Here is a 461,373-nt window from a genome sequence, read left to right as displayed (position 1 = left end):
AGTCGCCGGTTTCGTCGCCCGGCAGGCGCAGGCCGCCCGTCAGCTTGTGCGAAACCGCGGCGAGCGCCGGTTCGGCTTGTGCGAGTTCGGCCGGCGACAGCAGTTCATACGGCACGTTGGCTTCCCGCAGCACGGCGATGTCTTTCGCGGCGCCGTCGAACTGCTGTTGCGTGCGGAACACCTGCAGCGTGCCGCCGGTGCGGCCTTCGTACTGAATGCCGGTTTCGGCGCGCAGCGCTTGCAAACAATCGCGGCTGTATTCAGCGAGGCGGACCATGCGGCCCTTGTTCACCGCATAACGCGACGACGTGCAGTTCTGCAGCATCTGCCACATCCATTGCAACTGGAATTGCGTGCCGTCGAGGCGGATCGCCAGCGGCGCATGTTTCTGGAACATCCACTTGACGGCCTTCAGCGGCACGCCCGGCGCGGCCCAGGGCGACGCGTAGCCCGGCGAGATCTGGCCGGCATTGGCAAAGCTGGTTTCGAGCGCCGGGCCGGCCTCGCGGTCGATGACGGTCACTTCATGACCGGCGCGCGCGAGGTAATAAGCACTCGTCACTCCGACAACGCCACTGCCCAAAACGACGACTCGCATAGCTGCTCCAGGATGTTCAATAAGAGGTCTGAGGGCGGCGCGCTCGTCGATTCGTTTGAATTCGTTCGATTAACGAGGTGTAACGCGGATCGCCCAGTGATAACCGCTATACTATTAACAGTCAGGTAGGTTTTGTTATTGTATTTTCAAGATTTTCAGCAAAAACACCATGCGTACACAGCGCCAACCAATCCGGGCCCTCGACAAACTCGATCACAAGATCCTGCGGCTCCTGCAGCAGGACGGCCGGATGGCGATGAAAGACCTCGCCGAACAGGTCGGACTGTCGGTCACGCCTTGCATCGAGCGCGTCAAGCGGATGGAGCGCGACGGCGTGATCACCGGTTACCACGCGCGTGTGAACCCGGCTGAGCTGGGCGCGGCGCTGCTGGTATTTGTCGAGATCACGCTCGATCACAAGAGCGGCAACATGTTCGATCAGTTCCGCCGCGAGGTGCAGAAGATCCCCGAGGTGCTGGAGTGCCACCTCGTCTCGGGCGACTTCGACTATCTGATCAAGGCGCGCATCGGTGAAATGGCCGACTACCGGAAGCTGCTGGGCGATATCCTGCTGCAACTGCCCGGCGCGGTGCAGTCGAAGAGCTACGTGGTGATGGAAGAGATCAAGGAAACGCTGACGATTGCGGTCGGCGATTAACTCGCGCGGGAGCTGCATAGCTGGACTCGACAAACGGCGTAAACACTGTATATTTATACAGGTGTTTTGCGCCGTTTTGCCTTTTGCGTGCTCCAGCCGTGACCGATTCCGACACTCACTCCGCCAACGAATTTCCGATTGCTCCGCCCACGCCTCGCAAGGGGCGCGGCGCGGTGACGAACCTGCAAGGCCGTTACGAAGTCGACCAGCGTGAAGTGGTGGACGACGGCTGGCTTTCGTCGCCGGAGGAAGACGGCGAGCCCAAGGTCTTACGCACGCAGGTTTTCGAAGAGCGGGCCAAGACCATTCTCACGCGCAACGCGTCGCCGGATATTCCGTTCAGCGTGTCGCTGAACCCGTATCGGGGCTGCGAACATGGCTGCATCTACTGCTTCGCGCGGCCCACTCATAGTTATCTAGGGCTGTCGCCGGGGCTCGACTTCGAAAGCCGCATCTATGCGAAGATCAATGCGCCGGAGTTGCTCGAGCGCGAGTTGTCGAAAAAGTCCTATGTTCCAGAGCCGATCGCGCTCGGCGTCAATACCGACGCCTGGCAACCTGTCGAGCGCGATTTGCGCCTCACGCGGCGGGTGGTCGAAGTGCTCAGCGAGCGCGGCCATCCGTTCGCGGCGATCACCAAATCGTCGCTGATCGAGCGGGATATCGATCTGCTCGCACCCATGGCGGCGCGCGGGCAGTTCATGGCGGCTATCACCATCACCACTCTGGACGTGGATATCGCGCGCACGCTTGAGCCGCGTGCGGCCACGCCGTCGCGTCGATTACGCACGATCCGTACGTTGAGCGAGGCGGGCATTCCTGTTGGCGTCAGCATCGCGCCGGTGATTCCGTTCGTCACCGAGCCGGACATGGAGCGCGTTCTGGAAGCTTGTGCGGAGGCAGGCGCAAGCAATGCGAGCTACATCGTGCTGCGTTTGCCGTGGGAGGTTGCGCCGCTATTCAAGGATTGGCTCGCGGCGCATTTTCCCGAACGGGCTGACCGGGTGATGAGTCGCGTGCGCGATATGCGGGGCGGGAAGGACTACGACTCGAACTTCGCCACTCGAATGAAGGGAGAAGGCTTGTGGGCGGACCTGCTGAAGCAGCGCTTCCACAAGGCCGTGCGCCGGCTCGGGTTAAACCGGCGCGATCGCGGCATTCTGGATATGTCGCATTTTCGCCGGGTTGAGCCGGTGCGCGCTGAACCGCCGCGGCGCGACGATCCGCAGTTGGATCTTTTTTAGCGCGGCGCGCAGTGAGTTACTGCGACAGCGCTTTGGCGGCCTGCACCTGACCTTCGAAGTAAGTCTGGAACGAGATCGCGAGGCCCGTCATCAGCAGGAATGCGCCGATCAGCAGCGAAAAGATCACGATGAAAATGACGGTCCAGCCAGAGCGGCTTTTGCGCTGGGTTTGTGCGTTGAACTGCGCGTCCCATTTTTCATCCGGACGCAGGCCGTAGACAATTGCGGCCAGAAAGGCGGAGAGCAGCGAAACGGCGCCGAAAAATGCGAGCACCCAACCGAGCATCGAGGCCCGTTCGCTCGCCACCACCAGCATGGCGCCCGGGATCCCGATCAGCGTGCCGAGCAGATGCGCCCAGCCGTAGATGTCGCGCATGCCATACAGATAGAAGCGGTGGGCCCCGATGCTGCCGAAGAAGAAGGCCAGCGCGGCGGTAATCGTCTTGGATCTGAAATACGAGGAAGTCGAAGCAAGGGTGGACATGTAGGCGAGGGCAGAGTGACAGGCAGTCGAAAGGAACAGGGCGTCGGTAGGGCACGGACCGACGCGCATTCTACGCCCGCGGCGCGCTTACGGCTAAGGCGAGGAGTAGGTCACGCGATAGACCGCGCCGGCGTAGTCGTCGCTGATGAGGAGCGAGCCGTCGGGCAGCGGTTGCACGTCGGCGGGGCGGCCCCATACCGCTTCGCCAGGCTGGAGCCAGCCTTCGGCAAAGACCTCCTGGTGTGCGTTGCTGCCGTCCGGGTTGGTGATCACCCGCGCAACGCGGTAGCCGACCTTTTTGCTGCGATTCCACGAGCCGTGTTCAGCGATAAAAATATTGTCGCGATAAGCGGCCGGAAACATCGAACCGCTGTAAAAGCGCATGCCGATCGCGGCGACATGTGCGCCGAGTTTGACAACCGGCGGTGTGAAGGCGCTGCATGGATGATCTTTGCCGAATTCGGGGTCGGGCGTGTCGCCGCCATGGCAGTACGGAAAGCCGAAGTCCATGCCAGCACGCGGCGCGCGGTTGAGTTTGTCATCCGGTACGTCGTCGCCCATCAGGTCGCGGCCGTTGTCGGTGAACCACAACTCATGCGTCGCCGGATGCCACGCGAAGCCGACGGAGTTGCGAACGCCGCGCGCCACGACTTCATAATGGCTGCCGTCCGGGTCCATGCGGCCGATCATCCCAAAGCGGTTGCGATCTTTCAGGCAGACGTTGCAGGGCGCGCCTTGCGGCACGTACAGCTTGCCATCCGGGCCGAAAGCGATGAATTTCCAGCCATGATGGGTCTCTGTCGGCAGTGAGTCGGTGACCACGACCGGTTTGAGCGGGTTATTCAGATGGGCGTCGATCGCGTCGAAGCGTAGAATTTTCGACACCGCGGAGACGTACAGCGTGCCATCCCGCCACGCCACGCCCGCCGGCGTTTCCAGGCCGGAGGCGATCACGTGGCGGCCTGTCACGCGCCCATTCTGCAATTCGAGCGCATAGACGTGGCCGTCGAGGCTGCCTATATAAAGAATGTTCTTCGGCGAGAGCGCCATCGCCCGTGCACTCGGTACGGCGTCCGAGAGGACCTCGATGTGGAAGCCGGGCGGCAGTTTGATGCGCTCGACCGGCAGCGCGGCCAGCACCGGCAGGGCCGTGGCGGCAAACAACAACGCCGCGCCCGCTCGCAGGGCCTGAACGCAGGCGGCGCGCAAAAGGGCTGTATTCAGCGAAAAGCCGGCAACTCGCCGAAAGACGGCGCATGAAGCGAAAAAAAACGCAGGCGGCAGCAGGAGTTTCACGGGCGTTCCGTCAGGTAATTCGGGCGTTTCGGCGTGTTTCGGGGCCTTGGCCTGTATGGCCGACACAACCCCGTCGTGCAGTTTATCCGGGTAAGTGTTTGTTATGGCGTCGGTTTCCCGCTATAATCGCGTGTTTCAGTCGTTCCGAACCCCGGTTTTCAAGGATTCTAGTATGGTCATCATCCGCTTGGCTCGTGGCGGCTCCAAGAAGCGCCCGTTCTACAACATCGTCGCAACCGATTCGCGTAACCGTCGTGACGGCCGCTTCATCGAACGCGTTGGCTTCTACAACCCGGTCGCTACGAAGGGTGAGTCGCTGCGTATCGCTCAAGACCGCCTGACGTACTGGCAAGGTGTTGGCGCACAACTGTCGCCGACCGTCCAGCGTCTCGTGAAAGAAGCGCAAAAGGCGCAGCCGGCTGCTTAATGGTAGCTAGCGTGCGTATCGTCGTCGGTGCGGCCGGCGGCTCGCGCAGCTTGCGTGAGCAGTCCGATGCGCGAGTTTTGCTGAAGCAGACGTCGAAGTTGGCAGCGAGGTGCTCTTATGTCTGAACGTGATTCCGGCAATTCAGGTCGCGTAAAGACAAAAGCGGCAGCCCCGCGCGCGAAGACGTCTGGTCAGGCGCCGTTCGGTGCATTCGTCCGCAAGCCGGTCGAAGCGGCCGAGGGGCAGGCGAAAGCCAAAGTTGCAAACGCCGCTTCCGGCACAGCAGAAATGCGAGCGGAAACGGTGGAAAGCTGGCCGGCCGATGCGGTCGAGGTCGGTGCAATCGTTGACGCTTACGGCCTCAAAGGCTGGGTCAAGGTAGCCGCGCATGCGGATGCCGGGCACGGCGGAGACGCATTGCTAAGCGCGAAGCGCTGGTGGTTGCTGAAAGGCCACGAGCGCAAGTCGACGCCGTCATTACAGGCAAAAACGCATAGCGACAGTATCGTTGCCCATCTTGGCGGCGTAGCTGACCGCGATGCGGCACTGGCACTGCGCGGCACGCGCGTCTATATCAGCCGCAGCGAATTTCCGGCCCTCGGGGCCGACGAATTCTACTGGGTCGACCTGCTCGGCCTGGATGTGGTGAACCTTGCCGGGGTCCACCTCGGCAAGGTTGCAGACATGATCGACAACGGTGCGCACTCGGTGTTGCGCATCGAATATCCGGATACCGACAAAAGCGGTAAGCCGGTCACCGGCGAGCGTTTGATCCCGTTCGTCGGCGTCTTTGTCAAAACGGTGGATCAGGCGGCGAAGCAGATCATCGTCGACTGGGAAGCCGATTACTAAATAACTCGCTGACTGGAGAGAGCGATGCAGTTCGATGTCGTGACGCTCTTTCCTGACATGTTTCGTGCGCTGACCGACTGGGGTATCACCAGCCGTGCGGCGAAGCAGGAGCGCTACGGGTTGCGCACGTGGAATCCACGCGATTTCACTACGGACAACTACCGCACAATCGACGATCGCCCCTACGGCGGCGGCCCCGGCATGGTCATGCTGGCCAAGCCCCTGGAAGACGCGATCGGCGCGGCGAAAGCTGCGCAGGCGGAGCAGGGCATCGGCGCGTCGCGCGTCGTGATGATGTCGCCGCAAGGCGCCACGCTGAATCACGATCGTGTCATGCAGTTCGCGGCCGAGCCCGGTCTGATCCTGTTGTGCGGGCGTTATGAAGCGATCGATCAGCGTTTGCTCGACCGTGTCGTCGACGAAGAGGTCAGTCTCGGCGACTTCGTGCTGTCCGGCGGCGAATTGCCGGCGATGGCGTTGATGGATGCCGTGGTGCGTCAGTTGCCCGGCGTGCTGAACGACTCGCAATCGGCGGTGCAGGACAGTTTCGTCGATGTGCTGCTGGATTGTCCGCATTACACGCGTCCGGAGGAATACGACGGCGTGCGTGTGCCCGATGTGCTGCTTGGTGGCCATCATGCGGAAATCGAAGCGTGGCGTCGGCGTGAAGCCTTGCGCAACACGTTGAACAAGCGGCCCGATCTGATTGTGAAGGCCAGAAAGAACAAAATGTTGAGCCGTGCCGACGAGGCATGGCTGACGAGTCTCGCGAAGGAAGTGTCGAAGGCGTGAAGCCTTGGGCTTTCGAGCGGACATAGGCGGTGCCGCACATGCGTGTACGGCGCCAGATGTGAACCCATCCTCTATCGGGGCCGTAGCCAAGCGCAACAGGTAAAACCAGCGCGCGGCAGGTACGAACGCCGACAAGATGGACATAGGAGTCAGTGATGAATCTGATTGCAATACTCGAGCAGGAAGAAATCGGCCGCGCCCTCGGCGAGAAGACCATCCCCGAATTCGCCCCCGGCGATACGGTGATCGTCAGCGTGAACGTGGTTGAAGGTACGCGTAAGCGTGTTCAGGCTTACGAAGGCGTCGTGATCGCCAAGCGTAACCGTGGTCTGAATTCGTCGTTCATCGTCCGCAAGATTTCGTCGGGCGAAGGCGTCGAGCGTACGTTCCAGACGTACTCGCCGCTGCTGGCAAGCATCGTCGTGAAGCGTCGTGGCGATGTGCGTCGTGCGAAGCTGTACTACCTGCGCGACCGTTCGGGCAAGTCGGCTCGGATCAAGGAAAAGCTGGTCGCGAAGAAAGACCGCGCTGCTCCGGAAGCGTAAAAGCTGTAAGAAAAAGCACCCCTCGCGGGTGCTTTTTTGTTTGCCAGGTCAAAATAGCGGAATGTCCCCTAACCGCTCATTCCGAGAGACCCGTTGATCCGCCCCGCCTTTGAGCCTGAAACTCTACCTGTCGAAGCGACGGGTGCCGATCTGCCACCGGTGGTTGCCGGGCGCCTGACGCCCGACGGTCTGCGTGCGCGCTTCGAGCAGCGTCTGAGCTGGACGCCTGAGCCGATTATCGAAGCACCGTGGCGCGATCAGCACGTCGATCCGCGCGTTGCCGCTGTGCTGGTGCCGCTGGTCGTGCGCGACAACGGCCTCACCGTGCTCCTGACTCAACGTGCCGACCATCTGAACGACCACGCCGGCCAGGTGAGCTTTCCCGGCGGCCGTCATGAACCGTTCGACGCAGATGCAACCGCCACGGCGTTGCGCGAGGCGCAGGAAGAGGTCGGTCTCGATCCGTCACGCGTTGAAATTCTCGGTGCGTTGCCCGACTATCTGACGGGCACCGGTTTTCGTGTGACGCCCGTGATCGGTCTGGTGCATCCACCCTTCACGTTGAAAGCGGATGCGCTCGAAGTGGCCGAAGTCTTCGAAGTGCCGCTCGCTTTCCTGATGAACCCCGCACATCACGAAGAGCGAGTGTTTCGTTACGAAGGTGGCCAGCGCCGCTTTTTCGCCATGCCCTATCCGCGGGCCGCGTCGGCGGAAGCTGTGGATCGCGAGGGGCAGGTGGGCGGCCACTATTTCATCTGGGGGGCGACGGCGGCGATGCTGCGCAACTTCTATCGCTTTCTCGCGGCTTGAATCGCCGCAGGTTGTGCACTTGTTGGGTGTTTGTCAACGTCCGTGCTCAGTGGCATCCGACCCTGTGCTATCGTTATAAAACAATCGTAAAAACTCGAAAAGCACGGCGCATCGCATGACTTTTTTCTCCGTATTGCTGGCTCTGATTATTGAACAGGTCCGCGCGCTGTCGCTGAACAATCCGGTGGCGGCATTGCTTCAATACCATGCGGAGTCGGCGGCGCACGGATTCGATGCCGGCAAGCCCAAGCATGGCCTGCTCGCTTGGCTGGTGGTGGTGGTGCCCTGGACGCTGGCCGTCGCGCTTATCTACTACGTGCTGTATCACATTCACTTCGCGCTGGCGTTCCTGTGGAACGTCGCGGTGCTGTACTTCACGCTCGGTTTCCGGCAGTTCAGCCATTACTTCACGGATATTCACCTCGCGTTGAACAACGACGACGTCCCGCGTGCGCGTGAAATCCTGAATGAATGGACCGGGCTCGATACCGTGGATATGCCCGTCAGCGAAATCGTGCGTCATACACTGATTCACGCGGTGGTCGCCTCGCATCGGCATGTGTTCGGCGTGTTCTTCTGGTTCCTGATTCCGGTCGGGCCGGCGGGCGCGGTGCTGTATCGCATCGCCGAGTATCTGGCGCGCACGTGGGCACGGCCGGTCGACGATCGCACCGCGGCGTTTTCGAGCTTCGCTCAACGTGCTTTCTTCGTGATCGACTGGGTGCCGGCGCGGCTCACGTCGCTGGGCTTTGCGATTGTCGGCAATTTCGAAGACGCGATTTATGCATGGCGCAACCATGCGCGTCAGTGGCCGGATGCGAACGACGGCGTGTTGCTGGCTGCGGGTAGCGGTGCGTTGGGCGCGCGATTGAGCGGGCCGCTTGCCGAACCATCGAGCCTCGATGCGCTGACTACCGGCGACGGCGGCCCGATGCAAGTCGGCGACGACTGCACGCCGCGCACGCTGCAATCGGCCGTGGGTCTCGTGTGGCGTGCGGTGGTGCTGTGGATGATTTTGCTGTTGATGCTGACGATCGCGGTGTGGCTTGCCTGATGCAGCTCGCTTGAGTCAGCGCGCGACTAACGCAACGCAGAAAAAAGCCAGGTTATGAACCCGGCTTTTTTATTGTCCACGGCACGGCGGTTTTACTGCGTCGCACCTGAATCTCAATCGCTTCACCCTCTATCAGCCGCGGCCAACCACTTCATCCATCCAACGGATCACGCGCCGTCCCACACTGCCAGCACACCGTGAACTGCGCTTCGAGCGTCTCCCCGCACTGACGGCATCGCCACGAAGGCGACCCCGCAGCGGGTCCATGCGAAGCCGCATCGATCAACCGCCGCGCCATCACCTCATCGCGCTCATCCACAAGCCACAGCTCCGGCGCGCACTGATCCGCCGGAATATCACCGAGCGCGCCGTTCAGATAACGGTTGTGCAACTCGCAAGCGATGCCCGCCGTCTCCAGCACATTGATCCAATGCTGACCGATGATCAGATTCGGCGCGCGCATCAATTTCATCATGAATCCATGGTTTGACAGCGGCGCACGTTAGCGCACGATCTGACTGGCTTCGTGCACCAGTTGGGCGTACAGGGCATGCCGTTCGCGCCGGATGCGGCCATCGGCGACCGCTTCGAGAATCGCGCAGCCTGGCTCCTGCAAGTGATGGCAGTTGTAGAAGCGGCAGTTCGGCAGCAACGGCCGGAACTCGGGAAACGCGCGCTCAAGCCGGCCTTCGGTCAGATGATGCAGGCCGAATTCCTGGAAGCCCGGCGAATCGATCAACGCGCCGCCGTCGGCGCCAGGCAACGGGTAGAGCCGCGTGAAGGTGGTGGTGTGCCGGCCGCTGTTCAACGCGGTCGAGATCTCGCGCGTCGCGACTTCGGCATCCGGAATCAGCAGATTCACCAACGTCGATTTGCCCATGCCCGACTGGCCGAGCAGCAGCGTCGAGTGACCTTGCAGATGCTCGAGCAAAGCGGGTCGCGCGCCATCAGGCTGCGTCTTGATCGACACTTCGACCACGGTGTAGCCGAGCGCGCGGTACGGCTCGAGCCGCTTGCGCGCGCCTTCCAGCGCGCCGGTCACGTCGATCTTGTTCAGCACGATCAACGGCTTCAGCTCATTCGCCTCAGCAGCGACCAGCGCGCGGCCGAGCAGGTCTTCGCTGAAATGCGGCTCGGTTGCGAGCACGATCAGCAACTGGTCGAGATTCGCGGCAAACAATTTCGACTTGTACTGATCCGAGCGATACAGCAGATTGCGCCGCTCGCCGATCTCGACAATCACACCCTGATCCGCCGAAGTCGGTTCGTAAATCACGCGATCGCCGACCGCCACTTCGCTGCGCTTGCCGCGCGGGAAGCACTGAAGCATCGGACTGCCGTCTTCCGGCGCGACCAGGTAGTGCCGGCCATGAGCAGCAATCACCAGACCGCCTACGCGCGTGCTGGACGGCGCGCGCGGCGCTTTCGGGGAGCGGCCGCTCATGCGTGCCGCAGCAGGCGGTCGATCCGCTGCGACGCTGGCGGGTGCGAGTAATAGAACGCGGTGTAGAGCGGATCGGGCGTCAGGGTCGACGCGTTGTCCTCATACAGCTTGACGAGCGCGTTGACGAGGTCTTGCGCATCGGTTTGCGTCGCGGCGAAGGCGTCGGCCTCGAACTCGTGCTTGCGTGAGCTGAGGCTGCCGAGCGGCGTGACGAAGAACAGGAACACCGGCAGCGCTAGGAAGAACAGCACCAGCGCGAGGCCGCTATTGCCGCCGATCAGCGACGGCCGCACGCCCAGGCCTTCATAAAACCACACGCATTGCGTCAGCCAGCCGAGCAGGGCGAGCATCACGAGGCTGATCGCGAACATGACGACCATCCGCTTGATCACGTGACGGCGCTTGAAATGGCCGAGTTCGTGCGCGAGCACCGCTTCGATCTCGTTGCCCGACAGGCGCGCGAGCAGCGTGTCGAAGAACACGATCCGCTTGGCCGCGCCGAAGCCGGTGAAATACGCATTGCCGTGTCCCGAACGGCGGCTGCCGTCCATCACGAACAGACCCTTGGCGGCGAAACCGCAGCGCTTCATCAGCGCTTCGATGCGGCTTTTCAGCGCTTCGTCCTTGAGCGGCTCGAACTTGTTGAAGAGCGGCGCGATAAACGACGGATACAGCACCAGCACGAGCAACTGGAACGCAACCCAGACGATCCACGTCCACAGCCACCACAGGCTGCCGGCCTGGCTCATCAGCCACAGCACGACGAACAGCAACGGCAGGCCGAACGCGGCGCCGAGCAGGATGCCCTTGAGACGGTCGAGAAAGAAAATGCCCTTGCTCATGCGGTTGAAGCCGAAGCGTTGCTCGACCACGAATTGCCGGTAGTACTCGAACTGCAGATCGATCATGCTGGTGATCGCGATCACCGCCGCGACCAGCGCGATCTGGCCGGCGTAGCCGCGGCCCAGCCAGTCGGAGATCGCCAGATCGAGCGCCTGCACGCCGCCGAGCAGCGTCAGCCCGACCAGCACGGCCGCGCCGACGACGATCTCGATCATGGTGAGGCGCGTGCGTTCGACGGTGTAGTCGGCGGCGCGCTGGTGCGCGGTGAGCGCGATGGTGCCGGCAAACTGGTTCGGCACCTGCTCGCGATGGCCGGCGACGAAGCGGATCTGCCGCGACGCGAGCCACAGCTTGGTGCCGACCATCGCCACGACGGCGACGACGAACAGAACAGTGAAGTACAGGGTAGGCATCCGGGGATTCCGTGGTATCTATGCGAGAATTATATGTTTCTTCCCGCCTGGCGGCGGGGGGATAAGATCAAACCCGGCTTAAACCAATCTCATACGAACATTCGCCGCGGCAAGCGTGCTTCCAGAGAAGCCGTCTGCGCGGCCATCAGGATTGCCTTCATGACTGACATCCTCTCATCCACCGAACAGCCGCCACTCGTGCGCAGCGACATGAATCTCGTCTGGCTGGACATGGAAATGACCGGGCTCGAACCGGACACCGACCGCATCATCGAAATCGCAGTGGTGGTGACGAATTCGACGCTCGACAGGTTGGTCGAAGGGCCCGTGCTGGCGATTCATCAGAGCGACGAGACGCTCGCCAAAATGGATCAGTGGAACCAGAACACGCATGGCCGCTCGGGGCTGATCGACCGCGTGAAGGCGTCGACGGTGAGCGAAGCGGAAGCGACCGAACAGATTCGCGATTTTCTTGGCGCTTATGTTCCGCCGGGCAAATCGCCGATGTGCGGCAACTCGATCTGCCAGGACCGCCGCTTCATGGCGCGCTGGATGCCGGATCTGGAACGCTTCTTCCATTACCGCAATCTCGACGTCAGCACGCTGAAGGAATTGTGCCGCCGCTGGCAGCCGACGATCTACAAGGGCTTCCAGAAACGCGCCATGCACACGGCGCTGGCCGACATCCATGAATCGATCGACGAGCTGAAGTACTATCGCGAGCACTTCCTGATTCCGACGGCGCCGGAAGCGTCGGCGGCGGAGTAACGCTGTTGCGGCTTCGGCGGCGCTGGTAGTGGAATAAGGTCGCCGCGGCTTTGAACTCAACCCTGCCGGGGCGCGCGCACCGCGTTCTTCGGCCGGAACGCCTTCACCACGTCGGGGTTCGTTTCCACATACGGACCGCCGATCAGATCGATGCAGTAAGGCACCGCGGCGAAAATCCCAGCCACCTTCACGGCGCCGCTTGCGTCTGCGTCACGCAAACCTTCCAGCGTTTCCTTGATCGACTTCGGCTGCCCCGGCAGGTTGATGATCAGCGCCGCGTGATCCGCGGTTTCGCGGATCACTGCCATCTGGCGCGACAGAATCGCGGTCGGCACGAAATTCAGGCTGATTTGCCGCATCTGCTCGCCGAAACCCGGCATTTCCTTGGTCGCAACCGCCAAAGTCGCTTCCGGCGTCACGTCACGGCGCGACGGGCCGGTGCCACCGGTGGTCAGCACCAGATCGCAACCCACTTCGTCGACCAGTTCGATTAGCGTGGCGGAAATGGTGGGCGCATCGTCCTGAATTAGGCGGGTGACCACCTGAAACGGCGAGGTCAGGGCGGCGCCGAGCCATTCCTGCAGCGCCGGAATGCCTTTGTCCTCGTAGACGCCTGTCGACGCGCGATCGCTGATCGACACGAGGCCGATCACGATTTCGTCCGGATGCTCGCGCACCAGATTACGCGCCGGCTTATTCGTCGCGGTCGTCATCGTCGTCTTCCAGCGCGTCTTCTGCATCGGAATCAGCGTCGGCGGACGGGCCGTCGGCGTTCTTGATCCACTGGAACAGCTCGCGGAAGTAGCGCGGCGGCTTGCTTTGCTGTGCTTCCTTGCGGGCGTTGCGGATCAGCGTGCGGCCTTGCTGCGGATCGGCGTTCGGGTGCTGGCGGATGAATTCGGTCAGCGCGGCGTCGTCGGCGAGCAGTTTCTCGCGGGTGCGCTCGATCCAGTGCAGTTTGGCCGTTTCCGCCTTGTTGACGCCGTTATAGGTGTCGAGCGCGGTGCGCAGGGCGGCGGTTTCCTCGTCCAGCAGCGAGCGCATCACGCGCCCGACGTACTGTACCTGGCGGCGCTTGCCTTCGTGATCGGTGATGCGGCGCGCTTCGCGCACGGCGTCGTCGAGCTTTTCGGGCATCGGCATGCGCTTGAGCGCGTCTTTCGGCAGGGCGATCAGCGCCGAGCCCAGTTCCTGCAGCTCGTGCATGTCGCGCTTGAGCTGGGACTTGCTGGGACGGTCGTAGCCGTTCTCGTCGACTTCCGGCTCGGCGGATTCGATGGGTTGAATGCGGGTTTTGCGTGTCATATCGATATTGTAGCGTGCCGCGCACGCTGAACCCGCCGTGCTGCTGTGCACAAGTGCGCTCGCCGGCTTTAGTGGACGCGGCGAATGCCAGGTACGGCTTCGCAACCCTTGCTATGATCGCGGGATGCGTTACTACGCAAACGCGCACGCAAATGCACTTGGAAATGCGCACGCACGTGCGTGGCATGGGCGAACACACAGGGCCGCTCGGCCCCGAACAGGACGGCAACGACAATGGCAGCAGACATGGACGTCAAGCAGCGCTTTTTTCCGCATACCCAGGATGAACTGAAGGAAATCGCCTCGGACATCCTTCGTCACGCGAAGTCGCTCGGCGGCACCGACGCGGCGACCGAGATCTCCGAAGGCGACGGCCTGTCCGTCTCCGTGCGGCGCGGCGAAGTCGAGACGATCGAACACAACCGCGACAAGATGGTCGGCGTGACGGTGTTCATCGGCAACAAGCGCGGCAACGCGAGCACCTCGGATTTTTCTTCGCAGGCTTTGAAGGACACGGTCGCGGCGGCGTACAACATCGCCCGCTTCACCGCGGAAGACGACTGCGCGGGTCTCGCCGAAGCAGACCTGCTCGAAACCGCGCCGCGCGATCTCGATCTGTATCACCCGTGGAATCTGACGGCCGACGAAGCGGTGGAAATTGCCCGCCGCTCGGAAGACGCCGCGTTCGCCACCGATCCGCAGATCAAGAATTCGGAAGGCGCAAGCGTCTCGGCGCAGCATTCGCAATTCGTGCTGGCCACTTCGCGCGGCTTCCTCGCGGGCTATCCGTACTCGCGCCACTACATCGCCTGCGCGCCAATCGCCGGCAGCGCGCGCAACATGCAGCGCGACGACTGGTACACGTCGACCCGCAGCGCGGCCGACCTCGCGGATCCGGAAGCGGTGGGCCGCTACGCCGCGCAACGGGCGCTGTCGCGCATTGGCGCGCGCGGGCTCGACACGCGCAAGGTGCCGGTGCTGTTCGAAGCGCCGCTCGCCGCCGGCATTCTCGGCGCGTTCGTCCAGGCCACGAGCGGCGGCGCGCTGTACCGTAAGACCTCGTTCCTCGTCGATAGCCTCGGCAAGCCGGTGTTCGCGCCGCACGTTCAGGTGGTCGAAGATCCGCACGTCGCGCGTGCCATGGGCAGCGCGCCGTTCGACGAAGAAGGCGTGCGCACGAAACAACGTTCGGTGGTGAAGGACGGCGTGGTGGAAGGTTATTTCCTGTCCACCTACTCGGCGCGCAAGCTCGGCATGCAGACAACCGGTAACGCCGGCGGCTCGCACAATCTGTCGCTGCGCAGTTCGAAGACGCGCCCGGGGGACGACTTCGAAGAAATGCTGAAGAAGCTCGGTACCGGCCTGTTGCTGACCGAACTGATGGGGCAGGGCGTGAATTACGTGACGGGCGACTATTCGCGTGGCGCGTCGGGCTTCTGGGTCGAGAACGGCAAGATCCAGTATCCGGTCGAGGAAATCACGGTGGCGAGCACCCTGCAGGAGATGTTCCGCCATATCGTCGCGATCGGCGCGGATACGATCACGCGCGGCACCAAGGAAACGGGCTCGGTGTTGATCGAACGGATGACGATCGCGGGGCAGTAAGCGCTTCGATCAAGCGCCGGCCGGCTGCACAACGGCGCTGCAAATAGAAACGCCACGCAAGCAACTGCGTGGCGTTTTTTTGTGCGTACATCTTGAGTGGTGGCGAATGACGAATGCGCGAAGCGCGGATCGTCAGTCAGGCGCGCTGCAATACCCTCAAGTGCCCTTGCGCTTATACGTCACGAACGCGTAATCGAAGTCATTCGGCGCGTCTGCGCGATGCGTTTCATGCGCGACTTCTTCCCACTCGCTTTCATCGAGCTCGGGGAACGTGGCGTCGCCTTCGAAGTCGGCGGAGATCTCGGTGATGATCAGCTTGTCCGCCTGACGCAAACCTTCTGCATACAATTGCGCGCCACCGATCAGAAACGCTTCCGGTGCCTGATCCTGGGCGGCCAGCTTCAGCGCGTCTTCGAGCGTGGTGGCCGCGTCGCAGCCCTGAAAGCGCCGTGCGGCATCCCGTGTCACGACAATGTTGCGGCGTCCCGGCAACGGCCGGCCGATCGATTCATGCGTCTTGCGGCCCATGATGATGGGCGCGCCCATCGTGGTGCGCTTGAAGAACGCGAGGTCTTCGGGAAGTCGCCAGGGCAGCTGGTTGTCGCGGCCGATCACGCCGTTATTGGCGCGAGCGACGATCAGGGTGAGCGTCGTCATCGAATGGAAAGGGGAACGTAACCAGGATGATTCTACCTGAGGCGCAACACGGTGCCGCTATGTCAGTCGGCCGGAGCCCGGACGTGGGGCTACGCGGGAGCCCGCCTGACCCGTTGACTGGTTGACGCTTCCACCGTGGCACCTGGCGCGGCACTGGCCGGGCAGCCGGTGCCGCATTATTCGTGGGCAGCCTCGTCGGCGACGCTCGGTTCAAACGACGCCTTCTCGTCAACGGCACTCAGCTCCCGCAACCCGTGGTGACCCATTAGCCGGTACAGCGTGACGCGCGAAATATTCAGATCGATCGCCGCCTCGTTCAACCGATGGCGATGCCGCAACAACGCTGCTTCGATCGCGCGTTTCTCGGCGGCTTCGCGCGCCTGCGAGAGACTCATGGTCTCCTGCTCGGTGAACTGCGCGAGGTCGAGGTCTTCGGCGGAAATCAGCTTGTTTTCCGCCATCACGATCGCGCGGCGCACCCGGTTGATCAACTCCCGGACATTGCCGGGCCAGCCATAGTTGTACATAGCCTCGATCGCCGACGGCGTAAAGCCGCGGATTTTGCGCGCGCTGTCGGTCTTGAACTTGTGCATGATGTGATGCGCAAGAATCTCGATGTCCTTGCCGCGGGCGCGCAGCGGCGGCTCGTCGACACGCAGCACGCACAGGCGGTGGAACAGGTCGGCGCGGAACCGTCCGTCGCGCATCGCGATCTCGAGATCCACGTGGGTCGCCGAAATGATTCGCACATCCACCGGGATCGATTCGCGGCCGCCGAGCCGGTCGATCTTGCCTTCCTGCAAAAAGCGCAGCAGGCTTGCCTGGCTTTCCAGCGGCAGGTCGCCGATTTCATCGAGCAGCAGGGTGCCGCCGTCCGCGGCCTCGACCCGGCCGATCTTGCGCTGGTTCGCGCCGGTGAACGCACCGCGTTCGTAACCGAATAGTTCGGACTGCAACAGATGATGCGGAATCGCGCCGCAGTTGATGGCGACGAACGGCGCCTTGCGGCGCGGCGAGCGTTCGTGGATCGCCAGCGCCGTGAGTTCCTTGCCGGTGCCGGATTCACCCGAGATGAACACGCTGGCGTCGGTGTTGGCGACTTTGCGAATCGTGCGGAAGAGTTGCTGCATCGCTTCGCAGGTACCGACCATTTCATCTTCGTCGTCGGCAGCGGGCGCGGCAGGCGGGATCTCATCGGCATCGCACAACGTCACCATGCCGAATGCGTGACTGGCGAGGTAGTCGATCGTGGCGTTGGCCACCGGTGTCTTGACGTAGTCGAAGCAGTAGTGGCGGATCAGGCGCCGCACGTTGGCGTCGGCGAGGCGTTCCGAAGTGGCGAGCGCAATCCAGCCGATCTGCTGTTGACGCAGGCTCGCTTCGAGGCCACCAAGGTCGCGCGGCGCAAAACTGGCCAGGTCGACGATGCCGGCGCATATCACGTCGGGCTTGAGCAGGCGCGAGACCTCATGCGCCGAGCGGGCCACCATCACGTGCCAGCCGCGGCTCTTCAGATGGGCGGTCAGCGCCTCGTCCGGCGTGCGCGCGACGTACAGCAGCGCCCGATCGGTCCGCGTGTGCAGCAGACCGCACCCATTCGCGGCGGGGGCGGCCTCGCGCACGCGTCCCACAGTGGCCTCCTGAGGTCGCGCCAAAGAGACTTCCGACGGCCGCCCCACGAGGACTTCCGCTGCCCGGGTCACAGAAACATCCGACGCTCGGGCAATCGACAGATGTGTGCCGGAGGGCGGTGTAACGCTGCTCAAATGGGGTGATTCGCGCACGATCAGCCTCGTATCGTTGGCACGTCAAAAAGTGTAGGGAAAGCGCACACCGATCACGAAGTTCGGTGTGTCGGGTGTGAGGCCGACCGATACCGAACCGTTGATCGTCAAGTGCTTGTTCACTACGTGATTCAAACCGAAGGTCAATGCGGCAGCGGTGGTCTCGCTGCCCGGCACCTTCGAATAGGTTCCGCCTGGCGACTTGGTCTGCGATTCGGGTTCCAGCGCCATGGTGTACGAAATGCTGGCCGAGTCCTTGTCCGAGAACGCCAGCGCTACGCCGCCGCCGAACTGCACGACGTCGCCGATCTTGACCGTCGCCGGTTCGGTCTGGCCGATGACCGACGAGATGTCCTGGAACGAGCGGGCAATGTTGTAGGTGTACGAAACGCTGCCGAACAGCACGACCGGATCGTAGGTCTTCAACACCGACAGGCCCGCCGTGATGTTCCAGAAGCCGGTGCCGGTGGGCAGCTTGGTGGGGGCGACGAGGTTGGTGTTGTTGGCGTCGACCTGCGCCAGCTTGATGCCGAACGGCGACGAACCGGTCGGCGCCTTGATGCGCAGGCTGCCGACCAGGTCCGGCAGATTGTTGGTTTCCTTCAGGAACTGGTAGTAGATCCCGAAGTTGACGTCGCCAATGTCGCTCGAATTTGCCGAGGCGTCCGAGACCGTATTCGCCGCTCCGCCGGCTCCGCCGACGATGAAGTTGCTGTGCCGGTAGATATAGGGCACGTCGACGTCGACGCTGATGCGATCGGTCAGACCGTAGCGCGTGTCGAGGTCGGCCATCACCTGGTGCGACTTGGTTTCGCCGAGGTTAATGTTGCCGAGGAAAATCGCATCGAGCGCGAGGAAGCCGGACAGTTGCAACTGGCGGCGGTCGTAGTAGGTATCGTTGATACCCCAGTCGAGGGTCAGCTTGTGCTCGAACAGCGGCGTGTGCTGCTGGCTTTGCACCACTGCGTCTTCCGATTGGGTGCGCACCGGTTGCGCGGCCTTCTGCGTCTGCCCGACTGCGCCGCTGCCGTCCGTCGCGGCCGGCAGGCCGCCGCCACTGCTGCCTTCCGGCACCGGCGGCGTGACCGGCACGCCTGTTGCGGTACCCGTGGCGCCCCCCGGCGCGGGGGTGCCCGGATTCACCTGGGCAAGCGGCGGCAACGGCACAGGCAGGCCGTCTGAGCCAGGCTGCTCGGCGACCGCGGGGTTGCCGGCCGGCTCACCGTAACCCGGTGCGCCGCGGCCGCGCTGCGACATTTCGAGGTTCGTGACCTGCCGTTCGAGTGAGATGATCTGCTTTTGCTGCTCGCTGACGACACGCATGAGCGTGTTCAGCCGTTCTTCAACTGATTGATCGGCGAGCGCCTGCGCGCTGGCCCCCTGCGATAGCGCAAACAGCATGACGGCGGCTGGAATAGCCGCTAACGCCATGCGCGGCGCCCCGGTCTTTGAGAATCTGATCATTTTTGTTCCCCCGGTATTCTGACTGCGCGTCGCATGTCTCCTTGTGCATCACGCGGTCGTTTGGTACTTCGGTCTCCTTCCTGGTCGGGTGGCGGCCCGTGTTATCTCCTTACCGTGTTTTGCAGGGCTTGTAGGACGCCAATCTGGCGCAGCATCGAGGCCGACATCGGTTGCGTCTGCAAATGCAGTTGCAACTGGTTGGCGACTTGCTGGTTATTGCCTGCGATCTGCAAGAGTTGGGCGATCATGCCGGCCTGTTGAGCACTGGACGGCGCGATGGTTTGGGTGGCGATGCCGCCCGGCGTCTGCAACGAAATCGAAATGCCGCCGTTGGCGAGACTGACGGAGGCTTTCACCGAGCCGTTCGCATTGCTTGCGGAGGCCGACGTTGCGTTGTTATAGGACCCGCCCGTCAGGCTGCCCGGCGAGGCGTCGAAATCGATCAGCGCCTGGTTCGTGCCCAGGTTGCCGTTGCCGGCCACCTGGGCAATCTGCGAGACGCCGTTGACGTTGACGTTCTGCCCGCCGGTCGCGCTGGCGTTGCGGTTTGCGCCGCTGCCCCCGCCCACGTTCGGACCGGTCACTGAGGCCGCTGAATTGAACTGGACGTTCGGCTGGTTGGGCGTGTTTGTACCGATGGCGAGCGAGCCCGAGGCGACAGCGGTGGCGCCGTTCGGCAGTTGCCATTGCGACAGCAGGGTGATAACGACACCCGAAATGATGTCTCCAACAATGCCTTTGCCGGTCTGATTGGCGAGGATGGCGTCGTCGACAGGTTGCAGCTTGAGGGCGCCGACGTCTTCAAACACCGTAGATGTCTGCTCGGCAGCGTGTGCGACTGATGCGAGGCCGCACGTTGTGAAACACAACGCACAGCCAATGGTGAGTAAGTTTCGTTCCATGATGAGTCAGAACAACTCTGCCTTGATCAAACCGTATTCAACAAAGGGAGTCGCAGCCGTGCCGTTTTCCAGTGCACGTTCGCGCAGCTTGAGCGCGAGCGACTCGTTGCCTTGCAAGAGCGGAGAATCCTCCATAAATGGCTTGCCGACGACCGCGAACACGAGGCCGTTCCATTTCTTGATGAAGTCGTCTTCCATGACGATGCGGTTGCCGAGCGCTGGGTCGGCAATGAAGACGCGGCCGTCTTCCGCGTGCTTGACGATCACGAAGTGCTCGTAGCCGTCGCTGTTCATCAGCACGAGCACAGGAATCTGCAGGTGATAGAGCGCTTCAGGGGTAACGCGGAAACCCCGGCCACGCAGGCCGATCGTTTCGACGAACTTCTTCATGTCAAGCATCGAGAAGCCGTTCTTGACCACCACCTCTGGTGTCGAAAACACCATCATGCGTTGGATCATTTCGGGTTCGGGAATGTCGATGCCGTAGCCGTACTTCAGCAACGTGGCCAGAGCGGCCGAGCCGCAGCTGTAGTCGTAACGCTGCGAAACGATGTGGTTGTAGCGGATCTCGTGGATCGAGCGCACGTTCACGTCGAACGGCACGCCCGCGGCTGCATTCATGGAAAGGGCACTCTGCGCGTGACCCGTCTGCGAAAGCACGAGTCCAGCGAAGAGTGTCAGGAAAAAGCCGTGCGTTACCCTGCTCACCCCGAACATGGTATGTCCCCCCCTGCGGAGACAGCCGGCCAGCACGAGGCTGACCGGTGTCTTCCTGCGATACAGCTTTAGTTACTGATGCGACACGCTGGCGACTGCAAGGCCGTTGTGTTGCAGGTTGCCTACACCCGACGCGATATTCACCCCGATGTTGCCGCTTGCGTTAGACAGGGCGCCTGCACCGAGCATGGACGAGCCGGTGAAGTTGCCGCTGACCGATGCACTGGCGGTTTGGCAGTTCTGGTCGGTTGCGATGACTTCGCCGCCGTCCTTCCCGCCCTTGTTACCCCAGCCCATGCCGCTGCTGCTGCTATCCGTGGTGGCCGATGCAGCGAGGCTGTTGTTTTGCACGTTGCCCACACCCGACGCCACGTTCACCCCGATGTTGCCGGTCGCGCCCTTCAGCACGTCGGATCCGACGCTGGCGGTGAAGTTGAAGTCACCAATCTTCGCCTTGCCGTCCGACGATTGCGTCGAGTAGATCTGCGCAGTGCCGAACACGGGGCCGACGTCCATATTGGACAGGGCGGCATCATTGGATTGCGCGTTGTCGACACCGGTGGCCATGTTGACGCCGATGTTGCCGTTCGCGGTTTGCAATGCGCCGTCGCCGATCGCCGCAGACATCACCGTCGGTTTTTCGGTGTTGATGTGCTGGGTGATGCTGCCGTAGACATTCACTGTGCCTGCGCTGATGTTGTCATGTGCGCTCCAGCCCCATGCGTTGGCATCCGCAGAGACATGGCCGGCCTGGTAGTAGCCGGAGGCGCTTTGTTCCGCAGCTTGCGCGAAGTAGCCGGACGAATGTTCTTGTCCCCATGCGGCCTGGTGTCCCGAGGACTGCTCGGCGAAGTAGCCGCCGAAGTTATCCGAGGAGTGCGTGTTCAGCGCTGCGGCGAAACCTGCCGCTACTCCGCCGACGATCACACCGCCGCCGCCGCCGAGGCCGGCGATGAAGCCGGCTGCAAGATAGCCGTTCGCGCTGTTGTGGGTGTTGACGTGGCTGCCGCCGGCAACCGAGGCTTGATAGCCTTGATTGAAGCCGCTGCTTTCGCCGAAGCTCTGGCCTTGTGCATAAGCTGCAGCCGATTGCTCCTGCGAGCCTTCAGCAAACGCGCCCGCGCTGTACGACGAGTGAACCGCGTAGTTCGAGCCGCCGCCGCTGCCGTTGAACCAGGCTTTGGTCGTGTCGATAGTTGTAGTCACCTTGCCGGAGGTGTAGGTCTGCGGAGGCGTCTTCATGTTGACGCCACCGATGTCTACATTCTGCGTGTTGTTGACCGTGGCGCCGGAACTGCTCGACACGTCGACATGGCCGCGCAAGGTGATGAAGCCGAATTCGCCAATGTCGGTGTAGACATTCGTTGCCGTAAAGAGCTCAGCCGGGTCGCAACCGGCCGTACATTCGGCGTAAGCCGAGCTTGCTGCCAACGTCGACAGGACAGCCGCTGCAATGAGAGTGCGCTTCATGATGACGCTCCGATAAAGAGTGTGGCTCGTTAGAAAAAGGTGCCCGCCGGGGGACGGAGCACAAAACTGTTTGAACTGACGTTACCTGAGCCGGCTGTCTGGTTGATCTGAACGATCCCACTGACGTTTTTGAGCGCGTCCGTACCGATGGACACCTCGCGTACGTCGTGGTTTTCGCTAGACCTTCCCAGGCCACCGCCCTTGGCGGTCGTAGCGGATAGCACCCCATCCGCTACGATCTCCGCTCCAATCGGTCCAGAACCAACTACGGCGCTGTTCCGCTGGAGATTCCCTACACCCGCCGACTGATTCACTTCGATAAGGCCAGAGGTGTTTGAAAATGCATTACTGCTGATCGTGCTTTTGGCAGCCGCCGTCTTGGCGTTCGTGGCCGCGATCTGCAAGCTGCCGATCAGGTTGAGAGGCGTGGGTCCGTTGGTGAACACGCCCTGATTCGCCTGTGCGTTGTCGAGTCCGGAGGTCTCGTTGATGGCGATGACCCCCAGGCTGCCGCTGACCGCGCCTTTGCCGATCAGCGATTCCGCGTCGATCTGGGCTGGCAGCGTTTGGGCATGGACCGCGAAGCTCGCACAGCCAAGCACTGCCAAGGCGAGCAGGGGCCAGCGCGACTGTTTGCGTGACGGAAGGCGCTTGGCCGGCGCGCGTGACGTTGTCATTTCATGGCTCCTAGAGCGGCGCCCAAGGGGGCGAGTGCACTGTTGACCGACTGGGCAATCGAGCTGCCGATCCCACCTGCGCCGCCGAAGCTGGCGCCCGCGCCGACCGGAACGTTGTTGCCGGCGCCCGCCAGCATGTGTGTGATACCGTTCGCGCCGACCAGCGCAGGCATATAGCCGTTGCCGGCGATACCGGCCGTGCCGTGCGCGCCGTTCAGGTCGAGATCGCTCGCCATCGTGCCGATCGCGCCATCGAAGGTCGCCCTCGGGAAGGTTTGCACCTGGACTGCGATCGGGTCCTGGTTCTTCGGCACCGGCACGAACGCATCGCGTGGCGTGATGTCGCGCTCAATGACGAGGTTGCCCGGCTGCGTCAACTGCTGCGCGGTGGCACTTGTTACGGCGCCGGCAGCGAGCACGCCGAGCAGCGTGCACAGCAGGGCTGCGCTGGGACTGCTGCTCGGCTTCTGGGTTGAGGCGTTCATGTCAGTTCCTTGCGGGCGGACGATCGGTCGGTGCGGTCTTGGGCAGCGAGCGGGTCGTTGCGCTAATTTCTCTGGTAGCTCGTGACGTTGCCTTGAGCGGAGCGGGCGACGTCGACGGGAACCGGCAACTGCGACGGCGGGGCGATTTCGTCCCACAGCGTCACGCCGTTGCCACTGTTGTTAAAGCCACGCACCAGCTGCGGCGTCGCGGAGACCATCAACATGCCGCCGAAGCCGCCGCGTTGGTGGGACAGCGCCTGATCGTCCAGCACGAGATCGGTCACAGACGCGGCGTCGGCGGAAATGCTCAGCGCGTTGCCGGCCAGATCGCTGCGGGGCGCGGCGCTGTCGTTCGTGGTGGCCACGGTGTTGTCCACCGCGGCGGCGCTTGTCGTATCAGTGACATCCGTAACCGTCTTGGTCGGTGAGGCCACCGCTGCGAGCGTCGTGCTCGCGAGGGTGGCGGAACCGGCATCGGCGGTTTCGGCCATCGTGGCGGATTGAGGCTGTGTGGATTCCTGTGCATTGACGCCAACGGACAGCACGGTCAAGGTCACCGCGGCGGCGCATAGTGCGGCGCAAGGTGCAATGCTGCTCAGGTCGATGCGGAAAGCGAGTCGCATGATGTGTCTCCTTGGTGCACAGCATTTAGCGAAACGTGTGCCATGAGTCGCAATCCATTGGTGCGTCTGGATGCGACCCGTATGCCGCGGAGTAACAGGTAAGAAATCGGACAAAAACGTTTCAGCGCTGAAACGGCAGGCAGAAAATACCTGTAATTCGTTAAATCCGACGGTATGAAGTACCTTGGGGTCTACGCTAGGAAAAGCGCTTCCACATTGCTTTTATTCATAAGCTGAATAACTATTTATCGGCCGCTTGGCCTTGCTGGGCAAGGAGTCCCCGATTAAATTCGCATAATTGTTTTCCAAGCGGCGCGTGTATAGTAAGCTCTCGAAAACAGCTTCAGATTTAAAAAAGCCCGCTAACGGGCCGTCTCAAACACACACGCCGCTTTCTTGGGGATCAGCTGTCCGCACGGAATGGAATGGCCGTTCGGTTTTTGCTATATCGCGAATCCCGAACGAGTCAGCGTGTCTGAACTGAAGTTCAGGTGCGTGCGTCATCCTTAACGTTCGTTGACGAGAGGATCTGAATAATGGAACCCGCAACGCGGCAACTGATTTACGTTTCACGCGATCCGAGCGCGGAACTGAATACTCGCTTCCATCAGCGCGGCTGGCATGTCGAAGTCGTGGGGTCGGCGCGCGATGTGCGCCGTGCTGTTCGCGCCGGAATGGCGGCGGGCGGCTTGCTCGATCTGTCTAGTGATTTTCAGCCACACGAAATCGCCGCCTTCGAGTCCTGTCTGACCATGCCGAACGTCGGCTGGGTTGCGGCAACCACGCCGGGACAATTGCAGGACGCGGCCTTGCGCCGGCTCGTACGGGACTATTGTTTCGACTATGTAACGGTGCCGTACTCGGGCGACAGGATCGTCGATTCGGTCGGCCATGCATACGGCATGATCTCACTCGGCGAGCCGGCATCGAATGATGGATCGCAAGGCGCCGAAGGCGAAATGGTCGGTTCGTGCGACGCAATGCTCGCGCTATTCCGCTCGATCCGCAAAGTGGCCATGACCGACGCGCCGGTGTTTATCTCAGGCGAGTCGGGCACGGGCAAGGAGCTGACCGCAGTCGCGATCCACGAACGCTCAGCTCGCCGCAATGCGCCTTTTGTGCCGATCAACTGCGGCGCGATTCCCCCACATCTGTTGCAATCCGAACTATTCGGCTATGAGCGCGGCGCGTTCACCGGCGCGAATCAGCGCAAGATCGGCCGCGTGGAAGCGGCCAACGGCGGCACGCTGTTTCTCGATGAAATCGGCGATCTGCCGCTCGAAAGCCAGGCGAGCCTGCTGCGCTTCCTGCAGGAACGCAAGGTCGAGCGGCTCGGCGGCCACGGTTCAATCGACGTCGACGTGCGCATCATCTCGGCGACGCACGTGGATATGACGGCCGCGATGATCGAAGGGCGGTTCCGCTCTGACCTCTATCACCGTCTGTGCGTGCTGCAAATCGACGAACCACCGTTGCGTGCACGTGGTAAGGATATCGAACTGCTTGCGCGGCACATGCTGGAACGTTTCAAGAAAGATGCAAGCCGCCGTCTGCGAGGTTTCGCACCCGACGCCATCGCGGCGCTGCATAACTACGGCTGGCCGGGCAACGTGCGCGAGTTGATCAATCGCGTGCGGCGCGCCATCGTGATGTCGGAAGGGCGCGCGATCACGGCCCGTGATCTCGAGTTGGCCGAGTATGTGGAGATCGTACCTGTCTCACTCGCGCAGGCGCGCGAAGCGGCCGAACGCCAGGCCATCGAGCTCGCGCTGCTGCGCCATCGCGGCCGTCTCGGCGACGCCGCGCAGGAACTCGGCATTTCGCGCGTGACGCTGTACCGCCTGCTGTGCTCACACGGCATGCGTCATATGGAAGGCGAACCGCTTGTCACGCCGCACGGCGAATTGCCGGCTTCGGTGCCGCATCTCTGACGGGCGTAGGTGTCCACTTGGCGCCCACTTAGCCACCGATATTTTCTCCGCGGCGCGCCTCGACCAGGCGCCGTCCGGCTGCGCTTGTTAAAATCGGGTTTTCCGCTCAATCTCCGTGGCGCGTGTGCCTGACCAGGCGCGCGCTTCGTCGAAGGAACCCGCATGAAACAATACCTCGACCTCGTCCGCACGATTCTCGACACCGGCACGTGGCAGGAGAATCGCACCGGCATCCGCACCATCAGCATGCCGGGCGCCATGTTGCGCTTCGACCTCCAGCAGGGCTTTCCCGCAGTCACCACGAAAAAACTGGCGTTCAAGTCGGCGGTGGGCGAGCTGGTCGGCTTTCTGCGCGCCTCGCGCAGCGCCGCGGATTTTCGCGATCTCGGCTGCAAAGTGTGGGACGCGAACGCCAACCAGAATCCGCAATGGCTTGCCAATCCGTATCGCCAGGGTCCGGACGATCTCGGCGACGTGTATGGCGTGCAGTGGCGCCGGTGGCCGGCCTACAAGGTGTTGGACGCAGACGCCGCCGCGCAGCTGGCCGACGCCACGGCGCGTGGCTTCCAGGTGGTGACGGAATTCGAGGAAGATGGTAGCCCCAAGGTGCTGCTGTACAAGGCGATCGACCAGTTGCGGCAGTGCCTCGACACGATCATGCAGAACCCGGCCGACCGGCGAATTTTGTTTCATGCCTGGAACCCCGCCGTGCTGGACCAGATCGCGTTGCCGGCTTGCCACCTGCTCTATCAGTTTCTGCCGAATGTTGCGCGGCGTGAAATTTCGCTGTGTTTGTACATTCGCAGCAACGATGTCGGCCTCGGCACACCGTTCAATCTGACTGAAGGCGCTGCGTTGCTGCATCTGGTCGGCCGGCTGACGGGTTATACGCCGCGCTGGTTCACCTACTTCATCGGCGACGCGCATATCTACGAGAACCAGCTCGGCATGCTGCAGCAACAGCTCACGCGCGAGCCGTATGAAAGCCCGGCTTTCGCGATCTCGGACCGTGTGCCGGACTATGCGAAAACCGGCGTGTATGAACCGGAATGGCTGGAGAAGATCGAGCCGTCGGACTTCTCGCTGGTCGGCTATCGGCATCACGAGCCGCTCACGGCGCCGATGGCGGTCTGAACGCGCTCTGAGTATCTGTTCGCAGGCCACTCAAAGAAAACCCCCCGCGATGCGAATCGAGGGGGTTTTTTCTTGCTGACTTCCGGCCGTCAGGTTGTCACTGCATCTAGCTGCGCGCGTAACCGTTAGCCTTTGTGATGCTCGTCACGATTGCCGCCGCCCGAATGCTGCTCGGCGTGCTGCGGTTGCGGCTGGGGACGCTGCTGTTCCACACGCTGCGGCTGCTGTTGAGGACGCGGCTGTTGCGCCTGCTGCGGACGCTGCTCAGGACGCGGCTGCTGCACCTGCTGCGGACGTGGTTCAGGACGCGGCTGCTGCACCTGTTGCGGACGTGGCTCAGGACGCGGCTGCTGTACCTGCTGCGGACGCTGCTCAGGGCGTGGCTGTTGCACTTGCTGCGGACGCGGCTGCTGTTCCTGTTGCGGCTGCGGACCATTCTCCTGACGCGGTTGCTGCTGCGCCTCCTTCGCCGGTTGCGGCCGGGGCTCCTGGGGCTGTGCACGCACGTCAGGTGCGCGCTGCGGCTGCGCTTCCGGCTGGCGCTGAGCCGCCTGTTGTTGCTGCTCCGGACGAGCCTGTTCCAGCGGGGCGCCGCGCTGCTGCGCCTGCTGGGCCATTGGCGTATGCGGCTGCGTCCATGCAGGCTCGTGCCGTCCTTCCGCGCCCGGTTGCTGACCTGCTTGCGTCGGCACGCCGTGCTGTTGCACGAAAGCGTTCGGGTTGGCGCCGTTCGCTTGCGGCGGACGGGGCACGCCATTGGACGGATGAGCTGCCTCGGCGGGTTGCTGATGCACGTTGGCTACTTGCGGCGGCATGCCTGGCCGCGCCTGCGGTTCGCCGCCCCGTTGCGGTTGACCGTTGGGCGCTTCGCCCGGCCGCTGACTGGCCTGCTGCATGCCATTAGGCGTACCCGCCACACCCGGCGCACCCGGTGCTGCGCCCGGCGTCCGTCCGGCCATATGCGATTGCACGACCCGCACGTTCTGCACGGGCATGGCTCCCGGACCGCCCGCTATATGAGCCGGCACCGAGGTTCGCACGATCGGCGCGCCCGCGCCCGGCACCCGTCCGCCGCTCTGCGCAAAACGTTGCGCAAGACTATCGTGGTACGCCGCCGGCACGGCTGGACTGCGCGTAGCGACGACCGGACGCGCCATTGCGCCGGCCGGCGGACGGTAGTTCGCGTTACGCAGACCCGGTCCGAAGCTTTCCTTCACCGGTGCGATCCCCGGACCGCCCGGATTGATCTGCGCGTTGCGCCACTGGTGCGGATCGACCTTTTGGGCGAAGCGGCCAACCGATTGACCATGCACGAAGGCGGTCGCCGGCACCGCGGTCACGCCGCCCGGCCGATAGTTGACGTACGTGTTGTGAACATTGGTCACATTCACATTCGTCACGTTGCGGTTGTAGTTGTTGACGACCGTCGTGTTGTTAACGCGGTTGTAGTACCCCGGGCTCCAATGATCGTGATCGCCCCAGTGCGGGTGCCACGGTTCGCCCGGGCCCAGCGGGAACCACGCGACGCCGGCCGCGACCGCGCCGCCAATCGCCAGGCTCACCCCCCAGTCGACTCCGCCGCCACCGCCGCCCACGAAGGCGACCAGCGCCGGTGCGTAGACGGGCGGTTCGCTGACCACGACCGGCCCCGGTACCCACGCCCAGTCGTCGTCGACCTGGGCCCAGCGACCGTAATGGTAGGGCGCGAAGCCCCACGGCGCGTCGTCGACCCAGGTCCAGCCCCACGGCGCTTGCCACACCCAGTGGCCATCGTGATAAGGCGCCCAGCCGGCGGGGGTTGCACGCGGCACCCATACTTCACCGTACTGAGGGCTGCTGCGCCACGTCCCGTTGGCGTCGAGGTCCTGATAGCCGGGGATGTCGCGCGACACATAGCGTGCCGAGACCGAGCGGTCTTCCGAGGCGTCGCGGCTCGCCGCCCATTGATCGAAGCCGTCGAGGCCCGGTGCGCCGCTGTCGGCGACCTGTTGCAGGTTGGTACCGGCAAAGCGGATCTGCTGGCCGGCCGCGACCGGCACCTGGCCGCTGTCGCCGTACACCGTGGCGCTGCCGCTGCGCACGGTGACGGTGGTGCTGCTGCCGTCCGGCGCGACATCGACACGATAGTCGCCGGGGCCGTTCAGGCCGAGTGCCACATTCGGCGTGTCGATTTCATAGGAGGAACCCGGCGCCAGTTCGCGCACGCGCGCCGACAATGTGCCCTGCGCGACCTTCAGCTGCGCGCTGTTGTCATCGAGATTGAGCAGGTCGAGGCTGGTGGACTGGCCGAGGCGCACCGCGGTCGAGCCGATATGCAGTTCGGAGCGCGCGTTCTGATCGTTCCACAACTGATCGCCGGTGGTGAGCGGGCGATTGATCTGTGCGTACGACCAGTCGGTTGCGCCGGCCGGCTCGGTGGTCACGGCACCGGCCGTGTAGTTCAGACGTGCAACACGCCCAGGCGGATCGGTGTTCTGTTGTGATGCAGCCCCTGGCGGCGCCTGTTCGGCTTCCTGCGCGAGGGTGGCTTGCGCAGCGAACAGGAACGCCGCGGCAGCGATCAGCGTGTAGCCGGTGATCCGGCGTTTCGATTGTTGGGGTGTGGTCACTGTTCTCATGGTTTCTCTCCGACGGACGCGCATTGTGCGACATCCGTGAGAGTCACTCTACCCTTGCGCTTTGTTTCAAGGCCCCCACTTTTGTAAGGTTCCCCTACGAGCGTGTAACAAAAGGTCTCGATAAGGCGTTTCGTAAGCTGAATGCGCAAATTCTGTAATCGCGTCAATCAGTTAAGCGTGTTTCAAGCGGCCAGGAACGCGTCGAAATGGCGGTGGCCTGCCGGGGTGATGCGCAAGATCCGCGGCCGCTCAGTGCGTTCGACCCAGCCATGCGCCGACCACGAATCGAGCAGCGCGGCGCCGAGCGCGCCGCCCAGGTGCGGACGCCGTTCGCTCCAGTCGGGACAGGTGCAGGCGAAGCGGCGTCGGCGGCTCTTCTGGGTAGACATGTCGATGCCCCACTCGGCGAAACGGGCGGCGCCGTCGGTAGTGGCTTCGAGCGATGAGCCGTGTAGCGTCAGCAGACCGCCCTCGACCAGCCGCTCGAACACCCGCACCGACAATTCACCGGCCATATGGTCGTAGCAGGTGCGAGCGTAGCGCATGTCGACTGGCACGGTGCGCACCGGACGCGGCACGGCCCGTTGCGGCGCGCTGACCTGCGCAACGTTGGCGAGCGCTTCGATGGACGCGGCGATATCCGACGAGGCGATCCGGAAATAGCGATGCCGGCCGCGCACTTCGAGCGCGAGCAGGCCGCCGTCTGTCAGACGCGCCAGATGGGCGCTGGCCGCCGACGGCGAGAGCCCGGCGATCATCGTCAGTTCACCCGCCGGGCGGGCGCTGCCGTCCATCAGCGACCACAGCATCGCGGCGCGGCCGGGATCGGCGAGCAGCGCACCGATGCGGCTCAAGCCGGGGAAGTGATTCTGTTCGTCTGTGAGGGTGGTGGGCATCAGCCGTCTCCGGTTGGCGGCGCGGGCATGGGCGCCATGCAGTCCACTGTATCTGGCTGCCGTATTCGATGTTTCAGCTTAGCGTGAATCGTCGAATGCAGTGGCTACGAAAATCCGGCGGGCAGGGCAGGGCAGGGCAGGGCAGGCCAGTGCGCGCTTCGATGAGGCGCTGTTTCTGCGTGTCGGTGCGGCGATGCCGCTTTGGTGTCGCGTTGGCCCGTCAGGCTAGAATCGAACTCTGTCTTTGCAGGAACACGCTGTCATGAAATTTCTTCTTGCCGCCGCTGCCGCGGTTCTGCTGTTCAGCGCGTGCGCGCAGGGCGGTTCCGGCTCGAGTTCGGGCGCGGGCACGGGCAGTATCACGATGTACGGCACGATCGACGAAGGCATTTCGGTCCGCAAGTAAGCACGAGGCCGCCGTGGTCACATTTTCAGATGGGCGAGTGCAGCGGCTGGCTGGAATTGATGCATCATTGGCATTTCTGCCACCTCCGGCCATGTGACGATCCAGGCATCGCCACTTCCGCCGTCCGAGGCCTACCGATGCCGCCACCCGCTGCTTCCTCCGCCGTTGCGTCCTTTGCCGCCACGCAAACCGGCTCCGGCCACTCCGACCCTCATAGCCGGCGCGCCGCGCGCGTGCTGGCGGTCTGCCAGGCGCTCTACACCTCATCGGTCTCGATCGATCTGACCTTGACCGGTCTGGTCGGCTACTCGCTTGCCGACGACAAGGCGCTCGCGACGCTGCCGTTTTCACTGATTACCGTCGCCGCCGCACTGACCACCATCTTCGCGTCGTTCCTGATGGCGCGCATCGGCCGGCGCGCGGGCTTCATGCTCGGCGCGGGCGTCGGCGCGTTGGGCGGCGCCGTCTCCGTGTGGGCGATCTTTCATCACAGCTTCTGGGCGTTCTGCGCCGGCACGGCGACCGTCGGTGTGTTCCAGGCGTTCGCGCAGTACTACCGGCTGGCGGCCGCGGATGCGGTCGGAATCGAAGGGAAAAGCCGCGCGATTTCGACGGTACTCACCGGCGGCGTGGTGGCAGCCGTTTGCGGACCACTTCTCGCCGCATGGAGCAAGGACTGGCTCGCGCCGGTCGCGTTCGCCGGCTCCTATGCGCTGGTCACCGGCTTCGGGCTCGCATCGATTGCCATGCTGGCGCTGCTGTATCGCGACGCCGCACCGTCCGCGAGTGCGGCCGTGACGCATGAACCGGCGCGACCGCTTGGCGAAATCGTGCGACAGCCGATCTTTGCCGCGGCGCTCGCCAATAACGCGCTCGGCTACGCCGTGATGATGTTCGTGATGACCGCGACGCCGATTGCGGCGGTCGCGTGCGGCCACACGATCGGCGACGGCGCGGCGATCATCCAATGGCATCTGGTCGGCATGTTCGCGCCGTCGCTGTTTTCCGCGCGGCTGATCAGGCGCTTCGGCGTGTTGCCGGTGATCGGTGCGGGGATCGCGCTGTCGGCGCTGTGCGGTGTGTTGGCGTTGCGCTCGACCGATCTGCCGCACTTCTACGCGGCGCTTGCATGTCTGGGCGTGGGGTGGAATTTCATGTTCGTCGGCGGCTCGACGCTGCTCGCACAATCGTACCGGCCGTCCGAGCGGGCCAAGACGCAGGCGACCAGCGAATTCACGACGTTTGCGTTTTCCGCGCTGGGCTCGCTGTTTGCCGGGCAATTGCTGGCGCGCTTCGGCTGGGCGACGATCAATGCCGCGATCTTCCCGCTGCTGGGGATGGCGGCGTTGGCCACGCTGGCGTATGCGTGGTCGAGAAAGCGGCAACTTGCGGCGGGGGTGTCCTGATGACGGCACGTCATATTGTTTTCGCGGTCGCTCCTGAGCTCGTGTTGCTCGATGCGTGCGGGCCGCTTGAGGCGTTCTGGCGCGCAGAGTTGACGATGGCGGCTGCGGCGGGCAAGTCTGGCAATGCTGCCGAGCCGGTCGCCTATCGCACGACGGTCGCATCGATCGACGGCGGCGTGCTGCAAACCTTTCCGGGCCTGCCGGTCGTCACCCAACGGCTCGATTCGCTCGACGACCAGCCGATCGACACCCTGATCGTCCCCGGCGTCCCGATCGACGAACACTGCACGTTGCAGCCGGAACTCGTCGCGTGGATCAGGCGTCGTGCGCCGGAGGCGCGGCGCGTCTGCTCGGTCTGCACGGGAGCCTTCTATCTCGCAGCGGCGGGCCTGCTCGACGGCCGCCGGGCGACCACCCATTGGCGGGAAGCGCCGCATCTTGCGCAGCGCTTTCCCAACGTACAGGTCGACGCTGATCCGATTTTTATCCGCGACGTGGGCCATGGCGAGGGAAAGCGCGTGGTTTGGACGTCAGCGGGCGTGACGGCGGGCATCGATCTGGCGCTCGCGCTGATCGAAGAAGATGTCGGCCACGCGGTTGCGATGCAGGCAGCGCGGCGGCTGGTGGTGTTCATGAAGCGGCCCGGCGGCCAGTCGCAATTCAGCGCTGCGCTTGCTGCACAGGCCTCGGCTGGCGGACCGTTCGAGGCGTTGCATAGCTGGATGACGGCCCATTTGCGCGACGACCTGTCGGTCGAGCGGCTGGCCGAGCGCGCGCAGATGAGTCCGCGGACTTTCGCGCGTCGCTACGTCGACGAGGTTGGCCGCACGCCGGCTAAAACGGTGTCGGCACTGCGGCTGGAGGCGGCCGCGCGGGCGCTGGCGGAGTCGCGCCGGCCGCTGAAGCGGATTGCGCTCGATTGTGGCTTCGGCAGCGAGCAGAATTTGAGGCGAGCCTTTGTGCGGCGCTTCGGCGTGTTGCCGCTGGAGTATCGGGAGCGGTTCGAGTCGGCGGTCGTGCCGCAGCGCGCGGCGGTTTCTGCGCTTGTGGCGGCGAGTTAAGCGGGTCTTGAACCGAAAGCGCGACGAAAGCATTGCGCTCGTCCAGGCCGACATTCGGCCACATAACCCCACTCGATCTACGACGGAGTCAATATTGCGCTCGTATAATCGCCTCCTTTAAATGCGTCCGATTGACCGGAGTCAAGATGAGCACCCCTGCCTTAGCGCCCCTGGATCGTTCCGAAACCACCTTCCGCTTTCTCGCCGAGCCCAGCTCGGTCAACTTCGGCGGCAAGGTGCATGGCGGCGCATTGATGAAATGGATCGACGAGACCGCGTACGCGTGCTCGGCGGTGTGGTCGGGGCGCTACTGCGTGACGGTCAGCGTCGGCAATATCCGCTTTCGCCGGCCGATCCTGGTCGGCAATCTGGTTGAGCTGCGCGCACGGGTCGTGGCGACGGGGCGCACCAGCATGCACATCCACGTGTCAGTGCAGGCGGGCGATCCGAAGGGCGGCGAGTTGCTGCAAACCACGGACTGCCTCGTGGTGATGGTCGCGGTCAATGAGAATGGCCACCCGGTGCCGGTGCCGGCGTTCGTCCCGGAAACGGATGAGCAGAAGCGCCTTGCCAAGTACGCGATGGATGTGAAGGATGCGCTCGACGCGATCGTCGAACTGAAGCCGGAAGAAGTGGCGCAAGGGAAGGTTTAAGCGGCGCCTCGGGCGGCATCGGCACGCCTTGCGGGGACGTGCCGCCGCTTGCCAGGGGCATGCACAACACCACGCGCGAACATTGCATCCGCGCGGCCTGCTAATTGCCATCAAATCAGCCAATCTGCCGGATCGGCCAACCTCCGGCCGATCCCATCGGCGATCACCCCGCCGAATGCCCGACCATATCCTTCGGCTGCACCCATTCGTCGAACTGCTGTTCGGTGACATAGCCGAGCTTGAGCGCTGATGCCTTTAGCGTCGTGCCTTCCTTGTGCGCCTTCTTCGCGATCTGCGCGGCCTTGTCGTAACCGATGTGTGGATTGAGCGCCGTCACCAGCATTAGCGATTCGTTGAGCAACGTATCGATGCGCTCGCGATTCGGCTCGATACCCACTGCGCAGTTGTCGTTGAAACTTTGCGCGCCGTCGGCGAGCAAACGGACCGATTGCAGCACGTTGTGCGCAATCATCGGCCGGAACACGTTCAACTCGAAGTTGCCGCTCGCACCGCCGATATTCACCGCGACGTCGTTGCCGAACACTTGTGCGCACAGCATCGTCAAGGCTTCGGACTGGGTCGGATTGACCTTGCCCGGCATGATCGAGCTGCCTGGTTCGTTCTCCGGAATCGACAGTTCGCCGAGGCCGCAACGCGGGCCGCTTGCGAGCCAGCGGATGTCGTTGGCGATCTTGTTCAGGCTCGCCGCCACCGTCTTCAACGCGCCATGCGCGAACACCAGCGCATCGGCCGCGGCCATCACTTCGAATTTGTTCGGCGCGGAGACGAATGGCAAGCCGGTCAGTTTGCCGATCGCCGCCGCCACCTTGTCGGCGAACTGCGGATGCGCGTTCAAACCGGTGCCGACTGCCGTGCCGCCCTGGGCGAGTTCGTACAGATGCGGCAGCGCCGATTCCACGTGACGGATGCCATGATCGAGTTGCGCGACGTAGCCCGAAAACTCCTGGCCGAGCGTCAGCGGCGTGGCGTCCTGCAGGTGCGTGCGGCCGATCTTGACGACGTCCGCGAAGGCTTTCGCCTTGCCGTCGAGCGTCTCGCGCAGCGTCTTCAGCGCGGGCAGCAGATGCTTGACGATCGCGTAGGCGGCGGCCACGTGCATTGCCGTCGGAAACACGTCGTTCGATGACTGGCCGCGATTCACATCGTCGTTCGGATGTACCTTGCGCGCTTCGCCGCGCTCGCCGCCGAGCAGCTCGCTCGCGCGATTCGCGATTACCTCGTTGAGGTTCATGTTGGTCTGTGTGCCGGAGCCGGTTTGCCAGACTGCGAGCGGAAATTCTTCAGGGTGCTTGCCGTCGATGATCTCGTCGGCCGCCTGCATGATCGCCTTGGCCTTGTTCTCGTCGAGCACGCCCAGACCCTGGTTGACCTCGGCGGCGGCGCGCTTGATGACGGCTAGCGCGGTGATCAGTTCGGGCGATTGTTTTTCAGACGAAATGCGGAAATTCTGCAGCGAGCGCTGGGTCTGCGCACCCCATAAACGAGCGTTCGGTACGGCGATTTCACCGAACGTGTCGCGCTCCATTCGTACGTCTTCAGCCATGGTTCAACTCCGCTTCTCAAAGTTCTGCGTTGACGGGCAATAAGGAGAATAGACCCGTTAGCGCGTTCCGGTAAAAACCCGCTTGGGGGTCGAAGATATAGGTGCGGCGCGTGCCGTCCTCGACGTCGGTCCAGACAAGCGGCGAGAGGGGCGCGCCGATCGAGCGCAGATAGGCGAGTTGCGCCGCGTCGGCGAGTGTGACGTGGTAGCTGGCTTCGGGCGCAATCGCACGTTCGAAGATCTGTGCAACCTGCTCGGCGAGCGCCGGGCTATGGATGACCAGCGTCTGTTCGGTGTTCAGATTGGCCGAGCGCGGGTCGAGATTCATCGAGCCGATCACCAGAATCTTGTGGTCGATCACAAAGGTTTTTGCGTGCAGACTGGCGCGCGAACGGGATCCGGCGAATCCGGTGCGCCGTGACTCTTGCTGCGGTTTGAATTCATACAATTCCACGCCTTGCTGCAGCAGCGGCACGCGGAAGGGGCTATAGCCGGCTTGCACCGCTACCGCGTCGGTCGCGGCGAGCGAGTTGGTCAACACCGCAATGCGTACGCCGCGATGCGTCAGTTCGCCGGCGGCCTTGACGCCGCTCTCGTGCGGTACGAAGTAGGGCGAAATGATCAGAAAATCCTTCTGCGCGTCGTGCATCAACTCGCCCAGTCGCTGCATGGGCGGACTGACGTAGTCCGGCGATGGATGTTCGATTTTCTCCGGCAGGTCCGCCTTGAATTCGGCCGGCGCCCACGTCAAGCCAAGTTGATCCTGGGCAATCTGCGTGGCGAGCGGTGTGGCGTTCAGCGGTTTCGCGTTGTACGGGTCGGCGTTGGTGCGCCAGTGCTGGCGTAAATCGTCGCGCGTTTGGTCGAGTTCTTTCGCATCGAACTTCTGCTTGTTCAGCGCCCGCAGCGGATAGGCGATGCTGCTGTTCCAGTAGTCGTCGAAACTGGCGGAGACGTCGGCGACTACCGGGCCGGCGGCCAGCACGTCGAGGTCGCGGAACTGCAGCGTTTCGCTCGCGCTGAAATATTCGTCGCCGAGGTTGCGGCCACCGACAATGGCCAACTGGTTGTCGGTAATCATCGACTTGTTGTGCATGCGGCGCGTGAAATGGCCGATCTGCGTGAACACGTTCGTAGTGCGTTCGAATACGCCTTCCTGCGCGCTGCCGAACGGATTGAAAACGCGGATCTCGATGTTGTCGTGCGAGTTCAGACCCGCCATCGTTCGGTCGATGTCCTTGAAGTTCAGATCGTCGACCAGCATGCGCACTCTCACGCCGTGGTCGGCCGCATAGAGCGCGGCGCCGAGCAGCAGCTTGCCGGTGGTGTCCTCGTTGGCGATGTAGTACTGCATGTCGAGGGTTTTCGTCGCCGCGCGTGCGAGCGCAATGCGCATCTGCAAGGCGTCGGCGCCGCTAGAGAGCACCCGGAAACCGGTCTGATTCGGATGCGCGGCTTCGAGTGGCGCGAGGGCCGTGTGAAGCGGCGTTGTTTCAGTGGCGGGCAGTGCGTGGGTGACCGGACGGTCGAATGCGGTGGCAGGCGGCTTGGTCGCGCAAGCGGTCAGAAATGCCATTGCGCAGCACAGCAGGAAGAAATGTCTCGTCGTCTCCCAAGAGGTCTTCCTGCTGGGTGTGCTGAACGCGCACTTGCGGTCCGATGCGGTCTGATCTTGATTTTGATGCCACGACACGCTGGCTCTCCCTGGTTTGCACGCTTCTCATCGCGGCAGCGCGGGTAGCGCGCTCACGCTGTCGAGAAATGCATTCTAAGGGGAATCAGGCGTGCGGGCTTTCGATCTTCCGTGTGGCTACGACGCGCGTCGCAGGTTCGTGATTACCCGCGTTCGACGTTCAATGCGCGCTCGCCATCCGGATGCGTCGATCCTTTCGCGGGACGTCCTGCCCAATACCCCGCGAGCAGCGAGCCGGACAGGTTATGCCACACCGAAAACAACGCGCCCGGCAATGCCGCGATCGGCGTGAAATACAGCTTGCCGAGTGTTGCCGCGAGTCCCGAGTTCTGCATGCCCACTTCGATAGCGAGCGTGCGGCAGACGGCTTCGTCGAAGCCGAGCAGACGGCCGCCCCAATAGCCGCCGAGCAAACCGATGCCGTTGTGCAGCACCACGCCCAGCATGACCACGAGGCCCACCGACGCGATGCTTTTCTGCGTGCCGCCCACCACCGCGCCGATGATCAACACAATCGCGACCATCGAGATCAGCGGCAAGATCGGTTCGATCTTGCGTACCGCCTTGTTGAACAACTGGTTGACGATAAGGCCGACCACGATCGGCAGCGCGACGATCTGCAGGATGCTCATCAGCATGCCGTGCACGTCGACGGCAATCGATGCATCCACATAAAGACGCGTGAGCAGCGGCGTCGCGAATACGCCGACCAGTGTCGACAACGCGCTGATCGTTACTGATAGCGCCACGTCGCCGCGGGCCAGGTAGATCATCACATTCGATGCCGTGCCGCTTGCCACGCTGCCCACCAGCACCATGCCCGCGGTCAGATCCGGCGGCATGCGCAGTGCCTTGGCGATGGCCCATGCGGCGAGCGGCATCACGAGGTAATGAAGCACGATGCCGGCAACTACCGGTGCGGGTCGTGTGAAGACGCGCTGGAAATCGGCCACCGAGAGCGTGACGCCCATGGCCAGCATGATGATCGTCAGGAGCGTGGTGACGTGCGGCGCAATACCGGTGAACGAGGCGGGCGAGAAGTACGCGGCAATCGAAACGAGCACGGCCCAGAGCGGAAATAAACGGGTGACGCGGGCAAGCATGACGGGTGGTCCTTGGTTATGTTTTGTAGCGAAATTCGGCGGTCAGTCGGGCGGCATGCTGCAAGGAGCGGTGCATACCTGGGGCGCCGCTCGCGAGGAGCGGCGGATGCTGGCGGCGGGTGTCGGGCCGCCAGGCGGCGCGGGCCTTTGTGAGGCGCGCGTGTGGCGTCGCGCGGGTGCGCGCGATTTTGCCAGAGGGCGCATTTTACCGTTCGCGGCGCGCTTGCCGGGAAACGATGGTTGCGGGCGCAACCATCCGCGAAATGGTGGGTTAAGGCCGACCGTTGGCCGGACTCAGGTGACTTCAGGCCGAAGGGGCAGGCGGCGTGCCGGGCATAACCGGCACGCGCCGCAAGCTCAGTTTGTGAAAGCGCAGCGTCATCAGCAGCGCGACGCTGGCAAGGCCGGCCGCGAGTCCCCACCACAAACCGCGCGCGCCCAGCCCGAAGTGAAATGCCATCACGTAGCCGGTCGGAAAGCCGATGACCCAGTACCCGAACGTCGCGGCGATCATCGGCACGCGCGTGTCTTTCAGACCGCGCAGGCAGCCTGAGCCGACCGTCTGCATGCCGTCGACGATCTGGAAGATCGCGGCCACGCCGAGCAGCGAACTCGCCAGCGTCACCGTGGCGGCGTTGGCCGGGTCGTCGAGATGCAGATACAGGCCGACGATCCAGTGCGGCGCGGCGATCAGCACGATGCCCGACAGCGTCATGAAGCCGACCCCGAGCGCGAGCGCGACGAAACCCGCATGGCGCGCGGCGAGCGGCTGGCCGGCGCCGGACCAGTAGCCGACCCGCACATTGGCCGCCTGGCCGATCGCGAGCGGCACCATGAAGGCCACCGAGGCGACGTTCAAGGCAATCTGATGCGCGGCCAGTTGCGATTCGCCGAGCAGGCCGACCATCAGGCCGGTGGCGAGGAACAGCGTCGATTCGACGCCATAGGTGATCGCGACCGGCCAGCCGATGCCGAACAACTCGCCCATCAACGGCACGTTCGGCCGCGTCGCAACGACGAAATGCTTATAGCGTGGCCGCAGATGCAACAAGGCCATCAGCACGAGCGCGCTCAGCCAGACGGTGATCGAGGTGGCCGCCGCCGAACCGAGAAAGCCTAAGCGAGGCAGTCCGTAGACGCCGTGAATCAGCCCGTAGTTGAGAAAACCATTGACGAACACGCTGACGAGCGACACCCACAGGAGCCGCTTGGCCGCGCCGATGGCCGGCAGGAACGAGCGCATCAGGCCGACGCCGATCAGGCTGCCGAGCGAGCCCCAGCGCAGCACCGCCGCGTATTCGCCGACGTTGTGCGCGAGCAGCGCGGGTTCGCCGAAGGCCAGCAGGATCGGCGTGGCGAACGACAGCAGGAAGAACGCGGGCACCGACAGCAGCACCGACAACACGAGGCCGGTCCAGTAGATATGCGGCACGCGGCCTTCGTCCTGCGCGCCGCGCGCATGCGACACGCTCACGCTGACGGAGGTGAGCACGCCCTGCAGCAGCGTGACGACGACGAAGAACAGGTTCGCGCCGAGGCCGCCGGCGGCGAGCGCATCGGGGCCGAGCGAGCCGAGCAGGATCGTATCGGTGACGCCCATCGCCATTTGCGAAAGTTGCGCGATGGCGAGCGGAGCCGCGAGCCGCGCGGTGTCGGCAGCGTGGCGGGTCAGGGTCGGCGGCCGGGCGGCCACCCGGGTGAAGCCGGATTGAGTCATGGAGCGCTTGGAAGCGGAAGGGGCGACAGCGTGGCGGAGGGCGGAGCCCAGCCGGTTCGCGGGGCTTGCGTGCTGCCGGTGAGGCGGCGAAATGCGGTGGCTCACCGGAGCGTAGGGCGGCTGTCAGCCGATTGTTTGTCTGTCGAAATTGACAGCTTATTGGTTAGGCGCGGGGATGTCGATGGAAGAGGCACGATTTTGGTGCGCGCGGTCCCCCGAGTTTTCGGACTTGGCGCGTCAGGCCTCGTGCACCGCGATGCGCGTATCGCCCAGCAGTACGACCTGGCCCGCGCGGATTTTGCAGGTTTTACGCGTTTCGACCCGGCCGTCGACGGTCACCGCACCGTCCGCGACCATCATTTTTGCCGACCCGCCGCTGTCCGCAAGCCCCGTTATCTTCAGGAGATTGTGCAGTTCGACGTAGTCGCCGGTCAGTGTGAAATCGAGGTTGGGCATGGCGTTTGCACCTTGAAGCAAAGGGTTCGCATCATAAGCCACAAGCTTGCCCTGAATGAATAGCCTCGTGTTGCCGGAGCGTTTTCGGGTGATTGCAAGCAGATGTTATGTAGTTGTCAGAAAATGAAACGTTCCGTAACACAGGTCGTATATTACGAACTTCACTCGTAAAGTGCGGGTCTGTAGGAAAGCTTGCTGGATTTTTCCCAGCGACGAATAGACCGGGCGAGGTGCGCATGGCATGAAGCACACGTCAATGTGCCGCATCGGATACGGCGCCCGCGTCACAACAACCTTAGAGAGGATTTAGCCATGACTCAGATTCGTACGCTCCTGATCGGTACCGCCCTGACCGCTTTTGCCGCTACCGCGGCGTTCGCGCAGACCGTGCAACCGGCCGCCGGTATGAACGGCCAGGCACAGGTCCAGACCCAAGGCGCCGATGTCGCGCCCGCAGCACCGGCCGCGCAAGGTGTACAGCCGGTGACGCCGGCGCCGACGCGTCTGACGGCATCGGGCTCGACCGATCCGCTGGTCCAGAAGCGCGACGCCAACGCGCAGGCTAACGCCGAATACAAGGCGTCGAAGAAGGCGTCCAAGGCGGAGTTGGCGCAGCAGAAAAAGGCTGCCAAGTCGCAGTACAAGGAGCAGGTGCGCGACGCCAAGATCAACCAGAAGGCTGACAAGCAGACAGCCAACAACGAAATGAAGATGAACATGCAAGGTCAGGCGTCCGATCAGGACAACGGCGCTGACGTGAAGCACTAAGCCTGCGTTCTGACGCGCCATCTCCGGCCCGCTTCACTCAACTTGCTGCGGAGTGAAGTGGGGCCGTGCAAGCTGCCTGATTTACCCGCATTCCCGTTGTACGGAGGTATCGCATGAACATTGCCCAGCCGATGAAGAACCGGATTTACGCCGCGCTGATCGCCGGTTGCCTATCGTCAGTCGCGTTCGCGCAGGCGAGCGACCCAGCCGTCGCGCCGGTGACCCACGCCGACAAGAAAGCGGCCAAGGAACAGTCGAAGGCCGACAAGAAGACTTCGGTGGCGCAAGCCAAGGCCGACAAGAAAAAGACCGATGCCCAGGCCGACGCTGACAAGGTGAACGCCGATGCCAGTCTGAAGGACGCGAAGAAGCAGTAAGAGCGCTTCGATGGGAAGCAAGGCGTCGCGAACGCGTTGCTAGACGTCGTCGAGAAAATGGCCCGGAGCGCGTGTGCGCCCGGGCCATTTTTTGTGCTTGCTTTGCGTGGTCGAAGGGCCGCGACCATGATTTCGCAAGCCCCTGCGTTGCCTGACGTTGATGTTAAAAAAGGGTCGCTTGTCTCCGATACTTGTATGGATATACAGTATGCGTCGCCGCGTTCATTCCACCTCAGGCCCGAATCCACTGTGCTCTCCGTCGCTGAGTCTTCGCCACTGTCTGCTTCCGGTACCGATAACGATACCGACACCGCCGCCTGGCTGGCAAAGCTTAACGACGCGCAACGCGAAGCCGTCGAATACGGCGCCGACAGTCCCAATGCGCCGGCGGGCGCGCTGCTGGTGATCGCGGGGGCCGGCTCCGGCAAGACCAACACGCTGGCGCACCGGGTCGCCAATCTGGTGGTGAAGGGCGCCGATCCGCGCCGTATTCTACTGCTGACTTTCTCACGCCGCGCCGCGCTCGAAATGACCCGCCGTGTCATGCGCATCGCTGGTGCGGCGCTCGGTACGCGGGCCGCGCTGGCGCAGGGGCTGACGTGGTCCGGGACCTTCCATAGCGTCGGCGCGCGGCTTTTGCGCGAATATGCCGAACTGATCGGACTCGCGCCCGCCTTCACGATCAACGACCGCGAGGATTCCGCCGACCTGATGAATCTGGTGCGCCACGAGCTCGGTTTGTCGGCGAAAGAGCGGCGCTTTCCGGCCAAGGGCACCTGCTTTGCGATCTACTCGCGCGTGGTGAACACCGGCGCATCCCTCGCCGACGTGCTCAACAGCGCGTTTCCCTGGTGCCGCGAGTGGGAAGCCGATCTGCGCATGCTGTTTGCCGCATACGTCGACGCCAAGCAGAAGCAGAGCGTGCTCGACTACGACGACCTGCTGCTCTACTGGTCGCATATGGCAGGGGAGCCGGCAATCGCGGCCGATCTGTCGGCGCGCTTCGATCACGTGCTGGTCGACGAGTATCAGGACACCAACCGCCTGCAGGCGTCGATCCTGCTCGCGCTGAAACCCGACGGCCGCGGCCTGACGGTGGTCGGCGACGACGCCCAATCGATCTATTCGTTTCGCGGCGCGACCGTGCGCAACATTCTCGACTTTCCAGCGCACTTCAATCCGCCCGCGAGGCAGATCACGCTCGAGCGCAATTACCGCTCAACCGGGCCGATTCTGGCGGCGTCGAATGCGGTGATCGAGCTTGCCAGCGAGCGCTATACGAAGAATTTGTGGACCGACAAAGCGTCGGCGCAGCGTCCGCGTCTGGTGACGGTCGCCGACGAAGCGGATCAGGCGCGCTACGTCGTCGAACAGGTGCTCGAAGCGCGCGAGCAGGGCATGAAGCTCAAGTCTCAGGCAGTGCTGTTTCGCGCCGCGCATCACAGCGCCGCGCTCGAGATCGAACTGACCCGGCGCAACATTCCGTTCGTGAAGTTCGGCGGCCTGAAGTTTCTCGATTCAGTGCACGTCAAGGATGTGCTCGCCGTGCTGCGCTGGGCGGAGAATCCGCGCGACCGTGTCGCGGGTTTTCGCGTCGTGCAATTGCTGCCGGGCATCGGTCCCGCCACCGCCGCAAAGGTGCTGGACGACGTCGTGGCTCGGGCGCGCGCGGGCAATCCGGCCGATTTCACCCATAGCGCCGGTGGTGCGCTGGCCGCCTTTGCGCCGCCCGCTCGCGCGCAGGAGGACTGGCATCCGTTCGTCAAGCTGATGTCGAGCGTGTACGGGCGGCAAACGCCGTGGCCGGCGGAGTTCGAAATGGTGCGGCGCTGGTACGAGCCGCATCTCGAGCGCAATCATGAGGACGCAGCGATCCGTCATGCAGACGTGCTGCAGATGGAAAGCATCGCGGGTACCTATGCGTCGCGCGAACGCTTCCTGACCGAATTGACGCTCGATCCGCCCGACGCCACCAGCGACGAATCGGGCGTGCCCCTGATCGACGAGGACTACCTGATCCTGTCAACGATTCACTCGGCGAAAGGTCAGGAGTGGCGCAACGTGTTCGTGCTGAATGGCGTCGACGGTTGCATTCCGTCCGATCTCGGCACGGGCAGCGAAGAGGAAATCGACGAGGAGCGCCGCCTGTTATACGTGGCGATGACGCGTGCGAAGGAAGACCTGCATATCGTCGTGCCGCAGCGCTTTTACGTGCACAACCAGACGCATATGGGCGATCGTCATGTGTGGGCGTCGCGCACGCGGTTCATTCCGGCGCATCTGATGCCTTTGTTCGACGCCTACGCCTGGCCGCGCGTGTCGGTGCCGAGCGCGCCGACAGCGGCGGGACTGGCCGCGGCGGCGCAGGCGAAGATCGAGATCGGCGCGAAGCTCAGGAAGATGTGGGACTGAACCTGCTTTTACCGCGACTGCCGTTGTTGCTGTTGCGGCGCCGGACGCGGCGGCACAAAGAAATTACGCAGCCAGGCGGCGAGGCGTGAGAACACGTCATACGGTTCTTCGACGAAGATTTCCGGCTTCAACAGGCGCAGATACTCCATGATCTGCTGCGCTTCCTGCTTCTGGAACGAACCGTGCGAAATGCCGAGGCGCAGCAGTCCGCGCAGTTCGCCGAGCTTTTCACGCGCAGTGCTACCCACGCTGGTTTCGCACGCCACTTTCGCTTCGTAGACGCGCTGACGCAGCGATTCCACCAGACGCCAGGCCGGCGTCTGCATGACTTCCTCGAGCGCCTGGATGTCCTGCGCGGCGCTCTTGATCTGCGCCGCGAGCGGATCGATCAGCACGGCGTCGCCTTCCGCTTCCTTGACGATGGCCGCGGCCCAGTCGCGGCACTGCTTGGTGAGCTCTTCCGGTGTCCATTCCGAGCGGGCTGCAAAGCCGAACCCGAATTCCCCCGCCTGCCGCATCAGAATCGCGACGACGTCCGGAAATTCCTTGTCCAGCGTGCGTTTTGCCCACGCGTACTGGCCACCCTGCAACATCCGCTGAACCGCGTGTTCGGTTAGCGGCACCATGTTGTCGAGCAGCTTGGCGCGCAAAAAGTCCTCAAACGACGGCGTCGCGAACTGCGGATCGAGCTTCAGCGAAACCCGCAGAAAAGCGTCGAAGTCCTTGCGCAGCGTCGCAATGGTCTCGTCTTTGAGCGTGAGGGTGATTTGACCCATGTGTTATCCCGTTTGGTCCTGCCGCGCTGCATTGTCATATCGGCGTTTCGCGCACGGACCCCGTGAGACGCGACGCCCATGCTGGCGCGGTTGATTCCTGCCTGTTGCCGCGTAACTAGCGGGACGTATCCCGATGAGCGGACCTCGACTACTTATCGGCGGATTCAGGGAAAACTTAAGGGTGTGGGGGCGTTAGCGGAGGCTTTAGAGGAATGCGTCGCTTGTGAGGGCAACGCGCGGCGGGCGCCGCCCTGTGGCGAGCCCGCCGCGCTTGGCGTCTATGGCAACGTGGGCGCCGCAGGTGCGGGATGTCGGCCTCGAACAGCGCCTATTTAAGCACAACGCCTTGCCAGACAAAAAAGACTGTCAGGCCGACCGCGATGGTCAGGAGCGGTCGCCGCGTCAGCGCGCTGACTACGATGGCGGCCAGCGCCCCGACCAGTTGCGGATTGCGCCAGGTCAGTTCGGCGCCGGTGCCGTGCGGCGAGACCGCCATCGGGACGATGATCGCCGTCAGCACGGTAACGGGCACGAAGCCGAGCGCGGTGCGCACGAGCGGCGGAAACACCAGCCGGTCGCCGAGCACGAAGACGGCGGCGCGGATCACCCACGTAATGGCGGCCATACCGAGGATCAGAACGACGTAGTTCATCGCAATGCCTCCATGGTTTCCTTCGAGGTTTTCCGTGGGGCGTCCCGGCGGGGGCCCTGTGAGCTTTCGCGCGACGCTGCTCGCGAGGATTCGCGATTTCCCCGCGCGCCTCGCCCAAATCGCGGCGCCGACAGCACGACACCGATTGCCACACCCGCGAACACGGCGCCGAGCAGGCCGAGCTTGTACGGCCACGCCTGCCAGAAGAAAGCCAGCGTGCCCGCGGTCGCGGCCGCCGCGATATAGCGCAGCGCGACAAGCTGCGGCACGACGATTGCGATGAATGTGGCGACCATCGCGAAATCGAGCCCGAGCGACTGAAGGCCCGGAAAGGTCGCGCCGAACAGCAGGCCGGCGACGGTCCAGAGCTGCCAGTTCAGGTACATGGCGAGCCCCGCGCCAAAGAAGTAGTGCGGGCCGACCGTGCCGGGCTCCCGATGCCGGTAATGTTCCCACGCGACCGCGAAGACTTCGTCGGTGAGCAGCGCGCCGAGCGCCCAGCGCCAGCGCGAGGGCAAGTGCGCGACGTGCGGCGCGAGCGTCGCGCTATACAGCACGTGACGCAGGTTGACGACGAGCGTGGTCGCCCAGATCACCGCAAAACTCGCGTGGCCGGCGATCAGGCCCAGTGCGATGAATTGCGCCGAGCCGGCGAATACGACGAGCGACATCAACTGCCCGTGCCACAGATGCAGCGGGCCGGATGCGACCAGAGTGCCGAAGATCACACCGAAGGGCGCCGCGCCGACCATCATCGGGATAATGTCGCGCGCGCCGGCGGTGAATTCTTTTAAGTGGCCTGTGCTTGAGGGCTGGCCTGGGTGGGAATGGGTCAATCTTGCCTCCTTGATACGCAAAGGATAGCGGGCAAGGCTGGGTGAGGACTTGTACGTTCTTGCGGTGGGTGGCGGCGAAGCTTGCTTGCGTCAGCTGCCTTGCCAGCGCCCCGGCGGCACGCCGAACATGCGCCGGAAATGACGCGTGAAATGGCTTTGATCCGTGAAGCCGCTCGCCGCGGCGACATCCGTCACGGAAACGCCCGCTCGCAATGGTGCGAGGGCGCGCTGCAAGCGCACCTGATTGCGCCATGCGTGCGGCGGCAATCCGGTGGTCTGCGTGAAAAGGCGTGCGGCGTGGAAGGGCGAGAGTCCCGCTGCCCGCGCGACCTCGGCTAACGTGACAGCTTCGGCGATGTCGCCGGTCAGGCGCTCCTGCATCGTCGCGACGCGGGCGTCGTCGGCGGCGAGGCGCCACGCTTCCGGCTGCGTTTGCGCGTAGCGGACCAGCAAGGTGGACAGCGCGTCGAGCATCGCGGCCTCGGCGGCGAGCGGATCGTCGCCGGCCTCCAGCAGACAGTGCGCACGTGCCAGTCGCTGCGCCAGATCGGGATCGCGGATGACGCCCGGCGCGAACCACGGCAATGCTTGCGGCTTGCCGGCAACGTCGTTGGCAAGCTCGTGAATGAAATCCACCGGCGCATACATCACGCGATAGCGCCAGCCTGCCTCGACAGCCTTGGAACCTGTGTGCAGTTCGCCAGGATTGATGATCGGCACGCTGCCCGCTTCGGCGACATAGTCCGAGCCGAGATACCGATAGCACTCGGCACCTGCGACGATCACCGGAATCGTGTACGCATCGTGCCAATGCGGCGAGAACTCGTGATCGTGATATTCCGCCGTGAGCAGATCCGCGCCGGGCAAAAGCGGCGTGCGCCAGTAGCGGGCGGAATCCTGGAAACGATGGGCGGTCATGGTGAAAGTCTGGCGATCCTGCGCTCCGGCATGACCGGTCAGTGTAGCGCGCCTCGGCCGTTGCGGTCACTCATGCGTGTACGTTCTTGCGCAGTGAGCGTGGCCGCGGGGTGGCGACTACTTGATCGGAATCGTCGTGCCGGCTGGAACCGGCACGGCGCTCACGCTGTTTTTCGCGCTGCCGCTGACTACACGATCGCTGTACGTCATGTACACCAGCGTATTGCGCTTCGCGTCGACCACCCGTACCACATGCAGCGATTTGAAGATCAGCGACATGCTGACCGAGAACACATCGGATTGCTGCTTCACGGGGCCGGTGAAATGAATCGCGCCCACTTGCCGGCAAGCGATCGACGCTTCGGTCGGATCTTCGGCGATGCCGAGCGTGCCCTTGACGCCGCCCGTGCGCGCCCGCGACACGTAGCAGGTCACGCCCTGAACGAGCGGATCGTCATAGGCCTCGACGACCACGCGGTCGGAACCGGTAATGCGGAAGTTGGTATTGACGCTGGCGACTTCTTCGCTGTGGGCCGCGGGCAGCAGCAGGGCGGTAGTGACTGCAAGCGCGATGCGCAACACGGTGGATTTCATGGGAGGGCCGGAAAGAGTGCTTGGGTTGGGCGCGAGAGAAAGCGCCATCGTATAACGGCGTAGCCGCCGGAGGGTCAGTGCAAATGCGCTAGGTTACGCGCTATCTTCCAGCCGGAGCCGACCACACCGCCCGCCGATTCAAGCCACCAGATCCGGTATTGAAATAGGCCAGACCAAAACAAAAAAGCCCGCACGAATGCGGGCCTTTCAAAATTTTGGCTCCTCGACCTGGGCTCGAACCAGGGACCTACGGATTAACAGTCCGGCGCTCTACCAACTGAGCTATCGAGGAACAGCAGTACAACTTGATCTACATAAAAAAGCCCGTATTGGTTAACGGGCTTTTGAAATTCTTGGCTCCTCGACCTGGGCTCGAACCAGGGACCTACGGATTAACAGTCCGGCGCTCTACCAACTGAGCTATCGAGGAACAGAACTACAAACAGCAGAGAAGCGAAATTGTAGGAGGTGACTAGGCGCCTGTCAATACCCTGCATTCATCTCGATTTGGTCCGAATGCAACGGCGGGGGGCGCGCCGCGCCGCTCAGCGTACGAGCAGGGCCAGCTTTTCCTTCACGTCCTTGAATTCGTCGGCTTCCGGCAGCGGCGCTTTGGTCTTGGTGATGCTCGGCCAGTTCTTCGCCAGATCGGCATTCAGCTCGGTGAAGTGCTGCTGGTCGCCCGGCACGTCTTCTTCGGCATAAATGGCGTTCACCGGGCATTCGGCCACGCACACGGCGCAGTCGATGCATTCATCGGGGTCGATCGCGAGGAAGTTGGGACCTTCGCGAAAGCAGTCCACCGGGCACACATCGACGCAGTCGGTATAGCGGCACTTGATGCAGCTTTCGGTCACAACGTGAGTCATTCAGGCAGCTCCTGCATGCGGAATCAGGGGAGGCGAAACGCCAAAAGCGCTATTGTAACGTAACGTCAAGAGCCGCATGCAGCATCGGGCAACGGCTTTTATACGTTTTTGTGATTAGTTTATGGCGTCCGGCGAGCGCCGCCCGCCGGCGCGCTGAATCCGGATGCATTCGGGTAACATGCGTCAGGTTGGCGCGCACGGGGCGCGCCGCACGCGCATGGGTTGACGCGGTTGGTCGAGCCAAGCCTTCCGTTTTTCCTGCAGTCCAGTTCGCACCATCATGATTATTACTTCGCTGCTCGACACCGATCTGTACAAGTTCACGATGATGCAAGTGGTGTTGCATCACTTTCCCGCGGCGAATGTCGAATACCGGTTTCGCTGCCGCACGCCGAATGTCGACCTCGTGCCGTATATCAGCGAGATTCGCGATGAAGTGCGCAAGCTCTGCGATCTGCGCTTCACCGACGACGAGCTCGACTACCTGCGGCGCATGCGCTTCATCAAGGGCGACTTCATCGAGTTTCTCGCGCTGTTCCATCTGAACGAGAAATACATTTCGATTTCGCCCTCGCCGAAGGGCAATGGTGAAATCGACATCGAGATCAAGGGGCCGTGGCTGCACACGATCCTGTTCGAGATCCCGATGCTCGCGATCGTCAACGAAGTCTACTTCCGCAACACCCAGCAGAAGCCTGACTACAGCGAGGGGCGCGGCCGTCTCGTCGAGAAGATCAAGCTGCTCGGCGCGCGCCCGGAATTCGCCGACTGCAAGATCGCCGACTACGGCACGCGCCGCCGCTTCTCGAAGCAATGGCACGAAGAAGTGATCCTCACGCTGAAAGACGGCCTCGGCGAACAATTCGCCGGCACCAGCAACGTCTTCTACGCGATGAAGCACAGCCTCACGCCGCTCGGCACGATGGCGCATGAATACCTGCAGGCGTGTCAGGCGCTCGGTCCGCGGCTGCGCGATTCGCAGATATTCGGCTTCGAAATGTGGGCGAAGGAGTATCGCGGCGACCTGGGTATTGCCCTGTCGGACGTGTACGGCATGGAGGCCTTCCTGCGCGACTTCGACATGTACTTCTGCAAGCTGTTCGACGGCGCGCGCCACGATTCCGGCGACCCGTTCGACTGGGGCGAGCGCCTGCTCAAGCACTACGAGGCGAACCGCTGCGACCCGCGCACCAAGATCCTCGTGTTCTCCGACGCGCTCGATATTCCGAAGGTGCTGCAACTGTACGAGCGTTTCCGCGGCCGCTGCAAGCTGGCATTCGGCGTAGGAACCAATCTGACAAACGACCTCGGTTACAACCCTTTGCAGATCGTCATCAAGATGGTTCGCTGCAACGGTCAGCCAGTGGCGAAGCTGTCGGACTCGCCGGGCAAGAACATGTGCGAAGACAAGGCCTATCTCGCGTATCTGCGCCAGGTGTTCGGCATTGCGCAGCCCGAGGAAGACGCTGCGAAGTGACGTGGTGTCTGCGTGGCGCGTGTGCGACTCACACGCCGCTGTCTTGTGCCGATATTTTGCTGGGATATCACTGAGATCGTGCTTGCCGCGTGGCCGATACGCCGCCCCAGGCTGTTCGGCCAGGGTGTTCGCGCGCAGGGTGGCCGGTATAATTCCCGCCATATCGCACGGCTGTCGACACGAGGATTTCGCATATGGACACATCGATTGCCCGCCGCAACATCCTGGCGCGCATCCGCGCGGCGCAGGGGCGTGAGCCTGAGCCGTCCGTTGCCGAGCGCGAGGCGGCTGCGGATTATCTGGCGCGCCATCCCGAGGGCCCGCGTCCGGAGATGCCGGCCGATCTGACCACGCGCTTCATCGAAGAAGCGCAGAGAATGGCGACCACGGTCGATACGGTCGAATCGCTGGGCGACGTGCCTTCCGCTGCGCATCGCTACCTCACTGAACACGCTTTGCCGCTGCAAGCGATCGCATGGCAAACCCTGCAAGATCTGCAATGGGCCGCAGCCGGCCTTAACGTCGAATTTCGCAAACCTGAAGACGGCGATGTGGTCGGTCTCACCGGCTGCTTCTGCGCGACTGCTGAGACGGGCACGCTCGTTCTGTTGTCCGGACCGGAAACCTACGCATCGGCAGGCTTGCTGCCGGAAACGCATATTGCAATCGTGCCGGCTTCGCGCATCGTCTCAGGGCATGAAGAGGCGTTCGGGCTGATCCGCAGCGAATGCGGTGAACTTCCGCGCGCGGTCAATTTTGTCTCCGGGCCATCGCGTACCGGCGATATCGAACAGACTATCGTGCTTGGTGCACATGGGCCGTATCGAGTGCATGTAATCGTCGTACGTGGCGTTTGAGCGCGGCGAGCGGCTGGGCCTTCCGCCGCGCACCGTCACTCGCGCTAATAAGGACTTCAAGAATATGAAACGACATGCCGTGTGGGCGAGCATGATGCTCGCTGCTGCTCTGACGCTGGCCGGGTGGCCTCAACTGGCATCGGCGGCCACGCTCGATGGCGCGACTTTGTCGGCGTTGTGGGGCCTGCCATTTGCAGGCGTGTTGTTGTCGATCGCGGTGTTTCCGTTGGTCGCGCCGACATTCTGGCATCACCATTTCGGCAAGATCGCGGCAGCGTGGGCGCTGCTGTTCCTGGTGCCGTTTGCGCTTACCTTCGGTACGGGCGTCGCATTCGGAACGTTTGTGCATGCGGTGCTCGAAGAATACATTCCGTTCATCGTGTTACTGACGGCGCTTTATACGGTCGCGGGCGGCATCTGCGTGCGCGGCAATCTGCATGGCACGCCGCGCCTGAATACCGCAATTCTCGCGCTCGGCACACTATTGGCCAGCATCATGGGCACGACCGGCGCGGCGATGCTGCTGATCCGCCCGTTGCTGCGCGCTAACGACAATCGCAAGCACGTCGTTCACGTGGTGGTGTTCTTTATTTTTCTGGTCGCGAACGCGGGCGGCTCGTTGTCGCCGCTCGGCGACCCGCCGCTCTTTCTCGGCTTCCTGCAAGGCGTCAGTTTCTTCTGGACCACCACGCATCTGGCGTTGCCGATGCTGTTTGTCTGCGTCGTGCTGCTGGCCGCGTTCTATGCATTGGACTCGTACTATTTTCATCGGCGTGAAGAAGAGCGTTCGCGCTTTCTCGATCCGACGCCGGATTCGCCGCAGCTAGGCGTCGACGGCAAGATCAACTTCGTGCTTCTCGCTGCCGTGATTGCGCTGGTTCTGATGAGCGGACTCTGGAAGTCCGACGTCGTGTTCGACGTTTTCGGTACGCACGTCGCGCTGCAAAATGCCGTGCGCGATGTCGCGCTGATCGGCGTCACCTTGCTCTCGCTAGCGTTGACGCCGCGCGCGGCACGCGCGGGAAATGACTTTAACTGGGCACCGATCGAAGAGGTCGCCAAACTGTTTGCCGGCATCTTCGTGACGATCGCGCCGGTCATCACGATCCTGCGTGCCGGCGAGGCGGGCGCGTTCGCCGGCATCGTCCATCTGGTCAACCCATCCGGCCAGCCCCACGACCTGATGTACTTTTGGGCGACTGGCCTGCTATCGTCGTTTCTCGACAATGCACCGACCTACCTGGTGTTCTTCAACCTGGCCGGCGGCGACGCGCAGACACTGATGACCACTGGCGCCAGCACGCTCGCGGCGATCTCGGCCGGCGCGGTGTTCATGGGCGCCAACACGTATATCGGCAATGCACCGAATTTCATGGTGAAAGCGATCGCGGAGTCGCGCGGCGTGCGCATGCCAAGCTTTTTCGCGTATCTCGGCTGGTCGGTTGTGGTGCTGGTGCCGCTGTTTCTCGTCACCGGCTGGCTGTTTTTTTGACGCCTGGTTTCACGCTCATCCTGACGCCGAGGTCATTGGACCCGACGACGCGCTATCCGGAGAATTGCAATGCAGAAGATCCTCGTCGCCCGTCCGATCTTTCCCGATGTGATCGAACGGCTCAAACAGTATTTCGATGTCGATTGGCACCAGGGTGACGTGTTGCCCGCCGACGAGTTGACGCGACGTCTCGCGGACAAAGACGGCGCGCTGACCGCGGGTGATCCGGTCGGCGCGGCAGCGCTCGCCGCGGCGCCGCGTCTGCGCGTGGTGTCGAACATGGCAGTGGGCTACAACAACTTCGACATGGCTGCGTTCAACGCGGCGAACGTACTCGGCACCAACACGCCGGACGTGCTGAATGAATCGACCGCCGATTTCGGTTGGGCGCTGATGATGGCCGCGGCGCGCCGCATTGCCGAATCGGAGCACTGGCTGCGCGCGGGCAAATGGCAGAAGTGGACCTATGACGGTTTTCTCGGCACCGACATCTACGGTTCGACACTCGGCGTGATTGGCATGGGCCGGATCGGGCAGGCGCTGGCGCGTCGCGCTAAGGGTTTCAACATGCAGGTGATCTATCACAACCGTTCGCGTGTCGCGCCGGAGATCGAGGCGGAGTTGAACGCGGAATACGCGTCCAAACAGGACCTGCTGCAGCGCGCCGATCACGTGGTGCTCGTCTTGCCGTACACGAAGGAAAACCACCATACGATCGGCGCTGCCGAACTCGCGCAGATGAAGCCGACCGCAACGCTCACCAACATCGCACGCGGTGGCATTGTCGACGATGCGGCGCTGGTCGAAGCACTGCGCACGAAACAGATTGCCGCCGCCGGTCTGGATGTTTACGAGGGCGAGCCGCGTCTGAATCCTGATCTGCTGACGGTGCCGAATGTCGTACTGACGCCGCATATCGCCAGCGCGACCGAGGCAACACGCCGCGCCATGGCGAACCTCGCTGCGGACAATCTGATCGCGGCGCTGGGTGAAGGCCCGCGCGCCGGCCGGCCGCCGAATCCGATCAACCCCGAGGTCATCGGCAAGGCGCGTTCATGACAATGATTCTGGTGGCGGCCGTTGCGGTGCTGGCGGTCGCCTTGGTCATCGCGTTGGCATTGCTGATGCGCGGTAGTCGCGCGGACGGAAGCGAGCAATTCGAGATTCTCAGCGAACGTATCGACACCGCGAAGGATGCGCAGTCGCATGCTTATGAGCGGCTCGAGCGTCAACTGCGCAATGACATCACCGAAACGGCGCGCGTCTCGCGTACCGAGCAGAGCAGTGGGTTCGCGCACTTTCAGCAAACGCTGGCGTCGCAATTCAGCAGTATGACGACGGTGCAGGGCGGCAAGATCGACGGTTTTGCGCAGCAACTCGACGCAGTGCGTCACAGCCTGCAGCAGCAGGCTCAGCAGGCACGCGATGAGCAAGGGCGCACGCTGAAGCAGTTCGGCGAAACGCTGACCCTGCAACTGGGCCAGCTCACTGAGTCGAACGATCGCCGCTTTGCCGAAGTGCGGGCGACGATCGAGCAGCGGCTGAAAGATATCGAAGCGAATAACTCGACCAAGCTCGACGAGATGCGCCGCACCGTCGACGAAAAATTGCACGCCACGCTCGAACAACGTCTGGGCGAATCGTTCAAGCTGGTGTCCGACCGGCTGGAGCAGGTGCATCGTGGTTTGGGTGAGATGCAGACGCTGGCTGCGGGTGTCGGCGATCTGAAGAAGGTCCTTACCAACGTCAAAACGCGCGGCACGTGGGGCGAAGTGCAGCTCGAAGCATTGCTCGAACAACTGCTCACCGCGGATCAATACGCCAAGAACGTCGCGACGGTGCCGAAGAGCGCCGATCGTGTCGAGTTCGCGATCAAACTGCCGGGCCGTGCGGAGGCGGGTGGTCCGGCCACGCCGGTCTGGCTGCCGATCGATGCCAAGTTCCCGCGGGAAGACTACGAGCGGCTGATCGAGGCTCAGGAACGCGCCGATCCGATTGCGGTGGAGGAGGCGTCGCGCGCGCTCGAAGTGCGGATACGTGCCGAGGCTCGCACGATTGCAGAGAAGTACGTGTCGCCGCCGCACACCACGGATTTCGCGCTGCTATTTCTGCCGACCGAAGGCCTGTACGCGGAAGTCCTGCGTCGGCCGGGCCTGACGGACCTGCTGCAACGCGACTATCGCGTGACGATTGCCGGCCCGACCACACTGACCGCCTTGCTCAATAGTCTGCAAATGGGGTTCCGCACGCTGGCGATCGAGAAGCGGTCGAGCGAAGTGTGGCAAGTGCTCGGTGCGGTGAAAACAGAGTTCGGCAAATTCGGTGACGTGCTGGCCAAGACCAAGGCGCAGCTTGAAACTGTCACGCGTTCTATCGAAGCCGCGGAAACGCGCACCCGCGTCATGAACCGCAAGCTGCGTGACGTCGAGGCGTTGCCAGGGGAAGAGGCGAGCGGGTTGCTCGGCGATGCGCTAACGGGCGTGGATCCCGACGAGTAGTAGAGTCTGACGTCGGCTCAAACTCAAACTCAGGAAGCGGCTGCTGCGGCCAACTGTTCCAGCGCGTCGCCCGTCAGACGCACGACGCGCCAATCAGGCATCACTGTCGCGCCCAATTTTTCGTAGAAGCTAATGGCCTGCTTGTTCCAGTCCAGCACGGTCCATTCAAAGCGTCCGCACTTCCGGTCGACTGCCAGTGCCGCCAGCCTCGCGAGCATCGCGGCGCCTAGACCGCTGCCGCGCTGACTCGGTTGCACGTAGACATCTTCGAGATATAGCCCGCGCTTGCCGGCGAAGCTCGAGTAATTGTGGAAGAACAGCGCATAGCCGACGATGCGTCCTTCGTTTTCCGCCACCAGCGCTTCGATCGAGGGCCGCGCGCCGAACAGGGCGTCGCGCAATCCGTCTTCGGTCGCAACAAATACGTGCGTGAGGCTTTCGAATTCGGCCAGCTCGTACGTCAGCGCGAAGATAGCGCCCGTATCCGCAGGCGTCGCGGTGCGGATCGTCGCGGGCATTACGCTTCTTCCGGCGCGTCGGTCAGCTGGATTTCGATGCCGCCAAAGCGCGATGCCACCCAGTTGTAGGCGTGGCACGCAATCCACAGCAGGATGAAGCCGAGAATCGCGTTCAGCAGCAGCGCGCTGAACACAGTGCTCAGTTCGACCGAGCCATAGCGGATGAACGCCACCAGCACGCCGAGCAGCACGATCGGCACCGAGAATGTCAGGTACACGAGGATAAGCGCTTTGGCCGTCTGTCCCGGTGCAATGAACGAGATCTGTTTTTTCATGTAAGTCAAACCCGTGTGTCGTAGTGGTAATGGGTAAAGCTGCAAACGAAGCTGCAAATGGGGCCGAAAACGCGGTTGCAAAAAGCTGCCACGAAAGCGTTCCGTCAGGCGTCAGATCAGCCCGTCGAACAACATGATATCGACGGGCTCGCCCTCGGCAATATCGGCTTCATCGTGCCCGAGAACGATGAAACAATTTGCTTCGCTCATCGAACTCAGCACGCCGGAGCTTTGCGAGCCGGTCGGCGTGACCTGCCATTGGCCGTGCGCATCCTGCCCGGCGACGCCGCGCTGGTATTCGGTGCGGCCGGCGCGCTTGCGGATGGCCTGGCGGCTGGCGGCGCGCAAGACCGGCAGCGCCTGTGGCGTCGCGCCGGACATCAGCAGCAGCGCTTCGCGCACGATCTGGTAGAACGTCACCATCACGGCCACGGGATTGCCCGGCAAGCCGAAGAATAACGCGGGTAGCCCGAGACCCGGATGTTCGCCAGACCAGACGCGGCCAAAAGCGAGCGGCCGGCCCGGACGCATGGCGAGGCTCCAGAAGGCGACGTCGCCGAACGTCTGTAGCAATTGCTTGGTGAAATCCGCCTCGCCGACCGACACCCCGCCGGAGGTCAACACCACGTCGGCGCTGGCTGCGGCGCTGCGCAATGCAGCCTCGAGCGCAGCGGGTTCGTCGCGCACCACGCCGAGATCGAGCGTATCCATGTTCAGGCGCCGAAGCATCGCAAACAGCGTGTAGCGATTGCTGTCGTACACCGAACCCGGGTCGAGCGGCTCGCCAAGCGAGCGCAATTCGTCGCCGGTCGAGAAAAACGCGACGCGCAAGCGCCGCCGCACGTTGACTTCGCCAATGCCGAGCGAAGCCAGCAGACCGAGGTCCGACGCGCGCATGATGCGGCCGGCGCGTAGCGCGGCATGGCCGCGGGCGAGGTCTTCGCCGGCGAGGCGGCGGTTGGCGCCGCTCCGCAAGGCGTTGGCCGCAAAACGGATCGAGGTGGAATCGGCACTGCGCTCGACAAGCTCCTGCGGCACGACGGTGTCGCAGTCAGCCGGCATGCAGGCGCCTGTCATGACGCGTACGCATTGCGTCGCGTCCACGTGGCCCGGGAACGGGTGGCCGGCCAGCGCTTTGCCGACGATCGTCAAATCGACCGTGGGTTCACGCGTTGCCAATGCCGCGCCCTTGAACGCGTAGCCGTCCATGGCCGAATTGTCGTGCGACGGGACGTCGATCGGCGAGACGATATCGGCCGCGAGCACGCGGCCGAGCGCATCGCGCAAGGGCACGCGTTCGACCGCCGTGACGGGCGTTGCCCATTGACGGACGATCGCCTGGGCGGCCGAAACAGGTAGCGCGTGAGGATCGTACTGCGCGACGCAGCGGGAAAATTCGTTAAGCGTGGTCATGAAGGGCTGGACGTCGCGATCGGCGGCGGAAGCGGCTGTTGCCGTGCGGCCGGAGCGGGATTTCAACCGGAGCCTCAACAACGCTCGAGGTCGGCGAGTTCTTGTAACGAATTGATATTGTAAAACGCGCGCTCGTCGCTAAAGGCGACTTCGACGGTCTTGTGGCGCGCGTACCACGCGCGGACCTTGCGCTCGCCGTCTTCGAGAAAGGCCGCCAGGTCGTCGGCGAGACTCGTGCGCAGCAACGCGAACACGGGATGGAGCGAGACGTGGCCTTCGGCGTCGGTGGTCGTGACGGTGGCGATGTCGGCCTGATTCGAGTCGAGTGCCCGAGTGAGGTGGGAGGCGAGATCGGCCGGCAGTCCGGGCGTGTCGCAGGGCGCGCTCAGCACGTACGCGGTGTCAGCCGCGCGCAGCCCGGCGAGCAGGCCCGCCAGCGGGCCGGGAAAGCCGGGCAGGGTATCGGCAAGCACCTTGGCGCCGAACGGCGCGCCCAGCGCCGTGTAGACCTCTGGGTGGCGATTGGCGCTGATCAGCAGGGCGCCGGTTTGCGGTGCGAGTCGTTTCAGCACATGGGAGGCGAGCGGCTCGCCGTGCAGCGTTTGCAGTCCCTTGTCGACACCGCCCATACGCATGCCGCGTCCGCCCGCGAGGACCAGACCGGTGATGTGTTCGCGAGTCGGGTTCATGGGCGCGGCCGTTTAGCCGCCGATGTACGACATTTCCACGCGGCGGGCGTCTTGCGCGCGGAGTGCGGCTGCATTGCTGCCGCGCAATTGCGAATAACGGTCGCTGCGGCCTTGCCAGATTTCGGCGACGGCGGTGGCGATAGCGGCGTCGCTCGCGCCGCTGCGCAGCAACGCGCGCAGGTCGTGACCGGACGAGGCGAACAGGCACAGATACAGCTTGCCCTCGGTCGACAGACGCGCTCGCGTACAACTGCTGCAAAATGCGCGTGTCACGCTCGAAATCACGCCGATCTCGCCACTACCGTCCACGTAACCCCAGCGCTGGGCGGTTTCGGCTGCACTGTGCGCTTCGAGCGGCATAAGCGGGAAATGTTCGGCGATGCGCGTCACGACGTCGGCGGAAGGCAGCACCTCAGTCATGTTCCAGCCGTTCGACGTGCCCACGTCCATGTACTCGATAAAGCGCAGCACCGCGCCCGAGCCTTTGAAATGACGCGCCATCGGCACGATTTCGCCGTCGTTGGTGCCACGTTTGACGACCATGTTGACTTTCACCGGCGCGAGTCCCACCGCTTGCGCCGCGGCGATCCCGTCCAGCACGTCGGCGACCGCGAAGTCGGCGTCGTTCATGCGGCGAAACAGGGTGTCGTCGAGCGCGTCGAGACTGACCGTCACGCGGGTCAGGCCAGCGTCTTTCAGGCTGCGCGCCTTGCGCTCCAGCAGCGAGCCGTTGGTGGTTAGCGTCAGATCGAGCGGGCGGCCTTCCGGCGTGGTGAGTTGCGCCAGCCGTTCGATCAGGAATTCCAGATTTTTGCGCAGCAACGGCTCGCCACCCGTAAGGCGGATTTTCTCGACGCCGTGTGCGACGAAGAGCCGCGCCAGCCGTTCGATTTCTTCGAAGCTGAGCAGTGCGCTATGCGGCAAGAACGCGTAATCCTTGTCGAACACCGCGCGCGGCATGCAGTAGACGCAGCGGAAATTGCAGCGATCCGTCACCGAGATGCGCAGATCGCGCAGCGGGCGCGCCAGCGTGTCGTGCAGCGCGCCGCTGGGCGCCTGCACGGGGCCGGTGATGACCGGCACCGCGCTGAGATCGGCAACAGGGATGATGCGTCGGGACATGAATTGCTTCGCTTGATGCTTCGTTTCGGGCTGCTTAAGTGCTGCTTAAGTGCTGCGATCGCTGCTGCGGCTGGGGCTGCGATTGGAACCTCGATCTTCATTCTAGCGGAAATGTATCCGGCGGCTGCCGGCCTCCAGACGCCGTCCGGGTATACGGGGAGTGGCATAAAGCCCGCAATCGGACGGCGTGCGGCGCCCATAAAACAAAAAGCCCACCGGTAAGGGCGGGCTTTTTGCATGGCGGCGGTTCGCTTACTGCGGGTGCTTACCGGTTTCCACCATTTGCATCGGCGCGGTTTCGACCGGCGGCAACGCCTTACGCTCGCGACCCACGCGAACCGGCTTGGCCGCTTGCGCAGCAGCCTCCTGCGCGGCTCGCAGCTTGTCGGCGTCGGTGTTCACCCAGACAAGACCGGCTTGTTCGAGCACCGGCTTCAGGGCTTCCGCAGACACGCCGGCGGTACGCGGCGCTTGCGGTGCAGCAACTGCAACGGGCGGCGCGGGCTCGACTGCTGCCGGTTCAACGACCGCTTCAACTGCCGGTGCGACCGCTGCAACGACCGGTTGCGCTTCGAAGATATCGGCTTGCCGTGCTGGCTGAGCGGCCGGTGCTTCGACCACTGCTGCAGGAGCCACGGTTTTTTCTACCGGAGCCGGTGCGGTTTGCGCTTCAACCACCGGAGTAGCTGCCGGCGTTTCGACCTGAGCTTCAACCGGGGCTTCAAAGCGAGCGACCGGTTCGACGAGCGAAACCGTCTCGCTGGCGGCCGGAGCAGCTTGCGCGGCTTCGACCGGCGTGGCAGCGGCTTGCGCCACCGGCGCTTCCACGGCCTGCTCGACCGCAACCGGTGCCACCGGCGCTTCCGCGACCGGCACAACCGTTTCCGTCTTCGCAGCTTGCTCGGCGGCCAGAGCAGGCGTTTCGGTTACAGCGTGCAGCTCACTGACCACAACGGTTTCCGTCGCGACAGCAGCGACAACCACTTCCACCGGTTTGACAGCAGTCGCTTCGTTGACTTCAGCCTTGTGCTCGACCGCTTGATGCGCAGTGCGCACCGGTGCGTCATCGGTCACATTGACGTTGTCGCCTTCACCTTCGGCAACGTCCGCAGCCAGGTTGCCGTTCACGTCTTCTTCACGCTCACGACGACCACCACGACGGCCGCGACGGCGACGACGACGCTCTTCACCTTCACGCGCCACCGCTTCCTGATCGACCGGCATACCGTTTTCGCCCAAGGCGGTCTGGTTTTGCGCCAGTTCTTCCGCCGTTTGCGCGTCGTTCTGCGTCAGTGCGTCTGTCGCTTCCGGCTGCTTGCGGCGTTCGCCACGTTCAGCGCGCTCGCCACGCTCACGGCGTTCGCCGCGTTCCTGACGCTCGCCACGTTCGGCGCGCGGTGCGCCCTCGACGGTTTCCGCACGATCGCTGCTGCGATTGTCGCGGTCACGGTTTTCGCGGCCCTCGCGACCTTCACGCGGCTCACGAGCCTCGCGTGGATCGCGGCCTTCACGGGCCTCACGCGGTTCACGGGTGCCACGCGGCTCGCGCGACTCACGTGCTTCACGCGGCTCACGACCTTCACGCGGTTCGCGTTCCTCGCGACGCTGCGACGGCTGCTGCCCCTGAGCCTGACGGCCGCCGGTTGTGCCTTCGCCACGGCCCGCTGCGTCGCGGCTGCCTGCGCCGCCACGGCGATTGCGGTTGCGATCGCCGCCGCGTTCGCCGGTGCGCTCACCGCGCTCCGTGCGTTCGCCACGTTGCGGGCGTGTCTGCTTGTCGGTCGTAGCCGGTGCGGCAGGCGCTGGTGCGGCCGGCTGCACGCCGAACAGATTCTTCAACCAGCCGATAAAGCCTCCGCCGGCCGGGGTGACGGCCACCGGCGCCGGAGTTACCGCCGGACGGACCGGCGCGCTCGGGGCCGGCTTCTCGGGCGTGATGCCCTTGACCGCGGCTTCCTGCTTTGGCTTCACTTCCTCGGCACGCTTGCTGTAACCGGTTTCCGATTCCAGTTCGCGGGCGGCTTCTTCGGCCATCTTCCACGAAGCGCGCGGCTCGTCGAGGCGTGCATCGTCGTGACGCAGGCGTTCGAGCTTGTAATGCGGAGTGTCGAGATGCTTGTTCGGGATCAGAACGACGTTGACCTTGAAACGCGATTCGATCTTGTTGATTTCGGCGCGCTTTTCGTTCAACAGGAAAGCGGTCACTTCGACCGGCACCTGGCAGTGGATCGCCGCGGTGTTTTCCTTCATCGCTTCTTCCTGAATGATCCGCAGCACTTGCAGCGCGGACGATTCGGTATCGCGGATGTGGCCCGTGCCGTTACAGCGCGGGCACGTCACATGGCTGCCTTCCGACAAAGCCGGGCGCAGACGTTGACGCGACAGTTCCATCAGGCCGAAGCGCGAGATCTTGCCCATCTGGACGCGTGCACGGTCGTGCTTCAACGCGTCTTTCAGACGTTGCTCGACTTCGCGCTGGCTCTTGGCCGATTCCATGTCGATGAAGTCGATCACGATCAGGCCGCCCAGGTCGCGCAGGCGCAACTGGCGGGCCACTTCGTCGGCGGCTTCGAGGTTCGTGCGTGCAGCTGTTTCCTCGATGTCGGCACCCTTGGTGGCGCGTGCCGAGTTCACGTCGATCGCGACCAGGGCTTCCGTGTGGTCGATCACGATGGCGCCGCCGGAGGGCAGCGGGACCGTGCGCGAATACGCGGTTTCGATCTGGTGTTCGATCTGGAAGCGCGAGAAGAGCGGCACGTCGTCGTGATACCGCTTCACCTTGCTGACATTGTCCGGCATCACGATATCCATGAAGGCGCGGGCCTGGTCATGGATTTCGGTGGTGTCGATCAGGATTTCGCCGATATCCGGCTGGAAATAGTCACGAATCGCGCGAATAACGAGGCTCGATTCGAGATAAATCAGCATCGGCTGGCCGCTCGAACCGCTTTGCGACGCAGCTTCGATGGCACGCCACAGTTGCATCAGGTAGTTCAGGTCCCACTGCAGTTCTTCGGCGGAGCGGCCAATACCGGCCGTGCGCGCGATGATGCTCATGCCTTCCGGCAATTGCAGTTGAGCCATGGTTTCGCGCAGTTCCTGGCGGTCGTCGCCTTCGATCCGGCGCGATACGCCGCCGCCGCGCGGATTGTTCGGCATCAGAACCAGATACCGGCCGGCGAGCGAGATGAAGGTGGTGAGGGCCGCGCCCTTGTTGCCACGTTCTTCCTTTTCGACCTGAACGATCAGTTCCTGGCCTTCACGGAGGGCGTCCTGGATGCGCGCGGAGCGCATGTCGACGCCGTCACGGAAATACTGGCGGGCGACTTCCTTGAACGGCAGGAAGCCGTGGCGGTCTTCGCCGTAGTTGACGAAACAGGCTTCGAGCGACGGCTCGATGCGGGTGATGATGCCCTTGTAGATATTGCCTTTGCGCTGTTCGCGCCCGGCGGTTTCGATGTCGATATCGATGAGTTTTTGCCCATCGACGATGGCGACGCGCAGTTCTTCCTGCTGCGTCGCGTTGAACAACATTCGTTTCATTGAACGGCTCCAGGCGGCTTAGCTAGCCCTCAGCTGCGCGGTTGTCAGTCGCGAGAGCCACGAGGGCAGCGGCATGCCGCGCCTTATTGTGTTTTCACAAGCACGCTGGAGCGGGAAAAATGGCGGGAGAATTGCCTGAGAGGGCCCGGCCCCATTGAAAAATGGGCGCGGTGCCGCAGGGCACATGCGAACACGGCTTCAAATAACGACCCGACACGCCGCGGGTTCTGCCAGCAGACCTTCATAAGCCTTTCGTCCACTCGCGCCGGTGCGCCAACTGGGCGCGTGACCGGAGGGCCGGAGGCTGCGGTCATGCCGCAGCGGGAAGTTCGCGCAGTCGGCGCGTCTTTTCTCGCTGGGGGTGTCTCGCCTCATTTTGACGTCGCCATGTCTTGTATTTTCTACAAGACGCCTCGGGCGCACGCCGTATTTTCGCAACTCGCAGCTTCCTACAGCAGGGCGTCAGACCGCCCGATACTGAAGCTGAAAGTTAAATTCTTTTTTACCAAAATTCCGTTACCGTCGAAGCCGACCTTGACCGAACGCGCCTGTGGGCGCCGTCCCTGCCGGGCACTGACTTCGTGCGTGCAACATGTTGCATCTCATTTTCAGGGTGAGCAACCAGACCCCGGCGCAAGTAAAATAACGGTTTATCGCTTGCACCTGCGCAATCCGCCCGAATTCCGGACACTGCGCCGGCCGCCGCAGACTGCTGGGCAAATTATATTCATAATGAAAGAGTTAGGCAAAATATCCCAGAAATCGGTCGCAAGCGACCAGGTCTCGATGATCGAGATCGACGACAGTGCGGCCGGACAGCGCATCGATAACTTCCTTTTGCGCGTCTGTAAGGGCGTGCCAAAAAGCCATATTTACCGCATCCTGCGTAGCGGGGAGGTGCGGGTGAATAAGGGCCGGATAGACGCGCAGTACCGCCTCGAACTGGGCGATCTGGTGCGCGTGCCGCCCATTCGCGTCGCTCAACCGAACGAGGCGATCGCCCACGCGCCGGTGCCGAGCGCCGATTTCAAAATTATTTTTGAAGACGAGCACATGCTCGTGATCGATAAACCGGCCGGCGTGGCGGTCCACGGGGGGAGCGGCGTCGCGTTCGGCGTAATCGAACAGATGCGCGAAGCGCGGCCCCAAGCGAAATTCCTTGAATTGGTGCATCGGTTGGACCGCGAGACCTCCGGCATCCTGATGCTCGCCAAGAAGCGCTCTGCGCTGGTCAATCTGCACGAGCAGATTCGCGAGAACAAGATGGATAAGCGCTACTATGCGTGCGTCCACGGCGAATGGGCGAGCGACTGGGGCCGCCGCCGCGCGGTCAAGGAGCCGCTGCATAAGTATTTGACCGCAGACGGCGAGCGGCGCGTGCGCGTCCAGGCCGACGGTCTCGCGTCGCACACGGTTTTCAATCTGATCGACCGCTGGCCGGAGTACGCGCTACTCGAGGCGGAACTGAAGACCGGCCGCACGCATCAGATCCGCGTCCATTTGCAGCATCTGGAACTGCCGATCGTCGGCGATGCCAAATACGGCGACTTCGCGCTGAACAAGGCGCTGGCGCGCGCTAACGCGAAGCCTGGCCTGAAACGCATGTTCCTGCACGCATACCGCCTTAAGCTGACGCATCCGGCAACCGGCGCGCCCGTCCAGTTCGAGGCGCCGCTGCCGGCCGAATGCCGCAGTTTCGTGGCGCAGCTCAATGAATTACGTGAATCACAAAATGGGTCAAACCCGGAGACGACACCGCATGGCTAGAGAGCAATTTGATCTGATCGTCTTCGACTGGGACGGAACGCTGATGGATTCGACCGCGCACATCACGCGCAGCATCCAGTTGGCATGCCGCGATCTCGGTCTGCCGGTTCCCGCCGATGAGGCCGCCAGCTACGTGATCGGCCTCGGCCTGCGCGACGCGCTGCAAATCGCCGCGCCCACGCTCGATCCGTCCGATTACCCGCGTCTGGCGGAGCGCTATCGCTTCCACTATCTGGTGAAGGACCAGACCACCGAGCTGTTCGTCGGCGTGCGCGAGATGTTGCAGGAATTGCGCGATCAGGGTTATCTGCTGGCGGTGGCGACCGGCAAGAGCCGCGTCGGACTGAACCGCGCCCTCGACCAGTCGCGTTTGACGAGCCTGTTCGACGGCACCCGCTGTGCGGACGAAACCTTCTCGAAGCCGCATCCCGCGATGCTGCACGAGCTTACGCGTGAACTGGGGCAGGATCCGGCGCGCACGGTGATGGTGGGGGATACCACGCATGATCTGCAAATGGCGATCAATGCGGGCGTCGCGGGCATTGGTGTCACATATGGCGCGCATCCTGCTGGCTCGCTGACCGCTCTGTCGCCGAAATTCGTCGCGTCCAGCGTGACCGATCTGTCCGGCTGGCTGCGAGCGAACGCGTGAGTACGGGTATGACCGAAGCGGCGACGGAAGCGGTACGCATCTGCGCGTCCGAAGAACTGGTCGATGGCGGCGCCGGCGTGCGGCGCGCGGCCAGGCTTGGCGGCGACGACGTCGTGGTATTTTTTGTTCGCTATGATGGCCGTGCATACGGCTATTTGAACCGCTGTGCCCACGTGCCGATGGAACTCGACTGGGCCGAAGGGCAGTTCTTCGAATCGTCCGGTTTATACTTGATGTGCGCCACACATGGCGCGATTTACGCGCCAGATACGGGCAAATGCGTCGGCGGCCCGTGCCGTGGCGGCCGGTTGCGTCCCGTCCAGGTTGACGAGCGGGATACCCCTGAAGGCCGTGCCGTGTTCTGGCTGCCGGACGGCGAACTGCGCCCGGCCACCCCCTGATTTTTCTTCTCTTCGACCTTTCCACTGCACCGCATGTCCGATAATTTGACTCCCGAACCGAAGGAACCGTCCCTGACAGGCCGCCCCCGCACGCCTGTTGATGAGCCGGGCTGGGAGCGCGCCGCGCTCGAGCGCATTGCGCTCGCGGCAATCACCGAGCAGCGCGCGGCACGCCGCTGGAAGATCTTCTTCCGGTTTGTGTTCCTGATCGTCTTGCTGCTGGTGGTGTGGGGCGCCTTCGATTTCTCGGGGGACAAGGTAACGACCACTGGCCGGCATACGGCCATGATCACGCTTGACGGCGAAATCTCCGCTGATACGAACGCGAACGCGGAAGATATCAACACCGCGCTGGAAAGTGCGTTCGACGACGCGGGTACGGCAGGCGTGATTCTGCGCTGTAACAGCCCGGGCGGCAGTCCAGTGCAGGCGGGCATTATCTACAACGAGATTCGCCGGCTGCGCGCCAAGTATCCGTCGATCCCGTTGTATGTCGTGGTTGGCGATATGTGCGCGTCGGGCGGCTATTACGCGGCCGCGGCGGCCGACAAGATTTACGTCGACAAGGCGAGCATCGTCGGTTCGATTGGCGTGCTGATGGATAGCTTCGGCTTCACGGGTTTGATGGACAAGCTGGGAATCCAGCGCCGTCTGCACACGTCGGGTGAGAACAAAGGCTTTTTCGACCCGTTCTCGCCGGAAACGCCGAAGATGGACGAACATGCGCAGGACATGCTCGATCAGATCCACGCGCAGTTCATCGACGCCGTGCGTGAAGGCCGCGGCAAGCGCCTGCACGAAACGCCGGATATGTTCTCGGGCCTCTTCTGGACAGGGCAGAAGAGCGTCGAACTGGGACTTGCAGATGGTTTCGGCGACGCGGACTACGTTGCGCGCGACCTTTTCAAGGCGCCGGATATCGTCGATTACACGGTCAAGGAGAGCATTACGGATCGCGTGGCGCGCAAGTTCGGTGCGGCGGTCGGCAGTGGGGCCGTTCATGCGATGGCGCTTGGCGGGAAGATGAGCTTGCGGTGATTCAATATGGGAAAAGCCCCGTGCGATCGAGCGCTGATCGCACGGGGCTTTTTTTGCCCTTTTAGTTAAGCCGTGACCGATCGGCAAGCTGACCGGTTTGAGCTGCAGCAGCGGTCAGACGGCGAGGATCAGGAAAATTGCCGGCCGCTTGTGGAGATCGATAGCCGGTTTCTTTTTCCAGTCGGCCACAGTGCGGCTGGTGATGATTTCCGTTTCCAGCGTCAGATCGACGGCGACGCAGACTAACGTGGATGGCGCGCACGTCGCCAGCAATGTGTCGAGCAGTGGCTTATTCCGATAGGGCGTCTCGATAAAGATCTGCGTTTGCTTGGCTTTGCGCGACTGCTGCTCCAGGTCGCGCAGGCGCCTGGCCCGTTCGATGGCGTCGACCGGCAGATAGCCGTGGAACGCAAAACTCTGGCCATTCAGGCCGGAAGCCATCAACGCCAGCAGAATCGAACTCGGTCCGACAAACGGCACGACCTTCACGCCGCGTTCATGCGCGCGGCGTACCAGCAGGGCGCCCGGATCGGCGACTGCCGGGCAACCGGCTTCGGACACCAGGCCGGCATCCGTCCCCGCAAGCAAAGGCGCGAGCAGTTTGTCGATCTCACCGGCCGGTGTGTTGACGTTCAGTTCGCGAATCTCGATTTCCTGGATCGGCTTTTCGGTGCGGACTTTCTTCAGGAAAGCGCGGGTGGTTTTCGCGTTTTCGCCGATGTAATAGCTGAGCGACGCCGCGCGGGCGCGCACCGGCGCGGGCAGGACGGCGTCGAGCGCGTCGGCATCGCCTTCGCCGAGCGTGTTCGGGATCAGATATAAGGTGCCGCTCATTGCGCCCCCAGGAGTGGATAGCCCACTGCGAGCAGCATGCGCGACAGTGCGATCAGCGGCAGTCCGACCAGCGCGGTCGGGTCGTCTGAGTGAATGGCTTCGAGCAGCGCGATGCCGAGGCCTTCGGATTTGGCGCTGCCCGCAACGTCGTAGGGTGTTTCGGCATGCAGATAGGCGTCCAGCGCGGCGTCTGGCAGGTCGCGGAATTGCACGCGAGTGATGACGTCGACGGCTTGCGACGCCCCTGAACGGCTGTCGAACAGGCACAGCGCACTATGAAACAGGACTTCGCGGCCGCGCATTGCCTGCAACTGGGCGAGCGCCTTGTCATGCGTGCCGGGCTTGCCGATCTGCAGACCGTCGTAAGTGGCGACCTGATCCGAGCCGATGACGAGTGCGGCTTCACCGGCGCCGAGGTTGTCTGCCACCGCGCGGGCTTTTGCCTCGGCGAGGCGCAGGGCCGTCACTTCGGGCGTTTCGCCGGCGAGCGGCGTTTCGTCGATCGCCGGCACGACGACTTCGAACGGAATCCGCAGGCGCTCGAGCAGCTCGCGACGATAAGGTGAGCTCGACGCCAGGATCAGGCGTGGCGAGCGGTTGAGGGAATCTGGCATGTGCAACCAACGGCTAGAGAGGCGGGTCGTACGGGGCTGTGCGGGTATGGCACGTGTACGGGCTTAAGTGTTTGACTCGAAAAGACAAAACGGATATGATTTCGGGCTTTTCATCGGTATGCTATTGCACAGGCGGGCCGCTGCTTAGGTAATGCGCTTGGTAACGCCGAGCAACACCGGGCAGCGCATGAGTTCCGCGAACTGCTTTGTAAACCGATTTACCCCGGCGAAATCCTTGCCGACGCAGGAGCGCACATGACTCAACATCCTGGCAACCCTGCTGGTCTGTCCGACCCGCACGACATCGATCTGTTCGAATTTGCGCGGAGTGGGCGTCAGGCCGCGGGTGTCGTGCGCGTCTCGCAACTGCCGCGCATGTTAAACGAAGTCCCGGCAGAAGCGCCAGACCGCGATGCCGCGTTCACCTGGCAAGCCGAAGGGGCGATGCAGCCGGAATTGCAGGACGACGGCACCGAGGGTCCGCAGCCTTATCTGAGGTTGGCGATTCACGGTGCGGCATGGCTCGAATGTCAGCGATGCATGACGCCGTATCTGCAGGCGTTCAATGTCGATGCAACTTACCGGATCGTCAACACTGAGGCGGAAGCCGAAGAGTTTCCGCTCGACGAGGATGAAGTCGAAGTGATCGTGGGCTCGCGCCAGTTCGATCTCATCGACTTGATCGAAGAAGAGTTGCTGCTTTCCTTGCCGCTCGTGCCCAAGCACGAGGTGTGTCCCGAAGTGCACGAGAGCCTCGTCTCTGGTGTGGCCGGAGCAGAAGGTGAGGGCGAGGCTGCGCCGGACGAAGCTGGTGAGGGCGGTGAGCCCAAGCGGCCCAATCCGTTTGCGGCGCTTGAAAGTCTTAAGCGCGGTGAGCCGGGCGACAAGAAGCACTGAACAGTTGCATGGGAGCGCGAAGCGGGCGCATTGGCCATTCGGTCAATGGCGGACACCGGGTCGGGCTGTGTTAGAATTCGGAAAATTTTTAGGAGTTAGTCATGGCAGTTCAACAAAATAAGAAGTCGCCGTCGAAGCGCGGCATGCACCGTTCGCACGATTTCCTGACGGCAGCGCCGCTGGCCGTGGAGCCGAGCACGGGCGAAGTGCATCTGCGTCACCACGTTAGCCCGAACGGCTACTATCGCGGCAAGAAAGTCGTCAAGACGAAGAACGACTAATCGTCTCACTGCGTAGCGCCCGTTGGCGTTTCGCGTGGCGATCGGCTCGCTTGACATTTTCCCGGCTCGGCAAAAAGGCGGCATTTATCTGCCGCTTTTTTGTGTCGATTGCAGTTGGCGCTTTAGCGCCTGCTGTGATTCCATGCAGGGCGCATGAAATTCGTCGCACTCCATGACAGTAAAGCTCACGATAGATTGCATGGGAGGCGACCACGGCCCGTCCGTGACCGTTCCCGCAGCCGTCAACTTCGTTCATTCGCATCCCGATGCTGAGTTGTTGCTCGTCGGCATTGAAAGTGCGATTCGTGCGCAGCTGAAGAAGTTGAAGGCTCAAGACCTGCCGGCGCTGAGCGTCGTACCTGCTTCCGAGATCGTCGCCATGGACGATCCGGTCGAAGTCGCGCTGCGCAAGAAAAAAGACTCATCCATGCGCGTGGCGCTGAATCGCGTCAAGGAAGGCGAGGCGCAAGCCTGCATTTCCGCCGGCAATACCGGCGCGCTGATGGCGGTCTCGCGCTATGTGCTGAAAACGCTGTCGGGCATCGAACGCCCGGCCATTGCGTCCGCACTGCCCAATCCCAATGGCTACACGATGATGCTCGACCTGGGCGCCAATGTCGATTGCGAACCGCAGCATCTGCTGCAGTTCGCGGAGATGGGGCATGCGCTCGTGTCCGCGCTCGAGGGCAAGGAGCGGCCCACCATCGGCCTGCTCAACATCGGCGAAGAAGTCATCAAGGGTAACGACACCATCAAACGTGCCGGCGAACTGCTGCGCGCGAGTACACTTAACTTTCACGGTAACGTTGAAGGCAACGACATCTTCAAGGGCACGGTCGACGTGATCGTCTGCGACGGTTTTGTCGGCAATGTCGCGCTGAAAACGTCGGAAGGCCTCGCGCAGATGCTCTCCAACATCATCAAGGAAGAGTTCGGCCGCTCGTGGCTCACCAAGGTGATGGCGGTGCTCGCCTTGCCGGTATTGATGCGTTTCAAGAAGCGCGTCGATCATCGGCAATACAACGGCGCCGCGTTGCTGGGCCTGCGTGGGCTGGTGATCAAAAGCCACGGTTCGGCGGATGCCTACGCGTTTGAGTGGGCTATCAAACGCGGGTATGATGCCGTCAAAAACGGCGTGCTGGAACGCCTTGCGCGAGCAATGGAAGAGAATGCAGGTTCTCTCGAACAGGCGGCGCGCGATGCAAGCGGTGCGGGTCACGCAAGCCCGATCGCAGGCCAGCCAGCCGAGCCCTACGCTGCGCAATCCTCGAAGGCATAATGGCTCAATCGACAATTTATTCCCGCGTGCTGGGCACCGGCAGCTACCTGCCGCCCGGGCGCGTCACCAATCAGGATCTGGCTGAACGTCTCGCCAAGCAGGGCGTCGAGACGAGCGACGAATGGATCGTTGCCCGCACGGGCATCCATGCGCGCCACTTCGCGGAGCCCGATGTCACCACCAGCGATCTGGCGCTGTTCGCCTCGAAGCGCGCGATCGAAGCGGCTGATATCGATCCGCAATCCATCGATCTGATCATCGTTGCAACCTCGACGCCTGACTTTGTATTTCCGAGCACGGCGTGCCTGTTGCAGAACAAGCTCGGCATCAAGAACCACGGCGCGGCATTCGACGTGCAGGCTGTCTGTTCGGGCTTTGCTTACGCGGTGGCGATGGCGGATAGCCTGATTCGCGGCGGTCAGCATCGCACGGCACTCGTGATCGGCGCGGAAACCTTCTCGCGTATTCTCGATTTCAAGGACCGCACCACCTGCGTGCTGTTCGGCGACGGCGCCGGCGCGGTGATTCTGCAGGCGTCCGATGAACCGGGCGTGCTGGCGAGCGCATTGCACGCCGACGGCAGCCATTCGAACATTCTCTGCACGCCGGGCAATGTGAACGGCGGTGTGATCGAGGGCAGCGCGTTCCTGCATATGGACGGGCAGGCTGTGTTCAAGCTCGCGGTCAATGTGCTCGAAAAGGTTGCAGTCGAGGCACTCGCAAAAGCGAATCTGTCGGCCGAGCAGATCGACTGGCTGATTCCGCATCAGGCCAATATCCGCATCATGCAAAGCACCTGCCGTAAGCTCGGCTTGCCACAGGAGCGCATGGTCGTCACGGTGGGCGAGCACGGCAATACGTCGGCTGCGTCCATTCCGCTCGCATTCGACGTCGCGGTGCGCGACGGCCGCATCAAGCGCGGCCAGAACGTGCTGATTGAAGGCGTCGGCGGCGGCTTCACCTGGGGCGCGTCGGTTATCCGCTATTGATAGCGGCGACGTTGTGGCGAGCGCTATTTGCGGCGCTCGGCTACGCTTGAGCGCGCTTGCCATCCACCGGGCGCGCCACCCACATCTGACAACATCGATTTTGGGGACGATATGAAATTTGCATTCGTTTTTCCTGGGCAGGGTTCGCAGTCGGTCGGCATGCTCAACGCATTTGCCGATCACGCGGTCGTGCGTGAGACGGTTCAGGAAGCGTCCGATGCGCTCAATCAGGACCTCGGCAAGCTGATCGCCGAGGGCCCCGCCGAAGATCTGAACCTCACCACCAATACCCAGCCGGTCATGCTGACCGCCGCGTACGCGATTTATTGCGCGTGGCAGCAGGCTGGCGGCCCGAAGCCGGCCATCGTCGCCGGCCATAGCCTCGGCGAATACACCGCGCTGGTCGCGGCGGGCGCGATTGCGTTTCGCGATGCTGTGCCGCTCGTGCGTTTTCGCGCGCAAGCTATGCAAACGGCTGTGCCGGTTGGCGTTGGCGGCATGGCCGCGATTCTCGGCCTCGATGACGACACGGTCCGCGCGGTTTGCGCCGAAGCGTCGGTCGCGGGTGTTGTCGAAGCGGTGAATTTCAACGCGCCGGCGCAAGTCGTGATCGCCGGTCACAAGGCCGCAGTCGAAAAGGCCTGCGAAGTTGCGAAGGCGAAGGGCGCGAAGCGCGCGTTGCCGCTGCCGGTGTCGGCGCCGTTCCACTCGTCGCTGTTGAAACCCGCGTCGGATCAATTGCGCGAGTATCTGGCCAGCGTCGACGTGCAGGTGCCTTCGATTCCGGTGATCAACAACGTCGACGTCGCGGTGGTCAACGAGCCGGCAAAGATCAAGGACGCGCTGGTGCGTCAGGCAGCCGGTCCGGTGCGTTGGGTCGAAAGCGTGCAGGCGATGGCGGCGCAAGGCGTCACGCACGTGATCGAATGTGGCCCTGGCAAGGTCCTCGCGGGCTTGACGAAGCGTATCGACGGCAATCTGGTCGGTGCGTCGGTGTTCGATCCTGCCTCGCTCGAAGAAACGCTCAAGCTGGTGACGGCAGGCTGAACGCCGCATCATAGGGCGCAAGCAAGGCGCCAAGCTCGACATCAAGAATCAATCAGCCCTCCGAAAGGGCATCCGGACTGACAGATGGAAAAGACTCTCGACAAGCAGATCGCAATCGTGACGGGCGCGTCGCGCGGCATCGGCCGTGCAATCGCGATGGAGCTGGCGCGCCAGGGTGCGACAGTGATCGGCACGGCAACCAGCGAAAGCGGCGCGGCTGCGATCAGCGAAGCCTTTAACGCGGCTGGCGTAAGCGGCCGCGGCGCGGTGCTCAACGTCAACGACGCCGCCGCAGCCGAAGCGCTGATCGACGGCACCGTGAAGGAATTTGGCGCGCTGCACGTGCTGGTGAACAACGCCGGCATCACGCAGGATCAGCTCGCCATGCGCATGAAGGACGACGACTGGGACGCGGTGATCGACACCAATCTCAAGTCGGTCTTCCGCCTGTCGCGCGCAGTGCTGCGTCCGATGATGAAGGCCAAGGGCGGCCGGATCATCAACATCACCTCGGTGGTCGGCTCGGCCGGCAACCCGGGGCAGGTCAACTATGCAGCCGCGAAAGCGGGCGTGGCAGGCATGACGCGCGCACTTGCACGCGAGATCGGCAGCCGCGGCATCACGGTGAATTGCGTGGCGCCAGGCTTCATCGATACCGACATGACCAAGACCCTGCCGGAAGAGCAGCAAACCGCGCTGAAGACGCAGATTCCGCTCGGCCGCCTTGGCAGCCCGGACGATATCGCGCATGCCGTGGCGTTCCTTGCGTCGCCGCAAGCGGGCTATATCACCGGCACGACATTGCATGTGAACGGCGGAATGTACATGTCGTAACCAAATTCGGTTACTATCCGCGCCTTGACGCGTTTGCAAAAGCGTAAGGCGCATGCCTTGACAGGAACCCGATGCGCCGCTTTTTTGCCGGGTCAAACCTGATAAAATGCGCGCACCTGTATTTTTGAACTTCTTTTCCCTTGGAGGGGTAATGGACAATATCGAACAGCGCGTCAAGAAGATCGTCGCAGAACAACTGGGCGTTGCAGAAGCTGAGATCAAGAACGAAGCTTCGTTCGTGAACGACCTCGGCGCCGACTCGCTCGACACCGTTGAACTCGTGATGGCCCTCGAAGACGAATTCGGCATGGAAATTCCGGATGAAGAAGCCGAGAAGATCACTACCGTTCAGCAAGCGATCGACTACGCTCGCGCGAACGTCAAGGCCTAAAGTCATTCGCGCCTGCGTTTCTGCGTTGGCGGCGTATGACGCCCTGCCGTGTCGGGTTCCGACGCCAGCAGGGCTGGCGCTTTTTGCCGTGCAGGAGCCTGCGATGTTGACAGCGCAACTTTTCGCGCGATTGCCGACTTTCAAGAAAACGCCGGGCCGCCCCAAGTTTTCTTGCCCCCCTCGGGGGGACCTGGTGCGAAGCGCCAGGGGTAGGGGCGGCTAACAGCCACAGGGCACACAGGGCAGGTTCCTGTGGCCGCTGTGGCTTTTGTGCTTTTGTCATCTATGAAAAAGGGGTTACCGTGAGCCGCCGTCGTGTTGTTGTTACAGGCCTGGGGCTGATTTCGCCTGTTGGCAATAATGTTGCCGACGGCTGGGCCAATCTGGTCGCCGGCAAGTCAGGTATTGCCAATATCACGAAGTTCGATGCGTCGAACTTTTCGACTCGTTTCGCCGGCGAGGTGAAGGGCTTCAATATCGAGGACTACATCCCCGGTAAGGAAGCGCGCCACATGGATACGTTCATCCATTACGGCGTCGCGGCCGGCATCCAGGCGATGCAGGACAGCGGCCTCGAAGTCACCGATGAGAATTCGGAGCGCATCGGCGTGGTGGTCGGTTCGGGCATCGGCGGCCTGCCGATGATCGAAGCGACGCAAACCGAGTTGCTCAATCGCGGCCCGCGCCGTATTTCGCCGTTCTTCGTGCCGGCGTCGATCATCAACATGATCTCCGGCCACCTGTCGATCAAGTTCGGCATCAAGGGTCCGAATCTCGCCATCGTTACCGCGTGTACGACGGGTCTGCACTGTATTGGCGAGGCTTCGCGCCTGATCGAATACGGCGACGCCGACGTGATGATCGCAGGCGGCGCCGAATCGACCGTGTCGCCGCTCGGCGTCGGCGGCTTTGCGGCAGCGCGTGCACTGTCGCAACGCAACGACGACCCGGCAACGGCGAGCCGTCCGTGGGACAAGGATCGCGACGGGTTCGTGCTGGGCGAGGGTGCCGGCGTGATGGTGCTCGAAGAGTACGAACACGCGAAGGCGCGCGGCGCGAAGATTTACGCCGAAATCAGCGGCTACGGGATGAGCGGTGACGCCTATCACATGACCGCTCCGCTGGAAGATGGCGACGGCGCGCGCCGCTGCATGCTGGCCGCCTTGAAGAACGCGGGTATCAATTCGGATCAGGTGAATTACCTGAACGCGCACGGCACGTCCACGCCGCTGGGTGACCTGGCTGAAACCACCGGCATCAAGCGCGCTTTCGGCGACCACGCCAAAGACATGGTCGTGAATTCGACCAAGTCGATGACGGGTCACCTGTTGGGCGGCGCCGGCGGTCTGGAGTCAGTGTTCACCGTGCTCGCCGTGCATCATCAGGTGTCGCCGCCGACGATCAACATCTTCAATCAGGATCCGGCCTGCGATCTCGATTACTGCGCCAACACCGCGCGGGAGATGAAGATCGACGTCGCGCTGAAGAACTCGTTCGGGTTCGGCGGCACGAACGGCACGCTGGTCTTCAAGCGCGCCTGATCGCTTGCTGACGCGTCAGTCGAAAACGCCGGCTTGCCCGGCGGTTTCCCTCGAATCGGCAACGCCCGACGGAGCGCCGCAGCGGATTACGTTGCGGCGCTCCGTCGCCATGCGCGCCGCTTTGGGAGTGTTCGTCCTGACGGCGACGGGGGCTGCCTATACCTGCTTCGCGTCGCATCTGGGCGCATGGCAGGCGGTTCCGTTGACGTTTGCGGTGTTGGCGCTGCTGTCGCTCTGTGCGGTAAAGCATGAGCGTGCGCAGCCCGTCGCGGTGAAAATCGGCCCGGACGGACTGTCAGCCTGGAACCGCGCCGGCAATTTGCTCATGCAGGGCCGCATTGCCGGCTGTTCGCAATGGAGCGGTCGCCTGCTCGTTCTGGCGCTGGCGCCGGATCATGGGCGCTTCCGCACGCTGCTTCTTGCTGCTGACGCGCTTCCTGCGTCCGTTTTCCGGGAGCTGGCCGTGCTGGGTCGGCGTGGCGCCGGTGCCTGACTGTAACGACTGTAACCGCTGTTACCGGAGTAACGTGCCGCGATGATGGGGACGCTACAATGGTCCCCCGCCATGCGCCCTATAGTTAACGGATTTATCAGGTGAGCGAAAAAGAAATTGATCAGGTGCTGGTCGAACGCGTCCAGAAGGGCGACAAGGCCGCGTTCGAGCTTCTGGTCTCCAAATACCACCGCAAGATTCTCCGGCTGATCTCACGCCTCGTGCGCGACCCCGCCGAAGTCGAAGACGTCGCTCAGGACGCCTTTATCAAGGCGTACCGGGCGTTGCCGCAGTTTCGCGGCGAATCGGCCTTTTATACGTGGTTGTACCGGATTGCGGTCAATACGGCAAAGAACTACCTTGCGACCCAAGGGCGGCGCGCACCGACTTCGACCGAAGCAGATGCTGAAGAAGCTGAAACTTTCTCGGACGCCGACCAACTAAGGGATATCAACACGCCTGAGTCGATGTTGATGAGCAAGCAGATCGCTGAGACGGTCAATGCTGCGATGGCGGTTTTACCGGAAGAGTTGCGCACCGCCATTACTCTTCGTGAAATTGAAGGTTTGAGTTACGAGGAAATCGCTGAGATGATGGGTTGCCCAATTGGCACAGTCAGATCACGAATTTTCCGCGCTCGCGAAGCCATTGCGGCAAAATTGCGTCCGTTGCTTGACACACCTGAAGGCAAGCGCTGGTAAACACCAGCCCGCCGGACGGGGCACGGATGCAATATCTGGATTAGTGGTGTCACTACGGGGTATTTGTAAGATGGGGAGCATCATGGGGTCGGTCTCGATGCAATCGCAAGCCAGCTCGCGCGGCGAGCGTCTGTCCGCTTTTGTCGACGGTGAGCTGTTCGGCGAAGAGCATCTGAACACGTTTATTTCCGAACTGGACGGCGAAGATCGTGCCGCCTGGTCGTGCTATCACCTGATCGGCGACGCCCTGCGTTCCGACGATCTGGCGGTCAGCCCAGCGGCGAGCAGCGCGTTCCTGAGCGGTTTTGCCGCGCGTTTCGACAATGAGCCACACGTGCTCGCGCCTGCCGCAATGCCGGTCGCGCGCCGTTTGCTGGCGCTGCGCCGCCGCGTTGTGCCGGCATTTGCTGTCGCCGCCGCCGCTGCCACGCTGACGTGGATCGTCGTGCCGCAACTGCAAGGCGTGCCGGGCGGCCCGGGTGTGGCGCAAGTCGCGTCGGTCCAGTCGCATGGCGATTCGCTGCAACGTGTGGCCATGGCATCGGTGCCGGCTGCTACGCTCCAGCCGGTTGTGCAAGACGCCAACATCATTCGTGACGCCAGTCTCGATCAGTATCTGGAGGCTCACCAGCAATTCGCGCAACAACCGGTCATGCCGGGTTCGATGCCGCTGATTCGCGCTGCCGCCGTTTCTACGCAAGGCCAATAGTTTGATGCAGACTCCGCGGTTGAATAAAACGACTATCTGGGGGCGGCTGCCGGCATTTCTGTTCTGCGCAGCCGTATTGTTGTCCGCTACGCCGCGGGTCTTTGCACAAACCGACGATCCATTCGTCGCCCGTCGCACGGCCGCGGAGCTGCTCGATCGCATTCATCAGGCCGCCCAGCAGCAGAACTACGAGGGCGCGTTCGTCTATCAGCGCGGCAATTTCGTCCAGACGTCGCGGATCTCGCACTACGCGACCCGTACTGATGGCGAATTCGAGCAACTCGAAAGCCTCGACGGCAAGCCGCGCAAAATGCTTCGCCACAACGAAGATCTCTACACGTTCGTGCCTGAACGGCATCTGTGCGTGGTCGAGAAGCGCCAGAACAAAGATTCGTTTCCTGCGCTACTCGCTGTAAGTGGCGAGCAGGTGCTGTCCGTGTACGAGCCGAAGCTGCTTGGCGACGACCGCGTCGCGGGTATCGACAGCCAGGTGATCGAGCTCGACCCGAAAGACGCATACCGTTTTGCTTACAAGCTGTGGGCCGACAAGAAGACCGGCCTGCTGCTGCGTGCGCAAACGCTTGACCCGAACGGGCAGGTGCTCGAGCAGTTGTCGTTTTCGCAGATTCGCATCGGCGTGCCGGTCGACAAGACAGCCATCGTCAACGGCATTCGTAATACAACGGGTTGGACGGTAGTACGTCCGCCGGTCGAACCGGTCGATATGGCTGCGCAAGGCTGGCAGATCACACCGACGGTGCCGGGCTTCCGTAAGATTCGCGAGCTTCGCCGTCCCATGGCCGCGCGTGACGCGGGCCAGCCGACCATTCCGGTTGATCAAGCTGTATTCTCCGATGGCCTCGCGGCCATTTCGGTATTCGTCGAGCCGGTCGAGAACAATACTCGCAAGGAAGGCGCGGGCAGTAGCGGCGCCACGCACGTGCTGGTCAAGCGGCGCGGCGACTTCTGGATTACTCTGCTTGGTGAAGTGCCCCAGACCACATTGCAGCAGTTTGCGTCTGCCATAGAATATAAAGCTCCGAAGTAATCCTCCGAATCACACGAATCCCTCGGCTTGCTACGATATGACGACTTTCTCGGTGCGCAAATTCCTCGCGGCCGCGGTGGTAGCGGCGTGTTTGCCGCTCGTGCCGCACACGGCATCGGCCGCTCCCGCAGCCAATCTGCCCGACTTTACTGACCTCGTCGACAAGGTCGGCCCGGCAGTCGTCAACATTCGCACGACCACGCGCGTGTCGAGCAGCGGTGCCCGTGGCGGGTTGCCGCCAGGTATGGACGACGGCGACATGTCGGAGTTTTTCCGGCGCTTCTTCGGCATCCCGTTGCCGCAGTCGCCGCAATCGCCTGGTTCGCCACGCGGTGGCGATAACGGTGGGAGCGGCAGTGGCGGCAACCAGGACTCGCCGGATAACAGCGACCCCGAACAGAACAGCGGCGTCGGCTCGGGCTTCATTCTGTCGGCGGACGGCTACGTGATGACCAACGCGCACGTCGTGGACGACGCGGACACCATTTACGTCACTCTCACCGACAAACGCGAGTTCAAGGCCAAACTGATCGGCGTGGACGATCGGACCGATGTCGCCGTCGTGAAGATCAGCGCGGCCAACTTGCCGACCATCACGATTGGTGACTCGAACAAGGTGCGAGTGGGCGAGTGGGTGGTCGCGATCGGTTCGCCGTTCGGTCTCGAGAACACGGTGACGGCCGGTATCGTCAGCGCCAAGGGGCGCGATACGGGTGATTATCTGCCGTTCATCCAGACCGACGTGGCCGTCAATCCAGGTAATTCGGGCGGTCCGCTGATCAATATGCAGGGCGAAGTGATCGGCATCAATTCTCAGATTTACAGCCGTACTGGCGGCTTCATGGGTATCTCGTTCGCGATTCCGATCGACGAGGCGATGCGCGTGGCCGATCAGCTGAAGGTATCGGGCAAGGTCGTGCGCGGCCGGATTGCGGTGGCGATCGGTGAAGTGACGAAGGACGTGGCCGATTCGCTCGGTCTGCCGAAGGCGCAGGGCGCGCTGGTCAGCAGCGTCGAACCGGGCGGGCCGGCAGACAAAGCCGGCGTGCAGCCGGGCGACATCATCCTGAAGTTCAATGGCCATTCGGTCGACACGGCAACGGACTTGCCGCGTATGGTTGGCGATACGAAGCCGGGCACCAAGTCGACCATTACGATCTGGCGCAAGGGTCAGACGCGTGATCTGCCGGTCACAATTGCCGAGATGCAGCCGGACAAGACCGCCAAGGCAGATGATAAAAAGCCGCCGGTGCCGAAGCAGCGTGCCACGAACGTGTTGGGTCTTGCCGTCAGCGATATCCCTGCCGACCAGATGAAGGCGTTGAAGCTGCACAACGGCGTGCAGATCGACGCGGTAGACGGCCCGGCCGTGCGCGTTGGATTGCAAAAGGGCGACATCGTCCTGCGTGTGGGTGATACGGATATCACGAGCGCGAAGCAGTTCGACGAGCTGACCACGCACCTCGATCCGCAGAAGATGGTTGCGTTGCTAGTCCGCCGCGGCGAGAACACGCAGTTCGTGCCAATTCGACCGCGTAGCGGCCAGAAATGAAGCCAATGGCGCCACTGACGCTCTACGGGCGCGCGTGGTGCCACTTATGCGACGACATGCGCGTCGCTCTCGAGCCGTTGCTGGCCGAATTCGCTGCGCAAGTCGTTGTGATCGACGTCGACACTGATCCTTTGCTGGAAGTCCGTTATAACGAGCTGGTTCCGGTTCTGGTCTGTGACGGCGTCGAACTGTGTCACTATCACCTTGACGTGGCGCGGGTTCGTGCCGCGCTTGCTGCACGCGTTGCAGTGACCCATTCGGGATCCAGTTAAGGGTCCAAAACAGGCGCGAACGTGCGCTGTTCACACCCCGTTTCACGCCTCTCCTGAGCCGTCTTTTCCGCCCGAGCCTTGCAAGATGCGCCGGGCGATAGCCTTTTCGGCTAAAATAGATAGGTTTTTCACCTACTTACAAGGCGTGCTCCGCTATTGTCCGAGCGCGCCTTTTTCGCTTGATCGGCACTGAATGGATCATATTCGTAACTTCTCGATCATTGCGCACATCGACCATGGCAAGTCGACGCTCGCCGATCGCATCATCCAGATCTGCGGTGGTTTGTCCGACCGCGAGATGGAATCTCAAGTGCTCGACTCGATGGATCTCGAGCGCGAGCGCGGTATCACCATCAAGGCACAAACCGCTGCACTGACGTACAAAGCCCGTGACGGGCAGATCTACAACCTGAACATGATCGACACGCCGGGCCACGTCGACTTCTCGTATGAAGTCAGCCGTTCGCTGTCCGCGTGTGAAGGCGCGTTGCTGGTCGTCGACGCAAGCCAGGGCGTGGAAGCGCAAACCGTCGCCAATTGCTATACGGCGATCGAGCTTGGCGTCGACGTCATTCCGGTGCTCAACAAGATCGACCTGCCGGCCGCGAATCCCGAGAACGCGATCGAAGAAATCGAAGACGTGATCGGCATCGATGCGACCGACGCGACGCGTTGCAGCGCGAAGACCGGCCTCGGCGTCGAGGACGTGATCGAAGCGTTGATCGCCAAAGTGCCGCCGCCGAAGGGTGATCCGGAAGCACCGCTGCAAGCGCTGATCATCGACTCGTGGTTTGACAATTACGTCGGTGTCGTGATGCTCGTGCGTCTGATGAACGGTACGCTGCGTCCGAAAGACAAGATCCGCATGATGGCGACCGGCGCGCAGTACCCGGTTGAGCACATCGGCGTGTTCACGCCAAAGTCGAAGAATCTCGAATCGTTGTCGGCCGGGCAAGTGGGCTTCATCATCGCAGGCATCAAGGAATTGGCTGCCGCGAAGGTGGGCGACACCGTCACGCTGGTGAATCGTCCGGCCGCCGACCCGCTGCCGGGCTTCAAGGAAGTGAAGCCGCAGGTCTTCGCCGGCCTCTATCCGGTCGAAGCAAATCAGTACGACGCGCTGCGCGATTCGCTGGAAAAGCTGAAGCTGAACGACGCCTCGCTGATGTACGAGCCGGAAGTGTCGCAGGCGCTCGGCTTCGGTTTCCGTTGTGGCTTCCTCGGCCTGCTGCACATGGAGATCGTGCAGGAACGTCTCGAGCGCGAGTTCGACATGGACCTGATCACCACGGCGCCGACCGTGGTGTACGAAGTTCTGCAGCGCGACGGCACGATCCTCATGGTCGAAAATCCGGCCAAGATGCCGGAGCCCTCGAAGATCGAGGAAGTGCGTGAGCCGATCGTCACCGTGAATCTGTACATGCCGCAAGAGTACGTCGGCGCGGTGATCACGCTGTGTACAAACAAGCGTGGCAACCAGATCAACATGCAGTATCGCGGCCGCCAGGTGCAGTTGACCTACGAAATCCCGATGGGCGAAGTCGTACTCGATTTCTTCGATCGTCTGAAGTCGATCTCGCGGGGTTACGCGTCGATGGATTACGAGTTCAAGGAATATCGTGCGGCAGACGTCGTGAAGGTCGACATGCTGATCAACAGCGACAAGGTCGATGCGCTGTCGGTGATCGTGCATCGTTCGCAAAGCCAGTATCGCGGTCGCGAAGTGGCGGCGAAAATGCGCGAGCTGATTCCGCGCCAGATGTACGACGTTGCGATTCAGGCCACCATCGGTTCGAACATTATTGCGCGCGAGAACATTAAAGCATTGCGTAAGAACGTGCTGGCAAAATGCTACGGCGGCGATATTTCCCGTAAGAAGAAACTGCTCGAGAAACAAAAGGCAGGCAAGAAGCGAATGAAGCAAGTCGGGTCCGTCGAGATTCCGCAAGAGGCTTTCCTCGCGATCCTGCGTGTCGAAGACAAATAAGACGAACAACGGAACCCTATGAATTTTGCGCTGATTCTTTTTGTGCTCGTCATTTTGACGGGCGTCGCATGGGTCGCAGACAAACTGGTTTTCATGCCGCAACGGCGGCGCGCGGCGGAAGCCGTGGTTGCTGAGTTCGACCGGCAGCAGGCACGTGTCGGCGAGCGTTTCGCCGACGAAAATGCGGCGCAAACACGTGCCCGTCTGCGTGACGACAAGTTGCGTCAACCGTGGTGGCTCGAGTATTCGGCGAGCTTTTTCCCGGTGATTCTGGTGGTGTTCGTAGTGCGCTCGTTCGTGGTCGAGCCGTTCAAGATTCCGTCGGGCTCAATGGTGCCGACGCTGCTGGTGGGCGACTTCATCCTCGTCAATAAATTCGACTACGGCATCCGTCTGCCGATCACCAACACGAAAATCACCGAAGGCCGTCCGCTCGAACGTGGCGATGTGGTGGTGTTCCGCTACCCGAAAGACGAATCCGTCGACTACATCAAGCGCGTGATCGGCCTGCCGGGCGACACCGTTGCTTATCAGGACAAGCAACTGACGATCAATGGCAAGCCGGTGCCGGAAACGCCTCTGCCTGACTACCTCGACGAAGAGCGCCTCGGCTACGCGAAGCAATTCGAAGAAGATCTCGGCGGCCGCAAGAACGCTATTCTGAACAACCCGGCCGTGCCGCCGTTCATCGTCGGCGCGGAAGATTATCCGTATCGCGATAACTGCACCTACAACGCACGCGGTGTGATCTGCAAAGTGCCACCGGGCAATTACTTCATGATGGGCGACAACCGCGACAACAGCGCGGATAGCCGTTACTGGGGTTTTGCGCCGGATAAGAATGTCGTCGGCCGCGCGTTTTTCATCTGGATGAACTTCAGCGATCTGAAACGCATCGGCTCATTCCACTGAGCACGCATGCCTTGATTGCACGACACGCCGCGCGGGTGGCCCACACCAAGCCAAATTAGTCGCGGCGTGTTCTCACGCTACTTTAAGAATCCGCGGTAACGTCGCTTCACCACGCTTTTTCCGCTGGCCGTCCCGCGTTTTCGCCGGGGCAGGCGCCCGCGTTATACTCTGCCCATGCCCCTATCTCCGTTGGAAAGCCGTCTGCGCTACGAATTTCGCAATGCGGAATTGTTGCGCCAGGCTTTAACGCACCGCAGTCACAGTTCCACGCACAACGAACGGCTCGAGTTTCTCGGCGATTCCGTTCTAAATTGCGCGGTGGCTGCGCTTTTGTTCCAACGTTTCAGCAAACTGGACGAAGGCGACCTGTCGCGCGTCCGTGCCAATCTGGTCAAACAGCAGTCGCTTTACGAAATCGCTCAGGCCCTCAATATCTCAGAAGGCCTGCGTCTCGGTGAGGGCGAACTGCGCAGCGGCGGCTTCCGCCGTCCGTCGATCCTCGCTGATACGCTCGAAGCCGTGCTGGGCGCGGTGTTCCTCGACGGCGGGTTCGATGCCGCCCAAACGGTCATCAAGCGCCTTTACGTGCCGATTCTGGATCACATCGACCCGCGCACGCTCGGCAAGGACGCCAAGACGCTGCTGCAGGAGTATCTGCAGGGCCACAAGATCGCGTTGCCTACTTACACGGTCGTCGCGACGCATGGTGCGGCGCACAATCAGCAATTTGAAGTCGAATGTACGGTGCCGAAGCTGGACGTCAAGGTGTCCGGTTCCGGCGCAAGCCGTCGTGCGGCCGAGCAGGCCGCGGCCAAGAAGGCGCTCGACGAAGTCATGGCCGCCGCGCCCGCCGTGGTCGCCAAACCCAAGCGTTCAAAGGGCGCCCGTGCGGCGAAGAATGCCGAGCAGGAGGTCGTGCCCGGCGTGACCGGCGTACAGGCCGCGCTCGACTTGCGCAGTCCGGATCGTAAGAGTGAGCGCGGGGCCGGACGGGGTGACACACGCGCCACGCCGGTAGCGGAGTCCGCAATCGAGCGGCCGACCCTGACTGCGACGTCCGCGCCGCTGGCTGTGATTCGCGCCGCGCATGTGGAGTACAGCGGACAGGACAAGTCGGAGCGCGCTGAGAGAGCTGACAGGTCTCCTGAAAAGGCAGCGACGGATAAGTCAACCGACAAGCCGGACGCTAAATCTGCTGAGATCAGATCAGAGGCCGCGAAGCCCGCCGAAGCAAAGCCGGAAGCCGCCGCCGTCCGCAGCGCAGACAAACACCGCAGCCGTGAAACCACACCCGGCGCAGCCGTGCCCACGCCTGACGTGCCGGCACCTATCGAACACGAACCCGGCGTAGCCGACGCGGTGCAAACCCGCGTCGCCGATGCGGGCCATTGATTGCCATCGGCGCGCCATTCCCCGCGCGTCGATCTGAACCTGCCGTAGCCCGAATATGAACGCTCCCACTCCCACTGGTTTTCGCTGCGGCATGGTCGCGATCGTCGGCCGCCCGAACGTCGGCAAGTCCACGCTGATGAACGCGCTGGTCGGCCAGAAAGTCAGCATCACCTCGCGCAAGGCGCAGACCACGCGCCACCGCATCACAGGCATTCACACGTTTGAAGACGCGCAGTACATTTTCGTCGATACGCCGGGTTTCCAGACCAAACACAGCGGCGCGCTGAACCGTTCGCTCAATCGCGCGGTCACGTCCACGCTGAGTTCTGTCGACGCGATTCTGTTTGTGATCGAAGCCGGCCGCTTCGGCCCGGACGACCAGAAGGTGCTCGACCTGATTCCGCCGTCGGTGCCCACGCTGCTGATTGCGAACAAGCTCGATCGCGTGTCGGATAAGGACTCGCTGTATCCGTTCATGCAGCAGGTGAGTGCGCTGCGTCAGTTCAACGAGATCGTGCCGCTGTCGGCGAAAAATCCGGACGACATCAAGCGTTTGCTGGCGACGATCAAGCCGTTCCTGCCAGAAGGTGCACCGATCTATGGCGAAGACGATTTGACCGATCGTAGCGAGCGCTTCCTTGCGGCCGAAATCCTGCGCGAAAAAGTGTTCCGCTGGACCGGCGACGAACTGCCGTACACGAGCACCGTGCTGATCGACAAGTTCGAAACCGAAGGGCGTCTGCGCCGCATTTTCGCGACCATCCTGGTGGAGCGCGATACGCAAAAAGCGATGATCATCGGCCAGAAGGGCGCCAAGCTGAAGCAGATCAGCACCGAAGCGCGCCTTGATATGGAAAAGCTGTTCGACGGCCCGGTGTATCTGGAAACCTTCATCAAGGTGAAGAGCGGCTGGGCGGACAACGAAGCCGGACTCCGCGCGTATGGGTACGAATGACGCGTGGATGACGCTGAATTCCGACGCTGACCCGGACGACTCGGCGCCGGCAGCGCCGGCACGCGAGCCATCCAAACCTGCTCGCAGTACCAAAAAAGCCTCATCGAGTGTGAAAAGCGCTCAGGCCGTTCAAAGCGCCGAAGGCGAGCCCCGCAAAGCACCGACTCGCCGCGCGCCTCGCACCTCTGCCTCCGACTACCGGATCGCGGAGCAACCCGCCTTCGTCCTGCACAGCTATCCGTACCGCGAAACCAGTCTGATCATCGACGTGCTGTCGCGCGATCACGGCCGTCTTGCGCTCGTCGCGAAGGGTGCTAAACGCCCGCACTCGGCCTTGCGCGGCGTGCTGCAGACGTTCCAGCCGCTCGCCTTGTCGTGGTCCGGCAAATCCGAAGTGCGCACGCTGACCGGCGCCGAGTGGGTCGGCGGCATGTTGCCTTTGGCGGGCGACGCACTGCTCTGCGGTTTCTACGTCAACGAACTGCTGGTCAAATTCTGCGCTCGCGAAGACCCGCATCCGCAATTGTTTCATCACTACGTCGTCACGATGACGCGCCTCGCACATGACGAACCGCCGGTGCAGGTGCTGCGTTCGTTCGAGCGCGTGCTGCTGCGGGAAACCGGTTATGCGATGGCGCTCGATCGCACCGTCGCGCGCAAAGCGGTGCAGGCCGATGGCCGCTACGTTTTCGACCCGGAGCGCGGCGTGCGTGAAGCGTCCGACGGTCTGCCTGCGCAGTGGCCGGTGATTGCCGGACAGACCTTGCTCGATATGGAAAAGGACGATTACCATCGAGCGCAGACCGTGGCGCAAAGCAAAACGCTGATGCGCTTTCTGCTCAACACTTACCTTGGCGGCACGCCGCTCGCGACGCGCCAGATACTGATCGACTTGCAGAACTTATGAGCTTCTTTCTTACGTCGCCGAATGTGATTGACCTGGGCGTGAACATCGATCACGTCGCCACGCTGCGCAATGCGCGCGGCACGTCTTATCCCGATCCGATCCGCGCCGCGTTGATGGCCGAAGAGGCCGGCGCCGATGTGATCACGCTGCATCTGCGTGAAGACCGTCGCCATATCGTCGACGCCGACGTGCGCAAGCTGCGGCCGCTCTTGAAAACGCGCATGAATCTGGAATGCGCGGTCACGCAGGAGATGCTCGACATCGCCTGTGAAGTGCAGCCGCACGATGTTTGCCTCGTGCCGGAAAAGCGTCAGGAACTGACGACTGAAGGCGGCCTCGACGTCGCCGGCCAGTTCGAAGCGGTGCGTGCGGCATGCAAGCAACTCGCGGAAGCGAACTCGCGTGTGTCGCTCTTCATCGATCCGGACGAAACGCAAATCCGCGCCGCGCACGAAGCGGGCGCGCCGGTGATCGAGCTGCACACGGGTCGCTATGCCGAAGCGCACGATCCCGCTGAACAGCAGCGCGAATATGAGCGCGTGGTACGTGCCGTCGAATTCGGCGAGACGCTCGGCATCAAGGTCAATGCGGGTCATGGTCTGCACTACACCAACGTTCAGCAGATCGCCGCGATCGAAGGCATCGTCGAACTGAATATCGGCCACGCGATCGTCGCGCATGCGATCTTCGCCGGCTGGGACAACGCCGTGCGCGAGATGAAGGCGATCATGGTCGCCGCCCGTCTCGGCGCGAGCGCTTAAAGCCGCGGCGTCGCCCATGACGATCTACGGCATCGGTACGGATATCGTGCAGGTCAGCCGCGTGGCCGCGGTGATGACACGCACCAACGGCCGCTTCGCCGAGAAGGTGCTCGGCCCGGAGGAACTACGCGTGTATCACGCGCGCCACGCGCGGTCGGCGGCGCGCGGTCTTGCGTTTCTCGCCACGCGGTTCTCGGCTAAAGAAGCCTTCTCGAAAGCGATCGGCCTCGGCATGCACTGGCCGATGACCTGGCGCGCGCTGCAAACGCTCAATAAACCGAGCGGCGAACCGATGGTGGTTGCGTCGGGCGAACTGGCCGAATGGCTCGACGCGCGCGGCATCACGGCGCGCGTGACGATCAGCGACGAACACGATTACGCGGTGTCGTTTGTGATTGCGGAAACCGGGGAAGTGGCGCGAGGGCCGGACGCCCCCCACGCACCCGCCAGCGACGAATAAATATATTCTGAACGCGGCGCACGTCAGCCGTGTCTCTCTTTGCATCAAGCTTTTTCTAGCGGAATTCGATGAAACTCACTCCCGGACCGGTAATGCTCGACGTGGTCGGCACAAGGCTGAACCACGACGACAAACGCCGCCTTGCCCATCCGATGACCGGCGGCGTGATCCTGTTCACCCGGCATTACGAGAGCCGCGCGCAGTTGATCGCGCTGACCGATTCAATCCGCGCGCTTCGCGACGATCTGCTGATTGCCGTCGACCACGAAGGCGGTCGCGTGCAGCGCTTTCGCACCGACGGCTTCACGGTGCTGCCGGCCATGGGCAAGCTCGGCACGCTGTGGGACAGCGACGTGCTGCACGCCACGAAGGTGACGACTGCGGTCGGCTACATCCTGGCGGCCGAGTTGCGCGCGTGCGGCATCGACATGAGTTTTGCGCCCGTACTCGATCTGAATTACGGCCAGTCGCAGGTGATCGGCGATCGCTCGTTCCATCGCGATCCGCGCGTCGTGACCTTGCTGGCGAAGAGCCTCAATCACGGCCTTGCGTTGGCCGGCATGAGCAATTGCGGCAAACATTTTCCAGGACACGGCTTCGCGCACGCGGACTCCCACGTCGCGATGCCGGTCGACGACCGTTCGCTCGATGAGATCCTGCGCGAGGACGCGGCGCCGTACGACTGGCTCGATGTGTCGCTCGGGGCCGTGCTGCCCGCCCATGTGGTTTATCCGCAGGTCGACTCGAAGCCGGCAGGTTTTTCGCGTGTCTGGCTGCAGGACATCCTGCGCAAAAAACTTCGCTTCGAAGGCGCGGTCTTCAGCGACGATCTTTCGATGGAGGCCGCGCGCCAGGGCGGCACGCTGACGGAAGGCGCGAGCGCCGCGCTGCAGGCCGGCTGCGACATGGTGCTGATCTGCAATCAGCCGGACGAAGCGGAGAAGGTGCTGGACGCGCTGCGCTTCACGCCGTCGAAGGAGTCGCAGCAGCGGCTTAAGCGCATGCGGCCGCGCGGCAAGGCGCTTAAGTGGAGCAAGCTGGTCGCCGAGCCGCAGTATCTGCAAGCGCAAACTTTGTTGCGCAGTGCGTTTGCGTGAGCAACCGGTAACAACCAATAGCAACCGGTAGATAGCGGATCTACAACTCAAGCGTTTGCATCGAACAAAAAACGGCGCCTCTTTCAGGCGCCGTTTTTCCATTCAAGCCAAGCCCGCCGTAAGGCCGACCTCATCCGGTCAGTTCAGGCGCATCCGCTGCAGCTTGTTGTACAGCGTCTTCGGACTGATCCCCAGCAGCGACGCCGCGCGATGGCGCGTGCCGCCGACCGCATCAAGCGTTGCGCGAATCAGCATTTCCTCGACGTCCGCGAGGGGCGTGCCGACGGTGACCTGCACGCGGCTGCCGTTCAGATCGCGCCCGTTTACCGAGCCCGCTTCATCGGCGCGCAACGATTCCAGTACGTCGCCCGATGCGTGATACGCCCGGCGCACGCGATCCTGCAACTCGCGCACGTTGCCTGGCCACTCGTACGAGAGGCACTCGCGCAGGAAGTTCGGCCCGACCTGCTTGGCCGTTTCCGAGCTGCCGCGCGTGGTCGCTTCGTGATTCAACTCGTCGACGACGGCTTGCGCGATCAGCGTTGGATCGTCGCCGCGCTCGCGCAACGGCGGCAGTGATATCGCGGCCGCTTCGAGGCGCAGCGCGAGGTCCTCGTGCAGGCTGCCGTCGGCGACCGCCGCGCGCGAGTTTTTGCGCGTCGAGGCGATCAGCCGGAAGTCGGTCGCCACCTGATTCGCGCCGCCGACCCGCATGAAGGTCTGTGAATCGAGTGCGCGCAGCAGCGCTTCCTGCTGGGCGCGCGGCAGTTCGGCGATTTCGTCGATGAACAGCGTGCCGCCGCTGGCCTGCTCGAACAGGCCAGGCTCGCGCTGCTCGGCACCGCTGAACGCGCCGCGCTCGTGGCCGAACAGCAGGCTGTCGAGCGAGCGTTGCGCCGCGACGCTGCCCGCGGTCCGACAGTCGAACGTGATGAACGGTCCTTTGCGGCGCCGGCTCATGTCGTGCAGCGTGCGCGCGGCAATCTGCTTGCCCGTGCCGGCTTCGCCGGAAACCAGCACGGCGGCTTCGGTCGGCGCGATATGTTCGATCGTGTCGTAGACATGCTGGATCGCGCCGCTGCGGCCGAGTAACGAGCCGAAACGACCGAGTCGGCGCAGCGACGCGCGCAACGTCTGAACTTCTTCGGTCAGCTCGTACGGACGCGGAATCCGGGCGAGCAGGCTGCGCAGACGCGGGATATTGACCGGTTTGAGCAGATAGTCCCAGATGCCGTGCCGCAGACCTTCGATCGCGCTCTCGACCGTCGCGTTGCCGGTCATCACGATCACGGGCAGGGCGCCGCCAGGCGGATGCGCGGGCAGGTGCTGCAACACGTCGAGCCCGCTGCCATCCGGCAGATTCAGGTCGACCAGCACGACATCGGGGATAAAGCGCGTCAATGCTGCCCGGGCCTCGGCGATGGTGGTCGCGGTGTCGACGGAGAAGCCGTCGGCGGCAAGGATGGCGGACAGGCCTGACAGGCTATTGGGATCGTCTTCAACAATCAGGGCGTGTGGCATGGCGAGCGCTATTTTTGGATGGACGGAATACCCGGTACGCCGCGCCGGTACTCTGGCGCGCGACATGGGCGCGATGGCTGGCCGGTACTGCCGGTCGAATGCCGGACCGCGGGGGCAGCGTCTGCCGCGGCGGCGGGATAGCCGCAGCTCAATTGGCATGGGCGCGACGCAGGCCGTGGAACACGACCTGCAAGCGGATCTGGGGCGATTCGACTCACGTAGTTCTGGTCCTTTGCTTTTCTATGGATGCCCGCCCTGACGCGATGTGACGCATGGACGGGCCCCTGTATTTCCTTCATTCGACCGGTCAGAAATCCCGATTGCTGTCGAAGAAACGCCGTACCTCAAGCTCCGCTTGCTCGCGGGTCTTACCGTAGCGCTCCTGGATCAGCCCGGCCAGTTTGTCGACGCGGCCTTCTGCCTTGGTCAGTTCATCGTCCGTCAATTCACCCCATGCTGTTTTGGCCTTGCCGACCATTTGCTTCCACTTGCCTTCAGCGATGTCGTGATTCATGTCGCATCTCCGGAGTTGAGGGAATCAAGCCTTACTGGCCTGTATTAGGGAGAAGCATGGACTGTGCCACAGCCAATTACTTAAGCTTATCAATGGTTTGTTTGACGCAAGGCAGGAAGAGAAGAGCGACGGATAGGCATTTTTGAGAAAGGGCCGGTAAAGATTTCCACAACCATACACGGTGGCGCAAAAAAGAAAAAGCGCCCAAAGCGGGCGCTTTTTTTTGCCATTTATTTATCGCTGCGCCGGACTTGCTCCGGCGCAGGACTCAGGCTGCAGGCGCTTAGGCGCGGCTGCGGTACTCGTGCGTGCGCGTGTCGATTTCGATCTTGTCGCCGATGCTGCAGAAGAGCGGCACTTGCAGTTCGAAACCGGTGGTCAGCTTGGCGTTCTTCAACACCTTGCCCGACGACGTATCGCCCTTGACTGCCGGTTCCGTGTAGATGATTTCACGGACCAGCGTGGTCGGCAGTTCGACCGAAATGGCTTTCTCGTTGTAGAACACGACTTCGCAAGCCATGCCGTCTTCGAGGTAATGGAGGGCGTCGCCCATCATTTCGCCTTCGACTTCGAACTGGTTGTAGTCGGCGTCCATGAAAACGTACATCGGGTCAGCGAAGTACGAGTACGTGACTTCCTTGCGCTCCAGCACGACGACGTCGAACTTGTCGTCTGCCTTGTACACGCTTTCCATGCCTGCGCCGGTCAGCAGGTTCTTGAACTTCATCTTCACGACGGCGGAGTTACGGCCCGACTTGTTGTATTCGGCCTTTTGCACGACCATCGCGTCGCTGCCGATCATTACGACGTTGCCGGTGCGGAGTTCCTGTGCGGTCTTCATAAAACTGTCCTGTACGAAATTAGTAGCTTCAACTTTTGCTCAACGGCAGACGGCGCAAGCGGATTGGCCTGCCGGGTTTGCCTTGCGAATTGGTCTGGCCCGTGGGTCCTGTCCCGTGAGTCTGGCCCCGTGAGTCTGGCCCCGTGAGTCTGGCCCCGTTATCCTGGCGAATTTGCCAGACGAATTTGCAAGACGAGTCTGCCAGATGAATTGGCTAAACGAATTTGCCAAACGAATTTGCCAAACTTCGCCACGATCGGGCCGCGTTTGCGTCGTCGGCCGTTGGATAACCGCTTATTTTAACTGAGTTTTTGCGAACAAGGCCAGATTTCCGGCGAGGTCGCCCACCTGGGCCAGTTCGCCGGCCCATTCGGCCGCACGCTGCTTCAGCACCGAGCGGTGGCGTTGGAATTCCGCCCAGTCCGGCCGGCCCGCGCCGTTCCATGCGTGCCAGAAGCGCGTGAGGGCGTCCCGCGCGTCGGCGGGCAGGGTGCGGGCGTAGTGGGCGAGCGCGGCATCGAGCTTTGGCAGATGGGCGTCGTCGGCCTGGGGGTAGATGTGCCAGACGAAGGGTTTGGCGGCCCATTGGGCGCGCACAAACGAATCTTCACCGCGCACGAAATTGACGTCGCTGGCCCACAGCAGCTTGTCGTAACCCGGTTGCTCGGTGAAAGCGAGCGCGTGAACGCTGAGGCCGTCGCGCTCGGCATGCGAACCGGCAGCGAACGACGGCAACCCGAAAAAGCGCGCGACCGAGCCCGAAATGCGGCCTTCCGGCACCAGCAGAACGACTGGTTCAACGCTGTCGCGCCATTGTTCGAGCAGGCTGTCGATAGCTGGGTTTTCGTAGGCGAACAGTGAGACGACCGTGGCCGTGGCCGGCGGCGGCGCACGGCCAGTGGTCTTCAGCCACCACGCTGCGCGCGCCGGTTGCGAGGCCTCGAAGGCCGCGCGCGCGGCGTCGAGAGGCCGTTCCTTGAGCACGCCGCCGGTGCTGGGACCGAGTCCTGGGAAAAAGAAGGTCTTGGTCAGTGGGTAGCGTGGATGCGGCGACGGCCGCAGATGGAAATCCGCGACCCAGTCCTCGGCGCTCAGGTATTCGAGGTTGAACCAGACCGGCACGCGCTCGCGCCGCGCCATTGCGGCGACGTAGATCGGCGGTAACTCGCAGGCGAATGCCTCGATTACGACGTCAGCCACTTCGAGCGTATCGCCCGCGTGGGCCGGCTCGTGCCAGTGCTCGACGATGATGTCGCCGACTGCCTGGCGCGCGCGATCCAGCGCCAGCGACGGGCACAGTTTCTGGAACGCATGCAGATCGTCGACAAACACACGCACCTGCCAGCCGTGCTCGCTTGCCAACTGGCGCGCGAGACGCCAGCACACGCCGATGTCGCCGAAATTGTCGATCACCGCGCAGAAGATGTCGCAGGCAATCCCTGTGGGCGCGGCCGCGGGTTGTTCGGAGACGGGCGTAACGAAGGAAGCGGAGGACATGGTGGCGTGGTCGCAGAGTGGAACAGGTGGTGCGGTCGGGTTCTGCGGGGTTTTGCTGACGGATGACGCAATCGGCTTCAGCCGTCGGCTTCTACCTGTGCATCACACCATTCGATGCAGCAGGGTTCGAACGCACGCGGAATGCTCTAAACTGGCGATTCTAAAGCACTCGTCCCCGGTTCCGCGCCTCAGTGACCACTCAGCGCGCAGCGCGTGGGCAGAGGCTTCGCGACACTGTCCCAGCTAACCGATTCTGCATGACCGAACCCGAAGCAACCGACGTTTTCGAGCCGAAAAAAGTGCTCGCCCAATTGCCGCATCTGCCCGGCGTCTATCGCTATTACGATACGCAGGGCGCGGTGCTTTACGTGGGCAAGGCGCGCGATCTCAAGAAGCGCGTCTCGAGCTACTTCACGAAGACGCAACTGTCGCCGCGCATCGCGATGATGGTGACGCGCATTGCGCGCATCGAGACGACCGTTACGCGCTCCGAGGCTGAAGCGCTGCTGCTCGAAAACAACCTGATCAAGGCGCTGGCGCCGCGTTACAACATCCTGTTTCGCGACGACAAGTCGTATCCCTATCTCAAGCTGACCGGTCACAAGTTTCCGCGCATGGCGTACTACCGTGGCTCGGTGGATCGCAAGAATCAGTACTTCGGGCCGTTCCCGAGTGCGTGGGCGGTGCGCGAAAGCATCCAGATCCTGCAGCGCGTCTTCCAGTTGCGCACGTGCGAGGATTCCGTGTTCAACAACCGCACGCGGCCGTGTCTGCTGCATCAGATTGGCCGCTGCACGGCGCCGTGCGTTGCGGCGATTAGCGAAGAAGATTACGCGCGCGATGTCGCCAACGCGTCGCGCTTTCTGCTCGGCCGGCAGGGCGAGGTGATGAAGGAGCTCGAGCAGAAAATGCACGCGTTCGCGAGCGAGCTGAAGTTCGAGCAGGCCGCGGCGGTGCGCAATCAGATGAGCTCGCTGTCGACGGTGCTGCATCAGCAGGCGATCGAAGTCGGCGGCGATAGCGATGTGGATATTCTCGCGGTGGTCGCGCTCGGCGGGCGCGTGTGCGTAAATCTCGCGATGGTGCGCGGCGGAAGGCATCTGGGCGACAAGGCGTATTTTCCGTCGCACGTGGAAAGCGCATTGACGGTTGCCGAGGGCGGGCTTGAGCAAGGCGGCGACGATGAACTGCTGGTCGACGTCGCGAGCGGTGCGGGCCTGGTGTCTGACGAGGCCGCAAATGGCGTGAACGCATTGTCCGATGCAGCTGACGCGCTCGCAATCGCCGGGGAGATGCCGTCCGAAGAGGATGATGACGAGGCAGATGCTGCCCTTGAGGCCGAAAATGAAGAGGGTGATGCGGGCGAGTCCGAGTCCGAAGTCGAGCCTTCGGCGCCACGCAAAGGCCGTGCAACCGTCGGCGGCATCGAATCTGAAGTGCTGGAGGCGTTCATCGCGCAACACTACATCGGCAATCGCGTCCCACCAGTGCTCGTGGTCAGCCACGCGCCGGCCACGCGCGAACTGGTCGATGTGCTGATCGAACAGGCCGGCCACAAGGTAACGGTGCTGCGCCAGCCGCAAGGCCAACGGCGCGCATGGCTGGCAATGGCCGAGCAGAACGCGCGGCTCGCGCTCGCACGCCTGCTCTCGGAACAAGGCTCGCAGCAGGCCCGCACGCGCGCGCTTACCGACACGCTCGGCATGGAGTGCGACGACCTCGCGCATCTGCGTATCGAGTGCTTCGACATTAGCCACACGATGGGCGAGGCGACGCAGGCGTCATGTGTGGTGTATCACCATCACAAGATGCAGTCGTCCGAATACCGCCGCTACAACATCACCGGCATTACGCCGGGTGACGACTACGCGGCGATGCGCCAGGTGCTGACGCGCCGCTACGAGAAGATGGTCGCGCAGGCGGCTGCGAACGCCGCGGACGAAGCCGCCGAATTGCAAAGCGACGCGGCCTCGGATCCTGCGCTCGCAACGGATGCCGCGGAACCGGCTGCGGCCGGCGGCATCCTGCCGACCATCGTGTTGATCGACGGTGGTAAGGGTCAGGTCGAAATCGCGCGCCAGGTGTTCACCGAACTGGGTCTCGATACCGGCATGCTGGTCGGTGTCGCGAAGGGCGAGGGACGCAAGGTCGGTCTCGAAACCTTGATTTTCGCGGACGGCCGCGCGGCGCTCGAACTCGGCAAGGAAAGCGCGGCGCTGATGCTGGTCGCGCAAATTCGTGACGAGGCGCACCGTTTCGCCATCACCGGTATGCGCGCGAAGCGCGGCAAGACTCGCCAGACCTCGCGGCTCGAAGAGCTCGAAGGGGTGGGCGCGAAGCGGCGTCAGCGGCTGTTGGCGCGCTTCGGCGGTCTGCGCGGGGTGGTCGCGGCCAGCGTCGAGGATCTGGCGAGCGTCGAAGGAATTTCGCAGGCGCTTGCCGAGCAGATCTACCGGCAGTTGCACTGATCGCGATACGTCACGCTGCGTGCGGAGCGGCAAGTCACTCATCAAAAAGCGACTGGGAAGCGCGCGGCAAGCGGTTGACAGGCGGTTGAGATGCGGCGGACAGGCGACACAAAAGCTGCCGGCAGGCGACTGATAAACCGTGCTTCGGCATCGCCCGTGCTGTGCCCCGCGCGCCGCTTTGCTTGTGGCAGGCCCTGTGACACGGCACAATTGCATCTCCCTTGTCAGACGCTGCGCCTGCCCATGCCGTTTAATTTCCCGATTTTCCTGACTTGGCTGCGGATCGTGCTGATTCCGCTCGTCGTCGGCGTGTTCTATTTGCCCGACATGATGATGAGCCCGGCACACCGCAATCTGGCCGCCGCGACGATTTTCATTCTGGCGGCGCTCACCGACTGGTTCGACGGCTTTCTGGCCCGCAAATGGAATCAGACCTCGGCGTTCGGCGCGTTTCTCGACCCGGTCGCCGACAAGCTGATGGTGACGGCTGCGTTGCTGGTGCTCGTGCAACTGGCACGGATCGATTCGGCGATCGCGCTGGTGATCGTCGGACGCGAAATCGCCATCTCGGCGCTACGTGAGTGGATGGCGCAGATCGGCGCATCGAAGAGCGTTGCGGTGAATTCGCTCGGCAAGTTCAAGACCGTGTGCCAGATGGTCGCGATTCCGATGCTGCTGTTCTACGGGCCGTTGCCGTTTGGTGGCGGGGTGTCTGTCGATACGCGCGTGTGGGGCCTGTGGCTGATCTATCTGGCCGCGTTCCTGACGATCTGGTCGATGCTCTATTACATGAAACTCGCGTGGCCGCAGATCCGAGAGCGGGGTGGCGTCGTGTGATTGGAAAACGTTCGGGGCGCGACGCCCGAGCGGCTGAAGCGTGTCCGAACGTCGGGCAAGCGTGAGTGAAATTTTTTCAGTTAAAGACATTCGCAAAAGGGGTTGACACGTTTCAGTCGATTCTCCATAATCTCGTTTCTCCGATGCACGCAGTTTGAGGTGCGGTAGCAGTAAGAGAGTAGTTGCAGTAATAAGACAGCAGTTAGCAGCACATTGCGGGAGTAGCTCAGTTGGTAGAGCGCAACCTTGCCAAGGTTGAGGTCGCGAGTTCGAGCCTCGTCTCCCGCTCCAAATTTTGAAGCAACGCGTTGTTTGGTGAAGTAAAAGTGCAAGGCGTTGTGAAGTAGGGCAATGCGGGAGTAGCTCAGTTGGTAGAGCGCAACCTTGCCAAGGTTGAGGTCGCGAGTTCGAGCCTCGTCTCCCGCTCCATACATAAGGGGAAGCAACGCTTCCCTTTTTGTTTGGTGGGTCGGTCCTTACGGTTGCCCACCAGACAAATCTGAGAATCTGCAGCTAGATTCCAGTCCGCTTGCGGCGCGATAGCAAAGCGGTTATGCAGCGGCCTGCAAAGCCGTTTAGGCCGGTTCGACTCCGGCTCGCGCCTCCAGTAGTTGATGTAAAGAAAAGCCCCGACTTGTCGGGGCTTTTCTTTTTTCGGCGGCATTGTCGCTGATACCTACTCGACGCGAGGCTTGTGCGTTCCAGTACATCGGCCCTCGCAGCCATCCGTGCGTTTAACGCAGCGAGCACGCAGTTGCGCCTGCTCGTCGCTCGTCACCTCAAAAAACAATCGCCGACTTGATCGATTGAAGTGCTGCGCTGTTCAGGAAGTAGTAGCTGTCTTGCTGCGTCCCGCCACCGAGAGGCGCGAGCTGCAGCGTCGTACCGTCCTTGATCAGGTAGCCCGCGTAAATTTCACCGTTGTTCTGGTAATAGACACGGTAGTCAGTCGCCGCCGAGGCCAGTGCAGCGTTGGCGACCCACGCGCGCATTCCGGCCAGCGTGACGATCTGCCCGTCGCCGATCTGATAGGTCTTGCCATCTGCCGTGCTTGCGTAGGGAAAGAAATTTTCAAGCGTCGAAATCGTCGCGGAGCATGGCGTTGGATTGGGCCCCGTCGTGGTGGGTGCAACGCAGTCGTATGTGAATGCCTCGTCGCCGACCGTGTGCCTCACAACTTTGACGTAGGCCGCGCCCGTTTGCCAACTGGCCTGCCGGTTGTACAGCGATTGCCCGTTGAGCGTGTTCGTGAGAACGCCAACTGCGCTATTGGCAAAGAGCTCGGCGGGTGAAGCGGAAATCAGGCCTGTTAGCGCCACGACGCTGTAGCTGGTGCCAAGTAGCGTGCGGGTCACCGTTTTGCCGTCTGAGGCCAGATAATCTTCCTGGACATTCGCTCCCGAGTAGCTGATCCGAACTTGCGGAGGAAACGCGGAGCTATAGACGGCGCCATTGACGAGTAAGCGCGGCGCCACGATTGCCGGAACCTTTAGCGCGGACGACACGGACGTGTATGTCACAGTCAGCGGCTGCGCCCCGTTCGCGGCGCTTTGCGCGATGCTCGAGTCGTCGGTATAAAAGACACTGCTTGGGCTGACCGTCAGTGCGCCAGTCGACGAAGCGCTAACCGACAGACTTTCGCTCAGAAAGTGCATGCCGCCGTTTGCCGCGAGCGCGACACTTTCGTAGCTTTTTTGTGTGTCGCTCAGATTCGACGCGCTTGCTGTCGATCCCAAGCTGCCTGACGAGCCGCCGCCGCACGCAGACAAAATCGCAGACAAAATAAATGCGGCGCTTGTGGTCAACATGAAATGTCGATTTACCAATTGCTTCTTGTTTTCTTTCATTTTTGATTTTTTGTCTTTCGATTTTGTTCTGTTGATTTTTGAAAGCCCCGAATAAAGCATTGATCGCTGGCAGCCCGATGCCGATCATGTAAAGTATCTCATGCTGCTTCGCATATTCGGAAACATCATTAGACATACGATGCAATGGTTCTGGATGTTTCCAGGTGCGAAAGCACGGGGCAGGGCAAACCCGCTGTTAATACAACATACGACCAATGAAAAAAAACATAACCGCTGTTGCGCTGTTTACCATTGGGTTGCCACTGCTGGCGATCGCGCAATCGGCACCGCCTCCCGACATTAAAGGCGGGGATTCGTGGACCTACGTCAACACCTTTGAGAAAACGCCTTCAATATGGCGCCAGACGCATGACGAAGTGACGGTCCTGCGCGCAACCCCTTCCCACATCTATTACACCTCGAAGCAAGCGGGCTCGACTCAGGTGCCGAACGAGGTGATAGCGGGTGCCGACTGGAGCCGCGAGCGGAACGTGAATGGCGCAGAGGTGGTCGTCAATCGGCCGTTCGTTTTCCCGCTATCGCCGGGCAAAATCTGGAACCTCGAATATACGGAACAGCATCCGAACAAGGCTTTCACTTCGCAAAAGTGGAGCAGCCAGTATCGGGTGGTGGATACTGAAACCGTCGAGGTGCCGGCTGGAAAATTTCAGGCGATTAAAATCGAAGCGGAAGGTGAATGGGTTGCGCAACTCGAGCCGACTCAGACTGTCACTCAAGCCGTGCAAACGCAGCAGGGCGACACCGCCATGATCACTCACGCACAGAAAACAGGCCCCGTTCAGGTGACCGGACGCACTTATAAGGCATTCTGGTACGTGCCTGAGATTGGCCGTTGGGTGAAGTCGGTGGAAGAATATTACGGCAGTAACGGCGTGCGAAACGAACGCTATACGGGCGAACTGGAGTCGTTCAAAAGAGGCACGGAATGATCCGGATGTGCGCGATTAAACTGTCCGCTTTTGCTGCGTAAGAAAAAAGCCCCGAATGCCGGGGCTTTTTTTCTAATCTTTCTTGTATGCAAAATGGATCAGGCATGCGTATCTCAAACCCCGAACGCCGTTCCTTCTATTTGCGCCTGATCTACGCGCTGTGTCTGTGCGGCGCCACTTGGACGCATCTGCAAGTGGCTTTGATCCACGGGCTCTGGTGGGACTACGGCGGTGCGGCGCCGCTGACATAAATCTACTGGACGTCACTGCTCTTTATCGATCCGCTAACGGTTCTGCTATTGCTGTTGAGTCCGAGAGCAGGGCTGATCCTCTGCGTCGCTGTCATCGTGACCGACGTGGTGCACAATTCATGGTTCGCGCTGCATCATCCGATCCGCATGGACCTGTACGTTTCGCAGATCGCTTTCCTGCTGTTCGTCGCGTTCACGGTGCGGACCGCGTGGCGAGGGGCCGCGAGCCGGGGCGCCGCGCTGCGCGCCGCTGATTGAATTGCCCGATTGCCGCTTTGCGCAATTGCCCGTCTACACGAGGCTACATGTACCTACAACTCACCGGCACCAACGTCCGTCTGCTCGGCTCGATGCATCTGTTTCCGGCGACGAGTCGCAGAACGCCGCCATGGATCGCCGAAGCGTATGACTGGGCCGAGTCGCTGGTCTTCGAATCCGATCCGCCGACGATCCTGCCGTTTCTGAATGCTCCCCCGCAGGGCGGTGCCGATCAGCTGCAGCCTTTGCTCTCCGCCGATGCCTGGAATCAGCTCCAGGCTGTGTGGCCCGTCGAGGGCCCGTTGGCGCCGCTCGTCGAGCTACGTCCGTGGGCCGCGCTGATCGTCGCGCCGACGCTGTTTCAGCAGGTCGTCGAAGGTGTCGAGCCGCGGATGCTGCGCTCGGCGCTCACGCAAGCCAAACCGTACCAGTATCTCGAGACCGCTCAGGACGTGGCGGCGTCGCTCGAATCGATTTCGCTTGAAGCAGTTGGCACCGCGCTCGGCATGCTGATGTCCGATCTCGACGAACCGCAGCGCACGCTCGAGCGGATGCACACCGCGTGGTTGCATGGCGATCTGGAAGCCGTGCATCAGATCGCTGTCGAGTCGCCGATGTTCAACCTGCCCGGCATCCGCCACGCCATTCTCGATGCGCGCAATCGCGCGTGGGCGGCGCGCGTGAAGGCGCTGCTCGGGCGGCCGGAGCGGACCTTGGTGGTGGTGGGCGCACTGCATCTGTGCGGGCCCGGTAACCTGATCGACTGTCTCGCACAGCCCGTCGAGCCGGTTTTTTTAAGCTGCTAGCGGATTTGCCGCCGGGCGGCAGCGTCGGCGCAATTCACCGTCAAATACCGTGATTGAGGGGCCGGGGAGGGCCCGGTTGAGGCGCGATCAAGCGGAACTCCGGCAGCCGGGCTCAATCCGACGGTATGGATGCCGCTATACACTATGTACCTACGACGCCGGTCAACCTCCATGGCCCTACGGAATACGACATGCATGTCCCACTGACGCCCGTTAATGAAAGCGCCCGTCTCGACACACTGCGTGCGCTGAACATCCTGGATACCTTGCCGGAAGAACGTTTCGACAGGCTGACGCGTCTCGCCAAACGGCTATTCGGCGTGCCGATCGCGCTCGTGAGCATCGTCGATGCGGACCGGCAGTGGTTTAAGTCGTGCGTCGGCTTGACCGCGAGCGAGACTTCTCGTGACGTGTCGTTCTGTGCGCACGCGATTCTCGGCGACGAAATCATGATGGTCCCTGACACGCTGGCCGACGAGCGTTTCCACGATAACCCGCTCGTCACGAACAATCCGAATATCCGTTTCTATGCCGGCTGTCCCCTCACGGTTCCGAACGGCAGCAAGCTCGGCACGCTTTGTCTGATCGACGTAAAGCCACGCGGCCTTGACGAGGAAGAGCGCGAGTTGTTGCGCGATCTGGCGCGTATGGCCGAACAGGAACTGGTGGCGGTGCAGCTGGCCACTCTCGACGACTTGACGTTGCTGTCGAACCGCCGCGGTTTTGAAGCGCTCGCACGACATGCGTTGAACGTCTGCAAGCGGATGGATAAACCTGCGTCGCTGCTGTTTTTCGATCTGAACGATTTCAAGCTGATCAACGATACCCACGGCCACGCAGAAGGCGACCGCGCATTGAATACTTTCGCCGACGTGTTGCGCACCGCGCTGCGCGAAAGCGATGTGATCGGGCGGCTCGGCGGCGACGAGTTCGTCGCGCTTCTGACCGACTCGGGCAGCGCGGAAACGCTGGAGGTCACGCAACGTCTCGCGAAATTGCTGGACGAGCGCAATGCGGAAGCCCGGCGCGGTTATCAGATCCGCTATAGCGTCGGCCAGATTCAGTACGATCCTGAGCGGCATGCATCAATCGCCGAATTGCTAGCGGCGGCCGACGCAGCGATGTATAGCCACAAACAGGCGTCGAAGGCGCGGGCGGCGCACGGCGGTTGAGCGCGGCTGTATGCGCATGCGTGTGGGGTTGCCGCCGAACTTGCCAATATCGGCGCGGCATAGCCTAAGATCGCCACGCGCGGCATAATTTCGGATTGCCGCCGCTCCTCCCGGCGCACCTCTTTTTTGAAGCCTTTCCATGACTGAACCGCAGCAAACCGCCGCCACACGACTGGCGCAACTCGAATGGCGCTGGAAAGCGTTCGAAGATCTCACGGCAGCCGAAGTCTACGCGATGCTGGCCGCGCGCAGCGCAGTGTTCGTCATCGAGCAGAACTGCCTGTATGGCGATATCGACGGGCTCGATTCAGATGCCTGGCATCTGTTTGCCTTTGGCCCCGGTGCAAAGAAGCCGCCGCTCGCGGGCTATCTGCGCGTGCTGTTACCGGACGCCGCCGACGCCGATATCCGCATCGGTCGCGTACTCACCACGGCGGAATTCCGCGGCATCGGCGTCGGCAACGCGATGCTCGAACGCTCGCTCACGCATATCCGGGCGCAGTGGCCGGGTACGCAGATCCGTTTGCACGCGCAGGCGCATCTGCAAGGCTTCTACGGCGCGTTCGGCTTTACGCCGGTGTCGGAGATTCACGAAGAGGACGGCATCCCGCACGTGTGGATGCGTTCGGCCTAAACCAAACTGCTGCCGGCTCGGCTCGGCTCGGCTCGGCTCGGCTCGGCTCGGCTCGGCTCGGCTTGCTCGCCGACCGGCTTCAAACGCCGCGACTTCAATCGATTCGAAATGCTTAGCGCTGGCTGCTCGCAGGCGCTGACGCGGGCTGCGTCAAATCTTGCGTCGCCTTTGCACGCCGCTCGCCGCGCAGACGTCCGCGTGCCGACAAGCGCATCCAATGACGCAACGCCAACAGCGCGCCGATCACGCTCATCATCGAGCCTGGAATCCATAGCAACAGCCCGCCGATTTGCTGATCGCGCATCGGGCTCAGCCACGTGAAGGCGCGGCCGCAAATCGAGTAGATCGGATACAGTTCGCGCGGCGTAAAGAAGATAAACGCGCCCAGCATGATCTGCGGCGGAATCGCAGCAATCACCACCAGTACGCGCTTGCCGGGCGACAAACGTGCCGGCGGTGCCGGACGCGGATCGAGCACGAGCCACCAGAACAGCAGCCCGTCGATCACCATGCTCCAGTTCATCACGCGATAGAGCCGCCAGTCGAGCATCGCCATGAAATGAATTGGCGACATCAGCCAGAAGTAGATCAACCCGACGAACAACGTGACGGCGACCACCGGATGCATCACCACATCCAGCAGCTTGCGTACTACCGGAGTCCCCAGCGCCGGCCGCACGAAGCGCTGCCGCCAGCTGAATGGAATGCCCGCGCGCAACGCGGCACCCGGATAAGAGAGTGCGATAAAGAACGGCCCGAGGTGATGCAACACCAGATGCTGCGCGCGATGCATGAAGAACTCATGCTCGAAGAAATAATCGAGCCGCGTATGCAGGGCGATATACAACGCGACCAACCCAAACCAGAAGGAAATGCGCCGGGGAATCGACACTTTCGCCTTGTGCGCACCACGCACGAAAAGAATCGCCGGCACCAGCAATGCGATGACGACGGTCGGCGAAAACTCCCAGGGGTCGAGCCAGTAGAGCAGGTTCATCGCGGGACGTTACTTGGTCTGGGCGGGCGATTTGACGGCGAACGGCGTATCGAGCGTTTCGCCGTCGGAGAACTTCAGCGTCAGACGCACAGTGTCGCCCGGTGCGACCTTGTGCTTCGCATCTTCGAGCATCACGTGATAGCCGCCCGGCGCAATCGCCACCTGGCCGTGCGCGGGCACCGTCAGCTTGTCGACCATCACCATCTTTTGCGTCGAGCCGTTCGACACGGTCTGATGCAGCATCGCATTGCCGTAGTCGTTGCTGGAAATATCGACGAGGTCGACCGGCTTGTCGCTCGTGTTCACCAGCGTCACGTAGCCGGCGGCGGGGAGGTTGTTCGGCAGCCAGCGCACCCACGCGTCCTTGACGCTGATCCCATTGGCACCGGCGGCATGCGCGGCCGAAGCGAAACCGAACGAGAGGGCGAGGGTGCAGCTCAGTGCGGCGAACGTTTTGATCTTGATCGACATGGGTGAACTCGGGAAGGGTCAGGAGCGGTCATCAACGATGCGGCGCAGATCTTGCGCGATCGCATCGGGCGTATCGTGATCGGTAGCGAGCAGGCGCGCGTGGCCTTGCGGGTCGAATACGTAGACGGCCGAGCTATGGGTGACTTCGTAGTCGCCGTTGGGGTCGCGCTTTTCCATCTGATAGGCGACCCGGTAACGCTTGGCGAGCGACTCGATCTGCCAGTCGGTGCCGGTCAGGCCCTCGGCGTGCTGCGAGTCGAAAGCGCCGACGTAATCATGCAGCGCTTTGGGCGTGTCGCGTGCCGGATCGACGGTGATGAACAGGATGCGCACTTTTTGCGCGTCCGGGCCGAGTTTGCCGATCACCTGCATCAGGCGGCCCATCGTTTCTGGGCAGACGTCCGGACAATGCGTATAACCAAAGTAGACGAGCGCCGTGCGGCCTTTAAACGAATCACCGGTTGCGGCGCGGCCGTCGTCGCCAGTTAGCGTGAAATCTAGATCAGGCAAGTGGCCGGTTACGTTGGTCAACTGGAACGGTTCGGCGGGATGCGTGCAGCCGGTTAGCGCAGCGAGCGCGCCCGCCATGACGGTCAACGCCACCAGGCGCGCGGGCCACGGCCGACGTGGCGTTAAGCGGTTCGACTGTTGGTGGCGGGGCGAGAGGATGGGGAACAAAGCAGGGTTCAATGACTCGATTGAAGAGCGGCGCGTGACGCTGCCCGTGAACGGACTCGGTTGATTCGTGCCAGGCACGCGGCCCGTCATGGTGTGCAAATAGGGTCGTCGCTGCAATGGCCTGCGTGGCAGCGACTGTATCGCAAAATCTCCAATGACGTCGCGCAGCGCCCGCGGGTGCGCGGTTTGCGAGGCAATTTGACGCAGGCGGCTGAAAGCTTGCTGAAGCCCGATTGTTCTCTTTTTGAACGCAATCGTGAGCGGCGTCGGCAGCGCCGCCCGGCCAGGCTTGTGTCCAGGCTTACTTTCTCGAAAAATTGACGGATGCGCGGTAAGATGCGCACACTTTTCCGGCCGCAGAAGGCCGAAAGGCAAAATTAACCGATGCAAGCACTTCCGGCTGTTCTGTCTCCTGGTGAGACGGCATTTTTCTTCGACTTCGACGGCACGCTCGTCGAACTCGCGCCCACGCCGGACGGCGTGCTGGTGCAACCGCGCGTGATCGGGCTGCTGACCGAGTTGCGCAGTCTCACGAACGGCGCGGTCGCGATCGTGTCGGGCCGCGGCATCGACAGCATCGACGGGTTTCTCGGTATGCCCGATCTGCCGATCGCCGGTCTGCATGGCGCCGAGCGGCGCGATGCGAACGGCGACACACAGCGCATTGGTTTTCACGACGAGCGCCTGTTGCGCATGGAGCAGGTGCTCGCGCAGGTTGTCAACGAACATCCCGGCATGCTGCTCGAGATCAAAGGGGCAGCGCTGGCGCTGCACTACCGCAACGCGCCCGACCGCGAGCCGGTGGCGCGCGAGGCGACCGAGCGGCTGGTGGCCGATTACCCCGGCTCGTATGTGTTGCAGCCGGGCAAGATGGTCTACGAAATCAAACCGAAGGACGTCGACAAGGGCCGCGCGATGCGTGCGTTTCTGGACGAACCGCCATTCGTGGGCCGCACGCCGGTGTTTGCCGGCGACGATCTGACCGACGAGAAAGGCTTTGCCGTCGTCAACGAGCGCGGCGGCCTGTCGATCAAGGTGGGCGCGGGCGACACGATGGCGCATACGCGTATCGAGTCGGTCACGGCGCTGCTCGACTGGCTGGAATCGATTGTCGCGGCCGCTCGCGGAGCGTGATCTTGACACCGCTGGTTGCGCCCCATCCCCTAACGACCATGACTAATTGCATCGGGAATCGCGCTTCATGAGCCGACTGATCATCGTATCGAACCGGGTTGCGCCGATCTCGGAGGGCGGCCCGGCGGCGGGCGGCCTGGCGGTCGGCGTGTACGACGCGCTGAAGGAAACCGGCGGCATGTGGTTCGGCTGGAGCGGCGATGTGCTCAGCTCTGGCCAGCCGCAGATCAAGGTGGAAGAGCGCGGACCGGTGACCTTCGCGACCATCGCGCTGATGCGCCGCGACTACGACCAGTACTACCGCGGTTTTTCGAACGCCACGCTATGGCCCGCGTTCCACTATCGCGCCGATTTGTTGCAGTACGACCGGCACGACTTCGAAGGCTATTGCCGCGTCAACGCGTGGCTCGCCCAGCAACTTGTCCCGCTGTTGCGCGAAGACGACGTGATCTGGGTCCACGACTATCATCTGATCCCGTTCGCCCAGGCGTTGCGCGCGGCCGGCGTGAAGAATCGCATCGGCTTCTTCCTGCATATTCCGTTTCCGGCGTCGCAGGTATTGCTGGCGGTGCCGCCGCATCGCGAACTGGTCGAAGCGCTGTGCTCGTTCGATTTGCTCGGCTTCCAGACCGCGCCGGATTTGCGGGCGTTCTGCGACTACATCGTCAATGAGGCGAACGGCACGGTCGACGTGTCCGCCAGCGGACCGCTGAGTGTCCATGCGTTCGGCCGTACGTTGCGCGCGGCGGCTTATCCGATCGGCGTCTATCCGGACGAAATCGCCGAGCTGGCGAAGGCGGGCGAACGCGGCAAGCCGGTGCGCACGATGAAGACTGCGCTGCATTCGCGCAAGCTGATCATGAGCGTGGACCGCCTCGATTATTCGAAGGGGCTGGTCGAACGTTTCCGCGCGTTCGAGCGCTTGCTGGAACATTTCACCGCGCAACGCAACCAGGTGTCCTTCCTGCAAATCGCACCGCCGACGCGTGCCGACATGCACGCCTATCAGGACATCCGCCTGCAACTCGAAGGGGAGTCGGGGCGCATCAACGGCCGCTTCGCCGAACTAGACTGGACGCCAATCCTTTACATTCATAAGCAGTACGAGCGCTCGGTGCTGGCTGCGCTGTTTCGCACGGCGCATGTCGGCTATGTCACGCCGTTGCGCGACGGCATGAACCTCGTCGCCAAGGAGTATGTGTCGGCGCAGGATCCGGACAATCCGGGCGTGCTCGTGCTGTCACGTTTTGCCGGCGCCGCGCAGGAACTGGATGGCGCGCTGATCGTGAATCCGGTCGATATCGACGGTATGGCCGAGGCGTTGGCGAGAGCGCTGGAGATGCCGCTTGTGGAGCGTCAGGCGCGTTATCGCGACATGATGGTGCAACTGCGCGAGAACAACGTGTCGGTGTGGCGCGACAACTTCATGCGTGATCTTCAGAGCGTCGGTGGTGCGAAAAGCACCAGAACCGTGAAGGTGCGTGCCGGATCGGGCAAGAAGACTGCGCGCGAAACCACGGTCGGATAGGTGGTTTTCAGGCCCGACTAGAGCTGCCTCTGGAAAACAAAAAAGCCGCTCGAAGCGGCTTTTTTGTTTGTTGTTGCTGCGATTCTCGCTGAAGCAGCAGAAGGCGGTGCGTTGACTAGACCACGTGCTGTTCGTCCACCTTCTTACCGCCGACGTGCAGCGTGGTGCCCTTGCCGTACTGCTTCGAGAGCAGATCGCGATACAGGCCCGGCCGTTGGCGCAACTCTTCCGGACTGCCGTCGTCGATGACCTTGCCCTGGCTCATCACGATGATCCGGTCGAAGTTATTCAGCGTCGACAGCCGGTGCGCGATCGCGATCACCGTGCGGCCTACCATCAAGCGGTCGAGCGCCTTCTGAATTGCTTCTTCCGATGCGCTGTCGAGCGCAGAGGTGGCTTCGTCGAGCAGCAGGATCGGCGCATTCTTCAGGATCGCGCGCGCAATCGCGATACGCTGGCGCTGTCCGCCGGAGAGCTTGACGCCGCGGTCACCGACGATCGTGTCGAACCCTTCCGGCATGGCTTCGATGAAATCGCTGCAGCGGGCTTCGCGCGCGGCAGCGACCACTTCTTCCCGGGTCGCTTCAGGGCGGCCGTAGGCGATGTTTTCGTACACTGTGCGATGGAACAGGGAAATATCCTGCGGCACCAGCGCGATTGCGTGGCGCAGGCTGTCCTGGGTGATCGCGGCGATGTCCTGGCCGTCGATCTTGATGGCGCCGCCCTGCGTCTCGTAGAAACGCTGCAGCAGCGCCAGTACGGTGGATTTGCCCGCGCCCGACTTGCCGATCAGGCCGACCCGCTGGCCCGGCTCGATATGCAGGTCGAAGTGATCGAGAATCGGCCGGCGGCGCGGGTAGGCGAACGTCACGGCTTCGAAATCGACCCGGCCGCCTTGCGGCACGAGCTCGGTGGCGCCGTCGCGGTCCGGCATGCCGTGCGGCTCGAGCAGGGTGCGCACGGCTTCCGCGAGTCGCGCGACGTGCTGCGTGACGTCGACCAGCGCCACGGCCAGATCACGCGTGCCGTGCAGAATCGTGAAGCCGAGCGAGCTGACCAGAACGATGTCGCCGGAGGTCGCACGGCCTTGATCCCACAGCCACAGCGCCCAGCCCAGCAAGCCTGCCGACAGCAGCGCGGTGATCACCGCGTGCAGCAGGCGCAGCTTTTCCAGATATAGCAGGCTCTGCTGGCGCGCTTCCATTTCCGCTTTGACGGTCGCGCCGAAACGTTGCTGCTCGCGAAACGTCATGCCGAAGGCACGCACGAGGCCCATGTTGCTGATCACGTCGACCAGCTCACCGTCCACGGATGCTGCTTTGGTGGCGAAATGATGATGCCGCGCCGAACCACGCCCGGCAAGTTTGTAGAGCACGACCGACAGAATGGCCGAGCACAGCATCAGGCCACCGGCCATCAGCGGATTCACGGCGGTGATCATGACGATCGCGCCTAGCACGGCGATACACGGCGGCAGCACGTTCCAGGCGGTGGTGTTCTCGGCGGTGTAGACCGCGTTCGAGGTTGCCGTGATGCGGCTCGCCAGCATGCCCGGCTGTTTCTCCGAGTAGTAAGTCGGCGAGTGGCCGCTTAAATACTGGAACAGGTCGCGCCGCAGGTCGCCGGTCACGGCCACGAAGGTATGCGCGGCAACCCATCCGCCGACCCGCCACAGCATGTTGTCGGCGGCGATCAGGCCAACCAGGATGGCGAACGCGCCCCACAGCGGACCGGGATGATGCCGGCCTTCGCCGAGCACATCGATCAGATGCTTGATCGCGTATTGCGAAGCGAGCGCACAGCCCACGGCCGCGAACACGCTGCACAGGACGATCGCATGCGCGAGCGGGTGGCGGCGAATAAAGCGGAAAAGAAACGCAAGCGGCCGGTGCGCATAGCTCGCTAGCTTTGCGTTCTGGGCGTTACGCTGGGCGATGGTTAAGTGTTCCAATTGATCGTGAGGTCGGTGTGTTTCAGGTTGTGCATGCAAGGCATGGGCCACAGCAAAAGCGTTCGCCGCGAAGCCGATGCTTCGCATTGTAAACATGCAAAAGCGATTGCGCCCTGTGTATCCGGGCGATGGCGCGACTGATTTCGCGATAGACGACCGCGACCTACTGTTGCTCGACCCGCCGATCGGGCGGTGGTTCACGCAGGCTGCGGAAAATTTCGGGATATAATTACAAATTGCATTCAACTGCGGTGCGGCATTTCTTCAACGCCTGCCGGCAAAGTTGACACAGGAACTTACAGCTGCCGTGTTCGGGTCAGCGTTGCAAGCCAGTTGCTACTGTAGAACTGTCTTATAAAACAAGGGTTTGTAAAGTGTTTCGCCTTTGTAACAACGTAAAGACTTTGAAATGTTGTGGTGCAGCGAGATGTCCGGCATTGATAATGCATGCTCTGCTAGCCCACCGAAAAATCTGACAGTTTGTCAACGTAGGTGCCGTGTGTGCGTTTACCGGCACATGCGCAGACAGCGAACTGTTGATCTGGGCTCACTACCCAAGCGATCCATCGCAGGATTTCTCGAAAGAATCAGGCCAGCGCCGGCATATCCGGCCAGACTGCCCTGGCGAGCAAGCGAGTCGCTTTTACCAAACGCAGTACTTTTGCCTGATTTTTTACGAGGAGTTCTTCATTATGCGAATCGCTCAAATCGCTCCCTTGCACGAGGCGGTTCCTCCCAAGCTTTACGGCGGGACGGAACGCGTGGTGTCCTACCTGACCGAAGCGCTGGTTGAACAGGGCCATGACGTCACGCTTTTCGCAAGCGGCGATTCGCAAACCTCCGCGAAGCTCGAAGCGTTCTGGCCGCAGGCGTTGCGTCTCGACCCGACCATCCGCGACGTGATGGCGCCGCACATGCTGCTGCTCGAAGAAGTACGCCGCCGCGCGGACGAATTCGACGTGCTGCATTTCCACATCGACTACTACCCGTTCTCGCTGTTCGCCCGCCAGCCGGTGCCGTTCCTGACCACGCTGCACGGCCGTCTCGATCTGCCGGAACTGCAGCCGATCTTCAACACATTCAGCGACGTGCCGGTGGTGTCGATTTCGGACAACCAGCGCATCCCGCTGCAACAGGCGAACTGGCTGCAAACCGTTTATCACGGCCTGCCGGAAAACGTGCTCACGCCGATCAAGGACGTCGAGCCGGGCTACCTCGCATTCCTTGGCCGCGTCTCGCCGGAGAAGGGTCTCGACCGTGCGATCCGCATCGCCGGCCAGGCAGGCATGAAGCTCAAGGTCGCCGCTAAGATCGACAAGGCCGATCGTGCCTATTACGAAGAAGTGATCAAGCCGCTGATGGCGCTCCCGCACGTCGAATACATTGGCGAAATCGGCGAAGCCGAAAAGCGTGAGTTCCTCGGCAACGCGCATGCACTGGTGTTCCCGATCGACTGGCCGGAGCCCTTCGGTCTGGTGATGATCGAAGCAATGGCTTGCGGTACGCCGGTGATCGCATTCAACCGTGGTTCGGTGCCGGAGGTGATCGATAACGGAGTGTCGGGTTTCGTCGTCGAAGACGAAATCAGCGCGGTCGCCGCTGTGAAGCGTCTGCACACGCTGCCGCGCGCCGGAGTGCGCAAGGCATTCGAAGCGCGCTTCTCGTCGAAGGTCATGGCGAAGAACTACGTTGCCACCTACGAAGAGCTGCTGCGTCAGAAGCATCGCACGGTGCTGCGCGAAGTCAACGCCAGCTAAGCACGGTACGTAAAAGCAGCCAGGCCGGCCTTGCCGGCGCGCGCTTTCGGCGTCCCGGCTCAGATGGTCCGGCTGCCCCAGCAACGCCCCGCGTGCATCTCGCCTGCGGGGCGTTGTTGCATGCGCGCCTCGGTTTTGCGCGTACGCGGCAGAAAGTACGGTTTTGGGACCGGCAAGCATGAGCCTGTCTCGGTAATATCCCTATAATGGCCGTGCCGCAAATCTGGCTGCGGCGCCGTCGACGACAGGAGGATGCTTTGGCGAGAACGAAAGAGACGCGTGCGAACGCGGCGCCCGGCGCCGGAATGATTTTCGCGCTGCGCGCCATCGGTCTCGTGCTCCTCACTCGCTGGCTTTTTTCGATGGCGCAGATGGACCTGGGCGCGTCGTTGTCGGCGATGGTGTCCTCGCCATGGGCGTGCATCAACCTGGTGTTCCTGTTCCTGCTGATCTTCCTGCCGGGCGCCCGCGCCGTGGCCGAGCGTCCGTTGCATCCGCTGCCGCAATGGTTGCGGCAGGCGGTGCGTCTGTTTGCCTTCCTCGGATTCCTATTTGCTGTCTGGTCGGTCGGCGCATTTGTGGCGAGCGCCGGTTGGCGCCGCGCCGCGCAGGCGGTGGCGGCTACCAACGGCTGGCTGTTGGCGGCACCGGCGTTGTACGCGGCGGTGGTGTGGATCTGCCGGCCGCGCGCGCTGTGGCGAACCAATATCGCCGCGCGACGCTTTGCGATCGGCCGCTATGCGGTCGCGCTCGATCCGGCTACACGCACGGTGGTCGTCTGGGCCGAGCGCCGCAAGGTGGGGCAGTACGACGCCCGTGAATTGTCCGTGCGTTGGGCGGCGGCCCCAGGCATGAGCGCGCCGTCGGCGCCTGCCCCGGCGGTGGCGTTCGGTGTTGCCGGTGAGGCGGCTGGACCTGCGGCGCCGCTCGGTTCGGTCGGCGCGCCTGCGCTGGTGCGCGGCGGTTTCGGCCGACGTCCGAAAATCGAATTGCTGTGGGATTCGCCGGCCGCGGCGGGCCACAATCGTCAAACCGTGTTCCGCGCCGCGCTGACCACCGAGGGCGATCGGGTCGCCGCGCGAGCGCTCGACACATCGTTGCGGCAAGTCTGAAACTGTCGCTTCGTTCGGTCAGCTACAAGACGCGGGCGAAGCAGACGTCGTAAAGTGCGGTAGTCGATAATAAGACATGTAAGAAAAAGTGCCGCCCGGCGTTTCTGTGGGCGAGTGAGAGATACATCGATCGTATTGCGTCGTTTGCAGGAGTCGCTATGCTGGTTCGCTGGTTGCTTGCCGCCCTTCATCTGCTTGCTTATGGCTTTGCCCTCGCGTCGATTCTCCGGCGCACCTGGTCACTGCGGCGAGCCAGCGTGCCTGCTGCGTTGCGATCCGTATTCCGCTCCGACTCGCGGTGGGGCATTTCGGCTTTGGTGCTGATCGTCACCGGTCTGATGCGCGCCTTCGGCGGTTTCGAAAAGGGCGCCGACTATTACCTGCATGAGCCGCTCTTTCACGTGAAGATGACGCTGCTCGTGCTGATCCTCATTCTCGAAGTCCCGACGATGCTCGGCCTGATGCGCTGGCGCGCCAGTATCAGAAAAGGCGCCCCGCCTGATTTGCGTAAGGCGCGTAGTTATGCGCGTTTCAGCGTGATCCAGACCGTGCTGCTGGTGCTGATGGTGTTCGCGGCGACTGGCATGGCGCGCGGCATCGGGCTGCCTGCGGGCGTGGTGTAGGTGTGCGTAAGCCTGCAGAGCACGCCTGTTACGGCGGCTTCTGCAGGACGTCCCGCACGCTACTTCGCAATTTACTTCTCGAGCAGCAAGTCCAAATCATCGAGTCGATTCGCCTTCGCGCCATCGGTCTTGTGCATGACCTCCGAATCACCCAGGCCCTTGATCAACTCCAGCGCCTGACGTTCGAACAAGCGCCTGTACAAGCCGTTCTCGAGTCTGATCAACGCCTCGTGACTGCCTTCCTCGATGACCTTGCCCTTGTCCAGCACCAGCAGCCGGTCCAGTGCTCGCACGGTGGACAGACGGTGCGCCACCACCAGCGTCGTGCGGCCCATCATCAGCCGCTCCATGGCGTGCTGGATCAGCACTTCGCTTTCGCTGTCGAGGCTTGAGGTCGCTTCGTCCAGAATCAGGATCGGCGCGTCCGCGAGAAACGCCCGCGCGATCGCGACGCGCTGGCGTTCGCCACCCGAGAGCTTGATACCGCGCTCGCCCACCAGCGTGTCGTAACCTTGAGGCAGCGCCGCGATAAAGCCGTGCGCACTGGCGAGCTTCGCGGCGCGTTCGATCTCGGCACGGCTCGCGTCGGGCCTTGCATAGGCGATGTTCTCCGCCAGCGAGCGGTGAAACAGCACCGGCTCCTGCTGAACGATGGCGATCTGACTGCGCAACGATGCCTGCCGGACACAGGCGATATCCTGGCCGTCGATCGTGATCCGGCCTTCCGAAATGTCGTACAGCCGCTGGATCAGCTTGATGAAAGTCGTCTTCCCGGAACCCGAGTGCCCGACCAGCCCGACGCGTTCTCCCGGCGCGATGCGCACGGAGAAGTTGTCATAGAGCGGCGTGGCTTTCGCACCGTAGTGGAAGGTCACGTGCTCGAAGCGAATTTCGCCGTTGCTGATCGCGATCGGGCCCGCGTTGGGGCGGTCTTCGATACCCAGCGGCTGGTTCTCCAGCGACACCAACTCTTCCATGTCGTTGACCGAACGCTGCAGGTTGCGGATGTGCATGCCCACGTCGCGCAGATAGCCTTGCAGCATAAAGAACATTGTCAGCGCGAACGTGATATCGCCGACACTCGCTTCGCCGCGCATCCACAAGAGCAACGCGACGCCGAGAATGGCAGCCTGGATTGTCACAAGCATGCCGCCCTGCAAGCCGCCGTTAATCGTGCCGCGTATCCACGTGCGGCGTGTGCGATGACGCCACTTGACGATCACACGCTCGAGCAGGGATTCTTCGCGCTCTTCGGCGCCGAACGCTTTCACCACGCCGTTGCAGCTGACTGCGTCGGCGAGGGCGCCGCCCATGCGTGTATCCCATGCGTTGGCGAGGCGTGCGGCGGGTGCAACGAAGCCGAGCGACATGGCCACGGTCACCGCGATATACAGCACCGAGCCGATGCCGACGACCGCGCCCATCATCGGCCAGCGCCAGCCGAGCAACACCGTTGCGCCGACCAGCATGACCAGCGACGGGAACAGCGCGATCAGCAGCGTGTCGTTGAGCAGGTCGAGCGCCCACATGCCGCGCGTGATCTTGCGCACCGTGGACCCGGCGAAGCTGTTGGCGTGCCAGTCCGTTGAAAAGCGCTGCACGCGATGAAACGCGTTCGCGGCAATTTCGCTCATCATCTTCAGGGTCAGCTTGATGATGTTGAAGAACACGCCCTGGCGAAGCAGCGTGGCGCCGAGCCCAAGCGCGCCCAGCACGCAGAAGGCCGTGATCGCGGCGTGCCACGCGACGGTGTCGCCGGCCGATCCGGACGCGATCGCGTCGACAAGCCGTCCGGCGAACATCGGCGTGAGTACGTCGGCCAATGCCGAGAGCAGCACCAGCGCCGCAATGACGAAGATGCGCCAGGGCTGTTTGGCCCAGTGACGGAAGGTGAAGCCGAGGACGTCCTTGAAGGCTTGCCCACGAAAGTCGAGTTTTTTTCTAGTCATTTGCCACGACCCGGTGGCGCGCGAGCGCACCGAGGTTCCAGTCAGAAGCGAAAGGAAGAGACAGTCAAGCGAGCCGCGCTGTGTTGACAGCAATGCCGACGATGAGACTACGGACTGTCTGGGAATTGCGCGGGACGCCTGATCAGGCAGAACCGCGTGAGCGACAACGCGACAAACTTAAGATCGCGAGAATGGACGTGAGGCCATCCCAGGGACAGCGATATGCACTGCGAACATGTGACGCCTCCCTGTAGTCGAATGAAGCGAAGGAAATAGACGGGGCGAGTGCCCGATGACTGACTATATCAGCAGTATTTAGCGGCCGCAATCGTACGAAAGTTCGGTATTGACTTCGAAGCGGAGCAGGCGCAGATGCATATCTACGGGCGCGCGCTTGATCAATGAAGCGTGCGCATGTCTGGAAACAAACAGAATCAAGCGGAAGCAAAAACAAAAAAGCCCTCGACTTTCGTCTAAGGGCTTTCTCTTGCGGTTCTTCGGGAACCAGCGAATCTGGTGGGTGGTACAGGGATTGAACCTGTGACCCCTGCCGTGTGAAGGCAGTGCTCTACCGCTGAGCTAACCACCCGAAGAGAGCCGAATTATGTCAGGGATTTTTCGACTCGTCTAGTACTTTTTAAGCGGTTTGCTCATCCGCGGCCGCAGCCGGAGCCGGTTCAAGGCGCCACACGCTCGTGCCTTTGACCGCTTTGTCGAGACCGTCGAGCACGGCCTGATGTTCGGCGACTTCGTCGTCGCTCGCAGCGATCACGGCCAGATTCAGCGAATCGATCGCGATGCGCGGTGCGTGCGCATCGGCGCCGCCGTGCGAATCGCCGAGCATGTCAATGACGAGGCTTTCCTGGCCGCGCGTCATTGCCAGGTAAACCTCGGCAAGCAGTTCCGAGTCGAGCAGTGCGCCGTGCAAGGTGCGGTGTGCGTTGCTGATGCCGAAGCGGTCGCACAGCGCGTCGAGCGAATTGCGCTTGCCCGGGAACATCTGCTTGGCGCGCGCGAGCGTATCGATGATCTCGCCGCAGTAGGTTTTCACCGGCGGCAAACCCAGCAACGCAAATTCGGCGTCGAGAAAGCCAATGTCGAACGGCGCGTTGTGAATGATCAGTTCCGCGTCCTGAATGAAGTCGCGAATCTGATCGGCAATCTCGGCGAACTTCGGCTTGTCGCTCAGGAACTCGGTGGTCAGCCCGTGAACCGCCAGTGCGCCCGGATCGCTGTCGCGTTCCGGGTTGATATAGAAATGCAGATTGTTGCCCGTGAGCCGGCGGTTCACCATTTCGACGCAACCGAGTTCAAGAATCCGGTCGCCGGTTCGTGCATTCAGGCCGGTGGTTTCGGTATCGAGGATGAGTTGACGCATGTCGGATTAGCCTGCTCTAAAAAAATCAGCAAAAAAGAAGGGCGCGCGCGTGGGTGCCGCCGCGGGCATCACGGCACGCATCACATCTCCGCGAGTGACGCGACGCCGCGATTGGCCAGTTGATCCGCACGTTCGTTTTCCGGGTGGCCATTGTGACCGCGCACCCAGCGCCATTCAATTTCGTGCTGCGCGACTAGCGCGTCGAGTCGCTTCCAGAGATCGGCGTTCTTCACCGGTTGCTTCGCGGCGGTGATCCAGCCTTTTTTCTTCCAGCCGTGAATCCATTCGCTGATGCCTTTCTGCACGTACTGCGAGTCAGTGTGCACGACGGCCTTGCAGGGGCGCTTGAGTGCCTCGAGCGCGCCGATCACGCCCATCAGTTCCATGCGATTGTTGGTGGTGTTGGGTTCACCGCCGAACAGTTCTTTTTCCTGATCGCCGAAGCGCAGCAGCGCGCCCCAGCCGCCGGGGCCGGGGTTGCCCTTGCAGGCGCCGTCGGTATAAATATCGATGATGTCGGGAGTCATTGAGTGTGGTTGCGTGTGTTCGGAGTGGCGGCAGGCGCGAGGCCCGCGGCGAGGACAGGTTTCTTTACTTTCAGCGGGCCGACGAGGCGCATGCCGCGCACGCGCTTGATCGCCTTGATCATGTAGGTGGCGCCGAAAATCGGCCACCAGCGGTCACCGGCGGCTTCCATGAAGCCATAGCGGGACAGCCATTGTTCGCTGCCGAGCGGCGGACGATAGCAGCCGAAGCGCCCGCGTTCAAGGTCGAAACCCAGCAATTTGATCCAGTCTTTCAGGCGCGTGAAGGCGATCAGGTCGACTGCGGCGGGCACGAACGGCCGGCCGGTCATCTTGCCGACCGATTGGCGCGCGCCCCACAGCGACAGCGAATTGAAGCCGAGAATGATCAACTGCCCTTCGGGCATCAGCACGCGCTCCGCTTCGCGCAATAGCCGGTGCGGGTCGCTCGTGAATTCCAGCGTATGCGGCATCACGATCAGGTCGACGCTTTGTGCTTCGAACGGCAAGTCGAGCAGATCGCACCAGACGGCGCTGCGTCCAGCGGGCGCAGGCAAACCCGCGGGCAGACCTTGCGCTGCGCTGTTACCCATGCCTCTGCCCGAGCCATTCCCGGTGCGCCCGAGGCCGCGCGGAAAAGTGTAGGGCGCGCTCGCGCCGCTCGCTGCGTCGAGCACGAGCCCGCGGCACGGCATGCGGTTCTCGCGCAAAGCATCGAGCTGCGGCAGGCCGAGTTGCAACGCATGGTAACCGAACACATCGGACACCACGCGATCGAGCTGGGTCTGTTCCCACTCGAGTACGTAGCGCCCGGGTGGCGAATCGGTCCAGGCAGGCCAGTCTATAATCGCTCGATCAGTCATATCAGAGAATGCGTCGCCTATGAATGCGCTCGAGTACGTACCGGTCCCGGCGTTTGAAGACAATTACATCTGGGTCGTTTCCGACGGGCATCATGCGGCGGTCGTCGATCCGGGTGAGGCCGCCCCCGTGCGCGCATATCTGGCGAAACGGGGTTGGCGGCTGAGCGCTATTTTACTCACGCACCATCACCAAGACCATGTCGGTGGGGTGGCCGATCTGCTGAACGGCCAGGCCGTTCCCGTGTACGGCCCTGCTGGTGAGGCGATCCAGCATCTCACGCATCGTCTCAAAAACGGCGATCACGTGACGATTGCGGCCCCCGCACTCGAATTCAGCGTGCTCGATGTGCCCGGTCACACGAGCGGTCACATTGCCTATTTTCAGGCGGCCGACCCGCGCGGCACGCCGCACGTGTTTTGTGGCGACACGCTGTTCGCGTGTGGTTGCGGCCGCTTGTTCGAAGGCACGCCCACGCAGATGCTGGCGTCGCTGGATGCGCTGGCCGCGCTGCCCGGCGCGACCGAGGTTCACTGCGCCCACGAGTACACTTTGTCGAACATCCGCTTCGCGCTCGCCTGCGAGCCGGGCAACGCCGAACTGCAAGCCTGGCGCGACACGGCGAGCGAATTGCGCGCACGCCATGTGCCGACGCTGCCCACTACCATCGCCCACGAACGCGCCGTGAATCCGTTTTTGCGCGCCGACAGTCCGGCAATTCGCGCTACCTTGCAAGAGCAGTTGCACGAAAAAGTGTCCGATCGTTTAACGGCATTTACGCTGATGCGCGAATGGAAAAACCGCTTCCGTTGACCCGTTGAGCATCAGGGTATTCCTCACGCGAAGAATCGCAAAAATTCGCCAAGCCCAAGATTTCCTTGATTTTTTTCGTAATTTTCCGATTGACGTAAACGTTGCCGTTTCGTACTATCGGCTGCAAATTCCAGCCCTTGTGGAAGCCGAGACGTTCATGCGATTTATCTTTAGTGCGTTGTTGGTCCTGACGCTCGCCGCTTGCGCGAGTCAGGGACCGGCGACGAATAGCCCCACCACCGCAACAAACCCCGCCAGTCAGCAAGCCGTAGCCGACGCCCTTCGCAAGACAGCCACCGCCAAAGAGACGATCAACGTCGATCAGGGCTCGGTCAGTCAACTGACGAGCGCGGACGCCGATTTGTGGGGTCGTATTCGCCGTGGTTTTCAAATGCCGGATCTGCAAACCGACCTCGTCGACATGCAGGTCAACTGGTATGCGCAGCGCCCGGATTACGTGCAGCGCATGACCGAGCGCTCGCAGAAATACCTGTACCACATCGTCGAAGAGCTCGAAGCGCGCAATATGCCGACCGAGCTCGCGCTGCTGCCGTTCATCGAATCCGCGTACAGCCCGCAGGCGTTGTCGGTGGCGAAGGCCGCCGGCATGTGGCAGTTCATGCCGGGCACGGGCCGCACCTACAATCTCAAGCAGAACATGTGGCAGGACGAGCGCCGCGACGTGCTGGCTTCGACCAGCGCCGCGCTCGACTACCTGTCGCGTCTGCATGACATGTTCGGCGACTGGCAACTGGCGCTCGCCGCATACAACTGGGGTGAGGGCAACGTGCAGCGTGCGATCGCGCGCAACGAAGCGGCGGGGCTGCCCACCGACTACCTCAGCCTGCGCATGCCGAACGAGACGCGCAACTACGTGCCCAAACTGCAGGCGGTGAAGAACATCGTGATGAACCCGCAGATGTACGGGCTCACGCTGCCGTCGATTCCGAATCACCCGTATTTCGTGACGGTCACGACTTCGCACGACATCGACGTGGACATGGCGGCAAAACTCGCCAATCTGTCGCCGGACGAATTCCGCTCGCTGAACCCATCGTTCAGGAAGCCGGTGATTCTCGGCGCCACGCAGCCGCAAATCCTGCTGCCGTTCGATAACGCCAGCGCCTTCGAACGTAATCTGAAGGCCTATTCCGGCTCGCTGTCGTCCTGGACCACGTACACGGTCACGGAGCGCTCGGCGCCGGCGGCGATCGCGCAAAAGATCGGTGTCGACGCCGACACGCTGATGGAAGTGAACAAGATTCCGGCCGGCATGCGTTTGAAGCCGGGTTCCACAATCGTGGTACCGCGTGGTTCGGATGACGACGAAGACATCAGTGCCGACGTCGCCGAAAGCGCCGTGCTCGCCATGGAGCCCGACGTTCCCGACACGCGCAAGATGCTGATCCGCGTGCGTCGCAATCAATCCATGGCCGCCATCGCAGTGCGTTACGGCGTTTCGATCGGTCAATTGAAGGCGTGGAATCGCACGCATCGCGATCAGGTTTCGCGTGGCCAGGTGATCGTGCTGCACGTGCCGGTCGGCAAGGCGATGCCGAGCGAACCGGGTCCGGAGCGCATCGCGACCGACGTGCAGGGCGGCGGCGTCGAGAAGATCGGGACCCGTGTCACAGACACGAAGAACGATTCGCGCTACGATAAGAAGAAGGGTCGTGGCCGCTCCGCCGTGGTGAAGGTGTCTGAGCCGGTGGGTAAAGCGAGCAAGCCGACAACGTCCAGCGCCAGCAAGGGCAAGGTGGAGAAGGTGTCGGCTTCCACGTCCAGCAAGGCGTCGAAGGCCGCGGCAGATAGCCGCCAGAAGACCGCGGCCAACGCGAAGAAGGGTAAGTAGACCAAAAAGCGGCTCCACGGTAGTGACCACATGCGTTGCGGGGGCAGCGCATGAATTGCGCTCCGATCACGCACCGTGTTATTCCGACGCCGTCACCTCAGGGTGACGGCGTTTTTCATTCTGCAGATCAATTCAGGCGAATTTCGCTCATTTCATTTATCGTTCGTGCTCAGGCCTCGTCGGCCGCTCATTTCAAAGCTTATGTCGTCGACCCAGTTGCGCGTTTTTCTTCTGTTTTCCGCCGGTTACTTTGTTTCGTACGTGTTTCGCGGCGTCAATCTGGGTTTTGCGCCCTTCATCACGCACGATCTTGGCTTGTCGGCCACTGATCTCGGCTTGCTGACCAGCCTGTATTTCCTCGGCTTCGCGGGCGCGCAGATTCCGGCGGGCGTGCTGCTGGACCACTTCGGCGCGCGTCGGGTGACGGCGGTCACCCTGCTATTTGCCGCGCTGGGAATCTGGGCGTTCGGCGCGGCGCACGGCGTAGGCGTGATGATGATCGGGCGGCTGCTGATAGGCGTCGGCGTGTCGGTGTGTCTCGGCGCCGCCTTCAAGGCACTGGCGCAGCATTTCGCGTCGGCACGGCTGCCGCTGATGAACGGGTTGGTGATGGCGATGGGCGGCTTCGGCGGCGTGATGGTCGGTTCTCCGCTCACGTGGGTGCTGGGCTTCGCCAGTTGGCGCGCGGTCTGCGTCGGCTTGGGTTTGCTGACGGTTCTCGTGGCGGTCGCGCAGTGGACCCTCGCGCCGGACGCAAAAGAAAGCCATCGCCAGGCGAGTCTCGGGGCCCAGTTCAAGGGCACTTTGCACATCTTGAGGAGCGCGGCATTCTGGAAGATCGCGTCGTTTTCGGTCGTGACGCAAGGTGTGTTCTACGCGATGCAATCGCTGTGGGTCGGCGCCTGGTTGCGCGACGTGCAGGGCTTCGAGCCGCGTGAAGCTGCCGCGCTGGTATCGGTTCTCGGCTTCGCGATGATGGCCGGCTGCGTGGGCTTCGGCGCGGCGGCGCGCAGTCTGGAGCGGCGCGGTGTCTCGCTCCACGTGTTCTGCGGCATCGGCATGGCGCTGTTCGTCGTCACCCAGCTGCTGATCATGTTCAATGCGCCGCTGCCCGCGAGCCTGCTGTGGACGGCGTATGGGATCTTCGGCGGTACCGGGATTCTCAGTTACGCGGTGATGGCGCGGCACTTCCCGGCACAGATGATCGGCCGGGTGAATACCACCCTGACACTGATCATCTTCCTGCTGATTTTCGGCTTCCAGATCGGCGTCGGCGCGGTCCTGTCGCGCTGGCCGGCCAGCGGCGGACATTATCCGGCCGCCGCGCATCTGACCGCCTGGGGCATTCTGATGGCGCTGCAACTGTTGAGCGCGATCTGGTATGTATTTCCCGGCCGTACAGGACTTCAACCGGTGCACGCGCACGCCGAGCGGCAGGTTTAAGGCCGTCGTGGATGGTTCGCCGGGTCGGGTCACATTTACCGGCTCTATCCCGATTCTGGCCCGCGCAAATTTTGTCCACCGGCTTCTGAGCCATATGCGGCAAGACTTTGACCCGTTTGGGAGGGCCCTCTGCTACGCCGGCTCCCCATCTCGGATTTGGAGGGAAGGGTAGTTTCACGCTATAATTCCAAGGTTTGAGCTTATCAACCCGCACCCTAGCGCCTACCTCTCCCATACCGTTCATCCGCCGCGCGCTTTTGACGCCCCGCACCCCAGCCGATCCGTCCACACAATGGACCCATCGCGCCCCTTGCGACGTCACCAGCAGTACGCGAGCGAGTCTGCGCGCGCATCCTTGTCGATGCGTTTCGCTGCGGCTCGCAGTCGGATAGACAGGTCGGCAACAGGGTGTTCCCCAAGGAGTCTCCCGTGTTGCCGTCATTTTCTCCCGCTTTGCTCGCACTCGCCGACGGCACGGTCTTTCGTGGTTACTCGATCGGCGCCCCCGGGCATACGATCGGCGAAGTCGTGTTCAACACCGCTATCACCGGTTATCAGGAAATCCTGACCGACCCGAGCTACGCGCGCCAGATCGTGACCCTCACGTATCCGCACATCGGTAACGTCGGCGTGAATGCCGAAGACGTCGAAGCCACGAAAGTCCATGCCGCCGGCCTGATCATCCGCGATCTGCCAGTTCTCGCGTCGAACTTCCGCATGGAGCGCACGCTCCCGCAATACCTGAAGGACGAAGGCGTGGTCGCCATCGCCGGTCTCGACACCCGTATGCTGACCCGCGTGCTGCGCGACAAGGGTGCGCAGAACGGTGCCATTCTGGCCGGTTCGGATGACGAAGCAAAGGCAATCGAACTCGCGCGCTCGTTCCCGGGTTTGTCCGGCATGGACCTCGCGAAGGTCGTGTCGACGAAAGAAAGCTACGAATGGACCCAGACCGAATGGCGTCTGGGCACCGGTTACGGCACGCAGAACGCGCCGAAGTACCGCGTGGTCGCGTTCGATTACGGCGTGAAGTACAACATTCTGCGCATGCTGGCTGAGCGCGGCTGCCACGTCACCGTGCTGCCGGCGCAAGCTTCTGCTGCCGACGCGCTCGCGCTCAATCCGGACGGCGTGTTCCTGTCGAACGGCCCCGGCGATCCGGAACCATGTGGCTACGCAATCGCTGCTACTAGAGATCTGATCGAGCGCGGCGTCCCGACCTTCGGCATCTGCCTCGGCCACCAGATCATGGGCCTCGCACTCGGCGCCAAGACCCTGAAGATGAAGACCGGCCACCACGGCGCGAACCATCCCGTAAAGGATCTCGAAGACGGCCGTGTAGTTATCACGTCGCAGAACCACGGTTTCGCGGTCGACGCCGACACGTTGCCGGCCAATGCCAAGGTCACGCACATTTCGCTGTTCGACGGCACGCTGCAAGGCTTCGCGCTGACCGACAAGCCGGCGTTCTGCTTCCAGGGCCACCCGGAAGCGTCGCCCGGTCCACACGACATCGCCTATCTGTTCGATCGCTTCACCGCGTTGATGGACACGAAGAAGGCCGGCAAGGCGACCGCGGCATAAGCAGCAGCGTGTGAGGCGCCCAGGCGGCGCAGGGCTCGCGGGGCGTGAATGGCGCACTCAGCGCACAAGCGCAGCGAGCCGCACACAACAGAGCGCGCGCAACGTATTAACGCAGCGCGCCGACGGAAAGAATTCAGGAATACATTAGCGAGAGCGTTATGCCCAAGCGGACAGACATTAAAAGCATCCTCATCATCGGCGCGGGTCCGATCATCATCGGCCAGGCGTGCGAGTTCGACTACTCGGGCGCGCAGGCATGCAAGGCGCTGCGTGAGGAAGGCTACAAGGTCATTCTCGTCAACAGCAATCCGGCGACGATCATGACCGACCCGAACACGGCCGACGTCACCTACATTGAGCCGATCACGTGGGAAGTGGTGGAGCGCATCATAGCCAAGGAGCGCCCGGACGCGATCCTGCCGACGATGGGCGGCCAGACCGCGCTGAACTGCGCGCTGGATCTTCACGCACACGGCGTGCTGGACAAGTACAAGGTCGAGCTGATCGGCGCCTCGCCCGAAGCGATCGACAAGGCGGAAGACCGTCAGAAGTTCAAAGACGCGATGACCAGGATCGGCCTCGGTTCGGCCAAGTCGGGTACCGCGCATTCGATGGAAGAAGCACTGAAGGTGCAGGCCGACATCGCCGTGCAAACGGGTAGTGGCGGTTATCCCGTCGTGATCCGTCCGTCGTTCACGCTCGGCGGTTCGGGCGGCGGCATCGCGTATAACCGCGATGAATTCGAAGAGATCTGCAAGCGCGGTCTGGATCTGTCGCCCACGCGCGAACTGCTGATCGAAGAATCGCTGCTCGGCTGGAAAGAGTACGAGATGGAAGTGGTCCGCGATAAAAAGGACAACTGCATCATCGTTTGCTCGATCGAAAACCTGGACCCGATGGGCATCCACACCGGCGACTCGATCACCGTCGCGCCGGCGCAAACGCTCACGGACAAGGAATATCAGATCCTGCGTAACGCATCGCTCGCCGTGCTGCGCGAGATCGGCGTCGACACGGGCGGTTCGAACGTGCAGTTCTCGATCAATCCGAAAGATGGCCGGATGATCGTGATCGAAATGAATCCGCGGGTGTCGCGTTCGTCGGCACTGGCCTCGAAGGCGACCGGCTTCCCGATCGCCAAGGTCGCGGCAAAGCTGGCAGTCGGCTACACGCTGGACGAGTTGAAAAACGAGATCACCGGCGGTCAGACCCCGGCATCGTTCGAACCGACGATCGACTACGTCGTCACCAAAATCCCGCGTTTCGCGTTCGAGAAATTCCGCGAAGCCGATGCGCGTCTGACCACGCAAATGAAGTCGGTCGGTGAAGTGATGGCAATCGGCCGCACCTTCCAGGAATCGTTCCAGAAGGCGCTGCGTGGCCTCGAAGTGGGCGTGGACGGTCTCGACGAAAAGACCAATAACCGCGACGAGATCATCCGCGAAATCGGCGAAGCCGGTCCGGATCGTATCTGGTATGTCGGCGACGCATTCCGTGTCGGCATGACGGCCGAAGAGATCTTCGAAGAGACCTCGATCGACCCGTGGTTTCTCGCACAGATCGAACAGATCATCCTGAAGGAAAAGGCGCTGACAGGCCGTACGCTGGCAAGCCTCTCGAAGGAAGAACTCAAGTATGTGAAGCAAAGCGGCTTCTCGGATCGCCGTTTGGCGAAGCTGCTCGGCGCGAAGCCGGCGGAAGTGCGCCAGCGTCGTATCGAGTTGAACGTGCGCCCGGTGTACAAGCGCGTCGACACGTGTGCGGCCGAGTTCGCCACGAAAACCGCCTACATGTACTCGACCTACGAGGAAGAGTGCGAAGCGAACCCCACGAACAACAAGAAGATCATGGTGCTGGGCGGCGGCCCGAACCGGATCGGCCAGGGTATCGAGTTCGACTATTGCTGCGTGCACGCCGCGCTCGCCATGCGCGAAGACGGCTACGAAACGATCATGGTCAACTGCAATCCTGAAACCGTTTCGACCGACTACGATACGTCCGATCGTCTGTACTTCGAATCGCTGACGCTCGAAGACGTGCTCGAAATCGTCGACAAGGAAAAGCCGGTCGGCGTGATCGTTCAATACGGCGGTCAGACGCCGCTGAAGCTCGCCCTCGATCTCGAAGCGAACGGTGTGCCGATCGTCGGCACGTCGCCGGACATGATTGACGCCGCGGAAGACCGCGAGCGTTTCCAGAAGCTGCTGCAGGATCTCGGCCTGCGTCAACCGCCGAACCGCACCGCGCGTGCCGAAGACGAGGCACTCAAGCTCGCCGAGGAAATCGGCTATCCGCTGGTAGTGCGTCCGTCGTACGTGCTGGGTGGCCGCGCCATGGAAATCGTCCACGAGCCGCGCGACCTCGAGCGCTACATGCGCGAGGCCGTGAAGGTGTCGAACGATTCGCCGGTGCTGCTCGACCGCTTCCTCAACGACGCGATCGAATGCGACGTGGATTGCATCTCCGATGGCGAAGCCGTGTTCATTGGCGGCGTGATGGAGCACATCGAACAGGCGGGCGTCCACTCGGGCGACTCGGCTTGTTCGCTGCCGCCGTACTCGCTGTCGCAGGAAACCATCGCGGAACTGAAGCGGCAGACCGGCGCAATGGCGAAGGCGCTGAACGTGATCGGCCTGATGAACGTGCAGTTCGCGATCCAGCAAGTGCCGCAGGCAGATGGTTCGAAAGAGGACGTGATTTACGTGCTCGAAGTGAATCCGCGTGCATCGCGCACCGTGCCGTATGTCTCGAAGGCGACCAGCCTGCCGCTCGCGAAAATCGCGGCGCGCGCGATGGTCGGCCAGACGCTCGCACAACAGGGCGTGACGAAGGAAATCAACCCGCCGTACTTCAGCGTGAAGGAAGCCGTGTTCCCGTTCGTCAAGTTCCCGGCAGTCGATCCGGTGCTCGGACCGGAAATGCGTTCGACCGGTGAAGTAATGGGCGTGGGTCAGACGTTCGGCGAAGCGTTGTTCAAGTCGCAGCTCGCGGCGGGTTCGCGTCTGCCGGAGTCCGGCACGGTGCTGTTGACCGTGATGGATGCAGACAAGCCGAAGGCCGTCGAAGTCGCGCGCATGCTGCACGAACTCGGCTATCCGATCGTCGCGACCAAGGGCACGGCTGCCGCGATCGAAGCGGCCGGCGTACCGGTCAAGGTCGTCAACAAGGTGAAGGACGGTCGTCCGCACATCGTCGACATGATCAAGAACGGTGAAATCGCGCTGGTCTTCACGACCGTCGACGAAACCCGTGCCGCGATCGCCGACTCGCGTTCGATCCGCATGAGCGCGCAGGCGAACAAGGTCACGTACTACACGACGATGTCTGGCGCACGGGCCGCGGTTGAAGGTTTGCGCTATTTGAAGGACCTGGAAGTCTATGATTTACAAGGTCTTCACGCTCGCCTAAACTAAGGCTTCGAATACCTGTCCAAGATGTAAGTGCCGCGGTTAAGCGGCGTTCCGCAGGTGCTGTGGCCCGGGTTTTGACCGGAACGTCAGCCTCCACGGAATGCACTTAACCGCGGTGATTTTTTTTACGGCTGTTTTTTGCATAGAGTTGTTTATGAGCACTGTTCCATTGACTAAGCGCGGCGCGGAAATGTTGCGCGATGAATTGCAGCGCCTGAAATCGGTTGAGCGTCCCTCGGTGATCAATTCGATCGCGGAAGCGCGTGCCCAGGGCGATCTGTCGGAAAACGCGGAATACGACGCAGCGAAAGAAAAGCAGGGTTTCGTCGAAGGCCGTATTGCCGAAATCGAATCGAAGCTGGCCGGCGCGCAGGTGATCGACCCGTCCAAGGTGGAGGCGGATGGCCGTGTGGTGTTCGGTGCGACGCTCGAACTCGAAGACCTCGATTCGGGTGCGAAGGTCAAATACCAGATCGTCGGCGACGATGAAGCGGACATCGACCACGGTCTGATCTCGATCAGCTCGCCGATCGCGCGCGCATTGATCGGCAAGTCGGAAGGTGATGTCGCATCGGTGCAGGCGCCGGGCGGCGTGCGCGAGTACGAAATCATTGCGGTTAGCTACGTTTGACGGCGGCCCCGGTGTCCTTGATGCCGCATCGACTGTTCCGTCTGCTGACGGTGGTGTGGGTCGGTAGTCTGTTGACTATCGGCTATGCCGTCGCGCCGGTGTTGTTCACGTCGCTCGATCGCATGACGGCGGGCGCCGTGGCGGCGCAACTGTTCCGTATCGAGGGCGTGCTGGGTGCGGTATGCGGCATTTTGCTGCTGGGTCTCGCGAACGTACTGGTGCGCCGGGGCAGCGACGCTTATCGTCGTTTGCGCTGGCTGATCGTCGGCATGCTGGTGTGCGTGCTGGTGGGTTACTTTGCACTGCAGCCGTTCATGAATGCAATGCGCATTGCCGCGCTGGAAGCGGGCAGTGATGTCGGGCATTCAGCTTATGCGACGCGCTTCGGCATCCTGCACGGCGTATCGAGTCTGTTTTACCTGATCGAAAGCCTGCTGGGTGTGGCGCTGGTGTGGAAGCTACCGTCGAGCGTCGGCATCGTGAGCGCGGAGCAGGGCGCTCGCGGCGCTGCGGGGAAAGTAGCCAGTTGAGTGGTAGGGTTCTACCTTGCTTGAGCGGGTTTGCCTGTAGCGTTACCCAAATGGGCATCAGATGGGCATCACCCAGACGGCCTGAGCAGTTCACCCCAAGGTGCGGACACCGCCCGCACCCTCATCATTCGCTTACTTCGACGACTGATGCGCGCGCTTCGCGCTGGTCTGGCGCTTCTTGGCGCGCTTGATATTGCCGCCTTGCGTGACGCGCTCATTGCCGCGCACCACGACTGCTTTTGCCTTCGGCTTGCGCATCGGGATTTCGCTGGGTTTCACCACCGTGACCACGCGCGGTGCGCGGCCTTTACCCGGTTTGGCTTCGACAGCCGCTTCGCGGGCGCTCGGCAGGGCGCCGCGCTTGGCCTTAACAGCCGGTTGTACTGCGGCTTCCGGCTTCCAGATCACCAGCAGCTTGCCGATATGCTGGATCGGCGCGGCGTTCAACGTGTCGCAGATCTGTTCGTAGATGGCAATGCGTTCTTCGCGTTCGTCGCCGAACACGCGGATCTTGATCAGTTGATGCGCGCCAAGGTGGACCTTGATTTCCGACAGCACAGCGTCGGTCAAGCCTTCGGCGCCGACGAGCACGACCGGTTTGAGCGCATGTGCCTGGGAGCGCAACTCGGCGCGTTGGTCGGAAGAGACTTTAAGGGCTGGCATGGAAAGTGGGAGACTCGACTAAAATGGCGGCACCTGCATTTCCGAGAGATTCGGCCAATAGCGCAGGGCGGCGCGTCAGAACAACAGAATCGCGGATGACTGCCAGTTTTGGCGGTGGCCGCGCGAATTAACCGCGTATTATCCCCTAAAGCGCCACATTTCGCAGCAAGAGTTCATCATTAATGGCAAAAAACAAGTTCAACACGGCGTGGTTGCATGATCACATCAACGACCCGTACGTCAAAATGGCGCAGCGGGAGGGCTATCGCGCCCGCGCAGCCTACAAGCTGAAGGAAATCGACGAGCAGGACAAGCTGATCCGGCCAGGCCAGGTGATCGTCGACCTTGGCTCGGTGCCGGGCAGCTGGAGCCAGTACGCCCGCAACAAGCTCGCCAAGGGCTCGCAGCGCGACGCCGAGCGCGAGGGCGGCATCGACGGCACGATCATCGCGCTGGACATGCTGCCGATGGAACCGATCGCTGACGTCCATTTCATTCAGGGCGACTTCCGCGAAGACTCGGTGCTCGAGCAACTTGAAGAATTAGTCGGAGAACGCCAGGTTGATCTTGTAATTTCGGATATGGCGCCCAACCTGTCGGGAGTGGCGGTGGCGGATGCCGCGCGAATCGAGCATCTGTGCGATATCGCGATGGAATTTTCGCAAAACCACCTGAAGCCAGATGGTGCCCTTTTAGTCAAATGTTTTCATGGCAGCGGTTACAGCCAGATTGTCGAAAAGTTCAAGCGTCAGTTCAAGGTGGTGGCGGCCCGCAAGCCGAAAGCCTCGCGGGACAAATCGTCAGAAACGTTTATTTTGGGTAAGCATCTGAAGCGGCCCGCGTAGGTGCGCTGCAGGAAGGTTCCGCATCTGCCGATAATGTGCCAACAGCACCGGAAATTGGCGCTGAAATGGCCCGCTGCGCTATTTGTGTGGTAGCGAAACCTTATGGCAGGGGTCTGCGGACTGGATTAGAATGCTTTCGTGGTGCCGCAAGGCAAATGTAGGCGCCCGTCTAAGTGAAGGAGTGGTGCTTTGAACAACAATATGTTTTCGAAAGCAGCAGTGTGGCTGGTTATCGCACTGGTGCTGTTTACGGTGTTCAAGCAGTTCGACAAGCCCCGTGTCCAGGAAGGCGTTTCCTATTCGCAGTTCATGGACGACGCGAAGAACGGCAAAGTCAAGAACGTTATCGTCCAGGGGCGGAACCTCACGGTCACTCCAGCAGACGGCCAGAAGTACCAGATCGTGTCGCCCGGCGACATCTGGATGGTTGGCGATCTGATGAAGTATGGCGTTCAGGTGAGCGGCAAGGCTGATGACGAACCGAATGCGCTGGTGTCGGCGCTGTACTATCTCGGACCGACGATCCTGATCATCGGTTTCTGGTTCTACATGATGCGACAGATGCAGGGAGGCGGGAAAGGCGGTGCGTTCTCGTTCGGTAAATCCCGTGCACGTCTGATCGACGAAAATAACAACGCTATCAATTTCACTGACGTCGCCGGTTGCGACGAAGCCAAGGAAGAAGTTTCCGAACTGGTCGACTTCCTGCGCGATCCGCAGAAATTCCAGAAGCTGGGCGGACGAATTCCGCGCGGCGTGTTGCTGGTCGGCCCACCGGGAACGGGTAAGACGTTGCTGGCGCGTGCTATCGCCGGTGAGGCGAAGGTGCCGTTCTTCAGCATCTCGGGTTCGGACTTCGTGGAAATGTTTGTGGGTGTCGGTGCGGCTCGTGTGCGCGACATGTTCGAGCAGGCCAAGAAGCATGCGCCGTGTATCGTGTTCATCGACGAAATCGACGCGGTCGGCCGTCATCGTGGCGCCGGCATGGGCGGCGGTAACGACGAACGCGAACAGACCTTGAACCAGATGCTGGTCGAGATGGACGGCTTCGAAGCGAATTCGGGCGTGATCGTGATCGCTGCCACGAACCGTTCGGACGTGCTGGACAAGGCGCTGCTGCGTCCGGGCCGTTTCGACCGTCAGGTGTACGTCGGTCTGCCGGACATTCGTGGTCGCGAGCACATCATGAAGGTCCACCTGCGCAAGGTGCCGATTTCGAACGACGTCGACGCAGCGGTTATCGCACGCGGCACGCCGGGCTTCTCGGGCGCGGACCTGGCGAACCTGGTCAACGAAGCAGCACTGTTCGCGGCTCGCCGCGGCAAGCGCATCGTCGAGATGGCGGATTTCGAAGACGCGAAGGACAAGATCTTCATGGGTCCGGAGCGCAAGTCGGCCGTGATTCGCGAAGAATCGAAGCGTGCTACGGCGTATCACGAGTCGGGTCACGCGGTCATCGCCAAGCTGTTGCCGAAGGCCGATCCGGTGCACAAGGTCACGATCATTCCGCGTGGCCGTGCGCTGGGCGTCACGTGGCAGTTGCCGGAGCATGACAACGAAACGTATTCGAAGGACTACCTGCTGGACCGCCTCGCGATCCTGTTCGGTGGCCGTGTCGCGGAAGAGCTGTTCCTGAACCTGATCAGCACCGGCGCATCGGACGACTTCAACAAGGCAACGGCTACGGCCCGCGCCATGGTGGCTCGCTTCGGCATGACGGACGCACTCGGCCCGATGGTCTACGTCGACGACGAGAACGACGCAACGCCGTTTGGCCGTGGCTTCACGCGCACCATTTCGGAAGCGACGCAACAGAAGGTAGACGCGGAAATCCGCCGCGTGCTGGACGAGCAGTACAACCTCGCGAAGCGCCTGCTGGATGAGAACCGCGACAAGGTTGAAGCGATGACCGCCGCGTTGATGGAGTGGGAAACGATCGACGCCGATCAGATCAACGACATCATGGCAGGCCGTCCGCCGCGCTCGCCGAAGAGTTCGCCGCCGTCGGTGGGCGATGCCTCGTCGGGTGGCAGCCCGGGCACCGAGGTCAAGCCGGGTAACGCGACCGCGCCGGCCTGATAGGCGACCAGTAGAAAGTGCGGGCCGGTGTGTTTCACACCGGCCCGTTTTGCATTTATTCGTTTTACGTGATTGACCGCTACGTGTCGAAAGTCGAATTTCCTTCTCTTCCCATCCCTGAACCGCTGCAATGCGGCCGCTTCAAGCTGACCTTTGAACGCCCGTTGGTCATGGGCATCCTGAACGTCACTCCCGATTCGTTTTCCGATGGCGGTCAGTACGCGATGCGCGGCGACGCGTTGCGCCAGGCCGAGCGCATGTTGCTCGACGGCGCGGACATCATCGACATCGGCGGCGAGTCGACTCGCCCGGGTGCGCCGCCCGTGCCGCTCGACGAAGAGCTGGAGCGGGTGATCCCACTGGTCGAACTACTGCGCGGCGCGAATGTGCCGTTGTCGGTCGATACATACAAGCCGGAAGTGATGCGTCACGCACTGACCGCGGGCGCCGACCTGATCAACGATATCTGGGGCTTCCGGATGCCCGGTGCGGTCGACGCCGTGCGCGACAGCGAGTGCGGTCTGTGCGTGATGCATATGCTCGGCGAGCCGCGGACCATGCAGCTCGGTGAGCCCGTCTATGACGACGTGGTGAGCGAGGTGCGGCAGTTTCTCGAAGAACGGGTGGCAACCCTGAAGCAGGCGGGCATCGCCCGTGCTCGCATCAGCGTGGACCCGGGCTTTGGTTTCGGTAAGGCGGTGATCGAACACAATTACGCGCTGCTCGCCCACCTGCCGGACACGGCGCCGCGGGCCGAGCCGCCGTACCCCATTCTCGCCGGCATGTCGCGCAAGTCGATGATCGGCGCGGTTGTCGGACGCCCGGCGCCGGAGCGCGTCGCGGGCAGCATTGCCGCCGCGGTGTGTGCCGCCGGGCGCGGTGCGGCAATTCTGCGCGTGCACGACGTCGCGCAAACAGTGGATGCATTGAAAGTATGGGCGGCCATGCGCGACGCGGCGAATCACAGCCGCGCGCGCGGCTGAACCCCACAAGCCAAGGAGGAACATAAAACATGGCACGTCGTTATTTCGGAACGGACGGGATTCGGGGCAAGGTCGGCGAAGGGCCGATTACGCCGGAGTTTGTATTGCGGCTCGGCTACGCTGCTGGCAAGGTGCTGGCGGGCGCGGACCGCTGGGCCAGAACGGGCGCACGGCCCACGGTGCTCATCGGCAAAGACACCCGGGTCTCGGGCTATATGCTCGAAGCCGCGCTCGAAGCGGGTTTTTCCGCGGCGGGTGTCGACGTCATGCTGGCCGGACCGATGCCGACCCCGGGCATTGCCTACCTGACGCGCGCACTGCGGCTCGCCGCGGGCGTCGTGATCAGCGCGTCGCACAACCCGTACTACGACAATGGCATCAAATTCTTCTCCGCCGACGGCAACAAGCTGCCCGACGAAGTGGAATTGCAGATTGAAGAGCAGCTCGACCTGCCGCTCGCGTGCGCGGCCTCCGAGCAACTCGGCAAGGCGCGGCGCCTCGACGACGCAGCCGGCCGCTATATCGAGTTCTGCAAGAGCACCTTCCCGGCGGCGTTCGACTTGCGTGGCCTGAAGCTGGTGGTCGACTGCGCGCACGGTGCCGCGTACGACGTTGCGCCGCACGTGTTCCATGAACTCGGTGCCGATGTGATTCCGATCGGCGTCGCGCCGAACGGTTTCAACATCAACGACGGCGTCGGTGCGACCGCGCCGGACGCGCTGGTGCGCGCGGTGCGCGCAAATCACGCGGACCTCGGCATCGCGCTCGACGGCGACGCCGACCGGCTGCAGGTCGTGGACGCGGCAGGCCGCCTGTATAACGGCGACGAGTTGCTATACGTGCTGGTCAAGGACCGGATGGCGACCGACGGCAAAGTGGACGGCGCGGTCGGCACCTTGATGACCAACATGGCGGTCGAAGTCGCGCTACAGGAAGCCGGCGTGAAGTTCGTCCGCGCGGCGGTGGGCGACCGCTACGTGCTCGAACAGTTGCGCGAACACGGCTGGCAACTCGGCGCGGAAGGCTCCGGCCATATTCTCTCCCTAGACCGCCATTCGACCGGCGACGGCATCGTGTCGGCCCTGCTGGTGCTGGCCGCGATGAAGCGCAGCGACAAAACGCTCGCCGAGCTGCTCCACGGCGTGACGCTGTTCCCGCAGAAGCTGATCAACGTGCGGATGCAGCCCGGCGCGGACTGGAAGGGCAGCGACGCGATCCGCCGCGCCATCAGCACGGCCGAGGAAGCATTGAACGGCCGCGGCCGCGTGCTGATTCGGGCCTCGGGTACCGAGCCCGTTCTGCGCGTGATGGTGGAAGCCGAAAAAGTCGACGACGCCATTCGCCATTCTGAAGCGATCGCCAACGCGGTGAAGCAGGCCACGGCCTAAACCGCGCTTGGCCACGACGGCGAGGGACGACCATGAGCGCGTCCCCGCTGCCGCACCCCTCTGCCGTGCACCCTTTCCCACACGCAAACGTTCGCGTCCCATTTTTTTCGCCTAATCTGTAGAGCGACGTGTCCAACACTGCCAAAACGGCAATTTCTCCGTGCGAGAGCCTTTCACCTTAGTAATCTCACTGTCACATCCGTTTCACGGTTAGTCACGTTACTGTCACAAAGAGACCCTAAGCTTCGCGGTGTTCGTGTTATTCGCTCACACCGCTCACACCCTTGGAGGTCTCATGAAATTGATGCAAACCGTGTTCGCTGGCGTCGCTGGCGCGCTTTTCGCGATCGCAGCGCAAGCCGCAGACATCACCGGCGCGGGCAGCACCTTCGCAGCACCGATCTACACGAAGTGGGCCGATGCCTACCAGAAGTCGGGTGGCGGCAAGGTCAACTATCAAGGTATTGGTTCGTCGGGTGGCGTGAAGCAGATCGTCGCGAAGACTGTTGACTTCGCTGGTTCGGACGCTCCGCTGAAGGACGAAGACCTCGCCAAGGAAGGCCTGTTCCAGTTCCCGACAGTAGTCGGCGGCGTGGTGCCGGTCGTCAATGTGCCGGGCGTGACGCCGGGTGAACTGACGCTGTCGGGCGAAGTGCTCGGCGACATCTACCTGGGCAAGATCAAGAAGTGGAACGATCCGGCGATCGTTGCACTGAACCCGAAGGCTAAGTTGCCGGATACCGACATTGCCGTGGTTCGCCGCGCCGACGGTTCGGGCACCAGCTTCATCTGGACGAACTATCTCTCGAAGGTCAACGCAGACTGGAAGTCGAAGGTTGGTGAAGGTTCGACGGTCAACTGGCCGACCGGTACGGGCGGCAAGGGCAACGACGGCGTCGCAGCCTTCGTGCAACGCCTGCCGGGCGCAATCGGCTACGTCGAATGGGCGTACGCGAAGCAGAACAAAATGACGTATGTCGGCCTGAAGAATTCGTCGGGCACGGTGGTCGAGCCGAAGACGGAAACGTTCAAGGCAGCGGCAGCGGGCGCGGACTGGTCGAAGTCGTTCTACCAGATCCTGACGAACGAGCCGGGCAAGAACGCATGGCCGATCGTCGGCGCAACGTTCGTGCTGCTGCACACGGCGCAGGACAAGCCGGCGCAAGGCACCGAAACGCTGAAGTTCTTCGACTGGGCGTTCAAGAACGGCACGCAGGCTGCGAACGATCTGGACTACATCTCGCTGCCGGATTCGGTTGTGTCGGAAATCCGTACGCAGTGGAAGTCGAAGGTGAAGGACGCTGCGGGCAAGCCGATCGCTGACTGAGCGACGTAACAAAGCGACGCAGCATGCAGTAAGCATCCAGCAATACATTGGCCGTCCTCATTCGAGGACGGCCAATGGCGTTACCCCGGCATTAGCCCAGCATTGTCCGCCGCACGACAAGTGTCGTACGGCAACTGGAAACAGGTCCATCAGGCTCTCATGTCCGATATCCAATTAGCGCCTGGCGCGGCGAGATCGACGCCGCCCGGCAGCACGTCCCAGCAGAAGGCGCCCAGCCGCGTCGGCGACGTCATCTTCGGCGGCCTGGCCCGTCTCGCCGCCATCGTCACCCTGTTGCTGCTCGGCGGCATCATCGTTTCGCTGATCGTCGCTTCCCTGCCGTCGATCAAGCAGTTCGGCTTCGCGTTCCTATGGACCGCCGACTGGGATCCACCTAGCAAGCAATTCGGCGCATTGGTGCCTATCTACGGCACGATCGCGACCTCGCTCATTGCACTCATCATCGCGGTGCCCGTCAGCTTCGGCATCGCGCTTTTCCTGACCGAACTCGCGCCCGCGTGGCTGCGCCGTCCGCTCGGTATCGCCATCGAACTGCTCGCCGCGATTCCGTCGATCGTCTACGGCATGTGGGGTCTGCTGGTGTTCGCGCCGATCTTCGCGACGTGGTTCGAAAAGCCGCTTGGCACGCTCCTCGGCGGCATTCCTATCGTCGGCGCGTTGTTTCAGGGCGCGCCGATCGGCATTGGCATTCTGTGCGCGGGTGTGATTCTCGCGATCATGATCATTCCGTATATCGCTTCGGTGATGCGTGACGTGTTCGAAGTCACGCCGGTCCTGTTGAAGGAATCGGCGTACGGCATCGGCTGCACGACCTGGGAAGTGATGTGGAAGATCGTGCTGCCCTTTACCAAGAGCGGCGTGATCGGCGGCGTGATGCTCGGCCTCGGCCGCGCGCTTGGCGAGACGATGGCGGTGACCTTCGTGATCGGCAACACCAATCTGCTCGATAACGTTTCGCTGTTTTCGCCGGGCAACAGCATTACTTCGGCGCTCGCCAACGAATTCGCGGAAGCGGATCCGGGCCTGCATACGTCCGCGCTGATGGAACTCGGGTTGATCCTGTTTGTGATTACCTTCGTGGTACTGGCGATTTCGAAAATCATGCTGCTTCGCCTCGAAAAAGGGGAGGGCGCGAAATGAGCCAGCCCACTTTGAATATGCCAGGTTCGAACGACGCCGTCGCGCTCGAAGCGATGCGCGTGCGTCTGCAAGGCCGCCGCCGCGCGAAGAATGCGGTTGCGCTGACAATGTCGCTCGCGGCCATGGCGTTCGGCCTGCTGTGGCTGGTGTGGATTCTCTATACGACCCTGCGCCTTGGCATCGGCGGCCTGTCGGTCGAATTGTTCACGCAATCCACGCCGCCACCGAACACCGATGGCGGTGGTCTTGCCAACGCGATCGTCGGCAGCGTAATGCTGGTTGCGCTCGCAACTTTTGTCGGCACGCCGATCGGCATTCTGGCAGGCGTATATCTCGCCGAGTACGGTCAGAAGGGCTGGCTCGCCAGTCTCACGCGTTTCATCAACGACATCCTGTTGTCGGCGCCGTCCATCGTCGTCGGTCTGTTCGTCTACGCGCTCGTCGTGGCGAAGATGGGCCACTTCAGCGGTTGGGCCGGCGTGTTCGCGCTCGCGCTGCTGCAGATTCCGATCGTGATCCGCACCACCGAAAACATGCTGAAGCTGGTGCCGAATGCGCTGCGCGAAGCCGCTTTCGCACTCGGCACGCCGAAGTGGAAGATGGTGATGTCGATCACGCTGAAGGCGTCGATCGCGGGCATTATCACGGGCGTCCTGCTTGGCGTCGCGCGGATTGCCGGCGAAACCGCACCGCTGCTGTTCACGGCGTTGTCGAATCAATTCTTCTCGCTGAATATGGACCAGCCGGTTGCGAACCTGCCGGTCACGATCTACAAGTTCGCGATGAGCCCGTTTGCGCAGTGGCAATCGCTCGCGTGGGCCGGTGTCTTCCTGATCACGCTTGCGGTGCTGGGACTGAACATCCTCGCGCGCACGATCTTTTCGAATAAGTAAGGGCGGAGTGTAATCCGATGAATATGGCAGAAACTCAACTCAATCCGACCGTGCGTCCGACGGCGCCCGCCGGTTTCGATCCCGCCCAAAGCGGCCAGGCGCAAGCCCCGTCGCGTCCGAAGATCGAAATCAACGACCTGAACTTTTTCTACGGCAAGTATCACGCGCTGAAGAACATCAATCTTCGGATTCCCGAAGGCAAGGTGACCGCCTTCATCGGCCCGTCGGGTTGCGGCAAGTCTACGTTGCTGCGCACGCTCAACAAGATGTACGCGCTCTATCCTGAGCAACGCGCCGAAGGCGAGATCCTGATGGACGGCGAAAACCTGCTGACCTCCAAGCGCGATATTTCGCTGCTGCGCGCGCGGATCGGCATGGTGTTCCAGAAGCCGACGCCGTTTCCGATGTCGATCTACGACAACATCGCATTCGGCGTGAAGATGTTCGAAACGCTGCCGCGCTCGGAAATGGACGACCGCGTGGAGTGGGCGCTGACCAAGGCCGCACTGTGGAACGAAGTCAAGGATAAATTGGGCCAGAGCGGCTACGGTTTGTCCGGCGGCCAGCAACAACGTCTGTGTATCGCGCGCGGTATTGCGATCCGTCCTGAAGTGTTGCTGCTCGACGAGCCGTGTTCCGCACTCGACCCGATTTCCACCGGCCGAATCGAAGAACTGATCGCCGAACTGAAAAGCGATTACACGGTTGTGATCGTGACTCACAACATGCAACAGGCCGCACGCTGTTCGGACTACACTGCCTATATGTACCTCGGTGAACTGATCGAATTCGGCGACACCGAAAAGATCTTCATCAAGCCGGTCCGCAAGGAAACCGAGGACTACATCACTGGCCGCTTCGGCTAAGCCGCCGCGCAAAACAACGGAGTACGACATGTCCGATAAACATCTGTCCAGCCAGTTCGACGCCGACCTGAACCTCGTTTCCTCGAAGGTGCTCGAAATGGGCGGCCTGGTCGAGTCGCAGATCGTCAACGCGATGATCGCGCTCAACAACTTCGACCTCGATGTATGCGAGCAGGTGATCGCCGCTGAAGACCGTCTGAACACGATGGAAGTCGAGATCGACGAAGAGTGCAGCAACATCATCGCGCGCCGTCAGCCGGCCGCGCGCGACTTGCGCCTCCTGATCGCGATTTCGAAGACCATCACGAATCTCGAGCGCGCCGGCGACGAAGCCGAAAAAATCGCCAAACGCACCAAGCGTCTGATGGAAGACGGCGCTTCGCGCAGCATCAATATCGCCGAGATCAAATTGTCGGGCGAAATGGCGGTGTCGATCCTGCGCCGCGCGCTGGACGCCTTTGCGCGTCTGGACACCGTCGCCGCCGCGCAGATCATGCGTGACGACAAGGCGATCGACGAAGAATTCCGCGCTTTCGTTCGCAAGCTGATTTCATACATGACTGAAGATCCGCGTTCGATTTCGGTGGGCCTCGATTTTCTGTTCATCGCCAAGGCGATCGAACGGATCGGCGACCACGCGAAAAACATCGCTGAATTCATCATCTACATCGTCAAGGGCACCGACGTGCGGCACAAGTCGCGCGACGCGCTCGAACGCGAAGCACTCAGTTAATCAGTTATAAGGACCAGAGGTGCCGATGCCCAGCAGCATTCTCGTCATTGAAGATGAGCCCGCCATTTCCGAACTGATTTCGGTGAATCTTCAACACGCCGGGCACTGCCCGATTCGCGCGTACAACGCGGAGCAGGCGCAGAACCTGATCAGCGATGTATTGCCCGACCTCGTGCTGCTCGACTGGATGTTGCCGGGCAAGTCGGGCATCGCGTTCGCTCGCGATCTGCGCAACAACGAGCGCACCAAGCACATTCCGATCATCATGCTGACCGCACGTGGCGATGAGCAGGACAAGGTGCTCGGCCTCGAAATCGGTGCCGACGACTACGTCACCAAACCGTTTTCGCCGAAGGAACTGATGGCGCGCATCAAGGCGGTGTTGCGCCGCCGCGCGCCGCAGTTGACCGAAGACCTGGTTGCGATCAACGGTCTGAAGCTCGATCCGGCAACGCACCGCGTCGCTGCGCACGCCGAAGGCAGCGAGATCAAGCTCGATCTTGGCCCGACCGAGTTCCGTCTGCTGCACTTCTTCATGACGCACCCGGAGCGCGTGCATAGCCGCACGCAACTGCTCGATCAGGTGTGGGGCGACCACGTGTTCGTCGAAGAGCGCACGGTGGATGTGCACATCAAGCGTCTGCGTGCGGCACTGAAGCCGGCCGGGTGCGATGCTATGATTGAGACGGTACGCGGCAGCGGCTACCGGCTCGCGAAGAGCGCCTGACTTTGCGGTAGCGCGAGTGGCGGTGCTTGAGCCACACGCGTTATGGAGGTCACATACGCCGCATAGGCCACATCGGTTACGTTAGGCGCCGCGATTTCAGATCCCGGCGTGAACGGTTTTCTCTTCGATCGCTAGAACATGAACATCATCTGGGCGCGCTCCATCGTGTCGGTCGTGCTGCTGGCTGTTCTGTGCGTGGTGGTCGGCGCACTTCTGAACGTCAAGGCAGGGCTGGTCCTCGCGATCGTCATGCTGCTCGCGCAGAGCCTCTTTAGTACCTTCCACAAGCAGCGTTTGTGGCGCCTGCTCGACGCGCCGGTCTACGGCGAAGTGCCGAGCGCCCCGGGCATCTGGGGCGAAATCTACTACCGTCTGCATAAGCTTGCGAAGCGCTGGCATGCGCAGGTGCGCCAGGTCGAGCAGCAGCATTCGCGTTTCATCCAGGCGATCCAGGCGTCGCCGAACGGCGTGGCAATGCTCGATGATCACGATCAGATCGAGTGGTGCAATGCGATATCCGAACTCCATTTCGGGCTCGATGCGAAACGTGATCTGCGTCAGCACATTACGCATCTCGTGCGTCAGCCCGATTTCGTGCGCTATCTGAATTCGCAACGCTACGAACAGATGCTGATCATGCGCGGCATGGGCGAGAAGCGCCAGAACGTGCTGTCGGTGCAGGTGTTTCCTTATGGCGAGAATCGCAAGCTGGTGCTGTCGCAGGACATCACCGAGCTGGAACGTACCGACGCGATGCGGCGCGACTTCGTCGCTAACGTGTCGCATGAATTGAAAACACCGTTGACCGTATTGTCGGGTTTTCTCGAGACGATGCGAGAACTGCCGCTAAGCGAAGCCGAGCGTGGGCGCTACCTCGAACTGATGGAGCAGCAGGCCTCGCGCATGCGCCATATCGTCAACGACTTGCTGGTGCTCGCGAAGCTCGAAGGCGACAACAAGCCGCCGAGCGATCAGATGATCGATATGCGTGCGGTGCTGCGGCATCTGCGGGACGACGCGCAAAGCCTGTCGAGCGACCATCACAAGATCGTGTTTGACGCCGACGAAGGGCTCACGGTAACCGGTGTGGAAACGGAGATTCTCAGCGCGCTTGGCAACCTCGTGACCAATGCGATCCGCTATACGCCGGACGGCGGTGCGATCAAGGTGAGTTGGCAGGCAAACGGCGGCAGTGCGGTGTTTTCGGTCACGGACAGCGGCTTGGGGATTCCAGCCGCGGACATTCCACGTCTGACCGAGCGCTTCTATCGTGTCGACCGCAGCCGCTCGCGCGATACGGGTGGGACGGGCCTCGGGCTCGCCATCGTCAAACATGTGCTGCAACGGCACGATGCACAGCTCGACGTGAAGAGCGAAGAGGGACGTGGCAGCACGTTCACCGTGCGTTTCCCGGTGTTTCGCACGGCGCGTCGGCAACCGGCGCCGGTTTGAAAACGTTGGCCTGAAAAAGCCCGCCTGGAACGAAACAAGGCGGGCTTTTTTCGTGCGCAGCGCCGCTTGCTTCCGCGGCGCGCAAACGCGATCAGACGATCACGAACTCACGAACAGAATTTCCCCAGCAGGCTCATCTGCGCATTGCGCGAGGATTTGCCCGGCCGGCGGCGCCGATAGTGGCCGTCGCTTTGCATCAGCCACGCGGATTGGTTGTCGCCGAGGAATGCCGACAGCCCTTCGGCGATCACACGCCGCTTCAAACGACGGTTGTTGACCGGAAATGCCACTTCCACACGGCGGAAGAAGTTGCGATCCATCCAGTCGGCGCTCGACAGATACACCTGTTCCTTGCCGCCGTCGTAGAAGTAGAAGATGCGGTGATGCTCGAGAAAGCGCCCGACGATCGAACGCACCGTGATGTTCTCCGACAGGCCAGGCACACCCGGCTGCAACGAACATACGCCGCGCACGATCAGATCGATCTTCACGCCCGCCTGTGACGCTTCGTACAGCTCGGCAATCACGGTCGGTTCGAGCAGCGCGTTCATCTTCGCGACAATGCGCGCCTTCTTGCCGGCACGAGCATGCTCGGCTTCCGCACGAATCGCCTCGACCAGTTTCGGATGCAGCGTGAACGGCGACTGCCACAACTCGTGAAGCGACAGTTCACCACCGATGCCGGTCAGTTGCTGGAACACGTGGTGCACGTCTTCGCAAATCTTCTGATCGGCCGTCATCAGGGCGAAGTCGGTGTAAAGACGCGCGGTGCGCGGGTGATAGTTGCCGGTGCCCAGGTGCACGTAACGCTTGAGCGTGGTCCTGCCGCCTGACGACACACGCCGCACGATCAGCATCATCTTCGCGTGGCACTTGTGGCCCACCACGCCGTACACGACGTGCGCGCCCACCGCTTCTAGCTGCGACGCCCAGTTGATGTTGGTTTCTTCGTCGAAGCGCGCGAGCAGTTCGACCACCACCGTCACTTCCTTGCCATTGCGCGCCGCCTGCATCAGCGCGTCCATCAGCGGCGAGTCGGTGCCGGTGCGATAGATGGTCTGCTTGATGGCCATCACGTTCGGGTCTTTAGCTGCCTGCAGCAGCAACTCGAGCACCGGTTGAAAGCTCTCATAAGGGTGATGCAGCAGCACGTCGCCCTGATCGATCACGTCGAACATGCTGGTGCTGTTCGCGATTTGCGGCGGAATCGCCGGAATATGCGGAACGAATTTCAGGTCGGGCCGGTCCACCATCTCCGGCAATTGCATCAGCCGGACCAGATTGACGGGGCCATCGGCGAAATAGCAATCCTTGGTGGTGAGGCCGCTTTCGTCGAGCAGGCGCCGCACGACATGCGAGGGCGTTTCCGCCGACACTTCGAGCCGCACAGCGTTGCCCAGATGCCGTGCCGGCAGTTCGCCCTGCAACGCGACACGCAGATTGGTGATTTCGTCTTCGTCGACGAACAGTTCGCTATTGCGTGTGATGCGAAACTGATTGCAGGTACGCACCACCAGGTTCGGGAACAGCTCGCCGACAAAGCGCTGCAGCAACGAGCTCAGCAGCACGAAACCATGCGGATAGCCTGACAGCTCCTGCGGCATGCGCACGAGCCGGGGCAAGGCACGCGGCGCCTGCACGATGCCCATCATCGCCTGGCGGCCGAACGCATCTTTGCCTTCGAGTTCGACGACGAAGTTCAGGCTCTTGTTGAGCACGCGCGGAAACGGGTGAGCCGGATCGAGGCCGATCGGCGTGAGCACCGGCAGCAGTTCGTCGAAGAAGTAATTGCGCGCCCATTCGGTCTGCGCCTCGTTCCACGCTTCGGTGCCATGAAAATAGATGCCTTCTGCCTCGAGCGCGGTGAGCACCGTGTCGTGCAGCATGGTGTACTGGCGATGCACGAGCCTCTGCGCGCGCTCGACCACGAGGTCGTACACGTGCTGCAGCGACATGCCGTCCGGCGACAGTGCGCCCGGGTTGTCGCGCATCTGTTCCTGCAGTCCGGCCATGCGGACTTCGAAGAATTCGTCGAGGTTGCTACTGGTGATGCAGATGAAGCGCAAGCGTTCGAGCAAAGGGACGGCTGGGTCGGCAGCTTGTGCCAACACACGCTCGTTGAAACCCAGAATGCCCAGCTCGCGATTCAATAATGGGTAGCGGATGGACATCGGCAGCGAGAATGGAATGTCAGGAAGGGAGACGTAAAGACGCTCGGAAATTCTCACAGTATGATGACGTTGTTATGACATTCTCGAATGTTATAAATTCTACGCCGTATTCATTGCGTGTCGTAATTATGACGCAGTGCGTGTGGGACCATAGGGCACCCCCATTACTGCGAGGCGACATCGTGAGGTCCGGTACGCTTAGAATGGCGTCTTTGAACAGCGCGGCCGGCCACAAGGCGCCCAAGGCATCCGGTGGGCATCCGGCAGCCTTCGCATCCACCGCCGCCGCGCTCGCGCGCATGGAGTCCGCTTACTCGATGGTCACTACTCCACAACTCCTTGCTGCCGTCGATCTCGGCTCGAACAGCTTCCGGCTGATCGTGGGCCGGGTCGAGGAAACCGACGCGGGCAGCCAGATCTATCAGGTCGACGCCTTGCGTGAGCCGGTGCGCCTTGCCGCCGGCCTGTCGCGCGACAAGATGCTCGACCGCGCCTCGCAAGTGCGCGGCTGGGACGCACTCAAGCGCTTCGGCGAGCGGCTGCGCGACTTTCATCCCGATCATGTGCGCGCCGTCGCCACCAATACGTTGCGCATCGCCAAGAACGCGGGCGAGTTTCTCGGCGAGGCACAAGCCGCGCTCGGTTTTCCGATCGAAGTGATCGCTGGGCGTGAAGAAGCGCGCCTGATTTATGCAGGGGCGGCACACTCCGTGCCCGCGAGCGCGGGCAAGCGTCTCGTGGTAGATATCGGCGGCGGCTCGACGGAATTCATCATCGGTTCGCACTACACGCCGATCAAGATGGAGAGCCTGTATATCGGCTGCGTGAGCCACAGCCGCGCATTTTTTCCGGCGGGCAATATCGACGAATACACGATGCGCCAGGCCGAACTCGCCGCGAGCCGTGAAATTCAGATCATTTCCGCCGAATACAAGAAAACCGGCTGGGAACAGGCGATTGGCTCGTCCGGCACCGCGCGGGCGCTCGCCGAACTGGTCGAGGCCAATGGCTTCAACGATGCGGGCGTCACGCACGGCATCTCGCGCGGTGGGCTGGAGCGCCTCAAGCGCGCGCTGATCAAGGCGGAAAACGTCAATCGTCTGAAGCTGGTCGCGTTGAAGGGCGATCGCATTCCGGTGCTGGCCGGCGGCCTGTCGATCATGATCGCGGTTTTCGACGAACTCGGCGTCGATTACGTCGATACAACAGATGGTGCGCTGCGCCTCGGCGTGCTGTACGACTTGCTGGGCCGTTCGCAGCACGAGGACATGCGCACAGTGACGGTGGAAGGCTTCATGCGCCGTTACGGTGTGGACCGCGCGCAGGCCGGGCGTATCGGCGAACTCGCGGTGCGCTTTTACGACCAGTTTGCCGAACCGGACGAAGAGCGCCGCGCCGAGAACCGCATGTTCCTCGGCTGGGCTGCGGCCTTGCACGAAATCGGACTGTCGATTTCGCACAGCGCCTATCACAAGCATTCCGCCTATATCGCCAGCAACGCCGACATGCCGGGTTTTTCGCGCACCGACCAGGCGCGGCTCGCCGCGCTGGTGCTCGGCCACGCGGGGAAACTCGGCAAGCTGTCACAAACGCGTGAAGTGGAATGGCCGCTGCTGTTCTGTCTGCGGCTCGCGGCGCTGCTGTGCCGCCGGCGTGCGGATGTCGGCTTGCCGGGTATCGCGGTCGCGCAGGCCAACGGCGGTTACGAAGTACGTTTGCCGAACCAGTGGGTGGCTAACAATCCGCTGACGGATTACAGCCTGATCCAGGAAGCCGCGGAGTGGGAGAAGGTCGGCATTCCCTATCGCGTGGTTTACACGGACGATTGAGAATCTTGCGGTGTAAATGAAAAAGCCCGGCCGATTAGCCGGGCTTTTTTCTGCGCTTCAGTTTCAGCCACCGGCTGACTGTGCCGGGCGGTTCGCCATGTGCCGCTCAGCGCGGCGTTGCGTCGCCGAGGAAGTGCCGCGCGTAACGCGCGTTGATATCTGTCAGACGCAACAGCGTCAGAAAGTCGGCCGTGTTGAAATCGGGATCCCAGGCCGGTGCGCCGCAAATCTTCGCACCGAGGCGCAGATAGCCCTTCACCAGTGGCGGCGGCGCGACATCGGCGCCCGTTTGCAATTCTTCCACCGGCAGCGGCGTGTGCGGGAACGCGCGATATTCCGGCGCCGTCATCGCGTTGTCGCGCAGCGAGCAGTAAAGATTCGCTGCGTAGTGGCCACCGTCGACCATCGCGACACTCGCGCAGCCGAGCATCGTCTCGTAGCCGTTGTGCTTCATGTAGGCGGCGAGCCCTGCCCACAACGACATGATCACCGAGCCGCTGCGATAGTCGGGGTGCACGCATGAGCGGCCCACTTCGACCATCTTCGCGCGCAGGTGCGTGAGACGTGACACGTCGAATTCGCTTTCGGCATACAGGCGTCCGATACGGGCGGCCTGATGCGGCGGCAGCGCGCGATAGGTGCCGACCACCTTCAGCGTGTCGAGATCGCGCACCAGCAGGTGATCGCAGTATGAATCGAACACATCGACGTCGAGGCCCGCCGGACCCGTCAGACGGGCGCCCATTTCATCGGCGAATACTCGGTAGCGCAGACGCTGGGCCTCGCGCAGTTGCTCGTCGGTGCGTGCCCACGTCACTTGCAGGCGATGCTGGGCGGTGACTGTCTCTTCGGCGCGCGGCAGGCGACGCGTTTCGAAGATCGAAGCCAGGGGCAGGGTGGGCGTCGGCAGTTCTCGCATGTGGCGTCCTGGTCGAAAAAAGGGAGATTTCTTTTTTCGCCAATGTAGTAACGCCTGGTGACGCTCGCATGGCAAAGCCGTGACGATTGGATGACTGCCCGTAAGCTGCGTGCGCGCGGCTTGTAATGTCGTGGGCCGGGCAGGTCATGTGTTGTTTCCGCGCGACCGGTGGGACTGGTGGGCGCAGCCGGGTCTCTTCGAATACCAGGTTGCGCGACCTCATCAGTTCAGCTCAGATCAGATCGGGACTCATCGCCGCGCGCAGCACGGCCTGGTCGTCGCCGTCGCGCTCACGGCTTTCGATCCACCACAGGCCGGCTTTCTTCAGCGGCCAACTCGCTCCGCTGTTGCCGAGCAAACGTGCTGCAACGTGGCCGAGCGTCGGTTGATGGCCGACGATCACGACAGTGGGTGCGATGCCTTTTGACCAGCCGGCGGCTTCGAGCACATCGTCCGCACTGGCGTTAGGCGCGAGTTCCCGCACCACGCGGTACTGGTCGCTCAAGGTTTCCGCGGTCTGGATGGTGCGCACCGCAGGACTCGCGAGGACCACTGCGTCGTCGGGCAGGCGGGTGCGCAGCCACTTGGCGACGTTTTGCGCCTGTTTGCGGCCCCGCGTGGTGAGCGCGCGGGCGAGATCGCTAGCGGCGAAATCTTCGGCTTCGGCGTGACGCCAGAGGATCAGATTCATGCTTGTCTCCTTGACTCTGGTTGCGGCGTAGATAACAGCGCCGGGTTTTCGATCACTGTCGCATGCGAGCTTGTGAGGGCGCAAGGCGGTGGCGCGCGCCGAATGGTCACATCAGTTCGCATGAGTTTCTGATGCCCAGAAAGCAAAAACCCGCGAAGCCGAAGGCTACGCGGGTTTCGTATTGCTTTTCGTGGTCGGAGCGAAAGGATTCGAACCTTCGACCCTCTGATCCCAAATCAGATGCGCTACCAGGCTGCGCTACGCTCCGACGAATCCGAGATTCTACGTGGCATTGGGTGCCAGAGTCAATCACGAATTGCGCCGGGGTGAAAAAAGGTGTCAGACGGTCTGCGGTGGCAAGGTCGTTGCGGCGATCTTGCCACGCTGCAAGCGCGAGAATTGCGCTATGGATGGTCGGCGCGTCCGCTTCGTGCAGTGCGCTGCGCTCAGTGCCGACGACGCATCCAGTGTGGCATGTGCTGGTGCGTGACCCAGTGATGCAGCATGCCTTCGCCGTCATGTTCGCGCCGGTAGGTTCTCGATTCGAAAATCGACAGGGCGAGCAGCACGAGCAGGCCTATTGCAAGTCCGATCAGACCTGCGATCGATTCAGCGTCCATGGCAGTCTCCTATGACACGCAGCTGTGCCTCTATAGTAGGACACGCGTAACAAAATGGCAGGTGCGGCAGGAGGGGCGCGGCCTGCCGCGACATCGTCGAATGCGAATTGCAGGTAGACTCTCGGCGCTTCGTTGCCGTTATTGTCATTCTGTTTCGAGAGTCTATGAACCGCGTTTTGTTGATTGTGTTGATGCTGGCTGCCGGGCTCGCCGGCTGTGCCAACGATCCTTCCGGCCACCATGGCGGCCCGCCGCCAAAAGATCCCGTCGACTACCACGGCGTGCCTACCGACGACCGTCCGCCTGTCATGGCGCCCACTCCCTGAGCGCTTGCAGTGAACGAAAGCGAAGCACCGGCGCGGGCACGCCGGCGCTTCTGACCCGCGCAGACTATTCGCGCGGACGGCGCGGGCTGCAGTTATTCTAGGGCGAGGTGCACGCGTGATATGTGTGCGCTTGTTTCAAGCCGTAACCGTGTGCTGCGTTGTCGTTCAGACCGCCGCCCCCGCCATGCCTCGCACGACACCAGGCAACAAACGCGCGAGCGTGACACCGCGCGCGGCCATGAAGATCAGCATCGCGGCCCACAAGCCGTGATTGCCATACAGCGCCAGCAAGGCCCACGAGGCCGCCACGAACACTGCGAACGAGACCACCATCGACGTCATCAGTTCATGCGTGCGAGTGGCCCCGATGAACACGCCGTCGAGCAGAAAGCCCCACACTGAGATCACCGGTAAGAGCGCGGCCCAAGGCAGATAAGTCTCGGCCGTGGCGCGTACGATGGCCTGATTGGTCAGACCTTCGATTATCCATGAGCCCGCGCCCCAGTACACCAGCGAGAAGCCCAGCGCACCGAGTGCGGACCACAGCGCCGTCACCTTAATGGCCTGCACGAAAGCGTGCCGGTCGCGCGCGCCGATCGCAGCGCCTACCAGCGCTTCGGCCGCGTGAGCGAAGCCGTCGAGTCCATAAGCCATAAAGGTCTGAAAATTGAGCAGCAGCGCGTTGGCGGCGAGCGTGGCGTCACCTTGCTTCGCGCCGAGATGCGCGAACCAGCCGAACGACGACAGCAGACAGAGCGTGCGTACGAAGATATCGCGATTCAGTACCACCAGGCGCTTGAGGGTGGCGGCGTCGAAGAGGGTAGCGCGGTTCAATGCCGGCAAACCGCGCGGCCGGCCGTGCCATAACAACGCGGCGCCGAGTACGAAGCCGAGCGCGTCGGCGGTGGCGGTGGCCGCGCCGATGCCGGCCACGCCCCAATCGAATACGTACACGTACAACAGCACCGCCGCGATGTTCACGCTGTTGATGAACACTTGCGACAGCAGCGCGAGCCGCACCTGCTGTGTACCGAGCAGCCAGCCGAGCACCACGTAGTTGCCGAGCGCGAGTGGCGCGGCCCAGATGCGCGCGTGGCAGTAGATTTGCGCATGGCGCTGCACCGCGTCGCTGCCGCCGATCACGCGCAATGCGTAATCGATCAGTGGCGCTTGGAACAGAAGCACCGCGGCGCCGATCGCCGCCGCCAGCAACAACGCACGTACGACGTTGTTGCGCAACTCGGCGTGATCCCCCGCGCCGTGCGCCTGCGCGACGAGGCCGGTGGTGCCCATGCGCAGGAAGCCGAAGCCCCAGAACACGAAGTTGAAGAACAGGCCGCCGAGCGCGACGCCGCCAAGATAGGACGCGCCGTCCAGATGGCCGGCGACGGCGGTGTCGACTGCGCCGAGAATCGGCTGGGTGAGATTGGCGAGGACGATTGGAAACGCCAGCGTCAGCACCCGGCGGTGCCAGCGCACCAGGACGGCGGGGGCCGTCGCGCTCGCGCCGTTCCCCGAGGGGACTTCCTTCGGGGCGTGCGCGGGGTCGCTCAATTACGTTCCTGTACGCACACCCATGGCGAGACGACCACTGCCCACAGATCTGGATCGCGCGCGGCGAGATCGGCGGCGGTTTCCGCCTGCACGCGCTCGACAAGGCCGGAAGACAGCCATTGCGTGACCTGCGTGGTGTCGTCGCTGGCGATGGCTTCGGCGACGCTTACCAGATCGAGGTCGCGTGCGACGCGCAGCAGCATGCCGCGCGCGAAAAAGCGTTCGAGTTCGGTCCAGCCGATTTTGGCGGTTTCGGCGAGCAGCTGGGCGTACAGCGGGCTATGAGTGGCGTCGTTGGAAGTCATCGTAAGCGGGGTCTGACGGGGCCGTTACTATAAACCATCGGCGCGGATCGCCAGGGCGGCGCGCGTTCCGGTACGCTTGAGGTCTTTCGGCAAAATTCATTCTGAACCTTCATGTCACTGGATTCAACGGCGCGCGCTGCGGGCGCGCAAGCTCATGTGGTGGCCGATGCCACACTTACGCGCACCGACGTGGAGCGCCTCATTGCTACGAGCCTGGCGGGGAATAAAGATCCACTCCATTTCACCGACTGCGATTTCGAAGGGGCCGATCTGTCGCGACTCGATTTGCGCGGCGCTGAGTTTCATCGCTGCACGATCGTCGAGACGTCGTTTTTCGGCGCGATGCTGTCGCACACGCGCTGGGTTCGTTGCCGCGGCCGCCAGGCGGATTTCGCGTCGGCCGATCTGGTCGACGCGGTGTTCCAGTCAAGCGACCTGAACAACACCAGCTGGCGGCGCACCAAGCTTGCCTCGGCGTTGTTTCACAGCTGCAAGCTGACGGGCGCCAATTTCGAAGCCTGTACGGCGCTCGGTTTGAGCTTCGTCGAGACCTTGCTGGTGGGCGCGCATTTGCGTGGCCTGTCGTTTCGCAAGGCCACTCTCCAGCAACTCGATTTCTCCGACGCCGATCTGGCCGGCGTCGATTTTCGCGAGGCGATCTTCGACGGCGGCAGTTTGAAGGATGCCCATCTGAAAGGCGCGCGCTTTGACGGCGCGGACCTGCGCGAGGCGGATCTGAGCGGCGTGCGGCTCGTCGATGCGGCGCTGTTCAAGGGCGCGACGATTTCGCATCAGCAGGCAGCGGTGCTCGTGACCGAACTGGGCCTGCGAGTCATGTGATCGCGCTGCAAGCTGGCCGATTTTAGCCATTCGGCCAGCTTGAATGGATCAAAGCCTGTGCTTATCATCCAATCTATTGATTCATTAACGACGGTCGATTTGAAGCTCGCAATTTGTCAGTGGATTTGAAGATTTTTAATGTATTCGCTATTCGCGAATTTGTTATGAAGAAACGCGATTGCTTATTAGCGTCTCTCAATAATCGCTATTACACCAGTATGGTGCGTTGGCGCACTAAAGGTTCGCAATACATAAAGCGTCCGGATCATGCTGGGCGGGGCTCACGGGAATCGACTCACGGGCTTTCGTCAGGCTTTACCGGTAGCGGGTGGGTAGGTGCTTGATTTATAAGGCTTGATGAACCACGCGCGCGACTTTGACTTGCCGCGTTTATGAGGTTTCATACGGGGCAAGCAAGGCTATTTACCTCGTTTATTTCCGACATTTTCTCTTCACGTAATGCGGACTCCGTACGCCGCGTCACATTGAGCATGCAATTAATAGATTGCGCTTGTAAAAGGGGGTTGTTAGATTTCCTTCTGGCGCATGGTGAACCGGTCCTTTGCCGATATGCGCCGAACCCCCGTTAGCCCGGCCTCGTGCCGGGCTTTTTTTTGTGGGCGATTGCGCTCGGCGCGCTGCTCGCGTTCGCCGCACGCGTCGATCCGCGCTCTGGCCGCCGCTGGCGCTGCCACCAACTCGAGCGGCTCTGCGCCTGCGTTATTGCCTTGCCAGTTTGCTTCTACTGCTTGCAGCGAACCACCATCGACCGGTTCTTGACGTTCGCACCGAAAATTCCACCGACCGAGCCACCCGAGGTCGCGCCGTTGTCGACGTCCTTCGAAACGACGTCGTAGCCGTAGTTGCCGCAGACCTCGCCCGCGCGTTTGTAGCACTCGGCCCAACTTGAGCTCGCGTCACTGCCGCTGCAGTTGATCGCAAAGCCCGTATCGCCGCTTGGCAGGTAAGTCATGGTGGTGGTGCTGGAACAGCCGCCGAGGCTGCCGAGCGCCAGCAGGCCGAGGCCGATCGCCGCGGCCGTTGTTAAGGACGCCAGTGCGCTCTTCATTGCAGATTCCTTACAAATGACAGGGGGGACGCGGCGCAAAGCCGCGTCATACATAGGGTTGGGCGTTTTATAGCACGCGCGGTTCCCTCGACTGCTGCTGCAGGGCGCGTGCCTGAAGCCGGGCGGCTAGCGCGCCGGCAGTGCCCGCGAGGGGTCGATCGAGCGGCCCTGATAGCGCAGTTCGAAGTGCAGCATGACACGGTCGGTGTCGGTGTCGCCCATTTCGGCGATCTTGTCGCCGCGGGCGACCGACTGGCCTTCCTTCACCAGCAGCACGCGGTTGTGTGCGTAGGCCGTCAGATAGTCGGCGTTGTGTTTGAGGATCAGCAGGTTGCCGTAACCGCGCAAGCCGTTACCCGCATAGACCACTGTGCCGGACGCCGCGGCAACCACCGGGGTGCCCGCCGCCGCCGAAATATCGATGCCCTTCGAATTGGCGCCGTCGAAGCGTCGGATCACCGTGCCGTCAACGGGCCAGATCAGCGAGATCGCCGAAGCCGGCGCGGATGGCGGCGCGCTATCGGCGGGTGCCGGCCGTGGCGCCGCCGAAGCGCTCGCGCTTCCTGCACCGCTGCTACGCGCGGCACCACCTGTGGACGCCACATTGCCCGGTGGCGCGACACGCAGCACCTGTCCGACCTCGATGCTGTCCGGGTTGGTCAGGTTGTTCCAGCGCACGATGTTTTGCACCGGTTGCCGGTTGCTGCGCGCGATCTTCGATAGCGTATCGCCCCGTTCGACGCGGTAAAAGCCTAGCCCCACCGGAGCGGACCCGCAGGCGGCAAGCACCGCTAGCAACGACGCGCAGGCGAACCGTTTCATTCTTGTTGTGTTAAGCATTGGACCTCGCAAAGCGCTGCCACGCGCCGATCCCGATCACGCGGCAGGTAGATGCAAAGCGTCCGATTCTAACGGTTTTGCGCTGCAGCATCCGAAAAACGGACGCAGAGGCGGGCGCGTACGGCGGGAACGCGGCGAAAAGCCGCGTAACCCGTTACGTCCCGATGAGGGGAAAACCTGCCATCAGCGCAGCTTGCTGACGTTGATACGCAGTGTGGCCGTCTCGGTTTGTCCCGGTTCGAGCCAGCGCAGTCCCAGGCCGTTGTGGATCGCATCCGGCAGACCCAGCCATGGCTCGACGCAGTAAAAGTCTGACTCAGCGGCTTCGGTCCATGTCGTGACCGCGTACCAGGGCACCGAGTCCGGCCGTTGCAGATCGATCGTGATGAGCCGGTTCAGACCGGGCGCGACGAGACGCACGGGTTGGTCAGGCGCACCGACGAGACAATGGAAGCGATCGAGAATGCGCGCCTCGTCGAGCGTGTAGCGGGCGGCGCCTGGCTCGGTCGCGCTGATCGAGCCGTCGCTCTGCTGGTAGCACCGTTCGGTGGGCGGCAGCTCCAACGAGGTCTCGGCGCGCTGCGTATGCGGCAGCGTGAAATAGAAGTGATGGCCGGCGTAATAGGGCAAGCGCGTGTCGTCGGTATTGGCGGTGCTTAGCGTGACTTCCAGCGTATGCGTATCGACGAGCCGGTACGCCGCTTCGAAACGGAAGCCGAACGGGTAGCCGCTGCGCGTCGCGTCGCTGTCGGCGAGGGTCATGCGCAAGCCGGCGCCGTGTACGTCGGCGTGGGATTCGAAGGGCAGGTCGCGTGCGAAACCATGCATCGGCAATTCGCGCACCGTGCCTTGTGCGTCACGCCAGAAGCCGATCTTGCCGTCGACGCGATGCCGGCCCAGAAACGGAAACAGCAGTGGGTTGCCGCCGCGAATCCTGGCAGGCTGGCTCCAGTCGGCGTTCTCGGGCCAGTGAATGACCTCTTCGCCGTCGATGATCCACGACAAAAGACGGCCGCCGGCTTGCGGCGAGAAACGGAGCACGGAGGCGTCCTGGGCGATCTCGAGAATGTCCTGTTGCGGGGAGAGGGGCATGGTCGATGGGCTGGTTGATAAAGGTTGGGTGCGGTTCAAACGTGAGTTGAGCGCGGCTCGAACGCGGGGTGTGAACGGTCGAACGGCGCCGCATGACGGTTCGCGAAGCAACGATTTTGCGCTGCTTTGCGCTACGGGGAAACCCTTCTCGGGAAATTGCGGGTGGCCGGGAAGCACTATCCTTGTCGATAATCCACTGACTGCCCGGCCACTTCAACGACCGGGCGAGATCGGCTCAGGAGGCTTTATGGATCTCGCAATGGCAATGGGTGTGGCGCTGTTCGGCATGTTTGCGGCAAGCACGGTCTACTTTTTCTACAAGCTCGAGCGCTGATCCAGCCATCTGCGTCGCGTTCTGCCGGGCCGTCAATGCGGACCTGGTACGACGGTTTAGTACGAGTCTCGCGCGTCAGTACATTGAATTTCTCATGATCGCAGGGCGACCACCGGCGGCGCTCTGTTTCTTTTGCCGCGACGTAACAACGGTTTCCAGTTGTGACGCAGCGCATCAATATTTCCCCGAAAGCGGTTCAAACGCTTGGCGCTGACTTTGCAGCCAGGCATAATCGGTGCGCTTTTGACGCGCCGTCGATTTCCTTGTGCGGCGCGCTGTTCCCCGACATTTTCCTTACAAGGACCGCCGCGTGAACCTGTCGTTTCTGATTTTCCTGAGCGTGCTGCAAGGCGTCACCGAACTGTTCCCGGTCAGCAGCCTTGGCCACACGTTGCTCGTGCCTGGCCTCTTCGGCATGCATATCGACAAGCATGCGCCGCAACTGCTGCCGTTCCTCGTCGCGTTGCACCTCGGTACAGCATTCGCGTTGCTGTGGTACTTCCGCAAGCGCTGGTGCGCGCTGGTGCGTGGCTTCTTCGCTTCGTTCGGCGGCCGTCGCAACGACGACGCGCACATGATGTGGGCGCTCATCATCGGCACGATTCCGGCGGGCCTCGTCGGGCTGATTCTTGAGAAACGTCTCGAGCTGATTTTTCACGATCTGCGCATTGTCGCAATCGCGCTGATCGTGAATGGCGTGCTGCTGTGGTTCGGTGATCGCCTGCAACGTTCGCGCGCGCATCAGGCGCCGGAGAAGCTGACCTTCCGCCAGGCGTTTTTCGTTGGTCTCGCGCAGATCGGCGCGTTGATTCCGGGCTTCTCGCGCAGCGGTCTGACGATGATCGCCGGTAATGCGGCCGGCCTGACGACCGAGAAGGCCGCCGAGTTCTCCTTCCTGCTCGGCACGCCGATCATCTTCGCGGCCGGCGTGCTCGAATTGCCGAAACTGTTCCATGCGCCAGACCAGCTCGCCGATGCATTGCTCGGCGGCGTACTGACCGCAATCGCCGCGTATCTCAGCGTGCGTTTCCTGATGCGTTATTTCGAAGGTCGTGGACGTCTGGCTTCGTTCGGCGTGTACTGCGTGATCGCGGGGATCGTGTTCCTCGGCTGGTTCATGCTGCATCCGCAGCCGGTCTGATTATGCTCGACATGCCCGTTACAGCCCGCTAAGTGCCGGTTTGCGACTGGCGGGTAAGAAGCGATCGGTTATAATCCGGGCCCGGCTCAACGCGCCGGGCCCGTTTGTTTTGTGATGCTGTTTGGTGATTGCCGATCAGGGTTGCTGTGCGCCGGACCGGATTTCCACAGTCCTCGGCCCGGTCAGTTAGAATTTCGGTATCCCATGAACCCTGTGGCAGTCATACAGCACAGGTTCCAATGCCCGTTACGGGTTCTCATTGCGGGCGATGCAGGTTGTTCACGTTTGTGTTTGCATCGCCTCACGTCAATACGGCAGTAGCTCAGCTGGATAGAGCATCGGCCTTCTAAGCCGAGGGTGGGGGGTTCGAGTCCCTCCTGCCGTACCAACAAAATCAACGTGTTGCGCTGTTTCTTCGCGCGACTGCTCGTCGATAAATGTTTCATGTAGGCCCGGTGTAGGTTTTCACGGACAATACGATTGCTCCTGCCGCAGACCTCCCGAAACCTGCGCGTGGTGGACTCGACCGCCGTGATGATGTCTACTACCTCATCCAGCACAGGTTGGTATTTAGCTGCAACTTGAGCGGACGTGTGAGCGAGGTCGTTAACTGCGGCGTCAAGCGCGTCTCGCACAACAAGGCGGCTTGCTACGGCGGATTCTCGCGCGTGACGTTGCGTGACCGTCGCCGCTCGTTCGGGACGTTGTCTGAATGATGTGAGGTGCCGGTTGGCGTCGTGCCGCAGATCCAGGGGGCATAAACCGTCAGCCATTGCCGAGAAACACTATCGACGTCGGCCGCTGGATCTGCTCCGGATGTGGCACACAAAAATCGAAATGTGGATGCTGGAACAGGCGGGTATCAATTTCCAAGCGGCGAAATCTGTGTAATCACCCGGCGCCAGGACTCGCAAGGATCTGGCGCTTTTTGCCGTCTCGGCGCGGCAATAGATCTCGAGCGGCCAGAGCGGGATAGAATTGCCAGACCAAGGCGGGATAACTCGCCAGAGACCAAATATCCATAAACGTTATCGCATGTCTACGCCTCCCACCGAACAGGCACGCATCGCCGCGGCTGCCCAACTGCGAGCAACGCTGCTCGACTACTTCGCACGAGAATACTGGACGCCCCTGGAGGGTTGTCTGATCGTCTCAGGAATTCATCCCCTACCCGATTGCACGGAAATTCCATTGGGCGGAGTGGGCCTTGACAACAAGCCGTTGAACGCGGGTTCGTCACGCTTTCACGACGCGCGTCACATGTGGGATGCGTGGGGCGATTATCGTGAGAGTCAGCTTGAAGAGGGCGAGGAGGCGTACGTGAAAATCCTCGCCAAAGCCGGAAGCGACACGGAAATCCAGGTCATGCTGGTCCGCAGTCAAAAGCGCTGGATTAGCGCGCGCGACAAAGGTTTCGACGGCACGATGGATGTCCCCGGCGCGCCGGATAAAGGCGCTCTAGCGCAATCTCTGCTTCAGGCCATGCGATCTCGGACCGCGGAGTTGACGGAAACGTCGCATGCCAATCCGGCTTTGCCTCACCTGATCGAACTGGCGTCGGCGCAGCGAAAGTTCCTCGGTCAATTTACGGGCGGGGCCTTTGCGGGTTTCGATATGAACTGCGATTTCCTGCCTGGTGGCGGCACGCTCTCCTATGGATGCTTTGGCGTGCGCCGCTATCAGAATCTGGATCGGGTGTGCATGGTGCAGGACGATTGGGCGAGCGGGCATGTCTCGCAGGTGCAGTCGGTTGCGAAAGTCGTGCGAGGCAAGCTCGAAGAAGTCGCCGTATGCGGCGATGGCGAGGCCGACGCCGGTCAGTGTCCCGATGCGGGTAATCCTGACGATCCCGCCGCGCAGTGGAATCGGCATCCTGCCCAGTCGCCGGGGCGTACTGCTTCGTCGCAAAACTGGCCACAATTGGACACGGACGCTGATGCCGGCGCCGTCCTCGACTGGTTGCGCGTGTGCCTCACGGACAGCCACTATCCCCCGGCACAAGTCGCGAAGCAAAGCGGCAAATGATGCATTGAACGGAAAAGCCGCGGGGCACGCCTGCGGTGAATCGACCAGGGCGCGAGCGTCGACGCCGTCGACTTGGGTCTTTGGTGGGGAGAATCATGTTGACAGAGAACCAGTACGCCGACAAAGCGGACGCGCAACCGCACGAGCGGGAACATCCGGCCATGACCGCGATGTTGCGCACCATCGCGGCAATGCAGGCCGACGATCCGCTGATCGGCGCGAAGATCGCGGGTCAGGAAGTGTTTCACCGGTTCATGGAGCTGCTGAAGACCGAGCGGGGTGTGAATGTCGAATCGCTGTTCACGGGGCTTGGCGCGCTCGCCGGCTTCTCCTGCCAGATGGGTATTCGCGCGGCGTATGACCAGCGCAACGAACCCCTGCCGTTTCACTTCATGAAGAACGAGCAGGGACGGGTTTTCTATTTCGGCGACGAGCTCAACGCGCCGCTGGCGGAGAGTTCGTACTCGATCTGGTCGCTGGGAGCGGGACAGGTGCAGCATCTGGGCGGCGAGCTTCCGGAGCTCGACGAAATTTTCGTGCATGTAACGAAAACCTGCGCCAGTGGCGGATTCGGTGTTCCCCGTTATCCTGGTGAGCGCGCGGGGAACTTGCCGGTCGAATTCATTCAGACCTTCTGGCCGATACTGCAACCGAATGTCGGCAAGTATTGCGGCAACCGTTTCGACGACTGGCATATCGCTTATGGACTCGCAGTACAGCGAGCCATGGATATGACGAAGGAGACGATCACACCCGGCAACGCGTTGAAGATCGTGATGGAGTCCGCGATTCCGATGTCGAAGCTCGACGTGCGCGAAGTCGGTCTTTGACGCTCGAAGAGGAGACATCATCATGAAGTCGTCGGACGCAAGATTATTGTCGTTGACCCTCGCGACGCTGTTCGCGTCGTCGGTCCAGGCGAGCGGCCATGTACCGCCGATGCCCATGCCTGCCCAATCGTTCGCCAGTTTCGACGCGTGCGTGGAGAAACTGCGCCAAATGTACGCGGAACACATGACCGGCGCGAAAGACGGTCCTCAACCGTTCAAAGACAGTGCTACGCGCGAGAAGAAGGTCGATACCCAAGGCGTCGCGAGCAACGGACGCGACGAAGCGCACTACAACGTCGAGGTGGGCTGGGAGATTCGTGCGCCGGGCGGCGATGCGATCGGCAATCACTGGATCATGACGAACTATACGTACGAGCGCTTCGCATGGACCTGCAGCGGCGCCACATTGAGCGGCACCAGGGAAGGCGGCTTCGCGTCGCCTGGATTCCAGCCGGTACCGCAAGGAATGTGAGTGCCTGCCATTCGACGTTGTGAACCGAACCAACCGGAAACAGAAAATGATCAGGAGACTCGCTAAGGTCGCACTGGCGGCGTGGAAACGCAAGGGCGGTCGGCAGCAGTACAACAACAGGATCGTGAACAGCATGTCTGAGCGATGGATGCGAGCGGTGCCACTGCTCGATGACCTGAGACGGTGGTTCGACGCCACGCGTGCCAGGCTCCCGGCGAAGTCCGACACGACCAAAGCGATTCAGTACGCCCTGAACTGCTGGCCGGCGCTCGACTACTGCTGCACGGATGGGCGAGCAGCGATAGATAACCTCATTGCCGAGCGTGCCCTCCGCGGAGTAGCCCTGGGGCGCCGCAATTATCTGTTCGCCGGCTTCGACACTGGCGGCGAGCGCGCTGCAGCCGTGTATAGCCTGATCGGCTCGGCACGCCTGAACGGCCTCGATCCCGAAACCTATCTGCACTGCGTCATCAAGCGTATTGCCGGTCACGCGGCCAACCGCATTGACAATCTGCTGCCTAGGAACGTCGCACTGCACCTGCCCGCCACCGTCAGCATCCCACCCATCCAATAACCGCTCGCTTGCGGCGTTCGTCAACTACTTCTCCCGCGGCCTCGATTCAACGCTTGCGACTCGGTTTCGAGAATGTGCGATGCAAAGCCAATGCAAATATGCCCGATCACAACTTGACCACAGAGTAGAACGATTAGGATCATTTGATCCGCGCACCGGCAGGTTGGTTGGCGCGGGTGGGGGCACGATACGCGGCGCGCGCCTTCGGGACGGCGTAATAAATGGCAACGTTTAAGGGGAACTTACAATGTCTTCAGGTAAACGGAAGGTACTGACAGGCGCGCTGTTGGCACTGGCGATGATGAGCGGCTGTACATTGCCCCAGAGCAAATACACAATGACGCCCGAAGAGGTACAGCTCTATCACCTTCAACTGCAGAAGTCGCAAGCGGCAGCTGAAGCTTATAACAAGACACCTGAGGGAAAGGCAGAAATCCGCCGAAGATTTGAGCACGATGCTCAGTGGCAAGCTGACCAGCAGGCTGCGGAGGGCGCCGAAATCCAGAAGCGTATGTCGCCGAATTATCGACCGCCAGCACCGCCTGAACAGCACATGTGCTCGGTCAACTATGGGAGCACGGTCGGATTGGTGCCCTGCCCATAGTGCGAAGTATCGTCGGGATGTAGGCCGTCGCACTGGATCGCAGGGGCGGGCCTGACGGGCGGCCCTGGCGGGGCCCCCGAAGATGTTTCCGTGTCCCCCACCCGGGTTGGGTGACTCCCTTCCATGGAGCATTGTTAGCGGCTGCATTGCGTCTTCGACGCGATGACGACGAGGCGCCAGCGGCTTCGCGCAGGAGGCATTTCAATTGGCCAATGTTGCATTCCTTTTATGACAGGTGTTACCCATGTCGAATGTACGGACTGTCCTGACGGCTCTTTCTATCGCTTTGGCCACGGCTGCCTTGCTCTCGGGCGCGGCAGTGGCTCGGGCCGCTTCCGAAGACGCCAGCCTGAGCGCCAATGGAGCGGTCTCCCACGAGCTTTTCGATAAGGGAGATGACTACTATTGGGTCCTGGTGCGCGATCCAGGGAATGACGGCTTCCAATGTTCAGTCAGTTTCGTGACCACCAATGGAACCTATTCAATTCATGGTCCAATGGACGCAGAAATGGCAAAGACAGGGTCCGGGATGTTGTGGTTCGAAAGTCCGCGTATTCCAAAGACTCCTCACTCGACGCAGCGCGTGACGCTCGCTGTTCATGGGAATGACGGCGCGTTCAACTGGCCCGCCCTGCAGACCACCATTGGGAATACGCCACATGGCACGCTCATGGTTGCCGTGCAAATCATGTCGGTGCTCAAGGAAAAAGCGGACACGAACAACCTTTCGGTTTCGCTCGCTGGTAACGAGGTGTTCAAGGCCAAGCTGGTCGGGCTACAGGCGGCCTATGCGCGGCTCAGCGGATGTATGGCGGAGCATTCGGGAAGCTAGCGTCGACGAATCGGCACTCCAGAATGGCGGCAGCAGGTGGATGCTGTTCACACAGCAACATGTCACGCTGGGTCGTGATCAGGTCGTCGGCGACCTGACGCCGCCGGATTTCGCTGGCCTCGGTGTCCAGCGCGTCCAGTCTTGCAGTGAGCGTGACGCGACGCGCTGTTGTCTCCGCAGAACCGACGGTTGAATTACCTGTCCGGTAGATCCCATTGGCGGCACTCGCACCGGAATTATGCGAAATGGATATTTTAGTGCTGTTCTAATACAGCTCCGGCGAGAATCAACGTGAAAGCCATGGCACGTCGCAAGCAGTAAACGCAGCGCGCATTCGCACCACCATTGCACCTGACTAGTTGAAGAATCCTGTTTATTGAAATGCTTCAGCTTCTCGTCACAATTAATGGCGATATGTGGCGTTTTGAATGAAAGACTCTGGTGGGCGAGTTCAGTGTAAATAAAATGAAAGAAAATACTTTCTAAAAATTACTAAAGATTTCTCCGTGCCTGCCGACATTCGTAATATGAAAGCGGGACCTGATCCGGACTAGTCCTACTGCCTCGCATAAAAACAACGCCTCGGGGTTTCTCTGATTATGCGTCGATTATTGGCTCGGACTTGTATTGCTACTGCGGTCGCCTTCGCCGGTGCTGGTTTTGGTCGACGCGACGGGCCAGGCCGCACCGCTCGTATCCGTACTTGCGGCCTTGCCTCGCGGTAATGCACAGGCAATCGCCAACGTCACCGCGCTGACTACCGCAATCGCGGCACTGCTGACCTCGTCGGGCAATCCGCTCGATCTGTCGACGCCGGCCACGCTCGTGAGCCTGAGTTTGGCTGCGGTGCAGGCCGCCGTCGCGAAGCTCAATACGTGAGGCAGTTCGTCCCGCGAGTGCAGGCGCTTGTGTCAGGAACACCCCTTTTTTTGATCGCCATGGCGTCGCCTTGCAATGCGTCCGTCAAGCGAAGCAATGATCGCGGCGCAGGCGCCATCGCGCGGGAATGTGGCCGCAAGCAGACCAGATAAAGATAAGAATGAATAAATGTCGCAGTACGCCCTTATCGGGCAAGCCTCGGGGAGCGCTGACGTCGGGCCGCGCAGTGTTGCTGATGCGTCGCATCTGGATTTCGCGCATGCAGTTTGCCCTGTTGGCGTGGGCGCTTTTTCCAGTGGCGCACGCTCCAGTCGCACACGCACAAACGTCTTCGGTGCTGGATGCGGAAGAGCAGCGTCGCCGCGTACAGGAGCAGGCGATCGAGCGCGAGCGTGCGATCACCGCCCCAAACGTTGCCCTTCAACCCGTCGAGCGTCCGGCCGAAGACGACGGCAAGGTTCCCGTCGAAACACCGTGCTTCAAGGTCGACGAACTGACGCTGGAAGTGCCACCCGGTTTGAGCGATTCCGTGGAGTCTGCCGGGGCACGCGCATTGTTGCCCAATCCCCTTTTCCCGGGCGAACTGATGTTCGTCAACGACTATCTGCAGCGCTATCGAGGACAGTGTGTCGGCAGGGAAGGGCTCAACCTGATCGTGCATCGCGTAATGGCGCTCGTGATCGAAAAGGGATACTCCACGACACGCGTTGTCATTGCACCGCAAGATCTTTCGACCGGCAAGCTGAAGCTTCAACTGATCCCTGGCGTCATCAGCGCAATTCGCTTCGCCGATCCGTCAACGTACGGCACGTGGCGCAACGCGTTTCCGACGAAGGCGGGCGATCTGCTGAATCTGCGCAATCTCGAGCAGGGCCTCGAGCAGATGAAGCGCGTGCCGAATCAGGATGTTGAAATGCAGATCGTGCCGGGACCGTCGACCGGTGAAAGCGACGTCGTGATTTCGGTCAAGCGCACGAAGCCGTGGTCGCTTTCCGTGAGCGCCGACGATAGCGGGCTCAAGTCGACCGGCCAGTTTCAAGGCAGCGCAAGCCTGACGCTCGACAATCCGCTTGGTCTGTCCGACCTCTTCAACGTCAGCTACAACCACGACATCGACGGTCATACGAGCCAATACGGCACGCACGGCAGCAGCGCGTATTACTCGATTCCCTGGGGCAACTGGACGTTCACCTCCACGGCCAGCCAGTACGACTACCACCAGCAGATCGCAGGCGCGTTCTCGACGCTCGTATCGAGCGGCAAGTCCAGCAACTTCGACGTCAAGGCGGAATACCAGTTCTATCGCAATCAGGTGCAGAAGAACACGGTCGAGTTCCGCGTCGGTAAGCGCTTCAGCGAAGCGTTCATCGACGGTACGGAAATCGGCGTTCAACACCGCGACAACAGCTACGCGGAAGTCGGCTGGGAACACAAACATTACTTCGGCGCTGCGCAACTCGACAGCACGCTCGCCTATCGGTGGGGCGTGCCGTGGTTCGGTGCACAGCCGGATCTGCCGGGCGCGGGCGCAGGTATCCCCACGTACTACTACCACATGGAGACGGTCGACGCGACGTTGAGCGTGCCGTTCACCATCGCGGGTTTCCCACTGCGCTACTCAACAACGGTACGTGCGCAGAACACACCCAACATGCTTTATCCCACCGAATACTTTTCGATCGGCAGTCGCTATACCGTGCGCGGTTTCGATGGCAACACGATGCTGGCTGCCGAGAAGGGCATCTTCATTCGCAACGATCTGGAGATTCCGTTTTCGCGTTTCGGGCAGGCGCTGTATTTCGGCATCGACGGCGGCGAGGTTTTCGGTCCCGAAGCGAACAACGTGCTTGGCCGCCGTCTGGCGGGTGCCGTGGTCGGTGTGCGCGGCAGTGCATTCAAGCACGTCAGCTATGACGTTTTCATCGGCGGTCCTTTGTACCAGCCGGCCCGTTTCCCGAACCACTGGCCGGTGGCGGGCTTCAGCGTGAGTTTCCTGCTATGAACAAGAATATCTATCGCGTCATTTTCAATGCAGCTCGTGGTCTGTGGACGGCTGTGCAGGAAACAGCCACGGGTACGGGAAAGGGGCGCTCGGCCGGCACGCCTTGTAGTACGCATCGTTGCGCGCCTTTCATGCACGCGCGCGTGGGCTTCGTCGACATGCTGTCGATGCGGCACGTCGCATTTGCCGCGTTGTGCGCGCTCGGCATGCAACCGGTACTGGTCGATGCCCAGGTCGTCGCGGCACCTGCATCGGGTAGCAGGCCGGCCGTCGGCGTGACGGCAAATGGGTTGCCGATCGTTCAGATTGCAACGCCGAATGCGGCCGGTGTTTCGAACAACGCCTACATGACTTACAACGTCGGCCAGTCGGGTTTGATCCTGAACAATTCGGCAGCTAACGTACAGACCCAACTCGGCGGGTACGTGACGGGGAACGCGAATCTTGGCGCCGGCAGCGCGCGCGTGATCGTGAACCAGGTCGTAGGGGGCAATGCGAGCCAGTTGCTGGGCTATACCGAGGTGGCCGGCCAGAAGGCCGAGGTCGTGATCGCGAACCCGGCTGGTATTTACTGTAACGGATGCGGCTTTATCAACACGAGCCGCGGCGTTCTGACGACTGGCACGCCGGTCTTCGGCGGCACGGGCAGTCTCGATGCGTTTCACGTGACGGGTGGCCAGATACAGATTGGAACGGCGGGGCTCAACGGCAGCAACGTCGACCAGGTCGACCTGATCGCGCGCAGCGTGGCGATCAACGGCAAGGTGTGGGCAGGGCAGTCGCTCAATGTCGTGGCGGGCAACAACGACGTACGCTATAGCGATCTGAGTGCGCAATCGCTCGGGTCGGACGGCAATAGCCCGGGAGTGGCGATCGACGTCGCGCAGCTCGGTGGTATGTACGCTGGCAAGATCATGCTGGTGGGCACGGAGGCAGGCGTTGGCGTCAATAGCGCCGGCACGATTGCGTCGCAAGGCGGCGACGTGCAGATCAGCAGCCAGGGCAAGATAACCTTGTCAGGCTCGACGAGTGCGAACGGCAATGTCGCGATCTCCGCAGCGGGCGACGCGGCGAACAGCGGCTCCGTCTATGCGACGCAAAACACCACGTTGAACAGCCAGGGGCAGGTGACCAACAGCGGCACGATCGCTGCGCTCGGCAACACAAGCGTCACGGGCGCGAGCATTAATTCGACCGGCTCACTCGGCGCGGGAGTCGACGCGAACGGCAACGTCACCGGAACAGGCAACCTTTCGGTGACGGGTTCGGGCGCCGTGACTGCCGCCGGGCAGCAGATGGCGGGTGGCAATCTCGCGCTGTCGGGTAGCAGTTTGAACATGGCAGGCGGGCAAACGCTGACGAAGGGCAACGCGTCCCTGACAGCGACCGGCGCCGGCGGCGACACAGGCAACATCGTTCATACAGGTGCGTCGCTGCAGACGAGCGGCATCTTGACGGCCAATGCCGCAGGGACCGTCACGAACGATCAGGGGCAGGTGAGTGCCGCGCAGTTGAGCGTGACGGCAGGTGGTATTTCAAATCGCGGCGGTACGTTGTCGCAAACGGGCGCGAGCGACACGACGTTGGCAGCATCCGGCGCGTTCGACAACACCGGCGGCACCGTCACGACGAACGCGCAAAACACCACGATCCGTTCGGGCAGCCTGACCAACGCGAACGGGACGATTAGCCAGGCGGGCACGGGGGCGCTGGGTGTCCAGACCGGCGCGCTCGACAATGGTCACGGCAGCATTGGCACGAACGGCGTAGCGACGATTGCGGCTACCAGCCTTCAGAACGGTTCAGGCTCGATCACGTCGGCTCAGGCGCTCAACGTGGCGTCGAGCGGCAACATCGACAATACGGCGGGCCGGCTCGAAGCGGCTGGCGCGGTGAACGTGTCGGGCGCGAACGTACAGAACACGGCCGGACGCATCGTGTCGGGCAACGGCGATGGCCTCACGCTCACGGCGAGCGGCCAGATCACGAACGCGGCGGGCACGACGGCGCAGGGCGCGACGGGCGGTGTAATTGGCGGCAACGGCAATGCGACGATTAACGCGGCAACACTGACCAATAGCGGCACGGTCACGGCCGCGCAGAACGTGCAGGTGACGACATCGGGAACCCTCGACAACAGCGGGGGATCGATGAGCGCCGCGGCGCTCAAAGCGAATGCAGCGTCGTTGAAGAACGCGAACGGCACGATCAGCGCCAGCACCGTGTCAGTTACGGCGCCGCAGTTCGACAATAGCGGTGGGAAGATTACTGCGAACCAGATCAATGTAAGCGCCACGAATCTGACGAATCACAATGGCGCGCTCACCCAGCTCGGCTCGGGGGCAATGGGCGTGAATGTCAGCGGCACGCTCGACAATTCGGGCGGTGGCCTGATCCAGACCAACAGCACGGACCTGACGCTTGCGCCGTCGACGTTGAATAACAACGGCGGAACGATCACCCATGCAGGCACCGGCACGCTGACGATCGACTCGGGCAGCGGCACGGGGTCGCTGACGAACGTCGGCGGCAAGATCGTGACGAACGGTCTCGCGAACCTGTCGGCCGGCAGCATGGACGACACGGGCGGCACGATCTCCGCACAGACCGGATTGAATGCGACTGTTGCGGGTGCATTGAACAATGCGAATGGACAGCTTGAATCGAGCGGGGACCTGAGCGTCACGAGCGGTTCGGCCATTACGAATGTCAACGGGACGATCGCTGCAGCGGGTAACGGCTCAGTGCAGGCGGCTTCGCTGACGAACAGCGGCAGCGTGACTGCGGGCCAGAATCTCGACACCACCGTCACCGGCACGCTGGACAACAGCGGCGGGACGCTGAGCGCGCAAACGATCACGACTAACGCCACGTCGCTGAAGAACGCGAACGGGACGATCAGCGCCGATACCGTGTCGGTAACTGCCCCGCAGCTCGACAACAGCGGCGGAAAGATCACGACGAACCACCTCGCGCTGGTCGCCACGAACCTGACGAACGAGCATGGGTCGATCACCCAGCTCGGAACGGGCGCAATGGGGCTCGGCGTGAGCGGCACGCTCGACAACTCCAACGGCGGCGTGGTCCAGACGAAAAGCACTGATCTGACGCTTGCCCCTGCAACATTGAACAACAACGGCGGAACCATTACGCACGCCGGGACCGGGACGCTGTCGATCGATGCAGCCAATGGCACGGGCGCCGTCACCAACGTCGGCGGCTCGATTATCAGCAACGGACAGGTCGCGTTGAATGCGGGTAGCCTGGACGACACGGGCGGGAGCATCGGGGGGCAGTCCGGGCTGAGCGCGACGCTCGCCGGCGCCCTGAACAACACCAGGGGGCAACTCGAATCGAACGGGAACCTGAGCGTCACAAGCGGTTCAGCCATCACGAACACCAGCGGCACGATCGCTGCGTCAGGCAATAACACGGTGCAGGCTGCGTCGCTGACGAACGGCGGCAGCATCACGGCCGGACAGAATCTGGACACCACCGTTGCTGGTACGCTCGACAACAGCAACGGAACGTTGAGTGCGCAGGCGGTCACGGCAAACGCCGCGTCATTCAGAAACGCGAACGGCGTCGTGAGCGGCAATGCGGTATCGATGTCGATTGCGCAGCTCGACAACAGCAATGGCCGGATCACCACGAACCAGCTTGGTGTCACCGCGACGAACCTGACGAACGAAGGTGGATCGATCACGCAGCTCGGGACTGGAGCGATGAGCCTCGGTGTGAGCGGCACGCTCGACAACTCCAACGGTGGCGTGATCCAGACAAAGAGCACGGACCTGACGCTCGCGCCTGCGACATTGAACAACAACGGCGGCACGATCACGCATGCCGGGACCGGCACGCTGTCGATCGATGCAGCCAATGGCACGGGCGCGGTCACCAACGTCGGTGGTTCGATTGTCAGCAATGGACAGGTCGATCTGAATGCGGGCAGCCTGGACGACACAGGCGGGAGCATCGGGGGGCAGTCCGGGCTGAGCGCGACGCTCGCCGGCGCCCTGAACAACACCCGGGGACAACTCCAATCGAACGGGAACCTGAGCGTCACAAGTGGCGCGGGCATCACGAACACCAGCGGCACGATCGCTGCGTCTGGCAATAACACGGTGCAGGCCGCGTCGCTGACGAATGGCGGCAGCATCACGGCCGGGCAAAATCTCAACACCACCGTCAGTGGCACGCTCGACAACGGCAACGGAACGTTGAGCGCGCAGGCGATCACGGCAAACGCCGCGTCATTCAGAAACGTGAGTGGCGTCGTGAGCGGCAACGCGGTGACGATGTCGATTGCGCAGCTCGACAACAGCAATGGCCGGATCACCACGAACCAGCTTGGTGTCACCGCGACGAACCTGACGAACGAAGGGGGATCAATCACGCAGCTCGGGACCGGCACGATGGGCCTCGGCGTGAGTGGCACGCTCGACAACTCGAACGGCGGTGTGATCCAGACCAATAGCACGGACCTGACGCTTGCTTCCACGTCGGTGAACAACAACAGCGGCACGATCACGCACGCCGGCACCGGCACGCTAACGATCAAGCCGAGCAATGGCACCGGGTCGCTGACGAACGTCGGCGGCAAGATCGTGACCAATGGACAGGCCTCGGTGTCGGTCGGCAGCCTCAACAACACCGGGGGCAAACTGGCGTCGCAAGGCGTCATGACTGCGACCGTCCAGGGGACGCTGAACAACACGAACGGACGGCTGTCGTCGGGCACCGGACTGACCGCCACCAGCGGCGGTCAGCTGATCAATGCCGGCGGCGTGATCGGCGCGGGCGGCGCGGCGACCGGCAGCACGCTGAGTCTCGCTGCATCGTCGATCGACAACTCGGGCGGGGCGATCACCAATCTCGGGAATGGCGCGACGACGATCAACGGCGGCAGCCAGATCGCCAATAGCAATGCGGGCGGCGCCTCCGGCATGGGTTCGATCAGTGGTAACGGCAACGTGGCGCTGAACGCGACGTCGGTCTCCAACACGCAGGGCGGGCAACTGAGCGGCGCGAACCTGCAGATCAACGCAGGCAATCTGGACAACACCGGCGGGGAAATCGGTAATGTCGCCAACATGACGGGCGATGTCGGGATTGCGACGGGTATGCTGACCGCCACGAGCGGCCAGATCAATGCATCCCGGAATCTGTCGGTCACCGCGAATACGCTGGCAGGCGGCGGCACGTACAGTGCGGTCAACGATCTTTCGTTGAACCTGCAGGGGAACTTCACCACTTCGCCGAACTACGGCTTCAGTGCGGGCCACAATCTGAGCTTCACGCTGCCCGGCACGTTCAGCAATGGCGGCGCGCTGTCGGCCGTAAACGGGCTGAACATCAATGCCGGCGACATCCAGAACTCGGGAACGCTGGGGGCCGGCGGCCTGCTGACCACGCACTCGAACACGCTGACCAATACGGGCACGATCGTCGGCGGCAGCGTGTCGCTGAATGCCACCCAAAGCCTGTCGAATCTGGGCACCGCCGCGCTGATCGGTGCGACGGACAGCGCGGGCACGCTCGAACTGCTTGCGCCGGACATTGAGAACCGCGACGACACAACCGGGACCGACACGCAAGCGATGACCGCGATCTACGGTCTCGGCAAGGTCGTTCTGGCTGGCGGCAAGGATGGGAGCGGCAATTACACCAACGTGAATCTGGTCCGGAACCAGTCCGCGCTGATCCAGTCCGGCGGCGACATGGAGATCGATGCGAACCAGGTGACGAACACGCGCCGCGTGATGACCACGGGCGGCTTCACGTCGTCGATCGACCCGGCCCTGCTGCAAAGCCTCGGCATCAGCCTGTCAGGATGTGACGCCACGTACCTGGCTGCGTGTGGACCGGGCAATCCGCAGGTCCTGGGTTCCAGGGGCGACCCGACGCTGATCGGCGGCGTGCCTACCGATCCGCCGCACGGAGGCCAGTGGAACAGTACTTATCAGTACACGACCTATACGGGCGACGCAGTCGCCAATACGGTCACGTCCGTCAGTCCGGAATCGCAGATCATCGCCGGCGGCAACCTGAAGGCGTCATCGGTCGGGACGTTCCAGAACTACTGGAGCCAGGTGGCCGCGACGGGCAACATCGCATCGCCCACGACACTCGACCAGGACAGCTGGCAAGGCCAGAGTGCTCCGCAGGTGCAGGTCACCTACTCGGGGCAATATCACTACGACAACTACGACAACAGCGAGCACAACTGGCAGTTGCCGTTTGGCAATGCTTCGTTCGTCACCTCCAATCCCGGCGGCTACACTCAGGCGGCGCCGGCCGACATCCGCACGTATGCGCTGCCGGCGTACGAATCCTCGTTCACGGCGGGCGGTACGCTCAGTGGCACGGGCGTGACGATCAACAACACCGCGGGCAACGCAGGGGTGACGCCGCTCGGGCTCCTGCCCGGGCAGACTTTATCGGGCTCGGGAGCCGGTTCCGTGAGCGGGACGATCGGCACGCAGGGTGTGGGGGCGATTGGCGCGGGCGCGGTGAGCGGGGCGATCGGTTCGTACGGCGTGGGGGTCATCGGCGCAGGCGCGGTGAGTGGATTGATTGGTACGGGCGGTGGCGTGCATCCGGGCGCGGTGGCAGTCCAGGGCGGCAGCCTTCTCAACAGTGGCCTCGCGAACTTCAATAATCCAACCATCGCGGCCGCGACGGCGGTCAAGGTGCTCAACAACATCACGGTGCCGAAGGGCGGGCTCTTCAGCCCGGATACCGCACCGAACGCGCCGTATCTTGTCGAGACGAACCCGGCCTTCACGAATCAGCAGCAGTGGCTGTCGAGCGACTACTACTTCCAGCAGATGGGCATGAACCCCGGCCAGATCCAGATGAGGTTGGGTGATGGCTTCTACGAGCAGAAGCTCGTGCAGGACCAGATCCTGTCGATGACCGGGAAGTCGGTCCTGACGAACTACGCGAACACGCAGGACGAATTCAAAACCCTGATGACGTCGGGCGCTGCACTCGCGAAGTCGCTCGATCTGGCGCCTGGTACCGGCCTGTCGCCCGAGCAGGTGTCGCAACTGACGAGCAACGTCGTCATCATGCAGACGCAGATCGTCGATGGGCAGCCGGTGCTCGTGCCGGTGGTCTATCTGGCGCAGGCGAGCCAGGAGAACATGGGTAACGGTCCGGTAATCGCCGCGACAAACATCGATCTGCAGAACGCACAAACGGTCACCAACAGCGGCACGATCAAGGCGGCGAACAGCTTCGCGATCAGTGGGCAGAGCATCGACAGTTCGTTCGGCACGCTGCAAAGCGGTGGGCAGATGTCGCTTGTGACGACGGGGGATGTGAATCTCACGTCGGCGACGCTCAATGCGGGAAGCCTGGCGCTGCAGGCGGGCGGCAATCTGATTCTGAACACTGCGGCGAACACGCTCAACCAGGTCAGCGACACCGGTGCGACGCGTGTTACGACGACGCTTGGCCCTGTAGCCAGCATCAACGTGACGGGTAATGCGGCGATTACGACGGGCGGCAACTTCGAGCAGGACGCGGCCAGCCTGAATGTGGGCGGCGCGCTGGGCATGAGCATTGGCGGCAACTGGAATCTCGGGGCGCTGCAGACCGGCGAGACCAAGGTTGTGGCTCGTGCGAACGGTATTTCCGATACGCACATCGTGAGCGATGTGGGCAGCAGTGTGAAGGTCGGGGGTGCGTCCTTGATCGCTGTGGGCGGAGATCTGACGGCAACCGGGGCGAACATCAACCTGGGCGGTGGAGGGGCTGTCGTGGCCGGTGGCAACGTCACGCTGCAGGCGGCGACCGCGACGTCGACCGTGGACAGCAACAGCTCCGGTAGTGATCATCATGGCAGCTACGCGGAGACGCTGCACATGTCTGACGACGCAGTGACAGGCACGACGCTCAAGAGCGGCGACAGTCTTGCGATCGTGTCGGGCAAGGACATCAACGTCGTGGGCAGCACGGTCTCGCTCGACAAGGGCAACGCGTTGCTGATGGCGGCGGGGAGCGTGAATGTCGGCGCCACGACAGAGACGCACGTCTCGAACATCGACGAGACCGACAGCCACAGTGGCGTCGCGAGCCATACGAGCGCTGTCAATCACGTCGCCCAGAGCGCGACGTATGCCGACGGCAGCACGATCTCGGCCGATGGCGTGTCGGTCGTGAGCGGCAAGGACATCAACGTGACCGGCAGCAGTATCGTCGGCACGAACAGCGTCGCGCTTGCGGCAAAGGGTAGCGTGAACATCCTTGCCGCAACCGACACCTATCAGGATTCCGAGTTTCACGATGTCAAGCACTCGGGACTGTCGGGAAGCGGCGGCATCGGTTTCAGCGTCGGCTCGAGCGAGCAGAAGGATCAGTACGATGCGAATTCCGTTACGCAGAGCCAGTCGCGTAGTACCGTCGGTGCTGTGCAGGGGAACGTGTCGATCTCTGCGGGCAAGGACGTTCATATTGGCGGCAGCGACGTCATCGCCGGGCAGGCGAAGGGTGATGTCACGGGCGCAACAGGCAACATCAGCATCGCCGGCCAGAACGTCACGATCGATCCGGCGCAAGACAGCGCTCAGTCGCACGATCAGCAGGAGGCGCGTTCGAGCGGTGTGACGGTCGCCGTGACCGGAACGCCGCTGGAAGCGGCTCGCGACCTGAAAGCGAACGCGTCATCCGGCAATGGCTTCCAGCGTGCGCAAAACGTCCTGAACGGGATCGGCGCGAGTGCGGCCAACACACCGTCGATTTCCGTATCGTACGGCAGTAGCCATAGTTCTAGCACGACCGACATATCGAGTCTGACCAATGCGGGCAGCACGATTCGCGGCGGCGGCAATGTGTCGTTGACCGCCACGGGCGGCGCAGTGAAGGATGCGAACGGCCAGCCGATCGACGGTGATCTTTCGGTCATCGGCTCAACGATCAGCGCAGGCGGCACAGCCTCGCTGGCGGCGAATCGCAACGTCACGCTGCAGGCATCGACCGATCAGTTGCTGCAGAGCACGCAGTCGAGCAGTTCCAGCATGGGAATCTCACTGGCGTCGCCGGGTCTGGGCGATATGGCGCGCTGGATCAGTGGTACGGCAAATAGCGGCGGCACGAGCCCTTCGCCATACAACGCGAGCCGCAGCAGTTCGAACGGAACGCAGGCGCAGGCTACTCAGGCCGCGACGACGGTGTCCGGCAACAGCGTGGTGGTGAAGAGCAATACTGGCGACATCAACGTGATCGGTTCGGGCATCAGCGGAACGCAGGGTGTCGATCTGGTGGCGAAGCAGGGCGCAATCAATGTGCTGGCCGGCCTGGATACGAGCGCGAACCATCAGGATTCGAGCGGTCATCAGATCGGCAGTCTGGGTAGCAACGGCACGGCCACGGGCTTCACCGTCGGCGTGTCGAACAACCATTCGGTGCAGGACACGGCCGCGCAGACACAGAGCACGATGCGCAGCCAGATCGTGAGCGGCAAGGGAGATGTGACGCTGGACGCGAATCAGGATGTGACGGTGGCCGGTGCCGATCTGAGCGCGGGCAAGGATCTGACGCTGATCGGCAAGAACGTGAATCTCGATCCGGGTACAGATGCGACACAAAGCAGCGCAAGTCAGAGTTCGAGCCAGTTCGGCGTGAGCCTCGCGCTGGGCGGAGCGGTCGGCAATGCGATCGCGACGATCAACCAGAGCATGAACAATGCGAGCCACGCCGGGGATTCGCGCCTGGCTGCGCTCGACACGGCACAGGCGGGGCTCGCGGCCTATAACGTATATCAGGTGGCGAGTTCGACTGGGCCGACTGGCCAGCCGCTGGTCAAGGCAACCGTGAGTATCGGAGGTGGTTCGAGTCACAGCGAATCGCAAAGCAGCGAGCTGGCAAACGACGGCAGCACGCTGCATTCGGGCGGCACTGTCAATGTGATCGCGACGGGAAGTGGCACGAAGGATGCAAACGGGCTCGCGACGGATGGCGACATCAACGCGCGTGGCACGCAGATTTCCGGGCAAGATGTCGTGTTGAACGCTGCGCGCGACATCAATCTGCAAAGCGCGAAAGATACGACCCAGCAGTCGAGCAGCAACAGCAGCAGTGGAGGCAGTATTGGCGTTGGCCTTGGGCTGGGCGGACAACAGAACGGCTTTACTATTGAACTTGCAGCCAGCTCTGCGAATGGGCACGCCAACGGTAACGGCGTAACCAATCGCGATACACAGATCAGTGGCACTGATACGGTGACGCTGACGAGCGGGCGCGACACGAACCTGCGTGGTGCGGAAGTGGCGGGCAATACGGTCGATGCGAACGTCGGCCGAGATCTGAATATCGCGAGCCAGCAGGATACGAACACGTACGACAGCAGGCAGGCGAGCGCGGGCTTCCAGGCGAGCATCTGCGTGCCGCCAATCTGTTACGGCACGACCGTCAGCGGCTCGGCGAATACAAGTGATCAGACCATCAAGGACAATTACCAGTCGGTCAACCAGCAGAGCGGCATCTATGCAGGCAACGGCGGCTACAACATCAGCGTCGGCAATCACACGCAGCTGGACGGCGGGGTGGTTGCAAGTACCGCGAGCGCGGACAAGAACAGTCTCTCGACGCAGACACTTGGTTACACGAACCTGCAAAACACCGCGAGCTACTCGGGAGAGTCGATGGGCTTTGGGATGAGCGGCAGTTTCGGGCAGAGCACACCGGCCGGCGTGAATCTGAACACACCGGTGAAGCAGGCCGCGAGCAGTACCGCTGGGCCGCAGAATTCGCAGGGGTTTGGACCGAGTGGGTTCTCGGCAGGCGGGACAAGCAACAGCGCGTCCGGCACGACGTATGCGGCCGTGAGTGCGGGAACGATTACGGTACGGGGAGATGCGGGCACGGGGCAGGACAGCACCGCGGGCCTGAGCCGGGATACGGCGAATGCCAACGGCTCGGTGCAGAACACGTTCAACGCACAGACCGTGCAGAACGACATGGCGATCCAGCAGATGACGGGCCAGGTCGGGATGCAGGTAGTGGGGGACGTCGCGAATGCGTTGGAGAACAAGGCTGCTGCAAAGGAAACGGCGGCGCGGCTGGCCTACGCAAATGCAGAAAAGAACGGCGATGAGACTGGTATGGCACAGGCGCAGGCCGATATCACGGCGGCGCAGCAGCAGGAAGCATTGTGGGGTGAGAATGGGACGGCTCGCATTGCGTCACACGCGGTCGTGTCGGGTCTTGGTGCAGCAATGGGTGGCGGCAATGTAGCCGGCGCGGTTGCTGGAACGGTGGGAGGCGACATTGCTGGAACTGCCGCTAGCAATGCGCTGGGCGATACGGTTGGAGGCAAGTTGCTGTCGAACGTCGCGGCAGGGATAGCAGGCGCTGCGATGGGCGGGGCATTGGGCGGTTCAGCCGGTGCGATGAGCGGCGCAAGTGGGGCGCTGAATGCCGATCTGTACAACCGGCAACTGCATCCGCAGGAACGCGACATGATCGCCAAGGTCGCGAGTACGATCGCGACGTCCGGCAAGACACCAGCAGACCAGCAAACGCTGAACGACTACTGGACCAACATGCTGACGCTGGCGGCCGGCGCGCAGGTCGATGCCCAGGCGGCACAGCAGCTTGGTCAGTACGAGGCGCAACTGGCGCAAGCTGCTAAAGCGTCGGGTAACACCCAAGCGTACAACACGTTTATGACAAATCTGGGAATCGCACAGGATGCGATCCAGCAGATGTCGGGATACACGATTGTTGGCACCAACGGCCCCATCGTCGCAGACGGCAGCACGGTGAAAACGTTCCAGTCCACCAATGCTCAATCCAACGATTCGTCGCTGTTTGGCACGCCCGGAGGCACCACGCAGGGGTTGGCGCAGGGTCAAACGCCCGCGACCGCCGGCATCGGTCCGCAGTACTACATCGCACCTAACGGGCCGACGAATGGGCAAGTGGCGGCGTTTGCCGATGACCTCATCCAGCGGGCAGCAACGTCGAATGGGGCAGTGACTCCGACATATCCTCTCGAGAACGCAGCTCTCGGATGGGCGGCTGGAAAGATTGTCTCGGGCGTGCTTGATGCAGTCTTTGGCGCAGGGGTTGCTGGTGGCACTAATGTGGGCAAGGGGCTTGCGACTTTAGACGGTGCAACGCCGGTCACGCCTACGGCGTCCGGCTTTGTCAATGCGACAAAGGTATGTCAGAGCAGCTGCGTCCTGAGCGCGTCTACCCCTGAGCAGCAGACCTTGGTGCAGACAATTATTCAGGATGGCGATCCAAGCGGCCAACTAACCGAAAACCTGATCAACTCGATCGGCAAGGACGAAGGTTATACAATCTTGTCTGGTGGAAAGTACGGCGGAAACAACGGCTTCGATCATGTTTTCGTGGATTCGTCTGGAAACGTGACGTTGCTTATCGACAGTAAGCAGATAACAAATGGCACATTTGCACTCTCGCCAAAGGCTGCTGGTGGAAATATGCAATTGTCTGACGCTTGGGTTGACGCTGTTTTGAATAAGTTGGATCCTTCTTCACCGGCATACCAAGCAGTATTTAGAGCGCAAAATAATGGAACTTTGAGGACGGCCGTAGCCGGGGTCGACAAGATGACCGGGCAGGTGATCGCCGTTCCAGTGAAAGTGCAATGACATTAAGGTTTGTAGCGACATGAAATCGACAGAGTACACGGCGACTGCGCAGCAAGGACTGGATCATGTCTCCAAGCATCACGAATTCTTGGATAAAGAGCAATCTAACCTTGTAGCAATGATCGAGAATAATAAAGGTAGTCGGTCCGGTTGCTTGCGCAGTTTGCGCAACCACGCGACCGCGACTGCGCTTATTTCGTGGTTCAGACATAACGATCTGGCGAATTTCAAGGAATGGAGCTATGTAAGCGCCAAGTTGGAAAGAATTCTGTTTCAGATGGATCCGAAAACTTGGTATCCAGCATATTTGCTGCTGATGCCCCTGTTGTCCGATCATGAAGGACTGATCCAATGGTTTGCTCATAACGACCGTCCGTTCGATATTGCGCGCGCCAATGACCCAGCAACGCCGGAATTTCACGGGTATCAGGCTTTGTTGGCGGTTCGTGGGGAGTGGCGTGCATTGGAAGATCGCTGTCTTCGAATCATTGGCCATTCGCCGTCAAAAATGAAGAAATACGAGATTGACCACCGGTTCTATCTGGCCTTGGCCCGAAAGGATGTACCGGGCATGGAAGCAGTTCTTCAAGAGCTCACGTCACCCAAGGTCTCCAAGGTTCGGAACGTCGAGCAAGCTTTTGGCTTTACGGAAAAGCTCATCGCTACGCATGCCGTGATTTACGCAAAAATTGCTTGGCGCCACGGATTTCAGGTTAATGTCGACACGCCGTGGATTCCTCAAGAGTGGTTGCCGATCGCCCCTCTAGCCGATTACGTTGACCCCTACGATTTCATGAGGCGCGTCGAAATTAGTGCACCGTTGTCGTGAACAGCAGGGCTATTGAGAAAACCTCTGCTGACCTGTAACGTCAGCCGTAGGCAGGGCCGCCACGCTGGCGCGGGCGTGCTGACGGGGCACTGTCTTGCCGGCGGCGAATCACAACGCCACGTCACCCACATGCCATCGTGATCAGTAATAAAAAAGTCGCATGCCCGCATCACGAAGAGCAAAAAGCACAGCGGTGCGAAGAAATACGCCGCCGCCCGTCTGGGGACGCGGCACAGGCAACAGAATGGTTATTGCGACAGCCCGATCGCCACGTACTTGGTATCGGCGTCGAACGTTAGTGGGTCGTCGGTCGCGCCGGGAGTGGTCGTGCTGTTGACGGTGATGTAGGCGTACTTCATGATGTCGTTCGCCGTGTACCTGTAGATCCTCGCGTGCTCGACGGAATGGTTGGCCGGATCGGGAAGGCCGTCGGCCGTGAGCGCCTGGGCGACGTTGGCATTCGGTGCGTCCTGGTTTGAACCATTGAACTGGTCGCAGAGATCCTGTCCCAGATCTATGTGCCGGACTCGGGCGCATAGATCTGGGGCCAGCCACGACCAACAGTCCGACTGAACGGTATGTCGTCTGTGCATCAACGGCACGGCTTTCCGTTTCCCGCTGGACTCAACTTCGCTAAACCCTCTGCGATTGCACTTCCGCTATTGGGCGACGATGGGGCGGCGCGAATCGCGTCGCATGCGGTGGTTGCGGGCGTTGGGGCTGGTATGGGAGGTGGTAATGTCGCTGGAGCCTTAGGTGGAACAGTTGCTGGGGACATCGCGGGCACCGCCGCCAGTGCTGCGACGGGCGACACCCTTGGAGGCACGCTGCTGTCCAATTTAGCGTCTGGGCTGGCCGGGGCTGCGGCTGGGGGCGTACTCGGCGGCTCGGCGGGCGCGATGAGCGGGGCGAATGGGGCGCTGAGTGCGGATCTCTACAACCGGCAGTTGCATCCGCAGGAAAAGACCGCAGCCCAGCAGATAGCGGCGAATGCAGCAGCGCAAGGCATCACGAACCCGGACGGATCGCCGATCACAGCGGACCAGATCGAGAACGCGATGCGCGCGGCCAACAACAGCCAGTACGGAGAGATTGCCGCGACGGGCGTCGTGGTGCCGTTGAACGCGAACACCCCGGCCAGCGCGGTCTACGACACGACCGGCATGAAGACGGTAAGCGACAGTTCGGGTAACTATCTGGTGCAGGATCCGTCGATGCTCGCGACGCCTTCGCAAGCGCTGCAAAACCTGATTCAGCAGAACACCGGCGGCACGAACTCGCCCTATAGCTGGAATCCGCCGTCTGCGACGCAGGCGACTGCCCCGAGCGTCGATCCAAACGGACCGTTCTCGCCGAACTGGAACACAGGAGACTACTCGGCAGGATTGGGCACCAGTTATCGTGGTCTTGCGCCGGACTATGGGACTTTGAATACAGGAGCGCTATCGGGCGTTGCGAGCGGTGCTATCAATTTCTACGATGGTTCCACCTATCTATCAGGGGGAGTGGCCCAGACAAATCCATCTGCGATTTCATGGAAACCTGGCCTAAGTGTTACATTTGGATGGATATTTGGTGCTGACAGTGCCAAGGCGACGAGTAGTTTCCTATTGGGAGACGGCAATCAAACGTTCATTTCCATCCCAACACCTTTTAAGGTTAATGTTAGTGGTGCAATTACCCATTCATACGGAGGGGCGACTGGGATTGAATTGGGTGTCGGTGCACCGGGCCCGCTCACTTATGGTGTGCAGCCTTGGGGGCACTCTACGCAGGTAACGGGTCCACTGAAATAAAGGAGGTATCTATGGCTGCAGGCGGAGGGCCAACGCCAGAGCAATGGGAGAAAATGACCCGAAAGGAGCGCACCATCTATTGGATTTGTGTTGCTCTGGTATGCGGAATCTTGGGGGCAATGGCGATCAAAAGGTTCTTCTAGTCGCTGTGTCTCGATCTGTACAACCGACAGTTGCACCCGCAGGAACGCACGTGGGCGATGCAAAGATTCTCCGATTGCAGATCAGCCACGTACTGGGCGTCTGCGGCGGCGCATGGAGCGGACCCAAGGCTACGACCGTGAGTGCAGGTCTGATTGAAGACGGCAAGGTCATCCGTCACACCAAGATAAATCGCTGGTCGGTTGGCGGCGTTTGGGGTGCGTTCAAAGGAAGCTGTTCGATTCTGGATCGCACGACCATTGTGATCAACAAGGACCTGAGCCGCTGGGTGCGCGACCCGTCCTATGAGATCAAGGAAGAGGCGCCGCCGAAAGAGGCTTCCGCGCCGACCGCTCAAACCGATCCGGCGAGTTCCGCGAAGGCCGAATAAACGGTCGTCCGTCAGCGGGCGCACACTGCGTCGAACGCAGGCGCGCACTTGCCGAAGTCTGTGCTTTCCGGTGCGAGAAGATGATCTGCGGAATCTGCGCGATCTCGAACAAGATTCCGAACAGATGGAGCGCGTAGGGAGCCAGGACGTTGACATGCAGTTTGAGCCGAGCGATGTGCCTGACGAGAGCGATGTCATCGTCAACGTGAAGCGCTCGAAGCCGTGGACAATCGTAGCCTCGGCCGACAATTTCGGCACGCGTGCAACCGGTGCCCGGGCCGGACAACAGACTTGAAGACATCATTTCAGGAACGCGTTCCCGAAGTGTGCGGGACATGCAGGGGATCGGTAGAGCCCGCCGTGGACGTGAGGGTATGGAAATTAACAGCGGAGGGGTAATCGATGGCAAAGGGACGATGAAAAAGGCAACGGTTTCGGCGCTGGCGGCTCAACGTCGGGAGAGCGATGATGGCGCCGGCGGCCTCTGCATTGGGCCGGAGCCAACGGACGGCGGGCCGCTCGGCACGCTGAAACGACGTGCGGGCGAACTCGGCTGGCAGTGTCTGGCCGACGTCTGGGTCGGCTACCATACCCGATATGGCTTCGAGTGTGCGCACGGTCACCGCTTCGAACGCCGTCCTACGCAGATGCTGTATCGGGAGCTTGAGTGCACCGAGTGCCAGCGTGACGCGCTGCGTGACCGTTGGCTGGCAACAGTCGTAGATCGAGGAGGCGAACTGGTCGAAGGCACGTTCACAGGCCTGCTCGAACGCTACCGGCTGCGTTGTGCTGCGGGTCACGAGTGGGAGGCACAGGGCCGTAAGATCAGCGAGGGCAACTGGTGCCCAGCGTGTGCACACGAGGCGTCGGCGCGGCGCAATCGTCTGTCAGATGGGCTTGCCCGGCTATGGGCTGCGGCAAGGACCCAAGGAGGCAGGTGCGACGCAATTGAGTACATAGATGGCCGTCAGCGTTACCCGTTCGAGTGCGCCAAAGGGCACCGCTGGGAAGCGCAGGGCAGCGAAGTCATGCGCGGATCATGGTGCAAGATCTGTGCGTGCATGGCTGCAGGTGCAGCGACCTTTGACAAGGATGGGCTGGCGCGCCTTCAGGAGGCAGCGCGGGCGCATGCTGGTCAATGTCTGTCCGGTGAGTATCTGGGTTCGGTGGAGAAATACCGATTCCGGTGCGCCGTAGGGCATGAATGGGATGCGATAGCGAGCCAGATCTGGCTGGGCCACTGGTGCGATACGCGAAAGCGGTCTACTGAACGTCGCAGCCAAGAGCATACATCTCTGCTTGCGCGCGTACGACCAGACTGGCCGGCGTTTGACCGGCTTGTGGCGCTTGATGTACTGAAGACCGCAGGATAGGAGAATGCACCGGGTACGACCACAGCCTGTTCGCTGAGCGCTTGAACGATCTCGGCCGCAAGGCTCTCTTGCCCACGCGCAGGGCGAGTTTGGTGAGTCGGTTGGCCGGGGTCTTCTCGCTGGTTGCCGCAAGTTCGGCGGGCGACTGGTATCGCTCAAGCAGATCTCGCTTATATGCAGGAGTCGGTCGTGCGTGAACAGGCGGACGGCTCGCGCAAACTTCAGGGCCCGAAATTGATCTTCGTCTGTTCAAGCATCCAGGCTTCAATCTTGTCGTGCCACATGCGCAGCAGGTCGAGGGGACGTCGGCGGTAATGTTTTTCGGCGATCGCCGACGGCTTATGCCCTTGGATTTGTGCGACAACGCCGACCGGGACCTCCACCCACTCCGACAGAGTGCCGAACGATCGGCGTAAGCCGTGCAATGAGATGTGTGGCAAACCCGTTGGGGCTAACGCGTGATTGTGTGCATGCCGCGGTTCAGCAATCTTCCCATCAGATGCAGTTTTACTGGCGAATACCCACTCGGACGGCGCCCACTGCTCACCATTCTTTGCGAGACGCGTGGCCTGCCGCTTGTTGGGAGGAATCTCGTTCAGTCGCTTCAGATTCAACAATAGACTCGCCAAATACGGGGGCAGTGGAATGGTTCTGCCGCCGGTACCCTCAATTTTGTCGTTCATGGTCAAACTGCGCCAGCGGAAATCCACATCGACCCATCGCAGTGCTGCGAGCTCCTCCCGACGAGCACCTGTGATCAAAAGACCTTGCAGGTAGGCACTGATGACCGGATTGGCGATGCCACGTACGGCACCAAACCAAACGGACAACTGCTCGCGCTGTAGACAGTCGTCCTTTGCTTTAGTGCGAGGTACGGCGGCACGAACAGAGCGCGCGCTATAGATGTTTGGCGCGATGATGCCGGAGTACTCAGGCCGGTCGTTACTCCAGCGAATGAAAGCCCGCAATTTGCGGTAAGCCTGTTCGGCATTTGTCGGGCGGCTTTGGGCCTCGGTCTCCAGCCATGACACTGTTGTTTCCACATTCAGGCTCGATAACTTTAGTGGCATAAGTGCAGCCAGAGGGCCTGCTTTCGTCACGCCTGCCCCCCGGCGCTTCTCCACGCCTCCAGCTTGGGCCAGATTTTCGTGATCCGTGTAGTGGCGTTCGCTCCATTTGGACCGGTTCGCGTCAAGATACGCTTGCCATGCGGAACCTACGGTCGCGTCTTGGCGTTGCGACTCGAGCTTGCGGGCTTCGTGAGCGGCTTGCCGCTCGGCCTTTTCCTCGCGTGGATCTATGTTTCTATCCATTAGAGCCTTAAGCCGTGCCGCCTCCTGCCGTGCGCCTAATCGCTCTATCTTCTCTCCGGTGGCGTGGTCGGTCATGACGTACCGCTCGAGTGGCCACGCGTCAGGAGCGCCAAGTGTTAAGCGCACGGTCTTGCCGAACAAACGACCTTCAAAAACGTAAGCCTTGCTCCCGGAAGCCGTTACGCGAAGCCCCAGACCTGGCTGTTTCTTGTCCCAAAAGATGGTCTGCTGCCGTCCCGGCCAGCACTCATAGGCGGTCACACGCTCAGGTGTGAGGTTTTCTTTTTCCATTGCTATTTCCTACATAGAGCGCCATGTAGGCGCTGTGTAGGGAAATTATGCGGGTAGTTAATCAATTTCGGTCAACATGGGGACAGCAGGCATTGGGCTGGAACGCCCGTAATTGCTGGTGATGGCGGGTTTAATGAATTTGGATCTACGTCAATACATACGGACTTGTTCGGCCTTCTAAGCCGAGGGTGGGGGGTTCGAGTCCCTCCTGCCGTACTTCAAAAGCCTGGCGCCGCGCATCGAAGCCTCATCGCTGCGATGCGCGCGTGGCCGTTTACTCTGCCGGTTGCACGTCGATGGAATCGACGCGGTTCGGATAGAACGCCAGATGCTGAGCAATCTCTTTCACGGGCGCGTAGGGCGATTCGTAGGTCCAGACCGCATTCACTGCACGCTCGCCACCAAGCGGAATGCTGTAGTAAGCGCAATCGCCTTTATATGGGCAATAAGTCGTGTGATCGGTACGTTCCAGCAGCGTCATCTCGACGTCATTGCGTGGAATGTAATACACCGGCGGATACGCCGCCTCGCGTAGCACCAGCGCATTGCGCGTGTCCGCGATCACGCGGCCGGCGACCGTCACCACCACGTGGGCTTTATCCGGCGCGATGGTGATCGGATGATCGGGACCGGGTACCTTGATGATTTTTTCAGTCATGCTGTCGAGCTCCTGAATAGGTGGGCAAGCCTGCAACTCGTTGCTATGGGTTTCGAGCCGCCGTCGGCGGGAATGATCGCGTCCTGCGTCGAAGCATACGCCGGTCGTGCAAATGCGTTGTGTCGCCGTTTGCGTCGATAACGAGTCGCGCGCGTCGTGGGGTTATCCGCGCGAAGAAAACAAAAAAGGGCAGCCGAAGCTGCCCCGTCAAGATCCCACCGTCAGGCGGACTGTTGCAAGCGGATTACTGCCTGATGTTCAGCGCGGCCGTCAGATCGCCCATCGGCTTGCTACCGTTGCTGACCAGCGCGGCATCACGCGCCGAGATGCCCGGCAGCGTCGGCAGCGAGTAACGGCGCGTGATGAAACGCAGAATCGACGTCGTGTCGTACTGCGTGTGATCGACGAAACCCTTCTTCGCGTACGGCGAAATGATCAGCGCCGGAATCCGCGTGCCCGGACCCCAGCGATCGGCCTTCGGCGGCGCGACGTGGTCCCAGAAGCCGCCGTTTTCGTCGTAGGTCACGACCACCAGCATGTTATTCCACTGCGGGCTTTTCTGCAGATGCGAGATCACGTCGGCGATGTGCTGGTCGCCCGAGGCGACGTCGGTGTAACCCGCGTGCTCATTCAGGTTGCCCTGCGGTTTGTAGAACGACACTTGCGGCAGCGTGCCGGCGTCGATCGCCTTGATGAACTCAGAGCCTGCCAGACCGCCGTCGAGCAAATGCTGCGAGCGGCTCGCTGAGCCTGGTGCGAGATCGGCGAAGTAGTTGAACGGCTGGTGATGCGGCTGGAAGTTCGGCGCCGTCAGGTTCGCGCCGTAGATCACATTCGCCGTGCCGGTTTGCGCAGCCGATACCGCCGCACCCCACGCGCCGCCGTACCACGCCCACGACACCTTCGCGTTGTTCAGCAGATCGCCAATGTGCTGCTGCGTTTGTGCCGGCAACGTGGTGGCCGCGGTCGGGTCGGCCAGGTTGGTGTCGCCGCCCGAGGCCGCCTTGTTGCCGCTCGGCTGATACGGCGGCTGCATCGTGTTGATCGCATAGAAGTCGGGCGTCAGGTTGCCCGAGAGCACGTATTTCGGCGGGCCGCTCAGCGCCGAAGCCGGCGAATTGGTCGCGACCTTCAGCGTGACGCCGTCGCTTTCGACCGACGAGATCGAGGTGGCTGCCGGGCTCTTGTCCGCATTCGGATAGGTCGGCGTGCACGCGCAAACCAGCCACTGGTGATTCAGGAACGAGCCGCCGAACGCGCCCATGAAGAAGTTGTCGGCCAGCGTATATTGCTGGGCAACCTTCCACAACGGCAGCTTGTCGGCGTTGAGCGTGTAGTGACCCATGACGAGGCCGCCGGAATCCGCCCATGCGGCGAACTTGTCGTTCTTGCCGCCATTGATCTGCATCTGGTTTTCATAGAAGCGGTGATACAGATCGCGCGTCGTGGCCGTGATCGGCGTGTTGAAACCATTCGGGTCGTCGATGGCGAACGGACTGTTCGGCAGGTTGGCCGTCATCGCTTGCGTCACCACCGGCGTCACGCCGGTTTGCGTCAGACCGTTCCACACTTGCGGCAGCGTCGCGAGTGTCGTGCCGTTGCGGTCCAACTGTGTGGCGCTCGCCGCCGTCACGTTCTGCAGACCGTTGGCGCCGGGGAAGTTACCGTACAGATTGTCGAAGCTGCGATTCTCCGCGTAGATCACCACGACCGTCTTGATCGACGTGATGTCCGGTGGCGCGGTGACATTGTCGCCGCCGCACGCATACAGACTCAACGCTGCCGCGATCGCGATAGGCGCCGCGCAGATCAGTTTCTTGTTCATTTGGTATGTGTTCTCTCTCTCGCGTTGGGGACGGGCCGCGTGCATTGCTTGCACGGATGGCCGCGAGCGAAAGTTTGAACAAGGAATTTGACAGAAACATGTAACTAATTACGAATTGCTTGGGTTTCGATATTTTCGTCGGCTGTATGTCATTTAAACGACATGTCGATGAAATACGCTCGCGGACTTCAATATCGCAAACTCACATCATTCATATGCGGCTTGGTCTCGCGGGGATTCGGAAAACGACGGTTCGGCCGCAGGCGCGGCGGCGCGTGGGGCCGGCTGGCATTGGTCCGGTGCTGGCGATGGTGCTCGCGGCCATGACCGTGACGCTGGCTGCGTGCGACGCAGGCTCGCAGACAGCGGGCGCCAAGGCCGACGGGAGCGGTAACGCGCAAGTGAGCGCCAGGGCGGATACGAACGCCAACGCCAATGCGGGCGTCGGAACGCAGGCGAGTGCGTCGCCAGCGGCCACGTCTACGTCTACAGCGGCCTCTACCGTCAAGGTGGCGTCACATGAGGCCGGTCAGACCCGCGCGCAGGTCTACGAATCCGTGCGGCAGACGACGGCCCTCGGCAAGCAACTGTTCTTCGACGCGTCGCTATCCGGCTCGGGCAAGCTGGCGTGCGCGTCGTGCCACAGCCCCGATCACGGCTTTTCGCCGGCGAATTCGATGTCGGTACAACTGGGCGGCAACGACATGCACCGCACCGGCATGCGCGCCGCACCGACGCTCAAGTACCTGCAATCGGTGCCGGCGTTCGCCGAGCACTATCACGAGTCGGACGACGAAGGCGACGAAAGCGTGGATGCCGGGCCGACCGGCGGCTTGACGTGGGACGGCAGGGTCGACCGCGGCTCGGACCAGGCGCGTATTCCGCTGCTGTCGTCGTTCGAAATGGGCAGCACACCGGCGAAGGTCACGGCGGCGGTGAAAGCCGCGCCGTATGCGGAGGCGTTCCGCGCGGCATTCGGCGAGCATATTTTCGATAGCGACGACGCCACCTTCAACGCCGTGCTGCAGGCGCTGGAAACCTTCGAGCAGGCGCCCGAGATTTTCTATCCCTACACCAGCAAATACGACGCGTATCTGGCGGGCAAAGCGCAATTGACCAAGGCCGAACTACACGGGCTGGAAGTCTTCAACGACGAAAGGAAGGGCAATTGCGCGAGCTGCCACATCAGCCAGCGCACCATGGACGGGGCGCCGCCGCAGTTCAGCGACTTCGGTCTGATTGCGATCGGCGTGCCGCGCAACCGCGCGCTGCCGATGAATCGCGATCCGCAGTTCTTCGACCTCGGCGCATGCGGGCCGGAGCGTACCGACCTGAAGGGCCGCGCCGAGTTTTGCGGCATCTTCCGCACGCCGACGCTGCGCAACGTCGCGTTGAAGAAGAGTTTCTTCCACAACGGCATCTATCATTCGCTGGATCAGGCAGTGCGTTTTTATGCGCAACGCGACACGAACCCGGAAAAGTTCTATCCGGTATCGAAGGGCAAGGTGCGGAAGTTCGACGATTTGCCCCAGCGTTTCTGGGCCAATCTGAATACCGATCCGCCGTTCGATCGCAAGCCGGGTGACAAGCCGGTGCTCGACGAGGCTGAAATCAAGGACGTGGTGGCGTTTTTGAATACGCTCACGGATGGGTATAAGGAGGGAGGTAAGGCTGGAAATAAAGCAGCCGCGAATTGATCGGCGAGTGACGGGCGCGCGGGAGGTTGGGGCGGCATGTGCCGCCGCTGGCGTGATCAGTGGCCTGCGCCGGCAATAATGTAATAGCAGCCGACTAGCAGAAGCGCGAACGACACGAGGAGGCAGGCAATGCCGACGCGTGTCAGCAGATTCGGCCAGCGTGCGCGAGGGAGGCTGTCCATTTGCACGATGCGCCGCGCAAGACCGGGATCGCGGCCGATGGCGAACGGCACCAGCGCGACGCAAAAGAGCGCGAGCGCGACCGTGAAGGTTTCGAGAGCAAACGAGATGTCCATAAGGCGGCGTTGAAAGCTTGATCGGCGCTGCAGCGCAATAGAGCTATCTTAAGAAGACGTTTCATAAGAAGATATGAGACGCGTCCTAAAAAGTCTGAGCGGTCGTCGCACCAGTTCGTTCCCCATAGCAGGGAGCTGGCGCTACACGCTGCCGCGGGCCGTTGCAAGGCCGCATCCGGGCGGCCACTTCGAGGGCGACATGCTATGCTTTTGGGGTCCAGATCACGAGCTGCCGTGAGCGCGCTCGAGACCGCCGAACCACTCTTCGAGGAGAACCCTTCATGTCGATGCGACCCCGTGCCCTGTTTCACCTGACCGTCGGTGGCCTGCTGCTTGGCGGCGCCATCGGCGCGCAAGCGGCGAACCTCGGTTTTCTGAATGACACGCCGATCAGCTACATGAAGCAACGCGACGTCGACTCGATCAAGAGCGCCGTGTTCACTGCCTTGAACGACAAGCAGGACGGCGAAAGCGTGAGCTGGGTCAACGAAGGCACCGGCAACAGCGTAAAGATCGACGCGACGATCAGCATCGCCAGCACCGCGAAGGATGGCGAGCGCACCTGCCGCGACGTCGGCGTCGTGCTGAATGCGAAAGGGCAGTCGATGAACCTGCGTCCGCAGTTCTGCAAACAGGGCAGCGGCAACTGGCAATTGCAGAAAAAGCACTGAGCGTGCGGGCCCGTATGATGGCGCGCGCCGGCTTGCCGCCGGCGCAGCCTGAAGTCGTGCGTCCTTGCGGCGCGTTGCGTCGATGAGCGCGCGGGTCGTCTCGTGCGGCGTCGTGTTCCTCGACCCGGACGGCCGGGTGCTGCTCGCGCACGCCACCGAAACGTCGCACTGGGACGTTCCAAAAGGGCATGGCGAAGAGGGCGAGGCGGCACACGTCACGGCGTTGCGCGAGATGGTCGAGGAGACCGGTATCGTGATCGAACCCGGGCGTTTGAATGATCTTGGACTGTTCGTCTACCGGCGCGACAAGGATCTGCATCTGTTCGCCGCGCGTGCGACGGTCGACGAACTTGATCTGTCTTCGTGCACCTGCACGTCGCTGTTTCCGCGTCGCTCCGACGGCACGCTGATCCCCGAAATGGACGCATATCGCTGGACCACACCGGACGAAGTCGAGCGGTATGCGAGCCGCAGTCTCACACGGCTTTTTCAGACCACGCTTTCACTCGCGGAACTGCATCGAACGCTGTAGCGGTGAATGGATTGTTTGGACTGTCGCGCTGGCAGCACCCGCCACCCGCACGGCCGACGCGCTCAGTCGAGCGCGCGGTCGTTTGGATGCGCGAATAGCGTGCGGTTCTGTTCCGACAACGGAAAATTCAGATTGATGCCGTGCGGCGGAATCGGCTGGGTGAACCACTGGTTGTATAGACGCTCGGCGTCGCCGGCAATCTGGCCGCGTGCGATCACCCCGTTCACGAGCGTGCGCAGCGGCTCGTCGCCCTTGCGGAACATACAGGCGTAGACCTCATAGCCGAGCGGCGTGCCCGTTACCACGAAGTCTTCGGGGTGCGGGTCGGTCGATTTGAAACCGTACACGATCGGCTCGTCCATCACGAAGGCCACGGCCCGGTCATCCTTGACCGCGGTGAATGCTTCCGCATGGTCGCGCGCGCTCGTGATGCGCATGTTCAGATGCTTCTCGGTGTTCAGGCGGCGCAGCAGGCGCTCATCGGAGGTGCCGGCGGTCGTCACAACCGTCTTGCTGGCCAGGTCGGGAAAATCCGTAATGCCGCTGCTCTTGCGCGCGATCATGCGCACCGCATACTGGAAGAAGCTGTTCGAGAACGCGGCCACGTTTTCGCGTTCCACCGTATGCGTGGTCGAACCGCATTCCAGATCGATCTGGTTGTTCAGCAACATCGGCGTGCGGTTCGACGAGGTCACGGTGATTTCGTGCACTTTCAGTTGCGGCAGGCCGAGCGTTTTCTTGATTTCGTCGACGATCTGCAGCGCGATGGTCTGCGAGTAGCCGACCGTGCCCTTGCCGTCGAAGTACGAGAAGGGAATCGACGCTTCGCGCACGCCGAGTACGACCACGCCGTCGTCGTGAATTTTCTTCAGCGTGCCGGTGAGTTCGTCCGCGTGAGCGGGGCAGGCGAGCGATGCCGTGCCGAACGCGACCAGCGCCAAGAGTGCGCAGCGCAAGCTATGCGCGGCGCGTGCGGCGCGGGTTAGGCGAGTAACAGGAACGGTACGCGTATGACCCGCGCCTGGTGCTGTGTCCCATGCACTTACCCCGCGACGGGCTGCAACTTTCATCGGGCCTCCCGGACTACTGCGTGCACGTATGCCGCGCTGTCACTGTCGATGGAACATGATGCAACGAAACGGCGTGCATCCCGCTCACGAAATGCACGCCGTATTTGACGCCAGATAAGCAACGTCCGATGCGCTTCGCGCTGTAGTGGCTCCAGCTTACGCCGGCTTGCCCCAACTGTCGCGCAAGCTGACGATGCGATTGAACACGGGCTTGCCCGGTTTCGAATCGACGCGGTCGGCGACGAAATAGCCGTGGCGCTCGAACTGATAACGCTGTTCCGGCAGCGCGTTGCGCGCACCCGGTTCCAGGTAGGCGTTGACCACGCGCTTCGAATCCGGATTCAGCGCTTCGAGGAAGTCGCGGCCGCCTGCGTCCGGTTGCGGTTCCTTGAACAGACGGTCGTAGATGCGCACTTCGGCCGGGCACGCGGTTGCCACGCTGACCCAGTGAATGTTGCCCTTGACCTTGTAGGTGTTCGCGCCTTCGGTGCCCGACTTGCTGTCCGGGAAGTAGTTACAGTGGACTGCGACGATGTTGCCGTTCTCGTCCTTGTCCGCACCGATGCATTCGATCACATAGCCGTAGCGCAGGCGCACCTTGTTGCCCGGGAACAGGCGGAAGTAGCCCTTCGGCGGCGTTTCGCTGTAGTCCTCGCGTTCGATCCACAGTTCGCGCGAGATCGGGAACTCCCGAACCCCCATTTCCGGATGATGCGGGTGGACCGGCGCATTGCACGGTTCAGTCACGCCTTCGGGGAAGTTGTCGATGATCAGTCTGACCGGATCGAGCACGGCAGCAGTGCGCGGCGCCTTGTCGTCCAGATCGTCGCGCAGCGCGCCTTCGAACACGCTCATGTCGATCCAGGAATCGACCTTGGTGACACCGATGCGCTCGCAGAACAACTGGATCGCCTCCGGCGTGAAGCCGCGGCGGCGCACACCGACGATGGTCGGCATACGCGGATCGTCCCAGCCCTCGACATGGCCTTCGGTCACGAGCTGCAGCAGTTTGCGCTTGCTGGTGATCGCGTAGGTGAGGTTCAGCCGCGAGAACTCGATTTGTTGCGGCAGCGGGCGCGTGAAAATTCCGGCTTCGGCCAGCTCGTTCAGAATCCAGTCGTACAGCGGACGATGGTCTTCGAATTCGAGCGTGCACAGCGAATGCGTGATGTTTTCCAACGCGTCCGAGATGCAGTGCGTGTAGTCGTACATCGGGTACACGCACCATGTGTCGCCAGTGCGGTAGTGATGCGCGAAGCGGATCCGGTAGATGACCGGGTCGCGCATGTTGAAGTTCGGCGACGACATGTCGATCTTCGCGCGCAGCACGTGCTCGCCTTCCTTGAACTCGCCGGCTTTCATGCGGCGGAACAGGTCGAGGTTTTCCTGCGCCGAACGCTCGCGGAAGCGCGACGGCGTGCCGACTTCGGACGCCGAACCGCGGTTCGCACGCATTTCTTCGGCCGACTGGCTGTCCACATACGCCTTGCCGCGTTCGATCAGCAGTTCGGCGAATTCGTACAGTTTGTCGTAATAGTCGCTCGCGAAGTAGAGCTGCTCCTTCCCGCCTTTTTCCCACTCGAAACCGAGCCAGCGCACGGAGTCGATGATCGAGTCGACGTACTCGACGCTTTCCTTTTCCGGATTCGTATCGTCGAAGCGCAGATGGCACACGCCGCCGTAGCTGCGCGCCACGCCGAAGTTCAGGCAGATGCTCTTGGCGTGACCGATGTGCAGGTAGCCGTTCGGCTCGGGCGGAAAGCGCGTTTCGACGCGCTGGCCCCACTTGCCGGTGCGGTTGTCTTCGTCAATGATGTTGCGGATGAAATTGGATGCCGCTGGCGCGTCGTTGCGTTCGGTATTCATGCGAGAAGGTGAAAGTCTGTCGGGGACGCGCAATGCGCCCACTTATCCGTCAATTCTACCTGACGTGTTCGCTCGCGGCAGGCGAGTGCGGCGCGCAGCCAACGTTTGAGCGGTTTCGAGCGTTTTTGGGGGCAGACGAGATCCTGCAAGCTGCGTTTAAGGTGCTGTAACAGGAGGTAAAACGTTTTGTTGGTGCGGTCCATGGCGACTTACGATGCGGGCGGCGCACTCTCCACGCGCCGCGCACGGGCGACATGAATGATGTTCGCCCACGGATTTTTTCCCCGGCGCCGCTTTGCGCCCGGGCGGCGCAAGCCAGACAGCCTCGCCCCACCCCCGCGCCCCGCTCAAGCCGTTTCGGATTGCGCTGCGTGTGCCCTGCCGTGTAGCGCCGAGCGCAGCGCTGCCGGGCGCGCAGGCCGCCTCACCCATTGGGCCGCCCTGGCATGGACGCTTTCCGTTCGTGCAGCATGGCGCTCCTAGTTCCCGGAGTTTCTCGGATGTCCGTCCCGTCGCATGACGCGCCTCGCGCGCCTTTCGCCTCTTTGTTCTTCGCACGGATCGTGACGGCCGCGGCCGTGTTCGCCGCGCTCGCCGGCAGCTTCGTCGCGCCGGCCCCCGCGCTCGCGAAAACGCCGCCGCCAAAGGCCGTGCTGGACGCATCGGCGGTGGCCGTGCCGGATCGCTACAGCGCGGACACCGCCCAGCAGATCTTCGCCGCTGGCGGCAACGCAGTGGATGCCGCGGTGGCGATCGCCTTCACGCTGGCCGTGACCTGTCCGGACGCGGGGAATATCGGCGGCGGCGGGTTTATGACCGTGTTCATGGACGGCAAGCCGTATTTTCTCGACTATCGCGAGCGCGCGCCGCAACAGGCGACCCGCGACATGTACCTCGACGATAAAGGCAGCCTCGTGCCGGCTATGAGCGTGGTCGGCCATCGCGCGGTGGGGGTGCCGGGCACCGTCGAGGGCATGTGGGAAGCGCAGCAGCGCTTCGGCAAGCTGAAATGGAAGCAGGTGCTGGCGCCCGCGATCCGTTATGCCACCGACGGTTTCCAGGTCGAGCCGGGCCTGCAGCAGCGCCACGACGCGGCGGCGAAGATTTTCGCCGGCAAGACCAACTTCGACGCCTACTTCTCGAACCTGAAAGCGGGCGTGATGTATCGCCAGCCGGAACTCGCGCAAACCCTCTCGCGCATCGCCAGCGACGGCGGCCGTGAGTTCTACGAAGGCCGCACCGCCGATCTGATCGCCCAGCAGATGTATGGCCACGGTCTGGTCACGAAGCCGGACCTGATTCAATACAAGGCTGTCTGGCGCCAGCCGCTTACCGCCGATTGGAACGGCTACGAGGTCATGACCGCGCCGCCTCCGAGTTCGGGTGGCGTCGGGCTGATCCAGATGCTGAAGATGAAGGCCGATCTGAAGCCGGCGTTCGATGGCCTCGAGCTGAATTCCGAGCCCTATATCCATCTGATCGCACAGATCGAAGACCGCGTGTTCGCCGATCGTCAGCAATACATCGGCGACCCCGATTCGTACAAGGTGCCGCTCGACAAACTGACCAGCGACGCCTACCTCGCGCAACGCGCCGATGAAGTGAAACCCGACGAAGTGCCGGGCGCCACGCCCGTCAAAGGCGGCCTCGGCGACGTGATGCCGGAGAAGGCGCAAACCACGCATTTTTCGGTGGTCGACAAGTGGGGTAACGCCGTGTCGAACACCTACACGCTGAACGGGTCTTTCGGTTCCGGCGTGGTGGTGGACGGCGGCGGATTCCTGCTCAATGACGCGATGGACGACTTCATCACCAAACCGGCTGCCGCCGGCACGTCCGGCGCAACGGCTGACGACCTGAACACGGTGGCCCCGGGGCGCCGGCCGCTTTCGTCGATGACGCCGACCATCCTGTTGAAGGACAACAAGGTGTCGCTCGTGATCGGCACGCCCGGCGGCTCGCGAATCCTCACATCGATCTTCCAGGTCATGACCAACCTGTACGATTTCAATATGACGCCGGCCGACGCTTTGGCTGCGATGCGGTTCCATCATCAGTTGCTGCCGCCGAAGACAATCTATTTCGAGCCGTATCATCCGATCACGGGTGAGTTGGCCGACCAGTTGAAAGCCCGGGGCTACACGCTTGAAGGGCAGTCGTTTAACGGCGACGTGCAGATGATCCGCGTCGAAGGGACGACGCCCGAGCCGGCGGCCGATCCACGCGGCGTGGGCGTGGGCCGCGTGATGCATTGAAGCACGCGGCTTTGGCCGGGCGATGCGGGTGATTGCGGAAGCGGGCTGCGTGCGGAAACGTACCGCAAAAACGTACCGCAGCAACAATTGCAGACGCGGACCGCGGCAACATATCGCGAAAGCGAATTTCAGAAACGAATTGCGACGGGGAACGCGATGAACGGACAAAAACTAAATGTACTCGTGCTGCCGGGCTACCAGAACTCCGGCACGGGCCACTGGCAGACGCTTTGGGAAGCGCTCGATCCCGCCTTCGTGCGTGTGCAGATGCCCGACTGGGACCATCCGGCGCGCGATGCGTGGTGCCGCACGCTCGACGCCGCAGTGGCCGCAGCCGACTCGCCGGTGGTGTTCGCCGCGCACAGCCTTGGCTGCCTGACGACCGCCCTCTGGGCGTCGCAATACGCGAGCGCCGAGCAGTTGGCCAAAGTGGCCGGTGCGTTACTGGTCGCCGTGCCTGACCCCTCCGAGGCGCATTTTCCCCAGGACGCCAGCGGCTTTGCGCCGGTGCTGCTTGCGCGCCTGCCGTTCGCGAGCATCGTCGTGTCGAGCAGCGACGATCCGTACGGCGGTGTGCCGTTTTCGCAGACTTGTGCGAGCGCGTGGGGCAGCCGCTGGATCGATATCGGGCCGCGCGGCCACATCAATGCCGACAGCGGCCTCGGCGATTGGGAAGAGGGGCGGCGCTGGCTGGCTTCATTGGGCGAGCGGCGGTGATGGCCTGATTTGCGGAGATTAGGGCGGCGAGTGAGTTGGCACCGTCGCCAGCTCCGCTGAAAACCGCCACCGCCCCAGCCGGCATCAAATCACTCGGCCACCGCCTCAGCCGGCCTCAAATCACCGACTGGTCCCGCAGCGCCGCAATCCGTGCCTCGTCATAGCCGAGCACGTCACGCAAGATGCTGTCGGTGTGCTCGCCGAGCGTCGGCGGATGGGACAGCGCTTCGGGTGGTGTGCCGGTCATATTGATCGGATTGCGCACCAGTTTGACCGTGCCGCCCGACGGATGCGGCAGATCGACCTGCAACCCGCGCGCTACCACCTGCTCGTTCTCGAACACTTCGCCCAGATCGTTAATCGGCCCGCACGGAACACCGGCTGCTTCCAGGGCGGCAATCCATTGTTGTTTGCCCTGCAGACGCACCATGTCGGCAAGAATCGGTACGAGGATATCGCGGTTGCGTACGCGTGCCGGATTGGTCGCGAATCGCTCGTCAATGGCGAGTTCCGGGCGCCCACCCGCCTCGACGAACTTGCGGAACTGGCCGTCGTTGCCGACCGCGACGATGATCCAGCCGTCGCTCGTCTGGAAGGTCTGGTAGGGCACGATGTTCGGATGCGCATTGCCCCAGCGCACGGGCGGCTGGCCGCTCGCCAGGTAATTCGAATTCATGTTGGCCAGCATGGCGACCTGCACGTCGAGCAGCGCCATGTCGATGTACTGGCCTTCGCCCGTGCGGTCGCGATGCGTGAGCGCCGTGAGCACGGCGATGGTCGAATACATCCCGGTCATCAGGTCGGCGATCGCGACGCCGGCCTTTTGCGGACCGCCGCCCGGCTGGCCGTCGCGCTCGCCGGTGATGCTCATGAAGCCGCCAATGCCTTGCACGATGAAGTCGTAGCCGGCGCGCTGCGCATACGGCCCGGTTTGCCCGAAGCCCGTCACCGAGCAGTAGATCAGATCGGGCTTTACTTCCTTCAGTGACGCGTAATCGAGGCCGTACTTCTTCAACTGCCCGACCTTGTAATTCTCCAGCACCACGTCGCTTTGCGCGGCCAGTTCGCGGATGATCCGCTGGCCTTCGGGCGAAGCGATGTCGACGGTGGCCGAGCGCTTGTTGCGATTCGCCGCGAGGTAATAGGCGGCTTCGCGCGTGTCGGTGCCTTCCGGCGTTTTCAGGTACGGCGGCCCCCAGTGGCGCGTGTCGTCGCCGACTTCGGGCCGTTCGATCTTGATCACGTCGGCGCCGAAATCGGCGAGTGTCTGCGCGCACCAAGGCCCGGCGAGCACGCGTGTGAGGTCCAGCACGCGGATATGACTGAGAGCGCCCATATTTTTCATTGTCTCCTTTGTAGCCGAAGCGACGCGCGTGGCGCCGCGGATGGAGGCAATCTTAAGCGATTCCCGCGCGCCGGCGCAGTCAGCCGAACGGCATAGGACGCGCGATGCGTCATGCCATGTCGCTCGTTACCCGGCCAAATCCGGCCAAACCTGGCCGAATGGCTAACCAGACAGGGCCGCCGCCGCGCACGGGCGCCGATCCCGTATAATCAGTCGTTTAAGAAACAAACAGTTGGCGCATCCCCATGATGCCGCCGGTAACAGCCAGGACCGTCCCCCGCACGCTATGAAAGCCGCCGAAATCCGCGAGAAATTCCTCAAGTTCTTCGAATCGAAGGGCCATACGATCGTTCGCTCGTCGAGCCTTGTGCCCGGCAACGACCCGACACTGCTCTTCACCAATTCGGGAATGGTGCAGTTCAAAGATGTGTTCCTCGGCGCGGAATCGCGTCCGTATTCGCGCGCCACAACCGCGCAGCGCAGCGTGCGCGCCGGCGGCAAGCACAACGATCTGGAAAACGTCGGCTACACCGCGCGTCACCATACGTTCTTTGAAATGCTGGGCAACTTCTCGTTCGGCGACTACTTCAAGCGCGACGCGATCCACTACGCGTGGGAATTGCTGACGGGCGTGTACCAACTACCGAAAGACAAGCTGTGGGTCACCGTCTATCACGAAGACGACGAAGCGCACGACATCTGGGCGAAGGAAGTCGGCGTGCCGGTCGAGCGCATCATCCGCATCGGCGATAACAAAGGCGCGCGCTACGCGTCGGACAACTTCTGGCAGATGGCCGACGTCGGGCCGTGCGGCCCGTGCTCGGAAATCTTCTACGACCACGGCCCGGACGTGTGGGGCGGCCCACCGGGATCGCCTGAGGAAGACGGCGACCGCTACATCGAGATCTGGAATCTCGTGTTCATGCAATTCAGCCGCGACGCGCAAGGCAACATGACGCCGCTGCCCAAGCAGTGCGTCGACACGGGCATGGGGCTCGAGCGTATCGCCGCGGTTCTGCAGCACGTGCACAGTAATTACGAGATCGATCTGTTCCAGGCGCTCATCAAGGCCGCGGGCCGCGAAACCGGCGTGACCGATCTGACGAACAACTCGCTGAAAGTGATCGCCGATCACATCCGCGCGTGCTCATTCCTGATCGTCGATGGCGTGATTCCGGGCAACGAAGGCCGCGGCTATGTGCTGCGCCGTATTGTGCGCCGCGCGATCCGCCACGGCTACAAGCTGGGCAAGAAGGGCTCGTTCTTCCATCGCATGGTGCCGGACCTCGTCGCGCAAATGGGCGGTGCCTATCCGGAACTGAAGGGCGCGGAGCAACGCGTGACCGACGTGCTGCGTCAGGAAGAAGAACGCTTCTTCGAGACCATCGAGCACGGCATGTCGATTCTCGAAAGCGCGCTGGCCGATCTGGAAGCGAAGGGTGGCAAGACGCTCGACGGCGAACTCGCGTTCAAGCTCCACGATACCTACGGCTTCCCGCTCGATCTGACGGCAGACGTCTGCCGCGAGCGCGAAGTGACGGTCGACGAAGCTGCTTTCGACGAAGCCATGGCGCGTCAGCGCGAACAGGCTCGCGCGGCGGGCAAGTTCAAGATGGCGCAGGGTCTCGAATACTCGGGCGCGAAGACTACGTTCCACGGCTACGAAGAAATCATCTTCGACGACGCGAAAGTGATCGCGCTGTATGTCGACGGCGCGTCGGTCAAGGAAGTGAGCAACGGCCAGCAGGCGGTCGTCGTGCTCGACCACACGCCGTTCTACGCGGAGTCAGGCGGCCAGGTCGGCGACCAGGGCGTGCTGGCGAACGCGAGCGTGCGCTTTGCGGTGACCGACACGCTGAAGGTGCAGGCGGACGTCGTCGGCCATCACGGCACGCTCGAGCAGGGCTCGCTGAAAGTCGGCGACGTCGTGAAGGCGGAAATCGATGCGGTGCGTCGTGCCCGCACCGAGCGCAATCACTCGGCCACCCACCTGATGCACAAGGCGCTGCGCGAAGTGCTCGGCTCGCACGTGCAGCAGAAGGGCTCGCTTGTCGATGCGGACAAGACCCGTTTCGACTTCGCGCACAACTCGCCGATGACCGATGAGCAGATCCGTCAGGTCGAAGCGATCGTGAACGCGGAAGTGCTGGCGAATGCGCCGGGCATTGTGAAGGTCATGCCGTTCGACGAAGCAGTGAAGGGCGGCGCGATGGCGCTGTTCGGCGAAAAATACGGCGACGAAGTGCGTGTGCTCGACCTCGGCTTCTCACGCGAGTTGTGCGGCGGTACGCACGTGCGTCGCACGGGCGACATTGGCCTCTTCAAGATCGTGATGGAAGGTGGTGTGGCTGCCGGTATTCGTCGCGTGGAAGCGATCACGGGCGACAACGCCGTGCGCTTCGTGCAGGATCTCGACGCACGGATCAATGCGGCAGCGGCCGTGTTGAAGGCGCAGCCGTCGGAACTGACGCAACGGATCGTGCAAGTGCAGGACCAGGTGAAGTCGCTGGAGAAGGAACTGAGCGCATTGAAGTCGAAGATGGCTTCGAGCCAGGGCGACGAACTCGCAGGTCAGGCAATCGAAGTAGCCGGCGTGCATGTGCTGGCGGCAACGCTCGAGGGCGCGGACGTGAAAACGCTGCGCGAGACGGTCGACAAACTGAAGGACAAGCTGAAGAGCGCGGCGATCGTGCTGGCCTCGGTTGAGGGCGGCAAGGTGAGCCTGATCGCCGGTGTGACGGCGGACGCCAGCAAGAAGGTCAAGGCCGGTGAACTGGTCAACTTCGTTGCACAGCAAGTCGGCGGTAAGGGCGGCGGGCGGCCGGATATGGCGCAAGCGGGTGGCACTGAGCCGGCGAATCTGCCGGCGGCACTGGCAGGCGTGAAGGGTTGGGTCGAAGCCCAGCTTTGATTCGGGTTTGATTGGGCCATGCGACGCGCTGGTGGTTTTGGCGTCCCGTGTGGCCCAAGTTGTTTCTGGTCTTGGCGTGTCTTGCAGTGCATCAACCCGGCCGACTGCGCTGGCGGTTAGCGTTCCCCGTCACGCAGGCAAAGCATCAAGCAAAAATTCAAGCAACGCCTACCGGTGCAGCGGCAGGCAACTCCACCGCATCCTCTGCCGACACAAGCGTTTGCCGCAGCGCATTGAGCGCGGACGAAAAATGGCCTCGTCGCCAGACGAGAAGCGTCTCGATCACACCAATATCGGGAAGCTCGTGAACCGCAATATTGCTGGCGTCCGTTTGCAGATTGAGCACGGATCGTGGCGCCACGGCCACCCCCGCGCCGGCGGCGACACAAGCCACGATCGCATGATACGAACCGAGCTCCAGAACGCGAGCCGGTCTCACACCATGCTCCAGATACCACTTCTCGATGTACGCCCGGTAAGCACACCCGCGCTCGAACGCGATCAGCGTCGATAACGCAATATCCCGTACTTCGCGAATCGGCCTATGGCCTCGCGGCGACAGCATCACCAACTCTTCGCGAAAAACTGGCACCCTCTCGAACAATTCGCCGAGCGCGGCAGGATCCTGCGGCGTCGCCACCAGCGCTGCATCTACTTCGAATTCGCGGACCCGCTCGATCAGTTTGCCGGTCGTGCCGGTTTCGAGTTCCAGCGCGACATCCGGCCACCGTTGGTGATAACTCGCAAGCAATCCAGGCAAACGCGTTGCAGCGACGCTTTCCATCGTGCCCAAACGCAAGCGTCCACTCGGACGATCTTCGCGCACGGCATGGCGCGCCTCATCGGCGAGCGCGAGCAAACGCTCCGCGTAGGGCAACAGTGTCTCGCCAGCCGGGGTCAAAACAAGGCGCCGCCCGTCACGGATGAACAGGTCGGTGCCCAGCTGCTCCTCGAGTTGCTTGATGCGCGTCGTGACGTTCGATTGCACTCGATTGAGCTTGGCAGCGGCGCGCGTGACGCCGTTTTCCCGCACGACAGCACGAAAAATGGTCAAAGCGGCCAGATCCACGATTCTCTCCTGGTGATGGTTGATATCCTAATTATTCATTTTTCGTGATTGAAAGGTCAAGCTAATATGAATTGAACAAACCGGCAACTGCCGGTCCGCTTCAACTATCCGTGATGCCCATGATCGATCTCGCCTCCAGTGCGCAAGACACCTCTGCCGATCGGCATGCCGCCCGCCGCGCGGCGCTTGCCTGCATGATCACTTTGGCCGTGGTGCTCGGCATCGGCCGTTTTGCGTTCACGCCGCTCCTGCCGCTGATGCTTCACGGGAGCGCCTTGGGTCAGCCACAGATCGATATCCAGCACGGCGGCTGGCTCGCATCGGCCAACTACGCAGGCTATTTCGTCGGAGCGATCACCTGCGCGGCGCTGCGGGTCGCGCCGGCGCGTATGGTGCGCGCGGGGCTTGTTGCGACGGTCCTGCTGACGCTGGCGATGGGCGTAACAAGCCAATTCTGGCTGTGGGCCGTGGTGCGCTTCATCGCCGGCGCGGTCAGCGCCTGGACCTTCGTGTTTGCCTCGCAGTGGGGCCTGCGGCGGCTTACCGAACTCGGCGCGCACGAGTGGAGCGGGGTGATCTATACGGGCCCGGGCGTGGGCATTGTCGGGACAGGTTTGCTCGTCAGCGCTGCCGGTAGCTACGGCGCGACGGTCGGCTGGATCGGTTTCGGACTCATCGCGGCGGTGCTTTCGATCGTGGTTTGGCCCGTGTTCCAGACCGTCTCAGGAGGCGCAGCGCTTGCCACAGGCGGGGCAGTCACCGCCGTTCGGCAATCCTCGCCCGCAGGTCGCCGCGCCTCTACAAACCACGCCTGGCACCGCGCCGACGCCTTCTGGCTGATCCTGCTCTACGGCGTGCCCGGCTTCGGCTACATCATCACCGCGACGTTCCTGCCGGTGATCGCGCGCCACGCGCTGCCGGGTTCGTCCTGGCCCGATCTGTTCTGGCCGATGTTCGGCGCGGCCTTGATCGTCGGCGCGCTGCTCGCGGCACGCCTGCCGGTGCATTGGGACAATCGCACATTGCTCGCCGGTTGCTACGTGCTGCAAGCCGCCGGTATTGCGCTCGGCATCGTCTGGCCCACGGCGGGCGGTTTCTCGCTCGGCAGCATCCTGATCGGCCTGCCATTTACGGCCATCACCCTGTTCGCGATGCGTGAGGCGCGGCGCCTGCTTGGCGACGAAGCGGCCGGCCTGATGGGCTATGCGACGGCTGCGTACGGCGTTGGCCAGATCGTCGGCCCGCTGGTGGCCGCGCCGATCGCCGAGCACACGGGGTCTTTTTCGCCGGCCTTGTGGTTGGCGGCGGGGACGCTACTGTTGGGCGCGGCTGGCCTGATCATCGTGGCACACATGCCGCGAGGCCGTGGCCGCATGCCCGATTGCGGTTGCAACTAACGGTCTTTCCGGTTGGCGCCTTCCTCAGCGTCAACTGATCCCGCAGGTGCAAGCGCCAGCAAGGCGAGTTTGTCCCCCGCCTTGCGCAGAACGCGTGGGCCCGTTGAACCGCCCGCGAGACAAATGCCAGGCCAAAAAACAAATAACTCCCCGGCGCACTAAAATGACGGCTTTCCCGTCATCTCAGCGCGCCCGTCGCCGGGCGCGCCGCCAGCCATGCAACATTTCGCGTCCGACAACTACGCCGGCATCTGTCCCGAAGCGCTCAACGCGCTGATCGCCGCCAACAACAGCGGCCACGAACCCGCTTACGGCGACGACTCCTGGACCAACCAGGTTTGCGACCGCCTGCGGGATCTGTTCCAGACCGATTGCGAAGTGTTTTTCGTGTTCAACGGCACGGCCGCCAATTCGCTGGCGCTGGCGTCGCTGTGCCAGTCGTATCACTCGGTGATCTGCCATGAACTCGCGCACATCGAAACCGATGAATGCGGCGGTCCGGAATTCTTCTCCGGCGGCTCGAAGCTCCTGACGGCGCCGGGCGTCAGCGGCAAGCTCACGCCGGATGCGATCGAAGCGGTCGTTACGCGCCGCGCCGATATTCATTACCCGAAGCCGAAGGTCGTCACGCTGACCCAATCGACGGAAGTGGGCACCGTCTACACCGTCGAGGAAGTGCGCGCGATCGCGGCGATCGCCAAGCGGCGCCATCTGAAAGTGCACATGGACGGCGCGCGCTTTGCGAACGCGGTCGCGGCGCTCGACGTGCATCCGTCCGAGATCACGTGGCGCGCGGGCGTCGACGTGTTGTGCTTCGGCGGGACCAAGAACGGTTTGCCGGTCGGTGAAGCCGTGGTGTTCTTCGACCGCTCGCTAGCCGACGATTTCGCCTACCGTCTGAAGCAGGCCGGCCAACTCGCCTCGAAAATGCGCTTCATTTCCGCGCCGTGGCTCGGACTGCTGGATAACGACGTCTGGCTGCGCAATGGGCGTCATGCGAATGCGATGGCGGCGTTGCTGGAAACGCGGTTGCAGGAAATTCCCGGTGTGAGCATCATGTTTCCGCGAGAATCGAACGCGGTCTTTGCGCAATTGCCGGCGCAGGCCGCCAAAGCAATGCGTGCGCGCGGCTGGAAGTTCTACGAGTTCATCGGCGCGGGCGGTTGCCGGCTGATGTGCGCCTGGGACACGCAGCCGGAAACCGTCGAGCGTTTCGCTGCGGAAGTACGCGACTTGTGCCTGGCCTGAAACCGCGTCGACCGCGCGCTTGCGACCAGGCTGGCACCGTGAGCTTGAACCGGAAGCTGGAGCCAGGAACCAGCCGTACAGACTAGCACCGCGCACGAGTTGCTGAACCCGCGGCAGCACGACATTCAACACTGAACAACGCTGCACACAAACCATAAGAGACGACCCACTCGCCATGACCGAACACCGATTTTGTCCGCGCTGCGCTACGCCTTTGATCGAGCGCGCCGATGCCGAACACGAAGGCGGCAGGATTCGCCAGATCTGCCCTGATACGGAATGCGGCTACGTCCACTGGAACAATCCGCTGCCGGTGGTGGCCGCGATCGTCGAGTACGAGGGCAAGATTCTGCTCGCGCGCAACGCCGCCTGGCCGGAAGGCATGTTCGCGCTGATCACAGGCTTTCTGGAAAACGGCGAGACCCCGGAAGAGGGCATCGCCCGCGAAGTGCTGGAAGAAACCTCGCTGCACGCGGAGACGGTCGAATTGATCGGCGTGTACGAATTCATTCGCAAAAACGAACTGATCATCGCGTATCACGTGAAAGCGTACGGAACGGTCGCGCTGTCGCCGGAATTGCTCGAATACCGGCTGGTCGAGCCGGCCAAACTGCGTCCATGGCGCGCGGGCACTGGTCAGGCGCTCGGCGAATGGATGCGGCGGCGCGGCTTGCCGTTCGAGTTTGTCGAAAAACCGGGGCAGTAAGCGATGAACAAACCCGCACCGGCCACGCGCAGCGCCTACCCGCATTTTCTGCCGATCACCACGCGCTGGATGGATAACGACGTCTATGGCCACGTCAACAATGTCGTCTATTACAGCTACTTCGACACGGTGGTGAACGAGTATCTGATCCGCGCCGGCGTGCTCGATTTCGAGCATGGCGCGACGATCGGCCTCGTGGTCGAGACGCATTGCAATTACTTCGCGCCGCTGGTGTTTCCCGAGCGCGTCGAAGCGGGCTTGCGGGTCGTGCGGCTCGGCACCTCGAGCGTGCGCTACGAAGTGGGCCTCTTCAAGGAGGGTGAAGATCAACCCGCCGCCCAAGGGCATTTCGTGCACGTATATGTGGATCGCGTCACGCGTCGCCCGGTGAGCTTGCCCGCGGACCTGCGCGCGGCGCTCGAACCGCTGACCGTCGCTGTGCAGGCGGAATAGGCGCGTGCAGTCGCTCGTCATCAACCTGCTCAACGGTGTCAGTTACGGCCTGCTGCTGTTCATGCTGTCGGCGGGCTTGACGTTGATTTTCAGCATGCTCGGCGTGCTGAATTTCGCGCACGCGAGCTTCTACATGCTCGGCGCGTACGTCGGTTTTTCGGTGGCGGCGCATACGGGTTTCTGGAGTGCGCTCGTGATTGCGCCGCTGATCGTCGGCTTGATCGGCGCGGCGTTGGAGCGCTGGCTGTTGCGCCGCGTGCGTGTGCACGGTCATCTCCCCGAATTGCTGCTGACTTTCGGCGCCGCGTATCTGCTCGGTGAACTGGTCAAGCTCGGCTGGGGTTTGAGTCCGCTTGGCGCGACTGTTCCGGCCGTGCTCGACGGACCGTTGTTCACCGTCTACGGTGCGGCCTTTGCACGCTATCGGGCCTTCATGATGGCGGTGTCGCTGGCGATGTTGGCGGTGCTCTACGCGGTGCTGCGCGTGTCGAAGGCGGGGCTGATCGTACGCGCCGCGCTTACACATGCGAGCGCTGTCGAGGCGCTCGGCCACAACGTGCCGCGCGTGTTCACCGGTGTGTTCGCGGCGGGCACGGCGCTGGCCGCGTTGGCCGGCGTGATCGGTGCGCCGCTCTTTGTGATCGAACCGTCGATGGCGGAGTCGCTCGGCTCGATCGTCTTCGTGGTGGTCGTGATCGGCGGACTGGGCTCGTTGAGCGGGGCGCTGGCGGCGTCGCTGATCGTCGGTTGCGTACAGACCTTCGCAGTAGCGAGCGACGTGTCGCTGGGCGATCTCACGGCCATATTCGGAGGCGCGCTGCCGGACGCATGGGACACGCTGACGCTCGCGCAACTCGCACCGTTGATTCCCTATCTGCTGCTAGTCGCGATGCTGGCGTTGCGCCCGCGTGGACTGTTCGGACGGCGTGACGATCATGCGTGAGCCGGCCGGGAAGCTCGCTGTGCCGGCAGTCAAGCCGCGCTCGATGCTGCGCAGGTTCGCGCCATGGCTCGCGCTCGTCCTGTTCCTCGTCGTGCCCCCCTTTGTCTGGCCGCAAAGCTGGCTGCTTGCCTATCTCGCGCAAACCGCGACGATGATCGTATTCGCGCTCTCGTATAACCTGCTGCTCGGCGAAACGGGTTTGCTTTCTTTCGGACATGCCGCTTATTCCGGCCTCGGCGCGCTCATTGCGGCGCAAGTGTTCAATCGCATTGGCGTGCCGTTGGTGCTGCTGCCGTTGATCGGCGGCCTCGGCGGCGCGCTGTGCGGAGTCCTGTTCGGTTTCGTGTCGACGCGACGCGCCGGGACGGCCTTCGCGATGATCACACTCGGCATCGGCGAGCTCGTCGCGGCGGCCGCGTGGACGCTGCCCGACTGGTTCGGCGGTGAGGCCGGCGTGCCGATCGATCGCGCTAGCGGACCGATGCTCGCAAGCTGGAGCTTCGGCCCTGCACGCGAGGCGTATGCGCTGATCGCGCTGTGGTGCGTGCTGGCGAGCGTGACCATGTTCGCGTTGTCGCGCACTCCGTTCATGCGGCTCGCCAACGCCGTGCGCGACAACCCGGCGCGCGCCGCGGCGATCGGCTGCTATCCGCGCCGCATCCGCTATGGCGTGGTGGTGATGTCGGCGTTCTTTGCGGGTATCGCAGGCACCCTGGGGCTGATCAATGTCGAACTCGTGTCGACGGAAAGCGTCGGCATGATGCGCTCCGGCGCCGTGCTGATCGCGACGGTGATCGGCGGCACAGGAGCGTTTTTCGGGCCGGTCGTGGGCGCGATCGTCCTGACGTTTTTCAGCGTTGCGGTGGCGAGCGTGACGCGGGCGTGGCTGTTCTATTTGGGGCTGTTCTTTATCGTGGTCGTGGTGGCGTCGCCGGATGGACTGGCGGGCTTTATGCAGCGGCACACGACACGTGTTGCCGCTTACGGTTGGCGCGTATGCGGCAAGGCGTATCTATGGGGCGCAGCCTCAGCGGTGCTATGGACGCTGGCCGTCGTGCTCGCGGTGCAGTGGGCGTATGCCGCGCAATTCGGCGCGGCCGATGGCGCGGCGTTTAGCATCATCGGCGTGCCGCTGGAGCCGGCCTCGCCGCATCTCTGGCTCGGCGTCGTGGTGTTCATGCTGGCCGCACCAGGCGCACTCGCCGCGCACTATGCGCGTCGTGCGCAAGCATGTCTTGCCGTGCGTGCCAGCGCCACGCCGATCACCGGAGACGCGCGATGATCCCGGCCCTCGCGGTCTACGGCGTCGAAAAACGCATCGGCGCCACGCGGATTCTGCGCGGCGTCGATCTTGCGATCGAGCCCGGTGAGCGTCATGCTTTGATCGGGCCGAACGGCGCGGGCAAGTCGACGCTGTTCAATCTGATTGCCGGCGGCGCGCGCCCGAACGCCGGGCGCATCGATCTGTTCGGCGCGGAGATCACGCGCCTCGCGCCGGCCGCGATCACGCGCCGGGGTCTTGCGCGCAGCTTCCAGACCACCAGCGTGTTCGCACGCCTGAGCGTATTCGACAACCTGCGCTGCGCGGCCATGCTGGCCGAGCGCGACCGCACGCGCTGGTGGCAGCGTTTTAGCGGCTCACGCACGGTCGATACGCGCGCCGACCAGGTGCTCGAAGCCGTGGGGCTGAGTGCGCGCAGACATATCCAGGCTGGCACGCTCAGCTATGCCGAGCAACGCGCGCTCGACCTCGGCCTTGCGCTCGCCGGCGGCGCGCACACCTTGCTGCTCGACGAGCCAACTGCAGGCATGAATCGCGCCGAAGCGGCGCGCGCCATCGAACTGATTCGCGCGACCACCGCCGGCCGTACGCTGCTAATGGTCGAGCACGACATGGACGCCGTGTTTGCTATCGCCGACCGCGTTTCGGTGCTCGTGCAAGGCCGGATCATCGCGACCGGCACGCTGGCGGCGATTCGCGCGGATGCGGCAGTGCGTGCCGCGTATCTTGGCGACAGCGTCCGCCCATGACCGCCTTACTCGACATTCGACAAATGAACGCCTGGTACGGCGCGAGCCAGACCCTGCATGGCGTCAACCTGCAGATCGACGCGGGCGAAGTCGTCGCGCTGGTCGGGCGCAACGGCTCCGGACGCTCGACGCTGGCGCGCGCGATCATGGGCCTCGTACGCAGCGAGGGCGAGTTGCGTTTTGCCGGCCATGCACTCGGCGGGCTACGCACCTTCGAGATCGCCCGCCTGGGGCTCGGTTACGTGCCTGAGCATCGCGACGTATTTCCGACGCTGAGCGTCCAGGAGAATCTGCAACTCGGTGTGGCGCCGCACGCTCGCGGCCGTGCACCGCGCTTCACCTTTGACGACGCCTACGAACTGTTTCCCGTCCTGCGCGAAAGAAAGCGCGCGCACGCCGGCGTGTTGTCGGGCGGCGAACAACAGATGCTGACGCTTGCCCGGGCATTGCTTGGCGACCCTGACCTGCTGGTCATCGACGAACCCGGCGAAGGGCTAGCCAGCCTGGTGATGGGGCAGGTGGCGCGGTGCCTGCGGATGCTGCGTGATCGTGGCGTGGCGATGCTGCTGATCGAACAGCGGCTCGTCATTGCGCAAGACATCGCCAGCAGGGTTGCGGTGATGGGGCACGGCGAAATTGTCTTCGATGATGCGCTGGCGTCGTTTGTGAAGCGGCCGGACGTGATGCAGGAATGGCTCGGCGTGGGTTAGCCGCGATGCGTAGCGGATCTACGCATAACCGTTAGTTCACTGGCGTCACCGCACCTCGCTGAGGGTCAGCGCGATAGGGCGCCCAAGCCCGGTTTCGCAAAGCCGAATCTGAGCATCCCTGGCAGGCGTCTCGCTGCGGTTTTATTGCAGCGCCGCATTCGAATTTGCGGCCATTTTGTTGTCCTGACGCGCACGTCATGCACTGCGCGATGCACTCGTCCCTTGGTCCGCGCCCAAATCGCGCTCTGGATGCCGTTTGAATCCCGTTTGCGTACAGCGCGCTCAAGCCTGATGCGTGCGGCTTTCCCGTGACTTGCCGTAGCGATTCAAACGCTTGATCGTTTGGTGAGCGTCCTCCAGAAATCTTGTCGGCAGCGCGCTGACAAATCAAGACAATCAGGTCAAAGGCGCGCAACGGCGGCACGGTGTTTAAAGCCGACGTATGTGCGACCGACCATGCCGTGCCGGACGCGCAAAAGACGCGCCGCGGCCTCAGGAGGAGACATCATGAAACAGACAGGCGCATTGGGCGAAACATCGGCTGACGGCGTGCAGGCAGAGCCCGCGCTGCGACCGTTTCAAAGAGAGTTACCGCGTCGAGTGGCGCGCACGCCGCTCGGAGAAACGTGGCGCACCCGTGCCGGCGCCGGTGCCGCGCTGGTGACGGCTGCACTGCTGATGTCCGCGTGCGCCGACGCGAGTTCCACGACCGGCGACGCGACATCCGCACAGTCGACACAAACGAGCGCGGCAGCGAACGTTGTGAGCAACAACGATAGCCCGCTGACGGCAAAATCTCAGCCGGATGCGGGACTCACCGCTAACGGCACGAACGGCGTCGCTACCGCTTCGAACGGCACCGCCGTTGCGAACGCCGATCAACCCGCCTCCGCATCGCGCCCCGCGCTTGAACTTGCCAAGGCCAAACAGCTCGCTGCCGAACAGCGCGTCGCCGCCCGTGTGCCAGCTGCGAGCGGTATGACCGAGAAGCGCAGCCGTCCGCTGACGCTGCGTGATTCCGGCATCGACGGTTCGTTGATGTTCGCGCGCGACGTCGACTTTCGCGTGACCGGCGACATTGGCTTCATGATTCACGACATGGCGGCGACGCTGACCCCGGCGCGCGCCGGCCAGCCGATCGTGTTCGACGATCCGACCAGCGTGACGATCAACGTCCACCGCGGCGACGTCACGCTCGACAGCGCCAAGCTCACTGCGATCTTCAATCGCTACCTGTTCCAGTACCAGGGCTCGCCGCTGCGCAATATGCGAGTGGTGCCGCAAAACGGCGGCACCTTGCGCATTACGGGCGAGATGCACCGCGACACGTGGGTGCCGATCGTGCTGATCGGGTCGCTGTCGATGCGCAACGCCGACGACCTCGTGTTCCATGCCGATCACGTGGAAGTGGCCGGCGTCGGCGCCGACAAGCTGATGCAGGCCGCGCACGTGAAGATGGCCGACCTGTTGAAAGTGGACACGCCGATCGCGCGTCTCGACGGCGACGACGTCGTGATGCAGGTGGCCAAACTCACGCCGCCGCCTGCGTTGCGCATGACCATCACGCAGATCAGCACCAGTGCCACAGGTGTGCGCTTCACGCTCGACGACCGCACGGTGCAGAAAATCGACTGGCCCGCGACGATGCCACCACGCGGCATGCTGGTGCAGGGCGGCGACGTGAAGTTCATGCGTTCGATGCCGATGAATATCGACATGGCGCTGACTCCGCTTGATACCAACGCGCCGTTCGTGCTCGACCTGTATCACTACCGCGACCAGATGGCGGCCGGCTACTTCACCTTCGACGAGGCGGGCGCACTGGACGTGCACTTGCCGTCATATCCGACGCTAGCCAGCGCCTCGAAAGATGCGCCGACGCAAATGGGCAGCGCGAGCGCGCGCTTTAACGACAGCTTCATTCGCGCGCAGCAGGCGTCGCTCGCGCAGGCACGCCTCGTGTGGCAACACGTGCCGCAGACGTTGCGGACGGCATCGGTTGCACGCGCGATCCCGGTCGGCACGCGCGCGGCGTTTTCCGGCCAGAGCATGGCAACGCCGGGCTCCGCGATCAGCGACGAGCGGCACTCGTCCGGACCTGCGCCGTTGATTCACGTCGAGAATGTGGACTTCTACGTATCGGGCCGAATCGGCTTTCATGTGCGTTCGCTGGATGCGCAGATGGTGCCGAAGAAGCCGGGTCAACCTGTCGATCTCGACGATCCCGATCAGTACGATATTCGCATCATTGGCGGCGAAGTGGTCGAGCCGTGGTCTGCGATGGCGGCGTTGTTTAACGACTATCTGCTCGACTATGAGCCCCGTTCGCTGAACGATTTGCAGCTGAAGCCGGTGGATGGCAAGTTGGAAGTGTCGGGCGGGATCAAGTTGTGGAACCACTTTCCTGGCGTGTGGTTGCCGACGACGATGAGCGGCACGATCGTGGCTAAGGATGAGCGGCATCTTGTCTATGAGCCGACCTCGGTGAAGGTGCTGGGGGTGCCGCAGGCGGGGTTGTTGCGGGCGCTGGATATTCCGTTGGCGTCGTTGACGCCGTTTACACGTAAAGGTGTTGCGTTGAAGGGTAACGAACTGGTGTTCGATCAGTACACCGTGTTTCCGCCGCCGGTTTTGCAGGGGCGGCTGGCTAGTGCGACGGTGACTGACGAAGGGTTGGTGTTGAAGTTCAAGCGCGATAGTTCTATTGCTGCTGCGAGGCCGCCTGTTGGGGCGGCGAAGAGTTTTGTGTGGATCGAGTCTGGGGATGTGAAGATGTTTAATTCGTTGGTCACGAATGCCAGGACTTTTATTCGGGATAGTTCTAATCCAGGGGTGATGAAGTTTGATCTTTATGGGTATCGGGGGGATGTTTCTAAGGGGACTGTGAGGATGGGGGAGGATGGGGGATTGGAAGTGGATCTGGCCGCTAGGAAATAGTTAGGGTTTTTGCCTTTCGCGGCGGCATTTGTCCGTGTTCTTAGGGCTTTGGCCTTTCCTTGATTTGTTAGTGGTCTATCAGCGTTCCCCCTATGCGGGGGGGCACCTACTTTTCTTTGCCGGCTGCAAAGAAAAGTAGGCAAAAGAAAGCAGCTCAAACCGCTAACGCTAAGTGGGGCTCGTGGTTTGCTGCAGGTAGTGGTGCATCTGGAATCTGTGTTCGTGCCCTGGCATGCGCCAGTGACAAGGGCGTCATACTTCCGGCGGCGCTGCGCGCGCCGAAGCGTAGTTCATAAAACCGATCGCTGCGGTTTCGCGTACACCCGTCATTCGGCGCGTCGCCGAGGCGAAGCCGGAGGGTGTAATTAGTTTTGTGTAAACGGTCATTTGGCAGGAGACTGCCAGTAATCAGGAGCGACGATGACCGTAGCGAAACGCAACAAACGCGTGAAACCCGACCCTGAGCTCGTCAAGCTGGCCGACAGCCTGCTGGCGAACTACCAGAAACCAGAGGACCTGATTGGCGAGAACGGCCTGCTCAAGCAGCTCACGAAGATGCTGGTTGAACGGGCGCTAGAGACGGAGATGTCCGAACACCTGGGCCACGGCAAGAGCGAAGCGGTCACCAATGCCACGGGCAACACCCGCAACGGCCATAGCGCCAAGACGTTGCAGGGGGAGTTTGGCGAGTTGCCGCTCGATATCCCGCGTGACCGTCAGGGTGCGTTCGAGCCGAAGCTGGTGAGTCGTCATCAGACGCGCTGGTCGGGCTTTGACGACAAGATCATCTCGCTATATGCCCGCGGCCTGAGCGTGCGGGAGATTCAGGGGCATCTGGAAGAAATGTACGGTACCGAGGTGTCGCCCACGCTCATCTCGGCCGTAACAGACGCGGTGAGCGAGGATGTGAAGGCCTGGCAAGCCCGCCCGCTCGACGCGCTTTACCCCATCGTTTATCTCGACTGCATCCACGTCAAGGTGCGCGACAGCGGTGCTGTACGGACCAAGGCGGTCTACCTCGCCATCGGCGTGAACATGGACGGCCACAAGGAAGTCCTGGGGCTGTGGATCGCCCAGACCGAGGGCGCGAAGTTCTGGCTGCAGGTGGTGACCGAGCTGAAAACGCGCGGCGTGCAGGACATTTTTATTGCCTGTGTCGATGGGCTCAAGGGCTTCCCCGAAGCCATCGAAGCAGTCTATCCGAAGGCAGCAGTTCAACTGTGCATCGTGCATATGGTGCGCAACAGTCTGAACTTCGTGTCCTGGAAGGTGCAGCGCGAGGTCGCCGCCGACCTGAAGACGATCTACACTTCATCGACGGTCGAGCTGGCCGAGCAGAAGCTGAGTGCCTTCGAAGCCACGTGGGACAAGGACTATCCGTCCATCGGGGCAGAGCTGGCGGCGCAACTGGGCACGCGTCATTCCGTTCTTCGACTATCCGCCGGAGATCCGGAAGGTGATCTACACCACCAACGCCATCGAATCGATCAACATGAGCCTGCGCAAGGTGATCAAAACCCGCAGTTCGTTCCCGACCGACGAGGCCGTGACCAAGCTGTTTTACCTGGCACTTAACAACATCAGCAAGAAGTGGTCGATGCCGATCCGCGACTGGAAGGCAGCCCTGAACCGCTTCACTATCCAGTTCGAAGACCGCCTGTTACCGGGTTAAATCAATACCCGTTTACACAAAATTCCGGACACCCTCCGAAGCCGACGGCCCCACAAACCAAAACCGAAGCCGGTGATTTCCCATGCAGACCCGTCCGCGACGCACGCAGTGCGGAGTGGGAGCTGATGACACCTTTGTCACTAACGCGGAATGTGCGAGAACACGGATTCCAGATGCACCACTACCCGCAGCAGACCACGGGCCCCACTTAGCATGAGCGGTTTGAGCCGCTTTCTTTTGCCTACTTTTCTTTGCGGCAAGCAAAGAAAAGTAGGTGCCGCCCCGCACAGGGGCAACGCTAATAGACCACTAACAAATCAAGGAAAGGCCAAAGCCCTAAGAACACGGACAAATGCCGCCGCGAAAGGCAAAAACCCTTAACCATCCTTATTAATAATCCACTCATGCGCCGGATCATTCCGAAAATGCCAGGTCCGCTGCCCCCCAGCCATAACATTCAAATAATAAGACTCATACCCATAGGGAACAACAACAGGATGATACCCACGCGGCACCATCACGATGTCGTGATTCTCCACCGCCATCGACTCATCGATATCCCGCATATCCGTATACACGCGCTGAAAAGCAAACCCTTGCGGCGGATCGAGCCGATGATAATAAGTCTCTTCGAGCGAACTCTCATGAGGCACATTATCGGTATCGTGCTTATGCGGCGGATAGCTTGAAGCATGCCCCCCAGGCGTGCGAACCTCAACCACAAGCAAAGACTCCGCAAGCTCAGTCTGCGGAAGAATATCGCATACGTAGCGCGTATTCAGCCCTTTCCCACGCGTGGAACGCTTCATCGTAGAAGGCTCGATCAACCTCGCCGGATACATGCCCTTGCCGGGCGCACTTGCTACACCAACCTCAGCATCGCGACAGGCGCGAACCGTCACCCGCACGCCAGGCGGCAAGTACACCGCATACGGCGCGGAGTCCTCGAACACGCTATCGCGTGAACCCAGCGAACTCCATTTCGCATCAGCAGTTTCAATATCCACCGCGCCCGTCAGCACGACGATACATACTTCGCGAGACGGCTCAAACACATGCACGACTTCATCCGCGCCCAGCCGGTAAGCCGCAAATCCCACATACCGCCAGCACGCCGACTCAGGCGTCACCCGCGCGATCGTTTGGCCCTCGCGCTGCGCCTTCACCAGTAAACTCATGCTGCCTCCTGCTCAGTCCCGCCACCGGCGTCGAGCGGTGCATCGACCAGCGCCCGCAACGTCCGGAATCCTTTCTGCGCATACTCGTACGATGGCGCCACCACCGGGTCCTGTTCCGCTTCAACTACCAGCCAGCCACGATAGCCATGCCGCTTCAATCGATCGATGATCGCCGGAAAGTTCACCGCGCCATCGCCCGGTACCGTGAACGCACCGCTGATCACGGCGTCGAGGAAACTCCAGTTGCGATTGCGCGCCAGTTTCATCACCGCGGGTCGAACGTCCTTGCAGTGCACGTGACACACGCGCCCGATATGTTTGTCGAGCACCGCGAGCGGATCGCCGCCGGCAAACGTGATGTGTCCTGCGTCGAATAGCAGGCCGACGGCGTCGCTCGTGCGCGACATCAGCTGATCGACGTCAGCCGGCGTTTCGACATACGCGCCCATGTGATGATGGTACGCCAGCCGCACGCCGCGGCTCAACGTATAGCGCGCGAATTCATCGACGCGCGCCGTATACGCGGCCCATTGCGCTTCGCTGAAAAAACGCGGGCGTTGGTACAACGGTTGCGGTGCGCCCTGGATCGAATCGGCGACTTCGCCATAGACCATCGCAGTCGCACCGTTCTGTGCGAGCAGTTCGAGATGCGGGCCGACCGAGGCGATTTCCTCTTCCACGCTGCGTCGTGCGAGGCGTCCGGAGTACCAGCCGGAGACCAAGGCCAGATCGTATTGGGCAAGCAGTGTCTTCAGCGCCTGCGGTTCGCGCGGAAACTTGTTGCCGAGTTCGAAACCCTGGTAGCCGATCTGGCGCCCTTCGGTCAACGCGAGTTCGAGTGGCGTTTCGCCGCCGAGCGAAGGTAAGTCATCGTTCATCCACGATAAGGGGTTGATGCCGATACGTACGTCGAAAGCAGTCATGCGGGCGTCCTCATTCGTTGTCGATGTGGCCGGGGCGGTCGCTGGGGTCGGTGGGCGCCGCGCGGGCAGCGAGTTGCGCATCGTATTGCGAGCGCGCAGCACGCACGGTGTCGCGCGCCGATACTTCGGGCACGGCGACTTCCCACCACCAGCCGCCGTCGTCCGTAGTACGGGCGGGATCGGTGTCGATACTGATCACGTAGGTGCGATCGGCGGCGCGCGCACGCTGCAGTGCGTCTTCAAGTTCAGCGATATTCGCGACGTGCTCGGCCTGCGCGCCGAGCGCGCGTGCGTGGGCAGCGAAGTCGATCTTCGGCGCGCCGAGCGGGCCTTGCATGCAGTCGTCGAGCAGGTTGTTGAACGGTGCGCCACCGCAGGCTTGCTGCAAGCGGTTGATGCAGCCGTAGCCGCGATTGTCGAGCACCACCACGATCAGCTTCGCGCCGATCATCACCGAAGTGGCGATCTCGCTGTTCATCATCAGATAGCTGCCGTCGCCAAGCATCACGATCACCTCACGCGCGGGCCGTGCGAGTTTGACGCCGAGGCCGCCGGCGATCTCGTAGCCCATGCATGAGTAGCCGTATTCGACGTGATAAGCGCCTGGTTTGCCTGCGCGCCATAGCTTGTGCAACTCGGCCGGCAAGGTTCCCGCTGCGCACACGACGATATCGTCGGTCGCGGAACGCGCGCTTGAACGCTGCACCGCGCCGATCACGTCGCCCTCATACGGCAGCACGGTGTCGCGTTGCGGCGCATGCGTGAGCGTGCTCACGGTGTCGCGCCAGCTCGCCGCGAGTTTGTGCGCGCGCGCGGTCCATGTGCGGTCTGCATGCCAGCCTTGCAGGGATTCGGCGAGCGCGTCCAGCGCAAGACGTGCGTCGGATTCGAGCACCAGCGCGCGATGCTTGAGGCCATCGAACGGATTCGCGTTGATGCCGATCACGTCGGCCTGTGTGAACAACGTATTCGAGCCGGTGGTGAAGTCCTGCAAGCGGGTGCCGATTGCCAGCACGCAGTCTGCATCGTGGGCGAGCGCATTGGCGGCGGGCGAGCCGGTCACGCCCAACGCGCCGGCGTTCAGCGGATCGTTCCACGCGAGCGAACCCTTGCCGGCCTGCGTTTCGGCTACGGGAATGCCGTGCGCAGCGGCGAAGCGGTGCAGCGCGTCGGTCGCGCGGCCATAGAGCACGCCGCCGCCCGCGACGATCAACGGCCGCTTGGCGCGACGCAGATGGGCAACTGCCGCGGTGATGTCTTCAGCGCGCGGCGCAGGGGAATGGAACGTGACGACGCGCGGCGTAAAGAAGTCGGCCGGGAAATCCCATGCCTGTGCTTGCACGTCCTGTGGCAGCGCGAGCGTGACAGGGCCGCACAACGCGGCGTCGGTGAGCACGCGCAAGGCGCGCGGCAACGCATTGAGCAATTGCGCCGGGTGCACGATGCGGTCGAAGTAGCGCGACACCGGTTTGAACGCATCGTTGGCGGAGACGCCGCCATCATGGAAATCTTCAACCTGCTGCAACACCGGATCGGGCGCGCGCGAAACGAACACATCGCCGGGCAACAGCAGCACCGGCAGACGGTTCACATGCGCGAGCGCGGCCGCCGTGACCAGGTTAGTCGCGCCGGGGCCGATCGACGTCGTGACGGCCATCATACGGCGACGGAAATGCGCCTTTGCATAGGCAATCGCGCTGTGCGCCATCGCCTGTTCGTTGTGAGCGCGTAGCGTGGGCAACGCTTCGCGGTGCTGATACAAGGCTTCGCCCATTCCGGCCACATTGCCGTGCCCGAAGATCGCGAATACGCCGCCAAAGAGCGGCTCGGTGCTGGTGCCGTCTTCCGTCGTGACGCGTTGCGCGGCGAGGTAGCGAACCAGCGCCTGGGCGGTCGTCAGACGGATGGTGCCGCCCGATGGCGCGTGAGCCTGGGTGGCATCGTTGGCCGACGCCGCATCATGATGCAATACGCGCTGGTTCATGCCGCCTGCTCCTGATGTGCATGGTCCGCCGTGGTGGGCCGCGTGATTGTCGTTCCACGCGTAGCACGCCACGACGCAATCAGCGTTTCGAACGTGCGGCGTACCCGCGCGATCAGTTCATCGTCGCCGATCTCGGCGGCGAGCCACGCGTGGCTCGGTTCGTGAAAGATCGTGCGGCCCACGGTAAAGCCGCGGCATGTCGCCGATTGCGCCGCCGCGCGAAAGCCCTCGTTCAATTGCTCGACGCCCGCCGACAAACCGAGCAATACCACGCCCCGGCAGTACGGATCACGCTCGGCGATCAGCGCGTCGACGGCTTTCCATTGGGCGGCGTCCATCGGCTCGAGTTTCCACCATTCCGGATAGATACCGATGTTGTACAGCCGCTTCAACGCGCGATAAACGATGTCCGGTGCTTGTGGCAGATGTGCGTGTTTCGGCGGAATCACTTCAAGGAGCAACTCGTGGCCGCTCGCTTGCGTCGCGTCGTAAAGCGCGCGCAGTTGCGCTTCCTGTTCGAGGCGTTGTTCGACCGGTTCGTCGGGATGGAATTGCACGAGGCACTTGGCGATGTGTTCCTGCGGCCATGCGATCAGCGTCGTGCCGATCGAGCGGCCGTGGTCGAACACGAGCGGCACGGAGCCGGGCAGCTCAACCGGCCGGCCGATCCACCAGCCGCGTCCGGTGGCGGCGTTCAATGCGTCCTGACCGTAGCGGTCGTCGCTCAGGATGCCGATGCGGCCTTGCAGCCCCAGGGCGGTTTCCGTCTGCGCGACAGCTTCGACGAACAGACCCTTCAGTTGCACGATACGCGCTTCGTCGGCGCCGGTCTGCTGGGCGAGTTCGAAGAACTGGTTGCGGTGATCGAACGCAAAGCCGAGTACTTCGTCCCATTGTTTGCGGGCAGGGGAGACGCGATGCAAGCGCGCGAGCGTTGCATCGCGGTCGGGGCGGCGCATCCGTTGCGGATCGGCCTTGGCTTCGCGCAGAAAGTAGTCGAGTTCGGCGGGCGTCGGCATCGCGGGCGCACAGCCGTGACGCGAGACGACCAGCGCGCCGCTCGCATTCGCTGCACGCGCGCACGCTTCGAGTGGTTGATCGCGCAACCATCCGGAGAGGAAGCCCGAGGCGAAGGCATCGCCCGCGCCGAGTACGTTGAGCACTTCGACTTCCACGCCGCCATGAATCGGCAAATCGTCGAGCTTTGCGGGTACTTTGCCATCGATGATCTGGCAGCCCATCGGCCCGCGCTTCAGAACCAGCGTGGCCGGCGTCACGGCGCGCACCATCGCGAGTGCGTCGACGAGTTCAGTTTTGCCGCCGGCGATGCGGAACTCCTCCTCGGTGCCAATCACCAGATCGAACAACGGCAGGATGCGCTGCAAGTGCGCGGTCACGCCTTCGCTCGCGACGAAGCGGGTTTCACCGTCCGCCTTGCCCGTGAGGCCCCACAACACCGGGCGATAGTCGATATCGAGCACGGTGCGCACGTTATTGCGTCGCGCGTAATCGAGCGCGCGGCGGCTCGTGCGATTCACCTGCTCGGTCGAAAAGTGCGTGCCGGTAATCAGTAGCGCTTTCGACGACGCAATGTACGCCTCGTCGAAATCCGCTTCATCCACCGCCATATCCGCACAATTCTCGCGATAGAAGATCAGCGGAAAGGTATCGCGATCTTTCAGACCGAGCAGAACGAGGGCGGTCAGGCGCTCCTGGTCGACGCGCACATGACTGACGTCGCAGCCTTCCTTCGTCAAGGTCTCGGTGAGAAAGCGCCCCATGTGATCGTTACCGACGCGCGCCAGCATCGCCGATGCAAGCCCGAGCCGCGCGCAACCGAACGCGATATTCGCCGATGAACCGCCAAGATACTTAGCGAAGCTCGACACGTCTTCGAGTCGCGCGCCGACCTGCTGCGCGTACAGATCGACGGCAAGACGGCCAAGACAGACGATGTCGCGGCTGCGATCCGGTGCGAAACGGCTGACTGTTGCCGCTGAAGCGGAAGTGAGCCCGCCACCGTTCACGATCCCGGTCCTGCTGGATGTGCTGGAATGATCCATGAATATTCCTGAATAGCTGAGCGCGGGCGTGAGGCGCAACAAGCGCCGGAAACCCGCGCGAATGAATCAGATCGTCGCGCCGTCGAGTTCGCCGATCATCTTCTGCATTTCGGCGCCGCCGGCCATCATGTCGAGTACTTCGTCCTTGCTGATGGTGTCCTTCGTGAACGTGCCGAGCGATTTGCCGCGATTGAGCAGCGTGAACGAATCGCCGATCGGATACGCGTGGTGCACGTTGTGCGTGATGAAAATCACGGAGATACCCTTTGCGCGCGCCGTGTGAATCAGTTTGAGCACGTTGAAGCTCTGCTTGACGCCAAGCGCGGCAGTCGGCTCGTCGAGAATCAGCACGCGCGCGCCGAAGTGAATCGCCCGCGCGATCGCGAGACATTGCTTCTCACCGCCGGACATCGTTCCAATCGGCTGATGCGGGTCGCGCACGTTGATGCCCATTTCGGCGAGCTTGTCGCGTGAGGTGGTGGCACTGGTTTCGAGGTCCATCACGTTCAGGAAGCCGAATAGCTTCTTTTGCGGCTCACGACCCATGAAGAAGTTGCGCGCCACGGAGAGCAAGGGCACCAGCGCCAGATCCTGATAGACGGTGGCGATGCCGAGATCGAGCGCGTCTTTCGGCGATTCGAACTGCACCGGCTTGCCGTCCACCAGATATTGACCGGAAGAGGGGCGATGCACGCCGGCGAGCGTCTTGATCAGCGTCGACTTGCCCGCGCCGTTGTCGCCGAGCAGGCAATGCACTTCGCCGCGCTTCAGGCGCAAGGTCACGCCGCTTAGCGCGATGACCTGGCCGAAGTATTTGCTGACGTCTTCGAGTGCAAGGATCACGTCGTCCTGCGGCTTGGTCGCGGTGTTCACGGTATTCGTATCGGACATGGTCGTCTCCTCGTTACGATTGCGCGACGCGGCGGCGCACGTAGTGATTGAACAGCACGGCGATCAGCAGCATCACGCCGAGGAACACGCGGAACCAGTCGGAATCGACATTCGTATAGGTGATGCCGATCTGCACGACGCCGAAGATCAGCGCGCCGAAGCAGGCGCCGATCACCGAGCCGTAGCCGCCGGTCAGCAGCGTGCCGCCGATCACCGCCGCGATGATGGCTTCGAATTCGGCCTGCAGCCCGCGGTCGGCCGCGGCCGAGCCGATGTCGCACACTTGCAGCACGGCGAAGAGGCACGCGCAGAACGCGGTCAGCACGAACAGCGAAATCTTCACGCGCCGCACCGGCACGCCGACATTCTTCGCCGCGTTGGCGTCACCGCCGACCGCGAAAATCCAGTTACCGAAGCGGGTTTTGGCGAGGGTGAACGCGCAGACCGCGGCCAGCGCGAACCACCAGAGCAGCACCTTCGGAATGCCCGGCACGAGCGGGTTGCCGTTATCGAGCAGCTTCACGACACCGATGTGGCCGAGCCAGGTGAATAAGCCCTTGAACGCGACACCCTGGAACAGGGTATGGGCGAGCCAGTCGTGCGAGGCGACGTCGCCCACACCGGAGATGATCGTGCGGTCGGCGAACATGACCGACAGGGCCAGTGTGAGCCCGCGCAGGATGAACAGGAACGCCAGCGTCACGATGAATGACGGCAGCCGCGTGCGCATCACCAGATAGCCGTTGAGTGCGCCGAGCAGCATCGATCCGGCAAACGCGAACACGATCGACAAGGCAATCGGCCAATGGAAGTACATCGTGGGCAGCGCGACCATCATGCCCGAGAAGCCGATCATCGACCCGATCGACAGGTCGAATTCGCCGGCGATCATCAACAGGCACGCTCCGACCGCGATCAGGCCGAGATACGCGGCCACTTGCGACCAGTTCATCACGCCGTCGAGGTTGAACATGCCGGAGTTGCCGGCCGCAATCCCAAACACGAGGAACACCATCACGGTGCCGGCGAGGGCGGCAAATTCCGGACGATTCAGCAGATGCCGGAACCACGATTCCTGGCGCACGCGCTCATCGGCCGCCGCGGGCGTACCGCCGGGCGTTGATGTCGTCGCGGTGTTCGAAGGGGGCTGCTTGCGGGGATGAGGATGGAAGGGGTTGGCTACGCCCATTGAAGCTCTCCTTGATGCGCCCGGCTTTTCGCAGTCGTCAAAGGACCGCAATCGGACCGCATGGCGCGTAATGCACGTAAAACGTGGTGAACGCAGGCGTGGGGCGGCCTGGCCAGTTGCGGCCGGCCGCGTCCACTTTCTTCATACCTGCCGGAACGGTTCTCCCGTGTCCGTACTTCCAGCGAAATGCGTTAGCGGTACTGCCCTGCGTACTTGACCACCTTGTCGATATTGGCCTTGGTGATGAAACCCGGGCCGGAACCGATATTGCGCGGCCCATAGGCGGGTTGCAGGCCGTACGTGGTGAGACGTTGCTGGAACTTCGGATTGGCCTGCAGGATCTGGCGGATCTTCGCCGGATCGGTGGTGTGTTCCTTCTTCACGATGGCCAGTACGGCCACCGGGATATAGCCCTGCAGGTAGGGTTGCTGGTCGATTGCGAACTGGATCGTGCCGTCCTGGATGCCCTTGGCAATGTCATTGTCGAAGTCGAACGTCGCGAACCAGACCTTGCCGGCGAGGCCCATCTGCTGCAGCGCCTTCATCGTCGGCGCAGCCGACAGCGGACCGAGGGCGAGCACCGCCTGGGTGTTCGGGTGATTGCGCAGATACGCGCTCACTTTCGATTGCACACCGGTCGGGTCCTGGCCGGCGTCGAGCGTGGAGGACTTGAAGTCGACCCCGATGGCCTCGGCAAAGCCGCGGCAGCGCTCGAACGAAGCCGGGTTGGTCGCGTAGTGGTTCACGCACAGGAACGACTTGATGCCCGCTGCCTTCGCTTTCTGGCCCGCCGCTTTGCCCGCGGCGTATTCAGGCTGACCGACGTGCATGATCGCGCCAAGCTGTGCGCTTTGCTCCTCAGTGCCGGAATTGATCGTGACGAGCGGAATGTGTTTCTCGGTGACCTTGGCGAGCGAACTCTTGAGTACGTCGAAGTCGGCGATCGAAACGATTACGCCGTCGTAGTTGCGCGCGGCGGCCTGTTCGACCAGACGCGCCATATCGGCGATGTCGCCGTTCGGCGGATTGCGGTAATCGGTCTCGACGTTGAAATCTTCGTCGGCCTGTTTGATGGCGTTCTTGATGGTGTTCCACCACGAATCCGAATCCGGCGCGTGGCTGATCAGCACGAAGTGAGCGTCAGCCGCGCGGGCGGCCGACGCCGCACCGAATCCCGTCGCCAACGTCAATGCCGCCACCAGAATCCTGAGCGTAGCCTTGCCCTTGCAAAGTCTCATTGTCTCCACCTTTCTCGGTCTGTCGTTATTGAAGGGAGCGTCTGGCGGGCGGCTTTCCGATTGCGTGCGTTGCGGCAGACGTCAGCCGATGCACCATCGCTCACGACCAAGATTAGGCCATCTTCCGAAGCGTTGCAATGAAAATTTCATGACAAATAAAAATGGAAAATACATTCCATTTGACGGGGCGCCTGCCTATAATCGGCAGCGTCAGGATGCTGTGTGGCGCGCGCTGGAAGCGTCTTCCGCACTGCAATAAAGCAACGAAGAGAGAGCCATGGCGGAAGAGAGCACCGAAGACTTGCCGAGCGTCGAAGAATTGATGCAGCGCATCGCGGAAAACTACGAGGCGCTGCCGCGGCAATTGAAGAATGTCGCGACGTATATCGAGCAGCATCGCTCGAGCGTGATGGTGGATCGCACCAGCGATATCGCCGCGAGCTGTGGCGTGCATCCGTCCGCGGTGGTGCGTTTTGCGCAGCGCTTCGGTTTTTCCGGCTTCTCCGATCTGCAGGCGGTGTTTCGTCAGGCGTACACGGGGCAGGGCACGTCCTCGCCGAGTTATCAGCAGCGGATTCGCAAGCTGATCGACGAGAAGCCTGGCGCGTTGTCTGGCGGTTCAGTGGCGCGCGAATTCATCGCCGCCTCGCGCGGTGGTCTTGAAGAACTTGAAGCCGGCCTCGACGACCAGCAGTTCGACGCCGCCGTGAAGATGCTGCAGCAGGCCGACAACATCTACGTAATCGGCGTGCGGCGCTCGTTTCCGGTGGCGAGCTACATCGTCTACGCGTTGCAGCACACCCCCAAGCGCGTGCATCTGGTGTCCGGCTTTGGAGGCATGTACCGCGAACAGATTCGCAGCGTGAAGAAGAGCGACGTGGTGATCGCGATCAGCTTCGCGCCGTATGGCAAGGAAACGCAGTACTGCCTGCGCGTGGCACATCACCATCAGGCGAAGACATTGGTTATTACGGATAGCCAACTATCTCCGTTGTCACGTTATGCCACCACCCAACTGTATGTGAAAGAGGGCAGCGCGTTTGCGTTCCGCTCGCTGACCAGCACGATCTGTTTGTGCCAGGCGTTGTTCATCGCGCTCGCGTACAAGCTCGAACTGAACGTAGAAGAATCCAAAGAGACTGGAGGATACGATGACTGAGGCGGTAAAGACGATCGATGTAGCGGTATTCGGCGCGGGACGTATCGGCAAGATTCATGCGGCGAATCTGGCACGGCAGCCGGGCGTGCGGCTTAAGTATGTGGTCGATGTGAATCGCGAGGCGGCTGCTGCGCTCGCCGCCGAGCACGGTGCGCAGGTTGCTGATATCGACGGCGCGATGGGCGATGCGACGATCGGCGCGACGGTGATCTGTTCGAGCACGGACACGCACGCGGATCTGATCATGAAATCGGCTGCGCAGAAGAGGCATGTGTTCTGCGAGAAGCCCGTCGATCTGACTTTGGAACGCGCGCGGGCCTGCGCCGAGGCAGTGGAACGTGCGGGCGTGGTTTGCATGATCGGTTTTCAGCGCCGCTTCGACCCGACCTTTTCCGCGTTGAAAGCGCGCATCGATGCGGGCGAAATCGGCACACCGGAAATGCTGGTGGTGACGAGCCGCGATCCGGGCGCACCGCCAGTCGAGTACATCAAACACTCGGGCGGCATCTTCAAAGACATGCTGATTCACGACTTCGACATCTTCCGTTGGATTCTCGACGACGAAGCCGACACGTTGCACGCCACGGGTAGCTGTCTTTCGGATCCGGCGATTGCGGAAGCGGGCGATATCGATTCGACCGCGGTGACGATCCGTACGAAGCAAGGCCGCCTGTGCCAGATCAACACTGCGCGGCGCGCGGCCTATGGGTACGACCAGCGTTTCGAGGTGCTCGGCAGCACCGGCATGCTGCAGGCAGGCAATGTACGGCCCACCGAAGTCACCGCGTATTCGAAAACCGAAGTGTCGAGCGATGTGCCCGAGGCGTTTTTTCTCGAGCGCTATCGCGCAGCGTACGCACTTGAAATCGCGCATTTCTTCGACGCGGTCACGCACGGCAAGCCGGTACGAACCACTGTCGCCGACGGCCTGAAAGCGCTCGAACTCGCCGACGCCGCGACGCGATCGTGGCGCGAGGGTCGCGCCGTGAAGCTCGGGGAGGCATCGTGATGAAGGCTACGACTGGACGGCTTCGTTTGGGTGTGGTCGGCTTGGGACGCCTGGGCAAGCGGCACGCGGAAAATCTGGCGTATCGCGTCCCAGGCGCGGCACTTGTGGCCGCTTGCAGTCCGGTGGAAGAGGAGCGGGCGTGGGCGCGTGAGGCGTTGCCCGAACCGCGTCTCTACGCCGATTATGCGGCCCTGCTCGCCGATCGCGACGTGGACGCGGTGTGGCTCGTCACGCCGTCGTCCTTGCACGCGCAGCAGATTATCGACGCATTGCGTGCCGGCAAACATGTGTTCTGCGAGAAGCCGCTGTCGCTGGATCTCGCCGAATGCGAGCGCGTACTGGCTGAAGCCGCGCGTTACCCGCATCTGCAAGCCACCATCGGCTTCATGCGGCGTTTCGATCCGAGCTACAAGGATGCGTTCGACAAGATCGAAGCCGGCAAGATCGGCCGGCCGTTTCTGGTGCGCTCGCAAACCACCGATCAGAACGATAACGACGGTTTCTTCGTGCGTTTTGCGGCGACCTCCGGCGGGATCTTTCTGGACTGCACGGTGCACGACATCGACGTCGCGCGCTGGCTGCTCGGCAAACCGCGCGCCAAACGGGTGTTTGCGGCGGGCGCGGTCGCATTGCATGAGGGTCTGCGTGAATTCGGCGACGTCGATAACGGCGTGGCGATCTGCGAGTTCGAGGACGGCAAGCTCGCGATGTTCTACGCGTCGCGCACGCAAGCTCACGGTAACGACACGCATAGCGAGGTGATCGGCACTGCCGGCGCGCTGGCGATTGGCCACAATCCGCGTGCAAATCGCGTCGAGATCTACGACGCCACGGGCATTCGCAACGAATGCACGCCGACGTTCTTCGATCGCTTCGAGGATGCGTTTTTGCATGAAGCCCGCTCCTTCGTTGCGGCGGTGCAGGGCGGCGCGGCGTCGAATGCGCAAGCAGGCGCCACGCTGGCTGACGCGCTCGAAGCGACGCGGATCGGCATGGCGTTGCGGCAGTCGCTCCAGAGCGGAGAGGCGGTCACGTTGTAGCGCTAAACAGCCGCCGGATTGCGACAATCGACATGACAGCGTCACTTCCGGCGGCTAAACGACGCCTGCTGTAGAATTTGACCCTCTGTCCGGCGTCGCTTACGACGCCTCATCCCGAAGGTCATCGTCGATGCAAATTCAGGTTCACAAGGAAGTCGATGCGCGCGGGCTGATGTGCCCGCTGCCCATCTTGCGCGCAAAGAAGGCGCTCGCCGACATGGAAAGCGGCCAGATTCTCAAGGTACTAGCCACCGATCCGGGCTCGCAGCGCGATTTCGCCGCGTTCGCGAAGCAAACCGGCAACGAAATTGTCGAAAGCTCGGCGCACGACAAGGTTTTCACGTTTTTGATGAAACGCCGCTGAAATACAAAACAAAAGGCGCTGTGCCCGCGATTGCGGGGCACAGCGCCTTTTTTACGTCTGACTACGGCTTATCGCGAGAGGCTAACAGCGCAAGGGTTCTGCGCGCGGCTGTCCCGTTGCTCAGCCTTCCAGCACCGGCGAACGGGTACGCAGATATTCTTCGAAATCAGCTGCCACTTCCGGGTGACGCAGCGCGAACTCGACCGTCGCTTTCAGATAACCCAGCTTGCTGCCGCAGTCGAAACGCGTGCCGTGGTACTTGTACGCCAGCACCTGTTCATCGGCGAGCAGCGACTGAATCGCGTCCGTCAGTTGCAATTCGCCGCCCGCGCCCGGCTTCAGCGCGCGCAGATGTTCGAAAATACGCGGCTTCAGCACATAGCGGCCCACCACGCCGAGATTCGACGGCGCGACGTCCGGCTCCGGCTTTTCGACGATGCCCGACATCTTGATGATCGAGTCTTCCCACTCCTTGCCGTCGACGATACCGTACGACTTCGTCTCCGAGTGCGGGATCTCTTCAACGCCGATCACCGAGCTGTGATAGTGGTCGAACACCTCGATCATCTGCGTCATGACGGGCGGCTTGCCGTACAGCAAGTCGTCCGCGAGGATGACGGCGAACGGGTTGTCGCCCACCAGCTTTTCAGCGCACATCACCGCATGGCCGAGACCAAGCGCTTCCGGCTGACGCACGTAGAAGCAGTCCACATGGCTCGGCTTGATGCTGCGCACCAATTCCAGCAGCTTGTCCTTGCCACGCGCCTGGAGTTCGGCCTCGATTTCGTATGACTTATCGAAATGGTCCTCGATCGCACGCTTGCTGCGGCCCGTCACAAAGATCATTTCGGTGATGCCGGCCGCCATTGCCTCTTCCACCGCGTATTGAATCAGCGGCTTGTCGACGATCGGCAGCATCTCCTTCGGGCTTGCCTTCGTGGCAGGGAGGAACCGGGTGCCAAGACCTGCTACCGGAAATACCGCTTTTGTGACTTTTAGCATGTGATTACCCTGAATCCTCTGGTTTAGCTTTGCGCCCTGTCAGCCCGCAACGGGGCGGACAAGGCGCGTCGATCAGGCCGGCAAACGCGCCAATTGGGCTTTCAGCTTGCCGATAGTGGTTTCGAATTCTGCCAGCCTTTTCTGCTCCTGCTCAACGACTGCCGGTGGCGCCTTTGCCACAAAGCTTTCATTCTGCAATTTGGCATTGCACTTAATGACCTCCGTGCTCAGCCGCGCAATCTCCTTCGACAGACGCTCGCGCTCCACCGCAACGTCGATTTCCACCTTCAGCACGAGCTTGTCATTCCCTACGATAGCAATTGGCGCGCCATCCGCCTGCGCATCCAGCGTTGCCTCGTCGGCGATGATCTGCACCTCCGACAAACGGGCCAATGCCTGAGCGTACGGAGCGAAGGTTGCGAGGCGCTCCGCGTTGCCGGTTGCGAGCAACGGCACCTTGACCGCCGGCGACAGATTCATTTCGCCGCGCAGATTCCGGCACGCATCGATCACTGCTTTCAGGTCGGCCGCCCATTGCTCCGCGTTCTCGTCGATCTTCGACGGCTCGGCAACGGGGTAGGGCTGCACCATGATGGACGCTTCGCCCTCGGCTTTGCCTTCGGGATAACGTCCGGCCAACGGCGCAACTTTTTGCCACAGCGCTTCGGTGATGAACGGAATCACCGGATGCGCGAGGCGTAACACCGTCTCGAGTACGCGCAGCAACGTGCGGCGCGTTGCGCGCTGCTGGTTCGGCTGACCCGTCTGGATCTGAACCTTGGCGAGTTCGAGATACCAGTCACAGTATTCGTCCCATACGAACTTGTATAGGGCGTTGGCCACATTGTCGAAACGATAGTCGGCGAAGCCCTTGGCGATTTCCGCTTCCACGCGCTGCAGGCGTGAGACGATCCAGCGGTCGGCTGCCGAGAAATTCAGGTGGCCGTCCGGACCGCATTCGCCGCATTGTTCCGGCTTGCCGAAACCGCAATCGTGGCCTTCGCAGTTCATCAGCACGAAGCGGGTGGCATTCCACAGCTTGTTGCAGAAGTTGCGATAGCCTTCGCAGCGCGCCAGGTCGAAGTTGACGTTGCGGCCGAGCGTGGCCATCGACGCCATCGTGAAGCGCAGCGCGTCCGTGCCGAACGCCGGAATGCCGTCCGGGAATTCCTTGCGGGTTTTCTTTTCGATCGACGCAGCCTGCTTCGGATTCATCAGGCCGGTGGTGCGCTTGGCGACCAGCGCGTCGAGGTCGATGCCGTCGACGATATCGATCGGGTCGAGCGTGTTGCCCTTGCTCTTCGACATCTTCTGGCCTTCGGCGTCGCGCACGAGACCGTGCACGTAGACCGTGTCGAACGGCACCTTGCCGGTGAAGTGCGTGGTCATCATGACCATGCGCGCGACCCAGAAGAAGATGATGTCGAAACCGGTGACCAGCACCGACGAAGGCATGAAGTGCTTCAGCTCCGGCGTCTCGGCAGGCCAGCCGAGCGACGAGAACGGCACCAGCGCCGACGAGAACCACGTGTCGAGCACGTCTTCATCGCGCTTGAGCGGGCCCGTGTAACCGGCTTCGGCGGCTTTTTCGCGCGCGCCTTCTTCGGTCTTGGCGACGAAGATTTCGCCGTTTTCACCGTACCACGCCGGGATCTGATGGCCCCACCAGAGTTGGCGCGAGATACACCAGTCCTGGATGTTTTCGAGCCACTGGTAATACGTGGTGGACCAGTTTTCCGGCACGAACTTGATTTCGCCGCTGCGAACCACGTCCAGCGCCGTTTCCGCGATCGACTTGCCCGGATTGAAGGTGCCTTCCGGCGCCGGCTTGCTCATGGCGACGAACCATTGGTCCGTCAGCATCGGCTCGATCACGACGCTCGTGCGGTCGCCGCGCGGCACCATCAGCTTATGCGGTTTGACTGATTCGAGCGCGCCGAGCGCTTCGAGGTCGGCCACGACCTCTTTGCGGGCTGCAAAACGGTCCTGACCGCGATATTTTTCCGGCGCGTTGTCGTTGATCTTCGCGTCGAGCGTGAGGATCTCGATCATCGGCAGCTTGTGGCGCAGGCCGACCTGATAGTCGTTGAAATCGTGCGCGGGCGTGACCTTGACCACGCCGGTGCCGAATTCGCGGTCGACGTAATCGTCGGCGATGATCGGGACTTCGCGGCCGGAGAGCGGCAGCGTGATCGTTTTGCCGATCAGATGCGCATAGCGCTCGTCTTCCGGATGGACCATCACCGCCGTGTCGCCGAGCATGGTTTCCGGGCGCGTGGTGGCGACCGTCAGATGGCCCGAGCCGTCCGTGAGCGGATATTGGATGTGCCAGAGGTGGCCGTTTTCTTCTTCGCTGACCACTTCGAGATCGGAGACGGCGGTGAGCAGTACCGGATCCCAGTTCACGAGGCGTTTGCCGCGGTAGATCAGGCCTTGTTCATACAGGCGTACGAACACGTCGCGCACGGCGGTCGACATTTTGTCGTCCATCGTGAAGTATTCGCGCGACCAGTCGATCGACGCGCCGAGGCGGCGCACCTGATTCGTGATGGTCGAGCCGGATTCCTGCTTCCATTCCCAGACGCGTTCGGTGAACTTTTCGCGGCCGAGGTCATGACGGGAGACGCCTTTCGCATCCAGTTGCCGTTCGACGACGATTTGCGTGGCGATGCCCGCGTGGTCCGTGCCCGGCACCCAGAGGGTGTTTTCGCCGAGCATGCGGTGATAGCGCGTGAGGCCGTCCATGATCGTCTGGTTGAACGCGTGGCCCATGTGCAGGGTGCCGGTGACGTTCGGCGGCGGCAGCTGGATCGAGAAGTCTTTCTTGTTTTCGTCGAAGGTGGCCTTTGCGTAGGCGCGCTTTTCCCATTCGGGGCCCCAGTGGGCCTCGATGGTGTGGGGCTCGAAGCTTTTGGCAAGCGTGGAGGTCGGGTCGCTCGGGGTCTCGCTCATTTCTGTCCGTCTGCTGGTGGATGCAAAGAATGCTCGATTATAAGCGGCGCTGCGGGTGAGGGCTCTTGGTTGGTTTTTTTGCCTTTTGCGGCGGCATTGGCCCTGTTCTTGGGGCGTTGGCCTTTCCTTGTTTTGTTAGTGGTCTATTAGCGTTGCCCCTGTGCGGGGCGGCACCTACTTCTCTTTGCCGGCTGCAAAGAGAAGTAGGCAAGAGAAAGCAGCTCAAACCGCTCATGCTAAGTGGGCACCGTGGTCTGCTGCGGGTGGTGGTGCATCTGGAATCCGTGTTCTCGCCCATTCCGCGCTAGTGACAAAGGACTCATCAGCTCCCACTCCGCACTACGTGCGTCGCGGACGGGTCTGCCAGGGAAACCAGGGGTTTCGGTTCAGGTCTGTGGGGGCCATTGGCTTCGCCTCGGCGACGCGCCTTTGCCCCCACCCGGAAATCCGTCACTTCAAATGATATGGCGGTGCGATGGCGAGCCACGGCCCGTTGGCGAGGCGTGAGCGCCAAAACGTAGCGGGTGGTTTTATGAAGCGCTCTTCGGCGCGCGCAGCGCCGCCGGAAGTATGACGCCCTTGCCACTGGCGTATGCAGGGGCACGAACCCAGATTCCAGATGCACCACTGCCCGCAGCAGACCACGGTGCCCACTTAGCATGAGCGGTTTGAGCTGCTTTCTCTTGCCTACTTCTCTTTGCAGCCGGCAAAGAGAAGTAGGTGCCGCCCCGCACAGGGGCAACGCTAATAGACCACTAACAATGCAAGGAAAGGCCAACGCCCCAAGAACACGGACAAAAGCGCCGCAGAAGGCAAACAAATCAAGCAAAGCCCAACGCAGTAGGCAAACAGACACCAAGCGCCGCGAAGGCAAAAAACCCCAAAAAAACCCAACCCCCGGAGGGGCCTATAATGTCGAACGCCCTCGCCGTCCTCCCAAAAAATGCCCGATCTGCTAGCCAATCTAAACCCCGAACAACACGCCGCCGTCACGCTCCCCAACGAGCCAGCGCTCATCCTCGCAGGCGCGGGCAGCGGCAAAACCCGCGTCCTCATCACACGCATCGCGTGGCTGATCCAGCACGGTCTGGCGTCGCCCGCCACCATCCTGGCGGTGACCTTCACCAATAAAGCCGCCCGCGAAATGATGTCGCGTCTTTCGGCTCTTCTGCCGATCGACACCCGTGGCATGTGGATCGGCACCTTCCACGGCCTCTGTAACCGCATGCTCCGCGCGCATCATCGCGACGCCGGCCTGCCCGCCACCTTCCAGATCCTCGATACCGCGGACCAGCTCTCCGCGATCAAGCGTCTGATGAAGGGCCTCAACATCGACGATGAAAAGTACCCGGCGAAAAATCTCCAGTACTTCATCAACAATTCCAAAGAACAAGGCCTGCGTCCGAAAGACGTCGACGCCACCGACAACTTCAACCGCAAATTCGTCGAGCTCTACGAAGCCTACGACCAGCAGTGCCAGCGCGAAGGCGTCGTCGACTTTCCGGAACTGCTGCTGCGCTGCTTCGAACTGCTCGCGCACAATCCGCCGCTGCGCGCCCACTATCAGGCGCGCTTCAGGCACATTCTCGTCGACGAGTTCCAGGACACCAACAAGCTGCAATACGCGTGGCTGAAAATGCTGGCCGGGCAGACCAACTCGATCTTCGCGGTCGGCGACGACGACCAGTCGATCTATGCCTTCCGCGGCGCGAACGTCGGCAACATGCGCGACTTCGAACACGAGTTCAACGTCCGGCACATGATCAAGCTGGAGCAGAACTACCGCTCGCACGGCCATATTCTCGATGCGGCCAATCAGCTGATCGCCAATAATTCGCGGCGTCTGGGCAAGAATCTGCGCACCGACGCGGGTCACGGCGAACCGGTGCGAGTCTACGAGTCCGCCACCGATACGCAGGAAGCCGGCTGGATCGTCGAGGAAATCAAGGCGCTGATCAGCACCGGCACCTCGCGCAGCGAAGTCGCCATCCTGTATCGCAGCAACGCGCAGTCGCGCACGATCGAACACACGCTGGTCAATGCGGGCATCGCGTATCGCGTGTACGGCGGTCTGCGCTTTTTCGAACGCCAGGAAGTCAAGCACGCGCTCGCCTATTTGCGCCTGATCGACAATCCGAACGACGACACCGCGTTCGCCCGCGTCGTCAATTTCCCCACGCGCGGCATCGGCGCGCGCTCGATCGAGCAACTCGCGGACGCGGCGCGTCTGTACAACTGTTCGATGGCCGCAGCGATTCCATATGTCGCGGGTAAGGCGGGGTCGAGCCTCGCGAGTTTCGCGAACCTGATCGGCAAGATGCGCGCGGAAACGCAGCAGATGAGCCTGCCGGAAACGGTCGAATACGTGGTCCGCACAAGCGGTCTCACGGACTTCTATCAGAACGAACGCGAAGGCCAGGACCGGCTGGAGAACTTGCAGGAACTGGTCAACGCGGCCGCTGCTTTCGTCAGCGAAGAAGGCTACGGCATGGATACACCGGCGCGCTCGATTCCGCTGCGTCCGGGCGCGACCACGGCGCCTGAACTGGCCGTCGCCACGGATGATCCGAATACCGTCGTGCTGGACGCGCCCGGCATCGCCGATCCGGCGCAAAACCCGGACACGATGACGCCGCTCGCCGGTTTCCTGTCGCACGCATCGCTGGAAGCGGGCGACAACCAGGCGCAAGCCGGTCAGGAAGCCGTGCAGTTGATGACGGTGCACGCGGCCAAGGGTCTCGAGTTCACGGCGGTGTTCATCACCGGGCTCGAAGAAGGGCTGTTCCCGCATGAAAACAGCGCGATGGAATCGGACGGTCTGGAAGAAGAGCGTCGTCTGATGTATGTGGCGATCACGCGGGCCAAGGAGCGTTTGTATCTGTCGTTCGCGCAGAGCCGGATGCTGCACGGTCAGACGCGTTACAACATCCGCTCGCGCTTCTTCGACGAACTGCCGCAGGAAACGCTCAAGTGGCTCACGCCGAAGGTCGAGGCGGGCGCGCGGTGGGGCGGGCGTTCGGATAACGCCGGTTATGGTCGCGACTGGTTCGCGCGGCCCGGTTACACGGGCGCCGTGTCGTCGACGCCGGCGCCGCTGCCGGCCTTTGCGAACGAACAACGCGCAGCAGAAACGGGTTTCCGTGTCGGCCAGCAGGTGTTCCACACCAAGTTTGGGGAAGGCACGATTACGGCGCTTGAGGGCGGTGGCACGGATGCCAAGGCCCAGGTCAAATTCAAGCGGCACGGCGAGAAATGGCTGGCGCTTGCGGTCGCTAAATTGCAGGCGGTTGAATGAGCGCGGGCGGCATGGATCCAGACCGCGGCGGCGCGCCGGTCTCGCATCGTCCGCTTGGCATTCTGGCGGCCTTGCCGCAGGAACTCGGCGATCTGATCGAAGCGATGCGCGCCGAATCCGGCGTGCGCACTATCACTCACGGTCAGCGTGACTATCACCTCGGCACCGTGCACGGCGCGCCTTGCGTCGTGACACTGGCGCGCGTCGGCAAGGTCGCGGCGGCAGCCACCGTCAGCGCCCTGATCCATGCATTCGATGTCGAAGCGGTCGTGTTCACCGGTGTTGCGGGTGGCGTGGGGACTGAAGTGCGGGTCGGCGATATCGTCGTCGCCAACGTGCTGATGCAGCACGACCTCGACGCGTCGCCGTTGTTTCCGCGCTTCGAAGTGCCGCTGCTCGGCGTATCGCGCTTCGCGGCCGATGCGGCGCTTGCCGATCAACTGGCCGCCGCGTGCGAGCGTTTTGTTGTTGAAGAGGGCGCTGCGTCGGCGGCGCGCTTCGGCACACGCGAGCCACGCGTGCATCGTGGCTTGATTATCAGCGGAGACCAGTTCGTCGCAAGTGCGACGGGCGTCAAAGCCTTGCGCGATGCGCTGCCGGATGCGCTCGCGGTGGAGATGGAAGGCGCGGCGATCGCGCAGGTCTGTTACGAGTACGGCGTGCCATGCGCGGTAGTGCGGACCATCTCCGACACCGCCGACGATCACGCGCCGCAGTCATTCGTGTCGTTTCTCACGGAGATCGCCGGAACGTATTCGAACGCGATTCTGAAGCGGTTTCTTGAGGCGCGTAGTTCGGTCTGAAACCCGCCTCTGACACACGTGTGCTCGTGCCAATCTGATCGCAGGCTGGCGTGCGGATCGCCGCGCGCGTGTCAGGCAGGATTGCGAGGTCAGGCTCGGTGAGCCATGTTCAAGTGAACAAGTCGATTCCCCGCAGACCGCCGGATCGTCAGCCCGGCCCGAGGCTAGCCTTTCCCTGAACCGTCCAGCGCCTCCCGCACTTGCTGCAACGCCGCCGGATCCTCGATCGTCGGCAGATCGCCCGGCTCGCGTCCCTCGGCCAGCGCCGCAATCGCGCGGCGCAGCAGCTTACCCGAGCGCGTCTTCGGCAGCATCGACACCACCACCACGCGCGCCGGCCGCGCAATCGCGCCGAGCTGGCGGTCGACCGTCGCCGTGAGTTCGGCTTCCAGCTTCGCTCGTGCCTTCTCGCCCGCAAAGGCTTGCGCGTCGCGCAGCACCACGAAGGCCATTGCCGTCTGACCCTTCAGCGCATCCGTCACGCCGACCACCGCGACTTCCGCGACCGCCGCGTGGCTCGACAAGGCTTCCTCGATCTCGCGCGTGCCGAGCCGATGGCCGGCGACGTTGATCACGTCGTCGGTGCGGCCGAGGATCGTGACGTAGCCGTCTTCGTCCTGAATGCCCCAGTCGAAGGTCGAGTAGGCCAGCTGGTTCGGAATGCTTGACCAGTACGTGCTGACAAAGCGCTTGTCATCGCCCCATACCGTCGACATGCAGCCCGGCGGCAGCGGATAGCCCAGCGTAAGCACGCCTTTTTCGCCGGGCGGGCAGGGCTCGCCCGTCAGTTCGTTACGCAAGGTCAGATTGAAGCCAGCCGATGGCACGCCCGGCGAGCCGAGCTTGGTGGGCAGGGCTTCGACGCCCCGCGGAATCGCCAGCATCGGCCAGCCGGTTTCGGTCTGCCAGTAGTTGTCGATCACGGGCTTGCCGAGCGCGTCGGCGATCCATGCGGCGGTTGGTTCGTCGAGCGGCTCGCCGGCGAGGAACAGCGCGCGCAGGCTCGACAGATCGGATTTTTTTAGCAGCGCCGGGTCCTGCTTTTTCAGCACGCGCAATGCAGTCGGCGCGGTGAACATCAGATTGATCTTGTGCTGTTCGACGAGGCGCCACCAGATGCCGCCGTCCGGACGAATCGGCGTGCCTTCGTACATCACCGTAGTGAGGCCCGCGATCAGCGGCGCATAGACGATGTAGCTATGGCCGACTACCCAGCCCACGTCCGACGCGGTGAACATCGTATCGCCGGGCTTGCCCTGAAAGATGTGTTCCATCGAAGCGGCCAGCGCCACCGCATAGCCGCCGACATCGCGTTGCACGCCCTTCGGCTTGCCGGTGGTGCCCGACGTGTACAGCACATACGAAGGCTCGTTCGATTCGAGCCATTCGCATGGCACATGGGCGTCGAAAAATTTCTCGCGCAGCGGCTCGTAGGCGACGAGGTAGCTCGCGTTCAGGCGCTCGGGTGCGAGTTGCCGGTCGATCAGCAGCACGTGCGGTGTCTTGTGGGTCGCGCGCGCCAGTGCTTCGTCCACCAGCGGCGTGTAGTCGATTACTTTGCCGCCACGCGCGCCGGCGTCGGCGGTGACGATCAGCACAGGTTTCGCATCGTCGATGCGGGCCGCCAGATTGGGCGCCGCGAAGCCGCCGAACACCACCGAGTGAATTGCGCCGAGCCGCGCGCAGGCGAGCATCGCGAACAGCGCTTCGGGGATCATCGGCAGATAGAGCAGCACGACGTCGCCGCGTTTCACACCCAGCGAGCGCATCACCGCGGCCATGCGGTTGATTTCCGCGTACAGCTCGGCGTAGGTGTAGCGCCGTTCGATGCCGGTTTCCGTCGACACGTACACGAGCGCGTTCTGCTGCGGGCGCTCGGCTATATGCCGGTCCACCGCGTTATGGCACAGGTTTGTGCGGCCGCCGACGAACCAGCGCGCGAACGGCGGATTCGAGCGGTCGAGCACGGTATCGAACGGCGTTTGCCAATGAATCCGCTGCGCCTCGTCACGCCAGAATTCCTCGGGTTGCTCGATCGAACGGCGGTGGAAGTCGCGGTAGGTGGTCATCGGCGGCGATCCTTCTGCTGCGTGAGTGAACGGATGTCTAGTCGTACGACTGCCAGGCGCGGCGAGAGGGCAGTACGTATATCCGCACAAGCATAGAGCAGCCGTCACCTTGCGGACAACGCGGGTTCACCATGAGGGGGCGGCCCAATGGAAAAAGGCGCCGTAGCGCCTCTTTCTTCATGCAACCGCAAGCGATTCCATCACGCTTTCGCGCGCTTGCCTTCGACATCCGGCAGAAACACCGTCAACAGGCCGATCAGCGGCAGGAACGAGCAGACCTTGTACACATAGGTAATGCTGGTCGCGTCGGCCAACTGCCCGAGCACGGCAGCGCCGATCCCACCCATACCGAACGCGAAACCGAAGAAGAGTCCCGCGATCATCCCCACCTTGCCGGGGATCAGTTCCTGCGCATAGACGAGGATCGCCGAGAACGCCGAAGCCAGCACGATACCGATGATCACGGTCAGCACGCCGGTCCAGAACAGGTTGGCGTACGGCAGCAGCATTGTGAACGGCGCGACGCCGAGGATCGACACCCAGATCACATACTTGCGGCCGATCCGGTCGCCGATCGGACCACCGATCACCGTGCCTGCCGCAACCGCTGCGAGGAACACGAACAGGTGGATCTGGGCGGCCTGCACCGGCAGATGGAACTTGTCGATCAGATAGAACGTGAAATAGCTGTTGATGCTGGCGAGGTAGAAGTACTTCGAGAACACCAGCAGCATCAGTACGCCCATTGCGAACATGACCTGGTTGCGCGACAAGGTCGCGTGACCGGTCTGGCTGCGCGCTTTCTTCACCGCGGGATGCTGCTTGTACCAGCGGCCGATCTGCGTGAGCACGACGATCGCAACCAGCGCCGCCACCGAGAACCACGCGATGCTGCGCTGGCCGTGCGGAATCACGATCAACGCGGCGAGCAACGGCCCGAGCGACGAACCCGCATTGCCGCCCACCTGGAACAGCGACTGCGCCAGCCCGTGGCGACCGCCCGAGGCCATGCGCGCCACCCGCGACGATTCCGGATGGAACACCGACGAGCCGCAGCCGACCAGCGCCGCCGCGACCAGCAGCACGCCGAAACTCGGCGCGACCGACATCAGCAGCAGGCCGGCGAGCGTGAAGCCCATGCCGACCGGCAGCGAATACGGCTTCGGATACTTGTCGGTATAGCTGCCGACCAGCGGTTGCAGCAGCGACGCGGTGATCTGGTAGGTCAGCGTAATCAGGCCGATCTGCCCGAACGACAGCGAAAAGTTGTCTTTCAGCATTGGGTAGATCGCCAGGATCAACGACTGGATCATGTCGTTGAGCAGGTGCGAGAAGCTGATCGCGCCCAGCACGGAGTAGACCGTGCGCTGGACTTTAGCGGCCGGCTGCGCGCCGGCGGCGGGGTTGGCAGGACTGGCGGGAGAGGCTGAGGCGCCGGCGAGGGCGCTTTTATCGAGGCTCGTTTCCATACGCTAGGTGAGAGAGGAGAAAGAGGGTGAAAGGTGATGATTTCAGGCTGCCGGCGCGTCGCGACTTCGGGCGTTCACATGCCTGTGCGTGACCTGCCGGGTTGCCGCGGCATTTCGACGCGGCGTCGGGCCTTGTCAGCTATTTGTCGAAGTTTAATGTGGCTCACGCGAATTGTAAGGACAAGTTTTGTCGAGAATCGGACACGCATTGCGCTTCCCATGCGTCATGGATGTGCCGAAACCCCAACGCGGTGCACTGCGGCGGTGTCTGTGTCAAGCGTGTTGCGCATGGCGACGTCTAGCTGGCACGTCGTCTGATAAATGCGATTCGGGGATTTTTGGCCATGTATAAAACGGTCGCGGGCGCGAAGCTTACAAGGCGACGCGTCGAGGACCGGGCGCGACAATCGGCATGAGACGAGCGGCGTTAAAGATCGCAGACGTTTGTGCCGTAGACCCGGAGAGATAAGTATTAATGCCGGAACCGACCTTTCCGGCAGTTCGAAACGTGGGGACGAGGAATATGAAAGCAGTTTCGCTGGGTGGCCAGACGGGCGCGGGGTTCGTACCGGAAGGAGAAGCGGCGGGCAAGCCGTCGCCGTCGCGTGGCCAGGGCAGCCGTTCGCGGGCCGTGCGGCTCAAGGGCTTGTCGGTGAAGGCGACGTTGCGGCTGGCGTTTGCTGTGCTGCTGATTGGCACGCTCGCGATCGGCGTGTTTTCGCTGACCCAGATCAGCCGCCTGAATGCTTCCGCACAATCGATCTACGACCAGGGCCACGTCGCGAGCCGCGCTGCCGAAGAGGCGCGTGGCCACATGCTGCGTGCAAGCCGCGCGCAAAAGATGCTGCTGACCGCGACCACCGCGAAGGAACGCGACGAGCTCGGCGCCGACATCGACAAGGGCTTGAGCGGCCTCGCGAGAGAGCTCGGCACGCTGCAACAGTACGTCGACACATCCGACGCAAAGGCCGTCGACCAGCAAAAGAAATTCGCCGCCGCCGTCGCCGTGTGGAGCGGCCACTTGCGCGACTTCGTGACCCTCGTAAAAGCGCAACCGCTCGATCTTTCGCAGATGAACTGGCAGGTTGGCACCCAGGACGTCTCGTTGCTGGTCGAGACCGGCAAGCTCGAAAAAATGGTCGACGAACTCGTTGCGCAGCGCGGCACGGCCGCGAAGGCGACCATCGAGGCAGCGGGTTTTATCTTCCATTCGTCGTTCGTGATGCTCGCGGCGATGACGGTCGCGCTGATCGCACTGGCGTTCGGCATTAGCGAGTGGGTAGTCCGACGCCTGGCCGGCCAACTTGGCGGCGAGCCGGCGTACGCAAAGGAGATTGCTAGCCGGATTGCGGCGGGCGATCTATCGAACCAGATCGCATTGGGCCGCAAGGACAAGTCGAGCATGCTGTACGCGCTGCACGACATGCAGAGCGGCCTCGCGACAACGGTCTCCGACATTGCGTCCAGTGCGGACGCAATCGCGACTGCATCGGGCGAAATCTCGATGGGCAATCTGGATCTCTCGCAGCGCACCGAGCAACAGGCAATGGCGCTCGAGCGAACCGCGAGCAGCATGGAGCAGTTGACGTCGACGGTTCGTCAGAACGCCGACAACGCGAAGCAGGCGAGCACGTTGGCCAACAATGCTTCGGAGATTGCCGAGAAGGGTGGTGACGTAGTGAGCCGCGTGGTGGCGACGATGAACGAGATCAACGACAGCGCGCGGAGCATTGGCGACATCATTGGTGTGATCGAGGGGATTGCATTCCAGACCAACATTCTGGCGTTGAACGCCGCGGTGGAAGCAGCACGAGCCGGCGAAGAAGGCCGAGGATTTTCGGTAGTCGCAGCCGAAGTGCGCAACCTTGCTCAACGCAGCGCGGCTGCCGCGAAGGAGATCAAGGGTTTGATCAGCACGTCGGTGGAGCGAGTGAGCAACGGCTCGACGCTGGCGCAAGACGCTGGACAAACGATGGATGAAGTGGTGAAGGCGGTGAAGCGCGTAACGGACATCATGGGCGAGATTTCGGCGGCGTCATCGGAACAGAGCGCGGGGATTGAAGAGATCAATCTCGCGGTAACGCAAATGGATTCCGGCACGCAGCAGAACGCCGCGCTGGTGGAACAGGCCACGGCGGCCGCCAGGTCGCTGGACGATCAGGCTCGCGGCCTGAAGCAGATGGTTGGAAAGTTCAGGCTATAAAACGCTGAAGCACCGCGACTAAAGAAACGAGACGAAGTACTGCCTCGGCGGCGCGCATAGCGCCGCCGAGCCGAAGCCCCTGGTTTCCCATGCAGACCCGTCCGCGACGCACGCAGTGCGGAGTGGGAACTGATGACACCTTTGTCACTAGCGCCGAATGTGCGAGGGCCCGGATTCCAGATGCACCACTACCACTTGCAGGCCACGGTTCCCGCTTAGCATGAGCGGTTTGAGCCGCTTTCTTTTGCCTACTTTTCTTTGCGGCGGCAAAGAAAAGTAGGTGCCGCCCCGCACAGGGGCAACGCTAATAGACCACTAACAATTCAAGGAAAGGCACCAAACCCAGAACCACAGACAAAAAGCGCCGCGAAGGCAACCACGTTAGCTTGGCTTAACAACAACAGTACAAGTAATCCCTGCAGCAAGCACAACCCCCTCAGGCACAGAATCAATCCTCACCCGCACGGGCACACGCTGCGCCAACCGAACCCAATTAAAAGTCGGATTAACATCAGCGAGCAGCTCACGGCTTTCCGGATTATCCCGATCATAGATCCCACGAGAAATGCTCTCGACATGCCCCTGCAGGGTACCCCCACTCATCAACCGAACTTCAGCTTTATCCCCGACCCGCACATGAGGCAGCTTAGTCTCTTCGAAGTAGCCGTAAACCCAAAAGGAATGACTATCAACAATCGCCAGCTTAGCTGACCCAGCAGTAGCATAATCACCGCGGAATACATTCAGATTAGTGACATAGCCATCAACCGGCGACACCACGCGAGTGCGCTCAAGATTCAACTTGGCAGCATCGAGCGCAGCCAAAGCCTGCTGATAGGAAGCCTCAGCAGCAGAAGCAGTATGAGTCGCATTCTCGCGACTCTCCTTGGACACAACCAAAGCATCCATATCCGCCCGCCGCTGCGCATCATCCCGCTTCATCTGCAACTCCGCCTTCCGTGCAGCAACCGCAGCTTCCGCCTGCTCAACAGCAATCTGATAATGCGAAGGATCGACCTGCATCAACAGATCCCCCTTCTTAACCAGCTGATTATCCTTAACAGGCAAATCCAGAACCGCGCCGGAAACATCAGGCGCCACATTCACAATCTCAGCGCGCACGCGCCCATCACGTGTCCACGGTTCATCCATGTAATGAACCCACAACACACGCCCAATCAAAATCGCGACGATAAAAATAACGGCTGTCGCGACGAAGCCCACAATATTTCGGATGGTCATGTTTCGACTCTGATCAACGATAAACGGCGAGACCCAGCACGCCGCACACACACACGAGCAAGCTGGCCCGGAACAAGGACGGATGCCACACCACGCGATACAGCCCCGTATAGGCGATGACACGGTCCAACACCCAGGTAAGCGCGGCGCCCGCGACAAACAGCAGCACAATGGCCGGCACGTAGGCATCGAAAACGGCGATATCACGTGGCATGACGAACTCCTTCTGACGCGTCGGCACGTCCGCTCATCAGCGGTTCAAGCGGTGATTGCGGATCGAGCAGCGCGGTACGAATGAAATGCAGTTGACTCAGAATGCGTTGCAGCCGATGCCGATCCTCACGCGGTGGCGTGAAGGTGGCGAGCATCAGATGGACCGCGGCAATCGCATCGGTGGTGGCGGCGAGCGCACGGTCGAAGCGGTCTGCACGCGGCCGTTCGAACAGCGCGGTCACCGCGTCGCGCATCGCACGCAATGTGACGCGCCAAGGCATCGACTTCGCGTAGCGCGCGTCGCGCGGCAGCGCCGCCACTTCGCCGCGCAAGTCGATCATCGCGTTGCCCACTTCGAGCACCGAGAAGAGCCAGCGCAAGGTGTCGCGTTTGAGCTCGGGTTCGTTCTGCGCGAGCGCGTTGATCTGGGACATCAGATCGCGTGCGCCGCTCTCGAAGCGCGAACGCACCCGGCGCATGCCCGCGCGGCTCGCCAGCGCCACCTGGCGGCGCAAGTCCACCAGCAGGCGGTTGCGCAGCCAGGGCGTCGAGGGCGGCAGCAGCACGGCAAAGGCCACCGCGCACACCAGCATCGACAGCACCAGCGCAATCGCGTCGTTGATGGTGCCGCTAGGGTCGTAGTGAATCAGGTTGTCCGGGCCGGCGAGGAAACAGAAGAAGATGCAGTAGCCGACGCCGTAGCCGGCCAGCGCGGGCCGCGTCGTCATGAATACGCCGAGCAGCAGGAACGGCGTGAGCGCGGCGCACAGCAGCGGAAAGCCGTCGATGTGCGGATACACGCCGTACACTGCGATCATCCCCATCACTGAGGCGACCAGCGTGCCGGCGGCCATCTGGAACGCGGTGCGCTTCGGATTCGGCGACGCTGACGCCAGCGCGCAGACCGCTGCTGCGTCCAGCGTCAAGGTCGAGCCGCTCGGCCATGCGGTCGCGATCCAGAACGCGCCGAGCACGATCATGACGATGGCCGCGCGCAAGCCGGCGACGCCCGCGGCGATCGCGTTCGTCTTCGGTTCGTAACGCTCGATCCAGCGCTCACGCTCGTGCGTGTCGACGGCAAGCGATGCATAGGTGGCCGCGTACGCGTGCAGATCGTCGATGAAGCGATACAGCAGTTCGGCGCCGGTGTCGAAGTCGAGCAGCGGTGCGTCCGGCTGTGTTTCCAGTGCGGCGCGTGTTTCGCGCACCCGCTTGGGCAGTTCCGCTTTGTACGCGTCGAGTTGCGCGGCGGCGTGGGCGGCATCCGTGGCGCTCAACACCGGTTCGCCGGATTTCGCGAGCAGCGGGGCGATTTCCTTGAAGTACGGCTCGAGCGCGTCGACCGCGACCATCGCGCCGCTCGTCTGCGAATCGCGCAGCCGGTTCATCAACTGATGCAGCGCGTGAAAGCGCGTCGAGGCGGTCATGAACTCGCTGTTCAGACGCGCCAGGCGGCCGCCGCGCATCCGCGAATCGGGACCTTCGAACACGGCGACACTGCGTGCGGCTTCGAAACCGACGATGTCGGCGACAAAGCTCGCATTGGTCGCTTCGATTTTTGCGCGATCGTTGCGGCCGGCTAACGAGGCCGACACATACTCGACGAACGCCGAGAAACGCGCCCGCACGGTGCTGCGCATCTGCAAGCCGGCGAACTGCGGAAACACGAGGCCACTGACGGCGCCCGCGCAGACGATGCCGACCACCACTTCAGCCACCCGCGTGAGCGCGCTGAGAAACGCGCCATCCGGATGCTGTGAAGCGGGGATACCGATCAGTGCGGCGGTGTAGCCGGCCAGCACGAAACCGTACGACTTGAAGTTGCGATTACGCGCGGCGCCCGCTGTGCAGATGCCGACCCAGATCGCGGTCGTGACGATGAACAGTTCTGGCTGCTGCGCGAACAGGCCGATCAATGCGAGCATCACGACGAGGCCGACCAGCGTGCCGCAGATCCGGTAGAAGCTCTTGGCGAACACCATCCCGCTTTGCGGCTGCATCACGATGAACACGGTGGTCATTGCGGTACGCGGCTGCGGCAGGTCGAGTTTCATCGCGATGCCGAGCGCGAGGAAGCAGGCGGCGAGTGCTTTGAACAGATAGACCCACGTGAGACCGTCTGTGCGCGCCCAGTCGGCGGCGGCTGAGTAGAGCGCGGCGAACGACGACGGACGCGAGGGCGAAGGGGAAGCTGACATGGTGGCTTCCTTACTCCGCCGCGGGCGCGGTGGCGGACGGGCGAGACGAGGTGATCGCGGCGCTTATACCGGTGTCGCGCGCCCGTTTGACCGCAGCGCTCGAGGGTCCTGCCGCAGAGGCGGCCGGGCTTTGCGCTGGTGGCGTGGCGGCAGCGGGTGCGGTGCTATCCGCGTGACCCGCCGAACCGGCTTGCGTCGGCGCGTCCGAAGGCTTGGCCGCAGAGGTCGAACTTGCCGCCGCCGCTTTGCCCTTCCCATGCGCCGGCAGCGTCTCGCTCGCCTGCGGACCGTTGGCCGGTTCGTCGAGCCCACCACCCAAAGCCGTAACCAGCGACGCATGCGCGCCCAGCCGCTCGGCCTGAATCTTCGCGACGCCTTCCTGCGCGCGCAGCAACTGGCTTTGCGCAACCAGTACGTTCAGATAGTCGGTCAAGCCGCGCCGATAGCCTTCGCGTGCGAGGTTGTAGTTCTTGCGCGCCGCTGCGACCGAACGGTCCGCATCTTGCGCCTGGGTCGCGAGCGAACGGATCCGGATCACCTGATCGGAGATGTCCTTCAGCGCGCCGACGATCGACTGGTTATAGCTGTCCACTGCCTCGTCGTACCCGGCCGACGCCGCGCCGAGCTGCGAGCGCAGACGCCCGCCGTCGAAGATCGGCAGCGACAGCGCCGGACCGGCGCTCCAGCTATGCGACGGGTCTTTCAGGAACTGGAATAGCGGGCCCATTGCCGCATAGCCGCCGATCGACGCCAGCAGGTTGATGTCCGGATAGAAGCTGGCCTTGGCGACGTCGATGCCGCGCGCCTGCGCCGCAACCGTCCAGCGCGCCGCAACCACGTCCGGCCGATGGCCGATCAGATCCGCCGGCAGCGCGCTCGGCAGAGCGGCGGGTGCGTTGTCGAGCGAGAGCGTCGGTCGCTGGATCGCGTCGCCCGCGCCCGGACCCTTGCCGGCCAATGCGGCTAACTGGTTGCGGCCGAGGGCGATCTTTTCCTCGATCGCGTCGATCTGGCGTTCGTATTCCGGCATCGGCGTTTCGGCCTGGCTCACTTCGAACTGGGTGCCGATGCCGCCTTTCAGACGCCGGTTCGCCAGGTCGACGATCTGCTGCTGTTGCTGCAGGGTGGACCTGGCGATGTCGAGCAGCGCGTAGTTCATCGACAGCTCGATGTACGTGCGCACCACGTTGCCTTCCAGTTCGAGCTGGGCGGCGCGGAAGTCCGCCGCGCTCGCATGAGCGGCGTCGAGCGCGCGCTCGGCGGCGTTCTTGTCCTTGCCCCAGAGATCGAGGTTGTAAGACAGGCCCAGCGTGCCGGTGTTGTTCCACGACTGCTGGCCCGCGAGCGGGCCGGGGCCGTAATAGAGGTTGTCGGCCCATTTCTGCCGCTGGATCGACAGGCTGCCGTTGACTTGCGGCGACAGCGCCGAACGGGCGACACCCGCCATCGACACGGCTTCGCGTACGCGCGCCTGGGCGATCGCGAGACTCGGATTACCCATCTGCGCGGCTTCGATCCACTCGTTGAGCTGCGGGTCGTTATAGGCGCGCCACCAGTCGGCGGCCGGCCATTGGGCGTCCGCGTTGGCGGCCCGGATGGCGTTGCCTGCGTCGAGCGAGGAGGGCTCCATTCCGCGGTCCTGCGGCGCGATGCCTCCGGTACTGGCACAGCCGGCGATTGTTAATAGGATCGTAAGAACCGCGGCTGCGGCGACCCCTTTCTGTACCGGAGACTGCACGATTTCCTCCAAAATTGGCTATAGAAGCATGTGCGTCATTATATTTTTTGATTGATTGAGGAATAACCGGTAAAGATGCAAGGGATTTTTACGCAATATGAGACAATCGCCTTTGCGAATCGTGTAACAATCGCTGCGGATCAACAGGAAAAAGTATGGATACGCTTCAAAACATGCGCGTATTTGTCCGCGTCGTCGAAGCGGGCAGTTTCACGGGTGCCGCGCAGCACCTGAACACGACCACGGCGTACGCGTCGCGCGCGGTTTCCGACCTGGAAGCGCATCTGCGCACGCGTCTGTTGAACCGCACCACGCGTCGTATCGCGCTGACCGAGGCGGGTGAGCGCTATCTGCAGCGTTGCGAGCAGATCCTCGCGTACGTGGATCAGGCGGAAGCGGAGGCCGGCGACGCGCACGCGCGCCCGTCCGGCAAGCTCAAGGTCCACGCCATGACGAGCTTCGGCCAGCACTATGTGGTGCCGGCCGTGGGTCGCTATCAGGAGCGGTATCCGGACGTGAGCGTCGAGCTGACGCTCGCGCAGCGCATGCCCGATCTGCTCGACGAAGGTTTCGACGTGTCGCTGACACTGGCAACCGGCCTGTCGGATTCGGGGCTGGTGTCTCAGCGGCTCGGCAGCGCCTTCAGCATCGCGTGCGCGTCACCGGCTTATCTGGAGCGGCACGGCGTGCCCCAAACTCCCGCCGACCTCGCGCGCCACACTTGTCTGCAAATGGTGACGCCGGTGTTTCCGATCGACAAATGGATCTTCGACGGCCCGAACGGCGAAGAAACCATCAACCTCGGCCCGACCACCTTTCAGGTGAATGTCGCCGAAGCGATGGCGGTCGCGGTGAGCAGCGGCATGGGGGTTGGACTGATTCCGATCTACTCGGCGATCAGCGGTCTGCGCAGCGGTGACCTGGTGTGGCTGTTGCCGGAATACACGTCGCAGGAAATGAATCTGTATGCGCTGTATCCATCCCGGCAGTATCTGGACGCGAAAATTCGCACCTGGGTCGAATTTTTGCGCGACGAACTGCCCGTCACGCTGGCCGTCGATCAGGAAGAGTTGCGCCAGTTCGCGCGCAGCTGAAGCGGCGCCGCGCGGGCGGTTGACCATTGTTGACGGTTCCAGCGAGCGGTGGCGTGACAGACTGTTACATCAGTGCCGCGTCGCAACATTTCCTTACTTCTGCGCCGGGGTTGATTTGCTAACGTGTGGTTCATGGGCTGCCGCATTCGGTCGGACGCGTTCAATTAGCCGCTGTTCGGCAAATCGCAAGAACCGCAACAATCGCAACAATCGAAGGAAGAGGGATTCATGGATACGCATCTGATGATCGGCGTGGCCGTTATGCTGGGACTGATCGGAATCGCCGCATCGCGCGATCTGCTGCGCCGCCTGCGTGACCAGCAGCCGCAACTGGTGCCGATCAAGGTCGAGCGCCCTGATCTGCAGGGACAGCAGCGCGATCGTTGAGGCTGGCCGGCGCGCCGGGTTAATGGGCGCGCGGCAATTGAGCTTGCTGTTGCATTTCTTCGGCGTGCCCTGCGCGTGCGTTACCGCGCCGATGCGGTCCGGCTGCCGATCAGTTTCGATCCGCCCTCCGCACGTTCAGTGCAGCGCTTCAATCAGACCCGGCTCGTCATTGAGCGTGCGGTCTACTTCTGGGCTCACCCGGTGCCAGCGGAACCGCGCGGCGGGCAGACAGGCGCTGCGAGCGAGCTGTTCGAGTTCGTCGAACTGCAGTGCCGGATCCAGCCATCTGCGCGCCGCCTCCGGCGCGAACACCAGCGGGCGCCGCCCGTGTACATCGATCAGACCCTTGTCGGCGGTGGCCGTCACGATCACCAGTCCCATGCCTTCCGTTTGCGGTTCCGTGCCGCGCACGCTCGATAGCGCCGCGAGGTACATCGGAGCGTCGCTTTTCAGGTACACGAAGTAGGGCTGGCGGACCGTCGCGTCGGCTTCCGCCGCGTTATCCCCGTGCGATCTTCCGGACGCCGCTTCCATGCGCCACTCGAACCAGCCGTCTGCCGGCACCAATACCCGCCCGGTTTTCCACAAATCTTTGAAGTAGCGCGTATGCGGCGCGGTTTCGGCGCGCGCGTTAATGGTCTGCGGCAGATGCTGCTCGCGTGCCCAATCCGGGCAATAACCCCAGTGGATCGCGTGCAGCGTCTGGTCCGGGTAAATCGCGAGCGGATGAGTGCCCGGCGCGAGGTTGTAGCCGGGGCGGCGGTCGGCATCGTCGAACAGCATGAGCGGATCGGCGAGGCCGAGCTGCCGTGCGTACAGACGCGGATCGCGGTACTGGCTGATTCGACCACACATGAGCGACCTCCGGAGATGACCGGGCTGGCGGGTTTGGCCGAGTCGAAGACCCGAATCCCACGACAACAACAGCGTAGTGCGTGGCGCCTGGCCGCGCTACCCAGATCGGCCCCAAGCCGACGCTATATCTCGACGACTTTATCCCACGCGAATTGCGGATTTTCCCACTGGCCGGTGCGCCGGTCGAAATAGCCGCGCGGATTGCAGACCACGCGCGTGCCATTCACCGTGTAATCGAACGGCGTATGCGTATGTCCGTGAATCCACAGCGCAACGGGCGAGCGCACCAGTTCCGGCAAATGGTTAACGAAACCGGCCGAGACGCGGTCCTCCGCATAGCGTTCGGCCAGACTCAGCCGATGTGGCGCGTGATGGGTGACGACGATCGTCTTGCCCTCGAACGGCCGCGCCAGCTCGCTTTCGAGCCAGGCGCGCGCCCGCCGGTGCAGCGCGAGGGAGTCGTCAGGGGTGAAGTCGCGCGGCGAGTCCTGAGTGTCATGCGGCCAGTTCGTCTGGATCAGGCCGCGGAAGTCGAGCATCGCACGGCGCGATGCGTCGATGCACTCGGCGAGCGTGTCCGGATCCGCGCCGTATAGCGCGAAGTCGGTCCATAAGGTGGTGCCGAGCACGCGCCAGCGGCCTTGCGGGTCGACCAGCGCAGCATTGTTCAGGACGTGCACGTTGTCGACCTGGGCCGCTGCGTCGTACAGCGCGGTGTCGAGCGCGCTGAATTCGCCATCGTAGTACTCGTGATTGCCGGGCACGTAGACCACCGGCACGGCGCCGTCGAAAGTCTGCGCGGCCCAGCGCGGGCCGGCTGCGTGATTGTGGATGTCGCCGGCCAGCACGATCAGATCCGCTTCCGCATGCGGGACCAGTTCGGGCTCGTCGTTCTCCAGATGCAGATCGGACAGCACTCGAATCTTCACGACAGCGACTCCTGCAATGGGCCTCGCACCAAACGGCGAAGGCTTCAAACCCTAGCGTAGCACCTTGCCCGGATTCATCAGGTTCAGCGGGTCCAGCGCGCGTTTGACGGCGCGCATCAATTGCACCTCGACGCCCTGCTTGTAATGCATCGCCTCGTCGATCTTCAACTGGCCGAGGCCGTGTTCCGCGCTGATGCTGCCGCGATGCCGGTGCACGTTGTCGTAGACGAGCTGGTTGATCGGGCTTTGCCAGGTTTTGAGGAATGCCTTTGCGTCGACGCCCTCGGGCGCCTGCACGTTGTAATGCAGATTGCCGTCACCGAGATGCCCGAACGTGACCATGCGCACGCCCGGCACGGCTTGCGCGATTGCCGCGTCGGTTTCCTCGATGAAGTGGCCGATGCGCGAAATCGGCACCGCGATATCGTGCTTGATGTTCAGACCTTCCTCAGCCTGCGCGAGCGGGATGTGTTCGCGCAGATTCCAGAATACCCGCGACTGCGCAAGGTTTTCCGCGACTACTGCGTCTTCGACCAGGCCCTCTTCGAGCGCGGTTTCCATCAGGCGCTCGAACAGTCCGCGTGCGTGTTCCTCGCTCTCGCTGTCCGACAGCTCCAATAGCACGACTTGCGCATGCGGTTCGACGAAGGGATAGCGCATCTGCTCGAAGTGCCGGCCCACCAGCCGCAGACAGAAATCCGACATCAGTTCGAAACCGGTCAGAAGCGGTCCGGCGACGCGTTGCGTGAGTGAGAGGAAATCGAGCGCCGCATGCGGCGACGCGAGCGCGGCGAGCGCCGTGACGCGTGCGGCCGGCTGCGGATGCAACTTGAGCACGGCGGCGGTGATGATGCCGAGCGTGCCTTCCGCGCCGATGAACAGATCGCGCAGGTCGTAGCCGGTGTTGTCCTTGCGCAGTCCTCGCAGGCCGTCCCACAGTTCGCCTTGCGCGGTGACCACTTCGAGGCCCAGGCACAGTTCGCGTGTGTTGCCGTAGCGCAGTACGCCGGTGCCGCCCGCGTTGGTGGCAAGATTGCCGCCGATCGTGCAACTGCCTTCTGCGGCGAGGCTCAGCGGAAACAGACGGCCTGCTTCTTCGGCGTGCTTCTGTACTTCGGCGAGGATGACACCGGCTTCGACGGTGATCGTGTTGTTGTGCGGATCGATATCGCGCACACGATTCAGACGCCGCAGACTGATCACCGCCTGCGCGCCGCTTGCATCCGGCGTGGCGCCGCCGGCGAGACCCGTGTTGCCGCCTTGCGGCACCAGCACGATGCGATGTTCGACGGCGAGTTTGACGAGCGCCGCGACCTCGTCAGGCGTAGCCGGGCAGAGCACCGCGCAGGCCGCGCCGGTGTAGCGGCGGCGCCAGTCGGTGAGGTAGGGGGCGGTGTCGTGCGGGTCGGTCAGCACCTGGGCGGCGCCGATGGCGTCGCGGCAAGCGGTGAGGAAAGCGGCTTGGGTCATGTTGGTCGGTCAGTATGTTCGGCGGCGGATAGATTGCGCGGGAGGTGAGGCGAAAAACGACGCGAAAAGCGCTGTTCTCATCGTGTGCTTTCCTCGGCCTGCCCGGTGTTCTGCTGTGCGTTCTCTTGTGCCGCCTGCTTTGCGGCCCGTTTCGCTGCCCGTTTTGCCGCGCGCTTGAACGGTGCGACATACGCGAGCGTGCAGATGAAGAAAACTACGGCGAGAGCGGCTTCGAGCCAGCCGAGGCGGGCACTCAGGCCACGGTCGCTCCAGCCGCGCACGATGCCCTCGGCAAAATACAGCAGGATCAGCATCGACGCCCATTGCAGCGTGTAAAGCCGGTGCCGCCACACGCCGGGCAGGGCGAGCAGCAGTGGCACGGCTTTGAGTACCAGCGCCGAGCCGCCCGGACGCAGCGGCGCGAGCCACCATTCCCACGCGACGGACAAAACGATCAGCGCGAGCAAGGCGGCGGTGGCGCCGAAAGCGGCGGCGCGTTTTTGCTGCACGGGCAGGGCGGCTGCGTTCACGGCCGCTCGCTCATGGAGGCCGCCGTGCGGGCAACGCGTGCGCCGAGAGCAATCGCGAGCGTTTTTTCGTCGGCGGAGATGCCTTGTTCGGCCGTGCCCGCGCGTGCGAAGTGCGACGCGCCGTAGGGCGTGCCGCCGGTTTGCGTAGTGGAGAGCGCGCTCTCGGTGTACGGAATGCCGACGATCAGCATGCCGTGATGCAGAAGCGGCAGCATCATGGACAGCAGCGTGGATTCCTGGCCGCCGTGCAAGCTGCCGGTGGACGTAAACACGCATGCCGGTTTGCCGGACAACGCGCCCGAAAGCCACTGCGGCGTGGTGCCGTCGAGAAAATATTTCAGCGACGCGGCCATGTTACCGAAGCGGGTGGGCGAACCGAGCGCGAGACCGGCGCATTCTTCGAGGTCGCGCAGCTCGACGTAGGGCGGCCCTTCAGCGGGAATATCCGGCTGGGTCGCTTCGCAGACGGTGGAAACCGCCGGCACGGTGCGCACGCGCGCCTGCATGCCGGGGACGCTGTCGACGCCGTGCGCGATCGCCAGCGCAAGCTCGCGCGTGGCGCCGTGGCGGCTGTAATAGAGCACGAGAATGTCTTTCATAGGCCTCATCGGTGAACGGGTATTATAGGGGCTCGGTCCGCTGCACAGGCCATCCATAGCCATTCGGCCAGGCCCCGCGCACGGTCCTGAAACACCGGTTTATGAAGCAAGGAGGTGGGTTTGTTGTCCAGGGTGCGTTTCGATCTCGACACGCTCAAACGGCTCGCGCAGTTTGCGGCGAAGCGCAGTAGCGAAGACCGCATTCCGCAGGTGGCCGGCAGCCTCACGTTCACCACCATGCTCTCGCTCGTGCCGCTCGCCACAGTCGCGTTTGCGCTGTTCACCGCGTTTCCGATTTTCAGCTCGTTTCAGATGTCGCTGCAGATTTTCCTCGCTGACCATCTGATGCCCGCGCAGCTCAACAGTCAGATTTTCGATTATCTGAATCAGTTCGCGTCGAAGGCCAAGGGCCTTACGACCATCGGGATGATTTTTCTGTTTGTCACCGCCGTGATGACGATGATGACCGTGGAATCCGCTTTCAACGTGATCTGGCGGGTGCGCAAGGCGAGGCCGATCGCGCAGCGCATCCTGGTCTACTGGGCGATCATTACGCTCGGCCCGATTCTGATCGGCGTGAGCCTGTCGACTTCTTCCTATCTGTTCACGCGGTCCATGGCGGTCACGGCCGTCCAGCATATTCCGTCGGTGATCGACTGGGCGCTGACCGGCGCCGCGCTGCCGTTGACGGCACTCGCTTTCACGATGCTTTACGTATTTCTGCCGAACTGCCGGGTGGAGTGGCGCGACGCGGTGATTGGCGGGATTACTGCCGCGATCGCCTTCGAACTCGCCAAGCGCGGCTTTGGCTACTACGTGCGCCGCATTCCCACCTACACCGCGGTGTACGGTGCGTTTGCCGCTGTGCCGCTATTCCTGCTGTGGATGTACCTGTGCTGGTTCATTGCGCTGGCCGGCGCGATGATCGCGTCGGCGTTACCCGCGATTCGCATTGGCCAGTTTCACCGGCCGACTTTCGAGGGCAGCGATCTGTTCGATTCGCTTGAACTCCTCGCACGGCTCTCGGAAGCGCGCGATGCGGGCAAGCGTGGCTACACGATGCCGGAGATCTCGCGAATGCTTCGCCGTGAGATGGATACCACGGTCAGGCTGCTGCTAAAACTCGAGGAGATCGAATGGATCGCGCGCTTGCAGGACGACGACACGCGTCCGCACTTCCTGCTGCTGGCAAATCCGGCGCAGATCACGGTCGAGCGTCTGTTCGATCTGTTCGTGATTGACCGGGCGGAACTCGAATATCAGCTTGAACTGAACTCTACGCGCGTGGATGGCCAGACACTTCTGGCAGCGCTGGAAAACGACAAGCTGAAAGTGACGCTCGCTGTGCTGCTGGCGGCGCGTGCTGCCGCGCGGGCAGCGCGCGCGCAGGAAAGTGAGCAGGGTACTTCTTCAATGCCGCATCAGGCTGCATGAGCAGGCCGCCGCTTCAGGCGACATACGCAGGCCGCCTGAAGCGGCGGCAAACCTACAGCGAAATCTTCCCCACGCAGATGTCCTTGAACATCACCCAATCGCCCATCAGGCTATAAAGCGGATGCCGGAAGGTAGCCGGCCGGTTCTTCTCGAAGAAGAAATGCCCGACCCAGGCAAAGCCGTAGCCGCAAATCACGGCGGCCGGCAGCCATAGCCAGTTACCAGTGGCGAGCGCCATGGCGAGGCAGCCGATCACGCCGAGCGAACCGACGAAATGCAGCCGCCGCGATACCGTGTTGCGATGCTCGCTCAGGTAGTACGGGTAGAACTCCGCGAAACTCGCGAAGTGATCGGTGTGCGCGGTTTGAGCCATCATGGCCTCCGAAGGTCGACGCTACTCGATTCCGTGCCCGTCGCTCCCAGGTTGTTTCGCCGTGCGTCGGCATGTTCGGAACGCGCTCGAAACAGGACAGGCTTGACCCATTGTGCGGCTATCGGACCATGCGCGCAACTAGGCCATTCGGCCGATGGTGCGCCTCCACCTGCCCGGTTATCGTGACGACTCGCAGCGACTATCGAACGCCGGTTGGAACAGCACCTGCGGCTTTCGAGGCGAAGCTGAACAGCGCGTCGAGTGTGGCATCGGGCTGCTCGGTCATCAAGGCATGGCCGGCCTCGAGCGTGACGGTGTCGACCGGTACGCCGGCCTGGGAGAGCGCTGCGGCGAGCGCTTTGGCCGCCCGCGGCGGCGTCATCGCATCGCGCCGGCCCACGATCAGGCGCGTCGGGCAACGCACTTCCGTGGCGCGTGTGAGGCCGTCCGCGTAGCTATTGCAGGCGGTGAAGTCGGTGTGGAACAGGTGCGGCTCGCCACTTGCCGAGACACGCTCCATCAGCCGCTGGTTCATGCCGTGCAGCCAGAAGCCCGGGCCGGGGCATGACGGCTTTGCGGCGAGTGTCGAATGCGACCATTGATTGACCATGTCGATTGCATCGGGCTCGCGGTGCAGGGCGGCGTCGAGCAAGGCGTCGGAGACGGCCATCGGCACGGCTGTGGCGAGCAACGCCAGGTGCGTTGCGCGCTCCGGATAGCGGCCGGCGAAGTCGAGGGCGATCAGCGAGCCCATGCTGTGGCCGGCCACGAAGGCGCGCTGTACACCGGCGGCGTCGAGCAGGGCGGCCAGCCAGTCGGCCATTGCGGTCACGGTTGTGAGCGCCGGGCCGGTGCTGCGGCAGTGACCGGGCAGGTCGACCGCCAATACGCTGAAGCCGTGATGCGCGAAGTAACGCGTTTGCAATGCCCACACGCTATGGTCATGTTCGGCGCCGTGGATGAACACCGCGCTCGGCAGGCTGGGGTCGAAGGGTTTGCCGCCGGTGTACGCGTAGGCGGCCTTGCCTTGAACGGTTAGGATCATGCGGACTCCGGGCGGGGTTTGGCGGCATCGGCAGGCAGGGCGGATGGGTGACCGTCTGCTGGAGCAGCGGATGAACTGACGGGGCTGGTTTTTGCCGTGCTGGACGGACTGGATGTTTCACTCCCCGCGGTCGTCCCGCTCGCTTTCTGCGCGGCTTTCAGCGCGCGCTTGAGGTCGTCGATAAGATCGTCGGGGTCTTCAAGGCCGATCGACAGGCGAATCGTGCCTTCGGCGATGCCGGCCGCGGCGAGCGCGGCGGCGTCCATGCGGAAGTGCGTCGTCGATGCGGGATGGATGACCAGCGAGCGTGCGTCGCCGACGTTCGCGAGATGCGAGAACAGCGAAAGCGCTTCAATGAAGCTGCGCCCGGCGGCGCGGTCGCCGCGCAGATTGAAGCTGAACACCGCGCCCGCGCCGCGCGGCAGCAGACGCTTCGCGAGCGCATGGTCCGGATGCGTCGGCAGTTCCGGGTAGGCGACGGCTTCGACGGCAGGGTGTGTGCTCAGAAATTCGACCACCTTGCGTGTATTCGCGACGTGCCGTTCCATGCGCAGCGGCAGTGTTTCGATGCCTTGCAGCAGTTGCCAGGCGGCCTGGGGATGCAGGCACGCGCCGAAGTCACGCAGGCCCTCGCGGCGTGCGCGCAGGAGGAACGGCGCGACGGTGCTTTCCTCGGCGAACACCATGCCGTGAAAGCCTTCGTACGGCTCGGTGAATTCAGGGAAACGGCCGGACGCATTGAAGTCGAACGTGCCGCCGTCCACGAGTACGCCGCCGATCGTGGTGCCGTGGCCGCCGAGGAATTTGGTCGCAGAGTGATAGACGAAGTCGGCGCCATGCTCGAACGGCTTCAGGAGATAGGGCGTAGTGAACGTCGAATCGACCAGTAGCGGCACGCGGTGCTCATGCGCGAGCTGCGCCACCGCGGCGATATCGAGCACGTCGAGGCCCGGGTTGCCGAGCGTCTCGCCGAACAGCAGGCGCGTGTTCGGGCGTAGCGCGGCGCGCCACGCGTCGATGTCACCGGGTTTGACAAAGGTTGTCTCGATGCCGAAGCGCCGCAGCGTGTAGTGCAGCAGGTTGTGCGAGCCGCCGTACAGCGCGCTTGAGGCGACGATATGGGAGCCGGCGCCCATCAACGTGGCGATCGCCAGATGCAGCGCGGCCTGGCCGCTGGCGGTGCCGATCGCACCCGCACCGTTTTCCAGCGCGGCAACGCGCTCCTCGAACACGGCCACGGTCGGATTCGAGATGCGCGAATAGACGTGGCCGGCGCGTTCCATATTGAAGAGCGCCGCGGCGTGGTCCGAGTCGCGGAACGAAAACGAGGTAGTCTGGTAAATAGGCGTGGCGCGCGCGCCGGTAGTCGGGTCGGGCGCGGCGCCGGCATGCAGCGCAAGCGTATCGAAACGGTTGGCGGACATCCTGGGCGGCGAGGCCACGGACGGCCTCGCGAAAGGTGAAAGTGGCGGTCATCCTATCACCGGCATGGATCGCCTCAAGCGCGGTTTTCCCGCGGGTTGGCCAATGTGGGCGCGCTGAACGGCGCCGGGCTGACCTTGCAAACGCCCGTTGCGCCATGGTGGGCGGGCCGCTTTCCTTTTATGGACCTTTCCGCTAGGATCGAAAGTCATTCAGGCAATATCAGCTTAGCGGGTATCACGGAGACAGATTATGCGAGTCAGCGACATTCTTAAAGTCAAAGGCAACACCCTTTTCACGGTCACGCCGGATACCACGCTGCACGACGCAGTCAATACCATGGCCGAGCACGATATCGGCTCGCTGGTCGTGATGGAATACGGCGACCTCGTCGGCATGCTGACGTTTCGCGAAATTATTCTGACCCTGAGCAAGCACGGCGGCAGCCTCGGTACCTCCACGATCCGCAAGTTGATGGACGACCATCCGCTCACCTGCACACCCGAAACGGACGTCAACGAGGTTCGCCGCATGATGCTCGAGCATCACGTGCGCTATTTGCCGGTGCTGGAAAGCCGCACGCTGATGGGCGTGATCTCGTTCTACGACGTCGCAAAGGCGGTGGTCGAAGAGCAGGGCTTCGAAAACCGCATGCTCAAGGCTTATATCCGCGACTGGCCGGAAGAACCGCAGGACCAACAACCGGCGCCGCGTTAACTCACGCGCGGTGGCTCACCGCGGCGCTCGCGCCGTTGCTGTGAGTGTGAAAATGCGATTAAGGCGCGCGCGAAAGCGTGCGTTTTTTTTGTGCCCGGCCCTTTGCCCTTGGCTGCTCTCCTAGCCTGTTCCCGGAACCTCATGAGCGATCGTCCGTTACCTGCCGCCCGCCGTGCCGCCCGCTCCCACGAGACGCACGAGTCCCAGTTCCGCCTGCTGAGCCAGCGCCGCTTCGCGCCGTTTTTCTGGACCCAGTTTCTCGGCGCGATGAACGACAACGTCTTCAAGATCGGCTTCACGTCGCTCGTCACGTACCAGGCGGCGCGCTTTTCCGGCGTCGATCCGAAAACCGCGGCGTTCCTGATCTCGGCGATCTTCATTTTGCCGTTCGTGCTGCTGTCGGCCACCTCCGGCCAGATCGCGGACAAGTACGACAAGGCGATGCTCACGCGCTTCGTCAAGAGCTTCGAAATCGTCGTGATGCTGATCGGAGGCACGGGTTTCTGGCTGCATAGCGCGCCGTTGCTGTATCTGTGCACGTTTCTGATGGGCGTCCATTCGACCGTGTTCGGACCGGTCAAATATTCGTATCTGCCGCAGCATCTGTCCAAGTCGGAACTGGTCGGCGGTAACGGCATGGTCGAGATGGGCACCTTCGTTGCGATTCTGATCGGTACGATCGTCGGCGGCGTGGGCGCGGGTTTTGTCGAGCACGGCGCGGCGGTGCTGGCCTGCGCCTGTGTCGGGATTGCGCTGGTGGGGCGGCTGGTGTCGAACTTCGTGCCTGTCACGGCGGCGCCGCAGCCCGATCTGCGCATCAACTGGAATCCGGTCAGCGAGACGTGGCGCAACCTGAAGCTCGCGCGCGAAAACCGGACGGTGTTTCTGAGCCTCCTGGGGATTTCCTGGCTGTGGTTCGTCGGCGCGACTTTTCTGTCTTCGTTTTTTAGTTTCGCGAAAAACGTGCTGTCCGCCGACCCGGACGTCGTGACCGTGCTGCTCGGTACGTTCTCGATCGGCATCGGCCTCGGTTCGCTGATGTGCGAAAAGCTCTCGAAGCGGCGCATCGAAATCGGCCTCGTGCCGCTCGGCTCGATCGGCATGAGCGTGTTCGCGATCGATCTATTCTTCGCAAGTCATGCGTTGCCGGCCGCCGGGCATTTGCTGAGCGCCGGCGAATTCCTCGTGCGGCCCGCCCATTGGCGCGTGCTGGTCGATCTGTTCCTGCTGGCCATGTTCGGCGGCTTCTATAGCGTGCCGCTTTATGCGCTGATCCAGAGCCGCAGCCAGCCGACTCACCGCGCGCGCATCATAGCCGCGAACAATATTCTGAATTCGCTGTTCATGATCGTCTCGGCGTTGATGGCGATGGGGCTGACCGCGGCGGGTTTCAGCATTCCGGCGATTTTCCTCGTCACCGCGCTGCTGAACATTGTCGTCGCGACGTACATTTATTCGCTCGTGCCTGAGTTTTTGCTGCGCTTTATCGCCTGGGTGCTGGTGCATACGTTCTACCGGATTCGCCTGGTGCATGCCGAACGGATTCCGGAAGAGGGCGCGGCCGTGCTGGTGTGCAACCACGTGAGCTTCGTCGATGCGATCGTCATCATGGCCGAGAGCCCGCGGCCGATCCGCTTCGTGATGGACCATCAGATCTTCAAATCGCCGTTCGCTGGCTGGGTGTTCCGCCATGCGAAGGCGATTCCGATTGCGCCCGCCCATCAGGATCCGGAGCTGTTGACGCGCGCCTATGAGCGCTGCGCAGAGGCGCTCGCCGAGGGCGATCTGGTCTGCATCTTCCCGGAAGGCAAGCTGACGAAGACCGGTGAGATGAATCCGTTCCGCCACGGCGTGACCGAGATCATCCGCCGCACGCCGGCGCCGGTGATACCGATGGCGCTGCGCGGGCTGTGGGGGAGCGTATTTTCGCGCGCCAACGACGCCCGCTGGCCGCGACCGGTTCAGAAGGGCGTGATGAGCCGGCTGACGCTGGCGGTGGGTGAGCCGATCGATCCGGCCGAGGCAACGCCTGAGGTGCTGCAGCAGATCGTCACCGAGTTGCGCGGCGCGCGGAAGTAAGGCGGCCGGATACCGGGTCGCCGGTCGGGCTCGTGCTGCGAACGGCTGCGTGGCGACATTCGCGGGTGTATCCCGTGGCGGCCGGCATCCTGCGCGCCCACCTGTGCCGCCGCACCTACGCGCGACTTGTCCAGAAGACATAGGCAGGCGGGCATCCGGGACCTAGCCCCTGCAGGGCTGGCATAATGGTGCTTTCCCCGCATTTCTTTGGACGACGCCCATGTCCGGCAACACGCTCGGTACGCTTTTCACTGTCACGACCTTCGGCGAATCGCACGGCCCCGCTATCGGCTGCGTGATCGACGGCTGCCCGCCGGGCATGGCGCTTGACGAAGCCGACATCCAGCTCGAACTCGACCGCCGCAAACCCGGCACGTCGCGCCATGTCACGCAGCGCCAGGAAGAAGATAAGGTTGAGATCCTGTCGGGCGTGTTCGAAGGCCAGACCACCGGCGCGCCGATCGCGCTGCTGATTCGCAATACAGACCAGCGCAGCAAGGACTATGGCAACATCGCCGACACTTTCCGTCCCGGCCACGCCGACTACACCTACTGGCAGAAATACGGCATTCGCGACTATCGCGGCGGCGGCCGTTCGTCGGCCCGTCTGACCGCACCTACGGTAGCGGCCGGCGCGGTTGCGAAGAAATGGCTGCGTGAAAAATTCGGTACTGAGATTCGCGGCTACATGGCGGCGCTCGGAGAAATCGACGTGCCGTTCGTCGACTGGTCGCATGTGCGTGAGAACCCGTTCTTCGTGCCGAACGCGGAGATCGTGCCGGAGCTGGAAGCGTATATGGACGCCTTGCGTAAAGACGGCGACTCGATCGGCGCACGCATTAACGTCGTGGCTTCCGGCGTGCCGGTTGGGCTTGGCGAGCCGCTGTTCGACCGGCTCGACGCGGACATCGCGCACGCCATGATGGGCATCAACGCGGTAAAGGGTGTCGAGATCGGCGCGGGCTTCGCCAGCGTCGCGCAACGCGGTTCGGTGCACGGCGACGAATTGACGCCGGAAGGCTTCGTCGGCAATCACGCGGGTGGTGTGCTCGGCGGTATTTCGACCGGACAGGACATCACGGTGTCGATCGCGATTAAACCGACTTCGAGCATCCGTACGCCGCGCCGCTCGATCGACAAGGCGGGGCAGCCCGTTATTGTCGAAACGTTCGGGCGTCATGACCCGTGCGTCGGCATCCGCGCCACGCCGATCGCCGAATCCATGCTCGCGCTGGTGCTGATCGACCATGCGTTGCGCCACCGTGCGCAATGCGGCGATGTCGCCGTCAGCACGCCGAAGATTGCGGCGAGCGCGCCGTAAAGGGCGCTCTCTGAGCGTCTTCGTATTGCGCGCAGCCTCTCGTCTCAATGACTGATACGAACACCGGGCCGGCAGATAGCCAACTCGCGGGCCTGCGTGTGCGTGCCGCCGCGCCGTACGCCGGCGCTACCGACTGTCTCGCGTTCGGACAATTGTTGCTGGAACGCGCCGGCCGCGACAAGGCCCTTCGGCGCGAGGCGCTCACGGCGCTGGTGCGTGCTTACCAGCTTGATCCCTCCTGCGAAGCTACGCTGCTTCACACCGTCGCGCAGACCGCTTTCATCGTGCGGGACTGGCCGCTGGTCGACTCCGCTACGGCGCTGTTGCTCGCGCAAAACGCCGAAGACGCCAACGCGCTGATCTGGCGTGCGGCGGCGGTGCAACAGCGCAATGACTTCGACATGGCCGAGCGGCTACTGCGCGAAGCGGTGCGTGTCGTGCCCGGCGACCCGGTGGCGCTTCACAAGCTCGCGTTGTGCATCAAGGAGCAGGCGCGGTTGGCTGAAGCGGAAGAATTGCTCAGGCAAGTGTTGGCGTTGTCACCGGATAACGTGCACGCGCTATTCGATCTGTCGGAACTTGAAATCCGCGCGGGACGTTTCGCCGACGGCTGGGCGCATTACGAGTCGCGCGTCGCGTTCGGCGACGATTTGAATAACGCGCAGCATGCGCTCGCTGCGATCAGCGCGCATTGGCAGGGCGAATCGCTGCAAGGCAAAACGCTGATCGTGTACGGCGAGCAAGGTAACGGCGATTGCCTTTGGGCGGTGCGCTTTCTGCCGCTGCTGGCGGAGCGGGCGCGACGCGAAGGCGGTCGGGTGATTTTCGGGCACGACGGGCCCTTGCGGCATCTATTCGAACGGATGCTGCCTGCGGACCTGCCGCTTGAAACGAGCCTTGAAACGCGGCCGGATTTCCATTGCGGGTTGATGAGCTTGCCGCTGCGGCTTGGCGTCTTCGATGCAACAGGGTGGGGTGCGCCGTATCTGAGCGCAGAGCCCGCGCGCGTGCAGGCATGGCGTGAGCGGGTTCATGCGCACACGGCTGGCAAGCCTGGCAATCGCAACGTCGGTTTAGTGTGGAACGGGAATCCTGAGCATATCCGCGATAGGCGGCGGTCGGTGCCTGTAGAGCAACTCGAGCCGCTATTGAGCGTGCCGGGCGCGACCTGGTTTGCGTTGTCGCCTGGGCGCAGCGAGACAGTCGCGCAGTGGCGGGCCAAGGGGCTCGATGTTGTCGACCTGACCCACCATTTTCAGTCCGGATTCGACGATGTCGCCGCGCTACTGGCGAGTCTGGATCTGATCGTCACGATTGATAGCGGGCCCGCTCATCTGGCGGGGGCGCTCGGCGTGCCGACGTGTTTGATGATCGATCATGTGTCAGCATGGTTTTGGGGCGACGAATCGGGCACCACGGCCTGGTACGATTCTATTGAGCTCTTTCGGCAGCCTGAGATTGGCGCGTGGGCGCCGGTGCTGGCTAAAGTGCGGGAGCGGATTGAAGTGATGCGGGGCGTTTGAGCGTGTTGCTTTGCGGCGACGTTGGCAGTACGTCTGCAACGGATGCCGCTTTGTTTTTACCTGGGTGGAGCCTGTTTGCCTGCATGCCGTGCGCGAACAAACAAGCTTCGCGCACGGCAAACAAACGCCGAATCACATATTCGGATAGTTCGGACCGCCGCCACCCTCAGGCGTCACCCAGACGATGTTCTGGGTCGGGTCCTTGATATCGCAGGTCTTGCAGTGCACGCAGTTCTGCGCGTTGATCACGAGACGCTCGCTGCCGTCGTCGTTCTTCACGAACTCATACACCGCCGCGGGGCAGTAGCGTGACTCCGGACCGGCATAGGTCTGCCAGTTCACATTCACCGGCACCGACGGATCTTTCAGCGTCAGGTGAGCCGGCTGATTCTCTTCATGGTTGGTGTTCGAGATGAACACTGAAGACAAGCGGTCGAACGTCAGCTTTCCATCCGGCTTCGGATACACGATCTGCTTGCACTGCGACGCCGGTTTCAGCATCTCGTGATCCGAATGCTGGTGATGCAGCGTCCAGGGCACGTTGCCGCCTAACAGCTTCTGCTCGATGCCGACCATCAGGGTGCCGAGGTACAGGCCCTTGCTCATCCACTGCTTGAAGTTGCGCGCACGATGCAGTTCTGTGTGCAGCCACGAGGTCTTGAACGACTCCGGATAGGCCGTCAGCTCGTCGCTGGTGCGGCCAGCCTGCACGGCTTCAAAAGCAGCCTCAGCGGCCAGCATGCCGGTCTTGATCGCCGCATGCGAGCCCTTGATCCGCGATGCGTTCAGGAAGCCTGCATCATCACCCACCAGCGCACCACCCGGGAACACCAGCTTCGGCAGCGACAGCAGACCGCCCGCAGTAATCGCTCGTGCGCCGTACGACACCCGCTTGCCGCCTTCCAGAATCGCGCGGATTGCCGGATGCGTCTTGTAACGCTGGAATTCCTCGAACGGCGACAGATAGGGGTTCGTATAGCCCAGACCGACCACAAAGCCCACCACCACCTGGTTGTTGTCCATGTGATAGAGGAACGAGCCACCGTAGGTGTCGTTCTCCAGCGGCCAGCCAGCGGTGTGCATCACCAGACCCGGCTTGTGCTTCGCCGGATCGATTTCCCACAGTTCCTTGATGCCGATGCCGTAGACCTGCGGATCGACGCCTTCGCGCAGCTTGAATTTATCGTTCAGCTGGCGGCCCAAGTGCCCACGCGCGCCTTCGCAGAACAGCGTGTACTTCGCGTGCAATTCCATGCCGAGCTGGAAGTTCCCGGTCGGCTCGCCATCCTTGCCGATACCGAGATTGCCGGTGGCGACGCCTTTAACGGAGCCATCGTCGTTATACAGAATCTCAGCAGCCGGAAAGCCCGGGAAAATCTCCACACCGAGCGCTTCAGCCTGCTGACCCAGCCAGCGCGTGACGTTCGCGAGGCTGATCACGTAGTTGCCGTGGTTCTTGAAGTTGTCCGGCAGCGCCCAGACCGGCACGCTCTTCGAGCCGGTTTCGGTCAGGAACAGGAATTTATCTTCGGTCACGTCGACCGTCAGCGGCGCGCCTTTTTCCTTCCAGTCCGGGATCAGTTCGGTGATGGCGCGCGGATCCATCACCGCGCCCGACAGGATATGAGCCCCGATCTCCGAGCCTTTTTCCAGTACGCACACGCCAAGCTCGACGCCTTTCCCAGCCGCCAGCTGCTTCAGGCGGATCGCCGCGGACAGGCCAGCCGGGCCGCCACCGACGATCACAACGTCGTATTCCATCGACTCGCGTGGACCGTATTGCTCAATGAGGCTTGCGGGGGTCATTGATGCTCCTCTTCTTACCGTTAGAATGCTTTTTTCGGGATCGTATTGTGGGCGATGGTCTCCGCCACTGCAACCAGATGAACAGAGATTAGCACGATCGTTCTATTTCTGTGATACGGTATGACCCGCAGTGATGGTCTTACCGCACCTGTCAACCGCGTCTGTAACAACAACCGAACAAGGGAACGACAATGGGCCGTTCGATCAATCTGGAAGGCAAGGTCGCGCTGATCACCGGCGCCTCGAGCGGGTTGGGGAAGCGCTTTGCTCAAGTATTGTCGCAGGCTGGCGCCAAGGTCGTGTTGGCAAGCCGCCGCACCGAGCGCCTGAAGGAGTTGCGCGCCGAGATCGAAGCCTCCGGTGGCGCGGCGCACGTTGTCTCGCTCGACGTCACGGATTATCAAAGTATCAAGTCAGCTGTCGCCCACGCGGAGACCGAGGCGGGCACGATCGACATTCTGGTGAACAATTCAGGTGTGTCGACGACGCAGAAGCTCTCGGAAGTCACGCCGGCCGACTTCGAATACGTGTTCGACACTAACACGCGCGGCGCGTTCTTCGTTGCCCAGGAAGTCGCCAAGCGCATGATCATGCGTGGCAATAGCGCGCAGAAGCCGTCATACCGGATCATCAATATCGCGTCGATGGCGGGCCTGCGGGTGTTGCCGCAGATCGGCCTGTACTCGATGAGCAAGGCCACCGTCGTCCATATGACGAAAGCTATGGCGCTGGAGTGGGGCAAGCACGGCATCAACGTGAACGCCATCTGCCCGGGCTATATCGATACCGAGATCAACCATCATCACTGGTCGACCGAGCAGGGGCAGAAGCTGGTCTCGCTGTTGCCGCGTCATCGTGTCGGCAAGCCGGAGGATCTGGACGGGCTGTTGCTGCTGCTCGCGGCCGACGAATCGCAGTTCATCAACGGTTCGGTGATTGCCGCCGACGATGGATTCGGGCTCGCCTGAACGCGCCTTTGGGCTGCCGTTCCTTGTTTGTCATGTTTGCCCCGGCCCACGCGCCGGTTTTACCCTCGTTTCAACCCGTTAAAGAAGTACGATGAGCGATTTTCACGCAGTTTTTGAGATGTCGATGCCGATCCGCTGGGGCGACATGGACGCATTCGGCCATGTGAACAACACGGTCTATTTCCGTTACATGGAGCAGGTGCGGATTTCCTGGTTCGAACGACTGGGTCTGGCCGGCAGCAACGTCGACGGGCAGGGGCCGGTGATCGTCAACGCGTCGATGGAGTTTCTCAAGCAGTTGCACTATCCGGGCGACGTGATCGGCCGGATGTCCGTGGCCACGCCCGGGCGCAGTAGTTTTGACACGGCGTTCGAACTCGTGCGCGCAGACGATCCGAACACCGTCTATGCCCGCGGTGCTGCGCGCTGCGTGTGGATTGACTACGCCGCAGGCAAGTCCGTGCCGGTTCCCGATATGCTGCGCGCGACCATCGAGAGCGCGGCGCTGGTCAAGGCGGCTTAATAGCTCCCAGCGCCTCCTCAGCGCCTTCTCAATGCCCGAGCAAACGCTGCAGCAGCTCGGTCGCATTCCCCGTATCGTATTTGCGCATCAGCCGCGCGCGGTAGACATCGACCGTGCGCGGGCTGATATCCAGCGCCCGTCCGATCTGCTTGCTGGTTTTGCCCGTCACCAGCTGCGCGGCGATTTCCCGCTCGCGCGGCGTTAATTCGACCGCCACGCGCCGTGTCGCGCTCAAATCCTCGAAGGTCCAGACACCGGCTGCGTGCGGGTCTGTGCGTTGCTGCGCGCGGCCCGTCACGTGGCACCAGAACAATTCTCCGTTGGCCCGCTTCATGATCCGGTCGTCCGCGTAACTGCCTTGCGCGGTCATGATCGGCGGAATCCGCGCGCCGATCCGCTCGAATTCGCCCGTCGACGGATACAGCACCTGGAACGACTGGCCGAGCAGCGCCTCGCGCGTGCAGCCGAATATCGACGCCAGCTCGTCGTTGCAGTCTTCGATGATCCGTTCGCGCGACAGCACGAGTCCGATCGGGGCGAGGTGAAACGCGGTTTGGTAATCCAGTGCGGGCATGGGCTGGCGGCAAGTACTTATGTATTTTTGCGTATTGTGCCGCATGGCGCGCCCAGCGTACTCTTTCGGACACATGACAACGCGGCGGAGCATCCGCAGCAGGCATTCGCGCCAGGCAGGGCAGCCTGAGCGCAGAACAGGCTGCGGATGACTAGAATGACGTGTCGGGCGTTTGCCCGCTGAACGTCTTATCCAAGTCGCAACGAACCGGTTTCGGGTTTCCATAAAGGAAGGGACAAACGATGAACAAGGTCTATCCAGGCGCGGCTGAAGCGCTGAAAGACATCGTCAAGGACGGGCAGACGTTTGCCGTCGGCGGCTTCGGGCTGTGCGGCATTCCCGAGGCGCTGATCGCGGCGCTGCGCGATTCGAAGGTGCAGGGCATCACCTGCATCAGCAACAATGCGGGCGTCGATGGTTTCGGCCTCGGTCTGCTGCTCGAAACGCGCCAGGTCAAGAAGATGATTTCTTCGTACGTGGGCGAGAACAAGGAGTTTGAACGCCAGTATCTGGCCGGCGAACTCGAGCTCGAATTCACGCCGCAAGGCACGCTCGCCGAGAAGCTGCGCGCCGGCGGCTCGGGCATTCCGGCCTTCTTCACGAACACCGGCTACGGCACGCTGATCGCCGAAGGCAAGGAAACTCGCCAGTTCGGCGAAAACCATTATGTGCTCGAACATTCACTGACGGCGGACGTCGCTTTGGTTAAAGCATGGAAAGCCGATAAATCGGGCAATCTGATCTATCGCCGCACCGCGCGTAACTTCAACCCGATGTGCGCGATGGCCGGCAAGATCACGGTCGTGGAAGTCGAGGAAATCGTTGAAGTGGGCGAACTCGATCCGGACGCGATCCACACGCCGGGTATCTTCGTGCAGCGCATTGTGCTCAATGCGAATCCGGAAAAACGCATTGAACAACGCATCGTCCGCGCGAAAGGAGACTGATCATGGCATGGACTCGTGACGAAATGGCCGCACGCGCGGCGAAGGAATTGCAGGACGGCTTCTACGTGAACCTCGGCATTGGCTTGCCGACGCTGGTGGCGAACCACGTGCCGGCCGGCGTCGAAGTGTGGCTGCAGTCGGAAAACGGCCTGCTCGGCATCGGCCCGTCGCCGACCGAAGAAGAAGTGGATGCCGATCTGATCAACGCCGGCAAGCAGACGGTGACCACGCTGCCGGGGTCGTCGATTTTCTCGTCGGCGGATTCGTTCGCGATGATTCGCGGCGGCCACATCAACCTGGCGATTCTCGGCGCGATGCAGATCAGCAAGAAGGGCGATCTGGCCAACTGGATGATCCCCGGCAAGATGATCAAGGGCATGGGAGGCGCGATGGATCTGGTCGCGGGCGTCAAGCGCGTGGTTGTGCTGATGGAACACGTCGCGAAGGGCGACCAGCACAAGATCCTCGAAGAATGCACGTTGCCGCTGACGGGCGTGGGCGTGGTCGATCAGATCATTACCGATCTCGGCGTGATCGAAGTGACGGAAGACGGCCTGAAGGTGACCGAGCTGGCGCCGGGCGTCAGCGTCGAGGAAATCCAGACGAAGACGGGCGCGCCACTGGATGTGAGCGCGGTGAGCTGAATGGTGTTGTGAGCCGCCCGCCTCGGTCTTTGTGACGGAAGCTGGCGGCAACGCAAGCTGCCTTGTAGGTCGCGGGGCGGCTTGCGAAGCGAATTAAAGCGAGGTTGTAAACGGGCGAGGCGCGAGTCTCGCCCGTTTTGTTTTGGTGCCGTTTTTCCGTGCCGTTTTGCGCTGCCCGCATCGGGGCGTCTTTGCTGCGGCTTTTACCTTGGGGCATCCTGGTCAGTCTTAGGCCGTTTGGCCGATCCTTGCCGCGCGGCAAAGCGGTTTACAATCGTTTCAAGATTCGACGTTCATTCCCCGCCGCTTGGTCTGCGCCGAGCCCATAGCGCTTTTGCAAGGAACCCAGATGACCGAGACGTCCGCTTCCACCGCCGAGCGGCCCGCGCCCCGCCAACGTTATGTGCAGTGCGCGAGCGCCGGTGGCCTGCACCGGATCGCCTACACCGAGTGGGGCGACCCCGCTAATCCACGTGTGCTGCTGTGCGTGCACGGCTTGACGCGCTCCGGGCGCGATTTCGACCGCCTCGCGGCGGAATTCGCCGGCACTTACCGCGTGGTGTGTCCGGATGTGGCGGGGCGGGGCTTGTCTTCGTGGCTCGCCAACCCCAACTTCTATAGCGTGCCGCAGTACGTCGCCGATATGGTTACGCTGATCGCACGCCTGAACGTCGAAACGGTCGACTGGTTCGGTACCTCGATGGGCGGTTTGATCGGGCTCGCGCTGGCCGGCCTGCCGGAAACGCCGATTCGTAAAATGTTGTTGAACGACGTCGGACCGCATCTGGAGCCGGTGGCGGTGCAGCGCATCGGCGAATACCTTGGCAAGCCCGTGCGTTTCGAAACGCTGCAGCAGGGCATCGATTACGCCGCGTTGCTTGCGCAAACCTTCGGTCCGCTCACGCCAGAGGAGTGGCGCGAGATCAATACGCCGCTTTTGCACGAGCAGGACGGCGCATGGTTGTTCCGCTACGACCCGCGGATCGCACAGCCGTTTGCCGCGACAACCGAAGAGGCGGCCAAACTCGGCGAGGCCGCACTGTGGCATTCGCTGGCTGCGTTTCAGGGGCCGGTGCTGGTGGTGCGCGGCGAGCAATCGGATCTGCTCTCGCGCGAGACCGTCGCGAAGATGGTGAAGACCGGGCGTGCTGTATCCAGCACCGAAATTGCGGGCGTCGGGCATGCGCCGGCGTTTCTGTCGGCCGATCAGATCGACCTCGCGAGGCGGTTCTTTATCGGGCCGCCCGCTGACGCGTCATAATATCGAGTTCCGCGCGGCGTCCTCTATTGGACGCAATGCGTGGGTGCAATGCGGAACGCATTTGCGATCAATTTTCAACCAACCCCAGGATTCTTCATGGCAGTCATTCGTCACCACGTCGGCAAGCGCCTCTCGGAAACCGCTGTGTACAACGGCACCGTGTACCTCGCCGGCCAGATCGCCGAAGACGCGGATCAGGACATCACGGGTCAGACGCGCGAAGTGCTCGGCCACATCGACCGTCTGCTCGAAGAAGTGAACAGTGACAAGTCGCATTTGCTGTCCGTGCAGATCTACATCTCGGACATGGTGCACTTCGCCGGCATGAACGCAGTGTGGGACGAGTGGGTCGCACAAGGTGCCACGCCGCCGCGCGCTACCGTCGAAGCGAAGCTCGCTAACCCGAAGTGCCTCGTCGAAATCGTCGTGGTCGCGGCGCAGCGCGATTGAGCCTGGCTGAGCCTGGCCTCGCAGTTGTTGTTGAAATTCCGTTGATCCGTCTGGCCCAGTGGGCCGTCGCACCATGACTACCGAAATCGTTACGAGCACGCCGTCCCCCATCCCTTCCTTCGACGAAGCGATGGCGTTCGTGCGCGAACACGCGGGCGAAGTGCGGCTCTCATCGGGCGAGTTGCTGGCGGATCATGCGGGGGGTACGGCGTCGATCATGCGCACGCTCAACGTCGATCCGCCAGCTGTGCTGGCGGCGGCCTTGTTTGCGCTGACGCCGCATTTGCAGGACCCTGAGCGCGTGATCGCCGATAACTTCGGCGAAGAAGTCGCGCAACTGGTCGGCGACGTGCGCAAGTTGCTGCGCCTGGGTACGGTGAGCTTGCGCGCCGCGCAGAATGCGATGCCTGAAGCCGGGCGCGATGCGCAGACCGCGCGCCGAGCGCAGGTCGAGGCGCTGCGCAAGATGCTGCTCGCGTTCGCGCAGGACATTCGCGTCGTGCTGATACGGCTCGCGTCGCGTTTGCAATCGCTGCGTTATTACGCGGCGGCGAAAATCACGCCGTCGCCCGACGTCGCGCGTGAAACGCTCGATATTTACGCGCCGCTCGCCAACCGGCTCGGCATCTGGCAACTGAAGTGGGAACTCGAGGATCTCGCGCTCCGCTTCGAAGAGCCGGTCACTTACAAGCGCATCGCCAAGCTGCTCGACGAGAAGCGCGTCGAGCGCGAGAGCTATGTTGCGCAGGCAATCGAGCGGCTGCAGCAGGAACTGGCCGCGGCGCATGTTCAGGCTGAAGTCAGCGGCCGGCCAAAACACATTTACAGCATCTGGCGCAAGATGCACGGCAAGGAGCTGGATTTCGCCGAACTGTACGATGTGCGCGCGTTTCGCGTAATCGTGCAAGACATCAAGGATTGCTACACCGTGCTCGGCATCGTGCACAACCTGTGGCAACCGGTGCCGAAAGAGTTCGACGACTACATCTCGCGGCCGAAGCCGAACGGCTATAAATCGCTGCACACGGTCGTGATCGGCGACGACGGCCGCGCGTTCGAAGTACAGATCCGCACGCAGGAAATGCATCAGTTCGCCGAGTATGGCGTGGCGGCGCACTGGCGTTATAAGGAAGCGGGCGCGCGTGGTTACGGCGGCCAGTTCAGCGCCAATGAGAAGTACGACGAGAAGATCGCGTGGTTGCGTCAACTGCTCGCGTGGAAAGACGATGTCTCCGAAGGCGAGCACGGCGAGAAGCGCGCCGCGCAGCCGTGGGAGCAATTGCGCCAGGCTACGCTCGACGACGACCACATCTACGTGCTCACGCCGCAAGCACGCGTGATTCCGCTGCCGCACGGTGCGACACCGGTGGACTTCGCGTATCACCTGCATAGCGAACTGGGGCATCGCTGCCGTGGCGCGCGTGTCGATGGCGCGATGGTGCCGCTCAACACGGCGTTGCAGAACGGTCAGACGGTCGAGATTGTCGCGGTGAAAGAGGGCGGTCCGTCGCGTGACTGGCTCAACCCGCAACTCGGGTATCTGCAGAGCCATCGGGCGCGGCAGAAAGTGCGCGCGTGGTTCAACGCGGTCGAAGTACAGGAGCACATTTCCAGCGGCCGCGCGATGGTCGAAAAGACCCTGCAGCGCGAGGGCAAGACGTCGGTCAATCTCGATCAGCTCGCCGCCAAGCTCGGCTTCAAGACCACCGACGATCTGTTCTCGGTGGTCGGCAAGGAAGAATTCAGTCTGCGGCTCGTCGAGCAGGCGCTGCACGATGCCCCGCCGCCCGAGCCTGTAGTCGAAGCGCCAGAACAGTTCGAGAAGCGCAGTAGCGGCGCGAGCGTCGCCCGCGGGGCTTCTACCGGTGTGCTCGTGGTCGGCGTCGATGCGTTGCTTACGCAACTCGCGCGCTGTTGCCGTCCTGCACCGCCCGACGACATCAGCGGCTTCGTCACGCGCGGCAAGGGCATGTCGATTCATCGCAGCGATTGCCCGACCTTCGTGCGCATGGCAGATCGCGCGCCGGAGCGCGTGTTGCAAACCGCGTGGTCGGCGGATGTCATGAGCGGGCGCGGGCAGTCGGTCTATCCCGTCGACCTCAGCATCGAGGCCACGGATCGGCAAGGTCTGCTGCGCGATATCTCTGAAGTTTTTGCGCGCGAGAAGATGAATGTGATCGGCGTGAAAACGCAGTCGCGTCGCAATGCGGCGTTCATGCAATTTACTGTCGAGGTGTCGAGCGCCGCGCAAATTCAGCGCGCGTGTACGTTGCTCGGTGAAGTAATCGGCGTGGTGCGCGCTTCACGCAAGAGTTGATGAGTGGACAAGGCGGCGGGTGCGTGCGGGTGCCCGGTAGGCTTCGGTTCGAAGCGCCCGCGCGCGTGAGTAGAAATTTAAAGTCGGTGCATAAAAGTACTTGCCAAGCGGTGTGGGGCTCCATATAATCTCGTTTCTTCAGGCTCGTAGCTCAGCTGGTTAGAGCACCACCTTGACATGGTGGGGGTCGTTGGTTCGAGTCCAATCGAGCCTACCAACGAAAGAGAAATTCCGGTTTTGCCGGGGTTTCGCAAACTGCAGTAAGCGCTTCTGCGCAAAAGGCAAATACGGTTATGGCACCGCGAACGTTGACCGAAACTACTTCGGAGCGACGCTAGTCGAGGACCACTTTCGCCACTGTAGTTAGCAGGAAATGTGAATGCGGCCCCTCGAAAGCGGGGCCGCATTTTTTTTGGCTTTTTTGACCTGGTTGTATGTGCCGCCGCCGGTCGGCACCACGGAGAACGCAATGGTTTCGATACGTCTGCCTGACGGTTCTGTTCGACAGTACGAGCATCCGGTGACCGTCGCCGAAGTGGCTGCCTCGATCGGCCCCGGCCTCGCGAAAGCTGCGCTCGGCGGCAAGATCGACGGTGAACTCGTCGATACGTCCACGCTTATCGATCATGACGTGGCGCTTGCCATCGTCACGGAGAAAGACGCCGACGGCCTCGACATCATTCGCCACTCCACTGCGCACTTGCTCGCGTACGCGGTGAAGGATCTGTTCCCGGAAGCGCAGGTTACGATCGGCCCGGTGATTGACAACGGCTTTTACTACGACTTCGCGTATAGCCGTCCTTTCACTCCGGAAGATCTCGAGAAGATCGAAAAGCGCATGCAGGAACTCGCGAAGAAAGACGAACCGGTCTCGCGCCGCGTGGTGTCGCGCGACGAAGCCGTGGACTACTTCAAGAGCATCGGCGAAAAGTACAAGGCCGAGATCATCGAATCGATTCCGGCTACCGACGAAATCAAGCTGTACTCGCATGGCGGCTTCACGGATCTGTGCCGCGGCCCGCACGTGCCGTCCACCGGCAAGCTGAAGGTCTTCAAGCTGATGAAGCTTGCGGGCGCCTACTGGCGCGGCGACTCGAAGAACGAGCAATTGCAGCGTATCTACGGCACGGCCTGGACGAAGAAGGAAGACCAGGACGCGTATCTGCACATGCTTGAAGAGGCGGAAAAGCGCGATCACCGCAAGCTCGGTAAGCAGCTCGACCTGTTCCACATGCAGGACGAGTCGCCGGGCATGGTGTTCTGGCATCCGCGTGGCTGGACGCTGTGGCAGCAGGTCGAGCAGTACATGCGCCGCCGTGTGAACGACGCCGGCTACCTCGAGATCAAGACGCCGATGATCATGGACCGCTCGCTCTGGGAAGCGTCGGGTCACTGGCAGAACTATCGTGAAAATATGTTCACGACGGAATCGGAAAAGCGCGATTACGCGATCAAGCCGATGAACTGCCCGGGTCACGTGCAGGTGTTCAACCACGGTTTGCGCTCGTATCGCGATCTGCCGCTGCGTTACGCGGAATTCGGCTCGTGCCACCGCAATGAATCGTCGGGCGCGCTGCATGGTCTGATGCGCGTGCGTGGTTTCGTGCAGGACGACGCCCACATTTTCTGTACCGAAGACCAGTTCATCAGCGAATCGATCGCGTTCAACACGCTGGCGATGAGTGTCTACAAGGACTTCGGCTTCGACAATGTCGAGATCAAGCTGTCGCTGCGCCCGGATGCGCGCGCCGGCACGGACGAGACATGGGACCGCGCGGAGCAGGGCCTGCGCGAGGCGCTGACGGCCTGCGGCGTGACGTGGGAAGAGTTGCCGGGCGAGGGCGCGTTCTACGGCCCGAAGGTCGAATACCACATCAAGGACGCACTCGGCCGCTCGTGGCAGTGCGGAACGTTGCAGCTCGATATGGTGCTGCCGGAGCGCCTGGGCGCCGAATACGTCGCTGAAGACAATAGCCGCCGCCGCCCGATCATGCTGCACCGGGCAATCGTCGGATCAATGGAGCGTTTTCTCGGTATTCTGATCGAGCACCATGCTGGTGCAATGCCGTCGTGGCTCGCACCCATGCAGGTTGTGGTGATGAATATCGCGGAAAGTCAGATCGAATATGCGCAGTCTCTAGCCCAATCGTTGCAAAAACAAGGGGTTAGAGTAGAGGCCGATTTGCGCAACGAGAAGATTAGCTATAAAATACGGGAGCACACGCTAGAAAAGGTGCCGTATCTGCTTGTGGTCGGCGACAAAGAGCGTGAAGCCCAAACGGTAGCCGTGCGTGCCCGTGGTGGTGTCGATCTGGGCGTGATGCCTCTCGATACCTTCATTGAGCGTCTGCGCCAGGACGTGCAGTCGTTCAACTGAGCCACTTGGCAGCCCGGCTCGTTTTTTTAATTTTTAGAGGAAACGTAACATCGCTACTGATAAGTCTGCGCACCGCATCAACGGTGAAATTACAGCACCCGAGGTGCGTCTGGTCGGAGTCGAGAACGAACCGCTCGGCATCGTGAAACTCGCTGATGCGTTCCGCATGTCGGAACAGCAGGATGTGGATCTGGTTGAAATCGCTCCGCAAGCGGTTCCGCCGGTCTGCCGTTTGATGGACTACGGCAAGTTCAAGTACTCGGAAGCGAAGAAGCAACACGAGGCCAAGCTCAAGCAGAAGATTGTCCAGGTCAAGGAAGTCAAATTCCGCCCGGGCACCGATGACGGCGATTACAACGTCAAGCTGCGCAACCTCATCCGCTTCCTCGACGACGGCGACAAGACGAAAATCACGTTGCGTTTCCGTGGCCGCGAAATGGCTCACCAGGAAATCGGTATGCGCATGCTCGAGCGCCTGCGTACAGACCTCGACGAAGTCGGTCAGGTCGAGCAGATGCCGAAAATGGAAGGGCGCCAGATGATCATGGTGCTCGCGCCGAAGAAAAAGAAGTAAGCCGCTGGAGCAGCGGCGCACCGTGTGGTGCGCGCTCCGGTTGTGAAAGATTGAGACGATGCTGTGCCGGGTGTCCGGTGCGGGATCGGCAGGTTTCGGAACGGCGCATGTGCAAACGTGCGCCTCTTCCTGAAAAGCGGCCGCTGGCGGTAACGGCGGTCTGCATACCAAGTGGAGTGGGTTTCGAAGGGCGGGTAATGGCCATCTGGCCGACCGCACACCCATATCCATCTAATAATGGAGTTGTCATGCCGAAGATGAAGACCAAGAAGAGTGCTGCAAAGCGCTTCGTGGTGCGTCCGGGCGGTACCGTCAAGCGCGGTCAAGCCTTCAAGCGCCACATTCTTACCAAGAAGACCACCAAGAACAAACGCCATTTGCGCGGTTCCACGTCAGTTCATGAAGCAGATATGAACTCCGTGCGCGCAATGCTGCCGTTCGCTTAACCCTTAACCGACACTCATAGGAGCAAGATATGCCTCGAGTAAAACGTGGGGTTACCGCACGGGCCCGTCACAAGAAGATCATCAAGCTGGCCAAGGGTTACCGCGGCCGTCGCAATAACGTCTATCGCATCGCCAAGCAGGCGGTCATGCGCGCAGGCCAATACGCCTACCGCGATCGCCGCAACAAGAAGCGTGTGTTCCGTGCATTGTGGATCACGCGTATCAACGCGGCGGTGCGTCAGCACGACATGACGTACAGCGTGTTCATCAACGGCCTGAAGAAGGCTTCGATCGAACTCGACCGCAAGGTGCTGGCCGACATGGCTGTGTTCGACAAGGCTGCTTTTGCTGCGATCGTTCAGCAGGTGAAAGCCGCCGTTGCAGCCTGATTGCGCTTTGGGCAATTAAACTGCGTGGTTCGTTGCAGCGAACATCCGGTAGTCTCGGTGACGCTGCAGCAAAAACGGGGCTCCTCACCGAGCCCCGTTTTTGTTGGTAGAACCGGATTGCTTCGATAGAACACTGACGTTGAAATGATGGGATCAATGGATCTGGACCAGATTGTCGCCGACGCGCAAAAAGCCTTCGCAGAAGCCTCCGACGTCACCACCCTCGAGAACGAGAAAGCGCGCTTTCTCGGCAAATCGGGTGCGCTGACCGAGCTATTGAAGGGACTTGGCAAACTCGATCCCGAAACGCGCAAGACCGAAGGCGCACGGATCAACCTCGTCAAGCAACAAGTGGAAGCCGCGTTGACGGCCCGGCGCCAGGCGCTGGCCGACGCGTTGCTGAACCAGCGCCTCGCCGCTGAAGCCATCGACGTCACGTTGCCCGGCCGCGGCACCGGCGCAGGCAGTCTGCACCCGGTGATGCGCACATGGGAGCGCGTCGAACAGATTTTCCGTACGATCGGATTCGACGTGGCCGACGGCCCCGAAATCGAAACCGACTGGTACAACTTCACCTCGCTGAACAGCCCGGAAAACCATCCGGCGCGTTCTATGCAGGACACCTTCTATGTCGACGGCAAAGATGCCGACGGCCGTCAACTGCTGTTGCGCACGCACACCAGCCCGATGCAGGTGCGCTACGCCCGTACCAACACGCCGCCGATCAAGGTGATCGTGCCGGGCCGCACGTATCGTGTGGACAGCGATGCAACGCATTCGCCGATGTTCAACCAGGTCGAAGGCCTGTGGATCGACGAGAACATCAGCTTCGCGGATCTGAAGGGCGTCTATTCCGACTTCCTCAAGAAATTCTTCGAGCGCGACGATATTCAGGTGCGCTTCCGTCCGTCGTACTTTCCGTTCACCGAACCGTCGGCTGAAATCGACATGCTGTTCGAAACGGGCAAGAACGCCGGCAAGTGGCTCGAAATTTCGGGTTCTGGCCAGGTTCACCCCACGGTGATCCGCAACATGGGCCTCGACCCCGAGCGCTACATCGGTTTTGCCTTCGGCAGCGGCCTCGAGCGGCTCACGATGTTGCGTTACGGCGTGCAAGACCTGCGTCTGTTCTTCGAAAACGACCTGCGTTTCCTGCGTCAATTCGCGTGAACTGGCGCGTACGAACGCGACAAGCATAGAGCGCGGCACTGCGCGCAGTGCCGCAGCCGCGTCCCCGACATAGCCCAGTGAACCAATGGGCCGCCTGCCGGACCTGGACCTAACCTGATCAGAACGTACACAGAACCATGCAATTCCCGGAATCCTGGCTGAGAACCTTTGTCGATCCGCAACTGACGACCGATGAGCTGTCGCACGCGTTGACGATGGCGGGTCTCGAAGTCGAAGACCTGCGGCCGGCCGCGCCGCCGACCTCGAAGATCGTCGTCGGCCAGGTGCTGGAAGTCGTCAAGCACCCGGACGCGGACAAGCTCAACGTTTGTCAGGTCGACGCCGGCACGGGCGCGACGCTGAATATCGTGTGTGGTGCGCCGAATGTCGCGCCGGGCATCAAGGTCCCGGTCGCCCTGGTGGGCGCGCAACTGCCGCCGGCCGAAGAGGGTGGCACGCCGTTCGCGATCAAGCTCTCGAAGCTGCGCGGCGTGGAAAGCCAGGGCATGCTGTGCTCGGCACGCGAACTGAAGCTCTCGGAAGATCATAGCGGCCTGATGATCCTGCCGGAAGCTACGCCGATCGGCCAGGACATCCGCGAAACGCTCAATCTCGACGACACGGTTTTCGAAATCAAGCTGACGCCGAACAAGGCGGACTGCCTGTCGGTGTTCGGCGTGGCGCGCGAAACGTCGGCCATCACCGGCGCACCGCTGCGTCCGCTCGAGATCAAGCCGGTCGAAGTCAAGTTAAACGAAACGTTGCCCGTCAAAATCTCGGCGCCCGATCTGTGCGGCCGCTTCTCGGGTCGCGTGATTCGCGGCGTGAATGCGCGCGCGAAGTCCCCACACTGGATGGTGCAGCGTCTTGAGCGTTCGGGTCAGCGCAGCATTTCCGCGCTCGTCGACATCTCGAACTATGTGATGCTCGAACTGGGCCGTCCGTCGCACGTTTTCGATCTGGACAAGATCCACGGCGGCATGGACGTGCGTTGGGGCCGCAAGGGCGAGACGCTCAAGCTGCTGAACGGCAACACGGTCGAACTCGATGAGACTGTCGGCGTGATCGCCGACGAACAGCACATCGAAAGTCTCGCCGGCATCATGGGCGGCGACAGCACGGCCGTCACGCTCGACACCACCAACATCTATCTCGAAGCCGCGTTCTGGTGGCCGGATAGCATTCGTGGCCGCTCGCGCAAGTACAATTTCTCGACCGATGCAGGCCATCGTTTCGAGCGCGGCGTCGATTACGCGACCACCGTCGAACACATCGAACGCATTACGCAATTGATCCTCGATATCTGCGGCGGCGAAGCTGGTCCGGTCGACGATCAGATCGTCAACGTGCCGAAGCGCGAGCCGGTGAAGATGCGGGTCTCGCGTGCGAACCGCATCATCGGTATCAAGATCGACGCGGACGAAATTGCGCAGATCTTCACGCGCCTCGGCCTCACGTTCGAACGCGACGGCGATACGTTCTCGGTGATCCCGCCATCGTACCGCTTCGATATTGAAATCGAAGAAGACCTGATCGAAGAAGTCGCACGTATCTACGGCTTCGAAAAGATCCCCGCACATCCGCCGGTTGCGACCAGCGAAATGCTGCCGACCAACGAAACGCAGCGCTCGATCCACGTGATCCGTCACGCGCTCGCCGCGCGCGATTACGCGGAGACGGTTAACTTCAGCTTTGTGGATGCTGAGTGGGAATCGGACTTCGCCGGCAATGACAAACCTGTTCGTCTGTTGAATCCGATTGCGAGCCAGTTGTCGGTCATGCGCACTACGCTGTTCGGCAGCCTGATCGAGGTCCTGCGCACGAACCTGAACCGTCGCGCGGCTGATCGTGTGCGCGTGTTCGAAGCCGGCCGCGTGTTCCTGCACGATCCGTCGATCAAGGCAGGTGAATTGACCGTCGAAGGTTTCGCGCAGCCGAAGATGATCGGCGGCCTCGCCTACGGTCCCGTGCTCGAAGAGCAGTGGGGCGCACAAACGCGCACAGTCGACTACTTCGACGTGAAGGGCGATCTGGAAGCCGTGCTCGCGCCGGCAGTGGCGCGCTTCGTGAAAGCGGAGCATCCGGCATTGCATCCGGGGCGTAGCGCGCGTATTGAACTGAATGATCGCGCGGTAGGCTGGATTGGTGAATTGCATCCGCGCTGGATGCAGAAATATGATTTGCCGCATGCGCCGATTCTGTTTGAAATCGAATCGGAAGCATTAATGCAGCGTGTATTGCCGACTCCGGCGGATGTGTCTAAATTCCCGCCGGTGCGTCGCGATATCGCGGTGGTCGTCGATCAGAAAATCGAGGTGCAGGCGCTGCTGGACGAGCTCCAGAAGGCTCAGTCCGAAGAGGCCTGCAAGACTGTTCAGAAGGTTGTGCTTTTCGACGAATTCCGTCCAAAATCAAACACTTCCGGTGGTTTGGCTGCTCATGAGAAAAGCCTTGCGTTCCGTGTGACCTTGCAAGATACTGGCGGGACCCTTCAGGATGAAACGGTCGATCTGGCCATTCAAACTCTGGTGGAACGTCTGGCTCGAGTATATGGCGCACGGTTGCGTGGATAACCCGCATTTAACATTTGCACGGCATTTTTTCGCAACCTCCGTTTCTGCTTGGCGCGCCATTTGATAGATATGAATGAAATGAACTCGAGTGATTTCGAAGCCCTTCTTACGGCGCAACGCAGCGCCATGATTCGCGATATTCCGACATCACCCGCGGCCGTTTCCACCGAAACGCCGACGCTTACCAAGGCTGAACTTGCCGAGTTGCTGTTCGACAATGTCGGGCTCAACAAGCGGGAAGCGAAAGACATGGTCGAAGCATTCTTCGAGGTGATCCGCGATGCGCTGGAGAGTGGTGATAGCGTGAAGCTGTCGGGGTTCGGCAACTTCCAGTTGCGCGACAAACCCCAGCGTCCCGGCAGAAACCCGAAGACCGGCGAGGCGATTCCGATCGCCGCGCGCCGCGTTGTGACGTTCCATGCAAGTCAAAAGCTGAAAGCGTTGGTCGAGAACGGCGCTGAAGCGAGCTTCGCGCGCTGATCGACTGGCGCGTCCCTGCGCAACCCACCACGACGGCTAACTGACGATGACAGCGACGATCGAAAAAGTCGTCTTGCCTCCGATTCCGGCGAAGCGCTACTTCACGATTGGTGAGGTCAGCGAACTATGCGGCGTAAAACCGCATGTGCTGCGCTATTGGGAACAGGAGTTCACGCAGTTGAGGCCGGTCAAGCGGCGCGGCAATCGCCGGTACTATCAGCATCATGAGGTGCTGTTGATCCGGCGGATTCGTGAGTTGCTGTACGAGCAGGGCTTTACGATCAACGGAGCACGCAATCGGCTCGATTCGCATGGCGGTGGCGCGTTGGGTGGGCCGGCTGATCTGGTCGAGGAAGGCGAGGGCGCGGCGGTTCCGGCCGCAGCAACGGCTGCGGTAGATGTGGAGCAGTTGCGCAAGGAATTGCTGCATGTGATCGACCTGTTGGGTCACTAGTTTTCTTTGTTAGCGCCGAGCGGTTCTAATCGATTGAAGTGTCTGTTATAATTCTTCGCTGTTCGGGGCGTAGCGCAGCCTGGTAGCGCACACGCCTGGGGGGCGTGTGGTCGGAGGTTCAAATCCTCTCGCCCCGACCAAAGAAATCAAGGCCTTATGGATGTATGTCCATAAGGCCTTTTTCTATTTCTGGCCTGAACCGGTTTCGTGTTCTGGCCGACGCTAGTCAATCACGACGAAGAAAGCCTGGAAACCAGCTCTCACCCTCTGCCGAGCGCGATAAACCGCTCGAGATGATGATCCTCATCGCCCAACTGATGGTCGATCATCACAAGGCGCTTCGCATAGTGCGCCATCGGCAACTCCCACGTCATGCCGATACCGCCATGCAACTGAATACACTCCTCGGCGACCATCGTCCCTATCCTGCCGATACTGTATTTTGCCGCTGAAACCGCGCGTTCCCGCACCGTACGTTCAGCGCCCAGCGCGGCCGCGGCATTGATCACCGCCGATCGCGCCTGCTCGATCTCGAGTAGCAGATCCGCCATCCGATGTTGCAATGCCTGGAAGCTGCCGATTGGTACACCGAACTGCTTACGCGTGCGCAGGTACTCAAGCGTGTAGTCCTTGGCAACATCCATCGCGCCGACCGCTTCTGAACACAACGCAAGGACGCCACAGCTGATCGCGTACTCGAGCGTTGCAAAGCCTTCTCCGGCTGTGTCGAGCACAGCATCGTCTGCGAGCGCGACGTTGTCGAACGTGACCTCGGCCGCGCGGCCGCCGTCGATCCTGCGATAGCCGTGCACGTTGACACCCGCGGCGTCGCGCGGGACGAGAAAGAGCGTGATACCGGCTTCGGCGTCATCGGCGCCTGCGGTGCGTGCGGAGACCAGAAAAACGGAAGCGTTCTCGCCGTGCTGAACCACCGCCTTCGCGCCATTCAACTGCCATGCGTCGCCAACACGCTGGGCACGGGTTGTGACGCGCGACAGTTCGTAGTGGCCGTCCGGCTCGCCATGCGCGAGCGCAACGATCCGGGATCCGTCGATCAATTCGCCAAGCGCGGCCCTTTGCGTTTCATTGCCGCCGCGCGCGATCGCCTGGCCGACGATCAGCGTATCGAGAAACGGCTCGACCACGAGGCCGCGACCCAGGCTCTCGAATACGACGGCGATATCGAAGCCGCCGCCGCCAAAACCACCCTCCGATTCATCGAACAACGCGCCGATAATGCCGAGTTCCGCGAAGCGATTCCACAGGTCGGCGCTGAAGCCTTCGGGCGAGCCCGCGATGCGGTCACGCGTTTCGAAGGCGTATTGCTCGGTGACAAAACGGTTGAGCGTATCCGCCAGCATGCGGCGGTCTTCGGTGTGCTGGAAATTCATGACGTGCGCCCCTTACAGTCCCAGGATCATTTTGGAAATGATGTTCTTCTGGATTTCGTTGGAGCCGCCGAAGATCGACAGCTTGCGGTTATTGAAGTAGAGCGAAGCAGCGCTCGCGGCTTCGTCTGGACCGACTGGCGTGCCGTCGAAGCCATCGTGCAGGGCTTCCTCGACGAACGGCTGCGCATACGGTCCCATCGCGCGGCGCGTGAGCGAAGAGATCTCCTGGCGGATCTCGGTGCCGCGAATCTTCAGCATCGAACTCTCGGCGCCCGGCACACCGCCCCCAGCCACTGCCGCGATCACTCGCAGATTGGTGGTCTTCATGTTCTCCAGATCGATCTCGACACGCGCCATGCGTGCCGCAAACGACGGGTCTTCCGCGAGCGGCCTGCCGTTGCGTTGCTGCTTCGCGGCGATCTTGCGCAGCCGGTTGAATGCGGCGACCGAGAAGCCGACGCCCGCGATATTGGTGCGCTCATACGTGAGCAGGTATTTGGCGTAGGTCCAGCCCTTGTTCTCTTCGCCGACGAGGTTCTCAACCGGTACACGCACATCCGTGAAGAAGACTTCGTTGACTTCGTGCTCGCCATCGAGCGTGATGATCGGGCGCACTTCGACGCCTGGCGTATTCATGTCGATCAGCAGAAAGCTGATGCCTTCCTGCTTGCGCACGTCGGTGGCGCTGCGCACGAGGCAGAAGATCATGTTCGCGTAGTGGCCGAGCGTGGTCCACGTCTTCTGGCCGTTGACGATGTAGTGCTCGCCTTGCGCGTCGCTGCCGCGTACCGCGGTGGTCTTGACCGATGCGAGGTCCGAGCCCGCACCCGGTTCCGAGTAGCCCTGGCACCACCAGTCCGAGCCATCGAGAATGCGCGGCAACCAGTGGCGCTTTTGCGCTTCGTTGCCGTATTTGATCAACACCGGGCCGAGCATGTTGACGCCGAACGGCACGACGCGCGGTGCGCCCGCCAATGCGCATTCATTCTCGAAGATAAATTTCTGCACGGCGTTCCAGCCCGGGCCGCCGTACTCCTTCGGCCAATGATTGGCGAGCCAGCCTTGTGCGTTGAGTATCGCGTGCCACTCAGCCATGTCGTCGCGCGTCAGGCGGCGGCCGCCGTGTACCTTATCGGCGAGACGTTGCGGGAGTTTGTCACGCAAAAAACGCTGCACGTCAGTGCGAAAAACCTCTTCTTCAGGCGTGAAGTTCAGATCCATAGCGGGTTCTTCCCTAGATTTTTACCGGACCGGCGGGTGGGGCGGGCAGGCACGCGGGCCTCCTGCCGGTCGAGAATGCTCCAATTAACAGGCCGTCTCAAGCTGACTGGTTAATGCTCGCGAAATCGGCGCCGCGCTCGACCAGATCGACCAGCAGCGGCGACGCTCGCCAGAACAGCGGGTCCTCTTTGGCGAATTCACGAATGTCCGCGAGAATCGTGGCGAGGCCCACCGTATCGGCGTATTTCATCGGACCGCCGCGATAGCGCGGAAAGCCGTAGCCATAGAGGAAGGTCGCGTCGACGTCCAGTGGCCGCAGCGCGATGCCTTCATGCACGACGTTGGCGCCTTCGTTGATCATTGCGGCCATGTAACGGCGCAGGATTTCTTCGTCGGTGAAAGTGCGCGGCGTGATGCCGGCGCGCTCACGCTCGGCCTCGATGATGGCCTCGACTTCAGGGTCCGGTGCGCCGCTGCGCGAACCTTCGGGGTACAGATAAAAGCCACGACCGGTCTTCTGGCCAAACCAGCCGCGTTCGCAAAGACGGTCGGCAATCTGCACGTAGCGCGCGTTGGGGTTTCGTGTGGCTGCGCGCCGCTTTCGCGCGGCCCAACCGATGTCGCCTCCTGCCAGATCGACCACCTGGAATGGGCCCATCGGGAAGCCGAACGCACGCACCGCCGCGTCGATCTGATACGGCGACGCGCCGTCTTCCATCATCGCGTCGGCCGCGCTGCGATACACCGCCAGCACGCGATTGCCGATGAAGCCGTCGCACACGCCCGCACGCACCGGCGTTTTGCGCAGCTTCTTCGCGAGTTCGAACGCGGTGGCGACCACGTCGGCGCTGACCTGCTTCGGCACCACTACTTCCAGCAGCTTCATGATGTTCGCAGGGGAGAAGAAGTGCAGGCCGATCACGTCCGCGGGGCGTGAGATGCTGGCCGCAATCGCATCGATGTCGAGATACGACGTATTGGTGGCGAGCACCGCGCCGGTTTTGCAGACACGATCGAGTTCGGCAAACACGGCCTTTTTCACCGACAGGTCTTCGAATACCGCTTCGATTACCAGATCGGCATCGGCGAGCGCATCGTACGAAGTGCTGCCATGCCAGCGCGTCATCACGTCGGCTTTCTTTTCCGCGCTCATGCGGCCTTTGGCGATCAGACCGTCGTAGACCTTTTCGATGTGCGCGCGGCCGCGTGCGAGCGACGTGTCGTCGCGTTCGATCATCGTCACCGGCAGGCCGGCATCGAGCACGGCGACGGCAATGCCCGCGCCCATTGTGCCGCCGCCGACCACGCCGATCTCGTTCAGCGCGCGTGGTTTGGCATCGCGTGTTTCCGGTGCCTTGAGCACTTCGCGCTCGGCAAAGAACGCGTGAATCAGGCCGGCACGCTGCGGGCTGTCGATGCATTCGAGGAACAGTTTGCGTTCAATCCGCAGGCCTTCTTCGAAAGGCTGTTCGATGGCGGCTTCCACGGCGTCGACGATTTTTAGCGGGGAGAACAGGCCGCGCGATTTTTTCGCCGTTTCCGCGCGCGCTGTGGCGACGGCGGCGAGGCTCGCTGCGCGGTCGCTGAGCGCCGCGGCATCGCGCGTGCGGCGCACCGGTGCGTGAGCGGCCAGCAGTTCCTGCGCGTAGGCGAGTCCTTCAGCGAGGATGTCGTCACTGCTGCCAAACCGGTCAATGAGGCCAAGCGCGAGTGCTTCTTTCGCGCCGGCGTGGCGGCCGCTTAGGATCAGGTCGAGGGCGGCCTGCGCGCCGATCAGGCGCGGCGTACGCTGCGTGCCGCCTGCCCCCGGCAGCAGGCCCAGTTGCACTTCAGGCAAGCCGAGCTTCGCGCCGTTCACGGCGAGACGATAGTGCGCCGCGAGCGCCACTTCCAGGCCGCCGCCGAGCGCGGCGCCATGAATGGCTGCCACCACCGGCTTCGAACATGCCTCGATGCGATTGCACACGTCCGGCAGCGACGGCGGCACCGGCGGCTTGCCGAACTCGCGAATGTCCGCGCCCGCGATGAAGTTGCGTCCGGCGCCGACGATCAGCACGGCTTCGACAGCCTTGTCGGCATCCGCCGCTTCAATGGCGGCGAGCAAGCCGCGCCGCACGTCGGCGGACAAGGCGTTGACCGGTGCGTGGTCGATGGTCACCAGCAGGACTTTGCCGCGCAGTTCGCGCGTCACAACGTCGGCGGAAGGGTTGAGGGTCATCGTGTCGTCTCCTGATTGATATCGGGGCAGATAGGGCATATCGGGTCTGGCGAATTCTCCGATTGTGGGTTGGTCAAGGTTCATTGACAATTACATAGGTGGTTGACAGACTGTCAAAGATATTTTGACAAAGGCTATGCCATGGACGTCAATTCGCTGACCTTGCTGGTCGATATCCTCGATGCGGGCAACCTGAGCGAAGCCGCGCGCCGGCTGAAAATGAGCCGCGCGAATGTGAGTTACCACCTGAACCAGTTGGAGCGCTCGATCGGGCTGCAACTGGTCAGGCGCACCACGCGCCGGGTCGAAGCGACTGAAATCGGTCTGCAGTTGTACGAGCATGGCCGCACCATTCAGAATGCGCTGCTGGCCGCACGCGAATCGGTCACCACGCTCGGGCAGAGCTTGCAGGGGCGGGTGCGATTGAGCGTGCCGAGCGGTTACGGGCAACTGGTGATGTCGGATTGGCTGATCGCGTTCAAGCGGCTGTATCCGGGCATCGTGCTGGACGTGATGTTCGAGAATCGGGTCGAGGATTTGATGCGCGACGAGGTCGACATCGCGGTTCGGGTGATGTCGGAGCCGCCGCAGAATCTCGTCGCACGTGACATGGGGCCGGTGCGATATGTTGCGTGTGCGTCGCCGGATTTTGCCGAAAGCCACGGCATGCCGGTGCGTCTCGATGATTTGCGCACTGCGCCCTTGATTACGGCGGCGGTAGTCGGCAGGCAGTTGCGGGTGGCGGCTTATCTACGCGACGAACGCCACGAAGTGCTGCTGGAGCCGACGATCATTTCCGAGAACTTTCTGTTCTTGCGCCAGGCGGTGCTGGCCGGTCTGGGCGTCGGTCTGGTGCCCGACTACGTGGTGCAGGACGACCTGCGCCGCGGGGACGTCGTGACGGCGCTCGATGAATGGCGTCTAAGCATCTTCGGTACGAACATGTACCTGCTCTATATGCCGAATCGGCATCACACGCGGGCGGCGGCGAGTTTTATCGAGTTCATTCTGGAGCAGGCGCACGGAAGTGGCAGAGGGGTGGCCGCTTAAGTCGTAATGAAGCGTTGTTTCTTCGGCGCGTTGACGATCTGTGCGCGGCAGGCGAACAGATCAAGCATGCCCTACTGCGTTGGCGTGCAGAAGAAAACAGCACCAGCACCGGTGCGTCACTCGCGGGTATGCTTAACAAAACGGCGAGAGAGCCGTGCATCTGGCAGCACATCAAACTTCAGGGGAGACGGAGATGAAATCGGCAATCGCATGTATTGCGCTACTTGCAATCGCCATCGTCATTGTGTTGGTCTCGCGTCTCCCGAGTGAGGATGCCATTCGCTTCGCCGGCTACGCGGCCACTGCGGCCTTCGCCGCATTGGTCGGCTTGCTGATTCGCTGGCGAGCAAATCGCGCTCAACGAAACAAACGCGTCGGTTGAACACACACGCCGGCCGGGTAGTCACCCGACCCGCGTCACGGCCCTGCAGCGCCTCGCTTCCCGCACGCCCGCTAAACCCATTGAACACCTGCTTCCAACCCGTCGCCGGGAAGGTTGACGCACGTCCCGAGTTTCGTCGTCGGCACGACCTTCGGCCTATCCCTCGACGCCGATCTACGCGTAAACCCGATCAGGGAATTTGCATAAAATTAAAATATTGACGTTAAATTAACGACGGGCTACCTTTACTTCCAATGCGACGGAACATCCGGGCGCAGCAATCGCGACGAGAGAGTTGCCATGTCACACAGCCTGTTTCAACGTTTTCGAGGATTGGTCACCTGCGCCCTGGCGGCGACAGCGTTGGTCATGTCGGCGCCCGCTTTTTCCGAGGGCGACACGCTGAGGGTCGCAACGGAGGGCACCTATCCTCCGTGGAGCTTTAAAGATGCCTCCGGCCAGCTACAGGGCTTCGATGTGGACATTGCGAATGCCCTCTGCGCACAGATGAAGGTGAAATGCCAGATCGTTGCGCAGGCGTGGGACGGCATCATTCCCGGTCTTCAGGCCAATCGGTATGACGCAATCGTTGCGTCGATGTCGACAACGCCCGCGCGCCGCAAACAGGTGCTGTTCACCAACAAGTACAAGGACACGACGTCCAGCTTTATCGCGGCAAAAGACAGCGGGATCAAGGACGTGTCGCCTGCGGGTCTGAAAGGCAAGCGCATCGGCGTTCAACGCGGCGCCTCCCAGCACCAGTGGCTGGTTGCCAACGGTTACGACAAGACGGCGTCACTCGTGCTGTATGACGATACCCGTCAGCCGGAATTGGACCTCGTCGCAGGTCGTGTCGACCTCATCATCGGCAACAAGGCAACGTTCTACTCTGACTTCTTCAAACGGCCTGACTCGAAAGACTTTGCATTCGCCGGACCCGAATTCAAAGGCGGCGTACTCGGGGACGGAAACGCAATTGCCGTTCGTCTCGACAACGCCGAGCTCTGTAATCGTATTAACGCTGCGTTGGCCGCAATCATGGCGAACGGTACCTACGACCAGATCAGAAAGAAGTATTTCCCTTTCTCTCTGATGTAAAGCGGGAGCCAGCATGGTCGATTTCACTCTGGATGGTTATGGTGGGCTCATTCTGCTAGGGGCCCTGACGACGTTGCTGGTCGCACTCGCGGCCACAGCGATCGGCTCGGTCATCGGGATTCTGATGGCGGCTGCCAAGTTGTCTCCCATGCGGGTTCTCAGCCATTTCGCCGGGGCCTACACAACCACGATACGAGGTGTTCCGGACCTGCTGGTCATCTTCCTTGTGTACTACGGCGGCAGCGCAACCCTTTCACATGTCCTGGGACGATCCATTGAAATCAATGCGTTCGGTGCTGGTGCGGTGTCGCTCGGGCTGGTGTTTGGCGCCTATGCGACGGAAATCTTTCGGGGTGCGATTCTGGAAGTTCCGCGCGGGCAGTTTGAAGCCGCCGCAGCGCTGGGGTTGACTGGCACGGGGAGCTTTGTCCACGTCATTGCACCCCAGGCGTGGCGCCTCGCAGTCCCGGCTTTCGGGAATCAACTGACCGTACTACTGAAAGAAACTGCGCTTGTTTCGCTGGTTGGTCTGGAAGACCTGATGCGACGAACAGGCTTCGCCGTTGAGGCGACCAACCGTCCATTCTTCTTTTACCTTGTTGCTGGCGTGCTGTACTTCGTTCTCAGCTTCGCCCTGACAAATGTCTTTAGTACGGTTCGACGCAAGGCGTCGACCGCATTGGCGAGGTGAGGCATGTTTGATTTCTCATTACTCATTTCGAGTCTTCCGCGTCTGCTTGCTGCGTTGCCCGTCACGCTTGAGTTGTTTGTCGCCATCGTGGTCGTGGGTCTCATTGTGGGTGTGCCCATAGCGCTCGTGGGATTAAATTCGTCGAAGGTTCTGAGCGGTTGCGTCAAGTTTTATATCGGCGCATTCCGCGGCACGCCTGCGCTCGTGCAACTGTTCTTTCTCTACTACGGATTCGGACAGTTCTCTTTTATTCGACACTCCGTGTTCTGGCCGCTTCTGCGTGACCCATTCACCTGTGCCGTCATTGCCCTGGGGCTGAATTCGGGCGCGTACACGGCGCGCATTCTGATGGGGGCGCTGTCTGCCGTGCCCAAAGGCATTGTGGAAGCTGCCGAGGCACTCGGGCTGAGTCGGGCCTCGATACTCACTCGCGTTAAAGCACCGATCGCCATTCGCATTGCAATCCCCGCGTACGCCAACGAGACGATTCTGAATCTGAAGGCGACGTCGCTGGCATCGACGGTGACCATCATGGAGTTGACCGGAACGTCGAAGCTGCTGGTTAGTGAGACCTATGCGCCTTATGAGATTTTCGTCGGAGCCGGATTGATTTATCTCGCGATGACGTTCTTCCTGTCGCATGCATTCCGGATCCTCGAGCTGAACATCGCACGCAGAACGGGCAAGGACGTCAACGTTGCCAATCCTCGAAAACCTAAGCAACCCGCAATGCTGAAGTCTTCGGATTCTGGCGACACTCACATAGCCTAGTGATCGTGTAGCGCATTTTTACAGGTGGACTCATGTTCCCGAGTCCTCTACGCAAAGTTAATGGAGAAACGCAAATTGCTTCGGTTTCTGACACTTGGACCCAGTGGTAGCAATCACGAGTTTGTGACTGCTCGATACGTTCAACATCACGGTCTGGAAGGACAAGCATCGATGGCTCTGGTGTTGAGCTTTGACGAGGCAGCGCGCATGGTGATTGACGGCGAGGCCGACTATATCGTTCAGGTTGCAGTGCATCCTTCGACGGCTGACATTGTCGCGAAGTACCGCAAGAAATTGTTCGTCATCGATGCATTCGTCTCTTCTAGCAAAGACATGGCGGTGGTGACCCGGGTTGATATCGGCATACCTCGAACGCTCGCACTTCAGCCCGCCACGCGCGACTATGTCAATACAGAGGGACTGACGCTCATTCCGGAGACATCGACAGCATCGGTTGCGGATGGACTCCTCTCCGGCAAATACGAAAGTGGTCTGACGTACTCGTCCCTTGCAATAGAGAACCCTACCCGGTTCAGAATCGACGAGCGAATCGGTACGGTCGACGACCCATGGATTGTCTATGGTCGTGAGCGATTGTCCGACGGTCAGGTTGTAGCCTGGAAAGAGAGCCCGGCGGCTCGAGCGTTCCACGCCCAGACACCTCCGCGGCTTGATACCTGAGTCGCACGAAATGCACAGGATTTCCGCTATGAACACGGTACCGAACAACGAATTCGCGATATCTATCAAGGGACTCTCAAAGAGTTTCGGCGCGTTCAATGTACTCAATTCCATTTCGCTGCGTGTCCGACGAGGTGAAAAGATTGTTCTGTGCGGGCCGTCCGGCTCCGGAAAATCGACACTGATTCGCTGCGTGAATCGGCTTGAGAAGCATGATTCGGGAGATGTGCACGTCGACGGAATCGAGCTCACCGACGATGCGAAACACGTGCGCATGGTACGTGCGGATGTCGGCATGGTGTTTCAGCATTTCAATCTGTTCCCGCACATGACGGTGCTGGAAAACTGCACCTTGGCTCCGATGCGCGTTCGCGGTCTGAAGCGGAAGGAGGCTGAAGCACGGGCACTTGAAATGCTTGAACGGGTTCGCGTTGCGAGTCATGCCACGAAATACCCCGCGCAGCTTTCCGGCGGTCAACAGCAGCGGGTGGCTATCGCAAGAGCGCTTTGCATGTCGCCCACCATCATGCTGCTCGATGAACCGACATCGGCGCTTGATCCGGAGATGGTCAGAGAGGTGCTCGATACGCTTACGCTGCTCGCGCAAGACGGCATGACGATGCTTTGCGTCACTCACGAAATGGGATTCGCAAGGGCAGTGGCCGATCGCATTCTGTTCATGGACCAGGGCGAAATTGTGGAAGACAGCGAGCCTGCTGATTTCTTTGACGCACCGAAGACTGAACGCGCGAAGCGCTTCCTCAGTCAGATGATTCAAAAATGAACGCGCCACGTTGAAGATGCGCGCGAATTTTCAGGAGTAAAGCATGGCCACAATCAGGTTTGGCACGCTCGGCCCATCCGGGACGAACCACGAGTACGTGACTCGTCGTTACATTGAATTCCACGGGCTTGAGGCCGAGATCAAACTCTTCGGTAATTTCGACGATGCCCTGGCTGCGTTTGACGCGGACGAAATTGACTATCTCGTTCAGTGCGCGGTTCATCCAGATACCCCGCGCGTGATGGGCAGTAACTTTCGCGAGCGGTTCGTTGTCGACACCTTCATCTCGCCGAGTCAGACATTGGCGATTCTCACGCGTAAAGAGGTGAGCAAGCCGGAAACAATTTCGCTTGTTTCCCCTGCAACCGATGAATACGCCGACCTCAGTTCGTATTCGAAGCTGATTCCTGCGGTCTCAATTCCAGTGGCCTTTGAGCGACTGATGAATGGGGAATGCGATTCCGCGCTTGTCTATCGATACTATTTTGATTCGCAACCGGAGAAGCTGCGGGTGGACGCAACGATCGGTTCGCCCGATGACGCGTGGATTGTGTACGGCCGGGAGCGTGTTGGGGCGGGAGAAATTGTCGCGAATCGGGAAAGCGTCGTGGCAAAGCAATTCGCAGAACTGCAGCGGTCGCAACGATAAACCGACACGTGCGAGAGGCCAGTGCAAGAGGGGTGGCCTCTAATTTCTAGCTGTATTCCCGAATGTTGAAGAATACCGCGAGAAATTTGACCGGCACAGTCTCGATGTCTTCCGGCCCATGCGCCGCGTTCGGATCGAACAGCAAACTATCACCGGGCTTCAGATCGTAGAGCCGATTGGCATACCGGTATTTCATCTTGCCTTCAAGTACGTGAAGGAACTGGATTCCAGTTGTCTGGTGGGTTGACCATGGTTGGGACTTTTCGTCGAGCGTAACGACATACGGTTCCACGGAAAGGTTGCCTGACAATACGTGACCAACGAGCCGATAGATATGGCCGTACGACGAACCTTCCCGGTCGACCGTCACGCCTTGTCCAGCGGGTACGAACGAGCAGTCGTGGCGTTCACTCTGGTCGACGAAAAACCGCGACACGGGTTTGCCCAGGGCATTGGCAAGCCGTGTGAGCGTTTCTATCGATGGCGTCGCCGTTCCTTTTTCGATTCTCGAGAGCATCGAATGCGAAATGCCGGCCATTTTCGCGAGCGTTCCGGAAGCGATTCCTGCTGACGTTCGAAAGGCATGAATCTGCGCAGACAAAGCACGGGACACTTTTTCTACTGCTGGGTCGGTCTGCTTCTCTGCTACCTCAATGTCCGGAGATTCTCCAGCGGATGGCTGGTTCTGAGATTTTGGCATGGTGCCTTCAGTGAAGGAACAGTTCAAAGATGACTACGTGTCGCCATTATATGAGGCATTGCTGTGGACGAGTGCCAGGTCAACAGCTTTTTGGCCGCACCGCGCGAGATAGTAAAGGGGATCACCGTGACGCATATTCGTTCTATTGCACCGACCGATGCACATTCGGTTGCTCATCTTGTGGATGAGCTTCTGACGGAGCTTCACAATGGTGAACTTGAACCTGCGGACCGGGTGTCTATAGCCGAAGCCGTTCTGAACCAAACGAATCGCAGCTTCGGATACGTGGCGCTCGAAGGTGAGAGTCCGGTGGGCATACTTCTCATGACAGAAGGCGTGGCGATTTACGCAGGGGGGGCCTTCGGACAGATTACGGAGCTATACGTCCGGCCGGAATACCGATCGGGTGGAGTGGCCGCTGCGCTGATCCGCGAGGCCATGAAATTCGGCAAGGAGCGAGGATGGAAACGACTCGACGTCGGCGCGCCTGATCAGCCACGTTGGACACGGACGCTTGCGTTCTATCTGTCCGCGGGTTTTGTAGAGGTCGGACCACGGTTGCGTCTGGACTTGTGATGATATCCGTGAGGCTAATCGATTGACCGCGGCCCGCGTTTCGCCGCTGCTACAATGCTTCTCACAATACGGTCGCGACACGCGCCGTATTGACTACCATCCCGCCTCATAAAACCGAGAAGCAGTAAGCTCGTTTCTTCATGAATGATGCCGTCGACATAAGATTTCTGCTCAGCATTCGCGAAGCGGGCAGCCTTGCGGGCGCTGCCCGGAAGTTGGGCGTCACGCCGTCGGCGGTCACGAAACGGTTGCAGCAGATTGAGACGAAGCTTGACGTCCATTTGCTGGACCGGTCGACGAGACAATTGCGCTTCACGGAAGAGGGCGAACTGCTCTGTTCCAAAGGCGCTGAGCTTCTTCGTGACTTTGATTCGTTGCTCGCAGAGCTGGGCAGACGAAGAGGGCAATTGGTCGGGGGCTTGAAAGTCAACGCACCACTTGGTTTCGGGCGGCGATACGTCGCTCGCATCGCATCTGCGTTCAAGGATGCCCACCCGGATGTGGACGTCTCTTTGACATTGTCCGACCGCCCGCTCATTGAAGAATATGACCGCTATGACGTCGTCGTTCATATCGGCGAGTTAGGTCCCTCGAACCTTGTCAGGTACGTAATTGCGCCTAACGCTCGCTACGTCTGCGCGTCCCCCGCTTTTCTGAAAAGATACGGTCCCCCCGCGAACCCGGAAGACCTCGCGAATATTCCCTGCATTGCACTCCGTCAAAACAACGAGGACGTAACGTTGTGGCATTTCTCGAAGGGACGTACTTCACGGGGCGTCCGTATTTCCTCTGGCCTCAGTTCGAACGATGGCGATGTGATTCACCAGTGGGCTCGCGAAGGGCGAGGGGTGATGCTTCGGTCGGAATGGGACGTAGCCGAAGAATTACAAAATGGCTCACTGATCCGGCTGCTGCCAGGCTGGAAGCTGCCGGATGCTGACGTCATCGCGCTCGTTCACCAACGAACGGGTATGCCGGCGCGAATCAAGACCTTTCTGCAGCATCTGCAACGGGAGTTTCGTCCGCGGCCGCCTTGGCGGCCCTGACTCCGCGTCGCAAGGTGAAAACCGTCCGTCGATTCGTTCCTGAAAGTTAATCTCGGATTGCCTCACTGGAAACCCTATCGCTGCAGGCTTCAACTAGACTGCATTCAGATACGGGAGGCAACGATGTTTACAGGTTTCACCGACGCGTCGATCCACGTCGACGGCATGCATATCCACGCAATCTGCGGCGGCAACGGCCCGGCCTTACTCCTGCTGCACGGCCATCCGCAGACCCATGCTATCTGGCATAAGGTTGCGCCCACGCTGGCCCAATACTTCACGGTCATTGCTGCGGATCTGCGCGGCTACGGCGACAGCGGCAAACCGCAGGGCGAGCCCGACCACAGCAACTATTCGAAACGCCGCATGGCCACGGATCAGGTGTCGTTGATGCGCGCCCAGGGATTCACAAAATTTGCCGTGGTCGGCCACGACCGGGGTGGACGCGTTGCTGCTCGCATGGCGCTCGATCATTCCCAAGCCGTGACGAAGCTGGTCACGCTGGACGTCGCGCCGACACTCGCCATGTATGAGCAAACGTCGTTCGAGTTTGCGCGAGCTTACTGGCACTGGTTTTTCCTCGTGCGTCCCGCGCCGTTTCCCGAAACGCTGATTCGCGCCGATCCGGATCTCTATCTGAAGCAGACCATAGGCGCACGCAGCGCTGGGCTCGCACCATTCACCGATGCTGCCTACACCGAGTATTTGCGCTGTCTGTCGGACCCTGCCACCGCGCACGGCATCTGCGAAGACTACCGCGCGAGCATCACGATCGACCTCGATCACGACCGTGCCTCGCTTGCTGAAGGGCAGAAGATTGAGTGTGATTTCCTGGCGTTGTGGGGCGCGCAGGGCGTCATCGAGCAATGTTTCGAGCCGCTCGCCGAATGGCGTCAGTGGTCGGTGCACGTGAGCGGCGAGGCCTTGCCGTGCGGTCATTACATTCCCGAGGAAGCGCCCGAGTTGTTGCTCGAACGTGTCCTGCCGTTCTTGCAGTCCTAGTCGCCGGTCGACCCATCATGTCAAAACGAACCCTTTACCAGAAGCTCGTCGATTCGCATGTTGTCACGCGTATCGATGAGCAAAACGTGCTGCTGTATGTCGATCTGCATTTGATGAACGAATACACCAGCCCACAGGCGTTCAGCGCGCTTGCGGCGAAAGCGCGGCCCGTGCGTCGCCCGCGGCAGCAGTTGGCAGTGGTCAGTCACATCATTCCGACGCATGCGGAATCGCCGCGCGTGATTCGGGATGCGGCTTCACTGTTGCAGGCGAACAATCTCGCGCGCAATTGCGAGAAGGCCGGTATCGAACTGCACGCGGCGAACGATCCCCTGCAAGGCATCGAACATATCGTCGCGCCAGAACGAGGGTTGATTCGCCCGGGCATGGTCGTGCTTTGCGGCGATAGTCATACGACTACGTACGGTGCGCTTGGCGCATTGGGCTTCGGCATCGGCACCTCGGAGGTCGAGCACGTGCTTGCCACGCAAACACTGGTCTATCGCGTCGCGCAAACCATGCGTATCACGATCGATGGGGCGTTGCCCTACGGCACATCGTCTAAGGATGTGATTCTGTGGATCATCAGCCGTATCGGCGCACAGGGTGCGCGTGGTTACGCGGTGGAGTTCGCAGGCTCTACGATTGCTTCGCTGTCTGCGGAAGCGCGCATGACCTTGTGCAACATGACCGTCGAAGCCGGCGCGCGAGCGGCGTTGATCGCACCCGACGCGACCACGTTCGACTATGTCCGCGCGCACGCAACATCACTGGACGATGCCGCGTGGGCTGCCGCCATGAATGACTGGAGCGAACTGAAATCGGATGTCGGTGCGAGTTTCCATGCCGAACATCATTTCGACGCACACGATATCGCGCCGTTCGTCACGTGGGGCACGAGCCCCGATCAGGCGATTGCGGTTGATCAGCGCATTCCCAATGCAGCCGCGCAAAAGACGCCGGAGGCCGCTGCCGCACTGCGTCGCGCGCTCGACTATATCGGGCTCGATGCGGACCAGCCGATTGCCGGCACGCCGATCGATCGTGTGTTCATCGGTTCGTGCACCAATGGACGTATTGAGGATCTGCGCGTGGTCGCTGCGATTGTGCGAGGACGGCACGTCGCGCAAGGCGTGCGCGCGATGGTCGTGCCAGGCTCGGGCAGTGTGCGCCGCCAGGCCGAGGCCGAGGGCATTGCGGCGCTGCTGCGCGATGCCGGTTTCGAATGGCGCGAGCCGGGCTGTTCGATGTGTCTCGCGATGAACGACGATTTTCTCGCAATAGGTGAGCGCTGCGCATCCACGACCAACCGCAACTTCGAAGGACGTCAGGGACGCGGCGGACGCACCCATCTGATGAGCCCCGCGATGGCCGCAGCCGCCGCACTAACCGGGCGCATCACCGACGTCCGCACGCTGGAGACGCAATCATGCTAACAAGGCTCACCGAAATCGACGGGAATGCCGCGCCATTGCCTATCGAAAACCTCGACACCGATCAGATCATGCCGAAGCAGTTTCTTCGCATCATCGACAAGGCCGGGCTGAGCGGGGGCTTGCTGTACGACTTGCGTTTCGACGCAGAGGGCGAGCCGCGCACGGATTGCGTGCTGAATCAGACGGCGTATCGCGGCGCACACATCCTGATCGGTGGCTCGAATTTTGGCTGCGGTTCGAGTCGTGAGCACGCCGTGTGGGGGCTTCAGCAATTCGGTTTCGAAGCCGTGATCGCGCCGAGTTTCGCGGAGATTTTCTATTCGAACGCGATGAACAACCGCTTGTTGCTCGTGCAACTGGATCGCGAAGCAGTCGACGTTCTTATGCAGGACGCGGCGACACATCCGGCTGCACGATTGCATATCGACATCGAGCAGCAAACGGTGACGACGGTCAACGGTCGCACGTTTGCGTTCCCACTCGGCGCGCGTCACAAACATATGGTGATCGAGGGTGTGGACACCATCGATCTCACTCTCGCTTCACTATCAGCGATTGAAGCGTTCGAGCGGACTCATTTCGAACGGCATCCCTGGGCCGCCGTGCTGTAAATCCCCAGGCGGCCCTTGCGCCGCCATTCAACCGGAACGCGTGTGACCGATTCCCCGGCAGAAGGGAAGGGACGCGCTTTGCCTTTAAAAAACGGAGGAGACATGAAGCGCAAACCGCTTTATAAGGTGCTGTACGTGCAGGTGATCGTGGCGATCGTTGTGGGTGTGATCGTCGGCCATTTCCTGCCGGTGGATGCGGTGGCAATGAAACCGCTCGGCGACGCGTTCATCAAACTCGTGCGCATGATCATCAGCCCGGTGATCTTCTGCACCGTCGTGACCGGCATCGCCAGCATGCACGACATGCGCAAGGTCGGCCGCGTGGGTGGCAAAGCACTGTTGTATTTCGAAGCGGTGTCGACGCTCGCGCTCGCCATCGGTTTGCTGGCCGCGCACGTACTGAAACCCGGTGTGGGCTTCAATGTCGATCCCGCTACGCTCGACCCGGGCGCAATATCCAGTTACGCCGCACAAGCCGCGCACGGCGAGGGGCTCGCGGGTTTCTTCGTGCATATCATCCCGGAGACGTTCGTCGGCGCGTTCACCCAGGGCGATATTCTGCCGGTGCTGCTGATCGCCATGCTGTTCGGCACGGCGCTCGCGGTGATGGGTGAACCCGCGAAACCCGTCATCGGTTTGATCGAACTACTGTCGAAAACTTTCTTCCGCATTGTGCGCATGATTACGAGCCTCGCGCCAATCGGCGCGTTCGGCGCCATCGCGTTCACGATCGGCAAATATGGCATCGTCTCCTTGCTGCCGATGATGAAACTGATCGGCACGTTCTATCTGACCGCATTCCTGTTCGTCTCGTGCGGACTCGGCCTGATTGCACGGGCATGCGGTTTCAGCTTGTGGCGCTTTGTCGTGTACATCAAGGACGAACTGCTGATCGTGCTCGGCACGTCGACATCCGAAGCGGCCTTGCCACAGCTGATGGAAAAGCTCGAACGGCTCGGCTGCTCTCGCGGGATCGTCGGGCTGGTCGTGCCGACGGGTTACTCGTTCAATCTCGACGGCACCAATATCTACATGACGCTCGCGGTGCTATTTCTCGCCCAGGCCACCAATACCCATTTGACGATTGCTCAGGAGATCACGTTGCTGGCGGTGACGATGCTGACCTCTAAAGGTTCGACCGGCGTTACAGGGGCAGGCTTTATCACGCTGGCCGCGAGTCTTTCGGTCGTGCCGACCGTGCCGGTGACGGCGATGGTGCTGATTCTCGGCATCGACCGTTTCATGTCCGAGTGCCGCGCGCTGACCAACACGATGGGCAACGGCGTCGCATCGATCGTGATTGCGGCGTGGGAGAAGGAACTGGACCGCGAAAAGCTGAAGGCAGCGTTGGCGAGACCTGTTGTGACGCCCGGCACGGTTGCTGCAGAGGAGGGCGAGACCATCGTGGGTCGCTTGCCCGAACGTGAAACGCAGCGCCCGATCTGACTACGCCGCCGTGGTCGCCTCATGCCCATGCACCAGCGACAACAACCCGCGGCGCGAATTCACGCCAAGCTTCGCGAAGGCGCGCTTGGCGTAAGTTTCAACCGTCGATTCCTTGACGCCCATCGCCTCAGCGATCGACAGCGTCGTCATCCCCTTGACGAAGGCCGAGCAGACGCTTGTCTCTCTCGATGACAACAGGATTGACCGGCGTGTCAGATACGCCTGTAGCACGTCCGCCGGCGCGATCCTGTTGACGTTGTCGTCGAGCGGCACGCCAACCATCCGCGTATGCAGTTCCGCCAGCGGCAACAGCATCTGCGCGAGATGCTTGAGTACGCTCAGTTCATAGAGCGAGAACGCCGGCAAGCGCCGCGAGCGGCAGGTGGACAGCGAATAGGCGATGCCATTCGATGGCCGCACCACCACGCATTCGTCGTGGATATTGGCGACGTCGTAAATCAGGCAGCGCAACTCGATATCTTCAATTGTCTGTGCCGACCGGTGAATCAATTCGACCTGCCGGGCATCGGAAACCCGGTCGTTGAGCGGATCGCGGTCCACGAAACTGCCGAAGTACGTTTCCATGGTCCGCTGCAACATGTCCAGGTCAGCGGCATAGCTGCCGATCCACTCAACGCGCCGCGCAGACGCGTGCTGCGACGCGACACGCGTGCGTTGCAGATGCAACGAATCGCAATCGACGAACTGCTTCACGCAATCGAACAGTTCCCGCAGAAAGCGCGACGAACCTGCGGCATCGACCACCGGGCCCATGGCGTTCGACAGCGCGGCCAATTGCCCGACAGACAGCGGCGTGGTGGAAGAAATGGCGTTCATGACCGGATATTTTCAGCGGGGAGCCGTGGCAGGCTTCACTGATAACACGAAAAAATCAGCGCGCCCACTGCGGCTTACCCATCCATCTGGATGGCCCAGGCGCCGGGACGCTGAATAACCCGCGGCAGGACGTTTATATCCGGCGTGTCCCCCCTGAGTCGGGACAGACGGCGCATTTTCGCCTCCCTAGACTCTGTCCATCGTTGCATCATCATGAAACGGGGATGGAGGTCGAGGATGGAAATGAGCGGGTGGAGTAAGAGACTGGCGCGGCCGATGCGGACGCTATCGGTATGTTTGCTGACCGCGGCGGCGCATGCGGACCCGGCGGTCGTGAACGTCTACAACTGGGGCAATTCGATCGGCAAGGATACGATCGCCAACTTCGAGAAAGAGACCGGCATCCACGTGGTGTATCAGGAGTTCGACAGCAATGAGACCTTGCAAGCCAAATTGCTCTCCGGCAGTTCCGGCTACGACGTCGTGGTGCCGTCGGACGCGTTCTGGGCGAAACAGCTGGCCGCCGGCATCTACCAGCCGCTCGACAAAGCGAAGCTGCCCAACTACACACTGCTCGACCCCAAGCTGATGGCGCTGCTGGCTGTCGACGATCCGGGGCATCAGTACGGTGTGCCATGGAGTTGGGGCACGGACGGATTCGGCATCAATGTCGAGAAAGTGCAGGCGGCGCTCGGCAAGGACGCCAGGCTCGACGGTCTCGACCTGCTGTTCGACCCGAAGAACGCGGCGAAACTCAAAAGCTGCGGCATTTCATTGATCGATTCGCCGCGCGATGTGTTCGGCAGTGTGCTGCTGTATATGAAGCGCGATCCGAATAGCGCCAATCCCAAGGACTACCAGGACGCGATGACGGTGTTGAAGGGGATTCGTCCGTTTATCGCGCAGTTCAGCACCGGCAGCTACATCGGTGACCTGGCGAACGGCGATATCTGTCTGGCGCTCGGCTGGTCGGGCGACGTGAATACCGCGCGCCGCTCGGCACTGGATGCACATCGTTCCTATCACATCAAATACATTCTGCCGAACGAAGGCGGTCCGATCTGGTTCGACGTGATGGCCGTGCCGAAGGATGCGCCGCATCCCGAAGCCGCGCTGAAGTGGGTCAACTTCGTGTTGTCTGAGAAGGAGAGCGCGAACCTGACTAACGACACCTCGTATCCCACCGCCGTCACAAGCGCGTCGAAACTGGTGCATGCGGACGTGCTGGCCGATCCGGCGGTGTTCCCGTCACCGGCCGAATTCAACAAGCTGTTCGCGGTCAAGCCGTTGCCGACCGAGGTCAACCGGCTCGTGACGCGTCTGTGGCAACAGTACAAGACGGATTAGCGGCCCGAACGGACTATCTAACGAAGCGGGGGAGCTGAGTCACGTAACTCAGTTGCATAGCCACCCACGCTCAACCAACCAGCGCGCTTTCCGCCGCCGCGTCTCGCGACGCGGTGCGGGTCAACTCGTCCATTCGACGTATTCCATCATGAAACTGAAAGTCATTGTTCTCGTGAGCGCGCTCGCGTTCCAGCTGACTGCCCTTGCTGCACAGACGGACGCCGCCGCGCGACCCTCTGTTGCCGCACAACTCGACGCATTGCAGGCACAAATCAAGTTGCTGCAGGCGGAGGTTCACAGCCTGCAGGCTCAAGCTAAGGCTAATACTAAGGCCACGCCGCAGATCGTAGCCGTCGCATCCGCACCGGCGGCTGCCACAGGTTCCGCTTCCGCTCAGGATTCTGCAGCAATAGCGCGCGATTTTCAGTCGATGCATGAGCAGGTCAACAATCTCACGTTGAAAACAGACTCGCTCGAAGACGCGGCCACGACTGGCCCGCTCGCCGGCCTGAGCGTGACTGGCTACATCGACCCGCTGTACCTGTACAACCGCGCGCAGCATTCAGGCGGCTTCCAGTTCCTGAATCACGACCCGGGCGTCTACGACTACTTCGAAAGTCAGATTGGCGATGTCTATCTCGACATCAAGAAGACCTTCGGCGTCGGTCCGCTCGCGCCGGCAGCGGAGATCGTGATCCAGCCGAATCGCGGCGTCGGGTCGACCTTGAGCAGCGGTCGCGGCACCGTCGGCAACAACATCCTGACGCAAGCCGATGTGACCGTGCCGCTGAATTCGCTGACAACCTTCACCGCGGGTCTGTTGCCAAGCCCGATCGGCTACGAGCCGCAGCCGTCGAATCAGATGCTGACGCTAACGCACAACCTGCTGTACGACTTCAGCGAGCCGGCGGGCATGGTCGGCATTGGCCTGAAGGGCAACAACGCGATCTTCACGCATTTCTGGCAGGTGTACATCGCGAACGAACAGTTGCGCACCTCGTCGGCTATCGTCAACGGCCCCAACAACACCTCGCGAAGCAACTGGGTGCCGTCGCTCAGCGCGCGCTTTGACGATGCCCTGTCGACGGCGCTCGACATCGGCGTAGCCGGCATGATCGGCCGTTCGACGCTGTTCTCGCCGTGCGCGAATCCGGGCGGCTACGGCTACCAATGCAATGCATCGACGCCCTTCGGCATGATGCGTTACATCGAAACCGACCTGACCTACACGCGCGACAAGCTGCAACTGAACGCGCAGCTCGACTACGGCGAACAGCAGAAGGGCGCTTACGACGGCGGCACCGCGCGCTGGTACGGCCTTTCATTGCAGGGCCACAAGAAGTGGACTTCCACATGGCTCGGCCACATGGGTGCGACGCTGCGCTTCGACTACCTGAACGACACCGCCAACGGCGGCGGTGCACCGAACATTCTGTACGGCCTTTCCGGCGGGAACCCTTCGGTGAATGGGACGAGCGGTTTCGGAATCGACCCTGCGTGCTTCTCCGCGTCGACGCGCAATGGCACCGAGTGTAAGGGCGCGACGCACTACGACATCACAGCCGACCTCCTGTTCTTCCCGACCCAGCAGATCACGCTGAAGTTCGAATACCGGCACGACCAGGCCAACCATCCTGTGTTCCTGATGAACGACGGCACCTATTCACGCGCCAACGACATTCTGGCGACCCAGTTCGTTTACTCCTTCTGACCACTACCATGAAGAACTTTTCCCACGACGCCGCCCGCGACGCGCTGCGCTACCGCAATTGCACCTTCGTCAACGGCGCGATCTACACAGGTGGCACGACGCCAACAGTCGCGGAGTGTCTCGCCGTGCGCGACGGCACAATCGCCTACGTCGGTACCCGCGCCGGCTTGCCTCAAGCGCTCCGCAATACGGAAGAAATCGACCTGCGCGGCCGCATGATCGTGCCCGGTTTCACGGACTCACACGCACATCCCGTCGAGGGATTCCAACTGACGTGTGACGCCGACCTCGGCGACGCCCATTCATTCGACGCCATCGCCCACCGGGTCCGCGAATGTGCCGCCTTGCATCCACAACGCAGTTGGGTGATGACGGGCAACGTCGCGCTGGACGCGCTTGGTACACAACTCAACCGCGCGGCGCTCGACACGATGGTGAGTGATCGCCCGCTGCTGCTGATTGGCCACGACGTGCATTCCGGCTGCCTGAACAGCGCCGCATTACGCACCCTCGGCGTGAGCGCGACGACACTGGACCCTGAAGGTGGCATCTACGAACGCGACGAGCACGGCGAGCCCACGGGCGTCGTTCATGAAGCCGCGCTATACGGACTGTTCCGCCACCTTCCGCAAATGGGCGCCGACGAGTCTGCGCTTGCGTTGAAGAAGGCGCAACGCCAGGCCCATGAAAACGGCATCACGGGATGGTTCGAAGCGATGGTGGGGCAGCGCCTTGTCGATGCTTACGTGCGTGCACGAGATAGTGGCGAATTGAAAGCGAACGTGAGTTTGGGCTTGCTGGTGTCCCCGAACATGGCGCTCGCGCCGCAGATTGCCAAGCTGATCGACTGGCGCCATCAGTACGACGGCGGCCGCGTACGTTTGCATACGGCAAAGATCTTTATCGACGGCGTACTCGAGAGCCACACAGGCGCATTGCTCAGCAACTACGACGACGCCGACCACAACGGCGCTGTGCATTGGGATCCCGCGCAACTACGCGAGGCCGTGTTCGCTGCTGACGCGGCTGGTTTCGACTTGCACTTCCACACGATCGGCGACCGAGCGGTCCGGATGGCATTGGACGTACTTGAGGCGCTGAACCACGAACGCGGCCACCGCGACCGCCGCGCGCAGCTGGCGCATGTACAACTGATCGACCCGCAGGACATCCCGCGATTCGCGGAGACGGGAGCAATTGCCTCGATTCAGGCCGTATGGGGCAGCGTCGCCCCGGAATTACAGGAGCTGTACAGGCACTTGCTTGGTGAGCAACGAATGAGCCGCCACTACGCATTTGGCGATCTGCAGCGCCACGGCGCGATGTTATCCGGCGGCTCCGACTGGCCGGTCTCGACGCAAAACCCGTTGGTGGCAATAGAAACCGCATTGCGCCGCGCGCGACCGGGCGACATCGACGACATTCCATTCCTTCCGGAGCAAAGTGTCGACCTTGCGACAATGATGAAGGCCTACACGCACAATTCCGCGTACAGCCTCCGTTTTGACGACAGGTCAGGCCAACTGACCACTGGCCGACCGGCGTCGTTGGCTGTATTGAGCAACGACATACGCGAGGTATCACCACATCGAATAGCGGAGGTGGTGACGACGATGACGTTATTCGAGGGCGAGACGGTACACGGCAACCTCGATTAATTGAGTCAAGCCTAAACACGGCGGGGAAATCAAAAAAATAGCCCGCAGTGCCGGCTCGCCCGCAGGTTTCCCTGGCAAACCCGTCCGCGACGCACGTAGTGCGGAGTGGGAACTAATGAGTCCCTTGTCACAAGCGTATATAGGTTCACGAACACAGATTCCAGATGCACCACTACCCGCAGCAGACCACGGTGCCCACTTAGCATGAGCGGTTTGAGCCGCTTTCTTTTGCCTACTTTTCTTTGCGGCAAGCAAAGAAAAGTAGGTGCCGCCCCGCACAGGGGCAACGCTAATAGACCACTAACAATTCAAGGAAAGGCCAACGCCATAAGAACACTGACAAACAAGCGCCGCGCAGACAAACAGATCAACAAAAGCCCCCACCACATCCTCAGCGAACGCGTCCGATCCCACATGCTACGATTACCCCATCAATCGCAAAAAACCGTCGGAGACAAAAAATGCGCCCAGAAAATGCAACCCGTTTCGACGAACAATTCGCACCTCGCATCGCCGAAGCAATCGCCGCCTGTTTCGCGACAACCGTGCATACAGAAGTGCTCTCATACGGCGGCCACGGCCACCCCACCCGAGTACGAATCCACGCAACCCCGATCGAAGACCTCCGCCACTACGTACATCCGCTAAACCTGTACCTAACCTGGGACAGCGACGAAATAGAACGCCTGATGGGCCCAGAAGGCCCCACCCGCTTCGCCGGCTACTTAGCCGCATTGCCCCGCAAGCTCGAAGCCTGGCGCCACGTCCGCGAACTGGACTTCGTCTCGCACACCCAGGCCGAGCCAACGGTCTTACTTGGCGGCCTCGACTTTGAGTCTTGATTAAGAAGCCGCCACACCAATCCGAAAGAAACTCACACTTTGCACCAGCCCTGAAGCCTTGCTCTGCACCGCATCGGCCGCCGCAGCCGCCTGCTCCACCAAAGCCGCATTGCTCTGCGTCACCTGATCCATCTGCGTGACCGCATCGTTCACCTCCGCAATACCCGCTGCCTGATCGACACTGGCCGTCGCGATCGCCTCGACGATACGCGTCACGCTGCCCGCGCTTTGCACCACGCCGTCCATCGTATTGCTTGCCTGATTGATCAACTGCATGCCGACGTCGATCGTGGCAACCGACTCACGAATCAGTGCCTTGATCTCACGCGCTGCATCGGCCGAGCGTTGAGCGAGACTGCGCACTTCACTCGCGACGACCGCGAAACCACGTCCCTGCGTGCCGGCACGCGCCGCTTCAACCGCTGCGTTGAGCGCCAGAATATTGGTCTGCGCGGCAATCGCTTCAACCACCGCGATGATATCGACGATCCGCTTGGACGCCGCATCGATCTGACCCATGGTGCGCACGGCATCGGTCATCACCGCACCGCCGTCGCGTGCCGCTTGCGCCGCGGTTTGCGCGAGCGTGGTGGCCTCGCGTGCGTTGCTGGCGTTGCGCTGAACTGAGTCGGTGAAATGCTGCATCGACGCGGCGGTTTCTTCGAGCGAGGCGGCCTGTTGCTCCGTGCGCGCTGACAGGTCGAGGTTGCCGGCGGCGATCTCCTGCGTCGCCGAAGAAATCGTGTGTGCGCCTTCACGAATCTCGCTGACGATGTGCCGCAGGCGTTGATTCATTTCGTTGAGCGCGACTAGCAGTTGACCGGTTTCATCGCGGCTCACCACGGCGACATCAGTGCGTAGATCACCTGCCGCAACTGCTTGCGCGACACCCACCGCCTGCCTGACCGGCAACGTGATGCTGCGGCTCAGGAACCAGACCGCGAAGCTGCCTACGCCGAGCGAGCAGATCACGACCGATAGCAGCAGCACGCAGGCGAGCGTGTACGCGTGTTCTGCGGCGTCGCCCGTGCGCACACTGGAGTCTTGCGCCTGCTGCATCACCAGGGCGACGATGTCGTCGATAGCGGCGGTCGGCGCGCGGTCGATGCCTTTGACCAGGCCGTCGACGACGTGCGCCGTATTCGGATCGGCTGCGTCGTAATGCTTGAGCGCGTCGAGGTAGTTGTCCTGCAACGAGGCGTGCGTGGCGAGCGCCTTGTCGACGCCGTCGACGTTGGCGCCCAATGCACTCAACTGGTCCTTCAGACGCAGCAGCGCAGTGTGCGTCGTGCCGCTTTCCTTGCTGAAGGCCTCACGGTACTTGGCGAACGCAGCCGGATCCGAGCCGCGCAGCAGCAGGTCCTTCCATTCCTGAACCTGTTTTTTGAATTCGACCTGCGCGACGCGCGCAGTGTCGGCGGCTTGCGCGTATTGGCTGAGCGTTTGCGCGGACTGGATTTGCAGTGCATGCGTCTTCGATAACGCATGCCACCCTTCCAGACCCACCACCATTGTCGCGGCGAGCAGCACCGCGCCGAGCAGCGCCAACTTGACGGCGATCTTCAGATTTCTATAGAACATCACGGCGATTTCCTTGGGTAGACCTTAGTCCAGCCTGAATTGCGTCACGGCACTGGCAAGACTCACGGCCTGGCCTTGCAACGCGGCAGCGGCCGCTGTGGATTCCTCCACCAGCGCGGCGTTCTGCTGAACCATTTCATCGAGTTGGCTGACTGCGCGGTTCACTTCCTGAATCCCGCGCGTTTGCTCGTTGGCCGCCTGGGTGATTTCGGAAATGATGGTGGTCACGTTGGCGACGTTGCTGACGATCTCCGTCATCGTCTCGCCGGCCTGGCGCACCTGGCCCGACCCGGAGGTCACGCTTGCCACGGTTGCTTCGATCAGCCCCTTGATTTCCTTTGCGGCCTGCGCGCTGCGTTGCGCGAGGCTGCGCACCTCGCCCGCGACCACCGCGAAACCGCGGCCCTGTTCGCCGGCGCGCGCCGCTTCCACCGCTGCGTTCAACGCGAGAATGTTGGTCTGGAATGCAATGCCGTCGATCACGCCGATGATGTCCGAGATCTTCACGGACGCATGTTCGATCTCGCCCATCGTCGTAATCACTTCGGAGATCACTGCGCCACCACGCGAGGCGACCTGCGATGCGGACACGGCTGTATCGTCGGCCTGCTTCGCGGCGCTCGCCGATTGTGTAACCGTCGAGGTGATTTCTTCCATCGACGCCGCCGTCTGTTGCAGGCTGGCCGCTGCGGATTCAGTGCGGCCCGACAGATCGACGTTGCCCGCGGCGATCTCATTGGCTGCCACGCGCACCGATTCGCTGGCATCGCGAATCTGGCGCATCACGTGGCTGAGTTTGTCGATGAAGGTATTGAACGAGCGCGCGATCTGCGCGACTTCGTCGTTGCCGACGGCTGGCAGACGTTGTGTCAGATCGCCTTCGCCCGAGCCGATCGCGTCCATCGCATCGCGTACTTTCGAGAGGCGCTGGAACGACACGGCGGTGACCGTGGCCACGATGGCGGCGGCGATCGCGGCGATCACGATCAAGGCGATCACCGAAGCGGTCAACACCGATCGCATGCCCGCCGTCGCTTCCGATTTGTCGAGCGCGACGACAGCGTACCAGTCGGTGCCGGGAATAGCCTCGGCGCGCAGCAGCTTCGTGCTGCCGCTCACGTCGACTTCGACGGGGTGCTCGGCGCCGAGAAGCGTAGTCAGCTTGTCGCTGGTGAGAGCCGGTGCGAGGTCCGATACCGGCTTCAGAGTCAACTTGGCATCCGGGTGCGCGACGATATGACCGCCGGCGTCAATCAACATGCCGAAGCTTGCGGGCGTCGGATGAATCGCCTTGACGTTGGCAATCACGCTGTCCATGGCGACGTCGCCGGACACCACGCCTTTCACCACGCCGTCCCGTACCACGGGCGCGGCGAATGCGACCACCAGCTTGCCCGTGCCCACGTCCACATAGGGCGGCGTCACCACCGGCTTGCCCGCTGCGGCGGCCTGCTTGTACCAGGGACGGCCAGTCGGATCGTAGTCGGGCGGAATGCCGGTCGGGTCCGAAAACTTCGCGGTCTTGTCCGCGTAGCCGACGTACACGTTGGTGAACTTGCCGGCTGCGGCGATCTGCTTCAGCGCGGCAGATGGATCGGGTTGCAGCACCGCGTCCTGCAGCGAGTTGATCATCTGACTATTGGAAGCGATCCAATCTTCGATACCGTCCGCGTGACCGCTTTCGACAGCGCTCAAATTGCTTTCGATCGCATCGGCGTTGTACGAATTGGCGACGACATAGTTGAGAACCGCGTTAGCAGCGAGCGCAACCACAACGATGGCGACGCACAGGGCGACGATGCGCGCGCGAATGGAGGAGAACATGTTGGGAGTCTTTCGGAGTAAGCAGTGAGCCGTAGTCGGTGAGGCGGGGGCCTCATACGCGGTATACGGCGCCGGCGGTGGGGACTTGAGCAGATAATGCTTTCAGTTTCTGACGGCGACCGGCAACGCCGCTTGTGGCAGCGCGGCGCGATGCTACACACTTTTTAGCGCGCTGCGGGGTTTTCAATGGGTGCCGAAACAGCGAGCTGGCATCGAGTTGCAGGGCGCTGTATTCGTATGACGATAACGCGGGTGCAACGCTATATACCAATGCGCACAGATGGTTTCACATCACCGGAGAATGCAGATGATGCGGATGGTCGAGTGTCTCACCTACGATGCGCAGTGCCTCTTCGCATTCGTCGCGCGTCTTTGAGCCACCGAGGCACACACGCATTGCGTTCGGCGGATTGCCGTCGGTGGAAAACGCCGCCCCCGCAACGGCGGCGATGCCCTGGTTGCGCAGTTGCAATGCGAGTTCGGAAGCACTCCAGCCGCTTTCGGCCGGTACCGGCAACCACAAATGAAAGCCATCCGCGTGCGCTTCGTAAGGCCACGCTTCGAGCATGCGCGATGCAATCGCCTGGCGTGCGCGAGATTCATTGCGGATCGCGTTGAGCATGTCGAGCGCGGTGCCGTCGACGATCCATTGCGTTGCGAGCGTAACCGTGAATGGACTCGCCATCACCGTCGTCGCGCGCAATGCGCCGGCGAGGCGCTGCGTTTGCCTGGCAGTCGGCGCGTGCAGATGCGCCACGCGCAAACCGGCACCGAGACTCTTCGATAAACCCGTGACGTAGTAGGTCAGTTCCGGCGCGAAGCTCGCGAGCGCATCGGGCGCACTCTGCGGCAGCATCGCATACGCATCGTCTTCGATGATCGGAACGCTGTAGCGCAACGCGACGTCGGCGAGCGCTTCGCGCCGTTTGTGCGTGAGCGTGAGCGTGCTCGGATTCTGCAGCGTCGGATTGCAATAGAACGCGCTCGGCTTGTCGGTTTTACAGAGCGCTTCGAAGGCGTGCGCGAGTGGACCTTCGTCGTCGCGCGGCAGAGCCTGCAGACGCACGCCGAGCTGCGCGGCAATGGCCTTGATGCCGGGGTAAGCCAGCGTGTCGAGACAGATCGTGCCGCCGGGTCGCGCCAACTGCGAGACGAGCGCCACCAGCGCGCTATGAATGCCGGGGCACACCAGCACGTTCTGCGCGTCGCAATGCGGCACGCGACGCTTCAGCCATTCGGCTCCCGCGTCCTTGTCGGCGGCCGAGCCACCGAAGTCCTGATAACGCAGCAACTGATACGGATCGCTGCCGCTCATCAGGCGCGCTGCCGAATCGCGCAGACGGGCCGCGTAATCGGGCGGCTCGGGTGGCGTATTCATCGACATCTCGATGCTGCTGCCGCCGGCGAGCGGCAAGGTGGCGGTTCGGCCACGCACGAAGGTTCCACTGCCCGCGCGCGAATCGAGCAGGCCGCGCTTGCGCGCTTCCGCATACGCGCGCGCCACAGTCGTGTAGTTCAGCGCGAGTTCTTCGGCCAGATCGCGCAGCCCCGGCAAGCGGTCGCGTGGACGCAGGCGGCCGGTGGCGAGATCTTCTTCGATCAGATCGGGAATCGCGAGGTAAGCCGGCTTGCGGGTGTCGGCGAGGCGTTTGATCCAATGATGTGTGGGGCTGCTCATCGATAGTCTTCGGCTGGGGTGATGATCATTGATCGCATTCGAATGCGATCAATGATCGGATTGATCGTCTGTGGTGAATGAGTGCACCACGCCGACTCGTTCGGGCAGGCAAACCGCACTTGGCTGGTGCGATATCCCAGGGTCGTGGGCTCTCGGTCGCGACGTCCCGGCTGTATGCAAGCTTCACGCCTGGAAATTTTTCGAGTCGCATGTCGAATCGAGGCGGAATTGATTGCTGATTGATCGCATTTGCGCGACCGATCAATGGCACGGCCGTTGCATTGGGAGAAGCGCGCACGGATTGAATGCGCCATCTTTTACTTAGCAAACCTGATCGGAGAGTGTCATGCCAGCCGTCAACAAACCGCTGCATCAGAAAGGCGATTACCTTGTCGACTACGAAGAGAAAGTCTTCGAAGACGTGAAGGCCGAACCAGGCGAGAAGGCACTCGTCACGTTCCATACGGTCGCGTTCGAGGGGTCGATCGGCTTCGTCAATCTGTTGCAAGCCACGCGTTTGCAACGCAAGGGCTTCGAGACGTCGGTGCTGCTTTACGGGCCGGGTGTCACGCTCGGTCTGCAACGCGGCTTTCCAACGCTTGGCGACGAAGCGTTCCCGGGCCACCTGAACTTCAACAAGCAACTGATGAAGTTCATGGAAGAGGGCGGCAAGGTGTACGCCTGCCGCTTCGCGCTGCAAGCCCTGTACGGTCACGGCGAAGCTTCACTGATCGAAGGTATCCGGCCGATCAGTCCGCTCGATGTGCTGGATATCCAGCTGCTTCATCGCAAGGACAACGCGCTGATCATCCACACGTGGACGGTTTGACGAGAGGCGGGTGACCACTATGTCCGACAAACGCATCGTGCGTGCCGCCGCGGTCCAGATCGCACCGGACTTCGAGCGCAGCGGCGGCACCCTCGAGAAGGTGTGCGAGGCCATCGAGAAAGCGGCGCGCGAAGGCGTGCAACTGATCGTATTCCCGGAAACCTTCGTGCCGTACTACCCGTACTTTTCTTTCGTGCGTCCGCCGGTTGCTTCCGGCGCCGATCACATGAAGCTCTACGAGGAGGCCGTGATCGTGCCGGGCCCGGTGACGCAAGCGGTGGCCGAGCAGGCGCGTTTGCATCGGATGGTGGTGGTGCTTGGCGTCAATGAGCGCGATCACGGCAGCCTTTACAACACGCAGTTGATCTTCGACGTGGACGGCCAGCTGGTGCTCAAGCGTCGCAAGATCACGCCGACGTTTCATGAGCGCATGATCTGGGGGCAGGGCGACGCGTCCGGTTTGAAAGTCGCGCAAACTGCGGTGGCGCGCGTCGGCGCGCTCGCGTGCTGGGAGCATTACAACCCGCTCGCGCGCTATGCCTTGATGACGCAGCACGAAGAGATTCATTGCAGCCAGTTTCCCGGTTCGCTGGTGGGTCCGATCTTCGCCGATCAGATCGAAGTGACGATCCGGCATCACGCATTGGAGTCGGGCTGCTTCGTGGTCAATGCAACCGGTTGGCTGACCGAAGCGCAGATTGCATCGGTCACACCCGATACGAATTTGCAGAAGGCGCTGCGCGGCGGCTGCAACACCGCGATCGTGTCGCCGGAAGGACAGCATCTGGCGCAGCCGCTGCGTGAGGGCGAAGGCATGGTGATTGCCGATCTCGACATGGCCTTGATCACCAAGCGCAAACGCATGATGGATTCAGTCGGCCACTACGCGCGGCCGGAATTGCTGAGTCTTGCGATCAACCAGCGGCCGGCGGAAACCGTCGCGCCGATGCCGGCCTGGTCCAGTGCTTCGAGCACGGGTTTCAATTCAAACGAAGGATGGCGCGATGAACTCCAGCGAGACACTGTCGGCAGCGAGCCGGCAATTGATGACTGAACTGCAGTCGGCCGGTTTGCGGCTCGTGTCTCCGGATGCCGGCGCAGCGAGCCGGCGTGGCGGCGCGGGACCCTCGGACCATAAGGCAGTGACGGTGGACGGCGTGACGATCATGGTGCCGGTGCATACGAGCACCGCGTGGCACTCGCCGTTCGTTGCAGAGACGCCGGATGCAAGCGGATCGAGCGCCTTGCTGCGCGGCACGATTCCGATTGCCAATATCAGCTTTCCAAAAGCGCCGCGCTTTTACGGCATGCAGACGCTCGACGGCGTGCCTTACTCGCACATTGCCGCGCTGCATAGTGCGGATGTGCTGGCCACGACGGTGCTGCAGACCTGCATCCGCTACGAGAGCCGCCGCAAGAGTTGCAAGTTCTGCGCGATTGGCCAATCGCTCGCAGCAGGCCGCACCATTGCGCGCAAGACGCCGGAGCAATTGGCCGAAGTGGCACGGGCGGCTGTATTGCTCGACGGCGTCAAGCATATGGTGCTGACCACCGGCACGCCGCCCACGTCCGATCGCGGCGCGCAGATCCTGTGCGAAAGCGCGTTCGCTATCAAAGCGGCGGTCGATCTGCCGATCCAGGCGCAATGCGAGCCACCCGACGACGACCGCTGGTTCGCGCGCATGAAAGCAAGCGGCATCGATACGCTCGGCATGCATCTCGAAGTGGTGACGCCCGCGTTGCGCGAACGCATCATGCCGGGCAAGGCGAGCGTGCCGCTGGCGCGCTACATGGAAGCGTTCAAGGCGGCAGTTGCTGTGTTCGGACGCGGTCAGGTGAGTACGTACATACTCGCCGGTCTTGGTGATAGCGCGGAGGCGATTCTGGCTATGTCGCGCGAGTTGATCGAGCTCGGTGTCTATCCGTTCGTTGTGCCGTTCGTGCCGATCACCGGCACGCCGCTCGAAGATCATCCTGCGCCCACGCCCGAATTCATGAAGTCGGTTCTGCAACCGCTCGGCGCAATGCTGAACTCTGCTGCGATGCGATCGAGCGATATCAAGGCCGGCTGCGGAAAATGCGGCGCTTGTTCGTCGTTGTCGTCGTACGAGGAGTGATCATGTTCGGTGAAGCGATCGCAGGTGAGGCACTGGAAGGCGACGTGGGTTTCGCGCCCTATGCGCCGAGTGAATTCCGCATCAAGTGGACGACGCTAGATTGGGAAGCCGACGAAGCGCACAAGCTGAGACGCGCGGTGTTCTGCATCGAGCAGGGAATTTTTGTCGGCGACGATCGCGACGATATCGACACGCACGCGCAGCAACTGGTAGCAGTGAGTTGTGTCGCCGGCATGCCGGAGCAGGTGGTCGGTACGGTGCGCATTCATCGCGACGAGGGCAGCGTATGGTTCGGCTCACGTCTGGCCGTACATGCTGCGTTTCGCCGCTACGGAAAAATCGGCGCGACGCTGATTCGTCTGGCCGTGAGCAGTGCCCATGCGCTCGGCTGTGAGACCTTTCTTGCCCACGTGCAGAGCCAGAACGTACCGCTCTTTTGCGCAATGCATTGGGACGTGCTTGCAGAGGAAACGTTGCTGGGCCGCCCGCATCATCTGATGCAGGCGCAACTGGACTGGTATCCGCCGTGTGTGACGCCGTGTAGCGGCTTCGTGACTCATACGCAACCGCGCAGCGCGGCTCCTGCACGGAGCGTGGCATGACAAGCGTGGCCGATCTCGTCGCCAGCCTGCGCGAGAGTCGCGGGTTTCGGCACAAGACGGATATCGTCGACGTGGTCGGTACACTCGCCCGGCGTCTGCCGGGTGGCACGCAGGATCTCGCGCAGGCAGTTGCACTTGGCGACGATTGCGCGGCCATTGCCGATGGCGATGGATACCTGCTGTTCGCAATCGAAGGCATGGTCAGCGATTTCGTGAACGCAATGCCGTGGTTCGCCGGCTACAGCAGCGTGATGGTCAACGTCAGCGATATCTACGCGATGGGCGGGCGGCCGCTGGCGGTGGTCGATGCGCTATGGAGTCGGGGCATCGACGCCGCCGAAGAGGTGCTTGCCGGCATGGCGGCGGCCTCCGTCGCGTACGGTGTGCCGATAGTCGGCGGTCATACGAATACGCGCAGCGATGCGGCGCAACTTGCGGTGTCGATTGTGGGGCGTGCGAAAGCGCTGCTGTCGAGTTTCAATGCGAAGCCCGATGACAGCTTGATGATGGCCATCGATTTGCGCGGACACTTCGAGGAACCGTATCCGTTCTGGAATGCGTCGGTGGGTGCGCCACCTGAACGTTTGAGAGCGGATCTCGAACTGCTTCCGCAGCTAGCGGAAAGTGGCCTATGCGATGCGGCGAAGGACATCAGTATGGCCGGCACACTCGGCACGGCGCTGATGTTGCTCGAGTGCTCACGTGTGGGCGCACGGATCGATCTCGAGCGTATTCCGAAACCTGCTGAAGTCTCCCTGGAGCGTTGGGTCACTGCATTTCCGAGCTTCGGCTATCTGCTGTCGGTTCGGGAAGAACATGTCACCGCAGTGCAGGCGCAGTTCGATTCGCGTTCGCTCACATGCGCCGTGATTGGTACGGTCGATGCGTTGTCTGAAGTGGTTTTGCGCCACCACGATGACGCGGCGGTGTTGTGGGATTTCAATCGCGAGCCGTTCATGGTCGCGAAGGACGGTCCGCGATGAACCCGTTGCGTATCGCGTTGCTGACGCATTCGGTCAATCCGCGTGGCGGGGTCGTGCATACGCTTGAACTGGCGACCGCGTTGACCGCGCTCGGTCATGACGTGACCGTCTTTGCGCCGGCTGCGCCGGGCGAGATACTGTTCCGCCTGCCGTCGTGCCGCGTGGTCTACGCGCCGATCACGCTGTCTCAGGCAAGCACGGTAGCCATGGTGGAGGCGCGTATTCACGCATTCAAGCAGACCTTGATGGAACATGACGCGTGGTCGTTCGATGTGCTGCACGCGCAGGACAGTATCAGCGGCAACGCACTTGCCGAGCTGAGAGCGCAAGGGCTCATTCGTGGTTTCATGCGGACTGTTCATCACCTGGATCGTTTCGGCGATCCACGTCTCGCTGCATGGCAACGGCGGGCGTACGAGGATGCGGAGCAGGTGTTGTGTGTTAGCGATACGTGGACGCGCGAGATGCGTTCGACTTTCCGCATTGCGGCGCTGACGGTGCCGAACGGCGTCGACATCGCGCGCTTCACACCTGAGGAAGATGCACACGATGCGCAGATCCGGTGGCGCTTTGGCATTGATGGCGGCCCGATCGTACTATCAGTGGGCGGTATCGAAGCGCGCAAGAACACACTCGCACTGCTCGAAGCGTTCGCGTTGGTGCTGCGCACGTTGCCGGACGCGCAACTTGTGATTGCAGGTGGCGCAAGCCTGCTCGACCACGACGCCTACTCCCGCGGTGTGCTTAAACGAGCGGCGGAGTTGGGACTGTCGATTGGCCCAGGCGAAAGCGTGGTCGTAACCGGGCCGCTCGAAGACGCCGCCATGCCCGCGCTCTTTCGCCGCGCGGACGTGTTGTCGATGGTGTCGTTGCGCGAGGGTTTTGGTCTGGTGGTGCTGGAGGCGCTTGCTAGCGGCACCCCAGTGGTTGTCTCGGCAATCGCACCGTTCACCGAATACCTCAACGACACCACCTGTTACTGGGCAAATCCTGCCGATGTCGAGTCGATAGCGGCGGCCTTGCTATGCGCTCTCAGCGGCAGCGGTAGTCGTATTGATTTCGACCACGCCGTACCCGCGTTACTCGCACGCTTTAGCTGGGCGGAAAGCGCACGGCGTCACGTCGATGTGTACCGCCAATTGCTGGCAACGCGCGCGTTAGATATTCATTGATCGATTGAGGGTTTGTCATGCCTGTCATGCACTTTCGGATTCAGTGGCCCGATGGCGATGAAGCGAACTGTTATTCGCCGTCGCTCGTCATTGGCGATTTCTTCAAACCTGGCGAGGCTTATCCGTTGGACGATTTCGTCGCACGTTCACGACAGGCATTGGGTATCGCTTCGGAGCGCGTGCGCGAGAAGTACGGTTTTGCGTGCTCGGCAGCGATGGATCAGCTTGCACAGATCGAACGCGATGCCGAGCGCTTTCGCGATCGGCCCGAGGCGACCGTCAAGGTTATCGAATTCAGCTAGCCGCTTATTTTTGCAGAGGACGCATCATGTCGAATCCAATCCATCCTGGACGCGCTGACGGGCATTACAGCGTGCTCGTCATCGGCGGCGGGCAGGCGGGCCTGTCGGTCAGCTACTACCTCAAGCAGGCCGGCATCGGCCATCTGGTTGTGGAAAAGAACACGGTGACGCATACGTGGCGCCAGCAACGCTGGGACGCGTTCTGTCTCGTGACGCCGAACTGGCAGTGTGCGTTGCCCGGTTACCCATATCTGGGCGACGATCCGCACGGGTTCATGAAGAAGGACGAAATCATCGACTATCTCGACGGCTTCATCGCACACGTTGAAGCACCGGTAATCGAGCATGCGGAAGTCAAACGCGTGAAGCAGCGCGAGGATGGTGTCTATACGATCGTCACTACGCAGGGCGATTTCACCGCGGATCAGGTGGTGGTCGCCTCGGGTGGTTATCACACGCCGATCGTGCCGCGTCTCGCCGAGCGCTTGCCCGCAGACATCATGCAGTTGCAATCGTCAGCGTATCGGAATCCACAGACCTTGCCCGATGGCGCGGTCATGGTGGTCGGCACGGGGCAATCCGGCGCGCAGATCGCGGAAGACTTGCATCTGGCCGGACGCAAAGTGGTGCTCGCGGTCGGCGAGGCGCCGCGCTGTGCGCGCTTTTATCGGGGACGTGATGTGGTCGATTGGCTTGCCGACATGCAGTACTACGACATGCCGGTCGAAAAACATCCCCTGCGCGAAGGCGTGCGCGACAACACCAACCACTATGTGACCGGCCGCGACGGCGGACGCGATATCGATCTGCGCAAGTTCGCCGCTGAAGGCATGGAGTTGTACGGGAGGCTCGACGATCTGCGCGACGGGCAATTCCATTTCGCACCGACGCTCGCCGCCAATCTCGACTCCGCGGACGATACGTACAACCGGATCAACGCGAGCATCGATGGCTTCATCGAAAAGCATGGCATCGACGCGCCAGCGGGTGAAGTCTACGAACCCGTCTGGCGGCCGGCCGGAGAACGCACGACGCTCGATCTCCGCACTAGCGGCATTTCGGCAATTATCTGGTGCATCGGCTTTACACCGGACTTCAGTTGGCTCGACGCGCCGGTGTTCAACGGTCGCGGTTATCCGGCGCATACCCGTGGCATTACACCGATCGACGGTTTGTATTTCGTTGGTTTGCCGTGGCTGCATACGTGGGGATCGGGGCGCTTCTCAGGCGTCGCGCGCGATGCGGAGTTCGTCGTACAAGCGATTCGCGAGAAAACGCGCGAGCGTGAGTCGGTGAGGGCGGCTGTGGCAGCTTGAGATTACGGCTTATGCGCCGCGACGCGAATGCATGAAAAAACGGCCGCTGCTTTCTATCGCAGCGGCCGCTTCTTTTCGTACGGACTGAATCGAAACCAGAATGAAACTTAGCTCCCCAGTGCCGGATCGCTCATGCTGCTCCGGCCGGTTTCCACGTGTCCGGCGAAGCGTCGTGCGAACGACGGGTCCGTGTCGACGGTAATCACCAGGTCGTACCAGCCGTAGGCATTGCGCAGATCGAGGTACAACTGTTCAGTATCACCGCCGCGCACCGAATGCTTGACCACGTTGTGCGCGTCATAGGCATTGACGATGGTGAACTGGCAGCGTGCGCTGCCCACATTTTCCAGCCGCAATTGCAGGTTGCCGTTAGCGACGTCGTAGCCTTCAGCGACTTCCGGCCGTGCGATATCAGAGCCGTGCCACCAGCTTCTCGCGACCGGCTTGCCCGCGAAACGGCGCAGAAAGCCGTTCGGGCCGTAGACCGTGTAATCGTACGTGCCGTCGATATTCAACGGCAACTGATCCTGCAGCCGCTTGCCGGCTTCGACGGTATAGGTCAGCGGCGCAGCGAGACCATTGGCTGCATAGACGAGAAACACAGCGCCGGTGCGGCCCGAATTGACGAAGCGCATCGTCAGTTTGTTCTCCGCGCCTTCACCATGCACGCGCACGAACAGTTCGTACGGCAGCGCACGAGCCGGGCGCACGCCGGGTTCCTGCTTCGGTACGGCCTGCACGAGCGGCGGCAGCGGCACATAGTCCGGATGGCGATTCTGATCGGGCGGCACATAGCCGCTCGTGCTCGGCAGCGTCGGGAACGCGTCGTTCGGGGTGCTGAAGTTGAATGCCGACATCAGATCGCCGCACACCGCACGGCGCCACGGCGTGATGTTCGATTCGCCCAGATTGTGCTGTTGGCCGAAGCGCTTTTCGATAAAGCGGATCACTGACGTATGGTCGAACAGTTCCGAGCACACGTAGCCGCCTTTCGACCAGGGCGAGACCACCAGCATTGGCACACGCGGTCCGAGTCCGTAGGGACCCGCCGGCGTATTGCCGCTGCCCGCATAGTTTTCATTGCTGGTGTCGACGGTCGACAAACCGTTTGCACTCGATGCCGGCGCGAACGGCGGCGCCATATGATCGAAGAAGCCGTCGTTTTCGTCGTAATTGATCAGCAGCACGGTCTTGCTCCACACTTCGGGATTCGACGTGAGAATCTGCAGAACCTGATCGACGTACCACGCACCGTAGTTCGAGGGCCAGTTCGGGTGCTCGGAATACGCTTCCGGCGCGACGATCCACGAGACTTGCGGCAGGGCGTTGTTCTGCACGTCGCGCTTGAGGATGTCGAAGTAGCCGTCGCCATTCGCCGCGTTCGTGCCCGTACGGGCGTTGTCGTACAGCGGATTGCCCGGTTGCGCGTTGCGGTACTGGTTGAAGTAGAGCAGTGAGTTGTCGCCGTAGTTGCCGATGTACGGATTCTGCGTCCAGCCCCACGAGCCGCTGGCGTTGAGTCCCGTACCCATGTCCTGATAGATCTTCCAGGTGATGCCGGCGTTCTGCAGCACTTCCGGATACGTGGACCAGCCGTAGCCGAGTTCCGAGTTGTCGATCACCGGGCCGCCGCCGTTGCCGTCATTGCCGACCCAGCCGCTCCACATGTAGTAACGGTTCGGGTCGGTCGGACCCATCAGCGAGCAGTGATACGCGTCGCAGATCGTGAAGGCGTCGGCGAGTTGATAGTGAAACGGAATGTCTTCGCGCGTGAGGTAGGCCATTGTCGTGGTGCCCTTGGACGGCACCCATTGATCGTAGCGGCCGCCGTTCCATGCGGCGTGTGTGCTGGTCCAGTCGTGTGCGAGGTCTTGCAGGAATTGCAGGCCGAGGTTCGGCGCGCTCGGGCGGAACGGCAACACATAGCCGACGTCCGCGGCAAGCGGCTGGTACCACACCGGCTTGCCGTTAGGCAGGTTGATCGCGCGCGTATCGCCGAAACCGCGTACGCCCTTGAGCGTGCCGAAGTAGTGGTCGAACGAGCGGTTTTCCTGCATCAGCACGACGATATGTTCGACGTCGCGAATGCTGCCGGTCTTGTTGTTGGCAGGGATCGCGAGGGCGTTGCGAATGCCCAGCGGCAGCATGCTCAACGCGGTGGCGGAACCGGCGGCGTGCGCGGCGGAGCGCAGAAAATCACGGCGATTTTTTGAAGTCATGGTTTTGGCTTTCGATCTTCATAAGAGGAACGAACCATGCGGCACGAGCGTGAGCCACGCGTCGCACGGAGCGCGGGACTCAATCTACGGTGTGGATGACGGGTGTAGCGAGCGGCGTCGAAGCGGCAGCGGACAGCGCCGCGTCGGCGCTTGATGCGGGCAGTGCTGGGGTTTGAATCGTGACTGCGGGTAACGCTGGTGAAGCTGGTGAGGCGGACGGGTTCGCTGACAGGACCTGTGAAGCGCCGCTGTTATCGCCGGCGCCGTCGGTAGAACTCGAGGCGTTCGTGTCCGGTGCCTGGTCGTCGTTGCCGCAGGCGCCAAGCAGGCCGCATAAGGACACGGCAATCAGCGCACCTGCCAAACGTTTGCGATGTAAGGCAGTAGTCGGCTTCGACACAACAGACATGGCAATGTCTCCGGCACGGGGAGGATGCGCCAGGGCATCCACGCGCCCAGGTCAGCGATGCGCAAGAATAGTCGCTTACCTGTGTAACTTTTGTGAAGATGTGGAAATTTGGGTATTTGTTGAGAATTGGGCGGCCGTCAATCCTGGATCGCGACGATCGCCTCGATCTCGACGGTAATATTGCCCGGCAAGGAGCCCACGCCGACTGCAGAGCGGGAATGCCGACCGGCATCGCCGAATACATCGACGAACAGATCCGAACAGCCGTTGATCACACGCGGATGCTCGGTGAAATCCGGCACCGCGTTGACCATGCCCAGCAGCTTGACGACCTGCTTCACGCGCCCCAAGTCGCCCAGTTCGTTATGCAGCACGGCGAGCAGATTCAGGCCGACCATCTGCGCGTGCCGGTACGCTTCGTCCGCGCTGACCGTGGCGCCGACCTTGCCGGTCATCAGCGAGCCGGATTCGTCGAGCGGACCCTGGCCGGATAGAAACAGCAGATTGCCCTCGCGCGTGCAGTGCGTGAAATTGCCGATCGGCGTCGGCACTTGCGGGAGCTTGAGGCCGCGCGTGTGCAGCCGGTCGTAGCAGTTCATCGATGGGGAAGTGATGGTGAGCGGTCTTTAGGGAGTCAGCGTTGTGCGCGGGGGATTCAAGGCTTAGGGTTTGGCGCGGGCTTACGCCGCCGGTTCCTGTTCGCGATGCCGCCAGCCGAGGCGCGCTTCGATACGGGCGGCCACCGCCTGGACGGCTTGTGCGAAACGTTCGGTGCCGAGCTCGGCTTTCGCCTCGGGCATCACGATCGAAATCGTGAAGACGCACGCGCCTGTGTTGTCGAGCACGGGCGCCGCGAGACACGCCACGGACGCATCCGATTCGCCGATCTGGATCGACAGCCGCGCCTCCAGCGCCTCGCGGGCAATCTGCGCGAGCACTTGCGGCCGGGTTTCCGCGCGGCCGGTAGGTGAGCTTTGCGCGTGCTGCGCAAAAAACGCGACCCGTTCGGCATCCGGCAGGTGGCCGACGAGCAAGCGTCCGGACGCGGTCCAGTTGAGCGGCACGCGGCTGCCCACTCGCGAGGTCACGCGGAAATGCCCCGGCCCTTCGGCCATTTGCTGTACGACCATCATGCCGTCTTCGAGTCCGCAGACCTGCACGGTCTCTTCGACTTCGGCGGAGAGACGCTGCATTTCTTCATGAGCGACCGCGAGGTAGTCGAGCGAGCTGGCGTACGTCAAACCGTAACCGTACAGACGCGAGCCGAGCCAGATCGTGCCGTCCATGCGCCGCGCCAACAGGTTCTTCTCGACCAGATCATTGATGATCGAATACACGGTGGACAGCGGCGCGCTGACCATGCGCGCGACTTCATACGCGGTGGCGGGGCGGTTCGCCTGCTGGAGCGCGTCGAGAATCTGCACGGTGCGCTCAATCGCGCTGGTGCGCGTGCGCGGCGCGGCAGCTTCAGCCTGTGCTTCGGCGCTGGCTGAAGGCGCCGCGGGTACTGCTTCGGACGCGGAAGGTCGGGACGTGCGAGCCATCGTACTCCTCTGACGCGAGATGTTTTTGTCCAGTTGACGCAGGGTGATTGTATGCTAGACTGATCCGTAATTACAACATATATTCCATAATTAAGAAATACCCGGTCGGAGGCGCTTCATGGACATTCGCTCTCGCTTTGGCTTACGCCCTGTCATCAATGCTTCAGGCACGATGACGAGTCTGGGCGCGTCCATTGTTAGCGCGCCGGTAATCGACGCGGTGGCGCAGGTGCTGCCGCAATTCGTCGAGATCGACGATCTGCAGCGCAGAGCCTCGGCGGCGATTGCCGAGGCGTGCGGCAGCGAAGCCGGGTATATCACCGCGTCGTGCTCGGCGGCGATCACGCTCTGCATCGCCGCCGCCATGACGGGCGACGACCACGGCCTGATCGAACGGCTGCCTGACACGACCGCCCTGCAGCGCAACGAAGTCGTCATTCAAACCGGTCACCTCGTCAATTATGGCGCACCGGTGGACCAGGCGATCCGTCTGTCCGGCGCGCGCGTCGTCCCGGTGGGCGCGGCGACCGAAGCGCACGGCTACCAACTGAATACCGCCATCACCGAACGCACAGCTGCAGCGCTTTACGTGGTTTCGCATCATACGGTGCAATTCGGCATGATCCCGCTTGAAGAATTCATTGCGATCGCGCACGCGAAGGGCGTGCCCGTGATCGTCGATGCGGCTTCCGAATACGACCTCAAGCGCTTTATCGCAGCCGGCGCCGATCTCGCGCTCTACTCGGCGCACAAATTTCTCGGCGGACTGACCGCCGGCATCGTCGCGGGTAAGAAAACGTTGGTACGTGCCGCATATTTCCAGAATGGCGGCATTGGCCGCGGCATGAAAGTGGGCAAGGAAGGCATTGTGGGCGCGATTACCGCGCTCGAACAATGGCAGCAGCGCGACCATGTCGCGGTTCGCGCCCGCGAACGCGGCTACCTCACGCTGTGGCGCGAGACCTTGAATCGTTGCGACGGCGTCTGGGCTGAGATCGACGCCGACCCGACCGGCAATCCACTCGATCGTCTGAAACTGCATATCGATCCCAGGCAGGCACGTATCACCGCGTGGGATCTCGCCGATGCGCTCGCACGGCCGCCCGAAGGCGAGGCGCCGGTGATTGTGCGCGATCATGAAGCGGAACTGCATTTCTTTTTCATCGACCCGTGCAATCTGCACCCGGGCGAGGAACAAATCGTACTGGCACGGCTTACTGCCGAGCTCGAGCGCGCAGGAAAGTCGCCCGAACCCGTCGTTACCCCTTTTTACCAGCGCGACGCGCGCCGCATTGCCGCGCGCCGTAATTGGCCGGATTGATTCTCTTCGGTTCATTTCGATTGATCGATGACCGTTGTTTGACCCTGGCACCGGATTTCATTCCGGTGCCCCTTTGACTTGCCCGCTTAGTACTACTTATATCGCTGGAACACCATCGTGTAACCGGCGTTCGTTTTTCTTTCGACTTGAGGAAACCATGATGCACAAGCAGATTCTTCGTACGGCCATCGCGTTCGCTGCCGCCGGACTCGCCGCGCAGGCCGCTCACGCGCAAAGCAGCGTGACGCTGTACGGCATTGTCGATGCCGGCTTTACCTTCACCAATAACCAGAAGGGTGAGAAGGCTTATCAGGCGACGCAGGGCAATGTACAGGGCTCGCGTTGGGGCCTGCTCGGTAGCGAAGATCTGGGCGGCGGTAACAAGGTCCTGTTCAAGCTCGAAAACGGCTTCAGCCTGGAGAGTGGCGCGTCCGGTCAGGGTGGCCGCATGTTTGGCCGCAGCGCATGGGTTGCGCTCTCGAACAGCACGGCGGGCACGATTACGCTCGGCCGTCAGTACAACAGTGTGCAGGACTATCTGTCGAACATGCAGATCAATGGCGTCGGCGCGATGAGCCAGTACGGCAACGCGATCTACGACAACGACGATATCAACAACACGTACCGCACCAACAATGCGGTCAAGTACACCACACCGACCTATGCCGGCTTCACCGCGAACGCGATGTACGCGTTCTCGAATACGGCGGGCGAGTTCGCCAACAATCGCGCATGGAGCGTCGGCGCCGATTACGTGAACGGTCCGCTGCACCTTGACGCGGCCTACTCGCTGGTCAATCAGCCGGCTACCAACACCACGGGCGCGGCGCCGTCTGACAACTACTACAGCACCAGTTCGTCGATCATCAGCGGCGTGAAGCGCAACCAGGTGTGGGGCGCGGGCGGCTCGTACGTGTTCGGCCCGGCAACCGTCGCACTGCTGTACACGAACTCGCAATTCCAGTTGCTTAGCGGCGGCAGCCTGCGCTTCGCCAACTATGAAGCCAGCCTGAAGTATCAGTTCACGCCCGCTACGTTGCTCGCGCTCGGCTACATCTACACGACGCAGAACACCAGCGGCACCACGGCTACCAACGCTCACTACAACCAGCTGAGCGCGGGCGGCGAGTACTTCCTGTCCAAGACCACCGATCTCTACCTGAACGGCATCTACCAACGTGCGTCCGGTTCGCACGCATGGGTCGAAGGCATTTCGAATCCGTCGAGCAACAACGGCCAGTTCGTGACCGTCGCCGGCATTCGCCACAAGTTCTAAGTACGCCGCCCGTGCCGCTGCGCATACAACATTCCGCTTAACGGAAACTGCGGCGCGGCTCTTTCTCTTCAGGAGCACCTATGGCGACCGTTCAAGGAAGTCTGTTACTCGTCTATGCATTGATTGCCATCATCGCGCTGGTCGTGCTGATCGCGCGCTTCAAGATGAACCCGTTCATCACGTTGATGATGGTATCGGTGGCGTTGGCACTGGCCGTCGGCATGCCGGCGACGTCGATTCTCAAGTCGTTCGAAACCGGTGTGGGCGGCACGCTCGGCCATATTGCCATCGTGGTTGGGCTCGGTACGATGCTCGGCAAGATGATGGCCGAATCGGGCGGTGCGGAACGTATCGCGCGTACGCTGATCGACCTGTTCGGGCCGAAGAATGTGCATTGGGCGATGATGTGCATCGCGTTTCTCGTCGGCCTGCCGGTGTTTTTTGAAGTCGGCTTCGTGCTGCTGATTCCGATCGCGTTCAACGTCGCCCAGCGGACCGGTACGTCGATGATTCGCGTCGGCATTCCGATGGTAGCGGGTTTGTCCGTCGTGCACGGCCTGATTCCGCCGCACCCGGCTGCGTTGCTCGCGGTCACGGCGTACAACGCGGATATCGGTCACACGATTTTCTACGCGCTGATCGTCGGCATTCCGACCGCGGCTGTGGCTGGCCCGCTGTTCTCCAAGCTGATCGCGCGCTTTGTCGTGCTCGACGGCTTTAACCCGATGGCGCAGCAGTTCATTGAACAGGACGCGAAGCGCTCGCATCAGGAACTGCCGGGCTTCGGTATCACGTTGTTGACGGTGCTGTTGCCGGTTTTGTTGATGCTGGTGGGCAGTTGGGCCGATGCGATCGTGCCGGCCAAGTCGTCGATGAACAACGCGCTGCGCCTGATCGGCCATCCGGATATGGCTTTGTTGCTGGCCGTGCTGTTGAGCTTCTACACGTTCGGCAAGTCGCGTGGCTTTAATCGCGAGCAGATCCTTAAGTTCACCAACGAGTGTCTTGCGCCGACTGCGAGTATCACGCTGGTGGTGGGGGCGGGCGCGGGTTTCGGACGCATTCTGATCGATAGCGGCGCGTCGAAGGCGATCGTCGATGTGGCGACCGGCGCGCACGTGCCGCTGCTGATTCTCGCGTGGCTGGTGGCGGCGTTGATTCGCGTGGCGACCGGTTCGGCGACGGTCGCGATGGCGACGGCGGCCGGCATCATTGCACCGATCGCGGCAGCGGCGGCGGGTACGGTGGGCGGAGTGCGTCCCGAGTTGCTGGTGCTCGCCACCGGCGCAGGGTCGCTGATTCTGTCGCACGTGAACGACGGCGGGTTCTGGCTGGTGAAGGAGTACTTCGGTATGACTGTGCCGCAAACCTTCAAGACGTGGACTGTTTGCGAAACGATCATTTCGGTGACGGCGCTTGTACTGACGTTGGGACTTTCGACCGTGATTTGAGCGGGGAGAGGGCCGATTGCGGCGTATCTTGAGGACACGTCGCAATCGGGCGATACATAAAGATGCCGCAATGCTCATGCGGCGCGGCGAGCGGTAGAAATGCCGCTGCCCATCTACTGGGCAGCGGCCACGTGATGCCTTACTTCTCAATGTTCAGAAACGGCAGCGGCGCACCGGCGCCCATATAGGTCGGCAGCTTGCCGTCCCAGCGGTTGATCGCCTGCAACTGCAGATATTCCTGTCCGCCATTAGTCTTGACGGCCTGCGCCTGAATCGCGATCGATTCCGCTTCACCGCGTGCCTTGGCAATCTGCTGATCCGCTTCGAACTTCACACGCGCGAGTTCGCGCTCGGCCTGCTCGGCGCGCTGGCTGGCTGTGACCTTCGCTTCGATCGCCTGATCGAACGCGGCGCTGAACTTGAAGTTGGTGATGTTGATGTCCTGAATCAGGAAGCCGTAGCCTTTGAGCTTGGTGATCAGGCCGCTCATGATGTCGGTCGACACCTGCTGGCGCTTTGTGACGAGTTCTTCAGCGGTGTAGCGTGCAGCGACCGCTTTGAACACTTCGAACATCGCAGGTTGCACATACGACGCCTCATACTCGAGCGACGGCGCCATCGCAAACAGTGCGCGAACCTTATTGGGGTCGACGCGATAGTTCATCGTCAGGTCGGTATGCACTGACTGCAGGTCTTTCGATGCAGCTTGCGCGCCTTCCACCTTGGCGACATCGAGCCCAATGAATACCTCATGCACCCGCGATACCGGGCTGACCAGGTGAGGGCCCTCGGACAGCGTGTCCGTTTCGATATGCCCAAAGGTCGTTACTACGCCGATGCGCGATTGCGAAACCTGCGTAAAACACGAAAACAGCATGCCGACAGCCACAACCAGGACGAATGTGATGACCCCGTAGCGCATTTGCGGCTCATGGTCTTTGCGCAGCGATTTAGAAGCGAATACAGCTGCCGCGCCGATAATGGCGGCGAAGAAGAGAACAACAATAATCTGGCCCATGTCGATGATCTATCAGGTGAGAGAACACAATAAAAGAGAAAAGACCGGTTGGTTACGCACGTCGTTCGACCGGTCTCATGCGGAGGTGTGGCGGAAAGTGGAAAGAGTGTTTAGCGAATCTGGAATAAGAACGAACCGGCTGAGCCGCCCGGCGCAGCGCGATGAGGGCACTCAATAGGCCGTATGGACGAGTGTTATCAAAGAACGCCAGTTTGTTCGTTTGCATTGAGGCGGTGCGAAATCATTAAGCGAATTTGTTGTTTTTTATGTTTCTGGCGATTAAAGAAATCAGCGAAGTTGTGGCGAAGTCTACAAGCATATTGAATGCTTGCGCAACGGTATCTTTTAGAGTGGGGGGATTAAAGCGCTTGATCGTGCAAGCGCTTTGCGAGCGGCACGCTTCTTTATTTACGCCGCATAAAAAACTGCGCCGGAGGCGGCGCAGTTGTACGGCGTTTTGGTGCGATCGTTTCAGGCTAGCGCTGTTTTGCAACGAACGCCGCAATGGCATCATTTAGCGCATCCGGTGCATCGCGATGTGGCGAGTGTCCACACGCGTCGAGCTTGACCAATTGCGCATGCGGCACGCGCTCGCCGATCGTATCGATCTGCGCCATGGTGCCGTAGTTGTCGTCGTGGCCCTGCACTGCGAGTAAAGGTTGCTTGATGGCGGCGAGTTCATCCACGATGCGCCATTCCCTGAACGCCGGATTCAACCAGATATCGTTCCAGCCATAGAACGCAGAATCGACATCTGCATGATAGCGGGCTAGCTTGCTGCGCAGATCAGTGGTTTCGTAGAGCTGCCTGGTCTGCGCGATGCTTTCCACAGAGATGTCCTCGACGAATACATGCGGTGCGATTGCTACCGCGCCGGCCAATTCATCCGGATGCTGCGCCGCGTAGAGCAGCGCGATCGACCCGCCGTCGCTATGGCCGATCACCCACATGCGCTTGCGTTCCTGCTTGCCGATATCGAGCGCATCGAGCAAAGTGGGCAGAATGTCACGCGCTTGCGCGGTCATAAACTCGACCGGCCATTTGACGTCGTGTGCACGCGGTGTGGATAGGCCATAACCGGGTCGCGAATAAACGAGACCACGCATGCCGAGCCGCTCGCACAAAGCTTGCGGCCAGTCGCGCCACATCGAGATCGAACCGAGTCCTTCGTGGAGGAAGACGGCGATTGGTGCATTGGCCGCCGCTTCATTCACCCAGCGATATTCGATGCGCAACGGCCCATGCGATGCCGTGGCGGGCAGTTCTGCGAATTCGCTAGCATGGGTTGCGGTTGCGGGCTTCTGCATGGATCACCTTATGACTGTTCGCGCAGTTTGAAGCGTTGAATCTTGCCAGTGGCGGTTTTGGGTAAATCGTCGACGAACAGGATGTCGCGCGGATACTTGTGCGGCGCGAGCCGTCCCTTGACGAAATTCTTCAACTCATCCGCGAGTATCTCAGACGGTGCGAATTCACGCTTCAACACCACGAATGCTCGGGTCTTCACGAGGCCGCCGTGATCGACACCGACCACCGCGGCTTCCAGCACCGCGTCGTGCTGCACCAGGACCATCTCCACTTCGACGGGCGATACGTATTGACCGCTCACTTTCAGCATGTCGTCGCTGCGGCCCGCATACACGTAGCAGCCGTTCGCGAGACGACGGTATTTATCGCCGCTGCGGATCCACTCGCCAAGGAACGTCGCGCGAGACTTCTCGCGATTGCTCCAGTACATGAGTGCCGCACTCGGTCCTTTGATGAACAGATCGCCGACTTCGTCGTCGGGCACCGCATGACCGGCTTCGTCGCGCAGTTCGACTTCATAGCCGGGCACGGGGCGGCCCGTGGTGCCGTATTCGACTTCGCCCGTGCGATTCGACAGGAAGATATGCAGCATCTCGGTCGAGCCAATGCCGTCGAGAATTTCGCAGCCGAAGTGTGCGGTGAAGCGCTCGCCAATTTCGCGCGGCAGCGCTTCGCCCGCCGATGTGCACACGCGCATCGCGACATCCGCGCGCGCCGGCAGGTTGGGTGAGACGAGCATGCTCGCGTAGAGCGTCGGTACGCCATAGAAAATGGTCGGGCGATACCGCACGAGGCGCGTGAAAATCGCGTCGGCGGTGGGACGCTCGGCCATCAAAACGGCCGTAGCGCCGACTGAAAGCGGGAACGTCAAACCATTACCCAGACCATACGCAAAGAACAATTTGGCTGCCGAGAAAACCACATCGCTTTCGACGATGCCAAGAATCGGCTTCGCGTACAACTCGGCGGTCCAGTACAGATTCGCGTGCGTATGGACGGTGCCTTTCGGTTTGCCCGTCGAGCCGGACGAATAAAGCCAGAACGCAATATCGTCGCAACCGGTCGTGGGCACCTTGATAGCTGGCGTAGCTGCATCGAGCAGATCTTTAAGCAACGGCGCTGCTAAAGGCTCGCCTTCAGGCGGCTGTGAAACGATCAACTGGCAACCGTCGTGTTCGGTGGTATCCATCGCCTGCGTGACATTCGGCAGCAATGCGCCGGATGCGATCACGGCGCGTGCGTGACTGTGCGTCAGCATGTACACATAGTCGGCGGTGGTGAGCAGCGTGTTCGCGACGACCGGCACGACGCCTGCATAGAGCGCGCCTAGAAAGGCGATCGGCAGTTCGATGGTATCGAGCATCACCAGCAGCACGCGTTCTTCCGGATGCACGCCGAGTGTGCGCAATGCGCTCGCGAAGCGCCGGGCCCGTTCTTCGAGTTCGCCGTAGGTGGTGGTGCCGGTGTCGTCGATATAGGCGGTCTTGGCGGCGCGCGCTTCGTTCAGTCCAAACAGGTAGGCCGCGAAATTGAATACCGCGGGCGGCGGTTCCACAGTCGGGGCGGCTCGACTCGCAGCCGTTTCCAGTAGGGCTTCCATATGTCTCCTCCATCGGGTGGGGGCGGTCTGGCAGTTATCTGCTCTTGATCCGCTCGATGCTCACTGTCTGATTGCGTGAAGCTTGTCTCGCGCCGCTATGCTGCGGGCAAATGGGTGTTTTGCGTCAGTGCTTCGATTGCAGCGCTCGATGCCTGAACAGCAGAGCGCCTGTGATAGAACCCCAGTGCACGCAGCCCGCCGAGTTCTTCTCCGCCACCCGCGCGGCCCGGCCCACCATGCAGCGACATCGGCATTACGTTGCCGTGGCCGGTGTGACTCTGCTGGACTGAGGGCGAGATTGCGTGGACGCGTCCATGCGAATCGGCGAGTTCCAGTGCGAGCTTGCCGAGATGCGCGTCGTCGTTCGAATAGATCGACGCGACGAGCGAGCCCTGGCCGCGTCGCGCGAGCGCGACGGCGTGCACTTCGGGAAGGGCGCCGTTTGCCGCAGTTGTGACGCGATAGGGCGCCACGGTCGCCACTGGTCCAAATACTTCGACGTCGTGCAGCAGCGTTGCGTTATCGGGATCGTTGACCACGAACAGATGCGGCGCAACGCAAGCCGCAATCGTTGCGTCGGCATCGATAAACGGTGTGGACGAGCCGTCGTATGCCAGCACCGCTTCCTCGCGCAACGCGGCGATGCCGGCCAGCACGTTCTCGTATTGCTCGCGACTCACGAGCGAACCCATCCGCACGGTTTCGTTGCGCGGATTGCCGACGGTCATTTTCGCGAGCTTTGCTTTGAGTGCGTCGAGCACCGCTTCGAGTGATGCCTCAGGCACGAATGCGCGCCGGATCGCCGTGCATTTCTGACCGGATTTCACGGTCATTTCGCGCACCACTTCCTTGATGAATAGTTCGAAGGCTGGCGTGTCGGGTGTTGCGTCGGCGCAGAGAATTGCGCTGTTGAGGCTGTCGGCTTCGACATTCATACGCGCACCGTGCTCAATGACGGCCGGATGCGCACGCAGTGTCGCGGCGGTTTCCGCTGAGCCGGTGAACGACACCAAGTCGAATGCCTGAATCTGATCGAGCAGACCTGCGGAACTGCCGCAGATGACGGACAACGCGCCGGGCGGCAGAATGCCAGCGTCGACCACATCGGCAACCATGCGTTGCGTGAGCCATGCCGTCGCAGTGGCGGGTTTGATAATGACGGGCACGCCGGATAGCAGTGCGGGCGCGGCTTTCTCCCACAAGCCCCACGACGGGAAATTGAACGCATTGATGAAGAGCGCGACGCCGCGCGTCGGCGTGAGCACGTGCTGCACGCCGAACGATTGGTCCTTGCTCAACGAAGTGGTATTGCCGTCGCGCAGCGCATGTACATCACCAAGCGACGCGCCGAGTTTCGCGTAGTACGACAGCGTGAAGATGCCACCGTCGATGTCGACCGCCGAATCATTGCGCGTGGTGCCCGAGTTCGCAGTTGCGATCGCATAGTAGTCGTCGCGCTTCGCCTGCAGCAGTTTGACGATCTCGCCAAGACGCGCAGCGCGCTGCGCATAGGTCAGCGCACGGAGGGCAGCGCCGCCTTCTTCCCGAGCGAAACCAAATGCATGGTTGAGATCCAGGCCCTGGCTCGACACGCGCACGAGCGCTTCGCCGGTGATGGGATCGGTCAGCGTGACGCCTTCACCGCCGCCGGCGACCCACTGATCAGCAACGTAGTTTTTCAATAGTTCGGTCATGGCGAGCCTCAGGCGGAAGGTGAGGTGGGCGTGAATTCGATCGCGCCTTGCGGCAGCAGATACAGCACCAACGCCTGCCCATTCGCAACGGTCGGTCGATGCGCGCTGCCGGGGTCGTACACGCACCAGCCGGCCGGATGACCGTCGAAGGTGGCGCCTTCGGTGAGCGGCATGATCAGATCGATTTCGCCGTTCGGATGTACATGATGCGGACCGGCAATATCCTTCATATCGACCACGTCGACGGAAAAGCCGTGGGTTTCCGGCAAGGCCTTGAAGATCCGGCCATAGCGAATGCCGCCGCCTTCGCGATTGCACAGCCAGCCTTCGGCCACGCCGGTGCGGCAGGCATCGGCCAGCTCGCGGAAGGTCGCGCCGTCCGTGGGATACGTGTCGTTGAGCCACGTGCTCAGCGTGCCGTCGAGCGGCCGGCCGGCGAGTTGCTCTGTCACGCCCGCAATCAGGCGTTGAAAGTCGTGTGGGGACATGCAAGCCTCCAGATCGGCGCAATAGCACGCACCTTAATTCATGCGTGCTATTGCGCCGTCTCCGTGACGCCGCCGAAAAACCTCGACAGCGTTTGTTATTGGATCAATATTTGGCGAAAATTAACTGTTCACCAGAACCCTGTCAAGCACTATAGTACATGTAACGTATTCAATGGGCAGTTAAACATGAATCAAAATTACTCTTCTGCGCCGCTGGACGATCCTGCCGATGAGGACGCGGGCCGCGCCGCTGGAGCCAACCGCGGGGCCGACGGCGGGGCTGAGCGTGGGGCGGAGCGCGAGGAGCGCGATCCTTTTCTAACGGCGATGGGCGATCGCGTGCGTCTGCTGCGCGCGCGCCGCGGCATGACGCGCAAGACGCTGGCGACTGAAACCGGTTTGTCGGAGCGTCATCTCGCGAATCTGGAATCGGGCGTGGGCAACGCATCGGTGCTGGTGTTGCGGCAGATCGCGGCGACGCTGAACTGCCCGCTGGCCGAAGTGATCGGCGACGAAACGACGGCTTCCGCCGAATGGCTGCTGATCCGCGAACTGCTGCAGGGTCGCGACCAGGCGGCGCTGCAGCGCGCCCGCGTGGCGCTTGCCGAGATGTTCGCGCAGGCGCCGCGCGACCCGCATCGCAAGGACCGGATCGCGCTGATCGGCTTGCGTGGGGCAGGCAAATCGACCTTCGGCCGGATGCTGGCGCAGGAGCGCAAAGTGCCGTTCGTCGAGCTGACGCGCGTGATTGAGCAACTCGCCGGTTGTCCGCCGTCGGAGATTCATTCGCTTTATGGTGCGAGCGCTTACCGGCGTTACGAGCACCGCGCGCTGGAGGCGGTGATTCATGAGCACGAGCACGCCGTGATCGCGTCTCCGGGCGGGCTGGTGTCGGAGTCGGGCACCTTCAACGCGTTGCTGTCGCACTGCTTTACCGTATGGCTGCAGGCCACGCCGGAAGAGCATATGCGCCGCGTCGTCGCGCAAGGTGACTTGCGGCCGATGTCCGGCAACAAGGAGGCGATGGATGACCTGAAGCGCATCCTGGCGGGGCGTAGCGAACTATACGGCCGCGCCGACATGACCTTCGACACCAGCGAAAAAACCTTGGCAGACGCCTATTTGCAGCTGCGCGACCGGCTCGCTGCAAGGCTCGCGGCAGAATCGCCGGACGACGCGCGGGTGAGCTGAAATGCGGTGCGAGACTAGGGTTTACTAGCAAACATGCACTAAAGTGCTTTACTAGGGGATGTCGATGCACTATTGTTCAAAAAACAAGTTTTGCATCGTCCAGTCAGGAGACGCCCCATGTCCACAGCAGAAACCGCAATCGCGCCGGTCGACTACCGCACCGATCCTTCGCAGTACAAGCATTGGAAGCTGAGTTTCAACGGTCCTGTCGCGACCCTTGGCATCGATATCGCCGAAGATGGCGGGATCCGGGACGGCTACAAGCTGAAGCTGAATTCGTACGACCTTGGCGTTGACATCGAACTGCACGACGCGATACAGCGCATCCGCTTCGAGCATCCTGAAGTCAAAACGGTAGTGCTGACGAGCCTGAAGGACCGCGTGTTCTGCTCGGGCGCGAACATCTTCATGCTGGGTCTGTCCACGCATGCGTGGAAGGTCAACTTCTGCAAGTTCACCAACGAAACGCGCAACGGCCTCGAAGACTCGTCGCGTCATTCAGGTCTGAAGTTTCTCGCCGCCGTGAACGGTGCATGCGCCGGCGGCGGTTACGAACTCGCGCTCGCTTGCGACGAGATCTATCTGGTGGATGACCGCTCGTCGTCGGTTTCGCTGCCGGAAGTGCCGCTGCTGGGCGTGCTGCCGGGTACGGGCGGCCTGACGCGTGTTACAGACAAACGCAAGGTGCGTCACGATCGTGCGGACATCTTCTGTACGGTGGTCGAAGGTATTCGCGGCGAACGGGCAAAAGCATGGCGTCTCGTGGATGAAGTCGTGAAGCCGAATCAGTTCGATCAGACGATTCAGGCGCGCGCGCTCGAACTCGCCGAACAAAGCGATCGCCCGTCGGACGCACAAGGCGTCATGCTCATGCGTATCGAACGCACCAACCGCGAAGACGGCCTGACTTATAAAACGCTCGACGTTACGATCGATCGTGCGAAACGCATCGCCACCTTCACGGCGAAAGCGCCGCAAGCCGGACAACCCACGGAGATCGACGCGATCGTCGCCGCCGGCACGAGCTGGTGGCCTCTGCAGTTCGCCCGTGAACTCGACGACGCGATCCTGTCGATGCGCACCAACGAACTCGAGGTCGGCACCTGGGTCTTCAAGACCGAAGGCGATGCCCGTAACCTGCTCGCTACCGACGCCACGCTGATGCAGCACAAGGATCATTGGTTCGTGCGCGAGACCATCGGCCTCCTGCGCCGCACGCTGGCACGTATCGACGTGTCGTCGCGTTCGCTGTTCGCGCTGATCGAGCCGGGTTCGTGCTTTGCGGGCACCTTCGCGGAACTCGCGTTTGCCTGCGACCGCAGCTATATGGCGGCACTGCCGAGCAACGAAGACGAAGAACCAGCGATCACGCTGTCGGAAGTCAACTTCGGTCTCTATCCGATGGTCACGCATCAATCACGTCTTGCTCGTCGCTTCTATGAAGAAGCCGAACCGCTTGATGCTGTGCGCTCGAAGATCGGCCAGGCGATCAAACCTGTCGAGGCCGAGCGCCTGGGTCTCGTGACCGCGTCTCCCGACGATATCGATTGGGCCGACGAAATCCGCATCGCGCTGGAGGAACGCACGGCGATGTCGCCGGATGCATTGACCGGCCTCGAAGCGAATCTGCGCTTCAACGGCCCGGAAACGATGGAGACGCGTATTTTCGGGCGTCTCACCGCATGGCAGAACTGGATCTTCAACCGGCCGAACGCAGTGGGCGAGAAGGGTGCGCTCAAGGTATACGGCAAAGGCAGCAAGGCGCAATTCGACGTCTCGCGCGTTTGATGCTTTCCGACGCGGCGCAACGTAACTGAAACCGACGCCCCCTGCCTGATACGTGCCTCTCAGCCGCAAGCTCTGTATTCCGACTAAGGAACCGACTATGTCTACGATCAACTACAGCGAAAAGATTCCGAACAACGTCAATCTAGCCGATGACCGTGCACTGCAACGTGCGCTTGAACAGTGGCAGCCGAATTTCCTGTCGTGGTGGGGCGATATGGGCCCGGAAGGCTCGCATGGCTATGACGTGTATCTGCGCACGGCGGTGAGCGTCGACGCGGGCGGCTGGGCGCATTTCGATCACGTGAAGATGCCGGACTATCGCTGGGGCATTTTCCTCACGCCCGGCGACCAGGATCGCAAGATTCATTTCGGCGAGCACAAGGGTGAGGCCGCGTGGCAGGACGTGCCCGGCGAACATCGCGCGAATCTGCGCCGCATCATCGTCACGCAAGGCGATACGGAGCCGGCTTCGGTTGAGCAGCAACGGCATCTGGGTTTGACCGCTCCGTCGATGTACGACTTGCGGAACCTGTTTCAGGTGAACGTGGAAGAAGGCCGCCACCTGTGGGCGATGGTGTACCTGCTGCACCGTTACTTCGGCCGCGACGGTCGCGAGGAAGCGGAAGCACTGCTCGGCCGCCGTTCGGGCGACGAAGACAATCCGCGCATTCTCGGCGCCTTCAATGAGAAAACGCCGGACTGGCTGGCGTTTTATATGTTCACGTACTTCACCGACCGCGACGGTAAGTTCCAGTTGTCGGCGCTCGCTGAGTCGGGCTTCGATCCACTTGCGCGCACCACGAAGTTCATGCTGACCGAAGAAGCGCATCACATGTTCGTTGGCGAATCGGGTGTGTCGCGTGTGATCCAGCGCACGGCGCAAGTGATGAACGAACTGGGCACGGACGACGTCGCGAAGATTCGCGCGGCCGGTGTGATCGATCTGCCGACTATCCAGCGTTATCTGAATTTCCACTACTCGGTGACGATCGACCTGTTCGGCGCCGATCATTCTTCGAATGCGGCCACGTTCTACAGCTCGGGCCTGAAGGGCCGCTATGAAGAGAACAAGCGCGACGACGATCATCAATTGAACGGTCAAAGCTATAAGCTGCTCGACGTGCAGGACGGCAAACTGGTCGAGCGAGAAGTGCCGATGCTCAATGCCATGAATGAAGTGCTGCGCGACGACTACATCAAAGATTCGGTGGCGGGCGTCGCCCGCTGGAACAAAGTGCTCGAAAAGGCCGGCATCGATTTCCGCATGACGGTGCCGCATAAAGCGTTTAATCGGCAGATCGGCACGTTTGCGAACACACGTGTGTCGCCGGACGGCCGTGTGATCAGCGAGACCGAATGGGCCGCCAATGAAGCGAAGTGGCTCGCCACGCCGGAAGATCGCGCGTATGTTGCTTCGCTGATGGGCTGCGTCACTGAGCCCGGCAAATTCGCGAACTGGATTGCGCCGCCGGCAATGGGCGTGAACCGTCAGCCTGTCGATTTCGAATACGTGCGCTTTAACTGAGCACGGCAATTGAAAACGTGCGGCGTGCGGCGTTGTATTCGCACGAATATCTGGTGGAGGAAGTCATGAATGGCCCAGTATCGATCGAAGTTCTCAGGCAGCATCTGATCGATCCGGAAATCTGCATTCGCTGCAATACCTGCGAAGAGACTTGCCCGGTCGATGCGATCACGCACGACGAGAACAATTATGTGGTCAAGGCGGATGTCTGCAACGGCTGCATGGCGTGCGTGCCACCGTGTCCGACTGGCTCGATCGATAACTGGCGCACCGTGCTGAAAGCCGATGCGTATTCTATCGACGAGCAGTTCAAATGGGACGTGTTGCCCGAGCAGAACACGATGGCAGTACCTGCTGCGGAAGATGAATCGGCCGCAGCCGGAGCGTCAGGCGATACGCCGACGGATGCAAGTGGTATTGAAGTCGATACCGTGCGTGGGTCGGTCGTCCCGCCGTGGTCCGCGGCGAAACCGTACGTGAATCTCTACACGCACAAGGCGCCGACTACCGCGACGGTGGTCGGCAACTACCGGCTTACCGACGGCTCGACCGATAGCGACATCCATCACATCGTGCTTGATTTCGGTTCGATGCCTTTCCCTGTGCTGGAGGGGCAGTCGATCGGCGTTCTGCCGCCGGGCGCGACCGCCGATGGCCGCACACATCACGCGCGGCAGTATTCGATTGCGAGCCCGCGCGATGGCGAACGTCCCGGCTATAACAATGTTTCTCTCACCGTGAAGCGTGTTTCCCAGCAGCACGGCGACGCGCTCGATGGGGTGTGCTCGAATTATCTGTGCGATTTGAAGAAGGGCGATGTGGTCAGCGTGATCGGCCCGTTCGGCGGTACCTTCCTGATGCCGAATCATCCGAACTCGCATCTGCTGATGATTTGCACGGGCACCGGCTCGGCGCCGATGCGCGCGATGACCGAATATCGCAGGCGGCGTCGTCTGAAAGGCGCAACCGGCAAGCTGATGTTGTTCTTCGGCGCGCGCACGAAAGAAGAGTTGCCGTATTTCGGACCACTGACGAATCTGCCCAAGGATTTCATCGATACGAATCTGGCGTTTTCGCGCACGCCGGGTCAGCCAAAACGCTATGTGCAGGATGCGATGCGCGAGCGCGCGGTTGATGTCGCGCAGATGCTCAAGGACGACAACACGCATATCTACGTGTGCGGGTTGAAGGGGATGGAAGACGGCGTGCTGCAAGCGCTCAAGGAAATTGGCGAACAGCACCAGCTCGATTGGGACGCGTTATGGATGAAGCTGAAGCGGGAAGGGCGGCTGCATCTGGAGACGTATTGAGCCGCTAAGGCTCGAGAGAGGCATCACACAGCGGTGCGAAGGCCCGGCTGCTTTTTAAAAAACGCAGCCGGGCTTTTTTATCTCGACGGATCCGCGCCATCTTCGTGCTGCGCCGGCGATACCGCGCCACACGCACGAATCACCAACTGCACGACTTCCTCCGTCGTCGCCTCAAACGCCTTCTGCGTCAGCGCGCGTTTGCCTTTAAGCGCACGAATCTGCGCATCGAAGTCGGCGTAATGCTGGGTCGTCGCCCAGATCATGTACATCAGCGTTTGCGCATTCACCGGCGCCAGCAACCCGCGTGCGATCCAGTCGTCGATGACCTTTACCCGGCTGTCCAGCCACGGCTTCACGCGCCCCGTGAGAATGTCCTCCATATGCTCCGCGCCGTGAATGATCTCGCTTGCCCACACCTTCGAGCCTAAAGGCCGGCGGCGCGACAACTCCATTTTCGCGCGTACGTATCCGCCAATCGCTTCGACCGGATCGTCGCTGCATTCGAACGTATCCGCCGCACGGTGCCAGTCTTCGAACAGGTCTTCCAACACACGCCGGTACAACGCGAGCTTTGTCGGGAAGTAGTAATGCAGGTTAGCTTTCGGTAAGCCTGCACGCTCCGCGATCATCGCCGTGCTGGTTCCGTCGAGTCCTCGCTCGGCGAAAACCGCTTCGGCGCACGCCAACAAATGCGCTTCATTCGACTCGCGAATGTGCGCCTTGCGCCGCCGCAAAGGCGCGCGAGTTTCGTCCTGTGTCTCGTCGTTTTCCGTGATGTCGGCAGCCACGTTGTCGTCTCTCATGTTGGCCTTCGTCGGCATGTGTGCCGCGTCGCGCTTCATTCTAGTCGTTTGAGCGCGGAGGGACACGCGCATTCTAGGCCGTCGAAAAATGCGTGCTGCAGTGCAATGGCACGCTTCTCGCTATGTTTCCCACCGTACGAAAGGTATTGATTTGGCGGGCTTAATCGTCTACAACCTGTCCAACTGGACAGGATTGAGGGGGCGGGATATGCCTCAGGGTTTGCCCTCTGTATAAAAGGCGATCGGAGACATGGAGTGTGCACCGCCGCCGTGCGGCCACGCCCCAAAACCCGCCGCCAATGCACCAGTTTCATGTCGGTTCACCGAAAGGAGCGAGACGAATGAACGCGGTATCCGAAGCGCTGAAGCACGCAGAACCCGCTACGTCGATCAAGGTCGACGGCAAGCGGCTGTGGGACAGCCTGATGACGATGGCGAAGATCGGCGCGACGCCCAAAGGCGGCGTCTGCCGATTGGCGCTGACCGACCTCGACAAACAGGGGCGTGACCTGATCGTCAGTTGGGCGAAAGAAGCGGGTTGCGCGGTCAGTGTCGATCAGATGGGCAATGTGTTCATGCGCCGCGCCGGGCGCAACCCTGATGCGTTGCCGGTCATGACCGGCTCGCATGCGGACTCGCAGCCAACCGGCGGCCGCTTCGACGGTATCTACGGCGTGCTCGGCGGACTCGAAGTGATCCGCAGTCTGAACGATCAGGGCATCGAGACCGAGCATCCGGTTGAAGTGGTGATCTGGACCAACGAGGAGGGCTCGCGCTTCGCACCCGCCATGGTCGCCTCGGGTGTGTTCGCTGGCGTCTTCACACTGGATTACGGTCTCTCGCGCAAAGACGTGGACGGCAAGACCATCGGCGAGGAACTCAAACGTATCGGCTATGCGGGCGATCTGCCTTGCGGCGGACGTCCCTTGCATGCCGCGTTCGAATTGCACATCGAACAAGGGCCTATTCTCGAAGCCGAGCACAAAACCATTGGCGTGGTGACCGATGCGCAAGGTCAGCGCTGGTACGAAATCACGCTGACGGGACAGGAGGCGCATGCGGGTCCGACACCGATGCCGCGCCGTCGCGATGCATTGCTGGGCGCTGCACGCGTGGTCGATCTGGTCAATCGCATCGGGCTGGATAACGCGCCGTTCGGCTGCGCGACGGTCGGCATGATGCAGGTCTATCCGAACTCGCGCAATGTGATTCCGGGCCGCGTGTTCTTCACCGTCGACTTCCGTCATCCGGACGACGCGGTACTCGCGAAAATGGATGCCGCGTTACGCGAGGGCGTGGAGAAAATCACCAGCGCCATCGGTCTGGAAACCGAACTCGAACAGATCTTTTACTACGCGCCCGTCGCTTTCGACGAAGCCTGCGTGAAGTCGGTACGCGCAGCGGCCGAACGCTTCGGCTATCCGCATCGCAACATGGTTTCAGGCGCAGGACATGACGCCTGCTATCTGTCGCAAGTCGCGCCGACTTCGATGGTGTTCGTGCCGTGCGTCGACGGGATCAGTCACAACGAGATCGAGGACGCGACCTTCGAATGGATCGAAGCGGGCGCGAACGTCTTGCTGCACGCCATGCTCGGACGAGCGTGCGAGCCGGTTTCATAACGCTTTAGCGGTAGCTGTAGCGGGTTTTGGTTAATTCCCTAGCCTCACCGTAGTGCCCATAAAACATGCCGCCCCGGCTCCGCTTCAGCGCAGTCGGCGGGACCGGCTACGTCCTCACATCGAAGAAGGAACGTGTATGGCCATCAAGCAAACCGGCGATATTGCGCCTCAGCGCCTATCGGCCGATCAACTCTCGTGCGAGTTCTCCGATATCGCACCGTTGCTCGACGCGAGTGCCGCGGCCGCAGCAGCGAGCCGCTGTCACTACTGTTACGACGCGCCGTGCGTGAACGCGTGCCCGACGCAGATCGACATTCCCAGTTTCATTCGCAAGATCAGCAACGGCAATCTGAAAGGCGCGGCCGTCGACATTCTGTCGGCGAATCCGCTGGGCGGCATGTGCTCGCGCGTTTGCCCGACCGAGATTCTTTGCGAGGGTGCCTGCGTGCGCAACCATCAGGATGCGAAGCCGGTGGCGATCGGCGCGCTTCAACGTCATGCGACCGATTGGGCGATGGCGCGCGGCGAGGTGCTGTTCAAACGCGCAGCCGAAACCGGTCGGCATGTCGCGGTGGTTGGTGCGGGACCGGCCGGACTTGCGTGTGCGCATCGGCTTGCATTGGCCGGCCATAACGTGACGATCTATGACGCCCACGACAAAGCAGGCGGCCTGAACGAGTACGGTATCGCTGCCTATAAAACCGTCGATGATTTTGCGCAGCGCGAAGTGGCGTGGTTGTGCTCGATCGGCGGCATCGAGATAAAAAATGGCGTCGCGCTTGGACGTGACGTGGCGCTCGACGCGCTGCGCAAACAGCATGATGCGGTCTTCCTCGCGATCGGTCTCACGGGCGTGCGCGCATTGGCGATGGAAGGCGAGGACCTGAGCGGCGTGATGAACGCAGTCGATTTCATCGAACAGGTGCGCACAGCGAGCGACTTCGGCACAGTGCCGGTGGGGCGGCGCGTTGTTGTGATCGGCGGTGGCAATACGGCAGTGGATGCCGCCGTGCAAAGCCACAAGCTCGGCGCGACCTCGGTGACGATGGTGTATCGGCGCGGCGTCGAGTCGATGAGCGCGACGTGGGCCGAGCGCGATTTCGCGCAGACCAGCGGCGTCACGCTCGTCACGCATGCAAAACCGATGCGTTTGATCGGAGAGAGCGGCGTGGTGACGGGTGTCGAATTCGAGCGCACGTTAGGCGATGGCAGTCAGGAGCGCTTCGTGGTCGAAGCCGACATGGTGCTCAAGGCAATCGGGCAGACGCTGGTGCCGGTCGGTATCGAGCGCGAACTGTTGACGCTGGACGGCAGTCGTATCGCGGTCGATGCAGACGGGCAAACCTCGTTGCCAGGCGTATGGGCCGGTGGCGATTGCGCGGCGACGGGAGGGGTCGATCTGACGGTGCAAGCAGTGCAGGACGGCAAGATTGCCGCCGCCGCGATTGACGCCCAGTTCGCCCGCACGGCAGTCAAAGCTGCGTAAGACCGCACAAAGCCGCTTAAGCCAAGCATCACACCAAGATAAAACAGCAGTCCCCAAGGAGCCGAACATGGCCGATCTCCGCTGTACGATTGCCGGCATTACATCGCCGAATCCTTTCTGGCTCGCTTCCGCGCCGCCGACCGACAAAGCCTATAACGTGAACCGCGCGTTCGAAGCGGGCTGGGGCGGGGTCGTGTGGAAGACACTGGGCCTCGACCCGCATGTGGTGAACGTCAGCTCACGCTACGGCGCGGTGCAATGGAATGGGCAGCGCATCGCGGGCCTGAACAACATCGAACTGATCACCGATCGTCCGCTCGACGTCAACCTTAAGGAAATCGCGCAGGTCAAACGCGACTGGCCGGATCGCGCGATGATCGTCTCGCTGATGGTGCCGTGCAACGAACGCGACTGGAAGTGGATTTTACCGCTCGTCGAAGACACCGGCGCCGATGCGGTGGAATTGAATTTCGGCTGTCCGCACGGCATGAGTGAGCGCGGCATGGGCGCGGCAGTGGGCCAGGTGCCCGAGTACATCGAGATGGTCACGCGCTGGGTCAAGGAAGGCTCGAAGCTGCCTTGCCTCGTCAAGCTCACGCCGAATATCAGCGACATCCGCCTCGGTTCGCGTGCGGCCTATAAAGGCGGTGCGGACGGCGTGTCTCTGATTAACACGATCAACTCGATCGTCGCGGTCGATCTCGACGCGATGTCGCCGTTGCCGATGGTCGACGGCAAAGGCACGCACGGCGGCTATTGCGGTCCGGCGGTGAAGCCGATCGCGCTGAATATGGTGGCCGAAATTGCGCGCGACGTCGAAACGCCGAATCTGCCGATCTCCGGCATCGGCGGTATTTCGACATGGCGCGATGCGGCCGAATTCATGGTGCTCGGTGCGGGCAGCGTGCAGGTCTGTACAGCGGCGATGCACTATGGATTCCGCATCGTCTCCGATCTCGCCGACGGCCTCTCGAACTGGATGGACGAAAAAGGCTACGCGACGCTCGACGACATTCGCGGCCGCGCCGTACCTAACGTCACCGACTGGAAGTACCTGAACCTCAAATACGACATCAAGGCGCGCATCGATCAGGACAAATGCATCCAGTGCGGCCTCTGCCATATCGCGTGCGAGGACACCGCTCACCAGGCGATCATGAAAGAAAAAGATGGCGTCCGGCATTTTGAAGTGATGGACTCCGAATGTGTCGGCTGCAATCTGTGCATGCATGTGTGCCCGGTCGAGCAGTGCATCACGATGGAGCGCGTGGACAGTGGCGAATACGCGAACTGGACCACGCATCCGAACAACCCTGCACGGGTGGATGCCGGCGAAAGCGGCACGTTGGACGCGGCTGAAACTGCCGAGCATGCCCATGCCCACGCAGCAAAAGCAGCCTGAAATGCGAGCGTCCTGTAGGAAAAGAAACGAAGCGAGGCGCTTGTGCTGAACCTGTAATTTTCCCTCAAGGCCTGACGCGCCATCAGAAGCCGCACGGGCCGCAACGATCAGTGGAGATCTTTCGATGAAGCAGACAGTGCAACCACCCGTCGATCCGCAGTTTGCGGCCGGCGCGCAGGGCAGCAGTCTTTATAACGACGACCTTGCGCCGACCGGCGTCGCACAGCGCACGTGGCGGTGGTATCACTTCGCCGCGCTGTGGGTGGGGATGGTGATGAACATCGCGTCGTACATGCTCGCGGCCGGTTTGACGGAGGAGGGCATGTCGCCGTGGCAGGCGGTGGCAACGGTATTGCTCGGCAATCTGATCGTGCTGGTGCCGATGCTGCTGATCGGGCATGCGGGCGCGAAGCACGGCATTCCGTATGCAGTGCTGGTGCGTTCCTCCTTCGGCACGCAGGGTGCGAAATTGCCGGCGATGCTGCGGGCGATCGTCGCGTGTGGCTGGTACGGCATTCAGACATGGCTTGGCGGCAGCGCGATCTACACGCTGCTGAACATTCTCACCGGCAACGCGCTGCACGGCGCGGCCTTGCCGTTCCTCGACATTTCGCTCACGCAGCTCGCGTGTTTCCTCGTGTTCTGGGCGCTGCAGATATATTTCATTGTGCATGGCACCGATTCGATTCGCTGGCTCGAAAGCTGGTCCGCGCCGATCAAGATCGTGATGTGTATTGCGCTGGTGTGGTGGGCCACCTCGAAGGCGGGCGGTCTCGGCTCGATGTTGTCGGCGCCGTCGCAGTTCGTGCCGGGCGGCAAGAAAGAAGGGATGTTCTGGGTGACTTTCTGGCCCGGCCTCACGGCGATGGTGGGCTTCTGGGCGACGCTCGCGCTCAACATCCCCGACTTCACACGCTTTGCCAAAACGCAGCGTGACCAGATCATCGGCCAGTCGATCGGTTTGCCGGTGCCGATGGCCTTGCTTTCGGTGATCTCCGTGGTGGTGACGTCGGCGACCGTGGTGATCTACGGCAAGGCGATCTGGGATCCGATCGATCTGACGAGCCGCATGACCGGCATCGGCGTCGGCCTTGCACTGATCATCCTGACGCTCGATACGATGTGCTGCAATCTGGCGGCGAATCTCGTCGGGCCGGCCTATGACTTTTCGAGCCTGTGGCCGAAGGGTATTTCGTATCGCGTCGGCGGCATGATTACCGCGACCATCGCCATTGTGATGATGCCGTGGAAAATTCTCGCCACCACGCAAGGCTATATCTTCACATGGCTGGTCGGCTACTCGGCTTTGCTCGGTCCGGTAGCGGGTATTCTGATGGTCGACTACTTCCTGATTCGCGGCACACGGCTGGACCCGCGCGAACTGTTCGACGAGCATGGCGAGTACAGCTACACCGGCGGCTGGAATATCGGCGCGGTGGTGGCGCTCGTAATCGGCGTGCTGCCGAATCTGCCAGGCTTTTTGCATACCGCGTTTCCGGCATCGTTCCCGAATGTGCCGGCGATCTTCAACACGCTCTATACGTATGCGTGGTTTGTCGGACTCGCGTTGGCGTCGATCGTATACAGCGCGTGGATGAAGCTGAGCAAAGGAACGAGTGCGCGCGTGGCGAGTGCCTGAGTGAGTCCATCAGCCACGCACGAAGTAAATGAAGTACGTAGCACCGAAACCAGCAGTTCATAAGGAGGCGGCACCATGACGACCCTGATTCGCGGCGGCACGATTATCGACGCGGAGAACACGTATCGTGCGGACGTGTTGTGTGCGGACCCGCAGGACGGCGGCACGATCCTGCAGATCGGAGCAGACCTGGAGGCGCCGGCCGGCGCCACGATCGTCGATGCGGGCGGGCAGTATGTGATGCCCGGCGGCATCGATCCGCATACGCATATGGAATTGCCGTTCATGGGCACCACGGCCAGCGACGATTTCTACACCGGTACGGCCGCGGGTCTATCCGGCGGCACGACCAGCATCATCGACTTCGTGATTCCGAGCCCGAAGCAATCGCTGATGGAGGCCTTCAAGGAATGGCGCGGCTGGGCTGAAAAGGCTTCGGCGGACTATGGTTTTCACGTTGCGGTGACGTGGTGGGACGATTCGGTCTATCGCGACATGGGCACGCTGGTGCATGAACACGGTGTATCGAGTTTCAAGCATTTCATGGCCTACAAGAACGCGATCATGGCCGACGACGAAGTGCTGGTGAACAGCTTTTCGCGCTCGCTCGAACTCGGCGCGCTGCCCACCGTGCATGCGGAAAACGGCGAACTGGTGTTTCAGCTGCAGCGTCAGTTGCTTGCCAAGGGATTTACGGGACCGGAGGCGCATCCGTTGTCGCGACCGCCTGAAGTGGAGGGCGAGGCCGCCAATCGGGCGATTCGGATTGCACAGGTGCTAGGCGTACCGGTGTATATCGTCCACGTGTCCTCGAAAGATGCGGTGGACGCGATCGCGCGTGCCCGCAGCGAAGGTCTTCGGGTGTTCGGTGAAGTGTTGCCGGGTCATCTGGTGATTGACGAAGCGGTGTATCGCGATCCCGACTGGACCCGCGCGGCGGCGCACGTGATGAGCCCGCCGTTCCGTTCCGCGGAGCATCGCGAAGCATTGTGGCGGGGGTTGCAAGCGGGCCAGCTGCACACCACCGCGACCGATCACTGCGTGTTCTGCGCGTCGCAGAAGGCGATGGGCCGGGAGGACTTTACGAAGATCCCGAACGGCTGCGGTGGCGTCGAAGATCGTATGGCCGTGCTCTGGCATCACGGCGTGAATTCGGGGCGTCTCACGCCGAATGAATTCGTGCGCATCACCTCGACGAACGCCGCGCAGATTTTCAACCTGTATCCGCGTAAAGGCGCGGTCCAGGTGGGTGCCGATGCCGACCTGGTCGTGTGGGATCCGCAGGCAAGTAAGACGATTTCGGTGAAGACACATCACCAGAAGGTCGACTTCAACGTGTTCGAAGGCATGACGGTGCAGGGCGTGGCGATGCACACGCTCACGCGCGGCGCGCTGGCATGGACCAATGGCGAACTGCGGGCGGTGCGCGGCGCAGGGCGTTATCTGAAGCGCCCGCCGAATCCGGCTTATTTCGACGCGATCCGGGTGGCCAACAAGCGCAAGGAGCCGCATCCGGTGGAACGGTAAGCCGTTTGCAAACTGACGGGCGGCCTCGCAACGCCGCCCGTACCGACTATTTTTCAACGCCGCGCGTTCGCCGCGGCGATACCCCTCCCGCGTTTTCCCCGATGGCGCCCGGCACATGTTCCGTGGTGCGATGCATGCCGCGCCTCCCATATCTGCTGTAGAGTCGAATTCGATGCTGTATGAGCCACCTTGGCTGTCCGCTTAGCACGCAAGCGCATATTGATCGGAAACCTGATCCTTTGTAAAAACGCAAACCGTTTGCTACAGTCCGCCCACTCTGCCGGGTCTGACCGCCGGCGGGATGCCGCACACAAAACCATGCAACTGACGTAGCAAACTTTACGGAGCCACCAGATGAAGTCGATTCGTTCCATTCTGCTGATCGCGCTGCTGCAAGCGTTGGCCCTGAGCCCGGCATTCGCTGCTGACGAGCTCGCGCAGATCAAGTCCGCGGGCGTGTTCAAGATCGGCACCGAAGGTACCTACGCACCGTTCACGTACCACGATGAGTCCGGCAAGCTGACCGGTTTCGACGTTGAGATCGGCACGCAGATCGCGCAGCGCCTGGGCGTCAAGCCGCAATTCGTCGAGGGCAAATGGGACGGCCTGATCGCCGGTCTCGATGTGAACCGCTACGACGCGGTGATCAACGAAGTCGCTGTCACCGACGCACGCAAAGCGAAATACGATTTCTCGGACCCGTACATCACCTCGCACGCGGCGCTGATCGTGCGTTCGGACAACACCACGATCAAGACGTTTGACGACCTGAAGGGCAAGAAATCGGCCAATACGTTGACCAGCAACTTCGGCAAGATCGCGGCTGCACACGGCGCTGAGGTGATTCCTGTGCAGGGCTTCAACGAATCTGTCGACCTGCTGACCTCGGGCCGCGTCGATGCGACCGTCAACGATTCGCTGTCGTTCCTCGACTTCAAGAAGCACAAGCCGGATGCGAAGGTGAAGATCGCCGCGCTCGATACGTCGGCTGATAGCAGCGACAAGTCCGCGGTGCTGATCCGCAAGGGCAGCCCGGAATTGCAGGCGGCCATCAACAAGGCGCTCGCTGACATCAAGAAAGACGGCACTTACGCGAAGATTTCGCAGAAGTACTTCGGTAAAGACGTCTCCCAATAAGCGTCATCTGCGAGTCTGAATCATGCCGGCATGGTTGCATCTGATGGCGCAGTCGCTGTGGCCCCTGCTGTATGCGGGGCTCGTCTTTACCGTGCCGCTCACGCTGGCATCGTTCGCGATCGGAATCGTGCTCGCGTTTATCGTCGCGTTGGTCCGCTTATTCGGGCCGAGATGGGCGATCGCGTGTGTACGTTTCTATGTGTGGCTGTTCCGCGGCTCGCCGTTGCTCGTGCAACTGTTCGTAATTTTCTACGGATTACCGAACGTGGGCATTGTGCTCGATCCGTTGACGGCGGCGATTATCGGATTTTCGCTGAATGTCGGCGCGTATAACTCGGAAGTGATACGCGGCGTGATCGAGTCGATCCCGAAGGGCCAGTGGGAAGCGGCGTATTCGATGGGTATGACGCGTGAACAGGCGCTGCGCCGCGCGATCTTGCCGCAGGCGGCGCGCGTCGCGCTGCCGCCCCTGTCGAACTCGTTCATTGCGTTGGTGAAGGACACGTCGCTTGCCGCGGTGCTGACGGTACCTGAGGTATTTCAGGCGGCGCAGCGGATCGCGTCAGTGACGTATGAACCGTTGATTCTCTACACAGAGGCGGCGCTGGTTTATCTTGTGTTCAGTTCGGTATTGTCGTCGGCGCAAGTACGGCTCGAGCGCAAGTTCGGGCGTCACGCACTTTTCCATGCGGGCAACTGATGATTCGACTGGAAAAAATCGACAAGTACTTCGGCGAGAATCGGGTGTTGAACTCGGTGGATCTGCAACTCGCCTCGGGCAACGTCACCGCGCTAATTGGCCCATCCGGCAGCGGCAAGAGTACGCTGCTTCGCTGTGTGAATCTGCTAGAAATTCCGGAAGCGGGATCACTTCAAGTTGGCGACCAGCGCCTCGAATTCAGCCGCGACCACAAGCCCCCGCGCGAGGAGGTCCTGACGATCCGCCGCCGCACCGGGATGGTATTCCAGAATTTCCAGTTGTTTCCGCACTTGACGGTACGACAGAACGTCATGGAAGGCTTGCTGACGGTACAGAAGTGGGACAAGGAAAAAGCGCGCGTACGTGCGGACGAATTGCTGGAGAAAGTCGGCATCGCACAAAAAGCGGACGCATGGCCTTCGACACTTTCCGGCGGCCAACAGCAGCGCGTGGCAATAGCGCGGGCGTTAGCTCCGTCGCCGGAGGTGCTGTTGTGCGACGAGCCCACTTCGGCACTGGATCCCGGACTGGCTGCGGAGGTAGTGGACGTACTCAAGCAGCTTGCTACGGAAGGCATGACGATGTTGATGGCGACGCATGATTTGCGTCTGGCCGCGACGATTGCGCGAGACGTGGTGTTTCTGAACAACGGCGTAGTGGTCGAGGCGGGTCCATCGCGAGACATTTTCATGAATCCGCGCGAACCGGAAACAGAGCGCTTCGTATCGACGCTGACGCATAGCTTGCCGGACGCATGGACAGAGCGGGGCTGACCGGAGCGAGGGAAGGGCGGCAACAAAAGCCTGTATATCGATCTCCAGCAGCGCAGAAAAAAGAGGGGCGCCAAAGCGCCCCTCAATAAAAATGTACAACGGTCCCAAACGTAGCCCACTGGTTTTCTAGCAGACTCTTCCGACGAGCACGCAGTGCGAGTCGGGAAGTATGACACCCTTGTCACAAGCGCCGGCAGGTGCACGACCCCAGATTCCAGATGCACCACTACCCGTAGCAGACCACGGCGCCCACTTTGCATTAGCGGTTTGAGCCGCTTTCTTTTGCCTACTTTTCTTTGCGGCATGCAAAGAAAAGTAGGTGCCGCCCCGCACAGGGGCGACGCTAATAGACCACTAGCAATTCAAGGAAAGGCACCAAAGCCAGATCAAGGAAAAAAACCTCAAACCGCCACACGCTCCGCGTCATCCCTCAACGCGACCTCAAAAAACCGCCCTTGGGCATCAGCCCCACACCGTTCATAAGCCCGATTAACCCCACTAATAACAGCCCGAATAGAAGCAGTCACCAGATTGGCATCGATGCCAACCCCAAACGCACTCCCAGCCACATCAGCCCCAGCCATTTCAGCGACAGCAACAGCCCGCGCATCCGCGCCTTGAGTCAGCGCCCGCTCCTCATAGTGCTGGATCCGTACCGGCACCCCCATAGCATGCATCAACGCATCAAGCGGCCCATTCCCTTCACCGCTCAACACGCGCCGCGAGCCATTAATGTCGACAGTGAGCTTAATATGCTCCCGATCGCCACGCTCGGACAGACTATGTCCAACATAATGAATCGGCTCAGCACTATGCACATACTCCTGCTGGAACAATTCCCAGATCTGTGAGGGCGTCACTTCCTGCCCGCTATCATCGGTATAGCGTTGCACGGCCGAGCTGAAATCGACCTGCAAGCGGCGCGGCAAGACAACCCCATAACCCTGCTCGAGCAAATAAGCAATCCCACCCTTGCCTGACTGGCTATTCACCCGAATCACCGAGTCATAAGTCCGCCCAAGATCGCCAGGATCGATCGGCATATAAGGCACTTCCCAGACCGCGTCCGGTTTCTGCACGGCAAAACCCTTCTTGATCGCATCCTGATGCGAGCCGGAGAACGCGGTGAACACCAGATCGCCGACATACGGATGGCGCGGATGCACCGGCAACTGCGTGCATTCCTCAGCAGTCCGCGCGACTTCATTGATATTCGAAAAATCGAGCTCAGGATCGACACCCTGCGTGTACAGATTCAACGCGAGCGTCACGAGATCGACATTGCCGGTACGTTCGCCATTGCCGAACAAGCACCCTTCGACGCGATCCGCTCCGGCCATCACCGCCAGTTCAGCGGCAGCCACGGCCGTGCCGCGATCGTTGTGCGGATGCACTGAAACGATCAACGAATCGCGACGCGCGAGATTCCGATGCATCCATTCGATCTGGTCCGCGTACACATTTGGCGTAGCCATTTCGACGGTAGCGGGCAGGTTGACGATCGCTTTGTGCCCGGGCGTCGGTTGCCAGATATCGAATACGGCATCGCATACTTCCTTGGCGAATTCGAGCTCGGTGCCGCTGAACACTTCCGGGCTGTATTGCAGCGTGAAGTGCGTTTCCGGCGTGGCGTCGGCGAGACGCTTCATCGTACGCGCGGCGTTTTGCGCGAGTTCTTTCACGCCGCTCTTTTCGAGGCCGAACACGATGCGGCGGAATTCCGGCGCGGTGGCGTTGTACAGGTGGACGATGGCGCGCGGCGCGCCACGCAAGGATTCGAAGGTGCGTTCGATCAGGTCGTCGCGGGCTTGCGTCAACACTTCGATGGTGACGTCGTCGGGGATATGTCCGCCTTCGATCAACTCACGCACGAAATTGAAGTCGGTCTGCGAGGCAGACGGAAATGCGACTTCAATTTCCTTGAAGCCGATCTGCACCAGCGTCTTGAACATGCGCATCTTGCGTTGCGCGTTCATCGGCTCGAACAGCGCCTGGTTGCCGTCGCGCAGATCGGTACTCATCCAGATCGGCGCACGCGTGATAACGCGTGACGGCCACTGGCGGTCGGTCAAATTGATGGGCTTGAACGAGTGGTACCTGGTAGCAGGGTTCTTCAACATTTTCATCATCCTTGGGATCGATCAACCTGGGTTGTCGACCGGACGACGAAAAGACAAAGCATGGCCGCCGGTCGGAAACCGGGGCTGGGTCAGTTACTGGGGAATTGAGCGGTGCTTCGGGTGTATCAGATGGAAGCGCGCAGCAGCAGACCTAGCCCGGTAGAGCGGGCTAGTAGTAGCGATAGGATGGTCTGGGCGCGGTACATAGTGCGCAATAGGAACATATTATTGGGATCGCGTCAAGCGCCGGTGCGGCGAAGCGCGCACCGGCCGGCAGGGCTCATCCCGACCGGCGCGCGCTGAAACCCGGGCCGGTCATGTCCGTCACCTGGGTTTCACGAAGCGCAAGGTCATGCGATCCGATTCGCCGATCGCCGCGTACTTCGCCCGATCGACGTCGTGGCCTTCATACGTGGGCGGCAGCGACCACACGCCGTGCGGATAGTTTTTCGTATCGCGCGGGTTGCTGTTCACCTCGCTTTGGCCCGCCAATTCGAAACCTGCGGCGCGCGCGTGTTCGATGACATAGGCTTCGGTGACATAGCCGCTGTCAATGGTCTGTTGCAGCGAAGTGCCCGGCGCCGCGCGATGTTCCTCGACGCCGAGGATGCCGCCCGGCTTAAGTGCTGCGTGAAAGGCGCGCAGATTCGCGTCGATCTGGCCGTCCTTGATCCAGTTGTGGATATTGCGGAAGGTCAGCACCTCGTCAACGCTGCCGTCGGCCGGAAAGCCGCTGAACTGACCCGCTCGCAGCGTGCCGACGACCACATTGCCGTAGATAGCCGGTGTGGCCGCCAGCTTGCGCGCGAATGACGCCCGGCCAGTCTGCTCTTCTGCCGCCGACGCAGCGTCCGGGCTGTCGTATTGCGCTTCGTACAGCTTGCCGTGATCGTGCAGATAGGGCGCGAGTATCTCCGTGTACCAGCCGCCACCGGGTGCGATCTCCAGCACGGTTTGCGACGACGCCACGCCGAAGAACTGCAGCGTTTCCTTCGGATGGCGGTAGACGTCGCGTGCGCGGTTCTTGTCGCTACGCTGCGGCCCCGAAACGGCGGCATCGAGCGAGGCGGAATCAGCCGCCGTGGAAGAAGTCGATGCCGTTGGAGCGGCGCAGGCGGCCAGCAGCAGCGCCGCGCTCAGTGCCACCAGCGCGGAACGCAGCGCGCGGGCCTGGGGAGTGGGGTGGGTGTTCATGGCTGCCATTATCGGACGCGATCCGCCTGGAAAGAAATCGCCAATCCGCATAACGATATGCGCTTGGGGTATTTACTGCGTCCCCGTGGCCCCGTGGCCCCGTGGCCTCGATCAGCGCACGGTGCGCGCCGGCTCTGCCATTTTGCCGTCGGCGGGCAGATTTTGCCGAATCCGAAAGACCAGGTAGCGCGTATAAATGATGTGATCAGCGTCTGCCGCGTGCGCTGGCGCCCTGTACTGGATTCGCGGACGTGATCGCCTTTCATTTCACTTTGCACTTTGCCGGAGGTCGGTATGAAACGAACATCGAGGACGTCGAGGGTAGTGGGGGTTCTGCTGTGCGCGGTCGCTTGCAGCGTCGCCACGTGGGCTGGCGCACAGGGCCTGAGCGTGCAGGACGACATCAACGCGCCGCAAAACAGTACGCGCGTGATGCCGAACGCGGCGCGTGGCAGCGAATATCCGACGCACGGCAACCAGCAGGCGGGCGAGTTGAATCTGAATCCGGCCGATCCGCGCGCACAACTGGTCAATGGGTTGCCGAACAACACTCAGTCGGGTGGTTACGGTTCGCCGCTCGCCGGTGTGCGCACTTACGTGCAGCCGCAAATGCCGTCGAACTGAGCGTTCGCGCGGGCGACAATCGGTCGTGCTGCATCGCGCGCTGGCAGCAGCGCATCCCGGCACGCACAGTAGTGTTTCTGTTTTGGAGCCGGACTCGGACCCGGATTCGGATTCAGGCTCCAGTTCCAGTTCCAGCCCCGGCCCCGGCCCCGGCCCCGGCTCCGGCGTGCCCCTCCCTGTCCGGCGACCGGATCGCCGGCTGCAAGTCCGCCTCAGATACCGAACACAATCCGCAAGGTATCGTTCTGCACGATCACCGAGACGCCAATTACCAGCAGGATCAGTGGCAGCAAAGCGGTGCCGTAGCGCCGGATCGGCGCGCCCAGCAACGGATGCTCCACTAGCCACACCGCGCCTGCGCACCACAGGCCGATCATGACGACGAACACCAATGAGATGAACATACCCTCACTATGCGAATGGCTCGCGTACAAGGGGACGTAGACGGCGAGATTGTCCGAGCCGTTTGCGACCGCCACACACGCGACTGTCCACCATGACGAGCCTGCGCCAGCCGTAGCCGGCGTGGCTGATGAACGCGTGCGCGCCGTGGTCTGCGCCTCTTGCACCTGACCCGCGGTGCCGGGGCGAAAGCGCGCCCATGCTTTGCTCAGGCCCACGCCGATCGGCAAAATACCGAGCAGACCGACGTAGCCGGCAGGTAGGCGTGTCAACAGTGCGGCGAGCAGAATCGACCCCAGGATCAAGGCAAGCGAACCGGCAAACTGCCCGGCGATCACGTGCCGACGCTGGCCGCCCGTTTCCGCAAGGAAGGCGAGCAGCACGAAAAGGTTGTCGATATTAGTCGCGGCGTAAGCCGCGACGGCGAGCAGGGCAAGGCTGAACATGCTGGAAAGCCGGTCAATGCGCAGTGGGAAACGGATCCGCACCCATCAAGCGGGTACGGCTGAAGAGGCGGCGGCGCGCCGCAGGTATGGCGACCGGTCAACACGATGCCGATGCAAGGCGCCGCGGTCAAGCCGTCTCTTTGTCTTGTGCGATGTGCGGATCGGCACGTCCTTCGCGGTGCCGCGTCGCTGCCTCTGTCCTTCTCCCTGTGCCGTCCCCGTGGGCGGCGGCGGTGCCGATCAGTCAGCCCGTAAGCTACAATTGCCGACGGCTTGCAAAACGGAACATCAATGAAAGTTCGGATTCTCTCTATCGCCTGCGTCACGACTGCTGCAGCGCTGCTGGCGGCCTGCACGGCCGTCTACAAGAACTCGGATGCATGCGAGCAGTTGATGCGAAGCAAGCTGGCTGAAACGTCGTCGCCGGATACGCTGAAGATCGCTCATACGGGCACCGCTATCGACGGCTCGCGGGTGGTCGTCGAAGGATCGATCGAGCATGTGATGACGGCTTCGGAGGTTGCGGCCGCCTCGGCGGCATCCGCGGCGGCTTCCGCCGCGAAACTGGCGAATGCGCCTCGTGCGGCTTCGGGCGTGCGCGCCGCGTCCGCGGTGTCCGTGGCACAGGGGGCTTCCTCGGCTTCGGCCGCTGCGGCTGTCTCAGACGTTACGGCTGGCGCGGCTTCAGGAGCAATGGCCGCTTCGGCGAGCATCGCTGCCTCGGGGGTTGACGCAGCTTCGCTTAAATCGGCCAAGCCGAAGAAGATCAATACGGCAGCGGCCGCCGAGTGCACGTTCCACGGCTCCGCGCTGAGCGTATTCAGCTGGTTGGCGCCGGCAAAGCTCGCCACGCCGGCCCCTGCTGCTGCGAGCGAAGTCGCCGAGTAAAGGCTTGCTCGCAACGGGCGCCGGCAGCTTTCGCTAGCGCCTGCTCAACCGCAAACCACAAACCGCGAGTCACAAACCTCAAGCCGCCCCGTCCGCGAGGCGGCTTTTGTTTTCGCGCATCAGTTTCAGCACGCTTTCGCCGAACGCCCGCGGCCGCCCTTCGAAGCAACGTTGCACTGCCTGCGTATCGATCAGGCATTGGCGCAGCGCCGCGCGCTCGTCGTGCTGGTGGATCATGCGCACGGCCGCAGCGACATACGTCTCGACGCTGTCCGTGGTGGTCCACGAGGGCATGCCCACGCGCTCGAACAGCGCGCCATCGATCCGCTCGAACACTTCCGGCCCGCGTTTGCACACACCTGGCAAGCCGAACGTCAATGCATCGACGATACCGTTGGTGTTGCCGAACGGAAACGGGCTCAGGAATAGATCGGACTGGTTGACGCGCGCCAGATATGCGGCGTAGTCGTGAAAGTCGTGCACGACAGCGCCCGGCACCGCACGCACGATGGCGTCGCGCAGCCGGTCAAACGGCAGACCCGACGGCACGCCGGTCATGAAGTGAAACTCAACGGACGTCACCGTGCGCGCGCCGATCTCGCGGCACGCGTCGAGAAATCCGGGATTGAGTTTCATCGCGCTGGCGGTGATGACGATCTGCAGCGTCTCGCGCCGCGGAGGAATCTGCGCGACGATGTCCGGCAACGCGACGGACGGGCGGTACGGTTGCCCGTCTTTTGGCAGCTTCATCAGACGTTCGCTGAAGCAGGCCGGGTCGCCGACATAATCTTCCTCGACGCTGATGTAGTCGATCTTGTCTGAATGCGTGGTGGCGGGATGGCCAAGCGCCGCGATCTGCAACGGCGCGATGCGTAGATTGGACATGAACACCGTTAGCACGAACATGCCGACGCTCGGCATGTACAACACGTCCGGCTGCTCGGCCTCGGCGAAGTCGCGAATCGTTTTTAGGCATTCACCGACGTAGTCAGGCTGCTCTAGTTCGATGAAGCGGTCGAAGATGTCCCGCCCGACCTCGTCGACGGCATAGCCGAAGCCGAAACCCACCACCTCGAAATGTTCGCGAGCGGCTTCGAGGGTGCGCGAGTGCGTGCGGTAGATCGAATGGGCGCCGCTGAACCACTCCAGCACCACCACCATCAGCGGCTTCTTGCCGCGCCGCGGTTTGCCTCTGGCAGGCGTGCGCTTTGGCGCGGGCAGGTCGGTCAGGCCAAGTTGTTCCAGCTTGCGACGCACCAGCACATTGATGTCCTGCTTGATCGCATGCCGCCGCGGCGTATCGGCATAGCTGCAGAACATATAGGCGTTGTGCAGCACGGCCGATGGCAGATCGTCGAGATCGTCGATGAGTTCCAGCTTGCCGGGCAGCCACGCCAGCAGCGCCTCGCGCTTGATATGCGCGCTTGGCGAGCCGTTGAAGACCGGTGCCAGCAGAGCGAGGGCGAGACAGGCCGCGATAGTTTTGTCGTACGCCCAGAGCGCGGCGAAGTCGAGTTCCAGTTCGGATTCGGTCGAATAGAGCACGCAAAGCTTCTCGATGAAGCTGTCTCCCGGCAGAAACTGCGTGTCCGCCGCGCCGCGAGGATTCAGATGACGGATGACGTGGTCCGCGTTGCCAAACGCTGTGGCCGAGAACAGCGTGCCGATCCATTCATGCAGCGTGAAAAACAATCTGACGCACGCGGTGGGCGGCCGGAAATCCTCGTCGGCGAACAACGTAGACGCCGCGCTTGTCAGACGTGTGCAGAAACGCTGGCGCTGCTCATTGGGAGACAGGTCGATCATTCCCGATGCTTTGAAGCTCGCGTTCAACTCGCCGCGTGTTTGCTGGAGGAGTGCGAGTGCCGCGATGAGCTGAAGCGAGGCCTGCGTATGCTGCCGCGTGTAGACGAGTTGTTCGAAATCGTCGAGCGAAAAGGTGACTTCCATCGTTTCACTATTATTGGAGTATGCAGAGCTAACGATATCGAGGAGACGCTAGCCGGAAACGACGATTATTGCTGTCAGGGCGTATCAAATAAGCGGGGGATGAGAATTTGGGAATTTTCCGCGCAGGTAAATCCGATTGGCCTGTAGGATTTTTCTGTTTGACGCGGGAGCTTGGCGCTCGATACGCCAAGTCTGCCGGGGCACTTAGTCGAATCCGCCCAACGCGGTTGTCTGTGCGAGGTGGGTCCCGACATCGAGCACTCAGAACGCGTAATACGGACCCGGCCCGGCCGACGTCTCGCTCGAGGCGATCGCCGTATAGACGCGTCGTCCGAAGAAGAAGGGCAGGCCCCAGCCGAAGCTGTTGCTGGCAATGCCGGCCAGGTTGTCGAAGGCGTTATTCGACGAGCCAAACAGTGCGCTCGAATTACCGATCGAAAATGACACCGTGCTCGACACGCCATCCGTGCCGGAGATCGAGGCGCTCGCTGTTTGCGTGGAACTCGGGCAGTACCAGTAACCGCATCGGGGCAATTGGCTATTGTTGAAGAACAGGCCGTTCGAGCCACTGTCGAGGTAGCTCTGCCCGTAAGTCTGGCCGGCGCTGGTCGTGCGCACATAGCCCGTCTGCGTGTTGGCCCTGAAGATGGTTGCACCGCCCAGCGTGTTATTCGCCTGAGTGCCGATGCCGAATATCAAGGAGCCTGACACACTGAGCGCCCCCGCGTCGGTGATTGCCGGCAGGTCGATCACTACGCCGTTGTTGTCGAGCGCGAAGCGGCTGACTGGATTGGTCACCTGCCTGGCGAGCGCTTGCGTGCCCGCGAGGCAGGCGCCGCTGGCGTCGCAGCTGTAATACCAGCGAGGTAGCGCCGAATTGACGCAGCCACTGCCGCAATCGGCCGAGAACAGGCCGACGCCGAGAATGCCGTTGGCGCGCAGGCTTGCGACGGTCAGCATCGCGGGGCCGGAGCCTGCGCAATCGGTGGGCACGTTGGGCAGCGCGGGGTCGGCGATTAGCTGAATTGAAATGGAGGCGGCGAGTTGGCCGGCCATGCGCACGTCCGCGCCGCGCACCACGCCCCACGCATAACCTCCGCCGAATACCGCGCACTCGCCCGTGACGCCGCTGCCCGAGGCCACGGCAGCCAGCGCAAGGCTGGCCGGCAGCGCCGAGGCGAGAATCCGCAAGCCCTGCGAGCCGGTGTCGACCTGAATATTGTCGATCGTCGCGCAGTTGCTGGTGCCGGGCTGGCAGACGGTAACGCTAGTGGTCAGCATGTTGCGCGTCAGGCCTGGCGCGGCGCTGACCGTGATCGGCTGGACATTCGGCGTGTTCGACTGCGGCACAGAGTTAGTCACGCTGGCGCCAGCGGTTCCGGACGGCGCGCGCGCGGCGTTCGGACTGCTGGCCGGGCTTGTCGAGCCTGCCTGGGTGGAGGCAGCCGGCGTACTGCTTCCACCGCCGCCACCGCAACCAGCGAGCACGGCGCAAGTCAGGAGCAGGGCGCGGAGACGAGAAGAGGTATTCATGGCGTGGCGGGGGAGTTTGCGGAGCGGTCTATTGCTGCCTTGCCCGCGTCAGCGGAGGTCGTCGGAGGTGACGCCGGCGGGCAGCGCCTCCGGCAGCCACGCGCGACCGACATAGCCGCGCATCGGACCACCCGATTCAACGACCACGTCCGGCCTGACAACCCGCGAGGCGTGCAGATTGCCGTCCGGCGCCGATGCGGCGGCGCCCGCCCTGTAGGAGTCGGCGTACCCTCCCAGCAGTGCGCGCAGGTCCGGCATGGTCGGCCCTTGCCACGTGTAAGCGATGATCTGCCCGGTATTCGTTGCGTACTCATTGATGGTGGTGTTGCCTGCGTCGGTCAGCGTGCGCAGACGCAAGGCGCCGTTCAGCAGGGTTTGGGGCGCCGCGGTCGTCGAATTTGCCTGGCTGGGCATCATGCCGCCCAATTCGGCATGCGCGTCGGCACTGACGCACAGCAGGGCGGCCACCATTGCCGGGAGGGCGAAGGCTGGGAAGAAAGAGAAATTTGGCATGGCAACTTGTCTCGTTATTGGAAAATCCGAAGCGCTAATTTTTTATTGAGATGTTCAATTCAAGATAACACTCAGGTTTCCTGATCGTTGTCAGGAGCGGCGCACGGCGCTTCAGCCAATCTTGAAAATAGCGTGTGGCGGGGGCGAAAAGTATCTTTTAAAACAATGGTCTGACAGTGAAGTAGGTCATGTCCTACGGGCGGTTGAGAAGTGTTGTGAACTGTTAAATTTGCTGCGAAAGGACATGATCGCCGCCGTGAAGCGGGGCGCTTTTCCCGCGATGGGAGGGGCGCGCTGCGCAGCGATTCATCGGTATCCAGACCCTTCGACGCAACCCGGGATTTGCCGTCCGCGCGCTGCTCAATTCACGGGCAAAGCCGGGTTTTTGCACATGACTCGCCGGGATCGGTAAAATGTTGGGTTGATCCACGGAAACTTGCCGTGGCGTAGCGGAAGGATTCCCCGAACATGACTGATCTTCGTCTTACCAAGCGGTTTGCAGTAATGCTGATGGCAGGCGGTCTGGTCGCCGGCTGCGGCACCTCGTCGCCGACCAAAATCGACTACAAAAGCGACTCGAAATCGAAGCAAGCGTCACTTGCCGTACCGCCGAACATGATCGATGAGACGGCCGATCAGCGTTCGTTGCCCCCGCAAGGCGGCGAAACCTCGCTGTCCACGCTCAAGCAGGTCCAGGCGCAAGCGCCGGCCGGCAACACCCTGACGGTGGTGCCGCAGGTAACCGGCATGCATATCCAGCGTGACGGCACGGAAAGCTGGCTTGTGATCGACAACAAGGCGCCCGAACAGACTTGGGCGCCAATTCGCCGTTTCTGGCAGGAACAGGGCTTCCTGCTGGTGGTCGACCAGCGCGACAAGGGCGTGATGGAAACGGACTGGAATGAAACGCACGCTTCGATCAACGAGGGGTTGATCCGCGACACGCTGTCCAAGGCAATGGGCAACAGCTATGTGAGTTCTGAACGCAACAAGTACCGCACGCGTCTCGAAACGGCGCCGAACGGCGGCACTTACGTGTTCATCAGCCAGAAGGGCATGCGCGAGGCGGTCAGCGGCACGAACAACGAGTCGACCAAGTGGGAAGCCAAGCCGAACGATCCGGGCCTTGAACAGGAATATCTGAAGCGGTTGATGGCAGCGCTGGCGCTGGCCGATTCGCGCACTACGCAAAGCGCCCAGCTCACGCCGGCAGGGGCGCAAACGGCACCGAACGCGGCTACGGCGGGTGCGAAATCGGCGGCTGCGGCCACGGCGGCGCAAAATGTGGCGTTGTCGGCGCAACAGCCTATGCCGGATGACCCGGCGAACACCACGGCGGCACAGTTCTCGTCCACCGAGCTGACGCTCAGCGAGCCGTATGACCGTGCGTGGCTGCGTGTGGGCCTCGCGCTCGATCGCAGCAACTTCACGGTCGACGATCGCGACGCGAGCCGCGGACTGTACTTCGTGCGCTACGTCGATCCGAAGGATCTGACATCGGCGGAGCAGGGCTTCTGGAGCCAGGTGTTCCACGGCAAGAAGGAAAAGGTCGCCAAGCAGTATCTCGTGAACGTGCGCGCGGTGACGCCTGACCAGACCCGCGTGGCGGTGGTCGACGACAAGGGGGGTATCGATCAGAGCCCGCAGGCCAAGCAGATCATGGGTCTGATGGTCGACCAGTTGCACTGAACGAAGGTATAGCAAGCAGCGAACTCTGTCTGAAAACCCGCCCGGAAGGCAATTCCGGGCGGGTTTTTTTTTATGTCTGCAGTTTATCGCCGGCGCCGTAAGCCGTAGACCGCCATCGCGGCGTGCACGTGTTTTGCTTTCCGTCTGAAACACCGGTATGAACCGGCGACGCTTAACGGGGAGATGGCCATGTTCGACGTGATTCCTTACTGGATGTGGGCGGCGAGCTTGCTCGTCCTGGCGCTTGTCTGCGGGGCGGCCCTGGAGCGGCGCGAGACGCATCGGCCAACGGGCTTGCGGGTCCGGCATACGGCCGCGCAACGCACGAAATGGCCGATGCGGTGATGGTCGACTCGCTTCAAACGCATGAAGCGAGTTCGCGCGGCCGCCCCTGTGCGGCCGCATGTAACGTGACGTTACCCCGGTGACGTAACTCGCGAAGGCCCTTCCGCAGACTCTGCCAATATCCCTTCTTCGCAAAATAATGTAATAAAAATCAATGATTTGCGAACAATTTCTTGTAAATCGCTATAACTGGCACGCAAGCTGCTTTTAAAGACTCATGGGGCCGGATTCGTAACATCCGACGTGAGTTTGCGGCGAGTGTCCAACCGGCGATTCCCAGACCCTTTCAGCACCGGCGAACGAACCGGTGCTTAGCCCGATGATGGCCTGCGCGCACGGCGCGCGGCCTCGGTGGCCCCGTCGCCTATCCTCGTAGGGCGACGGTTTCGCCCGCACTCCAACGGAGTGCGGGCTATTTTTTTGGGTGCCCGGAATGGGTTGCCAGGCCGCTGATGCGGCGAGCGGTGCGAGACGGGGAGGCGGCGACCTTGAAGGCGTCGCGTGAGGCGGTGTTTCTATGTTGGCGCGGCCTCGCGGAGGCGGGAAGCGGATCGCGCCGAACGTATCGTGTGCGACGGCTTTCAGGTGTCGGCGCGGCGCGGCCCGACCCACGGCAGACGTTTGACCACGCCGGTGGCAAGCGCGGTGCCGACGAGAATCACGCCACAGCCTTCCAGCATGCCCGGCGACACGGTTTCGCCAAGAAACAAGGCACCCCACAGAATGCCGAAGATCGGAATCACGAAAGTCACCGTAATCGCGCGTGCCGGCCCGGCCACTGCGATCAGATGGAAAAACAGCATGTACGCGACGCCGGTACACGCGATTCCAAGTGCGATGACCGCGCCCCACGCGTGCAGCGAGATCGGCGCGGCCGGCCAGTAGATCACGGCGAGCGGCAGCAGCACAATGGTGGCGCCGGTCATCGTGCCGGTCGCGACGGTCAATGCGTCGACGCCGGTCAGGTGACGCTTCGTGTAATTGGCGGCGATGCCGTAAAGCAGCGTGGCGGCGAGCGCGGCGGCCGCCGCGAGCGCGGTGGTCTCCGGTGTGGCCGCCGAGCCGTTCGGTGCGGCGATCTGATCCCACACCAGCATCAGGACGCCGAGAAAGCCGATCACGAGACCGAGCGTGCGTAGCGCGCTCAGGCGATCACGCAGCCACAGGAAGCCGACGAGCGCGCCCCACAGCGGCGTGGTCGCATTGATCACGGACGTCACGCCCGCCGACAGCGTCAGCTCGGCATACGCGAACAGGCAGAACGGCGCCGCCGAATTCAGGATGCCGACCACCAGCAATGGAAAAGCGCGTGTGCGCAGGATCGTCGCGGACTCACGCAGCGGCCGCCGCGCAATCAGGACGACGGCGAGAAAGGCCGCGCCGATGCCTACGCGCAACGCCATCAACGGCGCGACGCCGAAGTCGGTCACGCCGACGCGGATAAACAGAAATGAGGCGCCCCACAGGGCGGCCAGGATCAGCAGTTGCAGCAGGTTTTTGGCATTCATTGTCGTGGCGCCGCGCGCGGTTGAGTCGAGACGCCTGCGCATCGTAGCAGCGCGATCGCGCGAAACGTTTCAGGCTGGAATGAAACGGCAAGATTCGGGGGATGGGGACGTCTGATAATCGTTATCGTATGCGCAGTCGAGCCGGCTGCAAAACGAGCAATTTTCACGCTAATGTGAGAAAAAATACGATGAGATTAGCGTGGTGAGGACACGATTCCAAGCCCGACGGGGCGGGCGCCTGTGGAGCGTGAATTATATTGCGGCAACGCACCAGTGATCCTGGCCCATCGTGCAAGCTGCCGTTTCAAGGAATCAGCAGGTGCGAACAGTTGCGTCGATGGGCCAGGCGCGCCTCAATGCGGAATCATCCACTGCAGGAAATTCTGCTGCAGCCAGACCAGTACGCCGAGGATCACCGTCAGCAGGATCGAATGCTTGAAGGTCTTGGCGAACACGACACCTTCCTTGCCCTTGAGGTCGGTCGTCGCCACGCCGGTCGAGATGTTTTGCGGCGAGATCATCTTGCCCATCACGCCGCCCGACGAATTGGTCGCGGCCATCAGGATCGGGTTCAGATTAAGCTGATTGGCCGCCACCACCTGCAGGTTGCCAAACAGCGCATTGCCCGAGGTGTCGCTGCCGGACAGGAACACCGCAACCCAGCCGAGGAAGGCCGACACCAGCGGAAAGAACGGTCCGACCGACGCGGCGCCAAGCCCGAGCGTGTAGGTGAGCCCGGAGTAGTTCATCAGATAGGCAAGGGCGACGATGGTCGCCACCGTCAGAATGGCGATGCGTGTCTGGACCCACGTGTCGGCAATGGCCTTGCCGAATTCGCGCGCGCTCAGACCCGTCACGAACGTCGTGATGATGGCGGCCACCAGAATCGCCGTGCCGGTCGCGAGCGGCTGGAAGTCCCACACCGCGCCGTACGGCGTGTTGTACAGCGTGATGAACACAGCTTTGTCGAGGCCCGGCCACGGTAGCTTGACGTCGCCGATCAGGAAGATTTTGGCGACGGTCCAGACGATCACCACCGCCGAGACGATGATCCACGGATACCAGCCCTGGCCGCCGCCGATCTTGCCGCGCACCTCGCCTACACGATCGATGTTGATCGCGAACTTCGGATCGGCGGCGGGCTTCCAGACGCGCAGGAACGCGATGGTGAGAATCAGCGACACCATCGACGACAACACGTCGGTCAGGCTGTAGTTCACGTAGTTCGACGCGACGAACTGGGTCAGCGCAAAGCTTGCACCCGACACCAGCAGAACCGGCCACACGCGCAGCATGTTACGAAAGCCCGCATAGACGCCGATCACATAGAACGGCAGCAGGAAGGCGAAGAACGGCAACTGGCGGCCGACCATCTTGGCGAGCGAATCGGCCGGCAGATGCGTGACCGCGCCGAGCACCGTGATCGGCACGCCGAGCGCGCCGAAGGCAACCGGCGCGGTATTGAAGATGAGCGTGAAGGTGAGCGCTTCGAGGGTGGGAAAACCGAGCAGGATCAGCAACGAACTGGTGATTGCGACTGGCGTGCCGAAGCCGGAAATCCCTTCGAGCAGCGCGCCGAACGAGAAGCCGATCACCACCAGCACGACACGGCGGTCGTTCGGCAGGTTATCGATCATCCACATGCGGAAGGCGGCGAAGCGGCCCGAGCGCTGCGAGATGTTGTAGAGCAGGATCGCGGTGAACACGATCCACATCACCGGCCAGCAGGCGAACACGGCACCGTTGGCTACTGAAGCGGCCGCGAGCCCTATTGGAAACTGCCAGACGAAAATCGCCACGATCAGCCCGACGATCAGGCCCGCGAGCGACGCCTGCCAGGCGGGCCGGCGCGCCCAGCCGAGCAACAGCAACACGACAATGATCGGCAAGGCGGCGACGAGGAATGAGAGCGGTAGCGAATTGCCGACGGGTGTGAGTAGTTGGTGAAACATCACGTCTCCTTCGTTGTTGTTCGATTCGACGCGGGACTACGCACTACGGGGCGCGTCGCTCGGGCAGGACGGATGGGCGCCGGCGGCGCGTCGAAGACGTGCCGGGTCGCTTATTTAAACAGGTACTGCGTGTGGCTTTCCCAAGCATAGGGCCCGGTTGGAGCGCGTCAAGAAGGGAAAGTACGGGCGAAGGAGAGAAAGGGGCGCCGGGTCTTGCGTGTCGGGATCGGCAAGGCATGATGCGCGTGAGGTCCGTCGGCGCGGCATGGCGCGTGCTGGCGGTTGCCATGCCGACTTTCAGGTAACGGGGTGCGCACGACGTCGTGAGGCATGGGTTCATCCCGTGCCTCGAAAGTTGCGGGTACGGGACGGTCAAAGCAGATCAGCGGAATCCGGCTGCGCGATTCAGTGCCAGTGACCGTGGCCGCCCCACCCACCGTGGCCTCCCCAATAGCCGCCGAAACCGAAGCCGATCGAAACCGACGGGCCATACCAGCCCGGATAGCCGTAATAAGCCGGATAGGCCGGGTAGACCGGCGGCGGATAGTAGGCGGGATAAGCGGGAGCAACATACACGGGCGGCGGCTGAGCGACTGCGTAGGTGGCCGGCTGGGATTGCGAATTGGCTCGCGCCTGCTGCGCCGCCTGAGCCTGCGCCTGCTGCTGCGAAGTGGCCGAATCGCCGGCCGTCCCGATGGGGACTTCCTGCTGAACGCCATTGGCTGGAACAGTGCCGTAAGCGTAATACGGGTAGTAGCCTGGATAGTAGCCGTACGGGTAGTAGCAGCCGGACAGCGTCAGCACACAGGTCACGCCGGCCAGCGCGATGCCAGTTTGGGAAAAACGGGGCAAGCCGCGCGGCAGCCGCTGGCTGATTGCGCGAAGAGACTTGATGACGGGGGACTTCATGACGTGCTCCTGTTTACATCGGACGCCGCCATCCGGGGCGTAGTGGCTTGAGCTTACGCCGCCGCAGCGCCGACAGGATTGCAAAACCGTAACGGCGTATTTCACGTCATTGCAAAGCATTTCGCGAAGCACCCGGCATGGCGCAGGTCGCGTACGCTGTGTGCCCACACACTCGTCGGTGCGGGCAAGTTCGTTGCTCGATGTTGATACGGTTGAAGTTCGGCGCGGGATGCCCTTGAACGCGTCGCCAGCGCTTGTTTGCGCTTATTCGCCCTTACTTGCCGACCTGATTACCGATGATGCCGCCCGCTGCCGCACCGCCAATCGTCGACAGTGCATTGCCGCCGATCAGCCCGCCTGCTGCGCCGCCCACACCCGCGCCGATCACCGTATCGCGTTGCCGCGTGGTCATGTTGTCACACGCGGAAAGACTTGCGACAACCGCGACGATCGCAGCGAACGTACTGAGTTGACGAATCGATTTCATGATGCTGACTCCATTCAGTGTGTCTGGACAATGCTTCGTGAAAGTGGACAAATCGCCCCGTCCTTACATTTGATCTTATCGCCGCAGCCCGTATCCGGATGTGTGGGCTTGTCAGCAAAGTGTCGGTTTCGTAATCAAATGTTTCCCTTCTGTCAGCATGCGATGTGCCCGCCTGCGCAGAAACACAAAAGCCCGCCAGTGGCGGGCTTTGGTACTGCAATACCGTGACGCAGAAGATTCGAATGGCGGGCGCGCGCTAGTGCGCCCGCGATCCCAACCTTACTGCCGCTGATAGATCTCAGCGCCTTTCTTCATGAACTCGATCGACTTCACTTCCATGCCTTTCTTCAGCGCGTCGTCGTCGGAGATGCCTTGTTGGGCTGCGAATTCGCGCACATCCTGGGTGATCTTCATCGAGCAGAAGTGCGGGCCGCACATCGAACAGAAGTGCGCGACTTTGGCCGAATCCTTCGGCAGGGTTTCGTCGTGGAATTCGCGTGCCTTGTCCGGGTCGAGACCGAGATTGAACTGGTCTTCCCAACGGAATTCGAAACGCGCCTTCGACAAGGCGTTGTCACGCACCTGAGCGCCCGGATGGCCCTTCGCCAGATCGGCGGCGTGTGCGGCGAGCTTGTACGTGATGATGCCGGTCTTGACGTCGTCCTTGTTCGGCAGCCCAAGGTGTTCCTTCGGCGTGACGTAGCAGAGCATTGCCGTGCCAAACCAGCCGATCATCGCCGCGCCAATGCCCGACGTGATGTGGTCGTAGCCCGGCGCGATGTCGGTCGTCAACGGTCCCAGCGTGTAGAACGGTGCTTCGTCACACCATTCCAGCTGCAGGTCCATGTTTTCCTTGATCAACTGCATCGGCACGTGGCCGGGGCCTTCGATCATCGTTTGCACGTCATGCTTCCACGCGATCTGCGTGAGTTCGCCGAGCGTTTTCAGTTCGCCGAGTTGCGCTTCGTCGTTCGCATCGTAGATCGAGCCGGGACGCAGGCCGTCGCCGAGCGAGAAGGCTACGTCGTACGCCTTCATGATTTCGCAGATGTCTTCGAAGTGCTCATACAGGAAGCTTTCCTTGTGGTGAGCGAGGCACCACTTCGCCATGATCGAGCCGCCGCGCGAGACGATACCGGTCATGCGCTTGGCCGTCAGCGGCACGTATTGCAGACGCACGCCCGCGTGAATCGTGAAGTAGTCGACGCCTTGCTCGGCCTGTTCGATCAGCGTGTCGCGGAAGATTTCCCACGTCAGGTCTTCGGCCTTGCCGTTGACCTTCTCCAAAGCCTGATAGATCGGCACCGTGCCGATCGGTACCGGGCTATTGCGGATGATCCATTCGCGCGTTTCGTGGATGTGCTTGCCGGTAGAGAGATCCATCACCGTGTCACCGCCCCAGCGGATCGCCCAGGTCATCTTGTCGACTTCTTCGCCGATGGACGAGGTCACGGCCGAGTTGCCGATGTTCGCATTCACCTTCACGAGGAAGTTGCGGCCGATGATCATTGGCTCGCTTTCCGGGTGGTTGATGTTGTTCGGGATGATCGCGCGGCCGCGGGCGACTTCTTCGCGCACGAATTCCGCGGTGATTTCCTTCAGGCCGTCGGGACCGAATGCGCTCGCACCGAATGCCTGGCCCGGATGCTGACGGCCCATCATCGCGGCGAGCTTTTCGCCGTTCGGACCGCTCGTCTTCAGGCTTTCCAGATACTCGGCGCGCTGCTGGTTCTCGCGAATCGCGATGTATTCCATTTCCGGCGTGATGATGCCTTTACGCGCGTAGTGCATCTGCGAGACGTTCTTGCCGGCGACTGCGCGGCGCGGCGTGCGGTGCAGGCCCTGGAAGCGCAGCTCGGCGGTCGCGGTATCGGCGGCGCGTTCGCGGCTGAAGTCGCTCGAGAGGCCCGTCAGCGCTTCGGTATCGCCGCGCTCTTCGATCCAGGCTTGACGCAGCGCGGGCAGGCCTGCGCGGATGTCGATTTTGGCTTCAGGATCGGAGTAGGGGCCCGACGTATCGTAGATAAAGACCGGCGGATTCTTCTCGCCGCCGAAGCTATCCGGCGTATCCGCCTGGGAAACTTCGCGCATCGGCACGCGGATATCGGGTCGCGAGCCGGTCACGTAGACCTTGCGGGAATTCGGCAGCGGCGCGAGAGCGGCGGCATCGACGTGGGCGTCGGCGGAAAGGAACTTCGGATTGGCGTTCATGCATATCTCCTATGACGCATAGCAATGTGGGGCCGCTAAGCAGGAGACGAGACGGAAGTTGTCGGAATTCGCGAGAGATGAAACGGTAGACCAGGTGCGAAATCCGTACGCTTCCCTGCGCTGGCATTATCCAGATCAGGTTCAAAGGGTATTTCTCACCCACGCAACACGGACCTCCAACCTCCGCGCTACGCAGGACCCCCGCGTTAGCAGCGCACACAATACACCGCCCGGGCCTTGCTTGGCAACCCGTCTTGAAAAAGTCAGATGTCGGAGATAACGCCGGTCAGCCACGCACTATTCTTATTGTGATAGGGCTGCCGGGGATGGTGCGGCGCAGCGTTCTGCGTCGCGAATGGCTTGGGCTTACAGCGTGAAATCGTCGGCGGCTTCGGGCTGAAACAGGATCTTTTCGAGCTTCAGCACCTTCTCCGTGCCGCTCGGCGGCGTGAAGCGAATGCGTTCGCCGCGTTTCGCGCCGAGCAGCGCAAGACCGACCGGCGAAAACACGTTCAGGCGGCCGTGCGCGAAGTCCGCGTTGGGCGGATAGACGACCGTCCAGGTCATCTGCTCGCCGCTGGTTTCATCGACCAGCGTGGCTTGCGAATTCATCGTGACGATGTTCGCGGGGATGTCGCGCGATTCTACGATTACGGCGCGTTCGAGAACGTCGTCGAGCATGTCTTGCAATTTGGCGTCGGCGCCGGGCGCGGCCGCGTGCTTTTCAAGACGGGCGACGTCGAGTTCGGTGAGGTAACAGGTTTTCGTCTTTTTCATGACGGGTTCTCCAATTGATCTGCATATAAAGGAATTGCGTACGGATGAGATCAGCCCGGAGCCCGACGACGCGGCCCCGGCATTGGAGGGGAACTGCGTCAGATCGGGCGCCGGGCGGCGGGAAGCGGGAGCGTTCGGGACGGCTGGCCGGCGTGTGGCGTCGCGATGTCCACGCGCGCGCAACCGGTTGCGCGACGGGGGCGCAAGCGGGTGAGGGCTCGGGAGAACGGAACGCGCATTGGGATAACCGGCAGAGTGCGAAAAGTATTGGGGAGCGTCGGAAGGGAAGCTTGATTGACGCGATCGAAAGGTGAATGTTAGCACGGGCGCGGCGTCTCTTTAATTGCCGCCGGAAGGTGCCGCGTGCACGTAGTGCGGCGCGTCTATATCGCACGTGGTCGTTCAAGGCCGTCGTCGCGCTGCCGTTAATCCTCCTGTAGGGGCGGCCGTTGCCCAGCCGAGTGACCGGCGGCGGGCAGCGCGTCAATGGCGCGATGCGGTTTGAGACGGCTTGAGGAGATGTGCTGATGAAAACGGGAATGGGGCGGTTTGGGGGGCTCAGTGCGGTCGCGGGGACGGCAACCCTGGTTGCGCTGGCTTCAGCGCCAATGCCGGCGGTAGCCGCGAATGGTGGAACGATCAGTTTTTCGGGCGCGATCATGGCGCCGCAGCTGGCGATTTCGGTGGCGCCGGCCGGAGCACGTGTCGATGCCAGAGGTGCGCGGCTCGAGCAATCGGGTTCAGCGGTCACGCTGACCTTTAGCGCCGCGCCGGGCGTGGCGACGGGCGCCGACGTCGCGCTTCAGGTGAACAGCGGCCCGACGACGCGTAATGGTGATGCTCTGGCTGAGCGTTTTGTCGACAGCAGTGGACGTCTGTTTCGCGCGGCCAGTGACGGGCACTACCGCGTTGGCCGCGACGGTGGGGTATTGTCGCTTGCACCGAAGAATGCCGGGCAGGACACCCGGGTGACGGTTGTCGTGAGTTACGACTGAGGCCCCTCCGCGGGGCGCTTTGAGGCGGTTCGCCCGCAAGCGTACAGACACACCCCGCCCCGCGGGGATAAACAGCAAGGAACGGTCTTGACCGTAGGCGAACAACCCGGACATAAATAAAAATTCAGAGTCGGCTGTCATAAGCGGTCTCGTGGTTCGACAAACGTGCAGATCCTGATGGAGCACGCCATGCAAACCGCACGAACCCGCCGAGACAATCGGTATGTCACTCGCGCAATCGCGCTAGCCGTAGCGCTGACAACCCTCTTCGCCAGCGGCCTTGCGAGCGCGGCCGGCGCCGTATGTGCGTCGCACAGCCCATCCCACCGCGTTGCACTGGTGGAGCTCTACAGCAGCGAAGGCTGCAACAGCTGCCCGCCCGCCGACAACTGGCTGAGCCAGTGGAAAAACAGTGGTGCAAGCCAAAGCATCGTGCCGCTGGCGTTGCATGTGGACTACTGGAATAGCCTCGGCTGGACCGACCGCTTCTCGCAACATCGCTTTACCGAGCGTCAGCAGACGCTCACTGACCTCGCCGGCGGCCACACCATCTACACGCCCGAGATATTCGTATCGGGCCGCGAACTACGCAGCTGGTCGCAACGCGACAGTTTCCAGAGCCGCATCGGCCAGGTCGTCGCCGAACCGGCGCAGGCGAACGTGGCGCTTGAACTGAAACCCCAGGCGAAGGGCGCCTTCAATGTCGATGCGCGATTCACCAGCAAGGCGGCAGACACCTCGGGCCCAATGAATGCCTACGTCGCGGTCTACCAGAACGCGTTGAACTCGCAGGTAAGGGCCGGGGAAAACAGCGGCGCAACACTGCATCACGAACGTGTCGTGCGGCAATGGATCGGCCCCGTGCCGCTGGTTGCCGGTAATGCACAAATCCGCCGCGATATCCGTATCGACGATGCCGACGCGAATGCTCCGGCGGACCACTTCGGCGTCGTCGCCTTCGTCGAAAACGCTGCGACCGGCGATGTGCTGCAAGTGGGCGAGCTCGCCGCCTGCAATTGATCGCGCGACGACCCGCAGTGCTCCCCCGTTTTATCGGAGATTCTCATGGCCACGCCTCATGCTCTTAGCAAAACCGCTCCGCCCACCATGCCGAAGAGCGGCACGATTCATCCGGTGTGGGTGCGCGTCACGCATTGGCTCAACGCACTCGCGGCCGTTCTGATGATGTTGTCCGGCTGGCGCATCTATGACGCCTCGCCGATCTTCAAAGGCTTCACGTTTCCGCCGGCAATCACGCTCGGCGGCTGGCTCGGCGGTGCGCTGCAATGGCACTTCGCGGCGATGTGGCTGCTGGTCTTCAACGGTCTGCTGTATCTCGCGCTGAATCTGGCCAGCGGGCGCTTCGTGCGCAAGTTCCTGCCGGTCTCGCCGCGCGCCGTGCTGCACGACTTCATCGCTGCGCTGACCGGCAAGCTCTCGCACGCCGATCTGCGCGTCTACAACGCTGTGCAGAAATTCGCTTATCTGTTTGTCGTCTGCGATCTGATCTTGCTGGTGCTCTCGGGCCTCGCGATCTGGAAGTCGGTGCAGTTTCCGCTGCTGCGCGAGTTGATGGGCGGCTACGACAACGCACGCATCGTCCACTTCTGCGCCATGTCGCTAATGGCTGCGTTTATTGCCGTGCATCTGGCGATGGTGGCCCTCGTGCCGCGCTCGCTGCTGGCGATGCTGCGCGGACGTTAAGCCATTGATACACGGATACGCAAAGCGTAAGGACATCGAATCATGACTAAGCCCGATACAAAACCCGATCGAAATCCTGCTTCCGCGCTCGACCGCGAATCGATCCTGATCGACGCCCGGCGCGAACTCGCGATGCCTTCGCGGCGCCTGTTCGGCAAGCGGCTTCTGACGCTCGGCGGCCTGTCGATGCTGACGGGTTGCTCGCTTACCGACAACGATTCGGTCAGCGCATTCCTGACGGCCGTGTCGCATCTGAACGACCGCGCGCAAGCCGCATTGTTCGATCCGAAGCAACTCGCGCCGACCTACACGGAAGCGCAAATCACGCGGCCGTTTCCGTTCAACGCGTTCTACGGTATCGACGACGTCCCCGATGTCGACGCCTCCGACTACAAGCTGAAGATCAGCGGTCTCGTCACCGGTCAGCGTGCCTGGACCTTGCCCGAGTTGTACGCGCTGCCGCATGCCGAGCAGATCACGCGGCATATCTGCGTGGAAGGGTGGAGCGCGATCGGCCGTTGGGGCGGCACGCCGTTTGCCGATTTTCTGCGGCGCATCGGCGCGGACACGAGCGCGAAGTACGTCGGCTTCAAATGCGCCGACGACTACTACGAAAGCATCGACATGCCGACCGCGCTGCATCCGCAAACGCTCCTGACCTTCGAATACGACGGTGAGCGATTGCCCGCGAAATACGGCTTTCCGATGAAGCTGCGCATGCCGACCAAGCTCGGCTACAAGAATCCGAAGCACATCGTCGAGATGTTCGTCACCAATACGTATCCCGGCGGCTATTGGGTCGACCAGGGCTACAACTGGTTCGGAGGCTCCTGACGCGCGCGGGTCGGCGCGTGCAATGCCGGACGCGCGACCCCGGGCGGCAGAAGCTTCGGAAGTACGCCGGCACAAGGTAAAAGCCGGTTCAGGTTTATCCACTACAAAACGGAGTCATCCCATGAAAAAGTTCGCAATCGCAGCAATGGCCGTCGCCCTCCTGACCAGCGGCGGCGCCGCATTCGCGCAGGCAAGCGGCGCAATGTCCAACGATGCAATGTCCAAGGACACGATGTCGAAGGATTCGATGTCCAAAGACACCATGTCGAAGGACAGCATGAAGAAGAACACGATGAAGCACGACAAGATGAAAAAGGGCAGCGACGCGATGGGCATGAAGCACGAAGCATCGGGCGCCATGGCCAACTGAGCGTTGCTGGCGATGCCGGTTGCATAGTTTGAGCGTCGGTGTCGCAGGTGAGCCGAAAGCCGGGGATACGTCCCCGGCTTTTCTGTTGCAAGCACGCAAAAAAGTTACGATTCTTTCAGGCGACGCGGTGGGCGCTTACTGCATAATGCGATGCGCGCCCAGCATTTGGCGTGTGTCAGCCGTGGCTCGATTTCCATCGATCTCCGCGGCGTTGTGGCCCCATTGGCCATCTATCGTCCTTCCGTTCCACCGACATGTCCGCCAGCCTCGCCCGTCAGACCGCATCGCCGATGCGGTGTCCGCCATCCCGTCACAGGGTCTTCAGCGGGGGCGCAGCACCTCGAGCGGCATGGGCGGCTTGAACGTATGGCGCCGCAACTCCCCAGCCGTTTTTCGCGTGGTTTCCCGATCCGTTTGCCGCAGTCCCGCAATGGACAGATCGCGCTCGCGCTCGCCGTTGTCTATCTCGTATGGGGTTCGACGTATCTCGCCGTGCACGTCGCGCTGGGTTCGTTTCCGCCGTTGCTGCTCTCCGGGTTGCGCAATCTGTTCGCCGGGATAGGGCTTTTCATCTTCGCGGCGCGCCGCAATCCGGTCTGGCCGAGCGCGGGTGAAATCCGCAATGCCGGCCTTGTCGGCACGATGCTGGTTGGCCTGTCGAGCGGCATGCTGGCTTACGGCATGCGCACCGTCGGCACCGGCACCGCAGCCGTGATGGTCGCGACCGTGCCGCTGTTCGCAACGGTGATCGCGGCGGTGGCTGGGCGCAAGATCGGCAGAGGCGAGTGGTTCGCGGTTGGCCTCGGGCTGGTGGGCATCGCGATCCTGAGTCATGGCGACACCGCGCCGGGATCGGCGGGCGGCAGTCTGGCGATCCTGTGCGGTGCGCTTTTCTGGGCCGGCGGCGCGCATCTGGCCGGACGGCTGAAGCTGCCGTCGGACCTGTTTCTCTCGACGTCGCTACAAATCGGCCTCGGCGGCGCGATGTCGACGATGGTCGCCTGGGTGTCGGGCGAGCGGATGATGGAAGTGCATTTCCTGCCGGTGCTGGCCTTCGTCTACCTGATGCTGATCGGGACGATGACCGCCTACGTCGCGTACGGCTTTCTGATCCGGCATACGAGTCCGATCATCGCCAGCAGCTGCATGTACGTGAATCCGGTGGTGGCGGTGGCGCTCGGCGCGTTGTTGCTCGGTGAGCCGGTGACGCATTCGACGGTCATCGCGACGATCGTGATTCTGGCCAGCGTGGGGCTGTCTTTCTGGTTCGATTACCGGAAGAAGCGGCTCGCTTAAGGAGGGCGGTGCGGCGCGGCCGCCTCCGCTCTCCACCAGGTCAGAGCGCCGCCGCCACCTCCGCACCCTCGCGAATCGCGCGTTTCGCGTCCAGTTCGGTTGCCACCTTTGCGCCGCCGATCACGTGATAGCGCGGACCGCTCCCACCATTCGCACCATTTGAGCCTTTGACGTCGTTCGCGCCGTTTGTCCCATCCGCAGTTCGCGCGGCCGTCCCCGGATGCAGATCTCGCAACGATTCCTGTCCCGCGCACACGACGATCGTGTCCACTTCAAGCCATTCTTCGACACCTTCACGCGCAATTTTCAAACCGCGTTCGCTGATCTCCTGATACGACACGCCACCGAGCATCTTCACGCCGTTTCTGGCCAGCGTCGCGCGATGCACCCAGCCGGAGGTCTTGCCGAGCCCCATGCCGAGTTTGCCCGCCTTGCGCTGCAGCAACCAGATCTCGCGGACCGGCTGCGCCGGCGCCGGCGGTTTCAAACCACCGCGTTCCCGCACCGCAAGGTCGACACCCCATTCGTCGAGCCATGTATCGCGCGGCATGGGCAGAGGATCGCCGGAACGATGCAGCAAAAACTCGCTGACATCGAAGCCGATCCCACCCGCACCGATCACCGCGACGCGGCGTCCCACCGGCGCACCACGCAGCACGTCCACATAAGACAGCACGTTAGGCCCGGTAATGCCGGCGATCGACGGGCTCCGCGGCACGATGCCCGTGGCGATGATCACATCGTCGTAAGCGCCTGCCGCGAGCAGGGCAGGATCGACGCGCGTCTCGAGGCGCACATCGACGCGATGCCGCTCCAACTGGCTCTGAAAATAGCGGATCGTTTCGCTGAACTCTTCCTTGCCCGGCACGCGCATCGCGAGATTGAACTGACCGCCGATCGTTGCGCTCGCATCGAACAACGTCACGCGATGCCCGCGTGAGGCCGCAACGGTCGCCGCGGAAAGTCCCGCCGGGCCCGCGCCGACTACCGCCACCGAGCGCGCGGCCTGCTGGCCTGCGATCGGCCGATAGACCAGCTCGGTCTCGCGTCCCGCACGTGGATTCACGAGGCAACTTGCACGCTGGTTCTTGAACGTGTGATCGAGGCAGGCCTGATTGCAGGCGATACAGGTATTGATTTCATGCGCACGTCCTTCGGCGGTCTTCAGCACGAACTCGGGGTCGGCGAGAAGCGGCCTCGCCATCGACACCAGATCGCCCGCTCCCTGAGCGAGCAGTTCTTCGGCGACCTCGGGCGTGTTGATGCGGTTCGACACGATCACCGGCACCTTGACCGCGGCCTTCAACCGCGCGCTCAACGCAGCGAATGCAGCACGCGGCACCGAGGTCACGATGGTCGGCACCCGCGCTTCATGCCAGCCGATTCCCGTGTTGAACATCGTTACGCCGGCGGCTTCGAGCGCCTGGGCGACCTGCACGGTTTCTTCCCACGTGTTGCCGCCTTCGACCAGATCGATCAGCGAGAGCCGGTACACCACGATAAAGCGTTCGCCGCACACCGCGCGCACGCGCTCGACAATCTCGCGCGCGAGACGCATGCGGTTCTCGATGCTGCCGCCGTAGCGATCGGTGCGCCGGTTCGTGCGCGGGCACAGGAACTGGTTGAGCAGATAGCCTTCGCTGCCCATGATCTCGATGCCGTCGTAACCGGCGCGCTGGGCGAGGCGCGCGCAGCGGGCATAGTCGCGCACGGTCCGCGCGATGCCGGCTTCGGTGAGCGCGCGCGGTTTGAACTTCGAAATCGGCGACTTGAGCGCCGACGCCGACACAACGAAGGGCTGGTACCCATAGCGGCCCGCATGCAGGATCTGCAGCGCGATCTTGCCGCCTTCGGCATGCACGGCCTCGGTCAGCAAGCGGTGATTGCGCAGATCGAACACCGAGTTCAGCGTGCCGCCGAAGGGCAGCAGCCAGCCTTGCCGGTTTGGCGAGATGCCGCCGGTGACGATCAGGCCGACGCCGCCTTTCGCGCGCTCACGGAAATACTCGGCCAGTTTCGGGTAATTCCAGAAACGATCCTCCATGCCGGTGTGCATCGAACCCATCACCACGCGATTGCGCAAGCGGGTGAAGCCAAGGTCGAGTTCAGCGAGTAAGCGTTGGTAAGACATGCAAGGGGCCGTGTAAGTATTGGTTGTGCGCGAACAATACACCGCGAAACGTGCCAACCCTCCGAGGAAAAATTCTAATCCGCGCAACTCGTTGCTCCGTAAGGCATTCGTTTGATGCCTGAAGCCATATCGAACCCGCGGCACATGCTTTGCTGAATGCAGGCGTCCAGTCCATCGACACGGACCACGCCGCTCACCAGCACGGGCGCGATGTGCGGCAGGGATAGGGAGGGGGCGCTTCATTTCGGAGAGCCGGCCTGGAACCGTTCTAACGACCAACGAACAAGGTTTCCAGCCGGCGCGATGTCCGAGGCCGGGCGCTCGCAAATTAACGGCTCGAGAGCCCAACATCGATATAGGTGGAACACAATGAAAATGATCCGAACCATGGCGGCTGTAGCCGCTGTTGCATCCGTCCTGGCTGCATGCGGCGGCGGCGGCAGCAGCGACGTAGGCAAGGAACTCGGTCTGACGAATCCGGAGATCCATTTCATCCACGCAATTCCTGGCGGTCCGGCAGTCGACTTTCTCGTGAACGGTACCGCACCCTCGGGACAGACGAACATCAGCTATAAGGGGGTGACGAACCTCACCAACATCAACACGGGTTCGACCACCGTCGCGTATTCGACCACCGGCACGACGACCGCGTTGGCGAGCGGTAACTTCCCCGATGTTGCGAAGGGCCATGAATACACGGTGCTGGCTTTGCCAGGGGCGGCTGCGCCGGATATTGGCCTGATCGACGACCCGTTCGACAAGGGGCTGCTCTCGAATAGCGCGCGTCTACGGGGCTTCAACGCATCGGCTAATGCGACCAATCTCGACCTGTATCTGGTTCAGTCAACCAGCACTGACATCACCAATGTCAGTCCGACGATGGCGGGCGTGTCGTTCAAGAACGCTGTGCCGGCAAGCGGCCAGGATTCGATCTATGTGTCCGGCGGCCAGTACGTGCTGATCGCGACGGTGGCGGGCAGCAAGACGCCGATCTTCCAGTCGTCGGCTTTCTCGCTGTCGAACAACGCCGACTGGCTGGTGACGTCGGTGCCGATCGCCGGTACGCTGAGCCAGCTCGTGCCGGGGCAGATCCATCTGCTGATTGCGCAGAACGGCAACACCGGCACGCCGAGCGTCGAGCTGACGAACACGCTGACGGGTCAATAAGCTCGCGAACCCGCATGCGTGCATAGCATGCGATAGACACGATAAGCGACAGTCCCAGGGAGGGATGGCGGCGATCCACGCAAGTGGATCGCCGTTTTGTTTATGGGTCTGACTAAAAAAAGCCCGCCGCGGTTTCCCGCGACGGGCTGTGGAGTTCCTGCATGGCAAGGCGCCGTGAGGCGCCGCGCAGTCGATGGTAGCCGCTAACTTACTTGGCCTGGTCGGCCGAACTCGTGATGGCGTTGCCACCCTTCGAAATATCCTGCCCAGCCCCCGCCATCGTGTTGCAACCGGCGAGCGCAGCCGTCCCTGCAATGAGAAGCAAAGCGATCAGTCGATTCATGAAAGTTCTCCTTGTCGAGAATGCATCGGTTGACGTGCCCATGCTGTACGGCACGCGCTAGCCGGGCTAGCTGTCGTCCGACCGGGGCTTACGCCAGTCGATCCGGTCTGATTGCATGTTAAAAAAAGGGCGGGGGCAGCGCTGTCGGTTGCCCTGCGATTTTGTTGTAGGCATGCTCCGGTGTTCGCGTCGGCGTACTCCTACACGCGCTATCGCAACGTGCCGCGAAGCCTTGCTAGACAGCCGTTCGCGACGGCGTCGATGGCGGCAGATCCACTGACGGCGTTGCCGTGCTGACACTCGGCATCACCACCTGAATGTCGGTGCCATTCGGCACGCCGCGCTGAATATCGAAGCGCCCGCCGTGCGCGGCAACCCGCTGGCGCATGCCGAGCAGCCCGTGGGTGTGCGTACGCTGCAGATCGGCGGGCGTGATGCCAACGCCGTTGTCCGCGATACGCAATGCCACCTCGCCGTCGCCGACGTGCAAGGCGATCGACACCTTCGAGGCCCGGGCATACTTGGCGGCGTTCGTGAGCGACTCCTGCGCGACGCGAAAGAGTGCGATTTCGGTTTGCTCGTCGAGCTGGATATCGTCGGCGGGCAAATGCGATTCGAGCGTCCAGTTGTTGCGCTGCGCAGCTTCGTCGGCAAGCGTGCGCAGCGCGGTGACGAGCCCGAAGTTCGCCAGCACGGTGGGCCGCATGTCTTCGATGATGCGGCGTTTCAACGCAATGCCCTGGTCGAGATTGGCGAGCGCGCGCTGGAGTTTCTCGGAGATGTCCGGGGCACTGTCCTTCAGTTTGCGGTTGGCCCAAGCCACATCCATTTTGCTCGCGGTCAGAATGGCGCCGAGTTCGTCGTGCAGTTCGCGCGCGAGTTGCGTCTTTTCGTTTTCGCTGACGGCCTGCAAGTGCCAGCCCAACGCTTCAAGCTGGCGCGTGCGTTCGTTGACGAGCTGGTCGAGCTCTTCCTGTTGCGTGATCAGTTGAAGCTGCACGCGTGCCTGCCGATCCATCTGGATACCGAGATTGCGAAACAACAGGATGAACAGCACGATGTTGAGCGCGGACAGCGCCGCCGCGCACACCGTGGAGATGCGCTGGTCGGCGCGGCTTGCATCGAGTGCGTGCTGCGCGCGGCGTTCCTCATTGTCGCGCAGCAGCGTGAGCGTGCTGTCGACCAGTGTGGCATCGGCCGGATTGGCCTCGCTTGCGCTGCCGCACGCTGAGAGATCGAGCGAATGCGGTGTCGCGCGTTGCAATGCAGCAGCACCCGCGCCGATGCGCGCGTCGGTCAGCGCGACGATCTGGGCGAAGCTCGCAAGCTCGGCGCTGTCCGCCTTGCCGCCGCGGTAGAACCGGCTTAGCTGCTGTTCGTTCTGCCGTATCCGCACGGCGGTCGCGCAAAAACCTTGAGCGGACGAGTCCTGCTTTGTCAGAAGAAAATCGCTTTGCTGGGCGCTGAGGCGGGATAGCTGGCTTGAGAGCGTGCTCAGTTGGACCGTGACGTCGCGCGCTTCGAGTGCCGTTTCGTATTCAGCGGCAATGCGTTGGCGCGCGGTTTCGAGAATCACGAGTCCGCCCACGGTGATGACGATCGCCACGGTCATCGCAATGGCCCAACTGCGATTGCGCATCCAGTCGCTTAGCCGCACGGTGGCCCCTGATTTATGCGTGTCCGACACGTTCAGCACTTTTGGCTCCTGAGGTGGGCAATCAGTGTAACGCCCGCCAGGCTCGACGATGGAGCAGGCGGCGTAACGCTGCCGTAATCCCGTGTAAGCGGATTCTCACACGAAAAACGGAGCACGTCGGAATGCGCCCAGCGTCGACGATCGATAGGATGAACCTGATCGTTCATTGACTGATTCGGGAGGAAGCCATCATGTTGAAATGGGCATTGTTCTTCGCCGTCGTGGCGGTGATCGCCGGCCTTCTTGGCTTTACCGGCGTAGCTGCGGGCGCAGCGGTGATCGCAAAGTTCCTGTTTATGGTGTTCGTGATTCTGTGCGTGGTGTTCCTCGTGCTCGGCTTCGTGGTCACGAAGAAGATCGTCGATTAGCGCCGTTCGATGAGGTGGTTGCGCGCTGTTCCCGCCGGTTGTGAGGGAGCGTTTCGCTTCGGGTTCGCCTCAGGGTCTCTTGATGCAGATACCAACAAGGAGAGTCGCCATGCTTCACTATGCCATCGTCTTTTTCGTGATTGCGATCATCGCAGCCGTGTTCGGTTTTACCGGAATCGCTGCGGGTGCGGCCGAAATCGCGAAGATCCTGTTCTACATCTTCCTTGTCGTGTTCGTGGTCACGCTGCTGCTTGGTGTATTCCGAACGTAGACGAATACCCCTTCCTTAAACCGGCGTATCAGGCGCGATTCGTGCGGGATACGCAGTTCCCCCAATACCGGATAAAGGAGAATCTCAATGGCGAAGGCTCCTGGCGCCCAAGGCGCAGCATCTCAATCTAGCGGTCCGTTCGTGATGGACATCAAGAAGATCCGCGAAGACGCCCGCAAGCATATGTCGGATGGTCCGGTCACGCAAAGCTACGGTGCCGACCGTGAGACGGTGCTGAAACTGCTCAATGATTCGCTGGCCACTGAAATCGTCTGCGTGCTGCGCTATAAGCGGCATCATTTCATGGCCAAGGGCATCAACTCCGAGGCCGTGGCGGCGGAATTCGCGGAGCATGCCGCGGAAGAGCAGGAGCACGCCGACCGCATCGCCGAGCGCATCGTGCAGCTTGGCGGCGAGCCGGATTTTGCACCGGATGGCCTGAAGACGCGTTCGCATTCAGAATACAAGGAAGGCAGCAATCTGACGGACATGATTCGCGAAAACCTGATTGCCGAGCGTATTGCGATCGATACGTATCGTGAGATCGTGCATTATCTCGGCGAGAAGGACGTGACGACGCGCCGTCTGTTTGAAGAAATTCTTGCTGTCGAAGAAGAGCATGCCGATGATATGGCGGACTTGCTTGAGGGCCGCGAGTAGGCGAGGTTGAGAAGCGGAGTCGAGAAGCGGACGTCGGCAGGCGTCCGCTGGTCGCAGCGCGAATCGCCGCTTCGACTGTCGCGCCAGGTCGGGCGGCGCGGGACGGGCTGGATGGTTTCCCGCGCCCGTATGGTTCGATGCACCGCTACGCCGTGCACATCGGTCTTCGGCAAAGACGGTGCCGGAGGTCATTACAATGTCTGCTTTGGAGCAATCCAGTAGCACGGACGCCAAACTGATGATTCGAGTGCTGATAGCTGACGACCATGCGATCGTCCGAGGTGGTTTCCGGCAGTTCGTCGCTGACGAGCCGGACATGTGCGTCGCGGCCGAAGCCGCGACCGGTGACGAAACCATTAGCCTCGTGCGGGAGCAGGCGTTCGACGTGGTGCTGCTCGACATCGCGATGCCTGACAAGAACGGCATCGACACGTTACGTGTGATCAGGCAGGTGCGGCCCGAGCAGGGCGTGCTGATTCTGTCGGGCTATCCGGAGAGCCAATACGCGATCAACCTGCTGCGCGCGGGCGCCAACGGTTACCTGAACAAAGACTGCGAGCCCGAGGAGATTGTGCGGGCGATCCGGGCGGTGGCGCGCGGGCATCGTTATCTGTCGGAGGCCGTGGCCGACACGCTGGCCGACAACCTCGACAAGCCGGCGGTGGGGCGGCCGCACGAAGCGCTCTCCGAGCGCGAGTTCCAGATATTCTGCAAGCTCGCGGCGGGACAGATTCCGACCGACATTGCGGAGGAATTGCATTTGTCGGTAAAGACCGTGAGTACTTATCGGGCTCGCGTGCTGGAGAAGATGCGGTTGGCGAACAATGCCGATCTGACTTATTACGCGATCAAGAACGGCTTGATCGAATAATGAACGATCGAGATACACCGATGAACAGCGAATCGAACACTGATGCCGGACCAGCGAGCCGCGCGCCGTTGCGCGTGCTGCTGATCGAGGATTCGCCGTTGATCCGCAGGAGTCTCGTCGAGGCCATCGATGCATCGGGTTTGCTGCAGGTGGCCGCGTATGCGGATTCTGCCGATCAGGCGATTGCTTTATTGAGCGATGAGGCTTTTGATGCGGTGATTGTGGACTTGCAGTTGAAGCAGGGGTCGGCGTTGCCTGTGCTCGCTTACTTGCAGCGCGAGGGGATGGTTGAGTCGATTTTTGCCGCCGTGTTGACGAATCATGCCTTGCCGGCTTATCGGGAGCGTTGTGAACAGTATGGCGTTCGACACTTCTACGATAAGTCGTTCGAGTTTGACCTGGTGATTGATGCGTTGCATGAGTATGCGTCGACGCGCTGAGCTGTGCCGTATAGCCGGTCCAAGTCCCGCTGCAGCGCGTCGAGAGCATGCCCGCTGTCTTTCCCTGCTTCGAACAACGCGATTTCCAGACGATCGCGCGGCAGCCGCGAGGCAGCCAGGCCACCGAACCTGATCAGGATGCCGTGACGGCGTGGCGCTTGCCGCGGGAGTGATTCCATCCCGCCAGCGCCGCGAACGCCAGACCGGCGATGCTGACGCCGGCCCAGCCGAATGTCGGCCACACGACTGCGCCGACGCCGGACCCCAGCGCTCCGCCGATGAAATACGCCACCATGTAAACCGTGTTCACCCGGCTGCGCGCGTCGGGCTTCAGCGCATAGATACGTGACTGATTCGATATCTGCGCAGCCTGCACGCCGATATCGAGGATGATCACACCGATCACGAGCCCGGCAATGCTGGTCGCCGACAGGCCGAACACGACAAACGACACGGCCACGAGTGCGATCGACACCGAGATGATCGCTCGCGGCCCGCGTCGATCGGAAAACTTGCCGGCGAGCGGCGCGGCCATGGCCCCCGCCGCGCCGACAATGCCGAACAGTCCGGCCGCCTGCGGCCCAAGATGAAACGGTGCGCCCGCCAGCAACAACGCCAGCACCGACCAGAAGATACTGAAGGCGGCGAACATCGCGGCACCTGTTAGCGAGGCCTCGCGCAGCGCGCGATGCTCCACGACCAGATGCCACATCGAAACCAGCAGCTTGCCGTAAGGGAGCGTCGAAGTCGGCTTGCTCTTCGGCAAGCGCAGGATGATCACGACCGCCAGCGCCAGCAGCGCGACCACCGAAGCGCCGAATACCGTGCGCCAGCCGAAATACTCGGCGATCAGGCCCGCCGCGGTCCGCGCCAGCAGAATGCCGAGCAGCAGGCCGCTCATCACCGTGCCGACGGCTTGCCCCCGCTGCGCCGGCGGCGCGAGTTCGGCGGCGAACGGCACAGCCTGTTGCGCGATGGTGGCGAGCACACCGATGGCAAGGCTCGCCGCGATCAACACGGGCAAGTTCTGCGCCGCAGCCGCGATCACGAGCGTGACGCACATGCCGGCAGTCTGCAGCAGGATCAGCTTGCGTCGATCGAAGCGATCGCCGAGCGGCGCCAACAACAGCATCCCGGCCGCGTAGCCGAGCTGCGTCACGGCAGGTACCACGCCAACCCACGACGCGCTATTCGGAAACGACTGCCTGAAATTGTCGAGCAGCGGCTGGTTGTAATAGATGTTTGCAACTGCCACACCGGCAATCGTCGCGAGCAGAAGCAGCAAGCCGCGCAACGACCGGTCGGCGGAAGCGGGAGTGGAAGCGTCGGATGTGGACATGAGAGGGGCTATCGACGGACCGGCCCATGCGCGGTCCTCAAGCGTGCCGATCATACCGGAGCAGGAAGGATCGTGCTGACGGCCGTGGAACGCCTCGCAGACAAAATGAGATGGTCGTTCGGTTTTCGTTCGTAGAATCGGCGCGCGCAACAAGATCCATTACGTGACCGATCTCATGAACACAACCTCGAAACCCGAACCTCGACGCATCAGCGGCTGGCTGCTCGTTGCCCTGATCTGCCTCGCTGCATGGGCGCTGTCAACCGCAGTCGCACTGCGCGATCCGCTCAAGCTGATGCTCGAATGGGAACTGCTGGCCGTATTCGTGCGCCCTGAAACACACGGCTGGTATCGCACCGTGATTGCGATGGTCGGCTGTGACGTGATCATCGGGGTGCTCATCGTCGCCGGCGCAGGCTGGCTGGCGCTGCTCGTACGACGCAAATCGGCGCGTTTTCCGCTGCAGGTGCAGGCGTGGCTGTTGGCCATCGTCGTCATGCGAACCATCGCCTACCTGCTCGGCGATCACATGACGCACGCCATTGGGATCGACATCGCCATTCCGTTCGATGGCTTCATTCAGGCCGTCGTCGCTGCCGTGCTCGGGATACCGTATTTCAGGTTGTCCCGGCGTGTACGGCACACTTTCGTCGCCGCCTGAACCGGCGAGGCGACACCGTTAATCGATCAACTCGCCTTCGGGTTCGTAAAAAGGATACGGACCATCGGCTTTATCAACATACGCATGGTGCGTGACGATGCCCGTCGCCGGATCGTAGCGATGCAGCGCATATGCGGGCGGCTCCATCACGAATGCGGAAGGCGCGTCCTCGCGCAGATCGAGTCCGACCTGATGCGCGGGCGCCGGCACCGCGGACGCAATCGTGCCGCCAAAACGTACGAACATCGGCCGATGCACATGGCCGCAGATCACCCGCTCCACGTTCGGATAACGCGCGATCAACGCGACGAGCTTGTCGGCGGCTGCGGGATCGAGCCGCAATTCATCCATGTGCCCGATTCCGCAGACGAACGGCGGATGATGCAATGCGACCACCGTCGGCTTGCCTTGTGCCGCATCGAGTTGCGTCTCGAGCCAGGCGAGACGCGAATCGCATAGATTGCCGGCGCTTTCGCCCGGCACCATCGAATCGAGCGCTATTACGCGCAGCGGTCCGACATCGACCGCGTAGTGCACGAACTCGCCACCACGACGCAATTCGGCGCGATCGGGAAACGCCGCGCGCAACGCAGCCCGTTCGTCATGATTGCCCACCATCAGAAAGTAGGGGATCTCGAGCGGCGCGAGCAGCGTTTTGAGGTGTTCGTATTGTTCCGGATCGCCCTGATCGACGAGATCGCCGGTCATGATTACGGCGTCGGGACGCGGCTCCAGCGCATTGAGCGCGGCGACAGTGCGCGCGAGATAGGCGCCGGTGTCGACGCGGCGGTAAGCCAGCGCCCCGGGCCGTTTGATATGCAGATCGCTAATTTGAGCCAGCAGCATGGAGATGTCCTTCTTTATGGCGCGCCAGAAACGCAGCGCTGTGTCATTACGATAGCGCAATCAGCGCGTCCTGCGCGATCGAAATCCCGACCGGCGTGCCACGTGCGAGTTCTACGCGGCCCGCGACGTCGATCAGCAGCGCGTCCGGTGCGGCGCCGCCGATCGTCAGCCGGGTGCGCTCGCCGAGAAACGCCGTGCTTTCGATATTGCCGCGCAATTGGGCGCTGGCTGGGTCGGCGAGGTACGCATCCTCGGGCCGGAAGAAAAATTCGTGTGCCGCGCTTGCGTGCCCGCCGCTTAAGGGCAGTGGTACGGCGCCGCCAGTTGTGGTCAACAGACCATCACGCCGTTCGCCCGCCAGCCGGTTGATCGTGCCGACAAATTGCGCGACCGTGCGATTCGCCGGACGGTAGTAGATATCGCGCGGCGACCCGATCTGCTCGATGCGCCCAGCGCTCATCACGACGATGCGGTCGCCGAGTTCCATCGCTTCGGCCTGATCGTGGGTCACGTAGACGGTCGTGATGCCCAACTCGCGCAGCAACGTATTCATCTCGCTGCGCAAGGTGTCGCGCAAACGCGCGTCGAGGGCGGTCAGCGGTTCGTCAAGCAGCAGCACGCGGGGTTGCACGGCGAGTGCGCGCGCCAGGGCAACACGCTGACGCTGACCGCCCGAAAGCTGATCGATGGGTTTGTCCGCGTGCGCGGTAAGACGCATCATCGCGAGCAATTCGTCGACGCGTTGCCGCGCGGTTTCAGCCGGCACGCGTTTGATTTTCAGGCCGTAACCGATGTTGCCGCGCACGGTCAGATTCGGAAACAGCGCGTAGCTTTGGAATACCATGCCGACCTGGCGTTTTTCGATCGGCAGGGCCGTGACGTCTTCGTCGCCGAACGCGATGCTGCCGCCGGTGTCAGGTGTCTCGAGGCCCGCGATCATGCGCAGCGTGGTGGTCTTGCCGCAACCGGAAGGGCCGAGCAGCACCAGCGTCTCACCGGCGCCGATATGCAGATCGAGAGGTTCGAGCACACGTGTGCCGCGAAACGTTTTCGCGCACTGTGTGAGCGTGATGGGAACGGAGTCGAGTTTCATGGCGAGGACGTCGGAGTAGGCTTCAAACGGGAGGCAGCAGTGCGTTGTTTGCCCGCGCTGCGCTGGCCGGTCGCATCGACGCCGAGCCATTGCATCGCGACGAGCAGCGGCATCGTCATGATGAAAAACAGAATCGTGTAGGCGCTGCCGATTTCGATGCGTAACGACGCATAGGTGTCGGCGAGCCCGACAGGGAGCGTTTTCGTGTCGGGCGTATGCAGCATCCACGTGAGGTTGAATTCGCCGATCGAGAGCGTGAGCACCGCCAGTGCACCGGCGACGATCCCTGGCCGCGCATTCGGCAGCACGATCGTGACAAAGCGTTGAAAGAAGCTCGCGCCAAGGCTCGCCGCGCCTTCTTCAAGTGTGCGCAGATCGCTGCTCGCGCACACGGCCGCAACCGCACGCACCATGAACGGCAGCGTGAACACCACGTGTCCGACGACGATAAACGCGACGCTCATGCGAAACATCGTGAAACCGCCGTAGACCACCAGCAGCGCGAGCGCGGAAGCGAGGCCGGGCAGAGCGATCGGCAGCACCAGAAACTCTTCGATGATGCGCGAGAGCCGCGTCTTGCTGCGCGCCAGCACGTAGCCGGCGGGCACGCCGGTCAGCAGCGTGATCAGCAAGGTCATCGCTGCCACTTCGAGCGAGAGAAATACTGAGCTGTGATACTGCGTCCACACTTCACCGAGCCAGCGCAGTGTGAGGCCGCTCGATACGCCTTTGAAGTAGTTGACCGTGAGCCCGGCCATGATCGACATCACGACCGGCACGATCAGAAAGGCGCACAGCAGCAGCGTAACGAGCCACTGTCCGGCTGCGAGCCACGTGCGTGATGTGGGCAGCCTGAACCGCCGCGCGCGCGGTTTAGCGGCCTGCTTGATTGGAGCAGTGATGGAATTCAACGAAGTCTTGTCATCGGGTTTGGACACGCCGCTCATGCGCTTGCCGCGACAGCCGAACCGCTCACGCTGCGAGCGAACGCCAGCACGGCCCATGTGACGATGCCGAGCACGATCGAGAGGCCCGCGGCCGTCACCATGTTCGCGTTCAGCGTAAACTCGGTGTAGATGGTCATCGGCAATACGTCGATGTCGGTAGCTAGGGTGAAGGCGGTGCCGAAGGCGCCCATCGCGGTCGCGAAACATACCGCGCCGGCCGCGATCAAGCCCGGCGATAACGCGGGCAACACGATGTCGCGCGTAATACGCCATGGCGATGCGCCGAGCGAACGCGCGGCCTCTTCGAGCGAGGCATCGAGCTTCGTCGCCGATGCCATTACAGTGACGATCACGCGAGGGATCGAGAAGTACAGATAGCCGAGAAAGAGGCCGCTCATCGAGTAAGCGAACACCCAGCGGTCGCCGGTGAGTTTCAGCGATAACGCGCCGATCAAACCCTGACGTCCGGCCAGCATGATCACCATAAAGCCGACCACGACGCCTGGGAATGCCAACGGAAACGTCAACAGCGCGAGCAACGTGCGCTTGAGCGGAAACTCACCGCGCGCCAGCAGCAAACCGGCGATCACCGAAAGCACCAGCGTCGTCACCGTGACCGCTGCGGACAACATCACCGTCGCGCCGAGGCTCGACATGTAGCGCGGATTCGTCAGCATCGCGCGATAGGTCGCGAATGCGTGGCCGTCGCCGCTGATCTGTGCGAGCGCGCCCATCGGCAACAGCCAGAACGCGATGAAAACCGCCAGCGCCGGCGCGATCAGGGCGATGCGCCAGCGCAGCGGGAACGTGACGTCGTTCAATGCATCACCTGTAGATAACGCTCGCCGAAGCTCGACTGCTTCTCGGCCATTTTGCCGAAATCGACCGGTTTGGCACGGGCATAGTCGCTTGCGGGCAGGAATTTGGCGGCGGTTTCCGGGCTCATTGCATCCGCGCGCACCGGACGCAGATAGGCGTCGGCCCACAGTTTCTGGCCTTCGTCCGACAGTACGAAATCGAGCACCTTCTTGCCGTTCGCTTCATGCGGCGCGCCCTTTACGAGACTCATCACGTACGGTACCGAGATCGTGCCTTCCTTCGGAATCACGAATTCGACGTTCGCGTGATCCTTGTACTTCGCGCGGTAGGCGTCGAAGTCGTAGTCGAGCAGGATCGGGATTTCGCCGGACATCACGCGCGCATAGGCGGTCTGCTTCGGCACGATCGGCGCGTTGGCTTTCAGCTTGCGGAACCAGTCGAGGCCCGGCTCGAAGTTATCGAGCGTGCCGCCGAGCGCCTGATTCACCGCGACCGCGCCCGCATAACCGACAAACGCGCTCGACGGATCGAGGTAGCCGGTCATGCCTTTGTACTCAGGTTTCAGAAGGTCGGCCCACGAACGCGGGACCGGCTTGCCTTCCAGCGCGTCCTTGTTGACGAAAAAGCCCAGCGTGCCCGAGTGGATCGTGAACCAGTAGCCTTGCGGGTCCTTCATGTTGGCGGGAATGTCGTCCCAGTGCGCCGGCTTGTACGTCTGGATGACGCCTTTGTCTTTCGCCTGGAACGCCGACGACACGCCGAGATAGACCACGTCCGCGACCGGGCTCTTCTGCTCGGCCATCAGTTGCGCAATCGACTGGCCGGAGTTCTTGTTGTCGAACGGCACGCGGATGCCGGTCTTTTGCTGGATCGCCTTGATCTGGCTCGCCCAGTCGGCCCATTCGGGCGGGCAGTTGTAGCAGATCGCGGTTTCATCGGCGTGGGCTGCTTGCGGTGCGAGGGCGGCAAGCGCGGCGGTGACGATCATGCCAGCCGACAGCGCGGTGGCTGCGGTGCGGGCGAGGCGATGCCAGAGCGGTTTGATCGAAGAAGCGAAGCGTGTTGAAGAGCGGATCACTGCGGGTCTCCTGGAGAGGAAGAGAGCGGGTGGTTCGGGGTTCGAATTGGATGCGTACGCAAGCGGCTATGCAAACGGTCTTTCTGTCGCCGCCGACGTTTCTGTGCGGTTTGAAATCGCCGCGATAGTGGCGCCTTCGCGCAGGCTGTGCGGCAACGTCAGCTTGGGCGACGTTTCACCTGGTGTTTCATCTGTGCCGGTTACGCGGGCCAACAAACGCCGCCAGGCGGCGCAGCCGATCTCGCGATTCGGAGCGCAGATGCTTGCCAGCGGCGGCGACAGCAACTCGCCCATTGCGAGTCCGTCGAAGCCGAGAATCGACATGTCGTGCGGAATCTGCAGATGCGCACGGCGCAGGCCGCGCATCACGACCATGGCGAGCAGATCGTTGCTGCAGAAGAGGGCGGTCGGGCGGTTCGGGCCGCTGGTCAGATGAGCGAGCACGGACGGCGCCAGTTCGTCGGCGTTGAAATCAACTTCGAGCGCGGGCGCAGGGGTGAGGCCGGCCTGCTGCATCGCCTGCGCGTAGCCGAGATGCCGCTGGCGGGCGCGGTCCGACGCGGCCAGCGTGCCTGCCAGCACCAGGATGCGGCGATGGCCGTGCGCGATCAGCATGCGTACGCCATCGAATGCAGCGAGGCGGTTGTCGACCGAAACCGACGGACGCCGCACGGTGTCGTTATGCATCAGCACGTAGAGCAGACCGGCGCGGTCGAGGTCGTCGAGCAGCGGATGTGTGTCGGCATCGGCGACGGTCAGGATCAGGCCTTCCACGCGATGTTCGCGCAACGTTTCGATGGCGTGGCGTTCGCGGTCGGCATCGTACTGAGTGGTCATCAACATGAGCCGGTAGCCTTGCGCCGCGGCGAGTTCGTCGATGCCTTGCAGGCATTCGGCGAACACGGGGTTGGCGAGCGTCGGCAGGATCACGCCGATCAGGCGCGTGCGCTCGCCGCGCAGTTGCCGCCCTAGCGGGCTGGGGCGGAAGTTAAGGGCGTCGATGGATTGCCGCACCTTTTCGAGCGTGACCGGGTTCACGGTATGCGGCGCGTTGATCGCGCGCGAGACCGTGGCGATGGAGAAGCCCGCGTGGGCGGCGACGTCTTTGATCGTTGGGATCATGATTTCCGCGCGTTATGTAAACGTTTTCGTCAGCGGATTATCAGGAACGTTTGTGACTTGCGGATGACTCCAATTTTTATGCCTGGCGGGAGAGGGTGGGGATGGGTCGCGGCGGGATTGCGCCGGTTTGGTGCGCCCGCCGGGCAATGGTAGAATTCGCGTCCACGCGTGGTTCTGACCCCTGCCGGGGTGATGAAATTGGTAAACATAGCGGACTTAAAATCCGCCGCTTCACAGCTTGCCGGTTCGAGTCCGGTCCCCGGCACCAGGAAGTATTCCAAGTAGTTCCAAAGAGATTCGAAAACCCATGACAGTCATAGGCTTCATGGGTTTTTTTGTTCCAGTACGTTTCTTGGAGAGACGTAGACAGCCGGGGGTATAAGGGGGTATTTTTAGGGGTATGGGCTGCGCCTTTTGCCAGTCTGTTCCAGAGATACCCCCATGCCGCTAACCGATATCGCCATCAGGAAAACGAAGCCCGATACAAAACCGCAGAAGCTGTTCGACGGCGGCGGTCTGTTCCTGCTTATTACTTCCGCCGGGCAACGATATTGGCGGCTCAAGTATCGTTTTGCTGGCAAGGAGAAGTTACTGCGTTAGGCGTATATCCGGAAGTAGGGTTGGCAGCGGCACGCAAGAAACGGGATCAGGCTCGCGAGAAGTTGGACGCAGGCGTTGATCCGAGCGAAGCGAGGAAGGCTGGCAAACGGGCGGCACGGATTGCTGCCGCCAACTCTTTTAAGGTGGTCGCTCATGGTTGGATGGATGAGCGCAAGACCGTTGTCGAAATCGGTCAATACGAAAAAACGCTGGCCCGCTTTGTGAAGGACGTGTTCCCATGGATGGGCAACCGGCCGATCACGGAGATTGACGCGCCTGAGATATTGGCTGTGCTCAAGCGGATCGACGCGCGAGGTGCGCGTTTTACCGCCCATCGAGTACGAAGCGAAATAAGCCGGATATTCCGCTACGGTATCAAGGAGGGGTATTGCAAGACGGACCTCGCAAAAGACCTTATCGGCGCGATTCCGGCCCCCGTCGAAACCCACTTTGCCGCAATCACTGAACCCGGTAGGGTCGGCGAAATGCTACGAGCGTTCGAAGGCTTCTCGGGCACATTCCCTGTGCTGTGCGCGCTTAAGCTCGCCCCGATGCTATTTGTGCGTCCCGGCGAACTTCGGCAGGCCGAGTGGTCGCAGTTCGACCTCGACAAGGGCGAATGGCGCTATCTGGTCACGAAGACGAAGACCGAGCATCTCGTGCCTCTGGCAAGTCAGGCCATTGCTCTGCTTCGAGAATTGGAGGCGCTGACGGGGACTGGGCGCTACGTCTTTCCTGGTGCACGCAGTGCATTGCGCCCAATGAGCGATGCTGCGGTCAATGCAGCACTTAGGCGCCTAGGTTACGACACACGTACGGAGATTACCGGTCACGGATTTCGAGCGATGGCGAGGACGATCCTGCATGAGGAGCTGGAGCAAAAGCCCGAGGTGATCGAGCATCAACTCGCGCACGCTGTACCGGATAACCTGGGTTCGGCGTACAACCGTACGAAATTCATCAAGGAGCGCCGCGCCATGATGCAGCGGTGGGCAGATTATTTGGACCAGTTGAAGGCCGGCGCGCAGATTATCTCGATTGGAGCGACGGCGAACTAATATCGATCTCGAGCAGATTCGAGCGATAATTTACTTGCCGCGCCTAGATCGGCCAATCGAAAACCGCGCTCCCTTACCCGGCTGGCGCGGCTCCTCAAAAGGGGTTGCGTAAAGGGACGCCATGGCAAATATTGGACCGTTTAAAAGTTGGTATTCACTGAAAGAAGCCGCCGGGGTGATTGCCGACAAATTCGGGGAACCAGTCACCGTCAGCGATCCGATCGACGGGATCAATGAGGACGAACTGCCGACGTGGTTCGATGCTACCGGATGTTTTGTCCTGAAAGTGTTCCCAGCGTCCGCCATTCACCTCGACACGACTAAATATCCATTCTCGCGTCACGGTGCAGAGAACTATGTTTTCCATAGTGGCAAGATTGATGCCCTCACGGCTTTCCGCCAGCCGGGGCTTCCCGGGCATTCCAATATCTTCCGAAAACGTCCTCTAGATCGCTGATTTCAAAGCGCTTTATGGGTAACGGCGTGCTTGCTGCTTCCATCCAGGTCCCGCACAATTTCCACCCGAAGTACGGGTAGCGACATGGGTTTTGTGGGTAGGAATGGAGGGCAATATGGCAGGACGACAGTTGCACCGGCTCAGCGCACTGCGGGTCGCCAAACAGGTGGTGCCAAGCCATTACGCCGACGGCGGTGGTCTCTACATGCAGATCGCCGACACTGGCTCTCGCTCATGGGTATTTCGCTTCAAGCTTGACGGGCGCGTGCGGGAGATGGGCCTTGGTCCGCTTTCGCGAGTCTCGCTTGGCGAGGCGCGGAAACTGGCCACCGGATACCGTGACATGGTCAGAGACCTGATTGATCCCATCCTCGCGCGGCGTGAGCAGCAGCGTAGACAGTTGCTCGATATCTCTTCGGATACGGCTTCGAGCTTGCTCCGTGGGAGGTCGTGAAGCTCTGCCGTGAGCACACTGCCGTAGTAGTATGGCCGGACACAGGGGTACGGATGTTTGACGACGACCGAGTAACGATTATCCCTAGCTTGTTGTACACGCTCGCCCGCCCGTTTCATCAATCAGATACGCCAGCGGTCTGAGAGGGAAGCGTGAGACGTATATCGAACCTACGCCGGATACTTTTGGACGGCGGCGCATGGCAAGCAGACGCCGGGGCACCTAGGTTATCGGCCTCCGGCAAGCTAAACGGCGTGCGTCAACGCGGTGGTAAATCCAGAGAACGGGGGTGGGGGCGTGGCATTCCAGTTAGAGAAAGCAAAGACGTGGGCGGAGCTTGCCCTTACATGTGCCTCACTGGTCGCGATCCCCGTTGGCGGCTGGTGGGTGTACAGCAATTTCACAGCCGAAGACACGCACGAAGTCAATCCGAATATCAGGGTCACCGCCGAGGTGCAGCCGTACGACGATACACGCCGGTTGCTGATGGTCCACGTCAAGCCTAAGAACCTTGGCAAAGTGCCGATAGAATTGGACGGCGGGAAGAAGGGCGATATTGACGTACTGGTGAAGGCCTTTCCAGCCGGCCTTGCCAATGGGCGAGTCGATTACGACAAGTTACCCCGGCTCTTTCCCGCGTATCACATCGTTTCCAAATACGAAGACGGGTACGTCATGGAGCCCGGTATCGACTACGACGAGGTAGAAACCTTCGTTGTTCCAAAGGGTACGACGTATCTGGTTAATGCAGAAATGAACCACTACGACGACACGCCCGATGATGAGGTTGACGACTCAGTAGTGGTCAAGGTCGATTGACCGGCCTTAGTGACATTTGTAGACGATTGCGGCGCTGGTCCAATTCAGTGGTGAGCCGTTCGGCGGTTCGAATGACCTAGGAGAGCGAAGGGTTCAGTGTGGTCAGCAGGTCATCAACCGCATGGACAGCCTGTGTCGCAGTACCTTTGATCATGGCTTTCCCTTCATGAATTGCGTCGTTGCGGGGGTCGACCACGACAAGGTAAAGGTCAATGTCCGGCACGGGGATAGCGAGTGTGCGCGCCAGCGCAAGCCGCCCCCCAAGGGTCCGGTACTGACGTTCCTTTAGGCGCTTTTCGGGGTTGTCGCCAATCTCGTTACATCGCTTCACGATAGCTTTCGTAAGCACCACTTCTGCTGCGGTGGCTGAATCGATCACCGCCTTACGGTAATCAGCCCTTCGTAGCGCCCGGTACGCATCAAGCTGGAGCGAATATTCGAGCGATGGCCGCACGCTGGATGAACACAGGCGACATATCTGTTTCAGTTGCGCCAGCTTCAGACGCGTGTCTGCGCTCGTGGTTGTGATGGCGACGTGGATATTGTCATCGTAAGCCCATGCGTGTTTGCCCTCTGCGTCCCGGTAGAACAAGTGCAGCCCCGAAACCTCTCCCGTGACTTCGACAGCGCGGGTCCGTCTTTGCTTGGTGATCAACTCCAGAAAATCGTTAAACGTTGATCGCCACAGCATGAACGCCTCACGGATTTGGATTCCGGCGGACTTCAGTTCCGAGTCCTGAATCACGAATTCGAGCAGCACGCAGCTAACGCTGGCGTTCCCCGTCGGATGGCTCGTTGGGTGCCCCCACCAAACCGGTTCGCCACCGCGCTTCCAATCTTTCGCAACGTCCGGAGAGACGAGAGGCATGTTCAGGGGATCGCTGTCGGTGGGCGACCAATTGGGCAGACCGGGAAACTCAATGGTTCCTTTCACCCCGCCAATGGAAATCGTTTCCCGATGCCCTAACACGTCACGCGCGCATGCACTCGCTTCTTCAAACCACGCGAGCCCGTAGACGGTGCGCGTGGAAGTAGCCAAAGACGGTTCTATTGTCATTGTGATTTTGTCGCCTAGCCCCGGTAGGCGAGAAGTCTACGCGATGCCCTTTTGTTGTCCGCTGCAATTGATTGCGCAGCTACGGCTCCGACCTTATACGAACAGCGACCATGGGATAGACGGTGAAATCGAGTTCAAAGACGATCGCGGCGAGGCCACGGGACGGCGACTGTATGTTCAAGTAAAGTCTGGCCAGTCTTACCTCAGGAGGAGAAAATGGGATGGCGCAGAGATTTTTCAGATAAAAAAGCCTCGCTGGGCTCAATACTGGCAGCAACAGCCTTGCGCGGTAATGCTAGTTATTAGAACTTCAGAAGACGACGTCCGCTGGATGGACATAAGTGCATACCTGAAGCGACGTGCGGCACAGGGGGAGACGGTAACGCAGATAGTTTTCGAGGGGGAGAAGCTCGATGTGACCAGTGTACGGCGGTGGCGTGACCTATTGTTAAATGGTTGATCTAAAGGATCATGGCCTCTCGGACGCACACCTTCGGACGTTCGCAACTTCAACGGAACTTGGGTCGTATTTCCGAGGAAAAATTACGTCAATTTCCGCTTCCGCATGTGTCGTTTGACAAGCCATACGGTATCACTTTCACAAATCGTCTTACGATGCCCGATCTTCGCGGTTTTTGAGTAAAAAACGGGCATGACCGCTCCGATGCGGTCCGACGAAAACCGTTAAGTGCCAGCAAAAAATTTCGGTATCGTTGACAGTATCTGCGCGACACGATCGGGCGAGAACGCCGTCTCCACGAGGGTTCAGCCTGACGATTGACAATCGAGTGGGAGTGAGGAGGGCTTTGGATTCCTTTTAAATCAATGGGTTGCAATGCATCGAAAATAATTTTGGGCGGATTCTCTATTGGCGGGAGTCCGTCCGTAACCCATTGAAAAATATGGGCTTATTTTATTTGCCATCTACGCGCTAATGAATCCCGGCGGGCCCAATGTGACGTCATCGTTGCTGACGACGATGGCGCGGTCGTCATTCCCTCTTTGATTCACGTGTCCACGCCCCCAAGCCGCTCAGCCCTCGAGCAGCGCCTGCGCGAGCCGCCCCAGTCGGCGGACGCCGCCTTCGATGCGATGGTTCCAGGCATGCCCGGCGCTCAGCCTGAGGCAATTGCGAAAGCGTCGGCTTGCGGAGAAGACGTCACCGGGCGCGAAGCAAATGCCTTGTTCGAGCGCTTCGTCGAAGAGCGCGCGCGAGTCGAAGCGCCTCGGCAGTTCCAGCCAGAGCATGAAGCCGCCTGCTGGCCGGCTCACTTTCGTGTCGGTTGGGAAGCTTGTCTCGATCGTACGCGTCATGCGCCCGAGGTTCTCTTCGAAGATGCGCCGGACGCTGCGCAAGTGTGCATCGTATGCGCCGCTCTCCAGAAAGTCTGCGAGCGCGACCTGAGGCAGGACAGGACAGCAGAGGCTGAACGCCAGCTTGCGTTCCATCACCTGCTGCGCATAGGTACCCGCCACAATCCAGCCGACCCGATACCCGGGTGCAAGGCTTTTCGAAAACGAGCTGCAGTAGATCGTATTGGCTCCGCCGTCGAGCGCGATGAACGGCTTGGGCCGCTCGCGACCGAAGTGGATGTCGCCGTAGACGTCGTCTTCGATCAGCGGCACGGCATGCCGTGCGAGCAGCGCAAGGAGCGAGCGCTTGTCGGCTTCGGCCATCGCGCAGCCTAGCGGGTTGTTGAAATTCGACGACAGCACGCAGGCGGCCACCGGTTCCGTATCGAGCAGACGGGCGAGCGCGTCGACGTCGATGCCGCGCGTCGGGTCGGTGGGCAGCTCGAACGCCTTCAGACCCAGCACTTCGAGAGTATGGAGGAGGCCAAAGTAAGTGGGCGATTCGATCGCAATCGAATCACCGCGCTTCGCGACTGCGGTCAGCGCGAGCGTCAATGCCTCGGTGCAGCCGTTCGTGATGAGCAGGTCATCGGGCGACAGCGCGTGCCCGAAGTGTATCGCCCGCTTCGCGATTTCGCGGCGCAGGCGCGGGTCGCCTTGCGGTGCGCAATAGATGTTGTAGCGCGTGCCGTGTTGACGTGCGGCACGCGCGAGCGCGAGGTCGAGCCGCTTCGACTGCAGCAGCGCCGCGTCGGGTACGGCGCAGCCGAGCGGCACCAGCGCCGGGTTCGAGACTTGCTCGAGCAGTCCTGCAACGGCTCCGCTGATCGACACGGTCGAGGCCTTCGCGCGCGCTCGCGAGACCGAAGGCAGCGCGAGTGCGCCGCGGCGCGAGCCCGCGACGTAAAAGCCTGACTGCGGCCGCGCGACCAGGACGCCGCGATCCTCGAGCAGGCGATACGCCTGTAACACCGTGGAGATACTGATGCTGTGCTGTTCGCTGACTGCGCGCACGGATGGCAGACGCGTGCCCGCCGCGAGCGCGCCATTGTCGATCATGCCGACGATGAGCTCGGCCAGGCGCTCGTAGCGGTACGGAGTGGGCGTGTCCATGTCCATGGAAGGGCTCATAACGGTGTAATCGGTGTAATCCACGATTATCGACTCGGCGCCCCGGCTCGCCAAGAGGAATTGTGATGGTCCATTTCGAAGAAAATTGTGACTGTTATGGTCGAGCGGTGGGCGCTACGATGCATGCGTTGCGATCGCGTCTGAAGGAGCCGGGGTGCTGCGCACAGCGCTAACTGTTGTCAGGGTAGCGCTGGAACGGCTGTCTGGCTGATCGCAAAGGGATCGTCTGACAATCAATTCACAGCAAATGCAAGGCAAAAGCATGCAGGGTATTCAACGGAACGCCGACGAACGACAACAGGCCGGCCTCAGCGAATCGACTCCCCAGCCGTGGCGCGGGCGATTTCCTCGCAACGAGATCATTTCACTTCTCAATGTGAACCGGCCGTTCAACCTGGCGGAGAGCACGTCGCAGGACCTGACGCTCGGCGAACTCCTGTCTCTGCCGGGTCTCGAGGATATCCGCAATCTGAAGCTCGGCTATGGCACCTCCGCCGGTTCGGTCGCGCTTCGCGAGGCAATTGCCGAGGGCTGCAAGGTTCCAGCCGAGCAGATCATCACGACACAAGGTACCGCGCTCGGTTTGTTTCTTCTCGCTTTCGAAGTCTGCCGGTCGGGCGACGAGGCTGTCCTCGCGACGCCCTGCTTTCCGCCGAGCCGTGATTGCCTTCTCGGCGCCGGCGTTAGCGTCCGCGAGATCAAGCTGTCATTCGAGCATGGCTATCGGCTGGATCTGGACCAGATCGAGGCAAGTCTGTCGCCGAAAACGAAGCTGATCAGCATCGCTTCGCCACAGAATCCGGCCGGCATTCAGACCTCTCGTGCCGACGTCGAGAAGCTCCTCGTCTTGATGGAAAAGCGCTCTCCGGACGCGATACTTTTCATCGACGAGACCTATCGGGAAGCCACCTACGGCGACCATGCGGCGATCGAGAGTTTCGCGGGACTCGATCCACGTATCGTTACCGGCGCGTCGGTGTCGAAGGCGCTCGGCGCGCCGGGCTTGCGCACGGGCTGGCTCACGGTGGCGGACGCGGATCTGCGGGAGCGTCTGGCCGTCGCCAAAATGAACACCGTGATCTCGGGATCGGTTCTTGACGAGACCCTCGCCACAGCGCTTCTGCGCAACAGAGAAGGCGTGCTCGCACCGCGACGCCGCTTGCTCGCCGCTGCGCTGCAGGAACTGGCGCTTTGGTGCGAGAGCGAGCACGAGCGCATCGAGTGGGTGCGTCCTGACGCCGGCGCGTTATGCTGCCTGCGTCTGCGCGCCGACGCATTCGACGACGTGGCTGTCGTGCGTTTCTGGGACCTGCTGCCGGGTCATGATTTGCAGTTGGCATCCGGCTCATGGTTTGGCGAAAGCAGCCGTGTATTCCGGTTGGGCTTTGGCTACCTGCCGCCTGCGCGTCTCGGACCCGCACTGTCCGCACTTTCAACGGTCATGGATGCCGCTCCGGCATGACGTGTCGGCATAGCAGGGAAACATCACGATGAAACTTGTCCGATTTGGTCCGCCTGGCGACGAGCGGCCAGGCATTCTCGACGCCTCCGGAACGGTGCGCGACGCCAGCACCCTGGTCCGCGATTGGTCAGGGAGCGCGTTGGAAGCAAACGTTCTGAGCGAAATATCGCGGGCTGATCTTTCGCGGCTACCGGAAGCGCCTCCAGCCTCCCGGCTGGGTAGTCCAATCGCAGCGCCCGGCAAAATCGTATGCGTGGGACTGAACTACGCGGATCACGCTGAGGAAACCGGCTTCGAACTGCCGCAGGAACCGCTCGTGTTCTTCAAGTCTCCGACTGCGTTGAGTGGGCCATTTGACCCAATCGTCATTCCAGCGACTGCCAATGCGGTCGACTGGGAAGTCGAACTCGCAGTGGTAATGGGCGGCGTGGCGCGCAACGTTCGCCCCGAGGAGGCCGCGTCGCTCATCGCTGGCGCCACAGTCGCCAACGACGTCACCGACCGGCACTGGCAGTTCGAGCGCGGAGGGCAGTGGAGCAAGGCGAAAAGCGCGGACACTTTCGCTCCGCTCGGGCCCTGGCTGGTCACGCTGGATGAGCTTCCCGCGTCGCTCGATCTCAGGATCTGGTTGCAAAAAAACGATGTGCCCCGGCAGGAAAGCCGTACCAGCAGAATGGTATTTTCCGTCAAGCAGATCATTGCCCATCTAAGTGAATTCATGACCTTGTTGCCCGGCGATCTCCTCCTGACTGGGACGCCTCAAGGCGTTGCGTACAACAAAGCACAGCCAGACTATCTGAAGGAAGGCGACACCATTGTTTGCGGAATCGAGGGGCTCGGTTCGCAGCGCTGCGCGGTTCAGACTGCCGTGTCATCGATGCACAAATGAATCGCCACGCCCGACGGCGTGGCGAGCGGAATCTTAACTGCTGGACATGTGGAGAACAGCTATGAAAGTAAGAATCGCATATCTCGAGGAACCGCCCTTCTACTGGACGGGTGAAGATCATTCGGTGACGGGTGCCGACATCGAGCTGGCCGAAGTGGTGCTTCGGGCGATCGGTGTGACCTCCATCGAACATCAGTTGACCTCGTTCGAAGAACTTCTGCCTGGCGTGCAGGAAGGCCGGTGGGACATGAACGTACCCATTTTCGTGACCGCTGAGCGCGCCGAGCGCGTTGCGTTCAGCGTGCCGGTCTGGGCGCTGGGCGACGGATTCCTGCTTCGCCAGGGCAATCCGAAAGCGCTGACGAGCTATGCGGCCGTCGCGGCGCGCAACGACGCGCGGCTTGGAATCGTCGCCGGAACGGTTCAGCTGGACTCTGCAAAGTCGGCCGGCGTGAACGATAGCCAGATCGTGGCGTTCAAGGGCCAAACCGAAGCGATCGACGCGCTGCTCGCGGGAGAGATCGACGCCTACGCGAGCACGGCGGTAGGCAGCCGTGTCCTTGCCAGTGCCAATCAGGAACTGGAAGTGGTGGCGCACGAAACGAGCAAGGATGGCAGGGCACCTGTCGGCGCGTTCTCGTTCAGCAAGAGCAATCCTGACCTTCTGCAGGCGGTGAATGAGCAACTTCGCAAGTACCTCGGTTCGGCCGATCACCGTGCCCGCATGGCGAAGTACGGGCTTACACAGACAGAGCTCGACAGCGTCAGCACAACGTGAGCGCAGCCTGAGCGGAATGATGCATCCTGCCGCGCGTCGGTGGACGCTCGTGCAACCCCTGGTCGCCATACGTCCGGCACAGAATTCGTCTGCGCCGACGACACCACACGCTGGCCCTGCGATCCGCCGCACGGACATGACGTCATGATCCAGCCCCAGTCACTCAGGTATTTCGCCGAAGTCGCGCGCACGGGTTCGTTAAGACATGCTTCGGAGACGTTCTTTGTCGCACCCAGCGCGATCAGCAAACAGATCAGCAACCTGGAAAAGGAGCTCGGCGCGGCGTTGTTCGACCGCTCACCGCGCGGTGCGACGCTAACCGCAGCCGGCCAGCTATTGCTCGACTACGTGAACGCCAACACGCGCCACGTCGAGCAGTTGCACGCCGCAATGGACGACCTGAGCTCATTACGCCACGGTGTGGTCCGGATCGCGCTGGTCGAAGCTGCCGTCCATAGCTTCATGCCCGACCTTATAACGGGGTTCTCGCGTGACCACCCGGGTATTGCTGTGCACCTCGAGGTCTGCGGAACTGCACAGATTGTCGACGCGCTTGTCGATCATCGCGCTGAGATTGGCATGGCCTTCAATGTCCTCAATCGCGACGACATCAATCTTCATGGCCGCTCAATCCAGCCGTTGCAGATGATATGCCGGCCGGCGCATCCACTCGCCGGCCGGAAAACAGTGTCCATGTCCGAACTGGGTAACGTGAGGGTTGCGTTGCCGGCGCGGACATTCGGCATTCGCTATCTGATCGAAAAAGCCGCCGAACGGGCGAACATCGCGCTTCAGGTTGCGATTGAAGCGAACTCACTGCAGGTTATCAAGAACCTCGTCAGGCAATCGGATCTTGTCAGCTTCATGCCGCCGCTCACCCTCGAGCAGGAGACGGCTCACGGATGGTTACGGGCAGTACCGCTGGACGAGCGCGACTCCGGATCGGCGACCATCGACGTGATCAGCTTTCGCGGGCGACAACTGTCGGTCGCGGCACAGCGTTTTCTCGATCTTCTGATCTGGCGTCTCAGGGCAGGCCGCCAGTCTCCCTGACCAACCACCCCCAGTGTTCTGTTTTTGTGACGATAGACGTCACTTCGAGCACCTTCCCCGGGAAATTTGTATCCCATCTAATGCATTCATCACGTGGGGCCGAGCCCGGGCGCCACGAACCGAGTGAGGGATAGGATGAATGTTGGATTGATAGGATGCGGCGCCATCGGGAGCCTGCTATATGACTTGCTGAGTCAGTACGTACCTGCCGTCCGTGTCATGGCTGTCTATGAGCGGGACACACATCGCGAGGGCGCGCGCAGGGCGCTCGATGCCGGCGCCCGGGTTGTCGATAACGTTGACGACTTCCTTGATAGCGATCTCGATCTCGTCGTCGAATGCGCAGGTCACGAAGCTTTGCGTAACCTGGGGCCGTCCGTCCTCGCGGCCGGGCACGACATGCTCGTTGCCTCGGTCGGTGCGTTGGCAGATCCCACACTCGAGACGCTATTGATCGATAGCGCGACCGCTGCAGGGGCACGTCTGCGCATTCCCTCCGGGGCGCTGGGCGGGCTCGATGCGCTGGGCGCTGCAAAGTTCGCCGGACTGCGCGAGGTGCGCTATGAATCGCACAAGGCGCCGGGCGCCTGGCGGGGCACGCCTGCCGAAGCGCGGGTTGCGCTCGACGACATCGAAACGCCGACCGCCATCTATGAAGGTACAGCGCGAGATGCGGCACGCCTCTTTCCGCAGAACGCCAACGTGGCCGCTGCGGTAGCGCTGGCCGGCGTCGGCTTCGATCGGACCAGGGTGGTCCTGTACGTCGATCCGCTTGCAACCGGCAACACGCACCGGATCAAGGCGGAAGGCGATTTTGGCCACATCGACATTGCGGTCACCGGCAAGACCCTGCCGAGCAACCCCAAAACCTCGATGCTGGCGCCGTGCAGTCTCGTGCGTGCGATCGCAGATCTCAACCAGACCCTGGTCGTCGCATAGCCGGCGAGAACACATCTCGTCGGAGCACCACGCGGATTCGCAGTGAGCGGCCAAAAATAAGAACACCGATTATAGATAAGGATGCCAAATGAAATATGAAATTGAGACGCAAACCCAACCCACCGACGCTGTGCGCAGTCCCTATGACGGAGCTGTGGTCGGCCATATGCCGATTGCTGATGCTGACGCTGTCGAGCGATCAATCGAGCGTGCACAAGCCGCGTTCGAGATCATGCGCCAACTGCCTCGATTTGCACGCGCGGATATTCTGCAACGCGCGGCGGACCTGATCGAATCACGGCGCGACGAGTTCGTGCGCACGATTGCGGCGGAGTCCGGCAAGCCTTTATACGATGCGCGAGGGGAGGTTTCGCGTGGCATCTTCAACTTGCGTAACGCGGCTGCCGAAGCGCGGCGCAGTCATGGTGAAGAAGTGCCGCTCGATGTCGACGCGGGCGTTTTCGAATACCAGACCACCGACGCCAGTGGCAGCGCTACGGAATTGTCCCGTCTCGATCTCGACAAACTGGCCGACATGCGCCGTCGTGTGGGTATTGCAAGGCGCTTTCCGATTGGCCTCATCCTGGCGATCTCGCCGTTCAATTTTCCGCTCAATCTTGTCCTGCACAAAGTCGCGCCGGCGATTGCTGTAGGCAATGCCGTCGTGCTGAAGCCGGCACCGCAAACGCCCCTTACCAGCCTTCTGCTGCAGGAGGTTATGCGCGATGCGGGCCTGCCCGACGGCGCGCTGGAGGTGTGTCACTGCAGTATTCCCCTTGCGGAGTCGATGGTCCGGGACGACCGCTTCGCAATGGTGACCTTCACGGGCAGTGCCAAGGTCGGCTGGCATATCAAATCGATTGCAGGCCACAAGAAAGTCGCGCTGGAGCTCGGCGGCAACGGCACGGTGATCGTGGCGGAAGACGCGGATCTGGACCTCGCGGCGGCGCGTTGTGTTCGCGGTGGCGTGGTGTTCGGGGGGCAGTATTGCATTGGCGTACAGCGCATTCTCGTGCACGAGAACGTACGGGCCCAGTTCGAGGCCAGGTTGCTCGACAAGGTACGCGCGTGCAAGGTCGGCGATCCGATGGAAGAGGGCATCGACGTGGGTCCGGTGATCGACGAGAAATCCGCGGTCCGCATTCAGGGCTGGATAGACACGGCGTTGACCGGCGGCGCGCGTCTGCTGGCCGGCGGCCCGCGCGTCGGCGCAGTCGTGCAGCCGACCGTACTGGCGGACACCCGGCCAGGCATGCTGGTCGAAGACGAGGAAATCTTCGGCCCCGTGCTCACGCTCAACAGCTATCGCGTATTCGATGAAGCCGTCGAGCGTGCCAACGACTCGCGCTACGGCTTGCAGGGCGGCCTGTTCACGCGAGACCTGCAGCGCGCGTTCCGGGCACTGGAGAAATGGGATGTCGGCGGACTGATGATCAATGACGTGCCGATCTATCGCATCGACAACATGCCTTTCGGCGGCTGGAAGGAATCCGGCACCGGCCGCGAGGGCACACGGTACGCGATGGACGAGATGTCGGAAATCAAGCTGCTTGTCATCAATTACTCGTGAAGCCAGGTCGCGCGTTTCGCTGAAGGCTGCGAGACGCGTCTTCCATGTCCTCTTCCAGGATCCAACATGTCGACGTCTCCCCTGAACATCCCCTCCTGTGACCTTGAAGATGATGCCCCGACCGGGCGCAGTCTCTATCGCAAGCTCACATGGCGGCTCGCCCCATTCCTGGGTCTATGCTTCTTTGCCGCATTTCTGGATCGCGTGAATGTAGGCATTGCCAAGCTGCAGATGCTCGATTCGCTCGGATTTAGCGAAACGGTGTACGGGCTCGGTGCCGGACTGTTTTTCGTCGGCTACATCCTGTTTGAAGTGCCCAGCAACCTGATACTCGAGAAAGTCGGTGCCCGCTTCTGGATCGCGCGCATCATGGTCACATGGGGCGTGCTTTCAGGGCTGACGATGTTCGTGAAGACGCCGGGGCAGTTCTACGTCGTGCGTTTCCTGCTGGGGGTGGCGGAAGCCGGGTTCCTGCCCGGCGCACTGCTTTACCTCACCTACTGGTTTCCCGACGCGCGGCGCGGCCGGATCGTCGCACTCTTCATGGTGGGCTTGCCGTTGTCGAGTCTGATCGGCGCGCCGCTTTCAGGCTGGATCCTGTCGCTCTTTGACGGCGTGCATGGCTTGCGAGGGTGGCAGTGGTTGTTTGCGCTGGAAGCGCTGCCTTCTGTGCTGCTTGGTGTACTCGTCTATATCTTCCTGCCGAAAACGCATCAGGGTGCGCATTTTCTCACCGCTGGCGAACTCGCGAGACTAAAGCGGGACATTGGAATCGACCGGGAGGAGAAAAAGGAGCATCGGCTGGTTCAGGCGTTTGCCAATCCGAAAGTATGGGTGGTGGGTTATCTCGACCTCTGCGTACTGCTCTGCTTCTATTCGATCAGTTTCTGGATGCCCACGATGCTGCGCGATGCCGGCGCGAGGAGTGCGATCGAGATCGGTGCGCTGATGGCGATCCCCAATGGGTTGGCGGTGGTCATGGTGCTGCTGACCGGGATCAGTTCCGACCGGTTCAGGGAGCGTCGCTGGCATGTTGCCGTGCCCTTGCTGTGCTCATCGTTTGGCCTGATCGCAAGCGCTTTCTTCCCGGGTAGCGTGCCCGCCATCGTCATCCTTCTCTCGATGGCAAACGCCGGGGCCGCGGCGGCGATGCCGGTGATCTGGGCGCTTCCGTCAACGTTTCTTCGCGGCACGGCTGCTGCGGCTGGTATTGCATTCGCGTGCTCGATTGCCAACCTCGGAGGTTTCGCGAGTACCTATTTCCTTGGCTGGCTGAAAGATCGGACACATAGCGTGGGCGCGGGTGTGATCACGTTTGGCATCTGCCTGCTGCTGGGTTGTGTGCTGGCGCTGGCGATGCCGAAGCGGATCGTCAACCGGTGAGTGCGTGCCATTCCCGCCGGGCGAAATTGTGATGGTCGAATGGGCGAAAGATTGTGACTGTTACGGTCGCGTTGCACGCGCTACGATGCATGTGTTGCACTTGCATCTAAAGAATGCCCAAGATGTCCACCGAAGTCAGGCGAGGCGAACATGAAACGATCTTACAAAGTGGTTGACGTCTTCACCGCGAGGCCGCTTCTCGGCAATCCGGTGGCCGTAGTATTGGACGCGGAGGGCCTGACTACTGACGCGATGCAAGCTGTCGCGCGCTGGACCAACCTTTCGGAAACGACATTTGTTCTTCCGCCCACGACAACCGGCGCCGACTATCGTTTGAGGATCTTCACGCCGCGCAGTGAGCTTCCCTTCGCAGGACATCCGACGCTGGGTAGTGCTCACGCTGTTGTGGAAGCGGGGCGCGTTACGCCGGGCGAAAGCGGTCGATTGATTCAACAATGCGGCATTGGCCTCGTTGAATTGACGCTCGAGGAGCGCGGCGCAGACCGCCAGCTCACATTCAACCTGCCGCCTGCGAAGTTGGAGCCGCTGCATGCGGCCGAAGTGGCGGAGCTGGAGCGGATCCTCGGCTGCAAAGTGGACCTCAAGACTGCGCCAGGTATCGTGAATGTCGGCCCCATCTGGATTGTGGCGCATCTGAACGATGCGGCTTCCGTGCTCGATCTCCAGCCGGATTTCGCGAGGCTGGCGGAACTCGAGCATCGCCTCGGCGTTACGGGCCTGACCGTATTCGGCACTCGCGAGCATGGAGACGATGCCGCAATCGAAGTGCGTACCTTCGCGCCATCCTGTGGGGTGGAGGAGGATCCTGTCTGCGGAAGCGGCAACGGCAGCGTGGCAGCCTTCCAGTGGCAGCGCGGTCTGTTGCCGCCCGGCGGAGCAGATTACGTGGCTGCTCAGGGACGGTGCGTCGGTCGAGATGGACGGGTCAAGGTAAGCGTGGATGCGGACGGAAATGTGCGTGTGGGCGGTTCCTGCGTCACCTCCGTGGAGGGCTCGCTTACGCTCTAGACAGGGACCGGACGCAAGACGCGCTGAAACGGGTTGCGCGTTGGTTTCCGACATTTTCCGCATTCGCAAGAAAGGACGCAGGCGCTTCGAAATGAATTCCGCATTCCTCATTGACTCATCGCCCGGCTTTATCTCGGTCACCAATCCCTTCGATGGCGTCGAAGTCGGCACTGTCGTGAACATTCCGCCGGAAGGCGCAGAGGTACTGATCCAGACCGCGAAGGAGGGCGCGCGCGTTTGCCGTAACCTGTCCCGTCACGAACGCTCTCGCGTGCTCGATACCTGCGCATCGCTCGTGGAGCGCGATAGCGACGCGTTTGCCAGTCTCATCGTCGCGGAAGCGGGTAAGACGATCAGGCAGGCCCGAAAGGAGGTGCTGCGGTGTGTGAACACGCTGAAGCTATCTGCCGATGAGGCGCGTCGAAACGCAGGCGAGGTCGTGCCGTTCGACGCGTATGGTGGATCGGAAAACCGCCAGGGATGGTTCACGCGGGAACCTCTCGGCATTATCGTTGCCATCACGCCGTACAACGATCCACTCAACCTGGTTGCGCATAAACTCGGCCCGGCGATTGCCGGCGGCAATGCCGTCGTTCTAAAGCCGTCCGAACTCACGCCGCTATCGGCGATCAAGCTCGTCGGATATCTGGTGGCGGCTGGCATGCCACAGAACGTCGTGTCGGTCGCGACGGGTGGCGCAGCGCTCGGCGAAGCACTCGTCTCATCCCGGGACGTCAGAATGGTTTCGTTTACCGGTGGATTCGCAACCGGGGAGAAAATAGCCAGTTCCGCAGGCCTCAAAAAGCTTGCGATGGATCTGGGCGGTAATGCGCCCGTCATCGTTCTGAACGACTGCGACCTCGAGGACGCTGCTACGTCGTGCGTGTCTGGAGCGTTCTGGGCCGCCGGCCAGAACTGTATTGGCACGCAACGCATTCTGGTTCAGTCGTCCATCTATGACGCGTTCAGGACGCGTTTCGTTGCCGGCACCAAAGTGCTCAAGACGGGCAATCCCGCGTTGCCTGACACGGACGTCGGGCCGATGATCACCGCTCAGTCAGCGGCGCACACGAAACGCGTGGTGGATGCCGCGCTCAGTCAGGGAGCCACACTGCTGTGCGGCAATACTCAGGACGGCTCGCTTTACGCGCCAACGGTACTTGAGGACGTCAGCTTCGAATGCGAATTGTGGAAGCAGGAAATATTCAGCCCGGTTGTCGTTCTTCAGCGGATTGAGACACTGGATGAGGCACTCTCGCTCGCCAACAGCTCCGAATACAGTCTGCATGCCGGCATCTTCACAAATGATCTACATGCCGCGCTCAAGGCAGCCGACAGGCTGGAGGCTGGCGGCGTCATGATCAACGACTCGTCGGACTACCGATTCGACGCCATGCCGTTCGGGGGATTCAAGTACGGAAGCCTCGGCCGCGAAGGTGTCAGATTTGCGTACGAGGAAATGACTCAACCGAAGGTCGTGTGCATCAGGAAGGCGGTATATGGCAGCCATGAACAGTCAGCAACGGCCTGATAAGGACGAACCGGCAAGCCTCTCCTTCGCAAGTCAGGTAGTGCACGCCGGGAACGTCATTGACGCCACGACGGGCGCAATCCGTACGCCGATCGTGATGGCGAATTCGTACCAGTTGCCCGATGACCCGTCTGCACTCGACTGGTCGGATTCTCAAACGCTCTTCTATACCCGCAATTCTGGCCACAATCAGCTTTGCCTCGAGCGCAAGCTTGCCGCGATGGAGCGCGGTGAGGATGCAGTCGTTTTCAGCACGGGTGTTGCTGCGTTGCATGCGATCTTCTTCACGTTCCTGAAGAGTGGCGATCATGTCGTGGTCAGCGACGTCACATATGAGGCTGTCTGGCGTCTTTTCAGTGATCTGCTCCCGCAACGGTACGGTATCGAAGCCACGTTTGTGGACATCAGCGATCTCGCTGCGGTACGCGACGCCGTACGCCCGAACACGAAGCTGATCCACGCCGAGACGATTGCCAATCCGACCACAAAGGTGGCGGATGTCCGGGCGCTTGCAAAGATCGCACACGATGCCGGCGCCATGCTATCGATCGACGCAACGTTCACGCCCCCACCGATGTTTCGCGGCCTTGAACATGACGCGGATTTCGTGGTTCATGCACTGACGAAGTACATCAACGGGCATGGCGATGCGATGGGCGGAGCCGTGATCGGGTGCGCGGAACTGATTCGTCGTCTGAAGGCCGATGCGCTTGTCGATGTGGGCGGTTCAATCTCGCCTTTCAATGCGTGGCTGATCATGCGGGGCTCAGTGACCTTGCCACTGCGTCTGGCTCAGCACGTGTCTACCGCGCAGAGGGTCGCCGAATTCCTCGACAAGGATCCACGTGTTGCCTTCGTGGCGTTTCCAGGACTGCCTTCCCATCCTCAACATGCGCTTGCATTGCGCCAGTTTGGTGGCATGGGATATGGCGCTGTCATGGCTTTTGCCGTCAAAGGTGAACCGGAGATACAGAATCGCTTCGTGGCTAACCTGTGTCTCATTACCTCCGCGGTATCGCTTGGCCACGACGAGTCTCTGATCGTGCACGTCGGCAAGGCGGGGCGGGGCGGATCGGAGCGCTATCCGGACGTGTTCCGGGAATATGGTCATCTGCGTCTGTCGATCGGCCTCGAAGACCCAGCCGATCTGATCGCAGATATCAAGGCGGCGCTCGACGAGACGTTCGCCTGATTGGCAACGCGCTGAGTAAGCGGCACAACGCCCGTCATCGGAGGTCGTCACTATGGTTGACCCACGGCGGTTGCATCGCGCGTTGCATGCTTTCCGGTCGGAGGCGCGGCCGAAGTTAAGATGGCTTCCACAACATCTGCCAGGATCTCGTTGGAAAGTGCCTGACGGTATCGATGACGGTATCCCCGCAGAAATCGTCCTCAGATGCCCAGTGCTCTTGATCTTTCAACGAAAGCGCAGGTTGATTCACCGATGCAGTCTGTCCAAAGCTGCTAACTGCCGACTGGATTTTTCGGTATCGCTGACGGTATCGTCGCTGCCTGACCGGGCGGAAACGCCGTATCAGCAAGGGCTCAGCCCCCGATTGACCATCGAGTGGGATTCGGGATAGCCCCCACAGCGACCTGATCGGAAGCACCACGCCCGCCTTTTTCTGATCTGTTGTGGCTATTGATCTTGCAGTATGGGTAGGCCGTGTTCAGGCAGAGCGGGAGTCAAACCTGGCGGCGCCTTGCGGGCAACTGTTGGAGTCGGCTGCCTGGAGCACAATCGAACATGCCAGGAGTGTGGGGGTAGTTTTGGGGGTATGTTGCGAACGGAATCTAGCCAGAATGCTGTGAGACAAATGATGTCAGACGGTATTGGATTCCGGTCCCCGCACCAGGAAGTATTCCACCCGGTTCCGCGAAAATCCGTAGACCCTCGATGCAGCAATGCTTCGAGGGTTTTTTGTTTCCCAGAACACTTGCAAAGTTCCGTTGACATCCGGGGGGCATGTGGGGGCATCTTAGGGGGATTGTTGGTAAGTTGGACACCCTTGCAAAAAATGCCCCCAGGAGGTCGTCATGCCCCTGACTGACATTGCCGTGCGTAGCGCCGCCCCTCGCAAGAGGGCCTATCGCCTGACTGACGGTGGCGGGATGTATCTGGAGATTGCGCCGTCGGGAGGGAAATATTGGCGCCTCAAATACCGATTCGGTGGTAGAGAAAGACGCTTGGCGTTGGGTGTCTACCCCGACGTATCGTTCGCGGCAGCGCGCAGGAAACGAAGTGCGACGCGTGAACAACTGGCGGCCAGGATTGACCCGAGCGACGTAAAAAAGGCTGATAAGCGGGCCGCAAGGCTCAACACCAACAATTCATTCGAGGCGGTCGCCCGTGATTGGTTGGAGGAGCGCAAGTCGGTCGTGCGGATCGGTCAGCACGAAAAGACACTCGCCCGTCTGCAAAACGACGTATTCCCCTGGCTGGGCAAGCGTCCTATCACCGAGGTCGACGCCCCCGAGATTCTGGTGGTGCTCAAGCGGATCGATAGTACGGGTGCACGATATTCAGCACACCGGGGTACGCAGTGAAATCAGCCGCGTTTTCCGGTATGCGATCAAGGAAGGCAAGGCAAAGAGCGATCCGGCAAAGGACCTGATCGGGGCGATTCCGCCTCCAATAGAAAAGCACGTTGCCGCGCTTACCGAACCCGCCAAGGTGGCGGAAATGCTCAGGGCCTTCGATGGCTTCTCGGGGACGTTTCCCGTGCTCTGTGCGCTCAAGCTTGCGCCGATGCTATTCGTGCGGCCTGGCGAACTTCGTCGGGCCGAGTGGGCGCAATTCGATCTGGATAAGGGGGAGTGGCGCTATCTGGTGACAAAGACGCGGACTCAGCATCTGGTGCCGCTTGCAACCCAGGCAGTGGCTTTCCTGCGGGAGTTGCAAGCATTGAGCGGCAAGGGGCGTTTTGTTTTTCCCGGTGCTCGTTCGACGTTGCGTCCAATGAGCGAAGCGGCGATCTATGCCGCACTCAGACGATTGGCTTATGACACCCGTACGGAAATTACCGGCCACGGTTTTCGCGCTATGGCCCGTACCATCCTGCACGAGGAACTGGAGCAGAAACCAGAGGTGATCGAGCACCAACTCGCACATGCAGTCCCGGATAACCTTGGCTCGGCGTATAACCGGACTAAGTTCATCAGGGAGCGCCGAGTGATGATGCAGTTGTGGGCGGACTATACGGACAAGCTGAAGGCGGGGGCACAGATCATTCGGATTAGTGGCGCGGCAGGCTGACCCCGGATTCGCGTGAGTTTGCGCGACCGTGCATGGGGTGCAGGTGGTCGGAGGTTCAAATCCTCCCGCCCCGACCAAAAAAACAAGGACTCACGGTGAAAGCCGTAAGTTCTTTTTCATGGTTTGCCCGCACGGTTACCGCTCACACAGCGGACGGCTCTCGTGGGAAACAGAGCGGAGGTTTCCGAGGGGAGGGGGCACGCATTCGGCGCACGGGAACCGGTCATGCCGGCAATGCGCGGCCATTCGTGACCGCTTTGGGGTGGACACTTCTACATTTTCAATTGCTGCCAAGACAGGCTTTTTGAGGTCTCGCAGAACTTCCCGATGGACCTTCGGAAAATGGCGGATGCCGTGGACGACTCAATCCGCCAGTACAGTCAACCGGTGTTCGTGGAGGCCCAAGGCGCGATGACTCAAGATGGGCTTCTGCGGCCGATCAACTTGTATTGCAAGATCGACGGGGTGTTTTTTGTCGGGCTGATGCAACTCGAACGTCAATACAACGTCATCAATCAAACTCGGAATACCTGCGTTAAGGTGCCGACGTAGGTTGCCTGAAAAATAGGAAAAGGCCATGAAACGCGGGCCAATTCAACGCGAGTGACACGAGATATCGATAGACGTCGGCGGAACTCAGTAAGATGTGATGGCAGTGCGGATTGGTAGCGCATCACAAGATGACATAGATCGCCGATCGCACGGACAACGCGGACTGTCGATCGCATCCGTCACTGCGCCGTCCACCCCCCATCGACCTGCCACGCCACGCCGCGCACGTTGTCCCCGCCGGGCGAGCACATGAACACCGCAAGCGCGCCCAACTGCTCCGGCGTCGTGAACTGCAGCGACGGCTGCTTCGCGGCCAGAAACGCACGGGTGGCGTCATCGTGCGACATGCCTCGTTCGGCGCCGAACGCCGCGATCTGCCGCTCGACCATCGACGTCAGCACCATCCCCGGACAGATCGCATTGCAGGTCACGCCGCTCATTACGTTCTCCAATGCGACGGCCTTGGTCAGTCCGATGATTGCGTGTTTGGCGGCCACATAGGCCGATTTGTTCGGCGATGCGACGAGTGAATGCGTCGAACCTATATTGATGACGCGGCCCCAGTTCGCCGCCTTCATCGCCGGCAGCGCGAGACGGGTCGTGTGAAATGCGCTCGACAGGTTCACTGCGATCATCGCGTCCCAGCGATCCTCCGGGAAATCCTCGGTCGCGGCGATGTACTGCATGCCTGCATTGTTGATGACGATGTCGATCCGGCCGAAGCGTTCCGCGGCGGCGCGCATCATGTTCGCGATCTGCAACGGGCTGGCCATATCGGCGCGGAAGTAGGCGACCTGCGTGCCGTGCGCCGCAACCTGCGCGGTGCCCTCGCGCGCGTCGTCCGCGCGGCCGTTTAGCGCAATGTTGGCGCCGGCCCTGGCCAGCGCAATCGCGGTGCCGAGGCCAATGCCGCCAGTGGAACCGGTGATAAGCGCTGTCTTTCCTTCAAGCATGGGTGGTCCCGCTAGTGTCATTGAGCCGTTGAATGAAGCCAGGATGCGTTAGCGATCGCCGTCTGTCTGTTTGCATCGCGGTAGTTCGATACCCGGGAAAATCTTGATGACGGCGCTGTCGTCTTCGCGCGCAAAACCGGCCGCACTCGCCTGCATGAACATCTGGTGCGCGGTGCTCGACAGCGGCAGCGGAAACTTGCTCGAGCGCGCCAGATCGAGCGCAAGTCCAAGATCCTTGACGAAGATGTCCACCGCGGACAGTGGCGTATAGTCGCCGGCCAGTACATGCGCGATCCGGTTCTCGAACATCCAGCTGTTTCCGGCGCTGTGCGTGATGACCTCGTACAGCGCATGCGGGTCGACGCCTTCGCGCAGGCCGAGCGCGATCGCTTCGGCGGCGACCGCGCCGTGCACGCCGGCCAGCAATTGGTTGATGAGCTTCACCTTGCTGCCAGCGCCGGCTTCGTGGCCAAGGCGGTACACCTTGGCGGCGATCGCGTCGAGCACCACTTCGCACCGCTCATACGCAGCCGGGACGCCGGACGTCATCATCGTCAGCTCGCCGTTCGCCGCGCGGGCGGGGCCGCCGGAGATCGGCGCGTCCAGATACAGCACGCCGAGTTCGGCGATGCGCGCGGCGAATTCGATTGAGCGGTTGGGCGGCACTGTGCTGCACATTACGAAGACGCTGCCGGGCTTCATTGCCGCGGCGCAGCCAGTCGGGCCGAACAGCACCTGCTCGGTCTGCGCCGCATCGACCACCACGCTGATCACCACGTCGCACCGTGCGGCCAGCTCGGCCGGATTTGCGCAACCGGTCGCGCCGTCGACGGTAAAGCTTTCCACAGCGGCCGCGCGCGTGTCGCATACGTGAGTCGCGAAGCCGGCGCGCAGCAGCGAGCGCGCGACGCCCGAGCCCATCGCGCCGAGGCCGATGACGCCCGTGACGGGGTGCAATGTATTCATTCGAATGCCTTTCGATGCCGATGGTATGAAGGAATAGAAAAGGTGGGGCGCCAGGCAGATGCGCGCGACGGTGTCCGCTCACACCCAGCCGTCACCTTCGAGCGCGCGGCCTAAGTAATCTTCGGTGCCGTTCTGCCCGGCCTTGAGCAGTACCTGCATGCCATCGAACGGGCTGCCCTGCGCGTGGACCCGCATGAAGGCTTCGTTGGTCGCGGTGTTGACCGCGTCGATCGTCAATGCCTCGACGCCGAGTCGGCGCATCGTCTGGCTCGACGTATCGCCGCCAGCGAGTACGACGCGCGACAGGCGCCGGCTCGCTACGACACGCCGCAATACAGCGCCATACACGCCGCCGATCACCGCCGACGATTCGGTGGCCATGCTGTCGAACACGCTGCGGCCCGCGGCGATCGACGCATCGTCGGGACCGGCGGCCGCATAGACGATGATGCTGCGCCGCGCGGCGAGTGCGTCGAGAATCTCGGCGACGAGTTGTTCGACGACCTGCGTTTCGTCCTGTGTGCCGAATTTTTCGACTGGCAGGCGCAGCGTGCGCCACCCGTGCGCCTGCGCATACGCGATCTGCGACGCCGTGCGCGGTGAGCAACTTCCCGATAGCACGACGAGGCTTTCCACCGGCTTTTGCGGCGCGTGGCTCACCGTGCCGGTCTCGCCGAGTTCGGCGAGATGACTGCCGAGGCCCGCGGCGAAACCGTGCGCTGACAGCGTGAACAGCGGCTGTTGCCGCGACGCCCGCCACGCCGCGCGCGCGACGGTTACAAGGTCGCGCCGCTCGATCGCGTCGAATACGGTCGCGGCCGCATCGGAGCTCGCCAGCAGATCGTCGAGCGCACCGTCGCTCGCCGCACGCAGCGACGGCAGATCGCACAGCGCGATCGGCAGCGCCGTCTGCGCGGCCAGATGCCTGCGCAGATCCGCCTCGTGCATCGGCGTGGCCGGATGGTTCGCCATGCTCGGGTGGCGGTCGAGCCGGAACACGCTGTCCTGATAGACGGAAAAGTGATTGCCGAATACCGTGTAGCGGCCGAAGTCCGGATGGGCTGGGACGATCGGTATCGTGCGCGTGCCGAACAGCGTGCGCGCCAGTTCGAGTACGGTGCCGAAGTTGCCGCGCACAGGCGACGAATCGAACGTCGCGCAGATCTTGTACTGGATCAGGCGCGCGCCCATCGTGCGGAATAGTTCGAATGCGGGCCGCACTTCTTGCTCCATCGCCGCCGGCGCGAGCGAGCGGCTCACGCCAGCGATGCCGATCACGTCCGCCTTACCACGGTAAGCGGTGAGTTGCGCGGCGCTCGGCGTATCGACGAACAGCACGCCGCGCAGTCCGTGGCAATGAAACTCAAGCAGGTTCGCGGCGGCGCCCGTGAAGTCGTCGCCGTAGAAACAGATGGGCTCTCGCATCGGGCGTGTCTCGCGGTTCAGGCCGTGTGATGCGCGGTCGCGTGTTGGACCGCCCGTTCGACCGCAACGATCGGCTCGAAGGACCGGTGCGCGATATACGGCGGACGCGTCGGCCGGCGCAGATGGTTCGACAGCGCTGAGTAGGTGACGTACAGGATGCGGCGCGGCAGCGGCGTGATGTTGCCCGCCGAACCATGCACGACGTCGCCGTGGAACAGCAGTACGCTGCCCGCGCGGCCCTCGGCGATCGCAATGTCGTCGCCGGAGCGGATCAGGCGCACCACGTCCTCCCGTTCGAGCCAGCGGCGGCCGTTGACGTCCTCCGCGTAGATCATGCCTTCTTTGTGGCTCCCCAGCACAAACATCAGCGCCCCGTTGGATGCGTGGACGTCGTCGAGAAAGATCGCGGCGTTCATCGCACGGGCTTCTGGCATGCCGTCGTCTTCATGCCAGGTCACGAAGTCCTGGTGCCACGGGAACGTGTCGCCCTCGAACGCGACCTTTGGATTGACCTTGAACTGGTGGATATACAACTGCTCACCGATGATCTGTTCGACTGGTTCGACGAGCCGGCTGTCCAACGTCAGCGCGCGAAATACTTCGTTGTATTCATGGCAGCCGAACGCGGTGCGCGGTTCGCCGTTTTTCTCGCGCCAGATTTCCGGCCGATGGTGCTGGAAGATCGCGGTCGATTCGTCGCGCAGCGCGATTACTTCGTCGAGCGAGAATACGTCTGGCACGAGCAGAAAGCCGTTGTCGTCGAACTGTCGATGTTGTTCCGCAGTAAGTTTCATTACCTGTCTCCTGATCCGTCTTTGCTGATTTTCGTTTCGACGCCCGTATCTGTTAGCGGCGCCTGCAGCCTACTTGCCAAATTTATCGACCGCCGCCCGCAATTCAGGCCGCGAGCTCGCGTACTCGACGAGGTCGGCGCCGGCAAGCGCCGCGTCCCACCCCTGCTGCATGCTGCGCACCCCTGCCGTGACGCCATGCGGATGCGCCAGGATGCCGCCGCCCGCCATATGGAGCAAATCGACGGTGCCGGTCGCCGCATAGGTGGTGATCGCCGAGCCGGCCCACTGCGCGGACGACACCGCCGGCATCGCCGTATAGCCGCCGAACATTGGCGTGAGGCAGTCCTTGATCGACTGCGTCACCTCTTCGTTCGCCTGATAAAACTTGCTGTCGATCCCGCCGACATGCAGATGGTCGACGCCGGCGAGACGCGCGAGCTTCTGATACGCGGTAAAGCCGATGCCGAGCAGCGGGCAGCGCGACAGCGCGCCGATCGTCGCGCGGTGGCCGTGAATCGGCAGTGCGCTATGACGGCGCAGCCACGCTACGCCCGCGAAGCCGATGCTGTTGACCGCCACCATCACGCAGTTGCCGCCGTGTTCGAGCACGAGATCGTGGCCGCGCCGCAGTTCGTCGATATCGCCAGTGATGTTGAATGCGTACATCACCTTTTTTCCGGTCTCGTCCGCCGCGCGTTCGATCTCGCCCATCACCGCGGCGACCCGTTCGGCGAGCGGCGCATACGGCGGGTTGCCGCAGAGTTCATCATCCTTGATGAAGTCGAGACCCGCCAGCGCGAGTTCGCGCACCCGAACTCGCAACTCCTGCGTCGAGAGGCCGATGCTCGGTTTGACGATCGTGCCGATCAACGCGCGGTCGTATACATTGACCAGTTTGCGCGTGCCTTCGATGCCGAAAGCCGGCCCCGGATAACGTGCGCCGAACGCATCGGGCAGATCGAGGTCGAGCAGCCTCAGGCCGGAAAGTTGCTGCAATTCATACAGATTGCCCGCGACGGTGGTGAACAGGTTCGGCAGCGACGGTCCGAAGTTGTGCAGCGGAAAAGAGATCGCGATCTCGCCGCGTTGATAACGTGCCGGCCCTGACGAGCGCGCCGGCGTGCAGCCGGGCAGTGCCGGCGTATCGACCGTTTCGAGCGGCGTGATGCTGACGACCTGCGCGCCGAAGCGCTCCTTGAGTTCGACGGTTTCGCCCGGCACTGTGACGAAGGTGCCGCTGGACTGTTCGCCAGCAATCAGTTCGGCCGCTTGTCCGAGCGGGTACGGCGATTCGACGAGATAACGGGCTACGACGCGATCTTGGCTCATGATGAGATTCCCGTTGCTACGCCAGGCGGGCGCAGGCGCGCGTCGATGTCAGGCATGGTGTTCTCCTTGGTCCGGTTGCGAAAAGCTTTGCATCATTTGCGATGAGTCTAGGACCCGCGTAGCAGGCAGACAATCGACTTTTTTTCGGCAAGCCGTGAGAAAAACGCAATGCGGATGGTTAGAATAACTGACGAAATTCATTTCGATTTCAACACTTCGTTTTCCATCACTTACTCCCACTCCCAATGTCAGCGCTTCGTCCATCGCTAAACGCCCTTAGAGCCTTTGAAGTTTCCGTCAGGCTCGGCAGCATGACGCTGGCCGCCAACGAACTGGGGGTGACGCCCGGTGCCGTCAGCCGCCACATACAATCGCTCGAAACGATTTTCTCGATCACGCTGCTCAAGCGCCTCGGACAGTCGGTCGAACCCACGTCCGAAGGCAGGCGGCTTGCGGTCAGCCTGTCCGAAGGATTTCAACTGATCAACGCGAGCGTGCAGCAGCTGCAACCCGGCCCGCTGACCGTGTCGTGTTCCGCGACGATCATGATGTACTGGCTGATTCCGCGGCTTGCGCGGTTCAAGCAGGCGTATCCGGATGTCGAAGTGCTGCTGAACGTCAACTACGGGCCGCTCGATCTCGCGCGCGAGGAGGTCAGCGTCGCGATCCGCAACGACATGCTGGCGCCGCCGCAGGACGTGATCGTCAAGCATCTGATGAAGGAAGAGACGGGACTTGTCTGCGCGCCCGGGTTTTTCGAAAAGCACGGTGAGCGTGGCCTCGACGATCTGCTGAAAATGCGCATCCTGGCCACCAAGACGCGGCCGCGGGCATGGCGCGACTGGCTTGCGCGCGTTGGGCGGCAGGACCTCGACGTGATGCCGCACGACGTCTACGAACATTTCTATCTGATGATCCAGGCGGCGTCGTGCGGGCTTGGCATCGCGATCGCTCCGCGCATGATGGTCGAGGAGGAGATCGGCTCGGGGCGGCTCGTCGCGCCGTATGGCTTCGAAGAAGGGGAGTACAACATCGTGTTGTGGATCGCGCCCAGCCTGCGCTCGTCGAAAGACCTGCAGGCGCTCGTCGCGTGGCTGCGCAAGGAGGGCGCTGGCGACGCCGCGCCGGTGGACGGCACGGGCTCGCATTAGAGGAATCCGACTGAGAACCACGGCACGGCCGTGACGACGGCGAGGCCCACGAGAAGCGCTGCCAGATACGGCCAGATCTTGCGCATCGCGCTCGACGGATCCACGCCGCCGATCACACAGGCCGAGTAGTAACCGACACCAAACGGTGGTGCGAACAGCCCGATCCCCATCGAAAGAACCACAACGATCGCGTAGTGAACTTCGCTGATACCCATTGTGCGCGCGATCGGAAACAGCAGCGGTCCGAACAGCACCACCGCCGGAATGCCTTCGAGCACGCTGCCGAGCACGATGAACGCGACCACCGACACCGCAAGAAAGGTCGGCGCGCCGCCGGGCAGCGTCGCCATCGCAGCGGCGAGTTCGATCGAGAATCCCGATTGCGTCAGCGCCCACGCCATCGCCGTCGCCGTGCCGATGATCAGCAGGATCGAGCCCGACAGCGCGGCTGTCTGGATCATCATTGGCCGCATCCGGCGCCATTCGAACTTGCGATAGATGAGCAAGCCGACGATCAGCGAATACATCACGCCGACCGTAGACACCTCGGTCGCAGTCGCCACGCCTTCCACCACCGCGCCGCGAATCACCACGGGCAGCGCAAGCGCCGGTAGCGCAATCACGAAGGTCTTCAGAAGACGCCGCACGTCAATGCGGCCCACCGTGTCGGGCGCATGCTTGCGGTGCCGGTACCACACCACCGCGCACAGCGCGAGGCCTAGTGCGATCGCCGGCATCAGGCCGCCGGTGAAAAGCGCGGTAATCGATACTCCGGTAACCGAACCAATCGTGATCAGCACAATGCCCGGCGGAATCGTCTCGGTTTGCGCGCCGGTCGCGGCCAGCAGCGCAACCAGTTCGCCCGGATCCGAGCCGCGCCGCTTCATCTCGGGAAACAGAACCGGCGCGACCGCTGCCATGTCGGCGACTTTTGAACCCGAAATTCCTGACAGCAGATACATTGCGCCGACGAGCGCATACGACAGCCCGCCGCGAACCGGACCCAGCGCCTGTGCGAGAAAATTGACGAGCGCGGCGGCGATGCCGGTCATCTCCATCAGATAACCGAGGAACACGAAGAGCGGCACGGCCAGCAGGATCGGATGCGACATGCCTTCGTCCATCCGGCCGACCACCACGGTCAGCGGGACGTTGGTCGTCAACGCCAGATAGGCGAACGTCGCGATACCGAACGTGAACGCGATCGGCACGCCGGAAAAGATACCGATCGCGACGATGACGACGAAGAAGATCACCAGATTCACGTTGCCGAGATTCTCGAACACCGGCTGAAGCGCATATAGCGCGCCGGCGAGCAACGCGACGCCCATGATCGCCAGCAGCACCGTGCGCCGCTTCGCCACCTGCGCGAGCTGAATCACGCTCGATATCACCAGCAGCACGGCGCCGACCGGCAGCGCGGCGGCTCGCCATACCGTCGAAATCTGGAGCGCGGGAGACGTAACGTCGATCGCATCGTTCGCGTAACTCCATGTCGGTTGCACGATCAGCAGCAGGAACGCGAGTGCGGCGGCGATCGCGAATACATCGAGTATCGCGCGCAGCGCGGGCGACGCACGGTCGACCAGCGCCGTCATCCGCATGTGGTTGCCGCGCCAGAAGGCGATAACCGCGCCCAGCATGGCGAGCCACAGAAACAGCAACGAGCCGAGTTCGTCGGACCAGTCGAGCGGATGCTGGAATATATAGCGCGCGACGACGCCGCTGAACAGAATCACTGTCTCCACGGCGACCAGCAGCGCCGCAGCGCTTTCGATGGTCCAGACCAGCGCCGCGCGGGCTTTCGCCAGCCCCGTTTCGACGTCTTGCGAGGGTTCGGCGGTCATCGTCAGATTGTGTCTCATGGTCAAGTCTCGTGATTGCTTCCCGTCATGTTCCCGGACGCCGCGCAAGGGCGGCGCCGGGGCCGTGCTCAGGCGAGCTTGCCCACGGTCTGTTCGAGCAGGCTCCATGCTTTCGGATCGAACTGCTGCTGCCAGTCCTTGTAGAACGATGTCTTGCTGAGCGCGGCGCGGAACGCCTGCTGATCCACGTCGATGAATTGCAGGCCCTTCGCCCCCAGACTGCTGCGCAAACTCACGCTGCTGGCCGCGATATCGCTGCGCTGATCGCCGATCGAGCGGTTGAGCTCTTCGGTGACGATCGTGCGCACCGCGGGCGGAAGCTTCATCCACGCGCGCTGATTGCTGAGCAGCCAGAAGCCGTCCCAGATGTGATTGGTAAAGCTGCAGTATTTCTGAACCTCGTACAGCTTGCCGGAGTTGATGATCGCGAGCGGGTTCTCTTCGCCGTCCACGATGTGTGTTTGCAGCGAGGTGTACAGATCCGAGTAGTTGATCGGCGTGGGGCCGGCGTGGAATGCATTGAACAGCATCGTGTAGGCCGGTGTCGGCGGCACGCGCAGCTTGAAGCCGGCGAGATCGGCGGGCAGTCTGATCGGCCGCGACGACGACGTGACCTGGCGGAAGCCGTTGTCCCACATGCGCGCGACCGCGACAATCGTGCCGGTCTTGTTGATGTCGTCGCGGATGTAGTCGCCCAGCGCACCGTCCACGGCGGCCCATACGTGCGAGTAGTCGCTGAATGCGAAGCCGGTGCTGAGGATGCCCGACGATCGCACATAGTTACCCAGGTTGCCATGCCCGAGGACCATGAATTCGACTGCGCCGGTGCGCGTCTGCGTCAGCGTGTCGGCGTCGGAGCCGAGCACGTTGGCGGGGAACAGTTTGATCTCGACCTGGCCATGCGTCGCTTCGCGGATGCGGACAAACGCCTCGCTCGCGCGCACGTTCAACGGATGGCCGCCTTGCAGCGCAGTCGCGAACTTGTAGTTGAATTCTGCGGCTCTTACCCCTTTGGGCAGAATGCCGACGAGCGGCAACGCCAGTGCACTCCTGATCAGCGTCCGGCGTGTAGTCTTGCTTTGCGACAGGCGTACGTGCGCCTTCACTTTCGTGGCTTGCATGTCTCCTCCGGTTATGGGCAGTGCCCTTATGTTCTGGTGATGAAGATCTCCTCGTCGCGGTATTCGTCCGCGTTTGTCTATTTTGATTCTAGGGGCGACGTGATTGCATCCCTAACGAGTTTTTATTCGCTTCTGCTTGAGGAAAACTCAACCCCGAAGTGCCGTCGTCGGCTTCTGCCAACGCCGCTCCCACCGCGGCGCCGCTGTTAAAAGTGTTGACACATTGTATTGTAGTGTCGGTAAAATATTTAATAGTGAATACACTTAGCCTGACCTGCATCAGATGCGGATTGGGTCGATACCTGGAGGAGAGATGGACCCGATACAACCCCGCGTGGCCGCGGCAGCTGCAATCGACGTCGAAGAGATCGCACCGGCCATCGCGCGAGTCGCGATTGCAAACCCGCCGCTGAATGTGCTGACTCAGGCGGTGCGCCGTGAGCTCGGCATTTTTTGGGCCGGCGCACAGGAGCGGCGCGATTTGCGCTGTGTGATTTTTGGCAGCGGAGAACGCGCGTTTTCCGCGGGCGCCGATCTGTGTGAATTTCCACTGCGTTTCGACGCAAAGGTCGCGCGCGCGCACGGCGAGAACGCGCATCGGATGATGCGCGCGCTGGTCGAACTCGACATTCCGGTGATCGCGTCGATTCACGGCTTCTGCATGGGCGGCGGGCTCGAGCTCGCACTCGGTTGCACGTTCCGGCTGGCCGCACGCAACGCGCTGTTCGCATTACCGGAGATCGACCGCGGCGTGTGGCCGGGTACGGGCGGCATCGCGCTGCTGACGCGTCTGATCGGCCCGGTGGCAGCGAAGAAAATGCTGTACGGCGGCCAGCGGATCGACGCCGAGCAGGCGCTGGCGCTCGGCATCGTCGATGAAATCGTCGATAACGACGCGCTTGATCAACGCGCGCTCGAACTTGCGTCGCTGTATGCGTCGAAGCCGGGGCAGTCGGTGCGAACCATCACGAGTCTCGCCGATCATGAATTCCGCAGTGCATTCCGGCGCCACCTCGAAGTCGAGCTCGAAGCGTTCGTGCTGGCGTATCAGTCGCGCGATGCGGCCGAAGGCAATCAGGCGTTCTTCGAAAAACGTGCACCGCTCTGGCGTCATCGCTAACGAACAAACGGCGCCGCGAGCCGTGCTCGAAGCGCCGTGTTAACCGCTCCAGCCAATGCTAAACCGATCTCGGCTTCGAAGATTTCGGCGGATACCGCGATTGCCGTAATGCCGCCTTTGGCGGCGCGTCGTCGAGCTGGCGCGACCCGCCGTCAGGCGAGCTGATGCGTGTACTTCTCGAGCAGCGACCACGCCTCGTCGCCATACTGCTTCCGGTATTGCTGGTAGAACCCGGCCTTCTGCAGCACGGCGCGGAACGGCGCGATATCCGGCTTGTTGAAAACCATCCCCTGTGACTTCAGCTTGGTTTGCAGCGTCGCGTCCAGCGCGGCGACGTCGGCGCGCTGGTTCATCGCCGCGGCGTTCACATGTTTCGCGACGATCGCCTGCATATCCGGCGGCAGCTTGTTCCACGAGCGCTCGTTCGCCAGGAACCAGAAGCCGCTCCAGATGTGGTTGGTCAACGAGCAGTACTTCTGCACTTCATAGAAGCGCGACGTTTCGATCAGCGTCAGCGCGTTCTCTTCCGCATCGACCACCTTCGTCTGCATGGCCGAATACGCTTCGTTGAAGTTGACGCTGGTCGGCGCCGCGCCGAGCGCCTTGAAAAGCGCCGTCCACAGCGGGCTCACCGGAACGCGGATCTTCAGCCCTTTCAGGTCAGCCGGCGTATTGATCGGCCTGAGCGAACTCGTCACCTGCCGGAAGCCGTTATCCCACGTCTTGTCCATCGCCATGAGGCCGACCTTGGAGATCGCGTTGCGAATGTATTTGCCGAGGTCGCCGTCCATCGCGGCCCATACCTCGTTGTAATCGTTGAACGCAAAACCGACGCCGTTGATCCCCGCGACCGGCACGAGCGACGACATGATGTCGCCGCCTTCGGTCAGAAAATCGATCGCACCGGAACGCACCTGCGACAGCATATCGGTGTCGCTTCCCATCTGGCTGTTCGGGAAGATCTGCAAATCGATGCGGCCGTTACTTTCCTTGCTGATCGCAGCCGCGGCTTCTTTCGCACGCACGTTCATCGGATGCGAAAGCGGCATGTTGTTCGCGTACTTCAGCTTGTATTGCACGCTCTGCGCAAACGACGAGCGCGGTGTGAGCAATGCGCCGGCGCCTGCTATTGACGCGGCACCGAACGTCTGCAGGAAGGCGCGGCGTGAAAGGTGGTTCATCGTGTCTCCGTTCCGGAAGTGAGCGCATTGTTCGGCCGGCCGATGAAGCGCCGCACGATACAAGGCGAAAGGTTTTGTTTTATTGTCTACACAGACTTTAAAAGTGTTGACACATTGATGTCAAGGTGTTGTTATTAAAAAGACAATGCAGATAGTAAAAAAGAAAAACGGAGACGCAGATGAACTCGTAACGATCGGTCATGCTGGCCTTCAGCCATCGAACTTAGTACCCCGAAGGTCCAACTTTTCCGGCGACAGCGCGCGCCGCGCCTTGTCGCTTGTCCTGTTGCGCGCGCCGTTTCCAGGCATGCGCAACATCCACCTCCGTCCTACAACAAGTGAGAGGAGACTCAGCAGTGAATCAGCTTCTGAACGCATCACCGAAACACCCTGCCGGGCACGCAGCGTCGCCGCAAGCGCCGGCTGGCCGGACGCTCACGCTCACGCGCACGCTCTGTGCGCTCGCGGCGACGGCCGCTGCCACGGCGGCGGGCAGCACCTATGCGCAAAGCAGCGTCACGCTATACGGGATCATCGATGACGGCGTCAACTACACGAGCAACGTGCAGACGAGCCCGGGCAACGGTCATCAGCAGTACGAGATGTTAAGCGGCGTGCTGAGCGGCAGCCGCTGGGGCCTGCGCGGCAACGAAGATCTCGGCGGAGGCTTCAGCGCGCTGTTCGTGCTGGAGAATGGGTTCGACGTCAACGGCGGCAAGCTGGGGCAGGGTTCGCTCGAGTTCGGCCGTCAGGCGTTCGTCGGCGTGTCGACGCCGTACGGCACGCTTACGGCCGGCCGTCAGTACGATCCGATGATCGACTACGTCCATCCGCTCACCTCGGGCGCGATGTTCGCCGGCAATCTCGGCGCGCATCCGGGCGACCTCGACAACCTGAACAATACGAACCGCGTGAACAACTCGGTCAAGTATCAGACCGCGAACTATGCCGGTTTTTCGGCCGAGGGCATGTATAGCTTTGGCGGCGTACCGGGCAGCATTGGGGCGAATCAGATCTATTCGATCGGCGCCGGTTATATGCACGGCCCGCTGAATCTCGGCGTCGCTTACCTGAACGCGCACAATCCGAACGCGTCGTTCTTCGGCACCGCGGTGGGCGCGACGGCGGCTAGCAACAACCTGGGCAGCTCGCCGGTGATCAACGGCTACGCGTCGGCCCAAAGCGAAGCGGTGCTGACGGTCGGTGCGACCTACACGATCGGCGCGGCGATGCTGAACGCCGTCTATGCGAACACCCGCTACAACAGCCTGAGCGGCGTCGTATCGGTATTGAACCCGGCCGGACTGAGCGGCACGGCGACGTTCAACAGCGCGGAACTCGGCTTGCAGTACCAACTGACGCCCGCGCTGTCGCTCGCCGCCGCTTACACCTATACCGACGGCGGCACGACGAGCCGTGCGACTTATCAGCAAGGCGCGGTGAGCGCCGACTATGTGCTGTCAAAACGCACAGACGTGTATCTGCTCGGCGTGTTGCAGCATGCGTCGGGCGTCGATTCGACGGGACGCGCAGCGCGCGCGGCGATCAACGGGCTGTCGCCTTCGTCGAGCAACCAGCAGGCAACCGTGCGGTTTGCAATCCGTCACAAGTTCTGACGCGTTGAACGGCGTGCCGCACCTGTTGCATTAGCTGAGGAAAATTTAGCACTGCGACGTGTGACGGCCGCCGGCCTGACAACGGCGTAATTCCGCGCCTGCGGCGCGGAGCGGCATGTAAAGAGGCGCTGGTCCGGCCTCTTCGCGGGCGGCAGTTCAACTGCGCCGCATTCAACATTGCGCGTAATGTTGTTCGATCCCTTGCGCGAGTTGCGTGACGAGCCGCGTCATCGCGACCTGAGTCCTCCATGCGACATGAGGCGTCACGATCAGATCGGTGCGGGGGGTGGACAGCAGAGGATGATTGGCTGCGGGCGGTTCCTGTTCGAGCACGTCGAGCGCGGCATTCGCAATCAGCTTGCGGTCGAGCGCCTCGATCAACGCCGCTTCGTCGACGATTCCGCCTCGCGCGGTATTCACGAGCGACGCGCTGCGCTTCATCCGCTCAAACTCGGCGATACCGAACAGATGCCGCGTTTCGTCGGTCAGAGGGCAATGCAGGCTGATCGTATCGGCCTCGCGCAGCACCTGGTCGAATGCGATGTAACCGTCGCGCACCGCGCTCGCGTGCTTGCGCTCCGCGAACAGCACGCGCATGCCGAACGCGCTGGCCAGTTCGGCGAGGCGCTTGCCGCCGTGACCCGCACCGACGATGCCGAGCGTCGACCCATACAGATCCTCGAGCGGGTGCAATTCGGCATAGAAGGTGGGTGATCCGCTCCAGCCACCCGCATGAACGTCGTGCCAGTAGGGCACCAGGTTGCGACGCAGCGCGAGCATCAGCGCGAACGCGTGCTCGGGCACGGAAATCGTCGAATAGCCGGGGCATGCGACTACGCCAATACCGCGCTTGCGGCACGTTTCGAGATCCAGATGATTGACGCCGGCGGCCGGCACGCCGATGAGTTCCAGTTGCGGCAATCGCGCAAGCGCGTCGCCCGGCAATGGCACCTTGTTGGTCACCACGATCTGCGCGTCGCGGCAGCGTTCCACAACCTGTTCCGGCGTGGTGCAAGGATATTCGACCCAACAATGGGGAAACGGAAAATCCGGCAGATCGACGGACAGCGTTGCGCGATCAAGAAAGACGATGGTCCTCAACTACGACTCCAGTGGGGGTGAGACGGGGGGTGCGCTGGTTTGTTATACGCCTGCTCAACGATCCGACGCGCTCGTGGACACGGTATCGAGCATGCGCTTCTTGCCGGTCTGCACGTGATTTTCGAACGCTTGCGCGGCGGCATCCGCGTGGCCCGTGCGTAGCGCGTTGAACAGGTCGTGGTGCTCCTTCGCCGAGCGCTGCATCTGCGTATACGAGTAGACCCCTTTGTGCAGATACAGCGTCAGTTCTTCCTCGACGGCCTGATTGATCTTGATGAGCCGCGGATTCTTCGTCGCTTTCATCAACTGGCTATGGAACTCGGTGTTCAGCGCCTGATATTCGCGTGTGTCGCGCGCGGCGACCGCTGCGTCCATGCTGTCGATCAGCTCGGACAGCGAGCGTTCCTCTTCGGCGGTCAGGCGCAGGGCGGCAAGCCGGCCCGCCGTGCGTGCCAGACCGGCACGGATTTCGTAAAGATCCATCGCTTCCTCGAGCGACAGCCGCCGCACCTCGGCGCCGCGATTTGGCACGATGCGTACAAGCCCAGCCTGTTCGAGCGCGCGCAGCGCTTCACGAGCAGAATTGCGACCGACGCCAATATGCTGCGCGAGCGCCTGTTCGTTGACCCGCTCGCCGGGCCGCAATTCACCACGCTGGATCATCCCGCGCACCTGGTCGCGGATTTCGTCGAGTTTCGAAGCGATCACCTCGGGGGCCCGCGCATTGGCCTTGCCGTTTACAACGCCGGTTGTGTCGGTTTTCATGTGTATCGCCTTCCTCATTGCCATTGTTGCCTCTATTTTTGCATAGCATTTATCGGAGAAAGCCAACCGACACCCACGGCACCGCGACGATCACGATCAGCGCGGCTGCAAGCGCGCCCAAGTAAGGCCAGACTCGCCGCATCGCCACACCCGGATCCACCTTGCTGACCGCGCACGCGGCGTAAAAGCCGAGCCCGAGCGGCGGCGCGAAGAGTCCGAGCCCCATCGCGAAGACCACGACCATCGCGTAGTGCACCTCCGAAATTCCGATGGCGCGGGCAATCGGAAAGAGCAGAGGTCCGAACAGCACAATAGCCGGAATCCCTTCGAGAAAGCTACCGAGAATCACAAAGGTGACAGCCGAAATCGCCAGAAAGCCGAGTTTGCCGCCTGACCACGCCATCATCAGCGACGCAAGCTGCGCTGAAAAGCCGGACTGCGTAAGCGCCCAGCCCATCGCCGTCGCGGAGCCGATGATGATCAGGATAGCGCCCGACAGCGATGCGGTCTCCACCAGAATCGGGTACAACCGACGCCACTCAAAGCGGCGGTACAGCAGCAGCCCGACCACGCACGTGTAAGCGACGCCGATCGTCGCCACTTCGGTAGCGGTCGCGACACCTTCGACGACCGCCGCGCGAATCACGAACGGCAGCGCGAGCGACGGCGCCGCGATCAGTAGCGAGCGCCCGATCTCGGCACGCGACGCGCGCTGCACGCCCAGCAGGCGCTCCTTGCGGCTTTTGAACCAGATCACGCCGGCAAGCGCAACCGCGCCGACCACCGCCGGCATGAAGCCGCCGGTAAAGAGCGCGGCAATCGACACGCCCGTGACCGAGCCGATCGTAATCAGCACGAGGCTCGGCGGGATCGTCTCCGACATCGCCGCGGCGGCGCTCAGCATCGCCACCAGATCGCCTTCGTTCGCGCCGCGTTTTTTCATCTCGGGGAAGAGCCCCGGCGCGAGCGCGGCCATGTCGGCCACTTTCGATCCGGAAATCCCCGACACCAGATACATCGCGCCGATCAACACGTACGCGAGACCGCCGCGCTTGTGGCCGATCATCGACGCGAGAAAACGGATCATCGCTTCCGCGAGACCCATCGCTTCCATCAGCGCGCCGAGCAGAACGAAGAGCGGCACCGCGAGCAGGATCAGGCTCGACATGCCCTGGTTCATCGTGCTGACGACGATCGTGAGCGGGGCGCCGGTGACGGTCGCGAGATACGCGAGCGTGCAGACGCCGAACGCAACCATGATAGGCACGCCAAGACAGATGATCGTGACAAGCCCGACTACGAAAAACAGGATCAGGCTCGTGGCCGTCAGCGGCGCGAGCGCGCTGCTCGCGAAATACAGCACCGCCGCGAGGCCACCGACGATCGCAAGCGACGCAGCGCAGTCGCGCGGCGTCGCGCGTCCGAGCAGCCGCGTGACGGCAAGCGCGAGCATCAGCGCGGAGCCGACCGGAATCGCTGCTGCCGGGATCGCATTCGGCAGCCCGAGCGCGGGCGTCGTGATGATCCACTCGTTCATCGCCCAGTCGGTTGCAGGGCCGACCAGCAGCAGCACGAACGTCACCACGACGAAGTTGCCGAAGGTTTCCGCGAAGCGGCGCGCCGACGGAGACATCCGTGCGACAAACATTGACAGCCGCATGTGTTCGCCGCGCCGCAGCGCGATCACGGCGCCGAGCATCGACAGCCAGATGAACAGCATCGACGCGAGTTCGTCGCCCCAGATTAGCGGGTTCTCGAGCACATAGCGGCAAAACACGTTGCTGAGCAGCAGGATCACTTCGGCCACCAGCAGGATCGCCGCCGGCACTTCGGTGCTCCACTTGATGACGCTTTCCAGCATGCCGCCAAGGCGCGCGACCTTCGACGGGGAAGCGCGGCTGCCGGACGCGGGGCCGCTCATATCGGCGGCGAACGGCTGCTCGGGATGCACTTGGGATGTCATGGCAGGTTCTCCTGAAACGCTTTGACGGCTCGACTTCATGCGAGCTTCTGTGTGTACTTCTCGAGCAGCGACCACGCCTCGTCGCCATACGTCTTGCGCCATTGCCCGTAAAAGCCGGACTTTTTCAGCACGGCGCGAAACGGCTGCGTATCCGGCTGGTTGAACACCATGCCGTGCGACTTGAGACTGGTTTCGAGCTGCCCGTTCATCGCGGCGATATCGGCGCGTTCGGCCACCGCCGCCGCGTTCAGATGTTTTGCGACGATCGTCTGCAGATCGGGCGGCAGGTTGCCCCACGAGCGCGCGTTGCCGAGGAACCAGAAGCCGTCCCAGATGTGGCGCGTCAGCGAGCAGTATTTCTGCACTTCGAAAAAACGCCCGGTCTCGATCAGCGCGAGCGGATTTTCCTCGGCATCGACCACCTTGGTCTGCAACGCCGAATACGCTTCGCTGAAGTTCACGCTAGTGGGGGCCGAATCGAACGCCTTGAACATCGAGGTCCACAGCGGACTGACCGGCACGCGGATCTTTAGGCCCTTCAGGTCCACCGGCGTCTGCACCGGCTTCACCGAGCTCGTGATCTGGCGAAAGCCGTTGTCCCACGGCTTGTCCATCGCGACGAGGCCGACCTTTGAGATTGCCTGGCGGATATGCGCGCCAAGGTCGCCGTCCATTGCGGCCCAGACCTGGTTGTAGTCGGTGAACGCGAAGCCGATGCCGTTGATCGCCGACACCGGCACGAGCGTCGACAGCACGACGCCGCCTTGCGTCAGGAAGTCGATCGCGCCCGAGCGGACCTGCGACAGCATGTCGGTGTCAGAGCCCATCTGGCCGTTCGGGAAAATCTGCAGTTCGACGCGGCCGTTGGTGTCCTTCCTGATGGCGTCGGCCGCCTGTTTCGCGCGGATGTTCAGCGGATGCGCGACCGCGAGGTTGTGTGCGTATTTCAGCTTGTACTGAGCGGTCTGCGCCCGCGCGACGGGGGCCAGCACGCTGCTGCCGGCCACTGCGGCCGATGCCGCGCCGAGCGTGCGCAGGAAGCTGCGCCGGTCATATGTACTCATGTGTCTCTCTCCATGTAAGAAGCGCTACGTAGGGGACGCAGTCGGCGGCGCCGCTGCGTTCTTATGGATGGCCTGACCCACCTCGGTAATTTGCACACGATCACCGTCATTTCGCTGACACTCACTTTAAAAGTGTTGACACTTTTGTGTCAAGATGTTGTTATAAGAAAAAGCGTGCGGACAACAACGAAGGCCGCGTCGGCACCGTCGGCAGTAGGCGCGTGCAGAGAAGCCGCTCTACGAACCCTTCAGGAGGCAGCATGGAATTGCAGAACCACTACCGCGACCACGGCATGTTGATCGGCGGCCGCTGGTACGCCGCATCGGCGGAAAATGGGCAGATTTCGATCAATCCGGCCACCGAGGCCGAACTCGGACACACGCCGCTCGCCACGAAGCAACAGGTCGCGGATGCTATCGAGGCGGCCGTCGTTGGCTCCGCTGCGATGCGCCAGTTCTCGCCGTGGGAGCGCTCGGCGCTGTTGCGGCGTGCGGGCGCGCTGATTCGCGAGCGTGCGGCGCAGATCGGCCGCATCGTCGCGCTCGAAACCGGCAAGCCGATCGCGCAGGCGACCGGTGAAGCGAATGCAGCCGCGGAATCGATCGACTGGTTCGCCGACGAAGCGCGGCGCGTATTCGGCATGTCGTACGAAGGGCGCGTGAAGGGCGGCCGTTACCTGGTGCACTACGAGCCGCTCGGTGTGGTTGCGGCGTTCACGCCGTGGAATTTCCCGTTGCTGCTGCTGGCGCGCAAGATGGGACCGGCGCTCGCCGCGGGCAACGCGATCGTGATCCGGCCGTCGAACGAGGCGGCCGGCGCGACGATGGCGCTGGTGCGCTGCTTTACCGACGCCGGCTTTCCCGAAGGCGCGGTGAACCTCGTGATCGGCAAGCCGGATGTGATCACGCCGGTGATCATGGCGGACTCGCGCGTCGCGAAGATCAGCTTCACCGGCTCGGTGCCGGTTGGCCGGCAGATCGTCGAGATGTCGGCGCAGACGCTGAAGAAGGTCACGATGGAACTGGGCGGCCACGCACCCGTGATCGTGCACCGCGACGCGGATATCGCCGCTTTCGCGCAACTCGCGTCGCTCGGCAAGTTCCGCAATGCGGGCCAGGTGTGCGCATCGCCGACGCGCTTCTATGTGCACGAATCGATCTTCGACCAGACGGTCGCGGCGCTCGTCGAACGGTCGAAAGCGCTGCGCGTCGGCGACCCGCTCGAGCAGAACACCGACCTCGGACCGCTCACCACCGCAAAACGGCGTACCGCGATCGAACGGCTCGTCGACGAAGCGGCGAGCAGCGGCGCGCAGATCCTGTGTGGCGGCCGCCGCCCCGCGCAATTCGGCCGCGGCTGGTTCTATGAGCCGACACTGGTCGCCAATCCCGCACCGCACGTCGGCCTGATGAACGACGAGCCGTTCGGCCCGGTCGGCACATTGACGCCGTTCTCGACGATGGACGAAGTGATCGGCGAAGCGAACCGTCTGCCGTTCGCGCTTGCTGCGTACGTGTTCACGCGCTCGATGCGCAATACGCTCGAAACCACCGAGCGCCTGCAGGCGGGTGTGATCGGCGTCAACACATTTGTTGCGTCGACCGCGGAAACCCCGTTCGGCGGCAGCAAGGACAGCGGCTTTGGACGCGAAGGCGGCCCGCACGCGATCCGCGATTACCTCGATACCAAATTTATCAACCTGGAACTGGCACAGGACGCGTCGCTGGAATCCGCGAACGGCGCTGCGTAAGAGCCCCCGCACGCCGACCTTCCCATATGACCTGAACGGAAACCAACATGAAAAGCATCAAGAATCACGCGAAGGCGCAACTTGCCGCCGGCGAACTCGCGCTCGGCATGGGTCTGCGCCAGGCCCGCACCGTCGATATCGCACAGATCGCAAAGGCGAGCGGTTACGACTGGCTGTTCATCGACATGGAACACAACTCGATGGACATCGACACCGCCGCGCAGATCTGCGCGGGCGCGCTAGTCGGAGGCGTCACGCCGATCATCCGGGTGCCGAGCCACGAGCCATTTCACGCGACGCGCCTGCTCGACACGGGCGCGATGGGCATCGTCGTGCCGCACGTGAGCACTGCCGGCCAGGCTGCGCACGTCGCGAACATGTGCCGCTTCCCGCCCGCGGGAGGCCGCTCGATTCCCGGCATGCTGCCGCAGGTCGGCTTCGAAGCGTTACCGATCGCCGACGTCGTGCACGCGATCAACGATGAAGTGCTGGTCGTCGTGATGATCGAAACGCGCGAGGGGCTCGAAAACGTCGAGGAGATCGCGGCGGTGCCCGGCATCGACGTGCTGCTCGTCGGCGCGACCGATCTTGCTGCGGACCTCGGCATCACGGGACAGCTTGGCCATCCGCGCATCGGCGCGGCAATCGACGTGGTGTGCGCTGCGTGCGCGCGGCACGGCAAGGTGCCCGGCGTCGGCGGCGTGTACGACGAAGCGCTAATGACCGCCTATGTGCAAAAGGGCGCGCGCTTCATCCTGTCGGGCTCCGACCTCGCGTTCCTGATGGCCGGCGCGAAATCCCGTTCGAGCATGCTGCGTTCGATTGCACTCGACGAAATCGACCAGCTCAAAGCCTAGTGATTTCTCTGGAGGAGACACCGTGAATCAGGAATACGCAAGCCAGCTTGTCAATCGGCGCGACCTGAAGCCGTATCTGAATGCCGATCAGTTCGAATTTCGCGACTCGATCCATCGCGTGCTGACGCGTCATGCGTCGCCCGAGTACATCCGCGAATGCGATGAAGCCAAGCGCTTTCCGCAAGAACTCGTCGACGTCGCCGCGCAGCAGGGCTGGTTCGGCCTCACCCTGCCCGAGCAGTACGGCGGCATCGGCGGCTATCTCGACATGGCGGCTTATCTTGAAATCGTCGCGTACCACACGATCGCGCTCGCGCGCTTCTGGAACGCGAACGTCAACATGGTGGGCGGCGCGCTGTCGCGCTTCGCGTCCGACGACATCAAGGCCCAAGTGCTGCCGAAGCTCGCCGCCGGCAAGGCGTGGCTCGCCTTCGCGCTAAGCGAGAACGGCTCGGGCTCCGACGCCGCGTCGCTCGCGTCGCGTGCGGTCGCGCAGGGCGACGACTTCGTGATCGACGGCACCAAGATGTGGATTTCCGGCGCGCTGCAGGCCGACTACATCCTGACCGCCGTGCGTACCAATCCCGATGCGAAGAAGCACGACGGCATCAGCCTCTTTCTGGTGCCGAAGGAATCGAAGGGCCTGACGATCAATCCGATCGACCTGCTCGGCGGCCATGCGATCCGCACCTGCGAGGTCGTGTACGACGGCGTGCGCGTGTCGAAGGACCGGCTGGTCGGCGGTCTGCATGTGGGCTGGAAAAAGCTCACGACGGTGCTGTCGAAGGAGCGTATCGCGTTGTCGGCGATGTGCGTCGGCGGAGCGCAGGCGGCGATCGATCTGGCGCGCTGGTACGCCAACGACCGCAAGCAGTTCGGCCAGTCGATCATCGATTTCCAGGCCGTCTCGCACTTGCTCGCCGACATGCAGACGCGCGTCGACGCGGCCCGCATGCTCGCGTTTCGCGCGGCAAAGCTGCTCGACGAAGGCGAGACGTGCGACGTGGAATCGTCGCAGGCGAAGTATTTCGCCTCGGACACATACGTGCAGGTCGCAACCGATGGTATCCAGATCATGGGCGCCAACGGCTATTCCGCCGAATACGCGATGCAGCGTCATTTTCGCGAAGCCAAGATGTTCCAGATCTTTGGCGGCACCAATCAAATCCAGCGCAACATCGTGGCACGCGCGCTGAAGTCATAAGCGGAGACGGATGTGACTTTGATTCAGACATTCGAGAAGTTGGGTTTTGGCGTCGATACGGCGCGCGCCGATGTGGTGGTGGTCGGCGGCGGCGGTGCGGCGTCGCGCGCGGCGGTGTCCGCGGCGCAGGCGGGCGCGAGCGTGCTCGTGCTCGCGAAGGCGCCGGTCGGCAGCGGCGGCAGCACCGTGCACGGCGCGAGTGAAATCATGAGCATGGGCGCGTCGGGCTACGGCAGCGCGGCGGACAGCCCGACCGTCCACTACGAAGACACGATGCGGCCGGCGGGCGGCTTCGTCGATCGCGACCTCGTGCGCGTGCTGGCTGAAGACGCGCCCGCACGGATTGCCGATCTGATCGCGATGGGCGTGCCGTTCGATCGCAGCGACGACGGCTACAAGCTGATCCGCAGCGACTTCGGCAGTTATGCGCGTGCGCTTGGCGTGAAAGGCAAGACCGGCAAGGCGTTTGTCAACGCGCTTGCGGACGAGGCGCAGAAATTGGGCGTCGAGACGCGTCATTCAGTTGCGCTGATCGACCTGCTGCGCGATGCAGGCGGACGCGTGAGCGGAGTGGTTGGCCTCGATCGGAATTCGCGGCGACTGCTCGTCGTCACGGCGGGCGCGGTCGTGCTCGGCACGGGCGGCGCGCATGGACTGTTCTCGCAACAGGTGTCGACCGCCGAAATGACCGGCGACGGCCAGGCGATCTGCTTTCGCCACGGCGCGGAACTCGTCAACATGGAGTTCCATCAGTTCGGCCCAGCGATGGTTCATCCGTACGTGCAACTCTTCAGCAAATCGTGCTTCATCCTGCATCCGAAGATGCTCAATCGCGATGGTCACGAATTCCTCGCCGACTATCTGCCCGCGGGCGTCACGCCCGAAGCCGTGATGGACGAGAAGGTATTCCCGTTCACGATCTCGAACGAATCGCGCTATGTCGATATCGCCATCGCGGCCGAGATCGCGCAAGGCCGCGGCACGCCGCGCGGCGCGGTGCAGTTTTCGTTCGCCGACATTCCGGAGGAGCGGCTCGCCGCGACGATCCCGAACACGCTGCGCTGGATGCGTGCGAAGGGGCTCGATCCGAAGCGCGATCTGCTCGACGTCGGCATCGCGTTCCAGTGCCTGAACGGCGGCGTGCGGATGACCGATACGAATGCGATGTCGACCATCGAAGGACTCTTCGTGATCGGCGAACTCGCGGGCGGCGTGCGCGGACCGGACCGTCCGGGCGGCAATTCGCTCGCGGAAGGCCAGGTGTTCGGCCATCGCGCGGGTGCGGGCGCGGCTGCGTTCGCCTCGCAAAGTACGGCGCCGGGCGTCGCGGACGGGGCGCCGCTCGCCGCCCGACTCGAGATCGCGCTGAAGCCGAATGCCGGCTTCGATGCGCAACGTATCGCAACCGAATTGCGCCAGTCGATGCAGGAAAATTGTCTCGTCGAGAAGACCGAGGCGGGTCTGAAGCGCGCGCTCGCGGCCGCTCAACAGAGCCGCGAGCAATTCGCGGCGGGCGGCAACGCGAGCCCTGCTGACGTGCTCGATGCGCTCACTATTGAGAACATGGCGACCAGCGCCGAAGTGATCGTCGCGGCGTGTCTCGAGCGGCGCGAATCGCGCAGCAGCCACTACCGCACCGATTGTCCCGATCGCGACGACGCGCATTTCGGCCACGCGCTGACAATCACGCGCGGCACCAACGATCCGTTCCGCCTCCGCTTCGACGCGCTTGATTACCCGCGAGCGGAATTCGCCGACCAACCGATTTCGCAGGCAACTCTTCATGGATAAGAAAACAGTTGGCCCGTTCTCGGGCTATCGCATTCTCGACCTGACCGTGATGACGGCGGGTCCCGTCGGCACGGTGCTGCTCGCCGACCTCGGCGCCGACGTGATCAAGATCGAGGAACCACGCGCGGGCGATCTGGCGCGCAGCCTCGGCAACCAGTTCGTCGAAGGCGAGAGCGTGCAGTTCCTCTCGCAGAATCGCAACAAGCGCAGCATACGGTTGGACCTGAAGTCGGCGGAAGGGCGCGAGGCGTTCCTGCGAATGGCTGAACATGCGGACGTGGTGGTCGAGAATTTCCGGCCGGGAACGGTCGAGCGACTCGGCATCGGTTATGAAGCGGTGAAGGCGCGCAATTCGCGGATCGTCTACGCGAGCGTTTCCGCGTTCGGACAGAGCGGTCCCTATGCCGGCTGGCCCGCGAACGATCCGATCGTGCAGGCGACGGCCGGTCTGATGGACATGACGGGCGAAGCGGGCGGCGATCCGGTGCGTCTCGGCGTGCCGCTGCCCGACTTCGGCGCGGCCGCGCTGCTCGCGTTCGGCATCTCGGCGGCGCTATTGCATCGCGAACGGCACGGCGAAGGACAGCGCATCGATACATCGTTGCTGTCGGCGGCCCTCTTCAGCACGATTCCACGCGACGGCGAGACGCTGCGCAGCGGCAAGGCGCCCGAGCGCCTCGGCAGCGGCCATCCGACGATGGTGCCGTATCGCAACTATCGCGGCTCCGATGGCCGGCATTTCTTCGCGGCGTGTTTCACCGAAAAATTCTGGCAGAACCTGTGCCGCGCGTTGCGGCGTGAAGACCTGCTGGCCGACGAGCGCTTTATCGGCAACACCGCCCGCACCGCGCATCGCCATGCGCTCGACAAGATTCTCGAAGAGACGTTCGCGACGCACACGGCTGAACATTGGGTCGCGCATCTGAGCGCCGCCGACGTCCCGTGCGCGATGGTGCAGGATTACCACACGGCGCTGACGCAGGATCCGCAGATCCGCCACAACCGCACGGTGATCGAGATCGAGCATCCGCGTGTTGGCACCGTCAAGAACATCGCTAGCCCGGTGAATTTTCACGGCAGCCCGGCGACGTATCGCAGGCCGCCGCCGGTGCTCGGTGAACATACGTCCGAAGTGCTTACCGAGTTCGGTTTCAGCGACGAAGAGATCGCCGCACTCGAAAGCCGACGTGTGGCCGACGCGGGAGGCGGATCATGAAATCTTACGCGGCGGACTATGTGATCGTCGGCGCCGGCACGGCGGGTTGCGTGCTCGCGAACCGCTTGACTGAAAATCCGAACGTTAAGGTGATCCTGATCGAGGCGGGCGAGCGCGATCGGCATCCGTACATTCACGTTCCGGCCGGGTTCGTGCGGCTGCTCGACCATCCGGGCGTAACGTGGCGTTACCGCACGCAAGGCGGCGAGCATACCGGGGGGCGCGAGATCCTGTTTCCGCGTGGCCGGGGTCTCGGCGGATCGAGCGCGATCAACGGGCTGCTGTATGTGCGGCCGTTTGCCGAGGATATCGACGGTTGGGAACGCGCGGGCGCGACCGGCTGGAACTTCGACAACTGCCTGCCGTACTACAGCCGCTCGGAGACGTGGACCGAAGGGCGCAGTCCGCAACGCGGCACTCAGGGTCCGATCCGCGTGAGCCGCGTGCAGAATCCGCCGGAAATCTGCGGCTCGGTCGTGCGCGCCGCGAAGCAGGCGGGCCTCGAATTCGTCGACGACCCCAACAGCACGACGTACGGCCCGTCGGTGTTCTATTACCAGCAGACCCGCGACGGACGGCGCCGCTCGAGCGCCGCGCGCGGTTATCTGCGGCCCGTGATGGCACGTCCGAATCTGACTGTGCTGACCGGCCTTCAGGTGACGTCGCTCGCAGGCAGCGGCGTGCAGGTGACAGGCGTCAGCGCCGTCACGGGTAGCGGCGAAAACGTCGAGATTCGCGCGGCGCGTGAGGTGATCCTGAGCGCGGGGGTGATCGGCACGCCGAAGCTGCTGGAACTGAGCGGCATCGGCGATAGCGACGTACTCGATAACGCCGGCATTCGCACGCGGGTCTCGCTGCCGGGTGTCGGTGCGAATCTTCAGGATCACTACGTGGTCAGGCTCGGCTTTCGCGTGCGCGGTGCGCAGACGGCGAACGAACGGTCGCACGGTCTCGCGCTCGCGCGCGAAATGATGCGCTACGTGGTGAGCGGCAGCGGCGTGCTGACCTATAGCGCCGCGATCGTCGGTGGTTTTGGGCAGACGTCGCTCGCGAAGCGGCCGGACGTGCAGTATGTGATGGCGCCGGGCAGCTTCGCGGCGGGGCGCATCGGCGTGCTCGAGTCGGAGCCGGGCGTGTCGTGCGGAGTCTGGCAGATGCGGCCGGAGAGCCGCGGCCACGTGCATATTCGCAGCAGCGACGCGAGCGTCGCGCCGGTAATCGCGCCCGAGTATCTGAGTCATGAACTCGATCGTGCGACGGTCGTCGAGGGACTGAAATCCGGCCGGAAGATTTTTGCGCAGCCGGAGATCGCGCGCTACATCGTTGACGAAACCGTGCCCGGGCGCGCAGCCGCAACCGACGAGCAACTGCTGCGGTACGCGCGCGACAACGGTTCGACGGTGTATCACGCGGTCGGCACGTGCCGGATGGGCGACGACGCGATGAGCGTGGTCGATGCGAATCTGCGCGTGCGCGGGATGACGGGCTTACGAATCGTGGACGCGTCGGTGATGCCGTCGATTACGTCGACCAACACCAATGCGACCGTGCTGATGCTCGCGGAGCGTGCGGCGGAGATCATTCTGCATGGCGCGAAGCAGGCGCAGGCGGCAGTGGAAAAGTGAGGGAGCGAAGCAGGCCTGCGACTCCAGCGAAACGTAAGTCGGTCCCCCGCACTTCGCGTGCCCCGGCGGGGAGATCTGGTGCGTTCGGCCATGCAGCAAGCGCAGCCGCTGGCCGCTGTGCCCTGGCTGGTTGGCAACGGACGGGCGGTGATGTTGCAACTGTATGTATTCCAGAATCGTATAGATAAAGCGTTATTCTTCATTATAAAGGCATGCCAATCGCCGCTAGTATGCAGACTCCTGGCTGCGCCCCCGCGTGAACCCGACAGGCGCACGGCGTCCATACGCCGCCTCGCCGCGCTGGGCCGACGTGGAAGGGCCGAACCAACCATTCCCTGATGCGCAGCGTCGTCGAAGGCAAGGCGAGCGTCTGAGGAGGAGACTCGAACATGAAAATGACCTTTCGCTGGTATGGCGACACGGACCCCGTGCCGCTCGCTTATATCCGCCAGATCCCCGGCATGGTTGGGGTCGTCTCGGCGATCTATGACGTGCCTGTGGGCGAGGTGTGGCCGATCGACAGGATCCTGTCGCTGAAGGAGAAGATAGAGGCTCACGGCCTGACGCTGGAAGTGATCGAAAGCGTGCCGGTGCACGAGGACATCAAGCTCGGCAAACCGACGCGCGACACGCTCATCGCCAACTACGGCCAGACGCTGCGTAACCTTGGCGCTTGCGGCGTGAAGGTGGTCTGCTACAACTTCATGCCGGTTTTCGACTGGACCCGCACCTCGCTGGAAATGCCTCTGCCCGATGGATCGACGACGCTCGCGTTCGACACGCAAGCGATCCGCGAGCTCGACGTCAGCCACGGTATCCAGCTGCCCGGCTGGGACGCGAGCTATCGGCCCGAACAGTTGAGAGCCCTGCTGCGCGACTACGAAGCGCTTGACGAAGCCGGTCTTTGGACCAATCTCGACTACTTCCTGCGCGCGATCATTCCGGTGGCCAAAGAAGCCGGCATCAAGATGGCGATCCACCCCGACGATCCGCCGCGGCCGATTTTCGGGCTGCCGCGCATCGTGAAGAATCGCGCGGACCTGCAGCGCGTGCTGGCTATCGTCGACGATCCCGCCAACGGCCTGACGCTGTGTTCGGGGTCGCTGGGCGCGGACCTGCAGAACGATATTCCGGCACTGGTGCGCGAGTTCGGCGCGCGTGGCCGGATTCATTTTGCACACCTGCGTAACGTGCAAACCAATGCGGCGGGCGATTTTCATGAGACCTCGCATCGCTCGGCCGACGGCTCGCTCGACATGGCGGAAATCGTCAAGGCCTACTTCGAAACCGGCTTTGAAGGCTATGCCAGGCCCGACCATGGGCGGATGATCTGGGGTGAAACGGGCCGCGCCGGCTATGGGCTGTTCGACCGGGCACTGGGTGCCGTCTACCTGAACGGCATCTGGGAAGGCCTCGCCAAACATCCGGCCGATCATGCGGCTGAGTAATGCCTGCCTGGCTTCGCTCGCGGCGCGCACTGATGGCGAAGTCGTCGTTCCCGCCTACGATCGCGCGAGCCTTGCACCAGGCATCGTCCATCTGGGCCTCGGGGCGTTTCATCGCGCGCACCAGGCCGTGTACACCGAGCACACGTTGCGCGCTGGCGATCACCGCTGGGGCATCGTCGGCGTGTCGTTGCGACGTGCGGACACGTCGGAGGCGCTCGCTCCGCAGGATCATCTGTATGCCGTGGATGTGCGCGACGGCATCGCGGATTCGTTCCAGGTGGTCGGTGCGCTTGTCACTTCGCTGGTCGCGCCGCAGTCGCCCGCCGCCGTGCTCGATGCGATGACCGATCCGCGCTGCCATATCGTCAGCTTGACGATCACCGAGAAAGGCTATTGCCGCAATCCGGCCAGTGGCGTATTGCAGTTCGATCATCCCGACATTGCCCATGATCTGCGCGAGGCCGCCGCGCCGCGTAGCGCGATCGGCTTCGTCGTACGCGCGCTGGCGCTGCGCCGCGCGGCCGGTGTGGGCCCGTTTACCGTGCTGTCGTGCGACAACCTGCCGTCCAACGGCGACACGATGCGCGCGTTGACGCTGGCGTTCGCGCGCAAAGCGGATCCTCTGCTGGGCGACTGGATCGAGCTAGAGGGCGCATTTCCCAACACGATGGTGGATCGGATCGTGCCGCTGACCACCGACGCCGATCGCATGCGCGTCGCGAAGCAGCTCGGTGCCGACGATGCATGGCCGGTGATGACCGAGCCGTTTTCGCAATGGGTGATCGAGGACCGCTTCGCGGGACCGCGGCCGGCATGGGAGCGCGCAGGCGCGACACTCGTGGGTGACGCGCGTCCCTATGAGCAGGCCAAATTGCGGATGTTGAACGGCGCGCATTCGGCGCTCGCGTACCTCGGGTCGCTGATCGGCTATGACACCGTCGATCAGGCGATCGGCGCGCCGGCCGTGCTGAACTTTATCGAAAGCATGTTGCGCGACGAGGTGGAGCCGACGCTGTCGCGACCCGCTTTGGCCACCTATCGCGCTGAACTGTTCGCGCGTTTTCGCAACACCGCGCTCGATCACCGCTTGCAACAGATCGCGACCGACGGCTCGCAGAAACTGCCGCAGCGCTGGCTGGAAAGCGTGCGCGCCAACCTGACAAGTGGCAAGCCGACCGAACGTCTTGCCTTTGCGTTGGCCGGCTGGATCGCGTACCTCAGCGGTCAGGACGAGACAGGCCGCACCTACGCCATCGCGGATCCCCTCGCCGACACCCTGACCGAGGCGGTCCGCTCGACCTTGCACGCGGATGCCGTTGATGCGGTAGAAACACTGTTCGAAATCGAGTCGATTTTCGGATGCGATCTGCGTGCACAGCCGCGCTTCGTCGCGCAAGTCGCACGCCATCTGGCGGCGATTCGCGCACAAGGTGCCGTCAAAGCCATGAACGCTTGTACCGCTTCAGGCCATGCGCGTAGCCGCAGCGACCGCCGCGTTCCGGCGAGTAGCAGCCCTAAATAACCGGAGGAACACATGAGCGAGCTGCTCGTCAAACCGTCAAAGCATACCGAAGACGGCCAGATCATCCATATCACGCCGGCGAGCGCCGGCTGGAAATACGTCGGCTTCGATGTTTTCGACCTGAAGGTTGGCGCCACGGTTACTCGGGAGACGGGCGATCGCGAAGTCGTGGTCGTGCTCGTCAGGGGGCACGCAACAGTCGGTTGCGAAGGGCTCGCGAGCCGTGCGATCGGCGCTCGGATGTCGCCGTTCGATGGCGCGCCGTGGTCCATGTACGTGCCACCGCATACGCGCTACACGATCGTGGCCACGGACGAAGTCGAGCTCGGCATCTGCTCCGCACCCGCGAAGGGCTGCCTGCCGCCGCGCTTCATTGCACCTGATGAGGTCAAGCAGGAAACGCGCGGCGCCGGCGCCAATCTGCGTCACGTACGCCACATCCTGCCGGAAACCGAGCCGGCGGAGAGCTTGCTGGTGGTGGAATCGGTGACGCCGGCGGGCAACTGGTCGAGCTACCCGCCGCATCGGCACGATACCGACGATGGCGAGCAGCAGACCTATCTCGAGGAAACCTATTACCATCGCGTCTCCCCGCCGCAGGGCTTCGCGATTCAGCGCGTCTATACCGACGACCGCAGTCTCGACGAAACGCTCGCGGCGTACGACAAGCATGTCGTGCTGGTGCCGCGCGGCTATCATCCGGTTGCTGCGGCGCACGGCTACGACCTCTACTACCTGAATGTGATGGCCGGTCCGCGCCGCACCTGGCACGTACACAACGAGCCGGCTCATGAATGGTTACTACAACCCGGCGCAAGCGTCGCGGTGGACGGCGCGCGCTGAGTCCCGTTGCTGTAAGTCAGTCGCTGTCGGCGTCGGGGCCTTGAGTGTCGAATCCGGCGGCCTCGCGCAGCGCTTGCAGCATCGCCCGCGCACCCGGTGAGAGCCTGTCGCCGCGCCGTGTGACGATGCCCGCCGGTCCAAGCTTCAGATCGAGTTCGAACGGTAGCGGTTCGAGCGCGCCGGCAATGCAATACGGCCGCACCGGCTCGCGCGCAAGCGGCGCGATCATATCGCTCATCTGCAGCAGACTCGTGATGACAGGCAGCGATGAGCTCTCGACCACATCCGTCGGCAACGCGAGCTGCCGTTCTAGAAAAAGTTGCGTGAACTGATTGCGCATGACGTTGCCTTTAGGCGGCAGGATCCACGTTTGCGGCGCCAGTTCGTTCCAGCTCAAAGTCTTGCGCTTGACGAGCGGATGGCCAACGCGTGCGAACAGCGCGTGCTGTGCTTCTGCGAGCGGGGCGTAGTGCAGTTCCGCCAGATCGTCCGGATTGCGGATTCGCGCGACAATCATATCCAGCTTGCCTTCCTGCAGACGCTGCACCAGTACCTCGCTGAACTCCATCTCGATGTTGACGCGAATCTGCGGAAAGCGCTTCTTGAGCAGCGCCACGGCTTGCGGCACGAGGTTGGTGGCCGCCGTGACCTCGGTGCCGATCATCGCCTGCCCGGTCAGGCCGGCTTTGAGCGCGGACACTTCGTCGTACGCGTGCTGCAACTCTGCCAGCACGTTGCGTGCATGGCGGATCAGCACGTCGCCATACCAGGTGGGCTCGACACCGCGCGGATGCCGTTCGAACAATTGCACACCCATAGTCTCTTCCAGTTCCCGCAGCAACTTGGTCGCCCCGGGCTGCGTCATGTGCGCGGCGTCCGCCGCGCGCAATACCGAGCGATGGGTGTCGAGCTGAACGATCAGGGCCAATTGGCGCGTCTTCAGACGCGTGGGGTCGAAGCGGCCCGTCGCGATGGCCACCGCGCCGTTGTCCGGATGAATGGCCGAGGTCACGATGTCGTCTCCATGTATTCCATATCGATATAGATTTTGAGTTATTTTTCATTATAAAAGCATATCGATAGATTCTACTATGCAGCAGACGTCTGCATTCCAAGGCGGGCGGATTCCCATCACGGACATCGAGACCGGCTGTATCCACCATCCGCGCATGCAGCCGCACAGGAGACGAAGAAGCAATGAACACCCGTACCGCAGATATCCCGCCGGAAGGCATCACCACCGACGAGTTCCTCGGCCGCGTCGCCAAGGTCCGCAGCGCACTCGACAAGGCGGGCCTGGTCGGCCTGCTGGCCTTCGGCGATTGTTGGCGTGGCGCGAACATCGGCTACTTTACCGAATTCCGTCCGCTCGACGGCGTATCGGACATCGCCAACGCGATCCTGCTGCTGCCCGTGGACGGCGACCCCGTGCTGTTCGTGTCGGATCAATGCTTCGACTACGCGACGAGCGTGACCGCCTTCGAGGTGCGCAGCCTGCGTGAAGTCACGCAACAGGTGCAGGCATTTTCGGCGCGGCATCGCAGCGGCACGGTCGGCCTCGCTGGCGCAGCCTATATCCCCGCGGACCTGTTGAATCGCCTGAACGCCGGTCTCGGCGAACTGAATCTCGAACCGACGATGGTGCTGGCCGAAATCAAGGCGATCAAGAGCGACGCCGAAGTGGCGCTGATGCGTAAAGCCGCCGCCTTGACCGATTCGGCGATGGCCGCGATTCGCGACGCGCTCGCCGACCGCCGCCCCTACACCGAGCGTGAACTCGCTCTAATCGCTGACCGCGCGATGCTCGCGGGAGGCGCGGAGCGGACCGCGTTCGATTCGATGGTGCAATCCGGTCCGCGCTCAGCGTATAACCTGGCGCGCCCCACTGACCGCATCCTGCAACCGGGCGACCTGATCATGACCGACATCGGCGCGCGTTATCGTGGGTACGTGGCCGATGGCGGACGCGGTTTCACCTACGGTCCGGCGAATCCCGAGAAGATGGCGATCGTCGCGGCAGCGGCGCGCGCGGTCGAAGCGGGGCTTGCCGCCGCGCGTCCCGGCATGGCGGCCATGGAACTGAACGCCGTGATTCAGCAGGCGCTGGTGAAATCGAACTACGAGCAATACTCGAGCGAAGCGCGCGGCCATGGCACCGGTCACGGCACCGGCATGGACCCGGAAGAAGAAGCGCCGTGGATCGGGCCGGGCAACAAGACCGTGCTGCAGGAAAACATGGTCTTTACCCTGAAGGCGACGATCACGGTGCCGAACGTCGGCGGTTTGCGCACGGAGCGTATCGTGCGGTTGACCTCGGGCGGCGTCGAAACGCTCGACCAGTTCCCGATGGAACTGCACTGGTGAGTGCAGCAAATTTATCGTAACGTGCCGGCGAATCCACGCCGCCGACACGCAGCAGTTCAAAACATAGATTCCCAGAGAAGGGAGGAGACATGAATACATCGCCCATTTCACCCGGCAACGCGCCGGTTATCAGCCGGTCGGCCGTCAACCGTGTGCTGGTCGCTTCGGTGGTCGGGACCGCCATCGAGTGGTACGACTTTTTTCTCTATGCCACCGCTTCGGCGCTGGTATTCGCCAAGCTGTTTTTCCCCTCGTTCGATCCGGTGGTTGGCACCATCGCGGCGTTCGGCAGCTTTGCGGTCGGCTATCTCGCACGGCCTTTCGGCGCCGTATTTTTCGGGCACTTTGGCGATCGCATCGGACGTAAGGCGACGCTCGTCGCGACGCTGACGATCATGGGCGTCGGCACCTTCGTGATCGGCCTGCTGCCGACTTACGCCTCGATCGGCGTCTGGGCGCCGATCCTGCTGGTGGCGATGCGCTTCCTGCAAGGGCTCGGCGTCGGCGGCGAATGGGGTGGCGCGGTGCTGATGGTGGTCGAAACGGCGCCGGCCAGGAAGCGCGGCTTCTTCGGCGCGTTCCCGCAATTGGGCGTGCCGCTCGGACTGATGCTCTCGACCGCGGTGTTCAAAGCCGTCTCGAGTATGCCGTCGGACGCGTTCTATTCATGGGGATGGCGCCTGCCGTTCCTGCTGAGCGTCGCGCTGATCGCGATCGGCCTGTTCATCCGCCTGCGCGTCATGGAGTCGCCGGTATTCGAACAGATCAAGGCGAGCAAGCAGGTCGTGAAGGCGCCGCTGATCGAATTGCTGCGCCGGCATCCGAAAGACCTCGTGCTGACGATCGGCACGCGTTTCGCGGTCGACATCACCTTCAACGTGATCAACGTGTTCGTGCTGGTATACGGAACGACGCGGCTCGGCTTGTCGCGTGGACTACTGCTGAACGCCATCATTGTGGGCTGCGCGTTTGCGCTGATCACGCTGCCTCTGTTCGGCAAACTGTCGGACATGATCGGACGCCGGACCGTCTTCATGCTCGGCGCGGTGTTCGTGGCGATCTATGGATTCGCGTTCTTTCCGTTGCTTGAGACACGCAATCCGACCTTGATTTTCGTGGCGTACGTCTGCGGTATCGCGTTGAGCCAGGCATCGGTGTACGGCGTGCAATCGACGTGGTTTGCCGAACTGTTCGGTACGCGGGTGCGCTATACGGGTGCGTCGCTGCCTTATCAGATCGCCGGCATCATCACGTCAGGACCGACGCCATTGATCGCCACCTATCTGTTCGCCACGTATGGCCAGACGCTGCCCATTTCGATCTATATCGCGGCGACAGGGTTGCTGAGCCTGGTGTGCGCGTTTTTCCTCGCCGAGACTTTCAAGCGGGATCTGTCCGCGGAGCCGGAAGATGAACCGGCCGCAGCGCTGGGCGCGCGTGCGTCCGCGCACTCGCCGCATCCTCTGCCGCGCTGAGCGCAAATCGATCCGGCTGCTATGCCGTGTATGACCTGGTCGTTTTCGGCGCCGTAGCGGCAGCCGGCGAGGCGACCGTCGAGTCGCTAACGCGGGTTGAATGGACGCCTCGTTGGCCCGCTTAATCGCGGATCGGATATAGGAGCGGCGGTTAGGGGCGGCGGCATGGCCTGTCCGATGGCGTGCGCAGCCCTGCGCCTGCGGCGCAGGGCTGAAGAGAATGTCATGCGTGGTCGGTGAGCGTGGGAATCCGGTCATCATTTGACACTGCTTGAGTAATTCGTTATTGTCTGACAACCTGATGAAACGAGATCCTGTTAATGCTTGAACTTGAACGTCCCGATTCGCTTGTGCAGCGTGTGGTAAGCGCACTTCGCGCGGAAATTGATGCTGGTCATTTTCCTGCCGAATCGCGCCTGCCAACGGAGCAGCAACTGTCGGAACGGCTCAACGTGAGCCGCTCAGTCGTGCGCGAGGCAATCGCGCAGCTGAAGTCGGACGGCGTACTGGTTGCCCGGCGCGGCGCAGGGTCGTTCATTTCGCAGACGCCGTCGGGCACGGTTTTCCGGCTGCCGAGCGGCGGCAAGCAGAAGCTGGATCTTGCGCAACTGTTCGAAATGCGTCTGTGGATCGAAACCCAGGCGGCGATGACCGCGGCGCGCCGACGTACCCCGGAAGATCTGAAGCGTATGAGCGATGCGATCCGCGAGATGGAAAAGAAACGCCTTGATTTCGACGCGGCTTCCGCGGCCGATGTCGCGTTTCACCGGGCCATCGCCGCAGCCACCAAGAACGAATATTTCGTCGCGTTCCACGACTTCCTGCGCGGCCAACTGGTGGCGGTGCGTCGCGCGCAGTGGGCCAACACGGCGAGCCACGCGGGCGACTACGCGCGCCACGAGCACGGCGAGCTGTACGAGGCTATCGAGCGCGGCGACCATCGGGGCGCCGCCGAGTCGGCTGAGCGGCATTTGCGTGCCGCAGCCAAACGCCAGAAAATCGAGTTACCCCCTAGCGATTGACGATAACGGGCTTGAGCGCGGACCTTCGCGGCCCCGCGCTCAAGCCCGCTAGGCGATCTTTTTTTTTGACTACTTAGTCTGACAACCTGATAAGCGGACGAGAAAGCATTTAGCAAGCTGAATCCGCAAAGTAGAAGCGAAGAAGAAAAACATGATTTATGACTTTTGCATCATCGGTGGAGGCATCGTCGGTCTCGCGACTGCGATGGAGTTGCTGCAGCGAGAGCCCACGGCTTCGCTGCTGCTGCTCGAGAAGGAGACCACGCTCGCGAAGCATCAGACCGGGCACAACAGCGGTGTGATTCACGCTGGCATCTACTACCAGCCGGGCAGTCTGAAGGCGGAGTTGTGCAAGCGCGGCGCCGAGGCAACCAAACAGTTTTGCAGGGAGCATGCCATTCCGTTCGACGTGTGCGGCAAGCTGCTGGTCGCGTCCAATCCGCTTGAACTGTCGCGCATGGAAGCGCTGTACGCCCGCTCGCAACAGAACGGTTTGCGCGTCGAGCGGCTCGACGCCGCCGAATTGCAGCGCCGCGAGCCGAATATTGTTGGTCTGGGCGGTCTGTTCCTCGATGCGACAGGGATCGTCGATTACCGTCAGGTATGCGAAGCGATGGCGCGCGTCATCAAGAAAGCAGGCGGTGAAATTCGCCTCGGCACGCAGGTCACGTCGATTGCCGAGTTGGGCAATTACGTCACCGTCGGTGCCTCGGAGGAACAGCAATGGCAGGCGAAGAAGCTAGTGGTCTGCGGCGGCCTGCAATCGGACCGGCTAGCCAGGCTCGCGGGCGTGAAAATCGATCACCAGATCGTGCCGTTTCGCGGAGAGTACTACCGCTTGCCGGCCTCGAAGAACGACGTGGTGCGTCATTTGATCTATCCGATTCCCGACCCGGATCTGCCATTTCTCGGCGTGCATCTGACGCGGATGATCGACGGTAGCGTGACAGTCGGACCGAATGCAGTGCTCGGTTTCGGCCGCGAAAGCTATCCGAAGCTTTCCGTGAATCTGCGCGACGTCGCCGAATATGCCGCTTTCCCCGGTTTCTGGAAAACCATCTGGCGCAACCTGGGCTCCGGCATGGGCGAGATGAAGAACTCGCTGTTCAAGCGCGGTTATCTCGAGCAATGCCGCAAATACTGCCCGTCGCTGACGGTCGACGATCTGCTGCCTTATGAAGCCGGCATTCGCGCGCAAGCCGTGATGCGCGACGGCACGCTGGTGCACGACTTCCTGTTCGCCGACACGCCGCGCATGGTGCACGTGTGCAACGCGCCTTCGCCGGCCGCGACCTCCGCGATGCCGATCGGCTCAATGATCGCCGACCGCATTCTGAAGGCCGCATAACTGACTGGCACACCCATCGGCACGCTCATTGAACAACACCGTTTCCGCCGACGAGGCCGGTCATCGCCTCGTTGGATTTTCTGTTGTGTCCGCCGTGCATCGGCAAAGCGCAACCCATCTCTGCATTGAAAAAAAATGACTGGAGACCTCGCAGTGCATAAGTCCCTCGCAACCTCATCGAAACCTCTCGCCGCACATGTGGCATTCGCATTCGCCGCGCTTGCCGCCGCGGCCGCGCCGGCATCCGTTCACGCGCAAAGCAGCGTGACGCTGTACGGCATTATTGACGAGGGTATCAACTACACGAGCAACGTACAAACGAGCCCGGGCCAGGGCCGCAGCCTGTACAGCCTCTCGAGCGGCATTCTGAGCGGCAGCCGTTGGGGCCTGCGCGGCAATGAGGATCTGGGCGGCGGCATGAAGGCGATCTTCGTGCTCGAAAGCGGTTTCGACGTGAACAGCGGCAAGATGGGCCAGGGTTCGCTGCTGTTCGGCCGCCAGGCGTATGTGGGGGTTTCGAGCCCGTACGGCACGGTCACGCTCGGCCGTCAGTATGATCCGGTGGTCGACTACATCCATCCGTTGATGCCGAGCGCGATGTTCTCGGGCAGCATCGGCGCGCATCCGGGCGACCTCGACAACCTCAACAACACCAATCGCGTGAACAACGCGGTCAAGTACCGCACGGCCAGCTATGGAGGCTTGACCGCGGAAGGCATGTATAGCTTCGGCGGCGTGCCGGGCAGCATGGCCGGCAACCAGATCTACTCGTTCGGCGCCGGTTACGCCCGCGGGCCGCTCACGGTCGGCGTCGGCTACCTGAATGCGCGCAATCCGAATGCTTCTTTCTTCGGCACGGCAGTCGGCGCGACGGCGGCCACCAACAACTTCGGCAGTTCGCCGGTGATCAACGGCTATGCCTCGGCGCAAAGCGAAGAGATTGTCAGCGCCGGCGCCACATACGTGATCGGCGCTGCGACCCTGGGCGGGATTTACTCAAACACGAAATTCAAGAATCTGAGCGGTGCGGTGTCGGCGCTCAATCCGGCTGGCGTGGGCGGCACCGCGAGCTTCAACAGCGCGGAAGTCAACTTCCAATATCAGCTGACGCGGGCGCTCTCGTTCGGCGCGGCCTACAACTACACCGACGGCGGCGGCGCGAATCACGCGAAGTACCAACAGGGCTCGCTGAGTGCCGACTACATCGTCTCCAGGCGCACCGATTTCTATCTGATTGGCGTTTTGCAACACGCGTCGGGCACCGATTCGACCGGGCATGCAGCGCGCGCCTCGCTCAACGGCCTGACGCCCGCGTCGGGTAACCAGCAGGCGACGGTGCGTTTCGCGATTCGCCACAAGTTCTGACGCCCGACCGGCCACCACTTCACCGAAACCAGGAGCAAATCTGTGACCTCAGCGACCGCAGTGACTATCCCGAGCCCGCTCACTGACGAGAACCGCGCCCGCTTGCGCAACGTCAGCACGGCGACCCTGACCACTGCGCTTTTCAAGCGCGGCCTTCACAACGTTTGCGTGCAAGGCGTGCTGCCGGTCAACCCGGCGGCCGCGCGCATGGTTGGCGAAGCGTATACGCTGCGCTACATTCCGGCCCGCGAGGATCTCGATCACATTGGCGTGTTCTCGGACCGCAGCCATCCGCAACGCCGCGGCGTCGAGGAGATTCCGCCTGGTCACGTGATGGTGGTCGATTCGCGCAAGGACGCGCGCGCGGCCTCGGCAGGAGGCATTCTGATCACGCGGATGATGAAGCGCGGCGTGGCCGGCGTCGTCACCGACGGCGGCTTTCGCGATACGCCGGATCTGCAGAAGCTCGACTTTCCATGCTATCAGGCGCGGCCGTCGGCGCCGACCAACCTGATCCATCACCATGCGGTCGATCTGAACGTGCCGATCGCGTGTGGCGACGTGGGGGTGTATCCGGGCGACATCATCGTCGGCGATGCGGAAGCCGTCGTGGTGATTCCGGCGCATCTGGCCAACGAGATCGCTGAAGAAGCCGCCGCGATGACGGTATTCGAAGACTGGGTCGACGCACAGGTGCGCGCCGGCCGCTCGACCTTCGGACTGTACCCGCCGGACGAAGCGACGCGTGCCGACTTCGAAGCATGGAAAAAGAGCCCGTCTGCAAACGGGGCTGGCCTATAAGCAGGGAAATGGGCATCTGTGCCGCGCAACGGTGCAATCGCGCGAGCGCTGGTGGCCGCTCTAACAAATGATCCCGTGCGGCGAGGCCGTACGAAACCACCCGTATCAGCATTTACGATGGACCGCGCAAAAGGCGGTTCGGCATGGAGACGCTAGTGACCGATCGAAGCAGTGAAGAACAACTTTTTACGCGCATAGCGTGGCGGCTCGTGCCGCTGCTGATTGCGATTTTCCTGGTCGCGTATATTGACCGCGCCAATATCGGCTTCGCCAAACTGCAGATGCTAAGCAGCCTGAAGATGAGCGAGGCGTCGTACGGCTTTGCGTCGTCGCTGTTCTTCATCGGCTATCTGGTATGCGAGGTGCCGAGCAATCTGCTGATGCATCGCTTTGGCGCGCGCCGCTGGATCTCGCGGATCATGTTCACATGGGGCGTCGCGACGCTGCTGCTCGCGTGGACGCCTTCGGCATTGGCGTTCCAGATCCTGCGCTTTCTGCTCGGCGCTGCGGAAGCCGGCCTTTATCCCGGGATAATCCTCTATCTCGGCATGTGGTTTCCTGAACGGCAGCGCACCGGCATCATCGGCTTGCTGACGCTCGGCAGCAGCATGGGCAACATGCTCGGCTCGCTGATCGGTGGTTTCTCACTGGAACTGCATGGCGTAGCGGGCCTCGCCGGCTGGCAGTGGGTGTTCCTGACCACCGGCACGCCTGCCGTGCTGCTGACCTTCGTCACGCTGTACTGCCTGCCAGATGGCCCGCGGTCCGCCAACTTTCTGACGGCCCGCGAGAAAGATGTCGTCGAAAGCCGGCTGCGCGCGGATCCGCCCGCGGCACGCCTTGCCGGCGGCGGTGGTTGGTCATTGGCCGCGCTCGTTACGGTGGGGCTCTTTAGCCTCGGGTACGGAACCATCTCCATCGCGATCTACGGTATCGCGTACTGGCTGCCGACTTTGGTCAAAGGCTTTGGCGTGACGAGCAGCGTCAACGGCATGCTCAACATGATTCCGTGGTTCATCACATCGCTGATGCTGCTGTGGTTGCCGCGTCGTCTGAAAACGCCGCGCCGCGTGCTGATCGCCGCGTTCTGCGCAGCACTGCTCGGCATTCTGTGCTTCGTCGCCAGCGTGGGACCGTTCAGCAATGCAGTGCGTTTCGCGGCGCTCTCGTTCGGCGCACCGTGTCTGTATCTGATGATCCCGTGTTTCTGGGCATTGCCTCCGCGCTTGCTGCCAGCCTCGTTCATGACGGGTGCGGGCGGCGCGGCGGCGCTCGCGGTGATCGCGGCGGGCTCGAGCGTTGGCGGTTTCCTTGCACAAAACATCATGCCGTGGGTCGGCAAGGTAACGGGCAGCACGTCCGCGCCGATGCTCGTACCCGCCGTTAGCCTGCTGTTGCTCGGCATCGGCGCAGTGGTGGTCTGGTTCCGGCTTGGTCTCGCCGGCCGCGGCGGGCCGGAAGCCATGTCCACCGCGCAATAACGTTTAACGCTTAACTCAACGCAACACGCCGGCCCATTTATTTCGATTCAATTCTTTCGTTTAGCAGGTTAGTCATGGCAGACACTATGCCCCGCGTCGGGGCCGCAATCGCACGGCAGCAAATCGAGGTCATCCTTGAAGCTTGGGGCATGTCGCCCGAGCAGGTCGCGGCTTCGGCCGACATCCTGATCGATTCCGATCTGAAGGGCATCGACTCACACGGCATCTCGATGCTGATGTTCTACGACCAGTTGTATCGCACCGGTCAGATCGACATGAAGGCGAGCGCGCGTATCGTGCGCGAGACCGCGACCACCGCGCTGATCGACGGCAATGCGGCGATGGGGCATCCGACCTCGCGCATGGCGATGGAACTGGCCATCGAGAAAGCGCTGGCGTGCGATATGGGCGCGGTCTCCGTGTTCAACTCGCAGCATTTCGGCGCGGCTGGCTACTACGTAGAAATGGCGGCCGAACGTGGACTGATCGCGATGGTGTCGTGCTCGACCCGGCTTGCAACGGTGGTGCCCACTTTCGGGGCCGAACCGATGCTCGGCACCAATCCGTTTGCCTTTGCCACGTCGGCGGGCCGGCATCCGCCCGTGATTCTCGACATGTCGACCAGCGTGGTCGCGTCAAACAAGGTCAAGGTGTACGCGTTGCAGGGCAAGCCGTTGCCGCCGGGCTGGGCGCTCGACGCGAACGGCAACCCGCTGACCGATTCGGCCGAAGCCTACCGGCTGCTGTTCGAGCGCCTCGGTGGCGGCCTCGCGCCGTTGGGAGGCGAGGGCAAGACACTCGGCGGTCACAAGGGCTACGGCCTCGGTTTGTTCGCGCAGATTCTCGGCAGCACGCTGGGCGGCGGTTCGTTCTCGCCCGTGCGTAACCGCACGCAAAGGAGCGATGAGCCGGACAACATCGGCCATTTCTTCCTTGCGATGAATCCGGCGGCGTTCCGTCCTATCGAGGAATACCACTCTGATCTCGACGCGGTAATCACTGCGCTGCGCGAAAGCCAGCCCGCCGACCCGTCTCAGCCAGTATTGATCCCAGGGGACCCTGAGCGTCTCACGCGCGTGGCGCGCAGCGTGGAGGGCATTCCGATGCCCGATTCGTTGCGCGAGAAGATCCGCGAAGTCGCAAAGGCCGCGGGCGCGCCTTTCCTGCTGACTGTTTGAGTTTGAATTTGAGGCCGAGGTTGAGCCTCACGACCCCGACCACAGCGGCGCGCGCAGCGCAAAGACCTGCGTGCGCTGCTCACCACGCCAATTACAACGAGCACAAAACCAAGTGACAGCAACCATTCTCGGCCACAACTACATCGGAGGCCAGCGCAGCGCGTGTGGCGATATCTCGCTGCACAGTCTCTCGGCATCGACCAGCGAAGCTTATCCGGTGGCTTTTTCCCAGGCGACCGACGCTGAAGTCGACGCAGCCGTGGAGGCCGCGGCGGCAGCATTCCCGCGCTATCGGGTGCTACCCTCAAGCGTTCGTGCGGATTTCCTCGAGGCAATTGCAGCGGAGATCGACGCTTTCGGTGACGATTTCATCGCCGACGTGATGCGCGAAACCGCGTTGCCGAATGCGCGTATCGCCGGCGAACGGGCGCGCACCAGCAACCAGATGCGACTCTTCGCCAAGGTTTTGCGCCGGGGTGGTTTCTACGGTGCGTGCATCGACCAGGCGTTGCCTGAGCGGCAACCATTGCCGCGTCCCGATCTGCGGCAATACCGAATCGGTGTCGGCCCGGTCGCAGTGTTCGGCGCCAGCAATTTTCCCTTGGCGTTCTCCGTTGCTGGCGGCGATACTGCGTCCGCACTGGCAGCCGGCTGCCCGGTCGTGGTCAAGGCGCACTCCGGCCATCTGGTGACGTCGGAGCGTATGGCGGATGCAATCGAGCGCGCGGTGCGACAGACCGGCATGCCGGCGGGGACCTTCAACATGATCTATGGCGAGCGCGTCGGCGCGCGCCTCGTGCAGGCACCTGGCATTCAGGCGGTTGGCTTTACCGGTTCGCTGCGAGGCGGCCGAGCGCTATGCGATCTTGCGGCGGCGCGTGAACAACCGATTCCGGTGTTCGCGGAGATGTCGAGCGTGAATCCGGTGTTCGTGCTGGACGGTGCCTTGCAGGAGCGCGGCGCGGCGATTGCCAATGAACTGGCGGCCTCGGTCGCCACGGGTGGCGGCCAATTGTGCACAAGTCCCGGCCTCGTGCTCGGCGTGCGTTCGCCGCAATTCAGCGCATTTATCGACAACCTCGGCAAGGCGATCGAGCGGCAGGCGCCGCAGACCATGCTGAATCCGGGCATCTTCGCCAACTTCCGCGCTGGCCTCGAACGCGCGTCGAAACACGCAGGCATCACCTTGCACGCAGCCGCGCAAGGTGAAACTCAGCAAGCCGCCGCACAGCTGTTCGTCGCCGATGCCGCGTTGCTGTTCGATCCGAGCCGGCCGCTCGAAGAAGAAATCTTCGGACCGGCCACGATCGTGGTCGAACTCGACAGCGCGGAATACCTGCTGCGTTTCGCGTCGGCGATGCGGGGCCAGTTGACGGCCACGCTGCTCGCGTCGCCCGGCGATCTGCAGTCGCACCGCAGGCTGATCGAACGGCTCGAGGAAAAGGCCGGCCGTCTGTTAGTGAACGGTTATCCGACTGGCGTCGAGGTATCGGACGCGATCGTTCACGGCGGCCCGTGGCCCGCGACCTCGGATGCGCGCGGCACCTCGGTCGGCACGCTCGCGATCGACCGGTTCCTGCGGCCGGTGTGCTACCAGAACTATCCGGACGAGCTCCTGCCCGACGCGCTGAAGAATGCCAATCCGCTCAATCTGATGCGGCTCGTCGATGGAGAGATGACCCAGCGTTCTCTTGATTGTGCGCCCGGTCGCTAAGGAAGTTCGCGTGATGTCAAACCTGTCGATACGCGCGCGTCTAGGCGCCGCGATACTTTTCCTGTGTGTGCTGCTGACGGCGATCGGCGCGCTCGGCGTAACGGGTATGGCGCGCAGCAACGACGCCAACCGCGAGACCTACACGAACCGGCTCGCCAGCACGCGGCTGATCGGCGACGCGGAACTCGCGATCAGCCGCGAGCGCACGACCGTCGACCGGATCGCTTTCGATCCGGCCGCCCCAACGGTCGAGAAAGACGTTGCCACTTACCGCATGCTCAAAGGGCAGGGTATGGATGCGTGGGCGAAGTATTTGGCCTTGCCTGCCACATCGGATGAAACCCGTCTTGCCGCCGCGGTCAGTGCCAGGCGTAGCCATGTGCAGAACCAACTCGATGCTTTTGCGGATTCGGTCAAGGGCATGGACGATGCGGGAGTCAAAGTCGCGTTGAAGAAAATCGCGCTGGCCAATACGGACTATGTCACGGTGAGCTCAGATCTCAAGCAGTTTCAACGCGATCAGGCAAAGGCACAGTACGATGATTCGGAAGCGAGTTTCCAGCGCTTTCGTGCAATAACTATCGCCTCCGTCATATTTGGGCTGCTCGCCGGTGTCGTCACCTTCGTGTCGCTGCGTCGCGCGATCGGCCGTCCGCTCGGTGAGGCGCTGGGACACTTCAACCGGATCGCGACGGGCGATCTGTCGCAGCGGATCGAAGCGCGTTCGCACGATGAAATGGGCATGCTGCTGCACGGTCTTTCGCAAATGCGCGACGGCCTCATAAGTACCGTCACAACGGTGCGTCACGCGAGCGATGCCATCGCCACGGCGGCCCAGCAGATAGCCTCAGGCAATCTCCATCTGTCCGCACGTACGGAACAGCAGGCTGCGTCGTTACAGGAAACCGCCGCCAGCATGGAAGAGCTGACCGGCACGGTGAGGCATAACGCCGAGAATGCACGTCAGGCGCAGGCTCTCGCTGCCAATGCGGCCAACATGGCCGATCACGGCAACTCCGTGGTGGGCGAGGTGGTGACGACGATGAAAGAAATCGATCAGAGCTCGGGCCGTATCCGCGACATCATCGCGATTATCGATGCCATCGCGTTTCAGACCAATATTCTGGCGCTCAATGCAGCGGTCGAAGCTGCGCGCGCCGGAGAACAGGGACGCGGTTTCGCGGTGGTGGCGGCCGAGGTGCGGATGCTGGCGCAGCGCTCGTCGGCTGCCGCGAAAGAGATCAAGGAACTGATCGAGACGTCGAGCGGAAAAGTGCAGGCGGGCGGCACGCTGGTCACGGAGGCAGGCGGTCGCATGCAGGCGATCCTCACCGGCGTGCGGCGCGTGGCGGACATTATGGACGAGATATCGGCCGCTTCGTCAGAGCAAAGCACGGGTATCGAGCAGGTTACTCGCACCGTCGCGGAAATGGACTCGGTCACGCAGCACAACGCCGCGTTGGTCGAAGAGGCCGCAGCAGCGGCCCAGTCGCTTGAGGAACAGGCGCGAATGTTGAAAGAGACGGTGGCAGTGTTCAGGATTTAGGCCCGAGCGGGACTCACTTCCTGACGCTCTGTGCATAAGCGAATGCTTGCCATCGAGTTCGAAGAGGAATTCAGAGAACGATTTTTTTTTAACTAGCTGGTCAGTGACCAGCCGCCATCCATACCCGATGGTTTCGCTCGCGGAATTAATTCACTGCGTCACGGGATCGACCGGGTTATCCCCTCTGGTCACGCCGAACTGGACACGAAAGCAGCGGCATGACCGGCAACTACGGCAAGTAAGCTGCCAGTCCGGACAGCACAGGCCTCGGCCAGGTACCGAACGTCCCTGGGCGGCCCTGTGCGGCGTGTCGAGTCAACTAAATTGAAGGACCGCTTTCCATAGGGCGACGAGGCTGGCGGCCAAGTTGTTTTGTCGATTCGCGCTGCGCAAACAGCGCGTGACCATCTTTTTCGTTTGGCGCTCTCACCGACGCAGCATGAATTCCGCAAAGGCCTCCGAGTCAAGCGGGCGGCTGACTAGATAACCCTGAATGGAATCGCAACCAGCGTCCTTCAGTTCTTCGGCCTGGCGTTGGCACTCGACGCCTTCCGCGATAGTTTTCATGCCCAGCGAACGGGCGAGACCGACAATGCCTCGAATGACCGCCGACGCCTTCTCTGAATCGACCAGCGCTCGAACAAACGACTTATCGATCTTCAGTGTGTCGATGGGCAGTCGGACAAGATAGCTGAGACTGGAGTATCCAGAGCCGAAGTCGTCCAGCGATGTGAATATGCCGGCTTGCTTCAGCGCGGCAAGAACGGACGTTGCCTGTTCGATATCGCTCACTAGAGAGTCCTCCGTGACCTCGATGTCGAGCATTGCGGGGGAGACGTCGTATGCCCTCGCGATATGGAGAATCCTATCTGCAAGTCCCGCGCCGAGGAGCTGCCGAGCCGACAGATTGAGGCTGATCCGAGGTACGGATACCCCTAATCGTCTCCATGCACGGATATGCTGGCAAACTGCATTGAGCAGCCATTCGACGAGGATTCCTTCATATTTAGAATCAAGCAGCACATCCAGGAATGCGTACGGTGTCAGCAGGCCTCGTTCGGGATGACGCCAGCGAAGAAGCGCCTCGGCACCGATTGGGAAACCGTCCGCGAGTGCCACCTGAGGTTGGAAATGAAGCTCGAACTGGTTTGCCGCAAACGCCTCGCGAAGATCCATGCGTAAAGCAAGGCGGTCACGCATGCCCCGGTCGAGTGCTCCATCGTACGCGCGCACCTGAAACCGGCCAGATGACTTCGCTGCGTACATGGCCGTGTCGGCACGACTCAGCAACGCCTCGGCTGAGTCCGGTGCTTCTCTCAGTAGCGCGATGCCAATGCTAGCCGATAGGGAGATGGATCTTCCCCATACTTCGAATGGCACCGCGAGCTCGCTGAGCACCGCATGCGCGAACGCTTCTACCGCGCTTTCGGTAGTATCGCGTAACAATAGAACGAACTCGTCGCCCCCTACGCGCGCGGCGAAAAAAGCAGGTTCAAGAATTGCGCGTAGCCGTTTCGCAAAGGCGCGCAGCAACTCATCGCCCACAGCATGACCGAACGCGTCGTTGACTTCCTTGAAATGGTCCAGGTCAATAAACAGCACCGCCAGGGAAGCACCATCCGTAAAGCCTCGTGAAGCAGCTTCAGCGACCGCGCATGATAGCGCTTCCATGCACTTGCGCCGGTTGGCCAGACCAGTCAGATAGTCGTGACTCGCTTCAAATTCCAACTGCGCCGCGTGCTCGTGTTCGCGCGTGACATCGCGGAAGAGCACCGTAATGCCATCGTCGTGGGCAAATGATCGAGCCTCAAACCACGTGTCGAGCGGTGCGTAATAGTCAGTGTGCCGACCTGGGAGTCCAGTGGCCGCCGTTTGTTGATAGACGCGATAGTAGCCGGAGTCCACCAGGTCCGGGTAACACTGCCATATGTCGCGTCCGAGCAGGTTTTGCCGCTCCTGCTGCAAGTATCGCTCAGCTGTATGGTTGAGATAGGTGAAGCGCCACGACCTGTCTATCGACATGAATCCGTCGCTGAGGCTATCAAGCATGTCACCAAGGTGGGCCGGTGCAGGGTGTCGGGCGCCGCCAGCTGTCGGGCGCGGAGGACGAGAGTTGGTCTGTCGTTCCATTTTGAGCTTTCTGTTCGCATCGGCCCCAAAGGCATCGCTCGTGCGCGAACCGATGGGTTCATCGCATTCTAACCGCCTTTGGCACCGCTTCGAACATCAGGACGCCCCGCGCTCCGCTGCCTTTGATTGGGATGACGCTGTGCCTGACGCAAGTCGGTCATCTGTCGCGCGTTGCGCTTGCAATCAATCAGACGACCAAACGCGTCGGCCTCGTCTCGCTTCGAGTCCATTCAAGCACCGCACCCCAGTACGCTCAAGGTTGAAAATAGATTCCGGTCATGCGCGGCCGGAAGCAACCATGCGGGATCGCACCGACGCACGTTTCCGGCGACACGGCTCGCGCGGCATTGCCTACGGACTCACCGTTTTCATCTGCTCCGGCACGCCCGCATTCAAGCAGATGTGTTTCAGTTCGGTGAAGTCCGCCAGTGCATCGTACCCGTGCAGACGGCCGAGGCCACTCTGCCGATACCCGCCGGTTTCCGCTTCGGCGAATAACCGGTTGTGGTCGTTGATCCACACGGTGCCGTTGCGCAGTGCCCGGGCGATCCGATAGGCACGCGCGACGTCGTGAGTCCACACGCTCGCGGAGAGACCGAACACCGTATCGTTGGCCTTGCTGAGCGCCTCAGCCTCGTCCTCGAAGGTCTCCAGTGTGACGAACGGCCCGAAGATCTCCTCCTGACAGAAAAACGCTTTCGGATCGCCATGCTCGACCAGCGTTGGCGCCAGGAACGCATTGCCGCGGCTCGCACCGCGTAGTAGCACACGGTCCGCGCTGTCGCACGCCCGCTCGATCGTCGCATTGACCGCATCGCGAGTGCGATGGTCGATCAGTGCGCCGATATCGGTCGCCGCGTCGCTTCCCGGGCCGACCTTTAGCGCGGCGAGTGCGGCGGCCAATTGCTCGCGCATCTGCTGCGCTTTCGAGGCATGCACGAGCACGCGGCGCGCGGCCGTGCATTGCTGGCCGGAGATGATCGTCGCCGCGCGCGCGAGACGCGGCGCGATCGCGGCGACATCGGCATCATTGAACACCACGCAGCATGATTTGCCGCCCAGTTCGAGCGAAAGCTTTTTCATGCTGTCGGCGGCCGCGGCCATGATCCGCTTGCCGGTGGCCGTCGACCCCGTGAAGCTCACTACGTCGACATCATGCGATTCGACGAGCCGCTCGCCAGCCGCATGCCCGGTCTCGTTCACCACATTGACCGCGCCCTTCGGCAGCGCGGTGCCGTCCAGGCAGCGCATCATCGCCGCGTTCAGCAGGCTCGTCTGCGCCGCCGGCTTGACGACGCTTGTGCAGCCGGCCGCCAGGGCCGGCGCGAGCGAGCGCACCAGCAGCACCGCGGGCGCGTTCCACGGCACGATGATCGCGGCGACGCCGGCAGCTTCGCGCAGCAGCGTGGAGATCGTGCCCGGTTCCGGCTCCAGCACGTGGCCGGGCAAATGGCGCGCAAGCCCGGCATAGTAGCGGACCTCCGAGATCGCCGCGGCGATTTCGCCGCGCGCCTGCGCGATCGCTTTGCCGTTCTCGCGCGCCATCAGCGTCGCCAGTTCTTCCCGCTTTGCATCCAGCGCCGTGGCCCAGTCAAGCAGCACGTTCTGCCGCAGCCGCGCGTCCTGTGCCCACGTGGTGCGATCGAATACAGCGCGCGCGGCGGCAATCGCCGCGTCCGCCTCTGCCGCGCCTCCGTCGGCATACAGTCCGATCGGCTCGCCGGTGGCCGGGTCGATCGTGGGCTGCGTCGGCGTGCCGGTCCAGGTGCCGGCGATCCAGTGTTGTGCGTTCATCAAATTTTCCTGATCGGGGTAGGGGTGTCCTTCGTCGCGTCCAACGGCGCGGCGTTCAGCACCTGGCGCAGTTCGTCGGCAATGATCGAGATCAGCGCGTCCGCGGCGGCGCTTAGCGGCCGGCGCGGATGCGTGATGCAGACGATGTGTCGCACGATGCGTGGCGCCAGAATCGGATACGCGCGCAACGTGCCCGCCCGGACTGCGCGCTCGACCACGATACGCGGCAGGATGGTCGCGAAGCGCGTATTGCCGACCAGTTGCACGATGGTGCTGAGCACATCGATTTCGAAGCGCGGCGTCAGGAGTACGTCCTCGTGCTGCGCGGCGGTATCGAGCACGCCGCGCAGGCCGTGCCGCTTGGTCGGCAGCACCAGTTCGAGTTCGGGCAGCTTGGCCAGCTCGATCGCGTGCGGCAGGTCCGGGCCGTGTGCCGCACTGGTGGCGAGCACCATTTCTTCGTCGAGGATCGCTTGCGAATCGAGCGAGAGCTTGCCGCGCGGTTTGTTGATGAGCGCCGCATCGAGCTGGCCGCCGGCGACCCAGTCGATGAAGGTCGCGCTGTAGCCGTCGGAGACAGTGACTTCGACGTACGGATATTTCTCGTGATAGCGCGACAGTGAATCGGCCAGCACGCTTTCGCTAATCGACGCGATCAACCCGATCGACACACGCCCGGTGATGATCTCGTCTCGCTGGATCAGCTGCTGCCGCGCGTGCGCAAGATCGCGCATGATCGGCAGGAAGAGCCGGTACATGAGCCGCCCGGCGGCGGTCGGCGTCATCCCGTGCGAGCCGCGCTCGAACAGTTGCTGATGCAGCTCTTCCTCGAGCTTCGCGATCTGCATGCTGAGCGCCGGTTGCACGATATTCAGACGCTTGGCCGCGCGTGTGACCGAGCCGTCTTCGAACAGCGCGATGAAATATTGAATCTGCTTCAGGTCCATGGGTGTGTTTGATCAGGCTTCCACATTTTCATTGTTTTTGATGTTAACGATCGCCGTTATCAATTCCCGTGCGGTTGGCAGGGACACTGTTCCGTATGCGCCAGCCTTGTCGATCGGTCACCAAACGCCCGTCGCAGTAGAGGTAAAGGCGGTCGCTGCTATTAATACTCAGGACGCTGGCCAACGTCATCAGGGGTAACACTGATATCAGAGTAAGTGATGCAGAAAATCAAAAAACACTATTAGAAGTTATACGCCATTCTCGCTACGCTCCATCCAAATCCACTGTGCGCTCGCTACACAAAACAGCGGGTGGACATTGACACGACACATGGAGACCCAGATGAACTCTCGCGGAACCGCTTCCCTCGAAACGACGGTTTCTCCGGGCGCCGGAGGGCGTCCCGCCCGCTCACTGCGAAGCTGGCTGGAGCACCTGTCGGCGAGCGGGCGGGTGGCCACCATCGAAAACCCCGTCGCGCTCGAACACGAACTCGCTGCGATCGCGAAAAAGCTCGACGGCTCGCGCGCCGCAGTGTTCGTGCAGCCTGGTGGTCATGCAATTCCGGTGGTCAGCGGTTTCATGTCGAGGCGCGCGTGGATCGCCGAAGCGATGGGCGTGAGTGAGGACCAGCTGCTCCATCGCTTTCGCGAAGCCGCCGAGCATCCTCTCGCGTGGCAGGAGGTCCCAGCGGATACGGCGCTGTGCCAGCAGGTCGTCCATACGCAAGGGATCGATCTACACAAGCTGCTGCCCATTCCGACGCATAGCGAACACGATAGTGGCCCGTACATCACCGCCGGTCTCGTGATCGCGCGCAATCCGCGCACAGGCATCCAGAACGTATCGATCAATCGGATCCAGGTGCATGGACCGGACCGCATGGCGATCCTGCTGCTGCCGCGCCATCTGTACGCATTTCACCGGGCCGCGGAAGCGGCGGGAGAGCCGCTCGATCTCGCCGTGGTGATTGGCGTGGACCCACTGACGATGCTCGCTTCGCAGGCGATCACGCCGATCGATCACGACGAGCTGGAGATCGCAGGCGCACTGCATGGGGCGCCGCTGCCGGTCGTGAAGTGCGTGAGCAACGGTGTGAAGGTGCCGGCCTTCGCGGAGATCGTGATCGAAGGGCGCATCCTGCCGAACGTGCGCGAGCAGGAAGGCCCGTTCGGCGAGTTTCCAAAGTATTACAGCGCGCGAGAGGCGCGTGAGGTGATCGAGGTCACGGCGCTCACGCATCGCGCGAAGCCGATTTATCACACGATTGTGCCGGCCGAAATGGAACATCTTCTGCTCGGCGCAATTCCGCGTGAGGCAACGCTGCTTGCGCATCTACAACGCAGCCATCCGGATGTGAGGGACGTGCATCTTTCGGTAGGCGGCGTGTGCCGCTATCACCTGTGGATCCAGTTCGAGAAGAAGCGCGAAGGCGAAGCGAAAAACGTGATCCTGTGTGCGTTCGGCGCCCACTACGATATCAAACAGGTGGTGGTGGTGGATACCGATGTGGACGTGCACGACCCCGCTGAAATCGAATGGGCCATCGCCACGCGCTTCCAGGCCGATCGTGATCTGGTCGTGATCGAAGGCGCGCAGGGCTCGCCGCTCGATCCGTCGACTACCGTGGGCCAGCCGGATGACGCCCCGGCGCATCTGCAGGGCATCAGCGCGAAGATGGGGCTCGACGCCACGCGGCCGGTGGTTTATGCGGCGCATGTGTTCACGCGCGTGCGGATTCCGGGGCAGGACTCGGTGGATCTGGAAGCGCTCGTCGCCGGCGACAACGCCGCGTTCGATACCTATCTGGGTGACGTTCATGCCTGACAACAAGCGTGAGCGGATTGTCGTGGGCATTTCGGGCGCGAGCGGCGCATTGATCGGCGTGCGCCTGCTTGCCGCGCTGCGCCGCCTCGGCACGCATGAGACGCATCTGATCGTGTCGGCCTCCGGCGCGGTGACGGCGGCTCAGGAACTAGGCATGGCGCGCGGCGATCTGGAGAGCCTCGCCGATGTGGTCTACAACGTGCGCGATATCGGCGCAGCAGTAGCAAGCGGTTCGTTCATCACCGCGGGCATGGTTATCGCGCCGTGCTCGATGAAAACGCTCGCGGGCGTGGCCAATGGCTTCGCCGACAACCTGCTCACGCGGGCCGCCGACGTCATGCTCAAGGAGCGTCGCCGACTGGTGCTGGTTGCACGGGAAACGCCGCTCAATCTCGCGCACCTGCGCAACATGACGCTCGCCACCGAGACGGGCGCGATCGTGATGCCACCGGTGCCCGCGTTCTACGCGCATCCGAAGACCATCGAGGACGTGGTCGATCACACGGTCGGCCGGATTCTGGATCTGTTCGGCATCGAGCACCGCGAGATTGCCCAGCGTTGGAGCGGACTCGCCGATGAGTTCGCGGGCCGCCGTGAGGGAGCCGACGAATGAACCAGCGCGACATGATCAATTCAGGCAATGCTGCGACTGTAGAGGTTGAACCAACCCACGACGAAGCCGTAAAGCGTCCACAGACCTATCTTGGCCGCCCGATGGAGCGTCTCGAAGACCCTGCGATCCTTACCGGTCGTGGCCGTTATGGCGACGATCTCGGCACCAGACCCGGCACCCTGCATGCGGCGATTCTGCGCTCACCGCATGCACATGCAGAACTCGTTGCCATCAATACCGACGCCGCGTCAAAGCTGCCCGGCGTGCGCGCGATCCTGACGCGCGAGGACCTGCGTGCGTGGTCGCGGCCCTTCGTGGTGGGGGTGAAATCGCCGATGGAGCAGTGGGCGCTTGCGATGGACCGCGTGCGCTATGTCGGCGAACCTGTCGCGGTGGTGCTGGCGGAATCGCGGGCCATCGCCGAAGACGGGCTCGATCTTCTCAAGGTCGACTATTCCACGCTCGATCCGGTCACGACGATCGAACAGGCGGCGAGCGAGGAATCAACGGTTTTGCATGAAAAGGTCGGCACCAATGTGATCAGCGACCGCCGCTTCCGCTATGGTGATCCCGAAGCTGCGTTTGAGAAAGCGCCACATCGCGTGAAACTGGTCGCGCATTATCCGCGCAATACCTGTGCGCCGATCGAATGCGGCGTGGTGATCGCCGAATATCTGGCGGGCGACGAAGGCTACGACGTTACGTCGAATTTCATGGGCCCGTTCTCGCTGCACGCGGTCATGGCGATGGCGCTGAACGTGCCGGCCAATCGTCTGCGGCACAAGGCGCCGCGAGATTCGGGCGGCAGCTTCGGCGTGAAGCAGGCAGTGTTTCCGTATGTCGTGCTGATGTGCCTCGCCTCCCGCAAGGCCGGCGCCCCGGTGAAGTGGGTCGAGGACCGGCTCGAACATCTGAGCGCGGCGACCTCCGCGACGGCACGCCTGTCGACGCTCGAGGCGGCTGTCGAAAGCGACGGTCGTATTACCGCGCTCTCATACGATCAGCTTGAAGATTGCGGGGGCTATCTGCGCGCGCCGGAACCGGCGACGTTCTACCGGATGCATGGCTGCCTGACAGGCGCGTATGCCATCGACAATCTGCTGGTGCGCAATCGCGTCGTGCTGACCAATAAGACGCCCACGGGTCTCGTGCGCGGCTTCGGCGGCCCGCAGGTTTACTTCGCGCTCGAACGGCTGATGCAACGCATCGCGCTTGAGCTGAAGCTGGATGTGCTCGACGTGTATCGCCGCAATTTCGTCGCCGCCGATGCCTTCCCGTATCGCGCCGCAGCGGGCGCTTTGCTCGACTCGGGCAACTATCAGGAGGTGCTGCGCCGCGCGCTGGCCGAAGGCGGCTATGACGAACTGCGTGCGCGCCGCGAGGCGGCGCGCAAGGATGGGCGGCTGTACGGCATCGGCTTCGCGGCGATCGTCGAGCCGTCGGTGTCGAACATGGGCTATATCACGACGGTGATGCCCGCCGACGCGCGCAGGAAGGCCGGCCCGAAGAGCGGCGCGATCGCGAGCGCCACGGTCAGCGTTGATCTGCTAGGCGGCGTGGTGGTGACGATCGCGTCGACGCCCGCGGGCCAGGGACATATGACGGTGTGCGCGCAGGTGGTCGCGGATGTGCTCGGCGTCTCGCCTCAAGACATCGTCGTCAATGTCGAGTTCGATACGCACAAGGACGCGTGGTCGGTGGCGGCGGGCAATTACTCGAGCCGCTTCGCCGGCGCGGTGGCGGGTACGGTGCATCTGGCGGCCGTGCGCGTACGCGACAAGGTCGCGCGCATCGTGTCCAAGCAGTTGGGTTGCACGCCGGAAGATGTCTGTTTCGAAGGCGGCCGCATTTATGCCAGGGGTGCAGAGGATCGCGCGCAGCCGTTCGGCCGCGTCGCCGCCAATGCGCCGCATTGGGCGCCCGCGCTCTTGCCCGAAGGCGAGGAGCCCGGCCTGCGTGAGACCGTGTTCTGGAATCCGCCGAACATGGCGGCGCCGGACGAGAACGATCGCATCAACACGTCGGCGGCTTACGGGTTTGCCTTCGACATGTGCGGAGTGGAAGTGGACCGCGCCACGGGCCGCGTGCGGATCGACCGATATGTCACCGCGCACGACGCCGGCACGTTGCTGAACCCCGCGCTCGCCGATGGCCAGATTCGCGGCGCGTTCGCGCAAGGTCTCGGCGCGGCGTTGATGGAGGAATTCCGTTACGGCGCGGATGGCAGCTTCCAGTCGGGCACGCTCGCCGATTATCTGATGCCGACCACCTGCGAAGTGCCCGATCCGTTGATCGTGCATCTGGAAACGCCGAGCCCGTTCACGCCGTTGGGCGCGAAAGGACTCGGCGAGGGCAACAACATGAGCACGCCGCCGTGCATCGCGAATGCGGTGGCGGACGCGCTCGGCGTCGACGATATCCGTTTGCCGTTGACGCCTTCGAAGGTCATGGCGCTCATTGGTATCGACGACCCCGCGTCGTCGCGTCCCGAGTTGCGTGACACGCCACCGGCGAAACCGGCGATGCCCGGCGGCGCAAAGGCGCTGACCGCGCAAGGCAGCGTCGATTTGCCGGCGTCGCCGGAAGCCATTTTCGCCGTGCTGCTCGATCCGGACGCGCTCGCCAGAGTGATACCGGGTTGCCACGCGCTCGAAGCCGAAGGCACGAACCGGTATCGCGCCGACGTGACAGTCGGCGTGGGCATGATCAAGGCGCGCTTCGAAGCGAAGATCGGGTTGTCGGAAATCGACGCGCCACATCGGCTGCGTTTGGCAGGCGCGGGCATGTCGTCGCTCGGCAGCGCACGCGGCAGCGGCCTCGTCGAGTTGATACCGATCGAAAGCGGCACTCGTCTTTCCTATGACTATGAAGCCCAGGTGTCGGGCAAGGTCGCGGCCGTCGGCGGACGGATGCTCGAAGGGGCGGCCAAGGTCGTCTTGCGGCAACTGTTCGAATCGCTTGGACGCCAGGCCGCAGGCAAACCGGTGAAAACCGGAGACGGGTGGCTATCGCAGTTGCTCGCACGTTTCAGGAGGCAGGCATGAAACCCGCGCCGTTCGATTATCTGCGCGCGATGACCACGCAGGACGCGCTCGACGCACTCGCGCAAAACGGCGAAGACGCCCGCGTGCTGGCCGGGGGGCAGTCGCTGATGGCGGTGCTGAACATGCGGCTCGCGCAGCCGCGCATGCTGGTCGATATCTCGCGCACGGACGAACTGAACGCGGTGCGCATCGATAACGAAGCAGGTCGGCTAATTGTGGGCGCGGCTGCCACGCAGG

Annotated in this window: 394 protein-coding genes, 12 tRNA genes, 8 pseudogenes and 1 riboswitch (2 of these 415 cut by a window edge); of the genes and pseudogenes, 256 read left to right on the top strand and 158 right to left on the bottom strand. The window is 62.1% G+C overall.

The features are described 5' to 3' along the window. Positions 1–598 carry the 5' portion of a D-amino acid dehydrogenase gene (locus PQQ86_RS14645; RefSeq protein ID WP_408267936.1) on the bottom strand. The gene continues 689 nt to the left of window position 1, outside the view, so 598 of the gene's 1,287 nt are visible here — the first part of the coding sequence; its start codon is at positions 596–598; its stop codon lies beyond the left edge, outside the window. 169 nt (positions 599–767) lie between these two features. On the opposite strand from PQQ86_RS14645, the gene PQQ86_RS14640 reads away from it, so the two are divergent. Then, complete coding sequence (locus tag PQQ86_RS14640) at positions 768–1,256, top strand: Lrp/AsnC ligand binding domain-containing protein (RefSeq protein ID WP_054036112.1); 489 nt, start codon at positions 768–770, stop codon at positions 1,254–1,256. 98 nt (positions 1,257–1,354) lie between these two features. After that, positions 1,355–2,500: a PA0069 family radical SAM protein gene (locus PQQ86_RS14635; protein WP_408267933.1), complete on the top strand. Its 1,146-nt coding sequence runs from the start codon at positions 1,355–1,357 to the stop codon at positions 2,498–2,500. A 16-nt stretch (positions 2,501–2,516) separates the two neighbouring features. Here PQQ86_RS14635 and PQQ86_RS14630 read toward each other — a convergent pair whose 3' ends face one another. Continuing rightward, positions 2,517–2,984, bottom strand: coding sequence for an NINE protein (locus tag PQQ86_RS14630; protein ID WP_211706037.1), 468 nt, complete (start codon positions 2,982–2,984; stop codon positions 2,517–2,519). 93 nt (positions 2,985–3,077) lie between these two features. Next, positions 3,078–4,280, bottom strand: coding sequence for a PQQ-dependent sugar dehydrogenase (locus PQQ86_RS14625; RefSeq protein WP_408267930.1), 1,203 nt, complete (start codon positions 4,278–4,280; stop codon positions 3,078–3,080). Between the two features lie 172 nt (positions 4,281–4,452). Between PQQ86_RS14625 and rpsP the strand changes: the two genes are divergently transcribed. The 6 genes from rpsP (at position 4,453) to PQQ86_RS14595 (ending at position 8,760) form a co-directional block, all read left to right on the top strand. Beyond that, positions 4,453–4,707, top strand: a complete 255-nt coding sequence (gene rpsP, locus PQQ86_RS14620; RefSeq protein ID WP_006476550.1) for a 30S ribosomal protein S16 — start codon at positions 4,453–4,455, stop codon at positions 4,705–4,707. Positions 4,708–4,824: 117 nt separating this feature from the next. Beyond that, positions 4,825–5,559, top strand: coding sequence for a ribosome maturation factor RimM (gene rimM, locus PQQ86_RS14615; protein ID WP_408267926.1), 735 nt, complete (start codon positions 4,825–4,827; stop codon positions 5,557–5,559). Positions 5,560–5,583: 24 nt separating this feature from the next. After that, complete coding sequence (gene trmD, locus PQQ86_RS14610; RefSeq protein WP_054036120.1) at positions 5,584–6,351, top strand: tRNA (guanosine(37)-N1)-methyltransferase TrmD; 768 nt, start codon at positions 5,584–5,586, stop codon at positions 6,349–6,351. Between the two features lie 155 nt (positions 6,352–6,506). Then, positions 6,507–6,896 carry a 50S ribosomal protein L19 gene (rplS, locus tag PQQ86_RS14605; protein WP_012433948.1) on the top strand — a complete coding sequence of 130 codons (390 nt, stop codon included), beginning with the start codon at positions 6,507–6,509 and terminating at the stop codon, positions 6,894–6,896. Positions 6,897–6,989: 93 nt separating this feature from the next. After that, positions 6,990–7,706: a CoA pyrophosphatase gene (locus PQQ86_RS14600; RefSeq protein ID WP_408267923.1), complete on the top strand. Its 717-nt coding sequence runs from the start codon at positions 6,990–6,992 to the stop codon at positions 7,704–7,706. Between the two features lie 115 nt (positions 7,707–7,821). Further along, entirely contained in the window at positions 7,822–8,760 is a 939-nt protein-coding gene (locus PQQ86_RS14595) for a CobD/CbiB family protein (protein ID WP_093640616.1), read from the top strand. Between the two features lie 151 nt (positions 8,761–8,911). Here the strand turns inward: PQQ86_RS14595 and PQQ86_RS14590 are convergent, their stop codons facing one another. Genes PQQ86_RS14590 through PQQ86_RS14580 form a run of 3 tightly spaced genes read right to left on the bottom strand, consistent with a single transcriptional unit; the run spans position 8,912 to position 11,460 of the window. Beyond that, positions 8,912–9,232: a putative signal transducing protein gene (locus PQQ86_RS14590; RefSeq protein ID WP_408270296.1), complete on the bottom strand. Its 321-nt coding sequence runs from the start codon at positions 9,230–9,232 to the stop codon at positions 8,912–8,914. Between the two features lie 30 nt (positions 9,233–9,262). Beyond that, positions 9,263–10,204: a ribosome small subunit-dependent GTPase A gene (gene rsgA / locus PQQ86_RS14585; RefSeq protein WP_408267920.1), complete on the bottom strand. Its 942-nt coding sequence runs from the start codon at positions 10,202–10,204 to the stop codon at positions 9,263–9,265. Beyond that, complete coding sequence (locus PQQ86_RS14580) at positions 10,201–11,460, bottom strand: M48 family metallopeptidase (RefSeq protein ID WP_408267917.1); 1,260 nt, start codon at positions 11,458–11,460, stop codon at positions 10,201–10,203. Before PQQ86_RS14580 ends, rsgA begins: the two co-directional genes overlap by 4 nt. 159 nt (positions 11,461–11,619) lie before the next feature. On the opposite strand from PQQ86_RS14580, the gene orn reads away from it, so the two are divergent. Then, positions 11,620–12,228, top strand: a complete 609-nt coding sequence (orn, locus tag PQQ86_RS14575; protein ID WP_408267914.1) for an oligoribonuclease — start codon at positions 11,620–11,622, stop codon at positions 12,226–12,228. A 56-nt stretch (positions 12,229–12,284) separates the two neighbouring features. On the opposite strand, the gene mog is transcribed toward orn, so the two are convergent. Beyond that, entirely contained in the window at positions 12,285–12,941 is a 657-nt protein-coding gene (gene mog / locus PQQ86_RS14570) for a molybdopterin adenylyltransferase (RefSeq protein WP_408267911.1), read from the bottom strand. After that, complete coding sequence (yjgA, locus tag PQQ86_RS14565) at positions 12,922–13,533, bottom strand: ribosome biogenesis factor YjgA (RefSeq protein ID WP_408267908.1); 612 nt, start codon at positions 13,531–13,533, stop codon at positions 12,922–12,924. The genes mog and yjgA overlap by 20 nt, the downstream gene beginning before the upstream one ends. 234 nt (positions 13,534–13,767) lie before the next feature. Here yjgA and pmbA point away from each other — a divergent pair, with 234 nt between their 5' ends. Further along, positions 13,768–15,138, top strand: a complete 1,371-nt coding sequence (gene pmbA / locus PQQ86_RS14560; protein ID WP_054036131.1) for a metalloprotease PmbA — start codon at positions 13,768–13,770, stop codon at positions 15,136–15,138. Between the two features lie 156 nt (positions 15,139–15,294). Here pmbA and PQQ86_RS14555 read toward each other — a convergent pair whose 3' ends face one another. The 9 genes from PQQ86_RS14555 to PQQ86_RS14515 form a co-directional block, all read right to left on the bottom strand. Continuing rightward, on the bottom strand, positions 15,295–15,795 hold the full coding sequence (locus PQQ86_RS14555; protein WP_054036133.1) for a dihydrofolate reductase: 501 nt from the start codon (positions 15,793–15,795) through the stop codon (positions 15,295–15,297). Positions 15,796–15,971: 176 nt separating this feature from the next. After that, the gene (locus tag PQQ86_RS14550; RefSeq protein WP_408267903.1) at positions 15,972–17,579 is read right to left on the bottom strand and encodes a sigma-54 dependent transcriptional regulator; all 1,608 of its coding nucleotides are present in this window, start codon (positions 17,577–17,579) and stop codon (positions 15,972–15,974) included. A gap of 24 nt (positions 17,580–17,603) precedes the next feature. Further along, positions 17,604–19,010, bottom strand: coding sequence for a hypothetical protein (locus PQQ86_RS14545; RefSeq protein ID WP_408270293.1), 1,407 nt, complete (start codon positions 19,008–19,010; stop codon positions 17,604–17,606). A 134-nt stretch (positions 19,011–19,144) separates the two neighbouring features. Further along, positions 19,145–19,945, bottom strand: coding sequence for a peptidase C39 (locus PQQ86_RS14540; RefSeq protein ID WP_408267900.1), 801 nt, complete (start codon positions 19,943–19,945; stop codon positions 19,145–19,147). 6 nt (positions 19,946–19,951) lie between these two features. Then, positions 19,952–20,662 carry a cysteine peptidase family C39 domain-containing protein gene (locus PQQ86_RS14535; RefSeq protein WP_494478229.1) on the bottom strand — a complete coding sequence of 237 codons (711 nt, stop codon included), beginning with the start codon at positions 20,660–20,662 and terminating at the stop codon, positions 19,952–19,954. A gap of 72 nt (positions 20,663–20,734) precedes the next feature. Continuing rightward, positions 20,735–22,132: a FapB/FapC family functional amyloid domain-containing protein gene (locus PQQ86_RS14530; RefSeq protein WP_408267895.1), complete on the bottom strand. Its 1,398-nt coding sequence runs from the start codon at positions 22,130–22,132 to the stop codon at positions 20,735–20,737. A 29-nt stretch (positions 22,133–22,161) separates the two neighbouring features. Further along, positions 22,162–22,809, bottom strand: coding sequence for a FapB/FapC family functional amyloid domain-containing protein (locus tag PQQ86_RS14525; RefSeq protein ID WP_408267893.1), 648 nt, complete (start codon positions 22,807–22,809; stop codon positions 22,162–22,164). Next, positions 22,806–23,294: a FapA family amyloid fibril periplasmic chaperone gene (locus tag PQQ86_RS14520; RefSeq protein ID WP_408267890.1), complete on the bottom strand. Its 489-nt coding sequence runs from the start codon at positions 23,292–23,294 to the stop codon at positions 22,806–22,808. The genes PQQ86_RS14525 and PQQ86_RS14520 overlap by 4 nt, the downstream gene beginning before the upstream one ends. Before the next feature lie 62 nt (positions 23,295–23,356). After that, a complete protein-coding gene (locus PQQ86_RS14515; RefSeq protein WP_408267888.1) occupies positions 23,357–23,917 on the bottom strand; it encodes a RodZ family helix-turn-helix domain-containing protein in 561 nt (186 codons plus the stop codon). Between the two features lie 536 nt (positions 23,918–24,453). On the opposite strand from PQQ86_RS14515, the gene PQQ86_RS14510 reads away from it, so the two are divergent. Both PQQ86_RS14510 and PQQ86_RS14505 read left to right on the top strand, forming a co-directional pair. After that, positions 24,454–25,848 carry a sigma-54 dependent transcriptional regulator gene (locus PQQ86_RS14510; protein WP_097390052.1) on the top strand — a complete coding sequence of 465 codons (1,395 nt, stop codon included), beginning with the start codon at positions 24,454–24,456 and terminating at the stop codon, positions 25,846–25,848. 162 nt (positions 25,849–26,010) lie between these two features. Continuing rightward, the gene (locus tag PQQ86_RS14505) at positions 26,011–26,982 is read left to right on the top strand and encodes a thymidylate synthase (RefSeq protein WP_408267885.1); all 972 of its coding nucleotides are present in this window, start codon (positions 26,011–26,013) and stop codon (positions 26,980–26,982) included. Between the two features lie 125 nt (positions 26,983–27,107). Here the strand turns inward: PQQ86_RS14505 and PQQ86_RS14500 are convergent, their stop codons facing one another. Further along, positions 27,108–29,600: a DUF6600 domain-containing protein gene (locus PQQ86_RS14500; RefSeq protein WP_408267882.1), complete on the bottom strand. Its 2,493-nt coding sequence runs from the start codon at positions 29,598–29,600 to the stop codon at positions 27,108–27,110. Between the two features lie 182 nt (positions 29,601–29,782). Then, positions 29,783–30,496 (bottom strand): ArsR/SmtB family transcription factor, encoded by a 714-nt coding sequence (locus PQQ86_RS14495; protein ID WP_408267879.1) that lies wholly within the window; start codon positions 30,494–30,496, stop codon positions 29,783–29,785. A 262-nt stretch (positions 30,497–30,758) separates the two neighbouring features. On the opposite strand from PQQ86_RS14495, the gene PQQ86_RS14490 reads away from it, so the two are divergent. From PQQ86_RS14490 to PQQ86_RS14475, 4 genes are all read left to right on the top strand, one after another. After that, positions 30,759–30,902, top strand: coding sequence for a hypothetical protein (locus PQQ86_RS14490; RefSeq protein WP_408267876.1), 144 nt, complete (start codon positions 30,759–30,761; stop codon positions 30,900–30,902). 137 nt (positions 30,903–31,039) lie between these two features. Continuing rightward, positions 31,040–32,308 carry an MFS transporter gene (locus PQQ86_RS14485; protein WP_408267874.1) on the top strand — a complete coding sequence of 423 codons (1,269 nt, stop codon included), beginning with the start codon at positions 31,040–31,042 and terminating at the stop codon, positions 32,306–32,308. Continuing rightward, on the top strand, positions 32,308–33,369 hold the full coding sequence (locus tag PQQ86_RS14480) for a GlxA family transcriptional regulator (RefSeq protein ID WP_408267872.1): 1,062 nt from the start codon (positions 32,308–32,310) through the stop codon (positions 33,367–33,369). The genes PQQ86_RS14485 and PQQ86_RS14480 overlap by 1 nt, the downstream gene beginning before the upstream one ends. Positions 33,370–33,515: 146 nt before the next feature. After that, complete coding sequence (locus tag PQQ86_RS14475) at positions 33,516–34,022, top strand: acyl-CoA thioesterase (protein WP_097390047.1); 507 nt, start codon at positions 33,516–33,518, stop codon at positions 34,020–34,022. A gap of 163 nt (positions 34,023–34,185) precedes the next feature. On the opposite strand, the gene fumC is transcribed toward PQQ86_RS14475, so the two are convergent. The 5 genes from fumC to PQQ86_RS14450 all read right to left on the bottom strand — a co-directional run bounded on the left by fumC (position 34,186) and on the right by PQQ86_RS14450 (position 40,555). Further along, positions 34,186–35,586, bottom strand: a complete 1,401-nt coding sequence (gene fumC / locus PQQ86_RS14470) for a class II fumarate hydratase (RefSeq protein ID WP_408267869.1) — start codon at positions 35,584–35,586, stop codon at positions 34,186–34,188. Positions 35,587–35,602: 16 nt separating this feature from the next. Beyond that, the gene (locus tag PQQ86_RS14465; RefSeq protein WP_408267866.1) at positions 35,603–37,162 is read right to left on the bottom strand and encodes a phospholipase D family protein; all 1,560 of its coding nucleotides are present in this window, start codon (positions 37,160–37,162) and stop codon (positions 35,603–35,605) included. A gap of 260 nt (positions 37,163–37,422) precedes the next feature. Then, positions 37,423–38,382, bottom strand: a complete 960-nt coding sequence (gene panS, locus PQQ86_RS14460; RefSeq protein WP_408267864.1) for a ketopantoate/pantoate/pantothenate transporter PanS — start codon at positions 38,380–38,382, stop codon at positions 37,423–37,425. 304 nt (positions 38,383–38,686) lie between these two features. Beyond that, a complete protein-coding gene (locus tag PQQ86_RS14455) occupies positions 38,687–40,099 on the bottom strand; it encodes an MATE family efflux transporter (protein WP_054036166.1) in 1,413 nt (470 codons plus the stop codon). A 237-nt stretch (positions 40,100–40,336) separates the two neighbouring features. Beyond that, positions 40,337–40,555, bottom strand: a complete 219-nt coding sequence (locus PQQ86_RS14450) for an RNA-binding S4 domain-containing protein (protein ID WP_011489423.1) — start codon at positions 40,553–40,555, stop codon at positions 40,337–40,339. Positions 40,556–40,867: 312 nt separating this feature from the next. On the opposite strand from PQQ86_RS14450, the gene PQQ86_RS14445 reads away from it, so the two are divergent. The 3 genes from PQQ86_RS14445 (at position 40,868) to PQQ86_RS14435 (ending at position 44,112) form a co-directional block, all read left to right on the top strand. Continuing rightward, on the top strand, positions 40,868–41,323 hold the full coding sequence (locus PQQ86_RS14445) for a hypothetical protein (protein WP_408267859.1): 456 nt from the start codon (positions 40,868–40,870) through the stop codon (positions 41,321–41,323). A gap of 113 nt (positions 41,324–41,436) precedes the next feature. Beyond that, positions 41,437–41,700, top strand: a complete 264-nt coding sequence (locus PQQ86_RS14440) for a hypothetical protein (RefSeq protein ID WP_408267858.1) — start codon at positions 41,437–41,439, stop codon at positions 41,698–41,700. Positions 41,701–41,895: 195 nt separating this feature from the next. Next, complete coding sequence (locus PQQ86_RS14435; RefSeq protein ID WP_408267857.1) at positions 41,896–44,112, top strand: ATP-dependent helicase; 2,217 nt, start codon at positions 41,896–41,898, stop codon at positions 44,110–44,112. 8 nt (positions 44,113–44,120) lie between these two features. On the opposite strand, the gene PQQ86_RS14430 is transcribed toward PQQ86_RS14435, so the two are convergent. From PQQ86_RS14430 to fdxA, 8 genes and pseudogenes are all read right to left on the bottom strand, one after another. After that, positions 44,121–44,888 (bottom strand): DUF4088 family protein, encoded by a 768-nt coding sequence (locus PQQ86_RS14430; protein WP_093640544.1) that lies wholly within the window; start codon positions 44,886–44,888, stop codon positions 44,121–44,123. Positions 44,889–45,216: 328 nt separating this feature from the next. Then, positions 45,217–45,540 (bottom strand): AzlD domain-containing protein, encoded by a 324-nt coding sequence (locus tag PQQ86_RS14425; protein ID WP_097390040.1) that lies wholly within the window; start codon positions 45,538–45,540, stop codon positions 45,217–45,219. An 80-nt stretch (positions 45,541–45,620) separates the two neighbouring features. After that, positions 45,621–46,376: pseudogene (locus PQQ86_RS14420) on the bottom strand (AzlC family ABC transporter permease); the annotation flags it as partial. A gap of 90 nt (positions 46,377–46,466) precedes the next feature. Next, positions 46,467–47,294 (bottom strand): AraC family transcriptional regulator, encoded by an 828-nt coding sequence (locus tag PQQ86_RS14415; RefSeq protein WP_408267854.1) that lies wholly within the window; start codon positions 47,292–47,294, stop codon positions 46,467–46,469. A 117-nt stretch (positions 47,295–47,411) separates the two neighbouring features. Beyond that, positions 47,412–47,888 (bottom strand): CreA family protein, encoded by a 477-nt coding sequence (locus tag PQQ86_RS14410; RefSeq protein ID WP_408267852.1) that lies wholly within the window; start codon positions 47,886–47,888, stop codon positions 47,412–47,414. A 216-nt stretch (positions 47,889–48,104) separates the two neighbouring features. Next, positions 48,105–48,180, bottom strand: a tRNA-Asn gene (locus PQQ86_RS14405). Between the two features lie 62 nt (positions 48,181–48,242). Beyond that, a tRNA-Asn gene (locus PQQ86_RS14400) sits at positions 48,243–48,318 on the bottom strand. A 115-nt stretch (positions 48,319–48,433) separates the two neighbouring features. Beyond that, positions 48,434–48,757, bottom strand: a complete 324-nt coding sequence (gene fdxA / locus PQQ86_RS14395) for a ferredoxin FdxA (RefSeq protein WP_054036179.1) — start codon at positions 48,755–48,757, stop codon at positions 48,434–48,436. A 280-nt stretch (positions 48,758–49,037) separates the two neighbouring features. Between fdxA and pncB the strand changes: the two genes are divergently transcribed. The 5 genes from pncB (at position 49,038) to PQQ86_RS14370 (ending at position 55,081) form a co-directional block, all read left to right on the top strand. Further along, entirely contained in the window at positions 49,038–50,234 is a 1,197-nt protein-coding gene (gene pncB, locus PQQ86_RS14390; RefSeq protein ID WP_408267849.1) for a nicotinate phosphoribosyltransferase, read from the top strand. A 194-nt stretch (positions 50,235–50,428) separates the two neighbouring features. Further along, positions 50,429–51,091, top strand: coding sequence for a LutC/YkgG family protein (locus tag PQQ86_RS14385; protein WP_408267847.1), 663 nt, complete (start codon positions 50,429–50,431; stop codon positions 51,089–51,091). Positions 51,092–51,155: 64 nt separating this feature from the next. Continuing rightward, positions 51,156–52,583 carry a sodium:proton antiporter gene (locus PQQ86_RS14380; RefSeq protein WP_408267844.1) on the top strand — a complete coding sequence of 476 codons (1,428 nt, stop codon included), beginning with the start codon at positions 51,156–51,158 and terminating at the stop codon, positions 52,581–52,583. A 69-nt stretch (positions 52,584–52,652) separates the two neighbouring features. After that, positions 52,653–53,642, top strand: coding sequence for a 2-hydroxyacid dehydrogenase (locus PQQ86_RS14375; protein WP_408267841.1), 990 nt, complete (start codon positions 52,653–52,655; stop codon positions 53,640–53,642). Next, positions 53,639–55,081, top strand: a complete 1,443-nt coding sequence (locus PQQ86_RS14370) for a DNA recombination protein RmuC (RefSeq protein WP_408267839.1) — start codon at positions 53,639–53,641, stop codon at positions 55,079–55,081. Before PQQ86_RS14375 ends, PQQ86_RS14370 begins: the two co-directional genes overlap by 4 nt. A gap of 29 nt (positions 55,082–55,110) precedes the next feature. Here the strand turns inward: PQQ86_RS14370 and PQQ86_RS14365 are convergent, their stop codons facing one another. The 6 genes from PQQ86_RS14365 to PQQ86_RS14340 form a co-directional block, all read right to left on the bottom strand. Continuing rightward, positions 55,111–55,599 (bottom strand): GNAT family N-acetyltransferase, encoded by a 489-nt coding sequence (locus PQQ86_RS14365; RefSeq protein WP_408267836.1) that lies wholly within the window; start codon positions 55,597–55,599, stop codon positions 55,111–55,113. Then, the gene (locus PQQ86_RS14360) at positions 55,599–55,874 is read right to left on the bottom strand and encodes a hypothetical protein (RefSeq protein ID WP_054036190.1); all 276 of its coding nucleotides are present in this window, start codon (positions 55,872–55,874) and stop codon (positions 55,599–55,601) included. The genes PQQ86_RS14365 and PQQ86_RS14360 overlap by 1 nt, the downstream gene beginning before the upstream one ends. 111 nt (positions 55,875–55,985) lie before the next feature. Then, positions 55,986–57,287: a molybdopterin molybdotransferase MoeA gene (gene moeA / locus PQQ86_RS14355; RefSeq protein ID WP_408267832.1), complete on the bottom strand. Its 1,302-nt coding sequence runs from the start codon at positions 57,285–57,287 to the stop codon at positions 55,986–55,988. 74 nt (positions 57,288–57,361) lie between these two features. Continuing rightward, the gene (mobA, locus tag PQQ86_RS14350; RefSeq protein WP_408267829.1) at positions 57,362–57,976 is read right to left on the bottom strand and encodes a molybdenum cofactor guanylyltransferase MobA; all 615 of its coding nucleotides are present in this window, start codon (positions 57,974–57,976) and stop codon (positions 57,362–57,364) included. A 12-nt stretch (positions 57,977–57,988) separates the two neighbouring features. Beyond that, positions 57,989–59,098, bottom strand: a complete 1,110-nt coding sequence (gene moaA, locus PQQ86_RS14345; protein WP_408267826.1) for a GTP 3',8-cyclase MoaA — start codon at positions 59,096–59,098, stop codon at positions 57,989–57,991. Between the two features lie 252 nt (positions 59,099–59,350). Beyond that, complete coding sequence (locus tag PQQ86_RS14340; RefSeq protein WP_408267823.1) at positions 59,351–62,641, bottom strand: Rne/Rng family ribonuclease; 3,291 nt, start codon at positions 62,639–62,641, stop codon at positions 59,351–59,353. Positions 62,642–63,373: 732 nt separating this feature from the next. Here PQQ86_RS14340 and PQQ86_RS14335 point away from each other — a divergent pair. The 4 genes from PQQ86_RS14335 to PQQ86_RS14320 are packed head-to-tail and all read left to right on the top strand — an operon-like array spanning position 63,374 to position 66,499. Further along, a complete protein-coding gene (locus PQQ86_RS14335) occupies positions 63,374–64,408 on the top strand; it encodes an RluA family pseudouridine synthase (RefSeq protein WP_408270290.1) in 1,035 nt (344 codons plus the stop codon). Then, the gene (locus PQQ86_RS14330) at positions 64,401–65,060 is read left to right on the top strand and encodes an HAD-IIIA family hydrolase (protein WP_408267821.1); all 660 of its coding nucleotides are present in this window, start codon (positions 64,401–64,403) and stop codon (positions 65,058–65,060) included. Before PQQ86_RS14335 ends, PQQ86_RS14330 begins: the two co-directional genes overlap by 8 nt. Before the next feature lie 8 nt (positions 65,061–65,068). Beyond that, the gene (locus PQQ86_RS14325; protein ID WP_408270287.1) at positions 65,069–65,461 is read left to right on the top strand and encodes a Rieske (2Fe-2S) protein; all 393 of its coding nucleotides are present in this window, start codon (positions 65,069–65,071) and stop codon (positions 65,459–65,461) included. Between the two features lie 33 nt (positions 65,462–65,494). Continuing rightward, the gene (locus PQQ86_RS14320) at positions 65,495–66,499 is read left to right on the top strand and encodes a S49 family peptidase (protein ID WP_408267818.1); all 1,005 of its coding nucleotides are present in this window, start codon (positions 65,495–65,497) and stop codon (positions 66,497–66,499) included. Positions 66,500–66,613: 114 nt separating this feature from the next. Here PQQ86_RS14320 and PQQ86_RS14315 read toward each other — a convergent pair whose 3' ends face one another. Further along, a complete protein-coding gene (locus tag PQQ86_RS14315; RefSeq protein ID WP_408267815.1) occupies positions 66,614–67,333 on the bottom strand; it encodes an SAM-dependent methyltransferase in 720 nt (239 codons plus the stop codon). After that, positions 67,330–67,947: a Maf-like protein gene (locus PQQ86_RS14310; RefSeq protein WP_408267813.1), complete on the bottom strand. Its 618-nt coding sequence runs from the start codon at positions 67,945–67,947 to the stop codon at positions 67,330–67,332. Before PQQ86_RS14310 ends, PQQ86_RS14315 begins: the two co-directional genes overlap by 4 nt. Before the next feature lie 255 nt (positions 67,948–68,202). On the opposite strand from PQQ86_RS14310, the gene PQQ86_RS14305 reads away from it, so the two are divergent. The 22 genes from PQQ86_RS14305 (at position 68,203) to nagZ (ending at position 88,452) form a co-directional block, all read left to right on the top strand. After that, positions 68,203–68,844 carry a DUF177 domain-containing protein gene (locus PQQ86_RS14305; RefSeq protein ID WP_408267811.1) on the top strand — a complete coding sequence of 214 codons (642 nt, stop codon included), beginning with the start codon at positions 68,203–68,205 and terminating at the stop codon, positions 68,842–68,844. A gap of 101 nt (positions 68,845–68,945) precedes the next feature. Continuing rightward, a complete protein-coding gene (rpmF, locus tag PQQ86_RS14300) occupies positions 68,946–69,125 on the top strand; it encodes a 50S ribosomal protein L32 (protein ID WP_006051932.1) in 180 nt (59 codons plus the stop codon). 172 nt (positions 69,126–69,297) lie between these two features. Then, the gene (gene plsX / locus PQQ86_RS14295) at positions 69,298–70,404 is read left to right on the top strand and encodes a phosphate acyltransferase PlsX (RefSeq protein ID WP_408267808.1); all 1,107 of its coding nucleotides are present in this window, start codon (positions 69,298–69,300) and stop codon (positions 70,402–70,404) included. Further along, positions 70,404–71,393, top strand: coding sequence for a beta-ketoacyl-ACP synthase III (locus tag PQQ86_RS14290; RefSeq protein ID WP_408267806.1), 990 nt, complete (start codon positions 70,404–70,406; stop codon positions 71,391–71,393). The genes plsX and PQQ86_RS14290 overlap by 1 nt, the downstream gene beginning before the upstream one ends. A 111-nt stretch (positions 71,394–71,504) precedes the next feature. Beyond that, positions 71,505–72,440, top strand: coding sequence for an ACP S-malonyltransferase (gene fabD, locus PQQ86_RS14285; RefSeq protein WP_408267804.1), 936 nt, complete (start codon positions 71,505–71,507; stop codon positions 72,438–72,440). An 84-nt stretch (positions 72,441–72,524) separates the two neighbouring features. Beyond that, a complete protein-coding gene (gene fabG, locus PQQ86_RS14280; RefSeq protein WP_115780631.1) occupies positions 72,525–73,274 on the top strand; it encodes a 3-oxoacyl-ACP reductase FabG in 750 nt (249 codons plus the stop codon). A gap of 151 nt (positions 73,275–73,425) precedes the next feature. Then, positions 73,426–73,665: an acyl carrier protein gene (gene acpP / locus PQQ86_RS14275; RefSeq protein WP_004197638.1), complete on the top strand. Its 240-nt coding sequence runs from the start codon at positions 73,426–73,428 to the stop codon at positions 73,663–73,665. 302 nt (positions 73,666–73,967) lie between these two features. Further along, positions 73,968–75,206 carry a beta-ketoacyl-ACP synthase II gene (gene fabF / locus PQQ86_RS14270; RefSeq protein ID WP_093640472.1) on the top strand — a complete coding sequence of 413 codons (1,239 nt, stop codon included), beginning with the start codon at positions 73,968–73,970 and terminating at the stop codon, positions 75,204–75,206. A 109-nt stretch (positions 75,207–75,315) separates the two neighbouring features. Beyond that, the gene (locus tag PQQ86_RS14265; RefSeq protein ID WP_408267801.1) at positions 75,316–75,699 is read left to right on the top strand and encodes a hypothetical protein; all 384 of its coding nucleotides are present in this window, start codon (positions 75,316–75,318) and stop codon (positions 75,697–75,699) included. A 101-nt stretch (positions 75,700–75,800) separates the two neighbouring features. Beyond that, complete coding sequence (gene rpoE, locus PQQ86_RS14260; RefSeq protein ID WP_006051939.1) at positions 75,801–76,400, top strand: RNA polymerase sigma factor RpoE; 600 nt, start codon at positions 75,801–75,803, stop codon at positions 76,398–76,400. Positions 76,401–76,482: 82 nt separating this feature from the next. Then, positions 76,483–77,109, top strand: coding sequence for a sigma-E factor negative regulatory protein (locus tag PQQ86_RS14255; protein ID WP_408267798.1), 627 nt, complete (start codon positions 76,483–76,485; stop codon positions 77,107–77,109). Positions 77,110–77,113: 4 nt separating this feature from the next. Continuing rightward, positions 77,114–78,157 (top strand): MucB/RseB C-terminal domain-containing protein, encoded by a 1,044-nt coding sequence (locus tag PQQ86_RS14250; protein WP_408267794.1) that lies wholly within the window; start codon positions 77,114–77,116, stop codon positions 78,155–78,157. Positions 78,158–78,194: 37 nt separating this feature from the next. Beyond that, on the top strand, positions 78,195–79,709 hold the full coding sequence (locus tag PQQ86_RS14245; protein ID WP_408267791.1) for a DegQ family serine endoprotease: 1,515 nt from the start codon (positions 78,195–78,197) through the stop codon (positions 79,707–79,709). Continuing rightward, positions 79,706–79,981: a glutaredoxin family protein gene (locus PQQ86_RS14240; RefSeq protein ID WP_408267788.1), complete on the top strand. Its 276-nt coding sequence runs from the start codon at positions 79,706–79,708 to the stop codon at positions 79,979–79,981. Before PQQ86_RS14245 ends, PQQ86_RS14240 begins: the two co-directional genes overlap by 4 nt. Positions 79,982–80,174: 193 nt before the next feature. Continuing rightward, positions 80,175–81,968 (top strand): translation elongation factor 4, encoded by a 1,794-nt coding sequence (gene lepA / locus PQQ86_RS14235; protein ID WP_408267786.1) that lies wholly within the window; start codon positions 80,175–80,177, stop codon positions 81,966–81,968. Positions 81,969–81,986: 18 nt separating this feature from the next. Further along, positions 81,987–82,880: a signal peptidase I gene (lepB, locus tag PQQ86_RS14230; RefSeq protein WP_408267783.1), complete on the top strand. Its 894-nt coding sequence runs from the start codon at positions 81,987–81,989 to the stop codon at positions 82,878–82,880. A 174-nt stretch (positions 82,881–83,054) separates the two neighbouring features. Beyond that, complete coding sequence (rnc, locus tag PQQ86_RS14225; RefSeq protein WP_408267780.1) at positions 83,055–84,272, top strand: ribonuclease III; 1,218 nt, start codon at positions 83,055–83,057, stop codon at positions 84,270–84,272. 55 nt (positions 84,273–84,327) lie between these two features. After that, positions 84,328–85,227: a GTPase Era gene (gene era / locus PQQ86_RS14220; RefSeq protein WP_154560655.1), complete on the top strand. Its 900-nt coding sequence runs from the start codon at positions 84,328–84,330 to the stop codon at positions 85,225–85,227. Continuing rightward, positions 85,214–86,134, top strand: a complete 921-nt coding sequence (recO, locus tag PQQ86_RS14215; protein WP_408267777.1) for a DNA repair protein RecO — start codon at positions 85,214–85,216, stop codon at positions 86,132–86,134. Before era ends, recO begins: the two co-directional genes overlap by 14 nt. Continuing rightward, entirely contained in the window at positions 86,131–86,895 is a 765-nt protein-coding gene (pdxJ, locus tag PQQ86_RS14210) for a pyridoxine 5'-phosphate synthase (protein WP_408267775.1), read from the top strand. Before recO ends, pdxJ begins: the two co-directional genes overlap by 4 nt. A gap of 16 nt (positions 86,896–86,911) precedes the next feature. After that, a complete protein-coding gene (acpS, locus tag PQQ86_RS14205; RefSeq protein WP_408267772.1) occupies positions 86,912–87,355 on the top strand; it encodes a holo-ACP synthase in 444 nt (147 codons plus the stop codon). Between the two features lie 68 nt (positions 87,356–87,423). Then, a complete protein-coding gene (nagZ, locus tag PQQ86_RS14200; protein WP_408267769.1) occupies positions 87,424–88,452 on the top strand; it encodes a beta-N-acetylhexosaminidase in 1,029 nt (342 codons plus the stop codon). Between the two features lie 138 nt (positions 88,453–88,590). Here the strand turns inward: nagZ and PQQ86_RS14195 are convergent, their stop codons facing one another. The 4 genes from PQQ86_RS14195 to earP all read right to left on the bottom strand — a co-directional run bounded on the left by PQQ86_RS14195 (position 88,591) and on the right by earP (position 92,825). Then, on the bottom strand, positions 88,591–89,973 hold the full coding sequence (locus PQQ86_RS14195) for a sigma-54-dependent transcriptional regulator (RefSeq protein WP_408267766.1): 1,383 nt from the start codon (positions 89,971–89,973) through the stop codon (positions 88,591–88,593). Between the two features lie 307 nt (positions 89,974–90,280). After that, positions 90,281–90,487, bottom strand: a complete 207-nt coding sequence (locus PQQ86_RS14190) for a CsbD family protein (RefSeq protein WP_408267764.1) — start codon at positions 90,485–90,487, stop codon at positions 90,281–90,283. A gap of 283 nt (positions 90,488–90,770) precedes the next feature. Further along, complete coding sequence (efp, locus tag PQQ86_RS14185) at positions 90,771–91,328, bottom strand: elongation factor P (protein ID WP_097390005.1); 558 nt, start codon at positions 91,326–91,328, stop codon at positions 90,771–90,773. Between the two features lie 294 nt (positions 91,329–91,622). Continuing rightward, the gene (gene earP, locus PQQ86_RS14180; protein WP_408267761.1) at positions 91,623–92,825 is read right to left on the bottom strand and encodes an elongation factor P maturation arginine rhamnosyltransferase EarP; all 1,203 of its coding nucleotides are present in this window, start codon (positions 92,823–92,825) and stop codon (positions 91,623–91,625) included. Positions 92,826–93,082: 257 nt separating this feature from the next. Between earP and uvrC the strand changes: the two genes are divergently transcribed. The 5 genes from uvrC (at position 93,083) to PQQ86_RS14155 (ending at position 96,737) form a co-directional block, all read left to right on the top strand. Next, positions 93,083–95,293 (top strand): excinuclease ABC subunit UvrC, encoded by a 2,211-nt coding sequence (gene uvrC / locus PQQ86_RS14175; RefSeq protein WP_408267759.1) that lies wholly within the window; start codon positions 93,083–93,085, stop codon positions 95,291–95,293. Between the two features lie 243 nt (positions 95,294–95,536). Next, positions 95,537–96,130, top strand: a complete 594-nt coding sequence (gene pgsA, locus PQQ86_RS14170; protein WP_408267756.1) for a CDP-diacylglycerol--glycerol-3-phosphate 3-phosphatidyltransferase — start codon at positions 95,537–95,539, stop codon at positions 96,128–96,130. A gap of 215 nt (positions 96,131–96,345) precedes the next feature. Further along, positions 96,346–96,421, top strand: a tRNA-Gly gene (locus PQQ86_RS14165). Positions 96,422–96,483: 62 nt separating this feature from the next. Continuing rightward, positions 96,484–96,559 (top strand) — tRNA-Gly (locus PQQ86_RS14160). A 104-nt stretch (positions 96,560–96,663) separates the two neighbouring features. Continuing rightward, positions 96,664–96,737 (top strand) — tRNA-Cys (locus tag PQQ86_RS14155). A 172-nt stretch (positions 96,738–96,909) separates the two neighbouring features. Here the strand turns inward: PQQ86_RS14155 and PQQ86_RS14150 are convergent. Both PQQ86_RS14150 and PQQ86_RS14145 read right to left on the bottom strand, forming a co-directional pair. After that, positions 96,910–97,785, bottom strand: coding sequence for a hypothetical protein (locus PQQ86_RS14150; RefSeq protein WP_408267754.1), 876 nt, complete (start codon positions 97,783–97,785; stop codon positions 96,910–96,912). After that, positions 97,754–98,113 (bottom strand): hypothetical protein, encoded by a 360-nt coding sequence (locus tag PQQ86_RS14145; RefSeq protein WP_408267751.1) that lies wholly within the window; start codon positions 98,111–98,113, stop codon positions 97,754–97,756. The genes PQQ86_RS14150 and PQQ86_RS14145 overlap by 32 nt, the downstream gene beginning before the upstream one ends. A gap of 79 nt (positions 98,114–98,192) precedes the next feature. Between PQQ86_RS14145 and PQQ86_RS14140 the strand changes: the two genes are divergently transcribed. From PQQ86_RS14140 to PQQ86_RS14115, 6 genes are all read left to right on the top strand, one after another. Further along, positions 98,193–98,927, top strand: coding sequence for a hypothetical protein (locus PQQ86_RS14140; RefSeq protein WP_408267748.1), 735 nt, complete (start codon positions 98,193–98,195; stop codon positions 98,925–98,927). Positions 98,928–99,031: 104 nt separating this feature from the next. Then, positions 99,032–99,178 (top strand): hypothetical protein, encoded by a 147-nt coding sequence (locus PQQ86_RS14135; protein WP_408267745.1) that lies wholly within the window; start codon positions 99,032–99,034, stop codon positions 99,176–99,178. A 96-nt stretch (positions 99,179–99,274) separates the two neighbouring features. Further along, positions 99,275–99,436, top strand: coding sequence for a hypothetical protein (locus PQQ86_RS14130; RefSeq protein WP_408267742.1), 162 nt, complete (start codon positions 99,275–99,277; stop codon positions 99,434–99,436). A 47-nt stretch (positions 99,437–99,483) separates the two neighbouring features. Further along, positions 99,484–100,242 carry a TraB/GumN family protein gene (locus PQQ86_RS14125; protein WP_408267739.1) on the top strand — a complete coding sequence of 253 codons (759 nt, stop codon included), beginning with the start codon at positions 99,484–99,486 and terminating at the stop codon, positions 100,240–100,242. A 191-nt stretch (positions 100,243–100,433) separates the two neighbouring features. After that, entirely contained in the window at positions 100,434–101,414 is a 981-nt protein-coding gene (locus PQQ86_RS14120; RefSeq protein ID WP_408267736.1) for a sensor domain-containing diguanylate cyclase, read from the top strand. 139 nt (positions 101,415–101,553) lie between these two features. Then, positions 101,554–102,048 carry a GNAT family N-acetyltransferase gene (locus PQQ86_RS14115; protein WP_408267734.1) on the top strand — a complete coding sequence of 165 codons (495 nt, stop codon included), beginning with the start codon at positions 101,554–101,556 and terminating at the stop codon, positions 102,046–102,048. A gap of 112 nt (positions 102,049–102,160) precedes the next feature. On the opposite strand, the gene PQQ86_RS14110 is transcribed toward PQQ86_RS14115, so the two are convergent. Genes PQQ86_RS14110 through PQQ86_RS14100 form a run of 3 tightly spaced genes read right to left on the bottom strand, consistent with a single transcriptional unit; the run spans position 102,161 to position 104,104 of the window. After that, positions 102,161–103,045, bottom strand: coding sequence for a cytochrome c oxidase assembly protein (locus tag PQQ86_RS14110; protein ID WP_408267732.1), 885 nt, complete (start codon positions 103,043–103,045; stop codon positions 102,161–102,163). A gap of 9 nt (positions 103,046–103,054) precedes the next feature. After that, positions 103,055–103,516, bottom strand: a complete 462-nt coding sequence (locus PQQ86_RS14105) for a copper chaperone PCu(A)C (protein ID WP_408267729.1) — start codon at positions 103,514–103,516, stop codon at positions 103,055–103,057. An 18-nt stretch (positions 103,517–103,534) separates the two neighbouring features. Further along, on the bottom strand, positions 103,535–104,104 hold the full coding sequence (locus PQQ86_RS14100) for an SCO family protein (protein ID WP_408270284.1): 570 nt from the start codon (positions 104,102–104,104) through the stop codon (positions 103,535–103,537). Positions 104,105–104,578: 474 nt separating this feature from the next. Between PQQ86_RS14100 and otsB the strand changes: the two genes are divergently transcribed. Continuing rightward, complete coding sequence (otsB, locus tag PQQ86_RS14095) at positions 104,579–105,328, top strand: trehalose-phosphatase (RefSeq protein WP_408267726.1); 750 nt, start codon at positions 104,579–104,581, stop codon at positions 105,326–105,328. 67 nt (positions 105,329–105,395) lie between these two features. Continuing rightward, positions 105,396–106,856, top strand: a complete 1,461-nt coding sequence (gene otsA / locus PQQ86_RS14090; protein ID WP_408267723.1) for an alpha,alpha-trehalose-phosphate synthase (UDP-forming) — start codon at positions 105,396–105,398, stop codon at positions 106,854–106,856. A gap of 115 nt (positions 106,857–106,971) precedes the next feature. Here the strand turns inward: otsA and PQQ86_RS14085 are convergent, their stop codons facing one another. Beyond that, complete coding sequence (locus PQQ86_RS14085) at positions 106,972–108,807, bottom strand: ABC transporter ATP-binding protein (RefSeq protein ID WP_408267720.1); 1,836 nt, start codon at positions 108,805–108,807, stop codon at positions 106,972–106,974. 692 nt (positions 108,808–109,499) lie between these two features. Between PQQ86_RS14085 and PQQ86_RS14080 the strand changes: the two genes are divergently transcribed. The 3 genes from PQQ86_RS14080 to PQQ86_RS14070 all read left to right on the top strand — a co-directional run bounded on the left by PQQ86_RS14080 (position 109,500) and on the right by PQQ86_RS14070 (position 112,299). Next, the gene (locus PQQ86_RS14080; RefSeq protein ID WP_408267717.1) at positions 109,500–110,564 is read left to right on the top strand and encodes a glycosyltransferase family 4 protein; all 1,065 of its coding nucleotides are present in this window, start codon (positions 109,500–109,502) and stop codon (positions 110,562–110,564) included. A gap of 257 nt (positions 110,565–110,821) precedes the next feature. Beyond that, entirely contained in the window at positions 110,822–111,676 is an 855-nt protein-coding gene (locus PQQ86_RS14075; RefSeq protein WP_408267714.1) for a hypothetical protein, read from the top strand. Between the two features lie 158 nt (positions 111,677–111,834). Further along, positions 111,835–112,299 (top strand): DUF2214 family protein, encoded by a 465-nt coding sequence (locus PQQ86_RS14070; RefSeq protein WP_408267711.1) that lies wholly within the window; start codon positions 111,835–111,837, stop codon positions 112,297–112,299. Between the two features lie 71 nt (positions 112,300–112,370). Here the strand turns inward: PQQ86_RS14070 and PQQ86_RS14065 are convergent, their stop codons facing one another. The 5 genes from PQQ86_RS14065 to PQQ86_RS14045 form a co-directional block, all read right to left on the bottom strand. After that, entirely contained in the window at positions 112,371–114,248 is a 1,878-nt protein-coding gene (locus PQQ86_RS14065) for an ABC transporter ATP-binding protein (RefSeq protein WP_408267709.1), read from the bottom strand. A 514-nt stretch (positions 114,249–114,762) separates the two neighbouring features. Then, positions 114,763–114,837: transfer RNA gene (locus PQQ86_RS14060), tRNA-Val, on the bottom strand. 48 nt (positions 114,838–114,885) lie between these two features. Then, the gene (dnaQ, locus tag PQQ86_RS14055) at positions 114,886–115,626 is read right to left on the bottom strand and encodes a DNA polymerase III subunit epsilon (RefSeq protein ID WP_408267705.1); all 741 of its coding nucleotides are present in this window, start codon (positions 115,624–115,626) and stop codon (positions 114,886–114,888) included. A gap of 80 nt (positions 115,627–115,706) precedes the next feature. Continuing rightward, the gene (rnhA, locus tag PQQ86_RS14050; protein WP_093640388.1) at positions 115,707–116,153 is read right to left on the bottom strand and encodes a ribonuclease HI; all 447 of its coding nucleotides are present in this window, start codon (positions 116,151–116,153) and stop codon (positions 115,707–115,709) included. After that, a complete protein-coding gene (locus PQQ86_RS14045) occupies positions 116,150–117,013 on the bottom strand; it encodes a class I SAM-dependent methyltransferase (protein ID WP_408267700.1) in 864 nt (287 codons plus the stop codon). The genes rnhA and PQQ86_RS14045 overlap by 4 nt, the downstream gene beginning before the upstream one ends. Before the next feature lie 19 nt (positions 117,014–117,032). On the opposite strand from PQQ86_RS14045, the gene gloB reads away from it, so the two are divergent. The 7 genes from gloB (at position 117,033) to PQQ86_RS14010 (ending at position 127,274) form a co-directional block, all read left to right on the top strand. Then, positions 117,033–117,824: a hydroxyacylglutathione hydrolase gene (gloB, locus tag PQQ86_RS14040; protein ID WP_408267697.1), complete on the top strand. Its 792-nt coding sequence runs from the start codon at positions 117,033–117,035 to the stop codon at positions 117,822–117,824. Between the two features lie 157 nt (positions 117,825–117,981). Next, the gene (locus PQQ86_RS14035) at positions 117,982–119,676 is read left to right on the top strand and encodes a transglycosylase SLT domain-containing protein (protein ID WP_408267694.1); all 1,695 of its coding nucleotides are present in this window, start codon (positions 117,982–117,984) and stop codon (positions 119,674–119,676) included. A gap of 201 nt (positions 119,677–119,877) precedes the next feature. Continuing rightward, positions 119,878–121,119 (top strand): MFS transporter, encoded by a 1,242-nt coding sequence (locus PQQ86_RS14030; protein ID WP_408267690.1) that lies wholly within the window; start codon positions 119,878–119,880, stop codon positions 121,117–121,119. Positions 121,120–121,548: 429 nt separating this feature from the next. Continuing rightward, entirely contained in the window at positions 121,549–122,703 is a 1,155-nt protein-coding gene (gene carA, locus PQQ86_RS14025; RefSeq protein ID WP_408267687.1) for a glutamine-hydrolyzing carbamoyl-phosphate synthase small subunit, read from the top strand. 158 nt (positions 122,704–122,861) lie between these two features. Then, positions 122,862–126,116, top strand: a complete 3,255-nt coding sequence (gene carB / locus PQQ86_RS14020) for a carbamoyl-phosphate synthase large subunit (RefSeq protein WP_408267684.1) — start codon at positions 122,862–122,864, stop codon at positions 126,114–126,116. A gap of 151 nt (positions 126,117–126,267) precedes the next feature. Next, a complete protein-coding gene (greA, locus tag PQQ86_RS14015; protein WP_097389983.1) occupies positions 126,268–126,744 on the top strand; it encodes a transcription elongation factor GreA in 477 nt (158 codons plus the stop codon). Positions 126,745–126,764: 20 nt separating this feature from the next. Beyond that, entirely contained in the window at positions 126,765–127,274 is a 510-nt protein-coding gene (locus PQQ86_RS14010; RefSeq protein WP_408267679.1) for a DUF4149 domain-containing protein, read from the top strand. A gap of 132 nt (positions 127,275–127,406) precedes the next feature. Here PQQ86_RS14010 and PQQ86_RS14005 read toward each other — a convergent pair whose 3' ends face one another. Next, positions 127,407–127,937: a YhbY family RNA-binding protein gene (locus PQQ86_RS14005; protein ID WP_093640370.1), complete on the bottom strand. Its 531-nt coding sequence runs from the start codon at positions 127,935–127,937 to the stop codon at positions 127,407–127,409. A 182-nt stretch (positions 127,938–128,119) separates the two neighbouring features. Between PQQ86_RS14005 and PQQ86_RS14000 the strand changes: the two genes are divergently transcribed. The 11 genes from PQQ86_RS14000 to phoR all read left to right on the top strand — a co-directional run bounded on the left by PQQ86_RS14000 (position 128,120) and on the right by phoR (position 140,391). Then, entirely contained in the window at positions 128,120–128,782 is a 663-nt protein-coding gene (locus PQQ86_RS14000) for an RlmE family RNA methyltransferase (protein ID WP_054036258.1), read from the top strand. A 189-nt stretch (positions 128,783–128,971) separates the two neighbouring features. After that, positions 128,972–130,861 (top strand): ATP-dependent zinc metalloprotease FtsH, encoded by a 1,890-nt coding sequence (gene ftsH, locus PQQ86_RS13995; protein WP_097389981.1) that lies wholly within the window; start codon positions 128,972–128,974, stop codon positions 130,859–130,861. A gap of 83 nt (positions 130,862–130,944) precedes the next feature. Beyond that, positions 130,945–131,844, top strand: coding sequence for a dihydropteroate synthase (folP, locus tag PQQ86_RS13990; protein ID WP_459252425.1), 900 nt, complete (start codon positions 130,945–130,947; stop codon positions 131,842–131,844). Between the two features lie 29 nt (positions 131,845–131,873). Next, positions 131,874–133,232, top strand: a complete 1,359-nt coding sequence (glmM, locus tag PQQ86_RS13985; RefSeq protein WP_408267673.1) for a phosphoglucosamine mutase — start codon at positions 131,874–131,876, stop codon at positions 133,230–133,232. 295 nt (positions 133,233–133,527) lie between these two features. Further along, positions 133,528–134,559, top strand: a complete 1,032-nt coding sequence (pstS, locus tag PQQ86_RS13980; protein ID WP_408267670.1) for a phosphate ABC transporter substrate-binding protein PstS — start codon at positions 133,528–133,530, stop codon at positions 134,557–134,559. A 159-nt stretch (positions 134,560–134,718) separates the two neighbouring features. Continuing rightward, positions 134,719–135,720: a phosphate ABC transporter permease PstC gene (gene pstC / locus PQQ86_RS13975; RefSeq protein ID WP_408267667.1), complete on the top strand. Its 1,002-nt coding sequence runs from the start codon at positions 134,719–134,721 to the stop codon at positions 135,718–135,720. Further along, positions 135,717–136,613: a phosphate ABC transporter permease PstA gene (gene pstA / locus PQQ86_RS13970; RefSeq protein ID WP_408267663.1), complete on the top strand. Its 897-nt coding sequence runs from the start codon at positions 135,717–135,719 to the stop codon at positions 136,611–136,613. Before pstC ends, pstA begins: the two co-directional genes overlap by 4 nt. 17 nt (positions 136,614–136,630) lie before the next feature. After that, positions 136,631–137,479 carry a phosphate ABC transporter ATP-binding protein PstB gene (gene pstB, locus PQQ86_RS13965; protein ID WP_408267660.1) on the top strand — a complete coding sequence of 283 codons (849 nt, stop codon included), beginning with the start codon at positions 136,631–136,633 and terminating at the stop codon, positions 137,477–137,479. A 28-nt stretch (positions 137,480–137,507) separates the two neighbouring features. Beyond that, positions 137,508–138,212 carry a phosphate signaling complex protein PhoU gene (gene phoU, locus PQQ86_RS13960; protein ID WP_054036271.1) on the top strand — a complete coding sequence of 235 codons (705 nt, stop codon included), beginning with the start codon at positions 137,508–137,510 and terminating at the stop codon, positions 138,210–138,212. Between the two features lie 25 nt (positions 138,213–138,237). After that, positions 138,238–138,939, top strand: coding sequence for a phosphate regulon transcriptional regulator PhoB (gene phoB / locus PQQ86_RS13955; RefSeq protein ID WP_028199153.1), 702 nt, complete (start codon positions 138,238–138,240; stop codon positions 138,937–138,939). A gap of 138 nt (positions 138,940–139,077) precedes the next feature. Continuing rightward, a complete protein-coding gene (phoR, locus tag PQQ86_RS13950; RefSeq protein ID WP_408267657.1) occupies positions 139,078–140,391 on the top strand; it encodes a phosphate regulon sensor histidine kinase PhoR in 1,314 nt (437 codons plus the stop codon). Between the two features lie 107 nt (positions 140,392–140,498). Here the strand turns inward: phoR and ppk1 are convergent, their stop codons facing one another. After that, positions 140,499–142,562: a polyphosphate kinase 1 gene (ppk1, locus tag PQQ86_RS13945; RefSeq protein WP_097389974.1), complete on the bottom strand. Its 2,064-nt coding sequence runs from the start codon at positions 142,560–142,562 to the stop codon at positions 140,499–140,501. A 203-nt stretch (positions 142,563–142,765) separates the two neighbouring features. On the opposite strand from ppk1, the gene ppx reads away from it, so the two are divergent. Continuing rightward, the gene (ppx, locus tag PQQ86_RS13940) at positions 142,766–144,391 is read left to right on the top strand and encodes an exopolyphosphatase (protein ID WP_408267656.1); all 1,626 of its coding nucleotides are present in this window, start codon (positions 142,766–142,768) and stop codon (positions 144,389–144,391) included. A 106-nt stretch (positions 144,392–144,497) separates the two neighbouring features. Here the strand turns inward: ppx and PQQ86_RS13935 are convergent, their stop codons facing one another. The 4 genes from PQQ86_RS13935 to PQQ86_RS13920 form a co-directional block, all read right to left on the bottom strand. After that, the gene (locus tag PQQ86_RS13935; protein WP_054036277.1) at positions 144,498–145,310 is read right to left on the bottom strand and encodes a GNAT family N-acetyltransferase; all 813 of its coding nucleotides are present in this window, start codon (positions 145,308–145,310) and stop codon (positions 144,498–144,500) included. A 232-nt stretch (positions 145,311–145,542) separates the two neighbouring features. Further along, positions 145,543–146,001 (bottom strand): phosphohistidine phosphatase SixA, encoded by a 459-nt coding sequence (sixA, locus tag PQQ86_RS13930; RefSeq protein WP_054036280.1) that lies wholly within the window; start codon positions 145,999–146,001, stop codon positions 145,543–145,545. 191 nt (positions 146,002–146,192) lie between these two features. Beyond that, a tRNA-Pro gene (locus PQQ86_RS13925) sits at positions 146,193–146,269 on the bottom strand. Between the two features lie 178 nt (positions 146,270–146,447). Continuing rightward, positions 146,448–146,621 (bottom strand): hypothetical protein, encoded by a 174-nt coding sequence (locus PQQ86_RS13920; RefSeq protein WP_175051169.1) that lies wholly within the window; start codon positions 146,619–146,621, stop codon positions 146,448–146,450. 164 nt (positions 146,622–146,785) lie between these two features. Between PQQ86_RS13920 and PQQ86_RS13915 the strand changes: the two genes are divergently transcribed. After that, positions 146,786–146,947 (top strand): hypothetical protein, encoded by a 162-nt coding sequence (locus PQQ86_RS13915; RefSeq protein WP_408267651.1) that lies wholly within the window; start codon positions 146,786–146,788, stop codon positions 146,945–146,947. A gap of 165 nt (positions 146,948–147,112) precedes the next feature. Here the strand turns inward: PQQ86_RS13915 and PQQ86_RS13910 are convergent, their stop codons facing one another. Together PQQ86_RS13910 and PQQ86_RS13905 are read right to left on the bottom strand one after the other, a co-directional pair. Further along, positions 147,113–148,501 carry an MATE family efflux transporter gene (locus tag PQQ86_RS13910; RefSeq protein WP_408267648.1) on the bottom strand — a complete coding sequence of 463 codons (1,389 nt, stop codon included), beginning with the start codon at positions 148,499–148,501 and terminating at the stop codon, positions 147,113–147,115. Further along, positions 148,498–148,806, bottom strand: coding sequence for a DUF2288 domain-containing protein (locus tag PQQ86_RS13905; RefSeq protein ID WP_408267646.1), 309 nt, complete (start codon positions 148,804–148,806; stop codon positions 148,498–148,500). The genes PQQ86_RS13910 and PQQ86_RS13905 overlap by 4 nt, the downstream gene beginning before the upstream one ends. A gap of 111 nt (positions 148,807–148,917) precedes the next feature. Here PQQ86_RS13905 and PQQ86_RS13900 point away from each other — a divergent pair, with 111 nt between their 5' ends. Next, positions 148,918–149,646, top strand: a complete 729-nt coding sequence (locus PQQ86_RS13900) for a pentapeptide repeat-containing protein (protein ID WP_408267644.1) — start codon at positions 148,918–148,920, stop codon at positions 149,644–149,646. A 742-nt stretch (positions 149,647–150,388) separates the two neighbouring features. On the opposite strand, the gene PQQ86_RS13895 is transcribed toward PQQ86_RS13900, so the two are convergent. The 3 genes from PQQ86_RS13895 to PQQ86_RS13885 all read right to left on the bottom strand — a co-directional run bounded on the left by PQQ86_RS13895 (position 150,389) and on the right by PQQ86_RS13885 (position 152,647). Continuing rightward, on the bottom strand, positions 150,389–150,715 hold the full coding sequence (locus PQQ86_RS13895; protein ID WP_408267641.1) for a hypothetical protein: 327 nt from the start codon (positions 150,713–150,715) through the stop codon (positions 150,389–150,391). Positions 150,716–150,841: 126 nt separating this feature from the next. Beyond that, positions 150,842–151,555, bottom strand: a complete 714-nt coding sequence (locus tag PQQ86_RS13890; protein WP_408267639.1) for a peptidoglycan DD-metalloendopeptidase family protein — start codon at positions 151,553–151,555, stop codon at positions 150,842–150,844. Between the two features lie 183 nt (positions 151,556–151,738). Beyond that, positions 151,739–152,647 (bottom strand): aldose epimerase family protein, encoded by a 909-nt coding sequence (locus tag PQQ86_RS13885; protein WP_408267637.1) that lies wholly within the window; start codon positions 152,645–152,647, stop codon positions 151,739–151,741. Here PQQ86_RS13885 and PQQ86_RS13880 point away from each other — a divergent pair. The 18 genes and pseudogenes from PQQ86_RS13880 (at position 152,646) to PQQ86_RS13795 (ending at position 179,496) form a co-directional block, all read left to right on the top strand. Then, on the top strand, positions 152,646–152,981 hold the full coding sequence (locus tag PQQ86_RS13880) for a hypothetical protein (protein ID WP_408267635.1): 336 nt from the start codon (positions 152,646–152,648) through the stop codon (positions 152,979–152,981). The two genes, PQQ86_RS13885 and PQQ86_RS13880, sit on opposite strands and share 2 nt — an antisense overlap. Positions 152,982–153,291: 310 nt before the next feature. Beyond that, positions 153,292–154,122 carry an undecaprenyl-diphosphate phosphatase gene (locus PQQ86_RS13875; protein WP_408267632.1) on the top strand — a complete coding sequence of 277 codons (831 nt, stop codon included), beginning with the start codon at positions 153,292–153,294 and terminating at the stop codon, positions 154,120–154,122. A gap of 311 nt (positions 154,123–154,433) precedes the next feature. After that, a tRNA-Arg gene (locus PQQ86_RS13870) sits at positions 154,434–154,510 on the top strand. Positions 154,511–154,745: 235 nt separating this feature from the next. Beyond that, a pseudogene (locus PQQ86_RS13865) lies at positions 154,746–155,013 on the top strand (preprotein translocase); the annotation flags it as partial. Positions 155,014–155,157: 144 nt separating this feature from the next. Next, complete coding sequence (locus PQQ86_RS13860; protein ID WP_408267629.1) at positions 155,158–156,147, top strand: hypothetical protein; 990 nt, start codon at positions 155,158–155,160, stop codon at positions 156,145–156,147. 95 nt (positions 156,148–156,242) lie between these two features. Beyond that, positions 156,243–156,977: a hypothetical protein gene (locus PQQ86_RS13855; protein ID WP_408267626.1), complete on the top strand. Its 735-nt coding sequence runs from the start codon at positions 156,243–156,245 to the stop codon at positions 156,975–156,977. Between the two features lie 22 nt (positions 156,978–156,999). Further along, positions 157,000–157,449 carry a hypothetical protein gene (locus PQQ86_RS13850; RefSeq protein ID WP_408267623.1) on the top strand — a complete coding sequence of 150 codons (450 nt, stop codon included), beginning with the start codon at positions 157,000–157,002 and terminating at the stop codon, positions 157,447–157,449. 136 nt (positions 157,450–157,585) lie between these two features. Further along, positions 157,586–158,023, top strand: a pseudogene (locus PQQ86_RS13845) (IS66 family transposase); the annotation flags it as partial. 247 nt (positions 158,024–158,270) lie between these two features. Beyond that, positions 158,271–158,627, top strand: a complete 357-nt coding sequence (locus PQQ86_RS13840) for a hypothetical protein (protein WP_408267620.1) — start codon at positions 158,271–158,273, stop codon at positions 158,625–158,627. A 244-nt stretch (positions 158,628–158,871) separates the two neighbouring features. Beyond that, positions 158,872–159,459 (top strand): hypothetical protein, encoded by a 588-nt coding sequence (locus PQQ86_RS13835; protein WP_408267617.1) that lies wholly within the window; start codon positions 158,872–158,874, stop codon positions 159,457–159,459. Between the two features lie 627 nt (positions 159,460–160,086). Continuing rightward, positions 160,087–160,338, top strand: a complete 252-nt coding sequence (locus PQQ86_RS13830; RefSeq protein ID WP_408267614.1) for a hypothetical protein — start codon at positions 160,087–160,089, stop codon at positions 160,336–160,338. A 259-nt stretch (positions 160,339–160,597) separates the two neighbouring features. Next, positions 160,598–162,340, top strand: a complete 1,743-nt coding sequence (locus tag PQQ86_RS13825; protein WP_408267611.1) for a ShlB/FhaC/HecB family hemolysin secretion/activation protein — start codon at positions 160,598–160,600, stop codon at positions 162,338–162,340. Next, positions 162,337–174,966 (top strand): hemagglutinin repeat-containing protein, encoded by a 12,630-nt coding sequence (locus tag PQQ86_RS13820; protein ID WP_459252424.1) that lies wholly within the window; start codon positions 162,337–162,339, stop codon positions 174,964–174,966. The genes PQQ86_RS13825 and PQQ86_RS13820 overlap by 4 nt, the downstream gene beginning before the upstream one ends. Positions 174,967–174,985: 19 nt before the next feature. Continuing rightward, positions 174,986–175,795, top strand: coding sequence for an Imm49 family immunity protein (locus PQQ86_RS13815; protein WP_408267609.1), 810 nt, complete (start codon positions 174,986–174,988; stop codon positions 175,793–175,795). Between the two features lie 725 nt (positions 175,796–176,520). Further along, the gene (locus PQQ86_RS13810; protein WP_408267606.1) at positions 176,521–177,591 is read left to right on the top strand and encodes a polymorphic toxin type 22 domain-containing protein; all 1,071 of its coding nucleotides are present in this window, start codon (positions 176,521–176,523) and stop codon (positions 177,589–177,591) included. A gap of 193 nt (positions 177,592–177,784) precedes the next feature. Continuing rightward, positions 177,785–178,123 carry a hypothetical protein gene (locus tag PQQ86_RS13805; RefSeq protein ID WP_408267603.1) on the top strand — a complete coding sequence of 113 codons (339 nt, stop codon included), beginning with the start codon at positions 177,785–177,787 and terminating at the stop codon, positions 178,121–178,123. A gap of 64 nt (positions 178,124–178,187) precedes the next feature. After that, positions 178,188–178,406, top strand: a pseudogene (locus tag PQQ86_RS13800) (POTRA domain-containing protein); the annotation flags it as partial. Positions 178,407–178,539: 133 nt separating this feature from the next. Further along, the gene (locus tag PQQ86_RS13795) at positions 178,540–179,496 is read left to right on the top strand and encodes a hypothetical protein (protein ID WP_408267600.1); all 957 of its coding nucleotides are present in this window, start codon (positions 178,540–178,542) and stop codon (positions 179,494–179,496) included. An 8-nt stretch (positions 179,497–179,504) separates the two neighbouring features. Here the strand turns inward: PQQ86_RS13795 and PQQ86_RS13790 are convergent. Both PQQ86_RS13790 and PQQ86_RS13785 read right to left on the bottom strand, forming a co-directional pair. Beyond that, positions 179,505–179,662, bottom strand: a pseudogene (locus PQQ86_RS13790) (IS110 family transposase); the annotation flags it as partial. A 55-nt stretch (positions 179,663–179,717) separates the two neighbouring features. Further along, positions 179,718–181,100 (bottom strand): tyrosine-type recombinase/integrase, encoded by a 1,383-nt coding sequence (locus PQQ86_RS13785; RefSeq protein WP_408267597.1) that lies wholly within the window; start codon positions 181,098–181,100, stop codon positions 179,718–179,720. A 147-nt stretch (positions 181,101–181,247) separates the two neighbouring features. On the opposite strand from PQQ86_RS13785, the gene PQQ86_RS13780 reads away from it, so the two are divergent. Further along, positions 181,248–181,316 (top strand) — tRNA-Arg (locus PQQ86_RS13780). A gap of 58 nt (positions 181,317–181,374) precedes the next feature. Here the strand turns inward: PQQ86_RS13780 and PQQ86_RS13775 are convergent. Together PQQ86_RS13775 and PQQ86_RS13770 are read right to left on the bottom strand one after the other, a co-directional pair. Continuing rightward, entirely contained in the window at positions 181,375–181,758 is a 384-nt protein-coding gene (locus tag PQQ86_RS13775; RefSeq protein WP_408267594.1) for a DUF427 domain-containing protein, read from the bottom strand. 244 nt (positions 181,759–182,002) lie between these two features. After that, positions 182,003–183,583 (bottom strand): acid phosphatase, encoded by a 1,581-nt coding sequence (locus PQQ86_RS13770; RefSeq protein WP_408267592.1) that lies wholly within the window; start codon positions 183,581–183,583, stop codon positions 182,003–182,005. A gap of 308 nt (positions 183,584–183,891) precedes the next feature. Here PQQ86_RS13770 and PQQ86_RS13765 point away from each other — a divergent pair, with 308 nt between their 5' ends. Further along, positions 183,892–185,280, top strand: coding sequence for a cytochrome-c peroxidase (locus PQQ86_RS13765; RefSeq protein WP_408270278.1), 1,389 nt, complete (start codon positions 183,892–183,894; stop codon positions 185,278–185,280). Between the two features lie 56 nt (positions 185,281–185,336). On the opposite strand, the gene PQQ86_RS13760 is transcribed toward PQQ86_RS13765, so the two are convergent. Next, the gene (locus PQQ86_RS13760; protein ID WP_408267590.1) at positions 185,337–185,576 is read right to left on the bottom strand and encodes a hypothetical protein; all 240 of its coding nucleotides are present in this window, start codon (positions 185,574–185,576) and stop codon (positions 185,337–185,339) included. A gap of 281 nt (positions 185,577–185,857) precedes the next feature. Between PQQ86_RS13760 and PQQ86_RS13755 the strand changes: the two genes are divergently transcribed. Together PQQ86_RS13755 and PQQ86_RS13750 are read left to right on the top strand one after the other, a co-directional pair. Next, positions 185,858–186,247 carry an RT0821/Lpp0805 family surface protein gene (locus PQQ86_RS13755; RefSeq protein WP_175051178.1) on the top strand — a complete coding sequence of 130 codons (390 nt, stop codon included), beginning with the start codon at positions 185,858–185,860 and terminating at the stop codon, positions 186,245–186,247. Positions 186,248–186,329: 82 nt separating this feature from the next. Beyond that, on the top strand, positions 186,330–186,779 hold the full coding sequence (locus PQQ86_RS13750) for an NUDIX hydrolase (RefSeq protein WP_408267587.1): 450 nt from the start codon (positions 186,330–186,332) through the stop codon (positions 186,777–186,779). Between the two features lie 62 nt (positions 186,780–186,841). Here the strand turns inward: PQQ86_RS13750 and PQQ86_RS13745 are convergent, their stop codons facing one another. Together PQQ86_RS13745 and PQQ86_RS13740 are read right to left on the bottom strand one after the other, a co-directional pair. Further along, on the bottom strand, positions 186,842–187,849 hold the full coding sequence (locus PQQ86_RS13745) for a transporter substrate-binding domain-containing protein (protein WP_408267585.1): 1,008 nt from the start codon (positions 187,847–187,849) through the stop codon (positions 186,842–186,844). A gap of 156 nt (positions 187,850–188,005) precedes the next feature. Then, positions 188,006–189,715 (bottom strand): glutamine--tRNA ligase/YqeY domain fusion protein, encoded by a 1,710-nt coding sequence (locus PQQ86_RS13740; RefSeq protein WP_408267582.1) that lies wholly within the window; start codon positions 189,713–189,715, stop codon positions 188,006–188,008. A 500-nt stretch (positions 189,716–190,215) separates the two neighbouring features. Here PQQ86_RS13740 and ggt point away from each other — a divergent pair, with 500 nt between their 5' ends. Together ggt and PQQ86_RS13730 are read left to right on the top strand one after the other, a co-directional pair. Beyond that, positions 190,216–191,970, top strand: coding sequence for a gamma-glutamyltransferase (gene ggt, locus PQQ86_RS13735; RefSeq protein WP_408267580.1), 1,755 nt, complete (start codon positions 190,216–190,218; stop codon positions 191,968–191,970). Positions 191,971–192,126: 156 nt separating this feature from the next. Beyond that, positions 192,127–192,687 carry an RBBP9/YdeN family alpha/beta hydrolase gene (locus PQQ86_RS13730; RefSeq protein WP_408267577.1) on the top strand — a complete coding sequence of 187 codons (561 nt, stop codon included), beginning with the start codon at positions 192,127–192,129 and terminating at the stop codon, positions 192,685–192,687. Positions 192,688–192,802: 115 nt separating this feature from the next. On the opposite strand, the gene PQQ86_RS13725 is transcribed toward PQQ86_RS13730, so the two are convergent. Continuing rightward, positions 192,803–194,023: a CaiB/BaiF CoA transferase family protein gene (locus PQQ86_RS13725; protein ID WP_408267576.1), complete on the bottom strand. Its 1,221-nt coding sequence runs from the start codon at positions 194,021–194,023 to the stop codon at positions 192,803–192,805. A gap of 295 nt (positions 194,024–194,318) precedes the next feature. On the opposite strand from PQQ86_RS13725, the gene alaS reads away from it, so the two are divergent. After that, positions 194,319–196,943, top strand: a complete 2,625-nt coding sequence (gene alaS / locus PQQ86_RS13720; protein WP_408267573.1) for an alanine--tRNA ligase — start codon at positions 194,319–194,321, stop codon at positions 196,941–196,943. Positions 196,944–197,100: 157 nt separating this feature from the next. Here alaS and PQQ86_RS13715 read toward each other — a convergent pair whose 3' ends face one another. Further along, a complete protein-coding gene (locus PQQ86_RS13715; RefSeq protein WP_408267570.1) occupies positions 197,101–198,012 on the bottom strand; it encodes a LysR family transcriptional regulator in 912 nt (303 codons plus the stop codon). A gap of 119 nt (positions 198,013–198,131) precedes the next feature. On the opposite strand from PQQ86_RS13715, the gene PQQ86_RS13710 reads away from it, so the two are divergent. The 11 genes and pseudogenes from PQQ86_RS13710 (at position 198,132) to PQQ86_RS39775 (ending at position 210,109) form a co-directional block, all read left to right on the top strand. Further along, entirely contained in the window at positions 198,132–199,409 is a 1,278-nt protein-coding gene (locus PQQ86_RS13710; protein ID WP_408267567.1) for a YbfB/YjiJ family MFS transporter, read from the top strand. 216 nt (positions 199,410–199,625) lie between these two features. Beyond that, positions 199,626–200,657 (top strand): threonine aldolase family protein, encoded by a 1,032-nt coding sequence (locus tag PQQ86_RS13705; RefSeq protein WP_408267564.1) that lies wholly within the window; start codon positions 199,626–199,628, stop codon positions 200,655–200,657. A gap of 175 nt (positions 200,658–200,832) precedes the next feature. Beyond that, positions 200,833–201,363, top strand: coding sequence for an NUDIX domain-containing protein (locus PQQ86_RS13700; protein ID WP_054036317.1), 531 nt, complete (start codon positions 200,833–200,835; stop codon positions 201,361–201,363). 3 nt (positions 201,364–201,366) lie between these two features. Continuing rightward, positions 201,367–201,816: an acyl-CoA thioesterase gene (locus PQQ86_RS13695; RefSeq protein WP_154566367.1), complete on the top strand. Its 450-nt coding sequence runs from the start codon at positions 201,367–201,369 to the stop codon at positions 201,814–201,816. A gap of 4 nt (positions 201,817–201,820) precedes the next feature. Next, positions 201,821–202,759: a branched-chain amino acid ABC transporter permease gene (locus PQQ86_RS13690; protein ID WP_408267559.1), complete on the top strand. Its 939-nt coding sequence runs from the start codon at positions 201,821–201,823 to the stop codon at positions 202,757–202,759. Continuing rightward, positions 202,752–204,041 carry a branched-chain amino acid ABC transporter permease gene (locus PQQ86_RS13685; RefSeq protein WP_408270275.1) on the top strand — a complete coding sequence of 430 codons (1,290 nt, stop codon included), beginning with the start codon at positions 202,752–202,754 and terminating at the stop codon, positions 204,039–204,041. The genes PQQ86_RS13690 and PQQ86_RS13685 overlap by 8 nt, the downstream gene beginning before the upstream one ends. After that, complete coding sequence (locus tag PQQ86_RS13680; protein WP_408267556.1) at positions 204,038–204,790, top strand: ABC transporter ATP-binding protein; 753 nt, start codon at positions 204,038–204,040, stop codon at positions 204,788–204,790. Before PQQ86_RS13685 ends, PQQ86_RS13680 begins: the two co-directional genes overlap by 4 nt. Further along, positions 204,787–205,500, top strand: coding sequence for an ABC transporter ATP-binding protein (locus PQQ86_RS13675; RefSeq protein ID WP_408267554.1), 714 nt, complete (start codon positions 204,787–204,789; stop codon positions 205,498–205,500). The genes PQQ86_RS13680 and PQQ86_RS13675 overlap by 4 nt, the downstream gene beginning before the upstream one ends. A gap of 507 nt (positions 205,501–206,007) precedes the next feature. Next, on the top strand, positions 206,008–208,437 hold the full coding sequence (locus PQQ86_RS13670; protein WP_408267551.1) for a hypothetical protein: 2,430 nt from the start codon (positions 206,008–206,010) through the stop codon (positions 208,435–208,437). 420 nt (positions 208,438–208,857) lie between these two features. Beyond that, positions 208,858–209,775 (top strand): annotated as a pseudogene (locus PQQ86_RS13665) (IS256 family transposase); the annotation flags it as partial. A 7-nt stretch (positions 209,776–209,782) separates the two neighbouring features. Next, positions 209,783–210,109 (top strand): transposase, encoded by a 327-nt coding sequence (locus PQQ86_RS39775; protein WP_507028553.1) that lies wholly within the window; start codon positions 209,783–209,785, stop codon positions 210,107–210,109. A 377-nt stretch (positions 210,110–210,486) separates the two neighbouring features. Here the strand turns inward: PQQ86_RS39775 and iolB (PQQ86_RS13660) are convergent, their stop codons facing one another. The 7 genes from iolB (PQQ86_RS13660) to PQQ86_RS13630 all read right to left on the bottom strand — a co-directional run bounded on the left by iolB (PQQ86_RS13660) (position 210,487) and on the right by PQQ86_RS13630 (position 219,575). Beyond that, positions 210,487–211,287 (bottom strand): 5-deoxy-glucuronate isomerase, encoded by an 801-nt coding sequence (gene iolB / locus PQQ86_RS13660; RefSeq protein WP_408267548.1) that lies wholly within the window; start codon positions 211,285–211,287, stop codon positions 210,487–210,489. After that, a complete protein-coding gene (gene iolE, locus PQQ86_RS13655) occupies positions 211,284–212,210 on the bottom strand; it encodes a myo-inosose-2 dehydratase (protein ID WP_408267545.1) in 927 nt (308 codons plus the stop codon). Before iolE ends, iolB (PQQ86_RS13660) begins: the two co-directional genes overlap by 4 nt. Positions 212,211–212,220: 10 nt before the next feature. Further along, complete coding sequence (iolD, locus tag PQQ86_RS13650; RefSeq protein ID WP_408267542.1) at positions 212,221–214,194, bottom strand: 3D-(3,5/4)-trihydroxycyclohexane-1,2-dione acylhydrolase (decyclizing); 1,974 nt, start codon at positions 214,192–214,194, stop codon at positions 212,221–212,223. Then, the gene (locus PQQ86_RS13645; RefSeq protein ID WP_408267540.1) at positions 214,191–216,257 is read right to left on the bottom strand and encodes a bifunctional 5-dehydro-2-deoxygluconokinase/5-dehydro-2-deoxyphosphogluconate aldolase; all 2,067 of its coding nucleotides are present in this window, start codon (positions 216,255–216,257) and stop codon (positions 214,191–214,193) included. The genes iolD and PQQ86_RS13645 overlap by 4 nt, the downstream gene beginning before the upstream one ends. A gap of 66 nt (positions 216,258–216,323) precedes the next feature. Continuing rightward, positions 216,324–217,148 (bottom strand): ATP-binding cassette domain-containing protein, encoded by an 825-nt coding sequence (locus tag PQQ86_RS13640; RefSeq protein ID WP_408267537.1) that lies wholly within the window; start codon positions 217,146–217,148, stop codon positions 216,324–216,326. 13 nt (positions 217,149–217,161) lie between these two features. After that, positions 217,162–218,337 carry an ABC transporter permease gene (locus PQQ86_RS13635; RefSeq protein ID WP_408267534.1) on the bottom strand — a complete coding sequence of 392 codons (1,176 nt, stop codon included), beginning with the start codon at positions 218,335–218,337 and terminating at the stop codon, positions 217,162–217,164. 191 nt (positions 218,338–218,528) lie between these two features. Next, positions 218,529–219,575 carry a sugar ABC transporter substrate-binding protein gene (locus PQQ86_RS13630; RefSeq protein ID WP_408267531.1) on the bottom strand — a complete coding sequence of 349 codons (1,047 nt, stop codon included), beginning with the start codon at positions 219,573–219,575 and terminating at the stop codon, positions 218,529–218,531. Positions 219,576–219,852: 277 nt separating this feature from the next. On the opposite strand from PQQ86_RS13630, the gene PQQ86_RS13625 reads away from it, so the two are divergent. The 4 genes from PQQ86_RS13625 (at position 219,853) to PQQ86_RS13610 (ending at position 223,147) form a co-directional block, all read left to right on the top strand. Beyond that, a complete protein-coding gene (locus tag PQQ86_RS13625) occupies positions 219,853–220,734 on the top strand; it encodes a MurR/RpiR family transcriptional regulator (protein WP_408267528.1) in 882 nt (293 codons plus the stop codon). Further along, complete coding sequence (gene iolG / locus PQQ86_RS13620; RefSeq protein WP_408267525.1) at positions 220,727–221,743, top strand: inositol 2-dehydrogenase; 1,017 nt, start codon at positions 220,727–220,729, stop codon at positions 221,741–221,743. The genes PQQ86_RS13625 and iolG overlap by 8 nt, the downstream gene beginning before the upstream one ends. Continuing rightward, positions 221,743–222,783: a Gfo/Idh/MocA family oxidoreductase gene (locus PQQ86_RS13615; RefSeq protein WP_408267523.1), complete on the top strand. Its 1,041-nt coding sequence runs from the start codon at positions 221,743–221,745 to the stop codon at positions 222,781–222,783. The genes iolG and PQQ86_RS13615 overlap by 1 nt, the downstream gene beginning before the upstream one ends. Positions 222,784–222,919: 136 nt before the next feature. Then, the gene (locus tag PQQ86_RS13610; protein ID WP_025600552.1) at positions 222,920–223,147 is read left to right on the top strand and encodes a sulfurtransferase TusA family protein; all 228 of its coding nucleotides are present in this window, start codon (positions 222,920–222,922) and stop codon (positions 223,145–223,147) included. Between the two features lie 120 nt (positions 223,148–223,267). On the opposite strand, the gene galU is transcribed toward PQQ86_RS13610, so the two are convergent. Both galU and PQQ86_RS13600 read right to left on the bottom strand, forming a co-directional pair. Continuing rightward, a complete protein-coding gene (galU, locus tag PQQ86_RS13605; RefSeq protein ID WP_054042256.1) occupies positions 223,268–224,149 on the bottom strand; it encodes a UTP--glucose-1-phosphate uridylyltransferase GalU in 882 nt (293 codons plus the stop codon). Positions 224,150–224,221: 72 nt separating this feature from the next. After that, positions 224,222–227,101, bottom strand: coding sequence for a valine--tRNA ligase (locus PQQ86_RS13600; protein WP_408267520.1), 2,880 nt, complete (start codon positions 227,099–227,101; stop codon positions 224,222–224,224). Between the two features lie 943 nt (positions 227,102–228,044). On the opposite strand from PQQ86_RS13600, the gene PQQ86_RS13595 reads away from it, so the two are divergent. Together PQQ86_RS13595 and PQQ86_RS13590 are read left to right on the top strand one after the other, a co-directional pair. After that, complete coding sequence (locus tag PQQ86_RS13595; protein WP_408267516.1) at positions 228,045–230,396, top strand: UvrD-helicase domain-containing protein; 2,352 nt, start codon at positions 228,045–228,047, stop codon at positions 230,394–230,396. An 11-nt stretch (positions 230,397–230,407) separates the two neighbouring features. Beyond that, a complete protein-coding gene (locus PQQ86_RS13590) occupies positions 230,408–231,199 on the top strand; it encodes a 5'-methylthioadenosine/adenosylhomocysteine nucleosidase (RefSeq protein ID WP_408267513.1) in 792 nt (263 codons plus the stop codon). Positions 231,200–231,363: 164 nt separating this feature from the next. Here the strand turns inward: PQQ86_RS13590 and PQQ86_RS13585 are convergent, their stop codons facing one another. Both PQQ86_RS13585 and PQQ86_RS13580 read right to left on the bottom strand, forming a co-directional pair. After that, positions 231,364–233,268, bottom strand: coding sequence for a propionate--CoA ligase (locus PQQ86_RS13585; RefSeq protein WP_408267511.1), 1,905 nt, complete (start codon positions 233,266–233,268; stop codon positions 231,364–231,366). A 200-nt stretch (positions 233,269–233,468) separates the two neighbouring features. Then, positions 233,469–234,737 carry an MFS transporter gene (locus tag PQQ86_RS13580; RefSeq protein WP_408267508.1) on the bottom strand — a complete coding sequence of 423 codons (1,269 nt, stop codon included), beginning with the start codon at positions 234,735–234,737 and terminating at the stop codon, positions 233,469–233,471. A 523-nt stretch (positions 234,738–235,260) separates the two neighbouring features. Here PQQ86_RS13580 and PQQ86_RS13575 point away from each other — a divergent pair. Further along, a complete protein-coding gene (locus PQQ86_RS13575; protein WP_408267506.1) occupies positions 235,261–236,940 on the top strand; it encodes a methyl-accepting chemotaxis protein in 1,680 nt (559 codons plus the stop codon). Between the two features lie 381 nt (positions 236,941–237,321). Here the strand turns inward: PQQ86_RS13575 and PQQ86_RS13570 are convergent, their stop codons facing one another. The 4 genes from PQQ86_RS13570 to PQQ86_RS13555 are packed head-to-tail and all read right to left on the bottom strand — an operon-like array spanning position 237,322 to position 242,331. Next, positions 237,322–238,182, bottom strand: coding sequence for an efflux RND transporter periplasmic adaptor subunit (locus tag PQQ86_RS13570; RefSeq protein WP_408267504.1), 861 nt, complete (start codon positions 238,180–238,182; stop codon positions 237,322–237,324). 13 nt (positions 238,183–238,195) lie between these two features. Next, complete coding sequence (locus PQQ86_RS13565) at positions 238,196–238,396, bottom strand: DUF1656 domain-containing protein (protein WP_054042269.1); 201 nt, start codon at positions 238,394–238,396, stop codon at positions 238,196–238,198. Then, positions 238,386–240,593 (bottom strand): FUSC family protein, encoded by a 2,208-nt coding sequence (locus PQQ86_RS13560; RefSeq protein ID WP_408267500.1) that lies wholly within the window; start codon positions 240,591–240,593, stop codon positions 238,386–238,388. The genes PQQ86_RS13565 and PQQ86_RS13560 overlap by 11 nt, the downstream gene beginning before the upstream one ends. 10 nt (positions 240,594–240,603) lie before the next feature. After that, positions 240,604–242,331 carry an efflux transporter outer membrane subunit gene (locus tag PQQ86_RS13555; RefSeq protein ID WP_408267497.1) on the bottom strand — a complete coding sequence of 576 codons (1,728 nt, stop codon included), beginning with the start codon at positions 242,329–242,331 and terminating at the stop codon, positions 240,604–240,606. Positions 242,332–242,486: 155 nt separating this feature from the next. Here PQQ86_RS13555 and PQQ86_RS13550 point away from each other — a divergent pair, with 155 nt between their 5' ends. Next, the gene (locus PQQ86_RS13550; RefSeq protein WP_408267495.1) at positions 242,487–243,425 is read left to right on the top strand and encodes a LysR family transcriptional regulator; all 939 of its coding nucleotides are present in this window, start codon (positions 242,487–242,489) and stop codon (positions 243,423–243,425) included. Positions 243,426–243,653: 228 nt separating this feature from the next. Continuing rightward, positions 243,654–243,812, top strand: a complete 159-nt coding sequence (locus PQQ86_RS13545; protein ID WP_175051215.1) for a hypothetical protein — start codon at positions 243,654–243,656, stop codon at positions 243,810–243,812. A 135-nt stretch (positions 243,813–243,947) separates the two neighbouring features. Here the strand turns inward: PQQ86_RS13545 and PQQ86_RS13540 are convergent, their stop codons facing one another. The 5 genes from PQQ86_RS13540 to wrbA form a co-directional block, all read right to left on the bottom strand. Beyond that, entirely contained in the window at positions 243,948–244,667 is a 720-nt protein-coding gene (locus PQQ86_RS13540; protein WP_408267492.1) for an SOS response-associated peptidase, read from the bottom strand. A 122-nt stretch (positions 244,668–244,789) separates the two neighbouring features. After that, positions 244,790–245,596 (bottom strand): metallophosphoesterase, encoded by an 807-nt coding sequence (locus PQQ86_RS13535; protein WP_408267489.1) that lies wholly within the window; start codon positions 245,594–245,596, stop codon positions 244,790–244,792. Positions 245,597–245,647: 51 nt separating this feature from the next. Then, a complete protein-coding gene (locus tag PQQ86_RS13530; protein ID WP_408267486.1) occupies positions 245,648–247,066 on the bottom strand; it encodes an FAD-binding oxidoreductase in 1,419 nt (472 codons plus the stop codon). Between the two features lie 77 nt (positions 247,067–247,143). Beyond that, positions 247,144–247,596, bottom strand: a complete 453-nt coding sequence (locus PQQ86_RS13525) for a DUF2069 domain-containing protein (protein ID WP_408267483.1) — start codon at positions 247,594–247,596, stop codon at positions 247,144–247,146. Continuing rightward, positions 247,593–248,195 carry an NAD(P)H:quinone oxidoreductase gene (gene wrbA, locus PQQ86_RS13520; RefSeq protein ID WP_115780521.1) on the bottom strand — a complete coding sequence of 201 codons (603 nt, stop codon included), beginning with the start codon at positions 248,193–248,195 and terminating at the stop codon, positions 247,593–247,595. The genes PQQ86_RS13525 and wrbA overlap by 4 nt, the downstream gene beginning before the upstream one ends. 120 nt (positions 248,196–248,315) lie before the next feature. On the opposite strand from wrbA, the gene PQQ86_RS13515 reads away from it, so the two are divergent. Continuing rightward, a complete protein-coding gene (locus PQQ86_RS13515) occupies positions 248,316–249,629 on the top strand; it encodes a YihY family inner membrane protein (protein ID WP_408267480.1) in 1,314 nt (437 codons plus the stop codon). A gap of 52 nt (positions 249,630–249,681) precedes the next feature. Here PQQ86_RS13515 and PQQ86_RS13510 read toward each other — a convergent pair whose 3' ends face one another. From PQQ86_RS13510 to PQQ86_RS13500, 3 genes are all read right to left on the bottom strand, one after another. After that, entirely contained in the window at positions 249,682–250,002 is a 321-nt protein-coding gene (locus PQQ86_RS13510) for an Mpo1-like protein (RefSeq protein WP_028200181.1), read from the bottom strand. A 199-nt stretch (positions 250,003–250,201) separates the two neighbouring features. Then, positions 250,202–251,047, bottom strand: coding sequence for an alpha/beta fold hydrolase (locus PQQ86_RS13505; RefSeq protein WP_408267477.1), 846 nt, complete (start codon positions 251,045–251,047; stop codon positions 250,202–250,204). After that, on the bottom strand, positions 251,044–252,471 hold the full coding sequence (locus PQQ86_RS13500; protein WP_408267474.1) for an O-acetylhomoserine aminocarboxypropyltransferase: 1,428 nt from the start codon (positions 252,469–252,471) through the stop codon (positions 251,044–251,046). The genes PQQ86_RS13505 and PQQ86_RS13500 overlap by 4 nt, the downstream gene beginning before the upstream one ends. 250 nt (positions 252,472–252,721) lie before the next feature. Between PQQ86_RS13500 and PQQ86_RS13495 the strand changes: the two genes are divergently transcribed. From PQQ86_RS13495 to PQQ86_RS13480, 4 genes are all read left to right on the top strand, one after another. Then, positions 252,722–253,186 (top strand): CBS domain-containing protein, encoded by a 465-nt coding sequence (locus PQQ86_RS13495; protein ID WP_054042287.1) that lies wholly within the window; start codon positions 252,722–252,724, stop codon positions 253,184–253,186. A 141-nt stretch (positions 253,187–253,327) separates the two neighbouring features. After that, complete coding sequence (locus PQQ86_RS13490) at positions 253,328–255,265, top strand: MFS transporter (RefSeq protein ID WP_408267471.1); 1,938 nt, start codon at positions 253,328–253,330, stop codon at positions 255,263–255,265. A gap of 220 nt (positions 255,266–255,485) precedes the next feature. Next, positions 255,486–256,586 (top strand): chorismate synthase, encoded by a 1,101-nt coding sequence (aroC, locus tag PQQ86_RS13485; RefSeq protein ID WP_408267468.1) that lies wholly within the window; start codon positions 255,486–255,488, stop codon positions 256,584–256,586. 47 nt (positions 256,587–256,633) lie between these two features. Next, the gene (locus PQQ86_RS13480; RefSeq protein WP_408267465.1) at positions 256,634–258,109 is read left to right on the top strand and encodes a tetratricopeptide repeat protein; all 1,476 of its coding nucleotides are present in this window, start codon (positions 256,634–256,636) and stop codon (positions 258,107–258,109) included. A 132-nt stretch (positions 258,110–258,241) separates the two neighbouring features. Here PQQ86_RS13480 and PQQ86_RS13475 read toward each other — a convergent pair whose 3' ends face one another. Then, positions 258,242–259,915, bottom strand: coding sequence for an electron transfer flavoprotein-ubiquinone oxidoreductase (locus tag PQQ86_RS13475; RefSeq protein WP_408267462.1), 1,674 nt, complete (start codon positions 259,913–259,915; stop codon positions 258,242–258,244). A gap of 191 nt (positions 259,916–260,106) precedes the next feature. Here PQQ86_RS13475 and PQQ86_RS13470 point away from each other — a divergent pair, with 191 nt between their 5' ends. Continuing rightward, a complete protein-coding gene (locus PQQ86_RS13470; RefSeq protein WP_408267459.1) occupies positions 260,107–260,883 on the top strand; it encodes an SDR family oxidoreductase in 777 nt (258 codons plus the stop codon). Positions 260,884–260,974: 91 nt separating this feature from the next. Further along, positions 260,975–261,406: an acyl-CoA thioesterase gene (locus PQQ86_RS13465; RefSeq protein ID WP_408267456.1), complete on the top strand. Its 432-nt coding sequence runs from the start codon at positions 260,975–260,977 to the stop codon at positions 261,404–261,406. A gap of 28 nt (positions 261,407–261,434) precedes the next feature. Here PQQ86_RS13465 and PQQ86_RS13460 read toward each other — a convergent pair whose 3' ends face one another. Continuing rightward, on the bottom strand, positions 261,435–261,980 hold the full coding sequence (locus tag PQQ86_RS13460; protein WP_408267453.1) for a LuxR C-terminal-related transcriptional regulator: 546 nt from the start codon (positions 261,978–261,980) through the stop codon (positions 261,435–261,437). 242 nt (positions 261,981–262,222) lie between these two features. On the opposite strand from PQQ86_RS13460, the gene PQQ86_RS13455 reads away from it, so the two are divergent. From PQQ86_RS13455 to PQQ86_RS13385, 15 genes are all read left to right on the top strand, one after another. Further along, the gene (locus PQQ86_RS13455) at positions 262,223–262,927 is read left to right on the top strand and encodes a CoA transferase subunit A (protein WP_144145859.1); all 705 of its coding nucleotides are present in this window, start codon (positions 262,223–262,225) and stop codon (positions 262,925–262,927) included. A gap of 2 nt (positions 262,928–262,929) precedes the next feature. Then, positions 262,930–263,571, top strand: coding sequence for a CoA transferase subunit B (locus PQQ86_RS13450; protein ID WP_097389913.1), 642 nt, complete (start codon positions 262,930–262,932; stop codon positions 263,569–263,571). A 349-nt stretch (positions 263,572–263,920) separates the two neighbouring features. Continuing rightward, positions 263,921–264,832, top strand: coding sequence for an alpha/beta fold hydrolase (locus PQQ86_RS13445; RefSeq protein WP_408267449.1), 912 nt, complete (start codon positions 263,921–263,923; stop codon positions 264,830–264,832). 96 nt (positions 264,833–264,928) lie between these two features. Beyond that, entirely contained in the window at positions 264,929–265,282 is a 354-nt protein-coding gene (locus PQQ86_RS13440) for a RidA family protein (RefSeq protein WP_028200195.1), read from the top strand. Between the two features lie 73 nt (positions 265,283–265,355). Then, complete coding sequence (locus tag PQQ86_RS13435) at positions 265,356–267,599, top strand: RelA/SpoT family protein (protein WP_408267446.1); 2,244 nt, start codon at positions 265,356–265,358, stop codon at positions 267,597–267,599. A gap of 140 nt (positions 267,600–267,739) precedes the next feature. Further along, a tRNA-Val gene (locus PQQ86_RS13430) sits at positions 267,740–267,816 on the top strand. A gap of 252 nt (positions 267,817–268,068) precedes the next feature. Beyond that, the gene (gene thrS, locus PQQ86_RS13425; protein ID WP_408267443.1) at positions 268,069–269,976 is read left to right on the top strand and encodes a threonine--tRNA ligase; all 1,908 of its coding nucleotides are present in this window, start codon (positions 268,069–268,071) and stop codon (positions 269,974–269,976) included. Positions 269,977–270,025: 49 nt separating this feature from the next. After that, the gene (gene infC / locus PQQ86_RS13420) at positions 270,026–270,550 is read left to right on the top strand and encodes a translation initiation factor IF-3 (protein WP_074263967.1); all 525 of its coding nucleotides are present in this window, start codon (positions 270,026–270,028) and stop codon (positions 270,548–270,550) included. Between the two features lie 248 nt (positions 270,551–270,798). Next, entirely contained in the window at positions 270,799–270,996 is a 198-nt protein-coding gene (gene rpmI / locus PQQ86_RS13415) for a 50S ribosomal protein L35 (RefSeq protein ID WP_097389908.1), read from the top strand. A 29-nt stretch (positions 270,997–271,025) separates the two neighbouring features. Beyond that, complete coding sequence (gene rplT / locus PQQ86_RS13410; protein WP_006052502.1) at positions 271,026–271,385, top strand: 50S ribosomal protein L20; 360 nt, start codon at positions 271,026–271,028, stop codon at positions 271,383–271,385. 156 nt (positions 271,386–271,541) lie between these two features. Continuing rightward, entirely contained in the window at positions 271,542–272,555 is a 1,014-nt protein-coding gene (gene pheS, locus PQQ86_RS13405; protein WP_028200200.1) for a phenylalanine--tRNA ligase subunit alpha, read from the top strand. Positions 272,556–272,692: 137 nt separating this feature from the next. Further along, positions 272,693–275,128, top strand: a complete 2,436-nt coding sequence (gene pheT / locus PQQ86_RS13400) for a phenylalanine--tRNA ligase subunit beta (RefSeq protein WP_408267438.1) — start codon at positions 272,693–272,695, stop codon at positions 275,126–275,128. Between the two features lie 69 nt (positions 275,129–275,197). Further along, on the top strand, positions 275,198–275,608 hold the full coding sequence (locus tag PQQ86_RS13395; protein ID WP_054040433.1) for an integration host factor subunit alpha: 411 nt from the start codon (positions 275,198–275,200) through the stop codon (positions 275,606–275,608). A 46-nt stretch (positions 275,609–275,654) separates the two neighbouring features. After that, the gene (locus tag PQQ86_RS13390) at positions 275,655–276,062 is read left to right on the top strand and encodes a MerR family transcriptional regulator (protein WP_408267434.1); all 408 of its coding nucleotides are present in this window, start codon (positions 275,655–275,657) and stop codon (positions 276,060–276,062) included. 63 nt (positions 276,063–276,125) lie between these two features. After that, a tRNA-Pro gene (locus PQQ86_RS13385) sits at positions 276,126–276,202 on the top strand. A gap of 120 nt (positions 276,203–276,322) precedes the next feature. Here the strand turns inward: PQQ86_RS13385 and PQQ86_RS13380 are convergent. From PQQ86_RS13380 to PQQ86_RS13370, 3 genes are all read right to left on the bottom strand, one after another. After that, positions 276,323–277,453 carry an acyl-CoA dehydrogenase family protein gene (locus tag PQQ86_RS13380; RefSeq protein ID WP_408267431.1) on the bottom strand — a complete coding sequence of 377 codons (1,131 nt, stop codon included), beginning with the start codon at positions 277,451–277,453 and terminating at the stop codon, positions 276,323–276,325. 12 nt (positions 277,454–277,465) lie between these two features. Then, positions 277,466–278,674: an acyl-CoA dehydrogenase family protein gene (locus PQQ86_RS13375; protein ID WP_408267429.1), complete on the bottom strand. Its 1,209-nt coding sequence runs from the start codon at positions 278,672–278,674 to the stop codon at positions 277,466–277,468. Positions 278,675–278,771: 97 nt separating this feature from the next. Then, positions 278,772–280,892, bottom strand: a complete 2,121-nt coding sequence (locus PQQ86_RS13370) for a 3-hydroxyacyl-CoA dehydrogenase NAD-binding domain-containing protein (RefSeq protein ID WP_408267426.1) — start codon at positions 280,890–280,892, stop codon at positions 278,772–278,774. 141 nt (positions 280,893–281,033) lie between these two features. Between PQQ86_RS13370 and PQQ86_RS13365 the strand changes: the two genes are divergently transcribed. From PQQ86_RS13365 to PQQ86_RS13330, 8 genes are all read left to right on the top strand, one after another. Then, on the top strand, positions 281,034–281,942 hold the full coding sequence (locus PQQ86_RS13365) for a LysR family transcriptional regulator (RefSeq protein ID WP_408267423.1): 909 nt from the start codon (positions 281,034–281,036) through the stop codon (positions 281,940–281,942). Positions 281,943–282,135: 193 nt separating this feature from the next. Then, on the top strand, positions 282,136–282,324 hold the full coding sequence (locus tag PQQ86_RS13360) for a hypothetical protein (protein ID WP_408267420.1): 189 nt from the start codon (positions 282,136–282,138) through the stop codon (positions 282,322–282,324). 300 nt (positions 282,325–282,624) lie between these two features. Continuing rightward, the gene (locus PQQ86_RS13355; RefSeq protein ID WP_408267417.1) at positions 282,625–283,422 is read left to right on the top strand and encodes a transporter substrate-binding domain-containing protein; all 798 of its coding nucleotides are present in this window, start codon (positions 282,625–282,627) and stop codon (positions 283,420–283,422) included. Between the two features lie 13 nt (positions 283,423–283,435). After that, positions 283,436–284,113, top strand: coding sequence for an ABC transporter permease (locus PQQ86_RS13350; RefSeq protein WP_408267414.1), 678 nt, complete (start codon positions 283,436–283,438; stop codon positions 284,111–284,113). 3 nt (positions 284,114–284,116) lie between these two features. Further along, entirely contained in the window at positions 284,117–284,884 is a 768-nt protein-coding gene (locus PQQ86_RS13345; RefSeq protein ID WP_408267413.1) for an ABC transporter permease, read from the top strand. Between the two features lie 171 nt (positions 284,885–285,055). Continuing rightward, complete coding sequence (locus tag PQQ86_RS13340; protein ID WP_408267410.1) at positions 285,056–285,565, top strand: hypothetical protein; 510 nt, start codon at positions 285,056–285,058, stop codon at positions 285,563–285,565. 28 nt (positions 285,566–285,593) lie between these two features. After that, complete coding sequence (locus tag PQQ86_RS13335) at positions 285,594–286,349, top strand: amino acid ABC transporter ATP-binding protein (protein WP_408267408.1); 756 nt, start codon at positions 285,594–285,596, stop codon at positions 286,347–286,349. 43 nt (positions 286,350–286,392) lie between these two features. Continuing rightward, a complete protein-coding gene (locus tag PQQ86_RS13330) occupies positions 286,393–286,998 on the top strand; it encodes a hypothetical protein (RefSeq protein ID WP_408267406.1) in 606 nt (201 codons plus the stop codon). Positions 286,999–287,044: 46 nt separating this feature from the next. Here PQQ86_RS13330 and PQQ86_RS13325 read toward each other — a convergent pair whose 3' ends face one another. Next, the gene (locus tag PQQ86_RS13325) at positions 287,045–287,698 is read right to left on the bottom strand and encodes a helix-turn-helix domain-containing protein (protein WP_408267403.1); all 654 of its coding nucleotides are present in this window, start codon (positions 287,696–287,698) and stop codon (positions 287,045–287,047) included. A gap of 63 nt (positions 287,699–287,761) precedes the next feature. On the opposite strand from PQQ86_RS13325, the gene PQQ86_RS13320 reads away from it, so the two are divergent. The 6 genes from PQQ86_RS13320 (at position 287,762) to PQQ86_RS13295 (ending at position 293,815) form a co-directional block, all read left to right on the top strand. After that, positions 287,762–288,274 (top strand): GNAT family N-acetyltransferase, encoded by a 513-nt coding sequence (locus PQQ86_RS13320; protein WP_408267400.1) that lies wholly within the window; start codon positions 287,762–287,764, stop codon positions 288,272–288,274. A gap of 140 nt (positions 288,275–288,414) precedes the next feature. Continuing rightward, a complete protein-coding gene (locus PQQ86_RS13315) occupies positions 288,415–289,320 on the top strand; it encodes a LysR family transcriptional regulator (RefSeq protein WP_408267397.1) in 906 nt (301 codons plus the stop codon). A gap of 123 nt (positions 289,321–289,443) precedes the next feature. Beyond that, a complete protein-coding gene (locus tag PQQ86_RS13310) occupies positions 289,444–290,322 on the top strand; it encodes an alpha/beta fold hydrolase (protein WP_408267394.1) in 879 nt (292 codons plus the stop codon). Positions 290,323–290,339: 17 nt separating this feature from the next. Beyond that, positions 290,340–291,758, top strand: coding sequence for a 3-isopropylmalate dehydratase large subunit (gene leuC, locus PQQ86_RS13305; RefSeq protein ID WP_408267391.1), 1,419 nt, complete (start codon positions 290,340–290,342; stop codon positions 291,756–291,758). Continuing rightward, positions 291,752–292,369 carry a 3-isopropylmalate dehydratase small subunit gene (leuD, locus tag PQQ86_RS13300; RefSeq protein ID WP_408267388.1) on the top strand — a complete coding sequence of 206 codons (618 nt, stop codon included), beginning with the start codon at positions 291,752–291,754 and terminating at the stop codon, positions 292,367–292,369. The genes leuC and leuD overlap by 7 nt, the downstream gene beginning before the upstream one ends. Before the next feature lie 102 nt (positions 292,370–292,471). Continuing rightward, positions 292,472–293,815, top strand: a complete 1,344-nt coding sequence (locus PQQ86_RS13295; protein WP_408267385.1) for a dicarboxylate/amino acid:cation symporter — start codon at positions 292,472–292,474, stop codon at positions 293,813–293,815. On the opposite strand, the gene PQQ86_RS13290 is transcribed toward PQQ86_RS13295, so the two are convergent. After that, the gene (locus PQQ86_RS13290) at positions 293,816–294,652 is read right to left on the bottom strand and encodes a helix-turn-helix transcriptional regulator (protein WP_408267382.1); all 837 of its coding nucleotides are present in this window, start codon (positions 294,650–294,652) and stop codon (positions 293,816–293,818) included. Between the two features lie 276 nt (positions 294,653–294,928). On the opposite strand from PQQ86_RS13290, the gene PQQ86_RS13285 reads away from it, so the two are divergent. From PQQ86_RS13285 to PQQ86_RS13270, 4 genes are all read left to right on the top strand, one after another. Next, entirely contained in the window at positions 294,929–295,999 is a 1,071-nt protein-coding gene (locus PQQ86_RS13285; RefSeq protein WP_408267379.1) for an extracellular solute-binding protein, read from the top strand. A gap of 148 nt (positions 296,000–296,147) precedes the next feature. After that, positions 296,148–297,710, top strand: a complete 1,563-nt coding sequence (locus PQQ86_RS13280) for a DUF3138 family protein (protein ID WP_408267378.1) — start codon at positions 296,148–296,150, stop codon at positions 297,708–297,710. Between the two features lie 8 nt (positions 297,711–297,718). Then, positions 297,719–299,368, top strand: a complete 1,650-nt coding sequence (locus PQQ86_RS13275; RefSeq protein WP_408267375.1) for an amidohydrolase — start codon at positions 297,719–297,721, stop codon at positions 299,366–299,368. 461 nt (positions 299,369–299,829) lie between these two features. Next, a complete protein-coding gene (locus PQQ86_RS13270) occupies positions 299,830–300,210 on the top strand; it encodes a DUF5594 family protein (RefSeq protein ID WP_408267373.1) in 381 nt (126 codons plus the stop codon). Here PQQ86_RS13270 and PQQ86_RS13265 read toward each other — a convergent pair whose 3' ends face one another. From PQQ86_RS13265 to PQQ86_RS13255, 3 genes are all read right to left on the bottom strand, one after another. Further along, positions 300,211–301,794 (bottom strand): methyl-accepting chemotaxis protein, encoded by a 1,584-nt coding sequence (locus PQQ86_RS13265; protein WP_408267370.1) that lies wholly within the window; start codon positions 301,792–301,794, stop codon positions 300,211–300,213. Between the two features lie 21 nt (positions 301,795–301,815). Then, on the bottom strand, positions 301,816–303,615 hold the full coding sequence (locus PQQ86_RS13260; protein ID WP_408267367.1) for a methyl-accepting chemotaxis protein: 1,800 nt from the start codon (positions 303,613–303,615) through the stop codon (positions 301,816–301,818). 286 nt (positions 303,616–303,901) lie between these two features. Continuing rightward, a complete protein-coding gene (locus tag PQQ86_RS13255; RefSeq protein WP_200651097.1) occupies positions 303,902–305,293 on the bottom strand; it encodes an aminotransferase-like domain-containing protein in 1,392 nt (463 codons plus the stop codon). Between the two features lie 346 nt (positions 305,294–305,639). Here PQQ86_RS13255 and PQQ86_RS13250 point away from each other — a divergent pair, with 346 nt between their 5' ends. From PQQ86_RS13250 to PQQ86_RS13215, 8 genes are read left to right on the top strand one after another with little or no spacing between them, the layout of a single operon-like run. Beyond that, on the top strand, positions 305,640–306,122 hold the full coding sequence (locus PQQ86_RS13250; protein WP_054040483.1) for an MSMEG_0572/Sll0783 family nitrogen starvation response protein: 483 nt from the start codon (positions 305,640–305,642) through the stop codon (positions 306,120–306,122). A 19-nt stretch (positions 306,123–306,141) separates the two neighbouring features. Continuing rightward, positions 306,142–307,176 carry a Nit6803 family nitrilase gene (locus tag PQQ86_RS13245; protein WP_408270271.1) on the top strand — a complete coding sequence of 345 codons (1,035 nt, stop codon included), beginning with the start codon at positions 306,142–306,144 and terminating at the stop codon, positions 307,174–307,176. Then, positions 307,169–308,239, top strand: a complete 1,071-nt coding sequence (locus PQQ86_RS13240; protein WP_408270268.1) for an MSMEG_0568 family radical SAM protein — start codon at positions 307,169–307,171, stop codon at positions 308,237–308,239. Before PQQ86_RS13245 ends, PQQ86_RS13240 begins: the two co-directional genes overlap by 8 nt. Positions 308,240–308,241: 2 nt before the next feature. Further along, positions 308,242–308,841 (top strand): MSMEG_0567/Sll0786 family nitrogen starvation N-acetyltransferase, encoded by a 600-nt coding sequence (locus PQQ86_RS13235; RefSeq protein WP_408267365.1) that lies wholly within the window; start codon positions 308,242–308,244, stop codon positions 308,839–308,841. Continuing rightward, complete coding sequence (locus PQQ86_RS13230; protein WP_408267363.1) at positions 308,838–309,824, top strand: sll0787 family AIR synthase-like protein; 987 nt, start codon at positions 308,838–308,840, stop codon at positions 309,822–309,824. The genes PQQ86_RS13235 and PQQ86_RS13230 overlap by 4 nt, the downstream gene beginning before the upstream one ends. Beyond that, positions 309,821–310,996 carry an MSMEG_0565 family glycosyltransferase gene (locus PQQ86_RS13225; RefSeq protein WP_408267360.1) on the top strand — a complete coding sequence of 392 codons (1,176 nt, stop codon included), beginning with the start codon at positions 309,821–309,823 and terminating at the stop codon, positions 310,994–310,996. The genes PQQ86_RS13230 and PQQ86_RS13225 overlap by 4 nt, the downstream gene beginning before the upstream one ends. 17 nt (positions 310,997–311,013) lie before the next feature. Further along, positions 311,014–311,298: an MSMEG_0570 family nitrogen starvation response protein gene (locus PQQ86_RS13220; protein WP_408267358.1), complete on the top strand. Its 285-nt coding sequence runs from the start codon at positions 311,014–311,016 to the stop codon at positions 311,296–311,298. Positions 311,299–311,324: 26 nt separating this feature from the next. Further along, complete coding sequence (locus tag PQQ86_RS13215) at positions 311,325–312,614, top strand: MSMEG_0569 family flavin-dependent oxidoreductase (RefSeq protein ID WP_408267355.1); 1,290 nt, start codon at positions 311,325–311,327, stop codon at positions 312,612–312,614. A 107-nt stretch (positions 312,615–312,721) separates the two neighbouring features. On the opposite strand, the gene PQQ86_RS13210 is transcribed toward PQQ86_RS13215, so the two are convergent. The 4 genes from PQQ86_RS13210 to PQQ86_RS13195 form a co-directional block, all read right to left on the bottom strand. Continuing rightward, positions 312,722–314,833, bottom strand: coding sequence for a phosphocholine-specific phospholipase C (locus tag PQQ86_RS13210; RefSeq protein ID WP_408267353.1), 2,112 nt, complete (start codon positions 314,831–314,833; stop codon positions 312,722–312,724). 79 nt (positions 314,834–314,912) lie between these two features. Beyond that, complete coding sequence (locus PQQ86_RS13205; protein ID WP_408267350.1) at positions 314,913–315,242, bottom strand: hypothetical protein; 330 nt, start codon at positions 315,240–315,242, stop codon at positions 314,913–314,915. Positions 315,243–315,379: 137 nt separating this feature from the next. After that, positions 315,380–315,841 carry a RidA family protein gene (locus PQQ86_RS13200; protein WP_408267348.1) on the bottom strand — a complete coding sequence of 154 codons (462 nt, stop codon included), beginning with the start codon at positions 315,839–315,841 and terminating at the stop codon, positions 315,380–315,382. Between the two features lie 81 nt (positions 315,842–315,922). After that, the gene (locus PQQ86_RS13195) at positions 315,923–316,786 is read right to left on the bottom strand and encodes an IclR family transcriptional regulator (RefSeq protein ID WP_408267345.1); all 864 of its coding nucleotides are present in this window, start codon (positions 316,784–316,786) and stop codon (positions 315,923–315,925) included. 118 nt (positions 316,787–316,904) lie between these two features. Here PQQ86_RS13195 and PQQ86_RS13190 point away from each other — a divergent pair, with 118 nt between their 5' ends. From PQQ86_RS13190 to PQQ86_RS13180, 3 genes are all read left to right on the top strand, one after another. Beyond that, positions 316,905–318,107 (top strand): aminotransferase class V-fold PLP-dependent enzyme, encoded by a 1,203-nt coding sequence (locus PQQ86_RS13190; protein WP_408267343.1) that lies wholly within the window; start codon positions 316,905–316,907, stop codon positions 318,105–318,107. A 157-nt stretch (positions 318,108–318,264) separates the two neighbouring features. Continuing rightward, positions 318,265–319,383, top strand: coding sequence for a porin (locus PQQ86_RS13185; RefSeq protein ID WP_494478228.1), 1,119 nt, complete (start codon positions 318,265–318,267; stop codon positions 319,381–319,383). An 80-nt stretch (positions 319,384–319,463) separates the two neighbouring features. Continuing rightward, on the top strand, positions 319,464–320,834 hold the full coding sequence (locus PQQ86_RS13180) for a GntT/GntP/DsdX family permease (protein ID WP_408267340.1): 1,371 nt from the start codon (positions 319,464–319,466) through the stop codon (positions 320,832–320,834). A 139-nt stretch (positions 320,835–320,973) separates the two neighbouring features. Here the strand turns inward: PQQ86_RS13180 and PQQ86_RS13175 are convergent, their stop codons facing one another. From PQQ86_RS13175 to PQQ86_RS13155, 5 genes are all read right to left on the bottom strand, one after another. Continuing rightward, positions 320,974–321,852: a prohibitin family protein gene (locus tag PQQ86_RS13175; protein WP_408267337.1), complete on the bottom strand. Its 879-nt coding sequence runs from the start codon at positions 321,850–321,852 to the stop codon at positions 320,974–320,976. A gap of 476 nt (positions 321,853–322,328) precedes the next feature. Beyond that, a complete protein-coding gene (locus tag PQQ86_RS13170; protein ID WP_408267334.1) occupies positions 322,329–323,159 on the bottom strand; it encodes an alpha/beta fold hydrolase in 831 nt (276 codons plus the stop codon). 8 nt (positions 323,160–323,167) lie between these two features. Further along, positions 323,168–324,760 carry a benzoate-CoA ligase family protein gene (locus tag PQQ86_RS13165; RefSeq protein WP_408267331.1) on the bottom strand — a complete coding sequence of 531 codons (1,593 nt, stop codon included), beginning with the start codon at positions 324,758–324,760 and terminating at the stop codon, positions 323,168–323,170. A gap of 95 nt (positions 324,761–324,855) precedes the next feature. Then, complete coding sequence (locus PQQ86_RS13160; RefSeq protein ID WP_408267329.1) at positions 324,856–326,454, bottom strand: 3,4-dehydroadipyl-CoA semialdehyde dehydrogenase; 1,599 nt, start codon at positions 326,452–326,454, stop codon at positions 324,856–324,858. An 8-nt stretch (positions 326,455–326,462) separates the two neighbouring features. Continuing rightward, positions 326,463–326,942: a DUF4863 family protein gene (locus tag PQQ86_RS13155; protein WP_408267327.1), complete on the bottom strand. Its 480-nt coding sequence runs from the start codon at positions 326,940–326,942 to the stop codon at positions 326,463–326,465. Between the two features lie 186 nt (positions 326,943–327,128). On the opposite strand from PQQ86_RS13155, the gene PQQ86_RS13150 reads away from it, so the two are divergent. From PQQ86_RS13150 to boxA, 4 genes are all read left to right on the top strand, one after another. Continuing rightward, positions 327,129–328,133 (top strand): helix-turn-helix transcriptional regulator, encoded by a 1,005-nt coding sequence (locus PQQ86_RS13150; RefSeq protein ID WP_408270262.1) that lies wholly within the window; start codon positions 327,129–327,131, stop codon positions 328,131–328,133. A 117-nt stretch (positions 328,134–328,250) separates the two neighbouring features. Next, positions 328,251–329,921: a 2,3-epoxybenzoyl-CoA dihydrolase gene (gene boxC / locus PQQ86_RS13145; protein WP_408267324.1), complete on the top strand. Its 1,671-nt coding sequence runs from the start codon at positions 328,251–328,253 to the stop codon at positions 329,919–329,921. A gap of 97 nt (positions 329,922–330,018) precedes the next feature. Then, on the top strand, positions 330,019–331,446 hold the full coding sequence (gene boxB / locus PQQ86_RS13140; protein WP_408267321.1) for a benzoyl-CoA 2,3-epoxidase subunit BoxB: 1,428 nt from the start codon (positions 330,019–330,021) through the stop codon (positions 331,444–331,446). A 65-nt stretch (positions 331,447–331,511) separates the two neighbouring features. After that, positions 331,512–332,756 carry a benzoyl-CoA 2,3-epoxidase subunit BoxA gene (boxA, locus tag PQQ86_RS13135; protein ID WP_408267318.1) on the top strand — a complete coding sequence of 415 codons (1,245 nt, stop codon included), beginning with the start codon at positions 331,512–331,514 and terminating at the stop codon, positions 332,754–332,756. Positions 332,757–332,833: 77 nt separating this feature from the next. Here the strand turns inward: boxA and PQQ86_RS13130 are convergent, their stop codons facing one another. Continuing rightward, entirely contained in the window at positions 332,834–333,598 is a 765-nt protein-coding gene (locus PQQ86_RS13130; protein ID WP_408193885.1) for a TetR/AcrR family transcriptional regulator, read from the bottom strand. 302 nt (positions 333,599–333,900) lie between these two features. Here PQQ86_RS13130 and PQQ86_RS13125 point away from each other — a divergent pair, with 302 nt between their 5' ends. From PQQ86_RS13125 to PQQ86_RS13090, 8 genes are all read left to right on the top strand, one after another. Next, positions 333,901–335,181 carry a Zn-dependent hydrolase gene (locus PQQ86_RS13125; RefSeq protein WP_408267315.1) on the top strand — a complete coding sequence of 427 codons (1,281 nt, stop codon included), beginning with the start codon at positions 333,901–333,903 and terminating at the stop codon, positions 335,179–335,181. 136 nt (positions 335,182–335,317) lie between these two features. After that, positions 335,318–336,667 carry an NAD(P)-dependent oxidoreductase gene (locus PQQ86_RS13120; RefSeq protein ID WP_408267312.1) on the top strand — a complete coding sequence of 450 codons (1,350 nt, stop codon included), beginning with the start codon at positions 335,318–335,320 and terminating at the stop codon, positions 336,665–336,667. A gap of 67 nt (positions 336,668–336,734) precedes the next feature. Then, positions 336,735–338,069: an NAD-dependent dihydropyrimidine dehydrogenase subunit PreA gene (preA, locus tag PQQ86_RS13115; protein WP_408267309.1), complete on the top strand. Its 1,335-nt coding sequence runs from the start codon at positions 336,735–336,737 to the stop codon at positions 338,067–338,069. A gap of 124 nt (positions 338,070–338,193) precedes the next feature. Continuing rightward, positions 338,194–339,708, top strand: coding sequence for an NCS1 family nucleobase:cation symporter-1 (locus PQQ86_RS13110; protein ID WP_408267306.1), 1,515 nt, complete (start codon positions 338,194–338,196; stop codon positions 339,706–339,708). 75 nt (positions 339,709–339,783) lie between these two features. Continuing rightward, on the top strand, positions 339,784–341,235 hold the full coding sequence (hydA, locus tag PQQ86_RS13105; protein WP_408267303.1) for a dihydropyrimidinase: 1,452 nt from the start codon (positions 339,784–339,786) through the stop codon (positions 341,233–341,235). A gap of 354 nt (positions 341,236–341,589) precedes the next feature. Continuing rightward, entirely contained in the window at positions 341,590–342,372 is a 783-nt protein-coding gene (locus PQQ86_RS13100; protein WP_408267300.1) for an amino acid ABC transporter substrate-binding protein, read from the top strand. 22 nt (positions 342,373–342,394) lie between these two features. Continuing rightward, positions 342,395–343,072, top strand: coding sequence for an amino acid ABC transporter permease (locus PQQ86_RS13095; protein ID WP_154559079.1), 678 nt, complete (start codon positions 342,395–342,397; stop codon positions 343,070–343,072). Further along, a complete protein-coding gene (locus PQQ86_RS13090) occupies positions 343,072–343,845 on the top strand; it encodes an amino acid ABC transporter ATP-binding protein (RefSeq protein ID WP_408193898.1) in 774 nt (257 codons plus the stop codon). Before PQQ86_RS13095 ends, PQQ86_RS13090 begins: the two co-directional genes overlap by 1 nt. A gap of 401 nt (positions 343,846–344,246) precedes the next feature. On the opposite strand, the gene leuA is transcribed toward PQQ86_RS13090, so the two are convergent. Continuing rightward, a complete protein-coding gene (leuA, locus tag PQQ86_RS13085) occupies positions 344,247–345,965 on the bottom strand; it encodes a 2-isopropylmalate synthase (RefSeq protein WP_408267296.1) in 1,719 nt (572 codons plus the stop codon). Between the two features lie 324 nt (positions 345,966–346,289). Further along, positions 346,290–347,168 carry a class I SAM-dependent methyltransferase gene (locus PQQ86_RS13080; RefSeq protein WP_408267293.1) on the bottom strand — a complete coding sequence of 293 codons (879 nt, stop codon included), beginning with the start codon at positions 347,166–347,168 and terminating at the stop codon, positions 346,290–346,292. Positions 347,169–347,453: 285 nt separating this feature from the next. Between PQQ86_RS13080 and PQQ86_RS13075 the strand changes: the two genes are divergently transcribed. Then, positions 347,454–347,783, top strand: coding sequence for a hypothetical protein (locus tag PQQ86_RS13075; RefSeq protein WP_408267290.1), 330 nt, complete (start codon positions 347,454–347,456; stop codon positions 347,781–347,783). Positions 347,784–347,995: 212 nt separating this feature from the next. Here PQQ86_RS13075 and PQQ86_RS13070 read toward each other — a convergent pair whose 3' ends face one another. Next, the gene (locus PQQ86_RS13070; protein ID WP_408267287.1) at positions 347,996–348,631 is read right to left on the bottom strand and encodes a cadmium resistance transporter; all 636 of its coding nucleotides are present in this window, start codon (positions 348,629–348,631) and stop codon (positions 347,996–347,998) included. A 291-nt stretch (positions 348,632–348,922) separates the two neighbouring features. On the opposite strand from PQQ86_RS13070, the gene PQQ86_RS13065 reads away from it, so the two are divergent. Further along, positions 348,923–349,519: a hypothetical protein gene (locus PQQ86_RS13065; protein WP_408267284.1), complete on the top strand. Its 597-nt coding sequence runs from the start codon at positions 348,923–348,925 to the stop codon at positions 349,517–349,519. Positions 349,520–349,597: 78 nt separating this feature from the next. Here PQQ86_RS13065 and PQQ86_RS13060 read toward each other — a convergent pair whose 3' ends face one another. The 3 genes from PQQ86_RS13060 to PQQ86_RS13050 form a co-directional block, all read right to left on the bottom strand. Beyond that, positions 349,598–351,469 carry a glycosyl transferase family 1 gene (locus PQQ86_RS13060; protein WP_408267281.1) on the bottom strand — a complete coding sequence of 624 codons (1,872 nt, stop codon included), beginning with the start codon at positions 351,467–351,469 and terminating at the stop codon, positions 349,598–349,600. Positions 351,470–351,730: 261 nt separating this feature from the next. Beyond that, on the bottom strand, positions 351,731–353,002 hold the full coding sequence (locus tag PQQ86_RS13055; protein WP_408267278.1) for a DUF3443 domain-containing protein: 1,272 nt from the start codon (positions 353,000–353,002) through the stop codon (positions 351,731–351,733). A gap of 48 nt (positions 353,003–353,050) precedes the next feature. Further along, positions 353,051–353,515, bottom strand: a complete 465-nt coding sequence (locus tag PQQ86_RS13050) for a DUF2844 domain-containing protein (RefSeq protein ID WP_408267275.1) — start codon at positions 353,513–353,515, stop codon at positions 353,051–353,053. 468 nt (positions 353,516–353,983) lie between these two features. Between PQQ86_RS13050 and bamC the strand changes: the two genes are divergently transcribed. After that, positions 353,984–355,204, top strand: coding sequence for an NlpB/DapX family lipoprotein (gene bamC / locus PQQ86_RS13045; RefSeq protein ID WP_408267272.1), 1,221 nt, complete (start codon positions 353,984–353,986; stop codon positions 355,202–355,204). A 189-nt stretch (positions 355,205–355,393) separates the two neighbouring features. After that, a complete protein-coding gene (locus tag PQQ86_RS13040) occupies positions 355,394–355,549 on the top strand; it encodes a hypothetical protein (RefSeq protein WP_408267269.1) in 156 nt (51 codons plus the stop codon). A gap of 581 nt (positions 355,550–356,130) precedes the next feature. Here the strand turns inward: PQQ86_RS13040 and PQQ86_RS13035 are convergent. From PQQ86_RS13035 to PQQ86_RS13010, 6 genes are all read right to left on the bottom strand, one after another. After that, positions 356,131–357,057, bottom strand: coding sequence for a DMT family transporter (locus PQQ86_RS13035; protein ID WP_408267265.1), 927 nt, complete (start codon positions 357,055–357,057; stop codon positions 356,131–356,133). Positions 357,058–357,410: 353 nt separating this feature from the next. Then, the gene (locus PQQ86_RS13030) at positions 357,411–359,009 is read right to left on the bottom strand and encodes an L-lactate permease (RefSeq protein WP_408267262.1); all 1,599 of its coding nucleotides are present in this window, start codon (positions 359,007–359,009) and stop codon (positions 357,411–357,413) included. A 405-nt stretch (positions 359,010–359,414) separates the two neighbouring features. After that, entirely contained in the window at positions 359,415–359,918 is a 504-nt protein-coding gene (locus PQQ86_RS13025; RefSeq protein ID WP_408267259.1) for a hypothetical protein, read from the bottom strand. 274 nt (positions 359,919–360,192) lie between these two features. Beyond that, on the bottom strand, positions 360,193–360,405 hold the full coding sequence (locus PQQ86_RS13020) for a YMGG-like glycine zipper-containing protein (protein ID WP_093643054.1): 213 nt from the start codon (positions 360,403–360,405) through the stop codon (positions 360,193–360,195). Positions 360,406–360,684: 279 nt separating this feature from the next. Beyond that, on the bottom strand, positions 360,685–362,616 hold the full coding sequence (gene thiC / locus PQQ86_RS13015; protein WP_408267256.1) for a phosphomethylpyrimidine synthase ThiC: 1,932 nt from the start codon (positions 362,614–362,616) through the stop codon (positions 360,685–360,687). A 94-nt stretch (positions 362,617–362,710) separates the two neighbouring features. Continuing rightward, a riboswitch (TPP riboswitch) is annotated at positions 362,711–362,829 on the bottom strand. A gap of 153 nt (positions 362,830–362,982) precedes the next feature. Further along, the gene (locus PQQ86_RS13010) at positions 362,983–363,393 is read right to left on the bottom strand and encodes a GreA/GreB family elongation factor (RefSeq protein ID WP_408193927.1); all 411 of its coding nucleotides are present in this window, start codon (positions 363,391–363,393) and stop codon (positions 362,983–362,985) included. Positions 363,394–363,920: 527 nt separating this feature from the next. On the opposite strand from PQQ86_RS13010, the gene PQQ86_RS13005 reads away from it, so the two are divergent. The 6 genes from PQQ86_RS13005 (at position 363,921) to PQQ86_RS12980 (ending at position 368,592) form a co-directional block, all read left to right on the top strand. Further along, positions 363,921–364,388 (top strand): hypothetical protein, encoded by a 468-nt coding sequence (locus tag PQQ86_RS13005; protein WP_408267253.1) that lies wholly within the window; start codon positions 363,921–363,923, stop codon positions 364,386–364,388. A 189-nt stretch (positions 364,389–364,577) separates the two neighbouring features. Continuing rightward, positions 364,578–365,408, top strand: coding sequence for a DUF1223 domain-containing protein (locus PQQ86_RS13000; protein WP_408267249.1), 831 nt, complete (start codon positions 364,578–364,580; stop codon positions 365,406–365,408). Positions 365,409–365,453: 45 nt separating this feature from the next. Continuing rightward, positions 365,454–366,092 carry a cytochrome b/b6 domain-containing protein gene (locus PQQ86_RS12995; protein ID WP_408267246.1) on the top strand — a complete coding sequence of 213 codons (639 nt, stop codon included), beginning with the start codon at positions 365,454–365,456 and terminating at the stop codon, positions 366,090–366,092. Between the two features lie 42 nt (positions 366,093–366,134). Beyond that, the gene (locus PQQ86_RS12990; protein WP_408267243.1) at positions 366,135–366,926 is read left to right on the top strand and encodes a molybdopterin-dependent oxidoreductase; all 792 of its coding nucleotides are present in this window, start codon (positions 366,135–366,137) and stop codon (positions 366,924–366,926) included. Positions 366,927–367,047: 121 nt separating this feature from the next. Continuing rightward, positions 367,048–367,296, top strand: coding sequence for a pentapeptide MXKDX repeat protein (locus PQQ86_RS12985; protein WP_054039770.1), 249 nt, complete (start codon positions 367,048–367,050; stop codon positions 367,294–367,296). Positions 367,297–367,662: 366 nt separating this feature from the next. Continuing rightward, positions 367,663–368,592: an EamA family transporter gene (locus PQQ86_RS12980; RefSeq protein ID WP_408267240.1), complete on the top strand. Its 930-nt coding sequence runs from the start codon at positions 367,663–367,665 to the stop codon at positions 368,590–368,592. Between the two features lie 40 nt (positions 368,593–368,632). On the opposite strand, the gene PQQ86_RS12975 is transcribed toward PQQ86_RS12980, so the two are convergent. Beyond that, positions 368,633–370,723, bottom strand: coding sequence for an oxidoreductase (locus PQQ86_RS12975; RefSeq protein WP_408267238.1), 2,091 nt, complete (start codon positions 370,721–370,723; stop codon positions 368,633–368,635). 369 nt (positions 370,724–371,092) lie between these two features. Here PQQ86_RS12975 and PQQ86_RS12970 point away from each other — a divergent pair, with 369 nt between their 5' ends. Continuing rightward, entirely contained in the window at positions 371,093–371,890 is a 798-nt protein-coding gene (locus PQQ86_RS12970) for a DUF4397 domain-containing protein (RefSeq protein ID WP_408267235.1), read from the top strand. Positions 371,891–372,098: 208 nt separating this feature from the next. Here PQQ86_RS12970 and PQQ86_RS12965 read toward each other — a convergent pair whose 3' ends face one another. After that, the gene (locus tag PQQ86_RS12965) at positions 372,099–372,233 is read right to left on the bottom strand and encodes an entericidin A/B family lipoprotein (RefSeq protein WP_408267232.1); all 135 of its coding nucleotides are present in this window, start codon (positions 372,231–372,233) and stop codon (positions 372,099–372,101) included. Between the two features lie 235 nt (positions 372,234–372,468). Next, positions 372,469–373,872 (bottom strand): sensor histidine kinase, encoded by a 1,404-nt coding sequence (locus tag PQQ86_RS12960; protein WP_408270260.1) that lies wholly within the window; start codon positions 373,870–373,872, stop codon positions 372,469–372,471. Positions 373,873–374,120: 248 nt separating this feature from the next. Here PQQ86_RS12960 and PQQ86_RS12955 point away from each other — a divergent pair, with 248 nt between their 5' ends. The 5 genes from PQQ86_RS12955 (at position 374,121) to PQQ86_RS12935 (ending at position 376,539) form a co-directional block, all read left to right on the top strand. After that, positions 374,121–374,297 (top strand): DUF1328 domain-containing protein, encoded by a 177-nt coding sequence (locus tag PQQ86_RS12955; RefSeq protein WP_093643018.1) that lies wholly within the window; start codon positions 374,121–374,123, stop codon positions 374,295–374,297. Between the two features lie 109 nt (positions 374,298–374,406). Continuing rightward, positions 374,407–374,568 carry a DUF1328 domain-containing protein gene (locus tag PQQ86_RS12950; RefSeq protein WP_006052455.1) on the top strand — a complete coding sequence of 54 codons (162 nt, stop codon included), beginning with the start codon at positions 374,407–374,409 and terminating at the stop codon, positions 374,566–374,568. Between the two features lie 87 nt (positions 374,569–374,655). Further along, positions 374,656–375,228, top strand: coding sequence for a ferritin-like domain-containing protein (locus tag PQQ86_RS12945; protein WP_408267229.1), 573 nt, complete (start codon positions 374,656–374,658; stop codon positions 375,226–375,228). A gap of 238 nt (positions 375,229–375,466) precedes the next feature. Further along, positions 375,467–376,099: a response regulator gene (locus PQQ86_RS12940; RefSeq protein WP_408270257.1), complete on the top strand. Its 633-nt coding sequence runs from the start codon at positions 375,467–375,469 to the stop codon at positions 376,097–376,099. A 20-nt stretch (positions 376,100–376,119) separates the two neighbouring features. Then, on the top strand, positions 376,120–376,539 hold the full coding sequence (locus tag PQQ86_RS12935; protein WP_408267226.1) for a response regulator: 420 nt from the start codon (positions 376,120–376,122) through the stop codon (positions 376,537–376,539). 133 nt (positions 376,540–376,672) lie between these two features. On the opposite strand, the gene PQQ86_RS12930 is transcribed toward PQQ86_RS12935, so the two are convergent. Further along, positions 376,673–377,878 (bottom strand): MFS transporter, encoded by a 1,206-nt coding sequence (locus tag PQQ86_RS12930; RefSeq protein ID WP_408267224.1) that lies wholly within the window; start codon positions 377,876–377,878, stop codon positions 376,673–376,675. A 175-nt stretch (positions 377,879–378,053) separates the two neighbouring features. Between PQQ86_RS12930 and PQQ86_RS12925 the strand changes: the two genes are divergently transcribed. Then, positions 378,054–378,539: a DUF2569 domain-containing protein gene (locus PQQ86_RS12925; protein WP_408267220.1), complete on the top strand. Its 486-nt coding sequence runs from the start codon at positions 378,054–378,056 to the stop codon at positions 378,537–378,539. Positions 378,540–378,557: 18 nt separating this feature from the next. Here PQQ86_RS12925 and PQQ86_RS12920 read toward each other — a convergent pair whose 3' ends face one another. From PQQ86_RS12920 to PQQ86_RS12895, 6 genes are all read right to left on the bottom strand, one after another. Next, a complete protein-coding gene (locus PQQ86_RS12920; protein ID WP_408267217.1) occupies positions 378,558–379,385 on the bottom strand; it encodes a phosphodiesterase in 828 nt (275 codons plus the stop codon). Positions 379,386–379,431: 46 nt separating this feature from the next. Further along, positions 379,432–380,478, bottom strand: a complete 1,047-nt coding sequence (locus PQQ86_RS12915; RefSeq protein WP_408267214.1) for an ABC transporter ATP-binding protein — start codon at positions 380,476–380,478, stop codon at positions 379,432–379,434. After that, positions 380,475–381,425, bottom strand: coding sequence for an ABC transporter permease (locus tag PQQ86_RS12910; protein ID WP_408267211.1), 951 nt, complete (start codon positions 381,423–381,425; stop codon positions 380,475–380,477). The genes PQQ86_RS12915 and PQQ86_RS12910 overlap by 4 nt, the downstream gene beginning before the upstream one ends. Next, the gene (locus tag PQQ86_RS12905) at positions 381,422–382,246 is read right to left on the bottom strand and encodes an ABC transporter permease (RefSeq protein WP_408267209.1); all 825 of its coding nucleotides are present in this window, start codon (positions 382,244–382,246) and stop codon (positions 381,422–381,424) included. The genes PQQ86_RS12910 and PQQ86_RS12905 overlap by 4 nt, the downstream gene beginning before the upstream one ends. After that, the gene (locus PQQ86_RS12900; RefSeq protein WP_408267207.1) at positions 382,243–383,322 is read right to left on the bottom strand and encodes an ABC transporter substrate-binding protein; all 1,080 of its coding nucleotides are present in this window, start codon (positions 383,320–383,322) and stop codon (positions 382,243–382,245) included. The genes PQQ86_RS12905 and PQQ86_RS12900 overlap by 4 nt, the downstream gene beginning before the upstream one ends. Before the next feature lie 66 nt (positions 383,323–383,388). After that, on the bottom strand, positions 383,389–384,444 hold the full coding sequence (locus PQQ86_RS12895; protein WP_408267204.1) for a LacI family DNA-binding transcriptional regulator: 1,056 nt from the start codon (positions 384,442–384,444) through the stop codon (positions 383,389–383,391). A 183-nt stretch (positions 384,445–384,627) separates the two neighbouring features. On the opposite strand from PQQ86_RS12895, the gene PQQ86_RS12890 reads away from it, so the two are divergent. The 5 genes and pseudogenes from PQQ86_RS12890 to PQQ86_RS12870 all read left to right on the top strand — a co-directional run bounded on the left by PQQ86_RS12890 (position 384,628) and on the right by PQQ86_RS12870 (position 387,832). Next, positions 384,628–384,712: transfer RNA gene (locus PQQ86_RS12890), tRNA-Leu, on the top strand. Between the two features lie 173 nt (positions 384,713–384,885). Then, positions 384,886–386,102 (top strand): annotated as a pseudogene (locus tag PQQ86_RS12885) (tyrosine-type recombinase/integrase). 121 nt (positions 386,103–386,223) lie between these two features. Continuing rightward, positions 386,224–386,559 carry a hypothetical protein gene (locus PQQ86_RS12880; protein ID WP_408267202.1) on the top strand — a complete coding sequence of 112 codons (336 nt, stop codon included), beginning with the start codon at positions 386,224–386,226 and terminating at the stop codon, positions 386,557–386,559. Between the two features lie 115 nt (positions 386,560–386,674). After that, positions 386,675–387,013, top strand: coding sequence for an Arm DNA-binding domain-containing protein (locus PQQ86_RS12875; protein ID WP_408267199.1), 339 nt, complete (start codon positions 386,675–386,677; stop codon positions 387,011–387,013). A 297-nt stretch (positions 387,014–387,310) separates the two neighbouring features. Next, positions 387,311–387,832 (top strand): hypothetical protein, encoded by a 522-nt coding sequence (locus PQQ86_RS12870; RefSeq protein WP_408267197.1) that lies wholly within the window; start codon positions 387,311–387,313, stop codon positions 387,830–387,832. Between the two features lie 76 nt (positions 387,833–387,908). Here the strand turns inward: PQQ86_RS12870 and PQQ86_RS12865 are convergent, their stop codons facing one another. Next, positions 387,909–388,889, bottom strand: coding sequence for a hypothetical protein (locus PQQ86_RS12865; RefSeq protein WP_408270380.1), 981 nt, complete (start codon positions 388,887–388,889; stop codon positions 387,909–387,911). 43 nt (positions 388,890–388,932) lie between these two features. Here PQQ86_RS12865 and PQQ86_RS12860 point away from each other — a divergent pair, with 43 nt between their 5' ends. After that, positions 388,933–389,349 (top strand): DUF4365 domain-containing protein, encoded by a 417-nt coding sequence (locus PQQ86_RS12860; protein WP_408270254.1) that lies wholly within the window; start codon positions 388,933–388,935, stop codon positions 389,347–389,349. A gap of 572 nt (positions 389,350–389,921) precedes the next feature. Here the strand turns inward: PQQ86_RS12860 and PQQ86_RS12855 are convergent. Further along, positions 389,922–391,361 carry an aminotransferase-like domain-containing protein gene (locus tag PQQ86_RS12855; RefSeq protein ID WP_408267194.1) on the bottom strand — a complete coding sequence of 480 codons (1,440 nt, stop codon included), beginning with the start codon at positions 391,359–391,361 and terminating at the stop codon, positions 389,922–389,924. A 274-nt stretch (positions 391,362–391,635) separates the two neighbouring features. Between PQQ86_RS12855 and PQQ86_RS12850 the strand changes: the two genes are divergently transcribed. The 12 genes and pseudogenes from PQQ86_RS12850 (at position 391,636) to PQQ86_RS12795 (ending at position 405,815) form a co-directional block, all read left to right on the top strand. Next, the gene (locus tag PQQ86_RS12850; RefSeq protein ID WP_408267191.1) at positions 391,636–392,835 is read left to right on the top strand and encodes a pyridoxal phosphate-dependent aminotransferase; all 1,200 of its coding nucleotides are present in this window, start codon (positions 391,636–391,638) and stop codon (positions 392,833–392,835) included. Between the two features lie 28 nt (positions 392,836–392,863). Next, positions 392,864–393,724 (top strand): fumarylacetoacetate hydrolase family protein, encoded by an 861-nt coding sequence (locus PQQ86_RS12845; RefSeq protein WP_408267189.1) that lies wholly within the window; start codon positions 392,864–392,866, stop codon positions 393,722–393,724. 61 nt (positions 393,725–393,785) lie between these two features. Continuing rightward, the gene (locus PQQ86_RS12840; protein WP_408267186.1) at positions 393,786–394,502 is read left to right on the top strand and encodes a transporter substrate-binding domain-containing protein; all 717 of its coding nucleotides are present in this window, start codon (positions 393,786–393,788) and stop codon (positions 394,500–394,502) included. Positions 394,503–394,646: 144 nt separating this feature from the next. After that, positions 394,647–395,555 carry a LysR family transcriptional regulator gene (locus tag PQQ86_RS12835; protein ID WP_408267183.1) on the top strand — a complete coding sequence of 303 codons (909 nt, stop codon included), beginning with the start codon at positions 394,647–394,649 and terminating at the stop codon, positions 395,553–395,555. 135 nt (positions 395,556–395,690) lie between these two features. Beyond that, the gene (locus PQQ86_RS12830; RefSeq protein ID WP_408267180.1) at positions 395,691–396,494 is read left to right on the top strand and encodes an aspartate dehydrogenase; all 804 of its coding nucleotides are present in this window, start codon (positions 395,691–395,693) and stop codon (positions 396,492–396,494) included. Positions 396,495–396,582: 88 nt separating this feature from the next. Then, the gene (locus tag PQQ86_RS12825) at positions 396,583–398,064 is read left to right on the top strand and encodes an aldehyde dehydrogenase family protein (protein ID WP_408267177.1); all 1,482 of its coding nucleotides are present in this window, start codon (positions 396,583–396,585) and stop codon (positions 398,062–398,064) included. A 66-nt stretch (positions 398,065–398,130) separates the two neighbouring features. Then, complete coding sequence (locus tag PQQ86_RS12820) at positions 398,131–399,447, top strand: MFS transporter (protein ID WP_408267174.1); 1,317 nt, start codon at positions 398,131–398,133, stop codon at positions 399,445–399,447. Between the two features lie 150 nt (positions 399,448–399,597). Continuing rightward, a complete protein-coding gene (locus tag PQQ86_RS12815) occupies positions 399,598–400,476 on the top strand; it encodes a PhzF family phenazine biosynthesis protein (RefSeq protein ID WP_408267171.1) in 879 nt (292 codons plus the stop codon). 91 nt (positions 400,477–400,567) lie between these two features. Beyond that, positions 400,568–402,007 (top strand): aldehyde dehydrogenase family protein, encoded by a 1,440-nt coding sequence (locus PQQ86_RS12810; protein WP_408267169.1) that lies wholly within the window; start codon positions 400,568–400,570, stop codon positions 402,005–402,007. Then, on the top strand, positions 401,976–403,199 hold the full coding sequence (locus PQQ86_RS12805; protein WP_408267166.1) for a trans-sulfuration enzyme family protein: 1,224 nt from the start codon (positions 401,976–401,978) through the stop codon (positions 403,197–403,199). Before PQQ86_RS12810 ends, PQQ86_RS12805 begins: the two co-directional genes overlap by 32 nt. An 845-nt stretch (positions 403,200–404,044) precedes the next feature. After that, a pseudogene (locus tag PQQ86_RS12800) lies at positions 404,045–405,263 on the top strand (tyrosine-type recombinase/integrase). Between the two features lie 327 nt (positions 405,264–405,590). Then, positions 405,591–405,815: a hypothetical protein gene (locus tag PQQ86_RS12795; protein ID WP_408267164.1), complete on the top strand. Its 225-nt coding sequence runs from the start codon at positions 405,591–405,593 to the stop codon at positions 405,813–405,815. Positions 405,816–405,994: 179 nt separating this feature from the next. On the opposite strand, the gene PQQ86_RS12790 is transcribed toward PQQ86_RS12795, so the two are convergent. The 5 genes from PQQ86_RS12790 to PQQ86_RS12770 form a co-directional block, all read right to left on the bottom strand. Beyond that, the gene (locus PQQ86_RS12790) at positions 405,995–406,768 is read right to left on the bottom strand and encodes a 3-hydroxybutyrate dehydrogenase (protein ID WP_408267161.1); all 774 of its coding nucleotides are present in this window, start codon (positions 406,766–406,768) and stop codon (positions 405,995–405,997) included. A 48-nt stretch (positions 406,769–406,816) separates the two neighbouring features. Continuing rightward, positions 406,817–407,734 (bottom strand): L-threonate dehydrogenase, encoded by a 918-nt coding sequence (ltnD, locus tag PQQ86_RS12785; protein WP_408267158.1) that lies wholly within the window; start codon positions 407,732–407,734, stop codon positions 406,817–406,819. 78 nt (positions 407,735–407,812) lie between these two features. Further along, on the bottom strand, positions 407,813–409,159 hold the full coding sequence (locus PQQ86_RS12780; RefSeq protein WP_408267155.1) for a four-carbon acid sugar kinase family protein: 1,347 nt from the start codon (positions 409,157–409,159) through the stop codon (positions 407,813–407,815). A 17-nt stretch (positions 409,160–409,176) separates the two neighbouring features. Beyond that, on the bottom strand, positions 409,177–409,953 hold the full coding sequence (locus tag PQQ86_RS12775) for a phytanoyl-CoA dioxygenase family protein (RefSeq protein ID WP_408267152.1): 777 nt from the start codon (positions 409,951–409,953) through the stop codon (positions 409,177–409,179). A gap of 69 nt (positions 409,954–410,022) precedes the next feature. Further along, on the bottom strand, positions 410,023–411,282 hold the full coding sequence (locus PQQ86_RS12770; RefSeq protein WP_408267149.1) for a ribulose-bisphosphate carboxylase large subunit family protein: 1,260 nt from the start codon (positions 411,280–411,282) through the stop codon (positions 410,023–410,025). Between the two features lie 245 nt (positions 411,283–411,527). On the opposite strand from PQQ86_RS12770, the gene PQQ86_RS12765 reads away from it, so the two are divergent. After that, complete coding sequence (locus tag PQQ86_RS12765; RefSeq protein WP_408267146.1) at positions 411,528–412,433, top strand: LysR substrate-binding domain-containing protein; 906 nt, start codon at positions 411,528–411,530, stop codon at positions 412,431–412,433. On the opposite strand, the gene PQQ86_RS12760 is transcribed toward PQQ86_RS12765, so the two are convergent. Together PQQ86_RS12760 and PQQ86_RS12755 are read right to left on the bottom strand one after the other, a co-directional pair. Next, positions 412,430–414,298, bottom strand: coding sequence for a TRAP transporter large permease (locus tag PQQ86_RS12760; RefSeq protein WP_408267143.1), 1,869 nt, complete (start codon positions 414,296–414,298; stop codon positions 412,430–412,432). The two genes, PQQ86_RS12765 and PQQ86_RS12760, sit on opposite strands and share 4 nt — an antisense overlap. Before the next feature lie 68 nt (positions 414,299–414,366). After that, positions 414,367–415,419, bottom strand: a complete 1,053-nt coding sequence (locus tag PQQ86_RS12755; RefSeq protein ID WP_408267140.1) for a TRAP transporter substrate-binding protein — start codon at positions 415,417–415,419, stop codon at positions 414,367–414,369. 313 nt (positions 415,420–415,732) lie between these two features. Here PQQ86_RS12755 and PQQ86_RS12750 point away from each other — a divergent pair, with 313 nt between their 5' ends. Next, a complete protein-coding gene (locus PQQ86_RS12750) occupies positions 415,733–416,539 on the top strand; it encodes an enoyl-CoA hydratase/isomerase family protein (protein WP_408267138.1) in 807 nt (268 codons plus the stop codon). Between the two features lie 152 nt (positions 416,540–416,691). On the opposite strand, the gene PQQ86_RS12745 is transcribed toward PQQ86_RS12750, so the two are convergent. Next, complete coding sequence (locus PQQ86_RS12745) at positions 416,692–417,720, bottom strand: TRAP transporter substrate-binding protein (RefSeq protein ID WP_408267135.1); 1,029 nt, start codon at positions 417,718–417,720, stop codon at positions 416,692–416,694. 356 nt (positions 417,721–418,076) lie between these two features. Here PQQ86_RS12745 and PQQ86_RS12740 point away from each other — a divergent pair, with 356 nt between their 5' ends. Further along, positions 418,077–419,336, top strand: coding sequence for a porin (locus PQQ86_RS12740; RefSeq protein ID WP_408267132.1), 1,260 nt, complete (start codon positions 418,077–418,079; stop codon positions 419,334–419,336). A 171-nt stretch (positions 419,337–419,507) separates the two neighbouring features. On the opposite strand, the gene PQQ86_RS12735 is transcribed toward PQQ86_RS12740, so the two are convergent. From PQQ86_RS12735 to PQQ86_RS12720, 4 genes are read right to left on the bottom strand one after another with little or no spacing between them, the layout of a single operon-like run. Continuing rightward, complete coding sequence (locus tag PQQ86_RS12735) at positions 419,508–420,437, bottom strand: D-2-hydroxyacid dehydrogenase (protein WP_408267129.1); 930 nt, start codon at positions 420,435–420,437, stop codon at positions 419,508–419,510. A gap of 54 nt (positions 420,438–420,491) precedes the next feature. Beyond that, positions 420,492–421,202 carry a GntR family transcriptional regulator gene (locus PQQ86_RS12730; RefSeq protein WP_408267126.1) on the bottom strand — a complete coding sequence of 237 codons (711 nt, stop codon included), beginning with the start codon at positions 421,200–421,202 and terminating at the stop codon, positions 420,492–420,494. Between the two features lie 49 nt (positions 421,203–421,251). After that, positions 421,252–423,165: a TRAP transporter large permease gene (locus PQQ86_RS12725; RefSeq protein ID WP_408267124.1), complete on the bottom strand. Its 1,914-nt coding sequence runs from the start codon at positions 423,163–423,165 to the stop codon at positions 421,252–421,254. A gap of 35 nt (positions 423,166–423,200) precedes the next feature. Further along, positions 423,201–424,229: a TRAP transporter substrate-binding protein gene (locus PQQ86_RS12720; protein ID WP_408267121.1), complete on the bottom strand. Its 1,029-nt coding sequence runs from the start codon at positions 424,227–424,229 to the stop codon at positions 423,201–423,203. A 260-nt stretch (positions 424,230–424,489) separates the two neighbouring features. On the opposite strand from PQQ86_RS12720, the gene PQQ86_RS12715 reads away from it, so the two are divergent. The 9 genes from PQQ86_RS12715 to iolB (PQQ86_RS12675) all read left to right on the top strand — a co-directional run bounded on the left by PQQ86_RS12715 (position 424,490) and on the right by iolB (PQQ86_RS12675) (position 436,486). Further along, complete coding sequence (locus PQQ86_RS12715; protein ID WP_408267118.1) at positions 424,490–425,980, top strand: NAD-dependent succinate-semialdehyde dehydrogenase; 1,491 nt, start codon at positions 424,490–424,492, stop codon at positions 425,978–425,980. A 47-nt stretch (positions 425,981–426,027) separates the two neighbouring features. Then, positions 426,028–426,837 (top strand): HpcH/HpaI aldolase family protein, encoded by an 810-nt coding sequence (locus tag PQQ86_RS12710; protein ID WP_408267115.1) that lies wholly within the window; start codon positions 426,028–426,030, stop codon positions 426,835–426,837. A 22-nt stretch (positions 426,838–426,859) separates the two neighbouring features. Beyond that, positions 426,860–428,041 (top strand): acyl-CoA dehydrogenase family protein, encoded by a 1,182-nt coding sequence (locus tag PQQ86_RS12705; RefSeq protein WP_175772333.1) that lies wholly within the window; start codon positions 426,860–426,862, stop codon positions 428,039–428,041. Positions 428,042–428,053: 12 nt separating this feature from the next. Next, a complete protein-coding gene (locus PQQ86_RS12700; RefSeq protein ID WP_408267110.1) occupies positions 428,054–429,832 on the top strand; it encodes an FAD-dependent oxidoreductase in 1,779 nt (592 codons plus the stop codon). After that, the gene (locus tag PQQ86_RS12695; RefSeq protein ID WP_408267108.1) at positions 429,825–431,048 is read left to right on the top strand and encodes a CaiB/BaiF CoA transferase family protein; all 1,224 of its coding nucleotides are present in this window, start codon (positions 429,825–429,827) and stop codon (positions 431,046–431,048) included. Before PQQ86_RS12700 ends, PQQ86_RS12695 begins: the two co-directional genes overlap by 8 nt. Then, on the top strand, positions 431,045–432,673 hold the full coding sequence (locus tag PQQ86_RS12690; RefSeq protein ID WP_408267105.1) for a GMC family oxidoreductase: 1,629 nt from the start codon (positions 431,045–431,047) through the stop codon (positions 432,671–432,673). The genes PQQ86_RS12695 and PQQ86_RS12690 overlap by 4 nt, the downstream gene beginning before the upstream one ends. 389 nt (positions 432,674–433,062) lie before the next feature. Next, positions 433,063–434,121: a mannonate dehydratase gene (gene uxuA / locus PQQ86_RS12685; RefSeq protein WP_408267102.1), complete on the top strand. Its 1,059-nt coding sequence runs from the start codon at positions 433,063–433,065 to the stop codon at positions 434,119–434,121. After that, complete coding sequence (locus PQQ86_RS12680) at positions 434,108–435,643, top strand: mannitol dehydrogenase family protein (RefSeq protein WP_408267099.1); 1,536 nt, start codon at positions 434,108–434,110, stop codon at positions 435,641–435,643. The genes uxuA and PQQ86_RS12680 overlap by 14 nt, the downstream gene beginning before the upstream one ends. Positions 435,644–435,655: 12 nt before the next feature. Further along, a complete protein-coding gene (gene iolB, locus PQQ86_RS12675; protein WP_408267096.1) occupies positions 435,656–436,486 on the top strand; it encodes a 5-deoxy-glucuronate isomerase in 831 nt (276 codons plus the stop codon). Positions 436,487–436,502: 16 nt separating this feature from the next. On the opposite strand, the gene PQQ86_RS12670 is transcribed toward iolB (PQQ86_RS12675), so the two are convergent. After that, complete coding sequence (locus PQQ86_RS12670) at positions 436,503–437,498, bottom strand: LysR substrate-binding domain-containing protein (protein WP_408267093.1); 996 nt, start codon at positions 437,496–437,498, stop codon at positions 436,503–436,505. A gap of 185 nt (positions 437,499–437,683) precedes the next feature. On the opposite strand from PQQ86_RS12670, the gene PQQ86_RS12665 reads away from it, so the two are divergent. From PQQ86_RS12665 to PQQ86_RS12620, 10 genes are all read left to right on the top strand, one after another. Next, positions 437,684–438,850 carry a M24 family metallopeptidase gene (locus PQQ86_RS12665; protein WP_408267091.1) on the top strand — a complete coding sequence of 389 codons (1,167 nt, stop codon included), beginning with the start codon at positions 437,684–437,686 and terminating at the stop codon, positions 438,848–438,850. Between the two features lie 89 nt (positions 438,851–438,939). Continuing rightward, positions 438,940–440,325 carry an MFS transporter gene (locus PQQ86_RS12660; protein WP_408267089.1) on the top strand — a complete coding sequence of 462 codons (1,386 nt, stop codon included), beginning with the start codon at positions 438,940–438,942 and terminating at the stop codon, positions 440,323–440,325. Positions 440,326–440,645: 320 nt separating this feature from the next. Beyond that, a complete protein-coding gene (locus PQQ86_RS12655) occupies positions 440,646–441,347 on the top strand; it encodes a FadR/GntR family transcriptional regulator (RefSeq protein ID WP_408267086.1) in 702 nt (233 codons plus the stop codon). Between the two features lie 151 nt (positions 441,348–441,498). After that, positions 441,499–442,695 carry an L-2-hydroxyglutarate dehydrogenase gene (gene lhgD, locus PQQ86_RS12650; RefSeq protein WP_408267083.1) on the top strand — a complete coding sequence of 399 codons (1,197 nt, stop codon included), beginning with the start codon at positions 441,499–441,501 and terminating at the stop codon, positions 442,693–442,695. Between the two features lie 153 nt (positions 442,696–442,848). Further along, on the top strand, positions 442,849–444,060 hold the full coding sequence (locus PQQ86_RS12645) for a porin (RefSeq protein ID WP_408267081.1): 1,212 nt from the start codon (positions 442,849–442,851) through the stop codon (positions 444,058–444,060). 42 nt (positions 444,061–444,102) lie between these two features. Further along, positions 444,103–444,861 carry a ribonuclease activity regulator RraA gene (locus PQQ86_RS12640; RefSeq protein WP_408267079.1) on the top strand — a complete coding sequence of 253 codons (759 nt, stop codon included), beginning with the start codon at positions 444,103–444,105 and terminating at the stop codon, positions 444,859–444,861. A 143-nt stretch (positions 444,862–445,004) separates the two neighbouring features. Continuing rightward, the gene (locus tag PQQ86_RS12635; protein ID WP_408267077.1) at positions 445,005–446,342 is read left to right on the top strand and encodes an MFS transporter; all 1,338 of its coding nucleotides are present in this window, start codon (positions 445,005–445,007) and stop codon (positions 446,340–446,342) included. A gap of 74 nt (positions 446,343–446,416) precedes the next feature. Beyond that, on the top strand, positions 446,417–447,520 hold the full coding sequence (locus PQQ86_RS12630; protein ID WP_408267074.1) for an Ldh family oxidoreductase: 1,104 nt from the start codon (positions 446,417–446,419) through the stop codon (positions 447,518–447,520). A gap of 112 nt (positions 447,521–447,632) precedes the next feature. Next, positions 447,633–449,234 carry an aldehyde dehydrogenase (NADP(+)) gene (locus PQQ86_RS12625; protein WP_408267072.1) on the top strand — a complete coding sequence of 534 codons (1,602 nt, stop codon included), beginning with the start codon at positions 447,633–447,635 and terminating at the stop codon, positions 449,232–449,234. Between the two features lie 13 nt (positions 449,235–449,247). Then, positions 449,248–450,780, top strand: coding sequence for a methyl-accepting chemotaxis protein (locus PQQ86_RS12620; protein ID WP_408270251.1), 1,533 nt, complete (start codon positions 449,248–449,250; stop codon positions 450,778–450,780). Between the two features lie 426 nt (positions 450,781–451,206). On the opposite strand, the gene PQQ86_RS12615 is transcribed toward PQQ86_RS12620, so the two are convergent. The 3 genes from PQQ86_RS12615 to PQQ86_RS12605 all read right to left on the bottom strand — a co-directional run bounded on the left by PQQ86_RS12615 (position 451,207) and on the right by PQQ86_RS12605 (position 455,651). Continuing rightward, positions 451,207–452,829: a sensor domain-containing protein gene (locus PQQ86_RS12615; protein WP_408267069.1), complete on the bottom strand. Its 1,623-nt coding sequence runs from the start codon at positions 452,827–452,829 to the stop codon at positions 451,207–451,209. Between the two features lie 432 nt (positions 452,830–453,261). Beyond that, positions 453,262–454,704, bottom strand: a complete 1,443-nt coding sequence (locus tag PQQ86_RS12610) for an aldehyde dehydrogenase family protein (RefSeq protein WP_408267066.1) — start codon at positions 454,702–454,704, stop codon at positions 453,262–453,264. Beyond that, positions 454,704–455,651, bottom strand: coding sequence for a LysR family transcriptional regulator (locus tag PQQ86_RS12605; protein WP_408267063.1), 948 nt, complete (start codon positions 455,649–455,651; stop codon positions 454,704–454,706). The genes PQQ86_RS12610 and PQQ86_RS12605 overlap by 1 nt, the downstream gene beginning before the upstream one ends. 343 nt (positions 455,652–455,994) lie before the next feature. Here PQQ86_RS12605 and PQQ86_RS12600 point away from each other — a divergent pair, with 343 nt between their 5' ends. The 4 genes in view from PQQ86_RS12600 to PQQ86_RS12585 are tightly spaced (each overlapping or abutting the next) and all read left to right on the top strand, a layout consistent with a single transcriptional unit that may run on beyond the window. Further along, on the top strand, positions 455,995–457,479 hold the full coding sequence (locus tag PQQ86_RS12600; RefSeq protein WP_408267060.1) for a UbiD family decarboxylase: 1,485 nt from the start codon (positions 455,995–455,997) through the stop codon (positions 457,477–457,479). Then, entirely contained in the window at positions 457,472–458,092 is a 621-nt protein-coding gene (locus tag PQQ86_RS12595) for a UbiX family flavin prenyltransferase (RefSeq protein WP_408267058.1), read from the top strand. Before PQQ86_RS12600 ends, PQQ86_RS12595 begins: the two co-directional genes overlap by 8 nt. Then, positions 458,089–461,136 (top strand): xanthine dehydrogenase family protein molybdopterin-binding subunit, encoded by a 3,048-nt coding sequence (locus PQQ86_RS12590; protein ID WP_408267056.1) that lies wholly within the window; start codon positions 458,089–458,091, stop codon positions 461,134–461,136. The genes PQQ86_RS12595 and PQQ86_RS12590 overlap by 4 nt, the downstream gene beginning before the upstream one ends. Next, on the top strand, positions 461,133–461,373 hold the 5' end (the start) of the coding sequence (locus tag PQQ86_RS12585; RefSeq protein WP_408267053.1) for an FAD binding domain-containing protein. It continues 581 nt past the right edge of the window; only the first 241 of its 822 coding nucleotides appear in the window; it begins with the start codon at positions 461,133–461,135; its stop codon lies off the right edge, out of view. Before PQQ86_RS12590 ends, PQQ86_RS12585 begins: the two co-directional genes overlap by 4 nt.

This window comes from Paraburkholderia sediminicola (genome assembly GCF_046026675.1).
Taxonomy (GTDB): Bacteria; Pseudomonadota; Gammaproteobacteria; order Burkholderiales; family Burkholderiaceae; genus Paraburkholderia; species Paraburkholderia sediminicola_F.
Note: the sequence above shows the minus strand (reverse complement) of the source record. Positions and strands in the feature narration are given on the sequence as shown.

Excerpts from the sequence above, each read along its gene's own strand:
- pdxJ (WP_408267775.1), top strand. The coding sequence starts at position 86,131 with ATGAGCTTCTTTCTTACGTCGCCGAATGTGATTGACCTGGGCGTGAAC.
- thrS (WP_408267443.1), top strand. The coding sequence starts at position 268,069 with ATGGTTTCGATACGTCTGCCTGACGGTTCTGTTCGACAGTACGAGCAT.
- PQQ86_RS14580 (WP_408267917.1), bottom strand. The coding sequence starts at position 11,460 with ATGCCTACCCTGTACTTCACTGTTCTGTTCGTCGTCGCCGTCGTGGCG.
- PQQ86_RS12970 (WP_408267235.1), top strand. The coding sequence starts at position 371,093 with ATGAAAATGATCCGAACCATGGCGGCTGTAGCCGCTGTTGCATCCGTC.
- PQQ86_RS14070 (WP_408267711.1), top strand. The coding sequence starts at position 111,835 with ATGCTGGTTCGCTGGTTGCTTGCCGCCCTTCATCTGCTTGCTTATGGC.
- iolB (WP_408267548.1), bottom strand. The coding sequence starts at position 211,287 with ATGAGTTTACTGGTGAAGGCGCAGCGCGAGGGCCAAACGATCGCGCGG.
- PQQ86_RS13350 (WP_408267414.1), top strand. The coding sequence starts at position 283,436 with ATGGTCGATTTCACTCTGGATGGTTATGGTGGGCTCATTCTGCTAGGG.
- PQQ86_RS12620 (WP_408270251.1), top strand. The coding sequence starts at position 449,248 with ATGTCAAACCTGTCGATACGCGCGCGTCTAGGCGCCGCGATACTTTTC.
- PQQ86_RS14540 (WP_408267900.1), bottom strand. The coding sequence starts at position 19,945 with ATGGAACGAAACTTACTCACCATTGGCTGTGCGTTGTGTTTCACAACG.
- rpsP (WP_006476550.1), top strand. The coding sequence starts at position 4,453 with ATGGTCATCATCCGCTTGGCTCGTGGCGGCTCCAAGAAGCGCCCGTTC.
- PQQ86_RS13165 (WP_408267331.1), bottom strand. The coding sequence starts at position 324,760 with ATGGAAGCCCTACTGGAAACGGCTGCGAGTCGAGCCGCCCCGACTGTG.
- PQQ86_RS13855 (WP_408267626.1), top strand. The coding sequence starts at position 156,243 with ATGTTGACAGAGAACCAGTACGCCGACAAAGCGGACGCGCAACCGCAC.
- PQQ86_RS13330 (WP_408267406.1), top strand. The coding sequence starts at position 286,393 with ATGGCCACAATCAGGTTTGGCACGCTCGGCCCATCCGGGACGAACCAC.
- PQQ86_RS13100 (WP_408267300.1), top strand. The coding sequence starts at position 341,590 with ATGAAGTCGATTCGTTCCATTCTGCTGATCGCGCTGCTGCAAGCGTTG.
- PQQ86_RS13270 (WP_408267373.1), top strand. The coding sequence starts at position 299,830 with ATGCGCCCAGAAAATGCAACCCGTTTCGACGAACAATTCGCACCTCGC.
- PQQ86_RS13885 (WP_408267637.1), bottom strand. The coding sequence starts at position 152,647 with ATGCCCCTCTCCCCGCAACAGGACATTCTCGAGATCGCCCAGGACGCC.
- boxA (WP_408267318.1), top strand. The coding sequence starts at position 331,512 with ATGAATGGCCCAGTATCGATCGAAGTTCTCAGGCAGCATCTGATCGAT.
- PQQ86_RS13825 (WP_408267611.1), top strand. The coding sequence starts at position 160,598 with ATGCAGTTTGCCCTGTTGGCGTGGGCGCTTTTTCCAGTGGCGCACGCT.
- PQQ86_RS14520 (WP_408267890.1), bottom strand. The coding sequence starts at position 23,294 with ATGAACGCCTCAACCCAGAAGCCGAGCAGCAGTCCCAGCGCAGCCCTG.
- PQQ86_RS12845 (WP_408267189.1), top strand. The coding sequence starts at position 392,864 with ATGAAACTTGTCCGATTTGGTCCGCCTGGCGACGAGCGGCCAGGCATT.
- PQQ86_RS14325 (WP_408270287.1), top strand. The coding sequence starts at position 65,069 with ATGACCGAAGCGGCGACGGAAGCGGTACGCATCTGCGCGTCCGAAGAA.
- ppk1 (WP_097389974.1), bottom strand. The coding sequence starts at position 142,562 with ATGTCCATCCGCTACCCATTATTGAATCGCGAGCTGGGCATTCTGGGT.
- PQQ86_RS13455 (WP_144145859.1), top strand. The coding sequence starts at position 262,223 with ATGAACAAGGTCTATCCAGGCGCGGCTGAAGCGCTGAAAGACATCGTC.
- PQQ86_RS13150 (WP_408270262.1), top strand. The coding sequence starts at position 327,129 with ATGAATCAAAATTACTCTTCTGCGCCGCTGGACGATCCTGCCGATGAG.
- moeA (WP_408267832.1), bottom strand. The coding sequence starts at position 57,287 with ATGACCACGCTTAACGAATTTTCCCGCTGCGTCGCGCAGTACGATCCT.
- PQQ86_RS14120 (WP_408267736.1), top strand. The coding sequence starts at position 100,434 with ATGCATGTCCCACTGACGCCCGTTAATGAAAGCGCCCGTCTCGACACA.
- PQQ86_RS14435 (WP_408267857.1), top strand. The coding sequence starts at position 41,896 with ATGGATATACAGTATGCGTCGCCGCGTTCATTCCACCTCAGGCCCGAA.
- PQQ86_RS14010 (WP_408267679.1), top strand. The coding sequence starts at position 126,765 with ATGCCGCATCGACTGTTCCGTCTGCTGACGGTGGTGTGGGTCGGTAGT.
- pmbA (WP_054036131.1), top strand. The coding sequence starts at position 13,768 with ATGGCAGCAGACATGGACGTCAAGCAGCGCTTTTTTCCGCATACCCAG.
- PQQ86_RS13935 (WP_054036277.1), bottom strand. The coding sequence starts at position 145,310 with ATGCGAGAACTGCCGACGCCCACCCTGCCCCTGGCTTCGATCTTCGAA.
- wrbA (WP_115780521.1), bottom strand. The coding sequence starts at position 248,195 with ATGAAAGACATTCTCGTGCTCTATTACAGCCGCCACGGCGCCACGCGC.
- PQQ86_RS14290 (WP_408267806.1), top strand. The coding sequence starts at position 70,404 with ATGGCTCAATCGACAATTTATTCCCGCGTGCTGGGCACCGGCAGCTAC.
- PQQ86_RS14035 (WP_408267694.1), top strand. The coding sequence starts at position 117,982 with ATGCGATTTATCTTTAGTGCGTTGTTGGTCCTGACGCTCGCCGCTTGC.
- PQQ86_RS13310 (WP_408267394.1), top strand. The coding sequence starts at position 289,444 with ATGTTTACAGGTTTCACCGACGCGTCGATCCACGTCGACGGCATGCAT.
- PQQ86_RS12855 (WP_408267194.1), bottom strand. The coding sequence starts at position 391,361 with ATGGACATGGACACGCCCACTCCGTACCGCTACGAGCGCCTGGCCGAG.
- PQQ86_RS13895 (WP_408267641.1), bottom strand. The coding sequence starts at position 150,715 with ATGAAGAGCGCACTGGCGTCCTTAACAACGGCCGCGGCGATCGGCCTC.
- PQQ86_RS13750 (WP_408267587.1), top strand. The coding sequence starts at position 186,330 with ATGAGCGCGCGGGTCGTCTCGTGCGGCGTCGTGTTCCTCGACCCGGAC.
- PQQ86_RS13565 (WP_054042269.1), bottom strand. The coding sequence starts at position 238,396 with ATGCCACGTGATATCGCCGTTTTCGATGCCTACGTGCCGGCCATTGTG.
- PQQ86_RS13005 (WP_408267253.1), top strand. The coding sequence starts at position 363,921 with ATGAAAACGGGAATGGGGCGGTTTGGGGGGCTCAGTGCGGTCGCGGGG.
- greA (WP_097389983.1), top strand. The coding sequence starts at position 126,268 with ATGAGCACTGTTCCATTGACTAAGCGCGGCGCGGAAATGTTGCGCGAT.
- PQQ86_RS13395 (WP_054040433.1), top strand. The coding sequence starts at position 275,198 with ATGAATGAAATGAACTCGAGTGATTTCGAAGCCCTTCTTACGGCGCAA.
- PQQ86_RS14245 (WP_408267791.1), top strand. The coding sequence starts at position 78,195 with ATGACGACTTTCTCGGTGCGCAAATTCCTCGCGGCCGCGGTGGTAGCG.
- PQQ86_RS13030 (WP_408267262.1), bottom strand. The coding sequence starts at position 359,009 with ATGTTTCACCAACTACTCACACCCGTCGGCAATTCGCTACCGCTCTCA.
- PQQ86_RS14515 (WP_408267888.1), bottom strand. The coding sequence starts at position 23,917 with ATGCGACTCGCTTTCCGCATCGACCTGAGCAGCATTGCACCTTGCGCC.
- PQQ86_RS13025 (WP_408267259.1), bottom strand. The coding sequence starts at position 359,918 with ATGAAGTCCCCCGTCATCAAGTCTCTTCGCGCAATCAGCCAGCGGCTG.
- PQQ86_RS13090 (WP_408193898.1), top strand. The coding sequence starts at position 343,072 with ATGATTCGACTGGAAAAAATCGACAAGTACTTCGGCGAGAATCGGGTG.
- PQQ86_RS14065 (WP_408267709.1), bottom strand. The coding sequence starts at position 114,248 with ATGACTAGAAAAAAACTCGACTTTCGTGGGCAAGCCTTCAAGGACGTC.
- PQQ86_RS12965 (WP_408267232.1), bottom strand. The coding sequence starts at position 372,233 with ATGAATCGACTGATCGCTTTGCTTCTCATTGCAGGGACGGCTGCGCTC.
- PQQ86_RS14450 (WP_011489423.1), bottom strand. The coding sequence starts at position 40,555 with ATGCCCAACCTCGATTTCACACTGACCGGCGACTACGTCGAACTGCAC.
- PQQ86_RS14255 (WP_408267798.1), top strand. The coding sequence starts at position 76,483 with ATGGGGTCGGTCTCGATGCAATCGCAAGCCAGCTCGCGCGGCGAGCGT.
- PQQ86_RS13340 (WP_408267410.1), top strand. The coding sequence starts at position 285,056 with ATGGCTCTGGTGTTGAGCTTTGACGAGGCAGCGCGCATGGTGATTGAC.
- rpmI (WP_097389908.1), top strand. The coding sequence starts at position 270,799 with ATGCCGAAGATGAAGACCAAGAAGAGTGCTGCAAAGCGCTTCGTGGTG.
- PQQ86_RS13700 (WP_054036317.1), top strand. The coding sequence starts at position 200,833 with ATGACCGAACACCGATTTTGTCCGCGCTGCGCTACGCCTTTGATCGAG.
- PQQ86_RS13460 (WP_408267453.1), bottom strand. The coding sequence starts at position 261,980 with ATGCCCGCACTGGATTACCAAACCGCGTTTCACCTCGCCCCGATCGGA.
- PQQ86_RS12975 (WP_408267238.1), bottom strand. The coding sequence starts at position 370,723 with ATGTCTTACCAACGCTTACTCGCTGAACTCGACCTTGGCTTCACCCGC.
- PQQ86_RS12980 (WP_408267240.1), top strand. The coding sequence starts at position 367,663 with ATGGCGCCGCAACTCCCCAGCCGTTTTTCGCGTGGTTTCCCGATCCGT.
- PQQ86_RS12715 (WP_408267118.1), top strand. The coding sequence starts at position 424,490 with ATGGAATTGCAGAACCACTACCGCGACCACGGCATGTTGATCGGCGGC.
- PQQ86_RS13550 (WP_408267495.1), top strand. The coding sequence starts at position 242,487 with ATGGATACGCTTCAAAACATGCGCGTATTTGTCCGCGTCGTCGAAGCG.
- PQQ86_RS13905 (WP_408267646.1), bottom strand. The coding sequence starts at position 148,806 with ATGACTTCCAACGACGCCACTCATAGCCCGCTGTACGCCCAGCTGCTC.
- PQQ86_RS13065 (WP_408267284.1), top strand. The coding sequence starts at position 348,923 with ATGAAAGTTCGGATTCTCTCTATCGCCTGCGTCACGACTGCTGCAGCG.
- uvrC (WP_408267759.1), top strand. The coding sequence starts at position 93,083 with ATGACCGAACCCGAAGCAACCGACGTTTTCGAGCCGAAAAAAGTGCTC.
- PQQ86_RS13880 (WP_408267635.1), top strand. The coding sequence starts at position 152,646 with ATGGTCGATGGGCTGGTTGATAAAGGTTGGGTGCGGTTCAAACGTGAG.
- PQQ86_RS13020 (WP_093643054.1), bottom strand. The coding sequence starts at position 360,405 with ATGAAATCGATTCGTCAACTCAGTACGTTCGCTGCGATCGTCGCGGTT.
- rplS (WP_012433948.1), top strand. The coding sequence starts at position 6,507 with ATGAATCTGATTGCAATACTCGAGCAGGAAGAAATCGGCCGCGCCCTC.
- pstS (WP_408267670.1), top strand. The coding sequence starts at position 133,528 with ATGAAATTGATGCAAACCGTGTTCGCTGGCGTCGCTGGCGCGCTTTTC.
- PQQ86_RS13355 (WP_408267417.1), top strand. The coding sequence starts at position 282,625 with ATGTCACACAGCCTGTTTCAACGTTTTCGAGGATTGGTCACCTGCGCC.
- leuD (WP_408267388.1), top strand. The coding sequence starts at position 291,752 with ATGCTAACAAGGCTCACCGAAATCGACGGGAATGCCGCGCCATTGCCT.
- PQQ86_RS12635 (WP_408267077.1), top strand. The coding sequence starts at position 445,005 with ATGGAGACGCTAGTGACCGATCGAAGCAGTGAAGAACAACTTTTTACG.
- PQQ86_RS13315 (WP_408267397.1), top strand. The coding sequence starts at position 288,415 with ATGAATGATGCCGTCGACATAAGATTTCTGCTCAGCATTCGCGAAGCG.
- PQQ86_RS13705 (WP_408267564.1), top strand. The coding sequence starts at position 199,626 with ATGCAACATTTCGCGTCCGACAACTACGCCGGCATCTGTCCCGAAGCG.
- PQQ86_RS12660 (WP_408267089.1), top strand. The coding sequence starts at position 438,940 with ATGAATACATCGCCCATTTCACCCGGCAACGCGCCGGTTATCAGCCGG.
- PQQ86_RS12590 (WP_408267056.1), top strand. The coding sequence starts at position 458,089 with ATGAACCAGCGCGACATGATCAATTCAGGCAATGCTGCGACTGTAGAG.
- PQQ86_RS12880 (WP_408267202.1), top strand. The coding sequence starts at position 386,224 with ATGGCAAATATTGGACCGTTTAAAAGTTGGTATTCACTGAAAGAAGCC.
- boxC (WP_408267324.1), top strand. The coding sequence starts at position 328,251 with ATGTCCACAGCAGAAACCGCAATCGCGCCGGTCGACTACCGCACCGAT.
- PQQ86_RS13505 (WP_408267477.1), bottom strand. The coding sequence starts at position 251,047 with ATGATCCTAACCGTTCAAGGCAAGGCCGCCTACGCGTACACCGGCGGC.
- PQQ86_RS13290 (WP_408267382.1), bottom strand. The coding sequence starts at position 294,652 with ATGAACGCCATTTCTTCCACCACGCCGCTGTCTGTCGGGCAATTGGCC.
- PQQ86_RS13205 (WP_408267350.1), bottom strand. The coding sequence starts at position 315,242 with ATGTCTGTTGTGTCGAAGCCGACTACTGCCTTACATCGCAAACGTTTG.
- thiC (WP_408267256.1), bottom strand. The coding sequence starts at position 362,616 with ATGAACGCCAATCCGAAGTTCCTTTCCGCCGACGCCCACGTCGATGCC.
- PQQ86_RS13000 (WP_408267249.1), top strand. The coding sequence starts at position 364,578 with ATGCAAACCGCACGAACCCGCCGAGACAATCGGTATGTCACTCGCGCA.
- PQQ86_RS13190 (WP_408267343.1), top strand. The coding sequence starts at position 316,905 with ATGGACATTCGCTCTCGCTTTGGCTTACGCCCTGTCATCAATGCTTCA.
- acpP (WP_004197638.1), top strand. The coding sequence starts at position 73,426 with ATGGACAATATCGAACAGCGCGTCAAGAAGATCGTCGCAGAACAACTG.
- PQQ86_RS14335 (WP_408270290.1), top strand. The coding sequence starts at position 63,374 with ATGAAAGAGTTAGGCAAAATATCCCAGAAATCGGTCGCAAGCGACCAG.
- gloB (WP_408267697.1), top strand. The coding sequence starts at position 117,033 with ATGAATGCGCTCGAGTACGTACCGGTCCCGGCGTTTGAAGACAATTAC.
- PQQ86_RS12630 (WP_408267074.1), top strand. The coding sequence starts at position 446,417 with ATGGCAGACACTATGCCCCGCGTCGGGGCCGCAATCGCACGGCAGCAA.
- PQQ86_RS12950 (WP_006052455.1), top strand. The coding sequence starts at position 374,407 with ATGCTTCACTATGCCATCGTCTTTTTCGTGATTGCGATCATCGCAGCC.
- alaS (WP_408267573.1), top strand. The coding sequence starts at position 194,319 with ATGAAAGCCGCCGAAATCCGCGAGAAATTCCTCAAGTTCTTCGAATCG.
- carB (WP_408267684.1), top strand. The coding sequence starts at position 122,862 with ATGCCCAAGCGGACAGACATTAAAAGCATCCTCATCATCGGCGCGGGT.
- PQQ86_RS14495 (WP_408267879.1), bottom strand. The coding sequence starts at position 30,496 with ATGCCCACCACCCTCACAGACGAACAGAATCACTTCCCCGGCTTGAGC.
- PQQ86_RS13625 (WP_408267528.1), top strand. The coding sequence starts at position 219,853 with ATGGCGGAAGAGAGCACCGAAGACTTGCCGAGCGTCGAAGAATTGATG.
- PQQ86_RS14190 (WP_408267764.1), bottom strand. The coding sequence starts at position 90,487 with ATGAATCACGACATCGCTGAAGGCAAGTGGAAGCAAATGGTCGGCAAG.
- PQQ86_RS14100 (WP_408270284.1), bottom strand. The coding sequence starts at position 104,104 with ATGGCGGGCGCGCTCGCTGCGCTAACCGGCTGCACGCATCCCGCCGAA.
- PQQ86_RS14510 (WP_097390052.1), top strand. The coding sequence starts at position 24,454 with ATGGAACCCGCAACGCGGCAACTGATTTACGTTTCACGCGATCCGAGC.
- PQQ86_RS13570 (WP_408267504.1), bottom strand. The coding sequence starts at position 238,182 with ATGACCATCCGAAATATTGTGGGCTTCGTCGCGACAGCCGTTATTTTT.
- PQQ86_RS14135 (WP_408267745.1), top strand. The coding sequence starts at position 99,032 with ATGCGTATCTCAAACCCCGAACGCCGTTCCTTCTATTTGCGCCTGATC.
- rnc (WP_408267780.1), top strand. The coding sequence starts at position 83,055 with ATGCCCCTATCTCCGTTGGAAAGCCGTCTGCGCTACGAATTTCGCAAT.
- PQQ86_RS13920 (WP_175051169.1), bottom strand. The coding sequence starts at position 146,621 with ATGGACGCTGAATCGATCGCAGGTCTGATCGGACTTGCAATAGGCCTG.
- orn (WP_408267914.1), top strand. The coding sequence starts at position 11,620 with ATGACTGACATCCTCTCATCCACCGAACAGCCGCCACTCGTGCGCAGC.
- PQQ86_RS13745 (WP_408267585.1), bottom strand. The coding sequence starts at position 187,849 with ATGAAAGTTGCAGCCCGTCGCGGGGTAAGTGCATGGGACACAGCACCA.
- PQQ86_RS13275 (WP_408267375.1), top strand. The coding sequence starts at position 297,719 with ATGAAGAACTTTTCCCACGACGCCGCCCGCGACGCGCTGCGCTACCGC.
- PQQ86_RS12990 (WP_408267243.1), top strand. The coding sequence starts at position 366,135 with ATGACTAAGCCCGATACAAAACCCGATCGAAATCCTGCTTCCGCGCTC.
- PQQ86_RS13450 (WP_097389913.1), top strand. The coding sequence starts at position 262,930 with ATGGCATGGACTCGTGACGAAATGGCCGCACGCGCGGCGAAGGAATTG.
- PQQ86_RS13360 (WP_408267420.1), top strand. The coding sequence starts at position 282,136 with ATGAAATCGGCAATCGCATGTATTGCGCTACTTGCAATCGCCATCGTC.
- fumC (WP_408267869.1), bottom strand. The coding sequence starts at position 35,586 with ATGGCTGAAGACGTACGAATGGAGCGCGACACGTTCGGTGAAATCGCC.
- phoU (WP_054036271.1), top strand. The coding sequence starts at position 137,508 with ATGTCCGATAAACATCTGTCCAGCCAGTTCGACGCCGACCTGAACCTC.
- PQQ86_RS13055 (WP_408267278.1), bottom strand. The coding sequence starts at position 353,002 with ATGAATACCTCTTCTCGTCTCCGCGCCCTGCTCCTGACTTGCGCCGTG.
- efp (WP_097390005.1), bottom strand. The coding sequence starts at position 91,328 with ATGAAGACCGCACAGGAACTCCGCACCGGCAACGTCGTAATGATCGGC.
- phoB (WP_028199153.1), top strand. The coding sequence starts at position 138,238 with ATGCCCAGCAGCATTCTCGTCATTGAAGATGAGCCCGCCATTTCCGAA.
- PQQ86_RS12790 (WP_408267161.1), bottom strand. The coding sequence starts at position 406,768 with ATGCTTGAAGGAAAGACAGCGCTTATCACCGGTTCCACTGGCGGCATT.
- PQQ86_RS13475 (WP_408267462.1), bottom strand. The coding sequence starts at position 259,915 with ATGACCCCCGCAAGCCTCATTGAGCAATACGGTCCACGCGAGTCGATG.
- PQQ86_RS13250 (WP_054040483.1), top strand. The coding sequence starts at position 305,640 with ATGCCAGCCGTCAACAAACCGCTGCATCAGAAAGGCGATTACCTTGTC.
- PQQ86_RS12665 (WP_408267091.1), top strand. The coding sequence starts at position 437,684 with ATGAACACCCGTACCGCAGATATCCCGCCGGAAGGCATCACCACCGAC.
- rpmF (WP_006051932.1), top strand. The coding sequence starts at position 68,946 with ATGGCAGTTCAACAAAATAAGAAGTCGCCGTCGAAGCGCGGCATGCAC.
- PQQ86_RS13375 (WP_408267429.1), bottom strand. The coding sequence starts at position 278,674 with ATGGATCTGAACTTCACGCCTGAAGAAGAGGTTTTTCGCACTGACGTG.
- otsB (WP_408267726.1), top strand. The coding sequence starts at position 104,579 with ATGCAAGCACTTCCGGCTGTTCTGTCTCCTGGTGAGACGGCATTTTTC.
- lepA (WP_408267786.1), top strand. The coding sequence starts at position 80,175 with ATGGATCATATTCGTAACTTCTCGATCATTGCGCACATCGACCATGGC.
- PQQ86_RS12935 (WP_408267226.1), top strand. The coding sequence starts at position 376,120 with ATGAACAGCGAATCGAACACTGATGCCGGACCAGCGAGCCGCGCGCCG.
- PQQ86_RS14265 (WP_408267801.1), top strand. The coding sequence starts at position 75,316 with ATGCGCGCCGCTTTGGGAGTGTTCGTCCTGACGGCGACGGGGGCTGCC.
- PQQ86_RS14410 (WP_408267852.1), bottom strand. The coding sequence starts at position 47,888 with ATGAAATCCACCGTGTTGCGCATCGCGCTTGCAGTCACTACCGCCCTG.
- PQQ86_RS12925 (WP_408267220.1), top strand. The coding sequence starts at position 378,054 with ATGAACACAACCTCGAAACCCGAACCTCGACGCATCAGCGGCTGGCTG.
- PQQ86_RS13600 (WP_408267520.1), bottom strand. The coding sequence starts at position 227,101 with ATGAGCGAGACCCCGAGCGACCCGACCTCCACGCTTGCCAAAAGCTTC.
- PQQ86_RS13200 (WP_408267348.1), bottom strand. The coding sequence starts at position 315,841 with ATGAACTGCTACGACCGGCTGCACACGCGCGGCCTCAAGCTCCCGCAA.
- sixA (WP_054036280.1), bottom strand. The coding sequence starts at position 146,001 with ATGAATCTGATCCTCTGGCGTCACGCCGAAGCCGAAGATTTCGCCGCT.
- PQQ86_RS14125 (WP_408267739.1), top strand. The coding sequence starts at position 99,484 with ATGTACCTACAACTCACCGGCACCAACGTCCGTCTGCTCGGCTCGATG.
- PQQ86_RS14000 (WP_054036258.1), top strand. The coding sequence starts at position 128,120 with ATGGCAAAAAACAAGTTCAACACGGCGTGGTTGCATGATCACATCAAC.
- PQQ86_RS14375 (WP_408267841.1), top strand. The coding sequence starts at position 52,653 with ATGCAGAAGATCCTCGTCGCCCGTCCGATCTTTCCCGATGTGATCGAA.
- PQQ86_RS12745 (WP_408267135.1), bottom strand. The coding sequence starts at position 417,720 with ATGAACCACCTTTCACGCCGCGCCTTCCTGCAGACGTTCGGTGCCGCG.
- PQQ86_RS13480 (WP_408267465.1), top strand. The coding sequence starts at position 256,634 with ATGACTGATACGAACACCGGGCCGGCAGATAGCCAACTCGCGGGCCTG.
- PQQ86_RS13915 (WP_408267651.1), top strand. The coding sequence starts at position 146,786 with ATGAACCGCGTTTTGTTGATTGTGTTGATGCTGGCTGCCGGGCTCGCC.
- glmM (WP_408267673.1), top strand. The coding sequence starts at position 131,874 with ATGGCACGTCGTTATTTCGGAACGGACGGGATTCGGGGCAAGGTCGGC.
- galU (WP_054042256.1), bottom strand. The coding sequence starts at position 224,149 with ATGCTAAAAGTCACAAAAGCGGTATTTCCGGTAGCAGGTCTTGGCACC.
- PQQ86_RS13120 (WP_408267312.1), top strand. The coding sequence starts at position 335,318 with ATGGCCATCAAGCAAACCGGCGATATTGCGCCTCAGCGCCTATCGGCC.
- PQQ86_RS14340 (WP_408267823.1), bottom strand. The coding sequence starts at position 62,641 with ATGAAACGAATGTTGTTCAACGCGACGCAGCAGGAAGAACTGCGCGTC.
- PQQ86_RS13835 (WP_408267617.1), top strand. The coding sequence starts at position 158,872 with ATGTCGAATGTACGGACTGTCCTGACGGCTCTTTCTATCGCTTTGGCC.
- PQQ86_RS14480 (WP_408267872.1), top strand. The coding sequence starts at position 32,308 with ATGACGGCACGTCATATTGTTTTCGCGGTCGCTCCTGAGCTCGTGTTG.
- PQQ86_RS13675 (WP_408267554.1), top strand. The coding sequence starts at position 204,787 with ATGACCGCCTTACTCGACATTCGACAAATGAACGCCTGGTACGGCGCG.
- PQQ86_RS14440 (WP_408267858.1), top strand. The coding sequence starts at position 41,437 with ATGAACATTGCCCAGCCGATGAAGAACCGGATTTACGCCGCGCTGATC.
- PQQ86_RS12995 (WP_408267246.1), top strand. The coding sequence starts at position 365,454 with ATGGCCACGCCTCATGCTCTTAGCAAAACCGCTCCGCCCACCATGCCG.
- PQQ86_RS13050 (WP_408267275.1), bottom strand. The coding sequence starts at position 353,515 with ATGCCAAATTTCTCTTTCTTCCCAGCCTTCGCCCTCCCGGCAATGGTG.
- PQQ86_RS13530 (WP_408267486.1), bottom strand. The coding sequence starts at position 247,066 with ATGACCCAAGCCGCTTTCCTCACCGCTTGCCGCGACGCCATCGGCGCC.
- PQQ86_RS13215 (WP_408267355.1), top strand. The coding sequence starts at position 311,325 with ATGTCGAATCCAATCCATCCTGGACGCGCTGACGGGCATTACAGCGTG.
- PQQ86_RS14475 (WP_097390047.1), top strand. The coding sequence starts at position 33,516 with ATGAGCACCCCTGCCTTAGCGCCCCTGGATCGTTCCGAAACCACCTTC.
- ppx (WP_408267656.1), top strand. The coding sequence starts at position 142,766 with ATGGCGTCTTTGAACAGCGCGGCCGGCCACAAGGCGCCCAAGGCATCC.
- PQQ86_RS14545 (WP_408270293.1), bottom strand. The coding sequence starts at position 19,010 with ATGGCGTTAGCGGCTATTCCAGCCGCCGTCATGCTGTTTGCGCTATCG.
- PQQ86_RS13490 (WP_408267471.1), top strand. The coding sequence starts at position 253,328 with ATGAGCGATCGTCCGTTACCTGCCGCCCGCCGTGCCGCCCGCTCCCAC.
- iolE (WP_408267545.1), bottom strand. The coding sequence starts at position 212,210 with ATGACTGCTTTCGACGTACGTATCGGCATCAACCCCTTATCGTGGATG.
- PQQ86_RS13095 (WP_154559079.1), top strand. The coding sequence starts at position 342,395 with ATGCCGGCATGGTTGCATCTGATGGCGCAGTCGCTGTGGCCCCTGCTG.
- bamC (WP_408267272.1), top strand. The coding sequence starts at position 353,984 with ATGACTGATCTTCGTCTTACCAAGCGGTTTGCAGTAATGCTGATGGCA.
- PQQ86_RS13795 (WP_408267600.1), top strand. The coding sequence starts at position 178,540 with ATGAAAAAGGCAACGGTTTCGGCGCTGGCGGCTCAACGTCGGGAGAGC.
- PQQ86_RS13850 (WP_408267623.1), top strand. The coding sequence starts at position 157,000 with ATGAAGTCGTCGGACGCAAGATTATTGTCGTTGACCCTCGCGACGCTG.
- PQQ86_RS12820 (WP_408267174.1), top strand. The coding sequence starts at position 398,131 with ATGTCGACGTCTCCCCTGAACATCCCCTCCTGTGACCTTGAAGATGAT.
- PQQ86_RS12915 (WP_408267214.1), bottom strand. The coding sequence starts at position 380,478 with ATGAAACTCGACTCCGTTCCCATCACGCTCACACAGTGCGCGAAAACG.
- PQQ86_RS14430 (WP_093640544.1), bottom strand. The coding sequence starts at position 44,888 with ATGGGTCAAATCACCCTCACGCTCAAAGACGAGACCATTGCGACGCTG.
- PQQ86_RS13370 (WP_408267426.1), bottom strand. The coding sequence starts at position 280,892 with ATGACCCTCAACCCTTCCGCCGACGTTGTGACGCGCGAACTGCGCGGC.
- PQQ86_RS14250 (WP_408267794.1), top strand. The coding sequence starts at position 77,114 with ATGCAGACTCCGCGGTTGAATAAAACGACTATCTGGGGGCGGCTGCCG.
- PQQ86_RS13510 (WP_028200181.1), bottom strand. The coding sequence starts at position 250,002 with ATGGCTCAAACCGCGCACACCGATCACTTCGCGAGTTTCGCGGAGTTC.
- acpS (WP_408267772.1), top strand. The coding sequence starts at position 86,912 with ATGACGATCTACGGCATCGGTACGGATATCGTGCAGGTCAGCCGCGTG.
- PQQ86_RS13755 (WP_175051178.1), top strand. The coding sequence starts at position 185,858 with ATGTCGATGCGACCCCGTGCCCTGTTTCACCTGACCGTCGGTGGCCTG.
- pncB (WP_408267849.1), top strand. The coding sequence starts at position 49,038 with ATGATTATTACTTCGCTGCTCGACACCGATCTGTACAAGTTCACGATG.
- pheT (WP_408267438.1), top strand. The coding sequence starts at position 272,693 with ATGCAATTCCCGGAATCCTGGCTGAGAACCTTTGTCGATCCGCAACTG.
- PQQ86_RS13335 (WP_408267408.1), top strand. The coding sequence starts at position 285,594 with ATGAACACGGTACCGAACAACGAATTCGCGATATCTATCAAGGGACTC.
- PQQ86_RS14110 (WP_408267732.1), bottom strand. The coding sequence starts at position 103,045 with ATGAACCTGCTCTACTGGCTCGACCCCTGGGAGTTTTCGCCGACCGTC.
- PQQ86_RS14240 (WP_408267788.1), top strand. The coding sequence starts at position 79,706 with ATGAAGCCAATGGCGCCACTGACGCTCTACGGGCGCGCGTGGTGCCAC.
- PQQ86_RS13225 (WP_408267360.1), top strand. The coding sequence starts at position 309,821 with ATGAACCCGTTGCGTATCGCGTTGCTGACGCATTCGGTCAATCCGCGT.
- PQQ86_RS14105 (WP_408267729.1), bottom strand. The coding sequence starts at position 103,516 with ATGTCGATCAAGATCAAAACGTTCGCCGCACTGAGCTGCACCCTCGCC.
- PQQ86_RS14630 (WP_211706037.1), bottom strand. The coding sequence starts at position 2,984 with ATGTCCACCCTTGCTTCGACTTCCTCGTATTTCAGATCCAAGACGATT.
- pheS (WP_028200200.1), top strand. The coding sequence starts at position 271,542 with ATGGATCTGGACCAGATTGTCGCCGACGCGCAAAAAGCCTTCGCAGAA.
- PQQ86_RS12930 (WP_408267224.1), bottom strand. The coding sequence starts at position 377,878 with ATGTCCACATCCGACGCTTCCACTCCCGCTTCCGCCGACCGGTCGTTG.
- PQQ86_RS14530 (WP_408267895.1), bottom strand. The coding sequence starts at position 22,132 with ATGAAGCGCACTCTCATTGCAGCGGCTGTCCTGTCGACGTTGGCAGCA.
- ltnD (WP_408267158.1), bottom strand. The coding sequence starts at position 407,734 with ATGAATACATTGCACCCCGTCACGGGCGTCATCGGCCTCGGCGCGATG.
- PQQ86_RS12795 (WP_408267164.1), top strand. The coding sequence starts at position 405,591 with ATGGACCTTCGGAAAATGGCGGATGCCGTGGACGACTCAATCCGCCAG.
- PQQ86_RS13615 (WP_408267523.1), top strand. The coding sequence starts at position 221,743 with ATGAAGGCTACGACTGGACGGCTTCGTTTGGGTGTGGTCGGCTTGGGA.
- PQQ86_RS13230 (WP_408267363.1), top strand. The coding sequence starts at position 308,838 with ATGACAAGCGTGGCCGATCTCGTCGCCAGCCTGCGCGAGAGTCGCGGG.
- leuA (WP_408267296.1), bottom strand. The coding sequence starts at position 345,965 with ATGTTGAAGAACCCTGCTACCAGGTACCACTCGTTCAAGCCCATCAAT.
- PQQ86_RS14380 (WP_408267844.1), top strand. The coding sequence starts at position 51,156 with ATGAAACGACATGCCGTGTGGGCGAGCATGATGCTCGCTGCTGCTCTG.
- PQQ86_RS14315 (WP_408267815.1), bottom strand. The coding sequence starts at position 67,333 with ATGAGCGGCACCTTATATCTGATCCCGAACACGCTCGGCGAAGGCGAT.
- PQQ86_RS13900 (WP_408267644.1), top strand. The coding sequence starts at position 148,918 with ATGTCACTGGATTCAACGGCGCGCGCTGCGGGCGCGCAAGCTCATGTG.
- PQQ86_RS13440 (WP_028200195.1), top strand. The coding sequence starts at position 264,929 with ATGGCAGTCATTCGTCACCACGTCGGCAAGCGCCTCTCGGAAACCGCT.
- lepB (WP_408267783.1), top strand. The coding sequence starts at position 81,987 with ATGAATTTTGCGCTGATTCTTTTTGTGCTCGTCATTTTGACGGGCGTC.
- pstA (WP_408267663.1), top strand. The coding sequence starts at position 135,717 with ATGAGCCAGCCCACTTTGAATATGCCAGGTTCGAACGACGCCGTCGCG.
- PQQ86_RS13695 (WP_154566367.1), top strand. The coding sequence starts at position 201,367 with ATGAACAAACCCGCACCGGCCACGCGCAGCGCCTACCCGCATTTTCTG.
- PQQ86_RS14385 (WP_408267847.1), top strand. The coding sequence starts at position 50,429 with ATGGACACATCGATTGCCCGCCGCAACATCCTGGCGCGCATCCGCGCG.
- PQQ86_RS12730 (WP_408267126.1), bottom strand. The coding sequence starts at position 421,202 with ATGAAAACCGACACAACCGGCGTTGTAAACGGCAAGGCCAATGCGCGG.
- PQQ86_RS13860 (WP_408267629.1), top strand. The coding sequence starts at position 155,158 with ATGTCTACGCCTCCCACCGAACAGGCACGCATCGCCGCGGCTGCCCAA.
- PQQ86_RS13580 (WP_408267508.1), bottom strand. The coding sequence starts at position 234,737 with ATGGAAACGAGCCTCGATAAAAGCGCCCTCGCCGGCGCCTCAGCCTCT.
- dnaQ (WP_408267705.1), bottom strand. The coding sequence starts at position 115,626 with ATGCGTCAACTCATCCTCGATACCGAAACCACCGGCCTGAATGCACGA.
- PQQ86_RS13765 (WP_408270278.1), top strand. The coding sequence starts at position 183,892 with ATGGTGCTCGCGGCCATGACCGTGACGCTGGCTGCGTGCGACGCAGGC.
- PQQ86_RS14490 (WP_408267876.1), top strand. The coding sequence starts at position 30,759 with ATGAAATTTCTTCTTGCCGCCGCTGCCGCGGTTCTGCTGTTCAGCGCG.
- PQQ86_RS13255 (WP_200651097.1), bottom strand. The coding sequence starts at position 305,293 with ATGAGCAGCCCCACACATCATTGGATCAAACGCCTCGCCGACACCCGC.
- PQQ86_RS12860 (WP_408270254.1), top strand. The coding sequence starts at position 388,933 with ATGCCCTTTTGTTGTCCGCTGCAATTGATTGCGCAGCTACGGCTCCGA.
- PQQ86_RS14310 (WP_408267813.1), bottom strand. The coding sequence starts at position 67,947 with ATGCCAGATTCCCTCAACCGCTCGCCACGCCTGATCCTGGCGTCGAGC.
- pgsA (WP_408267756.1), top strand. The coding sequence starts at position 95,537 with ATGCCGTTTAATTTCCCGATTTTCCTGACTTGGCTGCGGATCGTGCTG.
- PQQ86_RS13595 (WP_408267516.1), top strand. The coding sequence starts at position 228,045 with ATGCCCGATCTGCTAGCCAATCTAAACCCCGAACAACACGCCGCCGTC.
- PQQ86_RS13810 (WP_408267606.1), top strand. The coding sequence starts at position 176,521 with ATGGGAGGTGGTAATGTCGCTGGAGCCTTAGGTGGAACAGTTGCTGGG.
- PQQ86_RS13575 (WP_408267506.1), top strand. The coding sequence starts at position 235,261 with ATGAAAGCAGTTTCGCTGGGTGGCCAGACGGGCGCGGGGTTCGTACCG.
- PQQ86_RS14455 (WP_054036166.1), bottom strand. The coding sequence starts at position 40,099 with ATGACTCAATCCGGCTTCACCCGGGTGGCCGCCCGGCCGCCGACCCTG.
- iolG (WP_408267525.1), top strand. The coding sequence starts at position 220,727 with ATGACTGAGGCGGTAAAGACGATCGATGTAGCGGTATTCGGCGCGGGA.
- PQQ86_RS12765 (WP_408267146.1), top strand. The coding sequence starts at position 411,528 with ATGTCAGCGCTTCGTCCATCGCTAAACGCCCTTAGAGCCTTTGAAGTT.
- PQQ86_RS13890 (WP_408267639.1), bottom strand. The coding sequence starts at position 151,555 with ATGCTTAACACAACAAGAATGAAACGGTTCGCCTGCGCGTCGTTGCTA.
- PQQ86_RS12985 (WP_054039770.1), top strand. The coding sequence starts at position 367,048 with ATGAAAAAGTTCGCAATCGCAGCAATGGCCGTCGCCCTCCTGACCAGC.
- PQQ86_RS12835 (WP_408267183.1), top strand. The coding sequence starts at position 394,647 with ATGATCCAGCCCCAGTCACTCAGGTATTTCGCCGAAGTCGCGCGCACG.
- PQQ86_RS13760 (WP_408267590.1), bottom strand. The coding sequence starts at position 185,576 with ATGGACATCTCGTTTGCTCTCGAAACCTTCACGGTCGCGCTCGCGCTC.
- PQQ86_RS13125 (WP_408267315.1), top strand. The coding sequence starts at position 333,901 with ATGAACGCGGTATCCGAAGCGCTGAAGCACGCAGAACCCGCTACGTCG.
- PQQ86_RS12920 (WP_408267217.1), bottom strand. The coding sequence starts at position 379,385 with ATGCTGCTGGCTCAAATTAGCGATCTGCATATCAAACGGCCCGGGGCG.
- PQQ86_RS13035 (WP_408267265.1), bottom strand. The coding sequence starts at position 357,057 with ATGAATGCCAAAAACCTGCTGCAACTGCTGATCCTGGCCGCCCTGTGG.
- PQQ86_RS12610 (WP_408267066.1), bottom strand. The coding sequence starts at position 454,704 with ATGAACGCACAACACTGGATCGCCGGCACCTGGACCGGCACGCCGACG.
- PQQ86_RS12865 (WP_408270380.1), bottom strand. The coding sequence starts at position 388,889 with ATGACAATAGAACCGTCTTTGGCTACTTCCACGCGCACCGTCTACGGG.
- moaA (WP_408267826.1), bottom strand. The coding sequence starts at position 59,098 with ATGTCCCGACGCATCATCCCTGTTGCCGATCTCAGCGCGGTGCCGGTC.
- PQQ86_RS13365 (WP_408267423.1), top strand. The coding sequence starts at position 281,034 with ATGGACGTCAATTCGCTGACCTTGCTGGTCGATATCCTCGATGCGGGC.
- era (WP_154560655.1), top strand. The coding sequence starts at position 84,328 with ATGAACGCTCCCACTCCCACTGGTTTTCGCTGCGGCATGGTCGCGATC.
- PQQ86_RS13685 (WP_408270275.1), top strand. The coding sequence starts at position 202,752 with ATGCGTGAGCCGGCCGGGAAGCTCGCTGTGCCGGCAGTCAAGCCGCGC.
- PQQ86_RS12725 (WP_408267124.1), bottom strand. The coding sequence starts at position 423,165 with ATGACATCCCAAGTGCATCCCGAGCAGCCGTTCGCCGCCGATATGAGC.
- mobA (WP_408267829.1), bottom strand. The coding sequence starts at position 57,976 with ATGAACCCGACTCGCGAACACATCACCGGTCTGGTCCTCGCGGGCGGA.
- PQQ86_RS13560 (WP_408267500.1), bottom strand. The coding sequence starts at position 240,593 with ATGTCAGCTTCCCCTTCGCCCTCGCGTCCGTCGTCGTTCGCCGCGCTC.
- PQQ86_RS14150 (WP_408267754.1), bottom strand. The coding sequence starts at position 97,785 with ATGCACTTTCTGAGCGAAAGTCTGTCGGTTAGCGCTTCGTCGACTGGC.
- PQQ86_RS13740 (WP_408267582.1), bottom strand. The coding sequence starts at position 189,715 with ATGAATACCGAACGCAACGACGCGCCAGCGGCATCCAATTTCATCCGC.
- PQQ86_RS12750 (WP_408267138.1), top strand. The coding sequence starts at position 415,733 with ATGGACCCGATACAACCCCGCGTGGCCGCGGCAGCTGCAATCGACGTC.
- PQQ86_RS14525 (WP_408267893.1), bottom strand. The coding sequence starts at position 22,809 with ATGACAACGTCACGCGCGCCGGCCAAGCGCCTTCCGTCACGCAAACAG.
- PQQ86_RS13585 (WP_408267511.1), bottom strand. The coding sequence starts at position 233,268 with ATGACCACCTACCGCGACTTCCACCGCCGTTCGATCGAGCAACCCGAG.
- PQQ86_RS12615 (WP_408267069.1), bottom strand. The coding sequence starts at position 452,829 with ATGCTTGATAGCCTCAGCGACGGATTCATGTCGATAGACAGGTCGTGG.
- preA (WP_408267309.1), top strand. The coding sequence starts at position 336,735 with ATGGCCGATCTCCGCTGTACGATTGCCGGCATTACATCGCCGAATCCT.
- PQQ86_RS12710 (WP_408267115.1), top strand. The coding sequence starts at position 426,028 with ATGAAAAGCATCAAGAATCACGCGAAGGCGCAACTTGCCGCCGGCGAA.
- phoR (WP_408267657.1), top strand. The coding sequence starts at position 139,078 with ATGAACATCATCTGGGCGCGCTCCATCGTGTCGGTCGTGCTGCTGGCT.
- PQQ86_RS13670 (WP_408267551.1), top strand. The coding sequence starts at position 206,008 with ATGAAACAGACAGGCGCATTGGGCGAAACATCGGCTGACGGCGTGCAG.
- PQQ86_RS13540 (WP_408267492.1), bottom strand. The coding sequence starts at position 244,667 with ATGTGTGGTCGAATCAGCCAGTACCGCGATCCGCGTCTGTACGCACGG.
- PQQ86_RS14505 (WP_408267885.1), top strand. The coding sequence starts at position 26,011 with ATGAAACAATACCTCGACCTCGTCCGCACGATTCTCGACACCGGCACG.
- PQQ86_RS14365 (WP_408267836.1), bottom strand. The coding sequence starts at position 55,599 with ATGCCCGCGACGATCCGCACCGCGACGCCTGCGGATACGGGCGCTATC.
- mog (WP_408267911.1), bottom strand. The coding sequence starts at position 12,941 with ATGACGACCGCGACGAATAAGCCGGCGCGTAATCTGGTGCGCGAGCAT.
- PQQ86_RS12780 (WP_408267155.1), bottom strand. The coding sequence starts at position 409,159 with ATGCGAGAGCCCATCTGTTTCTACGGCGACGACTTCACGGGCGCCGCC.
- leuC (WP_408267391.1), top strand. The coding sequence starts at position 290,340 with ATGTCAAAACGAACCCTTTACCAGAAGCTCGTCGATTCGCATGTTGTC.
- PQQ86_RS14195 (WP_408267766.1), bottom strand. The coding sequence starts at position 89,973 with ATGCCACACGCCCTGATTGTTGAAGACGATCCCAATAGCCTGTCAGGC.
- PQQ86_RS13345 (WP_408267413.1), top strand. The coding sequence starts at position 284,117 with ATGTTTGATTTCTCATTACTCATTTCGAGTCTTCCGCGTCTGCTTGCT.
- PQQ86_RS13295 (WP_408267385.1), top strand. The coding sequence starts at position 292,472 with ATGAAGCGCAAACCGCTTTATAAGGTGCTGTACGTGCAGGTGATCGTG.
- uxuA (WP_408267102.1), top strand. The coding sequence starts at position 433,063 with ATGAAAATGACCTTTCGCTGGTATGGCGACACGGACCCCGTGCCGCTC.
- PQQ86_RS13245 (WP_408270271.1), top strand. The coding sequence starts at position 306,142 with ATGTCCGACAAACGCATCGTGCGTGCCGCCGCGGTCCAGATCGCACCG.
- PQQ86_RS14415 (WP_408267854.1), bottom strand. The coding sequence starts at position 47,294 with ATGACCGCCCATCGTTTCCAGGATTCCGCCCGCTACTGGCGCACGCCG.
- PQQ86_RS13070 (WP_408267287.1), bottom strand. The coding sequence starts at position 348,631 with ATGTTCAGCCTTGCCCTGCTCGCCGTCGCGGCTTACGCCGCGACTAAT.
- PQQ86_RS13390 (WP_408267434.1), top strand. The coding sequence starts at position 275,655 with ATGACAGCGACGATCGAAAAAGTCGTCTTGCCTCCGATTCCGGCGAAG.
- PQQ86_RS13435 (WP_408267446.1), top strand. The coding sequence starts at position 265,356 with ATGACTACCGAAATCGTTACGAGCACGCCGTCCCCCATCCCTTCCTTC.
- PQQ86_RS13260 (WP_408267367.1), bottom strand. The coding sequence starts at position 303,615 with ATGTTCTCCTCCATTCGCGCGCGCATCGTCGCCCTGTGCGTCGCCATC.
- PQQ86_RS14640 (WP_054036112.1), top strand. The coding sequence starts at position 768 with ATGCGTACACAGCGCCAACCAATCCGGGCCCTCGACAAACTCGATCAC.
- ggt (WP_408267580.1), top strand. The coding sequence starts at position 190,216 with ATGTCCGTCCCGTCGCATGACGCGCCTCGCGCGCCTTTCGCCTCTTTG.
- PQQ86_RS12830 (WP_408267180.1), top strand. The coding sequence starts at position 395,691 with ATGAATGTTGGATTGATAGGATGCGGCGCCATCGGGAGCCTGCTATAT.
- fdxA (WP_054036179.1), bottom strand. The coding sequence starts at position 48,757 with ATGACTCACGTTGTGACCGAAAGCTGCATCAAGTGCCGCTATACCGAC.
- PQQ86_RS13180 (WP_408267340.1), top strand. The coding sequence starts at position 319,464 with ATGGCGACCGTTCAAGGAAGTCTGTTACTCGTCTATGCATTGATTGCC.
- PQQ86_RS14330 (WP_408267821.1), top strand. The coding sequence starts at position 64,401 with ATGGCTAGAGAGCAATTTGATCTGATCGTCTTCGACTGGGACGGAACG.
- PQQ86_RS14360 (WP_054036190.1), bottom strand. The coding sequence starts at position 55,874 with ATGAAAAAACAGATCTCGTTCATTGCACCGGGACAGACGGCCAAAGCG.
- PQQ86_RS12605 (WP_408267063.1), bottom strand. The coding sequence starts at position 455,651 with ATGGACCTGAAGCAGATTCAATATTTCATCGCGCTGTTCGAAGACGGC.
- PQQ86_RS13730 (WP_408267577.1), top strand. The coding sequence starts at position 192,127 with ATGAACGGACAAAAACTAAATGTACTCGTGCTGCCGGGCTACCAGAAC.
- PQQ86_RS13155 (WP_408267327.1), bottom strand. The coding sequence starts at position 326,942 with ATGTCCCCACACGACTTTCAACGCCTGATTGCGGGCGTGACAGAGCAA.
- PQQ86_RS14370 (WP_408267839.1), top strand. The coding sequence starts at position 53,639 with ATGACAATGATTCTGGTGGCGGCCGTTGCGGTGCTGGCGGTCGCCTTG.
- PQQ86_RS14005 (WP_093640370.1), bottom strand. The coding sequence starts at position 127,937 with ATGCCAGCCCTTAAAGTCTCTTCCGACCAACGCGCCGAGTTGCGCTCC.
- PQQ86_RS13840 (WP_408267620.1), top strand. The coding sequence starts at position 158,271 with ATGTCTTCAGGTAAACGGAAGGTACTGACAGGCGCGCTGTTGGCACTG.
- pstC (WP_408267667.1), top strand. The coding sequence starts at position 134,719 with ATGTCCGATATCCAATTAGCGCCTGGCGCGGCGAGATCGACGCCGCCC.
- PQQ86_RS13775 (WP_408267594.1), bottom strand. The coding sequence starts at position 181,758 with ATGACTGAAAAAATCATCAAGGTACCCGGTCCCGATCATCCGATCACC.
- otsA (WP_408267723.1), top strand. The coding sequence starts at position 105,396 with ATGAGCCGACTGATCATCGTATCGAACCGGGTTGCGCCGATCTCGGAG.
- PQQ86_RS13500 (WP_408267474.1), bottom strand. The coding sequence starts at position 252,471 with ATGTCCGCCAACCGTTTCGATACGCTTGCGCTGCATGCCGGCGCCGCG.
- PQQ86_RS12840 (WP_408267186.1), top strand. The coding sequence starts at position 393,786 with ATGAAAGTAAGAATCGCATATCTCGAGGAACCGCCCTTCTACTGGACG.
- PQQ86_RS13640 (WP_408267537.1), bottom strand. The coding sequence starts at position 217,148 with ATGTCCGATACGAATACCGTGAACACCGCGACCAAGCCGCAGGACGAC.
- PQQ86_RS14030 (WP_408267690.1), top strand. The coding sequence starts at position 119,878 with ATGTCGTCGACCCAGTTGCGCGTTTTTCTTCTGTTTTCCGCCGGTTAC.
- PQQ86_RS13710 (WP_408267567.1), top strand. The coding sequence starts at position 198,132 with ATGATCGATCTCGCCTCCAGTGCGCAAGACACCTCTGCCGATCGGCAT.
- nagZ (WP_408267769.1), top strand. The coding sequence starts at position 87,424 with ATGAAACTCACTCCCGGACCGGTAATGCTCGACGTGGTCGGCACAAGG.
- PQQ86_RS13110 (WP_408267306.1), top strand. The coding sequence starts at position 338,194 with ATGAAGCAGACAGTGCAACCACCCGTCGATCCGCAGTTTGCGGCCGGC.
- PQQ86_RS13285 (WP_408267379.1), top strand. The coding sequence starts at position 294,929 with ATGCGGACGCTATCGGTATGTTTGCTGACCGCGGCGGCGCATGCGGAC.
- PQQ86_RS14445 (WP_408267859.1), top strand. The coding sequence starts at position 40,868 with ATGACTCAGATTCGTACGCTCCTGATCGGTACCGCCCTGACCGCTTTT.
- PQQ86_RS13325 (WP_408267403.1), bottom strand. The coding sequence starts at position 287,698 with ATGCCAAAATCTCAGAACCAGCCATCCGCTGGAGAATCTCCGGACATT.
- PQQ86_RS13235 (WP_408267365.1), top strand. The coding sequence starts at position 308,242 with ATGTTCGGTGAAGCGATCGCAGGTGAGGCACTGGAAGGCGACGTGGGT.
- yjgA (WP_408267908.1), bottom strand. The coding sequence starts at position 13,533 with ATGACACGCAAAACCCGCATTCAACCCATCGAATCCGCCGAGCCGGAA.
- trmD (WP_054036120.1), top strand. The coding sequence starts at position 5,584 with ATGCAGTTCGATGTCGTGACGCTCTTTCCTGACATGTTTCGTGCGCTG.
- PQQ86_RS13175 (WP_408267337.1), bottom strand. The coding sequence starts at position 321,852 with ATGGGCCAGATTATTGTTGTTCTCTTCTTCGCCGCCATTATCGGCGCG.
- PQQ86_RS13240 (WP_408270268.1), top strand. The coding sequence starts at position 307,169 with ATGACTGAACTGCAGTCGGCCGGTTTGCGGCTCGTGTCTCCGGATGCC.
- PQQ86_RS12850 (WP_408267191.1), top strand. The coding sequence starts at position 391,636 with ATGCAGGGTATTCAACGGAACGCCGACGAACGACAACAGGCCGGCCTC.
- PQQ86_RS14465 (WP_408267866.1), bottom strand. The coding sequence starts at position 37,162 with ATGGCATTTCTGACCGCTTGCGCGACCAAGCCGCCTGCCACCGCATTC.
- PQQ86_RS13185 (WP_494478228.1), top strand. The coding sequence starts at position 318,265 with ATGATGCACAAGCAGATTCTTCGTACGGCCATCGCGTTCGCTGCCGCC.
- PQQ86_RS13785 (WP_408267597.1), bottom strand. The coding sequence starts at position 181,100 with ATGGAAAAAGAAAACCTCACACCTGAGCGTGTGACCGCCTATGAGTGC.
- PQQ86_RS13080 (WP_408267293.1), bottom strand. The coding sequence starts at position 347,168 with ATGGCAGCCATGAACACCCACCCCACTCCCCAGGCCCGCGCGCTGCGT.
- PQQ86_RS12815 (WP_408267171.1), top strand. The coding sequence starts at position 399,598 with ATGAAACGATCTTACAAAGTGGTTGACGTCTTCACCGCGAGGCCGCTT.
- rplT (WP_006052502.1), top strand. The coding sequence starts at position 271,026 with ATGCCTCGAGTAAAACGTGGGGTTACCGCACGGGCCCGTCACAAGAAG.
- PQQ86_RS12720 (WP_408267121.1), bottom strand. The coding sequence starts at position 424,229 with ATGAGTACATATGACCGGCGCAGCTTCCTGCGCACGCTCGGCGCGGCA.
- plsX (WP_408267808.1), top strand. The coding sequence starts at position 69,298 with ATGACAGTAAAGCTCACGATAGATTGCATGGGAGGCGACCACGGCCCG.
- PQQ86_RS12655 (WP_408267086.1), top strand. The coding sequence starts at position 440,646 with ATGCTTGAACTTGAACGTCCCGATTCGCTTGTGCAGCGTGTGGTAAGC.
- PQQ86_RS13075 (WP_408267290.1), top strand. The coding sequence starts at position 347,454 with ATGAAACGAACATCGAGGACGTCGAGGGTAGTGGGGGTTCTGCTGTGC.
- PQQ86_RS13630 (WP_408267531.1), bottom strand. The coding sequence starts at position 219,575 with ATGAGACTTTGCAAGGGCAAGGCTACGCTCAGGATTCTGGTGGCGGCA.
- PQQ86_RS13645 (WP_408267540.1), bottom strand. The coding sequence starts at position 216,257 with ATGGATCATTCCAGCACATCCAGCAGGACCGGGATCGTGAACGGTGGC.
- PQQ86_RS13010 (WP_408193927.1), bottom strand. The coding sequence starts at position 363,393 with ATGAAAAAGACGAAAACCTGTTACCTCACCGAACTCGACGTCGCCCGT.
- PQQ86_RS14590 (WP_408270296.1), bottom strand. The coding sequence starts at position 9,232 with ATGAAATTGATGCGCGCGCCGAATCTGATCATCGGTCAGCATTGGATC.
- rimM (WP_408267926.1), top strand. The coding sequence starts at position 4,825 with ATGTCTGAACGTGATTCCGGCAATTCAGGTCGCGTAAAGACAAAAGCG.
- PQQ86_RS12875 (WP_408267199.1), top strand. The coding sequence starts at position 386,675 with ATGGCAGGACGACAGTTGCACCGGCTCAGCGCACTGCGGGTCGCCAAA.
- PQQ86_RS14080 (WP_408267717.1), top strand. The coding sequence starts at position 109,500 with ATGCGAATCGCTCAAATCGCTCCCTTGCACGAGGCGGTTCCTCCCAAG.
- PQQ86_RS12805 (WP_408267166.1), top strand. The coding sequence starts at position 401,976 with ATGGCAGCCATGAACAGTCAGCAACGGCCTGATAAGGACGAACCGGCA.
- PQQ86_RS14045 (WP_408267700.1), bottom strand. The coding sequence starts at position 117,013 with ATGACTGATCGAGCGATTATAGACTGGCCTGCCTGGACCGATTCGCCA.
- PQQ86_RS12690 (WP_408267105.1), top strand. The coding sequence starts at position 431,045 with ATGAAATCTTACGCGGCGGACTATGTGATCGTCGGCGCCGGCACGGCG.
- PQQ86_RS13060 (WP_408267281.1), bottom strand. The coding sequence starts at position 351,469 with ATGGAAGTCACCTTTTCGCTCGACGATTTCGAACAACTCGTCTACACG.
- PQQ86_RS12680 (WP_408267099.1), top strand. The coding sequence starts at position 434,108 with ATGCGGCTGAGTAATGCCTGCCTGGCTTCGCTCGCGGCGCGCACTGAT.
- PQQ86_RS13160 (WP_408267329.1), bottom strand. The coding sequence starts at position 326,454 with ATGACCGAACTATTGAAAAACTACGTTGCTGATCAGTGGGTCGCCGGC.
- lhgD (WP_408267083.1), top strand. The coding sequence starts at position 441,499 with ATGATTTATGACTTTTGCATCATCGGTGGAGGCATCGTCGGTCTCGCG.
- PQQ86_RS14425 (WP_097390040.1), bottom strand. The coding sequence starts at position 45,540 with ATGAACTACGTCGTTCTGATCCTCGGTATGGCCGCCATTACGTGGGTG.
- boxB (WP_408267321.1), top strand. The coding sequence starts at position 330,019 with ATGTCTACGATCAACTACAGCGAAAAGATTCCGAACAACGTCAATCTA.
- PQQ86_RS12600 (WP_408267060.1), top strand. The coding sequence starts at position 455,995 with ATGAACTCTCGCGGAACCGCTTCCCTCGAAACGACGGTTTCTCCGGGC.
- PQQ86_RS13470 (WP_408267459.1), top strand. The coding sequence starts at position 260,107 with ATGGGCCGTTCGATCAATCTGGAAGGCAAGGTCGCGCTGATCACCGGC.
- PQQ86_RS14535 (WP_494478229.1), bottom strand. The coding sequence starts at position 20,662 with ATGTTCGGGGTGAGCAGGGTAACGCACGGCTTTTTCCTGACACTCTTC.
- earP (WP_408267761.1), bottom strand. The coding sequence starts at position 92,825 with ATGTCCTCCGCTTCCTTCGTTACGCCCGTCTCCGAACAACCCGCGGCC.
- pstB (WP_408267660.1), top strand. The coding sequence starts at position 136,631 with ATGAATATGGCAGAAACTCAACTCAATCCGACCGTGCGTCCGACGGCG.
- PQQ86_RS14500 (WP_408267882.1), bottom strand. The coding sequence starts at position 29,600 with ATGAGAACAGTGACCACACCCCAACAATCGAAACGCCGGATCACCGGC.
- PQQ86_RS13815 (WP_408267609.1), top strand. The coding sequence starts at position 174,986 with ATGAAATCGACAGAGTACACGGCGACTGCGCAGCAAGGACTGGATCAT.
- PQQ86_RS14555 (WP_054036133.1), bottom strand. The coding sequence starts at position 15,795 with ATGACGACGCTCACCCTGATCGTCGCTCGCGCCAATAACGGCGTGATC.
- PQQ86_RS12760 (WP_408267143.1), bottom strand. The coding sequence starts at position 414,298 with ATGAGACACAATCTGACGATGACCGCCGAACCCTCGCAAGACGTCGAA.
- PQQ86_RS12695 (WP_408267108.1), top strand. The coding sequence starts at position 429,825 with ATGGATAAGAAAACAGTTGGCCCGTTCTCGGGCTATCGCATTCTCGAC.
- PQQ86_RS14145 (WP_408267751.1), bottom strand. The coding sequence starts at position 98,113 with ATGTCTAATGATGTTTCCGAATATGCGAAGCAGCATGAGATACTTTAC.
- rnhA (WP_093640388.1), bottom strand. The coding sequence starts at position 116,153 with ATGACTCCCGACATCATCGATATTTATACCGACGGCGCCTGCAAGGGC.
- PQQ86_RS12825 (WP_408267177.1), top strand. The coding sequence starts at position 396,583 with ATGAAATATGAAATTGAGACGCAAACCCAACCCACCGACGCTGTGCGC.
- PQQ86_RS12770 (WP_408267149.1), bottom strand. The coding sequence starts at position 411,282 with ATGAGCCAAGATCGCGTCGTAGCCCGTTATCTCGTCGAATCGCCGTAC.
- PQQ86_RS13635 (WP_408267534.1), bottom strand. The coding sequence starts at position 218,337 with ATGGGCGTAGCCAACCCCTTCCATCCTCATCCCCGCAAGCAGCCCCCT.
- PQQ86_RS12940 (WP_408270257.1), top strand. The coding sequence starts at position 375,467 with ATGATTCGAGTGCTGATAGCTGACGACCATGCGATCGTCCGAGGTGGT.
- PQQ86_RS13040 (WP_408267269.1), top strand. The coding sequence starts at position 355,394 with ATGTTCGACGTGATTCCTTACTGGATGTGGGCGGCGAGCTTGCTCGTC.
- PQQ86_RS14595 (WP_093640616.1), top strand. The coding sequence starts at position 7,822 with ATGACTTTTTTCTCCGTATTGCTGGCTCTGATTATTGAACAGGTCCGC.
- PQQ86_RS13820 (WP_459252424.1), top strand. The coding sequence starts at position 162,337 with ATGAACAAGAATATCTATCGCGTCATTTTCAATGCAGCTCGTGGTCTG.
- aroC (WP_408267468.1), top strand. The coding sequence starts at position 255,486 with ATGTCCGGCAACACGCTCGGTACGCTTTTCACTGTCACGACCTTCGGC.
- PQQ86_RS13210 (WP_408267353.1), bottom strand. The coding sequence starts at position 314,833 with ATGACTTCAAAAAATCGCCGTGATTTTCTGCGCTCCGCCGCGCACGCC.
- hydA (WP_408267303.1), top strand. The coding sequence starts at position 339,784 with ATGACGACCCTGATTCGCGGCGGCACGATTATCGACGCGGAGAACACG.
- rsgA (WP_408267920.1), bottom strand. The coding sequence starts at position 10,204 with ATGAGCGGCCGCTCCCCGAAAGCGCCGCGCGCGCCGTCCAGCACGCGC.
- PQQ86_RS12945 (WP_408267229.1), top strand. The coding sequence starts at position 374,656 with ATGGCGAAGGCTCCTGGCGCCCAAGGCGCAGCATCTCAATCTAGCGGT.
- PQQ86_RS12955 (WP_093643018.1), top strand. The coding sequence starts at position 374,121 with ATGTTGAAATGGGCATTGTTCTTCGCCGTCGTGGCGGTGATCGCCGGC.
- PQQ86_RS13770 (WP_408267592.1), bottom strand. The coding sequence starts at position 183,583 with ATGAACAAGAAACTGATCTGCGCGGCGCCTATCGCGATCGCGGCAGCG.
- PQQ86_RS12755 (WP_408267140.1), bottom strand. The coding sequence starts at position 415,419 with ATGCAAGCCACGAAAGTGAAGGCGCACGTACGCCTGTCGCAAAGCAAG.
- PQQ86_RS14305 (WP_408267811.1), top strand. The coding sequence starts at position 68,203 with ATGACTCAACATCCTGGCAACCCTGCTGGTCTGTCCGACCCGCACGAC.
- PQQ86_RS13465 (WP_408267456.1), top strand. The coding sequence starts at position 260,975 with ATGAGCGATTTTCACGCAGTTTTTGAGATGTCGATGCCGATCCGCTGG.
- iolD (WP_408267542.1), bottom strand. The coding sequence starts at position 214,194 with ATGAACCAGCGCGTATTGCATCATGATGCGGCGTCGGCCAACGATGCC.
- PQQ86_RS14320 (WP_408267818.1), top strand. The coding sequence starts at position 65,495 with ATGTCCGATAATTTGACTCCCGAACCGAAGGAACCGTCCCTGACAGGC.
- recO (WP_408267777.1), top strand. The coding sequence starts at position 85,214 with ATGGGTACGAATGACGCGTGGATGACGCTGAATTCCGACGCTGACCCG.
- PQQ86_RS14115 (WP_408267734.1), top strand. The coding sequence starts at position 101,554 with ATGACTGAACCGCAGCAAACCGCCGCCACACGACTGGCGCAACTCGAA.
- PQQ86_RS14485 (WP_408267874.1), top strand. The coding sequence starts at position 31,040 with ATGCCGCCACCCGCTGCTTCCTCCGCCGTTGCGTCCTTTGCCGCCACG.
- fabD (WP_408267804.1), top strand. The coding sequence starts at position 71,505 with ATGAAATTTGCATTCGTTTTTCCTGGGCAGGGTTCGCAGTCGGTCGGC.
- PQQ86_RS13170 (WP_408267334.1), bottom strand. The coding sequence starts at position 323,159 with ATGCAGAAGCCCGCAACCGCAACCCATGCTAGCGAATTCGCAGAACTG.
- PQQ86_RS13220 (WP_408267358.1), top strand. The coding sequence starts at position 311,014 with ATGCCTGTCATGCACTTTCGGATTCAGTGGCCCGATGGCGATGAAGCG.
- PQQ86_RS13195 (WP_408267345.1), bottom strand. The coding sequence starts at position 316,786 with ATGGCTCGCACGTCCCGACCTTCCGCGTCCGAAGCAGTACCCGCGGCG.
- PQQ86_RS13280 (WP_408267378.1), top strand. The coding sequence starts at position 296,148 with ATGAAACTGAAAGTCATTGTTCTCGTGAGCGCGCTCGCGTTCCAGCTG.
- PQQ86_RS13130 (WP_408193885.1), bottom strand. The coding sequence starts at position 333,598 with ATGAAGCGCGACGCGGCACACATGCCGACGAAGGCCAACATGAGAGAC.
- PQQ86_RS12595 (WP_408267058.1), top strand. The coding sequence starts at position 457,472 with ATGCCTGACAACAAGCGTGAGCGGATTGTCGTGGGCATTTCGGGCGCG.
- panS (WP_408267864.1), bottom strand. The coding sequence starts at position 38,382 with ATGCTTGCCCGCGTCACCCGTTTATTTCCGCTCTGGGCCGTGCTCGTT.
- PQQ86_RS14140 (WP_408267748.1), top strand. The coding sequence starts at position 98,193 with ATGAAAAAAAACATAACCGCTGTTGCGCTGTTTACCATTGGGTTGCCA.
- PQQ86_RS13545 (WP_175051215.1), top strand. The coding sequence starts at position 243,654 with ATGGATACGCATCTGATGATCGGCGTGGCCGTTATGCTGGGACTGATC.
- iolB (WP_408267096.1), top strand. The coding sequence starts at position 435,656 with ATGAGCGAGCTGCTCGTCAAACCGTCAAAGCATACCGAAGACGGCCAG.
- PQQ86_RS13495 (WP_054042287.1), top strand. The coding sequence starts at position 252,722 with ATGCGAGTCAGCGACATTCTTAAAGTCAAAGGCAACACCCTTTTCACG.
- PQQ86_RS12775 (WP_408267152.1), bottom strand. The coding sequence starts at position 409,953 with ATGAAACTTACTGCGGAACAACATCGACAGTTCGACGACAACGGCTTT.
- PQQ86_RS13380 (WP_408267431.1), bottom strand. The coding sequence starts at position 277,453 with ATGAATTTCCAGCACACCGAAGACCGCCGCATGCTGGCGGATACGCTC.
- PQQ86_RS13680 (WP_408267556.1), top strand. The coding sequence starts at position 204,038 with ATGATCCCGGCCCTCGCGGTCTACGGCGTCGAAAAACGCATCGGCGCC.
- PQQ86_RS13725 (WP_408267576.1), bottom strand. The coding sequence starts at position 194,023 with ATGGGCGCTCTCAGTCATATCCGCGTGCTGGACCTCACACGCGTGCTC.
- PQQ86_RS12810 (WP_408267169.1), top strand. The coding sequence starts at position 400,568 with ATGAATTCCGCATTCCTCATTGACTCATCGCCCGGCTTTATCTCGGTC.
- PQQ86_RS13445 (WP_408267449.1), top strand. The coding sequence starts at position 263,921 with ATGACCGAGACGTCCGCTTCCACCGCCGAGCGGCCCGCGCCCCGCCAA.
- fabG (WP_115780631.1), top strand. The coding sequence starts at position 72,525 with ATGGAAAAGACTCTCGACAAGCAGATCGCAATCGTGACGGGCGCGTCG.
- PQQ86_RS12910 (WP_408267211.1), bottom strand. The coding sequence starts at position 381,425 with ATGAGCGGCGTGTCCAAACCCGATGACAAGACTTCGTTGAATTCCATC.
- PQQ86_RS13590 (WP_408267513.1), top strand. The coding sequence starts at position 230,408 with ATGGATCCAGACCGCGGCGGCGCGCCGGTCTCGCATCGTCCGCTTGGC.
- PQQ86_RS12960 (WP_408270260.1), bottom strand. The coding sequence starts at position 373,872 with ATGCGCAATCGCAGTTGGGCCATTGCGATGACCGTGGCGATCGTCATC.
- PQQ86_RS12895 (WP_408267204.1), bottom strand. The coding sequence starts at position 384,444 with ATGATCCCAACGATCAAAGACGTCGCCGCCCACGCGGGCTTCTCCATC.